We start from the raw sequence: 451,756 nt of genomic DNA, 5'->3' as shown, positions 1-451,756 counted from the left end.
GCCTTTTTCAAATTTTCCTCGCTTCTTGAAAGTAGTATAACATCAGCTCCAGCCATTGCTAGAACTTTTGCAACACCAAAGCCAATCCCTTTAGAAGAAGCAGTTGTAAAAGCTAACTTTCCATTCAGTCTTATCTCCATAATATCACCACTAAAATTTCATTCTTAAAGAATTATAAAGTTTTCACAACCATCATTTTCTTGAAGAGTCTCTACTGGGTAATCTCCTCATGTAGAACCTTTTCCCTTCATACTCAAGTTCAATAAGCTTTCCCTCATTCAAAAGCTTTTCAATGATCCCCCAGTTAGCATTTGCTTTCCTTAAAAGTTCATTCACAGCATCTTCTCTCATCGGATGGACGCTTGTAATACCTAACAAGTCTTCTTCAATGTTTCCCGTAAAAGTGAAGGCATTTCCTTCATAGCCAATTAAATATTCAACTCTATCAACAACTTTTGCAAAGATTTGAAATGCTTGGTTGATAATTTCTTCTTTTGCTGGCTTAACCCATTTTTCCGTTGGGGGCCTGGTGGGAATTGAGATATACGCTATATCCGGCTTTAGCTCTTTCAAGAATTCTGCTATTTTCTCAAACTCATCCCCATAATTCATTCCATCAATTAGCATAGTTTCAGTTACAAGTTCACCTCTGAACTCTTTTCTAAATTCTAGCATACCCTCCAAAATCATATCAAGCTTCAAGCTTTTATGAGGCCTGTCTATTTTTCTCCACAGCTCTTCACTAACAGCATCAACCTTTAAAGAAACGAAATTAAACCTTAGCAATTCTTCTCTAACATCATCACACCAGATTAGAGAGGAGTTTGTTAAAATTGCAAGGGGAATTTCAAGTTCTGTTAAAAGCTCAGTCTCCTTTCCAAGGTTTACATCTAATGTTGGCTCTCCATCAGGGGCGAAAGTAATATAATCAATTCTCTCATTCCTTGCCTTTGCTTCTTCAATTTTTTTCTTAACATCTTCAAAAATAGCCTCTGGATCATAAAATTCCTTTCTTTTAATTTCCATCTTTAGGGTCTTCCCAACTTGGCAGTAAACACAAGCATAAGAACAAAACTTGTTGGGAATGTTGTTTACTCCAAGACTTCTCCCAAGTCTGCGAGAAGGAACAGGCCCAAAGGCAATTAAGGTTCTCACGAGGATCACCATGCCTAAAGCTCTATCACCTTTCCAACATATAGGGGCTCAAAGTTTTTTCCAAAAGTGTACATAAATGATGCCATTGCTTCAAAACCCGTGCAATGGCCTGCATAAAGTTTTTGAACGCCTAAGTCTTTTAGACCTCTTATTGCATCCCTCCGCAATTTCTCGTTAGAGCCCATCAGATGAAAACCCCCTATTAGAGCCTTAACAGGTTTATTCAACGAACTTTGAGCGACTATATTTAAGATCCCACTGTGACCACAACCTGTTATTACAATGGCACTCTTTCCATCTTCTACAACTAGTGCTATATCATCCCTAACAGGATCTTTGATGAGGCCATTATCTTCCACAATATATCCAACTCTTCTATCCCAAGTTACTCTCTTGATCTCTCCGCTAGTCCAAACTCCATCAAAAATCTTTAATGGCTTCTTATCAAGAATAAAGTTTGCTCCAAGATTTTCCAATTCTTCTTGGAGATATGGAATCCCTATATCCCTTCGCTTGGGTTTTAGGGCTATCCGCTGTAGAAAGATCTCAGGGTGAGCATAAACATCTATAGCGCTTCTCCTAGCTCTAAGAAACTCCTTCAGCCCTCCAGTGTGATCATAATGACCGTGAGTTAAAATAACTGCATCGATTTTTTCTGGATCTATTTCCAAGGCTTTCATGTTATGAAGGAGAATTTTCCCCTCCGTTCCAACATCCACTAAAATTCTCCTCTCATCGTATTCAATAAAAAGAGAAAAACCATGGTACCCCAAAAGGCCCTTTTTAAATCCTGCATGATTCTCAAAAAGTACGGTAATTCTCATCTCTGACTCCCTCAAATCGACAGTTTACCAAACTCAACTTCTAAGGTCTGTGTCGTTCTCCATACGAAAGCCCCTTCTCCTTTGAGAACATGCTTTCTCATGGCTCCTTGTGGAACCCCATTTGCTTCATAAATCATGCTCTGCAGATCGGGATCATTGTAAAGGATAAGTGTCGGACCCGGAGCATTAAGAAGGTTCTCTGCTACATATCTCGACGCTAAAAGAGTAACTCTTCCCCTCATGGGCTGGGTCAATAAAGGAATAGCGGCACTTCCTGGAGTAGTATAGAAAAGAACTGCTGCATCATCAATACCTATTAAGGTATTTCTCCTATCTTTCACTGCTGCTGCAAGAATTAAGAACGCCATTCCTACAAGAGTTATGCTGTAAGCGTTACCAAAGTCTATGAGAACACTTTTTCCAAGCTCTGGAGGTTTGCCCTTAAAGAAAACCTCATCAAGAGTAGTATAGGTTTCTCGTATCACTTCACCATACTTCTCTTTAGACACTGCGGCCTCTGGAACACTTTTTATTTTTCCTGTTAGTATATCAGAGTAAAGTTTATCTGTAAGGGAACGATCTAATCCATAAATTGTCTGGATTATAGTTGCTGCTGTGTAAAAATCCTTTAAAATACCTTCCTTTGCCATTTTTATTGGATCCAGACCAGTTGGTTTATTGTCTTCTATTTTTACTATTGTATCAAACTTCTCCTTTGAATATTTTCCTCTCGTATCAAAGAAAACCAATCCATATTCCTTCTCGAAGAATCTATCCCCAATGTACTCAATCACTTTGGTTGGATCATCGTCGATCCCAAAAATTTTCAAGCTCCTTCCATGGTAAACAGGGTCATAGTATATTTCCCTCTCTTCATACTCCAAAATTTTTACAGCTAATTTGCTATATTTCATGAGGTTCACCAAACAATTATTAGGTAAATGAAGTATAAACGGATTTCTCTTAAGTAGAGGATAAAAAGAAAAGTCACCAGGCACCTTTGTCTTGTCCCCTTCTGTGTCCCATTCCTTGGCCTCTTCTACGGCCCATCCTTCGGCTACTGCCCTTTCCAGGGCCCATCCCCCCTTCAGGACCTAGAATTGCTTGAGTTAATTCACCACGTAAAAATGCTCTCACAGCTTCTTCTACAGTCATAGTTGGAGGGGCCGAAACAAACTTTATGCTTGATGCTTGAAGTATTTGGGAAGAGTTGGGCCCAAATTGACCAGCTATGACAACATTTGCATTTTCATTTATACAAAATTGGGCCGCCTGAACACCAGCTCCCCTTGAAGCACTTGCACCAGGATTAGGAGCTACTTTAATATTTTTTATTTGCTCTTCTTCAATATCCACTATTGTGAACATTGGAGCTCTTCCAAAAGCTTGGTTAACGAAATCCTTCAATCCACCTTTCGCAGTTGCTACCACTATTTTCATGATTATCACCCCAAAGAATTAGGGAAACCGAATTTAAAAAAGTTTGCATAAGCTCAAAAAACTCCACCTCTATTTGGCCTCAGGAAACCTCTGATAATAAGAAGCACTATGAAGCCCAAGGCATAAGGAAGGGCCACAAGAAGTAGCCTTATGAAAAAGTAAATAATCCCAATCAGCAAAAGCATGTCAATCAAATAATAAGGTTCTCTCAGACGATAGTTAAAGAAGCTTTGTCTTCTATAGCCCCGTCCCATTCCTCGTGGCATTTTTAATCCTCCAAAAATTAAAGAGAAAACTTCACCACCAGCCGAAATATCTGGCTATCCAGTTTCTTCTATTTGGCATTCCAGTCCATGGACAGTAGCCTAGTCTTGCTCCCCAGCCACGTCCTCCTCTACCCCAACCTCTACCAAATCCTCTTCCTATGCCTCTACCTCTTCCTCCACCCCAACCAAAGCCGTACGCTGGATACGGTGGGACAGGAGGATAATACTGTGGGTTCTGGGAGGATACTTGAACAGGAGGATAGGATGGAGCTTGTGGAAATTCTGATGGTGGCGAAGGAGTTTCTCCCTTTATAATTCTGTCAACAGCTTCCTTTATTGATGTCCCAGGTGGAAAGGTGTAGTATTTGATACCAGCTGCTTGAATGGCACCCATGGCATTTGGCCCTATTTGTGATGCTATTATTGTATCAACCCCCTCGTTTATGAGTGTCTGTACAGCTATTGGGCCAGCTCCTCCTCCTGCGTATGCAGCTTGATTTTGGAGTACTTTGACATTCTTTATCTCTCCATTCTCCACATCAACTATTGTAAACACTGGTGCCCGCGCAAATACTGGAGCTATGGTATCTTCCAACCCCCCATTTGTCGAACTCGATATTCCAATCCTCATTCTTGTCACCACCCCACATTTCTGTTATGTGCATATGCACAAAATCTTAAAAACTTTTCGATTAATCTGACATTTAGCCGGAACATCAGTTTTCTGCTATTTTTTCTCCAAACACTGCTAAGGTGCCCGATAACAACCTTAAACTTTCTAAGGTCACCGTGCCCTTCGTCCAGTTTCTCAATTTCTAACGCCCCGTTTAGTTTTTTTTCACTAATTCAAAACTTCTATCACTCCTGATTTCACATATCGAGAAAATTTTGAATTCTCATAGTGAGCGTCTGGCAAAGTTTCATACCAAATGCAACTCTAAGCTTTCTCATTTCCAGATCACCATTATAGCATATGCACAAAATTTTTAAAGTTTTAGGTCTCCCTAACTCTGGAGGTGAGCACATGCAGATAGCAGTGAGTGGGGGTAAAGGAGGAACAGGAAAATCGACAATTGCAATTAACCTCGCAATAGCCCTGAAGGAATATTTTGACCTTGTATTGGCTGATTTAGATGTTGAAGCACCAAATGACCACATACTCCTTAATGTTGAGCTTCAAAATGAAGAACCTGTTCACATGTTTATGCCCCATTTTGACTATTCAAAGTGCATCAAATGTAAAAAGTGTGCTGAGATTTGTGAAGAAAATGCAATAATCACTATGAAGGATGGAACTCCCTTCTTGATACCAACTTTATGTTCTGGTTGTAGAGGATGTGAGATAGTATGCCCTGTTCCAGAGGCAATATTGGAGAGACAGAAAACCATGGGGCACACATACCTAACAAACACTGTCTATGGATTTCCCCTCATAACAGGCAAACTCTTGGAAGGGGAAGAGAGAGCTATGCCAATTGTAGTTGCAGCAAAAGAGAGAGCACAAAAGCTCAAGAAGGAGCTTTTACTAGTAGATACTGCTGCAGGTACAAGTAACACCGTTTCCAAAGCTTTAGAAAACTCAAAACTGTTAATTGCAGTTACAGAACCAACTCCATTGGGTTTGCATGATCTCGAACTCATACTAAAGCTTGCAGATCTTATGGGTATTGAGACTTGGATAGTGCTCAATCGAAGCAGCCTTGGTAATAGGGAAGGAGTGCAAAAAGTGGCAAAAGAATACGGAGTAAAGATAGTTGCGGAAATTCCGTATAGCGAGAATATAATCCATAGCTACATTGAGGGGAAGCCGATAGTGTTAAGCGAGAATAAAGAGGCAGAGGTCTTCAAAGAACTTGCCAAAAAAGTTGCAGAATATGTGGGGTGAAAAGGATGCAGATCGCGATAGCAAGCGGAAAAGGTGGAGTTGGAAAGTCAAGTGTTACTGCTTCACTAGTTTACCTTCTTAAAGACACTTATAAGCTAATAGCGATTGATGCTGATGCTGATGCACCTAATCTGGACCTACTTTTTAACGTAGAGAAATGGGAAGAAGAAAAAGAACTCACAGGAGCAAAAATTGCCAAAATAAACACAGAAACATGCATACAATGTGGTATATGTGCTGAGAGATGTCCTTATGATTGTATAAACTTCATTGATGGAGATTACGTAGTGAATGAATTAACATGTGAAGGTTGTGGTGTTTGTAGACTTGTGTGTCCAGTGAAAGGAGTAATCACTTTAGAAGAAGTTCGGTCTGGCATAATTAGAAAAACAACGACAAAATACAACTTTCCATTAATCTCAGCACAGCTTGATGTGGGTAGACCAAATAGTGGAAAACTTGTTACCGAAGAGAAAGAATGGGCCAAAAAAATTATGAAAGAACAAAATCTAGAACACATGATAGTGGACTCAGCGGCGGGGATTGGATGTCAAGTAATAGCAAGTCTTGGAGGTGCAGATGCAGTAATACTTATTGCGGAGCCAACTCCTGCTTCCTTAAGTGATGTAAAGAGAGTTTACAAAGTTGTTCAGCACTTTAGAGAACCAGCTTACCTAATAATCAATAAAGCAGACCTAAATCCAGGGTTTAGAAGACTGCATGAGTTTGCTGAGGAAGAGGATATACCTATAATCGGCGAGATACCGTATGACAGGGCAGTTCCAAAAAGTATGACAATGCTTCAACCAGTTAATGAAGCATTTCCACAGTCTAAAGCGTCTAAAGCTCTTAAAGAAATTGCAAAGATAGTAGAAGAGGAGATTTTAAGATAGTACTTTCTATTTTTCCCACTCACTAATTCTTAAATAATATTATTGTGAGTGTATAACTATGAGTCCGCACCGCTCAAATAATTTAAGGAGCAGAAAAATAGAAAGTGTTGTGATGTTTTATTTGCTTGTCTATCTAATTGTTTACGGTTCCACGCTTATTATAAAATACTATTTAAAAACTTCTTACATCCTTTTAGATCTTGCAGCCACGATTGGGATTATATTCACAGGAATATTTTTGGTTACTATCCTCATACTAAAATTGAATGACGAAAAATTACTCCCTTCCATTTTTGGAATTAGAAGAGATAATCTACGCAATAGCTTTCTATTAGCTACAGCTCTTTCAACACCCATCCCGTTGTTTTGGCTCATTGGCATACAAATTGTAGGTATTGACACATTATTAGTTGCTGCTAAACCGTCTTGGGTGAATTTTCCAATTTCGTTAGGAATTTTAATATTCGCAGTCTTATTCTGGGGTTTAGTTGGTACTGTTGCCTTCGCTTTTTGGCAAGCTTTTCCTTATGAACTCGTACGAGACATTTCTCCTAGATTTGCAGTACTTTGGATAGCAATTTTATGGTCTGGACTATATAATACACCACTACTAACTGGAAAACTTGATCCCGTTGATATTCTTTTCTTTGGGTTCCTATTTACATGGGTCTATCACAAAACAAGAAACAGTGTAGGGATTGTGCTAGCGTATCTCTTAAACGAGAATCCTTTGTGGTGGGTAATAGCAGCAGTGTTCGGAGCAAACAGCGGAATAGCATTTGTGGTCCTTCTTATTTTTAGGTTACTGGTGTGCTTAGTTTCAACGGGTTTGTTAATAAGAGAAACTATTTATAAAACATCTTCAGACTCTCTTTGAGATGACAAAGTGTGAATTATGTGGTTACGAGTCTGAAGAAATTAGTGAAGCAATCGGAGTATGTGTTAACTGCCTTAGGAAAAACCCTCAAAAAGCTTTAAAAAAAGTTATGAGATCCCATTTCAAATGGCGGGAGTTAATAAACTTGCCTTCCCTTCCTCCTCAAACCGGAGAAATTTCCTGTAAAATCTGTGTTAATGAATGCCAAATTCTAGAAGGGAATCCTGGCTATTGTGGGATAATCTGGAACAAAAAAGGAAAATTGGTACCAATAACTGGAAGTTTTGACTATGGATACCTCCACTGGTATCTTGACCCCCACCCCACAAACTGTGTTGCACGACCTGTCTGTCCCGAAGCAAGACACAGAGGATTTTGTAACTTGGCAGTCTTTTTCGCCGGTTGTAACTTAGATTGTCTCTTTTGCCAAAACATAGAACACAAATATATGATAAAAAATGGAAATATCGATCCTTTAGCGGGAATTATCATAAGCTCAAAAGAACTTGCTAATGTTGCTATGAAAAGGGAGGTCTCTTGTGTATGTTACTTCGGTGGAGATCCAACACCGCACGCACCTTATGCAATTAAAGCGTCAAGAGAAATCATCAAACGAGCAAAAGATATCAAATCAACAAAAAGGATTTGCTGGGAAACAAACGGTCTCGAAAACCCAAGTATTATGAAAGAAATGGCCAAATTAAGCATTGAAAGCGGAGGAATAATAAAAATTGACTGGAAAGCATACACACCTCAAGTTTATGAGGCCTTAACGGGCATAAACGGAGAAAAAGCCCTCCAAAGAATAAAGGGAAACATAAAGCTTATTTCCTCAATGAAAACAAGAGACGAACCCCCACTGTTAGTCGTGAGCACCCTTGTAGTTCCCCATTACATTGACGAGGAGGAGGTCAGAAAAATAGCAACATATCTTGCAAAAATAGACCCAGAGATTCCTTATGTTCTTCTCGGTTTTGCTCCTCAGCACTTAATGCATGATGTTCTGCCTACAAGCAAAAAACAAATGGAAGATGTCTACCATGCAGCTAAAGAGGAAGGTATAAAAGAAGTTTACATAGAAAATTACTGGCTCCTAAGGTGATTCCCCTTTTGGAATTTCATTTCCTTGAGCAAGAATTATCAGCTCCCTCCCTTCAACAAGCATTTGAGCGACTTTTTTTCTCGCTGATGTTAATGCCCTCCACACTGTTCCTCTCGAAACACCTATTCTTTGGCCAGCCTCTTCCTGCGTTAATCCTTCATAATCAACTAATCTCAATACCTCAAACTCCTCATACGTCATGAAGATTGGAGGTTGAGGAGGCCCAAATGGAGGCTTAGCTGGATAAAAGTGTCTAACCTCAGGAATAAAACCTATAAAACGCATTTTCCTTCTCCGACCCCTACCTCTTCCCATTCCTCGGGGCACTTCTTCTCTCACCTGAATTCATTTAGAACTTTCCCTTTTTAGAGTTTCGGTAAGAAGGAACAACTCCCGCTTTCATTATCTTTTAGTACTCCTCACCTTTGATTCTCACAAAATTCTCACACTAACTCCCCTATGTCCCCTACTAGTTTCAAGAGAGGAGAGAACAACTTCCAAGCGGCGCTTTTATAAACCTCTTCGTTTATAATATACATCAATGTATTTGCGAAAAGACCTTATACAGCCAAGGCTTTATCAAGAGGTAATCTACGCAAAGTGTAAAGACAAAAATAGCCTAGTTGTTCTACCAACAGGGCTAGGAAAGACTCTAATAGCTCAAATGATAGCAGACTACCGCCTCTCCAAATATGGAGGAAAAGTCCTAATGCTAGCTCCCACAAAGCCCCTAGCCCTCCAACATAGGGAGAGTTTCCTGAGACTCTTTAACATCCCAGAAGAAAAAGTAAACACTTTAACGGGAGAGATTCCTCCCGAAAAAAGAGCAGAGATATGGAGAAGGAGTATTATAATTACCGCTACTCCTCAAACTATAGAGAACGATCTTGTTGTTGGTAGAATAAGTCTCGAAGATGTGGTTTTGCTTATCTTTGACGAGGCCCATAGGGCTGTTGGAAACTACGGATATGTATATATCGCAAAAGAATACATGAGAGAATCAAAACACCCCCTCATTCTAGGCTTAACTGCCTCCCCTGGAAGCGACGAGACAAAGATAAGAGCTATTGTGAAAAACCTATTCATAGAACATATTGAGCTCAGAACAGAAAATTCTCCTGACGTAAAGCCCTATGTACAAGGAATAAAGTTTGAATGGCTCAAAGTCGGCCTTCCCGAGATTTATAAAGACGTTAGAAAACTTTTGCGTGAAATGCTCAAAGATTCTCTAAAACCTCTTGCTGGAGCGGGGTTACTCGATAGTTATTCCCCCGACATACCAAAGAAAGAAGTCCTAAAGGTAGGTCAAATAATAAACACCGAAATGGCAAAAGGTAATTACGAAGTAGGAAAACTTATGCTATACCAAGCTAAGGCTTTAAAGCTTCACCACGCGATAGAATTGCTTGAGACACAAGGATTATCCGCACTAAGGGGATACTTAAAAAAGCTCTATGAGGAAGCGAGGAAAGGCAGAACAAAATCTACAAAAGAGATTATCCAAGACCCAAGAATGAAGAAAGCAATAACTCTTCTTGTACAGGCCAAGGAGCTTGGACTTGACCATCCAAAACTCGATAAGTTGAAGGAAATTATAAAAGAACAACTAGATAAGAAACCATCCTCAAAAATAATTGTCTTTACAAATTACCGTGACACTGCAAAGAAAATCGTGGAAGAGCTTCTAAAAGAACACATTCAAGCTATGCGCTTTGTTGGACAAGCCAGCAGAGAAAATGACAAAGGTCTAACTCAGAAAAAACAAAAACAGATTTTAGACCTCTTTTCTAGGGGGGAGTTCAACGTTTTAGTTGCCACCAGTGTTGGAGAGGAAGGTTTAGACGTGCCAGAAGTAGATCTAGTGATTTTTTACGAGCCTGTACCCTCTGCCATTCGAAGTATTCAAAGGAAGGGAAGAACTGGACGACATAAACCCGGTAAAGTTATTATTTTAATGGCAAAAGGGACAAGAGATGAGGCCTATTACTGGAGTTCCCGTCATAAGGAAAAACAGATGATTTCTCTTTTAAAGAAGGTGGAAGATATGGTTAAAAAAGAGAAACAATCTTCCCTTCTTGGATTTGTGAAGTCAAAAGAGAAGAAAAAAAGTGAAACAACTATAAAAGAGGTAGAAGAAAAAATCGAAGTGTCAAAAGAGGAAGTCTATGAAAAACTTCCCATAAAACCAATTTTTATAAGAAAACCAAAGGGTATTGTAGTGTATGTTGACTCTCGTGAGCTTAAAAGTCAAGTCCCTAAAATGTTAAAGGAACTCGGAGTGCACTTGGAAATCAAAACGCTTGATATTGGAGACTACATAGTTAGTGAAGATGTTGCCATAGAAAGAAAAGCTGCTAATGACTTTATTCAGTCAATAATAGATGGACGACTCTTTGACCAAGCAAGACGCTTGAAAGAGGGCTATTTAAAACCCATAATTATCATCGAAGGTGAGCTTTACGGAATTAGAAATATTCATCCAAATGCCATTAGAGGGGCTCTAGCAGCTCTAACCGTAGACTGGGATATCCCAATACTATTTGCCAAAGACCCAAGTGAGGTGGCAAACTACATATACCTAATAGCAAAACGGGAACAAGAAGAAAGAAAAAAGGAGATTGCAGTCAGAAGCGAGAAAAAAGCGTTAACTCTGGCAGATCGACAACGCCTAATAGTAGAAGGTCTCCCTTATGTGTCTGCAGTTCTTGCAAGAAGACTTTTACGGCATTTCGGGAGTGTAGAGCGAGTTTTCACTGCAAAAGAGAGTGAACTTACCCAAGTAGAGGGAATAGGTGAAAAAATAGCTAGAGAAATAAGAAAAGTCATTACTGCCCCTTATGAAGAGAAAAAATAGAGAAAAATTAAAATATAAGTTTACATATATAACCGCCTAGCTATAATTATTGGAGGATTTTTACATGTCAACCATTAGCACATTGTTGGAAAATCTAAAGTTTGGGGAGAGCATATTGATAGAACACTCATCCACCGCTCCAGTTCATATCCTCTTTTATGAACTTATAAAGTGGGCGGAGCTAAATTCATATCCTGTTCTCATTGATGATTTCTTGGATTCTCTCTACTTGTATGAAAAACATATAAAACTCTCTGGTCTTCTAACCAAGCCAATAAAAGCGGCAATGGTAATAAAATTAGGTGGTATTTTAGAAGTAGGAAATGTCATAGGAAAGGTTTCAGTTAGTGAGAGTACTATTTTACAAAAAGAATATGACTCTGTTTTTGAAAAAGTGCCACATGAGAGATTCCTAAATATTGTAGTAGGGTTTGACAAGTATTTACTCTTACTCCAAGACAGAAAAGAATTTTTAAGTTCCCTTCATGATATCTTGAAATATGTTGGAAATAAAAGAAGAATAGCATTTTATTTCATAAATCAAGACCTAATAGAGATTGCTGCTCCTGCAGCACTTCCAATTCTAGAAGAAGGATTCACAAGAGTAGTGAGAATAGGAAAAAATGAAAGTGCTCCTCCAACAGTCAAGCTATTAAAATCCCTAATGGACTGAGTTCCTCTTGTCCTGAAGAAACCAAACTTTCAAGTTGTAATGTACCCCGGGGGAGCGAAGGGGACTCACAGCTCGCCGTTAGCTTATCCCCCGCGGTTTCCCCGGGGCACTTAGTTTTGGAAGTATAAACTCAAAAACTTTTATCATAACTATAGGGAATAAAAATTCCTCTAAAGAATTACCTTCGTTTATGAAAAAGGTTATATAGGCCTTGTTTTCTAAAATAAAATGGTGACAACTATGAAAATTGTTGAAATCGACATTAAAATGCCCTATGAAAAAAGAGGAAAAATTTTGACTAAAGTTTTGGGTAAGCTTAGAGGAAAAATTAAAGACATTCACTTTCTCCCGCCTACAAGCAAGGGCATTAGTGAAATAAGAATTGAGGTAACCGAAGAGAACGTCCCTGAGCTTCTCACACACCTTAAGAACATGGTAAAAGAGGGAAAAATAACCTTCAAAGTCCTTAGTGAGGCTTAACGCCTAAATATGGAGGTAACTCCACTGGCAGCAAATACAAGAAGTTGAAAAGCTTTGTATGCTTCTATTATATCTTTTGCTTCAAATTCTACAGTTTTCCCATCCACCCTATTTGCTCCCGGCAATAACTCGCCAACATCAGCCATGCCACTGTTATTAAATGTAAGCTTTACTTTAATAGGATACTCAAGCTTAAGAGGTCTTGTTTCACCTTTCCTGTACTTTTCAACTGCTTTGGAAATACCGTCTTTCAGATCTTTTTTCAAAACTTTTAGGCTTGGGCTTATGGCAGAATATCTTGAAAAAGCTCTTTTGAAAGATATCCTTTCAGCCCAAGGAGTGAATCTTTTTACATCATCCTCAAGCAGTTTCTCATCACCTCCCACCAAAACTGCGGGAATCCCATAATGGCCAACTGCATAAGCATTGAGAAGATATTCGCTTACTTCCACTCCATTGAGCTCAAGCTTTCCTACATTTGCTCCACTATACGTGTGGTCAAAGATAGCACGGAATGTTCCAGCTTTTGCATGATATCCCAAAAATAAAGCCACATCACAGTTTTCTGCCCCTGCAATCATTGCAATCGGCCTTGGATATCCCCTAACTAAGTAAACATACTCAGGAAGTTCTTCAGGGAGAATATTTACCATAGGCCCATGACTGTCTGCTATTACTATCTCATTAAAACCCGCTCCGTAAAGCGCTTCTGCTGCTGTCAATGTTATTTCAGTCGCTATTTTCCTTGCCTCTGTATAAAGTATCCCTTTTTCAATTAAATGCTGGGGACTTACCACAAAAGGCATCCCTTCTAAGTCTACAGAAATAAAAGCCCTCATTGAGAATCACCATTTAGAAATTAAACTGAATGTTTAAATATGTTTTTAAAACTATTCATTCTGAGCAGACAACCTTTCAAAAACAATTAAGTATAATAAAGACCATCATTTAAACGAGGAGGATCAATGTCTAGAATTGCTGAGTTCCTAAGGCTACTTGTGGGCTTTGTAGCGTGGATAGTTGTCATAGTGTTCTTACTATGGTTCCTTCAGGGTTTTTGGGAAGGTATTTCAGAATTTGCTGCAAGTTTATTCGAGCAATCCGAAAAATAAGGTTTTAAAAACACCTAGAGATACTTGAAACCAATACCATACACACTATTTCTTAATCTCTTTAACTCCTCGTATTATGCTTTCAAGCCTTTTTCTTGCTTCTTCTAAAGAGCCGGCCTTTTCTATTGCAGTGCCAGTGACGATTATATCTGCCCCACTTTTAACAACTTCTTTTGCATCTTTGTAACTTCTAATCCCTCCACCTACTATAAGAGGAACTTCTACAACAGTTTTTACAACTCCTATCATCTCTGAAGGCACATGTTCTGGTGCCCCACTTCCTGCCTCGAGGTATACCAAACGCATACCCATGTATTGTCCAGCAAGCGCATAGGCCGCAGCTATTTTTGGTTTATATCTGGGAATTGGTTTCGCATCACTCACCCAGCCTACAGTTTCCCCAGGCTCAATTATGAGGTAGGCCATTGGAATGGGCTCTATACCATAACGCTTTACAGTAAAAGCCCCCAAAGCTTGGGCCCCTGTTATAAAGAATGGATTTGTAGAATTTAAAAGACTCATAAAGAATATAGCATCCGCATATTTGCTAATCCCTCCATGAGACCCAGGAAAAAGAATAACTGGAAGATTAGAACTCTCCTTTATTCTTCTGACAACTCCGTCTAAAACCTCACCTTCAGCCCCAGTAGAACCACCAACCATTATTGCGTCGACACCAACTTCCTCACTCATTTGAGCAAGCTTTGAAGCCAAATCGGGTGAAACATCATCAGGATCAAGTAAAACAAAGTGAAGCTTTTCTTTTTCAAGTTTCTCGTGAATATATGACTCAACCTTACCTATCTTCAGCATTCTCTTCCCCCCACTCCATAATATCCTGAGGATTTTTAATCCTTTTCCACCTTAATTTCATAGAGTTCAAGATGTTAGCTAGTACCCCATAAGGAGTAGTATCTCCAAAGTAATATAAATTTGTTTTTACAGCTATGTCACTCGCCCCAAAGCCTTCAATTCCTATAACAACGTCACTCAATGCCTGAGACAGTTTCTCTTCAATCCTCGCATTACTGGGGATCAAATAAGCCTCGATAAGCTGGGCTTTATCAAGGAGATAATCTATATGCCAATGAAAACGTTTCTCCTTTTTAAAATGTCTTAAAACTCTCTTTTCAAGAGAATTCATTGCAGAACCTACATAAACATAATACCCCTTCTTCAAGTTAAATCTCCTAGCCTTAGTCCTTATATTTTGGTTTTTTTCAAGGTAAATTACAAGAAGATATCCTCCCCTCATGGTTAGAGAATTAGAGTCGAGTTATATAAGTTCTTTGCAAAGAGCAAAAGACAAACTATATAAATCCTTTCCCAAAGTAAACTCTGAAAAGAGGTGCTTAATATGGACAAAAAGAAAAAACGTCCAGTTGATGAATTTCCTTGGCAAGAATATGACAAAGAGGAGTTTAAGGAAAAATATCCTTATTTAGCTAAAGAGTTAGACGAGGGGGCAGAGCTAGTTATTGAAGGTTATAGAACCAAGGAAGAATACGAAGAAGAGGCCATGGACTTTTCAGGATATAACCCTACGGTAATAGACTTCATAAGAAGATGTGAAACTGATGAAGAAGCCTTAGAGATCATCAATTGGATGGAAGATCATGGGGAGATAACTCCTGAATTTGCCAAAGAACTCCGTATAAAGCTTGTAAAGGAAGGAGTAAGAAGTTTTGGTAGTAAAAAAGAGTGGGGATGGTACGAGAGACATAGAAAACGCTAAAGGTTTCCAATTCTTTGCAGAACCATGCCCTCTATCCTTATTGGCTCCATCCTTCTTGCTTGTATTATAGCTTGATCTAGTCGTGTTTCGCTTTCTGCATGTATTGTGAAAAGTGGATCTCCCTCTTTTACCTTTTCTCCCACTTTTACATGCAATATCACTCCTGATCCTTTATCCTCAGGAGCACCTGCAGCCCTAGCTATTGTAGTGATGGCCCTATTATCAATCCTAGTTATATATCCAGAAGTCTGAGCCACGAAGGTGTACGTTTTATCACCTATTGGGATGTCCCCTGGTTTTACATTTGGATCTCCACCCTGCTCTGCTATTATTTCCTTAAGCTTCTCATATGCCTTACCACTCTCTAAAATCTCCCTAGCAATTTTCTTTCCCATGCCCGCTGGAGCAACACCACCCATTTCAAGCAATATTCCTGCTAATCCCGTTGCCTTTTCTACTAAACTTCCTGGACCCTTTCCTGTTATTATCGTCTCCAGAGCTTCTTTTGCTTCAAGGGCTGGCCCTATAGTGTGTCCAATGGGTTGTCCACCATATGTTATGGCAGTTTCTACATATTGTCCAAGTCTTTTTCCGAGTTCTATAAAGTCCTTTGCCAATGACCTAGCGTCTTCTATTTTTTCAACTTTTACCCCCTCTCCTGTAGGAATATCAATCAGAACATATTGAGAACCCATTGCATATTTCTTTGACATTATACTAGCGAGCATTAAGCCTCTAGGATCAATACTCAAAGTTCTTTCGGCTTTTATTGTTAGATCGTCAGCAGGGGCCAAATTGAGGGCACCACCCCATACCAAGCATGCTCCAATTTTCTCCACTATTCTCTTAATTTCATCTAAAGAGTGAGTTACTGGCGCGAGGACTTCTACAACATCTGCAGTTCCTGCAGCACTTGTTATTGCCCTGGAAGAGGTCTTAGGAATTGTTAAGCCTGCAGCGGCTACGATTGGCACTACAAGTATGTTAGTCTTGTTGCCAGGTACTCCTCCAATGCTGTGAACGTCCATAATTGGTTTTCTATCGATATCTAACATGTCACCAGTTTCTGCCATTGCTGTAGTTAACCATGCTATTTCATCCATGTCAAGTCCGTTTATCTCTAAGGACGTGACAAAAGAACTTATCTCAACATCTCTTAGTTTTCTGTCTACAATATCCTTTATTATTGCTTCTATCTCGACCTTTTTCAGTTTCTGGCCGTTCATCTTTTTCTTGATATAACGAACACTCTCCGGTGTCCCACCAGGAACAATATTCACAAGTTCTCCATCAGAAAAGCTGTAAGCTCTTAGTATATCTTTTGTAACTCCAATTTCGCCTGGTTTAACCATGTTACTTATAACAACATCCCCATATATTGTTCTCTTTGCTGTTTCCACTTTTATCAAGTCTTCAGGATGAAGCTTAGCATTTTTAGCATCCTCTTCACTAATAAAAACCAAGAACCTTCCTGTCTCAATATCTAATATCCTCACTTTCGCTTTCATATTTTTCACCTCCCAGCTTTGGGGAAAAAATAATATGTTGTAAAAATACTTAAGCTTTTCTCAAACCTAAAAATATAGAGAAAAGAACTTAAAGGTTCTTTATTTCTTCTTCAAGGGATTCTTCGAGAGCCCTCTCCCATTCCTCTATATCAAAATCTACAAGTTCGGACTCTAACTCCTCTTTTAGATGTGTCACTCTCCGTTTAAGGGTGCTTCTGGTTTCTTCATCATATGCCACATAGTAGGATGATCTCCTTTCTGAGAGGTACAAAATTATTAGAAAGATATTCATTAGCAGAAGGAATATTATAAGGATTGTTGTAAAAGCACTCATCTCCTGCCCCCTCCAAATAAAGCTCTAAACACCCTCTTTATCGGACTCTCTGGCCTTGGAGGACTGTACCTTATGCCAGCGAGCTTAGCAGCAAGTTGTTTATATGCTATAGCTGCTGGAGAAGTTGGGTTTTTGACTACAAGCGGTATACCGTAAGCACTTGCCCTCTTTACTTCCGGATCTTCTGGAATCACCATGAGCACGGGTACGTCTAGAATAGTCTCAATATCTTCTTTAGAGAGCTCTGTCTTTTCACTAGTTACTCTATTTAGGACTGCTCCTAGTGGAAGAGTACCCAGTTTCTCTGCCACAAGTTTTGTTTTGAGAGAATCAGTTATGGCTGATATCTCTGGATTAGTGACTAAAATAAGTTCTTTCCCTATAAGCAAAGCCGTTATAGAGGTCATCTCCAGTCCTGCCGGGGCATCTATCAGTATAAAATCTGCCAATGATGAAATTTCTCTCATAAGTTCTCTTAACCGCTCTGGATTTTTTGCTTTTTTAATCTTCTCTAAACTTAAACCACCAGGTATGACCTTAACACCCGCTGGTCCCTCATATATAGCATCGTTGAGTTCTGCTTCGCCAGAAAGAACATCATGTAGAGTTATTGGTATATCTTCCATCCCTAAAATTAAACTCAAATTTGCCATTGTAATATCCGCATCTATGATTATAACTTCCCTCCCAAATTGGGCCAAAGCAACGCCAACATTAGCTATTGTCGTGGTTTTACCAGTGCCTCCTTTTCCAGAAGCGAAAACAATTGACCTTCCCACTTTGGTCCCTCCATTTGAATTTTGACAATAATGTCCGAAAGCTGTAAATGGTGTAACTACTTATACTTCGCTGTCTAAGCTTTTATATTTAACTCAAGCAGGTCACAAAGAACAACCATTCACCCAAATAAAACAGTAAGAAAATAGACAGAAAAACAAAAAGAAAGAAATTATTCCTTTTCTTCTTCCATCTTCTTCCTAGCAACTTCAGCGGTGTCTGACAAACTTCTAAATAGCTTCAACATTTCCATCGGGAGTGTTAGAACTATAACATTGCTCTTATCTCCAGCAACATCACTTATCGTCTGAAGAGTTCTAAGTTGTAGAGCCATTGGATGTTCAGATATTATTTCTGCAGCTTCTCTAAGTTTCTCTGCAGCTTGTCTTTCAGCCTCTGCAAGCGTGATCCTAGCTCTTCTTTCTCTTTCTGCCTCAGCTTGCCTTGCCATTGCCCTTTGCATTCCTGCTGGAAGCTCAACGTCTTTAATCTCCACTGCAGTAACTTTTATCCCCCATGGGTCAGTTGCTTCATCTATTATCCGTTGTAATTCTCTATTTAACTTTTCTCTCTCACTAAGAAGCTCATCTAAGTGTGCTTGGCCTATCACACTTCTCAATGTTGTCTGAGAGATTTGAGAAGTGGCCATGATGAAGTTCTTAACCTGAGTCACTGCTTTCACGGGGTCAACAACTCTGAAATAAACAACCGCATTAACCCTTACTGGAACATTATCCTTTGTAATCGTTTCTTGAACAGGCACATCTAAAACTTGGGTTCTTAAATCAACGATTACTGCCTTTTCGAAAATGGGGATTATGAAGAAGAGTCCAGGTCCTCTTGGGCCCACAACCCTACCCAGTCTGAAGATCACTGCTCTTTCATATTCCTTGACTATTTTTATGGCCGATGCCAAAAACACCAGTACAAAAACTAAAATTATCACATACACAACCCATTCAAATGCCATTTCTTTTCACCTCATAACATTTTCTTCTTTAGAGTATTTCTCTTTTTCCCTAACAACAATGAGCTTGAGACCTTCCATTTCAACAACCTTCACTTTCTCTCCAATATTTATTGTCGTTCCATCTTTGCTCTTTGCTTTCCATAGCTCTCCCCTAATCCTGACCATCCCTTCTGGAGCTAACGGTTCAACGACTTCACCTGAAAGGCCTATCATTTCTTCTTTTCCAGTTTGTGCTTTTCTTCTATGGGCTCTTATTACCGCTGCCATCCCAAAGGCAAAGAATAATGCTAATAATGCCCCTATTGTGATGATTATCACTCTTATCTCTGAATAGACCTCTCGAGAAATAAGGTAATCCACTCCACCACCTCCACTAAACAGCATTATACTACCCAAAACAAAAGTTATGAAACCTGCAACTGTAAATAATCCAAATGTGGGAGTTAACGCCTCTGCGATAAAGAAGATTACTGCTAGAATAATCAATAATAGACCTGCACTTCTGTAGCCAAAATATCCGAGGCCTATTATCGCCAATACTATCATGATTGCTCCAATCGTCTCTGGAACGTGCCATCCAGGACTTAAAAAGCCTAGGACTAACGCCCATATCCCTAATGTAAGGAGAACATACGCAATTGCTGGATCTGTTATGTATGTTACTACTTTATCTTTCAAACTAGGTTCTAAGTACCTCAATTCTGCTCCTTTTAGATCTAAAGTTATGTATTCCCCTCTAACTGGAACTTTTGTCTTCATCCCATGAGCCTTCTCTATGAGCTCATCAACATCGCCGGCAATAACCTCAATTATACCATATTTCAAAGCTTCTTCCTGATCTATAGCCAGATCCTCAGTTATAAATCTCTCTGCCATGGTTTCATTTCTTCCACTGGCTTTTGCTAGGCTTTTGATATAAGATATATAGAAATTAACAACTTTTGGAGGAGCCTCTATAATGCTCCCATTTTGGGAATATCCCATAATTGGCCTACAAGCCCCAAGACTTGTGCCTGGAGCCATTGCTATTAAGTGAGACCCTAACGCAATATATGTGCCTGCAGAGGCCGCCATGGCTCCCGGTGGATAGATATATGTTATAACCGGTACTTCTGCAGACTTTATTCTCTCTATAATGTTTTGCATTGCATCCGCTCTTCCCCCGGGAGTATCTAAGAGAATTATAATAGCACTCGCGTCTGCCTGTTCCGCCTCGCTAATGTACCTATCAAACTGATCATAAGTATAAGAAGTTATCTCACCTTTTATTTGAGCCACATAAACCACTTTGGCCTCTGCCAGAGTAGGGGCTAGAAAAATAAGTAGAAAAACTACTAGTACAACAGTTTTCCTCATAACTACCACCTGTATAAATGTAGTTCCTAATCTTAATTAAGTTTTCTCTTGCAAGAAAAGTTAATAAGAATCTAGAACATAATATCTTCGAGAACTATGAAAAAGGAGATAAAACAGTTTAGAATAACAAAAGGAGATGAAAAGATTAAGGCCGCATGGAAGTTGGTTAGGGAAGTCGCTAAATACTCTCACAGTGGGCCTTTCTGGAAATTCTTAGAGGAAAACTTTGGAATAAAGGAAAAGGATGTTAAAGAGATCATGCGTTTCTTGGAACAGGTAGGAGAAGTTGAAATACACCGATCCATAGACGGTAAAAGGTTATATGTTTCAACACTAAAAGATATAAAGGACAACCCAATTAAGCTAGACCGATGGTTAAAGTGATTGATCTTAATAAGATAACTCATGAAATGATCAAAAACGGTACATGGGAATTTAAAAATGGAATCTTTAGACAGGCTCTGGATTATGGGATAATAGGATTTGATGGAGAAAACTTCTACTTCCCAGAGCATTTTTCTAAAAAGCAACAAAAGAAAGCTCGAGAAAAGATTAAATTTATACTTGGTTTAGACGTTAAGCTAGAAGAGTTTTACTCTGAAATATCTGACTCAAAGTTCGCATTTCTCATAGACGAATTTTATGGCCTTACAGTCCCAAAAGCCCCAGAGAAGTACCAAGCTTTGATTGAAACTATTGCCCAGCAGCAAGTGAGTTTCGAGTTCGCTATGCAGACTATAAGAAATCTTGTAAAATTAATAGGAAGAAAAATTGGAGATCTTTACTTGTTCCCAAAGCCTAATGACATACTTAGATTAAGCGAAGAAAAATTAAAGGAAACCAAACTGGGATATAGAGCAAACTACATACAATACCTAACCCAAGAGTACGTAAAAGGAAAGCTGAGGTTAGAACTTGAAAACCTTAGCGAAGAAGAAGCAATAAAGTATCTAATTAAGTTCCGGGGAATTGGGAAATGGAGTGCTGAGCTTTTCTTAGCTTACGGCCTTGGAAAGAACACATACCCTGCCAGTGACTTAGGGCTTAAAAGAGGAATAGCAAAAATATTTGGAAAAACTCCCAAAGAAGTAAAGGAAAAAGACGTGCGAGAGATAATTGACCCCTATGGAAAATGGAGGTCTCTTTTAGCATTTTATATTCTGTGCTATGATAGAAAAACTGAAATGGTGAAAAAACGTGGAGAAAATAGAAATACGCGTTGAAAAGGAGAGGTTTAAAGAATTAAAAAATGCCGATATTACTGAACTCATAAAAAAGAATCTTTCAAAAGCCGAAAGAACTTTGCAAGCTGAGAGGGAGATTTTTCTTCTTAAAACAAAAGTAAAACTTGAAGAAAAACTACAAGAAATTGAAGCTGAACTGGAAGAGTTAAGAAAGTTCTACAAAAAAGCCCTAGAAGATAAGGAACTAATGCTAGAGATTAGAAAAAAGCTCCAAACAGAAAACAAAGAGCTTAAGAAAGAATTGGAGGCGAAAAAACGTGAAAGTAATAATAAAACCTAAAAGAGGATTTGGAAAGATCGAAGCTGAACTCAATAACTCATTAATTACAAAAATAAAAGAATTAAGTAAAAGATATCAAGTGAGTGAGGAAAAAATCCTAGAGATAATTTTTTCTGGAGAGTTTAAAAATCCTAAAGGGAATGTAAAAAAGCTGGAAGAAAGTATAGAAGAGCTCAAAAAGAAAGTAGGGAGTCTCGAAAAGGAATGGGCCCCATTAAGATACAAAGCATATGGAGTAAGCGAAGACAACAAAATCCTGGCAATAGAGTTAAGTGGTCTTCTAGCAGAAAACCTACAGTTAAAGCGCTTTTTAAGAAAGAAAATAGAAAGAAATGTGGAATTAAGAAAGCTTATCCAGTATTATCTTCAATAGATGTTAGTAACATTTTCCAAACTCGTATAGCCTGCCACTTGTCGAGAAATTCGTTAAAGGTACCACATTTGGGTGAGTACACACAAAGAGGACATCCATCCCTACACTCACATTTATCTAAATGTTCCAAACTTTTCTCCATCAGGTTCTCAGCATTTTTGTATAAAATATCAGCTAAACCAAAACCGCCCTCATTTCCATCATATATGAAAATTATTGGCTTACCTATAAAAGGAGGATTTGGAAAACTCTCATAGCTATAGCCGCCCAGTTCTCTAGAGTCCACATAAGTAAAAATTGGAGCTATTTTGATCATGTTGTGCTCTATCGCATGAAGGGCAGAACCTATACCATCTTTACTATCTATCATCTTCTTTATTGCAAATTCAAGTTCTTCATCTCTAATCTTCAATCCCTTGAGGCTTTCTTTTATATTCTTCCGTAAGTAATGTGTTGTCGCACCAAGGAATTCTGGGAAAATAGTCCTTCTATCAAACTTTTCATAAAGAGAGAAAGCTATCTTTTCATAACCCTTTTCAGCAGTTAATTTAAAGAAATGGTGAAATTCCTCATTTGCAACCTCTCTTATACCATCAGGAAAAATAAGCCAGATACCCTCCGTCTCAAATTCCCATATAAAAGGTTCATCAAACTCAACCTTTACAAATTTTTCCCAGTTCAGAATATCCCACTCCTCTCCTTTTATCTCTCCTCCAACAAGAGGAGAGTATATATCAGCCTTTAAAACACCTTCTTCTTTCAGTTTTAAAAGTTCCTGAAGGTAAAGAGAAACATCTTTTCCTTTCACCGCGAAGCCCCAGTAGTAATGTCTAACCCTCAGCCTTCCTACGTAGATTTCAACCCCTTTGTAGGTCTTTTTATCAGAGATATTAAGAATTTCCACCTCTTCTCTTTTAGATGGGAATGTATCAACCTCCCAGAACTTATTAAGCGAAGATGCAAAGATAAAGTGGAATTTTCCAATACTCAACTTGTCTCTGGCCATATAAAGTTCTCCCCTCGAAAAGTATGCCATTCCAGGTAGAAGAGACCGATAATATTCTGGTTTATCGACCTCTTCTATAACGTAGCCCTTAAGCTTAAGCCAGTTTATAAAACGAAGTAAATCCCCAATACTAGACTTTCCCATCAGCTTGTACCTTATCCAAGGTTCATCCAAGACAAGAAAGTAACTTTCGTCACTCGCTGTTCTTATCGAGGAATAGTTGAGAGCAGGCCTTAGAATACGAAGTTCCTTTTTGGTCGTAAGGGGATTATCATAGAGTCTTGCCACGTTTTCTTTTATGAGATCTTCTGCAAGATCTTTTTCGAAATCATTAAGCTCTTCCCAGTCAATTATTTTAAGCTCGCTTAACATGTAGTGGAGGTGTTTTTTGGCAACAAATTTGTTCCTCAGGTTTATAGGCATGTACTCTATTATCCCCTTTTCAAGCCTCTCCACAAGTTCTTCTACATTTTCTTTGTAATAGTAATCTAAACCATTCTTTCTCAGTATTATGGCATTTATCGCCTCTCTCTCCTCCTTTCTTCCTGCTCTCCCAAAGCGCTGAATAAGAGAGAAGAGACCATCGGGTGGTATTCCATAGTTTAAGACAGCATCTAAATCCCCAATATCAATTCCTAACTCCAAGGCATTTGTAGTTAAAAGCACAAGTAACTTACCCTCTTTGAAATCTCGCTCAATTTTCCAGCGGACATTCTTGGGAAGAGTACCTTTATAAGTCGTGGTTTTGTAAACAGCAGGAGAAGAGAGTAGGAAACGCATTAGCTTTTCCGTACCTTTACGAGAATCAAAGAATACAAGGGTCTTTATACCATTTTCAGCTAAGTTCTCAACGATCTTCTTTAGGAGTTGCATCTCATTAAATCTTCTTGGTTCAAACATTATTAGATACCTCTTTGGAAATGGATTAGTAGCTTTACTTATCTTTTCAAATTTCTTTCCAAAAAACTCCTCAGCAAATTCTTTGGGATTTCTAAGAGTTGCAGAGAGAGCTATTATTTGAGGCTTCTTTCCATATCTTTCAAGAGTCTTGAAAAGTCGCCTGAAAAGATAGGCCGCATTAGTGCCAAAAACTCCTCGATATATGTGGAGCTCATCAACAACAATATATCGGAGATTTTTTAAAAGCCATTCGTAGTCTTTTTTGTTTCTTAAAATATTATAATGCAACATATCTGGAGTGGTGAAAACAACTCGGGGCTTTTCCCGAATTAATCTTCTTCTTTCACTCCATCCCACATCTCCAGTGAGAATCTTTGCATTAATAATCTTGTCTGTAATCTGAAAGAAGAGGAAGTTTTCAATGCTAAATTTCTCATACTGATTATTTATCAAAGCTCGTGTAGGATAAACGAGAAGATAAGTATCCTGAGGCTTTGATAAATAATTATCAAAGATTGCCAACCTAAAGATCTCGCTTTTTCCTGATGCAGTGGGTGTAGTAACCACAATATTTTTCCCAGAATAAAGGGCTTTTAATGCCTCAACTTGGTGCATATACAATTCAAATCCCATAGATTCGACGAGTTTATTTACTTCTTTGTTTTTAAACTTAAAAGAATCTTTTCTACCCCTTTTAGGTGGAAATTTCCTCACAGTCACTATTTCACTTGCTATATCCTCAAAGATCCTGAGCATGATATACTCTAATCTTTAAAGTTAAATTGCTTTTCGATTCTTCAACAACTTTTTAAAGACCTCTAAAAAAGGGTAATGCGGTGAGGGTTATGAGGATTGCAGTCATCGATTATGACAGATGTAATCCAGACAAATGCGGTCACTTCCTTTGTGAGAGAGTGTGTCCTGTCAATAGGATGGGTGGGGAAGCTATAATCATTGATGAAGACAGGTATAAACCGATAATCCAAGAGGCTAGCTGTACTGGATGCGGAATATGTGTCCATAAGTGCCCATTCAACGCAATAACAATAGTAAATCTTCCAGAAGAACTGAAGGAAGGATGTGTACACAGGTATGGAGTTAATGGTTTTGCCCTTTATAGACTTCCTGTACTTAAGGAGGGCATGGTAGTTGGTATCTTAGGTCCAAACGGTACTGGTAAAACTACGGCTGTTAAAATCCTCTCAGGTGAAGTCGTTCCAAATTTGTGCGGCTCAAATGATAGCTGGGATAATGTTATACGAATGTTCAGAGGGAATGAACTTCAGAATTATTTCGAGAAACTTAAAGACGGAACAGTGAAGAAGGTTGTAAAGCCCCAATATGTAGATCTAATTCCAAAGGTCGTTAAAGGCAAAGTCAAAGATCTTCTTAAGAAAGCCGACGAAAGGGGAATCTTAGAGAAGCTTGTCGAGGAACTCGAGCTTTCTAACATTCTTGATAGGGAAATTCAGCATCTTAGCGGAGGTGAACTGCAAAGAGTGGCAATAGCAGCAGCAATGGCAAGGGATGCCAACTTCTATTTCTTTGATGAACCCTCATCCTATCTTGACATAAGACAGCGACTTAAAGTTGCTAGAGCTATTAGGAGATTAGCAAAAGAAGGCAAATCTGTTATGGTTGTAGAGCACGATTTAGCTGTTCTTGATTACCTAAGTGATATCATCCATGTGGTTTATGGTAAACCGGGGGCCTATGGTATTTTTTCAATGCCAAAAGGAACTAGAGTTGGAATAAACGTCTTTCTAGAGGGATATTTACCAGAAGAAAACGTGAGATTCAGACCATATCAGATAAGGTTCACAAAATTAAGTGAGAGACACACTCAAACAGGGGAAGTCTTAGTAGACTACCCCTCTTTAATTAAAGATTATGGGAGCTTTAAACTTGAAGCAGAAGGGGGAGAACTCTATAAAGGAGAAGTAGTGAGCATAGTAGGTCCAAACGGTATAGGCAAAACAACCTTCGTAAAAATGCTTGCTGGAGTCGAAGAACCCACGGAAGGAAAAGTCGAGTGGGAGCTTAAGGTTAGCTACAAACCCCAATACATAAAGGCAGATTATGAAGGTACGGTGTACGAACTCCTAAACAAAATTGACCCAGCCAAACTTATGAGCAACTTTTACAAAACCGAACTCTTAAACCCACTTGGCATTCCTGAACTCTACGAAAGGAAGATAAATGACCTCAGTGGTGGTGAACTGCAAAGAGTGGCAATAGCAGCCTGCCTTTTAAGAGATGCTGATTTGTACCTTTTAGATGAGCCTTCAGCATATCTTGATGTTGAGCAACGTTTAGCTGTTTCAAGAGCTATAAGACACCTAATGGAAAAGAACGAAAAGACAGCGCTTGTTGTGGAACACGACGTCCTTATGATAGATTACATAAGTGACCGTATAATGGTCTTTGATGGAGAGCCAGGCAAACATGGAAAAGCCTTACCACCAATGGGAATGAGAGAAGGTATGAACAAGTTTTTGGCCAATGTGGGGATCACTTTTAGAAGAGATCCCGATACAGGAAGACCAAGAGCCAATAAGGAAGGAAGTGTTAAGGATAGAGAACAAAAAGAAATTGGAGAATATTATTATATAAGTGAATAAGGGCCAAGGGGCATATCTCTTTTTTCTTTTAATTTCCAACAATGAATAAAGATTTAAATAAAAAAATTCATAAAATTTAAAATAGGGGGTATTATGGTTCATGCAGGCGACATTTACATTACTTCCATCACACTTATCAAAATTTTAGCTGGACTCTCCTTCCTTTTTGCCTATTTGGAAAGCAAAAGATTATCTGCTCTTTTTATATCAATATTTTGGTTCTTAGTAATCCCCACTGCTACTTTTGGGCGTGTAGATATAAGAATTGAAAACATTATGATAGCTCTCGGCTATGCATTTGTTATTTTAGGTATTTTTCAGTTGATTAAAGAAGAACACCAATTTCCTCTCCCCAAATCCATATTCATTTTGTTCCCCCTTATGACCGCACTTGTTGGCAGTGTAGAGAGTATTATACGAACTAATCCTCAAAATGGTTATGTTGTAGCAGGGATTTTTGAACTTATTGTTGGCATCATGACTATTGAAATATTAGGCCCGTATTATGGTAAAAATGCAAAAGGATTGGGAGTATCATTGGGTCTTTCGGGAATTATGACTCCAGTATATGCTGTAGCCACCCCAGAATTCGCTAATGAACTAGTAATATTAATTATAGCTTGGTCTCTTGCAATTTCACAGTTTTATTTCTATTACAGAATTATATACAGCGAACGCTTCTTCAAATGGCCCCAAAGTATTGAAGCTATTGAAACCCTTAGAATCAAAGGTCTCCAACTTATTTCTCCGAATGAATTTATAACTGTCAAGGAAGAGATAGGAATTTATCCCGCCTTAGCTTTTCTTAGAAACTTCAAACCCGCCCCTGGCTGGATATGTTACCGCTTAAGCACCATAGAGGCTCCCAATACTATTTATCCAACTGATCTCTACAAGATAACTGAAACGGCGGTTAGATATTTTTCAGAGGCCCGTCAAAAGAACACAAAAGGAATAACAATAATTGAAGGGTTAGAATTTCTAAGATTGTATAACAATTTTGAAAGCGTGGCAAAAATGCTAAGTGCTGTGAGAGACCATGTAATCATCAATAATGGCACTCTTGTAGTAGTTGCAGAAGAAAACGCTTGGGAGAAAAAGGAATGGGCCATGCTAAAAAGAATCTTAGGGGAGGAGTGACCTACCTCGCCCCGAATGACAAGGTTTTCAAAAGAAAAATATAAACCAAGTGTCTAACTTTTGGCAACCTTATTAATAAGCCTCAGTATGTAAGTATTTTCTTCAACAGTTGTTGCACCCTTGTTTCTAGGTATTCCCAATTCAACCCGGGCCCCAATTCCATGAGCTTTCAAAAAGTCTTGAGTTTTTGTTTTTAGTGTTGTATAATCCTCTCGGTTTATGAGCCCATAAACTGTGGGACCCCAAGAGCTTTGTCCATATCCATAGGTGTTTTCTTTCAGAAACTCCATGATAAACTTAATATCTTCCCTAAATTCTCCTCCTTGGTATTTCTCAAAATGCTTGCCAACCAAGATCTGTACCTGAGTTAGATGTTTCCCAAATTCTTTAATATCCCTTTCCTTAAGTGCAGGCAACAACCCCAATACGACCCTATGAGAAATCTTTTCAGCAATTTCTGAGCCTCCTCCAACCATTTCCATTATTGGTTTCTCTTCTTCCTCATCAAGTCCTCTCCTAACGTTGGGAGTTATTAATAGAAACCCCCATTCTTCAGGGAACTCTTCTCTTATTATAAGAGGAGGAATTCCCTTCCCAACTCCTCCATCCACTAAAAAACCTCCATATTTAAACGCATAAATACCAGCACCAGAATTCTTACCTCTTCCTAACAAAGAGGCAAGTCTTTCAATGCTAATTTTGAGCCCATTCAGAGTGGCTATTCCCAATCCAACGGCCAGGGTTAATTGGGTAGTCGAACCCAGCCCAATATGCCGGGGAATTGCATTCTCTACTTCAACAAGATAATTAAATCCTGTCAAAAATTCTTGATTCATTCTGTCAATCGTGAACCTTATTGTCCTCATGTCTTCTTTATTTGCCCTTATCTCCAGTTTATCATGAGGGACTATTCTTATCCTATATCCTCCCTCAAGAGCAACTCCCAGTGAGCCGAATCTTCTTCCTAACGACGCTGAAGGATCTATCAATCCTAGATGAAGCCTTTTTGGAGTTTCGATTAACATTTCCCATCACCACCTGGATAAAAGTAATGCTCTATCAAAATGAGCATTATCAAACTTTAAACTTTCTGTTTTTACATATTATCGGGCTTAACTGAACCAATAAAACACCACAAAAAACTATTATCATCCCCATAATCTTGTGTACAGTTAGAATTTCCCCTAAAAAAGCATATGCTAGCAGAGTTATTTGTATTAGCATTGTATTCTGAAGTATTGATGCTCATAAGCCTTGAGGTATTTTAAAGCATGATTCCAAAGCACAAATGCAAATGCAGTGTTTACAATACTCAGAATCAGTATTATTCCCCACGTCTTCAGTGAAGGCATTGTACTGTATCCACTTGAAGCTGTAACCCCAAGGAGCATTAATGCCCCCACTCCCATGGAGATTGCAGTTAAGGAGATTACACTTTCGTGATTTTCTCTGAGATAATGCCTCATGAGAATCATGTACATGGCCCATCCAATGCCAGAGACAAGCGTTATAAGAATACCAATTCTTTCATTGAAAACTAAGACGCTTTCAGTGAAAAATATTTTAACTCCAAGAATTACAAGAGTTATTCCAACTATCTGGATGGCAGAGGGGGTTTCTTTGAGAAATAGAATGCTCAATATAACAACAAAGATAGGTGTTAAGTTGAGAATAAATGTCACTGTAATTGCAGGCAGATAATACAACCCAACAAATTGTAATCCTTGTGCAATAAAATAACCTGTAAACCCCAAAATAAAAAACCATAAGACTCGCTTTGACGTGATGGCTGGCATGGAAATATTAGACGAGCAAAGTACAAAAAGCAGTAGAATAGATGATCCTAATAAGTACCTATAAGCGGCAAAAGCTAGTGGATTAATATCCTTTAAACCAATTTTAATGAGAACATACGAAGTAGACCACAAAAAAGTCACTAACAGAGCTTCAGCTAATGAGTAGATCCTTTTCATAGTACTTACTTTGCAGAGAAAAATTTAAGATTTTTTGTTAGCCTATTTTTGCCGAATTTAGGCAATCATTTCAAGCAAAAAAGTTTTTTGATAACAAATTTATAAGAATTCGGTGATAACATGAAGTTTGCAGGTATAAACTTAGCAGACCCAAAGATTATGGGTGTGATTAACGTCTCCCCTGAGAGCTTCTTTAAAGGAAGTGTAAAACAAAAAGAAGAGGATTTGATTGAAACAGCTCTCAAAATGGTTGACGAAGGAGCATCCTTTATTGACATCGGGGCAAAATCCACGGCTCCATACCTCGAAACCCAGATCTCAGTAGAAGAAGAAACTAAAAGAGCAGTTTGGGCATTAAAGGCCCTTAGAGAACACATTAACGTCCCAATAAGCATAGACACTACCAACGCAAAAGTGGCTGAGGCTGCAATAAAAGCTGGAGCTGACATAATAAACGATGTAACTGGTTTTAAGGGAGACCCAAGAATGGTAGAAGTTGCCAAAGAACATGGTGTCCCAGTTATCCTCTGTGCCCACAGACAAGTAAGGGACTTCACCGACCCAGTTCATGAAGTTATCACCGCTCTTCAAGAGAGCCTCCAAATAGCCTATGAGAATGGCATTGAAAAGGATAAAATAGCAATCGACCCTGCAATAGGATTTTTACGACCTAAATGGCCACCATGGTACGAATGGGACTCAAAGATTATTGCAAATTTAAACCTTCTGAAAATATTTGGCCTTCCTATTCTCATAGGAATCTCAAGAAAATCTTTTATAGGAGCAATAACCGGAAGAAAAGATCCAATGGAAAGGCTCGCTGGTAGTTTAGGAGCTACAGCAATAGCTGTGTGGAATGGAGCAAATATAATAAGAACCCACGACGTTAAGGAAACTCTTGATGCGATTAAGATTGCACACTTTATAAAAAGATTTAGAGAGTGAGCTCTTCTATTTCAAATTTTTCATTTTCGAGGTCTATAGTCAGGTAAAAAGCAGCTCTATTTTTAACTTCCTCAAAGCTTAATTCTGAGTAGACTTCAAACGTTGATGAAACTATCGCAAAGAGATTTTTTCTTTCTACTTTTAAGAGGCGCGAATACCGCTTATATAATGAATTCTCTTCTCTTTCCCTCACCATATAAGCAGTTACAAAGGCTTTTATTTCAGATGGTGTAATAAATAAGCTAGCAGTGTTAAGCGTTGTTCTAACCATAGGAACAATTTTCTTGAATTTTTTTAAGATCTCATCCTTCGAGAAAGAATGCAATGAGCTCAACAAATAGAGACCTACTACATAGCTGTCAGAGATATCCTTAAGCTTTTCATTGTCCAATCCAGCCATATCTATCAACATCTGCTTATTCAAATCTCCATTGTGATAAAACCAGAAATTAAAACCCTCTGGGGAGGAATACACTAAAGGCTGAGCATTGAAAAGATTAACAGTTCCTTGGCTAGCAGCTCTTGTATGGGCTAGAAGAACGCCAAACCCATCGAGAGAGTTCAAAAACTTTCTTACACCTTTTGTGTCTTCAAAAATAGGCTTAGACGTTTTATAATATTCTAAACCGTCCTTATTAATCCACACAAAGCCCCAGCCATCCTTGTGGTAGGGACTCCTTCCAAACGCCACTTTATAAACGTCATTCTCTGAGGATTTTACCAAGGCATCTACAAACTCTTTCATTTCACTTCCATTTCCAACTGCAAAAAGCACTCTGCACATTTTACTCACCAAACTTTTTTAGGCAAAGAAGTTTTAAAAATATTGGAGGGAGAGAGGTGATCCTTAAACAACTCAAGGAGAAAGCTCTGAAAAAAATAAAAGAAGACTTTAGAATACTGGACTTCTCATTCGCGTTGCCTTATACTTATGTTGTCTTAGAAGGACCCGAGAGGAAAGCTATTGGCCTAGCAATGACACTTCCCGAAGAGATAGGGGAATACAAGACATCATTCAGGTCCCCTAACCTAAAAGAGTTCATTGATAAGATAGACAGCTTAAACATTATAGAAAGAACCCTTGGAGTAGCAACAATTAATGCTATTTCTCAATATTATATTGACTTAACCAAAATCCCCCCTCAAGATGCTACTGAACTCGTAGAAGACGCCAAGAAGATAGCTGTTATCGGAAATATGCCTCCAATAGTTAGAACCTTGAAAGAGAAAGGAAAAGAGGTTTTTGTATTCGAAAGAAATCCCAAATTGTGGGATAGAGAGACCCTAAGTGATAGCCTTGAGTATTACCTACTTCCTGAAATGGATGCAGTAATAGTAAGCGGATCTGCTCTGCTGAACTGCACTCTTGACATGATAGTAGAAAGAAGCAAAAAGGCCAAGAAAATCATTTTAACCGGAGCAACTGCTCAAATTCTCCCAGAATTCTTGAAAGGAAGTGGAGTAACCCATTTGGCCTCAGTGAAAGTCATTGATGTAGAAAAAGCCATTTTAAACCTAAAAATGGGAAGCTTCAGAGGCTTTGGCGAACAAAGCAGAAAATATATAATTGAAGTCTAAGACCCTTATTGTTCTTAGTTTTGTGAACTACCCCGCCCTGAGAGCCGGGGCTTCGTGAAAGTTCATCTACCATCCCGTTGCCGGTAGTCTCACTCTCACCGACCGGTTCACGCGGCCACTACCAGCTATCCCTCCAACGAGGGAATCGCCGGCTACTTTTCAAATTGTCGAACCACTCATTACTACCGGCAAGAGTGCTTAAGCCTTTCGGGCTCTCATCCCCTCTCCCTTGGAAGAGAGCTTCCCACCCGATTGCAATAAAATCCAGAACATTTAGAACGAAAATAGACCGCTAAAAGGCATTAATACAGTAAGCTTTTTATCGACTCCTTTTAAGTTTCAAGGGGGTTTAAAATGCTGAAACTTCAAGAGACTATAATAAGTGTCATCAAAAAAGTGCGTGAACACAGGTTGCTTTATGAAAAAAATGAGGAGGCTGTAAAGCAACATTTGATAGGTGAAATCTTTAGAACGCTAGGCTGGGATTGGGAAAATCCAAGAGAGGTTAGACCAGAGGAAAGAACAGAGGATGGAAGAGCTGACTATGCCCTAGTGCTTGAAGATAAGGTTGTTGCTTATGTTGAGGCCAAGAATCTAGGAATTAATGTCTTAAGAAACGAGAGAGTTTTAAGACAACTTGCCAGATACTGCTTTTCTCGTGGAGTTAAATATGGAATAATTACAAATGGAACCCAATGGAAAGTTGTGAAGGCCTTTGAAGAGAATTCTACTCTCGAAGATAGGATCTTGTTAAGAATTGACCTTCTAAATGAACCTCTTGAACGTGCTTCACTGAAACTGAGTTTCTTATCAAAGAATAAAATCACAAGATTAGAAGACTACTGCCTTTATCTGAAAGCTTTTACATGGGGTTTTGAAAATCTCAAAAAAAGTTATCCCAAAGATTTTCTCTTTTCATATTTAACCGGTTCAATAAAATCAAATTTCCTCCTTTTGGATCATTTAGATGGAAGTGAAGTCCCCAAAGGCCTCTATGTGTATGACAACGGTTGGAAAGGTGTTCCACTAATTGAGAAAAATCTTAAAGGGGTCTTACTCTCTCTGCTCCTATACCTAGCAGAAAAAGCGCCTAAAAAAGAGAGAAACGAGATTCTTATAGCATACAAACAGCTGAAAAACGTTCCGCTAACCAAGGATAAAATCATGCTCCTCCTCCGCGAACTGGAAAAAGAGAAAGGAGTTAAAATTGGCTTGGAGATATAAGGTTATTCTTCGAACCTTTCTTCTATTAATTTGTGTATTTCTCATAACTCTAAAGGTTTTTAAACTCAGGGAAAAAAGAAATAATGACCGATGATGGCAACAGGGTAGCTACCGAATTTGATGTGGAAGCCGTTCCAGTCTGAGGTTATTCACATGGCACTAGGAGTACTGGGAGTTTTGAATCCCTCACGACTCGTTCTGCTGTACTTCCAAGCAAAAGGTCTTTTATAACACTCCTACCTTTCTTACCTACAACTATAAGTGAAGAATCTTTTGCTAGAGCTGTTCCAAGAATTGAGTGAGATGCAATTCCTGTTAAGACTTCTGTCTTACTTGAAACCTTGAAAAATTTTGCAAATTCTCTTAGCTTAACTTTAGCAGTTTCAATATTCTTTTCTAACTCTTCATGCTTTCCATAATCAACCACATGAATTAGGGTGACCTCTTCAATGAGCTCCTCAAACTTCTTTACAGCATTTATAACCTTTTCAGAGCACTTAGAAAAGTCCACAGCAATAAGAGGTCTCTTAAAAATTTCTTTACAGTTTGACAGGCACTTAATCTCTTCTTTCTCTTCATCCCACTCATATTTCACGACTAGTACTGGTTTCTTTGTGGCCCTGACAAGATTCGAAGCAGTACTTCCTAAAAACATCTGCCTGAGAATATTCTCACCCTTAGATGGCATAACAACAAGATCCACGTTGTTTTCCTGTGCAATCTCAGCGATTTCAAGAGAAGGTATGCCAATCTTCACTATTGGATTTACCTTGATGCCCTTGGTTCTGATTTCTTCAGCAATTCGATTAAGCTCTCCTTCGTCTATTTTCATGAGTTCTATTGCCTCTATATCTGTAGCAGTTATATCAACTATGTGGACTAAATATAGTTCCTTAGCCCCTACCTCAAAGAGCTGAGGAATACAATTCTTAAGGGCATGCCTCGAGACCTCGGAGAAGTCAGTTGGAAACAACACTTTTTCAAACATGTGACCACCAAATATATATTCGTCTTTCATGTATTTAGGTCTTTAGGAAAGAAAACATTATATTTGGGAGAGAATATTCTATGGTGGTGATACTATGAAGAGGGTACACATCTTTGACTGGCATAAGGAGCATGCAAAGAAGGTGGAGGAATTCGCAGGCTGGGAAATGCCCATTTGGTACTCAAGCATAAAAGAAGAACACTTAACCGTTAGAAATGGTGTTGGGATCTTTGACGTATCTCACATGGGTGAGATATTCTTTAGAGGAAAAGACGCCCTCAAGTTCCTCCAGTATGTCACAACAAACGATATCTCAAGACCACCAGCAATAAGTGGTACCTACAGCCTTGTTCTTAATGAAAGAGGGGCCGTTAAAGACGAGACCCTCGTGTTTAATATGGGGAACGATACATATATGATGGTATGTGACAGCGATGCTTTTGAGAAACTCTATTCATGGTTTGTGAGCATAAAAAGGGCAATTGAACAGTATACCGAGCTCGATCTCGAAATCGAAAACAAAACTTATGACTATGTGATGTTTTCAATTCAAGGGCCGAAAGCGAAAGACGTTGCCATGGAGCTATTCGGAATTGATATTAATCAGCTATGGTGGTTCCAAGCCAAAGAAGTCGAGCTCGATGGTATAGAAATGATTCTCTCAAGAAGTGGTTACACTGGGGAGAACGGTTTTGAGGTTTACTTCGAAGATGTAAATCCATATCATCCGGATGAAAGCAAGCGTGGAAAGCCAGAGAAAGCCCTCTACGTGTGGGAAAAGATCCTTGAAGTTGGGCAAAAATACGGCATAAAACCAGCTGGCTTGGGTGCAAGAGATACTTTGAGACTTGAAGCTGGATATACTCTTTACGGCAATGAGACAAAGGAGCTCCAGCTTTTAAGCACTGACATAGATGAGGTTACTCCATTACAGGCCAACCTTGAGTTTGCAATCTTCTGGGACAAGGAATTTATTGGCAAAGAGGCCCTGCTAAGGCAAAAAGAGATAGGACTACCCTCAAAGATGGTGCACTTTAAGATGGTGGATAAAGGAATTCCAAGAGCAGGCTATAAAGTGTATGCAGAAGGCAAAGAGATCGGAGAAGTTACAAGTGGAACAATGTCTCCATTATTGAGCATTGGAATAGGCATAGCCTTTGTCGAGCCAGAGTACGCCAAGCCTGGCGTGGAAATCGAAGTCGAAGTAAGAGGACAAAAGAAGAAGGCCTTAACAGTTGCCCCGCCCTTCTATGATCCCAAGAAATATGGAGCATTTAGGGAGGAGTGACTCCTACTTTTCTTTTATTATTGCCACAGCTCTAACCGGGCTTCCAGAACCACCTTTGATTTTTAGTGGCATGCCTATAAAGGTGAATCTCTTCCCAATAAGCATTTCCAAGTTTGTAATGTTCTCAAAAATCAGGATCTCATTTAAAAGCAGAATTCTATGTGATTTAAAATCTCCATCTATACTTTCTCTGTCAATCCCAACACCCTTTATCCCAAGATTAACCAAGTGCCTCGCCCCTTCCTCACTTAGATAAACATCTGGTCCATTCGTATAGAACAGTACTATTTCGGCTTTTTCTGTTATATCCTCAGGCAATATATCCCTATCGAGTTTTGAAACGTCGATAACTGCGCCCTCTCCAATAAATTTATCTAGTGGTATCTCGTCTATCGTTTTACCTCCTTTGATGAAATGTGCAGGAGCATCAACATGAGTTCCGATATGTTCTCCCATAAAAAGTGTGTTCATATAGTAGCCGTCTTTTTCAATAGTATTCCACGCTTTTATCTCCACCTTCGGATCTCCGGGATAAACAAGGATATTCTCACTAAGCTCCATACTTAGATCAATTATCATTATCCACACCATCCTCATTGATCTTCAGTTTTGCCATAATAATCATCTTTTTAACCCTTTAACCTTATCCCAAAACGGTGATGACATGGAGTGTGGTAAAGATTACTGTGTGAAAAATATTAAACTAGCCCCGGAAGGAGAGAAGAAGATTGATTGGGTATCGAGGTTTATGCCTGTTCTCCAGCACATAAGAAAAGAATTTGAACAAAAGAAACCCTTTAAAGGGGTCAAGATTGCCACAACTCTTCACCTTGAAATGAAGACTGCATTTTTGCTCCTGACCCTAAAAGCAGCCGGTGCTGAAGTGTCTGCGGCAGCCAGCAACCCTCTGAGTACTCAAGATGATGTTGTAGCGGCTTTAGCTAAAAATGGAGTGAAAGTTTACGCCATAAGAGGGGAAAGCAGAGAGGAATACTATGAGTTCATGCACAAAGCTCTCGATATTGAGCCAAACATTATCATAGATGACGGTGCCGACATGGTGAGTACAGTCCTCAGAGAAAGACAGGAACTTATAGAAAACCTATGGGGTGCAAGTGAAGAGACCACAACAGGTGTGATAAGACTTAGGGCAATGGAGAAGGATGGAGTGCTTAGATTCCCAATCATAGCCGTTAACGACTCCTACACCAAATACCTCTTTGACAACCGCTATGGAACTGGTCAATCAACATGGGACGGCATACTTAGAAGTACGAACCTTCTTATAGCCGGTAAAAACGTCGTCGTAGTTGGCTACGGCTGGTGCGGAAGAGGAATAGCCATGAGAGCTAAAGGCCTTGGGGCCACGGTAATTGTTGTTGAAACTGACCCAATTAGGGCCTTAGAGGCAAGGATGGATGGATTTTTAGTCATGTCAATGAGAGAAGCCGCTAAAGTGGGAGACATATTCGTAACCTCAACCGGAAACATAAACTGTATCAGGAGAGAGCACTTCGAGGTCATGAAAGACGGAGTGATAATGGCAAACGCTGGACACTTCGATGTTGAGATAAGCAAACCTGACCTAGAGGCTTTAGCTGTGGAGATAAACAATCCAAGGCCCAACATCACAGAATACAAGCTCAAAGATGGAAGAAGGTTATACCTCCTTGCGGAAGGTAGACTCGTTAATTTAGCAGCTGCTGATGGACACCCGGCTGAAATCATGGATATGAGTTTCGCTTTGCAAGCTATGGCGGCTAAATACATCAGGGACAACCACGAAAAGCTCGAACCTAAAGTTTACGTCCTTCCAAGAGAGATAGATGAGATGGTAGCTAAGATTAAGCTTAAAGCCATGGGCATTGAGATTGAAAAGTTAACAGAAGAGCAAAAGAAATATTTGGAGAGCTGGGAGCACGGGACTTAGAGACTCTTATTTCTTTATTTTTTAATAAGAACCAATAATGATTCACCTTGACCTCCACAAATACAGGAAAAGTGCTACTATTACCAAAGCCACTCCTCCAAAGTATAACCCAAGAGGACTTACTTTTGCATTCAACGTGGACTCTTGAGGAGATATCTGTGAATCCTCATCATCCGTGGAATTGAGAGTAGAGGGTCGTGGCTTTGAGCAATTTTGATTGTAGTACAAAAACTCTCCTTGAACTATTAATGGAACAAGATTAATGGAAGCGTTTTCTACAGTAATTGAAGAATTCTGGAACTTAAATTTTGTTGGAAGGAGTTTAGGAGATATTGCTGAAAAGGTAACTTGGGCCTCTGTTCCAATGGCGTCAGAACCGTTTATCGGAAATGCAAGAAGCACATTCTTAGCTGATATAGCTAGAGAATCGGTTAATGCAACGCCATTACTTGAAAAGCTTTTTGTCCATAAGAGACTTCCATTTTCATCGAGGAGTAGGGTTATAAAATTACCACCAATAAGACACTTCCCCTCTGAATTACAATCTATGTCATTTATCTTAAGTGACCAGAAAATATTTGTGCTTATCCCTTCTGGGAGGCCTCTTGGTAGAATTTCACGTGCCCAAATGACATTGCCTTCTTTGTTTAGTTTTACAACAAAGTATTCCCCAATCCACGGAGCATGCTGAGAGCCAGAAACCCCCACTAATATTGCAGAGTTATTAGCTATATATACCTTCTCAGTCAATTCATCGTACCCTAAATCAAGGCTTTTCTGCCATATTATATTCCCCTCAAAGTCAAAATAGCCAATCCAGGCGTTATAATCATTGTTACCCTCTGAAGCAAAGGAGTACCCAACGACTAGAATCTCATTTTCACTTGTTGCAACACCAGAGAATCTTAAGAAGCCTTGATCTGGTTCAACAACCACTTTAACCCATTTAATTTGACCTTCTGGAGTTAGACTTGCTAGAACATTTTCAAAAACAAATATTATGTCTCCATTAGGTGCCACAGCAACATCTGTTACATTTAATTTTTTCATCCATAGGGGCTCTCCATTCTGGCCAAACTTTGCAATAAAATTCTTTCCAGCCACTATCAATTCTTCCTTCGGAGTGAGAACGACTTTATGGGCCTCAAGATCCCTGTGCGCTGTTGTCATCGCTTGTAATGGCTTTCCCTGAAGATCAGTACTCAAAAGAGCACTCCCTACTGCAAAAACTCTGTCCTCAGAGGTTACAAGCACATCTTCAAAGGTTTCTCCGTAGTCGGCTATCCAGCAACTTGCAATTGAGCTCTTTGGAAAGAGGAATAATAAGAGAAAAATCAAAATAATAAGCAACCGTTTCATAATCCGATCCTCCTCATTCCTCAGTTTTTACTATTTTGTAAGCGTTTGGATCCCCCTCTATGTAAATAGTATTATTCTCAAGCTTCATATGCCACGGCGTAGCGGAAATTTTCCTGCAACCTATAAGCTTGAGATCACTTGTGAAAACACAAAGCCTCAAATCACTCCTACCAACCCAATCCGACAAATAATGCGCCAATGCAACAAATCTCCCATTCACATCAACTTTTAAATCAGCCCCTAGAATGTAGTGGTCAACTTTTTCTGCTTGAACTTGTTTAAACTTGTACTCTCTACTTTTTAAATCGTAAACACTAACATAAACGTAAGTTTTCTGTTCAGAACTGACTGGGCGGTATGAGGCATAGTAAACCCTCCCATCAAAGATCTTCAAATTCGAAATAGCTTTTCCCATAAGCTCTAAGTAAAAGAGAACCTCTCCACTGGAAAGATTCACCCCATAGATAGTGGGAGGAATATTGTACGGATCCACATTGGTAGGCCTGTTCGAAAAAATTAAGACCCCACCCTCATAGTATTCAAAAAACGGTATGCCCCCCTCAACAATCCTCTCCCACCGCACACTTAAGTTATAATCCAAAAACAACACCCTCGATCTAACAAGCCCATCAGGATAATACGAAATAATGAAAATACCCTCTGGAAAACAAGCATACTTCCCATCAACACCCCTCAAAGTGAAATTGACAATTTCACGTCCTTTGTGGATTGTGAACGTTACATTATTCAAACTCGTATGTGTTTCCCAGAACCATTCAAAAACTTCAACCTTTACAGGACAAGTAAAACTAGCCTTCTCATCTTCTTCAAAAGTTATATTTTTTGGTGCTGGAACTGTAACAATTTTGTACTTAGTTTTTGTTTCATTTGGAATCACGTTGTTAGTTTCAGAGGGATACACGTTTGTTGTATTGTCCAGTAAACTTGGCAAAATTTCAGAGGTATTCGTTTTGTTTAGATTCCTTAGATCCGTGTTGTTTATGTCAAATAACTCATTGGTAAAAATTCCCAACACCATGAGTGCAAAAATAATACATAAGAATAATTTAAGTATCCTCACTCTAACCTCCTCCCGTACTCTGGCCATATTTCCATCTGATACAAACGATTCTTCTGCTCCACCCATTTATGCTTACTCATTGAAAAACCCTCTTTGAACTATGTGAAATTTTTTCGTTCTATTGTCTGTTCTTATGATTAAATATTCTCCTTCAAGTTTAAGTGCATTGATATCTTCACCAACATCAACACAACGCTTTCCACTTAATTCGGAAGTAAACACACAAACAGTAGACTCATAAGCAACTGCAATATATTTTTCATTAGCATACATAAAAACTCCTTTTGATAATTTCACCTTAATCCACTCTTTACAATTTCCAGATTTTGTGTAAAGAAACAATCCATCAGGAGTAGCTATATAAATCTTATCTTGAAAAATGGTTGCTCCTATGAGTGAATGAGAGTTTATATCACAAATCTTTCCTAATGATCCGGTGCTGAAATCAATGTAGTAAAGACAAAAGTGTGTAACTTCATTCGTATGTAGATGTCTACTTGCAGTGAAAAAGAAGGCATAATTCTTATCAGCATATGATGCAAGAAGAGTTAGAAGGGTGTAATCGAGATACTTCTCATAAATTCTTTTCCAGTACTTGACTTTAAGATCATATGAAAAAGCAGTTGCCTCTATTCCATCTGTGTCTCCACTATAAACAATGAATCCCTCCTTAAAGTAAAAATATCCTATCCACATCACGTCATCCGCTACGTGAGTACCAATAACGTTACCCTTAGAGTCCTTGAACTCAAAAAAGCTACAATAAGAATTTTCTCCACAGATTAGTGGATCTGATATAATATGAACACTGATCTCGACTGGAGGTGTAAACCACTTAGGAGTGTAATTAAAAACTTCATCATTAACATTCCATTCTCCACCTAAAGGATAATCAAAGGAAGTGTTCATAGATCCAGATACTTCAACAATATCTATCGACTCGGAAATTAGAAAGTACAAAAGAAGAAAGAGAACAGGAAATAAAAAGAACAAATAACGCTTCTTCATGAGTCCTCCCACCGGATTATAATCTCTTGATACGGCCTATTAATCCATGCGAAATTCTGGGAACTTGATGCATCTGGAGCAAAACACCCTCCACAGTGTCTGTTTGACCATTTACATGAGTTTCCAACGTCACCTCCTTTGCAACATTTTAAAACGTACTTATAAACGTAAAGTTCGAAATATTGATCAAACATCACTGTACTTGGATAAGGGGGCAATTTAGGTTTATAACTTCCAACCCAACATTCGTTTTTGCCATCCTTGGGATTTTTGTGACATTCAAACTGCCAAATTAAATTGCTTTCCTGGTATTCTCCATTATTTGGGTTATATGCTGAGCCACTATAGAATAGTTTTACCTGTATTGATCCAACATCCTTAAAGGCGTAAAATCCCTTGGAATTTGCTTTTTCTATTGCCCAATCCCAATATTTTTTCACATCTGTACTTGTGGATGGGAACTCATAAGTACAATACTCTCCCCAGAATTTATTAACATTTGGAGTACTTGAATTATAAAGTCCAACCCAAACTGTTGTGGGCGATGCATAACTGTAATAAACTGGAGTATATTCTGGCAGTGGTGGATATGACATCGTTGGAGGACAACTCCACGAAAGACATGAACTTCCCTCGTTTATTCCCCCGAAGTTGTATGCAAGTGGCTGTATTCCAGTTATAGTTTTAATCATTATTTGTTGTTTTCCGAGCTCTTTAAGCTTTTTGAGTGTTTGCAGTTTATCCCTCTCCTCCAAATAAGCGTAAATCTCATCCCAAATCCCCCTCCTCCTCTCAATAAGCTTTAACACATCCTCAATCGTAGCGTTACTACCTTTTACTTCCTTAATTGCCTCCCTAAGCTTCGTGTCAGTCTCAATGTATTCGTCGAATGTGAGCTCTACAGCCTGCCTGTAGTAGGCAATAAACCAGTCTAAGTTAACGTCCTTCCTAACAGGATGAACCTTCTCTATGTATTGCTTAACTAACTCGTCCTCCTTAGGAAGCTTATAATAAAGAACCTCAACCCCATAAGGAGTTTTACGAGTGTACTTCTTGATCAACTCCAAACTAACCTTTTGCCGCTTGTAAAATTCTTTTTCACTTTTTAAAAGTTGAATTTCATCTTCAAGCTTAACGATCTCTTCAAGAGTTTCAATGCTCTTAGTCCTGTTAAATTCGGCATAAAGCTTATGTAATTCCGCTTCTTTTTGATTAATTATCCTTGTTAAGTTCTCAATTTTCAAGTTCACTTCAACCAAAGCTCTCCCAACGTTAAAATCCTGGCAAGAACTACAAGCACCACAAGTTCCAGAACTACCTAGAACTCGAGAATCCTTGACTTCCTGAAACTGCCCAGCAAAACCAAAACCACTCAAAAACAACACTCCAACCATAAACAACACTACCCACCTTCGCATTCGCCCCCTCCCCCAAACAGGAACACTCACAAAATAATAAACACACAAAATATATAAACATTACTCTAAGACAACGTCAAAAAATAGTAACTAAAACCAAGTGCTATTAAAAATACTCTATAGAAATAAGCTACCATAAGGTAGAAAAGTCATCTCCAAACACTTCACTGAACTGGAACCACAAAGTTAATTTAGAGAATGACTCAAAAATCAAGAGGGAAGCAAAATGAACTGGCAACTCGCTTTAGAAAAGTTCCTTGAGGAATGGAAGGAAAAAGAGTTTGTTGAGGCTGCTCTGCTCACCGGAAGCTATGCAATAGGTATGGAAACTAACTATTCTGACGTCGATGTTTATATCATCCTCTCAGACAGTGTTGATTGGCGCGAACGGGGAAATAAAGTAATTGACGGAGTTTTAATTGAGTACTTTGTAAACCCAGTGAAGCAGATTAAGCATTACTTTAGAAAAGAATTTAAGGAAAATAGCAGGAGTACCGCAAGGATCGTTGCAATTAGCAGAGCTCTATTTGATAAAACTGGCATAACTGAAGAACTCAAAAGAGAGGCGCTGAAGTACATGGAAAAGCCCTTTGAGAAACCTGATGCAGTTTGGGTGGAGATTGCCAAATACTCTCTCTGGGACATGCTTGATAGCTTAAAGGATGCAAAGGAGAGAAATGACCCAAGTTTTAACCACCTTTATCACTTAACTCTTAACAACGCCCTCCATGTTTACTCAAAGTTCCTCTGCATCGAGGCGCCTCCAGCGAGTAAGGTCTATCGTTTATTTACCGATGAGAAGTTTAGGAAGGCATACATGTTTGAGTCTTTTCCAGATGAAAAGTTTGTTACACTGTTTTTGAATGCTATGCAAAAAGAAAAACTTGAAACCTTAGAAAAACTCGTCATATATGTATTCGAAAAGATGGGAGGATTTAACATAGACGGCTGGCGTTTAAAAACAAAAGCGGAGGTTTAGAGATGGAAAAATTCAAGCTAATTCCAATTGGCCGTGTTCATAAAGAGGGTGAAACGTTCCTCGAAATCTACCCCGAGTTCGCTGAGGCCCTTGAGGACCTAAACGAAGGTAATTGGATAAAGCTCATCCTGTGGTTCCATGAGAGTGACACACCCGAAAAAAGAAAAATCCTAAAAGTTCACCCATACAACAACCCAGAAAATCCCCTTAAGGGTGTTTTCGCCACGCGCTCCCCCGTTAGACCAAACCCCCTTGCAATTTATGCCCTCAAAATACATCGCATTGAAAGAAACAGGCTTTATATAGACTGGATTGACGCCAATGATGGCACACCGATAGTGGACATAAAGATACTTGTAGAGAGGTTTGATTGTCCTAGAGAAACACCAATCGAAGAACAAGAGCTTGATATCCCCTCATCAAGGCAGATTGGTGAGATAAACTTAATTCCAAGGAAGAGTGAATCTCTCCATCCTAAAGAAATCAGCCCAGAGAAATACAATGCACTCGTTTTGGAACTTGGTTCTAAAACAACAATACTAACCGCCAAAGAGCTGGTAGAACTAATTAATGCATTAAAAGAAATTTATCATGGTCTACCACCAGAAATAAGGGACAAACTAAACTTAGAATAAGGTCATTATGCTCCTTGGAAGTCTCGATCCTTACTTTTTTCTCTCGAAAGCCTCGCCCTCACGACGGGGAGGAGGTCAGCACGGGAGGAAACACCTCCAGAGCATTTTTAAATTTTCATGCTTAATTCTTAACGGTGTCTTCCGTGATATACAAGGCAAAATTTGGGACTCCCAAGAAAGGATGGGTTGTTCTTGTACACGGTCTCGGAGAGCACAGCGGCCGATATGATAAGCTTATAAAAATGCTCAACAACACTGGCTTTGCAGTTTATACTTTTGATTGGCCTGGTCATGGTAAAAGTGGAGGAAAAAGAGGGCATGCAACCATAGAGCAGACGATGGAGATAATAGATAGTATTATTGAAGAGATTGGGGAAAAACCCTTCATTTTTGGTCACAGCCTTGGTGGATTAACGGTGATAAGATACGCCGAAACACGACCTAACCGTATTCAAGGTGTTGTGGCCTCCTCCCCTGCTTTAGCTAAAAGCCCCAAGACACCAAGCTTTATGGTATCTCTCGCTAAGGTCCTAGGAACTTTAATTCCTACCATAACTCTTAGCAATGGACTGGACCCAAAGTTCCTCTCAAGAAACAAAAAAGCGGTTAAGAAATATGTAGAGGATGAGTTAGTTCACGACAGAATCTCTGCTGCACTTGGAAAAAGTGTTTTCGAGAACATGAAAAAAGCGCATCAAGAGTCTGAAAAGATAAAAGTTCCTGTTTTACTCCTTATTGGAACTGCAGATATAATAACTCCTCCAGAAGGAGCAATAAAGTTTTTTGAACGACTCAAAGTTGAAGACAAAAGCATCAAAAAATTTAATGGTGCATATCATGAAATATTTGATGACCCAGAATGGGGAGAAGAATTTCACAACACAATAGTGAAATGGCTTCTTGATCATGTGAAGGGTCAAAAGGGGGATACATCCAAGTGAGCTCTGAAGAAACCCTATTAACTCCTAATGCAGGAACAATAGAGAAGATGATATAAATGAAAAAGTTGGTCCTAGAGTCCTACGAAATAAAATTTCTCGCAGGGTTATTCATAGCCTTCCTAATCCTCTTCCTCCTTATCATCTCCGTAATCTTATTTACACTTATAAGGAGTGGGGCTTCCCGAGAAGCCTTCCTTGGAGTGTTGGCATATCTGGTATTCGCAGTAATTGTGATGAGTATTCTAGCCTTTTGCCTGAAGAGAATAAGGGAAGGACCCAAAAAGGCCACTCTGCTAGCTAAGCAAACAATCTTCGAGGGGAATCGTTTAGTCTTTCCAATAGAACTTGAATTTGAGTACGGTAGAATGGAGCTTCTCAACTCTCCTGAAAGAATGGGTTCGAAAAAGGATTTCAAGGTTATAGAAAGAAAAAAGACTTCGATCTTTGAATTTCCAGACGAAGAGTTCAAATTCGTGGCTACTTACGAAAACGGATTTGCCAGCTTTCCAGCGATTAAAATACTAACCAGAACCTACGAAAGAACAGTACTCCTCTTCATGACCAATAAAGGGAAAGTAACTGTCAAAAAGCTCATCGCACCTTCAATTCTAAGGAGCAATATGGACGTTGAGATAAGAGGAGAAGAAAAAGAGTTAGTAGGAAGGCTTTATAAACTCCCAAACCAACGAGAGAAGGTTGAGATATTTTTAAGTGCCCCCGAGAGTCCTGAGACTAGTGTAAAGATAGTAGATTCCTCAGCGGAAGAGTTTAGGTACTCCATGCTTCCAAACGAAAGAGTTGTAATATTCAGCCCCTATGGAAGTTTGAGTGTAGAAAACCTGCTGAGAACTTTGAACTCCTCAAAAATCGTCCTTGGACATGGGGAATTCCTGTTGAGGTTAAAGTTACTAAAACCTAGAAGAAAAGAACTAGCTTCCTACAAATTCGAAGTCGAACTTAAAGAAGGAGAAAGGTGGGGAGTCTGATGCTGATCGATACCTTTCCCTGTTTCCTAAAGTACTGGGATGGGAGTAAAGATTCGTGGATTGAGTACATTAAAAACTACCCAGAACTCTTTGAGAAAATAAAGTGGGACTATGAGCGTTATAAGATGGATTGGCATGAATATCTAAAACTCCTCTCCAAAAGAAGTGCTGATGACCTGAAGCTTGCCCATGAGAATCTTTTAAAGATTCTTCCCGAAGTGGAAAAAGAAGTAAAGAAACTATTTGATGTTACGGATTATAATATCGTCATCTACGTCGGTCTTGAAAATGGAGCTGGATGGGTCACAGAATTTAAGGGAAAACCTTCAATCCTCTTCGGCCTTGAGGCCATTGCCGAGCTTGGATGGTACAAAAAGCTTAAGGGACTCGCCGCACATGAATTCGGCCACTTAATTCACTGGCTGTTAAGAAGAGAAAATGTAGAAAACCTTGAAGATGAACAAATAATGTGGCTTTACACAGAAGGATTTGCTCAGAGGATTGAAGACCTAATAAGCGGAAGACCGTGGCATCTCGAAGAAAAGGGTTGGTTTGAGTGGTGTGAAGAGAATGAGGAAGTTATCAAAAAGGAATTTTTAAGAAGAGTTGAAGAAAAAGAGCCTTTAAATCCATTCTTTGGTTCCTGGTACACCCTTTTTGGAAAACAATACTTAGGCTACTATCTTGGCTATAAATTCATCTGCCGGCTCGAACAAGAGTACTCACTAGAAGAGATTGTGAAAATGGAAAAAGAAGTAATTAAAAGAAAAATCCTGGAGTTTCTTCGCTAAATATTTTCCCTTAAGTCGATTATGTGTTCAAGCTCAGGACCTGTCTTTATCAGCCCAACAGGAACACCTACCTTCTCTTCTATTTCCGCTATGAAATCTTTTGCTCTCTTTGGAAGCTTGTCAAACTCTGTGACTCCAAATGCCTCTTTGTCGTATTTGTCGAGCATTGTGATTGCTAGCATTGTGGCACCATTTATTCTGGCTGAATAGCGTGCAAATTCAAAGTCAAACCACCCTACTCTTCTTCTCCTTCCCGTAACTGTGCCGTATTCAACAAGGCCCATGCGATTCGCCTCTTCTTCACTCATCTCTGTGGGAAATGGTCCAGCACCAACCCTCGTTGGAAAGCTCTTGAAAACCACTATTACATCGTCAACTCTCGTTGGCCCTATTCCAACATCACTGGCCATTGCAGAGGCCGAAGTATCTTTAGAAGTAACATAGGGATAGCTTCCGTAATAGAGACTTAATCCAAATCCCTGTGTCCCTTCAACCAAAACAAGCTTGCCTTCATCAAGGGCATCGTTGACCTCTTGAGCAACGTCTGTTAGATAAGGTTCAAGTTCTTTAAGGTCTTTTACCTGCCTAGCTTTCCTTAATGCTCTATCTGCATTTGCAGGCCCGCAGCCAGAACCAGTGGTTCCTATTTTCCCATGGAGATAACCATTACTCCGGTCAAGCTCTTTATGCCCTGGTTCAATTACAGTACAACGATAGTCAAGGCCTACCCTTCCCTCGACATTAAAGTCCTTTAAGTGTTCAAGTTCATGGAAGAAAACCTCAGGGTCAACTAAAACTCCAGCTCCAACTAGAAGTCTTGCAGTTTCATTCATAAAACCAGTAGGAAGTTGTCTTACCGCATATTTTTTCCCGTGTATAAAAACGCTGTGTCCAGCGTTTGTTCCTACTCCACCCCTTGCTATGACCTCTGGTTTATCGTGTATCGCGAGATAAGCGATTATTGAACCTTTCCCTTCATCTCCCCATTGACCACCAACAACTATGTAACTTGGCATGGCTCCTTACCCATAGTTAAGAGAATAACATCTTTAAAACAGTTTCGGAAAGGGCAAACGATAAAAATTGACAAGAAAATGTTGAATTTTATTCGACCACAATTTTAACACCGCTTATCTTATATTCCGTGTTTTTGTTTATTATCCAATCATGAGGATCGAAAATCACGGCTACTGGCTTTCCTTCACACTCAATGGTAACTTTTGCTTCCCCCCTCATCCAGATTCTCTTTACAGTACTCCCCTTATCTGTCTCCACTTTTACCTCAAGGGGCATTGTAAAGTTGCTTTTATCAACGATCTCAAAGCTCAAGATATACTTCTCATTATTCTGGATAATGCTGAGGTTCTTGACCTCGTAATCAGGTACCCCCGCTGAGTAGAACCATTCATCAAAAAACCAGTCTAAATCGTGGTTGCTTACATTTTCAAAGATCTCTTGAATTCTACTTAACCCACAGCTTATGTAGTGGCACTCATTTACAACCTGCCTTAATCCTTTGAAGAATGTCTCGTTGCCAAGAACGAACTGCAGAGAGCGAAATACAAAGCCCCCTTTGCGGTAGACTATAGGATACATTTCTCTTTGACTCAAAGAGGTTCTGTAGGCCCTGGCTAATGAGATGTTCTGCTTTATGCTGATATTTTCAGAGATTTCTAAAAAGTCAAAAGATACATCTTCAGGGCGAGTGAGCATATACGCCATAGCGGAAAATGTAGCAAGAGACTCGGACATTCTGCCTAAATCCACATACGTTCCGAACCATGAATGAGAGATCTCGTGAGACAATAGCCACACATCAAAACCTCCAGCAGAGACCACGACAAAGCTTCCTCCAATATTCAACCCAACATGGGGCTTAATAAGCCTCGAAATCACTATGTTAAGGGAGTCATAAGGGTAAGCACCGTACCATTGAGAAAATGTCTCTACTATGTCTTCAACCTGCACAAATGCTGTCTCACCTTCTTCTCTTTCGTTTGGTGGCACATAGAGCGTGACATTTACACTTTTTTCGTGAAGGCTGATAGTTCCTGTAAACCTATTAAACCTTCCGATTATAATGAGTGGAAAGGATTGACTTTCCTGCTCAAAGCGTAGGATTCTCTGATTGATAGAGACTTTTAAATTCACGAGTTTCCATGGGGCGTGTGAAGAAGAATCCACGACAAAAGCCCACCACTCCTTTGGCAACCGTAGAACAAGCGTGTTGTTTGTTTTTGTGCCTTTTAGTGTCACAGACGGAAAATATATTGATGCCAAGATTACCTCTTCCTTGTCTCCTGGGCCCTGATCGACCAACGCTCCAAAAAACCCCAATCCAGATGGCAGCGTATTCTTCCAGTTAAGCTCATAATCAAGCATTATCTCTGCTGTTTTCTCCCCTCTGGGCTCAAATGTCAAATAAATAGCATCTTTTCCTCGGGAAACCGAAGCATTTATCACATCTGCATTTTTCAACTTGAGGGCTCTGATTTTTAGGATAGGGTAGGGGTAGGAGATCACTATCTTTCCAGTACTTGCATTCCCTATGTTCTTTAATGTTAAGGTTTCATTTGCCCTTATTGTACCATTCTCAAGAAAAAGCATTTCAACAAAGGAACTGTATTCAAAAGCTGTGGAGCTTTCCAGGTAAGAATTGATAGTAAAATTTGATGGAGAGAGGGCTGAGACATCAACCATTATTTCATTACATCTCTTACTGCTTTTGTACCATACAAACAATGAAGCAACTAAAATTAAAAGAATAAGCACCAAAGCAACTCTTTTCATATCTCATCCTCCCTGAATGTGAACTACCCCGCCCTGAGAGCCGGGCTTCATGAGAGTTCATCTAGCATTCCGTTGCCGGTAGCCTCACTCTCACCGGCCGGTTCACACGACCACTACCGACTATCCTCCCAACGGAGGAATCACCAGCTACTTTTCAAATTGTTGAACCACTAATTACTACTAGCAGGAGTACTTAAACCTTTCGGTGCTCACTTTTAGAGTATTTACATCCCCTCCCTTTCAGAAGGAGTCTTCCCAAAAAGATAAAAGCCAACCTCCGTGTAATTACCGCTTTCAATGCCATAACTACGCGGGTAGGCTGTGAAATCTTTCGCTAATCTTCTGGTTGAGTATCTATCCACTCCAGCTATCACCGCTATTAGATTTTTCTCATTCCAAGGATTCTTTACGACCTCAACGACTCCCAAGGGATAACCGTAAATATCTCTGTCCTTCTTCCTAAGCTCTGTGTAAATTTCATTTTCAATTACAAAACCTACAAAGCTTTCAAAGCCAGTTATGTTTTTCTTTAAGATCCATGAGCCATTAAAGACAAATTTTATTGGGAGGTTTGTTAAGCTCTTCACTATTCCACTTGCCGCTGGGCCTCCAATGAGTATGAGGTTTTCCTTTAAATCGTCTTCATTTAGCTCTTTCTCGGCTTTCACGATAATTTCCGGCTTGCCATTGTAGAGTCTCCAGATGTCATCATTCTCTAAGAGATCCTTAAGGATGAAAGCAGTTTCTTTGTCATATTCCACTCCACTCGAATCTGGATTCTCAATCCCATAAACAATTATGATCTTTCCCTCTGAATACCCTCTATCGAAGAGTCTGAAAGGGCTGAGTGGAACTTTTTCTTCGAAGTATTCACTAACGTTTTCTGGAGTTGCCCAGAGTTTCATGCGTTCTATCAGCTTAGGTATGTACTCTTCAAAGGTTTCATTCACTCCCTTTGAAGTCTCAAAATTTCTAAATTCATTTACCAAGTCCTCAACTAAGTAAAATCCTATCGCATGATCCCTTAAGACAAAGTACTTTGGAAGGTCATAGACCACATTGGGCTTAAGATCTAGGAGAATGTAGTTTGTTAATGCCTCCACAAGATTCTCAGAGAGGTAGACATAGTTTGTATCAAAGTGCTTGTCATAAGTTGCATAAGCGAGCTCACTCCTAACCTCCTGAAGGTAATACTCAAGGTCTGAAAATTCGGCTAAATACTTTGAAACAAGAGGGTTGATAAATGTGTGAGAATACTCGTGAGTGGCCAAGAAAAGGTAAGAAATCGTGGAGTAGGATTCAGGCATAAACGCAACGTATCCAAAATAATACGCAACTTCACCAACCACTCTGCTCCCAGGGTGAATTCTCAAGGAATAGGAGAGAGCTATGTGAAAAGTTTTATACTGATACCCAAAGAATTCTTCAAACTCTTGAAAGATGTCCGAAGTAAGGGCTTTCTTAGCTGGTTTTAAGACCTCTTCATACTCTTCTTCATGTTTTTTATAAAATCCCATGAAATTACTCTCTTTAGCAAAACTCACTAAGGATCTATAAAAATCGCTCAGGAGAGGATCATTTTCACTCATCTTGCCAAGATAGGGTTTTGAAACAAGTGATGCTGCAAACGCATTTATCGAATAGTCTCTCATATAGTGAGGCAAATTTTTAGGAATGGTCTCTCTCATAAGATAAACAGCCGGATGTTCCTTATAGGGGGCGAAATAAGATAGAACTTCGTTAATGTAATCCTGAGGAGCGATTATAAATGGGTCCTCTCCATTAAATGCCAGGATATATACCACGGCAAAAAGCTCGAGGTTTGGATTTACCTCAATAACTATTTCAGGAGCCCCTGCAGAGGCTTGAGGGAAGGTAGAGACAATAAGAATGAAGAATAACACAAAGGATGCTCTCTTCATAGCCTCACCTTAATTTGTTGGAAGATAAAAATATAAAATTTTTCAAGGTTCAAGTTAATGTGGAGTACTTTTAACAATCTTATAAGCATTTGGATCGCCTTCTATGTAAACAGTGTCATCCTCAAGCTTCATATGCCATGACGTGGCAGAAATTTTCTTGCATTCTATGAGTTCAAGATCACTTGTGAAAACACAAAGCTTCAAGTCACTCTTACCAACCCAATCTGATAAATAATACACCAATGCCACGAATCTCTCATTCACATCAATCTTTAAATCAGCCCCAAGTATGAGGAAACTTTCACTATACCATATGTAAACGTAATATAAAAACATTTTACTCAAATAATAGTCTTATAAGACTCTTTATCAAGAAAGATTATAATTCCAGTAGTCATGATCAATGGCATATCTAAACCGTAAAGCTCGCATTTCCATAAATTATAAATTCCCCAAGAAGAATTTAGAGTGAGGGAAAGCCATGATAAAAAACAAATTAATTGTTGTCACGGGAGGAGCTGGCTTTATAGGTTCACACATCGCCGAGGAGCTCAGTAAAGATAATGATGTTATCGTTATTGACAATCTTTATGCTGGTAAAATCGAGAATGTTCCACCAAATGTAAAGTTCATTCAAGCTGATATTAGGGATTACAAAAGCATAGCAGAGCTGATTTCCCAAGCAGATTACGTCTTCCATGAAGCAGCTCTTGTGAGTGTAGTTGAAAGTGTAGAAAGACCACTCTTAACAGAAGAAATAAACGTTCTAGGCACATTAAATATTTTAAAAGCCTTGAGCGATGGGCATGGAAAACTAATCTTTGCTTCCTCGGCAGCTGTCTATGGAGATAATCAAAATTTGCCCCTCAAAGAGAGTGAAAAGCCTAAACCTCTCTCGCCCTATGGGATAACAAAAGTCTCCAGTGAATATTACTGCAAAGTCTTTTATGAGCTCTATGGAGTCCCAACCGTGAGCTTGAGGTACTTCAACGTCTTTGGAGAGAGACAAGGGTATAACCAGTATGCTGGGGTTATAAGCATCTTTATCAACAGAGCTCTTAAAGGAGATCCCCTCATTATCTACGGCGATGGAAAGCAAACAAGAGACTTCATCTATGTTAAGGACGTCGTTAAGGCCAATATACTGGCAGCTGAGAGCAGTAGAGCAAATGGAAGAGTATTCAATGTCGCAAAGGGGGAGAGAACAACCATTTTAGAGCTCGCCCTTAAGATCATTGAAACTACAGAGTCCTCAAGCTCAATACTCTTTGACAAGCCAAGGCCCGGCGATATAAAGCACAGTCAAGCCGATATAAGTGAAATTAGAAAGCTTGGTTTTGAACCAGAATATTCCCTCGAAGAAGGTCTCTTGAGGACCATAGAATGGTATCGGGGGAAAACCTAATGAGAAAAATAACCCTTGTTCCTGGTTCTAAACTCTCATTTTTAAAAAGAAAGACAAAGAGACTCGTACAGTCTTTCTCTCATGACATTACATTAGAAGACAACATTATCATCCTTCCTAAAGAAGAGAAAATTAAGAAAGGAACTTTCTTATGTTCCAGCAGTATATTAATTGGAAAACGCGTGGGTGGAAAACATTATGATGGCATATTATTTTCGGTTTCAAGAAAATTTAAAGAAGAGGAAAAAATAACAACAAACGAGTTGCCATTAGACCCAAAAGAATATCGAGTTGAAGTAGACGTTAGTGGTGCTGGAAGAGTTGAATTGCCTGGATTCAGACTTGATAATGGAATTTTGATTCTCTATATTTTTCCAAAATATGTGTTCCAATTTCCTCAAGCGAGTCTAATGCTCTCAACCTCTCAAGATCTCCTCCAAATCACCTTCAATCCGACCCAATTTGGCTTTAAAGGTAGAGTTTCACCAAATCTGGAAGATGCTGAGGAGGTGGAAGTGATACTCAAAGGGAATAACACGAGGGAATTGCTTTTCTGGGGAGATGAAGAGGGCGAATTTGACTATGAGTTTATCAGAGAGCCTATTCTGCTAGTCTCTCATGAAAGTTTAATCACCCCAAAAGAGCTTGCAAATGCTTTTGGAAAAGCCTCTTTAATAAGTGGACATGGAGAATTTGAAGTTGAAGCTAAGCTTAAATATCCTCTGAAAAAGGCCATGAGGGAAAATATAAAATTTAGTGTATTTTTAGGGTGAGAACTACAATGAGGATAATAATCCTAATGGGAAAAACTAAGACACTCTACTTTGTCCTGCTATCTGGAATACTTATTGCCACTCCTATAGGGATAATAGTACTCAAAAACCCTGCAATTCCCAGAATGTATCGAGCTGGAACACTTGGATTCATAGCTCTTTGGGCTGGCTTAATGAGTTTTGTCATTTATCGCTCAAGAAAATCCTTTGAAAAAGTGGAAAAGATTAAAGAAATCATTTCTATCAGCAAGAACGAAATAAGTTTTCTAAAACCCCTAAAAGTCGAAATTGGCTATTTCGACGCTTACGGTTACTGGAGCTCAAGTGGAAAGAGTAGGAACTACCATGCCTTTAAGAGTTTTATAACGGAGAGAGAAGACACCTTGAACTCACTAAAACTTGAAAATAAGTCTTTCCTCCTTGCTATAGCCCAGGATGGAGAGGGAGAAGTGTACCTTCCAGGGATTAGAATTTTGAACGATGAATATAAGGACGTGGTTATTCTCTATGCAAACCCATCCTACGAGGTAAGGTTTCCCTTTGAAAGCTTTTCAGTATCTGCCAAGGAAGATTTTGCAGAAGCCAGAATAGAGGCAAAAGACTACGGATTCAAAGTTTTTATCAGTGCGACTCTCTCAAAAGCTAGAAGAGTAAAAGTAGAGCTAGTCTCAAAGCGAAGAAGAGCCGTCAAAGAAATTCTCGGAGAAACCAAAGACGTTGGAACCTTCAAGAAGAATTTTATGAACGAAACCCTGATTATAGTGGGCTGTTTCATAAAGGGTTAAAAGCGTAAAGTTTAAATGTTTTTATTTCATAATTCATTTTGGTGGAGTAAGGTATGAGGCTTTATCGGACGGGCAAAGCCTCACAACTCTTAGGCATCAGCAAACCAACATTGATTAGGAAGATTAAATCCGGCGAGATTAAAGCTTACCGTATCGGGAAGGAATACCGTATCCCCGAAAGCGAAATCAAGAGACTTCTCGAAGGCAAAACCCTCGATAAAGTCGTCATTTACGCAAGAGTCTCAAGCCGAGACCAGAAAGAAGACTTAGAGAGACAAATTGAATACCTCAAGAATTACTGCTCTTCAAAGGGTTATCAGGTCCTTAAAATTCTTACTGACATCTCTTCCGGCCTAAATGAGAATAGAAGGGGATTAAAACAGCTTTTCAAACTCGTCAAGAGTGGGGAAGTTGGGAAAGTTGTCATAACTTACCGGGACAGGCTCACCCGCTTCGGCTTCAAATACCTCGAACAATACTTCAACTCACACGGCGTTGAGATTGAAGTAATCTTTGATGATGAAGAGAAAACACCAGAAAAAGAACTTGTTGAGGACTTATTAGCCATTGTAACATCCTTCGCTGGAAAACTTTACGGAATGCGTTCTCATAAGAAAAAACGCCTTGTTGAGGCGGTAAAGAATGCCCTCAGAGACGATTAAGCTGACGGCAAAATTCAAGCTCAAAGAAACACCCGAAGGATTAGATAGGATTTTCCAAACTTATCGGGAGATTGTGAACTTTCTCATCACTTATGCTTTCGAAAACAACGTTACCAGCTTTTACCGGCTGAAAAAGGAAACTTACAAGGGATTACGCAAAGAATACCACGAACTCCCAAGCCATTACCTTTACACGGCTTGCCAGATGGCGACAGCCATCTTCAAAAGCTTTAGGAAGCGGAAAAAGAAGGGAAAGGCCTATGGCAGGCCCATTTTTAAGAAGGAAGTCATAATGCTCGACGACCACCTGTTCAAACTCGATTTAGAGAAGGGAACCGTGAAACTCTCCACTCCGAGCGGAAGGATTCAATTAGAGTTTTATCCCGCCAAATACCACGAGAAGTTCAAGGATTGGAAGGTTGGGCAAGCGTGGTTGGTTAGAACGCCGAAGGGAATCTTTCTCAACGTTGTCTTCTCAAGGGAAGTCGAGGTTGAAGAGCCTAAAGCCTTCGCCGGCGCGGACTTGAATGAGAACAATGTAACCCTTGCCTTGCCAAACGGTGAATTCGTTCAAATCATCACTCACGAGAGGGAGATTAGGACTGGCTACTTCGTGAAGAGACGGAAAATACAGCAGAAAATCAGAGCTGGAAAGAGGAGGAGAGAACTCCTCGAAAAATACGGACAGAGGGAGAAGAACAGGCTTAAAGACCTTTACCATAAGCTCGCCAATAAAATCGTTGAGCTGGCGGAAAAATACGGTGGCCTCGCCTTGGAGGATTTAACGGAAATCAGGGACTCAATTAGATATTCCGCCGAGATGAATGGAAGACTTCACAGGTGGAGTTTTCGCAAACTCCAGTCAATTATCGAATACAAGGCTAAGCTGAGGGGAGTTAGGGTTGTTTTCGTGAATCCGGCTCATACTTCTTCCCTGTGCCCGATATGTGGGGGAAAATTAAGCCCGAATGGGCACAGGGTTTTGAAGTGTTCGAAGTGTGGTTTTGAGGCCGACCGTGATGTGGTTGGGAGTTGGAATATTCGCTTGAGGGCCCTGAAGATGTGGGGAGTCTCCGTTCCCCCCGAAAGCCCCACAATGAAGATGGGAGTGGGGAAGGTTAGCCGTAACGACGTTTACGAACTTTACACAAGTTACGGCTAACCAGAACGGCATTACAATCTTGTAACCCCTCTCGAAATTCTTAAAGCTGGAAAGTTTGGAAGGATAATAGCGGGGCATGGAAAGTTTTTCCTTAGACTTGCACTGGATATACCCTTCAAACCAGATGTGAAAAAAGAAGTTGAATTTGAAGTGTTTCCAGAGAAAGAAGAAAAAGGGATCACTTCTTGGGGACTTTAAACCCCATGGATTGCTCTTGTTGTAATTTTTGAGCCTTTTGGGCCAAGTTTTGGAGTTTACCCTCAAGCTGCTGAAGAGCTTCTTGGGTCTTCTTTATAGCCTCATCATATTCTTTAATTCTCCCATCCAAGTATGTGATTGCATCATCAATGCTCTTTTCGATTGCATAGCCAGAACCTACACTAACAATTGCATTGTTCTTGTCCTCTATTTTTCCTTTCAGAAATGAACCTGCACCTATTGGAACCAGGATCTCGGGATTTTCTTCTTCAACATTCTTTAGTCCTTCGAGTGTCTCTTTCACGGCTTGGAACTCATTCCTTCCAAGGGTTAGGAGTTCAAGGTTTTGGGCCAAAAGCTGTGCTTGTGCCTGTAAAAGCTGATATTCATAAGCTAACCTCTCAAGTTGTTCCCTATTCTCCATTTCCACCACCAGAGAGAATAACTAAAGAAGTTTTTAAGGATGTTGGTAAAAAAAGATAAAACGTCAAGCGAGTTCCAAACTGAGTCTTTTAACGATTGGGTTCTCAGCTTCCTCTGGTTTTATCTCTTCAATGCTCTCTATAAGGATCTTTGACCTTTTGACACGGTGCTTACTTCCAATTTCTGAGAAGACAAGTTCTTTAATATCCTCTGGCTTTAGGGCTCTGTATTCCTTGGTGAACTTGAATTTTCTCCCTTCTTTTTCAAAGATTCCCTTAACGCGGAATACCTTAACTTCCATTGCCCCTCACCCCAAAAATCCTAGTGCTTCTTCAATCTTAACTATTTCAGGACCAGTTGTAAGATGCCCAACGACAACACCAAAGGAATTTGCAATCATGCATGAGCCCACAAAGGGCACACCCATGTTGGCGGTTCCAACATAAAAATCAACTTTAAAGAGACCTTCGAGCCATTCAAGCTCTTCATCAGTAGCCTCCGGGTGGACTAATCCACCTTTGTTAGTGACGATTCCAACACTTCCAACAGCATGATAGTTCGCTATTATTCCTCTTTCCACTTCAACATCAAATATGTCTTCAAACTGTTTTGCTTCTTCCCTTGTGAACTTCGCACTAATTAGAGCAGCCTTGTCATTCACAAGGATCAAGTTTCCAAAGGCAGTCAACTTACTCAAGACTGGCTCCACACTAACATCGAAGCCGTTTTCTCGTAGGGTAGTTCTAATTTTCTCAAGCTCCGTATCCCAGATATAGTAAGGAACAACAATTGCCCTTGAGTTGGCAACAGCGAAGATGCCAACTATCCTGGATTTCATTATGCTAGTCTCTATGATGGGAACCTTTAAAACTTCCCTTAACACATCAAGCTTCTTTTCTTGAAGGCCCTCTCTGATCAGGACAAACTTATCACTAGCTAACCCAAAAACTCCAAGGTACGGTGAATTCTCAAAGTCTAGTCTCTCAATGTGCATCTTCACACCCTCGGCCTTCCCTCATTGGAAAATATAAGAATCAAGCAAGGTGGACCTCAGCCACCTTAACGCCTTCTCTTTCCTCAATCGTGACTTTAACACGGAGCTTGCTTGGTGGCTTTTCTATTCCGCGCTCCCAGATTTTCTCGTTAACATCTGTACCTATGATAACCTCATCTGCCTTTGTGTGCCTTGCTACAAACTCTCTAACGTAGCGAGCAGCCCTTGGTGCTCTCTTCCATCTTGGAACTATCTTTATGATCTTTCTAATTGGGACTACGTAAACTCTCTCCTCTGCCATCTCTCATCACTCCTTAAGCTTTGTTCTCCTCCAATATCTCCTCTTAGGGTGAGTTAGGACTTTTCTATTTGTCTTTACAATAACCCAAACAGGGACTCTCCTATTTTGCTTAGCTGCCTTTGCCAAACGAAGTTTTTTCGCTACAGGCTTGTTCCTTGCCATTCTTAATCCCTCCTTAATTTGTGAACGTGAAAATATGCCGGACTAATGGCCGGCTTAGCACAAGCGTATTTAAATTTTTGCTTTCACTCACATTCAAAAATTATAAGGTTAAAAAGCTTTTGATTAAGCTCTTATCCTTGCCTTAAAAATTACCCTCCTATCCAGAGAGCAAAATTTGAAAAATGCCAAAAATAAAAAGAATGCAAATTTAAGCGTCCTCTCCAAGCTCCTCTACTGGTAATTTCATTCTTGAAACAGTAACCAAGATCAATATGCCCAATAATGGCATGAATGCTAGTTCTCCAAGTGCTAATGTCTCACTTTGCCTTGCAAGTGCTTCCGTTATAGAGGGAGCCACTGCATTAGCTGAATTGGATATTAACCCCAATGCAAAGGAAGCTCTTGGATATATGCTCCTAGGATATGTAGCAGGAGCAGACGTCCAAAAAGCTGGTCCTGTTCCTTGGAGTGCCCCTATAAGCCATACTGAAGCCAAAGCTAAAGAGTAACTTCCATCAAGCATGGCTTTGGAGTAAATCACCAAGCCCACAAAAGATATTGCATAAGAGAGTATCATCACATGTACAATCGCGTTGAAAAGTCCTCTGGCAGTAGTGTTCCTTTTAGAAAGCTGAAATCCGACAAAGCCCATAATTATTGACCAAAGAGCCTTTGAAATATTCAAGGTCGTGCTTAAGTTTGCCACCTGGCTTTTGTTCCATCCAAGCGCATAAGCTAGAGATGATGAGAACCCAATTATTGTGAAAATCACCCACAGGGCAGGGAAAAACGTGAGTCCAAGTACCCAAGTAAATTTCATGCTCCAAATGTTAATTTTTGTACTTTTCTCGCTTTTATGGACTATCTCAAAGTCTTCCGTAAATAACCACCATACTAAAAGAACAGCATACATTACAACAACAGTCACTAAAAATGCTGATTTCCAACCAAGAGCGTTTACCAAATATTTAGCACTCATTGAACCAAAAACACCGCCCCAAAATATTCCAGAGAGAATTATACCTTTAGCAAATGGTCTCTCAGCCACGAAGTAGTTAGCTATCTGCGTACTAAACAGAGGCACTAAACTCACGACAAAACCTTGGATAAACCTTAGAGCCACCACTAGATACCAATTTCCAACATAAGGAATCAAAGCTTGCGGTATTGCAGCAAAACTAAGTGCTATAGCAACACTCCTCTTAAAACTCCCCTCATAAAGTTTTGTGTGACCTAAAAGAAAGGCTATAAAGAGACCAAAGACATAGGCCACATGTTGAAGATCATAAGCCTCTCCACTTATTCCAAAGTGAGATATTATATCAGGCTTAGCTACACTCATCATACTCAGAGTTCCAAATCCGGCTGTCATTACAAGTGTATTCAGGATTACAGACTTCCAACGTTTCATTTTATCACCTCACGACTTTCTGATGAGCAACACAAAGGAGACAAGGATTACACCATCCCTACTGAACAAGTTTAAATTTAAAAATCTTTTCACACGAACAAATCTTAAGAAAAAGAGGATAAAGAAAACTCAACCAATTTGGAAGGCTGTACTTCTAAGTTCTCCTCTTTCAAACCGGTGTGGGTCGTACCAGTTCCAATCTAAAGGTACTTTTGTCTTTCCTTTAACTATGAGATCTGCCATTGCCTCTCCCACACCGGGTGCCATCATGAAACCATGGCCACTGAAACCAGCAGCAATATAAAAGCCACTTATATGATGTATTTTGCCTATTGCAGGGTTGCTGTCAGGAGTCTTTGCATAAAAACCTGCCCACTGTCTTAATATGTGCACATATTTAAGTGCCGGGATTATACGAGTGGCCCATTTGAGCACTCCTCTCAGAAAGTCGTAAGTGGGTGTCATGTCATAAGTGGGGCCGTGCTCTATTCCTGTTCCACAAAGAACTCCTCCATCTTCCCCATCTTGAATTACATAAGAATCATTCCATGCTGGTGGACACACTAAGGGTTCAATTTGCCCTTCCTTAAGAGGTTCAGTCTTCACAAGTTGATGTTTGTAGGGTTTTATTGGGATGAATTCCTTACCCAAACCGGCCATTTCATTTATTATTGGGGCCCATGCGTTAGCTGCATTTACTATTACATCCGCTTTTATAACACCCCTGTTAGTTTTTACTCCCCGAACTTCTTTATTCTCAACGATGACATCGGTTACTTCTGTGTATTCATAAATCTCAGCACCCAACTCCCTAGCCTTTTTTGCAAAGGCAAAAACCGTTTTAAATGGATTAGCCTTTCCATCTGTAGGATTCCATTGACCTGCCAAGAATTCATCAGCGTTTAGTAAGGGCACTATTTCTTTCGCTTCTTCCGGTGTTATAAGCCTCGTGGGAACACCAAACTTATTGTGAAGTTCTATATTTTGCTTAAAAGCTTCAACTTCTTCCTCTGTTGTGGCGAGGAAAAGATACCCAGTTTGCTTGAAATTCACATCATATTCTAGCTCTTCACTTAACCGTTTCCATCTTTCAACGTTATATTTTTGAAGCATTATGTTGGCTTCATCAGTGAATTGCTGTCTAATTCCAGTGGCACATCTAAACGTGGATCCACTCCCTAAGTACCCTTTTTCTATAAGAACAACGTCAACACCAAGTTTGGCAAGATGATAAGCTATTGATGTACCAGTGCTTCCTCCACCTATAACAATAACTTCTGCTTTACTCTTCATCCATCTCACCCACCAAAACTCCTGCTGGAACGGGTCTAATTGGAATTCTCGTTGCAGGAAGCTTTATCTCATCTGGACTTTTACCGGTTTTCCTTGCTAATATACTGATAACCATTGGAAGACAAGTTCTCCCTTGACATGGCCCCATGCCTATTCTGAGAAGCCTTTTTATCATTTCAATGTCCTCAACCCCCTGTTCAATGAGGGCTTCAATTTCTTCCACAGTTACCTCATTACACCTGCAGATTATCTTCTCGCCTTTTTCGTTCATTCTCTCACCACCTTTACAGCCCTAACGTCCCAAGCTAATTCGAGGGGCATCTCTACAGTTATTATTGGTGTATCTCCCTTGCTCTTCTCTCTTGGAATCACTGTTACAACCTTTCCTTTTCCAACCTCTTCTCCAATCCTATTTAGGAGAACAACCTCCTCTCCAACTTGCGGGACTGGAAGAACTTCATGAGGCATTGTCACTTTTGCTTTCTCTCCAATGTAGTGAACCATGAAAAATGCCAATCCCGGACAAATCTGCACACAAAGAGAACAGCCGATGCATTTTTCATAATCAACAACAGGAACAGCGTTTGGATGTTCCATGAGAACAGCGTTTGTAGGACAAATCTCCGCACACGGAGTACACGGGATTTCCTGCGGGCACTCTGGAATTGCTACTGGTCTTTGCCTTAATCTCTCTTCACTCGGCAACCCCACATACTCTTTCAACTCTTCAACGCTTAGAAATCCTTCTTTTAGATAGTGAGGGATTTCACTCATTCTACCACCACCTTCTTGAGACCTTCAAGAACTTTACTTCCAAATGGACCGCTTCTGAACTCTTCAAGCTCTTTCTGAGCTTTTTCTATTTCTTTGAGCCACTCAGGAGAGGCTACCCCTGCACCTAAAGCTGCCCCAATTCCTGCTATCTTTCCTTCGAGCATTGCCGTTGTAGCTTCTTCAATACCTGCAGAGTCTCCAGCAACAAAGATCCCCCTTATAGTTGTCTCCATCCTTGAGTCTCTAATTACTACGTGTCCTCCAAGTTCTGGGACATACTTAATTTGGCATCCAACTTGGTGTAAAAGTTCTATACTTGGCCTTAATCCCACAGCTAAAGCGATTACATCAACTTCAAAGGCCCTCTCTGTTCCAGGAATAACTTTCCAGTTCTCATCAAGCTGAGCTACAATTGCCCTTTCCACTTTTTCTTTGCCCTCAGCTCTAAGGATTGTGTGTCTTGTCAATATCGGAATACCAAGCCGTCTAATCTTAGCTGCATGAACAAAATATCCTCCTACTTTGGGCATTGCTTCAACTATTGCCTCAACCTTCACTCCCGCTTGATATAATTGGTAAGCCAAGATAAGCCCAACATTACCAGCCCCAACAATTAAGACTTTATCCCCCGGTTTTACCCCATAAGTGTTCATAAGTGTTTGAATTGCACCAGCCCCATATACTCCTGGTAAATCGTTATTCTCAAACGGAATCATCCTTTCCATTGCTCCTGTTGCAACCACAACTGCTTTTCCTTTAAACTCAATGAGTTCTTTGTTCTTTCTGACCCCAACTACCAGCTTTTCCTCTCCCTCTTGAAGAAGCATTATAGCAGAAGTTTCTAAGAAAAGCTCAATGTTCCGTTTTCTCAGTTCTTCTTCAAGTATGTCAGCTATTTTAATTCCTCTAACTCCAGCAAACTGTTCCCTCTTTCCAAAAAACTTATGAGTTTGTTTAACCAGCTGACCACCAAGCATTGGATTCTCATCTAATAGAACTACTTTTGCCCCAGCGTCCTGTGCATGAATAGCAGCCATCATTCCAGCCGGGCCACCACCTACCACAATAACATCCGCCTCAATTCTAGGCGGTTCTTTCCATTTTGGCGGCTTTTTAGTTTTGGGTAGTAGCGGTTTTTCTTCCTGCATTTCTATTTGCATTCCATCCTCGACGAGAGTTATACATGTCCTGACATTTGGGATACCATTAACCTTCATTAGACAAGAAGAACATTTTCCAATCGCACAGAACAATCCTCGAGGTCTGTGTTTTTTTGTTGAGTATTGGAATGTTCTTATCCCTGCAGCGTGGAGCGCCATGGCAATTGTTTCACCCTCATAGGCCTTTATTGGTGTCCCCTCAAAGTAGATAGTTACTTCCTTTCCTCGAACTTTTTCAAAATTCAAAATAGGATGTTCACTAAGGCGCATGAAATTTCACCAATGTAAAATAAAGAGCCCTCCACTTTAAAGGTTTTTTCATAAAAATGTTATTCACCTTTGGTTTAAACTAAGAACAGATGAAAGTCAAAGAGTTGTAGGATTTTTAAAATTTCTACTGCCCTTAGAACGAAATGGAATAAAAATAAAGTTTACAAAAATCAACCCATTTGTAAGGCTTTTTGTCTTAGTTCTCCTCTTTCAAAACGATATGGATCATACCACTCTACAGGCAAACTAGCCTTGCCTTTAGTAATTAAATCTGCTACCATCTCACCCACTGCTGGTCCCATCATGAAGCCATGACCACTAAAGCCAGCTGCAATGTAATAGTCGTTTATCTCCTCTATCTTGCCTATTGCGGGATTACTATCAGGGGTTTTTGCATAATATCCAGCCCACGTTCTCAGTATTAGCAGTTCTCTCAAAGAGGGAATTATCTTAGAAAGATACGTTGTAACCTCACGGAGAAATCCATAGGAGGGTGTCAGATTATATGTCGGTCCAACTTCGTATCCTATCCCTCCAATTATTCCTCCATGATCAGTTTGAGTTAGGTAGGAATCTTTGTATTTGAAAGAAATTACCATTGGATTTATTGCATTCTTCTTTATAGGTTGGGTAATTATTGCCTGATGCCTATAAGGCTCAATTGGAATTCTTATTGGAAGCTTTATCATTGCATTAATGAGTTTTGACCATGCATTTGTGGCATTGATAACTATTCCTGTCTTAATAACACCGTTGTTTGTTTTTACCGCTTTAATCTCATTATCTGCAATAATTATATCCTTGACCTCAGTATATTCCAATATCCTGGCACCCATCTCTTGAGCATGAAGAGCAAATGCCGTTGTAGCATGGAAGGGATCTGCCTTTCCATCAGTAGGATTCCACGAAGCCGCTATAATCTCACTTGTATCTAGAAGCGGGACTATTTCTTTTGCTTCTTCTGGTGTTATAAGCTTTGTAGGAACACCAAATCTGTTTTGGATAGAGATATTCTCTCTAAATTGTTCAACTTCTTCCTCATTATAGAGCAAAAATAAATAACCCGTCTGTTTAAAGGAGAAACCATATTCCTCACTATATTTCTTCCAGAGTTCTACAGAGCGCTTCATAACCTGGACATTAGCCTCGTCATTGAATTGTTGTCGTATCCCTGTTCCACATCTAAAAGTGGAACCAGAACCAATGAATCTTTTTTCAATGACAGTTACTTCCTCACCTCGTTTAGCAAGCTCGTGAGCAATAGCAATTCCCGTTATTCCTCCTCCAATTACAACTATATCACTATTCATACTATCATCCCTCCTTCGCAAGGGCTTTCACTCTCACATTCTTAAGTGGAGGTCTCGCAACCGGGAGATCTATTGTGCTCATTTCTTTCCCTGTTCTCTGACTAACAAGAATAGCCCCATTGAAAAGACAAAATCTTCCCTGACAGAAGCCCATTGCCAGATGAGTGAGTCTCTTTACTATCTGGAGATCAGTGATTCCTTGTTTCACAACATCATCAACTTTTTTCAGATCCACATCACAACCACATATCTGCACATCCTTTAGATCCATGGCTTTAAAGTCAACGTGAAGTGGTGGTAAAGCTTCGGGTTCATACTTCTCTAGCTTTTCCCTGTATACAGCAGGTGTGCTCTTATAGTTAAACTCCTTTAAGATGTACGCCCCAACAAGCCTTCCTTCGAGATAGTTAGCATAGTGTGGTTTTATGCCTGTTACACTTCCAGCAACATAAATCCCTTCTCTTATGCGGTTTTGTTCATCAATAACAGGAACATAGTATCCCCACTTAAACGTGAGTTTTCCTCCAGCCTGTGTCACAGGGTTGATGTCAGGTATCCTATAATCACTCATTATAACTGCATCTACTTCGTAAACGTTGTTATTCATGTCAATAAGTCGTTCAACACCTTCTTCCCCCTCAATCCGCTTTGGATTAGGTACTACCACGTATTCAATACCCCACTTTTCCAGCTCTGGAATTACCCTCTCAGGTCTCCTCCCAACAATGGCTACCTTCCTGCCTGGAGCAACTCCCCATTTATTCATTACTTCAAGAGCAAAATCAAGCCTAAACACTCCTGGAAAATCGTTGTTTTCAAAGAGAAGTATGTTCTCAACAGCACCAGTGGCTAAAATTACTTTTTTTGCCATTATCTCAATTAATTGACCTTTTTTAACAGCAGGTACTAAAAAGTATTCTCCCTCATCAAAAACTCCAAGGGAGATTGTACCTTTGAAAACTTTTACATTTTCATTAAATTTTGAAGTAAGCTCATCAATAACTTCCCTAGGAGATCCATCAAACCCTTCCTGGGTAATTCCCTTAAGAGACATTGCCCCTCCAAGCCAGCCTCTTTCCTCTATTATTGCAACTGTTAAATGCTCCTGAAGTTCTAATACTGCACCAATTCCTGCCATTCCCCCACCAATCACTGCAACATCAACAACTTCTTGAATAGTCTCCTTGTTCTCACCAATCTCCACAACTTCTTGAAATTCACCATAGTTTTGTCTCTCTATTCGCATCCCATCCCTCACAGCAGTCTTTCTTCCATTCATATTTTTGACGCCATTAATTACTACTGGAAGAGGACCAAAGGTGAATGCTCCTCTTTTTCTTCCTTGTAAGCTTGTAGTTATCCAGTAAATCCTATTAGCAAGCAAAGCAACTGGCAGTTTCTCCCCATCATAAGCATCTAGCACTTTTCCCTCAAAATATATTGTGATCCTTTTAGAAGAGTCTTTCTCATAAAGATCTAATGGCCGCATTTTATCACCCGGGTATACATTTTTCTCAGTCCGTTTATGTATGTAAAATATTTAAACCTTTTGTTTAAACAAAAAGGTGTTAAACCTTTTATTGAAGTTTCAGAAATTTTGATAGCCTACAGACAAAGGAACTTTGCAAAGAGTATTTATACCAAAAACACAAAAATAGAAAAACGGTGACTACTATGTTGCTTCTTAGCAGAAACGACCTGAAGAAAGTCCTGTCTATGAGAGAAGCTATAGATGCAGTAGAAAAAGCATTTCTTGAGTTTTATCATGAAAGGGCAGATGTCCCCTTAAGAACAATAATAGAAATCGAAAAACACAATGGCTTTTTATTATACATGCCAAGCTACCTAAAAGAGAGTGAGGCCTTGGCAATTAAGGTAGTCTCTCTGTATGCCCAAAACCCCAAAAAAGGCCTTCCCAGTGTATTAGCAACTATCCTGCTCAACGATCCCGAAACTGGAAAACCTTTAGCACTTATGGAAGGGACTTATATAACTGCAATGAGAACTGGAGCTGCTAGTGGAGTCGCCACAAAATACCTTGCAAGAAAAGATGCAAAAACTGTAGGAATAATTGGTGCTGGAGTACAAGCAAGAACACAGCTGTGGGCCATTTGTGAAGTCAGGGAGATAGAAGAAGCCCTAGTATATGACTTAAATGAGAATAGGGCCAAGGCTTTTGCTGAGGAAATGTCAAACAAACTTGGAATAGAAATACTTACTGCCTCAAATCCCAAAGAGGTTGCTAAAAATGTTGACATCCTCATTGTTGCTACCACCGCAACCAGACCTGTTATCAATGGAGAATGGATTCAAAATGGAACTCATATAAACTCTATTGGATGGATGGGCAAAGATGCCCGTGAGCTTGATTCAGGGACTGTGAAAAGATCTAAATTAGTTGTGGACTCTAGAGAAGGAGTACTGAGTGAATCAGGAGATATACTTATCCCTATACAAGAGGGAATAATCGATGAAACACATGTATATGCAGAATTAGGGGAACTCGTGGCTGGAGTTAAGGCAGGACGAGAACATGAAGAAGAAATAACGCTCTTTAAGAGTGTGGGACTTGCAATAGAAGACGCCATTACAGCCAAATTGGCCTATGAGAAAGCATTGAAATTAGGAGTTGGTACAGAAGTGACGCTTTAGCAACAGTTATATACTTTTTTGTTTTTTCTAACACATGGGTGAACACTTGTGTTCGCGAAACACATTCTTTATGTCGTTGATACCCATACAGAGGGAGAACCTACAAGGATATTGCTCTCAGGAGTGAATGTAAAAGGAGAGGACATCATAGAAAAAAGGAAATACTTCAAAGAGAATTATGACTGGATAAGAACTGCTTTACTTCACGAACCCAGAGGTCATGGGGATCAATTTGGAGCTGTTTTAGTGCCTTCTGAGATAGCCGATTTCGGAGTTATATACATGGATACTGCTGGTTATTTGGACATGTGTGGTCATGCTACAATGGGAATTGCAACAGCGTTAGTAGAGCTGGGAATTATTGAACCAAATGAGCCATATACGAGTATAAAACTTGAAACACCTGCAGGGTTGGTAGAAGCAAAGACAAGAGTAGAAAACGGAGTAGTCAAAGAAGTTACCGTTGTAGATGTACCTAGCTTCCACGTAGGAGAGTTTGAAATTGAATATCCCAAAATTGGAAAAATAAATGTAGATGTGGCTTTTGGTGGAAACTTCTATGTGATAGCAAATGCCAAAGATCTGGGTCTTAGAGTTAGAAAAGATTACATAAACAAACTCATACCAGCTGCGTTAAAGTTGATTGAGGTGGCAAACAATCAGATAGAGGTTCATCATCCAAGAAAAGGTGTTCAAAATAGAATAAACCTTGCAATGCTAACCGATGAACCAGAAAGAGAAGGCTCCAACGGGAAAAATGTGGTTATATGGGGAGAGGGAAGTGTGGATAGAAGTCCCTGCGGAACTGGAAGCGCTTCAAGAGTGGCCACTCTATATTCAAAAGGTGTGCTAAAAGAGGGAGATATTTTCATCCATGAGAGTATACTTGGAACCCAATTCAAGATTAAGATTGTAGGAACAACAAAAATAGGTGATTACACTGCAATAATACCTGAGATTACTGGAAGTGCATACATTACAAAAATTTCCCAAGACATAATCTCCAAAAACGACCCATTATGGAAAGGATTTTTATTAAAATAAAAAATAGAAATCAAGAAGCCTGGGCCTTTTCCTTTTCTTTTTGGAGTGCCAGTTTAACAAAATATAACGTTAGGCCCCAATAGAATCCAAGCACTACTATCATTGAGATTATCACTGATCCCTCCATTCACGCTCCCTCCTCTGCAAGTCTTGCCTCTATCTTGGGCATGAGCATCTTGTTAACCAGCACATAGAGAACTATGGCTGCTAAGATCCATTGGAATATTACTGTTCCAGCGCTGAATACCTCGGTAGGCTTCCACCATGTTTCTGGATACCAGGAGATTGATTGCTTAAGCCACCATAGCATGACGACTATGATGCTCAGTGGGGAGACATAACCAATCATTATGTCCCACCACTTGCCGATCTTAATATCGGAACCTCTGTTAGCAGTTTCTCTGTTCTTCTCTAAGCCAGTCTTGAGCATGATGAATGAAATCACAATTGCACTAACTAGCAAACCAACACCCCAAGCCCAATCTTGGTTGTTGAGCCAGTTGATGCTAATTGCTGCTGGAACTCCAGCAATCAAACCAATGATAGCAACGTATGTAGCAGCTTTCTTCCTTGGGAGTCCAAAATCCACCATGTTCTTCACAAAGACGTCTGTAATTGCAATTTGTGATGTGAACGCTGCAAAGAACAATGCCAAGTAGAAGAGTGTTCCTATTGCAAAGCCTGCTGGCACCTTGGGGAAGAGCTCAGTCAACCAAATGAATGTCAATCCAACGTTACCCTCTGCGTACACCTTGAATGGATCAAGTCCAATGAGGGGTGCGGTAACTGCTACTGTGGTGATTACAGCCAAACCACCCAAGAGTGCTGCACTTGTATCACCAAATCCTGTAATGTGGGAGTTAAGGTTAATATCGTCATTCTTCTTTAGATATGATGAATACGTCAGATAGATACCCCATCCAGCTCCAGTGCTCCACAACACCTGACTATATGCCTGAAGCCATGCTTCTGCATTAGAGAGTTTTGTGGTGTCAAATTTGAACATATATGTGAGTCCAACATCTGAACCTGGCATTGTGATGGCCCTTATAATAACCACAATGAGGAAGAGTATCAATGATGGAACCATGAAACTGGCGACTTTCTCTATTCTCTTAACACCTACTGCCATTATGTACCATGTGAATATCCAAACAAGCAATGTGAAGAACAATGGCTGCCATCCACCAATGAATGCGTTCCACGTTTCTAAACCTTTTCCTGGAGCATAGCTTGCATAAAGTCCTGTTAATCCTTTAACAAAGTATGCCAGTGCCCAACCATTAACAACGGCATAATAGAACATTATAGCGATATTAATCCATGCTACCCATGCTCCAAGCCATGCATATTTCTTCCCGGCGTATTTTGCAAATCCTATAATGGTACTCTTTCCAGTTTCTCTACCAATGATACCTTCTGCAATAAGCAGTGGGATCGCTACTGTAAACAGTGCAATGCTGTACGGAATCAAAAATGCACCGCCACCATACATTGCCATCATTCTTGGAAAACGCCATATGTTACCGCTGCCGACCATTGCACCTATAATAGCAAAAATAAAACCCAACCTAGTACCCCAGTGTTCACCAGTTTCTACTCTTTCCATATTAAAATCCCCCAAAGAGGTTTATAAATAAGTACTACAATGCCCCATAGAGGGCAATATATAGCATTAATATGTGAGCAGTACTCATATTTATACTTTTCTGATTATTTACACACATTATTGAGACAATTTTGATACAATTTTGTAAGACAAATAAAATTACTCTTTTCTTTTGAAGATTTATCCTTTTGAGAACCAATATCTTCCCTGCTCTGAAGAGCAAGGGTTTCAAAAGAAAAGTGAAACAGAGAGGTAATAATTATAATTATCTCGCATGAACTTCCACTATATCTCCATCCTCCAACACATGTTCTGCTCCGACTCTCTGTCCAGGGAACTTCGCACTCTTTCCCCATACTCTAGCATATTTAAAGTTTTTAGCAAAGTCTTTATGAATTCTTTCTGCTACATCCAGAACGGTTGAACCTTTTTTAAGAGCAATAGGGGGATATGCTGGATCTTCTCCTGGGGACTTGGTGAAAACCCGAATTATATCAGCTAGTTGATACAACTCCTCTTTTAATATCTCAATATTTGCCTTCTTTTTAGCGGAAACAGGTACTATCTTAAATCTATCATTATACGTCTTAATAAGCTTTTCATAGTTCTCTTTACTTCCTGGAGCATCCCCTTTGTTTGCTATTATTATTGCCTTTCTCCACACAAGGCTCTCATCAAGAGCATCTGAAAAGTCCTCGAGTGTGACTGGTTCTTTTACTGTAATCTCTGCACTGTGAATACCCTCTTCTCTAAGCATTTTCATGACTTCAGAGACATCTCCTTGTATCAAATGCTGTCCATTTATGATGATGCCTCCCATAGGCATCCTCTTTATATCCACTTTTGGCCTTCTTTTGTTCACTTTTATTCCAGCACGCTCAAACTCCTTTAAGATTACCTCCATCTGCCTCAGGGGATCTTGGGAGAGATCTACAACTATCGCAATAGCATCTGCATTCCTTATAACACTTAAAAGTTGTGTTCCCATACCTTTGCCTAATGCAGCCCCTTCAATCAAGCCTGGAACTTCAACAAGCTGGATTTGAACGTCTTTATGATTCATCATGCCTGGAATAGGCTCAACTGTTGTGAATGGATAATCAGCCACATCTATATCCACATTGGCCAAGGCCTTTAGAAGTGAAGACTTACCAACATTAGGTAAACCTGCAAAGACTATCTGAGCTGCACCTTCTTTTTTAACGCTAAATGAATAACCTCCACCCTTTCTCTGACTTTGCTGTTTTTCAAGTTCTTTTCTAAGTTCTGATATTTTACGTTTGATTTGAAGCCTGAGCTTCTCAGTTCCCTTGTGCTTTGGTACCGTAGCATACATCTTTTCAAGAGCCTTAATTTTCTCCGGTATACTTTTTGCTTGTCGGTATTCCTCTTCTGCTGCTAAGTACTCTGCTGTTACGTTTGTTGGCATTTTTATTCACCTCTTCCTCTCTCGCCGTTTAAAGGTTATAGAAGATTTTTATAAATTTATGGTTAGGGGGTTATCATCAACTTTATATACTATCTCGAAAAATTTTTGGACGGTGAGAATATGAAAGGGATTTTGGATGATATTGATAAAGAAATCCTAAAAGTGCTCCAAAAAAACAGTCGTACTCCTTTGAGAGAGATTTCTAAGCGAGTTGGTTTAGCCGAGTCAACTGTATACGAGCGAATCAAAAAGTTAAAGGAAAAGGGAATAATAAAGAGGTTCACAATCATTCCCGATCCAGAGTCGCTTGGTTTTAACTTATTGGCCTTCATCCTCATCAAGGCTAGAGCTGGGAAATACGCAGATGTTGCAAAAAAGCTTGTCACTTACCCTGAAATTGTAGAGATATATGAAACCACGGGAGATTACGATATGATACTCAAAATACGAACTAGAAATAGTACAGAGCTCAATGATTTTCTTAACAAAATCGGAGAGATAGATGGTGTTGTAGCAACACATACAATGGTGGTATTAAAGGTCCACAAAGAAACCCCAGAACTTCCGCTTTAACTTTAAATTTTCCCCTCTTCATAAAGCCTGTGATACGCTTTTAAAAGTGAATTTTTAACTCTTTTTGGACCATATCTTCTCACAGCACTCTTTAAACCCTCAGAATAGATTTTTTTAATAATTAAGTCAACATCTGCAGAGTCTTTTAATTTACTTTTAATGTATAATTTGGCTATTTCCACTGGTTCTCTGTAATTAAGCCCCTTCAGCCATTTTAGAGGAATACCCTCATCAAACTTTTTAAGAATGTCAAAATGAATTATTGTCACTTCGTCATCTCCATGAAGTTCCCCATAAATTTTATTTAATGCCTTTACCAACTCTTTGACATCCTTAAAGCCATCCTTTTTAGCATCCTCTATCGTGAGCTCTTTAACCTTCTTTTTCTCCACGTTTGTTATTCTAACTTTCGCAATTACTGTGTCACTGGGGGTTATTGCAAGATAAACTTCACTCCCGGGCTTTGCCTCATAATTTCCAAATCTAATAGTTGTTTTCTTCTTCCCATTGAGTATCTTTGACTTGTAAGAATTATCCACCAGCATGAACTTCCTTATTTGAACCATTTTCAAGCACCTCTACAACCTGCGGAAGTTCTAGGAGGTCATTGATCTTAAAGTCTGCATACTCTTCATATTCAAGCTCCTTATGAGCATATTTCCCATAGCGGAACCATATTGTATACATGCCCACTCTTTTGGCCCCAAAGATATCAGAGTAAAGCCTATCTCCCACCATGACGGCCTCGTCAGCGTTTACACGAAAGATCTTCAAAGCTTTTTGATAGATCTTTGGATGAGGCTTTTTAACCCCTTCAAAATCTGATACTACAACATTCTCAAAGAAATCATCCAAATCGAGTCTCAAAACCTTTTCCCATTGTTTTATTGGATTGCCATCTGTTATTATCCCTAGTCTATATCCCATCTCTCTGAGTTTTATAAGAGCCTTTCTGGCATTTTTAACTTCCCTAAGATGGGCAAATTTTGTATTATGATAAGCTATTACTCCTGCAGCTACCCATTTAGGGTTATACCTTAGATCGAATCTTCGCAGAAGATAATCAAAATGATGAGGGAAGTTGCTCCCATATTCGCTTATAAGTTCCATTAGTTCATTATAAGCAGTTTCAAAGTCAATAGGAAAACCATGTTGAATCATATTGTCTATTGCATTCTTCCTAGCGAGTTCAGCCAAACGTGATGTATCCACAAGAGTATCATCCAAATCAAAAAATATGACCTTTACCATATTCATCCCCATCCAATAAAAAGGTGAGAAGTATTTTAACTTTTTCCAATGTCCAAGTAGAAGGTTTTCATTTTCTTTTGCTCTTCTTTTAGCCTTCTAAAGTACTCATCTTCTCGGATGAGTTCTTTGAGAAGGTCTTCCAGCATCCAAGATAGGGATGTCGGTGTTGTGGTGGCAAAAATTATCTCCTTAATGCCTAACGACCGGACTCTCCCTATAACCTCCTTTACACTCTCATTTGGAATGTCATGCATTATAATGAACTTCCTCCAATGCCAGTTTCCACTACCCTCAAAAGAGGGGGCTTTTTCAACTACTTCTTCAATTATCCAATCTCTGCAGTATTCAGGAACTTCATAAACCTCAAATTCATCTAACATCTCCTTAATCCTAGAAAACTCTTCCTTTTCAAATCCTATCACAAGTATCATACAACCACCTAACATTTTTTGTTCTTCAAACAAACTTTAACCTTCCTTAAAAGAAGCCTCATAATTTCGCCGGCATTTCCCTTTAGGAACAAGTCTGCTATTGGAGTTATTCCACTTTCCTTAAGGTTGATTTCTATTACGTATCCCCCACTATCTTTGACAATGTAGGGAATATATGCAGCTGGAAAAACTTGTCCACTTGTCCCTATAACAAGACAAATATCGGCCCGTTCGGCGAGTTTAAACGCTTTTTGAAGAGTTTCTTGAGGTAGAGATTCTCCAAACCACACCACATCAGGGCGAATAAATGATCCACATTTTGGACATTTTGGGATCCTTCTTTCCATCAAGAACTCATCAAGCTTCCTAGTTTCTAACAAATTTTCTTTATACTCACAGTTGGAGCATTTGACAGAGTAAATGTTCCCATGTAACTCTATAACAGTCTTAGTTCCTGCCATCTTATGAAGATTATCTATGTTCTGAGTTATAACTGCCTTTAAGATTCCCATATTCTCAAGTTCTGTCAAAGTTAAGTGTGCTGGATTTGGTCTCACATTTTTCATAAGCTGCATCCGCATTTTATAAAATTCCCATACCCGTCCAGGGTTTCGTTTGAAAGCCTCTGGAGTAGCCACATCTTCAATTTTATATTTCTCCCATAGACCTCCTTTGTCTCTGAAGGTAGGAACACCACTTTCAGCACTTATTCCTGCTCCTGTAAAAGCTATTAAAAAACGAGAGTGAGTAATGAGTTTTGCTGCCTCTTCTATCATATGGCATCGCCTTTAATTCTCCCTTGAAATTTTTAAAGGTATTCCAACGGCAAGATTTAAATTACATTGATGTAAATATCACATGCAAAAAAGTACTGGGGTGATACTATGAGCTACCAGATGTATAAAGATAAAGTATTGGAATTTATTGATGGCCATGAAAACTGGAGGAGCTCCACAATAAACTTGATTGCAAGTGAGAATATAACCTCTCCAAGTGTTACAAGAGCCGTGGCAAGCGGTTTTATGCATAAGTATGCTGAAGGATGGCCAAAACAAAGATACTATCAAGGATGTAAGTATGTTGATGAAGTTGAGCTTATAGGTGTCGACCTCTTCTGTAAACTATTCCAGAGCGATTTTGCCGATTTGAGACCAATTTCTGGAACCAACGCTAACCAGGCTGCATTCTTTGGACTTACCCAAGCTGGAGATAAAGCAATAGTCCTCCACACTTCTCATGGTGGACACATAAGCCATATGCCTTTTGGAGCTGCTGGTATGAGGGGATTAGAAGTACATACCTGGCCTTTCGATAATGAGGAATTTAACATTGATGTTGACAAAGCAGCCCAAATGATTAGAGAGCTTGAGCCAAAGATAGTCGTGTTTGGTGGTTCACTATTCCCATTCCCACACCCAGTTAAAGAACTAGCTCCAGTTGCTAAAGAGGTTGGAGCTTATGTTATGTATGATGCCGCCCACGTCTTGGGATTAATCGGTGGAGGAAAGTTCCAAGACCCACTTAGAGAGGGGGCAGATGTTATAACTTCATCAACCCACAAAACATTCCCAGGACCACAAGGTGGTGTTATACTCTACAAGGATCTTGGTGAAGACACAGCCAAGCTCCAGTGGGCAATCTTCCCTGGCGTCCTAAGCAACCACCACTTGCACCACATGGCTGGAAAAGTTATCACAGCTGCAGAAATGCTTGAATTCGGTAAAGCTTATGCGGAGCAAATTGTCAAGAACGCAAAGGCCCTAGCTGAAGCAATGGCAGAAGAAGGGTTCAAAGTCATTGGGGAGGACAAAGGTTATACCGAAAGCCACCAGGTCATTGTTGATGTTAGTGAGCTCCACGAAGCAGGTGGCGGATGGGCCGCTCCACTATTGGAAGAGGCTGGCATAATCCTCAACAAGAACCTTCTCCCATGGGACCCACTTGAAAAGGTCAACACTCCAAGCGGTCTAAGAATTGGTGTTCAAGAGATGACAAGAGTTGGAATGATGGAAGACGATATAAAGGAGATAGCAAGATTCATGAGAAGAGTCCTTCTTGATAAGGAAGATCCAAAGAAAGTCGAAAAGGACGTCTTCGAGTTCAGAAAGCAATTCCAGAAGGTTTACTACTCCTTCGACTATGGCCTACCAATGAAAGAGTGATTTTCTCTCTTTTCCTTTAGTTTTAATTTGGAGTTGAAGCCTAAAATTTATGATGTTGTGACGCTATCTCTCATAATAGATGGTAACTATGAAAAGGACTATTTACATAGCACTTTTGTTACTTATAATTGCATCTACTTATCTAATTATTTCGTCTAAGGATACACAGGGATACAATCAAAAAATCCTTCCCTGTGAAATTCCTCCAGAACCTTTAAGGCCTGCCTCTAATCATTCCTTCTTCTGTTGCCCTGGAAAAGTAGGATACTGGATAAGTGCAGGTTACAAACCCCCAAGAAAAATAGTTGGATTTGAAGCTCAGGATGTGCCTCCAAATTATAATGGAACAGTAATTTTTGTCATTTATAAGAAAATTAAGGACGGCTGGAAGATTTTATACACCGAAAATGACTGGCATGCTGAATTCATCCTCCCCCCTGATCAGAACGTTACTTATGCTCTTTCTGTGTATGTTTTTGATGAGAATTGTAGTCTGATTGATAGCTTATACTCCACAGTCTTTGTCCCAATTCAAGATTTTCGTGCAGAAATGCATCTTAATAAGGAGATCTACAACTCGGGGGAAACCGCAACACTAACAGTTAAAAATATAGGCAAAGTACCAATACTACTAGGAAACCCATATGAGATCTATAGATTTGAAAATGGAAGCTGGAAAAAGGTTAAACTGGGAATGGCTTTTACTCTCGAGGGCCATGAACTTATGCCAGGAAAATCTTGGACTCAGGAAATTAGGTTAGTGTATCTTGATGGGGATTGGAATCCACATCCCTTATCCCCTGGAAAATATAAGATAGTAAAAAATGTGATGGGAATAGGAGTAGAGGAGACACTAACACTCGAACTAGAGTTTGAGATTAAGGGATAGTCACGTATATCTTACTTCCATTTACCTCTATGTCAAAGTTCTTGCTTAGGAAGGGTGCTCCAGATATTACGACTTCCTTTGGCTCTCCAGAGAGGAAAATTTCAACTTCTTGAGGCTTTCCATAATAAAAACCTTCTACTTCAACTCTCTGGCCCTGCCATCCTATTATCATAATCTTGAATGGAAAAGCAAAGCCATTTGTGTCCACTAAGGTGAATTTTAAGGTGTAATTGGCATCAGTTTTCATAATCTCGACATTTTCCAATGTGAGATTTGGCAGTGCAGGCTTTGTTGTCCATGTTTTCCATATCAAGAGCACTTTATCGTCTCCAAATTTCTCAGCTAGAAGTTTTACAAAGTCTTCAAAGTCAGCTTCTTTGAAGAGTGTTTTCTTAGAAAATTCTCTTAGAGTCTCTTTGAAAGCTTCTTCCCCTGTGTGGGTGTAGAGGAGATAAAATGTTAAGAAACCCTTGTATACCATTGAATTCTTCATCCATAGTCTATCACTGTAGAAGTATTTATAGCTCTCAACAAGTGGGTATCCAGATTCGGGAAAATCACGTAAATCTGCCTTATAACGATATACTGCACTCTCTTTGTAATCCTTAAGCTTATCTAGCCGAACTGCTTCCAACAGTGGGGATAGGCCTCTTAACACCCAGATATCACCTGGCTTTATTTTTACACTATCAAACCAACTATGATAGAGCCCCACTACAAAATACCGCTCATGATATCCCCACCAGGGTCTATAAACAAGCAAATCTCTTGACCAGTAAATGTTTTCTTTAATACCTTCCTCTGTATAAACAACCTTAAATTGGGACGTTGGAACTTCGAACCATTCTTTTATGTATCTAAAAGCACTCAAGGCTTGTTTAAACACTGTTGATGGAGTCTCTACACCTCCAGTATAGTAAAATTCGACGGATGTTCCATTAACAAAGCCTTTAAAGCTCTTAAACTTACCCGTTGCAAGGAATACATCCTGACTGGGTAGTGTTGTTGCAAAAGCTACATTTTGACTTTTTACTTCAATTTTTCCTTGGGGGAGATATTGGCCCACAGGCTGAGGGAATAAATGAGCATTGCCAATAAGAGTCATGTTGGGGATTATAAACTTTCCAGAAAGTGCATAATGAATATCCTCATCATACGTTAATGGTTGAATGCTGTAGTTTCCGATATAAGATATTTCATAAGTCTCTCTCTGTTCATAGGGAAGCAGAAAAGAAAAACTTTGCAAATATTGAGTGCTCATTCCTCTTATATTGAGATAGACGCTTTTGACAAAGAATGGGTAGTATTTCTTTAGGTAGCTCACTTTAATACTCTCATTTGCCAAGAAAAACGCCTTTTCTTCTTCAAGAACAACTGTCAAGTTTATGTCCTTAATTTCAAGTAACCCATCTATTATCCCCCCACCCCAAAACCACTCAACAAACCTTTCATATTCCCCCTTAACGTTGGGTAGCTCTCTTATTATTTTAGAAGGACTATCACTCTCAAGAAGCTTCAAAACTTCTTCAACCCCATATCTATGCACAAGAAAACCCACAAAATCAATTATGTTGTCCTTGTAATCCATGACCTCATCGATATTCTGACTATCAGCTAGGGAAAGAAGTTCCTCAAAAGATACATCTTTGAGGTCATCTGCTCCTCTAAAGTAAAAATCACCCAAAAACGGAAATACAAAGGTCAATCCGTTTACTTTTCCAGTTAAATACGCTATCAAAGCACTTTCCACTCTGTAGTAGTTAAAACTCTTTGTATCCATCTCAATAAAGGTAAATATCTTGTTTCCCTCAATATACCATGGAAGTTCTGTTGGATAATCAAACTTTAACTCCACTTCACTTGGATAAATATAGAGTTCAATCTTTTCTGAAGTTTTTCCAAAAGCTTTTGAGTAACTTTCGTAAACATAGTCAATCCCTACTAGAAGATACCTGATGTTGAAATTAAATCCCTCTTCCTTAATTTTTGGATAATAAATCGTAAAATATCTGGTTTCATTTCTAAGCCAAGTGGAGTAGAGATCTTTCTCGGATGTTTCTAGAATAGGAACTGAGGAGTTTGTCGTTAATGTCTCCTTCTTGCCTATGCACATACTTGAGAAAAACAATAAAGCAATTACAAAAATTACTTTTAGGTGTTTTTGCATGAATAACACCCCATATAATATTCTACAAGAATAGTTTACAAAAATTTTTCGCCTAGTAAAAGAGATTCTCCCTTTATCGTTTTTTAGAGCCTATAACAATACTTCCTCTGGTCTCTTTAAAATCTAAATGGATCCAGGTTAAGTTCGTTGATTTTCTCCATAAAGTTTATAAGGCTTAAGAATCCTTTCCCCCGTAGGTGAGCAATATGAAAGTTTGGAATGAAAACAATACGAAAAACTTTGCAAATGTCCAGGATAGAGAGGATGTATTTTCAGTAGTTTTTATGGTGAGCTACTGCCATCATCATTGACAACTCTTCTATAATTAAGACTAACTTAGATCCACTGTTGAAATTGAAATTCATTTTAAAGCTCACAGGAGGGGATTTTTTTGAAAAAAGACTTATTTTCCGAATCAGTTAGGTTAGCGTATACTGTAAAAAACTTAAGGAGAACCTTTGAGCTTTGGGGGTATAAGGAAATATTCCTACCTAGTGTGGAAGAATATTCCCCCAATTTAAGGAAAGGTACAAAGTTTGCATATAACAATAAATTCTATATGTTCAAACCAGATCCAACGTCCCAAATCCTTGCAAATTTAAAAGAGAAAAGAGAGCTAAAGCTCTACTACATCCTTGAGGTTCTCAACGGAACAACAAAAGGAGAATGGCAAGCTGGAATTGAGTTCATTGGCGGGAATGATTTGATGGTACAAGTTGAAGGAATATTAATTGCAATAACAGCATTGGAAAGCCTCGGAATAAACGAGTTCTACATTGATGTAGGCAGTTTGGAAGTGTGGAAAAGAGCCCTGAAGGGAATAGAAGAGTATAAACCCCAGATAATTACTGCATTAAGTAGACGGAACTTTGAAAAAATAGAAGGTCTCCCCATACCTTCAGCAAAAAAGGAAGAACTTTGGAAGCTTTTCAACTTCAGAGGAAAGAAGTGTGAATACCAAAAATTAAACAAGATAATTGAAGCAGTTGATGATAAAAGGGTCTTTGTGGATTTTGGAACTATTAGAATTCTTCCATATTACAGTGACATTATCTTCGAAGTATACTCACCAAAATTTGGAAAACCTATTGGAGGCGGGGGAGAATACGAGATTAAAGGCATGAAAGCATTTGGATTCGCTTTTGACTTAAAAGCCATTCTAAAGCTTTACGAAGGAGACCTAGAAAAAACTAGGAAAATTATTAGTGGAGAGCTTAAAGAGGCCTATAACAAAGCAAAACAGCTTGTAAGACTTGGAATACCAGTGGAGGTGAGAAAATGAGGTTCGTTCTTCCAAAGGGTCGTCTTTTAACAGGCTCTGTGGAGATATTACAAAAAGCTGGTATAGAGGTGAGACTACCCCAGGGTCGCGAATTAATGACTAAAAATGGAGAATACAGCTTTTTGCTTGCAAAATCCTTTGATGTCCCAGTTTATGTGGAGCATGGAATCGACATTGGCATAGCTGGAAGCGACATTGTAGAAGAGAGAGAAAGCGACGTATTTGTTCCCCTTGAACTACCCTTTGGTAAATGTAGGCTTAGCCTAGCCATCCCAAAGGAAAAAAGTGTAAAAGTTGAGGAAATGGATGGATTTAGAATTGCCACCAAGTACACTAACCTCACTAGAAAATTCTTTAATGAGAAGGGTATCGAAGTAGAAATAATAAAACTACACGGAAGCACTGAACTAGCTCCAAAAATTGGAATAGCCGATGCCATAGTTGATATCGTTGAAACTGGAAATACATTACTGGCTAATGGCCTAATTGAATTGGAAAAAATAATGGATATTTCAGCAGTTCTTATAGTAAATAGAATATGCCAAAAAACCAGATTTGAAGAGATTAATGGCCTTATTTTAAAACTTAAAGGAGTTGTTGAAGATGAGTTTTGAATTAGAGAGTTATGTAGCCCAAATCTTAAGAGATATACAAAAAAGAGGTATTGATGCTATTAGAGAGTACTCAAGGAAGTTTGACGGCTACGATGGAGAGTTCTTGGTGAGAGAGGAAGAGTTTGAAGAAGCTGAGAGGCTGATTCCAGAGGAAGACAAGCAAGTAATCGCAAGGATTATCGAGCGCGTTAGAGAATACCACGAGAAACAGCTTGAAAACGACAAACTTTACATAAAGAACGCATCGCTTTACGGCATAATCTACAAGCCAATTAGGAGGATAGGAATCTATGTCCCGGGAGGAAAACCTCTCCCCTCATCACTCATAATGACTGGAGTTCCGGCTAAGATAGCTGGCGTTAGAGAGATAGTTGTTACCATACCGCCGAAAGATGGGAAAGTCAACCCATACGTCCTCTACGTTGCAAAGCTCCTCGGCATTAAAGAGGTCTACAAGCTCGGTGGAATCCAAGCGATTGGAGCAATGGCCTACGGCATTGGAATGAAGAAAGTGGACAAAATCTTTGGCCCCGGGAACAAGTTCGTGAATGAAGCTAAGAGGCAGGTCTTTGGTGCTGTTGGGATTGACAGCTTAGCTGGCCCTTCGGAGATAGCAGTAATAGCCGATGAAAGTGCAAATAAAGATTATGTCTTGGCTGATCTGATCTCCCAATTAGAGCACGGAAAAGACTCAAAGGCTTGGCTCCTCACGACTTCAAAAGAGTTAGCAGAATACTGCAACAAGGAGGGCGTTAAGGTTGTCCTGTGCGAAAGCTTAGAGGAGTGTGCGGAAAAGGTCAATGAGATTGCTCCAGAGCACTTGGAGATACTCACAAAAGAGCCTCTAAAGCTTGTGGACTTAATCGAAAATGCCGGGGCGATTTATTTGGGAGAGTACACACCGGTTCCAGCAGCGGATTACTTCTTGGGAGTCAATCACGTCCTTCCAACGGGTGGAGCGGCTAAGTTCAGCTCGGTTTTAACGGTTATGGACTTTATGAAGAGGATAAGCTTAGCCTACGTGAGCAGGGAGGAGTTTTTGGCAGAGAGATATTTGGGGATTCGCTTAGCGGAGATCGAGGGCATGGAACAACACAAGAGGAGCATGGAAATAAGGAGGTAGTATTTATGAGGCGCAAAACAAGAGAAACGGACATAACTGTTGAGCTCGGCAGTGAGGGAGGAATAAAGACTGGCGATAAAGTCTTTGACCACCTCCTCACTGCTTTATTCTTTTACATGCGTGAAGCTGTTAACGTGAGCGCTGAGTGGGACTTAAGACATCACCTATGGGAGGATTTGGGCATAGTCCTTGGAGAAGAGCTTAGGGAGAAAATTAAGGGCAAGAAAATAGCGCGCTTTGGGAATGCAATAATGCCGATGGATGATGCATTAGTCCTGGTTGCTGTAGATATCTCGAGATCTTACCTAAACCTCGAGCTTGATTTCAAAGAGAGCGAAGAAGGATTTGAGCTCACTTTAGTTAGGGAGTTCCTCTGGGCTTTAGCAAGGACTCTTAATGCTACAATTCACGTGAAGCAACTGAGCGGAGTTAATGCCCACCACATAGTTGAAGCGACCTTTAAAGGACTTGGGATTGCCCTAAGACAGGCCTTAAGTGAGAGCGAGCGTTTGGAGAGCACGAAAGGGGTGTTGTAATGATAGCCATAGTGGATTTAGGGATTGGGAATCTGGCAAATGTTAGAAAAGCCTTAGGTGGAACAGTCACGAGCGACCCCTATGAGATTGAGAGGGCTGATAAAATTGTGCTTCCAGGAGTGGGGAACTTTGGAGCAGTAATGAAAAGGCTTGAGCCTCTAAAAGGGACGATCTTAGATGCGATCAATGAAGGAAAGCCATTCCTTGGTATATGCTTAGGGATGCAGCTTTTATTTGAGTGGAGCGAAGAAAGCGAGGGAGAAGGCTTGGGAGTCTTTAGGGGCAATGTAGTGAAATTTAGAGGCGTTAGAGTTCCCCACATAGGCTGGAATCAAGTTTTTCCTGCTAAAGAGTGCCCACTCTTTGAGGGAGTCAAAAGCGGGAGCTACTTCTACTTCGTGCACTCCTACTATGTAAATCCCCAAGACAAAGAACTGATTGCAGCTATAACGGACTATGAGTCAAAGGGAAAGGAAGTAGTCTTTCCATCGGCAGTTTGCAAAGATAATGTCTTTGGAGTTCAGTTTCACCCAGAAAAGTCGAGCAAAAATGGGTTGAAGCTTTTAGAAAACTTCAGGAGGCTGTGAGATGAGGGTTTACCCTGCAATAGATTTAATGAGCGGGAAAGCTGTGAGGCTCTACAAGGGTAAAAAAGAGAGCGTAAAAGTTTATGGAGATCCAGTAGAGATAGCTAAGGATTTTGCTAAGCTTCTCGATAAGATACACGTCGTTGACTTGGATGGGGCCTTTGAAGGAAAGCCAAAGAATCTCGACATCGTGAGGGGAATAATAGAGGAGACGGGGCTGAAGATTCAAGTAGGTGGAGGCTTTAGGGACTATGAGAGCATAGCGAAAGCCTACTCAATTGGCGTTGAGAACGTCATAATAGGCACGAAAGCCTTTGATTTGGGGTTTTTAGAAAAGGTAACGCAGGATTTTGGAGGGATAACTGTAAGCTTAGATGCCAGAGGCGGAAGGATAGCTGTAAAAGGCTGGGAAGAGGAGAGCTCAATAAGTGTTGAGGAAGCCTACGAAATGCTTAGAAAATACGTTAATAGGTTCATTTACACGGCAATAGAAAAGGACGGCACATTAACGGGAATTGAAAAAATAGAGCGCTTCTGGGGCAGAGAGGAGTTCATCTATGCCGGTGGAGTTTCAAGCGTTGAAGATATCCTAAAGCTAAAAGAAATCGGATTTTCTGGAGCAATAGTTGGAAAAGCTCTCTATGAAGAGAAAATAAGCTTAGAAGAGATTTTGGAGGTATTGTGATGCTCGCTAAAAGGATTATCGCAGCTCTGGACATAAAAGAGGGAAGAGTTGTAAAGGGAATAAAGTTTCAGAATATCAGAGATGCCGGAGATCCAGTAGAGCTGGCAAAGCGCTATGAGGAGGAGGGAATAGATGAGATAGTTTTCCTCGACATTACAGCATCACACGAAAAAAGGCAAATTCTCCTCGATTTGGTAAAGAGGATAGCCGAGGAGATTTATGTCCCCTTCACGGTTGGGGGAGGGATTAAGAGCATCGAGGAGATTAGAGAAATAATAAAGAGCGGTGCCGATAAAGTTTTCCTCAACACGGCAGCTGTTGACAATCCAAAGCTTGTAAGCGAAGTGGCAAAAGTTGTTGGCTCCGCAAATCTGGTGATAGCAATTGATGCAAAGTGGAATGGGAAGTTTTGGGAGGTTTATACTCACGGAGGAAGAAAAGCGAGAGGGATAGATGCAGTAGACTGGGCTAAAGAGGTCGAATGTTTGGGAGCTGGTGAAATTTTGCTCACTTCTATGGACACGGACGGAACGCAGGAGGGCTTTGATATACCCCTAACTAAGGCAATAGTTGAAGCTGTTGACATTCCCGTTATTGCCTCTGGAGGTGCCGGAAGTCCAGAGCACTTCTACGAAGCGTTTGAAATTGGAGCTAGCGCGGCTTTGGCTGCATCAATCTTTCACTATGGGAAGTACACCGTTAGAGAGCTTAAGAAGTATTTAGCGAGGAGGGGTGTGAATGTCAGACTTGAATGAGCTTATAAAGCAAGTTGACTGGAAGAAGAGCGAAATAGTTCCGGTTATTGTGCAGAGCGTTGATGGAGAGGTTTTGACTCTGGCTTATATGAATGAGGAAGCGCTGAGAAAGACATTAGAGACTGGTTATGCATATTATTATTCAAGGAGTCAAAGGAGAATTAGGATGAAAGGCGAGGTTAGCGGGAACGTTCAAAAAGTCAAAGAGATAAAGATAGACTGCGACAGTGATGCTTTGCTTTTAATAGTTGAGCAGGTTGGCGTAGCCTGCCACACCAGCAATAGAAGTTGCTTTTACAGGAAATTAGGAGAACCAGAGAGGGAAGTTGGGGGGATTGACTATTCGTTGACAATTTTGAGGGAGCTTGAGGAGGTCATAAAGCAGCGCAAAGAAAATCCAAAAGAAGGTTCCTACACTTCAAGACTTTTCAAAGAGGGGAAAGAGAAGATATACAAGAAATTCGGGGAAGAAGCAGTGGAAGTTTTGGTCGCTGAAGAAAGAGAGAGAATAATATATGAAACGGCTGATTTAATCTATCACCTCTTAGTTTTGCTCGCTTATAATGGGATAAGCCTAGGTGAGGTTATGAAGGAGCTTAGGGGGAGGAGAAGGTGAAGGTCAGTGGAGTAGTTAAGGACTTTAAGCCGTATAATGTTTTAGAGGGAAACTATAGAATCTGGCTCGATAAGAACGAGAACCCCTTTGATGTTCCGGCGGAGATTAAGGAAGAAATCTTCGAAGAGCTTAAAAACCTCCCCTTCAACCGCTATCCACACATCACCTCTGATCCTTTAAGAGAGAGGATAGCCGAGTTTTTAGGGTTTGAAAAGGAAAACGTAATAGTTGGAAACGGGAGTGACGAACTGATAAGCCTAATTTTGAAGCTCTTTGAAGGAGAGAACATAGTCATAAGTTCCCCGACCTTTGGAATGTATGACTTCTTTGCAAAGCTGGAGGGGATTGATTTAGTTGATGTTCCATTGGATGAACGCTTTAAGCTCCAGAACATCGAGGATTATGCAGAAAACGCCAAGACTATCTTTATCTGCTCTCCAAACAACCCCACGGGCAACACTCAAGAGAGGGAAAAGATAATAAGCGTCCTTGAAACCGGTGTCCCCGTGGTTTTAGATGAAGCGTATATAGAGTTTGCAAAGAGCAGTAACGTTGATTTGGTCAATGACTACGACAATTTAATAGTTCTGAGAACATTCTCAAAGGCTTTTGGGCTTGCCGGGATTAGGGTTGGTTATGCAGTCGCAAGTAAAGAGATAATAGACTATCTTCACCGAATCAAAACCCCCTTTGCGCTGAACTCTCTTTCAATGAAGATAGCAGAGCTTATGCTTGACCATTATGATTTAGTTAAACAAAACATCAATTACATAATTAAAGAGCGCGAAAGGATTTACAAAGAGTTCAAAGACCACGCATATCCAAGCGAAGCAAACTTTCTGCTTATGTGCTTGAATGCCTATGAATTTCTTCTTGATAGAGGTATCGTGGTGAGAAAGCTTGGTGGAAGGCTGGACGGTCACATAAGGGTTACCGTAGGCAGAAAGGAGGAAAACGACGAGCTGATTAAAGTGTTGAAGGAGTTTTTGGAAAAAGATTATTGATTGCCTGCATGAGCTATAATTCAGGGGGTTAACTAATGAAGGAGCTAAAATGGCTAATCTTTGATGTTGACGGTGTTTTAATTGACGTGAGCGAGAGCTACGACTTAGCAACAAAGTTCACAGTGGAATACTTCCTAAAGGAGCTCGGCAGAGAAAAAGAGATTGACGTAGAAATTATAAGGAAGCTGAGGAGAAAAGGGGCATTTGGAGACGATTTTAAAGTCAGTGAAGCTTTAATAGGATTTGCCCTAAATGGTAATGTAGAAGAGTTCGTTGAGTGTTTTCCTGAAGGAGAAGGAATAAAATGGGTCAGGAAAAGGTTTGGGACTATTGTTGAGCCGGATGAAATTGAAAGAATTTTCAACACCTTTTACCTGGGTGAATACTATAAAGAGAGAGCTTTTGATTTTGATGGCCTATGGAAGAAAGAGAAACCGATAGTCAAGAGAGAGCTCCTAGAAAGAGCAAGTGAAAAGTTTAAGCTTGCTGTTATAACTGGAAGGAACAGACTTGAGCTTAAATTAGCCGAAGAACTCATTGGCTTTCATTTTGAAAGTGCAGTTACAAGAGAGCTTTATATTAAACCAGATCCAAAAGCCCTTTGGCATCTGGTTAGAGGAGAAAACGGAGTTTACATAGGTGATACTATAAACGACAGCCTTTTGGTGGAAAATTACAAAAAGGAATACGGAGAGAATTTTGAGTTTATGATGATTGGCAGGGATGTTAAAGACGTGAATAAGGCTATAGAAGAGCTACTAGGGAAGCGTATGTAAAGTGTTTTGACAATAGCTGCAGCTCATTGATGTTTTTGCATAAATATCTTTCATTTTTACTATCTGAAATCCTCACCCTTTAGAACAGAGAAGGCAGATTTTTAATTGCAATATTTGATAGTTTTAAAGAATTGGCACTTTATCAAGATGTTGTACAGACATTTCTATAATATTGTCAAAAATTCAAAAGCATTTTGAAAAATATTATAAGTTACGGCAAAATGCCACCACTAAGCTGACACCAGGTGGTGAGTTATGAGGATAGCTGTGATAGGAGCTGGAACTATAGGGAGCGCCGTTGCAAAAGCCCTGGCTGAAGAGGGGTATGGGGTGGTGGCAACAAGGAGGAAGGTCGAAAAGGTGGAGTGGCTTGAGAATTACGGGGTTGATGTCTCGAATGATAATAAAGTCGCTGCTGAAAAAGCAGATGTAATTATTCTCGCAGTAAAGCCAAACAAAGTCAGAAAAGTCCTCGAAGAGATAAATCCTGCTGTTGAAGGGAAAATTCTCATTTCATTTGCTGCGGGTCTCTCGCTGAACTTCCTTAAGAGGTTGACAGCTGCAAAACTTGTGAGAGCAATGCCAAATATAGCGGTTCTTGTGAAAGAGTCTTTTACCGCGTATACAGCTGATGATTTAGATAGGAAGGAAATTGAACTTGTTGAGAAAATATTTAGGGCTTTTGGTAGGTGTGTTAGAGTTGACGAAGAGTATATGGATGCTATAACCGGATTAAGTGGTTCTGGACCAGCCTATGTCTCAGTGTTCCTTGAATCGTTGATATATGGGGGACTAAAAGTGGGCCTTCCAAGAGATACTGCACTTTTAGCGGCTGCTCAAACACTCTTAGGTACAGCAAAGCTTTTGCTTGAAACCAACCTCCACCCAGCCCAGATAAGGGACATGGTGATAACTCCGGGAGGAACTACGATAGATGGCATCTTTGAGCTTGAAGATAGTAGGTTTAGGACAGCAATAATGAAAGCCGTGGACGCAGCGACGAAGAAGTCAAAGATTCTGTCGCTTGAGATTAAATAAAGAGAGGAAGTTATATTTTTGCCCTCTCAAACTCTTCCTTTCTATCCAAAGGCTTTGTAGCATCAATGCCCCACTTCGCAGTAAAGCCCCTCTCTCCCGAGGGATCGAGGGAAGAACCGCGAGCGTTGGGGATTACAACGAGGTCTCTATCCGCTTGGAAGCGAGTAGCTATTGCCCACTCTATGTCTCTGTCATCGTAAATATCAATATCTTCGTCCACAACCACCACATGTTTTAGACTTGGGTGGCCAGAGAACGCAGCCAAAATAGCATTTTTCCCATCGCCATCGTGCTGCTTTGTGATGCTTACAACTGCGTGGAGCCACATTGCTCCTCCCTCTGTGAGTCTTACTCCATGAACCTTTGGAACTACTTGCTTGACAGTTTTGTATATCTGAGGCTCCTTAGGAAGACCCATAAGCATGTAATGTTCATATCCACTTGAAAACAAAGCATGAAAAATCGGCTTTTCAACATGATACATTTTCTCAAATACTACTACTGGTTGTTCTCTAACTATATCATATGTCCCAGTTATATCGACAAAGGGGCCCTCCTTGTCAAGTTCAGGAAGAATTTTTGCCTCAAAGACAAATTCACTCTCTACCGGGACAGGGATCCCCTTCACCTCCACAACTTCCAAAGGTTTCCCGAAGGCCATTTCTCTCATCGCTGATGCTATGTTTAACTCGCTAACTCCATATTGTGGACTTGTAGCTGCAGCGAGTAATATATGGATAGGATTACCGACAATTATCCTTACATCAAGCTCCTCGCCATGCTCCGCTTTTTCTTTCCACATCGCATAAAGATGTCTTGGAACGAGTCTTACCGTGGCAGTTTTCTCATCTCTTACCATTGTCCTGTGATACGAGAGGTTTACAAAATCCCCATCCTTAGCTATATAGATAGCCGAAGTAAAGTACTGACCACCATCTTTTGGGAAATAATGAGGCACAGGGAGGTCTTTAAGTGAGAAGTCTTTTGTGGAATTCTTAAAGAACTCTGCTTCACTAACCTCTTTATAAGGCCTGGGAGTATCCATTGCCTTCATCATAAAATGAAGAAGTTCTGACCTCTTTATCCCCAGATATTTAGATATTCTTTCTCTAGTACTCCAAAGATTCCCCATAACTTCCCATCCATCCACATTCCTAAAAAGAATCGGCTGATCTTTGTGCTGAAGGAGATATTTGGTTATTTCAAATTTCTTATTAATTGGTTTATCAATAACTATCGTTTCATCTTGAAATTGAGTAAGTATCTCTCTGAGCATCTGCTATCACCTTTTCAAAATTACTCTGAGCTTATGATAAACTTTTTGGAACATTTCATTTATTTCATATATTTCTATTGAATATTTTTCAGAAAGATAGAGAAAAACCTATAAAGGAGAATTCCCAAAAGTCCTATTTGAGTTGCTATGAGGGTAGTAACATTAAGAATTCCGGATAAGTCTGCATTGGCATATGTGGAGAAAGCAGATCCCAAAGTATACTTTATGATATATGAGGAATTAACATATAGAAAAAGTTTCGGTAAATGGGAAAAACCTGAAAGTCTTTATAATCCCCACGCAAAGTCCTTTCCGGTGGGGCTAATTCCAAGAGTAAAGGCCCTTCTTAATTCTAAAGGATATAGAGTCAGAATTATTGATGAACGAGAAATTACAGGTGTCGAGATAAACGGAACTTGGAACGACAAATATCAACTTAGAAGATATCAACAAAGGGCGGTTAAAAAAGCTTTAAGAACAAGCATGGGAGTTTTAGCCCTTCCTGTGGGAAGTGGAAAAACCATAATAGGACTTAGACTTATTTATGAACTTAACTTATCAACTTTGGTAGTGGTACACACAAAAGAACTTCTTTACCAATGGGCCGATAATATTAGAGAAGTTTTGGGAATAGAACCAGGACTCGTGGGAGATAATAACTGGGATGAGAAACCTGTAACTGTAGCTATGATACAAACTCTGCTTTCAAGAGGAGTGAACAAACTCAAAAAACAGTATGCAATTCTAATGTTTGACGAATGCCACAGGACTTCGGCCGCTGAAAAGTTCTATGAGCTTGGAATTAGCCTTCCCCAAAAATTTAGATTCGGATTATCTGCAACCCCCTGGAGAAGGATTAAGGGTGAGGAACTGAAGATAGAAGGGGCCATTGGACCGATTATTTATGAAATAAAGGCCGAAGATCTAATTAAAGAAAAGTTTTTGGCAAAGCCGAGATTCATGATAATAGGATACGAATCTTCAATGCCCCCTCTGGCAGAACGATACAAAGAGCTCTATGAAGAGATAATAATGGAAAATGAAGAAAGAAACAAGGCAATAGTGAAAACTGCATATAAGCTTGCAAAGCAAGGACACAGAGTACTAATCGACGTAAAACGAATAGAACATGGCAAAATACTGATAGAAATGCTCAAAAAGAAAGGTATAAATGCAGAATTTCTAAGCTCCCAAACTCCAAACAGATGGGAAATTTTTGAAAAGTTTAGAAATGGAGAAATTAATGTACTTATATCTACATTATTAAAGGAAGGTGTGGACATTCCAGAAATTTCGGCTATAATCCTTGCAGGTGGAGGAAAAAGCGATATTATGACAATCCAGACGATAGGAAGAGCCTTGAGGCCCAAAGGAGGCAGTAATGCAATTATAGTAGATATAAAAGATGAAGACCCTCTGCTCTTTACTCACTTCATAGAGAGACAAAAAGCCCTGAAGCAGTATTATGGAAAATACTACGACAAAGAACTCGAAAAGATTATAAAGAAGTAATCCAGTCCTCAAAGATTGCCGCTCTTGTTAGGTGCATCCTAAACCTTTCAAAAAATTCTCTTTTAACTTTTTCAATTGCATAACTATCTTTCTTAAACTCTATATTTTCATACTTGATTTGCCATAAGACAAGATTTTCCGGAGGGGCTGGAGGGAGTTTTTTATCCACTTTTTCTTTTAACATAAAACTTATCTCTTCTTCCGAAAAAATTCCCATTCCACAGAATTTAAGAGCAGTGACTATTCTTCTCACCATCTCCCAAAGAAAACTCTCTCCTTCAACTTCTATCATGATTATCCTCCCTCTGGGAATCACATCAATTCTCCGTATAACCCGTACAGGATTTTTAAACTCTTCAAGACGAGCAAAATTTGAGAAATCATGTTCTCCAATAAAGAGCTCAGCACACGATTTAAGTTTTACTAAATCAATTCCTTCATTAAAAAGATAGTAGCGGTAAACCTTACCCATGGCCCAAAATCTTGGATGGAAATCCTCAGGGACACTTGCATTCCCCAAAACCCATACATCATTAAGATAGTGATTTAAAATCCTTGGTTCAGTAAGATCCGGTCTATTTGTATCAAACGCAATTACATTACCAAATGCCGAAACTCCCCTATCCGTGCGAGAGGCCCCCTTGAAATTGGCTTCTCGAATATCCTCAATTATCCCGAGCTTTTTTAGTACCCTGATCACTTCTCCCTCAACTGTTCGAAGCCCAGGCTGTCGTTGAAACCCATAAAACCCAGTGCCATCGTAGGCTATCTTTAACGCTATTCTCATATTGGATAGATGATTAGGAGAATATAAAAGGATTATTGGGATAAAGTGTAGTTTACAAATAGCAAGGTCAATATGTCCAGTTGATGTATCTTATAGTTCATCATTTTTGAAAATTTGACAACAAACGAAGGACAAAAGCTAAAACCTCTTTTTCTTAGAAAATTCGGGGGTGTAAAAAATGACCATTGAACTGGATATTGAGATTCAAGAGTCCCTAATTAACTTTGATATCATGTTTACATTCGCAAAGAAATTTCTACAAAAGAGTTCCCCTTTTTGAATTCCATATTAAAAGACAAAAAGAAAGATCAAAGAAAACTTCCTCTATAGAATGGCCTTAGAAATACTTCAAAAGCGGCTACTGGCATCTCTATTCCCCAGTTTTCCAAGACTTGTGGGTGAACCTCACCGATTATACCAATGCTCTTTCCTTCCACTATTATTTCTCCGGCCCTACCAGGAATAAATGAGCCATATTCTATTTCTTTAAGTTCATATTTTACCCCCAAGTGATGCATCAAACTATCAAGAACCTCCTTGGCTTCAGTAAAAGTAACTTTCGGATGTGCTATAGCTACACCAAGTTTGCTTTCACTCACTGTCTTAGTTTCCCTGTTCTCATCAATCAAAGTGACCTTTCCAACCTCAAAGATTTTTTGAGGATATTCTTCATGCGTATTCTGGCCCAGGAACTCCATCAAACTTGGTAAAAGCCACCTTCTAAGGGCACTCCACTTCTGACTTATGGGGTTCTCTATCTCGACTATGTCCTCCTCAGGGATATTCATTTTGCCAAACTGTGCCTCTCTATTTGTTAAGTTAAAAGTCATGACCTCCTGAAGTCCAAAGCCCACCATAAGGTCCCTCACTGCATTTTCAAAGTCAATAAAATCATCTCCTTTCCCCTGAACTGCTAACTTAGGCTCTTCAGGTTCAATATTATTATACCCATAAGCTATAAGCACGTCCTCCAAGACGTCCCTTGGATGCATTATATCGTTCCTAAAAGCAGGGTATTTCAATTTTGCTTTACCATTAACAAGCTCAACTTCGTAAAACATCCTTTCAAGAAGGTCTTTTACCTCTTCATCACTAAGTTCAACACCAGTAAGCTTTTTAATATAATCCAACTCAACCTCGAATTCTTTTGGAGTTAAATCGGGGCTCTCTACTTCAAAATCTTTGTAAACAACCTTAACACTCTTTATTTTTCCTCCTCTCTCTGCTAAGGCAGTTACTATAACATTTAGAGCAAGCATTATCTTCTCAAGGTGCCAACCAGTAATATCTATGAAAATGTTTCTAGTATTCTCCGTAACCTTTCCATGAGTCTCAGAATTTATAACAGGAGGCATGGAAAGAACATTTCCTCCACTATCAACAAGTAACGGATAGTAGGGTTTTCCCTTAATTAGGTGACCGTATTCTTTTCCTTTTTCATGCTTTTCTAATATCTCATCTGCCGTCATTTCTCCTTCACTATTTAAGGGAATGAATTTTATTTTCTCAGGCTCTAATGCTTTATAATAGAAAGGAGGCTCAAGTTTATCAAAGTCAAATGTTCCTATGGCAACTTCCTTTCTTCTTCTGCCAAGTGTCAGTGCAACTTTCTCTTGCAACTGGATAATCTGCTTCAACGCTTCTTCATCTAACTTAAGGCCCTCAACTATAGCATAAACTCCATATGGTCTTATGTCCTTAAGTTTCTCGTCAACGTAAACTACCACGTCACTTTTCTCAATTTCGTAGCGTGGTAGGCCCTTTGTCATTCCTAGGGCCCAACGCACTTGTCTAGCTATACCCTCAGCACTCCACAAGTCGGGCCTATTGGTATCCTTAGCATCAGCTTTAAAGTATATTTTACCTTCATGCTCCCAGAGATCATCAAGTTCGCATTTAGCATAGAGGAAAAGATCTTCCCATTCTTCAACTGTGAACTCCTTTCCTACCAGCCTCTCCAAGTCATGCTTAGCAACATCGAACTTTGGCATCCTCCATCACCACACTAATTTAGCTTCTCTCAACCATTTTAGGTCATAACTAAAGAGGTACCGTATATCATCTATTCCAAGTTTAAACATGGCCAGTCTATCAATTCCAATTCCCCAAGCTATAACTGGAGCATCAATTCCTAGTGGCTTTGTCATTTCCTCTCTAAATATTCCTGCTCCTCCAAACTCTACCCATCCAAGTTCCTCATGATATGCACTCATCTGAACACTAGGTTCTGTGAATGGGTAATAATCAGGAAGGAACTTTACTTTCTTTGCTCCAGCTATTTCAACGGCAAACCGCTTCAGTATTCCAAGAAGGTGTTTGAATGTTAAGTCTTCTCCTACCACGAATCCATCCACTTGGTTAAACTCTATAAGGTGAGTCCTATCCAAAACATCAGGTCTGAAAACTCTTTGAATGGCAAAATACTTACCAGGTATTTGAACACCTTTACCAAGTTGTCTTGCACTTAAAGCAGTTGCATGGGCTCTTGGCATTAACAACATAGCAGTTCTTGGATCCCACTTATAGCCCCAGCCTCTTGAACCGGTAGTCCATCCATACTCATGGGAGGCTTTTACTCTCTCTACAAGTTCTTCACTTGGGAGGTATCCATGCTTGGGATACTTAAGCTGATAAGTATCTGTCCAATCTCTAGCTGGATGGTTCTGAGGTTGGAACAGAGCATCAAAGTTCCAGAATTGAGTCTCAATTAAACTCTCTGCACTCATCTCGATGAATCCCATTTCTATGAGTTTTCTTCTTATCTTATCCAAAAACGCCCTATATGGTTGCTTCTTACCTGGATAGACCCTTTTAACAGGAGCTTGTATGTTAAAACGTTTAAATTCAACATTTCTCCATTCTCCACTCTTTATAAGCTCCGGAGTTAGGATTGAAACTTCTTTCTTTAATTCAAGCCCCATTTCCACGAGTTTTAATCCCTCTTCCGTTATCTCTACTTCTCTTTCTGACTTTATATCTTCTTCTCCAATTTTTCTGCTTTTCACATCTTTCAGAGGGATTATCCGTTCAATATTTCTTGCCTCCACTTCACCCTTCTCTACAAGAAGTTTAAGGACAACATCAATAGGCCTCTCCTTAGAAAGAGCTTCTTTTGCCTTATCCGTTGCCTCTAAAACAAGAGCTCCCTCTTCCTTCTTAATATTAGCCCATCCTTCTTTCCTAAGAATCCCAATTATTGGTCTGAGTTCATCTTCACTAAGCACATCTTTGAGATCATCCAAAGTTATCTTTCCTCTCTCCACAAGGAGTTTTAAAGCTCTTTTTTCTGGAAGCCCAATTTGGCCATATTTCCTTCCTAATTCTGTGATCCTCACAATTTTTTTCTGCCTTTCATGTAGTCGTGCGAGTCCCTTACTTTGAAGCCATAGGATAGCCCTCATGACTGCTACTTGATCAAGGTTGGTCTCTTTAACAAGGTCTTCAAATTTCACTTTTTTTAAATCCTTGAGCTTGATGAGAGTCAACTTTTCTTGATAGCTTAGTTCCATTATCAACCCCCCGAGAGAACTCTCACAAGAGTTACTTAAAAATTGCGGTGGGAAAAATGAACAAAAGAATACAGAGGAAACTAATGCTTGTGTGGGAAGAAGACAACCTTGCCTGTTTTTCCAGCACGCATGAGCTCAAAGGCTTCTTCAAACTTGTCTAACCCGTTGTACTTATGAGTGATGATCGGATCTAAGTTAAGCTTTCCACTCTTTAGAAGATTTGAGACAGTGTACCAAGTTTGCCATAAGTGCCTTCCGGTTATTCCATGCACCTCTAAAGACTTGAAGATAATTAAGTTGTTTATATCAAAAGTTACTTCCCTAGGGAACAATCCTAAAAGACTAACCCTTCCTGCTGGAGTCACCGCTTGCAAACCCTGTTCAAGGGCCTTAGGAGCACCACTGAATTCAAGGAAAACATCTACACCATTGCCATCAGTCAAATCCTTTACTTCCTTAACCACATCTTCTTCCATTGGATTTATGACAACATCAGCCCCAACTTTTTTTGCAAGATCTCTTCTAAAATCACTCGGCTCACTTACAATAACAAGAGAAGCACCGCTTGCCTTAGCAACAGTGATACCTAGAAGACCCAATGGACCCGCCCCAGTGATAAGAACAGTTTTACTTGCAATAGGTCCCGCTAAAACTGTGTCAACTGCATTTCCAAGCGGTTCTTGAAGGGTTGCATATTCCGGAGGAATCTCTTTAGGGTTTTTCCACGCATTTTGAGCAGGTACTATTGCATATTCAGCGAAAACACCATCACTATCTACACCAAATATCTTCGTGTTCTGACACACATGATAGTTGCCAGTTTTACACTGGTAACATTCCCCACAAACTATATGCGTCTCTGCTGAGATATAATCCCCTATTTGAATATTATCCACTCCCGGTCCTACCTCCACTACTTCCCCAGCTACTTCATGACCCATTATTTGAGGAGGCTTTATTCTGCTCTGGGCCCATTCGTTCCATTCGTAAATATGTAAGTCAGTGCCGCAAATACTTGTAGCAAGAACTTTAATGAGAACTTCTCCTTCCTTTGGCCTTGGAACATCAACTTCAACGAGTTCTGCGCCATAGTCAGGTTTACTTTTCATTATTGCGATCATTTTCTCGTTCATAGGTATCATCTCCATGAATCTTTTAACATTACTATCTCTGTTTTCGCTGATATAAATCTTTTTGCTCTATAAAATATGTAACCCCTAAAAAGCAAGCTTGATTTCTTTGCTAGTATGTGAAAGAAAGACCTAAGCGACGAAAAGTTTGAATAAAACACATCCATTACCAAAAATCTTAAATACATTTACTATCACCATAAGATTGCAGATACTTACTTGGTGGTGTCTGAATTGGATGATAGAAAGTTTGAAAAGAAAGGAAGAGATAAAAGAACTTCAAGACTCCCTCCTGTAAAAGTTGGGGAAAGATACAAAGTGAAAATTGAAGCCCTTGGAAAAAGTGGAGATGGTATAGCTAGGATTAAGGGGTTTGTAGTATTCGTCCCAAACACAAAAGTTGGGGATGAAGTTGAGATTGTCATTAACAGTGTAAAAAGAAAATTTGCTTTTGGAGAACTCATAGGCTAACTTCCCTTTTTATTCTTATTTCATGGAAAATCTTATATTTCCTACTTTACATAGATGGGTAATGTGAGTACTAGGTCTGGACAAGTTTGACTTTATCAAAATTTATTATAATGGGAGTGTGAGTAATGCCAGTTATAATCGTCACTGGGAGAGGAGGAGCCGGTAAAACCACTACTACTGCAAATTTAAGTGTATATTTCGCCCAACAAGAATATAGAACTCTTGCAATAGATGGTGACCTTTTCTTACCCAATCTTGGATTTCACTTTGCTTTAGAAAATGTCAGTTACACACTCCACTCTATTCTCAAAAACCCTGATGTAGAACCAGAATGGGCAATATATAAGCATGCAAAAACTGCGGTGAATGTGATACCAGGAAGTACCAGACTCCAAGATGTCGTAGGAATTTCCCCTAAACGATTAAGGGACGTCGTGGAGCTAATGAAATATAAGTTCCCTCTAGTGTTTGTTGATTCCCCCACTGGAATACCTTTCGATACATTACCAACTTTTGAAGTTGCAGACTATCAAATAATAGTCGTTGAAATTGAGAGATCTCCAATTTATTCTTTTGAAACTATGGTTGAGAACGAGATTAATAAACTCAGGGTAATTGGAGAAGAGTATGGATTAAAGATTGGAGTTATTCTAAACAAAGTTAGAGAGTCAGAAGATGTGATCGAGCATATAGTAGATGAGATTGATCAGAATGTTGGTTTACCTGTTATAGGTATCATTCCCTTTGACGAGAGCGTGCCAGAATCTATTAACGTAGGAATTCCAATTCTTGGATATAAACCCCGTAGTGATGCTGCAATAGCATTTTATGAAGCCGGAGAAATACTTGAAGAATGGATATTTAAAAAGGTTAAAAAGAGTTGAAAAAATCTCTTTTTGGGGGTTATACTATGAACATTGAAGAACTCATTGAGAAAGTTGCTAAGGGAGAAATTAAATTACACCAAGTGGAAAAACATACAAATGACAAGCGTCTTGCCACAGAGATAAGAAGAAAGGCACTTGAAAGAAAACTTGGGATAACATTAGACAACATTGGCCACTACTCTATAGATCCAAACCAAGTCATCAGCAAAAATATTGAAAACATGATTGGAGTCGTTCAAATTCCTATGGGCGTAGCAGGACCTCTCAAGATAAATGGAGAGTATGCCAAAGGAGACTTCTACATCCCTCTTGCCACAACTGAGGGTGCATTGGTAGCCTCTGTGAACAGGGGGTGTTCAACTCTAACAGCTGCAGGTGGTGTCAAAACCACTATAATTGGTGACAAAATGACACGTGCACCTCTTCTCAAGTGTCCCGATGCCAGAAAAGCAAGGGAAGTTGCAGAGTGGGTCAAAGGAAACATTGAGTACCTTCAAGAAGAGGCCGTAAGCAAAGTTACTAGACATGGAAAGCTTAGGAATATTAAACCATATATAGTTGGTAACAATCTCTATCTTCGTTTTGAATTTGAAACTGGCGATGCTATGGGAATGAATATGGTGACAATAGCAAGTGAAGAGCTCATGAAAGTAATTGAAAGCAGATTTCCAGAAGTTAAATATCTGGCCCTTTCAGGTAATGTGTGTGTTGACAAAAAGCCTAATGCGATGAATTTCATTAATGGCAGAGGAAAAAGCGTGATTGCTGAGGCCATAATACCGCGTGAAATTGTAGAGAAAAAACTTAAGACAACCCCCGAACTTATAGCAGAGGTAAACTATCGTAAAAACCTTGTGGGATCCGCACAAGCAGGGAGCTACGGATTTAACGCTCACTTTGGAAACATTGTGGGAGCAATTTTCCTTGCAACTGGTCAAGACGAAGCACAAATAACTGAAGGTTCACATGGAATAACTCTGGCCGAAGTTACTCCAAAGGGAGACTTATACATCAGTATAACAATGCCTAGCCTCGAGATCGGAACCGTAGGTGGAGGAACCAGAGTACCAACACAACGAGAAGCCCTGACTATAATGGGAGTCGCAGGTGGTGGTGAACCCCCAGGAACGAATGCCAAAAAATTTGCAGAGATCATAGCTGGAGCTGTTTTGGCTGGAGAACTTTCACTTTTAGCAGCAATAGCTGCGAAACATTTAGCTAAAGCCCACAAAGAGCTCGGACGTTAAGAGTTAACTCATCGTTTTATTTTCTTAATTTTATCTCTCAATACTTTCGTTATCTCTGAGTCTTCCACAACACGGATTCCCCTGAACTTTAAAAGCGAAAAGGGATAATCTATAACTAGAGTTACCAAGACCACAAACGTAGTAATTGCTAAAGTCAAAAGAAGATAATCTAAATACTCATCCGCCTTGAAAAACCACGAAGAAATCAGCCCAATAATTAACGAAAACAAAAAGGTTATTCCCGAACGATGTTCATGTCTTTTCACACCTATCTTTCTCTGACATATTAGTTTGAGCAAGTATGCCAAGCCTTCTTCTTTCATTATTTCAAAAATGAATTTAGTAATTTTACTGTTCTCTAGCTTAAAATCCAATTCTTCCTTTCCAGAAAATAAGTATAGCATACGACTCAGCTCTCCTTCGAGTTCAATCACCTGAATCACAGGGTCTGACCCATAGAGATAGTTACCAAGTTCTGTTACGATATAACATTCCGGCTCAACAAATCGCAAAGGCCGAATATTTTTTGAAGAGAGATATCCTTCAAGATCCTTTGAGAGATTAGCAATTGATTCACCTTTAATCTTTATATAAATACATCTCTTAATGTCTTTTGATTTTGCACTGAAGTATCCAGAAAAATACCTACGAAATAAATCCCACATGTTGCTAAGTTACTTTTTGAAGTTTAAAAATATTATGTCTAGATTTGAGATAAAATTAATCTTCCCAAGCCCTCCGTTTGTAGCCTTTTTTAATACTCTGAAGAGCCACAATGAAGAAGATAGCAAAAGTTATAATGTTGCTGAGTTGAGAAATGTCAATAACATTCTCAAATGCCAAATACCCAGCTATAAAACTTAGAAGCCCAAGACCCACTTGAATTGCACTTAAGACCACCTCAAAGGTGCTTCTTTTAGCAAGTTTACCCTCAACCATTTTCCTAAAGATTTCTTCCAGAGCTTCCTCCTTTTTAACCTGCAGGACTAGAAACTTATCCTTATTCTTGAAGCTAATCCTCTCTTCACTTGGAACGAAATAAAACCATCGGTTCATCTCATCAGTGAGCTCAACCACATAAAGCTTATATGACTTTGCAAAGAGATTCTTGGCATTCATTAGTAGGGTATATTCATCAGGATTTACCACTCTATTAAATGTCTTTCCTTTAAAGAGCTCCTCAAGTTCTCTGGCCTTTTCGCTTATAAGTTGATCTTGCTTTACTTTAATAAGCACGTATACTATCTTCTTTTCTTTCTTAGGCTTTCTAACTTCTTTTCTTTTCTGAGGCTCTTTTCTTCTGGATCTTCTAGGAATTATAATCGGGCCTGGCGTAAACGGCATAAGCATTCCCAATTAGTTTAATGCACCAATTCTTAAAAAGTTATTGAGAAAAGATTAAGAGCTAAATTCTTGAATCTTCTTTCTCACAAGCTGATTCACCAACTTTCCATCAGCTTTGCCCCTAAGTTTTGCCATTGCTCTTCCCATGAGCATTCCCATAGCCCCCATGCCCTTGGCCTTTACGACATTAAGATTCTCCTTGACTATTTCTTCGATTATCTTTTCGACCTCTTCCTCGCTTAAGAGAGTCAGTCCCTTCTCCTCAGCAACTTGGAGAGCTGTTTTTTCTGGGTGTAGGGCAAGTTCTTTGAATATTTCCTCAAAAGCCTCCTTCGCAATCTTATTCTCAAGTAACAACTTGAATGCATCTTTTATGTGCTTATCGCTTATGTTTTCAATGGGCACTTCTTTCTTAAGGCCTTTAAGGACTACCACAAGGGTTGATGCTGCCAGAGATGGTTTAACTCCCATTCCTATTAACTCCTCAAAGAGCTCATCTCTTTCATCATCAACTAATGTCTGTGCTAGGCTCTTATCGATGCCATACTCCTTAACATAGCGTCCTACTTTTGCCTGTGGGTACTCAGGAAGATTTTCAAGGATTTCCCTCTTGATATCCTCACCAATAAATATTGGTGGTATATCTGTCTCTGGATACATTCTTGCCTTTCCAGGAAGTGGGCGCATGTATTGCGTATTTCCATCAGGCAATGCTCTCCTCGTCTCTTCTGGGACTCCTATTATGGCTTCTCTGGCCCTCTTAAGAACTTCTTTAAGAGCTTTCTTAGCAGTCTCTTCCTCCGCAGCTACTAAAACGAATGCATCTTGTTCTTCAAGACCAAGGGTTTCAATGATTTTATTTACTTCTTCTTGGCTTATACCATAGTTAGGAAGCTCATCTATGTGGAAGATCCCCTTTACATATTTTTTAGCCCTATCTGCCATTTCCGTACCCAATCTTCTCCCTGGTTGAACTTCAAATCCTATAAGACCCCTGAATTTAGGAAGCTTAACTGCTACGACTTTACCTCCCTTCTTCAAGGCTTTTGCAATTATCTTTGATCCAGTGTTTTTGAAAACATAACTTACATCGTAGAACTCTTCTTTTATCTCTTCTTCATTTGCTCCCCTCTTTTGAAGCTCATCCCTAATTTTTAGGAGATTGATCTGCCTCTGCACCTCGCGCTCTATGATTATTGGAATCATATCTAACTCTTGCACACCCTTTATCTCTATCCTAGCCCCACCCTTAATAGAAACATTGAGATCCTGTCTTATAGTCCCAAGACCTCTCTTAACTTTTCTTGTGGCCCTGAGAGCATCCCCTATAAACTTAGCCACCACTTTTGCCTGCTCCGGATGGTGGATGTCTGGAGTAGTCGCAATCTCAATTAGAGGAATTCCCAAACGATCAAGCCTATAAACTGCCCTCTTATCCCTCTGTTCTATTATTCTACATGCGTCTTCCTCAAGACAGATAGTAGGGATGCCAACGCTTCCCCAAGGAGTATCTACTCTACCGTTCATCCCCACTATTGCAGTCCTTTGGAAACCAGAAACGTTGGAACCATCAATGACTATTTTCCTCATGAAATGAACTTCGTCTACTGGAATAGCATTCAAAAGATATGTTATCTGGATCGCCACCTTGAGGGCATCTTCATCTGGCAAATGAGGAGGTTCTTCATCCATGTACACCAAATCGCTGTATTTATAATTGCCCTCATAAACAAAGACCCTACCTTTCTTAAATTCCTCTAACGCAGCTTGATCGATTTCTCCAAGTTCACTCATAGTTGGTCTCAAGCGACGTTCAAACGTGAAACTAACATCCTCATGAAGCTCACTTGGCACAGGCGAAAAGAGTTTTTTTGTAGCAAGTTGCCTGTGAATCTCAAGACCAACTTTAAGACCAAGCTCTTTGTAGTCGAACTCCATTTTCATCACCTCAGGTAAGTGTCAAACCTTGTGTATGGTGTTATTTCTCCACTATAGTTTGTCAGCATCATTCTCCTAACCTCTTCAAGATCTTGTGTATGTCCAAGGACCCACATGAGCTTGACATAGGCTGTCTCTGGTAGCATATCCTCACATGGGATAACTTTAGCCTTTAGAAGCTTTCTTCCTGTCGAATAAACATTAAGGTTAGTCCTTCCATACAGACATTGGCTTGTCATGCAGACAACAATTCCTTCTTCAGTTGCTCGTTTTATGCTTGGTATCATATCATTGGGAGTGTGGCCAAGTCCTGTACCTTCTATTACAATCCCCCTGTAGCCCTTGTCAACAAGGAACTCTATGATTTCCCCGGTTATTCCAGGATAGACCTTTATTAGTGCTACCTTTTCTTCAATTTTGTCATCTACCCAAACCTCATTTTCACTCCTTTTTCTATAATCATCCCTTAGGTATTCTACCTTTCCATTACTCCATATCCTTGCTATTGGAACATCATTTATACTTCTAAAAGCATCTCTTCTGGAAGTGTGCATTTTTCGTACTTTTGTCCCCCTATGGGCCAAGCAATAAGTATCACCTGTTTCACCGTGCATTACCACCGCAACTTCGCCAAAATCTTCCACAGCCATCCTCGTGGAGCAAATTAAATTCATTGCGGCGTCGCTTGAAGGCCTATCACTGCTTCTCTGAGAGCCTACAAAGATCACGGGCTTGCCCAAATTCCTAAGCATGAAACTTAAAGCTGCTGAAGAATAACCCATAGTATCCGTTCCATGACCTATTATAACTCCATCCTCCCCACTATTCAATGCTTTAGCAACTTCATAGGCTATTTTTTTCCAATATTCGGGTTTCATGTCTTCACTCATTATATTGAAAAGAAGTTTTGGAGTTATGTTAGCTATTTCAAAAATCTCGGGCACTGCTTTTGCAAGTTCTTCGGCAGTAAACGCCGCGTGTACTGCTCCAGTTTTGTAGTCAATCTTACTAGCTATTGTTCCACCGGTTCCTATTATGGTAACATTTGGAAGCTCTGGCTTCTTGGGAAGAACTTCTTTAAAAGAGATTTCTTCTCTTGGTTTGGCTTTTTCAAGAATTCTTACTTCAAATATCTGGTCAATGAGAACACCAATATTATATCCATTATCTAGCTTTATTGTAAGTGTTTCTCCTTTTGAAAGTTCATATGGAGGCATCACAATGCCCTTGTGTGTGATCATTCTGTTGTCCTCTTTCTCAACAACTTCAATATAATCGCCAATTGCTATCCCTTTCTCTTCCATAAAAACTTCAACTTTCCTCATGGTTAAACCCCCTTTGATGAATGTTAGCTAAAGAATGTTTGGAATACGAGATATAAACCTTGTTACCGGAGTTCAATTTTAAACCTTGGTTCCTCTATCCACTCTGATCTGCACTTTGGACACTTTCCCGGAGCTTTTATTTCCGCTTTAAACACAAAACCACATTTTCTACACTGAGCTGGTTGGATTAAAAGCACCTTTCCCTCACGCTTTACAATATTGGAGATAACTTTTAGGTCTTCTAGTATAATTTTCTTGGTTCCTCTTCCTCTCATTTCAAGCATCAGTGCCAGTTCACTTACACTGTAATCTCTCTCTTCCAAAAGCTTTATTATCTTCTGTCTTCTCGTCATCATGATGGGGAGTTGGAAAAGAAATTAAAAAGGTTAAGGGTGGCCAAAGTGATAATCGAAAAAGCTGAAAAAATTCTTGAAAAGTACAAGCTCTGCAACCACTGCCTTGGAAGAGCATTTGGGCTTCTTGGAAAAGGAGATAACTATATCAGGGGGGAATCTATAAGACTGATTCTAAATATGGAACGAGAAATTAGAGGAGAAGACCCTCTTCTAGAACCTCAAGAGTGTGAGCTCTGTAATGATATCTTTAAAAAAGTCAAGGACTTGGCAAGATTGTGTTATAGTAAAGTTTCAAAATTGGGATTAGAATTTGACACTTTTCTTGTGGGCTCAAGAATCCCTAGAGAAATTTTGGGGAAAGAGAATGAGATAGTTGAGAACTTTGAGCTAAAATATGCTGAACCTATCAACAGGGAATTAAACCGAGAGCTTGGAAAAATTCTTGAAGTTATTCTTCAAAAAACCGTGAATAAGAACAACCCTGATGTGGTTTTTATTGTTGATCCATACAACGAAACAGTGGAACTTCAGATAAAACCTCTCTACATTTATGGAAGGTATAGAAAGCTTGTAAGAGGAATCCCACAGACACCATTAAAGGGTTTTAAAGAGAGTGTTGCTTCGATAATATGCAAACCGTTTTCTAACGCTGCAAAAGGGAAATCTATCTTTCATGGGGCAGGAAGAGAAGATGTCGACGTTAGAATGCTCGGAAATGGACGACCTTTTGTTGTTGAAATTAAAAAAGCTGTGAAAAGAAGAATAAATCTTCAAGAAATTGCCAAGGAAATTAATAAGAGTGGAAAAGTGGAAGTTTTAGATTTAAGGTTCATAAATAGGGAAGAAGCCGAAAAAATTCTCACATCTAACCACAAAAAAGAATATGAAGCTCTAGTGTACGTTGAAGAGAGTGTCAGTGAAAAGGAAGTAGAAAAAGTAGTTAAAGCACTTAAAGATACTATTATTCACCAGCGAACTCCAAAAAGAGTTTTGGGTAGAAGGGCAGATATTGTGAGAGTAAGAAAAGTTCATGAAATCACTGGCAACCTCATAGATGAAAAACACTTTAAGCTTCGCTTAATAACCGACGGAGGACTTTACATAAAGGAATTAATTTCAGGAGATGATGGAAGAACAAGTCCCTCAGTAACGGAAATATTAGGAAAGAAAGCATGGTGTGAAAAGCTTGACGTTCTGAATATCCTCGATGAAGAGTGAAAACTTTATAAATGGTAGCACACATGAGCTTATGGTATTGGGAAAGACCCTAAGTTGAAAAAAGATCGTTCCTAAGCGCGTGATTTGTTAAAACTCCTAAATAAGGTTTAAGAGGTGATTAGAATGGTTCAAAAAGCCCATACTATTAGAAGGAAAACTAGAGGTAAGCTTAGCAAATCACCAAGGAGGAGAGGACTCCCTCCGCTCACAAGATTCCTTCAAGAGTTTGAAGTTGGACAAAAAGTTCACATAGTTATTGAGCCAAGTTACCACAAAGGTATGCCAGACCCAAGATTCCACGGAAGAACAGGGACAGTAGTTGGCAAAAGAGGAGATGCCTACGTAGTTCAGCTCACAGATGGTGGTAAGGTAAAAACATTCTTCATTCACCCAGTTCATCTAAGGCCCCAGAAGTGAGGAATATGATAGGGCGCAAAAAGATAAAGGAAGAATACATTTCAATTCCAGAAGCAAAAGAGTTATTACTCAAAAGAAAAGAGGAAGGTGCTAAAGAAAACCCAGAAGAGCCCATATTTTACGAAGCAAGAACCAGCCTAGAACATGCGGAAAGATTTTCAAAGATCACAGCAGACAAAGCAAAAGAGCTGAAAAGCAAGCTCATGGAACTATTCGAATGGCTTGACGAACGAATAGCTACGAAGCTCATTGACATAATGCCCAATGATTACTTTGATATGAAAATAATTTTTGCCAAAGAGGAACACATGCCTACAAAAGAAGAGGCAGAAAAAATACTCGAAATTCTAGACGAATATAGAGAATAGGCCTTTTCTCTCTTTTTTCATAACTTTCTCAAAAAGTATTAAAAACCCTTAGAGCGTATATTCTTGGGGGGAGAGACAATGGATTATTACCGTAGAAGGCATTCCTATGCTCAAAGTGTTAATAAAAAGAGACATAATATTGAGTATGAAGAGTATGCATATGTGTTAGATTATCTTCCCACGGGTTATCTTGACCTAGAACACAGGAACTTTAGAGAAAAAAGGCCCATCGGGCAAGTAATAGGAGAGAAGGCATTTACACTTCTGGAAGTTATTCCCAAAACTGATCTCATGCTCTACGAGAGGGTATTTGTTGGAAAAGGTGAGAGGGATAAGATCCTCATGATAACCAAAAAACTCAACTATGATGACCTAACCCCAACTGCAAAAGCTGAGGTACCATACGTACTTGAAGAAATAGTGAAAAATAATGAGGAACGTTTTATCAAATTCTTTAACCTAGCTCCACCCATCACTAATAGACTCCACAGCCTAGAATTACTTCCAGGAATAGGGAAAAAGCACATGTGGGAGATTCTCGAGGAAAGAGAAAGAGAACCCTTCAAAAGCTTTGATGATCTAAAGCACCGAGTAAAAGGTCTTCCCGATCCTGTGAAAATGATAGCAAAGAGGATCCTAGATGAACTCGAAAACAAGGACAGGTATAGACTATTTGTCGGTTCAAGAAGAATATTCAGGGAATAAAAATGCTAAGTTCTAGAATCTTTTCTTTAATTTCTAAATATAACCTGAAGCCAAATTCAGATCTTGGACAAAATTTTCTAATAGTAGAGGATGTTATTAAAAGGGAGGTTGAACGAGCTGAAATAGCTAAGAACGAAACTGTCCTTGAGATAGGACCCGGATTAGGGGTTTTGACGGATGAATTATCCAAAAAAGCAAAAAAAGTATACACTATTGAAAAAGACCCTAGGATAGTCAAAATATTGAAAAACGAATATAACTGGGACAACGTAGAAATCTTAGAAGGGGACGCCCTTAAAATAGACTTCCCAGAATTCGATAGAATAGTCTCAAACCTCCCATACCAGATATCTTCTCCCATAACTTTCAAATTTTTGAAATACAACTTCAAAAGGGCCGTGTTAATATATCAATTAGAATTTGCTGAACGAATGATAGCAAAACCCGGAGATAAAAACTATTCTCGACTCTCCGTTATGGTACAGAGTAAAGCCGATGTTGAACTTGTGGAAAAAATTGGCAAAGGGGCCTTTTATCCAAGACCAAAAGTGGACTCTGCCGTTGTGATTCTAGAGCCAAAAACAAAACTCGAGCAAATACCTCTTAATGAAGACTTGGTCAAAGCCCTCTTTCAACATCGGAGAAAAAAAGCCAGTAAAGCTTTAAAAAATTCTTACCACATGCTAAACCTCAGCAAGGAAGAGTTCAAGAAAGTTAAAACCCTCTTTGACAATATCCCTCATGCCCAAAAGAGAGTATTTCAACTAGGGATAAATGAAATAAAGGAAATAGAAGAGTACCTTAGAGAAAACAACTTGCTTCTCTAAGTCCTGGTCTGAGTTTTCCCCTTTAAATACCGCTCCCTGATAGTTTTTAACTTGGCATAATGTCCATTCTCGACACCTGCAAGCCATTGAAATATTTCTTTCATCTCTGGTTCCTCAGATACTGTGAGAAGATACTCATAGATGTCTACAATTATCTTCTTGTTTTCAAGAAGAATGTCAAAGAGCTCCTCTAAGTCGCCTCTCCGCATAAGAGAACTAAGTTTATCAACATCCCACACTATTTTCAAAGATGGAAGATTGACTTTAGGAATTTCCTCCTCAGGAAACAGCCCTTTGTAAACCTTAAGAAGCTTCTCTGCATGTTTAAGACTGTCTTCATAAAGATAATAAAAAACCTCTGAAATTTCTACTTCCAATTCAAGTTCCTTACTTAGCTTATACAACTTATAATATATCTCTGCTTCTTCGGCTTCAGTATTTATCCAATAAGAAAGAAGTTCCTTGGGAGCTAGCTGAGGAAGAGCTTGGACTATTTTCTTCAGGTCCTCCTTAACACTAAGACCCAAATCAGACATGTTATTCCCTTTCTTAATATGGGACTCCAAAATTTAAAAATATGGCGCTTAATTTTTAAACCCCCCTCCGAACTTTTAAACATGATAATTACCATAATTGACGGTTATACAGATGAGCCAGCTGGCCTTGGTGTACCTCCTTATCTAGGAATCTACCCCCGATATGCTTATGGAGCTATAAAAAAGGCTAATAAAAATGCCCAAGTTTTCTACCTCACTATAGATGATCTTCGGTTTACATATGAAGGAGAGCAAGGGATAAAAACACGAAACAAGACCCCCAATGTATTAAAAGCTAAGGAAATCCTAGAAAAAGCCGATATTATTATTTACATCGGTGGTCTCCATACTCCAGGCAAGTACTTGTCTGCAGTCCCATCCCAAGTAGAAGAAGTTGCAAAATTCATAAAGCACCTTAAAGGTACTAAAATACTTGGTGGCCCAGCTTTTATGGGCTCTGCTCATGGAGGAGGAACAAAAATAAGCTCAAAAGAACTTATGCTTGCCCAGACGGTTTTTGATCACATAGTCTATGGTGATCTGGAAGCTTTTCTTTACGACTTCTTTAAAAACCCTAAAGAAGCTGACCCACTTAGATTCAGAACTTATGAAGAGCTTAAAGACTACGCTCTTCTAGGAGCTGAGGTTGTGAAACAATTTCCAGACTATCCCCATTTTGTGATAGTCGAAATTGAGACCCAAAGGGGATGCCCAAAAGCTGCAGGTATTGGAGGATGTAGTTTCTGTACTGAGCCTGTGAGATACAAAACAATTGAAGACAGGCCCATTAAAGACATTATAAAGGAGATTCAAATCCTCTATGATCTGGGAGTGAGACACTTTAGGATTGGGAGACAAAGCTGTATATTTTCCTATATGGCAAAACCAAATGATAGAGTGCCCATCCCGAACCCTAAGGCACTTGAAGATTTATTTAGGGGAATTAGAGATGCAGCACCCCTGATAAAGACTCTCCATGTGGATAATGCAAATCCTGCTATAATAGCAAACTACCCCCAGGAAGGTATTAAGATAGCAAAGGCCCTCATAAAATATGGAACTCCCGGGAACGTTGTTGCCTTTGGACTTGAAACTGCTGATCCAAAAGTGGCAAAACTTAATAATCTAAATTCCACGCCAGATGAAGCTTATGAAGCCGTTAAAATCTTAAATGATGTCGGGGCAAAGAGAGGCTATAATGGAATGCCATGGCTTTTACCTGGAATAAACATCCTATTTGGATTGCCAGGAGAGACTAAAAAAACATACGAGCTTACATATGAATTTTTGAAAAGAATACTTGATGACGACCTCTTGGTAAGAAGAATTAACATCAGACAAGTAGTTGTCTTCCCCGGTACTCCCCTCTGGCATATGCGAGAAAAAGTTAAGATTGAAAAGCATAAAAAGCTAATTCAGCACTATAAATATAAAATAAGACATGAGATAGACTATCCAATGCTCAAACGCTTGGTTCCTGTGGGCACGATTTTGAAAGAAGTTAGGGCAGAAGTTTTTGATAATGGTCTAACTTATGGCAGACAGATAGGAAGTTATCCTCTTATAGTAGGAATTCCAAAGGAGATAGAACTCAATAAGCTCTATAATGTGGTAATAGTTGGTCATGGATTTAGAAGCATAACGGGAATTCCGATTCCAGTGAATATCAATAACGAAAGCTCCAAAGTGCTCAGTTATCTTCCAGGGCTCGGCAAGAAGAGAATAATTAGGATCCTCGCACAAAGACCCTTTAAAAGCAAAGAAGAATTTCTAAAAATGTTAGACCCCAGAGAAAGGGAATTCTACGAGAAGATCACAAAAACCTAAAATTAAATTTGAACCAGAGTTTTTATAACAAAATACAAAGTTAAAAAGAAGTTAAGAAAAGGCTAAAGCCTTCAGTTTGACTCTATTAGGTTTATAAGTTCGTCAATTGCCTCTGCAGTCTTAGTGTAGTCTTGTCCTGCAGCAATTATGACGTAGTTGTCTGGGTCGTTTGGAAGTGGCTCAACGATTAATGCGTAGCCGTCTTCGTCCATGACGTCCTCTTTCCACTCTGCAACTTTCTCTTCGCCGAAGATCTCCTCGAGTTGTGCCCAGACCTTGTTGCTTACCCATCCACCAATGATGTAAACATCCTTGGTGTTGTCAGCAACGTTGAACTCTGCCAAGTCAACTTCGTAGTCTGGGACTGCAACTGCATATGGGTCGATTGATGGGATCATGTATTGGGTGTAGGTGTCAACAACTCTCTCTGTGTACCAAACAAGGCGGTAGTCAGTTCCGTCGTCGGTTGTGAGAAATACACCAAGGTCAGCGAGTTCGAAGTCCTCACCAAAGCCAAGTGTTGCTGTACCGTTGAAGTAGACCCAAACTTGAGTACCGTTTGCTGTCCAGTTAAGCAACCAGTTGTCTACTACAACTTCTCCCTTCTCTACACTTCCTGTGAACCAGTAGTGAGTCCAGTCAACGTAGATGTATTGGCTTCCAAGGACACCGAAGAATGTGTCACCAATGTTCATCTTAAGGATGTGTTCTACACCAGCTTCTTTGAGTTCTTGTATTCTGTCGTCAACGTTTGTAAAGTCTACTCCCTCTGCTTCAATTACATTGTTGCCATCATCATCGACGTACAAGATGTAGTTAACACTTCTGTTCATGATAACAAGGTCTGCTTGGTCAGCACCTGGACCCTTAATTTGGACAAGGGCTCTTGGTGGGGTTGTGAGTTCATAATCAACAAAGGTTATCTCCCAACCTGTAATGTCAGCAACTGGGACACCAACTTCATAGGTTTGAAGTGGTTCTGAGGACTCTGAGTCATAGAAGTAAGCTTCACCATCCAAGTAGATAGGAGTACCTGGGAATTCGGGGAATGGGCTTATGTCTGGACCAAAGTAGATCTTTATAGCTGGGTTAGCTGTGGTACTGTTGATCATAAATGTCTCTTCAGTTGTGTTGGCACTTATTCTAGACCAGTCAAACCAAATTGTTATGTTCTCTCCGGCTGGTGTTGTAGTGTTTGGAACCTCTATTGAGTATGGGAATGTCTCAAAGTCTGGAACATACATTGATGTGTTAAACCACCATGGTGCACTGTCATCATCTTCAAATGCCAATGTCCTGTGTGTGTCAGTAGCTTTTACTTCTACCTCTGTTGATGTAATTGAGTCTTGGAAGAGTGCCAAGGCAAGCCTTGCAGCTGCTAATCCGTCTTCTTTAACGTGGACAACTTGTCCATCAACCTCTGCGGTTGTTGGGAAGGCAATTACGGCTTTTTCAATATTAAGGCCAGCATATACATTCTCGGTTTGAGCTGCTACTGCTCCAAGGCCCCCTGCTACAAGGGCGCCGACACCCAATGCAATTATTTTTCTTGCTTTCATATCTTCACACCTCCAATACCTCGTAGGGGCTAAACCCCTAACTATGGTATTCTTCATTACCTATAGGTGCCTTGGGGTTTATATACTTTTCGCTTTCAGACCCTTTCTAACGATTAAAAGAGCTCGCTCATTGCCGTAATGACCAAAAATGGCATTTACTTAATGCCTACACCTAATTCGCCTTTTGCCGATAATATCTTAACCAAAAATTAAATGTTAATGACTCATTAATCCCCTGCTATGTAAAAGAACTTATAAACATTTCTGCTTTTAAAATAAAAGATCTAAAAATCAAGAAAGTTTGATTTTAAACGTGTCATGCTCAACAAGCTTCTTTTTGATGGGTCTATGAATGAGCTCATAAACAAAATTCGCCAAGTCCGTTAAGACATTCTGAAGCTCTGCTGCACTTACATCAATTATTTCTGGTTCCGTTATGGAGATTGCAACAGGAGCAAATTTTCCTGTAAGCTGAAAAAGAGTCTCAAATGAAGAGATCAACTCTGCAGCAGCTAATATACGAAGCTTTCCATTCTTTTCTTCTTGAACTTTACTGACGATTTTGTTTATTTTAGCGCCTTCATAGTCAAATGCTTTCTTCAAAACATCTTCAATAGCCTTTTGGTCTTCTCCAAATACCTCAACAACAAAGCGGTAGAGAATTTCCCTGCCATCTATTATAAAGTCTTCTATCTCCTCTCTGCTATAACCGAGTTTTGGTTCTGGGAGTTCTGCAAGTCCAGGATAAACTGCCAGAGTGCCAAAATTCTTCATGAGCTCTCCCATAAAAAGAGAGACCTCTCCTAGAATTTTCATTAATTCTTTCCCTTCTATCTCCATTTTTGCTGGAGATATCACTTCAACAACCACTGGAGCATATTTCATTGTTGCTTTTACTATCCCCTTAAAAGGGCCCTCGAGATCTACTTCTACCATCATTGAGTATTTTAACATGTCATCATCAGGATTTTCTAGAATCTCCTCAGCCCTTATATTTTCAACTTTAAGAGTGTCCTCGTTTTTGAGTGATTTTACTATCTCCTCAACAGCCCTTTCCAAAGCTTTCTTATTATTAGAAAGACCTTCAATATAAAATCTAACTTTCATCGTCTCCATATTACCACCACATTCCTCTGTAATGTCTTTTTTTGTGTCCTCCAATTATTGGTATTGGTTCACCACAGTATTCACATTTCCCATCTTTTATGTGATACTCTTCTATGGTAAAGCCCCACCGAACTATTAAAGGTTTTCCACATTTTGGACAATATGTATGCTCGCCTTCATGGCCCGGGACATTGCCTGTATATACAAATTTTAGTCCCTCCTCTCTTGCTACACGATAAGCCTTCTCAATTGTTCTTACTGGGGTTGGGGGTAAAGATAGAAGCTCATAATGAGGAAAGAAGCGAGAGAAGTGGACGGGCGTGTCATCCCCAAGTTCTTTGATTACCCATCTCACAAAACTTCTAATTTCTTCCTCTTTATCGTTAAGTGTTGGAATAATGAGGTAAGTAAGTTCTACATGAATTCCAAATTCTCTCTTTGCTATAATTGCTGTTCTCTTGCTTGGCTCAATACTTGGAACCTTTGCCACTTTTCTATAAAATTCATCACTAAATGCCTTGATATCTATGTTCATTGCATTTATATATGGAGCTAATTCTCTAAAAGGATCCTCATTAATGTAGCCATTTGTCACTAGAATATTGTTCAATCCTTCGTTCTTAGCCAACTTTGCTGTATCAAGAACAAACTCATACCATATCGTCGGCTCATTATAAGTATAAGCTACGCTTTCACAGTTATAGTGTTTAGCTAATCGAACTATAGCTTCAGAAGTAGCATTTTCCAAATACGGAAATCTCTCATCAGCTTGACTTATCTCCCAGTTTTGACAATGGATACAATGCATATTGCACCCAACTGTACCTATCGAGAAAGCGCACGAACCGGGATGAAAATGATAAAGAGGTTTTTTCTCTATTGGATCCGCAGCCATGGAAGAAACTTTCCCATAATTGAGTGTATAGAGTTTCCCATTAATATTTTTTCTAATCCTACATGATCCCCTTTGCCCTTCACTAACAATACAATTCAAAGGACACAAATGACATCTCACCCTATTCCCCTCAAGGGGTTCCCAATACATCGCTTCTCTCATAATCTCACCATAAGAAAATAGCACTCATAGTAGTTTAAGCTTTTGGTTAAAAAGAAAAAAAGTCAGAGAACCTTCCTTTTAAACAACAGAACTAACGGAAGGAGCCAAGCTAAGTGAACTGCAAGGGCCATTGGAAAGTCGTTGTAATCATTGAAGGGAATCCCCTCAAATACTTTGTACAGCCAATAAGTCGGTAAAAAGGCAGTAAACTTGCTCCAATCTGTCGAAAGGTTTCTCCAGAGAACAACAAGCTTAATGACTGGTGGAAGCATAAGAAACCAGCCTAGAATCTTAGAGATCGTCAAGGCTTGCATTCTTGACTCGGCAAAAACTACTATGAGTAATCCATAAATCCAGACCTCAAGAACGAAAAGAGCCGTAAGAACCAGTATTCCCTTTTGAGGAACCTCAATGTCAAGTATTTTTGGAGCAATTGCTGTGAGAACCACCGTTATCAAAGATGCCCACGTTAACCGGTAGGTTAAGAAGGCCTCACTTGATATGGGTATCACTTGCAGAGCCTGTATTGTTTTATCCTCTTTCTCATCTGCCATCATAAAACCTGGTATCATGCCAAAGATCATGGGGATGAAGATCAACATAAGAAGAGCTACTAAGGGATAGAGCATTCCCATTCTTCCTTTGAAGTAGCGGACAACAAGAAGCAGGACAAGAGTCATGGCCACGCTGTAGAGGAGCATAGGGTCCCTTCTTAACAACTTCAGATCAGTTTTGTAAATACTCATGAACTTCTTTACGAAACTCATCTCAATCCCTCCACTGCATACTTATAAAACCTTATTCTGGCAAAATAGTAGGCCACAACACTCCAAATTATTAAGCCAATCCCAGAGCGCATCAGTATATCCGTTGAAATTTCTTCAAAAGCTGCTTTAAAGAAATACAGGCCCGGATAACTTGGAACGGCATAGAGGACTTTCCAGATTTTGTTAGTGAGATAGCCATGGTAATGTGCATACGGAAGGAGTGAAAGCACCATTACACCAAGAATTGCCACAAAGTAATCGTCTAGGTCGTAGTACTTGGAAGATATGGCTATTCCTAGTAATGTATAGACAATCGAAACTAAAAACGTTCCAATAAGCACATAGGAAAGACCTTCAAGCGAACCTGTTCCTATCAGCATTATTAAAGTTGCCGCTATTAGAGATACCACTAACATGAGCAGGGTTTTTGCAAAAATATAACTCCTCCACTCTATTGGCGTAACGGATAGGGCCCCAATTGTCCCATCTTTCTTTTCCGCAAATATTGAAGTCCCAACGAACATAAAACCCACAAGACCTGGCTCAAAGAATATGAAAAGGGGTATTACAACGGAGTGATAACTCTCCGGAAAGGCCTTTACCATAAGGCCATATGCTAATGCTACAAGGAGATATATTGGATAAACATAACCTCTCACGCCTACTTTCAAGTCTAACATCACTAATCGCCCAACACTCATACAAGTCTCCTCCCCGTCACTTTGAGGAATATCTCTTCCAGTGTCGGCTCTTCAGTGTTTATGCGCCTTATCTCATAATTTTTGATTATACTAAGGAACTCCTCGTTTTTGCCAAGTTCCTCCAGTGGAAATTCCTTAACTTCAACGTTTCCACCGGTAGCATATTCAACCTTAACTAGTCTCTTGCCCATCTTGACCTTAAGCTCCTTTGGATCATCGACAAGTCTTATAGCTCCCTCTACTATGAACCCTACTCTGTCACACAGCTCATCTGCAACATACATATTGTGCGTCGTGAGGAAGATCGTCTTTCCATTCTCACGCATTTCAAGGAGCAAATCCTTAATTTTTCTTGCACTGCTCGGATCGAGGCCTTCGAGGGGTTCATCAAGAAATAGTATTTCTGGATCCGGGAGCAATGCCCTCGCAAGATCGAGTTTTTTCTTCATACCCTTTGAAAAGCCCGAAACAAGTTGATCTGCTTCCTTATCTAGACCTACCATCTTAAGGACATCCACAGGGTCAAGGTGCTTCTTGTAAAAGGATGCAAAAAATTCAAGGTTTTCTAGTGCAGTGAGCTTTGAATAAACTGCGGGAAACTCAAAGGAAACACCTATCTTCTGGTAGTAGTCTTTGCCCCACTCTCTTAAGTCTTTTCCAAAAACTTTAACATTTCCACTGTAATCTTTGATAATTTTCACCAAGATTTTGACTGTTGTAGTTTTTCCAGCGGCGTTAGGGCCTAAAAACCCGTAGATTTCCCCTTCCTCAACTTCAAAGCTTAGATTCTCTACACCTCTGACATCGCCATAATACTTTTTGACATTTTTAACCTCAATAACAGCCATAACTTCACCCAAGTAGAAATAAGCTTTTGATGTACTTATAACTGATGCCGCACATATGCGGGCGATACGCATAACCGAAAAGATTAATAGCTTTCCAGACTTACAGAGAAGTGGGAGATACCATGAAAGAAAATGCTAAAGTTAAAAAACTTAGTGCCATCGAAGTTCCTATACCTGCAGAGATAGGAGAAATAGCACATGAAAGAGGCGTCTCTGAGGAGAAGTTAATACGTTCACTCCAAAGATTACTAATCCTTGAGGCCGTAGCAATGAATTCCAAAATGGAAATGGATGAAGCCCTAAAACTCGGAAAGCAGGTGGGCAGAGGATTATGGACAAAATTGCAGTAGTAGTTGGTTCTAATGTTATTTTTGCAGCTCTTGTGAGGGAGCAAGGTCTAAATCGTTATGTTGTTGCCATATTTCCAGAGATATTCCCGTTCTTTTATCCTTCTGGATTAAGAGAAGAGATTATAAAACATATCAGAGAAATCACCGCAAAGACAAGCCTGAGTGCTAAAGAAATAATGATTGCTCTAAAAGCAATTCTCGAACCGATGACACCAATAAGCCTCGATAAACTGAAAAAACACATTTCTCAGGCCCAGAGATACACAAATGATAAAGATGATGCAGTATTTGTTGCATGTGCTCTTGCCATTAGAGAATCTTATGAACATGTGATTCTTCTCACATGGAATCTAAAAGACTACCAAAACAAAGAACTTGAGAAAAATAGAATCTATACTGTGACTCCTGAAGAGTTTCTTAGAACACTTCGACTCAAATATCAAAGAGAAGAAAAAATAAACGAAATATCTAGTAGAAATACAATTGCAAAGCTCTATAAAATTTTAATATCCGTTAGTCTAGAAGATCAAAACTAATCCTCCTCTCCTGAGAGCGAAACGTTTCAGGAGGTAAATGCAGGATCTATGTGGGCTCTCCAATAATCTCTCCCAAAATCTTCTTCTGCGCCTTCCTTAAATGCTCCTTGACTGTTGATACACTTAAACCAAGCATCTCAGCCAAATCTTTGAGCGTTACCTTACGGGGATTGTCAAAGTAACCGCTCTTATATGCCAATAATAAAATCTCTCGCTGTCGTTTGCTTAGTTTTAAGAGAGGGTTATCTTCAGGGACATAATCTTCGATGCTTAGGATACTCCCATTATAAACTTCCCTGACTGTAGAAATAACTTCACTTAAAAGAGGATCTTCACAGATAACATAGAGGATAATTGAATTCCCATCAAAAGTTCCCTTTTCAAATACCACAAGCCCTTTCCTTTGAAGGTCAAGAATTTTATCAGCTTGCTCCGTTGGGAAGGGAGTGCTCTTCACGTCAATCCTGCTGTAAATTATATGATGATCATTTTTTGGGAGCAATTTAAGCTCTTTCATATAAGGAAGTTTTTTAAGGCTTCCAATAATCTCTTCCGGGTTAACCCCTTCTTTGAACTTTACTTCTGTTATTTTAACGACCTCATCGTCAAGTATAAAGTAGGTATCTCCATAACCCCACTCTATAGCCTTAAGAAATTCTTTAAACATCTCAAACATTTCCTGGTGGAGTGGAACTTTGAACTTTATTCTTTTCATAGGGCATCAAAAAGAATTTGGCAAGAAAGTTATTAGGGTTTCGTTAGATGCTCCCATCCTAGAATCGGCATCTTTTTGATTTTCCCATCTCTCCTTAAATAAACCCCATCTCCTTTTTCGACCTTCCCAATCACAGTGAAATCAAAGTCAAGCTTATCCAAGTGCTCCTCAGGAATTGTAAAGATGAGCTCAAACTCTTCTCCAGACGCTAAGGCAATCTCAATTGGGTCTAGACCCAAGAGCTCAGCGGCTTCAAATACCTCTTCCCTTATGGGCAGTTTTTCTGAATCAACTAAAATTTTAACGCCGCTCATATCTGCTATCAAGTGCAATTCCTTACTCATGCCATCGCTTATGTCTATAGCGGAGTTTGCATACCTCCCTAAAACAACTCCCTCTCTAACTCTCGCTGTTGGCCCCAAAAGCTTCTCGTAAAGCACTTTTCTTGTCCTCTCTCCTACTTCAAGGTTCTCAAAATATACTTTAAGCCCAGCCAGAGGTCTCCCGATATCTCCAGTAACACAGACCAAGTCCCCAATTTTTGCACTACTTCTCGTAAGTAATCTCTTAGTCTTTCCAAGAGCTATTCCATCAATTATCAGATCACAGGCTTCATTTGTATCAGCACTTATTATTGGCGTTCTATAAAACTCAGATGCCCTAGCAATTCCCTTTGAAATCCCTTCCAAGTACTCCATCTCAAAATCTTTTGGGACTCCAATGGAAAACAGAAATCCTATTGGTGTTGCACCCATAGCTGCAACATCACTAACATTCATTGTGAAGACCTTAAATCCTACCTGTTCAGGTGTCATTATATCCGGAACATCCGTAGCTTTTACCAACATGTCATTTGTGACAACTAACCATCCGCTTTCCCATTTTATCGCACCAGCATCGTCTCCTAAAGGTAGATCTCCCTGAAGTTTAAGGTGTCTCATGAAGAGTTCTATTATCTCACGCTCCACAACGATCCCCCTTGATAGTACGTTCTATCCTCATTAAAAACCTTCGGAGAAAGAGATTTATAGATGAATCACCAAATCTTTAAGATAACCATGTTGAGGGTACAATCCCCAGGAAGGGTTAATCTAATAGGAGAACATACCGATTATACGCTTGGTTACGTAATGCCTATGGCAGTTAATCTCTACACTGTCCTTGAAGGAGAAAGAGACGAAAATGTGAACATTTACTCGGATTATTTTAGAGAATGGCGCTCTTTTACACTTAATGAGCTTAAAAAAGAAAATTCTTGGATAGATTACATCAAAGCAATCTACTGGGTACTACTGAAGAAAAAATACGAAATTCGAGGTATTAAAGGGCGAGTTTATGGAGATTTGCCTCTTGGAGCTGGCTTAAGTTCTTCTGCAAGTTTTGAATTAGCAACACTGGCATTTTTAAACAGAGCATATGATCTACATCTCTCCCTGCGGGATATGGCATTAATGGCTCAAGAGGCAGAAAACAAGTTTGTTGGAGTCCCATGCGGAATACTAGACCAATTCGCAATTGCTTTTGGCAAAAAGAACCATGTGATTTTTCTAGACACTGACACTTTAGAGTACGAGTACATTCCATTCCCGAAAGATGTTAGTGTTGTGGTGTTTTACACCGGTATCAAAAGAGAACTAGCATCTTCTGCCTATGCAGAAAGAAGACAAGTTACAGAGGAAGTTTTGCGGATTTTAGGTAAGAGAACTTCCAAAGAAGTTAATGAGAGTGATCTAACATACCTCCCCTCATTCTATCGTCGCTTCTTTGGATACATTATACGAGAAAACAGACGAGTTATACAGGTTAGACGAGCTTTGAGAAAAGGAGATATCATTGAAGTAGGTGAAATTCTCACACGGGCCCATAGAGATATTGCAAGAAACTACGGTGTAAGCTGTAAAGAGCTGGATTTCTTTGTAAATAAAGCCATTGAACTCGGGGCCTATGGTGCAAGACTGACTGGAGCAGGTTTTGGAGGATCCGCTATAGCCCTAGTTGAAGAGGAAAAAGCAAAAGAATTTGGAGAGGCTATCCTAAGAGAATACAAAAAGAAGTTCCCATGGAATGCAAAGTACTTCATCGTAAAGCCTTCTGATGGGGTGAAATAAGTGAGAGCATTGGTTTTCCATGGAAATTTACAATATGCGGAGATTCCAAAAAATGAAATTCCAACAGTTATTGAGAAAGCATATTTTCCCGTTATCTCAAAGTTAATTAAAGCTGAAATCCCCTTTGGTCTTAATATAACTGGTTACACTCTTGAAATTCTTCCCAGTGAAATAATTTCTCTAATCAAAGAAGGAATTGAACTTGGCTTGATTGAAATCCTCGGAACCAGTTACACCCACGCAATTTTGCCTCTTCTTCCACTTAACCGAGTTGAAGCACAGGTACAGAAAGATAAAGAAGTTAAGGAGGAACTCCTAGACACTTGCCCAAAAGGTTTCTGGCTTCCAGAGCTAGCCTATGATCCAATAATTCCTGCAATACTAAAAGACCATCAATATGAATATTTATTTGCAGATGGTGAAGCAATATTATTCTCAAACCATCTAAATTCTGCAATAAGGCCCATAAAACCACTTTATCCCCACCTTATCCGAGCCCAAAGGGGAGAAGGGTTTGTATATCTCAATTATCTCCTTGGTCTCCGGGAGCTGAAAAGAGCAGTTAAATTAGCTTTTAGTGGTAAAGTGACTCTTGAAGCAGTTAAAGAAATCTATGCAGTTCCAGTATGGGTAGCCATAAATACCACCATAATGCTTGGAATCGGAAAGTTCCCATTAATGAATCCAAAGAAAGCAGCCTCGTGGATAAAGGAAAAAGATGAAATACTTCTGTATGGCACAGACATAGAATTTCTTGGCTATCGCGATATTGCAGGCTATAAAATGGATATTGATGACCTCTTAATGCTCCTTGGTCATCTCAATGGTAGGATATGCCTACCTTCGGAGCTTAAGCACAGTGGAAGAAGAGTCTACCTAAGAACTTCCAGCTGGGCCCCAGACAAGAGTTTTGACATATGGACCAAAGATGAAGGCAATGCACGATTAAATATGCTCTCTGCAGGATTAAAGGGAGAATTAGCATTCTTTGCGGAGAACAGTGATGCCAGAGGATGGGAACCTCTTGTCGAAAGAAGGCTAGATGCATTTAAAGCAATTTATGAGTCTTGGAGGGGTAAGGATGAGAAATCTTAGAAGGAAGATCTCAATTGTATTGCTCGTACTGATGGCAGCTTTTTTGATGGCCGATCAGAATCTTCTGCCTCCAAATTACCAACAAATAATGGAAGAATTTGGAATTACTGAAACACAAATGGGCCTTGTTTCAACAATTTTTGTAGCTACAAGTGCCCTGATAACAATAGTTTGGGGTTTCTTATCTGACATAGGACAGAGAAAAAAGCTCCTTGTTATTGGAGTACTTCTCGGGGAGATTCCATGCTTTCTAACCGCCTATGTTCAAAACTACTATCAGTTACTAGCAATGCGATTTTTAACTGGTATCGGAATAGGTTCTATAATTCCCATAGGGTACTCCTTAATAGCAGACATGTTTGAAGAAGAAAAGAGAGGAAGAGGATATGCATATATCGAAACCGCCTTTGGATTCGGTACTCTCTTCGGTATGATAGTAGCGGGACTTATAGCCAGCTGGAGACCACCTTTTATAATTGCAGCCGTACCAAACTTTGTTCTAGCACCACTATTTTATATAATAGCAGAAGAGCCCAAACGAGGAGAAGGAGAAAAAGAACTTAAGGAGGTTTTGGAGAAGGGTTATGAGTACACGTACCGACTGAATAAAGAAGTCATCAAAAAATCCCTTAAAACGAGGACTAATATCCTCATATTCATCCAGGGAATAATAGGCACCGTCCCATGGGGAGTTATAATGTACTGGCTTGTCTCGTTCTTTATAGTTACGAGAGGTATGGACAAAAGCACCGCCACTTTTGTACTTCTGCTGGTTGGGGTCTCAACAGTTATAGGTAGCCTTTTAGGAGGATTTGCAGGCGACTACTTTGAAGCACGGCAGAAGGGTGGACGGGCCGTAATTACCGGGCTTGCAATATTCTTTGGAATGATAGCTGCCATAGGCATAATTCTGTATCCCCTCCCCAGCAAATTAAGCTTGATTCACTGGGTTGGACTTGCAATATATTCATTCCTCTTAATCCAATTTGTCTCATATGCGGGACCAAACGTAAGGGCCATAGTGTCACAAGTTAATCTTCCCGAGGATAGAGGAACAGTATTTGGTCTCTTTAACATCCTTGACAATGTAGGTAAAGCTACAGGACCCTTGTTCGGTGGATTTTTAATTGAGGCCTTAAGAGAGATAGGATACTCCGATGCACTAGCTTACAAATATACACTCTTAATAGGAAGTCTCTTCTGGATTCCGTGTGCAGCAGTGTGGCTGTGGATAAAGAAAAGCTACCCAAAAGATAGGGATGCTGTAAAAGAAATACTTAAGAAAAGAGCCGAGGAGCTCTCAAGGGGCTTTTAATCCATATTTTCGAATTAACTCATCGCTTATCTCTTTTTTCTGCGATATTTCTCCATACATGTATGCACTTTCCCTTGGTTTTCGTTTAAAGGTTGTATAATCAACTTCTATCAGCCCAAATCTTGGCTTAAACCCTTCTTTCCACTCGTAGTTATCCATTAGAGACCAGTAAAAGTACCCTTTTACATTGTAACCTTCCTCGATAGCCTTGTGTACATATTGAAGATGCTGAACAATAAATTCTTTCCTCCATTCATCGTCCAGCGTTGCTATGCCATTCTCGGTAACATATATCGGTTTTTCATATCGTGAAACTTTAACTATTGCTTCATGTATTCCCCTTGGATACACACTCCATCCCATCTGAGTTTTCCTTTCACTTAGCTCAGCCAACCTTGCATCAAAAAAGAACTTGAGAGGGTTCCAGCTATACTTCACTTCACTCGCTGTGTAATAGTTCACTCCTACAAAATCAACATCACTCTCAGGGACAGTATACGTGCTAAAAACACCTTTAAACTTACCACTCCATATTGCATCGAGGAAATTCCAATTAAAAAGATTATCGGCCTTTTCTGCCGCTTTTTTGTCTCTTTCCGTATCACTTGCTGCGAGCATTATGGGTATGTTCTTTACTATTCCAACTTTAAGCCTGCTACTAAGAATTTCATACGCCAATGCATGTGCCTTGAGAAGGTTTGCAGCAACTCTAAATGCTTTGAATGGACTCTTCACAAAAGGAGGCCAATAGGCGGTCAAGTAACCCATCATAACATAGACCATTGGCTCATTAAAAGTTGCAACAAGTTTAACACCCTTCAAAATCTCAACAACTGTCTCAACATATTGCCCCCAGTATTTTAGGTTTTCTTCTTTTGCAAATCCTCCTTTTCGCATAAACCAGTGGGGAGAAGTAAAATGATGCAATGTTACATTTGGAGTCATGCCACTCTTAAGTAGAAGCTCAATAATCTCCCGATATCTGTCTAATGCATTTTCGTTTATTTTCTCCTCCTCTGGAAAGATGCGACTCCACTCTATAGAAAATCGATAGCCATCATATCCAAGGGAATGCATCAGTACTATATCTTCTTTATAAAGTTCCCAGTGATTGCAAGCTTTGTTGGACTTATATGGAAGCTTCCCCATCTGTTCATAATACCACCAATCGTTCCATTTGTTATTCCCCTCAATCTGATGGGAAGAGGTAGCAGTCCCAAAAATGAACTCATCAAAAAATTTTATTCCCATTAACTCCACCAAAAAATTAATACTCTTCCAAATCTAATTAGTCTTACGGTGGTAAGATGAGAGAACTCCGTTATAATCCCTTGCTCGGCCAGTGGATCATGGTATCTGCGGAGAGAGAAAAACGGCCTTGGAGGCCAAAAGATTTTTGTCCTTTCTGCCCAGGTGGTGAAGAGACTGGTTATGGGTGGGAAGTGCTCTCACTTCCTAATCGTTTCCCAATGCTTTCTTTCAACACTCCTAAACCTGAAAGTAAAGGGTTTTATAAAAAAGCTCGCGCTCTTGGCCAATGCAGTGTTATAGTGGAGACCCCAGAGCATGAATTGAAAGACTTGGAGGAACTCTCCATAGACCAAATGACTAAAGTTGTCCAGCTGTGGAGGCAGATCACAGGAGAATTAAAAAACAACCCTCATATTGCATATCTATCAATTTTTCGAAATAAGGGTGAAGAAATAGGCGTGAGTTTAGCCCACCCCCATGGGCAATTGTATGCTCTGCCTTTCATACCATTGAAGGTTCGATTAAAGATTGAGAATTCTAGAAGGTACTATAATCAATTTAAGAAATGTCTATTCTGCAAGATATTAGATGAAGAATTAAACGGAGAACGGCTGATCTATGAAAATAATGACTTTATTCTCTTCCTACCTTTCTTTGCGAACTGGCCTTTTGAAGTACACATTTATCCAAAAAGGCACGTCCAATGGCTTACTCAGCTAACCCAAGGAGAAACCCTCAACTTAGCGGATATCCTAAGAGTGACTACAGGCATCCTTAATTCTCTTTTTGAAAGGCAAATGCCATACGTGATGAGTGTATATCAAGCCCCCTTTAAAGGGGAGTACCCCTTCTATCATCTGCATATTGAGTTTTATCCACTTCTCAGAGAAAAAGATAAACTAAAATATGCTGCTGGAATAGAAATGAGCACATGGGAGTTCACCTACGACGGAATCCCAGAAGAAAACGCCCAAAAACTCAAAGAGACTTGCAAAAAGATCAAAGACAAAATAGATATGAGAGGAAAATGCATTTAGTGTCTTTAAAATGCTTAGAATTTGCTTTACACTGAAAGCCTCGTCCGTTGATTTAAAAAGAGGTTGGACCTCTTTCGTATCCAATGGGAGTAATCTCATTAATATTCTTGAAGACAAAATTTTCGAGGAGTAAGCAATAATTACTTATATAGTTAAGAGGTCAAAGGGTACTTGAGGAAGGAACATGGGGAAAACAGTTGGGATTCTCCTCGCGGGTGGCAAAGGAGAAAGAATCGGCAGCCCTATACCAAAACAGTTCTTATATGTCGGGAACAAGATGCTGATTGAGTATTCAATTGAAAAGCTAGAGAAAACAGAAGAAATTGATGAGATATATGTCGTTAGCGATTCTCAATACAGCAAAATAATTGAACATCTTAAAAATAGATATTCCAAGCTCACAAAAATTATTGATGGGGGCAGAACAAAAAACGAATCTCTCAAAGACGGTGTCTTAGCACTAGATGAAGACGTGGAGAGAGTAATAATCCACATTGCAGACCGACCTTTTGTATCTTCGTATGTACTTAGCGAGATGATAAAACTCTTGAACAGATATGATGTGATAAGTTTCTGTTCAAAAATTCCGAGTTATGTGGTAAGGGTTAATGGAGAATTTGTATCCAAAGTCCTGAATAGACAGGAATTAAGGCTTTGTAAATCACCTGTCGCTTACAGAAGTGAGATTCTTAAAACCTTAATAAATATGGTCCCAAACTCAGAATTTTTGAATATTGAAAGTGACATAGAGCTTCTCCGCAAATATCTACCAGAGGTAAAGATTTATGCCTATGAATCAACAAGTTTCAACTTCAAGATAACGTATAAAGATGACCTTCGAGTTACTTCTCTCTTACTTCTTAACGGAGCTTAGCGGCCAGAAGTACTCTATAACTCTGTCACTGGATCTATCGTCTTTGTATTTAAAGAACAAATCTCTAAGCCAAAGCCGTTCCTTTTCCCATTTTTTAGGATTCTCAAAAGCTTCGTCCAAAGCTTTCAGTAATTCCTCAACAGTCTTTGCTTTATCTCCTGGGGTCCAAAGTTCAAATGGCTCCAAAACTAATCCTCTTGTTTCACAATATTTTTTCTTATCCGGAATATAGAATATCACCGGCCTATTCAAAAGAAGGTAATCTCTAAATACGGAAGAATAATCTGTCACCAAAATATCTGCTGCAGGAAGAATATCATAAAGTGTCAACCCTGCTTCCATCAACTCGTGATTAGTTATTACCCTAATGTACTCATCAGAATACTTTTTAACAAATACCTCATCATGCGGATGAGGTTTGAAAATAAAAAGTGCCTTTCTCTGTTCTAAGTATTCTCTAAATTTCTGGTCTTTTACAAGGTTAGTAAACAGCTCTTGTGTAACCCTCCTATCATAATCTCTGAAAGTTGGCAAGTAAAATACGATCCTTCTGTTTTTAATCTTCGAGCCTAAGAGACTCTCTAGCCTTTTTAGTGCCTCCCCTTTTTCTTTGAAGAGTGCGTCACATCTGGGCATGCCCAAAACTAAGATCTTTTCTGGATGTATGTGGAAAATTGCAGAAAATAACACCTTTGTAAACTCAGAAGTTGCAACAACATAGTCTATTTTTCTTAGAGTACTTTTTAAAATAAGTCTCCCAACCCAGCTCTGGTATCGTTTGTCAAACCAAAAACCTCTTTTTCCTGGAACTGCATGCCAGATCATGACTCCAATTTGATTTTTAGCCTTCCAGTAAGGAATTCTTTGAGAAGAAAATATGTATTTTGACCTCAATAATTGCCACAGATATTCAACTGTTCCATACATAACAAACTTTGTATTTTCACGCTTTCCAAACACCCCTTTATTTTCAACCGGCCATATGAACTTATAATCCCTAAACTGTTCCAGCTCTTTCATTCGTTCATAAATGTACCTCATATTGCCAGCAAAAGAGGGGTATGAAATAAGCATTATTCTCTTAGAGTCTTTCGGGATAAGAATACTTATTACGGCTAGGAGATGAGATCCCACAAAAACAACGAAAAATTTAAACCTTTGGGGAAAGAGTCCTATCACTCTATGAAATATCCCCCATTTCATATTTTGTCATCCCAGATCTTTGATAGTTCCTCCAAGATTTTAATATAGTCAACGTAAATCTCAAGATTTGTTTAATGTTGCAATTAACCAAGTAATTTGATTATCAATTTTCTATTTGCTTTCAGAAGTTAAATCAATTATGCTACCTTCATTCCTAGAGTAAACATTCTATATCAAAAAGACTTCAGAAGAAGTTTCAATGAGAGAAAATTTAATCAGTTTTTTTCAAAAAGCTTAAGATTGAACTTTGTTTAGGCTTATAATACACGTCTTCTCCCCGAACCTCAATGTTCTCGAGATCCTCAAGTTTTGCTTTTTTAACTTCCTCAGGTAGTTTTATCTCCCCGTATTTTCCTCCTCCACCAGGAACAACAATAAGTTTCTCATTCCTGAAAGCCCAGATTGCTTTCGCTATGTCGTTCCCAATAAGCTCTGCTATAGCCTCTATAGGAGCATCGACAAGAATCCTGATCTCACTTCCAAATTCTTTCAGAAGACGTTCCCATATACTCTTTACAGACTTGGTTTCAACTCCTTTGTTAAGAACCATTGCGATTATTTCAGCTAGAGGGGCAAGGTGGAGGTAAGGAGGCCTATCCTTGGGCTTTTCATCCGTATCTGCAAGCTCAAGAATCCTATCGTAAACGCCCTTCTTTATAATCCCCCCGCAGAGTTCACATCTCCATCCTAGTCTTTTTGCATCTTCAAGTCGGTATTTGGTGTAACACCTTGAACATGCAGTCAAATGATATTTTCCCAGTCTTGGATCCAAACCAGCATTAAGAATAATTTTTCTTCCAGCCCGTTTCAAGATAGCTTTTTTAACTTCTTCAAAAGTTGCTTCCTTGATCTCAAAACGGTTAAACTCTCTTCCAAGGCGATGTGGTTGTGGAGAATGAGCATCAGAATTTGATAAATATACGAGCTTATGATGAGCTTTAATCTTATCAGCCATGTATGAATCAGCAGAAAGCCCTAATTCAAGAAAATGAATTTTTACGTTATCATATGCCTCTTTTAAGCTGTCGTACTCTTTATATAATGCAGTCCATGGGGTAAAGGCATGACTTGGGCCAATTAGGGCTCCCACCTCGTTTGCTAAATCCGCTATTGCAGCAGCGTTTATTGTTAAATGGGGCCTACCCTCACTATTAATGTCGTTAGAATAGCGCCCAAGTCTTTCTCGCATTTCTTTTACTGCTTCAATATTAGGAAAGAGAAGAAGATGATGTACCCTTTTATTATCTTCTACCTCTGCTGTAAGAAGAAACTTTATTCCCTTTATTTCATAAGTACCCTCATCAACTTTTTGAGCATGTTTGAGGAGTTCCTCTTCCCATTTTGGGTTTAAAATATCTCCAGTACCTACAATCCCTAATCCTTTAAGCTTTGCATTCTCAGCTAAAATTGGAAAAGTCATAAGCTTTGAAACAGCCTTAGAATATCGTGAATGGATATGAAGATCTGCATCAACAAACATAAAGACACCTCAAAAAGGGAAAAATAAGTCAGAGGTATCCTCTATCCTCCTCTTCGTGGGTTGGCTGTGGAACTTGTTGCTCAAACATTGCTCTCTGCATTTCCTGTACTTTCCTGAGGATTTCTTCAGTTTCTTTGGCCCTCTCATCAAGTGCGCTCATGTCTAATTCTAGGTTAAGCACTTTAGCCACAACACTTAAAACTGCCTTTGCAGCCTTTGCATCCACAATGTAGCCAAGGCTCTCCCCAAGGAAACATACTCCCTTCATTCCTCTGAGTTTTCCGATCCCCAAGAGAAGACCTGCAGCTCCAACGATTGCTCCTCCTTCGTCCTCTCTGAAAATCACTGGGAGTCCTTTGTACTTTTCCTTTGTTTCCAGATCAGTGAAGGAAGCAAGAACTTTCGGTTCTCCCTCAAGTTCAGGGACTTGATAACCCCCCATTGTGATTATTTCCCTTGTGCCAAACTGCTCAACAAAGTCAAGCATTTTCCCTACAACCTCAAAATGCCCATAACTGTCGGTTGGAGGAACTTGAGTATCCCCAGTAATAATTATCAAGTCTCTATGCTCGTCATCTGGACTTTTCCAGTAGTAAAACTCATTCCTCATTAGATCTACCGTTGAGTCTTTTTTTACTATAACCTGATGCATGAAGTGAGGAGAATAAAGTTCAGCAAACTTCTTTGCATTGAGTTCTTGAATCAGATGTTCTGCAGCAAGTTTACCAACTAATCCTATACCGGGAAGCCCTTCTATAAAGACTGGATCATATATTTCTGGTCTTTCATAGACAACTATAATACTCTCTTTCATTTTTTCACCCCTATACCAAGTACTTCTTTTTTCAGTTTCCTCCTGTACTCCCCATATGGATCTTCAGGGGAAAACTTTGGAGGATGAGCTAGCTTTGTCTTTTCACCACAAACTGGACAAGTCTCTTTTAAAGTGTACCGTCCACACTTTGGACATTTCTTAATTCTAAACCTCATGCCTCTCTCCTCTTTATCTTACGAATCTTCTTCTCTTTTCTTATTAAAGAAGCCTCTCCACCAGCTTGTTTTATAACATTTAATATCTCAGAGGCTATTTTCTCTAATACTCCTTCGGCTTTGTAATAGTCCGGAGCTGTGATATCTATTCTATATCTCGGAGCTCCAAGATAACTGAATTTAACTTCAATTCCTTCTTCCTCATTTGCTCGATCTCTTGCTTTTATCAAAGCCTCCCTAATAACCTCAACTCCATTTGATGTTGCCACTGTGATTTCAAACTCCGCATCTATCGTAACAGTAGGAATCTCAACATAATTCGTTATAATCTCTTCTAAAACAGGAAGCCACTCGTCTAGAATGATATCTTTAAGAACTTCTATACCATTCTGAGCAGCATCTTCAAAAGCGGCGTAAACCTCCCCATATTCCTCTTCCAAGGGAACCCACACTTCTCTCCATGCACTGTCAAAATCTTTACCTAATTTTTCAGCTGCTATTTTTAAGAGATTCTCTGCTTTTTGACCCCTCTTGAATTCTTGAAGCTTTGCTTTTCTCTCCTGTTGTTTGACTCTCTTGAGACTAAGATCTATATGTCCCTTGCTCGGATCAACTCTTATAACTTTTGCAACAATCTTCTGCCCTTCTTTTAGGTAATCTCTAATGTTCCTCACAAAAGTGGGAGCAACTTCGCTTATATGCATAAAACCCTCTTTTCCTGGATACTCATCAAGCGTTAAGAATGCACCGTAGTTGTGAATACTTTTAACAGTAGCTATAACAAACTCTCCTTCCTCCGGAAATTCTCTAGCTCTCCTCGGCATTTTCATCATCTCCCGAAATTTTATCCCACTAATTGGTAGCTATTATAAGTTTTTAAGGTTTTGGAGAAAAGATTGAGAAAAGAAATCACTCAAGAACCTCAAGTATTTTAGCCTTTATAATACCTCTGCCACCAGCAGGCTCTACCAAAGTAGAGCCACAAACCAAACAGCGGACTTTTGTAGCAGGGTTGCTGAAAACTATCTGTTCATTTCCACAGTCAATGCACTTGACCCTAAGGAATCTTGATCTTGGCATGGGGATAAGGTTCTTGGGAATTGCCATCTTTTCTCACCTCACACGAGTTCAAACTTCTTCACTCTAAACCCTTCTCCTCTTGTGTGAGCCTTTCCGCACTCTGTGCACCTGTATCTCAAGTCAAGCTTCTTTACTGGTTTCTCTCTTCCAGCAGGGTTTGGCCTTGGGAAACCTTTGTAACCCTTAAGGATTCTCCTGAATCTCCTTTGACCTGCACTAAGCTCACTCCTAGGTCTCTTCTTGACCTTTTCTACTTTGTGAATTGTGTGCTTTCTACAAAATGGGCAGTATGTTCTTATTTGCTTTGGATACTTCATTTTTCCACCTCCCTCGTACGCCCGGTAGGTTCCTTCCCGGACACCCCCGAGCATGAACCCATGACAGTTCGAGAACCCTTATGTTGAACCCTTTAAAACGTTTTTGGAAAGTAATTCAAAGGCAGATTATACAAGAATATAAAGAACTTAGAGAATCTGAAGTATCAGCGGGATTAGGAAGGGAGCTATGGCCGTTAGTATAAACCCGTGAACAAATGCCAAAAGCGTTATCTCTGTGCCTCCAAACTTTGCCATTATTGGGAGGGTAGTATCCATCGTCGTGGCCCCTCCCATCACAATTCCAACTTCTCTTGGGATCTTCCTTATGACAACTGGATAAAAGATTATAGTGAGAATTTCACGGGTCAAATTTGCTAGAAATCCTATCACTCCATAAATTGGAGAATATGCTGCCAAAAGGGGGCCTGTGAGAGAATACCACCCAAAACCAGCTGAAATCCCTAAGGCCCACTTCAAAGGTATTCCCAAAAGCAATGAAGCTAAAAAGCCACCAAGTAACGAACCTATAACTGTGGCCATTGGAAGCAAAAGTGCCATCCTACCAAGTTTCTTAAGTTCCTCTCTGAGACCTTTACTTTTACCTATGTCCATTCCAATGATAAATATCAAGAGGTAAAGCATGATCTCATATAAGTTTCCAAAATCAAAAGTAGTAGTCTTTCCAAGAGTTATACCCAAAATCAGAGACGCTAAGACAAAATAAAGAAAGTTCACTTCCTCACCCCCACAAGGGCTACAAATAAACTTCCCAATATCGTAAAAGAAGCAAATACTAAGGAGTATATTAAAAGTTTAAATGCATCGATCTCAACCCTCCCCGCTTCGACCCCCATAAAGAAGATCAATAAGAGCAGGGCTATGCTCATAGGCTTGTCCATACTAAATCGAAGCTTATTTTTGAACAAATAACCTATTAGGACTCCCACTACAAGTGGTATGAAAATGTTCATATCTTAGCCTAAAATACATAATAGTAATAAAGTTAACGCTACACACATTTTAGGAGTGTCTCATAATCCTCCCTGCTGAGTCTCCATCCCATTGCACCAAAGTTTTCCTTGATATGGACTTTATTCGTAGCTTTGGGGATAGCAACTACATTTTCTTTCCATATGAGCCAGTTTAAAGCAATTTGTGCAGCAGTTTTGCCGTATTTAATCCCCATCTCGCTTAAGCATCTATTCCTTGCAAGACTTCCTTTTTCAAGCGGAGTATATGCCATCAGGGTTATCTTCTCTCTTTTCATGTACTCCAAGAGACCATTATGTTCAGGCCTACGGTCTCTAAGAGAATATTTAACTTGATTTACCACAATTTCGTATTTCTTCATAACCTCTTGGCTACGTTTAAGAAGATCCAAGTCAAAATTACTGACACCTATATACCTTATTACTCCCTTATCTACAAGCTCCTCCAATGCATGAAGTGTCTCTTTTATTCTCCTAAAATCATCTATAGGCCAGTGAAGGAGGTACAAATCTATGTAAGTACCAAGTCTCTTCGCGCTTGCTCTTGCTGCCCTTTTAGCACTTTCATATCCAAAGTGTATGGGCCAGATTTTACTTACTATGAAAATATCTTCTCGCTCAAACTCTTTAATCGCCTCACCAACAAGTTCTTCACTGTGGCCAGAGGCATAAAACTCAGCAGTGTCTATGAGATTCATGCCAAGTTCAAGGCCATACCTCAATGCCTCAATGTTTTCTTTATCCCTTGAATAATCCGGGCTTTCCCAACCTCCTACACCCCATGTCCCCATTCCTATGGCAGTGACCTTATCATCACCTATTTTCTTTAAATCATTAAAAGGCCGTATTCTTTTCATCTTTCTCCCTCCACTCCTCAAGTAAAAGGCCGATTTCATTATACACCTTTACACTACTAAATCCCTTATCTCTCAACACGCTCACAATATCTTTTATAATTCGCTTCTGTACATTCATAGCTATGGCCTGACAAAAGTGACACTCTGGGGTACTCCTCGCTAAGAAGAGCCACACCATAACGTTCTTACCTTCAACTGTTATACCATATACCAGTCCTTCATCTACTATGTTAAGCTCAGTTTCAGGATCTTTTACTTTTTTGAGTTCTTCTACTACCTCTCTAACTTCAGGGGGAAGTTCCTTAATCTTTCCTTTGGGTTTTCCTTTAAGAAAGTCTAAAAAGGCCATCCCTTTCACTTCTTCTCAAACTTTGCAAGTAAATTATTTCCCATATCGTATATATACACTCTTGAGAACTTAACAAGGGCAAAACGCTCCATTATGTCACCTATTATTTTTGAGTGTGCTATTGCAGCTCCACCTATCATATTATAGTAAGTGTTATTTTCCACTGCCAGCCATATCTCAAGAGTTTCCTCATTTACATTCAACCCTGCTATGAGTCCGGCATCAAGAAGATTCATAGTACTTATGGGGTCGATAACAGTGCCAAGCTCCTTGAGAACTTCTTGATACTCCTTTGGATACTCTCGATCTTTTCTGTAAACTTTCATTTTTATTCACCATTTCGAGTTTGGAAACTATCACATAAAAACATTTTTGGACAAATATGACTACTAGATTTTTCTAACCTCAACCCAAGTTGAGTGATAAGCCGATCCATTACCATATTCCTCTACAGTCTCATCTGTTGTAAGAAAGTTTACATTCCATCCAAGTATCTTGGTCCAGAAGGCTTTGTAAAGGAGGACAACCCCCTCTGGAATGTCTTCATTTAGTTTTACCCTTGTTTTTATTCTCCCATTCTTGTTAAAAATCTCCACTTCATCATTTTCATGTATACCCCGCTCCTTGGCATCTTTTGGATTCATATGGAGGTATGGGTCAATTATATTGTATGTATTATGATACTGACTTGTTATGGTCATCTTCCAGGTTGGACTAAGGAGTTGAAGTCCTCTCCCTCTCCTCGATTTGTATTCTGGAAATGGAGACAAGCCCCTATTAAGCGCTCTTTGAGAGTAAAACTCAATTTTTCCACTTGGAGTATTGTATGTTCTTTCTTGTATAGGAATTTTAACAAAACCTGCTTTTCTAAGCTCTTCGAAACGTATTCCATTGATTTCCAGAACTTTTTTAATGACCTTTTTATCAGTCTCATAAAGGTGAGGATTCTCTATTCCTAACGCCTTAGCCAACAACCTTGTGACTTCACTGTTGCTCTTTCCATAAAGCCTCATAACTGGTTCATTAAGGGCCACATACCTATGGTAATAAGAATCCGCAATATCGTATCGTTCAAAGAACGTATTCGCTGGAAGAACAACATGAGCATAAAGGGCAGTGTCAGTAAGAAATATATCATGAACCACAACAAAAACATTATTATCCTCTATAGCCTTTCTCAAGCGATTTTGATTTGGAAGAGAAGCAAATGGATTTGAATTATACACATAAAGGAACTTTATTTCTCCATTTTCAATGTATTCAGCGAGCCTCATTTGAGGAATTTTCCTAGCAGGTTTCGTACGGAGAAATTCTCCCTCAGCATAGCTCTTATCAATGGTCTTCATGTCATAGATAAAGCCAAACTTATGTCCAACAAGGGCCGGAAGTATCGCAATTGCCCTTATGGCCTCCCCACCACTAAAAGATCGTTGGAAACCATAACCAATGTGTATAACTCCCTTTTTCTCTGCATAGCCAAAGGCAAATTCCTCAATTCTCTCCTTCTCAATCCCTGTTTCACCGCTTACAAAGTTCATATCAAAGCGATCCAGGTATTTTACAAACTTCTCAAATCCATAAACTTTTTCTCTAATAAATTCCCTGTCGTATAATTCATTCTCTATAATGAGCCTTGCAACACCAAGGGCAAAAACCACATCCGTATTGGGCCTAATTTGAAAGAACTTCTCACATCTCTTCGCAGTCTCGGTCTTTATAACATCCACAACCCACTTTTCAAGACCATGTTTCTTAGCAAGCATGAAGCCATGAAGGTTCGTCCATACTGGATTTATTCCCCAGTAAACTATGAGCTTCTGATTTTTCAGCTCCTCTGGATCCATACCCCCGGCCGTCCCATAAACATCTTTTAGTGCCTCTTGACCAGCCCTATCACATATCCCATAATCAAGGATTGAAGTGTTGAGATAATGAAAGAGACGCAATGGAAATGCATAATTAACAACCCCACGATCGCCAGCATAATTATATACTAAAACACTTTCACTCCCATATTTACGTATGGTTTCCATTAAACGATTTGCGATAAGGTTTATTGCCTCTTCCCAGTTAGTTTCTTTAAAATCATCTGTCAAATCTCTCCTAATAAGAGGAGTTTTAAGCCGATCCCTGCTATGAAGCCACTTGGGGAGTAATGCACCCTTAGGACACAAAAAACCCTGTGTTATTGGATGAGAGGGATTCCCCCTCACTCTCAACTTTCCTTCATGGAGCTCACTTATTATCGAACATGTGTCATAACAGTCCCGCATACAGACGTTAAACATCCGAACCACCTAGTACGATATGGATATCCTTTTAGCTGCTTCTCTCTGAACCAATATATGTCCAACCGTTCTAGGGAGGGTTACAAGATCCCCTGCCTTAAATGGGCCGTACTCTCTTAAACGTTCATCCAGGACCTTTGGAATATCTTGGAGGAGGATATAAGCGCTGAAAATCCTTCTGTCGCTCGTGACCTCCACTTCCTTTGTTTCCTCTATTGAGACTTCTTCTTCAAATGCTGGTATTTCCTCTCTATGAATAAAGGCCATGAGAATAGAGAAAAGCTTCTTTTCATCACTAATAAGGTTAAACGGGCGTCCCTCAAAAGCCATATCAACTATTTTATGGAGTCTAATCTTGAGAATCTCTTTAACTAACTTCTCCGCAACGCTTAGTTCCGCCAAGTAAAGTTGTTCATCGACTTCTTCCCCTCTCTCCTTGGAAGATTCTGCTCTGAGTTTTAATGCTTTTATAAGACTATCAAACTCTTCATAGAAATCATCATCTAACAAAGTCAACTCCGTTGATGACAATTCCATTTCTAGAAGTTCTCTAAGCTTCCCTAGATCCAAATTGATCACCTAAAAAAGATATTAAAAAGAATCATTCCTCAACACGAGGAGCCAACAGGAATGTGAGTCTTCCTTCATCTCTTATTGGGTAGTCCATCTGAAGAGGCATCTCATTTCCGAACTTGAGCATTACCTCATCTGCTTTGCCAATTCCCTTGACCATGTCCGCGAGATAACTGACACCATAAGCACTCTTAGTTTCTTCTTCCACATTCAAGTCAAGCAAACCCTCGTCTTCAAGAGTGAGCTTGATTTCGACCTCTTGGGTTTCTCCCTCTGCTTTCATAACAAACTCATTTTCCTTTGCAATGAACTTGAGACTATCACTAACGAGGGAAGCATCTTTTACAGCTTCTTTGAGCACCTCTCCTAATACCACAGCCCTAACTGTGAATGGGAGTTCTGGCAGTTCAAGTTCTAGTTCTTCAACTTCAATTAAGGGGAGTTTAAAAGTCCTTTTTGCAGTCCCCTCAAGAGTAATCTCAAGAAAGTTCTCCTCTCCTTTCCTAAGAACAAGAATGTCCTTACCCTTTCCCCTCTTGAGAATTTTCTTGAAGTGATCCATATTGACTCCTACAGTCTCCTCCCCATCGATATCATACTTACTAAATATACCAGCAGGGAGATTGAGATCAATCAGAACTACTCTGCTTGGGTCCATTGCCCTCATCGAGATTCCTTCTTCAGTAACTTTGAATGCAGCTTCATCGATTAAGTTGCTTGCTGTGTCAATCAAGTCTGCAAATTCTTTCGCTCCATCAAAAACTATTTCAAATGGCATCTTCACCCCTCCATATCATTGAGAATTTTAGCCATCAACCTAACTCTTTCTTTACCTCTCAATAAATAAGTTTTTCCATTATTCACATCAGGTAACCTCTTATAAGCTTCGTCTAATTCCTTTAAAGCTTTTTCTACAAGGCGTTTAAGCACTTCTATCTCAAGTTCTCCCATATATGGCCACCGTTATTCATAACTCCTCCAAGTGTACCCACACTTTGTACACCTATAGAAAATCGTTGAAGGCTCATCTCCTGCTCTAGTCTGCAATTCCCACCAATATGCTTCATTATTTCCACATTTTGGACATGTAACTTTAGCCTTTGGAAGTGTGGCAACGTCTTGCTCTATCACTGGGATGTCTTCTCTTTCATGTTTAATGTTCTGTTTTATTTTATATCTCTCAGCTGTTTCTGGGTCAAGAGGCTCCTCATAACCACATTTTCTACAAATGAAAACTCCCTTCTTCTTGTTTGGCAGCATTATGCTCCCACATTTTGGACAGAATTTCATTATTCTCACCCCCTAACCTAAGACAAGGTTGTGGGGATTGGAATAAAAAGTTTTGCCATGGTTAAAACCAAGCCTCTGGATTCTTATAACTTCCAAGAACTACATGAGTTATCACGTTTTCTATTTCTGGGTAATTATTACCCAACATATGAAGGAAGTCGTTTAGTTCATCTACATTTTTGAAGTATGCTCTCACAATTAAGTCCGTATCTCCTGTAATCTCCCATACATCCTCTACATGAGGTAATTTATACAGCTTTAGTGCCACCGGGCGAGGGAGGCCTCGCTTAACCTTAAGCTCCAAAAGAACCTCCAGTTCATATCCGAGCTGTTTATGGTCCACATCTATTGTAAATCTTTTAATGACACCATTCTCAACCATTTCCTGGACTTTGTTATAGCAAGTTACGCTGGTAGTATTACACTTTTTCCTAGTTTCTGTTCTTAAGAATCTTCACAAGTACTTGCTTCATTTCCTAAACTAACACTATCCAGAACGCCCGTATATCTGCTTTTACGGGCATTTTCATGAGTGAGGATTGTTTTGAACCTTGGACATTAACGGATGACAAAAACAAAGTTTGGAGTTATTTTGCTTTATTCCTAGAACAAAAACTTATTAAGCCTGCTTCAAAATCAACTTTGAAGTTTAACCGATGATGAGTGTCATCCCAGCCGATGGGAAGATGACGACGTTTTATCCCCACCTGAGGTGCCCTCAACCATAAACCCCTCCTTTTAAGGGGAGGAATAGAATTATCACCATCTGATCTTTGGAACATTTAGATATATACCTCTTTCTGAGAAACCTCTATAAAATTAAACTCTAATTAATCAGTTAGGTGAAGTAATGAAAATCTGTATCCTCTATGACACTAAAAGAGGCTCAACTAAGAAAGTGGCTCTTAAAATCGGTGAGGCCCTTAAAGAAAAAGCAGACATCAAAATAGAACGGGTAACTGATAAATTCAAGGTAGAAAACTGCGATCTAATTATAATTGGAGCTCCAATTTACTATGAACGGCCGCTCCCGAGCGTTATAAACTTCATCCGATCAAAAAATGGGCTTGAAGGCAAAAAAGTTGCTGTCTTCGTTCTATGTATAGCTGACAAGTTCGGAGAATTTGGAAAAAAGTACACCGAAAAGCGGTATATGAGGTTAATGACCAATCCAATCAAAGGAAAAATAATAGCAAAGAAAGTCTTCGATGGCTGGATACTAAATGAGAACCCAAAAACCCTAGAGGATGCAAAACAATGGGCTCTACGAGTACTAGAAGCATTTCAAACTGGAAAGATTATTGAGAAGGTAGAACATCCTGAATGAGTTAATGAAACAAAGCGGGCAATGAAGTACAACTTTTCCCAACATGAAACGGGCTCTCATCCTAGAGTTAACCTTAATAAAGCTAGGGCCTATCCAATATCAGATCGAGTCAAGATCATGTTACATCCAAGTTGAGGTGATCCAATGCTTGGCTTTTTAAGGAAAAAGAAGAAAAAATATGGAGTTCCAATATACATAGGTGAACCTACCATTATCTATCATACTCAAACCGAACGGGCCATCTTGAAGATAATAGAGGAAAGATTAAACTCCAATAACTTTATACTCCCTTCTGAATACGGGCTAAAACCTACCCTCCATATGATACGTGACGCAGAGGTTTTTGTTGCCATTGGCATAGTGGGCAAATTTACTTCCTTGGTGGTGAGAGAAATAAAAACTGCTCAGGAACTAAAGAAAAAAATATACACCCTAAACGTTGCTAGAAAGGGTAATGAGATTTATTATGACTTCTTTGAGGGAATACCCGAAGATATGGAATGGTTGAGTGAAGAAGAAACCAATCAACTTTATGAAGACTTCAGAGGAGAGGAGTTCTCCGGATTTATGAAAATATTTCTGGGAGATAGAAGGAGACAGTGGTAGTTAACCTTATTATACACTCTTACCAATTTTTTCTGGGTGAAAAACATGGTAAAAATTCCCAAAAGTCATCCGAGATATTGGAGTCTTTACTACAGAGAGAAGATCATTGAGGGCATGGAAAAGGGTATGACTGCTAAGGCTGGGCTGATAGCCCATGGAAGGGGAGAGGCTTTCGATTATCTAATTGGAGAAACAACCATAGAACCTGCAGAAAAGGCCCTGAAAGCTGCAGTTGCAAAACTTCTTTTAGCAGAATATCCAGTAATATCAGTAAACGGAAATGTAGCAGCTCTGGTCCCCAAAGAGACCATAGAACTTGCAAAAGCTTTGAATGCAAAACTGGAGATAAATCTCTTCTACAGAACTGAAGACAGAGTTAAGACAATAGCAGAAGAGTTGAGAAAGCATGACCCCAATGTAGAACTTCTTGGCATAAACCCCACTAAAAGGATTCCAAACTTGGAGAGCGAGAGGGGCAAAGTTGACGAGAATGGTATCTGGAAAGCGGATGTTGTGGTTGTACCACTAGAAGATGGAGACAGAACAGAGGCATTAGTTGCTATGGGCAAATTCATCATAACAATCGACCTAAATCCCCTCTCAAGGAGTGCGAGAATGGCAGACATAACAATAGTCGACAATATTGTAAGAGCATATCCAAGGATGATCGAACTGGCTAAAGAAATGAAAAAGCTCCCGAAAGAAGAGCTTGAGAAGATAGTAAAAGAATACAATAACGGTCAAATTTTAAATGAAGTACTCTTGCATATAAACTCCAGACTAGAGAAACTATCTAAGGAAGGAGTTTGGAGAAAAAAAGAACTTTCAACTTAGCCTCTTTCACTCTTTTCGACAAGTGCCCTTAGATTTAGAATAAGTTCATTTTCATCTTTAACGTGTGAGACTACTAATGGTACCCTTTCTCTTTCGGCTATTTTTACTGCGAGTTCATCAAGGTTCTTGACACCGTACAATACAACCACTGCTGGTTTCAATCCCTGCACCCTTATTGCTATCATTGGGCTTCTTCCAGTAGTAACTTTTGTGAATATTAACGCCCTTTCTGTAGTCCATCCATAAAGTTTCAAAAATTCATCACTGCTCATCTCAAGTATAGCTTGAATACTATCTATCACTGTATATCCATAAATCTTCCTACCAAGTAAATCTTCATTAGCAACAACTTCTCCTTTCACTGCATTCAGTATGTCTTTCACAGTGACAGGAAAAGCAAACTCTCTTATATCAAGAATAGCATTAGTGGGTAAGTCACCACCTATAGTCCGGCTGAATGCTCTTATGACGTTCCCTCCACGTTTTTCATCTATCACTAGAAGAGCTTCAACAAACTTCCTAATAGTTGATGCTCCAGGACTTTTTCTTCGTCCACCTTCATAATCGCTGATTACCGAAGAAGATACCCCTAAATGATCTGCAAGTTCAGTTTGACTTATACCAAATATTTCTCTCCATTTTCTCATGGTTTTTCCAGGGTCAGAAGATAAAGTTATTTCCCCCGCAATTCTCTTGGCCAAAGCTTCCTTCTCTTTCTCCAACATAGTTGATTCCTCACATTAATTTGTTATAAGTTTTTCGGCAATTGCCTATAGAAGGGGGTAATAACCCGCCCGAGTTCATCGACTCCGCCTTCGGCGGTACTCCCCGGGCAGTAAGTATTGGAAGTTTTCCTTAATAACCTTTGCTATCCCTTCATTTCTTCTTTTATAGCCTCAGCAAGACGTTTAACACCTTCTATAATCTTATCCTCAGGAACATAGGTAAAGTTAAGTCTCATGGTATTTTTCACATCCCTGTAAGCAAAGAATGCCTCTCCCGGGACATATGCAACGCCCTTGCTAACGGCCTTTTCAAACATCTCCTTTGTGTCTATTCCTTCTGGGAGTGTTACCCAAACGAACATTCCTCCCTCAGGTACTGTCCACTTGACTCCTTCAGGCATGAACTCTTCCAAAGCTTTTAACATAGCGTCCCTTCTGGGTTTGTAGAAATTAATTATCTTTGGTATGTGAGTATCTAAATGTCCCCCCTCAACGTATTTCCAGGCTATTACTTGGCTAAAGGTGTTGGTACATAAATCAACACTTTGTTTTGCTATCTCAAGCTTCCTTATGAAGTGAGGTTCCCCTGCAATCCAACCAATCCTGAATCCAGGCGCAAGAATTTTTGAGAAGGTTCCTAAATAGAGTACCCTTCCTTCCTCATCCCATGACTTGATTGGTTTTACTGGTTCTCCAGAATAACGTAGTTCGCCATAGGGATTGTCCTCCACTATTATGAAGTCATATTGAGATGCTAATTCAAGAAGTCTCTTCCTCCTCTTCTCATTCATAGTGACCCCAGCAGGATTCTGGAAGGTTGGAATAGTGTAAACTATCTTTACCTTCTTACCCTCTTTCTCTAACTCCTGAAGCTTTTCTTCAAGAAGATCAATTCTCATACCTTCGTCATCTAATGGAATTTGAACTAACTGGGGATCATAATACTTGAAAGCTTGAAGAGTGGCCAAATAAGTTGGAGCTTCAACAATCACAATGTCTCCTGGATTTATGAAGACCCTACCGATCAAGTCGAGCGCTTGCTGGGAACCACTGGTGATCATTATATCTACCTTTGAAATAGGGATCTCATACCTCTGCCTCATCCACTCGGCTATGGCTAGTCTTAGTGGTGTGAATCCCTTAGTGGTCCCGTATTGGAGTGCTTGAGCAGCGTGGTTTTTGAGAACCTCTTTTGTAATCTCCTCAATTATCTCTACAGGGAATGTTTCAGGTGCTGGAAGACCTCCTGCAAGTGAAATTACATCTGAACTCTCTACAAGTTTCAGAAGCTCTCTAATCTCCGAAGCCTTCATTCCAAGTGCTTTTTCTGAGAAATATTCCTCATAATTCAAAGGTGGAGCCTCCAATTTTTCCTTGAGTCTCTTTTCAAGTTCCATCTTACTCGTCCTCCAAACTTTTTGATTTAATGTACTAAAATGAACACATGGCCTATCCTATGCATTGGTAGTTTTGTGACAATTAAATATAAAGCTTTCGGCGTTGGTCGGAAACACCCTTTATCTTTGTAAAGGACAATTATAATATTGTTTTATGTACACCAAGGAACATATAAAAACGCCAGTGCACAAGTAATAAAAACAAGAGCAGTGAGGTATATAAACCAGCCATACTAAATAAATATCACCCTCTAGGAGGGAGGAAAATGCGAGTAGTAAATGATGTTTTGGAGATAGCAGAGAAAATAAAAACAATGGAAATAAGAGGAGCTGGAAAAATAGCACGATTCGCGGCCCTTGCCTTGCAAATTCAAGCTGAAAAAAGCAAGGCACAAACTGCGGATGAACTCTGGAATGAAACTAAAGAGGCCGCTAGATTATTATACCATACAAGACCTACTGCTGTTTCTCTTCCAAACGCACTAAGATACGTCACTTATCGCGCAAAAGCCGCATACAGCGGCGGAGCTAGCTTAGAAGAACTTAGGTTTGTTATCATAAATTCAGCAAAAGAGTTCATACACAACTCGGAAAACGCTGTCAAGAGAATAGCCGAGTTTGGAGCAAAGAGAATTGAAGACGGAGACATAATAATGACACACTGCCACTCAAAAGCGGCAATTGGGGTGATGAAAAAAGCATGGGAAGACGGCAAAGACATTAAAGTGATCGTAACGGAGACCAGGCCCCTTTATCAAGGAAAACTAACTGCCAAGGAGCTAGCTGAGGCTGGAATTCCCGTTATCTACGTGGTAGATGGTGCAGCAAGACACTATATGAAAATGACAGACAAAGTAGTAATGGGTGCAGATTCTATAACCGCCAACGGTGCAGTTATCAATAAAGTAGGGACAGCGTTGTTGGCTCTAACTGCCAAGGAACACCGTGTTTGGGTCATGATTGCTGCCGAAACATATAAATTCCACCCAGAGACTCTTCTAGGACAGTTAGTAGAGATAGAAGAGAGAGACCCCTATGAAGTTGTTCCCAAAGAGGAACTCGCTACATGGCCAAAGAATATCGTTGTGAAGAATCCAGCCTTCGATGTAACTCCTCCAGAGTATATAGATGTGATAATCACTGAGAAATCAGTTATACCACCCTCTGCTGCTATAGCTATCTTGAAAGAAGAGTTTGGATGGGCCCTCAAGTACACAGAGCCCTGGGAGGATTAATCCTCCATTATCTCATAAAACAGCTCATCTTCCCCAAGCACTTCCTTTAATTTTTTGAAGTTTTCTTCCAGCCTTGGAAGTCTTGACTTACTCCGTTCGAGCATTCTATTACCAAGATTAACTGAAAACTCAAGGTATTCATCGCTTATCAAAGTCTTTCCATCCCTTCCCAAAGGAACTGTTAGATATTCGGTTCCATTTATCTCCACAAGCGTCCTTCCTTTGTTGAGAGCTTTGAAGGTGGTGTACTTGAAGCCAGAGGATAAACCAATCTCATGAAGCTTCTTCGCTATCTCCATGCTCTCCGCAACGACATGAAAGATTGGAGGTTGGACCTTTAGAAATATAATGCCACTTTGGGCGTTTTTTAAGCTCTCTTTGACTTCCTCAAAAGTGACAGGCCTGTGCTCCTTAAGGAGCCACCTTGAGAGAGGTTTAGCCCCTATCTTCGGTTCTTCTATTACACCTATCCTCCCTGAACATGAACTCGTGGTGTAAACTCCATTTATGGAATTTATCAAGAAGAGCAAGTCAATTATGTCATCATCAACTTTGTTCTCTCTGATGGCATTGATGAGAATTTTTAATGATTCTCTCTTCGCCCTCATCGTTTATTCACCCCCTTAAATCAAGGTTGATGAATATGGAGGAAAGTAAATTGATTAATCCACTAACGCCCCTTTATTAGCCCTTTTTGGAAGTATTTTGGCGAAAAGTTTATAAATATATCCCAGATAGCTAAAGTGGACATGGCCGGGGTGGTGTAGCCTGGTTAGCACAGGGGACTGTGGATCCCCTAGCCCGGGTTCAAATCCCGGCCCCGGCCCCAGAACAACGCTTCTCCCAGAATAAAACGCTTTTAAAGCCAACTTCAACAAATTACATAGTAGATCCTGAGACCTCTAATCTTTAATCATCTCAAGAAGCATCCCAAAGAGCTTTACCGTTGTCACTATATCCAGTGCATTGTGCTTTATTATTGGGATTACCAAGGCAACGTTCCCCGTATTTAAATAATAATGGTAAAAATCAGGTATCAAAGCACTTGGGACGTCTTCTCCTCTTTTAAATCCGAGTAAATATCTTTCAAGGGTCTGCAGCCTATAATTGGGAACTCCTCTAATCAGGCTTCTAGAAAAGAGAAAGACATCATAGTTTGGAATTTCAAGACTCTCTTCAATTCCATAATACCTCAATCTCTCCTGAATGAAGGGGACATCAAAACGTCTTCCATTAAATGTCAGTAAAGCTTCCTTATCCCTAAAAAGTTCAAGGAACTTCAAAATTATCGCCTGCTCCTCTTCTAGATTTCTCGCAAAATACTGTCTTATAATGAGTTCATCTTGTCTAAACTCTCCCGTTCCTATGAGAATTATTGGAGCATTAAAAAGCCCTAGAGTCTCTATATCAAGCACCAAAAACTTTTCTAAATTATGAAGAGCAGCACACTGGAGGATGAGAGGGTGAGACTTCTTAAATCTCCTTCCCATGTGTTCTAAGATCTCATAAATTCTACGCTCCTCTAAGCATTTTAAAATCCTTGAGGCATCGTCTTTAAACCTTGGGTGATTTACAAGATCTCTCAAAGTAGAATATCCTCTTTCCTTAAGCTTCTTCTCTCTATTCGGCCCAATTCCGGGGATTAGAGAGAGACAAGATAAAAGATTCCACTTCGCTCTTTCAGTCTCTGGGAACCTTATTTTGATCCTTTCCTTCTTTTCTATTAAATAGCAGTTCCCAACTTCCTCCCCTGAGAATACTTCATCTAAGCTTTTCCCTTCATACCTCTCTAAGAATCTCTTTTTAAGGCCCTCTGCCAAATAATATTCCCATTCCATCAATGCAGTTCCCAAGAGAATAAAGGAGAAGACTATTAAAAACACTTTGCTTTGCTGGATGAATTTAATCTACCTCTAGGAAGAGAAAACTATAATTACTATTAACTCCAATTCCAATTAGTAGCTTTCATTGTGGTGTTTGAGATGAATGAATCTTCCAAAATCACTGTATTTGCATACTCAAAAGACCAATTTGAAGAAAAAAGGGTCAAAAAGGTTGAAGAGGCCTTAAACTACAAAGAGTATAGTGTAGTATGGATAAACATTGATGGCATCGAGCATTTAGAAGAGCTAAAGAGAATTTTTGGATTCCATGACGTGGCAATTAAAGCCATACTCAGAGCAAAAAGCCGTGCAAGAGTTGCGATCTTAAAGGATCACCTTTTTATCCTCCTCCATCAGGTCTATGAATTAAAAGGTGGGTTGAAAAAAGAAAGAACTGCAATTTTTCTCAAAGACAATTTTGTAATTACTCTGCAAGAGCGCTCTGGTGATGTGTTTAATTCGATAAGAGAAAGCATACGACATGGTGAAGGTATTTTTAGAGAGCGTGGTGCAGATTACCTAACCTTTGCCCTCCTCGATGCAATAGTCGAAAACTATGTGCCTATATTAGAAAACATCAGCACCCAAATGGAAGTAGTAGAGAACAAAGTGCTAAAAAACGGAGATAAAGATACTCTTCGGAAGATACACGGAATCCGAAGGCGGATTTTATTTGCAAGACGCACTATATTTCCCCTTCTAGAAGTTTTTAGAAGACTGCGACTCGAGGGGAAAGAGTTTTTCACCGAGGAAACACAAGGCTATTTAGAAGAACTTTACAACCATGTTATGGAAGTCCTTGATATTATTGAGAACCAACGAGAAATGGCCAGCGGCTTGGTGGAAATATATTACTCTACCCTCTCCATGAAAACTAATGACATTATAAGAATACTAACGGTTGTTTCCACGATTTTCATTCCTTTGACATTCATAACAGGTATATACGGAATGAACTTTAATTCAAAAATCTCTCCATACAATATGCCTGAGCTCAACTGGTACTATGGCTATCCCATTACACTTTTGATGATGCTTGCAATAGCCCTTGGGATGTTATACTACTTCAAAAGAAAAGAATGGTTATAGGTCTAAAGCAAGTTTCACAGCTTTTTCAGCTATAACATCCATGGGGTCTATAAGAGGAATCTTAAAATCTTCCTGCCTCAGGCCTACACTCACTTCAGTACATCCCGCTATTAGACCATCAACTCTTTTTTCAAGTTTTTTAGCTACTTTGAGCATCTCACTCCTTCCCCATTCAATGTTTCCCGCTTTTATACCGTCATAAATAGCATCCATTAGGGATTTTTGGTCTTTTTCATTAGGTACCGCGATTTTAATACCTCTACTTAAAAGGGCCCGATGGTAAACCATTCCCTTTATCGTACCATCTGTTGCCAAGATGCCAACCTTTTTGAGTCCTAGATTTTTTATATATTCGGCTGTTTCCTCTACCATGTCTATGAAAGGAATATTAATAGCCTTTTGAATTTCTTCGGCAAAATAATGGGCCGTATTGCAAGGCATTATAATAAAATCTGCTCCCCAAGCCTCGAGTTTTTTAGCACTTTCTATAAGCTCTGGAAGGGGATTCTCCCCTTTACCCAAGATATAAGCAGTCCTATCAGGAATTTTTGAATTATTATAAATTATTATCCTTGGATGGTCTTGATCTTTTTTTGCAGGAGTTTTCAGAACTATCCGTCTAAAGAGTTCAACTGTTGCAAGTGGACCCATACCTCCCAATATACCAATAACTCTTTCCATACTTTTCACTTCACATATTTTATTTTTCCTTCTTTCCACTCTATGTACCTAGCCATTATAAACAGCAAGTCACTCAACCGATTTAAGTATTTCATCACAGCATGGCCTATTCCATACTCTAACACAAGCTTTGCCACTTTTCTCTCTGCCCTTCTTGAGATTGTTCTGCAGATATCGAGCTTTGCACTTCCAATTGTGCTACCCGGTATTACAAACCCCTTGAGCTTGACTTCACTTTCGAATTTCTTAATAAGTTCTTCCAAACGAGCAATATCTTTTTCCCCAATTTTTTTGTATTCTCCTTTACTTCCAATATCTGCCATGAGTGAATAAAGTTCAATCTGAAGTTCTTCTAAGAGCATTCTAAGCTCTCCATCCACGTAATGCTTTGCTTCCCCTAAGAATGAACTTAGCTCATCTATACTCCCATTAGCCTCAATTATAGGTGAGAACTTAGCTACATTTTCTCCAGTAAAAAGGCCAGTAGTTCCTTTATCTCCCATTTTAGTTGTTATTGGCATGTTATCACCAACAGATGTTGGGATTAACCCCAATTAAATTTTGCTATAGAGCTACTTTGGACTATGTAGTACGTTATTGTTCATCAAAGAAAAATTAATAACATTCAATACCATTTTTTATGTGGTGGTCCCATGGGGAAGCGAGCATTGTTTTTAGTTGCCATTTTATTTTTAAGTCTTCTACCAGTAGTTCCAGTCAATGCTGCAACTCCATATGTCCCTATACATGATATTCAGTATACAACTGACCCAAGTGGAGATTCTCCTTATAAGTCCCAAACGATTATTACAAGAGGTGTTGTAACAGGAGTTGGAAGCAAAGGCTTCTTTATCCAAAACGGGAGTGGACCATGGAGTGGTATTTATATATACCTTGGCTCCTCCCCCAGTGTGAACCTTGGAGACCTAGTAGAAGTGAAAGGATACGTAAAAGAATACTACGGCCTAACTGAAATTTCCGTAAATACTAATTATGGAGATTATGTCAACAAAATCGGGACTGCTTCTATTCCAGACCCCGTCATTCTCCAGACGGGAGAAGTTTCTCAAGAACAATGGGAAAGTGTTTTAATTAAAGTTGAAAATGTGGAAGTTACAGACCCCAGTCTTGGATATGGAGAATGGGAAGTCAACGATGGTAGTGGAGCTCTCAGAATTGATGACCTCATGTATCAGTATAACCCGACGATGGGCCAGAAGCTTGAGTACATAATTGGAGTGTTATATTATTCTTATGGCAACTTTAAACTTGAACCAAGAAGTGCTACTGATATAAAAGAATATGTACCTCTGATAAAAGTTTACTCCCTTGAAACCCCAACCTACGTAATAAAAGGAGAGAGTGTAACAATAAAAGCAGTTCTAAAAAACGACGGAGGCTTTGATGAGAACATAACATTCAGACTTTCAATAGACGCTTCCATAGTCCTTAATGAGACTATAAAAATCACAAAAAATGGTCAAGAAATCATCATGTATAACTGGACTCCCGAAAGGTTTGGATCACATATAATAAAAGCCGAAATAGTTGGTTATGATACCAAATATGCAATTGTGAAGGTAGTAGAAAATCCAAAAACTATAATGGACCGCCTTACAACGTTCTATGACACTAGATACGCGCTATACTACAAACCCACATTTGATAAAAAGTATGCTCAATATTTGGAGATTCTCTCAGAGCTGAAAGGATATGGAGTAAATCTTGGACCAATTGAAGACAAAATAGAAGCCATTAGTACCAATGTAGAGACCATTGAGAAGCATTATTTAGAATATCTTGAACTCAAGTCAACATACTTTAGACCCCCATATTCACTTCCGCTTTTAGTACACATAAGAAGTGCTGTTCTTCTTACAAAAGAGACTTCAGAAATGGTAGATGAAATACTACCTTTCCTAAATACTACTCTAAATGAAGTGAGAGAACTACCTGAAAATCAAACACATATAACAATTAAAGTAGTTAGAGTCCTCGTTGACTCGAGCCACGGACAGTACTATAATGACCAAAGACTTCAAACACTAATAACCAAAATGGAAACCGAGCTGGGATGGTTAGTAGATGTAAATCATGAACCAATAACACCTGAAATTCTTTCCAAATATAATATCCTCATTATCACAAACCCAAGATCTGACATTACAGACGAAGAAGCTCAAGCAATAAAAGATTGGGTTAAGGAAGGAGGAGGATTATTCATAAGTGGCGATTGGTACAGATACGTCTATTACATAAGCTTCAACAAAATCACAGAGGAATTCGGAATTAAGTTTAATGATGATGAGCTCATGGATGATGAACAAAACACAGGTAGACCATACTTCCCCTTAGTGGGAGAATTCAACCTTGAACATCCAGCAATGAAATTCCTCAATGATAGCTCTCAACTCTATTACAACGGAGACACCTTAGACATAAGCGGAAACGCTGTATGGCTCATCAGAGGATATGAAAGTGCCTATGCTGAAGATGAAGATGGAAATATTGTCAAATCAAAAGGCTCAACCCCAATTGTTGCAGCCGCAGTGGAAATTGGAAGTGGAAAAATAGTGGCTTATGGATCAAGTAAAGCACTTAGCGACGATTACTATGGAAGATACATAGATACCAACTGGCCATTCATCAAAGGTGCTCTCTTGTGGCTAGTAGAAGAAAGTTAAAGCCTCTTTTTATTTTTTCCATTGTTTCACGCTCTAACTTCCTTCTCTTTATTCCGCTTCAATGTCTATCGAAACGAAACGATTTTATACTTCAGGGAAGTACTAATATATGCAGTAATCAGGGGTGATGCACATGCATGAGCTCGTTGAATTTGCGGTTGAGAAAGCACAAGAACTTGGAGCCTCTTATGCCGAGGCAAGGTTTGAAGAAAAAGATGGAACAGAACTGGTCATGAAGAATGGAAATCCTGAAGGTCTAGGTATTCTAGCTGAGAAAGGAATGGGAATAAGAGTCATAGTTAATGGAGGCATGGGATTTGCCTCTACAAATGTTCTGACAAAAGAAAGTGTTCTTGAGGCTGTAAAAAAAGCTGTGAAGCTAGCAAAGGCTGCAGCAAAATTAAGGAACAAACCCATCCAATTCAGCGATGAAGATTTCCACCAAGTTTTTTATGAGGTTAAGATGAAAAAAGACTTTAGAGACATTAGTGCAGAAGAGAAAATGGAGTATTTAAAGCTCATCGAAGAAAAAGTAAGAGAAACCGGAATTAACGTCCCAATGCGGTTTCTGAGATATGGAGATTTCATGTGGCACAAGATCTTCATGAACAATGAAGGTGCATTTGTTGAGAGTCTCATCCCACGAGTCTCAGTCATGTATAACTTGGTTGTCTTTGAAGAAGGACAGATGGAACAAGCTCCTTTCGTTCAAAGGGCCTTTTCTGGTGGACTTGAACTAATCGAGAAAGACCAACCATGGGAATGGGCCGTGAAAGACGTCAAAGCCCTGCAAAACCTCATAAAAGAAGGTCAAAAACCACCTGAAGGAAAAGTTGATGTTGTGATAAGCCCAGAGGTAGCGGGAATAGCTGTTCACGAAAGTGTTGGCCATCCCTATGAACTGGACAGAATAATGGGAAGAGAGGCTGCTCAAGCGGGAGAAAGTTTCGTAAAGCCCACAATGCTTGGGGAGAGAATTGGAAGTGATGTCGTGACAGTTATAGAAGATCCAACAGTTCCAAACAGTTGGGGATTCTATCTCTACGATGATGAAGGTGTTAAAGCAAGGCCTAGATATCTCATTAAAAATGGGATAATAAATGAGTTCTTAATGAACAGAGAGTATGCTGCGTACCTTGGAATGAAGTCAAACGCATCAGCCAGGGCAATAAACTACAACCGTGAGCCTATAGTAAGAATGGCAAACACCTATCTTGCGCCAGGGGATTACACCTTCGAAGAGCTGATCGAAGATATAAAGCTAGGCGTTTACATGGTAAGCTTTAACGAATGGAACATAGATGATAGAAGATTCCAACAAAGGTACATAGGAAGAGAGGCATACTTAATCGAGAACGGAGAAATAAAGCACCCTGTAAGAAAGCCAATTCTTGAAATAACAACTAAAGGGCTCTGGAGCAGCGTTGATGCTGTTGGAAAAGACGTCGAATTCTATCCAGGCACCTGTGGAAAAGGTGAACCGGGACAGGGGGTACCAGTGTGGATGGGAGGACCACATGCGAGACTTAGGGAGGTAGTGCTGAGGAGGTGAAAAAGATGTTCGAAGTTAACGAATTAATCTTAAAAAGAGCAAAAGAACTCGGATTTGGAGATGTAGTGGTTTTATCATATGAGCAAAGCAGAAGACAGGTGAGATTTGCCAACAATGAAATCACAGTTGCAAAGAACTGGCATACTCAAAAGGTTGAACTCTTCGTCGAGTATCAAAAAAGATTGGCATCCACCACTTTAACTGCTTTAGATGAGGCCACGATAGATAAAGCTCTCCAGACCCTTCTGAAGAGTGTTAAAAATCTGGCACCTAAAGAGGACTACTATGGTATAGCAGAGGGCCCATTTAAGTATAAAGACATCCCTGGAACTTTTGATAAAGCTATAGTTGAACTAGATGAACCAAATGAGTATGTAGAGGTTGCCATTAATGCTGCCCTTGAAGAGGGTGCCAAAAGGGTTGCAGGAGTACTTTACACTGACTACAACAAACTCTATCTGAGCACCAGTAATGGAATAGAGGCATTTGACGAAGGAACCGGGATAGAGATAAGTGTTAGGGCATTCATAGGCGATGAAGAAAGCGGGCATGGGACAAACTCTGTAAGAATTCTCAAGAAGTTTGACCCAGAAAGTGCTGGAAGAAAAGCAGGAGAAATAGCCAAACTTGCTACCAATCCAATACAAGGCGAAGCAGGAACTTTTGACGTTATTTTTGACCCATTGGCCTTTGCTAACCTTCTCAGCTATATGAGCTTCATGACCTCTGCATTTGCCGTCGAAGCTGGTTTTAGCTTCTTAGTGGGCAAGTTGGGGCAAAAAGTTGCAAATGAGAAAGTCAGTATCAAGGATGTCGGAGACATGCCAAATGCTTACGGAACAAGAAAATTCGATGATGAGGGAGTTCCCACAAAAGAAACAAATATAATCGAGAATGGGATCCTAAAAACGTATCTCCTAAATACAAGCTTTGCAAGAAAGTACAAGACTGAGACTACAGCAAATGCTGGTTTACTAATGCCCCAAGCATGGAATATTTATCTTGAACCAGGAGACTACTCAAAAGATGAAATATTTGGCGAAGTTAAGCACGGTATCTACATTACTAATGTGTGGTACACAAGATTCCAGAACTATGTTACAGGTGATTTCTCTACGATACCAAGAGATGGAGCATTTTTAATCGAGAATGGAGAGATAACTAAGCCCATAAGAAACATAAGAGTAAGCGATAACTTCCAGCACATATTGGAGAGCATTACAGCATTAGGAAAAGATCTCTATCATGTCCACTGGTGGGAAGTTGCTACTCCCGTGTTTACACCCTATGTTCTCGTGAAAAACGTGGGAATAACGAAGGCAACAAAATAGGCCTTTTTCTTCTTTTAAAATATTTTTACTGCTCCTAAGCTTGGAATCAGTGTTATTAAGATGCTCAAAAGCCCACCAATGATCAAAGCAGGTATTGCTTCTCTTTTTTCTATTCCAAACAGATATGCCGCTAGGCTTCCCGTCCATACTCCTGTTCCAGGAAGCGGGATCGCTACAAATATTACAAGGCCTAAAAACCCCCATCTCTCCACATAGGGATGGGCTTTTCTCCTTACTCGCCCTACATACCCCAAATAGAGCTCTGCAAATTTCCTCAAAGAGGTGGCCTCAAGCTTAAGCATAACCCAATCTATAAAAGGAAGCGCAATGGGGAGTACAAGAGAAAGAACTAAAATCCCAAGAGAGGCCATTATCAAAGTGCCAAGAATAGAATAGCCCCTACCAATGCCATAAACTATTGCATATCTTCCCTCAAATGTTGGTATCAAAGAGAGCAAAAATATCTCAATTAAATTGTTCACTCTAAACACCGATAGAATAAAATAGAAAGGGGTTAAAAACCTTGCTTTAGACCCGCTTTCCTGTTAACTTTTTTCCACCTCATCCCATAAAAGAAAGGAAACTTGCCTGGTGTGATCCGTTTTTCCCATCTTTCTACAAGCTTTGTCTCTTCTTCAAATGCCCATTTTGTTAATTCTTCTAAAGTACTTCCTTCAAGTTGCTTCGCCTTTTCTATTATTGTTCTCTGCAACCCATCCCTCTCCGTAGCAAATTCACTTATATAAGCCCGATAATTGGTCTGGAATATTCTATGAAATCTCTCCATGCGCCACCAGTAATTTTTGGGATTATACTTATTATTAGGAACCTCTCCCAAATCTGGAAGTCCTCCTTCAAAGAAGACTGGCTTGAATATACTTAAACATGGATTAGACGCTCCTGTAAACCAGTGAATGCTCAAATCCTCCCTAAGCTCTGAAATCTGGGATGATGCAGTCTGGGAGGGCCGTGTTAGACCCCCATAATGCATGCATATATCTCTCATAGAGCCCTTTTCTGGAGAGTATGGCTCAACACTGTGTGATCTCAAAATTTCCATCATACATTCAAGTGTTATTTCTCCCTTTCTTTCCTTGAGTTTTTGATATGTGAAAGCTCTCCTCTCCCTTCCGTAGGCAAAATGGGTATAGAACCTATCGGAAAAATAGCGGGCAAAGTTGAAGCTACTCTTTTTTGAGAGTTTTTCAACGCTGTCAGATGCTAGATCCCACTCGTCTTCAATCGTTAGGGCATTTGAAATAGAGTAAACATCCTCAATTCTCTTTGCAACCCAATTTTTGCCAGCAGTTTCAAGAACCCAAGCTTCTTTCGGATCTGCAATTATAAAAGAGTTGCTGTATACCATCTTGTGTTCGTAACTCCCACTTCCTCCTTGGCCATAATTCTCAATTATCCCAATTATAAAATTAAGAGCTTCTTTAGATGTTTTTGTTCTCTCAAGTGCAAGTCTTATCATATCCATTCCCAAGATCCCCTTTTCTGGGAGTCTCTCTTTTGTAAAAACTGCAGTATTACCAATTGCCAGGCCAAATTCATTCACTCCCATTTCAGCTCCCCAAATCCACCAAGGTCGAGAAAGAATCACTGCATAGGTCTCCCTAACCTGAGGAAACTCAAGATAAGTTAGTTTTATTGTCTCATTCTCATGCTTTTGTCTCGGAATATACTCCAAGATCTGAGCTTCATTAGGATCTCTATCACTGTTCTTGGCAAACAACATTATATTGTCTTTAGTTACTCTAGGAGTTGCAACAAGAATGTCACACATATCAAACACCTAAAAAAGAATAGTACGTAAGACTTTTTAATAATTGATGAAAAGGAAAAAATTTTCAAAGATTCAGACAATCTGTTGAGTCTAAATACTCACCTTTTTCTTTGTCCCAGTGAGAGTGATAGAACCACTCTGCAGCTTTGCAATACTCAAAAAGCTCTTCGTCCTTGAAATAGAGTGCTATTTCTCTCTTGGCGGTTTCTTCGCTATCAGAGGCATGGATAACATTGTATATTGCATCCCCTACATCAAGACCATAATCACCTCTAATCGTTCCTGGTTCTGCATCTTTTGGATCTGTTGCACCGCACATCTTTCTTATCACGCTAATTGCATATCTTCCTTCTACGACCATCACAATACTTGGAGCCTTTGTTATATAGTCTATTAGTGGTCTAAAGAATGGCTTCCCCTTATGCTCCTCATAGTGCTTTTCGGCCAATTCCCTATCAATGTGTATCATCTTCATCCCAATTATTTTAAGACCTCGCTTCTCAAATCTACTGATAATTTCACCTATAAGACCTCTAACAACAGCATCAGGCTTTATGATTACTAGTGTTCTCTCCACTTTGTTCATTGGCAACACCAAAAACAATAAGTGTAGTGATTTAAAATTCTTTTTAATAAACCTCGCACAAGGTTTATAACTTAACCCTGCCTTCTCCCTATGGTGAAGAAAAATGGAGATAAGGGAGACGATACTCAAATATGCGCTCATCAATGCTGTCCAGCATGATGGGAAAGCCAATTCTAAAGCAGTTATAGGAAAAATACTTGGCGAGAACCCGGAACTAAGACCAAAAGCCAGAGAAATAATCCCTCTTGTCAATGATATAGTCCAAGAGGTCAATTCTATGAGTATTGAGGATCAAAAAACCAAGCTAAATGAAATTTATCCAGAATTCTTTGAAAAGAAAGAAGAGAAAAAGGAAGAAAAGAAAGGTCTCCCTCCCTTACCTAAAGCAGAAAAAGGAAAAGTCATCACAAGATTTGCCCCAAACCCTGACGGCGCATTTCATTTAGGAAATGCTAGAGCCGCAATTCTCAGTCATGAATACGCTAGAATTTATGGGGGCAAATTCATCCTGAGATTTGATGATACTGACCCCAAAGTAAAAAGACCTGAGCCAATCTTTTACGAGTGGATTATTGAGGATCTAAAATGGTTAGGCTTCCAGATAGATGAAATCCACATGGCAAGTGACAGGCTGGAAATTTATTATTCCTATGCCGAAAAACTGCTCGCGATGGGGAAGGCCTACGTATGCACATGCACACCAGAGGATTTCAGGAAGCTCAGAGATGAAGGAAAAGCATGCCCCCATAGAGACCTACCCCCAGAAATCCAGCTTCAAGAATGGAAGAAGATGCTCAATGGGGAATACAAGGAAGGAGAAGCTGTCGTAAGAATAAAAACCGATCTAAGCCATCCAAATCCAGCGGTAAGAGATTGGCCAGCCCTTAGAATTATTAATAATCCCAATCACCCAAGAACAGGAGACAAATACCATGTATGGCCCCTCTATAACTTCGCTTCTGCTATAGACGATCATGAGCTTGGTGTTACTCACATCTTCAGAGGACAAGAACATGCAGAAAACGAGACAAAGCAGAGGTATGTATACGAGTATTTTGGGTGGGAATATCCCCAAACGGTTCACCATGGAAGACTCTCAATTGAAGGGGTTATCTTAAGCAAGTCAAAAACAAGAAAGGGAATAGAAGAGGGCAAATACTTAGGATGGGATGATCCAAGACTCGGAACTATTAGAGCCCTAAAAAGAAGAGGTATCCAATCAGAGGCTATTAGAGAGCTAATAATTGAAGTAGGACTCAAAAAGAGCGATACTACCATCAGTTGGGATAACTTAGCAGCAATAAACAGAAGACTAATCGAACCTATTGCCAACAGGTATTTCTTTGTTGCCGATCCAATACCAATGGAAATTAAGGGGTACAACGAAGAGTTCATAGCGGAAGTGCCTCTCCATCCTGACCATCCTGAGAGAGGTGTTAGAAAGCTTAAATTCACTCCGGGAAAACCGGTATACGTATCAAAAGACGATCTCAAACTCCTCAAGAGCAACGAATATGTTAGACTTAAGGACCTCTTCAATGTAAAAATCCTGGAAGTTGGTGAAGAAAAAATTGTGGTGGAATTTGATAGTATTGAATACGAGAAGGCCAGAGAAAACAGGTGGAGAATGATCCACTGGGTTCCAGAAGGAAAACCATGTGAAGTTTTAATACCAGAAGGAGATGAACTCGTAGTTAGGAAAGGCCTGCTTGAAACTGATGCAAATCTAAAAGTTGACGACATAGTCCAGTTCGAACGTTTTGGCTTTGTGAGGATAGATAAGATAGAAGGAGAAAAAGTAACAGCGATCTTTGCTCACAAGTGAGCCTTTTCTTTTTTCCATCCCAGTACTCTTGACTGCAAATGTCTCTTTGGGAAAATTGTAAGTGGGTCTATACCTTTCTCTCTTAAGAGATATCTGATTTCCACTTCATAGTCAGATTTTTCAAGCTTTTCACTCTCTTTGAGTTCAATTATGAAAAGTCTATCCGTAAGTTCTCTTATTGTCTTATATCCAAGGCCCAAAAGTGGCCGTATGTACTGAACATTGAATCTATCCTCAAGACTTCTTGTTTTCCTTTGATCCAGTAATGGAACCCTATCATCTCTTCTAGTTCCATCACTAACTCTTTCTACGTCCTCACGTCTGGCAATCTCCTCCAATGCCCTTTCATGAATAAATTGGATGGCATTGTTTGGATGTTTATCATTGATACACATTTCAGTGGCTTTTTCAAGGATTTTTCTGTCTAAGAAAAACACCTCATGCTCAAACCCAAGGCTTTGTGCAGTTTCTCTAGCATATTTCCAGCTGTCAAGGACTCCAAAATTAACAGTAACCAGTTTAACTTCATAACCTAGTCTTTCCAAAATATATGCCGCCAGTGAAGAGTCTTTTCCTCCACTATAAAGATGGTAAACCTCCATAAGTACCACCAAAAGAAAAATTAAAGGGCACTCCAGAATGGATCTTTCTGGGCCTTTACTTTTGCTGTCTTTTTCAAAGCTTTTATATCGGTGTCATCAAGTACATCTCTAAGTTCCTTCACTAGCCTTATTGCATCATCTTTACTTATATCCACATAAAGGATCTCCCCTGGATGTATGTGTCTTCCCACCATGGCTCCCTCAATTGCCACAGCCACTTGATCTCCTTTCTTAGCCTCTTGGAGGAAATCTTCTTTGGACTTAATTGATTTTATTACTCCTACCCTATCTCCATTCTGCTTTATTAGTGGATATCCCGGCTTTATCCTTCCTTCAAGCACCTCTATTCCCACTATAGCTGGATGGCTCCTCCTAAAAACGTAGCGTTCATCAGGGAAGAGCTTAATAACACCAGGGAACTTGGTCTTGGCTAGAACCTCTTTCTTTTTCTTCTCTTCTTCTGCCTTTACCCATGCCTCATAGTCCTCTATTATCTTGTAAATTATGTTCCCTATAAAGAGAGGTATTTTTTTAGCATTGGCAACTTCTTCCGCATCTTCATTAACTTTCACATTAAATCCAATAACCACACCATAGAATGGTTCCTCGTCTTTTACACTAAGGGCTTCCATAACGTCCGTTTTGCTGATATTTCCTACATCGGCCTTTCTAATGGGGATATTTTTCTCATGAAGTTCTTTACTTAAAGCTTCCAAGCTTCCAATGGTGTCTGCTTTTACTATTACTCCTACTTTATCTGTACTTATAATCACACTCTTTATTTGGTCAAGGATCTCTCCTTTAGCCCTTTCAAGTTCCTCCTCACCTCTCACAGCTATCACTGGAGACCCAGCAAGAGCGTCTTCCAATCCAGGTGCCGCTATTTTGATACCTGCAGAAGCAGAAACCTCTTCAACCTGATCAAACCTGTATCTCGGATCTCTTATCTCATCAAGAGGTTTAGGCTTGAGAAGGGCCCTTATTTTTGTGACTATAGCCTTATCTTTGCCTCCCACAACAATCATATCGTCTTTCTTTAAGGTACCGTCATAAACTATCACATCTATTGTTGTTCCAAAGCCTATTTCCTCTCTGACTTCCAGTATAGTTCCTCTTGCAGGCCCCTCTACTTCTATCTTGAGCTTCTCCTCAAGATACTTTTGAGCCAAACCGGAGATAAGTACAAGTAATTCAGGGATTCCAATACCATATTTAGCAGAGATTGGGATTATTGCGAGCTCCTTTCTGAAATCCTGAACGCGGTCAAATCTATTGGCCTGAAAACCAATCTCATAGAACTTTCCTATTAACTCCCAAAGTTTTGTCTCAAGCTCTTGTTGTGCTCTCTGATCTTGTTTTTTAATATTAACTAAGAAAGGCTCATTTTCAGTTATTTTCCATCCTTTAATACGATCGATTTTATTCGCTGCAACGATGAATGGAGTTCTATACTTCCTCAAAATTTCTATACTCTCCAATGTTTGGGGCTGAAAGCCTTCGTTTACATCAACTATGAGAATTGCTAAGTCCGCCAAGCTTCCTCCCCTTGCTCTAAGGCTTGTGAAGGCTTCATGACCAGGAGTATCTATAAAAAGCAATCCTGGAAGCTTAATCTCACCTTTCCAGAGGCTTAAAAGAGGGCCAGCAAGCTGTTTAACAACATCGATAGGAACTTCAGTAGCACCTATATGCTGAGTAATTCCACCCGCTTCTTTCTCTGCTACGCGAGTATTACGTATACGATCAAGCATTGTCGTCTTTCCGTGATCAACATGTCCTAAAACAGCTATAATGGGCTGTCTGATCTTTTTCATACTCTCACACTCCATAAAACTTTTGATAAGCGTTATCGGGATTAACTAAAACCTCTACTTTTTAAAGGTTTAGGGGGAGTTAATCTTAAAAATCCCAATGCTTACTACATTTAGTGGTTATCATGGAAAAGAAAACTCTACAGAAAGGGAAGAGCTATTACAAAAAAGGAAAGGTCCTGTGGGTTCTCAAGTATAAGGAGAAACTGTTTTCCAAAGTTCTGGGAACATATCCATATTATATAGAAGTGGACTTAGCAAAAAATTCAAACAAATGCACCTGCCCACAGGGTAAAAACTGTAAACATGTCGCTGCTGTACTCATGGCCTTTGAAGAAGGATTCTACATTGAAAGTGAAGATCCCCTCTCAGAGAGTTTACCAGAGCTAGTTATTGAGAAGTATTTCTTCACTGAAGATCCTGCACTTGGGATAGAAGTTCTGCTAAAAGAATTACAGTACCAGATAAACAATGATGAAAGTGGAAGTGAAGTTACTAGGCTTTTAAGAAAAACTCTAAAGCTTTTCCCGCAAGCTCCTTCTGCAGAAACGAGATTTCAGATAATTGAGATATTTAAGGAATTCAAACGAATATTTTCAGAATATAAACTTACAGAAGAGCTGGAAAAGGAGATCAAAGAAATATTCTAACCTTAAAAAGAACCTTTCAAAAGTTGTCTTGAACCTTCTAACCTTTAAGTTCCACTTATAGTAGGCCCTTCAAAAAAAGCCTTATAAAGTTTGCATCTCTTAGAAAAGGATTAGAGGGTGGATAAAATGAAGGCAGTATACAGGGGCATGTGCCCAAATTGCCAAGATGTGATAAGCGATGAGAGGCTATATAATAAGCATCCATGTGAAACATGTCTCGACGAAGAAATCAAATCTGATGTTTATTTTGAACTTGTTAAGGGAATTTACGATGCTCTAAAGCTTAAAAACACATTAAAACACTGGGAAGAAGTGTATTCTCTAGAACAAAGACTTATTGAAGCAGAAAAACTTTTTAAAACTGCCACTGGATTCACATTCTGGAGTGCTCAAAAGAGCTGGGTAAAACGACTGGTAAGAGGAAAAAGTTTCTCAATCATAGCCCCAACAGGTATGGGAAAAAGTGTTTTTGGGGCATTTATGTCCATTTATTACGCCAAAAAAGGAAAGAGATCATATATAGTCTTACCAACAACGCCTCTGGTCATTCAAACGATTAAGAGAGTCAAAACTTTTGCTGAAAAAGCTGGAATAGATGTTAATTTAGCATATTATCATGGAAACATGAAGAAAAAAGAAAAAGAAGAAATGCTCCAAAAAATCCAAACTGGTGAGTTTGATATTCTTATAACCTCTGCCCAATACCTTGCGAGAAATTTTGATGTCTTAAAGGACAAAAGATTTGACTTTATCTTTGTAGATGATGTTGATGCTTTTTTAAAAGCTTCAAAGAATATAGATCGCTCATTGATTTTACTCGGGTTTACCGAGGAGATAATTCAAAAAGCATGGGAAATAATAAGGCTCAAAAAACAGATGGCAAAATACCTTAACGGAAACAGAAAAGACAAAAATGAGCGGTTAAAAGAACTAAATAAACAAATAAACGCAATTGAAAAAGAAATAAGAGAATTTAAACGCAAGAATAATATTGGAGTTTTGATCGTGGCCTCAGCAACTGGAAGTGCAAGAGGTGACAGAATAAAACTCTATCGTGAACTCCTCGATTTTGAAGTAGGAAGTGGGCGATCCGCATTAAGAAATGTAGTGGACACATATTTATCTCCCCAACAACCAATAGAAGAGCATGTTGAAGAGATCATAAAGAAATTGGGCACAGGAGGTCTTATCTTTGTACCTATTGATCAAGGAATACTCTATGCAGAAAAGCTAACTTCCTACCTAAAGGATAAAGGATTCAAAGTCGAATTAGTTTCAGCGAGAAATAAAAAGGGTCTTGAGAGGTTTGAGAATGGAGAGGCCGACTACCTAATTGGGGTTGCAACTTATTATGGATCTATTGTTAGAGGCTTAGATTTGCCACATCTAATAAGGTATGCAGTTTTTACTGGTGTTCCCAAATTCCGATTTAGCATAGATTTAGAACAACCCACTATCTACAGAGTTCTTGGTCTGATGAGTGAAGTTATGGAATTCCTAGAAAACGAAGATAGAAAGAATGCAGAAAAACTCTACGCTAGAATAAGAAGGCTCATACGGAACATTCCACAGTTTGAAATTTTAAAGATAGAAGAAGCCCTTGCAGAGGGATTGCCTCTAGAGGGATTTTCAAATCATGTTCTCAAGGTATTTAAGGAGGCAGTAGACTTTTTAAGAAATATACTGAAGAAGGAAGATGTTCTCAAGAGAATAGAGGAAGATCCTTTCGTAAGTCTTAAGAAAGAGGAAGGAAAGTGGTATATAGAAATCCCTGACGTTAGGACATATATCCAAGCAAGCGGGAGGACTTCAAGACTATTTGCTGGTGGCATAACTAAAGGACTAAGCATGGTAATTGTAGACAATGAAAAAGTGTTCAATGGTCTAAAGAGGCAAATGCGTTGGCGCTTTTCTGAGTTTGAAATGGTAGCCTTTAATGAACTAGACCTAGAAAAAGTACTCCAAGAGATTGACAGAGATAGAGAAAAAGTCAGACTTATTATGGAAGGAAAGATCGCAGAGAAAACAAAAGATTTAGTCAGGTCCGCTCTTATGATAGTAGAATCGCCAAACAAGGCAAGGACTATTGCAAACTTCTTTGGTCAACCGAGCAAAAGGCGTATTGGAGATTTAGTGGCTTATGAAGTAAGCATCGGTGAATTGATGCTAACAATCCTCGCAAGTGGAGGACACATGTTTGATCTTGTAACCAATGACGGCTATCATGGGGTCTTGGTAAACGAAAAAGATGGAAAACTCTACTTTGTGCCAATATATGACACTCTAAAGCGTTGTAGAGACTGCGGCCATCAGTTTGTTGATTGGGAAAGCAAAGGAGTATGCCCAAGGTGTGGATCTAATGATATCAGGGATTCCCTTGAAAACGTTATGGCAATGAGAGAAATTGCCCAAGAAGTTGATGAAATATTAATCGGAACTGACCCAGATACTGAGGGAGAAAAGATAGCATGGGACATAAGGAATGTTCTATCCCCTTACACTCCAACAATAAAAAGGATTGAATTCCACGAAGTTACGAGACCAGCTATTCTGAAAGCACTAAAAGAAGCAAGAGATGTCCATGAAGGAAGAGTAAATGCTCAGTTAGTAAGAAGAATCGAGGATAGATGGATAGGATTCGAACTAAGCCAGAAACTATGGGAAGTCTTTGAGAATACCTATCTTTCAGCAGGAAGAGTTCAAACACCTGTACTAGGGTGGGTAATCCAAAGATATAAGGAATTTGTAGAAAGTGAAACCAATTTTGTAAGACTAACCCTCGAAAATGATCTGGATGTCACCCTTGAAGGCGTTAAGGACGAGATCGAAGAAGTTGTTGTAGAAGATGTGCAGCTGGAAGAGAGAGAACTCAATCCATTACCACCATACAGTACTGATACTATGCTTCAAGACGCTTCAAGATTTTTAGGATTCTCAACCGACTATACAATGAGATTAGCCCAAGACCTTTTCGAATTAGGTCTTCTTACATATATTAGAACAGACTCAACCCATGTCAGCAACGTTGGTATAGAAGTTGCTAAAGAGTACATAAGCGATGAAATCGGCGAGGAATACTTCGCCCCAAGAAAATGGGGAGAAGAAGGGGCCCATGAATGTATAAGACCGACAAGACCTATAGACACTGGAAGATTAATGCAACTGCTCAGAGATGGAGTTATAACACTTGCAAGAGGCCTGACAAGGGATCATTTCAGACTATATGACATGGTATTTAAGCGCTTTATGACATCCCAGATGAAAGCCGCAAAGATACTCTATGAAAAAGCAATCATAGATGCAAAAGTTGCAAAAACAGAAATAGAAGGCTATGTAGACATTCTTTATGAAGGATGGACAAAAATCCGGAATCCACCACTGAGAAAGCTTCCAAAACTTGAAAAAGGACAAAAGATTAGAGTTAAAGAGATCAAGAAATGGAAGGCTCCAAAAGTACCGCTTTTCACTCAAGGAGATATAATCGCCCTGATGAAAGAACGCAAAATTGGAAGGCCATCAACATATGCCAAGATAGTTAAAACCCTCCTTGATAGACACTACGTCATAGAAACTAAAGGGAGAAAGAAACTCGTGCCTACAGAGCTTGGAACCAAAGTATACCATTATCTCATAACCAGATACAAAGAGCTCGTAAGCGAAGAAAGGACTAGACAGCTTGAAGAGCTAATGGACCTAGTGGAAGAAAACAAAGCAGACTACCAGGAGATCCTTAATGAAATGTACAAAGAAATTAAAAAATACATTGCCTCATAAATTATTAAAAGAAAAGAAAGAAGTCACTCTTTTCTATGTTTCATTTTCCAGTTATACCATCTATAAAGGGCCGAGAGTGATTTAATTGCCCTCTCTGGTTCAGGATATGCTGGAATACCTCTCTCATTAAGTATGTCAATAGCTTCTTTAGCCTCAATTCCACCTACTATTGCAACTACAATCGGCTTCTTCCTACCACTTGCTTCGTATTCTCTGATAACTATCTCTGCGAGATCTCTTGGGTCTAAAACTGCTGTTTGACAGTAGAGAACTGCTATTGCGTGCATCTCTGGATGAGCCAAGGCGTCTCTAACTGCTCCCTCATAAGCTTCAGCACCAGCCATACCCGTAAGGTCAACGGGATTCTTGTAGCTCCCAAATGGTGGCATGTGGTTTGCGAAGACTTTAAGCTCCTCTAAGTTGTCGTAAAGTTTTAATCCTTCTTCTTCAGCAGCATCAGTGGCCATAACTCCTATTCCACCACCATTTGTGAGTATCACAACATTATCTCCCTCTGGTTCTGGAAGGTTGGAGAGTGTTCTTGCCCAATCAAATGCCTCGCCTATTGTTAAAGCCCTTAACACACCACTTTGCTTAAATGCAGCTGTGTAGATACTGTCAGCACCAGCCAATGATCCAGTGTGTGAAGCCGCTGCTTTGGCTCCTCTTTCACTTCTACCGGCTTTAATGATTATAATCGGCTTCTTCATTGAAACTCTCTTGGCAACTTCCATAAACTTCCTACCGTCCTTCACACCCTCCATATAGATTAAAATAGCACCGGTGTTTTCATCGTCTTCAAAGTATTCAAGCATGTCAGCATCATCGAGGTCACTCTTGTTTCCTATGCTAACTACGGCTGAAAGACCTACTTTTTCAAGAATTGTCCATCCCATGAGTGCTATTCCAAGAGCACCACTTTGGGAAACAAGGGCTAACTTTCCTGGCATAACATCAGTTGGTCCAAACGTAGCGTTAAGCTTTGCAGGAGTATAAACGATGCCAAAGATGTTTGGACCGAGAATTCTCATTCCATACTTGTGAGCTGTCTCGACTAGCTGCTGTTCAACTTTCTTGCCCTCTTCACCAAGTTCTCCAAATCCTGAACTAATTATCGGAAGGACTTTAACACCCTTCTTCCCACACTCTTCTATAACCTGTGGAACAAACTTTGCTGGTACAACTATCACCGCCATATCAACTTCATCAGGAACATCGAGAATGCTCTTGTAAACCTGGAATTTTCTTCCGCTGATCTCTATTTCCCCACCTTTGACATTTACTGCATATATCTTCCCTTCATAGCCGTATTCGATGAGATTTTTCATAATAGCATACCCTATTTTTCCTGGCTTGCCAGAAGCCCCTACAACAGCAACGCTCTTTGGTTTGAAAAGTGCTTCTATGCTCATTTCCTCCACCCCATGAACTTTACAAAGGTTAATCTGAAAAAGGAGTTATAACTTTTCCCTTATCCATTTGCCGACTTGACTATCGGCGTTCGCTAAAGAAACCTTGGGTTTTGAACGTGGATTGGATAAAGAAAAGTTAAGCAGATTCTATAAAATTGTTTCATGAGGATTATTGAACTACTAAATTTCGAGGGATAATAGCTTTAAAGCTGGAGGACAAAAATAAGAATAGTGATACTCCTCCCACTCCAAAAATATGAAGCATACTTGATAAGCTAGTGTCAGAAGTAAAGACAAGATACTAAGAGAGGGAACTTTTTGCAATTGAGGAATTACCTTATGATTATTTACTATCCAAAAAGGTGAGGAATAATGGGAGTTCCGATTGGTGAGTTAGTTTCAAAAAAAGAGCTGGAATTAGAAAACCTAAATGGTAGAAAAGTAGCCATAGATGCGTTCAATGCTATATACCAGTTCCTATCCACCATCAGACAAAGAGATGGTACCCCTCTAATGGATTCCAAAGGAAGGATAACCTCCCATCTCTCAGGCCTTTTCTATAGAACGATAAATCTTACGGAAGCAGGAATAAAACCTGTCTATGTCTTTGATGGGAAACCTCCAGAGTTTAAGAAGAAAGAACTTGAGAAGAGAGCCGAAGCAAGAGAGGAAGCACGAGAAAAATGGGAATTGGCCCTTGCCAGGGGTGACTTAGAAGAGGCCAAGAAATACGCCCAACGAGCTTCAAAAGTAAATGAACTTCTAATTGAAGACGCCAAAAAACTTTTGGAACTGATGGGGATCCCTTGGGTTCAAGCCCCCAGTGAAGGAGAAGCCCAAGCCGCCTATATGGCATCTAAAGGAGATGTTTGGGCCTCGGCAAGTCAAGATTATGACTCCTTGCTCTTTGGAACACCAAAACTCGTAAGGAACCTCACCATAACAGGAAGACGAAAACTACCTGGAAAAGATGTCTATATTGAGGTTAAGCCTGAATTAATACTTCTTGAAGATGTGCTGAACGGGCTGAAACTAACAAGAGAGAAACTTATTGAGCTAGCAATACTCGTTGGTACTGACTACAATCCAGGAGGGATAAAAGGATTAGGGCCAAAAAAAGCCCTTGAAATAGTAAGACACTCCAAAGATCCCCTATTAAAATATCAAAAGACAAGTGATGTAGACCTGTATGCAATAAAGGAATTTTTCCTGAATCCACCAGTGACAAATGAATATAAACTAGAATGGAAAATGCCCGATGAAGAAGGAGTACTGAGATTCCTCTGTGATGAGCATGACTTTAGCGAAGAACGTGTGAAAAACGGACTTGAGAGACTCAAAAAAGCAATAAAAGCTGGAAAACAATTTACATTAGATGCTTGGTTTAAAAAATGACCTTTTTATTTTTAAAATAAAAATTAAATGGGAAGCTTTAATCCAAGCTTTTCAACCATTTCTTTGTAACGGTTTCTTACCGTTACCTCTGTTACTCTTGCTGCCTCTGCAACTTCTCTCTGGGTTCTCTTTTCTCCCTCTAGAAGGCCAGCAATGTATAAAGCAGCTGCAACCAAACCCGCAGGACTTTTTCCACTAGTAAGACCCATATTATAGGCTTGTTCCAAAAGGTCAATCGCTCTCCTTCTAGTCCTCTCACTCAAACCAAGCTCATCTGCAAACTTGTTTACATAATCGGTCGGTTTAACGAAGAGTTTCTTTGGTGTAAGGTTAAGGTTTCTAGCAATAAACCTAAAGCTTCTCCCAATCTCTTTTTTATCTACCTTAGCCATATCTGCTATTTCGTCCAAAGTTCTCGGGATTTTGAGTAGTCTGCATGCAGCATAAACACACGCGGCGATTACACTTTCAATTGAACGGCCTCTTATAAGTCCCTTTCTTACAGCCTCCCTGTATAGACGAGCTGATTCTTCTTCCACGTGTTTAGGCAAGTTTAGTCTTGCACCAAGCCTATCAAGCTCGCTTAATGCAAAAGCTAGGTTTCTCTCCGCAGCATCGCTTACTCTAAGCCTGCTCTGCCACTTTCTAAGACGATAAATCTTCTCTCTCATTAACCCTTTAACATTTCTGTCATACCCTATATCCGTTGAAAGACCCTTGTCGTGAAGCAAGATGCTCTCAGGTGCCCCAGTTCTAGAGCGTTTCTCTCTTTGAGAAGCGTCAAAGGCCCTCCATTCAGGACCCATATCAATCATGTTTTCTTGAATTACAAATCCACAACTTGCACAGATTACCTCTCCCCTCTCAGGGTCATAAACAAATTTATCAGAGCCACAAACAGGGCAAATCCTATGCTTAGTCACAATTACACCCCCACGGTCAGTAAGCTTGTCAATCCTCATATATAAACCTTAAGCTTTTTCAAATCTAGTTATTGAATTTGTTATCCATTTTACATGTTCTTTTTTAAACGTAATCTTTTCCAATACCCTAACATCATCTTCAACAATATTCACATACGCCCAGAGGAATACAGGATCTTTCTCACTCCCTACAACACGATTTCGGTAAAGAATGTCAAGTGTTCCATCACTACTTTTTCTAGCGGAAATAGGTTTCCAAATGTCCAAACTAACCTCTCCCTTATCACTGAGCGCCTTGATAATCTCCTTAATTCTCACTTTTGTTTCACCACTTAATTCTAAATTCTTTCCTTGTTCTGGCATCAATTTGAGCCAAGATCCTTTTAAGTTTTTCATCTGTGATTCTCTCATTTATCTGACCAGCTTGGTAAAGCTGGACTAATATCAACTCCACCTGTCTCGCAAGTTCTGGTCTAACCAACTTTACTCTTCCTAATCTTTCCCTTGCTTCAGAAGTTAAAATCTGCTTCATTATTGCCTGTAGTTGGGCCTCTAACTCCATTTCTTGCCTTATTTGCTCCTCCTCAGCCTTTCTTTGCTCGGCAAGTCTTTTTTGAAGCTCTAAAAGCTTTTTCTTTCTAATCTCCTCTATATCTTCACCCATCCTATCACCCTCAACAAAAGTTATTTTAAAAAGTTATTGGAAAATGCTGATTAAACTCAAAAAGGGAGAAAACATCAGTACTTCTTAAGCTCGGGTATTATTTCTTCAAGTTCTTTCTTAAGCTCTGTGGCAGCCTTATCAAGGAAACTTCTTCCCTTTGGTGTAACCACTCTGCCCTCTCCAGGGATCTTTGTGATGAATCCAGCAGCCTCAAGCTGTTGAAGTGCCTTTCTAACGATACTTCCGCTTCCTTTGTAAAAGTGTTCTGGTGCATGGCCTCTGTTCTTTCTTCCACCATACCATGTCCTTAATCTTTCAATGCCCACTGGTCCATCCACATAAACCTTTCTCAAAACTGAGGCTACTCTGTAATACCACCAATCGTCTTGTTCTGGTATTCTCTCCTTGTGTCTACCAGTCTTAACGAATAATGCCCATTCAGGTGGTTTGATTTCAGGTATTTCTTTTAACTTCTGAGCTACCCTCTCGACGAGTAAATCACCAGGAACATCATAAACTGTCGCCATTCTTCATTCCCTCCCTTTTTTGAACTTCTTCCTAAATTGAGCGATATCGAGTTTGATCTTCTTAACGGGTTTTTCTTCCCGTCTCTCCTTCGAGACTTCCTTAAGCTTAAGCTTCTTTAAATACTTTTCCCATCCCTCTCTGGGACGAAACAATATAAACCTTTTGCCCCTAACGTCGATGAGCTCACTATCTGTAAGCTCCGCAACCTTTTCAGCTATACCTCTCCTATCCATTTCTGTAGAAATGAGTGCGCCTTTCTTTATTTCTACCTTTAATATACCCTCTTTTTTTAGTTGAACGTTAATCTCGTTGATTACACTTTCATCTAGACCTTTTTTCCCAACCCATGCTTTTGGTTCAATATCATAATATTTGGCCCGTATAGCTCTTCTCACCTTTCCAGGTAAACGTTTCTCCATCTCTCTCACCTCTCTCTAAAGTCTCGCCCACTTTTGGACGCGAAGGTTTTTGGAAGAAGGGCTTTTTAAATCTTGCCTAACTGCTACACACGTTTGAGTAAAAATCCTTATTAAGTTTTAGTCTTTATTGGTGTAGTGGTGATTGCAATGAAAGTACTGTTTTTAACAGCAGATACGTTTGAAGATTTGGAACTTCTTTATCCACTCTACAGGATGAAAGAAGAAGGGCATGAAGTTTATATTGCAAGCAACAAAAAGGGTACAATAGTAGGAAAACACAATTATTCCGTAAATGTTGATTTAGTCTTTGATGAAGTGAATCCAGATGAATTTGATGCTCTAGTTTTACCTGGAGGAAGAGCACCTGAAATTGTAAGAATATACCCCAAAGCTGTGGAAATAGCTAAAAAGATGTTTGAAGCTGGAAAACCAGTGGCAAGTATATGTCACGGCCCCCAAGTTCTGATATCCGCAGGTGTTCTTAAAGGAAGAAAAGGAACATGTGTCGTCGCAATAAAAGATGACCTCATAAACGCTGGAGCTGAATATATCGACAGTGAAGTTGTTGTCGATGGAAATTGGGTGAGCTCCAGGCACCCTGGAGATATCTCTGCTTGGATGAGAGAGTTTGTAAAACTTTTGAAGTGAGTTTCTTTTTCATTATTTGGTATTTAGAAAGTCGATTTGTGGTATTCATATCGAACAATGTACCAACAATTTTATTAACTTTCGAACATAAGTGTAATTAACAAAAAGGCATTCGGACCTAAGAATGCCCAATCCCCGGTAAGGAACTCTGTGGAACCTATTGAAACTATTCGTTTCACCGCTTCCCTAAAATATTTAAACGTGGAAACACTCCGTAGGTGATTAAATATGACAAAAGAGTTTGAATTTTCGTTATGGAACTATATGAAAGACATCAAGTGGGGAGAGTATGTTGTGATAAAGCATACGTCCAGCGATCCTACCCATCTTTTGTTTTATATATTAATAAGACAGCTACAGGAAGACAACACACCATTCATCATTGTAGATGTTCTTGATAAGCTCCATCTTTTCAAGACACACCTAATGACTGCGGGGATAGACACGAGTATTGTAAATGATATTCCAGTGATAAAACTTGGAGGCATAAAACATACTGGGAACATCATGAGTTTAATTGAAAGGGTTGACATCTCCCAGGATATCCCCATATGGACAAGACACTACCGTGAAGCTCTCCATAGAGTGGAAGAACGATTCAACAATTACATAAAGATAATAGTTGGTGTCGATGCTCTGCTTCAACTCTATGAAGAAAATATTTGGGATCTTAATATTCTAATGCTTTCTGGATTTGCTAATATGCTAGGAGACAAAAGAAGTAAAGGGTTTATATTTCTAAACTACTCAACACTCAAATCTACAACTCTCTTAAAACTTGAGGAAATCTTCACAAGAATTCTAAGCGTAGGATTGGAAGAAAATACACTAACTCTTAGGATTGAGAAATCCATAAACTTCAGTGAGTATAGGAAAGAAATTAAAGTCAATGCCCAAGAACTTCAAGATTATTTAATAGGACCAACCCCTACAAAATAGAGTAAAAGGGTCAAAAGACTGCCCTATCCCTTCCCTCTATTTGTTTCACTTCAGCTTTCTTTTTAGTGAACATTTCTTCAACTCTCTTGTAGTATTCTATAGTCTCCTCGCTTATACTTGGGCTTACTTTTTTCAGGGCTTCTTCAAAATCCTTCATTGTGACTTTGACACGTTTTCTGATGTCACTCGCCCTTGTATTAGGGCTTATCTCTCCCTTTACTATTGCTCCTCTCATAGCATTAAGTGCTGCCTCTCTTACCACAGCCTCGATGTCGGCCCCTGTATATCCTTCAGTTCTTTTTGCTAGCTCTTCTAAACTAACATCTTCTGCAAGGGGGACATTTCTTGTATGAACCTTGAATATCTCAAGTCTTGCTTTTTCATCTGGAGCTGGAACAAGAATCAGTCTATCAAATCTTCCAGGTCTTAGTAATGCAGGATCAAGTATGTCTGGTCTGTTGGTTGCAGCTATAACCACAACACCACTATTCTCTTCAATACCATCCATCTCAGTTAACAACTGATTAATGAGCCTATCTGTAACTCTGTTAACATCTGTACCTCTTCTTGGTGCTATAGAATCAATTTCATCAATGAAAACTACTGTAGGGGCTGCCTGTCTGGCCTTTCTAAATATCTCTCTTATATTCTTTTCGCTTTCACCAACCCACTTGCTCAAAACCTCTGGACCCCTAATTCCAATAAAGTTAGCCTCACTTTCAGTCGCCACCGCCTTAGCCAAAAGTGTTTTACCAGTTCCGGGAGGCCCATAGAGGAGAATGCCCTTTGGAGGGTTAATACCCATAGCTATAAATGCCTCTGGATACTTCAGTGGCCATTCTACCGCTTCTCTTAACTGTTGTTTAACCTCTTCAAGACCACCAATATCCTCCCATTTAACATTTGGTACCTCGAGGAGCACTTCTCTTAGAGCAGATGGTTCAACCATTTTTAATGCCTCATAAAAGTCTCTTCTTGTAACTTTGAGCTCTTCAAGGACTTCCTTTGGAATGCTTTCTGCTTCAAAATCTATCTTGCCCTCTTCAATAAGTCTTCTCAAAGCTGCCATTGCAGCTTCTCTTGCCAATGCTGCCAGATCAGCGCCTACAAATCCATGAGTCTTCTCAGCTAACTCCTCCAAGAGGAAATCGATTAAACGATGCCTTACTTCTTCATACAACTTCTCATCAATGTTTTTAAGAAGTTCTTTAATATCTTCTTCTATATCTGGGGTCTCCTCTATTTTCATAAGAGTCCTTTCCACAACTCCCTTGAATCGTTCGTAACTCTTAAGCTCTATCAAAGCCCTCTTAACATCTTCCTTTCTGAAGTCAGGTTCAATAGGCATGCCTCTGGTGTGAATTTGAAGGATTTCTTTTCTTCCCTGCTTGTCAGGAACACCAACCTCAATCTCCCTATCAAACCTACCAGGCCTTCTTAAAGCAGGATCAACAGCGTCAGGCCTGTTAGTGGCACCTATAACTATTACCTTTCCTCTGCTCTTTAACCCATCCATCAAAGTAAGTAACTGAGCAACAACTCTTTTCTCAACCTCTCCGCTGACTTCCTCCCTTTTTGGAGCTATTGCATCAATCTCATCAATGAAAATTATGCTCGGAGCATTCTCTTCAGCTTCTTTAAAGACATCTCTAAGTCTTTCCTCACTCTCTCCGTAGTACTTGCTCATGATTTCTGGGCCGTTGATGGCTATGAAGTGAGCATTAGCCTCATTAGCAACAGCCTTAGCCAAAAGAGTCTTACCAGTACCCGGAGGACCATACAACAAAACACCCTTCGGCGGTTCAATTCCAAGCTTTTCAAATACTTCCGGATGCTTTAAGGGAAGCTCAATCATTTCTCTAATTTTTTGTATCACATCTTTAAGACCACCAATGTCCTCATAAGTAACTCCAAGAGCTGGCGTTTTTGCTACCTCCTTAACTGGCTTCTCAGAGATCACAAACTCTGTAAACTCCGTTATCTGCACTACACCTGAAGGAGTAGTTGCTGTAACAACAAACGTAAGCTCTTGACCAAGGACTCCAATTCTGATATAATCGCCTCTAACAACTGGTCTCCCAACCAATCTAGAGTGAAGCCAATCAACAAAGTCCCGACCAAATCTGATTGGCTCTGTTGGGGCCAAAACTACTTTTTGGGCCTCTTTAACTTCTGCTTTTCTTATGGTTACCTCATCCCCAAGACCAACCCCAGAATTCTTTCTTATCGTACCATCCATTCTGATAATTTCTAACCCTTCATCTTCTGGATAAGCTGGCCAGACTACTGCAGCTGTATTTTTAGTACCTATAACCTCAATGATGTCACCTGGTTGAACTCCAATCTTTCTCATTGCACTTCTATCAATCCTAACTATCCCTCTACCAACATCCCTCTGATAAGCGGAAGCTACTTTGAGTTTAATCTCATTCCTATCGCTCATTTATATCACCTCTCTCTTTAGTTATTAAATGACCGTGAATCTAACATTATTTAATTATTTAATCAAATTAAAAAATAATGAAATATCACTCTATCTTAACTTCGAAACCACTCTTCTCTTCTTTTTTGGTTGGATATTTCTTAGGAACTCTTATCTCAAGGACGCCATTGTTATATTTAGCCTTTGCCTTTTCTGCTACAACTTCTTCAGGAAGTCTGATAACTCTTCTGTAACCACTATAATACCTCTCAATTCTCACCGCTCCTTCTTTTTCAAGTTCGTGTTCTCTCTTCACTTGGGCCTCAATATAAACAGCGTCACTAGTTACTCTGACTTTAATGTCCTCCTTTCTGACTCCCGGTAATTCGGCTGTAATTATGAATTCTTCACCCGTATCAAAGATATCTACAAAGGGCTCTCTCCAAACTCCTTCACTTCTTATCTCAAATTCTCCTCTTGGCTCGCTAAATCTTCTATAACTCCATAGTCTGGGCCCCCTAAATATGTCTTCAAACATTGCATCAATCTCTTCTTGTATTTCTCTCATTATATCGAAGGGGTCCCAGAAGTCTCTCCTCCACCATCTTCTCGCCACCTTCATCACCCCCTTACATCTTTTGGTTACCGATAGTTATTAAAATATTAACTCCTTATAAATTTTTCGATTTTAGTATACTTAAGTAAGATTAAATTACCGCAAGATTTATAAAGCGGATTAGACCTTCTATACTTTGGACATGGGGCGGTAGCTCAGCCTGGGAGAGCGCCGGACTGAAGATCCGGGTGTCGGGGGTTCAAATCCCCCTCGCCCCACCACGTTTTCCTGTTCTATGGAAACATAAAAGTTTAAAAGCCACTCTCCATAGTGATTTCCGGTGATGATAATGAAAGGGATTGTACTAAGCTACATGAGAAGTAAAGAACACCTACACAAGAACCACATGATTATCAAACCACTTGGAATTGAGAGTAAAGAGCAAGCAGCAGCATTGATTGGCAAGAAAGTCTTCTGGAGAAGTCCTAGTGGAAAGCTCCTCGTGGGCAAAATCACCAGAACTCATGGAGTTAGAGGAGAAGTAAAAGCAAGGTTTGAGAGACCATTACCGGGGCAAGCCCTTGGAGACTACGTTGAAATAAAATGACCTTTCTTTCCTTCTTTTTGGAGGTAGCTTGATGAAATTTGTCAATATTAAAGAAGGAAAAGCAGAAATTTTTATACCTAAAGCCAAGCGTATTTATGATGCTCCTGTTTTTTATAATCCCGCCATGACATTAAATAGGGATTTAAGTGTCCTTGTTTTACGAGTTTTAAATCCCAAAACAGTCTTAGATGCCCTCTCAGCCACGGGGATTAGAGGAATAAGGTATGCTTTGGAGACTAATGCAGAAGAGATATGGCTTAATGATATAAATCCTGATGCCTTTAAGCTCATTATTAGAAACCTAAAGATTAATTTTGGAGAAGAACTCACCTTAAATGACAAAATGGCAAGAGTAAAAGGGGAAAAAGAAATACTTGCCACCAATAAAGATGCGAATCTCTTGATGGCTGAAAAATTCAGATATTTTGACTTTGTGGATCTTGACCCATTTGGTTCTCCGATGGAGTTTCTTGATTCAACACTGAGAAGTGTTAAACGAAAAGGAGTCCTAGCAGTTACCGCTACAGACACTGCCCCTCTTTGTGGAGCCCATCCAAAAGCATGTCTCAGAAAGTATAACTCAAAACCTCTAAGAGGCGAGCTCTGCCATGAAAGTGGCCTAAGAATTTTGATAGGAGCTATCGTTAGATATGCTGTAAAATATGACCTCGGAATCAATGTTCTCTTTGCCTATTACAAAGATCACTACTTTAGAGCATTTTTACAACTTAAAGATGGCGCAAAAGAAGGTGATAAATCCCTCAAAAATATGGGATACGTATATTTTGAACCCAAAACAGGAAGGTTCGAAATTGAAAGGAATTTTCTTCCAAGTAGAGAAGGGGCCTTTGGACCCTTATGGCTTGGCCCTCTCAAAGAACAGAAGTTCATAGAAAAAATGATAGAAAAAGCTGAAAAAGCCGAATTACCCCAAAAGAACAAGCTTCTCAAATTCCTGAGTATTATCAAAGATGAACTTAATATTCCGTTTTTCTATGATTTTCACGCTCTCGCAAGACGAAACTCTCTTGAAGTAAGAAAGCTCTCAGATGTGTGCAGCATACTCCAGGAGAAAGGACATAAGAGCAGTCGGACACATTTCTCTCCAACTGCAATAAAAACGGATGCACCTTTTGAAATAGTTCTGGAAACGTTAAAACTCCTCCAATGATCAAACCCTTATATATTTCCAACCACCTCGTTTAAATATCCACCAGAAAAAGATTGCTGTTGTGAATGTTTCTAACGTCATGGCAAGCCATGCTGCAATAACCCCCATTCCTTTGATGTGAATAATCCAAAATGAGACCCCAAACCCAAGGATATATGATGGAATTATTCTGAAAAAGAGCTTACTTATTGCCGTTACATACATTGGACTCTTTGTATCTCCAGCTCCTCTAAGAGAACCACTTAAAACGAATGTCCATCCAAGAGGTATCTCACTTATTCCAACGATTATGAGATATATACTAGCCAACCTTAAAACTTCTGCATAGTCAGGGTCACTTCTTGTGACAAATGGCATCACGAGATATCTAGGAAATACCACCAAAATTATTGCCATAATTCCCATAAACACTGAAACCATTTTAAGTGCCTCATAAACAACTCTTTCTGCTTTTTCAGGATCTCCTTCTCCAAGGCTTTGACCAACCAAAGCTGAGGCAGCAACATTAAAACCAAAGGCCGGCATATAAGCTATGCTTTCTACTCTCAAGCCCACTTGATGAGCTGCCAATGCTATAGTACCAAAGCGGGTTACTATGCTTATGTAGAGGAAGTTATAGAAGCTGAAAATAATTCTCTCAACTGTAGCAGGAATTCCAATTCTGAGTATCCTTTTTATGGTCTCCCAGTCGAGCTTGAAGGCAGGCTTAAATTTTAAAACCAAGGATCCCCTAAGGAAAAGAATCAATCCAACAATAAAAGCAAGTAAAATTGAAAGGCCTGAGGCTAACGCAGCACCTACCACTTCAAGCCTTGGTAACCCAAATTTTCCAAAGATTAGACCATAATTCAAGAAAACATTAGCCCCATTAGTTAATAGACTTAATTTCATTGGTGTCTTTGTATCTCCAGCCCCTCTAAGAGCACTAAAAGCTGCAAATGCCATGAAATTAATTGGGTAAAAAATGAAAAATGTTCTTATGTAGGAATAGCCAAGTTTTATGACATCTTCACTTGCCCCCATTATTTTAAGGGCATCATCTCCAAAGAAAACTCCAAAGAGCATTACCGGAATACTCATGAAAAAAGCTAGATATATACTCTGTTCAAGCACTTTTTCGGCCATGTCAAAATCTTTTGCCCCTACAAACCTTGCAACTAAGGCCAGAGTCCCAGTAGAAATAGCAAACATGAGAGGCATCATGAACCAAGAGAATTGACCCCCAAGACCTACACTGGCTATTGCCAAAGACCCCAGTTGTCCCACCATTATCATATCAACTAAGTTAACAAGAGTTTGTCCTATATTGGCCAAAATAGCAGGCCATGCAAGTGCCCAGAGTCTTTTTCTTAATTCCCCATCCATAAGTCTCACTTAGATTATTGTCTTAACGGTTAGAGGCAAAATATAAAAAGTTTCAAAAGGTTAAAAATCTTTTGTCAAAAGAAGAGAATCCAAGTTGAAAACCTTTAGACCAAACCGCTCCAAGGCCAATTCAATCTGCTCTTTGGTTAACCGATAGTTATAAATAAATCCTTCAAGGCCATTTTTTATTTGTTCTTGCTTAAATCCAAAAATCGCTTCCATTAAGTGTATAGCCTCTACTTCTCGCTGTTCAAGTCTTTCAGTGTTCTCTTTGTAGCGTTCCATGAATTTGTAGAAAATTTCTTTGTTAATCTTAAAGAACTCATAATTGACTCCCAAAGCACAACAAGGATAAAGACCAAATAGTTCAACATATCTATAAACTTTAAGCCCGCTTTTTTCTAAACTGCTTAAATATGGTTCCCATATACTTAGAGCATCTATTTCCCCCTCTAAAAATGATTTTACCATCTCTTCGGGTTTTTTAAAATAGATTACTTTAGCTTTACCTATAAGCCCATGCTTTTCCAAAAAGAGCTTCAGCATGGTTTCCATTGTAGAGAGTTCTGAAGATCCAATCCTTATACCTTCCTTTAAATCTCCCTTTAAGACAATTCCACTTCCCCCAAATCCACAACCACTAGCAATTCTTAGATTTTTGGTAAGAAGGCCAAAAAGGACCTGTGTAATAAGGGGAGAACAGGCTAGATCAACTTTTCCCAAGGCCAATGCATTTGTTAGTTCAATAGCACTGTTATATACCAAGATTCTTACATCGTACTCTCTCTCAAGATCCTTAGCTGTTAAAATTGCATGAGGATATTCAACAGCCTTCAAAAGTCCCAGTCTGAGAACTCCCTCTATTGGAAAGGGAGCTTCTTCAACAAGCCAGACACGATAGGCCTTTTTACCAATTTCTTTCCTAATAACCTTCTTTTCTTTTTCCAAACTCTCAATAGCCTCAACAATTGTGGATCTAGAATAATTAAGCTTATAAAGCTCGCTTTGAAGTATCCCATCATGACCTTTTGCTGTGAGACAAGCCAAAATATCTCCTTTAGCACTCATGAAAGTACCTTAAGAATTCATGTTTTTATAATTTTTGAAAATAGTGAAAAAAGTTAAAGAATACCTTTTGCCTTCTTCCACTTGTGACTCCAGCTGTATTTTCTAAGCCTTCTGCTCCTCCCAAATCCACACGCAGCACAGTAACCTTTTCTCGTGTTAAAGGACTTCCTTCCACATCTTCTGCACTTTATATGAGTGGGAGTTCTATTCCGTTTTCCATGTGGAGCTGTTCCACTTCCCACGAAACCTCACCTCTCGCTCATTCTATCTCAACTGGGGAGATAGCCAACACGTTATCTCCTCTGATAACGATCTTACCATAATTTTTCTTTGGCTCGCCATCCTCAATAAGCTGAGCATTCGCCAAGACGACATTTAAGTGGATGTCATAACCAATGAGCTTTCCTCTATATTCAGCACCTCTCTTGAGGATTACCAAAACTTCCTTGTCGAGTGACTTGTGTATAACATCAAGTGGTCTTTCCGCCATCTTTCTTCCCTCCCAAATAATCAAAGATAGAGTTCACATTGATAACGGGAAGCTTGCTTTATAACTCTTTCTCTTCTCAAGCACAATCCTAATTAAGGTATGTGGTGAAAGAAATTGGGAGGTGAAAATGTGGGCTTAATTGATGTATCCAGAATCGTCATGAGAGATGTTTTAGCTGTAAACGAGGGAGAAGAGGTATTAATAATAACCAACCCAGGAGAGGTTTTTGAGATCTCCTTAAGTCTGTTTAATGCTGCAAAAGAATTTAAAGCAAACCCCACAATCCTCATCCAAGAGCCAAAAGATTCTCTAGAGTACGCTGAAAGAACTGTCATCGAAGCAATAAAATCAGAACCTGATGTTATACTCTCAATTAGTGAAAAGAAACTTGGAAAGGACGCCTATGGTCTTAACATTGGATACGTTGGAAGAGATAATAGAAAATACACGCACATATTCGAAAAGCTCTTAAAAGGGGATAGAAAGATCAGATCTTTCTGGAGCCCGGGCATAACAAAAGAGATGTATCTTCGCAGTGTTCCTATAGACTATGCAGTGCTTAGGGAAGAAGCTAGGATTCTTGCAGAAATTTTAACTAAGGGAAAAGAAGTCCACATAACAACGGAAAAGGGAACTGATCTATGGATAAACGTAGAAGGAAGAAAACCATTAAAAGATGATGGGGACTTTAGAAAGGCCGGAAAAGGAGGGAATCTTCCAGCAGGAGAGGTTTTCATTTCACCAGCAGTTGGAAAGAGCGAGGGCGTAATAGTGTTTGATGGAACTCTTGGCCTGGGAGGGAGGAGTATTATCCCAAAAGCCCCTGTTAGAGTATATGTTAAAAATGGTTTTGTAGTGAGAATCGAAGGTGGGGACGAAGCTAAAAAACTTGAAGACGCAATAAAAAATGCAGAAAAGATGGCCCTTGAAATGAGAAAGGAGGAATATGCTAAAAATTCGTGGCATCTTGGAGAACTTGGCATAGGATTGAACCCACGGGCTCAGATGTCAGGTAAACTATTAGAGGACGAAAAGATAAGAAAAACAATCCATATAGCAATAGGGGCAAACTATGATAATGATGCTCCCGCTTTAAACCACTATGATTGTTTGGTATGGAATCCCACCGTAGAAGTGGATGGAGAGAAAATTATGGATAAAGGTAACTTTACGATATTCTGAGGTGGTAATATGGAGATAGGAGTTGTAGGAAAACCAAATGTTGGAAAGTCAACTTTCTTTGCCGCAGCTACCCTTGCAGATGTGCAAATAGCTAACTACCCATTTACAACTATTGGGGCAAATATCGGAGTAAGCCATGCAACAGCTGAACATCCTTGTAAAGGACTTGGGTGCATACCAAATCCGCAGAATTATGATTACAGAAATGGAGTAGCACTAATCCCAATAAAAATGATAGATGTGGCTGGGCTTGTTCCAGGAGCTCATGAGGGACGAGGTCTTGGGAATAAGTTCCTAGACGATTTAAGAATGGCTGCTGCTTTAATTCACGTTATAGACGCAACTGGAAAAACAGACGTTGAAGGACAAACTACTGATTATCATGATCCTGTGGAAGATATAGAATTTCTAGAAAAAGAGATAGACTATTGGATATATGGAATCCTCAAGAAAAATTGGGATAAATTTGCGAAGAGAATAAAAATGCAGGGTTTAAAACTATCAAGAGCAATTGCAGAGCAATTAACTGGGATAGGAGTTAGTGAGGAAGATGTACTTGAAACCCTTCACAAAGTAGGACTGAACGATGACCCCACTGTTTGGAAAGAGGAGGATCTCTTTAATTTCGTGAAAGAACTCAGAAAAATAAACAAACCTATGATAATAGCTGCTAATAAAGCCGATGCAGCAAGTGATGACGAAATAAAACGGCTTATAGAAGAGGGAAAAAAGAGAGGATACATAGTAGTCCCAACTTCTGCAGTTGCAGAACTTACTTTAAGAAAAGCAGCGAAAGCAGGATACATTGAATACATCCCCGGCGATAATGATTTTACTGTACTAAAATCCCTCAACGAAAAACAAAAACACGGATTAGAACTCATCAGAGAAAGAGTGTTAGAAAGGTTTGGGTCTACCGGAATTCAGGAAGTCATAAATAGGGCTGTTTTTGAACTCCTTCAACTAGTCCCAGTGTACCCTGTCGAAGATGAACATAAGTTTACAGATCAATTCGGAAATGTTTTACCCCATGTGTTTCTGATGAAAAAAGGATCTACTCCAAGAGACCTAGCTTATAAAGTGCACACTGACCTAGGAAAAAGCTTCTTGTACGCCGTAAATGCAAAAACCCACAGAAGAGTGGGTGAAGATCATGAGCTTCAATTTAACGACATAATAAAGATCGTTGCTACCGCAAGGTAGCCTCTCTTTTTTCTCTCATAAGTTCTTGATAAAGCCTTGATTCAACATCTGAATCTTTTAGCCCAAGTTTTTGAGCAATTTCCCATATTTTTCCTTTAGCTTCTTCCACATCCTCCCCTATGACCTCTATGTCCAAAAAGTCCCCAAGATTTTCGACTTTATTAAGTTCAAAAGTCACCTCGTTGAGCTTATAGACAAGTCTATGCTTCTTAACCCACACATCTTCTCCAAAGCCAAGTCGAGTTAAGATTTCCTTCATTTTTTCAAAGTCTTCGATTTTGACCTCTATCTCCTCGAACTCTTCATTTTTCTCGTCTTGAATCTCTTTATAGCCTAAAATTACTTCTCCTAGATTAATTACATGTCTAATTCGAAGAAGTCTTGGAAGAGGAACAGAGAAATATAAATCTTCTTGCACTTCTTCCCTAATAAGCCTCGCTCCAAGATTTTCTATCTTCTTTCTAATCTCATTGAAGTCTACTCTAAATTTAATTTCAATTTCCATCTCAGATCCCTATTAAAAGCCCCTTAATTTCCTCTCCTTTTTTGAAGTCTTCAACATGATAAACTAAAACCTCTTTTACACTAGGTATGCTTTTAATATTTTCTTCAATGAACTTTGTAAGTTCCTCCCTATCTTCAGCACCAATTAGTGCAATTATCCGCTCATCTTTAGTCTTTCCAACTAACAGAATATGAGGTAGCATTGCTAAATTCCGTGAAACATATTCAAGATACTTGCTTAGGAAATCTTCAATAACAGGTTTTTCTAACTCTAAAATTACAAAAGCTATTTCTTTTGGCCTAGCACTCTCACCTAAGACTATAGTATACCTCTCTATGATCCCTCTTTCAATAAGTTTCTTTATCCTGAAATGGATGGTAGATTCAGGCTTACCAAGTCGTTCACCAATTTCGGAGATTGTTATACGGGCGTCTTCTTTTAGAAGCTTCAAAATTTCTCTATCCAAGTCATCAAGATATACCACATTATTCCCCCCATCTTTTGTATAAATTATGAGAGACTCCAAGAATGTCTAAAATTTTTCCAATTATAAAATTAACTATATCGTTTAAATTTTGGGGGTGATGATAAAAGCCTGGAGATGCTGGCATAATAACTCCTCCAGCTTGGGTAACTTTCAACATATTTTCTAGGTGAATTAGGTTCAAAGGAGTCTCTCTAACCAAAAGAATTAGTTTTCTACGTTCCTTTAGAGCCACATCAGCTGCTCTTGTGATAAGGTTATCAGCAAACCCGTTTGCTATTGCACTCAATGTTTTCATTGAACATGGAGCAATTACAAGAGCATCAAATTTATAAGACCCTGAAGCTATGGGCGCAAACAAATCACGCTCATGAAAATCAGGCTCAAAATCAACATCCAACTCATGTTTTATAACTTTTAAACCAGTATCTGATGCAATCGAGATGACATCATGACCTAAGTCCCTTAAAACTTCTGTCAAACGGACTCCATAAATTACACCACTTGCACCAGTAATTGCAATTACCACTCTCATAATTCACACCTCTCAACCTAAATAGAAATCCGGACTCAGTGTTTAAAACACTTGTTAACCTTCAAGGCGCTACTTACTTATTTAAAAAATATTTATAAATACCCACTACTTATAACTTAAATTAGGGAAGAAGATGAAAGAGGGTGAACATGCTAGAATATTACTCAAAAAAGCTATAGAAATCACAAATGCTCTAGATGCTAAGGCATTAGTTATAATTGGGATTCCTTCTCAATACCGACCAAAAATGAAAATTCCAATTCTTATAATTGGAAAAGAGTCCGATAAAGAAGCTTCTAACTTTCAACATCTTCCCCTGCCTTTATCTCTCGGATCAAAAAACCTTGTGAATCTAGCTTCAAGCTTTATGATAGCCAATGGAATAATCCAAGAAGGCGAACTCTTTGTCTATGTCACACCCTCAACTGTCGGAATTCAAAAAGCTGAAAAGACTGTTGAAGTACGAGATGAGTTTTTCTCACAGATAGAGCATATTTTCCAAGAAGTTCTTGAACTAGCAATAGAATTAAGTCTAGAAGGCCGAGAAGGAAAACCTGTTGGAACTATATTTGTAATAGGGGATACCCGAAACGTTATCCGCCACTCTCATCAGATGGTTCCTAACCCATTCAAGGGATACAAAATAAATATCCTAGATCGGAATACGAGGGAGATAATAAAGGAATTCGCATTCTTAGACGGAGCATTTATCATAAACAAGTCGGGCAGAGTATTATGTGCAGGTAGGTATCTTGATATTGACTTTAAGAAAATAAATGTTCACGTCCCTTCAGGACTGGGAGGGAGACATTTAGCAGCTGCGGGAATTTCCAAACTAACAAAAGCTATTGTAATAACTGTATCAGAGAGTGGAATTGTTAGAGTGTTTAAAAACGGAAAAATTATCTTTGAATACAATCCAAGATTGCATTAAACTTAGTTATATTTATCCTAACGCTGACATCCTTCCACATTAAAGAGCGAGGCGCTCAGAAGAAAAATGTAAAATTTTAAAAAAGATAAAGCTCAGAAGAGCCACTGGTTCTCAATACACTCATCACATGGTGGCTTCTCTGTTGCTATTGCTTTAAATTTCGTATAAATACACTCGGGTAACCCTAAAGGACATCTCTCTGGTGTAAGTTCAGGCCTAACTTTTGTTGGGTCTAACTTTATCCTTAAGTAAGCTTCATATTCTTCCACTTTCTTCCAAGGCAATACCTTAGCGCCATATATGACAAGATTATCATATATCCTAGCGTAATCTCCAATCACAGCATTCTCTTTCAAGATAACGTTTCTTCCAACCACAACTCCTTCTCCGAGTATTGAGTCTTTTAGTTCGCTTCTCTCTTTTATTATGTCATATCCTAGAAGAATCGATCTCTTAATGTAAGCTCTATCCTCTATAATTGTGTTTGGTCCAATGTAGGTATATGCTTTAATCTTGACTCCATGGCCTATTTTTACGCCACTATCTATGTAAACCGGCCCTTGTATCTCCACATCCTCAGGAACCTCGGCATCCTCTTTAACTGTATAATATCCATTATTCTTTGCAATTTCATCAAGTATCAGTTGATGAGCATAGAAGAAATCCTCTGGAGTTCCTAGATCCACCCAATAAGTCTCCCTTGGCATCATGTAACCATACACTAATCCCTGAGCAACGAATCGGGGGAGGATTTCTCTCTCAAAATAGACCTCTTTTCCTTTGGGTATCTCTTTGAGAACTTCTTTACTTACCATGTAAATTCCAGCATCTACAAGGTTGCTCTTTGGTTTTAGTGGCTTCTCTTCAAAATCAACGATCCTCCCTTCTTCATCCGTGACTACAACACCATATTTCTCAGGATCATAAACCTTTGTAAGGGCTACTGTTATAATACCTTCCCTCTCTTTGTGAGCCTTTATAAGTGCCTCAAAGTTGAAGTTGGTAAACACATCACCATAGATAACCAGGAATTCGTCGTCTACAACATCTTCAACGTTTTTGAGTGCCCCACCTGTTTCTAGAGGCATTGGATCGTTAACAAAGCGGATGTCTTTTGGGTAATCACTCATTTTATCTTCAATGAACTCTCTAATCTCACCCCTCATATAGTGGACTGAAAGGATAATCTCGTCAATTTCGGGTATTTTTTCCAGGTTCTCAAGAATGTATTGCAAATTTGGCCTACCAAGAACTGGAATCATGGGTTTAGGTCTGGTTGAGGAGAGTGGCCTTAATCTTGTTCCAAAACCACCAGCAAGAATAACTGCCTTCATATCATCACCAATAATACATCGGGATGGGGGCTTAAATATTTTACCTCGTGAAAGCCTCGGCCTTTGGGGCGGGGATGCGGGAATTCTAAAGCAAGCTTTTGAGCTGGAAAGCGTTACTTTTTTAAAGTCTAAGAATCATACTATTAACAATGATAAAACGAACAGTAACACTAAAACTCCAACCCTCAAAAGCCCAAGAAAGAGTACTCCTCGAGTTAGCCAGCATTAGCACAAAAGTTTGGAATGAAGTGAATTATCTTCGCAGGCAACAATTCTTTAACCACGAAATTGTGGATTTTAACAAGACTGAAAAAATCGTTTACGAAAAATACAAGCGTGAAATTGGATCAGCAACAGTCCAACAAGTTTGCAGGAAGAATGCTGAAGCCTGGCGGGACTTCTTCTCGCAAATCAGAATGAAGAAGAGTAAAGAACTTCCCAAGTGGTTAAAACCAAACCCACCAGGCTATAAAAGGAAGGGAAAACCACTCATAATTCTTAGGAACACTCAATATAAAATTGAGGGGAATAAATTAACCCTTCAAGGTCTTGGAAAATTTAAACGATTGGAAGTTCAATTCAAGGGTAGGATTCACTTGAAGGGCAAGCAAGGGAGGTTAGAATTAATTTACAATCCTGTGAAGCGGAAGTGGTATGCTCACGTCACAATTTCAAAAGTTGAGGAAAGATTGGATGGAAATGGCTGGATTAAACTCCCGAGAAAACCGTTAAGCAACTTAACTGCTGGCATTGACTTGGGAGTGAACAACTTAATGGCGGTCTATGTCGAGAATGGTGAAAGTTTTCTCATGAATGGGAGGCCACTAAAAAGCATTGCTTTCTACTGGCAGAAGAGGATTGCAGAGTACCAGTCAAAACTCAACAAATCGGGAGCAAAGAAGAGCAGAAAACTCAAGAGAATGCATGAGAAGGCCAAATTACAGGCAAAACACTACATTAACACTGTAGTAAGGCAAATTGTTGAGAAACTTTACCAATTAGGCGTTAGCAGAATAATCGTGGGTTATCCAAAAGGCATTGCAAGGAATTCTGAGAAGGGTAAAAAGCAGAATTTCATTCTTTCCCACGTGTGGCGGTTCAATACTGTTATTAAACGCTTGAGTGAAGTTGCTGAAGAGTTTGGTATTCAAGTCCTGCTTGTTGATGAGGCTTTTACTTCAAAGCTTTGTCCCTTCTGCGGGAAGCCCCATGAAGGGGCTAGGTTTGTTCGTGGTTTGTTTAAGTGTCCCGTGGAAGGGCTTGTAATGAATGCTGATTTGGTTGGTGCTTTCAATATTTTAAAGAAGGTTGCTGAAAAGATAACCCCGAGCCTGCCGGGTTTAACGGCGGGTAAGGGTAATTGGGGGAAGGCCCTCCCGGAGGGGTTGAAAAGCCCCATTAAGGTGGGCTTTAATGAAACCCCTCAAACCTCCCCGTCAATAGCGAGGGGTTGATTGTTAGAACCCTCGCCCTTCACGACGGGAAGGAGGTCAGGTGTATTAAATATGCCTCTAGTGGACACATTTCCAATAAATGTCTATTTTTCGTCATCCCTCTTAACTTCATAGATATTCCCTTTAAACACAACACAACTACCAGGACATATTTTCTTCAATGGGCAAGTATTACATGAAGGGTTTATCTTAATCTTCTCAACATACCCTAAACTCTCGAGGACCCTTATTATACCCTCTACTTCCTCAATACTTAAGTTTAACCGCTGGGCTATTTCCCCAGTTGTTCTAGTTCCCTCTTTTATTAAAGCCAATACTTCATCTAACTTCCCCATATCAATCACCTAAAATAAATCAAAAGCCAAGAAGACGGCCCAAATTGTAAACCAAGATCCCTATGAGACTGGCCAGTACTAGATTGTATACTGTAGCAACCAATGCCCATTTGTTTCCTCCCTCTGCTCTTATTGCTCCAATAGTAGCTATGCATGGAATATATAGGGTAGTTACCAGAGCAAGAACAAAAGCCTGTAATGAAGTCATTGCAGTTCGCATTAGTGTTATTAAAACCTCTTCACTCTCCCCTATCCCGTATATAATTCCATAAGTTGCAATAACGTTTTCCTTTGCAATTATGCCAAAAATCAAACTTACTGCTGCTTTCCAGTCGAGTCCCATCAATCTTGTAAACGGCTCAAAGAACATTCCAAGCTTTTCTGCATAGCTCAGGCCGCTCCCTATAGATTGTGGATAACTACTCAAGTACCATATTGCTATTGAACCAAAAAGTATCACTGTGCCTGCCTTTCTGAGAAATTCTTTGCTTCTTTCCCAAGAGTGAACTATAGCGATCTTCCATGAAGGTAGAGAGTACTCAGGAAGCTCTATTACAAATGGACTCTCCTCTCCCTTGACAACAAACTTCCCAAGTAACAAACCTGAGAGGAGAGCAAGAAAGAGTGAAATTGCATATATCCCTACAGCAATAAGGGCCTTGTGTTCAGTGAAAAACGCGCCCGCTAAAAATGTTATCACAACCATTCTTGCACTGCATGGTACAAGAGGATTTACAAGCATGGTAAGTATTCTATCCCTCTCGTCCTCCAGAGTCCTTGTAGCCATTATTGCTGGGACATTACAACCAAACGCAAGTACCATTGGAATAAAACTCTTTCCGGGAAGTCCAAATCTTCGCATAATTCTTTCCATAACAGTGGCTGCTCTTGCCATGTATCCACTATCTTCAAGAACTGACATTGCAACAAAGAGTAAGAAGACTAAGGGGAAAAAGCTTAGTACCGAACCAACTCCACCTATGATTCCATCAGCGACCAGTCCTCTAATCGTCTCATTCCCTATATGAGAGGCTACAAATTCACCAAAAGACACAAAAGTATTGTCTAAAAATTCCTGTAGTGGAGTCCCAATCGTGAATACAAACTTAAATAAAACATAAAACACAGCAAGAAGGCCCAAAATCCCATAAACGGGGTGTGTAAGAATCCTATCCACGTGATCACTGAAAGTATCTTTAATTTCTCCAAATTGAAGAACAAACTGGTGCATTAGCTTATCAATAAATTCATACTTTTGATTTGCAATAACTATATCCAAAGAACGTTTGTAATGAACCTCCAGCTCACTTATATGCGTAAGTATTTCATCCATTTTTCCGGGCCCTAGATATTTCAACACTAGCTTTATTACTTCCTGATCCCTCGTGAGAAGTTTTATAGAAAGCCATCTAAGATTATACATCTGCGCCAGAGGTGTTTCCTTTAAAATCGCTGATATATGCTCTATTTCCTTTTCTATAGGGTCTTCATAAATTGGAGTGATTGGATTTGTAGTGATCTTTCCTCTTGTCATCAGATATACTACATTCTTTAACTCTTCCAATCCCATTCCTTCTTTAGCATTAGTGGGAACCACTGGTACTCCCAGCACTTTCTCCATTTTTCTCACATCAAAGCTTATTCCCCTCTTTTTTGCAGTATCTATCTTGTTAAGAGCAATTACTATGTTTTTTACCCCCATTTCAAATATCTCCATTGTTAAAAAGAGATTTCTCATAAGACAGGAAGCATCAACAATATCTATCACAACATCAGCATTTCCACTAAGTAGAAAATTCCTTGCAATGAGCTCGTCGATAGAATTAGCAGTGAGAGAATAAGTCCCAGGCAAATCCACAACTAAAAATTCCTTATTATGATACTTCATTATTCCTTCCTTTTTCTCAACAGTTACACCAGGCCAGTTTCCTACATGCTGTCTCAACCCAGTTAATCTATTGAATATTGTGGTTTTTCCTACATTTGGATTACCTGATAATGCTACAACTTTCAAACCTCGTTTTTTCTCCTTGGGAATCTCTTTAACATCACAACAGGAAGCCACTAGAATCCCCTCCTTACAATAATTCTCTCTGCAATTCCACTTCCTATAGCAAGACGTGTATTCCCAATACCTACTATGTATGGTCCAGGATTTCCAGATTTTATAACTACTATTTTAGTTCCTGGAGCAATTCCCATCCCCAAAAGTCGTTGTCTAGCCCTATGTCCTCCTTGTACATCGACCACAACCCCATGTTCTCCTTCCCGCATCTGAGCTAATCGTACATACATGAGCATCACCGTTAGGTAAGCCTAATTCCATTTATAGAGTGGATAGAGTCCCTTAAAAAGATTTGGTAAGTCTAATATCCTCAGAGAGTTTTAATATCAAACAAAACGGTTCATTTCTAATATCAGCTGAGTGCTCTTATCAGCTATAAAAATGCAAACTATTTTAAAGATAAACATACAATAAATTAATGACAAAAATATAATGGAGGACCCAAAATGGATGAAGAAAAGAAAACATCTCTTGGACTTGAAGAAAATATAGAAGGAGCATTAGCTTATCTGTTAGGTTGGTTAACAGGGATACTCTTCCTGTTGCTTGAAAAAGACAGCGATTTTGTAAGATTCCACGCAATGCAGTCAACGATAACCTTCTTGGGAATTATGATAGTAAGTTTCATATTAGGATTCATACCATTCCTTGGATGGATTCTTGGAATGCTCCTTGGACTTGTTGGATTTATTCTATGGATAGTCGGAATGGTAAAAGCATACCAAGGGGAATACTATAAATTCCCAATAGTGGGAGAAATAGCAGAAAAACAATTAGGAAAAATTAATATTTAGATCCCTTTTCTTTCCTTTTGTTCCTTCCACTCTTCTAATAGGGTTGAAAGAAGGCCCAATACTACGGGTCCGATTATAATTCCTTTTATTCCAAAAGCCATTATACCCCCAAAAATCCCAATTAGCACTATTGCAGAGTTCATTTTTGCACCTTCTGCAACGAGCTTGGGCCTAACTGTAATATCGGGTACAGGAGATATAAGAAGGGCCCCATAAATCCCAAACATGATTCCCGCAAAGATTTCTCCTCGGGTAAGAAGATATATTGCTCCTGCTAGCCATACTAACCACCCGCCAATTACTGGAAGGAGTTCAAGGACAATACAAAGAATCCCTGCCGCTATTGATCCACTCAAATCTGCTATTCCAAACACATAAAATCCTAAAGTTAGTATAAAGCCTTTAAAGATACTCAGCATGAGCCATGTTCTCAAAATAGCATTCAGAGTATCTCTAGCCTTGTTAATTAGTTCGATTCCAAGATCTCTTCTTTCTTCTGGTAAAAGACGGTAAACTTCGTTTAAAAGAACATGAGAGTGTGTCAATATACCATAAAACACAACGATAAAGATAACAGCTTGAAGAAGGAGCTTAGGTATTGAAAGGGTGTAACTAAGAAGATATTCACTTAACTTTGCAGAAACTCTTTCAAGCAAAATAGCTGTTGACTGCCGTATATCAAGAGGAAGGTCTAAACTCACAAACCATTCAAATGCTTCATTTATGTACAATATAAGAGAGCTTGTGACATCTCTAAACCACAAAGCTATTCCAAAAATAAAACCAAGGAGAAGCAAACTCATGAATACTGAAAGTGCAATAGCAGAGTTTTTTGCCCCAATTTTCTGGGTAAGCTTTGTATGTGCAGGATGAAGAATATATGCAACAGTCAAAGCAAAAATTATCGGTGTAATAAGCGGCTCAACAGTCTTCCAAACCATGAAAAGAATTATCAACGAGACAACAATCCAAATAACATGTTCAGTTTCCATATTATCATCTCCTTAAGTATTTAAGGAGTAGATCCTTCACCTGAGGTTTGTTAAATACAAATAGTATCTTTCTTGCTTCATCGAACAAGAAGTTCCTTCCAATAACTAATAAACCCTCTTTAAGTTTATAGATCTCTGCATTCTTAATATCAATCGAATGTTTAATCTCATCTGGGAGTTCCATTCCATCTAGTGAGCTATTAACTCTGTCAACTAAGGATCGGGTGATAAATTTTGGTTTTCCTAAGTGGTATTCTTCCCCCACTACCTCCTCTGCATCCATATAAACTCCCCAGAAGTCCTTGGCACATTCAAATGGATAAACATATTCAGGCCCATAAATTGGCTGATAGAGATCATATATAATGGCAAGTAATGTTCTCCTACCATCCCCTCCATAATATTCAACTCGTAAGTTGAATTTCCCATCTTCGAATCCATTTTCAAATACTTCAAGGTGCTCCTCGCATTTCATATTTTCACCTCCTGATGTATGAGACCACATAATTTGAGGGCATATAAAGCGAGGAGCTCTCATAAATCCCAAAATCTATTTTCTGAGTATCATAAAGCACAACGTTGGCACTTTTTATTCCTAACATATTTTCTAGTACCGTTATTGCATAATCCAAGTCTCCTGTCTCATCTACCAAGGTTCCCTTAACTTCACTTGCAAACCACACTCTCCCATCGCCATACTGTCTTGTCGTATTCATGTCAAGCTTTCTTCCCTCACTTACTACCTGAAGGAAGTATTCAAAATAAGTATTAATTTCATTTTTTATCATCTCTCGCTCTTCATCTGTTAGGTCTCTCCATTCAGCACCCATATCTTTATATTTCCCAGTTTTAAAGACATTTACTTTTATTCCATTTTGAGCATAGTTTTGTTCCAGGTTATAGTGGACGTAGATAACTCCTATACTCCCTACCTCAGCGAGAGGATCTGCAATTATCTTATCCGCAGCACAAGCCAGGAAATATCCTCCAGAAGCCGCTAATCCTCCTGTATACACTACTATGGGTTTCTCGTAGGATAGTTTTCTTAATTCTTTGTAAATTGTTATTACCGGCCCTACATACCCTCCCGGGCTTTCAATCCATAGGATCACACCAACAACATTGTCGTCCTTCCGTATTTGCCTTATTTTGGAGATTGTTGTAACAGCCGTGCTCTCATCAATAGGACCAACAACTGGAAGAATGGCTATTGTGGCATTTGATTTCTCAGTCTTATTAGCTCTCAATTGGCTTTTTATGTACTCAAGTTCCCTCTGAAGTTCATCTATTTTTGCTTGAAGGGCCAAAGTAGCATTGCTTTCGATTTCCCTCACAGTTTCATTATATATTACAGTGATATTAGCTCGTTCTTGGATAGCTCTCTGAAGTTCATTATTGTTAATATAAAGGAGAACATTTCCAACTGCTGCTAAGGCTAAGAGTAGCATAAGAATGAAGCTAAGATATTTCCATACCTCTCTCTCCATTAGAATCACCTAAAATGAAATAACTTTGGAAACTTTTAAATTTGGTGTTCCCATAATCTTTAACAAAAGCATGAAAAGGTGTAAAACATGGAGATAGGAGTAAGTATTTATCCACACTTTGTAAACAAAGGAAAAGCCCTCCCGTCTGTTTTGGCGGATCTAAAAATTAAAGATTATGATTTTGTTCAAATATTTCCACATGCTCTTGGCCTCATTAAGAACGGCCAGGTAGTAGAGAAAAATCTTCGCTCAGTGGAGAATGCATTAAAGGGAGTTGGAGTAAACTACACTATCAGAATGCCTCTTTCAGTGAACCTCAGAGACAGTGTATACTACACCCGACACTTCAAAGTAGCTAGAGCTGTGATTGACGTAGCAATAAAACTTGGTGCAAAGATAGTTGTCATGCAAAGCGGACGTACTGGAAGATTAGACTTAGAGATAGAAGCTCTCCAACAACTTGCAGATATGGCAGAGAGTTTTGGAATTAAAATAGCTCTTGAAAATACATATAGTGTTAAAGACACCCTATATGTCGTTGAAAGTGTTAACAAGGAGAATGTAGGATTTGCCCTTGATCTCGGCCATGCATTCCTCAGCGCTCAGGGAGATGAAAATAGATTCTTAGAAGACGTAAAACTTGGAACAGAAAAAACGATAATACTCATGATCCACGATAACTTTGGAAAACTCTCTCCACAAGTAGAACCGGAGGACACTTTAGCCTATGGAGTGGGTGACCTCCATCTAATGCCAGGAGAAGGGAAAATACCCTTTGGAAAAACCCTTAAGCTATTTGGAGACGTACCACTTTTGCTTAAAATAAAAGACCCAGACACCTTTGCAACACTTCCGACAAAGAAGGGCTTAATAGAGCTACTAACAAGTATCTAAAGTTCCAATCTCTCTTTTATAATCTTCAAGAGCTCTCCAAAAGCATTTCCGATTACTTCTTTTTTTCTTGAGGGATGTGTAACCTCAGGAGAGAGATTTTCCCATAGTATCTTTACAGCTTCTTCTATACTTATTATTTTTTCAAGCCATGCGTAAGCAATGATGGCCTCGGCTATATCACCTTTTCCATGCTTATCTGTTCTTGGCGGAACATGATGAAGAAGACCAGATTTTTCAAGAGCTATTGTCAAAGAAGCATTAGGAACTCTACCAGCACTCGGATGATCAAGATACTCACTAAGTGCCAAAGAGAAGATAAAATTAATAAGAGAATCCCCAAACTTAGAGAGATTCTTATCCGTAAAATCTTTAGAATATCTCATTATTCTAACCCCTTCCGAGTAAAAGGTAAAAAGAAACTCACTCTTTTGTAGTCTTTTCCCAAACTTCAAGAACATCCTTAGCCTTGTCGAATATCTTCTGAGCTGCATCTTCCAAAGCTTTCTCTGGGGTTATTTTGCCATCAGTGACTATTCTAAACTTTGGTTTTCTTGCCATTAGCACAGGATGCTCTATAGTATATGCGGCAAATGTGACATGCTTGTTCTCGTGGAGCACCTCATTTAGCAAGTTGGCAAAGGTATGATCCTCTCCTATCAAGTAAAACTCAAGCAAATTCTCGTCACGCTTTATAAGTTCAATTTTCATTTTCCTCACCTCTCAATTTTTTAAGCATGATTTCCATCGCCTGCTCCTTATTCTTCACAAGTTCGTATTTAAACTTATCTTCCTTATATTCCGCAACTCCAAAATCAACAGCGAACTCCAAAACATCCTGAGGGTCAATATCAAAAGTTGCTGCTAGTGGAATAACAACCTCCCTTATCTGCCTAGTAGTTTGAAGAGAGATATCACTCAGTATTCCTCCAAGTTTTTTAACTAATTCTACAATCTCTTCCCATGGTAGGGAGCTTATGAGCTTATCCTCCTTGAGTTCACTATACTCCCCCAGAAGTTCAAGAGTTTTTATCAATATTGGAATTGATATGGTCACCCCTGCCTCTCTAAAAATATCATCTACATCATATTGATAAAACCCCTTTTTATTAGGATAGAGGCGAGAACGGACTTTATAATGTATTTCTCTAACTTTTTGCATGGCCTCTCTTATTTCGTCTTTCGTACCCTGAATATTGATCTTGAGAGAGTTCAATTTGCCATGAACATAAATAAAAGCAGGCAATTCGAGCTTTTGAAGCTCTTTCATTAACTCTTCCTTTTCTATATCATCTTTAACATGAATGACTATAACCTTCTTTGCCCTCATAGCTTACACCTTACTCCAACTTCAGTTTTCTATAATACGCAGATAACTTTCTAGCTTCAGTTCTCCCACATTTAGGACACACCAACACATTACCTCTTCTTACTAAAGGTATTCTACATGAAGAACATAATGCGTAAATCACACCTAAATCCAACTCTTTTGTTGTAAGCTGTATCGGGCTTTTTTCATTGGTTAAAACCTTTGCTCTAACTATATCACCGATTTTGAACTCATTATTCATGGATTCCACATATCCCTCCCTAACTTGAGAAATATGGATACCAGCCAACTTTGAAGTTGCTATCTCTCTATAACCCTTTCTCCCTTCAATTTTAAGCAGCTGGACTATCGCAGCCTGTGGCTTTACTTCAATCACTCTTGCTATGACAGTGTCACCCACCTGCGGAAGTGGCGGAGTGTCAGTGATAGGGTCTACTGAAATCTCAATTTTTTCGAGATCAATTTTAACTCTACCGGCTCTGGCAGCATAAAGCTCGCCATTTTCCTCGATTATCCCCTCGCCTGGGAGAAATTCCTCAATAACCCCAAGATAATCCCCAGGAAGAACTATATCCCCATTTTTTATTATCTTCTTTTTTCCTTCATCCATCTACCCACCACCACTAGACTTAGCCCTTCCGAACTTTTAAGTTTATGGATAGGGAAAGCCTATAAAAAGGTTGATGGCAACTTTTATGTAGTTTTGCCAATAGAAATGAGGTGGTGATATAAATGAGAATGCTCCTAATACACAGTGACTATCTTGAATATGAGGTAAAAGGTAAAGCACTCAAAAAACCTGAAGAAATAAAGGAAGATCAAAAAATAGGAAAACTAGACGAAGTTCTCGCAGTATTCATGAGTGTTGAAAAAGTTGACGAACAGAATCCTGATGAAGTCGTGGATAAGGCTATAAAAGAGATAGAGGATGTTGCTTCTCAAGTAAAAACAAAGAATATTTTTGTTTATCCATTTGCCCATTTAAGCAGTGAACTCGGTTCACCTGAGATTGCTCTAAAAATTCTCAAAAAGATAGAAGAAAAGCTTAAAGAGAAGGAGTACAACGTTAAGCGAGCTCCATTCGGATATTACAAAGCATTTAAACTAAGTTGTAAAGGCCATCCCTTAGCAGAACTCTCAAGAACAATAGTGCCCGGAGAGGCTAAAAAAGAGGAAGAAGTCCCAGAGGCATTAAAGAAAGAAGAAGAACTTGTAAGTTACTGGTACATCCTAACACCCGAGGGAGAGCTCATAGAAGTAGATAAATTCGACTTTTCTGGTCATGAGAACCTTAGGAAGTTCGCCAATTATGAGATAAGCAAAAGCAGGGTTGTTACGGAGGAACCACCTCACGTAAAGATAATGCTCGAGCAAGAGCTTGTTGATTATGAAGAGGGAAGTGACCCTGGAAACCTTCGCTATTATCCTAAGGGAAGACTAATCAAGTCTCTTCTCGAGAATTACGTAACTGAGAAAGTCATAGAATATGGCGCAATGGAAGTGGAGACCCCAATCATGTATGACTTCGAACACCCAGCACTTGAGAAATACCTAAATCGTTTCCCTGCAAGACAATATGTTGTGAAAAGTGGAGATAAGAAGTTCTTCCTTAGATTCGCCGCCTGTTTTGGCCAGTTCCTCATAAAGAAGGACGCCACAATAAGCTACCGCCACCTGCCTCTGAAGATGTATGAATTAACCAGGTATTCATTTAGAAGAGAAAAGAGAGGAGAATTAAGCGGACTCAGGAGATTAAGAGCCTTTACAATGCCTGATATGCACACAGTGGCTAAAGACTTACAGCAGGCCATGGAAGAATTCAAAAAACAATACAAGCTAAGTATGGAAGTTCTCAAAGGTGTGGGGCTAGCTCCTGAGGATTATGAAGTAGCAATCAGATTCACAGAAGATTTCTGGAATGAGAATAAAGAATTCATAGTAGAACTTGCAAAAATAATTGACAAACCAGTGCTAATAGAGATGTGGAAACAGAGATTCTTCTACTTCATCTTAAAGTTTGAGTTCAACTTCGTTGACAACCTTGACAAGGCAGCTGCTCTAAGTACAGTACAGATAGATGTAGAAAACGCTCAAAGGTTTGGAATAAGCTACTACAACGAGGATGGGCAGGAAGAATACCCACTACTCCTCCACTGCTCGCCAAGTGGTGCAATAGAAAGGGTAATGTATGCGATACTCGAAAAACAGGCAAAACTCATGAAGCAAGGCAAAAAGCCAATGTATCCCTTATGGCTCAGTCCAATCCAGGTGAGAGTAATTCCAATTAGTGATAAATATCTCGATTATGCCCTCTACGTAGCTGGAAAACTCGAAGGTGCAAAGATAAGAGCTGATGTAGACGACAGAAATGAAAGACTTAACAAAAAGATCAGAGAAGCTGAGAAAGAGTGGATTCCATACATAATTGTAGTAGGAGAAAACGAAAAAAGAATGGGCATTATCACAGTTAGAAAGAGGACGGATAACAAACAATATGAAATGCACATCGAGGACCTCATAAAGGAGATAAGACAGAAAACAGAAGGCTTCCCCTACAAACCGAGACCATTACCATTGTTGGTTAGCATGAGACCAAAATTTAGGGGATGAAATTTTTCTTTCTTCCCTTAAAATTTTTAAGAAAAAAGAGCTGTCATTTTCCAGATTTTTGTTCCCCAATCATGTCTCTAATGAACGCCTGAGCTTCTGGAGCAAATTTGTTCTGTGGAACCTCTTCCCCAAATTTATTGAAAACTCCACCTTCAATAAAGTTCAATTCAAAAACTTCATATTTTTCATTATCTTTTTCGGCAACATTAATTCCATGTTTAGCCATGTGCTCTGGTAAGCTTTCTATATCTACGAATTTCCCACATTTTTCGCACTTGTAAAACTGCCAGAAAACATAATCTTGACCGTTCATCATGTTGCTCTTGAGATGCCTCACTAATGGTCCTCCAAGATATTCGTAAAGGTCCTCTTGGACGAGTTTTCCATCTCTCTCAATAACCCTAAATCCTCCCCAGATTATATGGTCATTTATATCCATGAGTGTAGCTTTTAAGAATCTCTCTGACAATATAAACGTCCCATTTTTGATATAAAATGTATTAGCATCTGGAAGAACTGCAATATCAATTCCAGGTCCATCTTTTTGTTCACTCAGTTTTTCTGCTTCTTCTTTACTCTCTACTACTCTTATCCTTATAGGAAATTCGCTTTTCCTATGATATCCTATAATTTTGTCCTTATGAATATCCCAATGATAATCGTCTAACATTCTTATTTTTGCATAAACTCTTTTAACGTTCCCATTTAGCTCACTATATTTCATCCCCACCACCGATAGAAGCTCGACTTTAGGATTAATAAGTCTTCTCGGAAAAATTTAAAAAGGGTTGGAAATGCGAAAAAATCTTTTAAAGTTTAGAGAAGAGAAAAAGATGGAGTGATACAATGCTCCCTGAAGAAGTAGAAGAAATCATAAGAAGAATGGAAGAAGAACGAATTCAAGGAGCTTCTTATCTTGCAGAGATGGGTGCTAAGGCATATATAAAGCTCGCTGAGATATTTGAAGGAGATACACTTTTAGAAGGAATAAAAGAGTTAGGAACAGAGGTCATTAACGTAAATCCCACAATGGCATCGCTTTATAACCTCGTGAGATTTATCCCCCTTACAAAAAACCCGGAGTTTGTAAAAGCAAAAGCAGAGGAATTCATAAGATTAAACAAAGAGGCAAAGTTAGAAATCGGTAATATTGGAAGTGAAATAATAGATCAAAATGAAATCATAATTACTCATTCCTACTCTTCAGCTGTTCTTGAAATACTAAAAAGAGCCAAAGAGAAAGGAAAAACCTTTAAAGTCATATTAACAGAGAGTGGGCCTGATTATGAAGGTTTAGCTTTAGCAAAAAGACTCGATGAACTCAAGATATCTTTTGAAGTTATAACTGATTCACAGATGGGTCTTTTTGCAAAAAAAGCCACTCTAGCATTAGTTGGAGCAGACAACATAACAAGAGATGGTTATGTATTTAACAAAGCTGGGACATACTTACTCGCATTATCATGTTATGATAACGGTGTGCCCTTTTATGTTGCTGCTGAAAGTTTCAAAATACATCCAGAAGCAAAAGTAGATGACGTAAAAATCGTTGAAAGAAAATTCAAAAGAGACCATACAATCATAAGAAACTATCTCTTTGATGCAACTCCTTGGAAGTATATCAGAGGAATAATAACCGAACTCGGAGTGCTGGTTCCACCAAAGGAAATTTAAGGCTAAAGAGCAGCATTAATTAGAGCCCTCATGTGAATCTCGGCGGTATCAAGAACCTCGATTCTTACATCCCCTTGCTTTATCACTAATGGAAGCTCTGTACATCCTAGGATAACTCCATCTACATCTTGCTCCTGTATATATCGTTCTAGAGGTTAATTAACCATGGCTTGCTTTTGATGTTCTCAAACATGAGTTCCTCAAAAATTATTCTGTTAATCTCTTCTATTTCCTCTTCATTGGGTACGATTACTCGAAATCCTTTTTCCTTAAGTGCTTGCTTCTGACCTCCTCCCCGTCTTGAAGAGCGAGGCTTTCAAAAGGTAATAATAGAGAGTCGATTCAGGGTTTGTTCTACCAATTATACCTATTCCTTTCATAAGATCACCAAGAAAACAGAAAAAAGGAGTTTAAGAAGATTTTTCTGAGAAATTTTTCAATCTGACCTTAAATGTACATCCAGCTGTGGGAATGGAATCTCAATACATTCCCTCTTATATGCTTCATAAATGGCCTTGGTTAATTCTCCCTTTACTGTCCAGTAATCTCCAGTTTTTGCCCACGGCCTAAGCTGAAGGTTTATAGATGAATCTGCAAGGCCGGTAATTGCTACGTTTGGTGCCGGATCTACTAGAACGAGTGGATGATCTTGCATAAGGTTCATTGCGATTTTTATAGCCTTGTCGAGATCCGCTTCATAAGCAACGCCAACGTCAACATTTACTCTCCTAATTGGCATCCTTGTGTAATTGACTATCGGGCTTCCCCAGACAAGCTTGTTTGGGAGTGTTATTACAACATTATCTGCTGTAAGGAGCCCAGTTGCCATTATTCCGATACCTTCAACTTTTCCAGTATATCCTGCAATTGTAACCACTTCTCCCATATCAAAGGGCCTAAAGGCAGCTAACCAAATACCAGCAGCTATATTTGTGAGTGTATCTTGCATACCAAAACCCAAGACTAAACCTATTACTGCTGAGAGTCCTAAAACCACAGAACCGGTATGGACCCCTAATGCTCTAATAGCTAAGAGAAAGATTACTACATAGAAGAGCGCGCTCAAAAATCGTCCAAGAAACTCCACTACAAGCTCTGGAAGCTTTGTCTTTTTGAGACTCTTTTTAAAGGTTCCAACTATTACCTTCGCCACGATCCACCCGATGATCAAGATTGCAAGAGCCATTACTATCTGGATTGGGGTTATATTTACATATGGCAAGGGTTCATTTAGGACAATCACTAATGTCACCACCAAAACATTGACAATAGTAATATCCCTTTTAGCCCTTAAAAAGGTTGGTAAATTTACAAACGACCTAAGAAAATTAACCTAAACCCGTTTCGGTTTTCCATCTCCAATCTTTTTTGCTTTTAATCTTCCCGGTGATTTTTCTTCCGTGATCCACAGATGATAAACCGTTGATGTGAAGCCTTCTTCTGGGGATTTTACAAGATAAACTTTTTCCTCAAGATTCTCATTAAGCTGTGTAGAAGCTACGATTACATAATCACTTATCCCTGCTATCCATCCAATGAACCTCTTAGAGACAACGTCTTTATTTATTGGCAATATTAATACAGAATCAGGCATTTGTTTTGAACGTTGAGCAATTGTCTGGTTTAAGAGTTTAAGAGTTTCCATCTCACCGAACATTAAAGCTGTACCATCAAGAGTATTAACTAATCTTATTATTCTCTCTTTACCTGCCATTGGCAAAACATAACTTTCATAGATTATATCGATCTTTGGATTTATCAACTCTGGAGAAACCGAGTCAATATAAAATATATTCTTTCTCTTGTACTTTACGTCATATTTAGAGCCAAATATATCTATTATAACAAGCTTATCTCTTTTGAGTTCCCCTTCTATATCTAGGTCTACTTGCCTTGCAGCTCTGCAAAGCTCCTGGAGTGGAACATTATAATTAGAAATTACTCCAAATCCGTTTTCAATCTCCTTTTTGAGAATAGCAAAACCTAACATCCATGCCGAAGAGTATGCATCATAGATTATGGTTATAATCGAACCACTCAATACTTGACCCTTGAATAACTCTTTCACGATCTCAAATTCCTGGGGCATTTATCCTCCCCACTCTGAGGGCCATAAATTCAATCGAAAATTTAAGTATCATTTGATATTATAAATTTTTCCCTTTAACAAAAACAATCAACCATGATAAAAAAACTTGAAGATTGTAGGATTATGATAAAAGAGAAAACTAATTAGAGCATTGCCTTAATTTTTTCCCAAATCCTTTCTGCCAATTCTCTTTTACTCATGAGAGGCAGTTTCTCATGTCCTTCACTAGTAACCCAGTAGACCTCATTGGTTTCACTTTCAAAAGCTATTTCTCCTTTATTAGCTATTACAACGTTACTCTTTGCCTTTTCTATCTGTTTTCTGGCCCGTATAATTAGTTCCTCTTCGCTAACTCCATATTCCGCCTTAAATCCAACCAAAAACACATTTGGTTGGATTTCCTTGATCCTCTGTATTATCTTTGGAGTGGGGAGAAGCTCAAGAATCATGCTCTGTCCACTCTTTATTTTCTTTTCTGCTCTCTCTTTTGGTGTAAAATCGCTCACTGCCGCTGCTAAAACCACAACATCATACTTTTTACTTATCAGCTCATTTTCTATAGCTTCTAACATTTCCCCAACAGTTTTAACCTCTATTTGATTTTCAACAAAACTCTGTATGCTCCCCTTGGTTTTTATTAAAGTTACCTCAGCTCCTCTTAACTCTGCCTCCTCTGCTATAGCAACCCCCATCTTGCCACTACTCTTATTTGTGATAAACCTTATCGGGTCAATGTACTCCCTTGTTGCACCGGCCGTGACAAGAACCCTTTTCCCAAGTAAATCTTTTTTATGAAGCTTTTTGAGAACATGATATACAATTTCCTCAATGCTTGCTATTTTTGCTTTTCCTTCCTCAAAACGGGGCCCTATAAACTCCACACCAAGTTTCTTCAACTTTTCAATGTTTTCTTTGATTATTGGGTGTTCATACATTGTTGAATGCATAGCAGGAGCTATCATGATAGGAGTATGAGCAAAAGCAGTTGTCACTACGGTTGTTACCGGAGTATCATCAATTCCACATGCAATCTTTGATATTGTGTTTGCAGTTGCTGGACAAACCAAAACTAAATCTGCTTTGTTTTCATGCTCTCCGCAGAGCTCAACATGCTCTATGAAACCCGTAATCTCGGTGATAACTTTATTTCCCGTAGCAAATTCCATAGCATAAGGGTGAATTATCTTCTGAGCACTTGGACTCATGACAGCATGAACCTCAGCTCCATGTCTTATTAACTCCCTTGCAAGCTTCACACATTCAACAGCCGCTATACTTCCAGGGATTGCAAGAACTATCTTCTTTCCAACCAGTTTTCTACTCTTTGTTGCATATATAAGCTTGACATGATGGAGCATTTTTCTCACCAAAAGAGAATTGTAGAGTGTTGTATTTAAGGTTGCTGTTTCTAGTAAGCAGGTGAAATTCTCTCAAACTCCCTTTCTAAAAGGAATATATGCCTCCTCTCAAGAGCTCTTTCATCCACGACCACTATGAAAATTGCTTTTTTCATTAGAATATGATCCTTCAAGTGTACAAGAAACTTAAAAACCGATTCAAATCCATTTTCAAGAATTAAATACTCAATCCCATCTAGTATTAAGACCGAATCTTCTGTTACTGAATTAATAGCCCAATAATGCAGTTTTACTAGATCTGTTGGACTTATTGTATTCTCTTTTTCCACCTTGCTAATCCAAAGAACTGGAATTCCATATTTTTCAAAGAGAGGAGCATTTCTTCCAATGACGAGAATGTTTTTATCCTTTAGGAGAGTGAAAATAGGATCAAGGTTCAAAGAGGGATATAGATACCCACCAGGCTCCAATGATACCTTGATCCTATTGTCTTCTTTAAATGACCTAAACATCTTTCCAATACGCAATAGTGCAACTATCGGTAGAGAAAAGAAAACTGAATACCCCATTAACAAATCCTCTGAACTAATAAATAACATAGGTAAAAGTACATGAGGAACAACTTCCATATTTCCCATCCAACATATAAATACTGCCAATCATTTATAAAATTGTTGTTGATAACTTTTTAATAAATTAAACTAGTAATAAATTTTGGTACAGTTTGCAAACCTATTTCTCCCTGACAGCATCTTCTTCAAACCTACTTACCTCTTCTTTTGTCCCAACCCACACTACTATAACTGGCTCAATAGTTATCATACCATCCTTTATTATCGTTTTAATTTCGTTTATGGCTTTTTCTATCATATGCCCTCTATCAATTGCTTCAATTATTATTGGTAGATCCATAGAAAGTCTCAGAACATCGCTTGAGTGCACTCTACTCTTTTTTCCGAATCCATATATACCCCTATACACAGTGGCCCCAGCAAGCCCCATTTCTCTTAATCTCTCTACTATGACTTTGTACAATGGTCTACCATGCCAACTATCATTCTCTCCGATATAAATTCTCATGCGGAGAGTGTTCCAGTGTTCGATTTCAACCATAAGCTCACCTCCTTGCAAGGAAAAATCCTAAGAATACTAAGCCTATCGTTATTATAACGTTTGCTGAGATATTTAAGAAAGCAAGAAAGTGTTCTCGTTCCTTCAAGAGAGTAAACGTCTCGTAGGAGAAAGTCGAAAAAGTGCTCAAGCCCCCACAAAAGCCTGTTCCAAAGAAAGCCCTCCAATTTGAAGAAACTTCATAGCCAAGGAAAATCAAACCATAAAGGTAACCAAGCAAAAAACTGGCTACGCTGTTTACCAAAAGTGTGCCCACAGGTAGATCCTTATAAACAGGGAGCATACCAGCAATACTATAACGGGCTATAGCCCCCAGCATCCCTCCAATGCCAACTGCTAGAAGTACTTTGAGATTCATTTTCAAACCCCCTACTTTCGAAAGTTCAAGAGATCACTTAGAGTTCTAAGAGCCCTATAAGTATTCTGAAAGTTTGAGATACCCATCTCAAGACTTCTCCTAAAACCTCCATTTGGATTTTGAAGGGCCTGTATAAGTTGTATGTGAGCATCTATGTAGCGTGATTTTTCACCAAGGAGTCTTAATCCCCTCACTGCATAGAAAGTAGGTTCCAAATATGGCGGAAGAGAATAGGGAACTTCTGTAAAACCTCCACGAACCTCACACCTATGGAAATGCCTTATTGTTGGAATCTCGTATCCTAAGGTATTAAGCGCAAATATTGCTTGATAAGTCATAGTTGTCGTTGCTTGTTTTACCCCATACCCGCTTCCTTTCCTAAACATCTCAATGAATTGCCGTATTCTCTTTTTTTCTTCTGAGGAAGGCTCATACTCTATCGCATTAAATGCCCTGAGTACCCAATATGTGGCCTCAAGAGGTGTTGCAGTTCCAAATTCCTCACTCCCTCCAAGACCGATGGCAAATTTGCCTTTAAGGGGATTGTATTTTTTAAAGATGAGCTGCAAGCCTTCTTCTGCAAGATCTATTGCTCCCAAAATTGCAAGTCCTTCAATCGCCATAGATATTGCCACAACGGCTTGTTGGGGCTTTAACGAAGCATAAAGGAATTCTATTGTCTTTTCTTTTTCTGGAATTCTCGTACCCAGGGGAGTATAAGTCTTTACTGCATAATAGGTGTCGTTTATATTTGTCTCATTCAACAAAGAGATGAAACAATACCCACCATCTTCGTGTCTTCTCTCTCCAAGATACCTTAAAACTGCTTTAATATTTACATAACCCCCAAGCTCCGAGCCCATTCTACCGCCTCCTAAAGTTTTAGCGGAGAACAGGCGTCATCAGCCCTTAGTGGGCGGTTCGGGCCCGAAGCCCTGGGCGGACGCCATCGCCCAACGGCAAATCTTTAGGTAATTTTATAAGCTTTTCCTTTAGAAAGATAATAATAGCAATAAAGCTAGTGTGAGTTAACATGGAGCTCATAGGATTTGTTCACGTGGGCAATACGTTCAATGAAAGGCTCATTGCTAGAGTTTACAGGAAGGTTAATGCATATTTCAAATCAAAGTACCTCCCTATAAGGCTAGTTTATTTAGGAGAGCTTGAATTAGGACCTGGTTACTTAGTTAATATTCAAACGAAAGAGGGAAGTGTTAAAGGATACCCCCTCGAGGGGATCACCGAACTTTTACATGCAAGTCTTATTCACAAACAAGAAGAGCTTATGCAAAAAAGGAGAATAAGAGAAGAGAGGAAAGAAGATAAAAGCAAAAATACCTCGAGGATGAACAAGATTTTTGGCATAGTAAACTTCCCCCTAGTTTCAAGAAATCCCTACCTTGATTTTTACGAAAAGTTTTTGGGAATTCAACAAAACTTTCATGATCTTAGAGTAATGGTCATCTCTATAAAACCTTTTGAAGACAAAAACGAAGAAATTTTCGAAAAAAGACTATTCAAAGGCATTTTACATGAAATTGGGCATGCTTTTGGTTTAGACCATTGTCAGAATGATTGTGTCATGAATCCACCAAAACTTATTGCAGAGTGGGATCTAAGAAAAGAAGATTTCTGTAAAGAGTGCTTCTTGGAGCTGAAAGAGAATGTTGAGGGAAAAAACGATTAGTCTCATCATCCCCGCCTACAATGAAGCAAAGAGGATTGGCAGTGTTCTTTCCAAAATTCCAGATTTTGTTGATGAGATCATAGTGGTGGATGATGGAAGTAAGGACAACACTTCTGAAGTTGCAAAAAACTGGGGAGCAAAAGTGATCAGACTAAAACAAAATCAAGGAAAAGGAGCGGCTATGAAAGCAGGAATTAACGAAGCAAGTGGAGATATAATAGTTTTTATGGATGCAGATGGACAGCACAACCCTAAAGAGATAGAAAAGCTCATTATACCAATAATAAATGATGAAGCAGACTTTGTAATTGGCTCCAGACTGATAAAAACTCAGGGGAAAAGGCCACTAATTAGAAAGCTCAGTAATTTCTTGAGCACTTTCTTGATAAAGCTCAAACTGGGAATTGAAGTAAAAGATACTCAAAGCGGCTTCAGAGCCATTAAAAGAGAGTTTTTACCAGACATCGAGAGCAAACGATATGAAGTAGAGACAGAACTCCTAATAAAAGCCGTGAAAAAAGGAGCGAGGGTTAAAGAGACCCCAGTAGAGCGAATCTATGGGATTGAGACGGGCCACTTCCGATTTGAAGACATTATAAGATTCCTAAAAGTCCTTTTCAAATATTGAATTTATCAAAAATTCTGAAAATTTTAACTAACCCCCACTTAAAACAGGCATAACCTTTATTTCATCCCCTTCCTCCACTAGCGCTGTCCCTTTTGCTGGTTTACCGTTAATGAATACTATTTTATCATGAAATTCGTCATACCTAGGAATAACTTCCCTGAGAATTTCATCGACGGTTTTTTGACCTTCAAGCTTAACTTCAAGTTCTCTTGCCTTTGCAAGATGAGCAAAAGCCCCCATAAGTCTAATTCTAACCATGATCACCACCATAGAAACTTAATCTCAGGGTGTTAAAAATTTAATTGAAAGAAAAGAAAAAGCTTCACTCGAGCTGTGTAACTTTTTCAAGTTCTGGAATAACAAAATCAAGCTCAAACTCTTTGAGTGTCTCCTTCTTTGGAATACCTCTTTCATCCCAGCCCCTGAGCTTGTAGTACTCGCTAAGTAAGGCATCGTATTTGTCTTTTTCAAGATGTTCTCCTTTGTGTGGCCCAGTTTTAAGTCCTTCTTTAAACCATCTTTCTGGTGGATAGTCCATCTCCCTGTTCCAGTTGCCATCGTATTCTCTAACCCAGTAAGCCCTGATAAGAGCGTAAACTCTATCAGCTGCTTTGTAAAGGTCGTCCCATGTGTATTTAACTCCAGTAATGGCCTCAAGAAGCTTTGGATAGTAGTCTAAGCTGAGCCCAACCTCAACCCATGGAAGTCTGCACGCTGTGAGCATCTCGAAGAGACCACCTCTAAGTCTCTGTAGCTCAATAACTTTAGCAGCCTTTTCTGGATCATAAGTAATCTTGTACTCAACTTTCTGAGCCTTTTCACCCTCAATTGGCGCTGTACCAATCTCCCAAGCAATAACCCAAGCTTCCTTGTGGTGGGCCCCAATAGCACTTGTTCCATAAGCTAAAGCCATTGCTGGGTAGATGAAACAGTTGTAACCACTTACTTCCAATCCTTTTACGTGCATTGCAAAGTCCTTAGCCCCAAGTTTCTCGGCCATTGCCTTAACACCTTCAGCAGCGAAGTTTCCAAGTTCTGTTCTTCTGTAAGCAATATCCAAAGCTAGTTGTTTGGCCTTTTTGAAGTCACCAAACTCTGGGGCAGCGTCATCTTTTATGAGGCCCTTTTCTTTAGCCTCCATTACATATGAGATTGCCACACCCAAGGATATTGTATCAAGGCCCATCTCATCAGCAATTCTATTTAGAACTGAAACCTCGTTGAGTTTTCCGAGACCTAGGTTTGAGCCAAGTAAAGCAACGTTCTCATAGTCAAGTTCACTTTCCTGACCCTCTGCATCGAGAACAACGTTTCCACATGGCATGTTACAGTAAGGACATCCTCTTTGCTTAACTTTCATGCCTTCCATTGTAAAACCATCAATAGAACGAGCAAACTCAAAACTACCATCACTAAAGTTCCTTGTTGGAAGGGCTGAGTTTTCATTGGTCCATTCAAGTGCGGCCATTGTTCCTTGTCTGTGCCAGAATGGATAACCAGGTGAATTAAGGATTTTATTATATGCTTCTTGAGAGAGCTCTCTAAGCTTCTCTTTATCAGCAACTGGGATCTCTTTGGTTCCTTTTATCACCACTGCTTTTAAGTTCTTACTTCCCATAACTGCACCCATACCAGGTCTTCCAGCTGCTCTTCCCTCTTGAGAGATAACAACTGCATATTTAACGAGATTCTCCCCACCAGGGCCAATGCTTAGTACTCCCACATTCTTCCCGTGGATTTCTTTAAGTTCTTTTTCTGTTTCAAAAGTAGTCTTGCCCCATAATCCCTCTGCACTAAGAATGCTAACGTTATCATTCTCAATATAAATATAAACCGGCTTTTTGGCCTTACCTTCAACAACAAGTGCATCATAACCAGCCTTTCTTAAGTGGACAGTTGCCATTGTTCCAAGGTTACCATCACCATAACCACCTGTTATGGGACTTTTAGCAGCAATGACCATCTTTCCTCCACTCGGGGTCGGGAGTCCGTTGAATGGACCACTTGCAAAAATCAACTTATTATCGGGACCTAATGGATCTACATTCTTAGCTTCGTTCCAAAGAATCCAAGCTGCTAATCCTCTACCACCGATAAAGTTTTTCGCAACATCTTCAGAATATTCTTGCACCCATACCTTATTGTTCGTTAGATCAACTCTTAATATTCTTCCCCACCATCCTTTCATAAAAGATCACCAAAGTTCATTAATGCGTGAATTTTAATAAAATTTTGGGTTCACAAAATATTTTACTCCGAATACACTATGAAAACGTGTTTATTTAACGCAAACTCGACAAATAAGCTCTTTTGTTTAGCAACGATTTTCGAAAATTTTACGATGAAATGCAACTAAAGCAAAGAGTTTGCTAAATTGCTTTGTATATGCAAAACCTGAAAAGAATTTAAAGGCTCAATTAAAATTTCTAACTGATGAGTTATGTGGTTTAGGAGAGTTGAGATTAGGGAGATTGAAAGAGCAAAGAAAGCGTTACCCCATTATTTTTCAGTTTTTAGTGGAAAAGAAAAACCAAATTTCTTTTACGTGAAACAAGTAGAAGTATATTTCGATGAGGAAGAGGAGCTCAAAGAGCTCTGGAAAATACATGGAGAAGGCCTGGAAAAGCTGAGAGAAAATGACTTAAAAGAAAATCCAGAGAAAAGTCTCCTTGATCTCAAGGCCCTCATTGCCCATAAGATCCTAGAAAAGTGCGAACTTTGTGAGATTAAATGTCATGTTAATCGTTTTGATGAGGCAGGATACTGCCGCGTCAAAGAGAGTCTCATTGCAAGCGATTTTCTGCATATTGGTGAAGAACCAGAACTTATTCCATCATACACAATTTTCTTCTCTGGATGCAACTTTAGATGTGTTTTTTGCCAAAATTGGGATATAAGCCAGTATCGAGTGGGCGTAAGGTATTCTCCAAAAGATATGGGAACAAAAATAGGAGTTGCCTATGCAAGAGGGGCTAAAAACGTTAATTTTGTTGGTGGTGAGCCAACGCCAAATCTTCCTTTTATATTAGAGAGCCTAAAATATGTTGAAGTCCCAATTCCGGTGATATGGAACTCCAACATGTATATGAGCAAAGAAAGCATGGCCCTTTTAGACGGTATTGTTGATGTTTATTTGGCCGATTTCAAATGGGGAAATAACCAAGATGCCCTTAAGTATTCAAAAGCCCCTAACTACTGGGAGACTATTACAAGAAACTTTCTCTTGGCAAAGAAACATTACAAGGCAGAATTTCTTATAAGACACCTTGTAATTCCTGGTCATCTAGAGTGCTGTACACAGCCAATTTTAAAGTGGATAAGTGAAAACTTAGGCAAGGATATTAGAGTCAATGTAATGTTCCAATATAGACCAGAATATAAAGCACACAAATATCCTGAGATCAATAGAAGACTCACAAATGAAGAGATGACACGAGCAGCCGAACTTGCAGGAGAATTTGGGCTAAGAAACGCGTTAGTGGGATAAGATGCCCGTCCCAAATAGAGAAATCACTGATAAGGACTTAGCAACCTCCTTAATGGTAGGAATAATAGTTTATGTACTCATCCAAGTGTACACAAGATGGTACTCTAACTATCTCAAGAAAAAGGAAGAAGAGCTTAAAGAACATGAGAATATAGGAGAGCTCTACTAACCACCAGCCCTAGCTTTCATGAAAACCTCCATAAATTTTTCTATTTCTTCTTTGCTTCCTTTCAAAACTACTTTCCAACGAGGAGCCCCATAGAAAGGCTCACCTTCTTTAATACATAGATATAAGTTCGCTTTTGATTTTTCTAGAATCTCCTGTATTTCTTCTGGAGGTACCGCGGTGACAAGTTCTCGTTTCATGTGAATACCTTCACCCAGAGATCTTATAATCATTACCAAAAAGTTTATAAACATGATATGCATATGTAATATTGAACTTACATATGGAGAGGTGAAAGTACATGAGAAAGAAAATATTGGGAATTGGGTTGTTAATGTTGGGCCTCTTTGGCCTAGTGTTTGGAGCAGTGGCAGCGTATCAAGGAGAACCAGGGCCAAACCCTGATGCAATGCTTTATGCCCAGGAGGAGATGCAAGCTGGAGCTCAAGCTATGGCTATGCAAGGTCATGGCCACGGAAGGAGCGTTGAAGAGAGGGGCCAATACATGGGACTTGGAGTAAACGGTCAGTACTTGGAAGAAGTTGACGTTGACAGCGGTGAAGTGCAAGAGTACTTGAGCCAGCTCAGCGTTGAAGAGTTTACAAACCCAAGGGGAATTACAATTCAAAAACTCGTCTACGATGGCAACTACGTGGGCAAAATAGTCGGTGACTATGACCTAAACGACCTCAGCATCTATAAGGCCTACGAGACAGTTAACGGCATTAAAGTATTCCTAAGCTACGGTGATCAAATAGTGGGCTTTTTCAGGATGGCCTGAACCTTTCACTTTTTTCTTTTTTAAGGTGATGAAAGTGAAAATTTGGAATAGAATTAGAATGTTGCTTTTGTTAATTATAGACAATAAGGATAGCGGGAAAAATGTCGCTTCAGCAGTTCCTGTAGAATGGAGGGATAAGGAATGATGGAAGGATTTGCAAGACCAGAGTTCGCGCTCATAGGAGGATTTACTTTAGTGATATTGTTATTTGTGGTTATGTTTTTTATCGTTGGAGCATATTTTAGGGATTATTATGAAAAAGAGGAAGTAGAATGCTCGAAAGCTGATTGTGGGTGATGCTCATGAAAGTGCCAAGGTGGATCAGACCCACAATCGATGTTTTGCTGACGATTGACTTTATTGTAGCAGCACTCTCTGGAATTGCATTATACTTCGCTCCAAGCGGTAGGATTGCAGAAGTGACAGGATGGACGTTCTTAGGAATCAGCAGAGCATTATGGGACGCTTTGCACATATACTTTGGAATTGCAATGGTTCCTTTAGTAGGGATTCACATACTCGTGAACTTAGCTCCCCTTGTGAATCAAGTTAAAGCCATGGTCAGGGATAGGAAGACCAAGTCAATAAATGTGAAAGCCACATTAGGGCTAATCCTCGTTGTGATGGTGCTCATTGGAGGAGCTACTGCTTACACATGGAACTCAATAGAAGGAGAAGATGACACCTCCGAGATTAGTTATGAGGACACCAGCACCACGGTGAGCTACGACAACACCACTATTGAAATTACCGGACCCATGTTGAAGAGCTACACTTTAGAGCAGATTGCTCAGCTCTACGATGTCCCTGCAGATGAGCTCATACGGGTTCTTAAGGAGGACTACGATGTTGAGGCCCAAGCAGATGAGCTATTGGAGAGCATAGAGATTAAGAATGAACTTGATAGAGAGGTGTTTAAGGAGATGCTGGCTGAAGCAATAATCAAGGCTAAGACACGTGGTAATTTTGGATGAGGGAAAATTAGGAGGGAATAATATTTATTTATCATCCTGTCTAGTAATATATTCTTAGAGGTGATACGATGAAGCAGTTCGTGATCTTTATTGTCATTGGAATATTACTAGTGAGTGTTGGTGTAGGATGTATCCAAGACCAAAAAACATCAACGACTTCTCTAACAGAGGAAGAAAAGCAAGGAATACTTTGGATGCGCGAAGAAGAGAAATTAGCAAGGGATGTCTATTTAACACTCTACGAAAAATGGCATTTGCCAATATTTAATAACATAGCTGAAAGCGAGCAGACACATATGGACGCCGTAAAGAGTCTAATTGATAAATATGCCCTTGAAGATCCAGTTATTGACGAAGTAGGAAAATTCAATAACCCAGAACTCCAAGAGCTTTACAATCAACTCGTTGAGAAAGGAAGCAAGAGTGTTGAAGACGCTCTCATAGTGGGAGCAATGATTGAGGAACTTGACATTGTAGATCTACAAAAATGGATTTCAAAAACAGATAAGCAGGACATAATAGGGGTATATGAAAACCTAATGAAGGGATCAAGAAACCATTTAAGATCATTTGTATCAAACCTCAAGAACTATGGCGTCACGTACGAACCTCAATATTTAAGCAAAGAGGAGTATGAGAAGATAATAAACAGCCCCATGGAGAGTGGGACTTAAGGTTGAAATACTTCTCTATTTTAGTTTATACCAAATATTACCAACCAGAAACCATCTAATAATGCTAACCATATATCCTCTAACTCATATCCCTCACTTTATAGGGCTTGTAGGTAATTTGAGCTTCCAGAGCTCTTATGGGTATCTCCATGACCTCCAACACTTACACACTAGTTTTGATGGTTGCGAACACACTCCAAAAGTCAATATCAGAAATATATTAAAATGGGGTCCCCAGACAAAAAGATTTTTATCCCTCTTTCACAACTATTTATGTAACTGAAATCTGTCTTATGTAATAAATTCCTATGTGATGATCATGGTAGAGACAGTGAATGAACTGGCAATAATAGGAGAGGCCTTAAGTTCACCTATAAGAATTAAGATACTTAAGATGCTCTGCGAAAAAGAGTGGTATGTCTATGAGCTTGCCAAAGAACTTAGCATATCTCGCCAATTACTTTATCTCCATTTGAAAAAGCTCGAGAAGGCCAAACTAGTTGAAAGTGAGCTTCGATTAGAGCCTGGAGATCCAAGAGCTAAAAAATATTACAAGGCAAAAAATTTTAGGATCTTGATTAATAATAATGTTATAAAAAATCTAAAGGGGGAGTAAAATGCCATATGTTGGAACGCCAAGTGGGTGGATTTCAATTATCTTAGGACTCGTGTTGATAGTAATAATAGTCTTTGCATTTTATCAAATGAACAAAACTCTAAATGACCTCAAAATGGAAGTCAACAACTTAAAGAACGCCCTTAATGAAACACAGAAGAACACTGAAGAAATTAGAAAAAAGCTTGAGGAAGTTTAGATACTCTCTACTTTAAAATAAAAAGATAGCATTGTATTCTCTTCAAAAAACAAGACTTTCAAAAGATAAACATATTACACATGAAAATGAACAAGGTTATATAACCTAAGATCTCTACATAAACAAAAGGTGAGAAAAGTGAGGTTTCCTTCTCATAAGACAAAGATAATTGCCACTATAGGTCCTGCATGTAGAAACAAAGCTATCATGAAGAAAATGATAGAAGCAGGAATGAGCGTCGCTAGATTGAACTTTTCCCATGGTAGTTTAGAAGAACACGCAAAAACGATAGAATTAATTAGAAAAACTTCTGAAAAGCTTGATAAAAGAGTTGCCATCTTGGGAGACCTCCCCGGAGTTAAGATACGGGTCGGAAATCTAAAAGAAAACTCCGTAATCTTAAAAAAAGGAGAAAGGGTAATCCTCACAACAAGAGAGATCGAAGGCGATGAAAATACTATTCCTGTCGAATTTAAAGACTTCCCAAAGCTAGTTTCAATAGGAGATATCATTTACTTGAGTGATGGGTATATTGCATTAAAAGTTGAAAACGTCCGAGAAAATGATGTAGAATGCCTTGTAATCAATGGTGGAGTCCTATTCTCTCATAAAGGTATAAATATCCCAAAAGCCAACCTTCCAATAGAAGCAATAACCAAAAGAGACCTCGAAATCATAGAATTTGGGATTGAACATGGGATCGATGCTATAGGGATATCCTTTGTGGGTTCCGTTTATGATGTCCTCAAAGTTAAACGGTTTATAGAAAAGAAAAAATCCAAGATGTTTGTTATCTCCAAAATAGAACGGCCTGATGCTGTAAGAAACTTTGATGAGATCCTTAATGCCTCCGACGGTATAATGGTTGCACGAGGAGATCTTGGGGTGGAGATGCCTATTGAAAGTTTGCCAATTCTTCAAAAACAACTAATTAAGAAAGCAAATATGGCCGCAAAACCAGTAATAACCGCAACCCAAATGCTCGTTTCAATGACCCAAGACAGATTACCAACAAGAGCCGAAGTCACCGACGTAGCCAATGCAATACTTGACGGAACGGATGGTGTAATGTTATCAGAAGAAACTGCTGTTGGAAAATATCCAGTGGAAGCCGTTGAAATGATGGGCAAAATTGCCAAAGTTACAGAGGAATACAGAGAATCATTGGGCTATTCAAGAATACGGTCTTGGATAGAGGCTTTACCAAAGAAAAGTACAATAAAAGAAGCAATAACTAGAAGTATCATAGATGCACTGTGTACAGTAGAGACAAAGTACATATTAACCCCTACAAAGACTGGTTTAACTGCAAGACTTATCTCAAGATTTAAGCCAAAACAATGGATCCTGGCATTTTCCACTGACCCATGGGTATGTAATACATTGATGTTCTCTTATGGTGTGTATCCATTCTGCATGGAAGAAGAATTCAATGAAAATGACATGATATCACTAATAAAGAGCCTCGGATTAGTAGATAGTGATGATATTGTCCTCCTAACGGAAGGAAAACCCATAGGAAAGACCGTTGGAACAAATGCAATGAAAATATTCCAAATACCTTAGACATTCTCAAATCTTAATCCTCTCTTTTCCATAAATTTTTTCGCCCTTTTAATTTCCTCCTCGGATTCACCAAAGATTATTATTCCAATATACTTTCCAAAGCCTTTTGGAGAGGAGTGGATTTTCACATTAAATCTTCCTAAAACTTCATTTAAAAGTGGTGCGAGTTTTGATTCATCTGTTATCTCTGCGAGAAGCTTTTCTTGAATAAACTTTCTTTTTCCAAGTCTTGGAAGAACTTCGTTCTCAAGCATAGTTCTCATTTCCCTTGGCATCCCAGGAAGAACAAAGACTTCAGTAGAGTTATATTTAAAGTAGGCCCCAGGGGCCGCGCCTACAGAATTATCTAACACTTCTGCCCCTTTTGGTAAGTAAGCCATTTTTATTCTGGCTTCATTTAAATTTGGATCATCTACAACACCTTCTTCATAAAGCCCACGGTAAAAAACCCTGATTTTCTCTATCACCTCTTCCCTAAGCTCAAGTCCCACATTTAAGGCTTGGGCCACGGCCGCCATTGTAACATCATCATGAGTTGGGCCCAGTCCTCCAGCTATAATGAGAACCTCCGGTTCTCTTGAAAGGGCTTCTTTAACAGCACTCTTTATTTCCTCAATATCATCACCCACAGTGGTTATCCTCCTAACCCAAAATCCCCTTTCTGTGAGCTTCTGAGCAATGAAAGCAGAATTGCTGTCTACAGTGTTCCCAGTTAGAAGCTCGTCACCCACTGTAATTATCTCCGCGAACATTTTTGCTCACCTTTTTAGTTTACTCTCTCGAAAATTTTAATCTTTCTCACTCATAGAAATCCTTTAAAATAGTATACCAAATCAATCTCCGATGATAGAGAGAATAAAAGACGATTTCGTAAAATCCTACCGCTTGCAACAAAGCCTAGAAGCACTCGAACAGGTTAAGGGAGATATTAGTGAAGAGGCATACCAAAGACTAGGAGATCTCCTTCGTTATCGACTTTATGGGGAAGAATTTGAGAGAAGTAAAATTGACGAAAAGATTGCTCTAGCTTTTTCAATGGGTAGTGATAGCACGGCCTCTCTTTTGATCCTTAGATGGGCAGGATTCGAAGTGATTCCAGTAATGGTAAAGCTCCCTCAAATGAGAGATGTAGTTCTTTTTAGAGCCCAAAGCTATGGAGCTGTCTTTGTTGAGATCCCCAACTATATGGAAATTATAAATGATCAAATTCAAAAGAGAGCTCCGATCTGTGGAAAGTGTCACTCCATGATAATGGATGCAGTCAAAAATTATGCCAGAAAAAACAGGATAAAAATAGTGGCTTCGGGAGATCTTTTAAGCTTTGGTAGCATATCCATATACAAAGATGGAGATTTGATAAAGCTAAATCTCCCAGCCTTTCTCGCAATCGATAAACGAGAAGCAATAAAAATACTTAGCAGAAAATATGCACTTGGATTTGGATGTTCACTTTGGAAAGGGGCCATCAAAAATGCACCAATATTAAAACGCTTTGGTATCCAGAGGGTATTGAGGGAACTTAGAGCCGGAGCAATAGATAAAGAGATAGCCAACACACTTATTAGAGATATACTAAAGAATTAAAACGAGATGGAGGAAAAAAAGTTGCTTTATGTTGAGATTCTTGGAAATTTACCCCAAATGGCCGAAGGAGAAGTTAAAGCATTATTGGAACTCAATAACAAGGAATTCAGGATTATTGAAAGGGATTATCTATTCTTGGCATTAAAAGCGAACGAAGAAGCTTTTTCATATCTCAAAAGACTTGGGATGGCTCATGAATATGGAATTTTACTCTTCTCAGCTGAAAGTCTGGAGGAGCTCTACTTAAAAGCAAAAGCTCTTAAATGGGGGGATTTTATCAACACTACATTCAAAGTGGACAGAGAAACAATGTTAAATTGTTCTTATAATGTAAAAGATTTAGAGAAAGAACTTGGTGCGATCATAGCACAACAAGGCTTTAAAGTCAATTTGAGCAATCCAGGCACCCTGATTAGGGCCTATTGTGGAGAAAAACTTTGGGTTGGAGTAAGAAAAGAAACGTTTTCAGCTAAAGAGTTTGAGAAAAGAAAGGCCGATAAAAGACCATTCTTTAAACCAATAGCATTACCTCCTCGACTTGCAAGAGCAATGGTAAACTTAGCAAGGGCAAAAAAAGAGGTTCTTGATCCATTTATGGGGACTGGAGGGATACTAATCGAAGCAGGCCTTATCGGCCTAAAAGTTTACGGAGTAGATCTTAGATCGGATATGGTGGAAGGTGCCAAAAAGAATCTCGAATATTATGGAATAAAGGAATACAAACTACAAAAAGGGGATGCCACCAAGTTAAGAGAACTCTTCCCTGATAAAACATTTGAAGCAATTGTCACTGATCCCCCCTATGGAACTTCTGCAACACTAGGAGGGAAGAAAAGAGAGGATCTCTATGAAAAGGCCCTAGAGAGTATGTATGAAGTTCTAGATGGATATTTAAGTATTGCATTTCCAGCTGAGTTTAATGTAGAAAAAACTGCTGAGAGAATAGGATTTACAATTTTAGAGAAATATTATCAAAGAGTTCACTCTTCACTAGATAGATATTTCTATGTGATGAAAAACTAGCTCATTTCTCTCTTTTTCCCTAAGCTCCCTGAACTTGTTCTTAGATTTTTTATAACTTGGTTTTAAATTTTAACAAAAAAGTTATAAAACCCCCAAGAGAATGAAAAATGGGACAATTAAAAGGTGATGGACATGGAGGGAGGATATGACATAAAACCTGTAGAGAGAGATAGGAGAACTTTTAGCCTCCTAACACTTCTTGCAATATGGTTTGGAGCAGGAATAAGCATTGCAGAATTTTGGGCCGGAGCACTCCTAACACCAGCTCTCTCATTAGGTATGGCACTCCTTGTAGTGCTCATCGGTCACATTCTTGGGAACACCATAATGGGATTAATAGCTCTGGAAGGAGAAAAAACAGGCCTTCCAACAATGGTGCTTTCAAGAGCTTCCCTAGGAATCAAAGGGTCGATCCTACCTTCCATCCTAAATTATCTTCAGCTTATAGGATGGACAGCAATAATGCTCATTGTAGGAGCCAACGCCATGAACACAGTCGCAGAAAGCCTTGGAGTTGATAATTATGCTCTTTGGGTAATTTTGCTAGGCCTCTTAGTTACAGGATGGACATACATAGGACCCAAAAACTGGGAAAAATTAGAAAAAATTGCGGCCCTTCTTTTACTCGCACTAAGTCTATGGCTCACGTATGTTACTCTCCAAAGGTTTTCATTCACGCAGCTTCTCTCTAAGCCTAGCACTGGCGAAATAGGAGCTATGCTGGGACTAGATCTGGTAATAGCAATGCCTCTTTCTTGGGCACCATTAATAGCTGATTACTCAAGATTTGCCAAAAATAAAAACGCAGCATTTTGGGGTACTTATCTTGGGTACTTCATCCCATCGAGCCTCTTCTATTTTGTAGGAGCCCTAACAAACATGGCAATTGGAGAAGGAGACCCAATCGGAATCATAGCAGCGTATGGAATTGGGATCCCTGCAATGCTAATAATTATATTCTCCACGGTAACAACCACTTTCCTCGATGTTTACTCTGCCGCAATAACTTACAAAAACATTTCTCCAAAAGCCAATGCAAAGAAACAGGTTTTACTTGTTGGAAGCCTTGGAACTATCCTTGCTCTAGTCTTCCCAATGGAACAATACGAAAGCTTCTTACTTCTTATTGGTGGCGCCTTTGTTTCGCTAGCAGCAATAATGATAACAGACTACTTTCTCGTTAAAAAAGAATACAACGCAGCAGAACTTCTCGATGAAAATGGAAAATTCGCAGGTTATAATACCAAAGCTATACTCATATGGGCGATTGGATTCGCATTTTACATGGGACTTGCCATAGAAGGTCTTTTCGGGATTTACATTCCCCTGCTAAGTGAACTTGGCTTTAAGTTGGGTTCAAGCATTCCAACCTTCCTCTTGGTAAGTATTCTCTATTACATATTAGAGGGGTGAAGAAAAATGAGATGGATTATTGAAGCGTTAGAAAAAGTTAGGGAAAAGAGACCTTTGGTGCATAATATAACCAACTATGTGGTTATGAATACCACGGCAAATGCTCTCCTTGCTATAGGAGCTTCTCCAGTTATGGCCCATGCAATAGAAGAACTTGAAGAGATGGTTGCCTTGGCCAATACACTAGTAATAAACATCGGGACCTTAGACGAGCACAAAATATACTCCATGATGAAGGCCGTTAAGACTGCAAAAGATCTCAAAAAGCCTGTTATTCTAGATCCAGTAGGTGCCGGGGCCACAAAACTTAGGACAAAGACATCTCTAAGAATTCTAGAGGCAGGAGAGATAAGCGTTATCCGAGGGAACTTTGGAGAGATTGCAGCTCTCCTCGGTGAACATGGAAAAACAAGAGGAGTAGATTCCGCAGTATATGATGAACAAGTTGCCAAAAAGCTCGCAAGGGATGCCTCAAAAGAATTCAACACAGTAGTTGCTGTTACAGGCCCTGTAGATTATGTAAGTGATGGAGAGAAAGTTTATGCTATAGAAAATGGGACTCCTTTGCTTGGAAGGGTAACTGGAACCGGTTGTATGGCAACAGCAATAATCGGTGCATTTTTAGCCGTTGAAGATCCTCTAAAAGCCACCATCGCAGGATTGATTTCTTTTGAAATTGCTGCTGAAAAAGCCTTTGAAGACTCCCCATACCCCGGGACATTCCACACAAAGTTATACGACTGGCTTTACAGAATTGATGGAGATCTCATAATGAAGAGAGCGAAGGTGAAAGAAGTTGAACTTTAGAAAAAAGCTCAAACTATATGTAATAACTGATAGAAGGCTGAAAGATGAGATAAAAAGTACCAAGCAGGCTCTGGAAGGAGGGGCAACTTCGATTCAACTTCGCATAAAAAATGCACCCACAAAAGAGATGATCGAAATTGGAAAAGAAATAAGAAAACTAACAAGTGAATATGATGCCCTTTATTTCGTGGATGATCGTTTAGACATTGCCTTAGCAACAAACGCTGATGGAGTTCAACTTGGTCCTGAAGATATGCCAATTCCCACTGCTAAAGAAATTGCCCCAAATTTAATCATTGGAGCCTCTGTATACAGTCTGGAAGAAGCTTTAAAGGCTGAAAAAGAAGGGGCAGATTACCTGGGAGCTGGAGCTGTTTTTCCCACCCCTACAAAACTCGATGTTAGAGTTATCGGAATTGATGGACTTAAGAAAATACTTGAATCAATAAAAATTCCAGTCGTTGCAATTGGTGGAATAAATCATGAGAACGTCAAAGAAGTGCTAAAAACCGGTGTTGATGGAGTTGCAATAATTTCAGCAATAATTGGAGCAGAAAATGTAAGAAAAGCCACAGAAGATATGAGAAAAATCATAGAAGAGGTGATTAAATGAAACCCGAAACTAAAACACAAAAACTTGCTTATGTTGGAATTTTCACGGCTTTAGGAGTTGTTCTGGGAACAATTTCCTTCCAAGTTGGGCCAACGAAAGTGGCCCCCTTTCAACATTTTATAAACGTAATAACCGGTATCATGCTCGGCCCATGGTGGGCTTCCCTAACAGCCCTCTTTATAGGACTCCTTAGAATGTCTTTTGGAGTTGGCACAATATTTTCAATACCCGGCGGAATCCCAGGAGCTTTTACAGTGGGAGTAGTTTATAAAGTCATGAGAAAAGACTGGGCTGCCTTTAGTGAACCTCTGGCTACGATTTTTATAGGAGGAACGTTAAGTGCCCTATTATTTGGCCCCCTCATAAATGTCCACAAAGGAGTTACATGGTTCTGGCTCGCTTTTGCCCCAAGCACCTTAGTTGGAACAACTTTGGGGTTCTTAACTCTTAAAGCTTTGAGAAGGATGGAGGTGATAGAGTGATTAGAAAGGCCTTAACTATAGCAGGAAGTGATAGTGGAGGAGGGGCAGGAATAGAGGCAGATCTAAAAACTTTCTCTGCCTTTGGAGTTCATGGACTTGTAGCAATAACCTCTGTAACCGCTCAAAACACACAAGAAGTTAGAGCAATTTATGACATCTCACCAGAAGTTGTGGTAAAACAAATTGAAGCTGTTGTAGAGGATATAGGTGTTGATGCTGCAAAAACTGGAATGCTGAGCAATTCAGAGATTATAAAAGCTGTGGCAAAGACCGTGAAAAAATACAACTTTCCTCTAGTGGTCGATCCTGTGATGATAGCAAAAAGTGGAGCTCCCCTTCTAAGAGAAGATGCCATGGAAACCCTAATTACAGAAATAATTCCTCACGCTACACTTGTCACCCCCAATAGGCCGGAAGCCGAAAAATTGAGCGGATTTCAAATAAAAAATGTTGACGATGCCAAAAGAGCTGCAAAGACAATTGTAGAAGAACTTGGGGCCAGAGCAGCAATTGTAAAAGGTGGTCATTTAGGATTAAGCGAAGCAGTGGATATTTTATATGTCAACGGAGAGTTTAGAGAATACCGTGCGCCTTTTGTTGAAGGCTGCACCCATGGTACAGGATGCTCATTTTCTGCAGCAATTACTGCAAATCTTGCAAAAGGAAAGTCCCTAGAAGAGGCTGTGGAAACGGCAAAGAAGTTTATAACCATGGGCATTTATTATGGTGCGAGAATTGGCCACGGGCACTGTCCCGTGAACCAAAATGCATGGATTGAAATCCCAGCTGAGAAATGGAGAGTGTACGATACATTGAATAGAGCTCTCAAAGAGCTTGTATCAATAGAAGACCTTCACAAATATGTACCTGAAGTAGGAATGAACTTTGTTTACGCGCTCCCAAAGCTTTATGCAAGGGGCCGAGAAGACGTTGCTGGAGTTAAAGGGAGAATCGTAAAGTTTGGAAATACTATAAAGCCCGTAGGTTGGATAGAATTTGGTGCTTCTGATCACCTTGCGAGAGCAATATTGACCTTTATGGAGGTTTTCCCCGAAGTTAGGAGTGTTCTCAACATAAAGTACAATGAAGAGCTAATTTCTAAGGCACAGAAACTCGGCTTTAAAGTATCCCTCTACAACAGAACAGAGGAACCTGAGGAAATAAAAGCAAAAGAAGGCGGGACTATTCCATGGGGTGTAAGAACAGCAATCGAGAGATTAAGAGACAAGCCTGATTTAATATATCACCTTGGAGACTGGGGTAAAGAAGCAATGATTCTAATATTTGGAGAAACTCCCAAAGCGGTGATAGAGAAACTTAATAAGCTCCTCGAATAATTTTCGGTACTTATTTACGAGCTTTGTTTTTGAATTTTCTCTTTTTAAACAGTTTGTTTCTTAATTTAAGACTTTTTCAGAACTTTGGAAGTCTTTAGTCACCATTTGTTACTATCACCCAAATGGTTACAAGAATTCTAAATTTTTGTAACGAATTTTTTTCGAAGTTTTGAGCGGAGGGTTCTTGAGACTTCTTTAATACTTTCCCCTAGTGAACATTTGATCTTTTGTGTTTTAAGGTTTTTAAATTGGCCTGATACTGTTTTTAAACTCTCTTTGGTCTCTGGAAGTCTCGTGTTCATGCTTATTCATTACCACAATAAAGGTTAAAGCAATCTTGTCTTGGGTTAATTTTGGTTGCGAGGGTTTTAATTGGTGACTCGCGAAGGCTCAATTATTGACCCTTTGGAGAAAACCTTATATAATCCAAGCATTTTAATGGTTTTATAGGGGATTCAGAGGAAAATTCACCCCTGTTCCAATAAGACTTTAGAAGAATTGAAAGAGAGCTTGATTCAGCTCATAGTATTTGCGCTAATAGGTTCCAATAAGACTTTAGAAGAATTGAAAGAAAAAATTATTGCTAGTGTGATGAAGATTCTCGAAGTTCCAATAAGACTTTAGAAGAATTGAAAGCTTTATTGGGGAATTCTTCGAGTAAGGCCGTCTTGATTGTTCCAATAAGACTTTAGAAGAATTGAAAGATTAAAAACGCCCTCGTTGGTAATTTAACAACCAGTGTTCCAATAAGACTTTAGAAGAATTGAAAGTACGAAAGCGGTTTTGCGCTTAGGTTCCCACGATATATTTGTTCCAATAAGACTTTAGAAGAATTGAAAGCTTGATAGATCTGAGTTTAAGAGTGCAAAGAAAAAAGTTCCAATAAGACTTTAGAAGAATTGAAAGAAAATCACGAGATAACGGCTTTGAGTAAGGATAGTTGTTCCAATAAGACTTTAGAAGAATTGAAAGTATATCTTTGCTATCCTGTCTAGCGTCTCAAGGAGGTTCCAATAAGACTTTAGAAGAATTGAAAGTGGGTTATCGTGTTAGGACTCTTATGGACAATAATCGTTCCAATAAGACTTTAGAAGAATTGAAAGTTGGTACATAACAGGAGCTCTCATTTTTGCTTCACGAGGTTCCAATAAGACTTTAGAAGAATTGAAAGAGACGTAAATAACTTTTAGGCCAAGATCTACATTAAGTTCCAATAAGACTTTAGAAGAATTGAAAGAAGAAAGTTGATAAGGCCAAACTTATCGAGTTGGCCAGGTTCCAATAAGACTTTAGAAGAATTGAAAGTCCAAACAGGTATTTCTATGGAAGCTTACATAAAATTTGTTCCAATAAGACTTTAGAAGAATTGAAAGGTTGCTACCTGTTCTACATAACCATGCTTTTTTAGCAGAGTTCCAATAAGACTTTAGAAGAATTGAAAGCCTTTAGCCTCTTTTTCTTCTTTTTTAGCTGCAGCAAGTTCCAATAAGACTTTAGAAGAATTGAAAGACAGGAATCTGATATTCTGCAATCTGTGTCCAAACGGTTCCAATAAGACTTTAGAAGAATTGAAAGTCTTAACTAGCCATGCTGGATAGTGTATCTGAGAACGTTCCAATAAGACTTTAGAAGAATTGAAAGGCAAGACATTTACAATACAAATCGATGGACAAGTCTGTTCCAATAAGACTTTAGAAGAATTGAAAGTCTTTTCAAAATAAAATAAGGTAGTAGTTCAGCCCAGTTCCAATAAGACTTTAGAAGAATTGAAAGAAACTAAGAAAGAGGACTTTAAGGGGATTGATTGAAGGTTCCAATAAGACTTTAGAAGAATTGAAAGACTGGTGGGGAGCTTAAAATAACGCTCCCAGAGCTTAAGTTCCAATAAGACTTTAGAAGAATTGAAAGGTTGTTGGAGAATCACAAATACCATTAGCTTTAGCTAGTTCCAATAAGACTTTAGAAGAATTGAAAGGCAAAATTTAGAGACTAAAGTTTCTTCAAAATTTCCACCAAATCATTTAAAAAGCTCTTCAAGTGTTCTCTCTTTACATGCGGCATCATAACTATCCTTATATATCCCCTATGGGCACTTATTCCCCAACCTCGCTTTTTAAGGTCTTTCTCAATTTTTTTAAGCTCCTTTGACCCAAATGACACTATGTTAAGCATAGGTTCTCTTATTAAATAAACACCATTTAAAGCTTTTATTTGCTCTGCAAACCACTTAGCATTCTCCATAGCCTCCCCAACGACTTCTTTATAGCCTTCAAATCCAAGATGTTTAAGAAGAGCCCAAACTGCTATCGCATTTGCCCCAGGCCTTGTACCTGTTATTGTGGCTTGGAATATTTCACCCCCTGCCAAGTAAGGGGCTAAGACATTAATCGCGTCCATGTATTTCTTCTCTCTAAATATTATCCCGCCTGCAGGAATTGGGGCCATTCCCATTTTATGTGGATCTATCGTGACACTTTGAACTCCCTTAAGCTTAAAATCAAAATCCGGTAGATCATACCCTAAGGCCTTTGCAAAGGGGATTACAAACCCCCCAAAAGCGGCATCAACATGAAGAGGAATTCCATAATCAACTGCTATATCAGAAAGTGAAGGAATGTCATCAACAACCCCCAATCCAGTTGTCCCTGCTATTCCTACTATTCCTATTGTATTGTCTGTTATTTTAGCCTCTACATCTTTCACATTGACAGAGTAATCATCATTAAGTTCCGCCCAGACGAGTTTTACCTTTAACAAATCTTTTGCCTTTAGAAAAGAGAAATGTGCACTCCGAGGTAAGATAAGTTCTGGTTCCTCAACACCAGAGAGATTCCGAAAAGCCCTTACAGCTAAAATATTTGCTTCTGTACCACCGCTAACTATATTGCCCCAAGCCCTTTTCAGATGTAAAAGTTCTCCAATCATTTGAACGGCTTCCTCTTCGATCTCTTTGCTACCTTTATGCAACCCTGGATCTCCTAAGTTCCTATCTATGTACCTTTGAATTACTTTTTGAGCTAAAGGATGGGGATAAGTACACATAGATCCAAGAATTTTACCGGAATTAAAAGTTAAGTCTGACCTAAGCCTTTTTTCAAGTTCAGCAAAAATTTCATCTTCACTCATGCCTTCTTTTGGTATCATGCTCCCACCAGCCAAAGTTATTTGCATAGCATTTAAGCTTTTGTTATGAGCTTGAAGACATTGCTCTTCAAAGTATATGTTATTCCTCCCGAATGTGAGTTAAGTAAAGCTTAAAAAACTGCGGTGTTGTTACAGCGGTAAGCATTGAAACTATGACCACAGCTGCAAAAATCCCCTGATCTATTAAACCTTCCTCAATCCCAAACTTTAAAATGGCAAGCTCTAGGCTACCTCTCCCTCCCATTCCAATACCGACTAGTGCTGCTGATTTCCAATCAAACTTGAAGAATTTCATTCCAAGGCCACATCCCAAAAACTTTCCTGCAACGGCTGCTAAATAAAGAATGAATACTAATGCTATATTAAACTCATTTAGAGGAGGATTAAACATTAATCCCACATATATAAAGAACAGTGGAATGAAGAATTCTGTGAGAACTACTTGAAGATCTCCGATGAGTTCATTAAGTTTTATCTTACTTAGTACAAGAGGATCTTTTCTCTCTCTAAGTCTACTAATTGTTAATCCGGCAAGATATGCTCCAATTATCTGGTGTAGGCCAACTCTTTCTGCAACTATTGCTAAAAGGAAAGTGAGAATTATCGTAAAAGTGAAGAATATGTTAAGATTTCTCAGAATACTGTAGAATCTTACAGAGCGCTTGAAGACATACTCAGAAATTAGAAGCACTACAATTATAAAAATCGCAATTTTGATCGTCAGTACCCCAAGAGGAAAAAGTGCTAATTCTCCTTTTGTCATTGCAGTTATTATGCCTATCAAATAAACAGCCATAATATCATCTGCGAATGCAGCTCCCATCAATATAGATGAAATCTCCTTTCTAACCCGAGACTTTAAAATTACTCCACTTGTTACCTCTATTGCAGTGTTTCCAAGAGTTACCCCTACAAATATCGCTGCTGCTAAACCTTTACCGAAGAGATAAACTGTCAAAAACCCGAATATAAAAGAGAATACCACACCCAAACCTGCAACTAAAATTGCCTTGCTCTTGTTGGATGCTATAGAAGAGAAGTTGCTTGTAAGTCCCATGTAAAGCATCATCATTAAGAGACCAAATTCAGAGAGAACCTTTAATGGTTCAGAGGGTATGACTACATTAAGGAAAAATGGGCCAAGTACCATTCCAGTGAGTATATGAGCAATTATTGGGTGAATTTCCCTTTTCTCAAAAAGCCACTCTAATGTCTTTGCAAGTACAAGGAGTATAGAAAGATCGAGAATATACTCCACATCACACCCTCCTGCTTATCAGAGTCCCAATTATCCAGAGAACCATTAATAGAATAGCCAGTATCATCGCAAAAGTGGCCCCTCTACTGGTTCCAAATACTATTGGAATGGGGCCTATCATTATAACTCCTCCTCCTTCTACCTCGGTCTCTCCACTCGAGGCACTTATTAGAGTACCCATAAAGATCAACATGAACCCTATAAATATCAATCCCATTCCCACTAGTACCAACAATTCACCTCTCATGGTCCCTCATGAAAAAACTATATCCAGAGTTTTAAAGCTTTAACGTTAAAGTTATTAAAGTGGAGGGCACAGTTATTACATGCTTGTACTTGTGGATTTAGATGATACTTTATGCAATACGTGGGAAGCTGCTAAGTGGAGTGTCCTTCGTCTTTTACCCCATTTAATCAGAAAAAGAAAGTTCCGAGCTTTACTTTATATCCTCACACAGCGCTACAAAGAGTTAGAACAATCTAGAGAGTTACATCTGCTTGATCTAGACGAGTTGGTGGAAAACTTTATGGAAAGGGTATACAGAAAAATTTCAGAAGAAGACCTGAAAGAGATGTTTGAATTAGTGGATAGAACATTCTTCTCAAACTTAAAGCTCTATCCGGATGCAATTGAGTTTCTAAAGGGATTAAAAGCAATGGGCGCAAGGATAGTCCTCATAACAGATTCCTCATCTGAATGGCAAAGAAAAAAGCTTGAATATCTAAATCTGAAGGATTACTTCGATTCACTTATAATAAGTGGAGAAACCGGTTACAGCAAACTTGAGCCTTATAACTTTATATTAGCAAAAAGAAGATTCCCCAAAGAGAGTGAAATATACGTGGTAGGAGATAGAGACGATACTGATATGCGAGGTGGAAAAGAGATAGGAGCAACGACCATTCTGGTTAGACGGGGTTACTTCAAGTCTCTTATGCCAAAATACGCTGACTATATAGTAAAAGACCTTAATGAGGCCTTAGAGGTGATAAAACGTGAGCATAAAAAGCGAGCTTAAAAGAAAAGTACTTCATCTGACGGGGTTGAGTGTTCCGCTACTTTACCTTCTCTTTGGCCAAAAAGTAACAATAGGATTCGTTGCCACAGCTTTAATCGTTTTCATAATATTGGAGCCTTTTAGAATAGTTGAAGACTTAAGAGACAAAGTCAAACGAAAACTTGGCCTTTATGTAAGAGAAGAAGTAATTGCCCTAGTTGAAAAGGAGCTTGAAGCAATATCCAGAGAACACGAAAAGTACTCTATTGGAGCACATATATACTTTACAATTGGAGCACTAATAATAGTCTGCCTTTTTCCGAAAGATATTGCCATTGGCGCCATAACTGTTGCAACGTTGGGAGATGCCATAGCCGCAATAATAGGAAAGCCTTTTGGAAGACATAGGTTTAAAAATGGCAAAAGTGTCGAAGGAAGTTTAGCATATTTTGTGACAGCGTTTCTGACACTTTTCGTGTTGATAGATTTACCACATGCTCTCGTCGGGGCCTTAGCCGGAATGTTGGCAGAATTCTATGAGTTACCCCCTGATGATAACTTCTCTAATCAAATAGCAGTAGCTATCGCAATATACGCATTCAGAAGAATATTATTTTAAAACAATAAAATTAAGAAAAGTGGAATTAGCTAACTTCTATCTCAGCAAAAACTGTTATTAGGTCGAAATCTGTCCATTCACCATATCCCTTTACATCATCAGTGAGCTCGTGCATGCTTGGGTTGTCTGGAAGTGCTTCAACTGCTGAGTCTTCGGGATAACCTCCGGTGACGAATGCTACAACTCTTACGATACTTGGTTTACCTCCAAGAGCATCCCAAGGTATTGCCAACTCAAGGACTTTCAGACCTTCAGAACTTCCAGTAATGCCACTCCAAATACCCCACTCTTTTATAGGTCTCTCGTCCCAAGTACTGTTAGTCTCAATCCACTTGCCAAATTTCTGAGCCCCTGCTCCTCCTCCACTTGTCCATTGTAAGTAGTATTCAAAGTCTATTGGTGGATCAAAGCCCATTCTTCTTACCCACATATCCAGACCCTCACTGTAACCACTTTCTTCTCCATTTACATCAATTCCAATTCCATATGCAATGTCCCAGCTAGCTTTATTGTCGCCTACTAACGCTATGTAGAGGTAATTATCATCGTAGTCCACATAGAGAGCCTTTAAGTTTGCACCATCTTGCCCAAGCCCCATTGTGTCTTCAGCCATTTTTGTGGATTCATTCCAATCTGCTAAACTTCCATCGATCTCCTTTGAAAGGCCACTTTCTATGAGTACTTTTAGCTCCTCAATATCCTTTTGAACTCTCTTCAATATGGAGTAGCTTCCATAGATCCTAAGGGCTCCAATGTAAGAGTAATATGGGTGTCTGTATCTTAAAAGTCTCTGACCCGTCTCAAAGAGTTCTTTACTCTTGTTCATCTTTACTTCAAATCCAGGAACTTTATCCTTATATTTCGGAGGAATGACTAAAGAAGACAACTCATCAAGCATTGAAAGGGTTTTCTGATATTCACTATCATACATTGGTTCCAAGGTATACCCCGCAGTAACAAGCCTGTTTTGGAGCATTACGCTTGCTCCTACAGTCAATAGTTTGGTAGCAGTAACTGTTTTTGAGACCCCGTCTGGATCTACAAAATTAACTTCTACTTTTAATGTGTGTAGTCCGACTAACCCAGGAGAATATGTGTATATATAATTCAAAACTTTTTGAGTGCCTGCTACTGCATTAATAGTCCAATTTTGAAGTTTTTTCCCAGAGTCATAAAGAATTACCTGAACACCAGTAAGATTCACAGCACCTTTATTCTCCACAGTTATTGTAATATTGGCAGGGCTCCATTCTTCTACACTTGCAACATCATAAGAAATTGAAACTGTAACTATGACTGAGCTAATTTCCTTTAATTCTCCCGTTGTAGTGTCAAACTGTAAAAACTTCCATAATATAGCTGGAGCGGGGATATCTCCACTGCCACCCCAGCTCGGTAATATGTCCTGATCCGGAGCTACATCAGAGACCCATTGCTTACTACCATCAAATCCCCCGGTTAACGTTGCTACCCCATTAACCTTCAATCCATTTACCTCAACGTTTCCAAATGCCGAAAGTGGAATTGCAATCTCAACGACTTTCCATCCATCAGGGGTAGTGGAACTTGCAAAATTCACTTGACTGCTAATATCATTAAAGCTACCGCTACTGCTTACTATCCACGCAGAATATCCATCTCCCCAAGTCTCTAAAACAAAATCAATGTCACCACTTGCAAATTTGTACATTCTTCCCCAATCATGGTGTTCTGTTGTGGGATATCCTTGCCTAGTCGACAAGTCTAGCATTATCATGAAATTGTTCCAGCCATCTTTTTTAAAGATTCCTGCGATGTAAAGAGTATTGTTGTACACAAAGAATCCAAAAGTTTCTATTTCATTATTTGCTCCCCACTTGGCGTCCCCCACTGGATCACTATATAAAAGACTCGCAGACCAGTCCCCTAAATCCCCATCTAAAGTAATCGAACCCTGAATAGCACTGACAAACTTCACTGTAGGCACTACATTAAAAAGCACCAAAACAGCAATAACTAAGGGTACACTCTTCCGCATCTTTATTCACCTCGGGTGATATTTGTTCACCCAAGTTGGTATATATGCATAAAATATTTATATATCTTTTCCACTATCACTCTTAGTGATAATGTTCACGGAGGTGTAAAAATGGAAAAAATCAACTTCATATTTGGCATTCACAACCATCAGCCTCTTGGAAACTTTGGCTGGGTTTTTGAAGAGGCTTATAACCACTCCTATCGACCATTCATGGAAATTCTTGAAGAATTTCCAATGATGAAAGTAAATGCCCACTTTAGTGGCCCTCTTTTAGAGTGGATTGAGGAAAATAAACCCGATTACATTGATCTTTTAAAATCTCTTGTAAAAAACGGTCAGCTTGAAATAGTAGTTGCAGGATTTTACGAACCTGTGCTAGCAGCCATTCCAAAAGAAGACAGAATAGCCCAAATAGAACTGCTTAAAGAGTACGCAAGAAAACTTGGATATGAAGCGAAAGGAGTGTGGCTTACTGAAAGAGTATGGCAACCAGAACTCGTAAAATCTCTTAAAGAAACAGGAATTGAATATGTGGTGGTTGATGATTACCACTTTATGAGTGCTGGATTAAGCAAGGAAGAGCTCTTCTGGCCATATTATACCGAGGACGGAGGAGAAGTGATAGCAGTCTTTCCAATAGATGAAAAACTTAGATACCTGATTCCTTTCCGACCCGTAGGAAAAACCATTGAATACTTAGAAACCCTCGTAGACAGTGACCCATCTAAAGTTGCAGTCTTCCATGATGATGGGGAAAAGTTTGGTGTCTGGCCTGGAACCTACGAATGGGTCTACGAGAAAGGATGGTTGAGAAACTTCTTTGATGCTATTACAAGCAATGAAAAGATTAATCTACTAACGTATACCGAGTATCTAAAGATGTTCACTCCCCGCGGGTTGGTTTATCTTCCGATAGCATCCTATTTTGAGATGAGTGAATGGAGTTTACCAGCTAAACAGGCGAAATTATTTGTAGAATTCGTTAAAGACCTGAAAAAAGAAGGAAAATTTGAAAAATACCGTGTCTTCGTAAGAGGAGGCATATGGAAAAACTTCTTCTTCAAATATCCAGAGAGTAACTTCATGCACAAAAGAATGCTCATGATAAGTAAAGCTGTTAGAAACAACCCAGAGGCAAGACGCTATATTCTAAAGGCCCAATGCAACGATGCATACTGGCACGGGATTTTTGGAGGGGTTTATCTACCTCACTTAAGAAGAACTATATGGGAAAACATCATAAAAGCCCAAAGCTATCTAAGACCAGAAAATAGAGTCATTGATGTTGACTTTGATGGGAGAAAAGAGGTTATGCTTGAAAATGAAAACTTCATTGCCACAATAAAGCCTCATTATGGAGGAAGTATATTTGAGTTGAGCTCAAAAAGAAAAGCCGTGAACTACAACGATGTACTTCCAAGAAGATGGGAACATTACCACGAAGTACCAGATGCGGCAACTCCAGAAGAAGAAAACAACGAAGGAGTGACAAGCATACACGAATTTGGAAAGGCCATTCCAGATGAAATAAAGCATGAACTGGCATATGACTGGCAACTCAGGGGCATTCTTCAGGATCATTTCATTGGAGTCAATGAAAGTTTAGACAGTTATAGACTCGTCAGATATCACGAGCTTGGAGATTTTGTTAATCAGGCCTATGACTTTAAGATTAACGAAAACTCCGTGATGCTCTGGCGCAATGGGGGAATATACGTAGAGAGAAAGATACCAGTAAGAATTGAGAAAAACATTGAACTCACCAAAGAAGGTTTTCTCGCCCACTACAGAGTCAGCTTAGAAACTCCGTATGAGGTGCTCCTTGGAGTTGAGCTAAACCTTGCAGTCCACAGCGTTATGGAAAAGCCAGAAGAATTTGAAACAAGTGAATTTGAAGTAAACGACCCATATGGAATCGGTAGAGCAAAAATAGAATTAGATAGGAAAGCCAAAGTATGGAAGTTCCCAATAAAAACGCTTTCACAAAGTGAGGCTGGATGGGACTTTATACAACAAGGAGTGAGCTATACTCTGCTTTTCCCAATTGAAAAGGAGCTCGAGTTTGAGATAAAATTTAAAGAAGTTTGATATTTTTCTTTTCCAAACCTCACCCTTCAAGCCAGGGAGGAGGTCAGTTTAATTTGTTTCAATTCTTATGTTATTAATCTCATAACTGCTCTTGCCTCCCCATGCTCCACTTCCCCCTTCATTTATCATCCATTCGTTAGGGTCAATTATGACTGTTTCAGGCTTGTTTTCGAGTTCAAATGTTAAAGTTGTGTTTTTATCAACAAATATTCTCTTCAAATAATTCTTTCCTTGGGAGTCAACAACCTTCACTTCCAATGGCATTTTAAATCCATTTGCTTCTACTATTTGGAGAGTTAAGAGATATATCCCATCTTTTTTCTCTAAGATCGCATTAGAAACTTCAAAATGTGGATAACCCGTTTTATAAAACCACTCACTAAAGAACCATTCTAAGCTTTGGTTTGAAACCTCCTCAAAAATCCTCTGAATTTGCTTTAAAGTTGTCATAGTGTCTTGGACACAATTATGTAAATGACAATACTCCAGCAAATTCCTCATCCCCCTGAAGAATACTTCATCCCCTAAAACAAACTGCAAAGAACGAAAGACAAAAGCGTTTTTATAATACAATGTTACCATGTTCTCCCCAGTATTATCCTCAATTTCTGCGATTGGAATTGTATCAGTCGAACTCAAACACATTCTTTCAATATCGTCATATTTAGTCAAATTGTTCTCATAAAGCAGATCCGCATAAGTAGCTATACCCTCATGTATTGGATAAATGTTAGCATAGAGACCAAACCAATTATGTGCAGTCTCATGGGCAATCAATGGAATATATAACTGAGTTGCTATTATTCCTCCGTCTAGTCCATGTCCCCTGTACTCACTCTCTGAGTACTTGATCTGTATATAGAAGTATTCGTCATTGGGATAAGGCGTAAAAACTTTTGAGTAAAAAAGTAAGATATCTTTAATATTCTGCAAAACCCATTCGCCTTCATTTGTAAGAGCTATTACTCTAACAGTCCTATTTCCAACGTTTATGCTCCCCTCATAAAAATCCCACTTTCCAAAAATTAAATAAAAATCATTTAGATTCTCTTTTTCAAAACTTCCATTATAGAGTAAAGGCCTGAATCTCCAGAATTCTGTCTCAGATGGCTGATCCAAGATAACAAGAATATAATCTTTTGGGTAGTTAATGTCGACCTTAATTCTCTCTTCATTACCCTTTAAGTTATTTGAGATAGTAAAGTATCTTTTTGGTATATAAATATGCAGAGAATCCTGATTTAAGTGGTAATCTAGATAACTTTTTGGTTTTTCGCGGAAAGGGTTATACCTCACTTTAAAATGGACTTCAACAGTTACATCTTTAGTTTTTGGAGTTATGTTAAGCAAGATCAGTCCGCTTTCTTTGTCTTTGAATGCTCTATATGTAACTGATGCATTGGACACTATAATCCTATCAACCTGCTTGAAATCTTCAAAGAGTATTGAATATAAAGCAGGATATGTCAAGGGAAAGGTGACCCTTTCAAATCCTACAATCGATACACGTTCATCCTCTATGCTGATATTTAAGACATAATGATAAGAAGCATTGAGTGTAGAAAGCTTATTTTCTTGATAAAGTTCATCCAATTTTTCTTTTTCTATTTTTTGAAAAATTATCTCCTGAGTAATGTTTTCTATTATTAAAACAGTTTTTGGATTTGCATTATTCACAATAAGAGCATAGAAAAAAAGTGTTATGATGAGTATCATGAGCAAGAGCATACTCTTTTTCATGACTATCACCCGGGATAAATTTTATTCTAATATATTATTCTATGTACGGTGAGAAATTTTTAAAATTTCACTAAAAACAAAAGTCTGAAACTCTAAATTTTAAAGTTTATAGGCTCATCCAAACGCCAGAACCTGCAAAAAGAACATTTTTCTCTCTGAGCTGGCATTCCACAAACTTCACAGGCATGCAGCTCGGCTTTTTCTAACTCTTGACCAAAGAGGGATTTTTTCCTTAGATAACCTTTTACAAAGTTTATCTTTGTTCCAGGTCTTTCCTCTTCCATTTGGTTCAAAATCTCCTTATATTCTATTGTTGTCGCACCTCTTGCATAGGGACATTCCTCAATAAGATATTCTATTCCCACCGCCAAAGCATATGCAACAACTTCTCTTTCTGTAAGTTCATAAAGAGGTTTGACTTTTTTCACAAAAACTCCTTCACCTAGTAAGAGAGGACCTTGTTTGGCCAAGTACTCTGTATTCCAGTTCATCAAGTTGGAGAAGATAAAACTCGCTTCATCATCCAAATTGTGACCGGTGGCTATTACGTTAAACCCATTGTCATAAGCAAACTTATTAAAGATATACCTTTTTGTCAGCCCACAATATGAGCATGTAGGCCTTCTGGTTCTGACTTCTCCAATACCCGCGCCTAAAATCTCCTTGACTCTGACTATATGCAAAGGAGCATCTATTAGTTCGCATTGTCTTTTTACATATTCTTCACTTTTCCTGGAGTATTCTCCTATGCCAAGATTTATATAGAGACACTCAATGTTGTACCCAAGTTTCTTGAGAATATAAGCAGTTACTGCTGAATCTTTACCGCCACTGATAACCACAAGAATTCTCTCGGTAGGTTTGAGGAGCTTATATCTTTCAATAGTTCGTTTAACTTTTCTCTCAAAGTATTCGATAAAGTGATCAACACAAAGATACATTTTGGGATAGTGAATTTTTATGTAAGCCTTGTTCTCACAAAACTTACATCTCATGTTCCCACCAAAAGAAGAAAATAGGAACCAAATTTAAAGCTTGCTCCTATTCTTCCAAACTTTCAACAGACTTTTTCCAATTACCTGATTTTTTGAAGTCTCGTTCTCTGTAAAACCCTTCTTTAATTAGTATTCCTCTAGCTGCTAAAAGACCAGTTGCAGCGGCGTTTACTATATCCCTTGAAAGTCCTGCACCATCTCCAGCCACAAAAATATTCTCCATGTTCGTTTCAAGCAGATCATTAACTTCCACTCTCATAGCATAATATTTAATCTCAGGAGCATAGAGAAGCGTATGGTCACTGGCAACACCTGGAATTACTTTGTCAAGCTTTTCAAGTCCTTCGATTATGTTTGTAACAACTCTATGAGGCAAGGCCATTGCTATATCTCCTGGAGTAACATGTTTCAAAGTGGGTTCAACATCACTTTTCTTAATCCTACTCCATGTACTTCTCCTTCCTCGCCTTAAATCCCCTAACCTCTGCAATATCGGTTTCCCTCCACCAATAGTCGTTGCTAACTGAGCTATACTTTTTCCATATGCTGTCGTATCTTCTACTGGCTCTGTAAGCTCAATTCTTGTAAGAAAAGCAAAATTTGTATTATTACTCTTTTTGTCCCTCATTGAATGCCCATTTACTCCTACATAACTATCGTATTTCTCTTCAACGACAAAACCATTTGGGTTCGTACAGAATGTCCTCACGAAATCATCGTAAGTCTCAGTGTATATATGGAACTTGGGATCATGGTTTATTTTCGTTATTGGGTCCATTATTATGGCTGGTACCTCAACCCTAACCCCCACATCAATCGGCCCATGCCTTGAGTGTAAACCAATCTTTTGCGCAACTTCTTGAAACCATTCTGCTCCTCCTCTTCCTGGAGCAACTATTATGTAGCGTGTTTTTATTGCAAATGTATCCTTCCCTTTCCTAGCAATAACTTCCCCCTCTCTAAATTCTTCCACTTTTGTCCACAAGAGGAACTTAACTCCTTTATTCTCTAAGTGATCCTTTATGCTCTTTATAACTCCTTTAGTATGATCTGAACCTATGTGGCGCTGGATTATTGGAATAAATTTCACTCCAGCTTGGGCAGCTCTCCGTTCCCACATCCGTATTTCATCTTCGTTGCCTTTGTAGACCCCTCTAGGAGCACCATGTTTCAAGAGAATCTGATCTACTTCCCAAACAAGCTGCCAAGAATACATCTCATCCCTTGTAAATTCTGTTAAATCTCCTCCAATATCTGGTCTTAAGTTTATAGTCCCGTCACTAAGTCCTCCTGCTCCACCCACACCACTCATGATATGGCACGGTTTGCACTCGATACAATAGCCAAGTTCATCCATTGGACATATTCGATTTTCAATGTCTCCTCCCTCGTCAATTACTGCAATCTTCAGGTCACTCTTTTCTGAAAGCTCATAGGCCGAAAAAAGACCTGCCGGTCCAGCACCAATTATGACAACATCAAACTTTTCTTCAAAATTCATATTTCCCTTGTCTATGTTTGTAGTCACCGTTCTTATAAACTTTTTGCTTGTTACAAGACTAATACCTCATGCTTTTCTCTAAGTTTTTGCCTTAAAAATGTATATTTTTAGGGTCCATAATAGAGACCTTGCTCAAGAAGAGAAAATTTTAAGTTGAGAAGAGAGAAAAACTATAGGGGATAAATGTGGAAGACGCCTCCCTTTCAAACAAACCTAAAGAAGCTAAAAATAAAAAAATAGCAATAATAATAGGCAAAAAGAGACATTTACAACTTCAGAGAAAAGAGGAACTAAGCCACAACCTTCGATATATTTCAAAAGTTCCCGTAAAAATTGTTATGGATAAAGATTTTCTAACAGTTCATCCCCAAGATTCACTTACTGTTTTGATAGGAAAGTTCACAAGCGAAGAAACTTCTGCAATAGTTGTAGACGATGAAGGGAAGCTGTTAGGGTTTATCACAATGAAAGATCTTCTCCAATTTTTCACAACCCCTAGAAGGTACTCTGTTGTGGGGTTGGGATTGCTAAAAAAGTACACAATAACCCGAGCCTCTAGAGTAGAAGATATAATGGTGACAAAGCCAATAACAATTCATGTGGATGATAATCTCGGACACGCGATCAAGCTCATGGTAGAGACGGGGAAACATCATCTTCCGGTTGTGGATAGTGAAAAAAAGGTCCATGGGTTGTTGGAGGTCAAAGACATAATCCGGCTTATTAGACTTGTCGCTCTTTAATCAGCAGGAGATGAAAGTATGGATGTGTTCCTTGAACTTGCAGTGATCCTGATAGTGGCCAAACTATTTGGCTATATTGCTACAAAAGTAAAAATGCCTGGAGCTCTTGGGCAACTTATTGGAGGAATGCTTATTGGCCCTTCTATTCTTAGTATAGTAAGCTATTCTGAAGGGGTTCATTTAATAAGTGAAATGGGAATAGTTCTATTACTTTTCCTTGCTGGCCTTGAAACAGACGTTGAAGAATTCAAGAGCGTTGGACTTCCCGCTTTTCTGGTGGCCATAGGAGGAGTAACAGTACCTTTCGCACTAGGATACTTTGTTTCTGAAGGGTTTGGATATGAAAAGATGGAGGCATTATTCCTAGCAGGTATTTTAACAGCCACTAGTGTTGGACTAACTGCAAGTATTTTGATGGAAATGAAAAGACTCCGAACAAAAGAAGGAACAGCAATTTTGGCTGCTGCAGTTGTTGATGACATATTAGGAATTATAGTGCTTACCACATTGATAGCCATGCATAGAAAAGGACATGTATATGTAGAAGATCTTGGAATATTAATCGGAGAAATAATTCTATTTTTCATAATAAGCTGGCTCGTTGGAAAACCTGTTATCAAAGAAATTTTAATGCTTTCAGAGAGAATCGACTTGCCAGAAACCTTAACAGCATTTGCTCTTGCTTTAACACTTATCTTCGCCTATATAGCTGAACAGTTTAAAATAGCAGGAATAACGGGAGCTTATTTAGCAGGAGTTTTAATAGCCCAAACAGATGAAGCAAAGAGAATAACCGATAGAATAATAACCCTTTCATACTCCCTGTTTGTCCCTGTTTTCCTCGTTGGGATTGGAATTAACACTGACCTGAGTATTCTCTTACATGCAGGATCCTTCGCAATAGTTTATTCAATAATAGCAGTCGCAGGGAAGATATTCGGCTGTGGTGTTGGAGCCTTAGCAGCCAGATTTAGTCCAAAAGACGCTCTTAAAGTGGGTGTAGGAATGGTTCCCAGAATGGAGGTTGCTTTAATTATGGCCAATGTCGCACTAACAGAAGGGGTATTTGACAAAGGTATCTTTTCAATTCCGGTTACGATGGTAATAATTACCACATTTGTTACACCACCCCTCTTAAAATGGGCCTTCTCGAGGGATTAGTATGGAGACAATACTTGTGATTGCCCTAATGCTTGCAGTGGCTAAACTTCTTGGGTGGGTATTTGAAAAAATCGGCCAACCTGTAGTCCTCGGACAAATTTTAGGCGGATTACTCATAGGGCTTTTTGCAGAAAGCAATGAAATAATTAGAGAGTTCTCTAACCTTGGAGTTCTCCTGCTCTTATTCCTAGCAGGAATTGAAAGCGACCTTACCGAATTTAAGCGAGTTGGAAAGCCAAGTGTCCTCGTAGCTGGAATAGGAGTAGCATTCGCCTTTATACTTGGATTTTTAGTTGCATATCCATTTGTAGAGTTCCACGAAGCTCTCCTTTATGGTGCAATAATGACCCCAACAAGTGTCAGTATAACTGTGAAAGTCCTAATGGAGCTTAGGAAACTTAGAACTAGAGAAGGTACAACTATTTTGGCTGCTGCAGTTGTTGATGACGTATTAGGAATACTTGTCCTAACTGTAATAATATCTCTCCTCCGTGAAGGAACTATCGATTATAAAACTATCCTTGAGATTATTATTGAGGTTAGTGGATTCCTAGCAGTTTTTCTGTATTTCGGCCCCGTTTTTGCAGAAAAGGCTTTTAGAAGAATCTCCCGCATAGACTTGCCTGAATCTACGACAGCATTCGCAATAGTCTTTCTAATAATCTTTGCTTACATGGCCGAACATTTAAACCTAGCCTCTATTCTAGGAGCATATTTAGTAGGACTAACTATTGGGCAGACAAACTATCGAAAGCAAGTTGAAGATCATGTAAGCATTCTTGGTTACTCTCTGTTTATTCCCCTTTTCTTTGTAGAAGTGGGAATGAGAATTGAACTCAGTTATATTTTACATGCTAGCCTTTTCGCGATTTTATACACTATTGCCGCAATAATGAGTAAAGTCATTGGGTGTGGAGCCGGGGCGTATCTAGCAGGTTTTGATTTCAGTGCTTCCCTACGAATTGGAGTTGGAATGATCCCTAGACTTGGTGTTGAGCTTGCAATGCTTACAATAGCCCTAGCAAGTGGTGTAATTGGTACAGACGCCTTAACAATAGCCATATTCATGGTATTCGTGACTACGATTTTAACACCTCCCCTACTAAAATGGGTTTACTATTCAAAAGCCCCCTCTATCAAAACAGTTAAGACGTCAGAAAAATGAAATAAAACTCTTATTAACAGAGACTCTTCTTCAACTCTTTTGAAAGAAAATTATTTATATTTGAAGAAACCATAAAAATTGTGAATGTAATATGAAAAGATTCTAGGTGTGGTATATGGTCTATGTAATCGTCAGGGAGGAGATAGTCAATGGGAAACTCAAAAAACTTACTCTTCTAATAGGAGATAAAGAACAGTTGAGTAATTTCATTTACGAAGAATTAAACAAATTTTATAAAGAAGGAGGAAGTTTTTCAAAGAGGCAAGAAACTGAAGATAGACTTTATGAAGTTTGGGAGCTACGCAAGTCTACTGGAGAAATCATCGAACTAAGATTCTATGTGTTTGGGAACGAAGATACGGATGTCATTGAAATGGTAAGCTAATCCCTCCAACTTGCCCCCCTTCTCCAGAATAGAAAAAGTGCATGGTGCGGTGGCCGGGATTCGAACCCGGGTCACCGGCTTGGGAGGCCGGTGTCCTAGACCAGGCTAGACTACCACCGCTCAACGAAGAATAATACAAAAAAGGTTTAAAAGCTTTACTTTAGGCGCTCTAAGATTATGGAAGGACAAACCTTTATAACCCCGTCAATTTTTCCTATTTTATTTGACATTATATCTGCTAAGTCTTCCCCGTCTCTTGCCCATATTTCTGCCATAATCATGTGGTCCCCACTTGAGAGGTATAATTCTCTAACAAACTCAAAGGCTTTCAGTTTTTCCGCAACTTCAAAAAGTTTTTCCGGTTTTGTATCAACGCCAGTAAGGCTTATCAAATTATAACCGAGTTTTTGTGGATCCACTTTAATAGTATACTGACGTATAACCCCCTTCTCCTCTAATGCCCGTACTCTTTTCCTGACTGCCGTTTCACTTATACCCAAGGTCTTTGCTATTTCTGTGAAAGGCATCCTTGCATCTTTTGTCAACATTTCAATTATGACCTTATCTCGTTCGTCTAACATAAACTCACCTCACCGTTGTTTTATCAAACATGTATATTAACTTTTTGAACCCTATATTTTGCTTTTCAAATTTAGTTTTGCAATAATTTCAACATGGGGAGTATGAGGAAACATATCAAGGCCCACTATTTGCTCAATGAGATAACTCTCTTTAAGCTTTTCCAAGTTTTCAGAGAAGGTTTTTGGGTTACATGAGACATAAACTAGTGTCTCAGGAAGATCCCTTAGCAGTTTCTTTATGAGCTTTGGATGAAGACCCGCTCTAGGAGGATCCACAATAACAGTATCATAAACTCCCAGATTTCTCACATCTTTGTCAACGCCCACTCTAAATTCAGCATTCACATTGTTTATTCTAACATTTTTATTGGCCATTTCTACGGCAAAAGGATTCACTTCAATCCCTTCCACTTGAAAACCCCTCTTTGCTAAATAAACTCCAAAGGTTCCGACTCCAGAGTAGAGATCAAGAACTCTCTCCCCCTCTACAAATTCACTAACCTTTTTTACAAGATTAACAGCCTGATATGAATTTGTTTGGAAAAATGAATTTGGATGGATAAAGTATGTAACATCATCCAACTTCTCCCTAATAAACTCCTCTCCCCAAAAGTTCCTTGGTTCTCCATAAGACACATCACTTTTAGTATCGTTAACACTCCAGTAAAGAGAAGTCGCAAAATCAAAGTATTCAAAAATTCTTTCAGGAAGCTCCCCTTCGGATGTCACCAAGTTTATCATAAGCTCTTCGGTGAATTTGCCCTCTCGTAATACAATATACCTTAGAAAGCCCGTATTTTTCTTTAGATCCCATACTGCCAATTTATAGTCTTCAATGAGTTCTCTTAGGGATTTTAGAGCTTTTTTACTTTTACTCCCAAACACATCGCACTTCTCTATATCAACAACATTCCACCAAGTACCTCTTTTTCTAAACCCAATACCCCTGGTTGTTATTGCAATATCAACCCTGTTCCTATATCCATATATCTTAGGAGATGGAATCACATCAACTTGAATCTGTAAAAGCTCGAATAATTTCTGTTCTTTAAACCCTATCTGCTCTTTATAAGGAAGATGTTGTAATAAACAACCTCCACAAATGCCAAAATATCCACACTTCGGTTTAATTCTAGAAGAAGATGTCTCGACTATCTCATAATCATGGGCTACAAGTTTTCTTTTTTCCCTATGCCACTTCCTAATATCAACTATATCCCCTGGAACAGTGAAAGGGACTAGTATCTTCTTTTCTCCAACCTCAGTTTCCCCAAATCCATCGGGACTTAGCCTCTTTATCTCCACTCGCATGTGTCAAAGTTTAAAATATCCCTATAAAAATGTGCCGTCTAAAAAAGAGAATAATTTCTCCTCTAACTTGTCAAAATGTCAACACCATGGCAAGAAATCTTTATTAGAAACAAAAACAATATATTATTTGGTGTCTTCAGAATGGTTGTCAAAAAAGACATTATTTACAAACTATTAGTGACAAAAAAGAAGGCGACTTCTTTACAAAAGTTGAGTGAAGAACTGGAGACCCCAATGCCATGGCTTCTCTATACATTAAAAAGTCTGGAATCAGAAGGACTTGTTGAAATATTCTACGGAAACGAAAAAGCCGCAATAATGATTAAAGCAAAAACTCTTGAAGATTATTTTTAGTCCCTTATTTACTTCACTTTTCTCTATATTTAAAGAGCTCTCCAACTGTTACCAAGGGAATTAACATGTAACCTTCTTTTTCCAGAGTTTGCTTGGCACCTTCCTCCCGATCAACAACCACAATGATAGCCACTATATTAGCACCCTCCATCTCCAAAATCTTAGCTGCTCTAAGTACACTCCCCCCAGTTGTTGTAACATCCTCTACAAGAAGGACCCTATCCCCTCTTTTTACATCTCCCTCAACTTGCTTTCCCGTTCCGTAATCCTTCTTCTTTTTACGTACTATTAAAAGAGGTTTATCAGTTATTAAAGCCAATGAAACTGCAATGGGGACTGCCCCAAGTTCTGGACCTGCTATTTTGTCATACTCAAGACTAAAACTCTCTGCTTTAGCTTTTATAAGAGAAGCAATTATCTTTAAGGCTTGAGGATTTGTTATAAGTTTTTTAATATTAATATAATAGTTGCTTTGTTTTCCTGAGCTAAGAACAAAGTTTCCAAATTCAATAGCACCCTCTTTGAAGATCAGGTCAATCAAAAGATCCTTTTCTTTTGACAGTTCCATGTAAACCACCCCTACATTTCCAAAAATATGTTAACAAAAAATTTATAAATCTTTGGGAACTTAATTCGGTCGGGCTTTATGCGATTCCAAGATGTGATTAGTATAAACGATTTTGAAAAAGACGATATTGAATACGTGTTAAAAACTGCAGAATTGCTTGAGAGGGAACTTAAAGAAAAAGGAACACTCCAATACGCAAAAGGTAAAGTTTTAGCAACTCTCTTTTTTGAGCCATCCACAAGAACTAGATTAAGCTTTGAGAGTGCAATGCACAGACTCGGAGGTTCAGTTATTGGTTTTGCTGAGGCTTCAGCCACCAGTGTTAAGAAAGGAGAAAGCCTCATGGACACTATAAGAACTGTAGAGAACTACGCAGATGTAATAGTTATACGACATCCAAAAGAAGGGGCTGCAAGATTGGCTGCAGAAGTTGCAAAAATCCCAGTAATAAACGCTGGAGACGGGGCAAATCAACATCCTACTCAGACTCTTTTAGATCTCTATACCATTAAAAAAGAATTTGGGAAAATCGATGGACTTAAGATAGCTCTTTTAGGAGATCTCAAGTATGGAAGAACTGTACACAGCCTCGCAAAAGCACTTTCTTACTATAACGTTAAGCTTTACTTTGTGGCTCCTCCAGGACTGGAAATGCCTAGACATATCGTGGAAGAGATCTCAGATAAAGTGGACATAGTGGAGACTAGCAACCTGGAGAGTGTTATTCCTGAAATTGATGTACTGTACGCTACAAGAATTCAAAAGGAGAGATTTCCAGACCCAGCAGAGTACAACAAAATCAAAGGATCTTACAGAGTTGATCTAAAGATCCTAGAAGGAGCAAAAGAGACTCTCAAGATCATGCATCCTCTACCAAGAGTCGATGAGATATCCTACGAAGTAGATAAAACACGTTACTCCGCGTATTTCAGGCAGGTTTGGAGTGGAGTTCCTGTCAGAATGGCTCTTCTAGGGATAGTCCTGGGGGTGATAGAATGAAAGAGCTTAAAGTCTCAGCAATTCATAAGGGAACAGTCATAGACCACATACCATCAGGAAAGGGACTAAAGGTCCTTGAAATCCTTAATTTGCCAGAAGACAGTACAATCCTCATCGCCGTTAATGTCAGAAGTGAAAAGCTTGGAAAAAAGGACATAATAAAAGTAGAAGGGAAAATTCTGAGTAAAGATGAGGTAAATAAAATAGCCCTTATAGCACCTACTGCCACAGTAAACATCATCGATAAATGGGAAGTCGTTGAGAAGAAAAATGTGGAAGTACCAGATGAAATAATTGGCATCATCAAATGTGCAAATCCAAACTGTATAACCCACTATGAAAAAGTAAAACCAAAGTTCAAAGTGATTTCAAAGAAACCACTTAAGTTAAAGTGCCACTACTGTGAGAGGACTATGGAAGAAGAGATCATAGCTAAGAACCTCTTGTGAGGACTAAACATGATAATTAGAGGCGAGATACTATCTCACAGCTATCAAGGAAAAGGATACATTGTGATAAAAAATGGAATAATCAAAAAAGTCCAGCACGATAAGCCTAAAGAAAGAGGAGAGTTTATAGATGCAGGAGACAAACTCGTGATTCCTGGCTTAATAGACATGCACGCTCATTTCAGAGAACCAGGTTATGAACATAGGGAGACTATAGAAAGTGGCTCAAAAGCTGCTGTCCACGGGGGAGTTACTACTGTGGCAATAATGCCAAACACGAATCCTCCGCTAGATAGTATTGAAAGCATTAATTATGTAAAAAAACGAGCCCAACAAGTGGGGCTTATCGATATTCTCCCAGTAGGAGCAATAACAAAAAAGAGATATGGAAAAGATCTTGTAGATTTTAAAACCCTAGCTCCACACGTAGTTGCATTTAGCGATGATGGAACAACCCCCCAGAGTTTTAAAGTGTTTCTCAAGGCAGCGCAGCTTGCAAGAGCCGTAGGGAAGCCAATTGCTGACCATGCAGAGATAACAGAATTATCTGGGGGAAGTATAAGGGAAGGTAAATTCTCAAGGGCTTACGGGATAAGTGGAATCCCAGATATTGCTGAATCAATAGCTGTTGCAAGGGATATTGAGATTGCTCGTTATACTGGAGCTCACATCCATGTCCAACACTTATCTACAAGTGCTTCTGTCAAAATTCTAAGAGACGCGAAGAAAAGAGGAGTGCCAGTAACAGCCGAGGTAACTCATCACCATCTACTTTTTACTGATGAGGATTTAAGAGACCGATCTCCTTTTAAAAAAGTTAATCCTCCACTTCCAAGAAAAGAAGATCAAGAAGAGCTTATAAAGGGCCTCTTAGATGGTACAATTGATATAATAGTTACTGATCACGCACCTTATTCAAAAGAAGAAAAATCTACAAACATAGAAGAGGCCCCATTTGGAATAAGTGGTATCGAGACCCTCCTCTCTTCACTTTTCATTATAGCCGAGAAATACGAAATCCCCTTCAAGGTTCTTTTGGAGAAAGTTACTTGGAAACCAGCCCAACTTTTCAACTTGGGTCTTAAAGGAGACATTATCCCCGGATATTCCGGAGATGTTGTGATACTCGATCCAAGCAAAACATGGAGGGTTAATGAAGAGACTCTCTTTTCAAAAGGTAAAAATACACCATTTTTAAACAAAACCCTTCCAGGAGTTATTGAATTAACGATTAAAAATGGCAAAATTGTGTACAGGGGGGATAGGATTGATTGAAGCTGAACTTAAGAAAAAGAGAATAAGTGGCGACTATGGATTTTTTATTTTCAAACTTCAGGAAAAGATAGAAAACCCAGATGCAGGGCAATTTGTAATGCTTAAAGCTCCAGACGAGCCAATTTTAGCGAAACCATTCTCCATATACTCATATAAGAATAGAGAACTCGTATTGTTCATAAAGCGCGTTGGAAGACTAACAGGGAGAATATTTTCAAGTCCTATTGGAGAAATTTTCTATGTAAGAGGACCTCATGGAAATCCCTACATTAGCTCAATAGATTTAACGAAACGGTACATTCTGGTTGGAGGAGGAAGTGGAATTTCCCCACTAAACTTCTTTTCTGAACTACATCCAGAGCTAACATATACAAAGTTATATGGATTCAAAGAAGCACATATAAGAAAACTCTTTAATGAAAATGAACAGAAACATCTCGTAATAGAGGAAGAAAGCGGACATACTGTTGTAGATGCTCTTAACGAGCTAATTTCAGAGGAAGTTGGAATAATAGCATGCGGTCCTATTCCAATGCTAAAAAACTTGCCTAAAAATGCGTATGTATCTCTTGAAGCTGTAATGGGATGTGGGGTTGGAACGTGCAAGAGCTGTGCCCTGAAGACTATAGAGGGTGTGAAGCTCGTCTGCAAAGATGGCCCCTTATTCAGAAAGGAGGAGATAACATGGGAGTGGATTTAAGCATTGAAGTATTCGGAATACAGTTTAAAAACCCAATAGTGCTGGCCTCTGGGCCTGCAGGGTTTGGTTTTGAGCTCCAACCGTACTTAGACTTCTCAAAAGTTGGTGCAATAACCCTAAAGACGATTACAGTGAAAGCTAGAGAGGGAAATCCACCTCCACGACTCGTAGATGCGTATGGAGGAATCATAAATTCCATAGGACTCCAAAACCCAGGTATTAAAGGATTTATCACAGAAATCGTGCCCGAACTCAATAAGCTTAATACCATAAAGATTGGTAGTATAGCTGGATTCAGTCTTGAGGAATGGCAACTCCTAGTAGAAGAGATGGACAAGATAAAAGAAATACCACTCATCGAACTTAATCTTTCCTGTCCTAATATCAAGGGAAAGAGACGTTGGGCAGAAGACGTGAAACTTACACAAAAAGTCGTGAAAACTGCCAGAGAGTTAACAAATAAGCCAATAATAGTCAAACTTGCTCCAGATGTCACAGATATAATAGAGATTGCAAAAGCGGCTGCAGAGGCAGGAGCAGATGGATTAACTATTGGAAATGGTATTCAAGCCATGAGAATAAATGTTGAAACTGGCTTACCAGTACTCAAACTTAAAACAGGAGGCTTAGGTGGGCCAGCTATAAAACCAATAACCCTTGCAAGAGTATTTAAAACGAGTGAGGTATTGGATATACCAATAATAGGTATAGGCGGAATTATGGACTGGCAAGATGCTCTCGAATATGCTATGGCAGGAGCATCACTTTTAGGAATAGGAACGGCTGTAATGGTAGATCCACAGAGCCCTACAACAATCTTAAGTGGGATTGAAGCATTTCTCAAGCGGAAAAAGATAAAAAGATTTAGGGACATAATTGGAATAGCCCACAGAGGTGGATTCAGTGTTTCTTGAGAAATACAGAAAAGCTAGAGATAAGAACAATTCTATCCTTGTAGTAGGTTTGGATAGTGATATAGACAGGATTCCCAAAAAATTCAGGAATATTACAGAATTCAATGAGCATGTTATAAAAGAAACCGCAGATCTCGTATGTGCATACAAAATAAACATTGCTTTCTATGAAAAACTTGGTTGGAGAGGATACAAAGCCTTAGAAGAAACAGTAGAACTAATAAAACAAGATACAAAAGTTCCAATAATTCTGGACGCCAAGCGGGGAGACATAGGAAATACTGCAAAAGCCTATGCAGAGGCTTATTTCGACAAACTAAAAGTAGACTCTGTAACTGTAAATCCCTACATGGGACGAGATGCCATAATTCCATTTTTAGAAAAAGGACATGTGTTCATTCTTCTCTTAACTAGTAATGAGTCTGCACATGAGCTCGAAATATCTGTATATCCAAGAGTGCTTGAACTTTCAAAAGAGCTTGAACGCACCTATCCCAAAAAAGTGGGAATTGTTGTTGGTGCTACAAAAGAGGATTACATAAAAAAAGTTTCCCACGAAAGTGGGACTCTCCCATGGCTAATTCCTGGAATTGGAACACAGGGAGGAAACCCAAAAATCCTTGAAGAATTAAAGGGGAGAGACATCTTAGTAAACGTGTCAAGAGCAATAATATTTGCAGAAAATGTTAGAAACACCGCAGAAGAATTCAGAGAGATTCTAAACAAATACTACTTAGGGTAATAGTCCTCCAAATATCCAAACTTTTTCAAAATATGCAAAATACCTTCTGCTCCTCCTTCCCCATAAGATTTATTTGTGACATAATCTGCTTTCTTTTTAAGACTCTCTGGAGCCTGGGCCACTGCAACTTTATACCCTACAACCCTGAAAGCATCAAGATCATTTTCTCCATCACCAATATGTGCGACTTCTTTTGGAGTTATGCCCAAACTTTGACATGCTTTCTTTATTCCCTCTCCTTTATTTACATGGGGCTGTTTTACATGAATAGCATATCCACTGTCCACAGCTATGAGATCTAAATTCAAGTCCCCTATAATGGCCCTAACGACTTCTACAGGTACCGTTCTCTTTATTACAAGACCTGCCCGTCTTTCTCCATATTTCATCGTATCACTCATTTCAGCATTAGGATAACGTTTTTTCAGTTCACTCCACAAAATCATCGAATCACCCATGTCCCCAAGAAAAATACGATTATTTTTCCTGTCCCCTATCACTCCCCCATCTTCAGCAATAAATGGGCCAGTCGTGCCAATTAAAATGCTTGTAGCATAAGCAAAACATGCACTATTCCCAGTGACGAGCATAACAGGTACCCCAAGAGTCTCTGCTAGTCTTATGGCTTCAACAGCTTTTTCATGTAATCTCCTATCTGGGTACGTTATCGTTCCGTCTATATCTACCGAGATTGCCTTAACCATGGTATCTCCCCCCTAATGATCTTTCATTATCTCTCTCATAACACTTGTAGCATAAACCCCTTTAGGAAGGAAAAATCTAAATACCAATCCTTGTTCGAAGCTCCTGTACTTAAATTCTCTTGGTTTGATTAGAAGCTCTCTCCTACCACCAGCCTCTGCGAGAATTGAGAGCTGTTTCATTTTGAATTCATCCATGCTTATTCCCTCCTCTTCCAAGATTTCCCTTTCTATCTTACCCATCTGACCCTCGGCAAGTCTTGAGGCAAAACCGAAAATTGGCCCAGTTACCATGGCCTCTCCTCGCCTAATCCTCTCATTAACGAATCTTAATGACCCCTTTGTAACCTTAAATGTCTTACTCCGAAGTGGAAGACCTTTTTTCACTTGACAGACTATATCACCCACAAAAGCCTCATTAAGAGGCAAATCCTCTTCTATTCTACGGGATAACACTTTATTGAACAAATAGGACTGATAAGAATGAATGAATATCCGTACTATCGGTCTTGGAAGAACTGCAAAGGCTTTTTTCCAGCTTTTGGTTTCTCTATACTTGTAAAGCATTGCGCGCTCATACCGGAGAAAATTAGGAAACTCTTCCAAAGCTTTTTCTACATTTTTGGTTTCTAAAAAATTCTTCCTAGCTTCATCGCCCATCATGTCTCCAGTATACTCGCCCAAAAACTTTAAAGCTGCCTCTTCAAAGTTCCCTTTTAGTAAAAGCTTCCCAACTTCATGATTAATAACTCTTCTCTCTCCAAAACGCTGGTAACCAAAGTAATTCGGGAACCCTCCCTTAGACTTCAATTCCTTTAGAATCTCACGTGTTCTATTTAGTCCTTTGATAGGATTGACATCCCTAACAATTATTTGAAAATGATTCCCAAGGAGCATGCCAAGCTTTAGAGGTTTTCCAAATCCTACAAACTTTAGAGAAATATCCTGTATATCTAAAGCATCAACACGCTCTTTAACCTCTTCTAGGTTTTCTGTACAAATACTAATATACTGATACGTCACAGCATGTCTGTCTTTAGTCCCAGCGAATCCAATAGCTTTATAATCAATGCTGCTGCGTTTGGCAATTTCCTTTACAGCTGCCATTGTTTCCCAATTCCGCTTTTTCATGATGTAAATCAAACATTTGTTCCCTCTATGCACAGACTTTGGAATAACTTCTTTAACTACAAAATCCTCTGGTCGAGACTTGATTCTTCCACCGATACCTGCCAATGGACTTAAATATTTGAATTGAGCAAAGAATTCTCTATAGTCCATTTTCTTCCACTCACACAAGCTTTAAATCTCCAGTGACTTTATTAACTAGTTCTTCAGGGCCAGGGCCAATTGCCAAGCATGTTATCGTGCCTGGAGGAATTTCTGTTAAGCCTGCATCTCTTATTAGAGCTGTTGGAAGCCCAAGTTTCTCAGCTTCAGCTTTTAGTTTAAATAGATCACTTTCGCTATCTACTTTTACTACGACTTTTTTCTGGCCCTCTTGGAACCATGCTTTAAACCACTCCGGTTTCTCTTTATACGCTTTAAAGGCTGCTGTAACTGCTCCATGAGCTACTTGGACTGCTAACTTTCCCTTACTGAGTTTTAAGTCGCTCCTAACTACTACGACTTGCTTATACCTAAACATTTCACATCCCAAGAGAACCAAATAAAAAGGAGTATATAAAAGTTAAGAAAAGAGTTCAAAGTTGTTCTTCTTTACTCTGGATTTCTTCAGTTTTTTGAGCTTCCTCTTTCTTTGGAATTCCTCCAGGTCTCCTCTTCTTTCTTCCAAGTTCTTTGAGAGCTTTATCATATTTTGACTTCAAGTCAACATAATTGTATCCTAGAACCGCTGAAACTATAATGAAGAGAACTGTAAGGATTGGCCACCAGCTGATACCCTTTTCTGGTAAGTATGCAATGGTAATATTCTGGAGAGCTTCTGCCAGCGTGACCTTACTATCATTATCCAATTCGGCGAGAGTTCTGTTCACATAGGATGGGAGTTCATCTGGGGCGGGATACACCTTTACTTCCTTAATCTCAATTGCTGGTGGAAGTGAGTTTACTACAACTAGATTTCCAAAGCTCTCCTCGTGCCAATTCCCCAGAGGGTCTTGATAAACTAGTTTCGCATTTATTATGGCATTGTCTGCTTTTAGTATTGCATAATCACTTTCAAGAGTCTTTGTTTCACCAGCTTTAATATCACCAACGTATAGTTTTGTCTCTCCATCCATACTATCAGGAAGCTCTAGTTGCAGGGTTGCATTTTTAATGAACTCATACTTCGGATCTTTACCCTCTGCAGAGATCGTGAATTTTAATTTGACGGTTTTCTCTTGGGTATGGACATAAGTGCTCCATGTACCGTTGAAGGCCTCTCCTGTTACAGAAAGCTTTGGAATTGCGTAAACAACAACTTGATCAATCGTATTTGAAATTATACTCTCCTCTTGCCCATCTTCTTTGTAATAAGTTACACTTGCTGGTCCCATCTTATATGTGCCAACTTGTATTGGCTTTAAGGTGTAAAATAATGCTGGTACCTCAGTAAATGGTTCAAGTGTTTTAAGATTCCATGTTCTACTACTTTTAAGTTCAAACCCCGTGGGAATTGGAACAACGATCTTAACATCAAAAGCCTTTCCTCGCCCTTGATTCCTAATATTAACAAAGAGGACTAATTCATCGTTTAGTAGAAGTTTTTCTGTACTAACACTTAACTCAGCTTTTATTTCTGCTTCTCTAATTATCGGTGAAACCTCTGAGCCTTGGGGAGCATAAATCTTTACTTGAACCCTATTGTATTCCAAGTCAACACTATGGAGTGGAATTTCTATTCTAAGTGGTGCTTCTGAAAGCTGATAACTTTTCCCCTCTTTCACCCTAAATGTTGCTATCTCGTTGTTTTGCTCAAAAACGGAAAAGCTAGAATAATATCCAACCGAATTAAGCTTCACTGTGTAACTAGTCTCATTAAGAGTTATTGTGAGATTTTCCCCTTCGTACATTATGTCATTATAAACAAGTTCAGTCGGCTCTGCACTTGGGGCACTTGGCGTAGTACCACCAGTCTCCCCTTCACCCAATTGGAAAACTGTAGTTGGATATTTTGGAAGATACACATCAAAAACTGCATAACTTGTAGTTGCGTTTTTGAGGTAAAGATATAGGTACGGAGAGTATTGAAAATCACCATTTAACTTGTAAGCGACGCCATAATAGTCTCCTTCAAAAATAGTTTGAGTTACAGTTTCATAAGGCAATTTAATTTGAACATCTACCTTATTGTCATAAGTGTTGGTCACTTTTATTTTTATAGCTGGAATTACTACATCATTGAACTTATAAGGCAGGGAATACTCCCCATTTTTGGTAATATTTACATCCCCTTGGACTAACTCCAGATCTGATTCTAAGGATATCAAAATTTTTTGATTGCTTGCTAATATCCACGAAACCCTGACATAAAATATTGGATTTTGAGCATCGGGTACTGGAAGAGAGTACCCAGTGGGGAGCACTTTACTCGTGACAGGACTCCCATCTTTAGCATAAACCTTTATTAGTGCTTGAGTCCATGCCTGATCTACATCTGCAAATTGAATCTTATAATCACCAAAAGTCACTGATTCTCCCAAACCGAGCATTACTTGATCAATGCTAGCTTTTCCAACACTAGCTGATTCCACATAAGGCACAAGTGAAAAAATCAGCAACCCCATCATAATCAGAGGCAATTTTTTCATCTTTTTCTCCTCCACCAACTTGTTTCCTAAATTCATAAAAAGGTAAAAGAATATAAAGCTCTTATGGTTCCAACCTTTTTCTGTCCCTTGGGAATAGTATGACTTCTCGGATATTGCCCAAGTCAAGCATTTGCTTGACCAATCTCTCAGCACCGAGACCAAACCCTCCATGCGGCGGCATGCCATAACGGAATGCTTTTAAGTAAAAGTCAAAGCTTTCCACATTCAGCCCTTTTTCTGCTATTTGAGCCTTTAGTTTATCATATCTGTGTTCTCTCTGACCACCAGAGGTTATCTCTATCCCCCTATACTCAAGGTCGAATGATCTTGAGATCTCTGGCTTATTGTCATATTTCATAATATAGAAAGGCTTGGCACTACTAGGATATTGATATATGAAATAGAGGTCTTCATCATAGGCTTCTTTAATATAACGACCAAGAAGTTTCTCCCCTTCAGTGTCTATATCTTCTCCCCAAGGAATGTCTTTTCCTAACTCTCTTAGGATTTCAAGAGCTTCAGTATAAGTAATCCTTCTGAAAGGAAGCTTTGGTTCTTCAAGTTCAAAATCAAGGGCTCTTAGTTCCCTCTCATTATGCTCTCTCACATAACCAATTACATATGCTACGAGGCGTTCAAGAAGCTGCATCACTTCATCTTCGTTCTCTATAAACGCCATTTCTCCATCAATACTCCAAGCCTCATTTAGGTGTCTAGTAGTATTGTGTTCCTCAGCTCTAAATATTGGGGCTATTTCAAAGACTCTGTCCAACCCTGAAGCCATCATAATTTGTTTGTAAAGCTGCGGAGACTGGGCCAAAAAAGCATCCTTCTCAAAATATTTCATAGGAAAGAGTTCAGTTCCACCCTCTGTAGCTGTAGCTATTATTTTGGGAGTGTGAATTTCTACAAAGCCTTCCTTATAAAAGAAGTCTCTAACTGCTCTAAAGACACTTGAACGGATTTTGAATATTGCCATGACTTCTGGCCTTCTTAGATCTATAAAACGATTATCAAGCCTAGTATCCAATTCAGCTTTAATCTTTCCAGTTGGGTCTAATGGGAGTGGTGTCCCGGCTTTTGACAGAATCTCAATTTTTTCAGGAATAATTTCAAAACCCAATTTTGCTTTTGGAGTGAAGTTAACAACTCCTTCAACCGAAACTACATCTTCACTATTGAGCTTTGGTATAAGTTTAAATAGCTCTTCAGATACTTTCTTTTTTGGTGCAGCGACTTGGGTTATGCCCTCTCTGTCTCGTATCCATAGAAACTTTATTCCACCTAGATCCTTAACTTCATGTACCCATCCGGCTATTCTTACCTTTTTCCCATTCAACTCTTCAGTGATTTGACTTGAATAGTGTGTCCTATACATGCTTAAACCTCCAAAAAATAGAATCAGATAAAAGAGATCTTTACATCAGAGCCAACGATTTTAGATAATATATTTTCCAAAATTTCCTGCCTCTCAGGAAGCTTCTGCTTATCTCTTCTAAGTATCAAGACTTTGTAGTACTGTCCAGCTGGAGCATACACTACATTAACCCCAAAGACACTTGCAGGATATAATAAGTCTATTGCCAACTTTTTGATGTCTTCAGTCCCCTTTATTTCCATCCCTTCAATTACTCTCACTCTCTTTCCAAGCTCCCTCATAAGGAGCTTGATATTTTTGCCACCCTTCCCGATGACAAGAGGGACATTTCCCTCTCCTACCATTATAACTACTAGGTCACCAGCCTCTACTGCTTTTTTAAATTCTACATCAACGTCTCCTAAGAGCTTGTAAAGCATCCTTGAAATCCTAACATCCATCTCAGAAATAACCCCCTCTTGCAGTTTCTTTTCATCTGCTGGGCATAAAATATCCTCCGTTTTAAGACACACCTCACAGATTGGTGCTTTCATTAGCTCACCTCCCAGTTATTTGCAAAAAATGAACATAAGCTAACACTCTTTTGTAGATGTTATTTAAAAACCTTATCCCCTCGCAAAAAGAACTGAAAAGTGAGCTGTTCACTCTAAAATCAAGACCTCAAAAAAGATGTATCTCACAAAAAACCCTAAAGCTCTCCTTCAATTTCCTTCTGTATTCTTTTAATAAATTCCTCCACGAACTTATGTCTTTCGTTAGCAAGCTTCTTTGCACTTTTGGTATACATCAAATCTTTAAGTTTCAATATTTTCTCTTCAAAGTGCTTTAATGAGAATTCTATATCTCTCCCATGCTCTCCCGAATACATGAATACTCTTGCAACTCCGATTGCACCTATGGCATCAAGTTTATCCGCATCGCTTAGTATTTTTGCCTCAATGGTTTTTGGTTCCGGAGGTTTTGAGAACCGGTGAGCTTCGATTGCATGAACTACTTCCTCTATCTTGGGATATCCAAGAGAACCCAAAAAGCGACGGGCAATTTTTGCACTTTCTTTTGCATGATCATCCACAATTCCCTTGTCTTCCAAAGGCCGTGCAATATCATGAAGCAATGCTGCTAAAGCTAGAACTTCAAGATCAGCCCCTTCATCCTTTCCTAAATGTAAACAAAGATTAAAAACTCGTTTAATATGAGAAAATCCATGAGTCCCCTCTCTTTCAAAGAAATTTTTAGCAAATTGCTCTGCTTTTCGTATAAGCTCCAAACTAGCATTATTATGAATATACTCCTCGATTTTCATCGTACTCACCCAATTCTACTTTCTATTATCGAATTAAGCAAGGTTATGAGATTCTTATGAAGTTCAAGTGGAATTCCATCAACGCTAAGCTGAGGTTTTTTAACAACCCCATCTATAACCCCTGCAGAAATTAGAGCCTCCAGAACTCTTCTTTCATCCCAATTTTTCAAGAGATTCTCCTTAACTTCAAGAGAAACTTGAGCAATTAACCCATACGCACCCCAATTGGAAACTGCAGCAAGTATTAATTCATCAACTTCTATAATACTAGTTATTTTCTCTCCAAACCTGATGTACTTCTTAATGAGTTCGGCAATATTTCCCATTCCTATCTCATTTCCTCCGTCCCCAATTCCAATGGTAGGTATCCCAAGCTCTCTCGCTTTCAAAAATAATTCATCAAAAGGCGGCATTTTAATTTCTAATGCACTCATCGAATAATATCTTCCATCCTTTGCCCGTCCAGGGGTTTCAACACTTATCAAAAGAGAGTACTCTTCAACTGAAGGATTCTCTGCAAAATTAACTTTAAACTCGTTGAGGGCTCTTCTTATTTTTTCACACGTTAATATCTCCGCCTTCCCTCCAAGTTTTTCAATTGCCTTATATAGGGCCAAAGCACCAGGTGGACCGTCAGTTTCTACTATTTGCATTGGAGGTATTGGAAAACATGTCACAATGAGAACATTATCTAGGTTTTTTAAAAAGAGATCTTTAGCATCCTCTAAAAAATTGAAGTTTTGCTTTCGATATTCCAAATAAACTTCCAAAATGTCCCTTCCATAGATATCAGTGTTGATTAGATGTGCAATCATCTTTCATTCCCCAAGCTCATATACAATTATTTTGACCTTTTTTCCCTTTATGACCTCTTTAAGTTCCCACCATAGATTAGTAGGACGTTCTTGCCTATGCACCAACTCATCCCCATTCTCCAGTTTCACTAGCTTTTCTTCAAATTTTATGAAAATCCCTTCCTTATTGAATATCTCCCTCATTTTCTAAATCCCCCCAGTATACTTCTAAGCTGATGAAGGCTCCTAATTTCAATGGTAGCAAAATTATAATCCTCTATGCCTTCACGATTTATCCAGATAGCCATCATACCAACATTTCTAGGGCCATATACATCCTGATTTAAGTCATCTCCTATCATTACAGCTTCTCTCGGTTCTATTCCCAACTTCTCACACCCATATAAAAATATTCTAGGATCAGGCTTCACAGTTTTTACATCTTCTCTTGTTACAATAACATCGAAGTACATGTCAAGTTTTGTTATCCTGAGTTTCAATTTCTGATACTCTGGACCACTAGTTATTACCCCTAACTTATATCCCTCTTCTTTTAACCACTCCAAAGTTGGGATTACATCCGGAAACACCTGAATTTTGTGGGGATAACTCTTTATCAACTCTTCATACCTAAACTCAAGTCCAAAGCTCTTAAAGAAAAAATTCCAATCATGCCATTCGTAAGTATTTTTTCTTTCTGCGATTTCTCTAAGAAATTTTAGTCGAGCGTCACCTTTGGATATTCCAAGTTTTTTTGAGAGTGTATCATATACCTGTGGAAGAAATAGCATAATGAGAGGTTTTTCTGTTAAGAGAGTTCCATCTATGTCAAAAAAGATAGCTCTCATGCTACCACCTCTTAACTAAGAGAGAAAGTATCTCAACGCGGCTGTTTAAGCCCTCTTCCATTTTTATTCCCCAGATTATGTCTTTTTCTTTCAGGAAATTCTGAAAATTATAAAGTATTTTATGTGCATCGCTTAAGGGAACATTTTCTCCTACAAGAATGTTTATCAAGCCTTTATCCCAGATTCCCCAATGCCACTCAAAGTTAACTTTAGTTAGCAACCGTAGGATCCCTACATTATTGCCCCTAACTATGTTAAAGAAGTCAGCATAATCAACATTTACTAACATTTGGTTTTCAAGATAGTAATGAAGCCTAGTGAACATAAGTCCAATATTTTTTGCTGCCATTTGAAAGGCCGTTTCTAGTGAAACATCTGTGTAATCATGTAAGAATTCCCATAGAGAATCATAGAATACTGTATCGAATTCCTGGGCCCACCACGGTTTCTTTTCATGTACCAGCTCTTTTTGAGGGGTCAAGATGTACGCAAGTTTTAATGGATTTTTAGGCAGATAATCAAGAATAATCTCTAATATCTCAATATTTATTGGCTTATTTTCTAACACAATCCATAGAACTGCATTATCTGGAATGTCCCAGAAGGTCTTCCTGATTTTCTTCTTGAATGAGGATTTCCCCAATAAATAATAAGAGGGGTTTATGGAGAACTTTAGAACTTCTTCTATTCCAATATTTTGGACAACTCTATTACCATTGTTCCCGATCCCAATAAAAATATGAGGAAATGAAGGCATACGAATCACTCTAATGTAGCATGTTTTCTCTTCATATCCTTTTCTGTCTTTTGGAAAGTGGCCATCAATAGGGCTATTATCCCATCTAAAAACAGCATTGTTGAATCTTCAAAAAGTGTTCCCATTGGGGCTATCCACTTATACTCTGTGAGCATTTGCCTAGCAATGTAGTCAGTGGGGATATCTGCTTTTGTCCTTCCTGGTATTTCCACAACCACATCAGAAAGCTTTCCAAGAGTTGAATCCTTATATGATGTTATTGCTACAACTTTTCCCCCTTGTTTTTTAGCAATCTCTGCTGCATCTACTATAGTTCTGGTTTCACCACTCCCACTGATTGCTATAAGGAGATCTCCTTCACCAAACGCAGGAGTTATTGTTTCACCTACAACATAAACGTCAAAGTCAAGGTGCATTAACCTCATTGCAAAGGCTTTTCCTACTAGACCACTTCTCCCAGCGCCATAAATAAATATTTTATTTGCCCCAATCATTGCATCTACCATTCCCCTGACTTGATCCAGTTTTAAAGAATCAGCTACCATGTCGATATGGTCTGTGATATCGTGAATCGCCTTTCTAATCGTTTGCATGTATTCACCCCAGAAGAGGTCAAGTATCTTCTTGGTAATACCTTCAGGATCTTTCGTCTTTGTTATTGCTCCTCCAACTATGATAATGGTAGCACCGGCTTCTATAACCGTAGGGATTGTCTCTAAATTTAACCCGCCGGCCACAGCAACCGGGACTTTTACTGCCTTTACAACTTTTTCTAGATCTTCAAGTGGATCTTTTCCTTGAGCTTGTTCATCTATTCCTGTATGAACAAGAATATAGTGAACTCCCATCTTTTCAAGTTCTTTTGCCCTTTCTACCTTGTCCTTAACTCCGATTAAGTCCACCATTACCTTTATTCCATACTTTCTACCTACGGTAACTGCGTCTTTTATGGTTTTGTTGTCAGCAACTCCAAGTATCGAGACGACATCTGCCCCATGTCTAGCCGCCATTTCTACTTCAAGTGCCCCTGTATCCATAGTCTTCAGGTCAGCTACTATTTTTCTATCAGGGAACCTTCTTTTCATGAGTTCTACTGCTCTCATGCCTTCCTTCTTTATGAGTGGTGTTCCAACCTCGAGCCAATGAGCCCCACCACGAGCTGCTTTTTCTGCTATAGAAATAGCTTGTTCTATATCCGTTAAGTCAAGTGCCACTTGTAAGATCATCTTAACGTACCTCCCCAATGATCCTCAAACTTAACATCAAGAGGGTTACTTTTAACTTTAACCCCTTCACCATTAATCACTCTCTCCCATAAATTTAAAAATAATAAGCCCAAAATAGCCTCACGTGAGAAATATGGTCACTTTCATTCCTTTTGGAGAAAAACCAAATAGAGATGGAGTCATATATGCCCTTGAATTACTTAGAAAAAATAAGATAATACAAGATTTCATGGTGGTCGAATCAAGTAATGTTGAACTCTTAGCCGATAGACTGCCGTTCGACAAATGCTACATAGTAGGAGATCACTTAGCCACTTATGGAATAATTAAACGTGTTAAACCACGAGCATTGATAAGTGTCGATGCTCATACTGACTTAATGCATGACTACCTTGACCATGGCTCATGGCTTGCTTATAGCTTAGAAGAGCGACTAATTGATAGGGCAAGTATAGTTGGGCCAGTGTTAATGATTCCCACAACTGAGGGGACAAGCTTATGGACACGGCGAGTTAGGATATTTCCAGCTCTCCCAAGGAGCAGACGTGTAAGAGGGACATGGAGAGCATATAAAAGTTTAAGAACTTCCCCTCTCAAAGAAATCATCAAAGATATGAAAAAATACCTAGGAGACGAAATATACCTAACCGTTGATATGGATGTTTTAAAACCAGAATACAAACTCGCTAGGTTCCAACATGGAGAACTAACATTAGATGAATTGATTGATATTATAGAAGAGATTAAAAAGAATTTCAAAATAATTGCATGCGATATTGCTGAGGTTTCAGACAGAATAAAGAGATCTAAACTAGGAAAGAAAGCCCTAATTGAACTTTATACAACTCTTATGGGGGAGGAAGATGGTACTCAGTGATAAGGAAATTAGAGAAATAATAACACCTCTCTTACTTTCAGGAGCAAAGATGCTTGATAAACACTGCCCCAGATGTGGCTCCCCACTATTTGAACTAAATGGGAAGGTATTCTGCCCTGTTTGTGAGCAGAGGAAAAAGCATGGAGAAGTCGAATTAAAAAGTGTTGAGGAAAATCTGATACAGAAACTGAACATGTTAGCAAACACCCTTCCCAATGATGTTAATGAGTTAAGAAAATACTTAGAAGTTATGGACATGATAATCACACTGCTAGAAAAATACAAGAGAATGGAGGGAAGAAAGTGAAGCTTATGAAAATCTTAGAAATTCTAAAAAATGAAGAAGCAACAGTTGAGGAGATTGCAAATAGAACAGGGATGGACATTCCCCAAGTAAAAAGACTTCTATTGAGACTTTTGGGCCAAGGGAAGATAGAAAGTCTCGAGAAGAATGAAAATTGGTTTGGAAAGCTAAAGAAAGGGATAAAGCTGAAGAGAAATTCAAGTATATCTAAGCTTTCTCTGCTTTTTCCCAGTATTCATTGAATTTGTCCTTGAATAGTTCGACTATTCTGAAGTCTTTAATCCACACTTGGGTCTCATAATTAAAGTATCTAGCGGCTAGATCTTCTAAAGCGAAAAAGACTTCTTCATCACAAATCAACATTGGAAGCTCTATCTTATCAAGAACTCTAAGTTCCAGTTTTCCGTCTTTATAATAATCCATGATTTTTGAAGTTTCAAGTCTAGGAAGTAGTTGCTTTAAGACAAGCAATTTTGCTTTAACTCCCTTATCCACCGCGGCAACTATCTCTTTATCAAGATTTGCCGCAACATATCCATTATCAGCGAGTAGTATTTCTTTCTCAACTTCTTCTAACATTTCTTGTGTCTTTAAAGTTGAATTTCTAATTCCTCTTACCACCCAAACTCTTTCAACACCATATTTTGGAATTTCAGTTTCTATTAGAGGTGTCATTAGCTCTATAAGTTCCTCTTTTGCCTTTTTCTTTGCTTCAAGTTCTTCTTTAACCCTCTCTTGCCAGTCCTCTATAAATTTCTCCAGAATGTTCTTAGGATGTACAGGCCTATATTTATTGGCCTTTCCAGGCTGGCTTAGCGCAAATCCCTTCTTTTCCAAGCTTCTTAGCACATCATATGTTCTAGGAGCTGGGACTTCTGAAACACTAGCCAGCTCTGCAGGTGTAAGGATTCCAAAGCCTACCAAAGCAACGTACGCTCTGGCCTCATATAAATTCAACTCGAAGTGTTCCTGTAGAAGTTCTACAATTTTTTCTTTTACCATTTTAACCACCTCTTCTTTTTATAAAAAAGTCGACGATCTATATAAATTTTTCTTATCACTGTTAGTTGCTCTTTTTCTACATAACAATTTTATTTAGAATGTATGATTATGCAATTCTGCTACTCTTAATATTATTAAAAATACACTATGAGAAGTGTAATTGATTTTTTACATACAATTCATTAAAGACAGTAAAATTTTGAGCAAAGTGATTGGGATTTACCACAAATGTTTCCCAAAACTTTATAATACCTTTGTCTCTCACTCCTCATGACGGCAAAATGAACGCCGAAAATTATAAAAGACTCAAACAACTTATAGATAAATTGCGAGAGTTTGATGGTGTTATCCTGGTAGAAGGAATGCGAGACGAGGTGGCTTTACGAAAATTGGGGGTCGAAACGGAGATAATTAAACTTTCCCGCTTGCCATTAGCGGAGATTGCACTAACAGCCTCTCATTATCATGATATAATGATATTAACGGACTTTGACAGAAAGGGTGAAGAACTGGCAAAGAAATTAGCTCAATATTTAGAAGGGTACAAATGTAGAGTCGATGTCGAAACAAGAAAAGAGTTCAAAAAAATAGCAAAAAAATACATTAAAGGTATTGAAGACCTATATGGCCTATATTTACGGGCTGAAAATCTCCGTTTCTGACCCCCAACAGGAGGGGTATGGATTGAAGAGAAAGAAGACTACAATCCAGCAGATTTTGCTTGATAAGCAAAGAATGTTAAAAAAGAAGGAGATAGAAGGTGATAGCATGGCTGCGAAGGATGATTTTGGAACAACAAAGTATGTAATCCACGCAGAATTTGAAGCAAGTGGGATTGTCGAACGACCAGATGTTGTTGGTGCTATTTTTGGACAAACTGAAGGCTTACTCGGGGATGATTTGGATCTAAGAGAACTGCAAAAAACTGGAAGAATTGGAAGAATAAAAGTTGATGTTCATACGAGAGCTGGAAAAAGTTATGGAAGTATAACAATTCCCTCCAGTCTAGATAGAGTAGAAACTGCGATTTTAGCAGCTGCCTTAGAAACTATAGACAGAATAGGACCATCAGAGGCTAGAATCAAAGTAATGAGAATTGAAGATGTTAGAGCAACAAAGAGAAAGTACATTATCGAAAGAGCCAAAGAGATTCTGGAGACTCTTATGGAAGAGGAAATCCCAGAGACTCAAGAGATTACTGAAGAGGTCAAAAAAGAGGTACGGGCTAAGGAACTCATTGAATATGGTTCAGAAAAACTCCCTGCAGGACCTCATGTACCATTCTCAGATTCAATAATTGTTGTTGAAGGAAGAGCCGATGTGCTTAACCTCCTCAAACATGGGATAAAGAACGCTATAGCCGTTGAAGGTACTTCAATTCCAGAAACTATAATACGACTCAGCAAAGAAAGGATTGTTACAGCTTTTACTGATGGAGATAGAGGTGGGGAACTAATACTCAAAGAACTTCTTCAAGTGGCAGATATTGACTACGTCGCTAGGGCCCCAGAAGGAAAAGAAGTTGAAGAGCTAACCAAGAAGGAGATAATTAAATCCTTAAGGAGCAAAGTTCCAGCAGAACAAGTGATCAATGAACTATTTGCAAAGGGTAAAAGCTTTTACGAACTCGTAAAAGAGAGGGAACAGCAAAAGGTTGCTCCCGTTGAAAAAATAGAAGCTCCAGTTGAAAATAAACCTGAAGTGCCTACAGAAATTCACTCAGAAGCTCCAAAAGTCGAGATTCGAGCCCCTGAAAGGGAGGAAAAGAGAGAAGAGAGATTTATAAAACCAATAAAAATATCAAAACCTCCAGAAATTGATAAATTTAACCAGTGGGTTGAGGAAGTGAAAAAGGACTCAAAGGCAATCTTACTAGATGAAAATAAAAATATCATTGCAGAAATACCAGTAAGAGACCTTTCAAGTTCATTGAACGATAAAGAAAATGTATATGCAATAATTTTCAATGGAATAATAACTCAGCGGCTTATTGATGTAGTTAGTGAGAAAGGTGTTAAATATTTAGTAGGCGCCAGGAAAAGTAACGTTGTTAGAAGGCCAATAAATCTCAAAATACTCACTTTCGCTGAGTAAGCTTTTTTATATTTTTCTAAATACATCATCAATTCAAAATTAAGAAGAAAAATTAAGAAAGATCACTTCTTCTTTGCTCTTTGAAGTTTTGCCTCTTCAAATGCCTTTGTCCATTTGAGTTTTCTTGGGTTTCTGCCCATAAAGAAGTACTTTTCGCACTTCCTCGAACAGAAGAAGTATACTCTTCCATCGTTTCTAACATACATTTTTCCTGTTCCAGGCTCGAATTCCTTTCCACAGTACGAGCAAACGTTCCACCTTGCCATTTACATCACCTTCTTGCCTTAATTTCTCTGGCTTCTCTTTCAGTCTCTCTGAGGATAACTATATCTCCAATCCTAACTGGGCCTTTGACGTTTCTTCTGATAACTCTCCCCTTGTCCATACCTTCAAGAACACGAACCTTTACTTGAGTAACCTCTCCAGTAACCCCTGTTCTTCCTACAATCTCAATAACCTCTGCCGGGTATCCCTCGTCTGACATTTCTCACACCTCTAATGATTGTAAATATAAAAACTCGCTCAATTTAATGAGAGTGAGGAAAAGGGAGCTCACTTAGCGAGCTCCCTAACTTTCATTGCGATTTCTTCAACAAGTTCACGAGCCTTACCAGGCTCGATTATAGCAACACTTGCAGATGGAACTTCAATACCTGCAGCAGCTCCAAGCTCCTTCTTACTTGGAACATAAATATAGGGTATCTCTTTCTCCTCACAGAGGGGTGGTAAGTGAGCCACAATCTCTTCGGGGTCAACATCTTCAGCTATTACTACAAGTTTAGCCTGGCCCCTCTCAACAGCCTTTGTTGTCTCGTTTGTACCTTTCCTAACCCTTCCGGTGTCTCTTGCAACCTCAACTGCTTCAAGAGCCTTCTCAGCAAGCTCTTTTGGAACTTCAAACTTTACGTAACTTGGCTTTGCCATTTCACATCCCTCCAAACTTCATCGTTCATCGAGTCATCAAGTTAGGGAAGGATGCTTGCTTTTTAAATCTTTCCTTTCTTTTAAGAAGGAGAATTAGAAAAGGCAAAAGAAAAGAGTCAACCCTCATATATCACATACTCTTTCTCAGCTATAAACACAGGTTCTACTCTTATTCCTCTAACCTCTACTCTATCCCCATATTTTTCTTTAAGCTTCTCTATGTATGGTTGGATAACGACTGGGAAGTTAGCTTCTCCTTTGAAATAAACCTCTCTGTTCTCTGTGCTTAATCCCTCAGCAACTTTCTCATAGTGTATAATGTCCATATGCGGCTCAAATGCTGCTTTTGGATCATCATTGCTTTCTCCCCTAGTTCTAACAAGATAGATTACTGTTGCCCTAAGATAAAGCCCAAGATTTGAATAATCTTTTCTGAACCCTGCCTTTACTTCGAGTTCTCCACTCTGACCATCTCCAAAAACCCTTATTGGATTCGTTATTTTGCCGTCTACTTTAGGGGCTTCAGTAAGAACTCCAACTGGACCTTTCTGTATAAGAACTAACTGGTATCTCGTAGCATTTGGTAGTTTTAATTCAACTTCTAATGGGATCTCATTAAGATGGTTAACGTTGACATTCTGAGCTATTACTTGTTCACTCACAAGCTCATCCCCATTATATGCCCTGAGTTTTATTGTCGCATCTTTTATATCTCTTCCAAATGCAGATATGTAAAGTCGGGCTTTATATTCTCCTGGGCTTAGCTTCGAAACTGATTTCCAAGTATTGTTTTCATAGATTTCAATCCTATAAACCCCAAATGGAACAAATTCATATGTTGCTACATCTCCCGTACTCTTCACAACTCTAAAGTTCGAGCGTAGCTTTCCAGTAAATCCTGCTTCAGTACTAATAGGGACTCCAAAAGCCAATTTTATGAAATTACTTGTGGCAACCTTATGATAAACCGCAACGGCATAATTTGGGAAGACATAAACAACGTATGGGAAGTTGCCTTTTCCAGGTATAACCTCACCAGTTTGCAGATCTACTGTTTGAACAGGTTCTCCTTGTTGGTTACCGGCTACTATTATTCCTAATTTCTTTCCTTCCTGTTCGATTATCTGGAATTGAATACCGTAGGGACTATAATATGCCTTCTCCCCAATCTTCTGATTAAACGGAAGAACCATTCCGGACCTATCTCTCTCTGTTCTTGATATGGCTCCTCCTAAGTAACTGATAGCATTGAACTTAGCCCAGTCTTGTATCCACACAATAAAATAATTAAGTTGCCAGCTTTCAAAGTCCACTTCACTCTGATTCCCATCATTTGCAAGGAAACGGGCTATTATATAGTCCCTATCCCTCGCATGACCTCCATCTGCACTTGCCCTTCTATTACCCAACAAAGAGCTTTCAATCCAGTATCCATAATCCCACCATGAGGTTGCAGTGTCGTATTCATGTGTATTTTCTCTAAGCCATTTGAGAGTTTCCTCCCAACTTGGGGTTACTGCATCTCTGCTAGCACTAGCCGACTTGTAAGTTGTATTCGCTCCAACAATTGGAATTGGTATAAAGAGGAGTATTAGTAATACCGCATAGAGAGCTTTTGTGGAAGTTTTCTCCTGCATAGATTCTACAATCTTAAAAAGTTCGCCAACTAATATACCGAAAGCAAGTAATACTGCACCTGAAGCGAGGAAAAGAAATCTTACAGCAGTCCACATGAGATAAATTGAAAGTCCGTAGAACACTACCAGAAAGAGACTCTCACTCTTCACTTTATTTTCGCTAAACATGCCCTTGAGGAATTTAAATCCTACTATCGCAGCCCCAATGAGAGAAAGTAAAAAGATTAACCCATCAGTGCCCTTAACTGAATAATACCTCTTCACATCATCCCATGTAGTTTTTGCTAGCTCTTGTACAGTCTCATAAACTTGAGTTGATTGATATGCACCGCTCATCAATGAAAAAAGCTTCGGGCCAACGTAAAGATAGGCCCCGGTGATACCCAACAGTATGACAACAACCACAACGCCAAATCTGTGAGTTTTGTCTGAGTAGTTGAGATACCTTCCTCCATAAAGCATAAGTGTCGTAAGCAGGGTTAGTCCAAGGAAAACCTCAAACGCGAATTTTATATGCCCTCCTACTCTAACAATACCATTGAACGTTAATGCATAGCCCAAGAGAAGGATCGCTAGATAAGCGGGATAAAAATCCCTAGCAAACTTCTTTACATCTTCAATTTTTCCAAAGATAAACATTGTCACGACATAAAGACTTGCAAAACCTAGTAACACCATAAGACCAAACGGCGAACCGTTCCATACTGTGAGCATTAGTACCCCGGAGAGTACAAAGAGAACTCCGAACAAGGATTTTTTCTTGAGATCAATAGACTCAAGATAGTAAAACATAAACAAAACAGAAAAAATAAAGAACATTAAGAATGGACCGTCTCCCCTAGCATTTCCTGAAAACGTTCTCGTCCAATGAGCCACTGAAAACATCATAGCTAAGGCTGCCCAAAGGCCAGCCCACTCAGAATGAAGTTTCTTTCCAAGCAGATAAACTCCGATTATACTGAAGAACCCAACAAGAGGTGGCCACATCTTAAAGACCCCAATCTCATTAACTCCAAAAGCAGAGAACATTTTATAGAGTATTGCTGGAATTATATATAAGCCCAATGGCTCCTTTACAACTGCCCCAAATGGTGCATCAGACAATGAGTAGTACTTAGGAATCCACTCTTGAATTGCAAGCTTGTAAATCTCAAAATGATAGAAAGTGTCTGGATCTATGAAGTACTTAGTCTGGCCTGTTGCAGCCCTAATTTTGTAACCGATAATTCCAATAATAACCACCAGTATGGGAAATAAATACACTCTAACTTTTGAGAAATTAAAAGGTGAGGAAGATTTTTCTCCTCCTTTAGATTTTTCCTTAAATTTCGTTTCCACCATTCTAGATCACCTCACTCAACAGTAACAGACTTCGCCAAATTTCTAGGTTTATCCGGATCATTACCCCTAAGTATCGCTAAATGATAAGCTAGCAACTGTAGTGGTACTATATATACAATAGGACTTAAAAGTTCATCTATTTTTGGCATCTTTAGAAACACTTGGCTCACTTTCTTGAGTTCCTCATTATCTCCAAGAGTTATCACAAAACCTTTTCTTGCATTAACTTCTTGTATATTAGAGATCATTTTCTCAAACGTCTTTCCAGTCGGAGCAATTGCAACTACTGGAACACCATCTTCGATCAGAGCCAATGGCCCATGCTTGAGTTCACCCGCAGAAAGCCCTTCTGCATGAATATAACTAATTTCTTTAAGTTTTAAAGCACCCTCAAGGGCTGTTGCTACACTAGGACCCCTTCCAATATAGAAGAAGTCTCTTTTTATCACTAACTGCTCTGCTAGAGTCTTTATCTTATTCTCATAGCCTAAAACTACTTCCACATATTTTGGAAGTTCTTGAAGCTGTTTTTCAAGGTTCATGAGGTATTTCCTATCTACCGTGTTCAGTTTTTTAGCCAGTGCTATTGCAAGCATCATTAAAACCGTAAGCTGTGTTGTATAAGTTTTAGTAGCAGCAACCCCTATTTCCGGGCCTGCATGGGTATAAAGAACAAGATCACTTAGCCGAGTTGCCATACTTCCAACAACATTTACAATACTCAAAACTTTTGCGCCATTTTTCTTAGCAAGCCTTATCGCCGCTAACGTATCGGCAGTTTCCCCACTTTGAGTTATGGCTATCACAAGGGAGTTTTCATCCACTATATCTTCAAATTCATATCTAAATTCGCTTGATTCCTCTACCAAGACTGTTTTATTCGCTAAACGCTGAAGCAGGTATTTAGCGGCAATTCCTGCATGGTACGACGTCCCCATTGCCACTACAAATATCTTCTCGTACTTTGCTATCTCTTCTGCCACTTTATTTATTATTTCAAGGTTTCCATGTATCGCATCTTTTACCGCTCTCGCTTGCTCATGGATCTCTTTAAGCATGAAATGGGCATAACCCTGCTTCTCTGCCATCTCAAGGGTCCAGTTAATCTCATGGATTTTTTTATCCCTTATATTTCCTGTCTCTAGGTCTTTCACCACAAAAGAATCCTTATCCACAATTGCATACTCCCCATCATCTAAGAATACTACTTTATTTGTATAGGGGAGAAAAGCAGGAATATCGGATGCTGCAAACATTTCATTATTCCCTATTCCAAGAACGAGGGGGCTTTCATTTCTAACAAAATATAAATGATCCCGATCCTCCGTATAAATAATACCCAGAGCAAAAGACCCCTTGAGTCTCAAAAGGGCCTTTCTCAATGCCATTTCAAAGGATTTTGATCTTGCTAGTTCCTCTTCAATTAAATGAGCAATAATTTCAGTATCAGTATCACTCTTAAACTTATGGCCCCTCCTTTCAAGTTCTTCCCTGAGTTCAATATAATTTTCAATTATTCCATTATGAACGACCGCTATCTTACCTGTGCAATCAGTGTGAGGATGAGCATTAACATCATTGGGAATACCATGAGTGGCCCATCTTGTATGTCCAATACCTCTCTTCCCTGGAAGTTGAGCAAGGCCCAATTTCTCCTTAAGTTCGTTTATTTTGCCCGCTCCTTTTTTGATAAAAAGCCTCCCATCTTCTGTTACTACACCAACTGAATCATATCCTCTATATTCAAGTCGTTTAAGACCATCAACAAGAATTTCAGCAGCTTCCCTCTCTCCAATGTATCCTATTATTCCACACATTTCACTGCCCCCTCATTTGCACTGTAAATCGTAATATTCTAGAATAGATTAAAAGGTTTCCCTAAAACCTTTGCTACATCCAATCTAGATTCGAGCCAAAAATTTGTTTTTCAGTTAGAATAGTTCAAAACAATTTCTATCCCTTTTAAGGGTATGGAAATTAGAGATTATGACAACCTGTCCTTCAAGAATAATTGGAACATTTCCAAAAAATCTATATATTTGTTTGTAATGGTATTAGTTTGGGTGGGTAAATGAACAGAACCCTTGATGAATTCATTAAAGGAGATATTAAAATCAGCAAAGAAAATTCATTAAACAATAAACCTCGAAAAAAGAGGCTCAAATCCACGAAACTAGACCAATTCCTACCTAATGAACACATAGACTACTTCAAGGCCCTTAGAATAGGTTCAAAGAGAATACAAAGAATGAAGATAATCGAGATCTCGGCCAAAAAAGAGGAGAGCTAATCAATAGATTCAGCGATTATTGCCTTATCATTGAATTTGAATAAATATGCTCTTTTATCCCCTCTTAATCCTTGCTCTATTCTTCTTCTAACTTTCCAGTATTCAGTATCGGGTATGGAGATTTTAAGAGTAGCCCTCCCATATCCCTCTCTTTTTAGAAACTCATTAATTTTTACTGGATGAAACTCCAGAACACTTTGAACCACGTAGTGTCTTTTGAAGTAATCACTCTTTATTTCTTCGTCACTTGTAGCTAATACTCGCCTTTTCTCCCTCATGAACATCCAGAGATTACCATTAACTATGTGAAAAAGCTCATTTATTAACTCTGCATAATTAATGCTCTGAGGAATTTCATATAAATACTCTCTCACTTCCCTACTCCATTTTACAATGTCTTCTAGATTTGGATTGCTCTCTAGCCTAATACCTCGAGGCAATATAACTGCTGAACGTTCTGCTTTTGCTAGGGGTTCAAAGTAGAAGGTTAGTCTATTAAGTGCACCATAAAGATCTATGTATTCAAATTCACCGTTCCATGGAATCTTCTCCCTTCTTATCTGAGGAGGAAGGTCAAAGATGAAAGCATCTGTTTTATGTTTATATGCTTCATAAACCTCAAGAGGACTAGGTAAAAGGTCTTCAAGCTTCCTCTCAGGCATTTTTGGCGGCCTGGCAGGATCAGAGAAGATGATATCTGCCTCTACCTGGTTAACAATTTCTTCCTTCAAGCTATTCCCATGGATGAAAGTGATTTTATCTCTAACATCGTATTTCTCAGCATTTTTCATCGCATAGAAAAGCTTCTTCCTATCTATATCAATGGCATATGCTTTATCAGCATATTTTGCAAAGAAGATGAGCTGAATTCCTACCCCACAGCTTACATCTGCTATGCTCTCTGGTTTTACTCTTTTAGCCCTGTATTCTGCAACGATCTCGTGGGTAGCATATCTAAGCCCATCTAAGTCCATCCACAGATCTGTTCTTGAGAATTTGTTTTTTGCTCTTATTCTAGCCCTTGCTATTTCAATTATCTCATCGGCACAATCTCTCGGGAGTCTCGCCCTTATTTTTTTCTCATCAAACCCTTGTTTTATCATCTCAACAACTTCTTTGATATATTCCTCCATGCTACCTCATTATTCTTCCTATTTTCGGAATTTTTAAAGATTTGTGCGAAAGGGTTTAAAGAGAGTTGGATTAAATCTAGTGGGATGGAGATGAGGGAACTTAAGAAAAAAGTCTACGTTGCATTGGTTGCTTTGATAATACTTGGAACCTTTTGGTATTCATATGAAAAAGCCTCAAGTTCAGAACTTTATGATTATATTGGAGACGAAGTGTGGTATATCCCAGCTGCTAGAAACGTTCTCCACAAACTTGGCTTTGAACTTCATTATCTAAATGAGACAACAAATTCAGAGGGCATAAATATCATCTCCAAGGGTACAATAATCAAAGGATATGTGAAGGTGAGTGCATTTGGATTTGAATTCACAAGGCCATATACGAGAAACGTTGCTTTCCAAACCCCTCCTCTTCTCTCTAAAATAGGGATAAAACTTGAATTTACACCATTAAACAAAACTCAGACATCTAATTTCGATGAAATTAAATTTAAAATAGAAGTGATAGCCAAGAAATACAACTATACGTACTATAAACCATATGCCAACTTCCCTGGAGTTTACTATGAGATTCCTCAAGAAAACATTGATGAATTTATAGAGGAAGTCAAAAAGATAGAAGGGATTGAAATTGTAAAAGGCTTTCGATATCCTGATAAAGAGAACATCCAAAACTATCTTAACACCGAACATCCGTTTCTTGGAAAAGACATTATAATGCTAGGGATGCTCATAGAGGATAAACCTATTTTTTGGCGTCTCCCTGGACTTATAGAACATGCCATCATAAATCTTATCGTCTTTTTAGTAACATATAAAATCGTGAAAAGTTATTTAGCAGCTTTCATAGCCTTAGTATTTTCTGCATTTGATCCTTTGCTATATGCGACTTCTCTTGCTGCCATGCTTGATATTCACGTAGCATTTTTCACTACTGTTTTTATGTATTTTTTAATTCTCGATAGGTACAGTTTAAGTGGGACCTCAATCGGGCTTGCAGCTTCCACAAAACTCAATGGAGTATTTCCTTATCCAGTGCTGGTTATAAAAACACTAAAAGAGAAAAAAAAGCTCAAAAAAACCGTGATTTCTATAATAGTCTTACCTGCAATTGCTTTCCTGCTCCCACAACTCCCAATAATTATGGCAATAGGCTTCTTCCCATGGCTTTCAGAATTTATCGGAAGCTTTGGATGGCACTTAAGTTACAAAGGTGATCATCCTGCAAATTCACCCTTCTGGGAATGGTTCATAAGCCTCAAACCTTTTGCCTTTCATTACAATCCCGACATATTTGCAGCCACTGATCCCATTTTAATGCTCTCAATGGTCGTATTTATCTTTGCAATTCCTTACGCTGCTATGAAAAGGAGAAAACTCCTAATTCCTTTCGGAATCTTCTGGAGCACAATAGCCTTCTATGCACTCCAGTGGATCCTTGGAGGTAAGACCCAGTTTAGTTTCTATGCAACCCCCCTAGTTCCTCCTGGAGCCGTAACGTTGGGAGTAATGGCATATGACATAATAAAATGGGAATACTTCAAGAATTCGCTCCAAATGTATTGGAAATGGATAAAAGGAATTCTCTTATGGATATGGGAAAAAATCCAGAAGTTTAAGACCTTTTTAAGAAATCTAAAATAGTAGATTGCGCTTCTTTATTTTTTAGTTTTTCTTCGATTTTTTCCAAGGTTTTCCAGCTTTTCCTTACTATGGGCGGAAAAACACCATGCTTCCTATAATATTCCTCTAGAAATCGTCTTGTAATTGGGTCACTAGGATAACCAGATCCTATTTCCCCATAAATTTCCTTGAGTTTCTCTATTGCTCTGTCTCTCGTAACTTTCGCAAGGATTGAAGCTGCTGCTACTGGGATGTACTTAGAATCTGCTTTATGCTCTGCTACTATCTTGGGAGAAAATGATAGTCTCTTCCCAATTACCTCTCCAAAACGTTCCTCCTTTACATCGGCAGCATCTATATAAAGGACGTCGGGTTTGAGATTGAGTGAATTTAATGCCTTGATAAAGTTTTCAACCTCAAATTCATTCATAGTACCTTCTCTATTATCTATCTCCTCAGGAGAAATCTCTAAAATAAAATAATCGTCAACAAGTGTGATTATTTCCTTAAAAAGTTCTTCTCTCTTCTTAGGACTCAGTTTTTTCGAATCTTTAACTCCTAAAGTTTCAAGCTTAGAGAGTTTTGACTCATCTACAACTATAGCCGCTATTACAAGTGGTCCTACAACAGGCCCCCTTCCAGCTTCATCTATGCCCCCAAGTTTCATTTTTTCTACCTCCTTAAAACTAAAGTTCCATAAACCAAACCAAGTATTATAGTGGCTATTCCACTCGGTGGAATATCAGTAAAATATGCCAATATTATAGAAAGTACCTGAACCGAGAGAGTTAAGCCCAAACTAACTCCTAAGATCTTTCTAAGATCATTACTCAACATTAATGCTATTGCACCGGGTAAAACTGCGATAACTTGAAGGGTTATCAATCCCACAGTTCTAACTATCAATGCTCCCGTAGCCCCCACCACCACATAGAGAAGGGTAAGATAAAACCTTGCATTACCAGAGTAACTCTCAAGCCCTTCGGCATCAAAGCTCACAAACAGAAAGTCCCTATAAAATGACAGCATGACAAAGAATATTACTACACCACCCAAGATCAAGAAGAAGAGGTCATTGAGGGTAATTAGGAAAAGTTCACCAGTAAGATAAGAGACTATACTTTGAGAAAATGCAAAGTAAGGTTTGAGTGCCATAACTTTATACAAAATTCCGAAACCTAAGACCGTAAAACCTGCTATAAAGCTAGCTATTATCCCTATTGCTGTATCACTCCCAAACCCCCTATCTTCAAGGAATGCCACCAAGATTACTACAAGAATTGTAACTATTAATGCCATCCAAAGGATTAGAGAAAGGTTTTCAAAAAATAATCCAAGTATCATACCTAGAACCGCACCAAAGAGTAAAGAATGAAAGATAGCATGAGTTAAAAACGCCAGACCTTTCATATTTATTAAGGGGCTAAGCATCCCTAACAATACGCTAACCATCATACCTCCCAAAAGAGCCCTAAGTAGATACTCGGAGATCACTTTTCCTCCCTCCTATGTAAGTGTACATCACCTATAAAACAGTACATTCTCTCGCCAACTTTAACAGCTTTAGAAAGAGGACCATATACTTTTGTGATTATCTCGTCTTTAAGGACATCTTCGGGAGTTCCAAAGGCTATGAGACGTCTGTTAATGAGCATTATTTTATCACCAATCTCCGTTAGAGGGTTTGGATCATGAGTGGTTATGAGTACTGTAATGCCTGTCTCATGTTTTATTTTTGCTATAACAGAAACAACCTCAACTCTCGCGCTAGGATCAAGAGCTGATAGAGGCTCATCTAGCAAGAGTAATTTAGGCTTTGATACAAGTGCTCTTGCAAGTAAAACCCTCTGTTTTTGTCCTCCACTAAGTTCTGCAAATCGTTTGTCCCGTATTCTCCTAAGACCCACAAATTCTAGTGCCTTTTCTGATTCTTTCAATATTTCTTTAGGGATGCTAAAATGAACCAGACCTTTCTTATAGAGTGCACCCATAGCAACTACTTCGATAGCCTTTAGGGGCACGCGCTCATTTAAAGAATGACTTTGAGGGACATAAGAGATAACATCTCTAGCTTTAACCGGAGGTTTTCCAAATACCAGGAGTTTTCCTTTGTACTCCTCATGGAGCCCAGCAATTGTCCTTAAAAGAGTGGTTTTTCCAGCACCATTCGGTCCCAGCAAAAGAAGAGTCTCACCAGTATTTAACTCAAATGTCACGTCTTCAATTGCTTTATAACTATCATAGTAAATGTTCAGATTTTCAGCTATTATCAATGTTCCACCCTCAATTAGGTTTACCTAAAAAATTTAAAAAGTTTATGGAGATTAAATGCCAAATACTCCTCTAATCCCGTTAATCATAAGTTGTACGGTCATTGAAGCTAGAATCGCCACATCATTCTAATAACTGCAAAAAAGTCACAAAGGTAGAGAGGAAAGTCTTAAAAAACAAAAAGAATTCCATTTCACTCACCAAATAACCGTTCAAGCATCCACTTCTCATCAAAAGGCATTAAGTCATCGTAACCCTGGCCAACACCTACAAAAAGTATTGGGGCACCTATACTATGACTTATACTTAATGCTGCTCCTCCTCTTGCGTCTGCATCTAATTTAGTCAAGACAACTCCATCAATTTTAACAGCATCGTTAAACTGTCTTGCCTGCTCTATTATTGCATTTCCAGCCAACGCATCTCCAACAAACATGACAAGATCTGGCTTAGTAACTCTCACTATCTTCTTCATTTCGTCCATTAAATTTCTGTTAAGCTCATTTCTTCCGGCTGTATCAATTAGGACAACATCAATTCCTCTTGCTTTTGCATGCTCTATAGCATCATAAGCGACTGCAGCGGGGTCAGATTTATAGCCATGTTTTATTATCTTAACACCTACCCTTTTCGCATGTTCCTCCACTTGCTCTATGGCACCAGCTCTGAAAGTATCACTAGCTGCTATAACCGCGCTAAGTCCGTGTTTTTTAAGCCAGTTTGCAAGCTTTGCTATAGTTGTTGTCTTTCCACTCCCATTAAATCCAACAAAAACTACTACAAAGGGCTTTTCTCTCTTTGATTTTATTATTTCCAACAAATCTATTCTTTTTTCTGGGGTTAAGACCTCAAGGACTGCGTCCCTAACAGCATTCTCAACAATTTCTCTCTTATTAGTGCCAATTTTAACTTTTTGTCCCACAAGTTTTTGTTTTATTCTCTCTTTAAGTTCATCTACAACTTCCAGGGCAACATCTGCTTCTAGAAGTTCTAGTTCAAGGTCCCATAAAGCATTTTCCACATCTTTCTCACTTATCTCTGTTTGAGCAACTTTATCAACGAATGAGCTTAACTTTTCCTTGAGCTTCCCGAACATTTATCATCACCGGGTTTATGATAATAAGTTGCACTTATAAAGGTGACCTACCTCGCTCTAAAGGATAGGGGTTTTCAGAAGAAAATATAAGCCTCAGCGATAGCTGGTATCATCACATTCTCAGTTCCGAAACCGTTCTTCATCGGCTGTTTTTTGATACACTTTATCATTTAAGGACTTTTTGATAGCACAGAAAATATAAAGCAAAGTTAAAAACTATAATGGGTGAACAGTTTGATCAGAGCATACATAAATGGGAAAATTTACATATCCTTTCAACCAGTGAAAATTGTTAATGGACTTGTTGTGGCTAATGAAAGGATAATCTACACGGGAAACTGTGAAAAAGCTATGAAAATTGCCAGAGAACTCCAAGGAGAGATAATAGACTTAAAGGGAAGAACAGTGTTACCTGGTTTTATAGATTCCCACATTCATCTAACTGCCCTTGGTCAGTCTCTTCAAATGCTTAACCTCAAAGAAGCAAAAAATATAGAAGAGTTGAAAAAAAGACTTAAAGAGTATAGTGCAAAAGTGGAAACAAGCTGGATTCTTGGTTTTGGATGGGATCAGGAGAAACTTGGAAGATATCCAACTAGAAAAGATATAGATGAGATTATCCAAAACAAACCTGTTCTCTTATATAGAACCTGCTTCCATGTAGCTGTTTTGAACACTAAAGCCATAGAAATCACAAAACTAAACGAGGAAGAAGACGTCGATCTCGAAAAGGGGATAGTAAGAGAAAATGCCCTTGAGAAGGTTAGGAAAATCGTAAACAAAACTCTAAGTGTAGAAGATCATAAGCATTTCATTGAAAAAGGAGTAAAGTTTGCCTTATCTCAGGGGATCACAAGCATTGGTTTTGTCAGTGTAAACGAAAAAAGTTTAAAAGCCCTCATAGAGCTTGATAGTGAAGGAAAACTACCCATTAGAGTTTTCCTCTATCTGAACCCATCACTCCTTAAAACCATGAAAAAACTTGGTCTAAAGAGAGGAACTGGAGGTAAAAAGGTTAAAATAATGGGAATAAAAGTTCTTGCGGATGGTAGCCTCGGGGCTAGGACAGCATGGCTTTCAAAACCTTATGCTGATGCCCCCACAGACGGACACCCAAATATAAGTGAAGAAGAGCTTAGAAAAATAGTCAAAGAGGCTCATGCACTTGGCCTCCAGATGGCAATTCATGCTATAGGAGACAAAGCCACAGATATGATATTAAGAATCTATGAAGAGTTCAAGAGTGATTTAAGGCCCCGAATAGAGCATGCCTCTATTTTAAGAGAAGATCAAATGAAAAAAATGAGAGAACTCGGAGTTGTCACCTCAGTTCAGCCCAGATTTATAATAAGCGATTGGTGGGCCGTCAAACGTCTTGGAAAAGAAAGAGCGGGATGGATATACCCATTCAAAAAAATGCTCAAAAGAGGGATACCCATTGGATTTGGAACAGATTCCCCAATAGAACCCATTAATCCTTGGGAGAGTGTTTATGCCGCAGTGACAAGAGGAAAATTTGAGGGAATCGAGACTTATGAATATACAAAAGAGGAATGTCTAAGCGTGGAGGAGGCCATGAAGGCTTATACATATGGATCGGCCTATATAATGCATGTTGAAAATGAATTTGGAAGTTTAGAGAACGGGAAGTTTGCTGATTTTATTGTGGTTGATAAAGATCCATTTGAAGTGAATGAAAAAGAGCTAAAGAGCATAAATGTTCTAGAAGCCTATGTTGGAGGCCTAAAGTATTATTAAATCCCTCTCGGCTTTAGTAAGTCTCTTTCCCTTTTTCTTTACAATAACATCATCCTCTATTCTAACGCCCCCTATCCCAGGAAGATAAATTCCAGGTTCAATTGTAAATACCATGCCATCCTCAAGAACAGTTTCATTAGTAGCATTTATGTAGGGTTCCTCATGCACTTCCAACCCAAGACCATGCCCAGTTCTGTGTATAAAATACTCCCCATAACCCCCTTTAGTTATATAATCTCTCGCTGCGCTGTCAACCTCCTTAGCCATTATTCCCTTATAAATACTTTGAACGGCCCTTTCTTGGGCTTCTTTTACGATTTCATGGAGTTCCTTAAGTTTTTCATTAACTTCACCAATCGCTACAGTTCGTGTTATATCGGAACAATAACCCTTGTATTTTGCTCCAAAGTCAAAGATTACAAGATCTCCTCTCCTTATTTTCCTTTCACTGGGTGTGTGATGGGGATTTGCAGCGTTCTCACCTGCAGCAACTATGGGATCAAAAGCTATGTCCTCAGACTGTTCTCGAAGTAAAAACTCTATTTCTAGGGCTACTTGTTTTTCAGTTTTACCTTCTAAATCTATGTTAATTACTTCATAGAATACTTCGTCAGCTATTTGAGCAGCTTTTTTCATTAGTTTTGTTTCTTCATTATCCTTGTATATTCTCATTTCTTTCGTAACTATACTCAGGGGGAAGAGTTCGTAATCCTTAAGAAGATGCTCAATATTAATAAGAAAACTTGCTCTCATTGTATCTTCAATCAGAATTTTTCCAGTCTTCAAATTTAAGGACGAGAGCACATTATCTAAAATTTCATATGGATTTTCATTGTCGCTCCAGAAGATCGCTTTTTCCCATTTTATTTCATTTTCATATAGTTTAGGGGCAATTAGAGTACTTTCTCCCTCCTTATTAACAACTAGAAGAAAAAGTCGTTCTTCTGTCGCTTGAGGCTTCATCCCCGTGAGATAATATAGGTTAGTGCTTGGCGTTATTAAAGCTCCATCATATTCCCCAAGATAACTCAAAAATCTCTTCATTCTCTTCACAATCTCCACCACATTTCAATAGTAAGCAAAATTTATAAGGCCTCCTCCAAAAGTTTCCTTGGATGCCCCGGTGGCCTAGTCTGGATAGGGCGCGAGGCTGCGGACCTCGAGGTCCGGGGTTCGAATCCCCGCCGGGGCGCCAAATTTTTGAATAGACTTTTCTAACCTTAAACCAAAATTCTCTTCGCTCTAAGAAAGGATTTAAATATAAGCTCTGAAGAGCTCTAAAGCTCTTTTTATCTCTTCCTTAACACCCAGCAAATAGGCCAAAAACCCTATAAAAAAGAGAATTTTTGAGATAAATATCAAACCTTGAACCGATACTGCTAATACAAATGGGAGATAGGATCTAGGAGAAATCCCAATATTCTTATACGAAATCCATGCCGTCATGAGAAGTATTGTCAAGTAACCCAATAGTAGACCCAAAACAGCCCCATATTCCTCAAACGGCTTTATCAATGTTAGCCATGAAACTAATGAAATTATCGCGCCAAAAATAGCCACAAAAGTTCCCTCTCTTACGTATTGAGTTGAATTCAATGCAACTATGCTAGGATTATAAGCTATATACGTTTCAACTGCCATGAGGGCAAGATAGAATTCATTACCAAGAGTAAACCCAAAGAGAACAGAAAGGAGCTCTCTCCCCACAACTATTAGAATAAAAACAATAAAAGCCACAAAAAGTGAGAGCATCTTTGTGGATTCTTCAGCAAGCCATTTAACGTAGTTCATTTCACTCTTCCCGTATTTATAGGAATAAAGCGGCATTATAGCAGATTGAAACACTTGAGGAAGATATGTAAGCAAAAAAGCCGAGGAAAGCGAAGCTGAAACAACACCTGCAACAATAGAGCCAGCGAATTTTTCACTCAAAAAGTATGGAGCCTGAACCAAAAAAACACCCGAGAGCGTCCCAAGAAAAGCAAAAGAAGAATATCTCGTAAGAAGTTTGAAATCCTCAAAGTTGGGTTTTCCAAGAAGTTTATTTTTGAAAAGATAAATGAACCCAGAAATAGCAATAACTAAAAGTAGGTCTATATACGGAGCATAATAATTTTCAAACAAAAAACCACCTATGAAAAAAAGAAAAGAAACACACATCACATAGGCATAAACCTCACCCCTATGAAGACCATAAATAAAGCTTCTAAAAGTTAGTTGGAATGCCCTAAGGAGAGCTATTACTCCGAGAAATAGATTAAACGGAATCAAACAAATCCCCACAAATGGAAAAGCAAATCCTATTGTCGTTATGGATTTTATCTTTTCTTTTTCGGCTTTTGCCAGAAATTCAGAAGTATACTTTCCCAATGCAACTGCAAAGAAGCTCAGTGGAATTGCAAGAAGAAATGCTTGAGAGATTAAAGAGTTTGCCCTTCCAAGAATTTCAACGCCAAACTTTCTTGAAATAACAACACTATAAATAAACCTACTAGCACCAAAGATAGCGAGAGCAACGATGCTTGCCAAAGAATGCCTCAACATTAGTTTTCTCTCATAACTCATAAAAGAAAATCAGATAAAGCAAAATTTAACCTTTGCGGAATCCAAGATAGAACCCAGCTACAAATGCACCTGTTCCTGGAAGAATTCCTATCGCCCTCTCAGCCAGAGTTAGTGTTGATGTTGTTGCACTTTCTGCAAGATTGAAGAGGGCATCAGTATTAATGCTTATAACTCCCTTTTGTTGAAGCCAGAAAAGACTCAATATATAAGCTCCTATCAAAGTAAGTACTATTTTAATGAACTTTTTAAGTGCATAACCTGTTATAAAACCTACAACGGCCCCTATTCCCATGTCACCCATTATTCCACTAATATCGAAATTCATCATGCCTCACCGCTTATCTTTTTGGAAATAATTGATTAAATACTTTTGCTTTTTGGTTTTATAATAACAAAATGTTTAAATGCTATGAAATCCAGATATTTACAATACATAAAAGTTTTAACGTTAGATAATATACACCATCAAAGGTGATACAGATGACGACCCCCATGGATAGACTGAAAGAGAAAATAACGAAGGAAGTTCTTTGGATGTACATACTGAGACTTCTAAAAGATAGAGCAATGTATGCATATGAACTTAAAAATGAAATAAAAGAAAGGTTTGGGTTTGAGCCAGCTACTGTAAGTAGTTACGTTGTTTTATACAAACTTGAACACGAAGGATATGTCACCTCAGAATGGCAAGAAAGTGAGACTGGAAGGCCCTCAAGAAAATATTACAAACTCACTGAAAAGGGAGAAAAGCTCCTAGAAGAAGGAATAAAATTTATAGAAGAATTATTAGAGAAGCTCAAATGACACTAACGTCCAGCTCCTCCTCTTGGCTCTCTAGCTTTTGCTCTTAGTCCCTTGTATCCACACTTTCTGCATTTTTCTGCTTTCCATGGATTAGTAGCACCGCACCTCATACATATGTACTTCCTAAATATCCTTGCCTCAGCTTCAGGAAACCTCGCCATTTTAATTCCCTCCATGATCTTGACTGTGTTCACTTACAAGCATTTCTTTTTAAGCTTTACCTTTTTTATATTATCCACCGAAAGCTTTTTAATCAAACCTTGCTCTTTCACTTATGAGCGGGGGTGCCCGAGCCTGGCCAAAGGGGACGGACTTAAGATCCGTTGCCGTAGGGCTACGCGGGTTCGAATCCCGTCCCCCGCACCAGTCTTTATAGAGATTCTGGGATAGTTTTATGTATAAACCTATCATTTGAAATTCGAATATTTTTTTAAGGAAAAATTTTTATTTTCGAATTATCATTTTAAATACTAGAGGTGAAAAAATGCCAACCTTTCTCTTTATGCCTGAAGTGGAAGCAGTCTTTGAAGAACTTAGATTTGGTGAAGGGGTCTTAATAGAGTACAATTCTCTCACCCATCCAGATTTGTTACTTTATATGCTTATTCAGTGGGCAAAAAAGAGAGAGTATAAAGTCGTCGTTGATGATAATCTTGATACATTTTACACTTTCAAGACAACGCTTGATCTATTAGGTCTTAATACTAGAATTTTAGAAGATATATTGGTTATAAAAACTGGTGGAAGAAAGAGAGTTGGCAACGTTATCGGACAAATTCCAGTTAATGACGTTCGTGTAGAATCTACTAAGTATATAAACCTCTTCAGTTCCACAATAGAAGAAGGGAATGTAATTAACCCAGTATTGGGCCTTGATAGGGCCTTTTATATACACAGTTCAAAAGAAGAGATTATGACATTATTGGGCAATGCTATAGCTTTTAAGGGGGACAAAAGAAGAATTGCATTCTATTTTGTCAATATTGATGTTCTCAACAAGATCCATCCAGCAATTTTATCTTGGCTTGAAGAGCTTGCTACAACAGTAATACGAATTCAGGGACATTTAGAAAAAATGAAAGTAATTATCATAAAATCAATAAACAGACCTTTAACCGGAAAAGAAATAGTTGTATCACTCAAAGCATGAAACCTATCTCCCTGTATTAAAGAAGATACTTGTCAAAGAAAATCAAGGCCCCAGAAATAGGGTATAGACTCAAAAACATCTCTTCTAAATGTAGATAGTTAAAAATAAAACTAGATAATCAAAGATCTCTTAAACCTGGAAACCAGTATTTTCTACCTCTTTTTTCCTTCTCTTCATCCCATTCAGCCAAGATCTTCACAGCCTCGCTAGCAACTAGAGCAGCTTCTTTTTCACCCTCTTTTCCAAACTGATTGGTTACTCTATTAGCGAAAACTGCACAAATACAACCCGCTCTAAGCCCATAAATATTCGCCAGAGTATAAAGTGTTGCTGCTTCCATTTCAAAGTTAGTAACCCTTGCTTGCCTTAGATCATCTATAAGGTGTTTTGCAAAACTTGGGAAGTAACCATCTAAACCAGGTCTTGCCTGACCAACATAAAAGCTGTCTGTAGAAGCTGTTATTCCTACATGATATCTAACACCTAAACTCTCAGCAGCTTCAATAAGAGCTAATGTTACCTCAAGGTCAGCAGTAGCTGGATACTCTATTCTAACATACTGTTTTGATGTCCCTTCTAGTCTAACGGCTGCTTTTGCTATTATTAAGTCACCTATTTCTATACCTGGTTGAATTGCCCCCGTAGAACCAACTCTTATAAATGTATCCGCTCCTATAGCACCCAATTCTTCAATTGCTATAGCAGTAGATGGTCCACCAATTCCTGTGGAAGTAACGCTTATAGGAACTCCCTTGTATTTGCCTGTGTGAGTCCTATATTCTCTGTGAAAAGCTATTTCCTTGGCTTCGTCCCAAAGGCTACTTATCTTAGGGACTCTCTCAGGATCACCCGGAAGAAGGACATATCTGGCAACATCTCCAGGTTTACAAGCTATATGATATTGATATCCCTCTTCAGTTTGAGGCCTGTCTGCTGGCATGAACTTCTTCATACACCTCACCTCCAGAGTTATTTTAGAAAAGACCTATATAAATGAAACCCTTAATAATAGAGAGGTGGTACTGTGTTAAAATGCCAAACGTGCGGAAGGATTTATGAGAACTTCAAGATTATATGTAAGTGCGGTGGAGTTCTAGACTATATCAGTAAGATTGAAAATGACTTTGATTCTCTACTCAGAAAAGAGTTTCTGGATGTTAGAAGGTACCTAGAATTTTTGCCTGTAAAAGAGGAATTCCTACCAAAGTTAATACTTCCAATAACCCCAATTATAAAAAGAGAGATTAACGAAATTAATGTTTTTTTCAAGCTCGAATACCTTATGCCAAGTGGCTCTTTTAAAGATAGAGGCACTTATGTAACGATAGCAAAGTTAAAAGAGGCAGGAGTTGGAGAGGTTACTTTAGATTCCTCGGGCAATGCTGCTTTAAGTTTAGCCCTATTTGGGAAAAGTGAAGGAGTAAAAACCCACATTTTTATTCCAGCATATACGAGCAAGGGGAAAAAACAACTACTCAAATTTTTTGGAGCAGAGGTGCATGAAATCCAAGGTTCACGGATGAAGGTACATGCAATGGCCAGAAAATTCAAAAGAGGACTCTATATCTCCCACTGGTATAATCCGTATTTCATTGAGGGAACTAAAGTGATAGCATATGAAACGTATGAACAAATAGGAAACATTGACTATGTATTAACTCCCGTAGGTAGTGGGAGTCTTTTTTTAGGAGCTTATAAGGGATTTAAAGAACTAAAGCTTCTTGGAAAAATCGAGATTCCAAAAATGATAGCTGTCCAAGGAAAAGGTTACGAAAGTCTTTGTGAAAAGAGTGATGAAAGAAGCAATTTAGCAGAGGGGATAGCAATCCCTGAACCACCAAGAAAGAAGCAAATGATTGAAGTTTTGAAAACAACCCATGGAACATGTGTCTCCGTTGGGGATAGAGAGATCAAAGAAGCACTTAATGAATTAATCTCTATGGGATTTCTTGTTGAACCAACTTCAGCAACAGTTTATGCAGGATTTAAGAAGCTTTTAAATGAGGAGTACTTTGAAAAGGGTTCTAAAGTTTTAATGCCTCTAACCGGATCTGGACTAAAAAACGTTTAAATGGAGCCGGGAGGGGGATTTGAACCCCCGTAAAGCGGATCTGCAGTCCGCCGCCTCGCCTCTAGGCTATCCCGGCGTTTTGCCCTAAAGAAGATTTTTGGCGCCGCGGCGGGGATTTGAACCCCGGAGGGACTACGCCCATCGGCTTAGCAGGCCGACGCCATACCAGGCTAGGCTACCGCGGCATGCTCAACATTAAGGAGTCTGGGAGGGTATTTAAATCTTTCGCAAATGGCAACGCTAGAATCTATGAGTATGCACAGAGTGCCTTTTTAACGCCAGTATTAAAAAACCATCGACAAGAAAGGGCTAATACTTTAAAAGAACTTTCCATACATATGCTGAGGTATTGGGCAGAATATCAACCGCCTTCCCCATAAACAATCTGCACAACTGGGCTCATTACCCCAACAATCAACATCACTCGTAGTAACAAAGTCACATGAGTCTCGAAGGGAACAATCTGTACAGGAAGGATAGGCATAGTTCTTCATGATGAATCGGAACCAAGTATAACGCCTACTTCTCCATATGTCACTTAATCTCTCCTCTCTCACATTTCCAAAGGAATACGCATTAACCTTTTTCTTTCTTCCAAAAATATATTCATAGTAAGTATGAAGGAACCTGTAGCATGGTGCTACCTCACCATCCCATCTAATAACAGCAGCATTATTTTCATCAAACTCACATCTTCTTTCACTTTTCAGCTCAAAATAAGGGATTTTCACATACAATCCATAATGGGCCATTTTTTCAAGCTCTTGGACATAGTACTCCATGTTAACACTACCATCATAAACAATGTCGTTTATTTGCTCTTCAGCCATTGGGATTAAATTTGAAAGTAACAGAGTATCAGCACCGATATCCCTAAGATAACGAGCTATTTTAGATAGTTGAGTATAGTTCTCTTTAGTTACAACAACCTCAACGCCAATAGAAGGTTTTCCTGTTCTATGCTTCTTTTTTAACCCCACTAATTTTCGTATTTTTTCAGCAGTGAGAGCAGCGGCTAAATGTCCAAGAGTTATGGCGCCAGAAACATTTGGAACAGTATCCATGGAAAAATAAATCAACTCTACTCCAAGCCTTACAAGCTCTTCAAGAACCTCATCTGTAAGCAAAGTACCATTTGTCGAAATTCCTAAAGCAAAACCTCTTCTTTTTACTTCTCTAACCATCTTAATAAACTGGGGATGCACAGTAGGTTCTCCAATACCTCCAAAAAGTATCATCTCTAGCTTTGGAAATTCCTCTGCATCATCAAGAGTTTTTAAAAACAGATCCCAATCCATGTCTCCTTCTTCATCTTCCCAATATTGTTTAAAACACATTTTACACTTTAGATTACACCGGCTTGTTATTTCAATATAAAGATACTTCATATCAAGTTTAGGTTTTATTGTGACTTCTGCATCCCAGAGTTTGAATTTATGCTCCATTTAACCCCCTCCAGCGGGGGGGAATACACTAACTGTATCATCTTCTTTTAAGGGAGTTTCGGGGCCTTGGAGATGCTCTATATTACGACCGTTAACAAGTATCATAAAACCTTTCTCAATTTCCTTTTTGAAACCAGGAAAAAGCTCATCCATTTTATCCAGAAGCTCCCTCACAGTCCTGACTCCATTTATCTCCATAGTCCTCTTTCCGGTGAATCCTATGAGAGTCGCAAAAAGCTTAACTTTTACCATTATCCTCACCTTAAAAATATTTCACTTCAATAACATTAAAAATTTTTTATGAAAAAAATTTCATAAAAGAAAAAGACTCACATAAATTCATCAAGACCAAGTTCTTTAAGCTTCTCTTCTGGAATCTTTCCGTCTTCACTCCATCCACGAAGTGCATAGTATCTTGGAAGCATCTCTTTAAGTCTAACTGTGTGTCCTTTGTTTGGACCTTCTGGCATTGGCTCTTCAAGGAAGCGTTTTGGAAGAGTATCATCTTTAGCTGGATCAAGCCCCGCTTTAAGATTAAAGAGTCTCTCTGCATTCCAAATTCTTTCTCCAATCTTAAGATAGTCGTCAGTGCTAAAGTCCCAACCAAGACCTGCGTTGAGCAAATCAGTATAGTCGTCTGCCCCTAGACCAAATGTCGTAAATAGACACAATCCAGCAGCATCTATAACTGCAGTAAGGTGCTGGAAGATTATAAGCATCTTTACTTTCTCATCTCCTATGTCGTGTGGATCCATTTTATATGGATATCCAAGAATTTCTGGACTTATCATGTAGTTCTTTATGTGGCATCCGCCACGATTGTTGGTCGCATAACCTAATCCATGCCCTTCAGCACCTCTTGGGTCATACGCTGGGAGTTCCATTTTCTTAACTCCCATAAAGTACTCTGTTCCATTGTACATCTCAGCTAACCTGTATCCTCCTTCAGCAAGTTTGTCTCCAAAGCCTTCTCTCTTAGCTATCTTCTCGATATAGTAGTGAAGAACCTCGGTGTTACCAAACCTAAATGGTGGAGCTTCCCCAAGATCCTCATCCTTTATGAGTCCTTTTTCGTAAAGCTCCATAGCCGTTGCCAATGTTCCGCCAGTTGATATAGTATCAAGACCGAATTCATCACACATATGATTAGCTTCAATTATAGTTGCTAAGTCATTTATGCCCATGTTTGAACCAAGTGCCCAAATGCTCTCGTATTCAGGCCCCTCAGTCTCTCCAACAGTTGGGAGTTTGTTAACCCTTGCACATCCAATGGGACATGCAAAACAAGGTTTATTCCTAATAAGATACTTAGCAGCCATTGCTTCACCACTTTGTTCATAAGCATATTCAAATACTCCTGTTTGGAAGTTCTTATGTGGATAAAGACCATTTTCATTTATTATATTCACTAGTACTGCAGTTCCAAACTTGGGCAATCCTCCACCGCCAACTGGGTCATTCCTTATCTTGTTCACCTTTTCTCTAACAACTTGCATGAATTTTTCCTTATCCGCAATAGGAACTGTTTTAGTCCCTTTTACAGCAATAGCTTTGAGTTTCTTACTTCCCATTACTGCTCCCGGGCCTCCTCTACCAGCTGCTCTGTGTTCATCATTCATCACTGCCGCAAATTTCACAAGATTCTCACCAGCTGGACCAATTTCCGCTATTCTGATATTTTTATCATTAAGCTCTTTTCGTATAATGTTCTCAGTCTCTCCTGTAGTTTTACCCCACAGATGGGAAGCATCTTTGAGCTCTATGTGGTCATCATTTATGTAAAGATAGACAGGCTTCTCAGACGCTCCTTCAATTACTACTGCATCATAACCTGCTTTCTTAAGTTCTGCCCCAAAATAACCACCAGAGTTTGCAAATGTGATATACCCCGTAAGCGGGCTCTTAGTTATAACATTATATCTCCCTCCGGTAGGAGCACTTGTTCCTGAAAGCGGCCCTGCCGCTATTATCAATTTGTTATCAGGGCTTAGTGGATCTACAGTCGGATCCATTTCTTTTAGAAGAAGATATATCCCAAGTCCTCTGCTACCAAGCCATTTCTTTGCAATTTCTTCATCCCAGCTTTCTACTTTTATTTCTCCAGTCGAAAGATTCACTCTAATATATTTTCCCCAGTTTCCATACATAAAGAAACACCTCGATGTACTATATGTTATACTTTATATATAAAAATTTAGGAAATCAGAAATGTTAATATATTGTAAAAAAGGTTAATTGAATAGTTAACATATCACCCAGAAAACATGAATTAAAAATCAATCACTAAAATCATCACGCGTCAAAACTCAACAAACTATAAATAACACATTCTCAATGAATTTAAAATGATGGAGATCTTTAAGTCAAAGCTATGTGCTGTCTGCAAAGGGAGAAAATTGCTATGTGGACGACCTACTTGTCCAATTCTTGAACGTTTTAGAGTAGCTAGAAGTATAGAGGAAAAGATTAATCGTAGGGATATATTTGGCTCTTCCCCTCCAAGTATTTTCGTTGGAGAATACGGCTACCCAAAAGTTCGCATTGGGCCTTTAGTGCCACCTATAGAAGGAAATACCTCTCACCTCGACAGCCCTTTAAAATGGGAAAATAAAACAATAAAAGATATCCTTTACTATCGCTCTTTACTTGTTATGGGTGAGATGAAATCCAATGTTAATGTAAGAAAAAGTGGAAGACTTCTAAGTGAAGTACAAGAATTAGCTATGTCAATAAGACCAGTGGATAGTGAAATCCTGCTTAAAAAGAAGCCTGTTTTAAAAGTTCTTCCAAGTGAATTTGCCCCTCCAGTGGGACCTAAAGCCGAACTCCTCGACTTTGAACTTACTGAAAATCCAAAAATCCCAAAGAGAACGGACTATGTTGTTAATGACGAATTAAAAGCTGAACCAGCCATCATGCGTCTATATAACTGGGGATTCGATGAGTATTACATCATAAGGCTTCTCTCCGCGGGAGTTCTAGGAATTAACAAAAAACTTGTCCCCACAAGATGGAGCATCACAGCCGTACAAGATACCATAGGAAAAAGACTTAGAAAGGAAATCCTCCATTATGAACTAATAAATGAATTCGAGGTTTATTTTCATGAATTTCTCGGAAACAGGTACGCCGTTATCCTAATGCCAGAAAGTTACGCATTTGAACTCCTTGAAGTATGGCTCAAGGGTTCCCTCTTTGGAAGTGGGGAACCTGAGGTTATCCATGACTATGAAGACTTTCGTGGAATTAAAGGATATGCAGAGCAAACTACTGGAGCGTACTACGCTGCCCGCCTAAGTGTTCTTGAAGCTCTGAGAAAAAGAAGAAGACAAGCTCGGATACTAGTATTTAGGGAGATCACCCCAAGATACTATGCCCCCGTAGGAGTTTGGCAGATAAGGGTTGGGGTAAAAAAGGCAATGAACAACCTCGTAAGGAAATTTAACACATTGAACGAAGCATTAAATGAAGTTAAAAAGTTCCTCGAACAACCATTTGAAGAATATCTGAAAAAAAGCTGGATTTTAAAGATGGAAAAACAAAGAACTCTTGATTATTACTTAAATCACCATAAGACAACTTTTATATAGCTTGAATCCTAAACATACATAAGCTTTGTCCTATTAGATGGTCAAAAAGGGATGAATTATGAGTGATCTGATAGGAGCCATTAATGCAGTTGGAAACTTAATCCTTCGATTTATTATTGTGATCCTGGCTTTCTTAGTTCGAAAAGAACTTAAGAAGAGAGATTTATCCATTCTTCGATTTTATGATTTGTTAGTAATTAGTTTCATCGTCTACGCAATATCAAAGATATTCTTTTTACCTCTCAACTTAGATAGGGCTGGTCTCCTTGATATAAATGAGAAAACTGCCAGAACATTAAATAGTATTGCTAACTTCCTAATAAACATTTTTGGGATACTTTTAGTCTATGCTTGGATAAAGCTGTTTAAGGGTTTAACTCAAAGATATAGGCTTATACCTATTGTTCAACCATTCCCTGGTGAACTCGCTAAGACCCTCCCTCCAGGAGTTTATATAACAAAACACTCAGGAGAACTCTGCGATGAATGCAAAACTCTATTACAGGGGAGAAAAGCTATCATAATAACACGACGGAAACCTGAAGACCTAAAATCAAAACTAGGAGCCGAAATTCCAATTCTCTGGTTAGCAAAAGTTGAAGCTCCCGGCGTGGTTTATCCACACAATCTTGAACGCCTTGCACATGAACTCATCTCCTTTATGAAATCTGAAAAGGGTCCAAAGAGCATCATGATTGACGGTTTTGAATACTTAATGATTGAGAATGGTTTTGAGCCAGTGTTTAAATTTTTGACGTCTCTAAAAGACTATGCTATCCTCACTGATACTGTAATAATTGTGCCAATTAAAAAAGAAGCTCTCGAAGGAAGGAAATATGCACTGCTTTTAAGAGAGTTCCGAAAACTGGAAGAGCTTGAAGCTGCACAAATAGAATAGCAGAAATACACATTACTACAAATCCCCGAAGTTAAACTTTTTAACTTCCTCATTTCATTTCTATTCATGAGAAAAAAACTGGCCTTGATAAGTATCGATGGCAATGGAGTATATAACCTAAAACACATGCCCTTTTTAAGTGAACTTGCAGAAAAGGGCTTCTTCGAAGTTGTAGAGTCTATTTTCCCAACCCTTACAGATTTAGTTCACACAAGTATTGTAACTGGAGTTCCCCCTAAAAAACACGGTGTGGTCGAAAATGGGTACTATGATAGAATAGCGGACAGAAAAGTAAACTTTTACGAGTATGAAGTGGCGTTTAATCCTCATGAAGTCATAAAAGCAAGGACAATAATTGATATTTTAAGAGAAACAGGAATAAAAAGTGCCTCTGTAACAGCGTATACAATGCCCCCTTTTAGCAACACTCACATTAGAATTTTTCCACCATTCTTTAGCGATAATAATCTTTATCGTAAACATGGAAGAGATTGGAGAAAAGATCGCTGGGTTTTGAATTCAGCTCTCTATTTGTACGAGGAATGTAAACCCGACCTCTTATTGGTACATTTTGCTTCTATAGACGGAATGCAACATGATTATGGTCCTCTAAGTGATGAAACTATGAAAGCTGTGGAAACTGTTGATACTGCTCTAAATACGCTCTGGGAAAGATTAAGAGACGAGTATGCTTTTATAATCTTTTCTGACCACGGGCAAGAAAGTGTTCATACATGGGTTAATTTGAGGATTTATCTCAAAAAACATGGTATTGAAACACTACGGGTTTCCTCCGGTGGAGGGGCTCATGTCTACTTAAAAGACTCTAATGAAGCTGAAGAAGCATATTATCTATTGAAAAGAGCACCAGGGGCCAAATATGTATTTTTCAGAGAGGATTTGCCCCATTTAGACACCCCTCAAAGTGGAGAACTCATAGTATCGGCCAAAGAAGGTTACTGGTTCTGTTCCCATAAAGTATGTAACGAGATAAAGGGATCAAGTTACTGGGTAAAAGGTATGCATGGCTCTCTAAATGAGGCCGTGATAAAAGTCCCCTTGATTTTATGGGGTTTCGAAAAAGCAAACTTGGAAAATGCTACTCTTTATGATATTGCTCCTACAATACTAAAGTTCTTTGGCATGGAGAAGCCGAAGGAAATGATCGGAAAAAGCTTACTATGAAACTATGGAACTTGTAAAGTAAAACCAAAATATTTCTAATATTCAGCCAAAACCGTATATACCTTGAGGTTCACTTTTTCAATAGAGAAATCAACTCTTTGTAATCACATTATTTTTAATCAATCAACGAAAGGAGGTAATTTTACGGAATATGAATATATAGTGGTAGGTTCCGGTGCCGGAGGAGCAACCATAGCAAGAGAACTCAGTAAAAAAGGAGAAAATGTCCTGGTTGTCGAAGCTGGGAAGTATGAAAGGAAAATTGGGACTTTCAAGGATTCTCTTAGATATTTTGAAACGACCGGATACAAAACTCCAAGAACTTCCAAGGAAGGGATTATTCTATGGAGAACTATAATGGCTGGTGGTTCTACTGTTGTTTCCTGTGCAAACGGAACAAGATGCCTTCAGGAAGAGTTTAAAGACTTTGGAATAAACCTAGAAAAAGAATTCCAGGAAGCAGAAAAAGAAATGAAAATTGCTCCCACCCCAGAGAGTCTATTATCAGAAGCTTCCTTAAGGATTAAAGAAGCATCAGAAGAACTAGGATATATAATGGAACCAATGCCTAAATTTTTAGACTTTACTAAATGTGCTAGATGTGGGAGTTGTACTTTTGGATGCCTTCAAGGAGCGAAATGGACTGCATTGGACTACTTGAATGAGGCCATAGCTAATGGTGCCAATGTGATTTACGAAACTAAGGTGGAGCAGATCATATCAAAAAATGGAAATGCCAGGGGCATTAGAGGAAAAGGAAAGAATGGATACGTGGAGATTAAAGGTGACAACATCATACTAGCAGCAGGTGCTCTAAGCACCCCAATAATTCTTCAAAACTCTGGAATATCCGAGGCAGGAAAAAATTTGTTCATTGATATTCTTGTAAACGTGTACGGGAAGGCAAAAGGGTTGAACCAAGTAAGCGAACCCCTCATGGCACTTGTAGATCATGAGTTTCACGAGGAAAAGGGGTTCATTCTCTCACCCCATATAAATGCTAACAAAACAGTTAGATTCATGGAAGCGGGAATGAAAGGCTTCATGATGCCCACAAACAAACTCGTAGGGATAATGGTAAAAACTGCAGATGATGCCTCAGGTAGAGTTTACCCTGATGGAACTGTTTCAAAAGCAATGACCAAAGACGATTGGAAACGAGTAAATGATGGTTCATCAATAGCAAAGGAAATCTTAGAAAATATCGGAGCTGAGCCTAAGTCTATATTAGTCTCAAAACCCCAAGGAGCACACGTTGGAGGAGTAGCTGCTATTGGAAATGTGGTTGATGAAAATCTTGAAACAAAAATAAGAAATCTCTATGTCTGTGATGCAAGTGTTTTGCCAAAAGCTCCAGGATTACCACCAATTCTAACAATCGTTGCTTTAGCCAAGTGGCTTGGGAAAGCTCTGATTTAGAGATTCCTTTTCTTTTTAAAATTCAAATAAGAGTTACGATGGAAAAATATAAATAACTTAGAAATATAACGCTCAAATGGGATTAAGAAGTATGAAGTTTAATAGAAACTTTGCTGTCAGGTTATTGATACTAGTAATAGTGTTGTTTGCAATTTACACATTAGGCATTAGTACTCTTTTAACTGAAAAGGCCAGAAGTGAGAGTGTGATAGAAAGTTATGAAGTTCACTCTTTCTTTTATGACTCAAAAAATGATAGAATAGCTACTGTTTCTCTTATGGACCGAGGTTATTATTCAGAAAATGTGATGTTCTTCCGTTTTCATGTGTGGCACAGGGAAGGAGGAAGGCTCAGGAGCTTAAAGGTTACAATCTCACCAAATGTTAGTGCAGAAGTTTATTTAAAAACTCCTGATGGGTATCCTTGGAATCCACTGAAATTGCAGAGAAGTAAGGACAATCCAAACTCTGTTACTTTAGAAATTCCTGATCTTGGATTTCAAGGAGAAGGTAGCGTAACGTTAGATTTTGTTGTAGTTCCATTAGGAAAAGTAAACACAATCTCAATCACTGTAAAAACTGAGTTTGAGTTATCTGAAGGCTTCAAAAAATACATAGGGGAATGCGCAATTACGTTGCCTTTGAAAAATAAATAAAAGAGCTCATCTTGAGGATTGCGCAATCCTCTCGATCTCTTCCTTCTTGCTGTATGCAAAGCTCTTTGTATCTTTGTTAGCTGCAGCCATAATTTCTTCAGCCAAAGCTTCAGCGTAACTTATCTTGTTCTTATAACACTTAGCACTTGCGCCAAGGGCAATATTTCTTAATGCAACATCAAGCCTTCTCATTGGAGAAATGTCGACAGCAAGATGGTATCTAACTCCACCAAACATGATGTTTGTGGTATCTTCCCTTGGAGCAGAGTTCTCAAGAGCTTTAACAAGAACTTGAATTGGGTTCTGCTTTGTTCTTTGTTCAATAATCCTGAATGCCTCTTTTACAACTTCATAAGCCTTTACCTTTTTGCTCATCAATGAGCGGTGTTCTCTCCTCATGAAGTGGCCACCAATTTTGTAACTTGAAGCACCACTTCTCATGACCTTGTTAATTAGTCTTTCAACTACGTGAATGTTCGCTTTGCCAAACTGTTTCTTCGCATGCCTTCCGTGGCTGTGGGGAAGGATTCTCGGTTCAAGGTTAATGTAAGGCCTAAGAGATGGATCCTCAACGACAACTTCCTCAACACTCCATCTACCAAAGACCTTGAGATCTTTTGGTATAAAAAATCTCTCTTCTAGTGGTTTGGCCATTAGCATCACCTTCTTGGCTTTTCTTTTTTACCTTTAACTATTTCTTTGAGGGAAGTTCTGTTAACAATGACAACCTTGTATCTAATTCCTGGGATATCACCCATAGATCCACCTTTTGGACCACCAATTCCCTCAATGATAACCTCATCGTGCTCATCAATGTGTTTAATAGCACCATCACCAGGAGTGAATGCAGTGATTACCTTACCATTCTTGATAAGTTGGACTCTAACAGCCTTTCTCATACCTGAGTTTGGTTGCTTAGCTTCAACTGCTATTTTCTCTAAGACTATTCCTCTCGCCTGTGGTGCACCCTCAAGAGGATCGCTCTTCTCCTTAAGTCTAAGTACTCTTCTCTTATAAGTTATGTCACTCCATCTGAACTTCTTTCTCTTAAGTTTAAGCTTTCTTCCAGCAAATTCACCGTAAGGGGCTTTCTTTCCAGCCATGATCATCACCTCAAATTACTACAACTTCCTCAATTCCATGATGCCTCTCCATTAATTCCTTGACAAGATTTATATTTTGCCCTCCCTTCCCGATGGCTCTCGGCTTATCACGCTGATTGACATCAAGGAGGGCAACCTTTTTCCCATTTTTCTTTTCAGTTATGTGTACTTTTTTAACCCTTACGCCCATTGTTTTATAAATGTTCTTAATGAATTCTTCTGGATTTTCAGAATGTTCTATTAATTCAATATCCTTACCAATCATGCCTTGTACTCTTTTAACATTGCTTCCTCTTTTTCCTAATGCTAGACCCATCTCACCATTCTTTATAACGAGGACTAGCCTGTTCCTTGCCGTGTCAATTAAACAGTCGAGAACTGTAGCTCCTGTAAGACTCTCAAATAGTGCAATGTATTTTATCTGATCAGTGTTTAGTTTTAGTGGCATTTTCACTTACCTCCAGCTAATGAGAGTATCTTACTTTCTCCTGGCTCTACTATTGCCATTGAAGCTATTACGAAGGGTTTACCTAGGAGCGTTCCTAGTTCCACACTAGTCCCCTCAAATTCATATACCGGTATGCTGCTGAGCTTTGCATAATAATTGATATCATCCTTAACCTCCTTTGGTGCATTTTTAGCTATGATTATAAGCTTAGCTTCACCTGTCTTGGCAAGCCTTATAGTCTCATTTGATCCAAGGATAACCTTCCCTGTCTCAATAGCTTTTCTAAGTTCAAATGCTAAATCCATTACCTACACCTCCTTTACTCTTCTTCCACCGGTTTTTTAATTGGTAATTTCATTGCCAACCTAACGATTCCCGTTCCTACTGGAACGGGTTGACCAATTAGGACATTCTCCACAACTCCATTGAGGGGATCTACTTCTCCCCTTTCAGCAGCTTGAATCAAATGCTGAACAGTAATCTCAAACGCTGCTCTTGCGAGCACGCTTGCCTTTGCACCTACGATACCATGTCTTCCAATAGGTCTCACAATACCATCAATAGTCATCATATCAGCGACAAGCATGATATGTCTCACATCAACCTCAAGACCTTGCTCCTGCATTGTGTTAACTATTTCCTCAATTATTGCGTTTCTTGCTGCTTCAATACCAAGTACCTGAGCTATTTCATGAATATTGTTTGTTTTTGTCCTTGTAGGATCAACACCCGGAACTTTGAGTACTTGCTTGAAGTTTGAGCCCTCTGTGTAGATAACGTACTCGTCACCCTCTTTTCTGATGACTGTTTTTCCTACGCCTGAGAGTCCTTTTAAGCGATGCTTTTTAACTTTATCGGCAAGTCTTCTAAGAGTTGAAACATTCTTAGCTTTTTTCAGTCTAATTGTTAGGGTAGTACCTTCGGACTCTATCTCAGCAGATTTAAATGAGCGTTCAATTTTCGCTTGAATCTTCTCCATGGTTAAACCACTTTTTTCAAGTCTCTCTGGGTCTATATCAACTACAAATTCCATGTTAAGGATATCTAGAGTCATGCTTCTTGCAAGACTTTCTAGTGTAGTTCCCTCAATTCGTTTTGCAACTTCACGAGCTTTTTCACTATCATACCTGTGCTCTTCATCAAGGTACACTGTCATAATTGGTGTTGATGGGTTCTTTCTAGCATCCACTATTTCAATGATTCTTGGCAAACCCAAGGTAACGTTAATTTCAGCCACACCAGCATAGTGGAAAGTGTTTAGCGTCATCTGTGTGGAGGGTTCTCCTATGGATTGTGCCGTCACAGTGCCCACAGCCTCTCCAGGCTCTACTAAGGCATGTTCATATTCCTGAACGACTTCATTAATTATTGCCTCAACTTCGGCCTTTTTCAGTTTGTATTTCTCACTATAGGAGACCAACTTCTCCAAGAGTTCCTCCCTCAACTTCTCTGGCAGGTTGGAGGCTTTACTTTCAACAAGCTTTTTGATAGTTGAGCGTGATACCATGACCTTCACCCCTTTTCCCTGAGCTTTATCAATGTTCTTGTTATAATCCTATCAATATCCACAGTTTTTCCTCCCCAACTCTTCATTGGGTCCACTCCGTCCTCACCGTATCTGAACTGCACAACAATTCCTGTTGGGTCTCTCACAGTTCCATCATAGTCTACTTTGAGATCCTGTAGAGCATTTATAAGTCTGCGTTGCATGTAACCGCTTTGTGCTGTTCTAACAGCAGTGTCAACGAGACCTTCTCTACCACCCATTGCATGGAAGAAGTACTCTTGAGGTGTTAAACCGCTCTTATATGAATTTACTATGAAACCTTTTGCTCTTGCACCAAGGTCTCCAGGCTTGAAGTGACTTAATACTCTGCTCCTATATCCTCTATACAGTCTCTTACCTCTAATAGACTGCTGACCAAGCATAGCGGCCATCTGAGTGATGTTGAGAATCTTACCTCTTGCTCCAGTTTTGGCCATGATGACAGTATGATTATTCATACCCAAGTACTTCTCTGCAACTTTACCAGCGTTATCTCTAGCCTCAGATAGAACCGCCATTATCCTGCTTTCAAGAGTTTCCTCTAAGGTTTTACCTGGTAAAGGCTCTAACTCTCCATTCCTGTATGCCTCTATAAGTCTCCGTACTTTATCCTCTGCTTCCATTATTATCTCTCTAATTCTTGCCTTAGCCTCTCCAGGAAGATCTTCATCGTCTATTCCAGTAGTGAATCCCTTGTGGGTGATAACCCATATTGCCAATTTCGTCACTTGATCGAGGAACTGTCTAGCTCTCTCAACGCCATACTCCCTAACTATAATGTCTAACAACTTACCATCTTCTCTACCATATGCCTTCTTGTCTATTGCACCACTGAGCAATTTACCTTTTAAGATGTAAACAAATCCGTCTGTGGCCACCTTTCTAATCTCTTCTTCGCTTGGAATGAGTTTCTCTTCAATAAGCTTTTCAATAGGCTCACATTGAGATGGATCATCACATAATTTGTTTTTGTACCATACTGTTAGGTCTTCAGGGAGTAGCAGGGAGAATATAGTCTTTCCACTCCAGTACTCAACACCATTTTCAACTTTATCTGGTTTTGGAAGCTCTTTTACCTCGACTCCTGCGAACATTAGCATGTGCTCCACTTCATATTTAGTGAAATATGCCCCTTCCCTAGTTAAGAGATATCCTCCCGATATGTGATCTTGAATACCTCCAATAATTGGCCCACCGTACCTTGGAGATAAAATATGATTCTGGACTTCCATCAAAATCCTAGCTTCTGCTTGAGCCTCTTCTGTTTGTGGTACGTGAAGGTTCATTTCATCTCCATCGAAATCAGCGTTATACGGCGGACAAACTGCTAGATTGAGCCTAAACGTCCTATATGGCATTACTCTAACCCTATGGGCCATGATACTCATTCTGTGAAGTGAGGGTTGTCTATTGAACAGAACAATATCCCCATCTAGGAGATGTCTTTCAACAGTCCACCCAATATCGATCATGTTAGCGATAGTCTCTCTATTGCTTTCCATGAGACGAATTCTTCTACCTTGTGGATCTATAACATAGTTTGCTCCAGGATATTTTTCCGGGCCATTGAGAATCATTTTCCTTAATTTTTCAATATTGAATTCAGTGACTTTTTCTGGGATAGTAAGTTCCATTGCCACTACCAAAGGAACTCCCACTTCATTTATACTTATCATGGGGTCTGGACTGATTACTGTACGAGCGGAGAAGTTAACACGTTTACCACTAAGGTTCTTCCTGAATCTTCCCTCCTTACCTTTAAGTCTTTGGGCAAGAGTCTTAAGAGGCCTTCCACTTTTGTGTTTTGCCGGAGGAATTCCTGAGGTTTCATTGTCAAAATATGTAGTAACGTGATATTGCAGAAGATCCCAAAGGTCTTCGATAATAAGTTGCGGGGCTCCAGCTTCAATGTTTTGCTTTAAACGTGCGTTAATTCTTATAATATCAACAAGCTTGTGTGTAAGATCATCCTCGGCCCTTATACCACTTTCAAGTGTTATTGAAGGTCTCACATTGACTGGTGGGACTGGCAGGACTGTGAGTATCATCCACTCAGGCCGTGATTTCTCAGGATCAAGTCCCAAAAGTGGCAAATCCTTATCGATAATCTTCTCAAACCTATCTCTTATTTCACTAGGCATCATTCTGTGTCTATATTCGTTCCCTTCTTCGTCAGTTCTTATCTCCCAATATATTGTTGGTCTCTCAAATTTTATTGGAAATTGAGGGGCCCCACAGTGAGGACATACCATTCTCTCTTTTGCTTTTTTATGGATCTCTGATATTAATGCATCAATTTCGCTCTTTCTAGCCTCGTTTATACTCAGCTTGCCCATATACTCCTCAATCTCTTCATCTGTAAGCTTAATTCTTCCACATTCCCTACAAGTGCTCTCAAGAGTCCTGTAAATTGTTTTAGCAAATCCAACATGGATCACTGGTCTTGCAAGTTCTATATGCCCAAAATGACCAGGACACTCCTTATAATTAGCACCACAGGTTTCACATCTAAGGTTGGGGTCTATGACTCCCAATCTTCTATCCATTAGACCCCCATCTATTGGATAACCATCCTCTGAGTAGGTGTCTGGAACTGTGATTTCTGCAGCACTCATTTTTCTAATTTCTTGAGGGGAGAGCACACCAAACTCAATACTCCCAATGACCTTTTTCATTGAATGCATGACTATCACACCCTCTCCTTAAGTTTTAATGATGGCCTAATACCCATCGCCTTTATCTCGTCAAGCAACAACTTGAATGCATAACTCATCTCTACCCTACTTATATTCTCCTCTTCTCCACATACAGGGCAGTAAACCTTATCCCTACGCTTATCTTCGACTGCTAAATGTCCACAGCTCTCACATACCCATACTTCTGTCTTATCGCTTTCTTCTAGCAATCTTTCAACTAATAGCATTGATGCCCCATGTCCTATAAGCACGTCACGTTCCATTTCACCAAATCTTAAACCACCTTCTCTAGCTCTACCCTCAGTTGGTTGCTTTGTAAGAACCTGTACTGGTCCTCTTGAACGGGCGTGGAGTTTATCAGCTACCATATGGTGAAGCCTCTGGTAGTAAATGACACCCACAAAGATATCTGCCTCAAGCTTTCTCCCCGTAATTCCATCATACATAACTTCTCTTCCAGAGTGCTTGAAGCCAAGTTCTTCTAGTTCTTTTCTAAGTTTTTCCTCTGGTTCCCCAATAAATGCCGTTCCATCAATCCTTCTTCCTTTTAGAGATGCTACCTTTCCACCTATTGCTTCAATTAGCTGACCAACAGTCATACGAGACGGAATACCGTGTGGATTAACTATGAGATCTGGTACTATTCCATTCTCTGTCCAAGGCATGTCCTCCTGAGGAACTATAAGTCCAATCACACCTTTCTGTCCATGTCTTGAAGCAAACTTATCTCCAAACTCTGGGATTCTAAGGTCTCTAACGGTTACCTTAACGAGTTTAGTACCATCTCCTGTTTCAGTGATAATAACCTTATCCACAATACCCTCTTCTCCGGGTCTCATTGTAACACTTGTTTCCCTTCTTCCCTGTAAGATTCCAGCTCCCAAACTAGTTTGTTCTTCAAGGAATCTCGGTGGAGATGTTCTTGCAACTAGAACATCTTTTCCTCCAACCTTTGATTCTGGGAATGCTATTCCATCTTCGTCAAGATTTCTATAGTACTTTTCACCTAAGAATCCTCTAACGGTTGGATCTGGGATTTCAAATTTATCAGTTTGTCCACCCATGTATTTCTTTTCTTCAGCTTCATATGTCCTGAAGAATGTTGATCTTGCCAATCCCCTCTCAATTGAGGCCTTATTCATAATAACAGCATCTTCCATGTTATATCCACTATAGCTAAGAATTGCAACTACAAAGTTTTGACCAGCAGGTCTTTGTTCAAAACCTACAGCTTCCATAATTCTCGAGTTAACAAGTGGAACCTGTGGATAATGCATCAAATGGCCTCTAGTATCAACTCTTATTCTGAAGTTAGCCCATCCCAAACCAAGGCTCTGCTTGGCCATACCGGCTCCATAGGTGTTTCTTGGAGCAGCGTTGTGCTCTGGATATGGAACAAGTGAAGCAGGCAATCCTAGGATGGCAGCAGGCATTATTTCCAAATGTGTATGCTCTTCACTAACTTCCCATGGCCAAGTGGCAACGTAAGCATTCTCTTCTTCCTCCGCATCAAGATATTCAATAACACCCATTCTCACCAAATCGCTCCATTTTAATGTGCCGTTCTTTATCGCTTCTATATGCTCCTTGGTCAATTTTGGAACACCATTTTCCACTATAATGAGAGGCCTTCTGACTCTACCATCATCGCTGTTGATGTAAATTTCCCTGACATCTTCATAGTATGCTACGTTTATCACATCACTTATCCTTCCTGCTCGTCTGTCGTCTTTTATTCTGTTAACCAATGCCACACCGTCTCTGTAAGTACCAATAAGGACTCCATTAAGATAAATTCTCCAGTCCTCAGGTTCAGGCCTTTTCTCCTCAATATGAACTATTCCAAGACTCTCCAAATATGCAAACACTTCTTCCTCAGAAATTGCTGTAGTAATCTGAGCCATAAGAGACAAGTTCTTAACCAGTCCACAATTAGGACCTTCTGGGGTCTCAGTAGGACATATTCTTCCCCAATGGGTTCCATGCAGATCTCTTGCCTCAAAATGAGGTTGATCTCTGCTTAATGGAGAAGTAACTCTTCTTAAGTGAGAAAGTGTGGACATGTAGTTAGTTCTATCAAGCAATTGACTAACACCAGTCCTTCCTCCCGGCCAAGCCCCGGTTGCAAGAGCATGTTCAATTCTTTCAGTTAACACATCCGGTCTCACAGAGTTCCTCACAAACCTTTGGATATCCTGAAAAGTGTATTTTTCTCCTTTTCTTTGGTAAGTCTTAGTTAGTTGATATTGCATGTCCTTCACAAGTTGACCAAATGCAACTCTGAAAAGATCTCTTAAAAGATCACCAGCGAGTTTGAGCCTTTTACTGGCATAGTGGTCTTTATCATCTTCGCCTCTTAGTCCAAGTGAAAGTTCAATAACTTTGAGTGCCATCATTCCTAGATAGTATGCTTTCTTTATCCTATCTTCAGGGGTCACTCCCATGTGTGGAAGGAGATTATTGTCAATTATTGATTGGGCCCTTCTAAGCCGATATTCTCTTGGTTGTCCAGGCATTGCTTTTTTTCCAATATAATCCAAAGCCTCTTCTTGAGTTTGTACATCACTTGCATCTTCCAAGTTATCAAAGAGAACTTGTTGAACTTCAGGGTTATTGCTCACAGCATCAACTATCTCTTTATCACTTTCGAGTCCAAGGGCCCTCATAAGGTGCACAAACTTAATAACTCCTGGTACATTGGGGATTGAAACATACAACAACCCATCTTTTCTTCTTTCTACAGTTATTAACGCCCTATAACCATGTCTATATGAGAAACACTTTGCTATATACCTATTCTGCCTTTCATCAATTTCAACAAGAGTTCTGTTTGGAGCTAAATCCTCGATAGATACAATAACCCTTTCAGACCCATTAATAATGAAATATCCCCCTGGATCTCTTGGATCCTCTCCATATGCTATAAGCTCTTCAGCACTCAGGTTGTAAAGGCGACAGATTTTAGACTTAAGCATTACCGGAAGTTCTCCAATCCTCACTTCCACAGGTTCTTGTTCAATTCCCTTTACGACTGGTATCATCTCCAAGAAAATTGGAGCGGAGTACGTTAAATTTCTAATTCTAGCATCTATAGGATATAAAGGCTTTCTTTGCCCGTGGGCTTCCTGAAATTCTGGTTCTCCAAGCCTTATCCTTCCAAATTTAACTTCAAAGTCTGGTATATCCGGCTTAACCCCACCAAATTCGTTAATTACCTCTTGCATTCCGTGGTCAATAAAGGCATTATAAGAATCAAGATGCTGTCTTACAAGCCCTTTTTCATCCCAGTAGCTTTTCATAACATGCCAAAGATCATCCGGAGTAACCTCAACAACAGTAGGACCTCTCATGTTCTCACCTCAAAACTTCAATCTTCAACAACAATTCTATAATAGTAATAAACCCCCGCAGTAGGGCTTTTTCTTTTTATTTCTATTACATCCCCAACCTTAGCCTCAAGTGCCTGAACTGCCGGATCACTTGCTTTGATTTGTGGTAACTGAGAAGGCTTAATATTGTATTTTTTCAGTAATTCTTCCTTCTCTTCCTCATTTAGTACCCTATGCTCAGGAACTAACACATGATCAAATATTGTAAAGGTTTTTTTCGCCGTCACAGAGAATTGCCCCCTTTAAAATTTTTTAGAAGGTACACCCTCTCACTACCTCCAGCTTTTAATTTGAGTATATAAGCTTTTCGAGAGTTTAGTCTGAAAGAGGGTTTATATTGTTTGCGTAAAGTTTAAGAATTCCCTTGAAACGCATGAGAGGCTATTGATGTGCGCTTATGCACATTTTGATGGTGGGGCCGCCGAGATTTGAACTCGGGTCACGGGCTCCCAAAGCCCGCAGGATAGACCAAGCTACCCCACGGCCCCATTGTAATGACTGGAGCCCCGGGCGGGATTTGAACCCGCGGCCTGCGGATTACAAGTCCGCCGCCCCACCAGGCTAGGCTACCGGGGCACCGAAATGAAGAAGGCCCTAGTGAGTATATAAACTTTTCGCTAAAACCATACCGTAAGCTTTATAAATGCACTTATACTCCCTATCATTGGGTTCGTGCCGCCGTAGCTTAGTCGGTAGAGCGCCGGACTGTTAATCCGGTGGTCGCCCGTTCAAGTCGGGCCGGCGGCGCCAATCAATATGGGCCCGTAGCTCAGCCTGGTCAGAGCGCGCGGCTCATAACCGCGTGGTCGGGGGTTCAAAGCCCCCCGGGCCCACCACTTCCTTTTCAAAAACAAGCCACTCTTCTTGAGACTCTAAATCCACTAGATATCCATATAATAAACCTTCCTCAAATTCTAACTTTAATACGCACTTTCGTTTAGTTAAAAGTCTTTTATGAACCCATTCAGGAAGTTTTTCTGGATCTATCCAGATGAGGTAATCCTCAACATAAACTCCAATTAAGTGATGATTTTTGAAGAGATATCCTCTAATGTCTAATAGTTCAAAATACCTAATTTTATCAGCTTCCACAGTAGAAAAACATTTCACTTTTGATGCCATATGATATCACCCTAATAAACATAGAACTTAAAAGATTTTTAGGAACTCGGTGAAACGAAAGTTCCATAGATCACAGTTTCTCATTAAAGAATTTAAGAGCTTAAAATAACTTGTTGTTCGAAAGAAACTATAAGAAACCGGTATTTTGGCGGGCCCGCCGGGATTCGAACCCGGGACCTTCGGCTCCGAAGGCCGACGCCCAATCCCCTAGGCCACGGGCCCTCAAAAAAGTTATAACACGGTGCCTACATAAAAGTTGCGGTGATAAAATGATACTCCCAGATCATAAAATTAGAAAGGAAATACTGATTGAACCTTTCAACGAGAAATCTCTTCAACCGGCAGGCTACGATCTGAGGGTTGGAAAAGAAGCTATGGTAAATGGGAAGTTCATAGATGTCGAAAAAGAAGGGAAAGTGACTATTCCTCCTAAAGGTCATGCACTAATACTAACCCTAGAAAGAGTGAAACTCCCCGATGATGTCATGGGTGACATGAGGCTAAGAAGCACCTTTGCACGGGAAGGTCTTTTAGGAAGTTTTGCTTGGGTCGATCCAGGATGGGACGGAAACCTCACCTTGGCACTGTTCAACTCCTCTGAAGAAGAGGTGGTGCTTTACTACGGAGAAAGATTTGTACAAATAGCATTCCACTGCCTTGAAGAACCCTCAAGCAAACCGTACCGTGGCACTTACCAAGGAAGCCAACATTTAAAACTTTCAAAAAGAAAAATGAAATGAGTTTTTATTTTCTTCAATTTTCACAAAATGTACCCTCAAAACCCTACTTTTTACCCTTTGGTTCAGAAATAGTAATTCATACATTATAAGCAGAGTGCAAGAGCTTTAAAAAGGTGTTGCATTATAAATATAATTGAAAGGAGAAAATAGAAGAGATTTCAGCCGAAGAGTGCACCAAGTCCAGCAAGCGCCTCTTCTTCCTTCTCCTCTTCCTCTTCTTCCTCTTCTGCTGGAGCTTCCTCTGCTGCAGCCTCAGCAGCTGGAGCTGCAGCTGGAGCAGCTGCAACTGCAACTGGCATTGCAGCTTTCTCAATAACTTCCTCAATGTTAACTCCCTCAAGGGCTGCAACTAGAGCCTTCACTCTTGCATCATCAACTTCCACACCAGCAGCTTGAAGGAGGTTCTTTATGTTCTCCTCAGTTATCTCCTTACCAGCAGCGTGTAACAATAAAGCAGCGTATACATACTCCATCTCCTTACACCTCCAAGTTATCTTTATTTTCCCATTATTAGATGCGCATCAGCCAAATAAGGCTCCCAAGCCAGCGAGAGCCTCCTCTTCTTCCTTCTCCTCTTCCTCTTCTTCTTCAACTTTTTCCTCAGCCTCTTCAGCTGGCTGAGGCTGAGCCGCTATAACTTGTGCTTGTTGGTTTAAAAGCTCTTTGGTCTTCTCGTCAAGCAACTCCTCTGGTAACTCTTGAGCTATGAGCAATGCAATTCTGAAGGCCTTGCCAAGTATATCTCCAGCAGTCTCTTTGGTAACATAACCTGCTTCCACAGCGACATTCTTTGCACCCAGGAATGCCTTTTGTATAATTGCTTCAATTGTTTGCTTCGTTGGATATGCCACATTAACTGACAAGTTAAACGCGTGCATATAAGCTTGTTGAAGCATGCTAATGTATTGTTCTTCATCAATTGCAAGTACCTCTGGAGTGTAAACAATACCATCCTCATAAGCTGCGAGTAGCTTGAGACCTACTTCAAGAGGCTCAATTCCAAGCTGATTAAGTATATTAGCCAGTTGAGGAGTTATAATCTCGCCTGTTTTTAATACAACTGTATCTTTTTGTATTGATACCTTACCTTTCTCAATTCTTGCAGGAATTCCCAAAGCTTGCATCTCACCAACAAGAGGTCCGGGGGATAGTGGTGTCGGACCTGCTGGAACTACAATGTCTCTTGGTGCTGGAACCCCAGGTTTTGCTGGAGCTGGCTTTTTGCTTTCTTCAAGGAATTTATAGAGCTTAAATGGATTCATCTCAGTTACAAGTATTCCTGCTCCACCCTGAATGTAATCAACAAGCTTCTCAATCTCAGGATTTCCAAGTTCTTGTGCTGCTTTTCTGAGGGCAATTTCAATTAATGTATTTCTTGAAACCCTGAAAATTGCCTTACCCCTAAGGCTCTCTCTCATCTTTGATAATGGATAAGCTGGAACATCTGCCACATCTACCAGTGCAACTACTGGGTAACTTTTGATAAGCTCAGCAAGTTCTTCTACTTCTTTTTTCTTCCACTCAGCAACATGAGCCATCTATATCACCCCTCTATTTTTACAGCTGGGCCCATTGTTGTTTTGACGTATGCTGACTTGACTTGGTTTTCTCCCCTCTCAAGTTTTCCTATTATTGCATTGAGTACTGTCTCAATGTTTTCAGCAAGTTTCTCGTCTTCCATAGCCTCAGTACCAACTGGAGCATGGACTACTGGATTGTTCTTAAGTTGTATTCTAACGGTCTTTTTAAGTTTCTCAACGAATGGGGTAAGGTCTGTTACCATTGGAGGAACTACTACAGGCATTTTGTTTCTTGGACCTAAATATCTACCCAAGTACCTACCAATTTTTGGCATCAATGGGGCAGCCGCAATGAAAAAGTCGTAGTTCTTTGCTATTTTCCTCGCAGCCCTTGGATTGCTCCCCAATTCTTCCAATTCCTCACCACTAATTACCCTAAGCCCGAGCTTTTTAGCCGCCTCGGCAACGGCACCATCAGCGATGACCGCGATTTTTGGTTCCTTCCCACGACCATGTGGCAGAACAACCTCAAGCTTAAACCTATTCTCAGGTTTTTTAAGGTCAATATCCTTGAGGTTTACTGCCACTTCGAAGGTCTGTGTGAAGTTACGCGGCTTAGCCCGGGCCTTTGCCTCCTTCACCGCTTCCACGATTTTTTGCCTATCAAAGGCCATTTTTCTGACCTCCCTCTTTTTTATTTAAACTGGAAGGAAAAATCAAAAATTCGTAAAAGAGGAGATTTTTAAACTTTTCCCTCACTCTTCCTTTGCAAATACTTCATCATAAATTCCTTCATCAATCTCTTTCTGCACTTCTCTTGGATCCTTGCCTTCAATAGTGACACCCATGCTTAAAGCTGTTCCAATAACCTCCTTGGCAGCTGCTTTTAAGTCAGCTGCTAGCATTTGCTGTTTCTTTGCCCTTGCAATTTTAATTACTTGCTCCATTGTTAGATTACCCACAATGTTTCTTGTAGGTTCATCCGATCCTTTTTCTAGACTTAGTTCCTTCTTTATGAGTTGGCTTACTGGTGGAGTCCCCACTTCTATCTCAAATTGCCTCGTCACTGGATCAACAATAATCTTGACCGGTACTTGCATTCCAGCAAAGTCTTTTGTTGCCTCGTTTATTCTGTCAACAACTTGCTTAACATTTAATCCCAGTGGACCAATAGCTGGACCCAATGGAGGACCGGGAGTAGCTTTACCACCTTCAACTAACACCTCAACGATTTGTTTCTTTGCCATTCTCTTCACCCCTCTACTCCTCTGAGCGTTTGCTTATAAGCCTAACGTATTCTCCTCTAACAGTTACGGGGATTGGTACTATTGCCCCAATTAGTTCAACAACAATCTCATCTTTTGATTCATCAACTCTGACAACTTTAGCTTTCTCACCCTTAAATGGACCAGCAATTAATTCAACGATATCTCCTGGCTCAAATCCACTAACAGCAGGTTTCTCTTCTAGAAAATGCTCTATTTCACCAAATGAGATTGGTCCTGGAAGTGTACCTTTTGCATGCCTGATGCCTCTTATTGCCTCATCCACAGCAGCTTTTTCTATGGCCTCAACAAAAATATACCCCCTAACTTTTGAGGGAGATAATATAGCCATAATGGGCAAGCCGTAAGTTTTGGCCTTACTGTAAATAAGCTTAGCTGTATTCTCCTCTTGACCTACTGTTACACGTACTGCAAATATTTTGTTCTCACTCATCTTTATCACCGATTAACCTCAAGTTCCTTGAACTAAAGAGCCAATAACACGGATGAGCATCCCAATAATACCAACCAAAATTATCCCAATGCCCGTTATTTTAGCAGCAAGTTTGTATTCTTTCCAACCCGGTTTTTTTGTGACTAGGAAAACCCTCTTGGACTCAGAGAGGAAACTCTTAAACTTTTCCATATAGCTCTCTGCCATTTTCCACACCCCTCACAACCTTCAGAGTTGACTATTCATAGAGTATTTAAAAGTTATCCTTATTACTCAGTAGACCTACAACTTTAGGAAAAATTCATGAAAAAGTAAAGACAAAACAAAGCCCTCTAAAGCTCAGTTAAATCAATTTTAACGATCTTTCTTTCCTCTTCAAAAGAATATGGTGCCTCTGCCTCCTCAACAACAGCATATGGGGAGCTTACTCCAGTAACAACGACCATCACTCTTATTGTCTTCTCAAGATCATGATCTAACTGAATTCCCCAAATAACCTGGGCTTCTGGATCAAGTTTACTTGTAACCAGTTCTATTATCTGTTGGGCCTCCTCAAGTTTAACATCGCTTCCAGCAATACTTATCAATGCTCCCTTAGCACCGCTTATATCAACGTCCAAGAGAGGACTGTTCAAAGCCTGGTTTGCGGCTTCTAATGCCCTCTTTTCACTGTCACTCTCTCCAATACCAATCATAGCAATGCCACCGTCTTTCATCACAGCCCTTACATCAGCAAAGTCCAAGTTGATTAGACCTGGTCTGGTTATGAGCTCTGTAATGCCTTTAACAGCTTGCACAAGAATCTCATCTGAAACCTTAAATGCCATTTGAATTGGCAAATTCGGGGCAACTTCCATAAGTTTATCATTGGGGATCACAATTACAGTATCACTGTTCTTTCTGAGTCTTTCAAGACCATACTCTGCATTTTTAATTCTTCTTATTCCCTCAACTGTGAATGGGAGTGTGACTACTGAAACTGTTAGAGCTCCCATTTTCTTTGCAAGCTCAGCAACTATTGGGGCCGCACCAGTACCAGTACCCCCACCAAGACCACAAGTGATGAACACCATATCGGCCCCTTCAAGAGCATCCCTAATATCCCTTTCACTCTCTTTCGCCGCTTCTTCACCAACTTTTGGATTGTTTCCTGCACCAAGTCCTCTTGTAAGGTCCTTTCCAATCAGGATTTTTTTATGGGCTCTTATCTTTAAAAGATCTTGAGCATCAGTATTGACAGCAATTACTCTTGCTCCTTGAATTCCAACTTCCATCATCCTATTGATAGTATTACATCCAGCCCCACCAACACCAATAACATAGATTTTTGCTTGCACTTGTTCCAGAATTTTCTTAAGTTCTTCATCAATGTCAGAAGTTGGTGTTTGAACTTCAACTGGAGTACTTGCTCCTGCAGATGTTCTTTCTATTGCATTTTCAATCAATTTCAACATCTTTTCACCCTCCGGCCGATAACAGTTCTAAATGTTTTTTCACATTCTCTACATATATAAACCTTAGCTAAGTTAGTTCAACTGATATTTAAATGTGTACTTTTAAACCTTTAAACATTTCGCTTCTTTGTTAGTCCTTAATAAACTCCAAATCAAATTCTTCTGCAATAGCTCTAGCCACCTGTTTCGTTTCCCCTTTACTACCCTTCCAATCCACATAAATACCATTTACTACACCTGAAGTCCTGTTTATAGCTTTAAGAAGCATCTCCTTTGAAATAGGATGTGCATATTTTGCCACTATGTGAGAAAATGCAAGTTCCGAATCTAGCGCAGTCTTGGTTTGTTTTGGAGCATAATGACCACCACCGATCCCAATCACTGTTTTAAAGTTGTGATTTCTATCATAATTATTAATCACGTACAAGATAGTCTCTGCAACGATCTCCCCTGCTTTATCATTTTTCCACTCCTCCTCGCTAGATCCAATTTCTATAAATAAAGAGGGCACATTAAGTTCACTTGGTCCGTGGTGCGTGGCCTCATAACACACTGTCCATCCCAAATCATTAAGTTCATTTAGCTTTAAAAGTGCCAGTTTCATCGCTATTGGTTGGGAAAGGGCCAAACTATCATCTTTTCCTCCATACATAGCTTTTCCCCAGTTACCTGTAACATGTGTTGTTAAAGCGGGCAATCTTTGCTGACTTGAGTGCCTTGATGCAAATATTATAATCTCAGGGGTTATTCCAAGCTGTCTTTTTATCTCCAAATCAAGGTTATCATAGTATATCATTTCCCTATTTGTAGTTAATAAGATGGTCTCTCTGTTCTGATAGACCACACTATCATCAAATTCTTGATCGGTTTCTTTAAATCCGAAATTTTCAGTTAATTTTTGTCTGATGTTCATAGAAGCCAAATCCACTTTTGTTGTCATTACAACTTTCATTTTATATCCCCTACAAATCACTGAGAAAAATCATAAAAACTTTTGCCTACTCCCAAGTGGGATGAGCTTCCAATAAAAATTATGATGAATAAAAGAGCAAACATTACTAGTAAGTGGTATCATAAGTATAGCCCTTTCCTTAATCGTTAGGATCATCTTAAAAACAGAAAATGTACTCAGCAACCTATGAATCAACGATAAACACGGAAAACTAGTACTAGTGTTATGTAATGTACCTACTAGCAATCTCCTCAACAGAAGGATTTCAGAAAACCTAAGAAAAGAAATAATTATCGATTATCGGTGTAATATGATTGGCAAGTATAACACCCCATTTTGTGCCAGTAGCTCTGGATATGCTGTAATTATTGCCCTTAAGTTATTTGAAAAAACTCAGAAGTTAACCTCCTCCCTCTCTTGCCTTTTCTAATTCTTGAATAATTGTCTGAGTTAAGTTTTGAATGTTTTGAGCCGCATTTAATACAGTTTGCCTAACTATTCGAATTACCACAAAAACAATTATCAATATAATAGCTACCATCATCAAATATTCTATGGCTGCTTGGGCATTCCTTTTCATGTTTATCCCCCAAATGCTTGAGCTATTTGCTTTGCTACGAAACCCGATGCAATAATAAATCCAACTGCAACTGCACTGGTTATGACAACAAAGTCCACCAATTTATCCAATACATACATTAATATCTTTTTCTCTTTTTCATCCATTCTAACCACCATATAAAGAATAACTATCAAAGATATTAATAAATGTTTAGTCAAAAAGAAAAGATGGCTAGTAAAGCATAACTTCAAAACCAAGTTCACTCAAAAGGTCCGCAAGCTCTTCACTATCCACATACACTAGCAGGTGATGGTTTCCAAGAGTTCCATCAATGAAATCTTTTGCTTCTTCTATTTTAAGCTTTAATTGGGTCCTACATCTATGCTTACTCCTCTCTTGGCCCAAAACTTCAACTCCTGCTACCACTGCCTTTCTTCCTCTAATTTTTAGTAAAGAGGCCTTCCCTTTTGGAAGACTTACTGCAACGCCTACACCTTTCCCACTTTCAAAGTGTGACCTTAAAATATAGCTGGCAATTAGTGGAGCAGTACAATGGGCCAAGATTATATGGTTCTCTCCATAATCTGCTATGTTGCCCATAAAAGCTGGTTTGTCAAAGAATTTTCTCACTATAAGCATCCCTAATAGGGAATTTAGCTCTCCTTCACACGCAGCAGGAATCCCCTCTGCATTCAGCATTGCTAATGCCAAACAGGGAGTTGCATTAAGTTTGTTAAGCATTTCAAAGCATCCTATGGCAAACCCATCCAATTTGTAATCATTAATTATTCTCTTAAGAGCCACATATATTCTACCAGCTTTTACAAGATCTTCTCTTTGTGGTTCTTTAATCTCCTTGGCTTTTGCAATAATTTCCTCCACAGCCTTCCAGCCTTCCGCTTCAGTAGTTCCATCATAATACTCGTAGAATTTTTTCAAACTTATATGAATATAAGGAAGTCCGAAGTTCTCATTTATCAGCCAAATCGAAGTCCTTCCTATAAGACCCAATCTAATGTTGAGGAATTTATCAAGCATGTTTTTTATATCCTCATACCCTAAAATGGCTGCTTTTAGTTCACTAATGCTCTTCACAAGTGCTGTCGGGATTAGGTTGTCCCTAAAATATTCCCTAAGCTCAATAGCTGCAGCAATGGAGTTATTGAAAGAGTCTCCAAAAAGAATTATCGGCTTTCTATAATAAACAAATTCTTTCAACGCATTTTCAGTTCCTCCTGTAAGGGGATAAATAACAATGATGTCTACATCCTTAAAGTCTACCTCTCTAGTGTCCGATTTTGAAGATATAAAAGTGCCACCTTCTATTTCAAATTCATCCACAAGTTTCATTAAAAACTTGGAAGCTTTTTCTTCAAAGGCCTTAGGGTCTGCTATTTCACTAATCCCAAACGCTATTCCTACTTTCATCTCACCAACCTCCAGAATGTTAAGGAGTAGAAAGAATTTAAGGTTACCGTTTTAAGGTCTGAGATACAATAATAGAGTGTGATAAAAATGATTCGCTTTATCCTTGATACAAGTATTTTTGTAAATCCCGATATCAGAAATAAGTTTGGAGAAAACCCTACCGAAGCTATGAAAAAATTCTTAGAATATGCTGAGCGTCTTTTTGGGAGAGTAGAGTTCTACATGCCACCTGGAATTTACAAAGAGGTCACCCATTTTGTTGAACTGGAAGAGGTTTCTCCAAATATAGAAATTTATATTGTCAAGAAACCACCCAATGTTCATGATATTAAAATCCCTGCTTTCGTTGTTTATGAACTTATTGAAGACATACGAAGGAGAATTGATAAAGGACTCAGAGTTGCAGAAAAAGCCGTTAGAGAGAGTGTAGTGGATAGCCAGAACGTAAATACAATTATACAAAAACTTCGGAGAAATTATAGAAAAGCTTTAAGAGAAGGAATAGTTGATAGTAAAGAAGATTTTGAGCTTATATTACTTGCCAAAGAACTAGATGCCACAATAGTCTCTGCAGATGTTGGTATTCTAACATGGGCCCAGAAAATGGGCATTAAATGGATCGATGCTGCTCGCTTCAAGGAAGTTTTAGATGAGTTAATAGAAAAGGTCTAAGCTTTTTTCAAACTAACCTTTTAGAATTAAAAGGCATGTTAGGAAAGAACTAGAGAAAATATACAGAATCAGATTTGTTCTAGAAGCTTCTTTCTCTTTTCTTCATATTCTTCTTGAGAGAGTACGCCCATATCGTAGAGTTCTTTGAGCTTTTTAAGCTTTTCAAGTGGATCTTCTTGTTTGATTATGGCTTTCCTTGGCTCCATTCGTATCCCCCTACTCACGATTTCTCTTGGCTTATGAATTATCCACTCTTCACTCATTAAGTGTTTCTTTCTCTCAATTAAAACTGGTTCAACAGCAATTTCGTTTAATGCATCTCTTATGGCCCCTATTGCTTTCTTTGCTTCCTCTTTATCCATTCTTGGTAGGATAATCTCACTTCCATCTTCCCTTTTGATTAAAAACTCGGAATAGAGTTTTCCAACTTTGGTATAAACTAGTTCAAGCTTCTCATACGGTATTGCTGTCAGTTCATATCTCCCCAAAATTTTCTCATCTATATAAATAATCCTTCTATCAGTCACTACAAGCCACTTAGGCTTTGCTTCAAGACTAAATTTCTTTCTTATTGCATAGAGAACTTCTTCATCTGGGGCAAGGTTTTCCAGGACTCCTTTCGGAAGTTTTTCCTTCATGCACTCTCACCATTTCACATTATCCTATAAGAATATATAACCTTGTCCATTGCTTTCTAAGTTAATAAAAGAAAACAAATAGAAGATTCACTTCTCCTCTGGAAAAGTAACAGAGCTAAAATAAAAGCTATAAGTGCACCAACTCCACAAGTCCTTCCTCTTGTGTCGCTGGAGTTGCAGTTTCTGAGCTTGAGGGTGTCTGAGTAGATGATGGCCTCACAGAGAAAACTTCAAAACGAAACAACAGTAACATTAGGAAAAACTTATTACCATAATCGTGTTTTCATATTTACGGTGATCGTATGAATTTTGAAAGAAAGGTGCTCATTGGAATGGTTCATCTCAAACCTTTACCTGGTTCTTATCATTATGAAGACAATTTCACTGAGATCATTGAACATGCAATTAGTGAAGCGAGAAAAATTGAGAACACTGGTTTTGATGCCATAATGATCGAAAACTTCAATGATGTGCCTTTTTCAAAAACTGTTGAGCCCATAACTGTGGCCTCTATGAGTGTTATTGCAAAGGCAATTAAGGAGGAAATCTCACTACCCCTCGGTATAAATGTCCTCAGAAACGATGCTATAGCGGCTTATTCCATAGCTTATGCTGTAAAAGCCGATTTTATAAGAGTCAACGTCTTAAGTGGTGTAGCTTATACAGACCAAGGAATAATCGAGGGAGCGGCTCATGAACTTGCAAACCTCAGAAAACTCTTGCCATCGAAAATCAAAATTTTTGCTGATGTTCACGTCAAACATGCTTACCACTTTGGAGATTTTGAAGAGGCTTTAAACGACACTATTGAAAGAGGTCTGGCTGATGCTGTGATAATAAGCGGCAAGAGAACTGGCAACGAAGTAAATTTAGAAAAGCTTAAGATATCCAAAGAACTCTCAAGTGTTCCAGTTTTGGTAGGTTCCGGAACAACTTATGAGAATTTACCAAAACTGTGGAAATACGCGGATGGATTCATAATAGGGACTTGGATAAAAAAAGAGGGAAAAACTAAAAATGAAATTGATGCAGAAAGAGCAAGAAAAATCGTAGAGCTGGCAACAAAACTTCGGAAAAACCTTTGAAATATTCTTCTTAATTTCACTGTTTTATACTACTTGAGCCTTGGTGAGGATTCTTAGAAGGTAATGAGATATTACTTATACAGTCTCTTTTCTAAATCCACTAATAATTTGATGGAGATCTTTTCAATCTTCCGATTTTGGTGCACAGGTAAAGGAGGTATTAGTAATGAAAAAATGGTGGGTATTGTTGACTTTAATACTCAGCTTAAGCTTAATGTTGTCTTCAGTTGCTGCACATTTCGATCCTCCAGGCTCTCCTGCAATCCAAGTAACCGTTTATCTTCTAGGTGTTTCTCTTAACGAAGACATGGATGATGGATGGAACGGGTATGCTGATATAGTAGGGAAATATAAAATAGTCCACACAGGTCATGAAAGTAAAAGTGGAGATATTTCCATGATATACTATGACTGGGATACTCTAAAGGGGAGAATGGGTTATATTTCCAAGATACTTCTCTACACCCACAACGAATGCTCTCCACTGAGCGAGATAACTGTAGACGTGAATTTAGAGGAATACAATGATATTTTACCTAACACCGCAATTGGCTCTGGTTCTATAAAGATAAGCAAACCAGGCAGATACATAATAAATTCCGGAAAAGGAAAAGTACTCATAGAAGTTAAAACCACTCCAGCAGTTCTCTATTCTGAGGAATGTTCATACTTCCACGACCAGCCGGATGAGTACGCGAGCAGCATTGTGACAAGCTCTGGAGGCTACGTCTACGATTGGCAACTCGCGAACATGATGAAGATGTGGATAGCCAACAGAACGGGCTACGCAAATATGGTCTTCATTTTCAACCAATGCTTTGGTGGAGGAATGATTGACGACCTTAAAGAAAAGTTAAAAGGAACGGGGGATGCGGCCTTTTTGAGTGCTTCTAAGCATGATGAAACATCTTGGGGCCTTGCTGATGGCTACACGCCAGCCAGTTGGCCTGAAATGAGTAAAAGGGGATTTACCAGGCCCGAAGGCTACTACCCAAAGGAGGTCGGAGAGGAGTTAGAAAGGACGGGTAGAGATGCTCCCACAATGAAAGAGATGGCCAAAAGGGCCGAGCAACAGGATGCACGTGGCCCTTACGGGTTGGGCTTCAAGGAAACTCCTCAGTACACTTCGATTGGGAAGGGCGACAGTATAAAGATAGGAAAGAAAGCTGACGGTTCGAATGTGGCAAGTAAGCATGCCATCCTTTTTGCTGGGGATGCTGACAGCAAAAGACACTGGAACAACCTAGATAGAGCATATAAAGCACTTAAAAAGCAGGGGTTTACCGATGAGAATATAATAGCTCTAGCAGGAAATGGAAAAACCATGCCTGATGGCACAAATGTGCCAACTTATGTAGATGGACCCGGTACAAAAAAGGCTCTTTTTGAGGCTATTATAAATGTAAGCAAAAAAATGAACAAAAACGAGCAGCTGATATTCTGGGTTTCCGACCATGGAAATAGAGAAAGGACAGAAACAGCCCTTGATAAAGCGATAAAAGATCCCGTAAAGCAGACGGTGCCCCCAAGAGAGACTGCCAAAAGAACCGGACAAATTTCTTGGGATCTGGATGAGGAGTTTTTGAAAGTGATAAAGCTCGATCCGAACAACCAGCCTTATGTGAGCATACTCGTTGAAGCAACTCCTGTGGTTATTGAATATGGAGAGTATTTCCTTGAGAATATAAAACTCTACGTAAATGAGAACGAGTTGGAGTTAGAGCTAATCGAGCCCATCATTGCATATGATGAGGAACCGGATTTGGATGCCTATGAACTTGTGTATCTTGTGGATGAGAGGATTCTAGGAGAAGAAAACCTCATTGAGGTTGAATGGTCAGGAGATGCAGAAATGTTCGTTGAGTACAATATAATGGGGCTCATGATAAGCACAGGAGGCATAAATGAGCTTGAGCCCAAACCCATTGAAGTCGTCGAAGAGCAAACACTCTTTGACCTTCTAAGAGAGTATGTTCCCACATACAACGAAAATGCCGATAATATGCCCGGATTCATTAAAAGGATAGCTGGAAATGAGAGGATAGACCTTGAGATAACGCTTGAAAACGAAAGCATCCTCAATATAGGCGTTGTGACAGAAGGGGGTTATATAATGGAATTTTCAAAAGGCAAAATTTCAAACCCCACGATGAGGGTATGGACAAATGAAGGCGTTGCAAGAAGAATCATAAACTCAGAAGACCCTGCGAGCACGGGAGTAAATGCATTGAAGATGGGGGAGATAAGATACAGCGGTGTCGGGTTTGGGAGAACTCTAAGGATCTTTGTGGTGAAGATAGTGATAAAAGTGTACAGGATCGTGGAGATTATAGGAGATCTTTTTGGTTAATTTTTTCCTTTTTGAGTTTTTCTATTATATATTCCGCATACCACTCGGGCCAGTTTTCATCTCTCTTTCCAAGCTTTTTTTCATATTCAGCATGCGCCCTTTCAGCCTCTTTCAAAAGTTGAGCAAGCTTTTCTTTTGTGAGTCCACACATTAATCTCACCAAGAAATAAGTGAATCCCCTAATATTTAAGAGTTTAGAGAACAGAAAGTACCTAAAAATTAACTTGGTGCGGTGGCCGGGATTCGAACCCGGGTCACCGGCTTGGAAGGCCGGTGTCCTAGACCAGGCTAGACTACCACCGCATGTAGCTGTTTTAACATGAGTGGATTTGGATTTATAAAGTTTGCGATGAGGAAGGTTTTTAAATCACTTCCAGAACAAGGTTATGTACATATAAAAATCGGTTTTAGGTGAAGGATATGAAGAAGCTTGCAATTATTTTAAGTCTTGTACTTATAGCAACAGCACTGGGATGCATCAACCAACAAACACAACCAACCCAGACAGAAGAGCAAAAACTCGTTATTTACTCGTACGACAGCTTTGAATATCTTGCAAGCGAAGTAATTCCAAAGTTCGAGGAGAAATATGGAGTTAAAGTTGAACTACAGCTTATTGGGGATGCTGGAGAGGTACTAAACAGGCTTATCCTAGAGAAAGACAGTCCAAGGGCGGACTTAGTTATAGGCATAGATAACAGCCTTTTGGCAAAAGCTATCGAGGCAGGAGTCCTAGAGACATATAAACCGGAGAACATAAAACTCATTCCCGAAAACCTAATATTTGATCCAACATTCCATCTAACTCCTTACGACTATGGCTACATAGCAATAAACTATAGAGAAGACATGATCCAAAACCCACCAAAGAGTCTTGAAGATCTTACAAAACCAGAATGGAGAGGCAAACTTGTTATTGAAGACCCAAGAACAAGTTCTCCTGGTGCAGCGTTTCTACTATGGACAATAGCAGTTTATGGTGACGACGGATACCTCTATTACTGGCAAAAGCTTAAGGATAATGATGTTTACATAGTTAAGGGATGGACAGAAGCTTGGACAGCATTTATGAACGGTGAATTTCCTCTTGTGCTTAGCTATGCGACATCTCCCGCCGCAACAGTTTACTATGACAACATAACCTATGTAAAGGCCATAGCATTCGAAGAAGGCAACTACATGCAAATAGAAGGAGCCGGGATAATAAAAGGAGCGAAGAACAGGGAGTTAGCAAAGAAATTCATAGAATTTATGCTCACTGAAGAGTTCCAGAGTGCAATTCCCACTAACCAATGGATGTATCCAGTGAATCCAAATGTTAAACTTCCAGAAGTCTTTGAATACGCAGTACAACCAAACGAGATAAAGCCAGTGACTCTCGAGCCAACTTACATCAAAGAAAACTTTGAACGCTGGATCAAAGAGTGGACCGCACTTATGGTAGAAGGAAAAAGTCCAGAAGAGATAATAAAGGCTCGTGCGTGATCTTTTTCTTTTATCCAATTATTGAAAACTGCTTTACTCTCACTCCCACTCTTTTTGGTAGATTTTTGATAGAGAATGGAATTTCACTTAGAAAGCGTTCTGCTATTATTATTTTTCCCTCTACATCGATTTTAAATCTTATTCTACCAGGCGAAAGCTCATAACTCACAATCTCACCGGTTTTTCCTTCTTCGATATACACACTTTCAGGTCTAAAAAATATCTTCACCTTTCCTTCTCTTCCAACATTGAAACAAAGTTCTCCAAGACACGCTTCTCCATCTACAGCTCTAAGTTCTAAGATGTTTGATAGTCCAAGAAACTGAGCTACAAACTCAGTTTTTGGATTATAATAGAGTTCTAATGGAGTCCCAATCTGTTCAACTTTTCCAATATTCATCACCGCAATTCTATCACTTATTGCCATTGCTTCCTCTTGATCATGAGTAACATAAATTGTGGTTATCCCAAGCTCCCGCTGAATTCTCTTTATCTCACCTCTAAGTCTCTCACGAATCTTTGCATCAAGATTTGAGAGAGGTTCATCCAGAAGAAGAACTTGGGGTTCTATTACCAGAGCTCTGGCCAAGGCCACTCTTTGTTGTTGGCCTCCGCTAAGCTGTTCTGGATATCTTTTCTCAAAGCCTTTTAGTCCTACTAATTCAAGTGCCCAGACCACTCTTTTCTCTATTTCATTCCTAGGGATCTTCCTAACTTTTAACCCAAATGCTATATTATCAAAAACATTCATATGGGGAAACAAAGCATAGTCTTGGAAAACTATACCAATATTCCTCTCATATGGTGGAACATTATTCATAAGTCTCTCGCCAAAGTAAACTGCCCCTTTTTCCGGCCTTTCGAAACCAGCGATTATTCTTAGCGTTGTGGTCTTTCCACAACCACTTGGCCCAAGAAGAGTCAAGAACTCTCCTGCTTTTGCCTCTAAATGGGGAATCTCAAGCCGAAAATCTTCCCAAGACATTTTTATCCCTTCAAGCCTAACCCTTACCATATCTCTTCACCCGTTCTCTCGATGACTATAAAAGCTATCGTGCTAACCAATATTAAGAGTACAGACATTGCCGAAGCCGGACCCAATTGTCGAGACCCTAAGAATCTATAAATTGCTATTGTGATTGTGGTATATTCTGGTCTATAAATCATGTATGTAGCTCCAAGTTCAGCTATACTCATTGCAAAAGCGAATATGGCCCCAACAATTATCCCACCAAATGCTAATGGAAGCTCAACTTTTAGAAACGCTCCAAGTTCATTGACTCCCAGACTCATTGCAGCTTCCTTTAAGTTTGGATTTATTTTTTTCAGGCTAGTGGAAACAGATCTTAGAACAAACGGATAGGCTATTATTGTATGAGCAAAGACTATTAAATACCATGTACCAAGAAACTCAAGTGGAGGCTTATGGAAAGCTCTTATGTATCCTAATCCAAGTGTAATTGCCGAAGAAGCTAGGGGGAGCATTACAATAGCATCAAAGAAATTTTTGCCTTTAAACCTCCATCTATACATAATGTATGCTATACTCAGGGCTAAGAGCGTTGATAGAACTACTGCAGAAAACCCAAACAGAAGAGAGTTCCTAATTGCAGTTATGCTATTTGCACCAAATATAGGATTATATTCAGGAGAAAAAACTCTTTTGTACCATTCGAGTGTGAAACCACCCCCATATGTGAAAGAATGATAAATAACAGCAAGAAGAGGGGATAATATAAATAGAAAAACCACAAGAGAATAAAAGATTATCAACAGACCTCTCACACTTATTAGCTTTTTAAATGTTAAGTAAACAGGTTCTCTGAACACTTTTTGCTTCTCAGCTTTTGCATATAAGTCCAAACTTTTAAGGTAGAGATACATAAAAATGAGGCTTAAGAAAATTTGGATTATTGCTAGTGCAGCGCCAGTCTTAAAATCAAGGAGTGTCATTATGGAGGTAAAAATATCCACCTCTATAGTAGCATACTGATATCCACCTAGAATAAGGGGGATAGAAAAACTTAGAAAACAGAAAACAAATGTTAACATAGAAGAAGCAAAAATAGCGGGCATGAGCATTGGTAAAGTTACTTTTCTAAAGAGTGTGAAACCTCTTGCCCCAAGGCTTATTGCAGCTTCCTCATAATGAGGATTTATGCGCTGCCAAAGGGAAGAGACCATTCGAACAACAACAGGGAAATTGTAAAATGCATGAGCAAGAATTATGGCCTTCCAGGAGTAAAGGATCCCCAAATCCCTTCCTAAAATCTGAGTTATGATTCCCACGCGGCCAAAAAGGAGAATAAATCCTAAAGCAACCATAATACTTGGCATCACAAAGGGGACGGTCAGGATGGCTTTTAGAATACCTTTTCCAGGAAATTCGTATTTTGCAAATATGTAAGCCCCTGGAAAACCAAGAAGGAGTGTCAAGAGTGTAGAAGCCAATGCTTGCCAAAATGTGAAAAATATAACCCTCCTATGATAGCTGTTTGAAAGTACTTGGAGAATATACCTTAATGTAAATCCATTCTCCCACAAGCCTTCCTTTAATATACTAGTTAAAGGGAAATAGAAAAAGAGTACCAAGAAAGCTAAAGGAAATACTAAGATTACACTTCTCCACCTCATTTTCATCGTGTTTTAGTGAGTTATAGTATTTTATAAGTCTGTTGTCCAATATGCCAAACCTATGTATCTATCAGCTCCCCCATAGTAGAGGAGGATTTTTCCATCATGTTCAACCATGCCTTCTAGGAAAACCACATTATTAACATAACCCCATATCTCCCATTCATACTCTGGAAGCATTATAGGATTCTCAGTTCGTGCAATAACCTCTCTTGGATCATCCTTACTAAAGATCGCTGCCCCAACTCTGTACTTTAATGTTCCTTCTTCTTTGCCAGCACTATTGTATATCAAGAGTATTTTTTCATCCATAGAAACTAAGGGCGGGCCTGGTTCTACTAAAACATTATCAAAATTTTCTTTTCTAGGAGAAAGAACTGGCTCCTCTATGTATTCCCAGTTTATTAAGTCTTTTGAAACTCCCATCCAAATGTGGGAATCTCCAAAATACATAATATACTTACCTCTAAACTCTCCATCTCTAAGCTTCTCAGGCAGTATTGATCCACTTTTTGTCCACCCTTCAATATTGTTTTTCTCATATTTGAAATCTCCAAATATCGGCCCATGTTTCTTCCATGTTAAGAGGTTCTTTGATGTAGCCAAGCATAATCTGGCAGTTTTTCTATCATAACCTGTATAGGTCATGTAATATGTCTTTCCAACTTTTACAACTCGAGGATCTTCTACTCCTGCACTTTCCCATTTGTATTCGGGCTCTATGACAGGTTCGGGATGTTGTAAGAAGTTAATTCCATCTTCGCTTATTGCAAGTCCAATCCTGCCTGTAATCTTGTCATCTTTGGACTCGGCCCTGTATAGCATCACAATACTATCTCTCTCCTTGATAACAGCTGGGTTGTATGTATTCCTTGAATCAAAACCTTCCTCTGAAGGTGAGATAATTGGTCGTGGAAGTTTTTCAGGTGGTTCCACTAGGATGTTCCTTCCCTCAATTCTAAACAGTTTCTCAAAAGATTCTCCCTTCAAGTCTAACAACCTCCTTATCCTTAGCTTTAATCCAGTGCGACTTCCCTCTAAATATGACCCGAGTAGTGATTCTAATACCCTCTGGCAAAGAGGGATCTACAATGAGCTTTTCATCCACTCTTAGACCCAATAACGCTGTAAGAAATGCAAAAACACTTGCTGCACTCCAAGCTTGAGGAGCATTTGCCCGTGGACAAAGGAGAGGGTACTCACTGTCAAGCCCGCTATAAAGCTCAGGGAGTTGAGCATTGGGAAGAAGCTTTGCAGCTTTAAGCACGGCCTCAGAAAGTATTCTCACCTTTTCTTTTTCTCTTCTCAAGGAAAGTCCAAGAGCTATTATTGCATTGTCGTGAGGCCATATACTCCCATTATGATAACTGAATGGATTATAGGCCTCTTCTTTTGAACTTAAAGTTCTAATGCCCCATCCAGAAAACATATCCTCTTCGAATAGTCTTTCAGATATCTCCTTTTCATACTTAGCTATGCCAGTGAACAATAGATGGCCTACGTTTGAAGATACGACTTTAGATGGGTTATTTTCACCATCTAAAGCCAAAGCATAGAAGTTCCCAGTCCAAAAGTCTTTATTAAAGCGTTTCTTTAATTTTTTAGCTTCTCTTTCGAGCATCTTTGAATCAAGGAAAGTAAGTTCAAGTAAAGCAGCATCTCTTAGAGCTTTGTAGGCATACCCTTGAACTTCAACCAAGGCAATAGGATGCTTTGTTGGAAGACCTTTTTCAGTAGGGATCCCCTCCTTTGAGTCCTTCCATCCTTGATTTGCTAACATCCCTGCCTTATATCTTATATACCCTCCTCCCTCCTCTAGTTTTCTCAGAATCCACTCAACAGCAGCTGTTAAATTAGGTTTAAGCTTTTCTATGAGGTCCTTATCTCCACTCCACTGTAGATATTCTGAAGCAAGGATGATGTAAAGTGGGGTGGCATCTACAGTTCCATAGTAAGGGGCAAAGGGAATTCTCTTTGCATGAGAAAGCTCTCCAAAACGAAATTCATGAGGGATCTTACCAGGTTCTTCTTCATTAAGTGGATCAAACTTCTTTCCTTGGATCTTTGCAAAGAACCTTAATGTGCCTTGGGCATATTGGGGATAATATGGAAGTAAGAACCAAGAAGTTATGATACTGTCTCTTCCAAATGGGCAAGCATAGTAAGGGATCCCTGCAAATGGAACCATGCCATGGTTTGTGTATGCTGTTAAAGCAACCAAATCCTCTACTGCCCTTTCAAAGACCCTATCCAACCAAGTCATGTTTGTAGAGACTACATTAGGCAAGTTAAGACTTTTTTCAGTAAGAAAAACATCTAACCGATCTCTTGAGATTCGAGGAGAAAACTCAACATAGAAAATCTCCTTCTGAAGAGGTTCTAAAGTCACTTCAGCAAATAACATGTTCTTTTCTCTTCGAAGATTCGTTCTTAGTTTTAAATTTCTCTCAATTTTATCCTTTCCCAAATAGAGATACTCGCTTTCCTCTTTGAAAGATCGTTTGACTCGTCGTTTTATTTTCTCCCCCCCAAATTTTCTAACCTCAAAGACATCCTCAATGGGAACCTTAAATGTGTACTCTATCCTAAGCTCTATGATCTCTCTTGATGTGTTATATAGCTGAAATTCCTCCCTATAAGTCCAATCATCTCTTATCTCTCTTTTTCTCAGTAAAACTGCTCTGTCCCCTATTGAAAAATGAGAATACGCTTTTCTTGGACCTTCCTGAGCAGCCCCAATAAGCACACTATGATGATTTAACTTGAGTCTAACTCCCCTCAAAAAGCGTGTATCAAAGATGTAAAAGCCATCATAGGTTCCTTTCATATCCCCATTTTCTCTGGTAACCACAAAAGCTCCATTGTAAGATAAAATAACTGACATCCTATCACCTCAAAATTAAAATCAGAGAGACTGCAAAAACAACTCCACATCCCTTTCATTCCCTAGATCTATAGCCTTAACCCCCCAAAGTTTTGCCACAAATTCTATTTCACTCTTAAAATCCCCTGGAACTGCAGAGAGATGGTTTGCACCCATAACATTCAAGAACTTCTCTTTGTCGAGAGGATTCTTTATGGCTGTATGCGGCCATTGTTTTCCCCACCGTAGCTTTGACTCCATTTCATCAGTTATTTCAAGACTTTCTCCAATGAAGTAGAGAAGATAGTATTCCCCTGCTTTTCTTATGAGTCTTGCAAAAGTTAATAGTGTTGATGGAGTTCTATATGTTAAGGCCCCCCCACTTGCACCTTGACATTGAGGCTGAATAGTAGTAGCTTTCAAGTTTTTCTCAGGCTCTTCACTAAGATCTGCATAGTATAGAGAGGAGGCTCCACAATTAGCTACTAGTACAACATCATCATCAACATATTTTATGTCACCAAAGAGAGGTGGCTTCCCACTTAAGTAGAAAAGCAAAGCCGAGCTTATTGTTCCTTTTATGTCCCCCTCGCACGTGGCTGGAATAACCGGTTTTTCACCCTTTGCATCTCTATTGAATGGGAAGAGTGCTGGAATTAGACAAGCTGTAACACCATAAACTTCGCTTAGTTCTGGCTGGCATTTTATAGAGACTGCAGCAGTTTCTCCTTTATATTCCTCCCATATATCCTTAGCCGCTAGATATATTGCTATTTGTCTCCTTAAGACTTCTGGTGTTAACATTGTGTCATCGTATTTAATATCCATGTTTTTGTGGATCCAATCAAAAAACTCCTCAACACGAATCCTTTCTTTCTCATCACTGAACATTGAATCCGCCTTTTTAATTATAAGATATTGATCAAAAAGAAGAAAGTCCCCAACGAACCGTTTCAGCCTTGGGAGATCATCCATAAGATGCTCCATTCCAAGGGTATATGGAGCCCCCCACAAAAGTAAAGATTTTCTAGAAAGCTTCGAAATGGCCTCAACAGCCCTTGCCCAGGCTTTTACTTTTTCAACATTGCCCTTAAGCCTTGTATGGTGCAAAGCATAGTAATTTACATTACTTTCCCAAAGAGAGGCACCAACAGATGTTATGCAAGTAGTTCCAGCCCACGCTGGATCATCATCGGTATATAAAAGAAGTGGTTTATTTGTTTCTTTTGCTAAGAGAGTTACAAGATTGCTCTCAGTCCAATGCCATAGACCAAGAATAATGCCACTGATGTGCTGGGATCCTATAAGTTCAGAGGCTCTAATTACTTCATCTTTATCATCTATTCCGAAGTTTTTACCATTTTTCAAGGATTCATATTTTCCAAGAGCTCTATTAACATCAAAAACCCTAAATCCAGAATCTTCCAAGTCTTTTACAAGTTTTTTGTGTTTCTCAAGAAGAGCATTTTCTCTTTCTATGGAAAGAGACGTCTTTCGTGGGTCTGTAAAGGTTACAACGGCAAGCATACCACATCACCTTATGCCCAGATAAGCATGAACTGTTTTTAAAATTTAAGGAAAGAAAAAAATCTTAAAGTACTACCTTTTGTGTTGTTTTATCAAATATGTGAATCTTCTTCATATCAAAAACAATATCGATCTCTTGTCCCTCTTTGACTAAAGATTCAGGTGGGAATTTAGCAATAAACATCAAATCATCAGCTTTTAAGTGAACAATCTTTTCTCCCCCTAGATTTTCTATAATGTCTACAAAAACCTTGGCCATGTTCTCTCCTGGAACCTTCACTTGTGCAAATAGCGCATCATAGATATCTTCCGGCCTTATGCCAAATATAACGCTTTTACCAACATAGCCTTCCTCTTGAATCAACTCAAACATGTCATCTAATAGTTTGAGTCTAAATGCTCCAAAGTCTACAAATCCATCCTCACTTACGGTAGCCTCTAAAAAGTTCATTGGTGGAGAACCTATAAACCCAGCAACAAACATATTTGCAGGTTTATTATAAATTTCAGTTGGAGTGCCCACTTGATGCAGAGCACCATTGTTCATAACAGCAATTTTATCTCCCATTGTCATGGCCTCAACTTGATCATGAGTCACGTAAATAGTAGTCACTCCAAGTTGACGTTGCAATTTCTTTAACTCTGCTCTCATCCTGACCCTAAGCTTTGCATCAAGATTTGAGAGAGGTTCATCCATAAGGAATACCTGAGGCCTTCTTACAATAGCCCTTCCTAAAGCCACTCTCTGTCTTTGACCACCAGAGAGCTCTCTTGGTTTTCTCTTGAGCAACTCTGTTAATCCCAGCATCTCAGCAACTTCTCTTACACGTTCATCAATTTCCTGCTTAGGAATCTTTCTCAACTTTAATGGAAAGGCAATGTTATCGTAAACAGTCATATGAGGATATAATGCATAGCTTTGAAAAACCATTGCAATATCCCTATCTTTAGGAGGAATAAAAATACCCTTCTCTGAATCAGCCACGAGTTTTTCACCAATGTATATCTTTCCCTTAGTAGGTTCTTCAAGACCTGAAATCATTCTAAGCGTTGTTGTCTTACCACAACCGCTTGGACCTAAGAGTATTACAAACTCCCCATCTCTAACTTCCAGATTTATGTCCCTAACAGCCACAACGTCTTCAAACTTCTTCCATACGCCAATGAGTTTTACCTCTGCCATTCAACTCACCCTATCATAAATTTTATGTCCGTGCTTTCATAATCTTCAATGACAGCAAAGATACCTCCTACTTTTACTATACCCTTTTCCGTCTCCAAATGAATATTGCTAACAGCTTTTCTAAAAGATAGTGTATATCCTACGACATTCCCATAGATGTTCTCTATTTCACCAGTTTTTACGTTTCTGCCGATAATCTCTGCCATTATAGGAGTAGAGTCTATATGTCTCTTAACAAAGTCTGAAGCATGGAACATTGCAAAGAATCTGATATCCTGTGGATTAGCTATGTACTCCCTCTCTAATGAAGACTCCTTGAAAATCTCAATTATGAGGCTATACTGGGAGAATATTACCTCCGGATAGGTAGCTTTAAAGCTTGGTGGAAAACTTGGTCTAAAACTCACATTTTGAATATTAACCACTTCTTTGCCATCAGACATACCAATCAAATGGTTTAATTTATAAAACTGTCGAACAAAGAGGTTTCCTGCTCCTTCAAATTCCAAGAGGTTAGGTATTCTATCAATATAAAGAGATACTGTTACTCCTTTTTCAAGGGTTTTTAATAGTTCTTCTTGTATATCTTCAAAAAACTCACTAGGAGTCACTACTATAACTTCATTTTTTGCTGATTTGAGAGTTTCTCTGAACATCTCAAGAGCTTCTTCAAAGCTCTGACTCCTCCATATTGCTGGTCTCTGTTCCTCACGTTTGAACTTTTTAAGCTCACTTTCTAGTTTCTCCATTATACTCTCAAGTTCTTTCTTGAACCTAAAAAAGGCTATTCTTGGAGAATATGCCGCATAAACTTTAGGAGTTCCTTCGATCTCAGTTACGAAGCCTCTAATTTTAAGAGATGAAATAGTGTCATAAACCCTATTGTAAGGAATACCGCTTTTGGAAGAAATCTCCTTCGCAGTACTTGGGCCATGAACAAGGAGTGTCCAGTAAGTCAAGATTTCATATTTTGTAAATCCAATTTCACTCAACGCATGTAAGATTTCAGGATGTATCTCCATTTTCGTCACCTAAAAATATTAAGAGTCAAGTTAAAAAGAGTTTAGGATATCAAGGTATCTCTCAAGATGTTTTGTTATAATGAAGTTTTCTTTAACCCTCTTCTTTGCCTTTTCTCCCATAGTCTTAGCTACTTCTGGATGTCTAAGAAGATAAATCGATTTTTCAACAGCCTCATTAATATCCTTTACAAGGAATCCTGTTTCACCATCGACTATTTGAAGTCTTATCCCTCCAACTGCTCTTCCAATCACTGGCTTCTCCTTCCACATCGCTTCTGTAATTGTTAGACCAAATCCCTCCCTTATGGACATCTGCAAGATTATGTCACTTGCTCGTTGAAAAACATTTACTTCCCTTGCATGAACTCCAGTGAGATTCGTAAGCACCTTGACATCGTAGTCCTCCCCTATTTTTCTTAGAGTTTTTTCAAAGTATATCCACCCTTCTGGGTCATCATGAGCCATTACTCCAACCAGTAAAAGCTGTACATCAGGTATTTTCTCTTTAACTTTTCTATAGACATCAATGACATCAAAAACGCCTTTCCAGGGATCAAAACGAGCCACTTGAGTCAATATTGGTCTATCTGGGTCCACATCAAATTTTTCGAGAGTTTTTAGAATCTCATTTTCGCTTAACTCTTTATTCTTTTCACTAAGGGGATCAATTGAGGGAGGCATTATGACTACTTTTTCCTTTTCCAAATCCTCTCGAACATATTCTTCCATATGAAATATATAACGATCGTATTTTTCCACAAACCCTCTTAAAAACTTCCAGAATTGCATATTGGGATCGCTTAAGTCAATGTGACATCTCCATATCCAGGGTTGTTTTTTCTCATAGAACTCTATTAATGGTGCTGGTTGAGGGTCGTGTATTAGGAGATAATCAAAAGCACTAGGATCAAACTCTTGAGCATTCCTTTTGTTGATTTCTATGTATAAAGATTTCATATCCTCAGTTAGCCTGAGGTCTTTGTTTCCTTGAAGAGCATTATGAAAGCTCTTTGTGACATTAAAAAACTCATTCGTTCCCTCAATAACAAACCATTTTGTATCAAGTCCAATGTTCCTCATTAACGGAACCAGATTATGCAAAATTTCCGCAACACCTCCACCAAAGGAAGTGGAGTTAACATGAACAAAGCTTTTGCCTTTGAGATTTTCTGCCTTCTCTTTAAGCTCATATAAAGCTTTTTCACCTATTATTTCTACATAGTCTTCAAGCCTCTTTCCTTCTCCTCCAAATTTTGTCACTTCAAACATTTTTCATCCCTCCTTTCACTTTTCTGTTGACCATCCTATCATACCACTTATGTAATACTTTTGGAAAAGTGCATACACAAGCAATGGGACGAGTAAGACCATGATTGATGCAGCTGTTAATACCCCCCAATCAACAAAATACTGTCCTCTAAGTAATGGAAGTCTTTGTGTAGCTACGTATTTTTCCGGATTCTGTAAGAAGACTAAAGCAAGGAAGAAGTCGCTCCAAACCCATGTGAATTGGAGTATTGCTGCCGAAATTAGTCCTGGTAGTGCCATTGGAAGAACTATTTTATAAAATATCTTAAAATCAGAGGCCCCATCTATCTTTGCAGCTTCTTCAACATCTGTTGGAAGCATTGAAAAGTAATTTCTCATGAAAAATATTATCCATGCCAACCCCCAAGCTGAATGCACAAGTATTAACCCTTGGAATTTGTTTAACAGATGGAGATTCCTAAGAAGGAAGTACAATGGCACTATGGTCATCTGCTGAGGTAAGGCCATTAAGAAAATTATAAAAGCAAAAAGATAGTGTTTTATAGGAAAACTGTATCTTGCAAAAGCGTATGCAGCCAATGCAGCCACTAAAAGAGGTATAATTGTTGATGGAATTGCTATTATCAGAGAATTCTTTAGACCTTCACTTATAGGAAACATTGGATGATTAAAAGCATTAACGAAATTCTTTAGAGTTATAGTAAATGGACTAAAGTGCCACCATCCACCTACAATTTCTGTATAAGGCCTTATTGAAGCCATTAACACCCCTATGAATGGTATTAACCAAATCAAACCTAAAAACCATGCGATACTAGTTGAAACTATATATTTTCTGAGTTTGTATTTTGGGATATCCATCTTTACTCCCTCCTCCTAATTAGCCATAGGGCAGGTATGATAGTTAGTGTAGTCAATAATACTGCCACTACTGCCGCATAATTGTAATTGAGAGCTCTTGCAAAGTAATCCCACATTTGAAGTGCAAGAACCATTGAAGCCCCACCTGGTCCTCCTCCTGTAGCCACGTAAACGATATCAAATATCTTAAGATCCCACAAGAGAGTCATTGCCACTATTACTATTGTTATTGGCTTTAACAAAGGCCATGTTACATTTTTAAAAATCTGAAATCTACTAGCACCATCTATCAAAGCCGCCTCGTAATAATCCCTAGGTATTGAAGCCAACCCTGCCGAATACATTAACATGCTAAAACCTGTCCATATCCATATTGACCCTAGAATAGCTGCGAATAATGCAGTCTGTGGATACGCTGTCCAAGTGATCGCCAATCTTTCAATTCCCAATGCCTTAAATATGGCTGGTACAACACCAGCACCTTCCTCAAAAAGGAAGCGAATGATTAAACCTCCAACAATCATAGGAATTACCATTCCCAAGAAAACTATTGATTTGACTATGGAACTCCCTTTAACCTCCTTCTTTCTTAATAAGAGAGCAATTCCTAATCCCAAAAATACAGTGACTGGAAGATGAATCACTATCCATACCACATTATGCACAAGAGCTCCCCAAGGGGGAGAATTGGTAGGAAATCTTTCAAGATTTACAATATCAGAACTTAAAAGCACGTTTTTATAATTTTCTAACCCTACAAATTCATCACCAAAAAAGAAGCTAAGATATATAGTCTTGAATACAGGGTATATCACGAATGGGACCATTAAAATCAAAGCTGGTAAAAGGAAAAAGAGAGAAACCAAAGACTTAGGCCTTTTCATTAGGATCCCCCTTTCATTCTTTTGGGAACTTCTCATCAAGCGTCTTTAGAACATCATCCAATCTATCTGGTTGTACCCATAGAAGTTTTAGCTGATCCCAGAATGTTTTTTGCCATTCTCCTCCAACGCTATCATCCAAATCAGGTGCTGACTCAACGTTAGTAACAATTTTGGCAACGTCCTTCATAGGTTCCCAGTAATCATCTATTGTAACTTCTTTCCATGTTGCAAGCTTTCCAGAGCTGGTTCCAACGTGAATTCTTTGTCCTTCTGTGGCTAGGAACTTAGCAAGTTCTAATGCCTCAGTCGGATGGGTTGTGTACTTTGGTACCATGAAGTAATCCGGTGCAAGCACCATAGCCTTAACACCAGGTAACGATATAAGACCCAAGTCTGTTGGATCTTCTACCATTCCAGTTAGCCAAGTCCCCATAAAGTAGAGTGCATAATCTCCCTTCCACCAGAGGTCTACAGCGGATGTCCACTCTATTGGATCGCTGAAATAACCAGCATTCAGCAGTGGGACGAGTCTCTCCTCAAATATGCTTCTTACTTGTGGATCTTGCCACTTAACTTCACCATTTATGAGCTTTTGTTGGAGTTCTGCTCCCCCAAAAGTCAGAATAAAGTGCTCAGTCACATCGGAAATAGGCCATCCAACACTGTCTCCACTAACTATTGGTGCCTTTATCCCAGGTATTTGTTTTATTTGTTCAAGCAATGCCACAAATTCATCCCATGTCTCAGGCGGTTTTAATCCATGTTTTTCAAAGAAGGATTTTCTATACCAGAAACCAGGCTTGGCTGCTGCTGTGAATGGTGCCCCATAAATCTTTCCATCAACTGTGGTTGTATCTAAAATCCCAGGAACATATTCATCTGGATTAATGACCTCATTAAGTTCCATTACATGGCCTTTTTTAGCCATGTCCGCAATGAACCATCCCCACATGAAGATTATGTCTGCAGGAGTGTCTCCTGACTCAAATTGCAAGGGTAGAATTGTTGAAAGATCTTCAGCTCTATAAGTCTTATACTCAATTTTTATGTTTGGATGCTCAGCTTCAAAGGCCTTAATAACCTCCCTGAATGCATCAAACTCGGCCCCAGACCAAGGCCCTATCACTTTCAGGGTAATTTGCTCTTGGATTTGGGTTGTAGTTGTTGTAGTAGTTGTAGTCTCTCCACCAATACATCCACTTGCTACAACTGCCACTGCCAAGAGTCCTATCAACAAAAAACTAAACCATATTTTCTTAACACTCATAGGAACACCTCGGTATGGATATATACTAAAAGTATATATATCTTATTGCTCAAACTTGTACATGAGTTTTAGGGGATATTCTGATTAATCATCCACAAAAAAGCGGTGAAACCCCCATTTTAAGTGAGACTCAAATAATTCAAACAAATAATCAAAAACTATTCACTTTAAGTATAATAAACAAAGAGATTTAAACCTTTATGACTACCTAAGAAAGGGGGCAATAACATGATAATCTCGATAGGAGAAGTTTTAATAGACTTTATTGCAAAGGAAGAGGGAATGTTAAAGAACATAAAAGAATTTGAAAGACATCCAGGAGGGGCACCAGCCAATGTTAGTGTTGGATTGAGCAGATTGGGAATAGAAAGTGCGTTGGTAAGTAAAGTAGGAGATGACCCCTTTGGAGAATTTCTCATCGAATCTCTCAACAAAGAAGGAGTAGAAACCAAATATATAGCAAAAGATCCAGAAAAACATACTGGGATAGTTTTTGTTCAACTCATAGGAGCAAAACCAGAATTTATACTTTACGATGGAGTGGCTTATTTTAACATAAAACCTCAAGATATAAAAGTGAATATCGAAAAAGCAGAGCTCATTCACTTTGGGAGTGTACTCTTTGCAAGAGAACCCAGTAGATCCACTATATTTGAAGTGCTCAGAAGATCTAAAGGAAAAGTCCCTATCAGTTACGATGTTAATATAAGACTTGATCTTTGGAGGGAAAGAGAAGAAGAGATGATCAAAGATATCGAAAGAGGTCTTAAACTTGCTAATATAGTCAAAATAGGAGATACTGAATTAGAATATCTCCAAAAAAATGGAATCGAGATAAATGATTTCAACTTTGCTCTCGTGGCAATAACAAAAGGTGCCAGAGGTTGCACCATTTTACACAGCGATCTTAAAGTTGATATTCCCTCCTATGAAATTCAACCTCTCGATACTACCGGTGCAGGAGATGCCTTTATGGCAGCTCTTTTGGCCAGTTTAAAATATATGAACAAGCTATATACTTTAGAGTTCTCAAGAGAAGAACTGAGAGAAGCTGGACGTTTTGCTAATTTTGTAGCAGCACTTTCCACGACAACAATGGGAGCATGGAGTGTACCCACATTAGAGAAAATCAAACATTATGAGAAGTTTCATTTTCTTCCATGACTCCCTCTTCTTTCCTGCCAAAAAGACCAATTAAGTCATGAAGTATTACCAAATCAATGCCAGCATTAAGAGCTTGGGAGAGAGAACCTGCCATCAACATTAAAAGGGCAAGAAAGAAGTCTATCCCTTTGTATACTATGGTAGCTTTCACAGCTTGGTTTTTTCCTTTAATTATACCCCATGCAAGGAGAAAATTCAAGAGTCCAAAACTCAAAAGCATGGACTTCTCAATTCCACTAGCTTCAGCAGAATAATACAAAAGGAAAAGCGATTGAAGAAAAAGTAAATATACTGCAAGTTTCATTGATCCTCCCTCAAGTACCTCTCAAATGCCTCAACATATTTAAACCCATCGTCAGGAAAAATCAAGACTGCTGTTCCGCTGTACTCATTGCGGAATTTTTCGAGAGCTTTGACCACTGCACCAGAGCTCAGTCCTATTAACAATCCATCTCTCCTCGCAATTTTTATTGAACCTTCAATGGCCTCCTTTTGGGTAACTTCGACCACTTGATCTATATCCACTTGGAAAAACCATTTAGGCCTCGTTTCAAGTCTTTTTATTCCTGGTATCTTCTCCCCCTTGGCTGGGACTACTCCAATGACTTTTGTATTATAGTGCTCCTTAAAGTATTTAGCAATTCCTGCTATATGACCTGATGTTCCCACTCCTGCCACAATAACATCAGCTTGCTTCCCTATACTTTTAAGTTGTTCCTCAATTTCTCTAGCTGTATATTTATAGTGCGCCTCAAAGTTGTCATCGTTTTCAAATTGGTTTAAATTCACCGCCCCAGCTTCCTCTGCTTCCTTTTTAACAAATTCTATCATCGCCGGATCAATTGTCTCGAATTCGGTATTTATGAGTTCTGCTCCTAGGACATTTAGAAGGATTTGTGTGCTCTTTGGTGTCGGTTTAGGGAGATATGCTCTGAATTCAATTCCCAAAATGTTTGCCATTGCTGCCATTGATATTCCAACGTTGCCTGAAGTTGCCTCAAAAAGAATCCTTGTTCCGTTGATGTCTTTACGGTCAAGAGCCTTCATGAGAAGATTGAAAACTGCTCTATCTTTTATGCTTCTGCTGAAAGGATTAAAGAACTCTAGCTTGGCAAAATACATCCCCCCTCTCATCTGAAAGGGAAAGCCTAACTAGGGGGGTTGGCTTAAACTTTTCAAACAACTCAAGAGTATTTTGAAAAACGTTCATTTTTGATCACCGTTCGAGATTCCGTATTGTGTTTATAAACATTGCTCTTGCGGCAGTGAACTGCCCCGCCCTTGCGGGTGGGGCTTCGTGAGAGTTCACCGGGACAACCCTCACTCTCACCGGCCGGTTCACACGGCCACTACCAGCTATCCCCCCAACGAGGGAATCGCCGGCTACTTTCCGCAAAATGTTCAAAGCATCATTCACATCAGCATTAATTAAAACTCCAGTTGAAGACTGAAAGAGGCCTCTCTTCACCCTCTTCCCCCAATACTTCTCCTTCTTTTCCAAAGGCTCTAAAGCCAAAGCGTCCGTCTTGCTAATGTAAGCCTCATCAACTTCGATGTAATTAATCCCGTAACGCTCGCACTTTGCCTTTAATTTTCGCTTGAAGAGGCCGTAAGGAATGAACTGAAAATTCTGATTATTCACTTTCCCCAAGGAGGCCCTTTGCTTCGCCTCTTCCAACTCTCCAATAAGTATATTCCCGATTTTATTCTCCAAGCAGTACTTGATGATGTAATTCACGGCTTGATTCATAAAATTATTCATCACGTTCTTTCTCTTCCTCAAAAGCCGAGCCATCCTTCTGCCGAATTTTACTCCTTGTTTGTCATATTGGCTTTGCAACTTGGCTTTTTTCTTATTCCACCACTGGTTAAAACTCTTCAACTACCGGCCTTCAACGATGAAGGCCGTCCCGGTGGTGTCTACACAAGTTGCAAAATTATCGACATCCAAATCAATGGCCAAGTACTTTGAACAGTTTAAATCCCTCTTTTCTGGTTGGACTTCATAAACGTACTCAACCTCAAACCACAAGGCGTTATACTTTGGCAAAATGCGGATTTCCTTTATTCTATGCCCCTTGACATTCTTTGGGAGGGGAATTTCCAAGTACATTACGCCAAACTTTTTCGCAAAGTTTCGTCCGAGAGTGAGGATCACTCTATCCTCTTTAACCTTGAAGGATTGGTAGGGGAAAATTAACACAAAGTGCCCGTCCTTGGGCAAAAACCTTGGCGGGCGAATTGGCCTATTGTAGTTCCTTTTTGCCTTTCCTTTAAAAGTTTGAAGAATGAGCGGTAGTTTCTCTCCACGATTTTCATGGTTTGCTGGGCAACTTGGCTTGGCAATAATTTGTAGGGGATGCTGTTTTTGACCAAGTGATAGGCTTTAACGAATGGTAGGAATGAACCGTTCAACTCGTAGTGTTGCCTAGTCACGTAGAGGGTGAGGTTGTACAAGTCTTTGGATAAGTGAGTTAAAGTGCGAAGGAGTTTGTAAGTCTTCTTGTCCACTCGTAAGTGATTCTTTTGCGTTAAGTACATTGACATCACTCATTACTATGCAGCAGAGTAAAAAGTATTTAAGTCTTTCGGTGTTTGCTTTTAGAGTGCTTGCACCCCCTCCCTCTCGGAAGGAGTCTTCACAAAGAAGGTAATCCTAAGAAAATACCAAGATATCATGTTATTTCTCAATATTTAAAGCCAAGAATATTATCCATGCATTTATAAAAACTGCTCCCAGAAGTTCTGGAATTGCAAGCCCTTTGAATACTTCAGTAAGATACAACATAACAAAGAACACTGTTACACTTCCAAGAACCCATAGAAATCCAGATTTCATGCCTCTCTTAATCATTTTTAGACCACCATAAAAAATATCCGCAAAAATAAACAAGTAAAATGCAACTGCAAAAAGGGAGTGTGGACTATACTCTTCGGGGAAAATCCCCACAAAGATTAAACATGACATTCCAATCAGAAACAGAGGAGTAGTTAACTTTCTTCTAGCAGTTTCAATTCCAAACAAAAGCCCAAAAGAGCCAACGAGAATCATTAAAGAGTTAAATACATAAGATATTGGATTATGAATAGAGCCCATATCACTTAGAGCATTCTCAGTAAAAGAAAACCAAGGGTTTAGATAGATCACTACGCCAAGACCACCAAACGTAAAAATTGGAAGCAAAAGGCCTAAGATTTTCAGCCACTTGGTCATTGTCACTCCCTTTCTTTAGATCTTCGTTAAAAATAACCCTTTATAACTAGACAACTCTCATGATAGCATCAAGAGATTTTCTTCTTCTCCTTGGGGCAATTTTCTCACTAGGATAACCAACAGGGATTAACCCAACAAGATACCAGTTATCTTCTAAGCCTGCCATCTCCCTAAGTTCCTTCTGATACTTATCAAAACTTGTTACTCCAATGTAACATGTTCCAAGGCCCAGCTCAACAGCTTTGAGCATGAGATTTTCTATTGCACCTGCAGCACTCTCTATAGCCCATATAAATTCCAATTGACTATATCTACTATCTTTCAAAATCCCTATTCTCTTATCAATGAAAACCCCAATATACATAGGGGCTTTATACATCCCATTTTCAAGTATCTTTGACTTTAGCTTCTCAAGTTTTTCTTCTGGTAATCCTTGCGCTTGATAATATTCAATGTGAGATTCAAACATTATTTCATGAATTCTTTTTCTTGCTTGCTCACTTTTATAAATTACAAAGAGCCAATTTTCCAGAGCACTTGCAGTTGGTGCTCTTATTGCTGCCTCTATAAGGGATTTTATCTTTTCTTCTTCAACCTCCCTATTATCATAATACCTTATGGACACTCTTTTGGATATCGCTTCTTTTAGTTCCATGAGCTTCACCGAAAAGAATAGAATCTCTCAAGTTAAGATATTTTCGATAGAACAAGAAGTGGCGAAGAAATTAAAATGTTGAAAGGCGTTTAACCGCCACCAATTCTCATTTCAAACTCTTCTACTGGAACTTTAAAGTCTTCTCTGGCTGTTATGTCGCCTCTGTTAAAGAGAACCTCTCTAGCCAGCACCCAGTAAATAAGAGCTAGTGCTTTTCTTCCTTTATTGTTTGTTGGTATTGCTAGGTCAACATAACTTAACAAGTTCTCAGTGTCTACAAGAGCGACTATTGGGATTCCAACATCAATTGCCTCTTTCATAGCTTGGTGATCTGCCCTTGGATCTGTAACCACAAGGACATCTGGCTCAAAGAAATTCTTGACTAATGGGTTTGTCATCGTTCCTGGGAGAAATCTTCCAGGTATTGATCTTGCTCCTGTAATTTCTCCAAACTTTTTAACTGGTTTCTGACCATATAGCCTAACACTTACTGCCAATATTCTCTCAGGATCAAACTTTGCAAGGAACTTACCTGCTGCCCTAAGTCTTTCGTCTGTCTTTCTGACATCAAGCACATAAAGGCCATCTTGCCTGACTCTGTATATAAAGCGCTTCATATCTTTTGTCTTCTGCTGTGTTCCAATGTGAACACCTGCAGCTAGATATTGATCAAGTGGAACTAAATATTCCTCCATCTTTCTTCACCCCTCAAATGTTATTATCCTTCCTCTTTCACCCAAATCCTCCGCTATCCTAATAAGCTCGTTTATTTTAATAAGAGAACTCTCTTGGAGCATTATGGCGGGGCACTTAAAGCCCACTGCTAAGTGGGACAACGCTTCATCAGCAGACTCATATTTTGCTTCAGCCAATATTGGAGCTATCCTTTCAGACTTAACATCATTAATCAAATTGTAAAGATCTGTGAGAGTTCCTAAGTTAATTGGTTTAATTGAAAGAGCATTGTAATATCTTCTATCAAGTATGTCCTTTGTTTTGAAGAGATATTCCCCATCAATAAATACTCCATGAGTCCCAGCTATAAGTTCAAGGAAAAGTTCTTCCTCTCCTAACGGCTTAATGTAAGCAATATTATAATCCTCAACCGCTTGGAGTACCTCTTCAATTTTCATCTCTCTCTTTTGTATCAATCCCAGTGCAACTTCAAGCCCCAGTTCATCACTTGCTACTTCTGAAGCCCTTGAAAGTTCTTCTAAACTGATTCCTTTACTGTTCTCTTTAATTTTCACCATAGCATCAATTACATCGGAGATCTCCATTAAATCCCTCACAAGCACAATGTACTCAAAATTATCATCTTCAGCAAATTTAAGCATTGGAACTGGGAGCTCAGTAGTAAAAGTCCCTCCAACGTAACTATACAGGGGCACTTTTTTCACGTTCGCCGCGGCCTTTGCAACAGCTACTGAAACTGCTAAAGCTGTGTTGGCACCAATATGGCTTAAGTCCTCAGTCCCATCTATTTCCCAAAGATAAGAGTCTATAAGCTCTTGTTCTTGAGAATCAAAGCCAATTAACTCTGGACCAATTATTTCATCAACTTCACTCACAGCTCTGTGTGCCTCCACGATATATAAGGAGGGATTTTCATCAATAGGGGCTGCAAATCTCCCAAAGCCGGAAGTAGTAATGACATCAATCTCAACAGAGTATTTGCCACCTTTAAGGACTGAGATTCTACCAACTACATTTTCAATTACTGTCATCGGATCACCTAACTAGGCCTTATAACGGTTATTGGGATTATCCCTTTTTCAAACTCTACTATTGCAGCGTCCAACGGGCTTGCTCCTTCTGGAATATTAATTAACACTGGTGCACCCATAGCTATCTGCAACGCCCTTGCACCTATAATCCTCGCCTTTTCAAATCTTGTATATCTAAACATCACATATCACCCATGCAAATTTTGGTGGGGCCGCCGGGATTTGAACCCGGGTCTCCGGCACCCCAAGCCGGGAGGATGGACCAAGCTACCCCACGGCCCCTCCAAAGAAATGTGGTTGTTTTAGTACACCCTATAATGCATGATCTCATCTATGAGTTCAACATGACTTAGGAGCATTCTTCTACAGCAATATCTTTCAAGTCCAAGATCATCAAGGACTTTCTCTGGATCTTCTCCTTTTTCAACACGCTCTTTGAATATGTAATACTTATCTCCAATCACCTTTCCACAGGTGAAACATCTCACGGGAACTATCAAACGAACCACCTTTTTAGTTTTTAGATTTAAGGAAATTTTAAAGGGAATCAACGATAACTCTTTTGCCTTTTTGCTCTTGGACCTTTTGTGGAGCGGTTTGGTTTGTGCGGCTCTGTTCTTCTTGAATCACCAACAAGCATAGTCCTATCGTACTTCATAAACTTTTCTTTGAGGTTCATGTCCCCAGTCCACTCTACTAATGCTCTTGCTATTGCAATTCTGGCTGCTTCAGCTTGTCCCATAAAGCCTCCACCTTCAACCTTAACATCAATATCCACTTTACTCAATATCTCTTCTCCAGCAAGAACTAATGGCTCCATTATTGTGAATCTGGCTATTTCTGGTTCAAGTATCTCAACGGGCTTGTGGTTAACTCTCACTCTGCCCTTTCCTTCCCTTATAGTAGCTCTCGCAACTGCACTTTTTCTTTTTCCTGCGGTTTGAATTATCCTCATTATCATCACCTCAGAATTTTCCACCAAGGAACTTAGCAACCTCTCCAACGGTCACATATTTAGGAGTTTTAATCCTTGACATGTGGGCTTCAATTATTGTCTCAAACTCCTTACCCTCGAACTCTTTTGGGACTCCTGCATATACTTTAAGCCTCTTAAATGCTTTTCGTCCTCTCTCTGTCTTCCATGGAAGCATTCCTCTGATGGTTCTCCTAACTAGTTCGTCACTTCTTTTTGGATAGAATGGCCCTTTTCTCGGATTTGTTCTTGTCCTGAGTTCTGTCCTTTGCTTATACTTTTCAAAGATAAACTCCCTGTTCCCAGTGATTATTGCCTTCTCCGCATTGACAATAATGATCTCCTCTCCTTCAAGGAGCATTTTTGCAACTTTTGATGCAAGTCTCCCAAGGATTAACCCTTCAGCATTAATAATTCTCATGGCTCATCACTCCATTATGATTACTCCACTACCTTTTGGGTTTCTCTCGACGAGATCTTCAATTGCTATCGCTTCCCCACCAGCTTGGAGAATCTTTTCTTTTGCTTTTTCACTGAACTTCCATGCTGCCACAATGACCTTATGATCTAATGTCCCAGCTCCAAGAACACTTCCAGGCACTATTACAATGTCTCCTTCCTTTGTATGCCTATTTATTCTGCTAAGATTTACTTCAGCTCTTTGTCTTCTTGGCCTCTCTAAGCGCCAAGCTACATCCTTCCATATCTTAACATCCTCTTCATTTGACTTCTTTCTTAGATAGCGAATGAGTCTTCTCAAATTAATATCAGTTGGACCAGTCCTCTTCATGAGCATTCCTCCTTTCCTACTTCTCGCACCAAGGGACGGGGTGATCATCATGGTGCGGGGGCGGGGATTTGAACCCCGGAACCCCTACGGGACGGGACCCTAAATCCCGCGCCTTTGGCCAGGCTCGGCAACCCCCGCGCTATTCGGCTAATTTATGAAGCTCGTTTATAAATTTATCGCTCTTTCTCATTAGAATTTTAAGTGCTAAGCTTACAATTTCCTCAACAGGGAGTTCTCCGTTACTTTCCACTGTAAAGACAAATGTATTGGGGATTACCTTTTCTTTTATTTTGTTCTCAATGTACTGCTCAAATTCCCTTGGAATGTAAAAGCTTGTTATTGTAGTTAGTATTAGTTCATCCTCAGTCTCTTCAATGGGAAGCTTTTTCCTTTTTGCAATTTCCTTAATCTTTTCCCAATTTGGAATTTCTTTACTTACATGAACTTTTGTTAAGTATTTATAGTAAGCAAATCCCGGTTGCCATTTGACATGATCCTTTCCTTTCCCTAATTTTGCATATGCATTAAAAACTAACCGTTGCCCCTCTGCGAGTTTTACTATAGGAATATTTGGAGTCACTGGCCTTACATCAGGATCATCACTCTTCAAATCACCTGAATACACTATAGCCGGACCCTCAGCTTCTAAACTTAGAGTAACAGTGTAATCCTCTAACTCCATGCTATCCAATTCAAATCTATCAAAGGGGGTTGTTAGAGGAATCAGTGCTAGTCTATGAGCTATTATCTCATCAAAAAGGGCTGAATCATTTTCATAGAACTCTACTTCATCGATCGCAAAAGTTGGAACTTCTCCTAGGATAGTTCTCCTAAGCGCATTTGCAAATGCAACATCCACTCCTTCTAAAATAAAACGGATTGCATCATCTCTTTTTTCAAGAACCTTTATTTGCATTTTTCTCACCAAAAAAGAGGTTTTAAGGAAAAAATCAAACTCTTCTTCCTCTTCTACCGCCTTTTGGCCTTGTACCATCGTGCGGTATGGGTGTAGCATCCTCTACTCTTCCTATTCTAAGACCTGCTCTTGCAAGTGCTCTAATTGCTGCTTGAGCACCGGGACCTGGGTTTTTACTTCTACTTCCTCCAGGAGCTCTAACTTTTATATGAACTCCAGTTATGCCCTTTTCAATAGCCTCTTCTGCTGCCCTCCTAGCAGCAATCATTGCTGCATAGGGTGATGATTCATCTCTGTCTGCCTTAACTACCATCCCACCGCTCCATTTTGAAATAGTCTCAGCTCCAGTTAGATCTGTTATGTGAATAATTGTGTTATTGTAAGAGGCATAGATGTGGGCTACGCCCCATTTTTCTTTTTTCTTTATATTAACAACTTGTTGTTCCTCACTCATTGTGCCTCACCCTTCTGAGCCTCTTCAATCATCATTCTTTCAGGATGTTGAGAATTCGCAAATGGTGATGCTCTTGAATATGTTATCCCGGTTTCTTCCTCTTTGAGTACTAAGTAACTTGGTGATCTAATTACTTGGCCATTTACCTCAATATGTCCGTGAACAATTAGCTGTCTTGCTTGTTTGATTGTCCTTGCCAGACCTTTTTTGAATACCAATGTTTGAAGCCTTCTCCCAAGAATATCATCTATTGTAAGTGAAAGAACATCATCAAGGTGTGCTCCTTCTGGAAGCATACCAAGTCTCACAAGTCTCTGAAGAAGCTGAGCCCTCTCAATCTCTGCCTGTTTTCCTCTCGCAGCTAGTAAACGCCTGGCTCTTCTTCTAAAGTTCTTGAGTTGGGTTTCGTGCTTCCATAGCTCCTTTTTATTTTTAAGAGCATATTTTTGAACCAATACCCTCTCTCTATCAAGCCTTTCTTTAATCCATGGATGAGAGGGAGTTTCATACCTTTTCCTTTGTCTTTTTGGATCTCCCATTTATACCACCTCACTTCTTCCTTCTGCTAACACCAAGTGTAGAACCTCTTCTAAAGTTCGACTTAGTCCTTTGTCCTCTTAGTGGCAGACCAAGCTCATGCCTGATACCTCTGTAAGCCCTGATTCTCCTGAGCCTATTAACATCCTCACGCCATGCCATGACGAGTTTTGCCCCAGTAAGATGTAGATCCCTTCCACTTTCGTAATCTTTAGGTCTGTTAAGTATCCATCCAGGAATACCATGCTTTCCAGGATCTTCAAGAACTGCTTCAATAGCCTTTACTTGCTCTTCTGTAAGATAACCCGCTTTCATCTTTGGATCTAAACCTGCAACCTTGCATATTATTGTTGCAAAGTTTACACCTATTCCTTTGATCCCAGTAAGGGCCAATCTAAGTTGTTTGTGGCCATCTATATCAACATTTGCTACACGCACGATATGTCTAAAGTCAGCCATTATAATCACACCTCCATATCTCAATCCTTTAAAGAGGATTTTGGCGCCGGGACGGGGATTTGAACCCCGGCGGGCAAACGCCCACGGGCTCTCAAGGCCCGCGCCATCCCAGGCTAGGCTATCCCGGCATACACTCTAAAGCCCGAGCCCTTCGCAAGTTCAACCACTTCTTTAAAGCTCTCCTCCATTAAAGTCTTAATATATTTTGCGCCTTGATTAGTGCGAATTACAATTTGAAGTAATCCTCCATCGTAGAGATGAAGGGGTGCATTTATAACTATTTCCCTCAACACATCCTTACCTGCATGTACTGGAGGGTTTGTAATTATGCTATGAAACTTTTCATCTGTGACGGGTTCATAAAGATAACCCCATCTTACCTCGGCATTCTTAATGTTATTGATTTTTAAGTTTTTCTTCGCTATGTTCACAGCCCTCCTATTAACATCCGTCATTACAACCCGCTTCACAAATTTAGAGACAACTATACCAATAACACCATATCCACAACCGAGATCAAGCACTTCCCAGTCTTTATCTAACACTGCACTCTCTATTAGGAGTTGGGTCCCTCTATCAAGCTTTCCAAAGGAGAAAACACCGCTAGCAGTGATGAATTTAAAATACTCCCCTCTAATAAATACTTCAATCATTTTAGTTTTCAGTGGTACTTGTGGTTCTTTAGAGTAATAATGGCTCATGATCGAAGGTTAGCAAAGGAGTTTATAAATCTAAGTGGGAGAAAAGAAAACAAACTACCACATTTTCGGATACCAATCTCGTGGCATAAATACCTTTTCAACATCTACTGCAATCCCTTTTGCCCTAGTTAACATATCTTGAGTGCTCATTTTTGCTTTCCCTAATGCCACAAGCTCATCTTTGAGAGTCATTATTGCAATTAAATCACCTGGCTTGATACCTTTATGAAGCCTCACTATGCCTGGAACTGCTAAATCAGCACCATAGGTAACCGCTGCTACTGCTGAATCCCTAATCCAAACTTTAGGTAAATGTTCTACTGCCTTTTCCATTGGTTGAATTGCATTTCTAAAGTAATTCTCAATCCCATCATCTTTCCAGAAATGATAAGCATCTATCAAATCATGAAGGCTTACAAGTGTCTCATCTTCTCGGAAAGGCCCACTTCTGCTTCTTCTAAGTTCAGCCATATGTGCCCCAACACCTAAAGCCAGGCCCAAGTGATGAATTAGAGAACGTATGTAAGTACCTGCTTCAACACCGACCCTAAAAAGAACATCTTTACCATCAATCTCTAAAACTTCAATATAGTAAACTTTTCTAGTCCTTAATCTCCTTTTAACAGCACTCCTTAATGGCGGTCTTTGAATTATCTCTCCTTCAAATTCCCTCATGACAGCTCTTATCTTATCCTCTGAAACATTCCCATGAAGATGCATTAAAGCAATATATTCTTTTCCTGCAGGTAAAAGGGCCTGTACAACTCTAGTAGCCCTTTCAAGAGCTACTGGTAAAACTCCCGTAACTTTTGGATCGAGAGTTCCCCCATGACCAGCTTTTTGAAGATTAAGCAATTTCTTAATCCATGCCACAACCTCGTGGCTAGTTGGACCAGGAGGCTTGTCAAGATTTATCACACCAAACTGGAGATGAAGTTCAATAGGTCTCTTATCTGGAGGACATCCCCACTTTGGATTGGTCTCAGCATTCTCGTCCTTTATAACAACCTCTCTCTTGAGATCAGCAGGAAGTACAAGCTCTCGCTTTTTCCTTTTCTTAGCCATTCTCCTCACCTACAAAAAATTGAAAGAGATGGTTATAAATCTTTAGAATATCCCCCATCATAATTCTTACCCCACTTTATGGGAGACTTTCTTCCTGACCCCTTCCTTGTCCGGAAGGGGGGATTCCTCTCGGGAGTCATAGCCCTCAATCACTCCATCCCCACCCTAAAGAACGAGACTTTCAAGAAGCACTCTGAAGCACTTCTTCTAGGAATGAGAAAAACTAAGAAAGCCTTCTTAAACCGATTTTCCTTTTAGAGCATATACAAGATGTCATATGAATGACTTGGATATGTATAGTAAGCATGTTTTAGATCTTTAGCTGTTAGGCCCAGTTTAATTGCAAGAGCAAAGATATTCATAATTTCCTCTGCATTTTGACCAAGCAAATGTGCCCCAAGAATTCTATTTCCTTCTCCGATTAGAATCTCATAACATGAATACTTTTGATTTATTCTAATGGAGTTGTACCATTTTGAGGTATCACCTTTTTTTATGACGAATTTGAGGCCTTTTTTTCTAGCCTCCTCTTCCTTTAAGCCAACCGAGGCCATTGGAGGGATTGTAAAGACTACCGTAGGTATTGCAGTATAGTTAATTTTCACATGGTTTCCTTCGATAATATTGCTTGCAGCTATACTTCCCTCTACCGCTGCAACTGGTGTCAATGGTAAACCACCTTTGGCACAATCTCCAGCAGCATAAATAGTTTCATTCGTTGTTTGCATATACTCATTCACTTTTATTCCTCTTTTATCATACTCAACTCCAGCTTCATCTAGTCCAAGATTATTTATATTGGGAACCCTACCAGCCCCATGGACCACAAGATCAGCTTCAAAATCACCTTGGGGGGTTTTCACAACAAATACTTCCTCTTTTTTCTTTACTTCTTTCACAGGAGCGTTAGTTATAACATTTATACCAGCATCTTCAGTAGCTTTGAGAAGGATATCCACTATATAAGGCTCAAAGTTCTTCAGGGGCCTCTCACTTCTATGAAGTATTATCACAGAAGTTCCAGCGCGTGCTGCTAAATGTGCAAATTCAAATGATATGTACCCCCCACCGATGAAAACTATCCTCTCCGGCAACTCATCAAGTTCAAGAAATTCATCACTGGTTATAACATACTCCTCCCCCGGAATGTTGAGTTCTCTCGGCTTTGCACCAGTTGCTATCAGAAATTTGTCAGATATTATAACATCCCCATTAACTTGTATCCTATCTTTATCTATAAACTGAGCTCTCCCATGAATTGTTTCAATCCCTGCCTTTTTGAGAGCATTTTCCATCTTTTCTGGAAAATCTTTAGTCCATTCTCTCTTAAAGGCCATGAGCTTTTTCCAGTTTATGTGTACTTTTCCTTCAATACCTTTGTCGTTCATTCTCTTAATCCAATCTACAAGTTCGGCTCCCCCAATGAGAATTTTCTTTGGGTCACAACCCCTAAGAGCACATGTTCCACCAAAGGGTCTCTCGTCAACAATAGCAACACTCAAGCCAGCCTTTGCAAACTTATAAACAGCAGAAGAACCAGCTACACCAGTTCCAATAACAACTACATCAAACTTTCTCATCTTTTTCATCCCACACTATCTTAACACCCTTCCAAAAGGCAATATAACCCTGGATTGTGTTTGCTGCTTCTTTAGGATTTGGATAATACCATGCAGCATCTTCATTTACCTCCTCTCCCACAACAACATGATAGTAGCTTGCTTCTCCTTTCCATGAACATGTTGTATGAGTGGAGCTTTTTCGGAGGAATTCCTTTCTCACAGTGTCTGGTGGAAAATAGACATTGCCTTCCAAAAGAATAACTTCGTCTCTTTTAGCCTCAGCAATAATTTCTCCATTCCAAATAGCTTTAACCATTTCATTCATCTCCAATGTAAACTTTGCATGAATTGTTAAGTAAGTTTTTATTCCCAAATGAGAAATTTAAGAAGAGAAAGTTTACAACGTGAAAAAGGGAATGGGCAAATCGCCCGAAATCACTAAAGACTTATTCCAGCCTGCTCAAGAGCAGCCTTAACAACTTCGTCCTCAGCACCGCGCTCAATGGCAATCTTTTCTGGAAGAGGCTCAAGGTGCTTTATGTTCATCCTTCTTCTCTTAACCTTGTTAAAGCCAGCACCAGTCACAAGGACGAAGTTTTTGTCAATTATATCCACAACAACTACTTTTTGCCCAGCTCTTCGTCCAGCAATAACAACAGCTAATCTTCCAATGTCAATTGCAGGCATTCATCCCACCTCCACTATTTTTATTTCCCCGTGTCACCATCGGGGTACAGGTGGTCGATGGCGGCCTTCACAATTTTGAAGACCCCATCGGGACCCCATTTAGCAGTATTAATCGTTAAGTCATAAATCGAGAGGTCGTTAATGTCGACTCCATATAGGTTTAAATATCTTTTTCTATTCTGCATTTCCCTTTCAGCAATTTGCATGAAAGCTTCTTCAACACTTACACCTTCTCTTCTTGCTACGCGTTGGGCCCTCACTTGAATTGGTGCATCAAGCCATATTTTTAAGTCAGCTGTCTTTACCATCCACCCTGCTAGACGACCTTCTATGACAACATTGCACTCTTTTGCAGCCTCTACTTGCCTCTTGTCAACTTCTCTATCTATTTCGGGGTGCATTTCTGCATATTCTTGGAATTCTTGTAGGCTCATACCTCTCTCTTTTGCCATTTGGCGAAAGATCAAGCCTGCGTAGATATGCTTAAATCCGTAATATTTAGCTAAGTTTTTGCATAGAGTGGTTGTACCGCTTCCCGCCAAGCCGCTTACTGTTATTACTAGACATCCCTTTGACATATTTCATCACTTATTCAACCTAATAATTTTAAAGAGCAGCTCTTACCTGGGCTTTTATAACCCTGCGCATACAGGTTGGACAAAGATTTGGCATTGGTCTCTCTGGTCTCTTCTTTGTTTTGGGCAATTTCCTGAGTTCACTAGGTCTTCCCCTAGGAACCCCATTGAGGGGCTTTCCACAAATTGCACAGTGTGCTGCCTTTGGTTTCTTCCTCTCAAAGTGTATTACAGTCCTCCCTCCAGGAGTCCTAACGTATTTCCTTCTCCATGATCTTGATCTGTACATTGGCTTCATATCTCTCCACCTCGCTTAGCTTTTTTGCAGAGTATTTTTAAATTTAACTAAACTGAATCAAGTAGTTTTCTCAATACCTGACCAACAGCCATTGAAGTTAGGATATACCATCCAATGTAGCCAAGCTCGTTGGCCTGAAGAGATGAATGATAGAACCCATGGAACAAATCAAAGAGGAAAAAGTTGAAGGGTGACTTTACAATTGCAGTCTCAACGTACCATCTCCTCATCCAGCCAAAGAAGATAAAGAATATCGGCATTGTGAAGAGCATTGGCTTAAACATCGAGTCTTTCATAACCTCGTTTTGGAGCTTTAGTAGTTCCATTTGTTTTTGCTGTAACTTTCTTAGTTTCTTTTCATCTTTTGCTTTTTGAGCTTCTTTCCACTCCTTTTGGAACTCCTTGCTCATCTTTTGAAGTCTCTTCATTTTCTCTTGGTCAATTAAAAAGTGATTTACTAAGGTGAAAAATCCACCAAGTATGGCACCTGAAATTGTTACTACCCACATTGGATGAGCATTCATTACCAACGGCCCGAACAACTTATCCAGAGCCAAATAAATTCCCTCAAGCATCTTCTTCCACCGCCAGATCCAGTATTTTTACCAACTCATTAACAGCTTCTTCCAAACCTTTGTCTTCATGATTCTCAATTATCTTTATAAGTGCATTGGAATGCATTGCATAGCTGATTGCAGCAGCCCTATTTAAATCTTGGTGTCTTTGAATTTGCTCTTCAGTTTCAACATCCCTGTCTCTTTTTAGATCTCTCAAACGTCTGCCAAGTATCTCACTTGGATTAGCCTCTATTATGACCATAAACTTTGGATTTATGACCTCAATAACTTCTTTTGGAAATCCTAACATGTAACCTAGAGGAGTCTTAATTGTAGCATGTGTATCAAGTAATACTGGTTCTTTTCGAGATATTTCTAAGATTCTTTGAGCTGCTTTTAATTGAAGCTCTCTCTGGGTTTTTAAACTTAATCTCCTCATTTCATCTCTATGGGAAACTAAATTAGCCCTAACTGCCTCCTCAAACATTATGTCTCCAAAGTTAATAACCCTAAACCTTGCTCGAGTCCTCTGCAAAGCCAGTCGTGTGATTGTACTTTTTCCTACTCCCGGAATCCCTGTAATAACCACTACAAACGGCATTTTATATCACCCTGATGAAAACTCGCGCTCCAAACACTACAAAGAGAAATTGGTTTATAAGGTTTTTTGGGAAAAAGATAGAAAAACGACAATCATCCAAAGAATCTACGCAATGCTGGGAACATCTCAGTGGCCTGTTCTCTTGCTATTTCTTCATAGAATCTATAGAGAATACCAACGGTAAGCAATATACCAGTTCCAGTTCCCAGAGCACCAAGGAAATCTGCCAATACTGCCACGACTGCTAATGTAAAAGCTCCCCAGAACGTGACATAGGGAATATATCTTTGGAGAACTCTTTCAAGTATTCTTGGATCTCTTCTGAATCCAGGGATTTGGAGTCCAGCCCTTTGAAGCTGTCTTGCAATGCTTCTTGCGTCTAGACCTGTGAGCTCAACCCATAGAAATCCAAAGATCAATGAAAACGTTATTGTCAACAAAGCATAAACCAGAGCCCTTATTGGGTCTGCCATTACGCTGAATATATCTCTAGGTGGTAAGACATATCTAACAAATCCTGAAATTGCAGCTCCACTTTCATCAAATGTTCCAAGTATTGGATAACCTATTCTCTGAAGAAGCCTAGCCCAGAGTTGTATATTCGCATAGAGAGCAAAAGTAAGGATAATTGGGATATTACTAACATACATGAATCTAATTGGATATCTTCCTCTTACAGTTACTCTTCCATAGCTAAGGGGTATCTCCACGCGCATGCTCTCAAGATAAACAACTATTAGAAATATCACTACGGTAGCTATAACACTAAGCATATCTGGCATTCCCCTTCTATAAAGGGCTCCCATGAGATCTCCTTGAATTATATGCTGAATGAAAGCAGGTATAGCTCCAATTATTGCCGGTTCACCTGTAAGGGGATCAATTGCAGCACTCGTTGTGAGAGGGTTAAGAGATTGAGTCACAATTGTCTGAGAAACTCCAGCAGCAATGAAAAGACTTATACCACTCCCGATTCCCCACTTGCTTACAAGTTCATCCATGATCATGACCATTACTCCACCAAATGCAAGCTGAAGCACTAAGAGTACCTTAATTGTAAGCGTTGGATTTCCAAAAGCTCCTGCAAATACATACACTCCAGCTTCAAAGAAACACATGAAAACTGCAAAAACCTTCTGGAGTGCCTGATAAAACCTTCTATCTTCTGGATTTGAGAGGTCAAGTCTTATGATCTCTGAACCAACTAAGAGTTGCATGATAATTCCCGCTGTGACGATAGGTCCAATACCTAATGTCAAAAGGCTACCATTTCTACCTGCAAGAACAACTCTTAATGTTAGGAAGTAATCCTGAACTCTTTCTGGTATTCCAAAAAGAGGAATCTCCGCCATAGCAAAATATAGCAGTAATGCAACTACGGTCCAAGCAAACTTCTCCTTCAACGGCACATGTCTTTTTGGTCGATCAATTTCTGGGAATGCATGTTCTATTTTATAGATTATATCCCTTGCTCCCATGGATTACACCCCAAAAATATTAATAATAAAAAATCAGGCAAGGAGGGCCTCTCCACCAGCTTGAACAATTTTTTCTTCAGCTTTGGGGGAGAATGCCCTAGCCTTGATAACGAGAGGTTTAGTTAACTTTCCGCTTCCAAGGACTTTGTCTGCAAACTGGGTTGTGTCAACAACTATTTTTCCTTCTTCCTCATAAGCAATGCCAAGCTGCATAAGTTCGTCCAAGTGCTCTTCTATAAATCTAAGATTAACTGCCATTATTTCCCTCTGTGCCTCAACAGGCCTTTTAAACCCTCTCTTACCTAGGTGATCTGGCATATACTTGATAACCCATGTCCACTTCGTCTTCTTTCTTTTTCCTGTTCCTGCCATACCTCTACCGCCTTTGTGCCCTCCACCACGGTGCTTCTTTTTACAACCCCATCCGTGAGTGTGGGAACCGCGAAGCTTTCTCACTTTTTTCTTTCTTCTAATCATCTCGCACACCTCATAGCATTCTCTCTATAAGCTCGTTAATGGCCTCTCCTCTATAACCTAAAGCGCCACCCTCTTTGAAGGTCCTCTTCTTGCTCTTGAATCCTCCTCTTGGTGGGTGCATCCTGAAGACTGGCTTAAGACCTGGTAAATCACTAAGCTTCATTTCCCCTGTTATAACTTTTTCTGCAAATTCCTTGATGCTCATTCCAAGTTTTTCTTGAACATATTCTTCTGTTACACGTCTGTTCCCAGATAATCTTCCTCTTTTCTCAATAAGCTTTGCTAAAGTTTCTGCAGTTATCTCCCCCCAAGTTATGTAATCCTTGACTTTCTGGATCATCCCAGTATACGCGGGAGTTTCATCTATTATCACTAAGTGGTTTATCTTATGAAGTCTAAGCATGCCTAATGTATCCTTTACAGGCCTCTTTACATTTACTCTGCCTCTTACCCTAATCAATGCAAGTTTTGCCATTTAGCTCACCTCACAGTTCAAAGTTCTGTGGCATCTCTCTACCTATAACTATACCATAGCGCTCAATCATTTCAGGTTTTACAGCGACACTATTGGTGTTGTATAAGGCCTCAAAAACTGCTTTTGCAAAGTTAACTGTTGTTCTTGTCTCACCAAGAGTCTGTGACCAAACATCTTTAACTCCTGCCAAGGCAAGTATCTTTTTACCTACGTCACCAATAACAAGTCCAAGTCCTCTTGGCCCAGGCATGAGTCTGACTTTTACGCTACTGCTTTTACCCTCAACTGCAAATGGAATTGAGTGTGGTCTTCTGCACCTGCATTCCCATGAACCACAACCTCTTTTTATTTCAATGATGTTCATTTTAGCATAGTTTATTGCCTTCCTAATTGCAATACCTACTTCCTTTCCATGACCTATTCCAAGTCCCACATAACCATCTCTGTTACCTACTGCTGCCAATACTCTAAATCTAACTCTCCTACCACTGTCGGTCATTCTCACTGTTAGAGCTATATCAAGCACTTCCTGGTTTTCCCTTGTGTTAACCTCTGGAAGGAGCACATCAACTATTTCTGGTTCTTTTATCTGATAACCTCTCCTAAAGACTTCATGAATATCAGTAATTTGGCCTTCCTTAACGAGCATACCTAGTTTTGTTCTTGGTTGCCATTCTTCTAAAACCCTTTGAGCGTACTCTTTCCACTCCTGACTCATGCTCTCACCTTCTCAAATTTCTCAATGATTCTCGCTTTAACCTCTTCAAAGTGTTCAGGAAGCTTTTCAGGTTCAAGCCCTTTAACAAGGTATCCTCCAAATTGCTTTCTGTACTTTTCTTCATTCTCTTCTTTGAGCATCTTTGCATATCTAGCTATGTGTTCACCATTTACTCTATCCTCTCCGGGGTAAATTTCTTCGCTATGAGGAACATCAAGACCAGCATCAACTGCTCCTTTAAGGACAGCGAAGATGCTTGAGCCTTTTGTAGGTGGGTGGAGTCCTATATCAAGTATTGCCTCTTCAATGCCCTTTTCTAATGCTTTATATCCAATCAATAGTCCAAGGAGATATGCACTTGGAGTGTTCCCTCCATGACCTTTCCATCCAAAGTCTCTCATGAGTTCTCTCGTGTGAGCTGAAACAACCGTTTTGTCACCTTCTGAACCATAAAGGACTATCTGAGCGATATGATGATTAAGTGTTTTTCTCACGACTAATCTAGGCTTGCCCGATTTTAAGAGTGCAAGCCTCTTGTGATAATTAGTCTTACCTTCCCTTCTTCTCCTAAATGGAACTCTATATCTTGGTCCGTGAGCCATTTATATCACCTCTTTAATATACCCCTCTCTTCCATGAACAGGTAAAGCTGGTGTTTGTTCTTAAACTGGCCACCTTTAGCCCTTATGTAAAGATTGCGGTATGTATGTTCATCAATTTTTTTCTCAGCTTTGAGCTTCCTGAGCTCTTTTCTAAGTGCTCTTATAGTCATTATCCACTTCTCCTTCTTACCCATTCTTGCTGTCTTTTTACCTTTTCTATTTCCATGTCCCCTGTGTCTACCTTTCTTCTTTGCTTCTTGCCTAACTTTTGCTCTGTACCTGCTTTGTCCTTTAAGGGGCTTTTTCTTAACAACCCCTTCATTTATCAATCTCCTAATGTCCTCCCTAGTGATTGCGGATTTAACGTCCTCAATCCTCTCAGGATCAATCCAAATCCTATTCTCGCCACACTTCAACAGTTCAGCTGCAATTCTTCTCTGCATCTTAAGCATGACATTCACCTCGCATTGAGCACCTTAATACCCAATTCCTTAGCCCTCTCAATTATCATGATCCTCTTCTTCTTCCCAACGGTACTTGCGATCCTAGCTGCTTGTCTTGTTGGATCAATAGATTCAAGTTCTTTAGCATTGTGGACAAGCACTTCCTCATATCCGCTTGGATGAAGCCCTCTAACAGCCTTTGGTGAGCTCCATCCAATACTTGGAGACCTTGCTTTACCTTTCAGTTTAACTCTCATCTTACTGTCAGTTCCTTTTGGCTTTCTCCATTTAGGATCATTTTTGAACTTTGGAAACCTCCACCACTCCTGTCTGAGGAATTTGGGTTTCTTTCTCTTGAGTTTAGCTCTTATTCTCAACAGTCTCGCTTTTTCGTTCATCTCTCACACCTCAGAACTTTATAGGTTTACCAGCTTTTTCCACAATGTAGATACCATCTTGGAATACTCTTCTATCTCTACCAACCACCTTAGTTGCTTGCTCGATGTTTGCTGCGGTTTGTCCTACCTTCTCTTTGTCGATTCCTTCTACAAGAATTTCTCCACCTCTAACCCTCACAGTGACTCCCGGAAGTATCTTGGCAACTCTAGGAGCCTTTTCACCAAGGAAATTCTCGATGTAAACTTTGTCACCTTGCACTTTTACTGTTATTGGAAAGTGACTGTAAACCACCTTAAGCTTGTAAGTAAGGCCCTCCGTGACTCCCTTAATCATGTTTGTTATGTGTGCCTTGAATGTCCTTGCGATTGCAATATCTTTTCTCCTTGGAAAGTCCTTGTAGATGACAACCTTATTGTCCTCTGCAAAGAGCTTAAAGCCAGGATAACTGAGTTCTCGTTCAACTTCTCCTTTTGGTCCTTTCACTTTTACAAGGTTACCATTTATTTCAACTGTAACTCCTTCTGGAATTTCAACTTCTTCCCTCACCCATGCATCAACTGGCATTTCTCTCACCTCAGTAGATGTAAGCTATTAACCTTCCACCAATACCCTTCTCTAGGGCCTCTTTGTGAGTCATAACTCCTTGAGAGGTTGATACTACCAGTATACCAAATTCGAATGCAGGAAGGAACCTCTTTTCCCATTTCTCGTATTCTTTGGCCTTTACTGAGAATCTTGGCTTTATTGCACCCGCTCTGTTTACTTTTCCTAAGAGTTGAACTCTGTAAATTCCCGCTCTACCATCATCAATAAACTCAAATTCTCCAATATAGCCGTTCTCTTGCATAACTCTTAGTACTTCTCCAATAAGTTTTGAAGCTGGTTTTATGTATACCTCTTTCTTACCAACTCTCTCGCTATTTGTGATATGTGACAATGCATTTGCCAAAGGATCTAACAAAGTCATCTCATCTCACCTCAGTCGTATTTCTTAAATCCTAATTTTGGAGCTACCTCTCTAAAGCAGTGTCTGCAAAGCATCAGCCCATGAATTCTAACTATTGGTCCAAATTGCCCGCATCTAACGCATCTTCTCGCGCCTTTACCAAACTTCCTTGATTTTCTTTTATTGTAATCAGCTTTTGCCATAATCATCCCTCCACAATCTGGACTCCAAACTCCTCCTGCATAAAAACCATTCCTTCTTCTTTGGTAAGCTTATGCTTTGTTGGAATGTGATGCCTCCTTCTCTTCCTTATTGCTATTCTATATCCTGGCCTCTCTAGTGTTACACAAACGTCCATACCGAAGATACCTATCTCTGGATCATATTCAACTCCCGGTATGTTTATGTGCTCGTCAATTCCAAAGCATACATTTCCATGTTCATCGAAACTTGAGGCTTTGAGTCTGTTATCAACGGCAGCGAGCAATCTCTTTAAGAGATCATAGGCTTTTTGTCCTCTGAGAGTTACTTTGACTGCAATTGGCTCTCCTCTTCTTATTCCAAAGTCCCTATTTGTTTTCTTGGCCTTCCTTCTTATTGGCTTCTGGCCTACCAGAGCTTCTAACATTGTCTCTGCCTTTGTCAATCTCTCACCACTCTCTCCCACACCAATGTTTATTGTTATCTTTCCAATTCTTGGTCTCCTCATGGGATGAGCTTCCCAATCGGCCAAGATTGCCTCTCTGTTAGTTATCATTCTCTTTCACCTCACGGTAATGAAATTTTTGGCTCTTCCTTACCCAAAACGAATGCATAATCTTTCAATGTATCAAATAGCTCTCCTTCTTTGTCTTCAATTGTAACCACATCGGGCCATCCACCTGGGAAGTGTCTCACTTCAACTATTTTACCCATTCTTGCAACGTTTTTACCTTGTACGACAAAGACAAAAGCCCCTACATCAAACGGTAGAACTTCAACTATTTCTCTCTCTGGAACTTTTACTAGAACTGTATCTGCAGTTCTAAAGGCATCTTTGGTCTCATCTGTGAGTGAACTGAGCTTAACTAAGTGGTTTGTACCATCATGGAAGTTAAGTTGCAGATTACCTCCCTTTACCATCCTCTTATTGCTTATCCTGAGGGGTTTTATTTTGGCCTCTTCTTCACTTATTGGATGGAGAATTAATTTTCCAATCCTATTTGGAAGCACTCTGTAGTATTCTTCAGTTTCTGGAATTGAAACGACATCCATTATACCTACTGGGAATTTGTAGTCCTTTCTTACTTTTCCATCAACAAGTACTTTGCCTTCATTGAGGACTTTCCTAGCCTCTCTTCCTGTTCTAGCATAGCCCAAGTAATCCCTAATTATGTAGATGAGAGGTATTGAAGTCCTCATAGTGTGAGGCCCTGGTGACGGTCTAACTGCCCATTTGAAAACTTTTCTTTCGATATACCATTGAGTTGGGGCAGCAAGTCTTTTAAGGTGTCTCTTAGCACCCTTCCTCGCCATGTTCAAGCCCTCCTCTCAATTATTTTCTTTCTTCTCTCATCTTCAAGGTTAAGATCAACAATCATAACATTTGATGGATGGATCGGATAGAATACTTCAGTTCCACTTACTTTCTTTACAGTAACTCCCTCGATATGAAGTCTATACCTCTTAAGATCTACTTCAATCACTTTTCCTTCATGACCCTTGAAGTCCCCTCTAAGTATCTTTACCTTATCTCCACTCCTTATTGGCAAACTTCTAATACCGTACTTTTGTCTGAGTTCCCTTGAGAGTGTGGCACTAACGATTTTGTGCCTCAAATGAAGAGGAGCATTGTACAAAAACTTTCTTTGCTTTCTCGGTTGTTTACTTTTCAATCTCATTTATCCCACCTCACAATACTATGCTCGCAATACTTCCAACTCTAACCCACTTTTCAGCAGCCTCTCTTGCCACAGGACCTCTAATCTCAGTCCCTCTTGGAACACCCTCTGGTGTTGTTATAATTGCTGCATTGTCTTCAAACTTAACTCTCATTCCATCAAGCCTTTTGTATTCCTTTCTTTGTCTGACTATAACTGCCCTAACTACTTGATGTCTTATGTCGGGTCTTCCTTTCTTCACTGTTGCGATGACCATGTCTCCAACGCCTGCTGAAGCTAGTCTTCTTCTAACTCCTTTGTACCCAACTACTCCAATAATTTGAATAATCTTTGCTCCAGAGTTGTCTGCTACAGTGAGGTAAGCCCCAATGGGAAGAGCCCTTGTTGGTCTTACCGGAGATATACCTCTTGTAGCACCAGCACCCTTTTTCGCCATGTCTTATCACCTCTCCTCTGCCTTTTGCGTGACTGCAACTACTACAAAGCTCTTTGTTTTACTAAGTGGCCTGGTTTCAGCTATAATTACTTTGTCCCCAGCCTTTGCATTAATGCATGGTGGATTGTGAGCATGAACTTTGCTTCTTCTAAGTTCATAACGCTCGTATTTTTTTAGATAGTGATAGTACTGTCTCTCAACAGTAACTGTGTGTCTTGGCTTATCGCTAACCACTATTCCTTCGAATACTCGACCGTGCACTTTTATATGGCCATGCCAAGGGCATTTTGGGTCATCACACTTTTCCGCAGGAGGCTGTATTCTCAATCCAATGTCTCTCATGTCTTTCACCTCTTTTTCAATCTCATCTCGGGCCTTCCAACCAGTTCTTCTCCCTTTATTCGAATTTTTTTATCATCAACCTCAAATTCAAACTCCGCAACGATTTTGGGAATTTTCCATACTTTCCTTCCAAGGATTGTGAGAGTATTTTTAGTCTCGTCAATCACATATCCTTCAATTCCTATCAACCCCGGATGAGAGCTCTTTACCACTTTAACTTTCAGTCCTATGAGTTCATGGAGGATTAGTGTTTTCCTTGTCATTCCACTTCTATTAAGTCCTCTGAAAATCCAAGTTCTGCCAATAAGCGCTTCACCTTTTCTCTGTGGTCTCCTTGAAGCTCTATTCTTCCGTTTTTCGCTGTTCCACCGCATGCCAACTTCGCCTTGAGTTTTTTTGCTATTTCATCAAGGTTAAACTCTTTCTCATCAATACCTTCAATTATAGTCTTGAGTTTTCCGTATCGAGCCTTTTCAATATAGATTCTTATTCTTTGTTGTTCCTTTAACACTTCTTTAAACAACATCTCATCCAGGGGATTCACAATCCTAGGCACTAACCATCACCTTTTACTCCTCAACTTTTCCTTCTTTATTGTTAGTAGGCGGGCAATATCCCTCCTAAGGTTCCTAATAACCATAGGGTTCTCCAAGGAGGTACCCATAGTAAGCATTCCTCTCTCCTTCGCAAGTTCAAGTCTAAGTTCTCTAATTTTTGCTTCAATCTCTTCTATGCTCATCTCTCTAATCTCACTTGGCTTCATTGCTCGCTCACCTCTTCTTCAATTGGCTTCTCCACGATCTCAATTTCATCGGGAAGTCTTGCGTCCGGAGGCATGATTGATACCTTCACACCAAGCACGCCAAGCTTTAGTAGTGCTTGTGCATATCCTCTTGAAACTAATGTCTCAGCTGGATTTCCAACCTTTGCAATGTATCCTTGATAAAATCTGACGCTCTTAGCTCTTTCTCCTGTTAATTTGCCACTAATTCTAATCTCCACTCCTCTTGCCCCGTTGTTCATTATGGCTCGTATTGCAGCATATGCTGCCCTTCTGAAGTGAACTCCTCTCTCTAATGCTTGAGCAAGTCTGGTTGCCTGAACTTTAGCATTAAAGTACGGATTTTTGATTTCTTCAACTTCTATTTGTGGATTTTCTAGATTAAACCGTCTCTCAAGAATCCTTGTGAGTTCTCTAATCTTTCTACCTCCCCTTCCAATAACAAAACCCGGCCGTTCGACAAATATAACGACCTTAGTTCCAAGGGGAGTCTTTTTAATGTCGAGTCCACCGTATCCTGCTCTTCTCAACTCCTTCTCAAGATATTCATCGATGAGCATCTCTTTTATGCCTTCCTTTATGAAGTATCTCTCGATCGCCATAGGCTCACCTCCTAATTTCCTCCACAACTATCTCAATGTGTGTTGTCTGTTCGTTGAACTGGGTGGCTCTTCCGAATGCCCTTGGAATATAACCTCTCAATACTGGGCCCCTGTGAGCTGCTGCATGGATGATCCTTAATCTATCTGGATCTAAGCCCTTCTGTTCTGCATTATTTCTTACATTTAAGAGCAACTTCTTGATTTCTTTAGCAACTTTAACTGGATATCTTCCAGGACCAAAGCCCTCGCCTCTCTTGTGCCCTTGTGAGTCGTTGAATCTCCTTAAGTGGATAGGTCTTTTCTTAGCAATTACCTCATCAAGTAGTTTTATAGCATCATTAAGCATCATTCCTTTGATTTCTCTGCAAACTTCTATTGAAAGCTTTGGTGATATCCTCAAATCTCTCCCACTTGCTTTTGCCATTCTCTCAGGATCAAAATTTTGGAAAGAGTAGGAAAACTTTGCCATTCCTAATCACCTCACTTGATTGCCACGAACATTGATGATCTTGTAGCACCAACACCAGGTGATCCGTGTTGGACCCTTCTTCTTGTTAGAGCAAATTCTCCAAGATAATGACCAATCATTTCTTCTCTAATCTCTATTGGAACGAATTCTTTACCATTGTGGACATGAATTGTCATTCCAACCATTTCTGGGAGGATGACCATGTCTCTGCTGTGGGTTCTTATTGGCTTTTTATACTTACCCTTCTTTGCAAGTCTAATTTTCCTAAGGAGTTTCTTCTGTTCTGGTGTTAAACCACGTTTAAGACTTCTCCTCTGTCTTGAAGGAAAGAGCTTGGCTAAATCCTCAAGAGACATATTTGCAAGTTCCTCAAATGTGTAACCGCGATATTTAAATTCCTTTTTTCTTGCCATTCAAACCACCTCACTTCCTTCTCCCAGTTCTTCTCGCTCCTATGTGACCAACTTTTCTTCCAGGTGGAGCTCTCTTTGAAACAGTACTTGGTTTACCAATGTGGTGTTCCTTACCACCGTGTGGGTGGTTAACGGCGTTCATCTTGACACCTCTTGGCTTTGGCCAGAACCTGTTTCTAGCCTTCATGATATAGTAAGCCTTACCAGCTTTAACTATTGGCTTCTCAAGCCTTCCTCCACCAGCAACTACACCTATTGTCGCCCTGCATCTGGGGTTAAATCCTTTAAGCTCACCACTTGGGAGTTGAACAATAACTCTATTCTTCTCCCTTGAAACTACCAAAGCATAGCTCCCTCCAGCTCTCACGTACTTTCCACCATCGCCAGGTGACCCTTCAAGGTTGTAAACATATGTTCCTTCTGGGATCTTTGCAAGGGGGAGTGTGTTTCCGATTGCAATTGGTGCTTCTGGACCAACATAGATCTCCTGGTCAACCAAAAGGCCTTCTGGAGCAAGGATAAGTTTCTCCAATCCATTATCAAACTTAACCCTAGCAACAGGGGCGGTTCTTCCTGGGTCATGGAGTATTTCAACGACCTTTCCCGCAAGAGTTTTTTCTTTAGTAAAGCTTAGTGGAATGTACTTAACAGCACCCCTATACCTATGAGATGGAGCTCTAAATGTTGTTGTTCCTTTTCCTCTCCTTTGTTGAATTAAACTTTTACCCATTCTCACTCACCTCAGAATAATCCTATTCTAGCAGCAACCTCACTTGCACTGTATTCAGGCTTCAATTTTACGTAAGCTTTCTTTTCTCCCTTCATAGTTATAATGATATTCACTTTTTCTACTTTTACATCATAAATTGTTTCAACTGCTTTCTTTATTTCCGGCTTTGTTGCTCTTTTGTCCACTATGAAAGTGAGTTTATTCTCCCTCTCTACCATTGAAATTGCTTTTTCTGTAACTACAGGCCTTACAATAACTTTATAGGGATCCATGTTACATCACCCATAAATCTCCCTTAATCTCTCTATGGCCCCTTTTGTCCAGATAGTAAGTCTTCCAGGATGGGCACCTGGTGCTAATAGCTCTACACCTAAGTTATCAACTACAACTACATCAACACCTGGATGATTCCTTGCACCTTGAATTATTCCCTCATTCTTTGCAACTACAATAAGTGGCCCTTTTGCCTTTTTGTATCTTCTACCCCTCATCTTACCCTTTCCTGCTCTCACTTTGGTGTTTTTCTTTGCCCTTTCAATGTCGTTCCATACACCAAGCTTTTTGAAGATCTCTCTTGTCTGTGCTGTTTTGTATATCTTCTCAAGCTCATCCTCAACCACAAGAGGAACTTGAGGCAGATTATCAACCATGTGACCTCTAGCTTTTACAAGGTCATAGTTAGCAGTAGCTGCAATTGCACTCATCAAAGCAAGTCTCTTCTCCTTCTTGTTTATACCTTCCCAGATTATTTTCTCAACTTTTGGTGGGTGTGCTCTTCTTCCACCTCTTGCAAAGGGAACAAATGCGGCAAACCTAGGGGAAGTCTTTATTCTTTCTACCCTTGCCATCCCATGACCTTTTCCTATGTTCTCCGTAACTCTCCTCTTACCTGCCAAGGGATCTCTACCCTGTGGCTGAATTCTGTGTGTCCATGAAGCAATGACCGCTCTTTTAATAAGATCTGGTCTAAAGGGAGTGCGAAATACTCTTGGAAGTTCTATTTCCTCAATTGGCTCGCCATTGAGTGAAAATACCTTAACTTTCATCAATCCTCACCTCATTGCTTTGATTCTCTACTAATGTACGTGATTTGTGGAGCTTCAACAGGTGGTCTTTTTGCAGGTGGCCTTATTGCGGGCCTCACTCTAACGATCCTCTTTATTGCCCCTGGAATAGTACCAGCTATCATGAGGAAGTCATTTCTGACTATTCCATAGTGTGGGAATCCACCTTTTGGTGTTATTTCAATCTCCTCTCCATTGAGAGAAAGCTTGCCGTTCTCTCCTATTCTCAAGAGTCTTTTGTTAAACTCTGTCCTGTGGTGGAAACCCATCTGACCAGCTCTTGGCACTGTCCACATGACTCTTGCTGGATGCCAAGGACCTATTGTTGCCACTTTTCTCCTACCTTTGCTGTCTTTGTGAGAAGTCAACTTAACACCCCATCTCTTAACTGGGCCTTGTGTTCCTTTTCCTTTGGTCACGGCCACTATATCAAGAAGCTCCCCTTCTTTGAGAATCTCTCTGACTCTAAGTTCCTTTCCAAGTTTGTCTTTAATGAAACCAAACTTTTCTTCAATGTTGGTTCCACCAACAGCGTATTCCATAACTTCCGGTTTCTTCTTTATGCGGGCGAGCCATGGTTGGGTTGCTACTAATGCCCTAACCTCAACTATTTCGCCAGACTCCACTAGCTCTTCAAGCTCCCCAAGTTTTTGCTGGAAAACCTCTTCAGTGTAGTTCTTTGGAAGAGTCTTAATTCTTCTTCCAAGAAGACTATAGAATGTAACATTTTTTGCCTTCTTTGATGGGTAGTTTTCAAGCTTAAAGTCTGGAACCATGACTTCAGTGGCAGTTTCTAGTCCAAAGTAACCCTTTCTATATGCTCTGACCCCATATACTATGAGTGGTGGAGCTTCAACTATGGTAACTGGCATGAAAATTTCTTTTCCATTTGTGAGCCCAGGAGTGTCGTCAATCATAAGTACATGGGTCATTCCAACTTTGTATCCTGCAAATCCAAGCATTCTAACTTCTTGCTCTTGAGGCCAAGTTCTAATCTTTGGTACTATACTCTTTGCTCTTTTTCTTGGGGAATATGCCAATGAACCTCTTCTTGGTCTGCTAATTTTTCCCATTTCAATCCCTCCTTATGAAATTAAATATCGCCAATGTCGCCAACACAGCTTCCTCCGTTCTAACGGTCTTTGTCTTTTGATTTGGAATAGTATTGAGGATTAGATCAAAGGAATAATCCTCATTGAAGTCTCTCAGGATTTCCATTATCCCTTTCCGGGGAGATCCAAATACAAATCCCACTTCCCCCTCCAACGGAGGAAGGTTCACTTTTCTCACATCCTCACCCATTCGTGAGGTCGCGATTGCAAGGTTAAGCTTTGCCTTTTTAAGTGTTTTTGCCAGAGACCCCCTTGTTAAATGGACCCGATACCCCCAATATTCTTTGGGTTTTGTCGGCGTCACTTTGAGAGGTGTTGTAGAGATAATTTCAAACGTCATACGACCTTCTCCAGTTCCCTCGACGAGAGCAAAGTCATCAAGGCCGATATCTGCATACAGTCTTTTACCCCTTCTGATTATAACGCCTTCTCGAATTTCCCCGATCTTTGGTCTTCCTTTTAGTTTGTGATGGGGTGTTCTTAATGGAGGTAAAACACCAGCGTATTTGAGCTCCTTGGTAAGGGGGATTAAGGCCTTTCGCAGATATTGAGGGGTCTCCATATATTCCAAGATGAGTTTGATGAACTTACCGTCTTTCCCGCCTGCTTTGTAAATCCAGATGTGTTCTACACCAAAGATTGCCGCTGCCCTGCCGATCTGGCCAACTTTGTATGTCCTTATTTTTGGATCCGATGTCTCCTCAAGGAGTGAATCTGGAATAAAGATATGCCACGCCATTTTAGTCATCCTTTACATTTCTATACCTTAAAGCTGTAGGGGGGTAAAAAGAATGTATTTAAAAGGCTTTCGAACTATTCCACCCTCCTAGGCTTCCAAGAGCATGCAAAATTTTTGCAAACTATTTAATAATTGACTCTACTATATTAATAATATTAGGAATACTATTCTTCACCTCTTCACTAAGCTCCATGCCAAGATCAATCTCCTTGGCAACAACCCCAATAAAGTGAATTTCTGCCCTAGTAAGTCGTTTATCAATAGCCATTAAAAGTTTAAGTCCATCAACAGCCCCCATAAAGTGAGCACTCCTTATTTCAGCCCTTAATTTCTCAAAGACTTCATCCCCCTTTAGGTAAATCACTTCACCTGGCCCATACTCATTACTCAAAACAGCATCTATTATAATAATTATATCTTCCCCATTATAGTAACGCTGTAACTTGAATATATCAGTTCCAACCTCAATTACATTATAACCTCTTTCAGCCAATATTCTACCAACTTTTAATCCTACACCATCATCTTTCATAAGCTCATTGCCAAGAGCTAGGATTAAAGCTTCCATTTCCTTCACCAAAACTAAAATATAAGAATGAGTTTAAAAATCTAAAAAATCAGAGTTTGACAACATGGACTGAACAGGAGATACATGGATCGTATGCTCTAACAGTCATCTCTGCAAGTAATTTAAGCTTTTCAGGATCATCTTGCCAGTGTTTTTCTGCCATTAATCTAACATGGCGTTCCATTATTGCAAGGTTCATTGCAGTTGGAGTTATGATATCTGCATAGTTGACTTTTCCATCTTTGACTTCAAGAGCATAAACCAGTAATCCTCTTGGAGCCTCAGTGATGCTTACTCCAAAACCGTCCTTTAACTCGACTTCGTCCCTTTCTTTTATAGGCCATTTTGCGAGAGTGTCATCAATTATGTCTATTGCTCTCTCTACAAAGTATACAAGCTCTAATGCTTGGGCAAAGTTGTTAGCAAAGCAGTTGTCGTATCTTAGGAGGTCTTTATACTGGCTGTAGAGTTCCTTCGCTTTTCCGTAGAGAAGGTCAGCATTATTGACTATTCTTGAGATCGCACCAACCATGAAGGGTTTGTCCTTGTAAAAGGAATGCTTTGCAAAGCTGTGTTCAACTACCTTTTCCACTATATACTTTTTATAGTCCTCCACAGGAAACTCAAACCCATCACTAACTTTAATGTAATCTCCGTATATCCCATAAACATCGTTTCTTGGTTTCACAGCCATGTGAACCATTTCCTCATCTTTAACTTCCTTGTATTGCTCAAGTTTTGCAAATAGTTCTACTGTGTACTCTGCCATTGGGAGAACTTCTTTTAATTCCCTCTTAAGCTCCTCGAATTGGCGTTTTGTTGGAAGTTTTCCAAAACCTCCTAAGATAGCATTTTCTTGGTGTATTGCCCTTGAACCCAAGTAATCCATTGTCTTTGAGCCTATGTTTTTGAGAGCCATCGCATATTCTATTTCTTTTTTATATTTGTCAACCATAGCGAGGGGATTTGAGTAACCGAGATAGTCAGGAAGGACTAAGAGGTAAAGATGCAAGGCATGGCTTTCTATCATATCCCCTATATATAATAGATCTCTCAAATCTTGTATCTCAGGCCTTGGTGTGAAACCCACGGCTTTCTCAGCAGCCTCTAAGGCGGTGAGCTTATGAGCTGCAGAACAAAAAGAACATACCCTTGGATAAATTGCTAATGCCTCGTCCAGTTTCTTCCCTATGGTTATGGCCTCAAAAAACCTAGGACCTTCTATTATGTTGAGCTTTACTTCTTTAACACCCTCGTCACTTGTTACTATCTCGATTCCACCCTTTCCTTCCACACGGGCTATATGATCAACTGTAATCGGAATGTACATCATTCTCCCTCCTCAAATATCTTGTTAACCATTTCCTCAAGCTTGGGGTTGTGAGCGTTGAATATTTTCATTCTCTCCAGTATTTCCTCCTTTGTTAGGCCTTTTTTCTTGAACTCCAATGCGAGGGAGTCAAACCATGCAACATCGTATCCTACAGCACCCCTACATCCAATACATGCAACATTGAATCCTGGACACCTTGCATCACAGCCGGCTACTGTCAATGGACCTAAACATGGCTCCCCTTTTTCTATAAGGATACAGGGATTGCCCTTAATCCTGCACTCCACACAAACAGGATAGTCAATGTCCTCAGGCCATGAACCTACGAGGAAAGTTCCCAAGGCATAGAGGAAGTCTTTCTTCTCTGGTGGACATCCGTAGAGCTTATAATCAACTTTGATGTATTTTTCCACTGGTTCAGCCATTTTAGGTTCAAATTTAACATGAGATTCGCCGTAAACCTTCTTCCAAAGTTCACTAAGTCCCTTATCCTTACCCCAGCTTTGCACACCACCATGAATTGCACATGAACCCACTGCAATTACTATCTTTGCTTTTTCTCTGATCTTTTTCACGAGCTCCACTTCTTCCTCTGTGGAGACGCTCCCCTCTATGAAGGCTATATCAACTTCTCTATCTTCATCACTGTCTCTCTCTACCATAAACCAGCATTCTATATTTGCTTTATCTAAAAGTTGGAGCACTTCATCCATCATGGCAAATTGAAGCTGACAGCCATAGCATGAAGTTAAAGCGTAAAATCCAATTTTAACTTTCTCGCTCATTCTTCTCACCTCAGTCAAGCAATCCAGGTGTTGAGATTATATCAAAGTACCCAAATACAGGGCCATCTTTACATATGTATTTCCAAGAGGTGCTTGTTCCCACATTACAGTGTCCACACTTCCCTATTCCACATTTCATTTTCCTCTCAAGTGTGACATAGATGTTCTCTGGGCGGTAGCCATAGTTTATAAGGGACTCAAAAACTGCCTTGTACATTCTTGGAGGTCCACACACAGCTACTGCAGTGTTCTTTGGATTTGTATTGGCCTCGACAATAAATTGCTGGGGTCTTCCTTTTAGTCCTGGCCAATCTGGATCTCTAGTAACACTCTGGATTATCTTGACATTTTCTGCCTCAGCAAGATCTTTCATTGCCTCTAACTCTTTGTAAAATAGCAAATCTTTTCCATATCTTGCAGTATTTATGAATGTAATATTTCCGTACTTCCATCTGTTGTCCATTGCATAGAGAAAGACGCTTCTAAGAGGTGCAGTTCCAAGGCCTGCTGCTATAAGGAGTAAATCCATCCCTTCCCACTCATCAACAGGGAACCCATTTCCATAAGGACCTCTAACTAGAACCGTGTCTCCAGGCTTAAGCTTGTGAATTACTGCAGTTACCCTACCTGCCTTTCTGATACATAACTCAAAGAATCCTTTTCTCATAGCTGATGAACATATACTAATTGGAACTTCTCCGACTCCTGGAATGGTAAGCTGAACAAATTGACCAGGTTTGAAAGTCCACTTTTCAGCTAATTCTGGGTCTTCAAAACGGAATAGGAAGAGTTTCTCTGTCTCGGTTAATGTGTAAAGCTTAAGTACTTTTGCCTTATGAAGGACGTAAGGGTTCTCTTTAGGCATCATAATTTCCTTAGGGATGAGTTCTCCCGGCGTGCTCATCATTCTTCACCTCCCATAGAACTGCCATAGGCGAATCCTCTCTTCGGCATCTCCTCCGCCACCTCAGGTGGACATGAATTGTCTTTTACTCCCAAAATAGTTCTCAAGTTTTCTACAAAGCTTATCTCTGCTGGACAGAAGTAAGTACACCTTCCACATCCAACACAATAACTTATGCCAAGCTTCTCGTTGTATGAGTTCTTACATAGATACCTGTTCATAAAACGAGATTTTTTCGTTGGTCTAAAGTTGTGATTTCCAGCTACAAGGCCGTGACTTCTTAACTGACAAGAATCCCATCTCCTAATCCTAACACCTGTATCCCCATCAAGATTTGGAATGTCTTGAACCTCATAGCATCTACAGGTTGGACAGGTTAAGTTACAATTACCACAGGCCAAACAAAGTTCACTTTGTTCATCCCACATTGGGTGCTCCATCTCCATCTCAAGCAAATAGCGGAGGTTACCCCAATCCTCATGGTACTTAAACTGCTGGTGCTTCTTGTTTTCAAAGTCTCTAAAGTTGCATACATCCTGACTTGTTACTTCCTCAAAGAGCTTGATATTTTTATCCACTATTCTGTGTCCCTTTGGACTTCCTACCCTTACAAGCCAGCCATCTGGAAGCTCATGGAAGAACAAATCAAACCCATCGTCTGCAAAGTCTGTTTCCCTTAAGTTACAAAAACAATATTCGTCTGGAATACAGCTTATTCCTATTATTATGCCTTTTTCTCTTCTAACCTTGTAGTACTTGTCCGGAAGATCATCAAGGTATATTGTATCCATTATCTTGAGTCCAAAGATATCACATGCATGCACTCCAAAAATAATAAACGGCTCCACATTTTCAATAACCTCATTGTACTCTGCCTTTGAGATGCTGAACTCAAATATTTTCTCCCTAGGTAGGAAGAAGAACTTCTTCGGTGGCATTATTGTTCTATTGTACTTGAACTCTATCTTCTTAACATCATCAACTTCTCTGAAGTCATAGAACTTTTCTGATATCTTTATGGGAGCATAAAGTGTTCCCCAATCCTTCAAACGTTCTAGGAACTCATAAGTATTCTCCTTTGGTAGCTTAACGTACCTCAACTTTATCACCCCACCAATGTACACAAATACTATTAATGAACATTTTTATTCATCCTCAATGAAGCCTTGTTTTGTGTATAAAAAAGGATTTCTAAACCCTTAGCTTTTTAACCAAAGGTTAAATACACCAAGCTTGCCTTTGTAAAGTTATGTCATCAAGTATTTAACCAACAGAAGACTACAACATGGTTTAATCCATTCCATCAATGTAGACTTTTGTCCCCAAATGTATTAGTTAAACACCGAAGAACATGAAATGAAATCCTAATAGTGGATCTTTTCAAAGGCCAGGATTAACATACTCACTAAATACATCCCTGAAATCGAGTAAAAAGCCCCTTCATAACCTATTTTGTCGATTAGGAAGCCTACAAAATACGGACCAGTCGTCGCTCCAAAGAATCCCATCATATTAACAAACCCCATAACAGTTCCAAGGTTCTCGGGTGTTGCATGCTCACTGGTGTAAGCTGTTACTGCAGGACCCACTGAATAAAAAAACAAACCTAAAGGCAGGACTAGTGGCGGGTAAGACGTTTTTACCAGAATGAATGACAAAACAGCGTTAAAGGACAGAATGCATATCAAACTAGCTTCCCTAATTTTATCGTATACTGTTCCACCTGCGATGGATCCAAAAATTCCAACAATGGAAAGGATGGAAAAATAGAATGAGGCTTCCTCTAAACTTCTACCCTTGTTAACAAAGAAGTCAGGAAGAAAAGTCAATATTCCAAAGAACGCAGCCAATAATAGAAAATTCATTACACTTAAGCCAAGAATATTTTTGGGAATCTGGAACCTTGGTCTTTCAACCTGTTTTACTTCCCCTTTAATAGCGAACATTAAAGCAACTCCTATTGTGGCACTCATTAGAGAAAGGACTAAAAATGAATATCTCCACTCCAAAGTTAAGGCTATTGGAACTGCAATAGCTGGAGCAATCGCACTTCCCACGGGAGGTCCAATCATGAAAATCCCCAATGCTGAGCCTTTTCTTTCTTTGTAAATTTCACTTATTAATGCAGTAGAGGGAGCATAATAGAGCCCTGCAAAAAGACCATAAAGTGCTCTGACAGCCAATAGATGCCAGTAATCTCTTGCAAATAGCATAAAAGCACTTGCCAGTGAGTATCCTAATATACTCATTACAACAAGCCTTTTTCTGCCGAGTTTATCCCCAAAATATCCCGCAGGAACTTGAATTAATGCATAAGGAAGCAAAAGAGATGTCATCAACAACCCTGCCTGAGCATTTGTTATGCTAAACTCTCCTTTAATAATAGGAATAAGAGGAGGAATAGACATTCTGTGGGCATAGTTGAATATCCATCCAAGAGATAGCAGTATGAGAAGCTTTTTACGCATGTTTTAGGTGAATAATTAAACGCTTAAAAATTTATCGAAGAGTTAAGTATAAAAAGGGGAGAAAGTAGGGAGAATGGGAGGAACATGGTAAGCAAACTTCTCGCACTTGAAGTCTATCCAAACTTGAGAGATCTCGATTTTAAGGTATTAAGAGGAGTAGAGTTAAATATGCGCCATTACGAATGGGTGCCTCTAGAGAATATTGCAAAATTTGCAAAAGTTGATATCGAAACTGCTTCTCATCGATTAGGAAAGCTTGACAACTGGGGGCTCGTGAGAAGAAGGAGTGATATAGGATATATTGGTTATCAGCTAACAATTCATGGATATGATGCTTTAGTGATAAGGGCATTTGCCCAAAAAGGAGTCATCAAAGCAATAAGCCAAACCCAGATCGGCGTTGGAAAAGAGGCCGATGTATATATCGGGATAACTCCCAGCGAAGAAAAAGTTGCGGTTAAGTTTAACCGAATTGGAAGAACAAGTTATACAAGAATAAAACTTTACAGACCCGATTTTATAGATAAAAGACATATTTCCTGGTTATATATTTCCAGACTTGTTGCCCAAAGAGAATACGAGGCACTTCAACTTCTAAACCCAATAGCAAAAGTTCCAAAACCAATTGCATGGAACAGACATGCAATTGTCATGGAGTTCATAGAAGGTGTTGAGCTTATAGAACTTACAGATACAGACCTAACAAGAGAAGAAGCCCTTGAAATACTTAATAAAGTTCTAGAAGAATACAAAAAGATAGTGGAATTCGGCATAATACACTCTGATATGAGCCTTTACAACATAGTCCTTAAAAGTAATGGAGACATATTAATAATTGATTGGCCCCAATATCTGACAACAGGATTTCCGGATGCTAAATATTATCTTGAAAGAGATCTACAAGTGCTTTTGAACTCATTTAAGAAAAAATGGGGAGTAAAATTAAATTGGGAAGAAGTCTGGGAAGAATTCGAAGCAGCCTTCAAAATGAGCCTTAGAAGGGAGTAATAAAGATGAAAAAAGAAGAGCTTGCAGTACTGGTATTTAAAGATGCTCAAAAGGCTTTAAATAATAAACAACTAGAAATAGCAAAAGAAAAATTTAGCACCGTTATGGAATTAGCAGAGGGCTCTCATCCATGGTTATATTTTGAAGCTTGTTTTGGCCTTGTGGAGACTTATATAGAAGAAGAAAACTACAAGAATGCAATAAATAATGCTTTTAAAGCTATTCTATATGCTCCAAACCAAGAAATGTATTTCCTAGGATTAGAAAGACTCAAAAGCATTTTCATAATAATAAAGAAAAATAATAAAATAAGTTCTTTAAGTAGCAATTTTGAAACTGTAACAGAGAAGAAAAATGAAGAGCTGTATGACTTCTCAAGAGCTATAAATGCTATCGCAAGAGGTAATCACAGAGAAGCCCAATCAATTATAAATAGTTTAAAAACAAATGAACTCAAAAACATAATTCGTTTACTTTTGGAATAACCCTTGAAGAACTTTATTTAAGTATTCTTTCTCTGGCCTTATAGGAAAGTTGTATGGTTCACTGCTTGGCTTTTCGTTATAATACGGCCTATTACATCCTGGACATCCATGAGTCATGAAAGCTCCTTCACTAAGCACTTTGAAAAACTCTTCTCGTGAGAGGTCAAAACTAACGAGCTTTCCATCTTTAAACTTAAAATCTTCAATCCTTTTTATTCCGTTCTTAATTAGATAGAGACCAATCTGCATCAATCTGTATCTTTCAAGAGGTGGAGGAGACCTCCTCTCAAGAGCAGTCCCCCTAACTGGAGTAAACGCAAAAATGGAAACTTCCGCCCCAATATCGTATGCCCTTTGAATTGTACCCAAAAATTCCTCCTCACTTTCGCCTAACCCAAAGATTAAATGGATAAACGCACTTCTTTCTCCAAAAATCTGTATAATGTCCTTTGCAAACTCCCACATTTCATCCCAAGTGTACATAGAGTCCTTTATCATGTTATAAATTTCTTCACTTGCGACATCTAAACCCACTCCCACGTAATCGACACCAAATTTCTTAAATTGTCTAAGATACTCCCTATTTACAGGAGTAATTGAAAGAGAAACCGGCAGCTCAACTCCAGAAAATGCCTTAAGAAGTACTAACACGTCTTTCACAAGATTTGGATAGTCTATAGTTTGAAGACATATCCTCGCAAAGTTCGAATCTCCGAGTCTAGACACTACGTCATTTAAATCAAAGGCAGGCCAAGTTATTCTGGAAAGTTTCTCTACATCTGCTCTGCTTTCTCTTGCCTGGACACAGAAAGCACAATTATTGAGGCACTTTCCTTCGTAATATGTCATAAAATAGGCTGTCGTAGGCCTTGCTAACATTCTGCCTCTTTTTAACCCTAACATTACTGCAGTTCCATAGGAAACTCTGATTTTCATTTTTTACTCCTCCTTACTACCTTAAGAATTATGAGACTTAGGAGGGATAAAAAGGTTAGGATTGGGAGGAAGAGGAATATCCTCTCATACCCTTCAAGCTCTGCAACATACCCCAAAATTAAGGGGCCCGAAAGATAACCAAGATCAAAAAACATCGTATAAACACTCGATCCCATTCCACGTATATTTTTAGGCAAATTTGCCAAAGCCAGCATCTGCAGAGAAGGAACCGTTAGACCAAACCCTGCTCCAAGGACAATAGCACTTAAATATGCCTTGGGAGGTAGTAAATACGAAAATAAGGCTAAATATGCTGAAGTTATTAAAATGATTCCTATCGAAGCCACTGGTACAGGCCCTCTCTTATCAGCTTCTTTGCCTCCAAAAACCCTAGTTAAGAGACTGAAACCACCCATAATACTAGCATAGATACCAAAAACACTTGTCCCAAGACCTGAAATTTTGTAATATGCAGGAAGGAATGTGTACATCCCACTATATGCAAAAACCATGAAAAGGAGTGAAAAAGACGCAAAAATAAATGGGGCCGTTATTAGATCTCTGTAAGATCCTTTGATTTCTTCCTGCGCTCTTGCCTCTACTTTAGTTCTAACCTCCCTATACGCCTTTAGAACAAACAGAAAACCGACTAAAGAAATGATGATGGTGAATAAAAACGCTGACTGGAACCCAAGATAATCAGCCATAAACCCTCCTAATGCAGGACCTATAAGCTGGCTTATAGAAAACATCGTTCCTCTCCATCCTAATGTCTCTCCCACCCTGCCCTTAGGTGCAAGGTCTATGGCTGTTGAGAGAGATGATGGGAAGAAAAACGCGGCGGCCATCCCATGAACTGCCCGTCCTACAGCAAAGATCACCAAGCTTTTCATGAAGAAAGAGAGTACATAAAACATACCAGCTACTGCTCCAAAGAGAGTACCAAGCATCATAACTTCAAAACTCTTTCCCCTATCTCCCAAAATTCCTCCTACTGGTTTTAAGGCAAAAGCGAAAATTGATGAGACTGAAGCCACAGTTCCTACAACAAAGGGAGTTGCCCCAAGCTGAATAGCAAGCGGAGAAATTAGAGGAGCTACTAAAATATATCCTAAGAAGAAGAAAAATGTCGAAAAGTGAAGAAGCCAAAGATCTTTTCTTTCCATGGCCCTATCTCCTAAATGTCGGCAATTGGCTTTTCCATACCCTCTTTTAGATATGCAACACTCATATGTTTTGTATTTCTCGCAAAACCTATGTTACCATTTATATCAACCATTATTATTCCCATATTATCATTTCCAAAATACCGAGTAGCTAGCTCAATGGCAGCTTCACTAGCTTTTTGAGCATTCATACCAGATTTAACAAAATCTGTCGCTGTTTTAGCCAGGGCTAATTTCATAGCGACTTCCCCAAGGCCAGTACATGAAGCTCCTGCAAATTCGTTAGCATAAGTTCCACTCCCAATTATTGGAGTATCGCCAACCCTCCCAAACATTTTTAGGAATACTCCTCCTGTTGATGTGCCAGCCACAATTTCTTCTCCGTCAAATGCTACAGCCCCCACCGTGCTTCTAAGAAGTTCAGGATATTCCCTTATCAGCTCACTTATTCTTTTCCAGTGAGGTATAGATCCCTCGTTGAGAAGCTTCTCTTTGAGTTTTTTCCATTGTTCAAGTCTTTCTTCTGTTATTGGGTCATACTCTTCAAACCCTACCAAACGAGCAAATTTAACGGCCCCCTCTCCCACAAGGAGTACATGATCTGTTTTTTCCATGACCTTTCTCGCAACACTTATTGGATTTTTAACACCCCATACACCAGCTACAGCTCCTGCTTCCAGATTAGAACTCATAATAGCTGCATCCATCTCAACTTTACCATCCAAGGTTAAAACACTGCCAGTTCCTGCATTAAAGATGGGATTATCCTCCAACACTTTAACAGCCTCTTCAACTGCATCAAGAGCTGAACCCCTTTTTAATTCTTTCCAACCTGCTAAAACAGCCTCTCTTACTCCTTCAAGAATCTTTGGAATTCTCTCTTCATTTCTTATTGTACCGGCCCCACCATGAACAATAATCGCCTTCATGAACGCCACCATCAATTAATGTCTTCGAAAGGTTAAAAGCATTATGGAAACGGAAAGAGAGTAGCCTTAATACGTCCATAGCCCTCATTAGCTTAGACTCATGTTGATTATGGTTTCTCCTATATTTTCGAGATACTCGAGTATCCTACGATAGCTATCCATGGCCAAGGATTTTCTATAATCTATTGACTTTATATGTTCTTTTAATTCGAGCATTATTGCATCAATTTTCTTTAGGTCTTTTCTAGTCATCTGACTCATCACTTTTTGGATTATTTCTTTTAAGTATGCAATATTAAGATCTGGATCAAAATTCTCAGCAATCCGCACCATATGATCTCCTATTCTTTCAATATTACGAACTATAAACAGCACTCCAAGAAGGTCGAAATTTCGTTTAATTAACCCACCATCCTTAACTATGCTTCCTCCGGAGAGAATCTTATTCACTGCCCTTAAGGTTAGAAAGTAAAAGCGGTCGAGCTCATTTTCTAGTCCATTTATATCTCTAAGTACTTCCTTTTTCTCGAACTCACTTATAAGTGTCAGATCCTCAATCATGGAGATTAAAATTGAAGTTAATCTTTCTATGATCTCCTTCAGGTTTACCTCTTCATCAGCGAGCAAGCTTTTACTTGTAATTCTAAGCGGCTCTTCTAAGATTATCTCTAGTCCTGGAAGGTTTTGAATCGTTTGGCGTATTTTCACTTTATATATTGGCATGTCTTCTGTAAATTTCACATCTATAATATCATAGCCTTGAATATAAGCAGAAATTAATAGCCTCACAGCCATGTCCGGGGAAATTTCTTTAGAGATTAAAAGTTCTCTACTTTCACTTATTTCTCTTGGTTCCTTAGGGAATATCAAAAGCGATCCATCAGGGTTTATAGTTATAGGAACTATATCCCCTTGTTTCAGATTATTCTCTCTAACCCATTTTTTTGGAAGTGATATTATATATGAGCTTCTTCCCGTAAATTGTATCTTTCTAAACTCCATATATATCACCCGATCTATATAGAGAATTGTGTAGAATATAAATATTATGATACTCTATTCTTCATCTATAATCCTCTTCATCCATGTTCCCCTTAAAAACCATGCAAAACCAAAAAGCCCTGCTATAACATTACTAAGTCCCATACCTAGGAAAACTCCCATAGATGATCCAATGATAATATAGCCAAGAAAATAACTCAAAGGTATTCTTAGGCCCCAAAGTCTTAGGATTCCAAGCATCATGCTCTTCTTTGTATGCCCTGAAGCTCTAAAGACGTTATTAACTACAACAAAGAGACCATTAAAAAATGGAACAGAAGTTAAGAAGTATCTCCAAACAATTGCACTCTCCTCAACAACCGCTCTATCATCGAGGAAAATTCTAAAAATCGGCACTCTTAAGGCTCCAATGACAATGACGGCTGTAGTTGCTATAGCAACGTTTACTATCATCGTCCTCTCGGCAATCTTCCTTGCCCTCTCATAGTTCTCAGCGCCAACGTTTTGGGCTATCATAGTTCCCATCGCCATGCTTATCCCCCTAGAGATGCTCGTGAGAAAATTCACAAGGCGAGTTGTAATTGTATAAGCAGCGTATGTAACATCACCAAAGCCAAATATTATACGAGTTAAGATAACAAATCCAAAACTGTTCGCAGATTGGCCAATTCCGGAGGGAAGGCCTACTCTAAAAATTTTCTTATAAAAGACAAAATCCGGTCTCAAAGAAGTAAAAGTAAGATGCAAACCAGCTTTTCCTGTGAAAAGAAGGTATGTACCGATTATTGATCCCAAAGTATTTGAAAAGACCGTAGCTATTGCAGCTCCAGCCACTCCAAGTCTCGGAACCCCAAAGAACCCAAATATCAAAATTGGATCAAGAATAACATTAAGCAACACTGTGAAGATATTTATCTTAACTGGTGTTTTTGTATCCCCCGTGGCCCTCATAAGGGCACTAAACGCAAATCCCATGAATGAAAACGGCAAACCCAAAAAGATTATCCTAACATAAGTTAAGGCATAAGGATAGACATTGGGAGTAACCTTCATGAATTCCAAAGCCTTGGGTGTGATAAGAAACCCTACAATAGCAGTTAAAGAAGCAAAAAATAGAACCAGAGAATACAATGCCCCAGCAGCCTTATTGGCTTTTTGGTATTCTTTCGCCCCTATATACTGACCCACAAAAGCAAATCCTGCAATAGCAAATCCTTGTCCTAAATTCATAAGAGTTCCAATAAGAGGCCAAGATACTCCTGGAGCTGATAATGCCTCTCTCCCAATTTTTCCAAGCCAAAAAGTATCAGTTATGTTATAGAGCACATGAATAAGGTTGTTGATTATTAATGGATAAGCTAGTCTGAAAAGTGTCTTTTCTATGTTCCCTTCTAGAATTTCGATCCGCATCTGGTCTATCTTTGCCATATTAAATACTTATCGAAGCGTTAATATATAAACTTAATGGTCTATTATCCTTTTCATCCATGAACCTCTCAAGAACCACAAAAACCCAATTACAGCAGCTAGCACATTGCTTAACCCCATTCCAAGCCATACTCCCATTGTATCTGCAGTGAACTTCCCAAGAGAGTAGGCTAGAGGTATTCTAAGCATCCACAGTCTTAACATACCTAAAACCATGCTCTTCTTTGTATGCCCCGAACTCTGGAAAACATTACTTACGGCAGCAAAAATTCCAAAAAATGGCAAAGAGAATGCAAAGTATCTCACAAATTTAACACTCTCATTCAACACTCTCTCATCTTTAATAAAGAAGCCAAATATCTGGGCTCTAAATACAACTACTATTATCGTCCCAATCCCTAGCACGAGTAAATTGGTAAGCATGGCCCTCTCAGCGATCTTTTTTGCCCTTTCATATTTCTCAGCACCAACATTCTGTCCTACCATGGTTCCCATTGCTTGGCTTATTCCATTCGCTATAGCAAACATAAAATTCGTAAGTCTGTTTCCTATTGTATATGTAGCAAAGGCAACAGTCCCATAGATGTAGATTATCCTCGTAAGGACTACAAATCCAAAAGCGTCTGTAGAGAACCCTACACTTGAAGGCAAACCGACTCTAAAAATGCGTTCATAAAAGCTCCATTCGGGTTTAAGATTCTCAAGGGTCAAATGTATCCCTACCTTTCCCCTGAAGAGTAAATACCCTCCAATTAATGAACCAACACTATTTGAGAACATTGTGGCAACAGCAGCACCTATAACCCCCAATTTCGGAAATCCCAGCCATCCAAAGATAAGGAGAGGATCAAGAATAATATTAAGGAAAACTGTAAACATGTTAATTTTTACTGGTGTTTTTGTATCCCCAACTGCTCTTAAGAGGAAGTTGAAGGCGAATAATGTAAACGAGAAAGGTATTCCAATAAAAATTATCCTAATATAACTAAGAGCATAGGGGTAAACTTCTGGTGTAACCTTCATAAACTTGAGTGCAAAAGGCGCTATAACTAAACCAAATATGGCTACAAACGCTGAGAAGATCATCATAAGTGAGTATAAAGCACCAGCAGCGCGATTAGCTTTTTCATAATCCTTTGCTCCAACATACTGACTTACAAAGGCAAACCCAGCAGTGGTAAATCCCATTCCAATGCTCATGAAGAACCACACAAGAGGCCAAGAAGTTCCTGGAGCAGAAAGTTCCTCTGTACCAAGTCTGCCAAGCCAAAACGTATCAGTTAAGTTGTAAAGAACTTGGACCATATTATTAATAATCAATGGATAAGCTAACTTAAGCATAGTTCTCTCTATGTTTCCCTCTACAATTTCTTGTCGCATTGCTTGGAGTTTTTCCCCATCCAAGTTCTCCACCAACTGCGGATTTGATGATCATCTACTATATTTGTTCCTCCAAAATTGGACATCGAGGTTAATTAAATGAAAATCGAAACGTTATTATAAAAAGCTTATTATGGATAAATTATCCGCAAAAAAGCATTAAAAACCCAAAACAAACAATTAAGAGAAAAGAAATTAAAGAGTTCAGAATTCGAGCTCTTCTTCCTTGTATATCTGCTTTCTGGCAGCTTCAAGCATCATTCTCTGCTCTTCTCTTGCAACTACTTTCCTTATGAGCTCAACTGCATCTGGGTTAGCCGAGAGGCTGTCAATACCAAGTCTAACAAGGATCTTTGCCATCTTTGGATCGCTAGCTGCTTGTCCACAAATGCTTGTCTCAACACCATACTTCTTACATACCTTGATAACATGTTTAATAAGCTTGACAACTGCTGGGTGTGTCTCATCGTAAAGTTTGAAGACTCTCTCGTTGTCTCTGTCTATTGCAAGTGTGTACTGAGTAAGGTCATTTGTACCAAAGCTGATAAAGTCAATGCCTTCTTTACAGAGGTCTTCAATAATGAGAGCTGATGCTGGTGTTTCAACCATGACACCGAACTCAACATCCTTGTGTGGCTCAAGACCGACTTCTCTTGCGATTCTCTTTGCTTCTCTTACTTGTTCAACATGGCTGACAAGTGGAAGCATTACTCCTATGTTATCATAACCCTCATCAACGAGTCTCTTGATAGCCTTAAACTCAGCCTTGAGAAGCTCTGGTTGGTCAAGTCCTCTTCTAATTCCTCTCCATCCAAGCATTGGGTTTCTTTCTTCTGGTTCGTCTTCTCCACCAGGAAGTTCTCTGAACTCATTGGTTGGGGCATCAAGAGTTCTGTACCAGACCCTCCTTGGATAGAATGCCTCAACTACTGTTCTAATACCTTCAACAAGCTTCTCAACGAGTTCTTCTTCCTTACCCTCGTTGATAAACTTGATTGGGTGTGCTCCAATACCTAAAATCATGTGCTCTGCTCTGAGTAATCCTACGCCATCAGCACCAGTAGCAGCTGCTCTCTCAGCAACTTCAGGCATTGAAACGTTTACCTTCACCTCCGTGGCTGTGACAAGTGGAGCTCCAGCCACCACAACTTGGCCAGCTGCTTTTTCCTCTTCCTTCTCTTTAACAAGGCTCTTAACGATACCCTCGTAAACAACACCTCTTGTACCGTCAACAGTTATGAGCATCCCATCCTTGAGAACCTTTGTAGCTTCCTTAGTACCAACGACAGCTGGAATACCAAGTTCTCTTGAAACAATGGCAGCGTGGCATGTTCTTCCACCCTCGTCAGTAACAATAGCTGCAGCCCTCTTCATTGCTGGGACCATGTCTGGGTTGGTCATTGTAGTAACAAGGATGTCTCCTTCCTTAACCTTGTCAATTTCATCAGCTTCAAATATGATGACAACCTTACCTGCACCAATTCCTGGTGAGGCACCAAGACCCTTAAGAAGAACCTTCATTTCTTCAGTCATTTCAGCTTCCTCCGTTTTAACTTCCTCTTTTAATGTTGTAACAGGCCTTGACTGGACGATATAAAGCTTGCCATCATCCTTATCATAGGCCCACTCAATGTCTTGTGGCCATCCGTAGTGTTCCTCAATCTTGGCACCTATTTGGGCAACTTCAATTATTTGTTCATCTGTAAGTACTTGCTTCTCAACATACTCTGGGCCAAGGTACTCAGCAGTTGAAACTTTAACAGTTCCCTTACCTGTCTCGGGGTTCCTGACAATCATTATTTCCTTCTTAGCAATGAATTTCTCCTTAATCTTCCATGTGCCCTTCTCGACAATATACTCATCAGGGCTTACAGCACCACTAACTACTGCTTCACCAAGTCCCCATGCAGCATTTATCATTATCTCGCTTCTATCACTTGTGACAGGGTTTGCAGTGAACATAACACCACTTGTCTCACTGTTAACCATCTTTTGAACAACGGCACTCAAGTAAACCTTTGAGTGGTCAAATCCTTGTTTTGCTCTATAGAAGGTAGCTCTTGCAGTCCAAAGTGAAGCCCAGCATCTTTTAACTTTCTCCTTAACGTCATCAACACCAACAACATCAAGATATGTCTCCTGTTGACCTGCAAAAGAGGCCTCTGGAAGATCTTCAGCTGTAGCTGAGCTTCTAACAGCAACATAGACCTCTTCCTTACCAAATCTTTGTGAAAGCTCTTTATAGGCCTGCTCTATTTCTTTAGCTATCTCCTCAGGCATTTCCATTGAGATTATTTTCTCCCTAATCTTGGCAGTGTTCTCTTGGAGTTGTTTGCTGTCGTCAACATTAGTTTTACTTACAACATCCATAATCCACTCTTGAAGAGTTCTTCCATCTTCAACCTTGACATTTTCAACAAAATACTTGTATGCCTCAGCTGTAACACAGAATCCCGGTGGGACTGGTATTCCTGCGCTTGTCATTTCTCCAAGGTTTGCACCCTTCCCACCTACAAGTGGGACGTCTTCTTTTCTCAGTTCCTCAAACCACTTTATGAATCTATATTCCATCTCGATCCCTCCTTTTAGAATAACCGTGGGTGATATAGAGAGAGCCTATTTAAAATTAACTGTCCAAAAATGGCTTTTGAGTCCATAAAATACTCTTCAAAACGACCAAAAGAAAAAGAATATCAAAAAGATTGGGAAGAGATCATCCCTTCAACTAAATCGATAGCACCCCTAATGCCATATATGTACTCTAAAGCCCGAAAGATATCCAATGTGCTCTGCAATGGTCTCGGTTCTTTATTAAGATCATAAGTGGTTTTGATGATCTCAAGCATTTGCTCTTTTTCACGTTCCATCCCTGCAATGTGATAAACAAAAAGAACATTTGCATAGGTGGCTCTTGAATAACCATAACCTTTTTCGCCTTTAAATCTACCATTATCCTCCTGCTGCTCTCTAATCCATTCTGCTGCCTTTTTAATTGCTGGCAAAACTCTCTCATCTCCACTAAGTTGGTAATATCTAGCCAAGCCAAATGCCGTAACTATTGTACCTCCCAAGCTCTTTTTCCAGCTCCCATCGCTTCTTTGTTCATCCAAGATCTTTGTTATTATATTATCCAAAACAGTCTTGTTGAATAATCCATACTCATAGAGAATAGGCAACATCTGAGCTTCGGCAAATAAATCTCCCTTCTTATCTTTTGATGTTGTCATAATATAATCCTCTTGAATCCTCGTTCTCAGATAGGACATGGTTTTTTCCTGTCCTTCAAAGGATAATCCTTTAAGAGGCTCTATCGTGAACGCAGTATAGAGAGTAAAATCGTTCGGCGGGACCCCTTCTGGGAACCCCCCGTTTTCAAGTTGTTTATACGCGAGCCATCTGAGTAACCATTCATACCTCTCTTTAAACCATTCGTTTCCGGTTTCTTGATAGAGGTATGAATAAATCCTAGCTATTCTGGCATTAAGGAAGTAATCACCTTTATATCCATCATCAAAGTCGGCATAGTTATAACCCGTCCAAAAACGCTCTAAGAACTCCACAAACTTCTCATGCTCTCCAGAATATAATATTTTATCCTGAGTAGGGGGTAGCAAGGGAGGGTTTGGAACAAACTCGTAAAGCTCTGAGTTTCCATTGACAAAAAGCGTCTTAAAGTGTGTATCATAAGGTGCATACTCCATAAGCCCATACTTTATAAGACCGTAAGCTCTTCTGTATTTATCCACATACACATAGCTCACATTGTATGCTTTCATTAGAGTGTAAACTCTATCTTTCTGAGTAGAACTAAACATCACCACATGATCTGCGTATGCCTTCTTTGCCTCCTGAGGGTCAGGAGCTTTCTCAAAAAACCCCTGATAAACTTTCTTCCACATCACCACGTCTTTTCTATGAGTGTTACCAATTAATAAATATCCTAAGTCCCACCATACTAAGAATACTGCGTCTTCCGGTGTGTTCTCTTTTATCCACTCAAAAGCCTCTTTGTCTTTCACTGTCGGAGGGGTTATATAAGCATAAGCTGAATATGCACCTTGAAAAACGGGGCCAAGGAAGAGTAAAGCTATCGCAAGAGATACAATTTTTTTGTTTAATAGTAGTTTTCTAAATACTCCTGCTCCCCACCCACTTATGTCGGCGGTTATTTTCTCCAAGGCCCATTGAACTCGTGGAAATACTTCATCAACCAAAAATTCTGCTGCCATTATTGATAGAGGTAACGAAGCATAGGGATCTCTAAACCTAAAGGCAATACTCCCAAAAATCATGAAAGACCAAGCCCATAAAGCTAGCCCTTGCCTGATTGGCCCCCCTTCAAAGTATCTTTTAGTGGCTAGAACTCCAAAGATTAGTTGGATAATACCAATCCACTTGAGGTATCCTAAAGCTGTAACCTCTTCCCTTGGCATTCTTGAGATGAGACCTCTTATAAACTCACCACTAACAGGAGCATAGTAAAGTAACACACCAATAAAGGCCAACCCTACTAAATAATGAAGATGTTTCTTAACCCAAGGAATGAAATATATAAATGCCATTAGAATTCCCACACCAACAAAAAATACCCATCCCCTGTGTGTAACCATGTAAATAGGTAGTAAAACTATTAAGGATGCTATATACTTTGGTTCTCCAGTTTTAAAAAACCGCACTAAGAGCCATAAGCCAATTACAAATAACAATATTCCCAGATTTTCTGGAATGTAGAGGCTTGTCCTGTAAACAAAATTTGGAGCAAAACCCACTAAAAGAGTTGCTAGAAAAGCCTTTTTCTCATCTTCTAAAATCTCCTTGGATAGATAATAAAATGCAACTAGAGATAAAATCCCATAGATAGCTGGCAGGATGAAAAAGACATAATCAGTCTCGAAAATGGAATATATGAACGCACCTATTACATGGAATAATGGAGGATAACTATAGGCTTTAAGCCCTAAAAGAGAACCCACATCCTTTGAAAGTACACCTATTCCGTTGTTTACTATTCTCAAAGTAAGATCTCTGTGAAGATATTCATCATAAACAGCAAGTAACAAAGTTCTATGAGGAATCAGTCTCACAATGAAAGATGTTATAAGTAACAATGCAAATTTGGACCTTTTCATCTTTTTCACCCCTAACTCTTTTAATATCCTTTTCACTTTATTAAAGTTGGTGGTTCAATGAAGGCCCTAAAGCTTTTCAGTCTTGCGTTCTTTACCCATCTACTTTTAATGGTTTATGCTAACACTTTTCTAAGTGAAAAACTTTATGCAGCCGAGTTTCCTTTTCACAAGATTCTCATTGCCATATTTATCTCACTGGCCTTCTTTGGAGTTCTCGTTTTTGGATATTTAAAACCAATAAAGCTACCAAAATCAGTATACTGGCTCATGCTATTTATTCTCTCTTTTGCACTTCCCGGTTATGGACAACTTGCTGTTTTAATCATGTTCTTCCTTTCTAAAGAACACAATGTTTTTGAGAAATATGCGAAATTTGTGCTCTTAGGCTCGATTCTCTCCATAATTTCCCTCTATGCCATTGAAGGGATACCCCTTTTCCATTGGGAACTAAGATTCAAACTTGTCAAACCACTTGTCCTTTTTGCATTTTTGGGAGGGATCTCTCTGACATACTGCACATTAAACTGGAAACTCAAAACATTAGTCTTTGTACTCTTTGAAATCTTATTCTTTGTTGGGACTTTTAGGTCTCTGATGCTTCTGGCATTTCTATTCTATTTTCTGCCTTACTATTACGATAACAAGCTGAGTTTTGAGAGAATTCTTATTGCCCTTCCTGTATTCTTGTTTGTGATATATTTAAGCGGAAACCTTGAGGGTCTTTTAACAAGAATGGGCTTTACCTTCTTAGTATTCCACAACATAGTCTCAGTTTCACTTCCATTTGGATTTTTCCATGGAAAACTTTTGCTTCACAGCGATCCAAGATGGAGAATTGCATTTATGTTCACTCTTAATGGGAGATACACATACTCTCTCTTTGGCCAGCCAATAGCAGACTTTGGGATCTTCGGGGCATTAGAAGCTTATCTTCTTGGGACCCTGTTAAGGTTCTCAGAAAAGAATAAAACAACTGCAAGTGTTGTTTTAGCAACTTTAATCTATGCCCTTGAAAGTGGAATTGATGCGTTTTTGCTCTCTGTGTTGTTGCTTTTTGGTGGTGTTTACTACAAATACTCATCGAAAGGCTAAAATAGGCCTTTAATTTACTTAATTCTGGTGCTTACTATGAACCCCCTTGAAGAAGCCCTTAAAATTAAAGAGCAGATAATTGCCTGGCGTAGAGATTTTCACATGCACCCCGAGCTTGGTTATGAAGAGGAACGAACCTCTCAAATAGTTGAAGAGCATTTGAAAGAATGGGGATACAAAATTAAGCGTGTTGGAACAGGAATAATAGCAGAAATTGGGAATGGAACAAAAACAATAGCATTAAGAGCTGATATGGATGCGTTGCCGATTCAGGAGGAGAATGATGTCCCTTACAAGTCCAGAATTCCAGGAAAAATGCACGCTTGCGGTCATGATGCACATACGGCAATGCTCCTCGGAACAGCAAAAATAATAGCTCAACATGTGGACGAACTCCCTAATAAAGTCAGATTAGTATTCCAACCGGCAGAAGAAGGAGGTAATGGAGCACTCAAAATGATTGAAGGCGGTGCTCTAGAAAATGTAAATGCTATTTTCGGCATTCATGTATGGAGGAATCTTCCAAGTGGTGTTATAGGAATTAGAGATGGACCACTCATGGCCGGGGTTGGAAAATTTGACGTGAAGATTATTGGAAAAGGCGGACATGGTGCTTTACCCCACGAAACTATTGATCCCATGCCAATAGCTGCCCAAGCAATTTTAGCCTTTCAAACAATAATAAGTAGAAACCTAAACCCATTAGAAAGTGGTGTTATAAGTGTAGGAGTTATAAAAGGTGGAAACGCATTTAACATAATCTCCGGAGAAGTTGAGATGAGTGGAACCTATCGATTTTTCAATACAGAAACCAAAGATCTCATTGAAAAAAGAATTAACGAAGTTCTAAAGGGACTAACCTCTGCATATGGGGCCTCTTATGAATTGAAAGTTGAAGAAATAGGACCACCGACAATAAATGACCCTAAGATGGCAGAATTAGTAAAAACAATTGCCAAGAGAATGGGGTTAAATGTTGTCGAGGCCAAAAAAACAATGGGAGCTGAAGATTTTGCATTCTATTTACAAAAAGTACCAGGAGCCTTTATTTTCCTTGGAACAAAGAACGAAGCAAAGGGAATAATCCATCCCCATCATCATCCAAAATTTGATGTAGATGAGGAGATATTGCACCTAGGAACAGCTTTAGAGGTTGGACTGGCTTTTGAGACACTTTAGTCCGATTTTTTAATTTTGAAATTTTTCCATTTATTTAGATTATTTATTGAAAAATTTCTAATCCATTTCTTTTTCTATTGTTAACATCTCAACAACCATTGTTGGTTATTAAAGAATAATCATGGTGTTCATAAGACATATTTATACCGTAATGCCGAAATGCTTATATCGATGTACATCATAATGAGATGGTGAAGTACTTTACTGGAGGGACGAAAATGGATAGACGGACATTGAGTGTTCTTATTGTAATATTGATCGTACTTTCAGCAATTCCTACTGCCTTAGGCTCTACAAAGACCCCTCAAATTTCATATAAAGTAACAAAAATCGCCTCCCCAAATAATAACCAAGAGACATTCATAGACCCATCAGAAAAAATCGATCCTAAATTACTTGAAATCCTAGATGGAAAAGAAACACAAGGAGTTCTTGAACTCAATAATCAAAAGATAATCCTACTTCATATTATAACAACAGAAGAAATTAGTTCTAAAATACTCGGTGCAGAAATTCTAGGAAAGACAAAAGTTCTAAATAATTACATTTACATCGTAAAAATTCCAGTAAAAAGAGATAGCAAAACCACATTAAGAAAGATCGCATCTCTTCCAGAAGTAGAAGCAATCACACGTATAAACCCAGTAGAACCTATTGAAATCAATAAAAATGAAGAAAATTCTTTAACATTCATGAAACTACCTCGCTCAAAATTCGCTGAAAGAGCTAAAACATTGAGACCAAAAGAAAGCTTAGATAAGGGGAAAGTGCTTTCTTTCAAAGATATTCTCTCAGGAGAGCTCAGAAAGCTTAGAGAAAACAGTCCTGCAAATCGGGGAGAAGCCAAATTAGCTATCTCAAGTGCCAAAGTCAAACCTCCATCACAACCTACTGATTATTTCGCTATATACCATCATGGTTCTTGGAATACCTGGTTTGATCTAGGGATCACTGGAGAAGGAGTAAATGTAGCAGTAATAGATAGTGGTGTCGATTTTGGAAACCCTGATCTTCAGGATGCTTATGCAGTTGATACAAATCCGAACTCTACATACTATGGGTGGCCAATAGCTTTTGACGGAAACTCCATGATCAATTATCTGCTTTTTGGATATACATTTGCAGACTTTGCCACATTCTCAGGATATCTATCCTCATGGTATGCCAACACAAGCTACCCAATTGAACCATATCCTGTATATGGATACTTTGGAATTGGATACAAAGGAAACTACACTACGGTCTTCACTAGCTTTGATTTAGCAAATGTTCCAGATGATAGTGAAAGAGCCCAACTTATCAACAACACTCTCACGTGGATTGGAAACGTGAGTAATATTCTTCTTGTGGATGATGATGGAGGAGATCTTCTAGAATTGTTCTATGTCAGTGCCCTAGATTCTCTAGGTGCTAATTACACCTACTATGAAATTCCAAATGAGACTGCTAACGGACCAAATGTTACAATATTAAGTAATTACAGCCTTATCATATGGTTTACAGGAGCTGCTTACAACAACACTCTCACAAATGCCGACATTGGGAACCTTACTCAGTATCTCGAAAATGGAGGAAAACTTTGGCTAATAAGTGGTGACTACTTATCTGATGGAGGTTTAGATAACACAACCATCAAGTATAATTTCACTGTAAATTACCTCCACATTCTGGATGCCATAGAGGACTACCCAGTACCCACTGTCATATATGACCACACAGGAGATGCCTATTATGGAGGAGAAATCTATCAAGGCCTATGGGAAAGCCCAACTGATATAAATGCAGATTACCTTTATCCAGATGCTAATGCAACAGTTCTCCTTACTGGGTATACAGTCTATGCATATGATCCTCAACTTGGAGGTTTCTACTATGATATTAAACTACCTCTTGACAAAACCTTGAACATTCCAACACAAAGCGGAAATATGAAACTTGGGCTTCACCCAGATATGGCGCTCTGGAATGACTGGTATGGAGGATTCGTCCTCGTAACAGATCCAAATGCAAATCAAACATACGATACCGTATATGTTGACCTAGCTCCCTCAGTAGTTATTGACTTTAACAAAGATAGTGGGCACACTAAGGATAATCCCGTGATCCAATTAGACTTCTGGGACACCTTCGATAATTGGTTTGGTCAAGACGGATATGCAGACCTGTCAGGAGGATTAATCTACTTCATAGCAGATGGAGTAACTCCAATACCATATTCTGACAAAGTTGCTGAGAGATGGGGACTTTCACTCAGAATACCTGGAAATGGTGATCTTGTAGCATTCATGATAGGTAACGTTTACATTGCAGGAGGAGACCACGGAACACTTTGTGCTGCTGCTGTGGGTGCGAGAGGTAGAACTTTCCTAGGATTAACATTTGGTAACGCAATTGGAGCAAAGATAATTGCAGAAGGTTCATTGTACCAAGGGGGTAGTTGGTTAGATTACCTTTACTTCGCAGTTGAGGGGTATGATGGAATAGTTGGTACAGGAGATGAGGCCCTTGTAGCAAGCAACAGCTATTCCGTATCCTCTGATACCCAAAAAGGATTCAGCTGGTATGAGAGATTCCTCTATTACATGACCGAAATGTATGCTCCAAACACAGTGTTCTTGTTTGCTATGGGTAATGGAGGACCAGGATATGGTACCAACCATAGGTATGCCTCATCCCCCGGAGTAATAGGTGTAGGTGGAGCGGTGGAGTTTGGTTATAGAGCATTATTTGGTTATGACGATGGTCCATGGGGCTTTGAATTAGCCAACTATGGAGATGTTGTATGGTTCTCAGACAGAGGACCCAGTGCATTAGGTAGAGTAAAACCAGATGTGCTGGCTGTAGGCGCATATGCTCTTGGAAGCCTACCTGTTAATTACGTAGGAGATGGATACTGGTCTAGTGACTTATGGAGCGGAACAAGCTTAGCTACGCCAATGGCTGCTGGTATCGCAGCTTTAGTTTACGAAGCTTTCTATGAAAGCCATGGAAGGTGGCCAACCGCTCAAGAGGTAAAAGAAATACTAATGAGTACAGCAAAGAATGTCAATCATGATGTATTCAGTCAAGGAGCTGGATTCTTGAACGCATACAAAGCAGTTCAAGCCGCCATGGAATTAGATGGAATCTTAGTTTCTCCAACTAAATGGCAGGCCGGCCACACAGACTATCCAGCATTTGCAAATGTTATCTATCCCGGAGAAAGCGTTTCAAAGACATTTGAAGTTAGAAATATGAATTCCACCGAACCTAAAACCATTGAAATTTCAGCTGAGAGATTTGAAAAGATCGGAGAGGTAGAGTTGGATGTTATAGGAAACTCATGGGCATATTATAGAGTGGATCAGTACATACCAAATGGAACTGATCTAATGAAAATTACTCTATACACAGAATACAAATACTTTGACAGTAATGGAGATTATTCCTCTGATGCATATCCATGGTTCAGGGTATGGGATGTTACATACGTCGGCAATACCTCTACTCTAAACTTACTCACACAAGGGTTAAATGAAGGTAATTCGGTATCAGCCTCCCTAGGAGATCCCCTCACGAAGTTCCATGATGAAATGTGGATCCAAGTTAGAGACCTATGGTATTATTATGGAAAAACCGATACATACCCGGCAAAACTCAAACTAGAATTCTATAAACGAGTGCCTTGGGACTGGATAAGCTTAGAAACCAATTCCTTAACAGTACCCGCTAATGGAAGTGTAACGTTTGAAGCAACAGTAACAGTTCCAGAGAACACATCATATGGAGTCTATGGAGGAGCCATTTATCTCAAATATAACGGAGAAGAGACCACTATCCCCATAAGCGTAGCTGTAGCTTCACCCACTGCTAACTTTGAATTTGGAGGCAATACTACTGCCAGTGGCCTCTATGATAACAGCAATGTATACGGATTCTTCGATTGGGGATGGAGATACGAAAGCGGAGATTGGAGAGTCTTCCACTTCAATATTCCAGAAAGTGAAGAAGGAAGCTATGTACTAGTTGATTTGGACTGGGAAAATGAAATGACAGACATAAACCTACATCTACTCGGGCCTGTTGTAGATGAGTGGAGCACAACATATCCAGACACCTTTGGCCCATATACGCTAAAAGAAATAGGCAGAAGTGATGATGGCTATGTCAGTGCTGGATTATTCCTATACCAAACTACCAGTGGAGATACGGAAGAGCTAATAGGAGCAAAAGCCATCAATGGACTAAATGCCATATTGTTACACAATGTACTCCTCAACGGCACTAAGAACTATGAGACATTCTTCGGAAAGGTAGGTCTTGCTAAAATATATCCCGAGAGATGGGTAGAGACTCTCGACTCACAAACTGGACAAAATACATTCATGGTTGAACTCCCAGCATGGGCCGGAAATATTACAGCGACAGCTTTTGGATTTAGTACTCCAATGGCTTACAGTAACGTAATAGCACCATCTACTGGAGACTCCCACTATTATACTGTAAATGTAACTACCTCACCAATTCTTGATGTAGAACTCAATAGTATCTGGGACGATCTCGTAGGCCTTGACTTGGATCTTTATGTATACTACAACGCCAGTGGTACTCTCATCGAAGTAGGAAGCTCAACAACCGCGACTTCAGATGAAACGGTCACACTTAACTTCCCCAATCCTGGTCAATACGTTATCGAAGTTTACTCATGGTCTAATCCCGCTCCGGGAAGTGCTACTTACGACTTGAAGATTACAACAATAGATGGAACAGAGCTTCAGATCAAGAATATCACAGAATCTAATGGAACCTATACCATAACTGCTGCTTATAATCTAACAGATGACCATATGAATGCTACATTGCCACTTAACGGTATAATACTCATCGGAACAAACAAGAATCCACTTCTCTTCCAAGTACCAGTTGTGTTAACACCTTCGCCCTATGATGTCAAAATCGCAGGAATTGAAACTAGTGGTGTACCATACGTAGATGGGATTTACAATGTAACTATCTACGTGACAAATGAAGGACTCAGCAATGCTACAGATGTCGAGGTAATGCTCATAAGAGACAATATTCCAACTGACATTCAAGTATCAATAGCAACCATTGCCCCAGGAGAAATATACAATGTAACCTTTACTATCCCCGTGGGAGATGCTCTGCTACATGAGTACAAGTTCACTGTAAATGCTCCTCAAGACATAAACATGGAGAATAACGAAAAACTAGTTTATGCTCAAGCTTATGAAGAGGATACATTTGGACAAGAACTCACGAGCAGAAAGGCACTATTCAGTGAGAGTATAGGAGTCGCAGAGATAACCCAGATAAATACTGCTGGTGGAAAGAAAGTAAGAACAACTGTAGAAGGCGAAAACGGTGCTATAGTAACAGTATTCATTGACATTCCTAAAGACAGACCAGGATACTACATAAGAATCACTGGAGGAAAGGAACTATCAAGAACCCTCATAGAACTACCAGAAACAAGGGCCCTTAAGGTACAAGTCCAGATAACCTCCCCTGCCAATAGAACACAAATCCTAGTGTTATATCCACTCACAGGACAAGAACGTATACTCCAATTAAACTACTTCTATTACCTCTCCTATCGGGTACAAATATTCAAGTTTAACAAGCTCTATAAGGAGGCCCTAGAACTGGGAGTTAGCAATGAAACACTACAACAAGCATTAGCACTTAACCAAACCGCTGCTGAATACTACAACTCCGCAATAGAAATGAGTGACTATCGCATACCTCCATACCTAGGAGACATGAGATTAATAATACCTTTAAGGAACGCATACTTAAACATAAGAAACGCCATAAAACTCCTTGAAGAAGCCATACGTGAGATAGAAAGCTCTTAAAATCTTTTAATCTTTTATTATCTTTTAATTATTCACCTATTCTATTTGGCCACTTTAGATCTTAGAGGGAATTAGTCCGCCCAGTGATTAACTTTTTAAACTTCCTTTTCCCTTTATGCTCGTGATACTATGAAAATCTACGTTAAAGTATACCGTGTCCAAGGAGAAATTCTTGTTGCAGCTTGCGATGAAGAGCTCTTAGGAAAAACCTTCACAGAGGGAGAGCTAAAATTAGAGGTAAAGGAGAGGTTCTACAAAGGAGAACTCAAGGATCCAGAAGAACTTGCTAGATTTCTGGAAGAAGCCACCATTGCCAACTTGACTGGAGAAAGATGTGTCAAAAAAGCAATTGAGCTTGGCTATATTGACGAAAAGAGAGTTCTCCATATTCAAGGTGTTCCTCACGCCCAGATGGCAAAGTTGTTATGAGGAAATGCAATAGGGAGAATACTCAGCGACAAGAGTATCATTTTCAATATCTGCAACATCCAGAACATAAACCACTTCTCTTCCCTTAAATTCTCCGATAATAGATGAATTAACAGGGATTGCGAACCGCAAAATTTTGTTAATTGTAGGATAGTAAAATGCCATTTCCCAGGTTCTCCTCTCTTTTCTAGCTGGATCACAGTAGTACAAAGCACTAACTCCAATTACGTATTCTGTCCCATTAATCTCAATTGGCGGAGGTGTCCGTACAATTACCAAAGGAGAATAATAAACTGTAGAATTCTGTGGAAGATTCCAAAGCTCTTCAATAGGAACATCCACAATTCTCCCAAATATACCACTAAGACAAACAAATTCTGATTCTGTGTTATTTTTAAACTGGACTTCAATAAATTCTCCCTCAGCGCATGAAATACCCTGGTTAGCCTCTAATGTTTCTATCGTATAACTCATTATCCGTTTATAGTTTAGAGGAGGCAGTCTCAAGAGAGAGACACTTTTTCTCGGAGGAATTTCATCAATATAATACTTGTACTCCTCCCATGAGGTAGAACTATTATGTGAAGGACTCAAAGACAGATAATAGTGATAGAAAAGAAGTGTAGAACCTAGAACAATTATAGCAAATACCACAAGTAATTTTCTGTTCATGGTACCCTTTCATGAGTTACGCCAAAAACTCTTTAAAAGTTTTTTATCTTTTAGTGAAGACTCCTTCCGAGAGGGAGGGGATGAAAACACTCTAAAAGCAAGCACCGAAAAGTTTTAATACTCTTGCTGATAGTAATAAGTGCTTCAACAATTTGAAAAGTAGCCGGCGATTCCTCCGTTGGGAGGATAGTCGGTAGTGGCCGCGTGAACCGGCCGGTGAGAGTGAGACTACCGGCAACGGAACGCCGAATGAACTCTCACAAAGCCCCGGCTCTCAGGGCGGGGTAGTTCACTATAGAGCAAAGGTTAAGTTTTTATTAAGCGGTAAGCAGAGTGTAGTGGTGAGAAAAATGAGTGAGAGATTCTGCTACAGATGTGGAATAAGCGAGAGTGAAGGAGGTCCTCTAATAGATGGACTTTGTCAGGTTTGCTTTAGGAAAGAGAACCCTGTTCTCCTTGTAGAGGATGAAATAAACACAGAACTCTGCCAAAACTGTGGGAGCTATAAGGTTAGGGGAACATGGGTTGATCCAAAAACCTATAAGCTGGAGGATCTCATCTTCGAAGTTTCAGATAATGCGCTTGTGGAAAATCTTTCAGTTGATGAAAGAATAAAAGAGATAAAAATAGTCCCAAAAGAGGAACTTGAAGAGATTGGAGATTTATTTACAGGAGAAGCGTATGTGAGCTTTGAACCAATCGATTGGCACATAGAGTATTTTCCAGCTATAATAACATATGAGGTAGAGATCAAGGCCAGAATTCACGAGCTCCAGCGAGAACTCCACCACGAGAAAAAGAAAGTAATAGTCTATGTGAGGCAAACTGTATGCCCAAGATGTCAAAAGTTCTTGGGAGGCTACTTTGAGGCGATTTTACAAGTTAGAGCAGAAGATAGGAAGCTTACAAAAGAAGAGCGAGACAAAATCTCAAAGCTCGTTGAAGAGAAAGTTGATGAGATTATGAAACGCGACAGAATGGGCTTTATCCAAGATACTGTGGAAAAAGAAGAGGGTATAGATTTCTATATGGGATCCACTTCAGCTGCAAGGAAGCTTGCCCAGTTTATACGGGATAAATACGGTGGAAATATAAGTGAGGCATATCAACTAATAGGACAAGATAGAGTGACAAGTAAAGAAGTTTATAGGACAAGTGTCAGTATAAGGCTTCCAAAATTCAGAAGGGGAGATATCGTCGGAGATAAAAAGGGAAATGTGTACAAAGTTGAAGAGGTCACTGGAAAGGGCCTCTCCCTGAAAAACCTCTATACTCATGAGAATGAACATAAAGATTGGAAAAGCGCAAAAAGAGATGAAATTGACACAATAGACCATGAGGAAATTGAAGCAATGGTGACAAGTCTAACACCAAGAGAAGTGCACCTTATGGATATGCAGAGCTATGAAACTTTTGAAATCGAAAAACCCAAAGTCAAAATAGAAGAAGGCAAAGTTTATAAGCTTATTAAGGTCAAAGGAAGGTATTATGTAGAAGAGAAAAAGAAAACAGACTAATCTCCCTATTTTTCTTACCGCTCAATAAGACGTAGTCCCCAGACTTATTAAGAGTTTTCCAGTGATACATTTCTTCACTAATCTTTTTAACCTCAGGTTTACAACCTTTCTTTGGTGATGAAAATGAAGCGCATAGTTATCATAGGTGCCGGCGCAGCAGGGATGAGTACCGCCTCACGAGTGAAGAGATTAAAACCCGATTGGGATGTAAAAGTTTTTGAAGCCACAGAATGGGTAAGCCATGCACCATGTGGCATTCCTTACGTGGTAGAGGGCATTTCACCCAAAGAAAAATTGATGCACTATCCACCAGAGTTTTTCATTAAGAAGAGAGGGATTGACCTCCATTTGAATGCAGAGGTTGTTGAAGTGGAACAAGGCAAGATCAGGGTTCGTGAAAAAGATAAAGAAAAAAGCTACGAATGGGACTACTTAGTCTTTGCAAATGGTGCCTCCCCTCAGAAGCTAAATATAGAAGGGATTAGTCTCAAAGGAGTTTTCACAGCAGATCTACCTCCCGATGCTGTAGCGATAAGGAACTACATGGAAAAAACTGATGTTAGAAATGTTGTCGTTATTGGGACTGGGTATATCGCTCTGGAGATGGCAGAAGCCTTTGTTGTTCAAGGAAAGAATGTAACTCTAATTGGAAGGAGTGAACGAGTACTGAGAAAGACCTTTGACAAAGAGGTTACTGACATCGTTGAGCAAAAGCTTAGGGAACACATTAACCTACGTCTTGGAGAGCAAACACTTAGAATCGAAGGAAAAGAGAGAGTAGAGAAAGTTATTACAGATGCTAGTGAGTATAAAGCAGACTTAGTTATCATTGCTACGGGTATAAAGCCTAACATCGAGCTAGCTCAACAGTTAGGAGTCAAAATAGGAGAGACCGGAGCAATATGGACTAATGAAAGGATGCAAACGAGTGTAGAAAATGTTTACGCAGCCGGAGATGTTGCTGAGACAAAGCATCTGATCACAGGAAAAAGGGTTTGGGTTCCATTAGCTCCACCGGGCAACAAGATGGGCTATATAGCTGGAAGCAACATAGCTGGTGTTGATATAACATTCCCCGGAGTTTTAGGCACGGCGATAACAAAGTTCATGGATTTAGAGATTGGAAAGACCGGGCTTACAGAGCAGGAGGCCTTAAAAGAGGGTTATGATGTAAAAACTGCCTTCATAGAAGCAAGAACAAAGCCCCATTACTATCCTGGAGGAAAGAAAATCTGGCTTAAGGCAATAGCAGACAAAGAGAGCGGAAAGCTTTTAGGACTTCAAGCAGTTGGTGCAGAGATCCTTCCAAGAGTAGATGCCTTTGCTGTTGCATTACAGGCAGGATTTACCACCAAGGACTTGTTCTTTGCTGATTTGGCCTACGCACCACCATTTGCTCCAGTATGGGATCCATTGGTGATTCTGGCGAGAGTTTTGAAGTTCTGATTTTTTACTTTTAAATTCGTATAAAAAAGGTTTATGTAGTTAGAGTCTCATTCTTAATTGGAGATATATATGGAAAAAATTTGCTCAAAAGAGGAAAAACTTTGTCTGTATATTGCGTATCTCTCTGTGGCTGTCCCTCTACTTTCAATAGCAATAGCAATAATGCTCTCTGGATGGTTTAGCATAACAAACAATGCACTAAGCGACCTTGGACATGCCATAATGAGCCCTGTAGCTCCATATTCAATTTTGGACTAGGCCTCGGAGGAGCCCTTATCATATACGTTTCAGCACTGTGCATTTATCAGTTTAGCAAACTTCTCTCCGCTGTTGGATTTCTAACCGGCTTTACGTTAATACTAGTAGCCGTCTTTGACGAGATCTATGGAAAGCTCCACATAGAAGTTTCTATAGCGTTTTTCCTTTCATTAGCAATATTCCTAATCGCTTACATTTTTCTTCCGAAAGCCTCGCCCTTCAGGGCGTGGATGCAGTAATTTTAAAACAAGCTTTTGAGCTGGAAAGCGTTACTTTTTTAAAGCCTAAAAATCATACTATAATTTGATATGAAAAGGACAGTAACACTAAAACTTCAACCCTCAAAAGCCCAAGAAAAAGTACTCCTCAAATTAGCCAGCATTAGTGCGAAAGTTTGGAATGAAGTAAATTACCTCAGGAGACAACTCTTTTTTAATCACGAGCTAGTGGATTTTAACAAGACTGAGAAAATCGTTTACGAAAAGTACAAGCGTGAAATCGGCTCTGCAACAGTCCAACAAATAGCAAGAAAAAATGCTGAAGCCTGGAGGGATTTCTTCTCGCAAATTAGGATGAAGAAGAGTAAGGAATTGCCAAAGTGGCTCAAGCCAAAACCGCCAGGCTATAAAAGGAAGGAAAAACCACTCATAATCCTCAGGAACACTCAATATAAAATTGAAGACAACAAACTGATTTTGAAAGGCCTTGGAAAATTTAAACGGTTGGAAGTTCAATTCAAGGGTAGGATTCACTTGAAGGGCAAGCAAGGGAGGTTAGAATTAATTTACAATCCTGTTAAGGGGAAGTGGTATGCTCACGTCACCATTTCAAAAGTTGAGGAAAGATTGGATGGAAATGGTTGGGTTAAACTCCCAAGAAAACCGTTAAGCAATTTAACAGCCGGAATTGACTTGGGAGTGAATAACTTAATGGCCGTTTACCTTGAAAATGGCGAATCATTCTTAGTTAATGGCAAACCACTAAAAAGTATTGCTTTCTACTGGCAGAAAAAAATAGCGGAGTACCAGTCAAAACTCAACAAGAGCGGGGGCAAAAGAAGCAGAAAATTAAAGAGAATGCATGAAAAAGCAAAACTCCAAGCGAGACACTACATTAACACTTTAATAAGGCAAACTGTCGAGAAACTTTACCAATTAGGCGTTAGTAGAATTGTGGTTGGTTATCCTAAAGGCATTGCAAGGAATTCTGAGAAGGGCAAAAAGCAGAATTTCATGCTTTCTCACGTTTGGCGTTTTAATTACGTCATTAAACGACTTAAGGAAGTTGCTGAAGAGTACGATATTAGTGTTGTGGTTGTTGATGAGGCTTTTACTTCTCAAACTTGCCCCTTCTGTGGGAAGCCCCATGAAGGGGCCCGTTTTGTTCGCGGTTTGTTTAAGTGTCCCGCGGAGGGGCTTGTTATGAACGCTGACTTGGTCGGAGCGTTTAACATTTTAAAGAAGGTTGCTGAAAAGATAACCCCGAGTCTGAGCGCTCTTTATGCTCAGAGGAGGGGTAACGGGGGCAAGACCGTCCCCGAGGGGCTGAAAAGCCCCATTAAGGTGGGCTTTAGTGAAGCCCCTCAAACCTTCCCGTCATTGGCGAGGAGTTAACTCGTCGGAATCCTCGCTACTCACGGCGGGAGGAGGTCAGGCAGCCTATTTCAAGAGCTATCTTCCCCTGCCAGCTTTAGGAATATCTATCATCGCATGGATTCTCCATCTCAGGTATGATATGCCCAAGGGAGCGGCCATTCCAGAGCTTGTGTCGATATTTGCAACATTTCCCTTCTATATTGATGCAATAAACCGTTTTCAAAAGGAATAGAAGGCCAGATTATTCTTTTTCCACAAGGACCCATCCTACGGGAGGATGTTCTGCTCCTCTCTTCCACTTTTCATACGCTCTGTCCCATCTCTCCAAGAGATTGGCACGCCTTTTCTCATTTTTTATCCGCTCCACGTATTTCCTGGGAATATAGGCGAGGTAGTGTGGAAGTTTAGGTTCAAAGACTCCGCTTTCGATTATTCTTCCTCCTGCCTCTTCAATGAGCTCCTTCAGGCTCTCCAAAGGAAGGTAGTGAAGGTCATCCTTCTCGCCAAAGAGTGCCTCGAAAATTTCTTCTCTCAAATTGTACATCTCCAAATGAGCTTCCTGTGCTTGGTTTTTAGCTATTGGTAAAGTTTCTGCTATGAAAATCCTCTCTGCCACACGGAGCATCTCGGCAAAGACTTTAATCATCGTTTCCTCGCTCTTCAGACTTCTCACGCCGTGAACAAGCACAGCTAGGTCAAAGCTCTTAAAAGGAAACGGAAGTTCTCTAGCATCCACTCTTAAAGGAATTATTCGATGCCTTAGCCCTGCTGAAGACGTGATTTCCTCAAAAAAGTGCCATCTTGAGATGTCCACCGCTACAACACGGCCGGTTTCTCCAACTAAATAAGCCAAAGGTACGGTAGTTAGGGCGTGAGCCCCACAGCCGATTTCGAGGACATTCATTCCGGGCTTTATCGGTGCAAATTGGAGGATGCGGAAGCGTTCGAGCATCTCTATGTGAAGCCAGTCGTCAGGTAAGGGAAGTTCGTTTCGGAGCGGGATTTTAGAAAGAACTTCTTCTTTAAATTTTTCTTCGCTATAAGTCATGGAAAGCACCAAACTAAACTAAAATGCTCCTCTTTAAGGCCTTTTCGGAGAAAAAGATTTATAAGATGGTGTTGAATTAATAGCAGGTCAAAAATCTTTAAGATCGAAGAGTTTGGAAGCTTTAATTGTTTTAATTGGCAGAGTAGAAAACTTCTCTACAATATAAATACGAAACTTATAAATACACTAGTGAACATATTTTTACTTTGGTGGTGGTCATTGCAGAGCAATGTAAACCTCGATGCTCTTCTTGAGAAGATGAGGGCGGAGCTGGAGCGGGTAAAGAACCCTGTGAACGCGGAGAAAATCCTGAAGTGCGCGGAAGCCATCAAACCGCTGATTAAGGAGAGAGAGACTAAGAGATTACTATCGTGAATATGGACACAGAGAGTATTGTCAAAAAGGTATTTTAGAGGGGATATGGGGAGCACTACAGGAAGCAGGTCAAGAGAAATACGGAGGGGCAGGAGGAGCAATAATCATACTCATCTTTGGCGGCATAATATTGGGCTCCATCTCTGCATTGGGATTTAGTTTTATAGGAGTTAATGACAAACTGTCCGGCCTAGTTTTTGTTTTAGTATTCCTAGGGTTTGTGATTCCATTTATATGGGGCAATTACAAGGTGAGATGTAAAGAGGCAAGGGAACATCAAGATTCAGTAAACAGATATTTAGAACTAAGGGATAATTTCAAGGAGTACGCTAGCGAGATCTTAAAACAACATGGATTAAGTTATGAGGATTGTGTAAGCGAGTACAAAAGATTGGAGAAATCTACGATAACAGAATACCTTTACCATCCTCTAATTCAGGGGCTAAACCACTTATCAGAGGGCAACTTCTCAGAAGCTTCAGAGAAATTCAAATTTGCAAAATTTGCACTAGAAGCAGTTTCTCACTCAAAAATTGAACATCGAACCTTTGATTCGCACTCCCCAGGATGGGATTGGTACATTCCGCCAAAGAATGTTATAAATCCTCTCTCCTTCGCCGCCCGGGCCTGCGACGCCCTCTACCTCGGTGATGTGGAGAAGATGCACGAACTCCTCAATGAAGCCCATGAAATGCTCGATGAGCGCGACAAATTCGTCATCGGCGACGTCAAGTTCTTCAAGTACCTCTTCGAGTTTCACTACTTCCTGCTCAAGGCTGTCGTTGAGGCCTACGAGGCCGAGATGGGGGCGGTTGCTAAGGCAACCGAGGAGCAGGCGGAGCGCCTCGCCAAGGCTAAGCCCGTTGAGGTCCCAGCTCAGGTCGAGAAGGGTCCCGTTTCAGCGGAAGAGCCCGAGAGGGAGCTCTACCGCGGTGAGATACGCTTTAAGATGGGTGCAATGAGCCAAGAAAGGGTTGGAACCCTCGTAATAACCAACAAACGCCTCAGGCTCCAAGGCAAGTACAGACTAAGGGGCATGGTAGCAACGGTTGCTGTCAAGGCCGCACTTAGAGCAGCTGGTGTTGGTGAAATTGATGAAGAGATCTCCCTCAAAGAAATAAGTTGGCTCGAGCTGAAAAAGGGAATACTCGGTGGCCATTACCTTGAATTCAAAGCAAAGGGTAAGAAATACACGATCTATACTGATGCTGCACAGCACATCTATGACATCCTTAGGCAATACCAGTGAAAGCTTCCTTTTTAATTTTAACTTTTGGATAGGATTTCCAAAGGCAGGATCCTCTTTTCTTCCTATCGGTGAATTTTAGTATCATGATATTAAATATCGCGTTATTAAACTAAGAGTTTTGTCAAAGTTGAGAACAGTTGGAAACAAAAACAAGAAGAAAAGCCGTGGAGAGGAGAATCACTCAACAGATACGACAGAGAGTGCGACTAAGGTGGGCCTTACAAAGCCTTATCACATCCTTCCAGTCAAGAACTTCGGCGTTTTTGGAGCTCTCGGCATCAAACCCTTCAAATTTCCTCTCAATCTTTCTGATGTCCATCTCTTTAACATTCTCCCTCCATAAACCAGCACCCATTTTGCATCCAGAACATCTCTAACCTCATGACGTTCAATAATTCTCATTATGCTAACCACGATTATGCTAATTCCAGTTAGTGTTATACAAGTGTTGCAATGAGGGGGCTACATATGTTGAAGTTAAAAAATAAAAACAAGGGCAATACTCACTCAATATAAACAGCCGGCTTCATGGGCATCGCTTGTTTCTTCTTTCCACCTTTGTCTTCCTCTGCGTTTATGATAATCTCGAGGCCAAGTTCCTTTTCAATGAAGTCTTTGGATTGTGTTAGGGCCTTTTCCTCATCAATGCGCTTAAAGTCAAAAACTCTGTCCTTAATTAACCTCTGGATCAGCTTTGAGACCTCTTTACCGCGCTTTCTCATGTCAGGATCTTTCATGACTTCGCTCATTGAGGCTTTGAAATCCCTCTTCTCTGCAACTATTTCTGCTACTTTCCACTTCCACTCCTCTGCGGTATAGATGTACGCCCTCTTTGCATTCTCTAGCTTTGCAACCTTTATGATTTCCTTTATGTCGTCGATTAGATTCTTAATGTAATCTTCCTCAAGTTCTATTGTTTCGTTCCACCATTCTTCCACTGGCTCGGGCCATTTGGCTAAGCTTATGAAGCCTTCTCCTCCGAGCTTCTTCCATAACTCCTCAGCAATGTGAGGTGTAAACGGAGCCATTAGCCTAACCCATACATCAGCCAGCTTTCTTAGTGTTGAGCGCTTTGCCTCATCGTCCCTTCCTTCGGTCCTCCTCATGTACCATCTTAGGTCATTCAAAACGTTGTAGAAGGCCCATTGGACAGCGGTTCTTGTTCTAAACTCCTCCAATGCCTTGGTTGCACCTTCAATGGCTTTATTTAACCTGTGAAGCAGCCATTTGTCAATGTCCATTAGCTCAGCTTCGCTCTCTTCATAACCTGCAAATTCACTTATTAGGTCGTAGAATCTCTCTATCTGCTTTCTCAGCTTTCCAACCTCTGCTCTCTTCCAGTCAAAGTCGCTATCGTGTTCCGCCAGACTCATGATGTAAAGTCTCACCACATCAGCTCCGTTCTCCTCTATTGCATCTATGAAGTTGAGCACGTTGCCCTTGCTCTTACTCATCTTGGTTCCTTCAAGGGTTCCAAAGCCGTTCACCGCTATGCCCTTTGGCCAGTGTTCCTTCCTAAAGATGGCCACGTGGTTGAATATGAAGAACGTCAGGTGGTTTGGAATCAGGTCTTTGGCGGAGCATCTCCAGTCGAGTGGATACCAGTACTCAAACTCCTCCTTCATTTCATGAATTACCTCTGTTGGGATGCCAGTTTTCTCTGCAAGGGCTTTCTCTTTTTCCTCGCTGAATTCTTCGAGGAAGATGTAATCAAAGAACTCCCTGTTTAGTTTCTCTGGATCGAGCTTGCCTTCTTCCCTTAGCTTGTTGATGTGTCTGCTTATGGTGTAGTATGCCATGTAAATCGTCGAATCGCTTAAGCTCTCTATGACCCACTCGGGATCCCATGGTAGAGGAGTACCCAAACCAACTTTTCTCGCACAGGCCTTCTTATCAAGCCACTCTAAAATGGCCTCAAATTGTGTTCTTCTTGATTCTGGGAAGATTTTCATATTTGCCAAGGCCTCTCTTGCCTTCTCTTTCCATTCTGGATTACCATAATCAATGAACCACTGATCATGGATTATTTTCACTACTGCTCGATTTCCAAATCTTGAGATAACGTTCTTATCAGAAAACTCGTACATTCTGTCAGCTATTCCTCTTTCGGCCATAGCCTTAGCTACTAAGTCTTTTACTTCACTAACCGGCTTTCCTTTATAAGGCTCAATTTTAAAGACTCCTCTGTGATATTCGGCCTTATAAACATTCTTTGTGGCTTGTTCAAGCTTTTCTACATCTTTTTGACCTTTAACACCAAGTTTCTGGGCCTCTTCAACTGCAGGGAATTCCCCATAGCCCTCTAACTCTATCAGGGAGATGTAGCTTATGTTTTCAACAATCCTTGGGTCTATCTCATATCTTACTAGCAGATCTGTGTTCTTCTTTATGTCCTCCAAGGCTGCATGATCAAAGGGGGCATGTGCCGGAACACTCATAACAACTCCAGTAGCATTATCTGGATCAACAAAGTCTGCCGGCAGGATAATTACCTCATCCTCAGTAATTGGATTTTTAACCCATTTTCCAATTAGCTTCTCACCCTTGAATTCCTCTAAGATCTCAATTTCTTTATCTTGGAAACTCAGCTTGTAAGCAGCTTCTTTGCTTACTACCCAAACTTCCTCCTTATCCTTGTTTCTAATTTTCACTTTCACATATATTGCCTCTGGATTTAACCACATGTTCGTTACTCCATAGACCGTTTCGGGCCTCAATGTTGCCGCCGGTAAGTAAACAACTTCACCATTCTCCTCGAGGATGAACTTTATCAGGACATAATCCAATATTTGAACGTCTTCACCCTCAATTAAGTCGTGGTCCCCTAGTGGTGTCCCAACAACCGGATCCCACCTAACATAGTGAGTTCCCTTAACCACCAAACCCTTCTCCTTTAATCTCAAGAATTGCCATTCAATGAATTTGCTAAAGGGCGGGAAAAGAGATGTAGTGTGGAACTCTCTGCTCCAGTCGACACTGAAACCTGCCCTAATAAACGTCTCTCTTGCGGCTTTCATAAAGTACTTAACTATATTTATTGGGTCTTCAAAGGTCCACAGAATCTCCTCCGGAACTTTATAAACATCCCTGTATACGTAGATTGTTTGGGGATCTCTGTGCTTTATCCTCTCGGCTATTCCGACTATTGGAGATCCAGTTATGTGCCATGCCATTGGAAATAAGACGTTGTATCCTTGCATCCTCTTGAACCTTGCGATTACATCTGGAATTGTGTAGGTTCTTGCGTGTCCAACATGCAGATGGCCAGATAAGTAGGGAAATGCAACTGTTATGTAGAACTTTGGCTTCTTTTCATCTATTTGTGGCTCAAATGCCTTATCTTCTAGCCATTTACTTTGCCATTTTTCCTCAATAGCTTTGAAATCCACCATACCCTAACCTCCTTGGGTTGTTAAAAATACCTCTTAAAAGAGTTTGCCCGCACCAAAAAGACTTGGATTTAAAGCTAGGGGGTAAGCTAATAGAGTCAGCATAAAAGGAATGCCAGGTTATGGAGAACTCGATCCCCCCTCATAAGCATCGGGCTTTATCTTGACATTAGGATATTTAAATCTTTTGGAGAAAGATTATACTGGAGGGCAAGCGATAAATATCCCCACCTCTTCATCCTTCTGAATTTCCCATAATCTTGCAAAGGTACTCTGCAAAAGTCACTGTATCAGCTAATAAACTCAGGGCGTTTTCATGTGACGGTCGAGAATTTATGTTGTGAGTAAAAGTATTTCTCGCAAGAACACTTGCTTTAACAATTTTTTCCACCATATTTCTGGGTAACCCTAACCTTTCGCCAAGCATTTTTGGTAATTTAGCTCTTTCTTCGTGTTTGTTTTTATTTAATCCAAAAGAAGAACAAAGCTGCTCTTCTATATAAATAAAGCACTTTCCTGCTATAAGTGCCGAAGCAAGGTCATGCCCCATTTCAAACTCTTTGATCGCTTCTTTTAGGTGTTCGACAAGAGCAGGATTGCACTCATACAAGGTTTCAATTTTTTCTCTAGTTCTTTCCAATCTATCCCGCTCTTGAGGGGTTATTTGTTCAGAAAGAAGATATCCTTCCAAGATCCCTAAAGCAAGCTCACAGTAGGTAACCACTTCTTGTAGGTAATTGCTTGGAGCTATTACTAAATGTGGTACAGTATAGCTTATGTATCTCAGAGGAGGCCCATCTTGAATCGAAGATTGGAAAAAACTAACAGCTCTGTTGTAACTGTCCAAGATCCCCTTGATTTTCTGTATCTTATTAATAATCTCTGGGAAATCAATGTCTTTCGGGAGAGAGTTTGTAGCATTTACAAACTCAAAGAAAATTTTAAAATCAGCTCTTCGTAAATTATCAGCGGTCAATTTATCTAACAATTCTGCATATTCTTTTTCCACTTCTAATGCTCGTTGCTTAATGGAAAGAAACATAGCCCTTAGACCCATAATAAGAGGCCTCTTAGCAGATGTTTCCATTCAACATCCCCTAATGTATCAAAGCGGTTTTCTAATTAAATTTTTTGATTTTATATCTGTACCAAACAATTTTGTAAATTATTTATAGATCAAAGAAAAGCACCTTAGGGGGAAATCTCCACTTCAGGTTCTTTTTTCCTGTTCTCAAAGTCTTCAAAGACAGTTTTTGAATACTTTGTTACGAAAAGCACAACGGAAACGAAAGTTAAAAACGTCAAGGCCAAAGCTATTTCATGAGCTGGTGCATTATCAAGTAGTATACCCACCAAACCATAACCTATAGGAACTATCCCCTGTCCCATAACCTCAATAACAGAAAATACCCTTGCTCTATATTCTGTTGGAACTAACTGCTGAAACTCCACATTTATTGGAGTGTTTACAAAGGCATTTGAAGCTCCCATAAAGACAGAAACAAGGGCAATAGCAACAAACATTTCCCAGCTTGGGCCTGAGAAAAAGGCTATACTCTGGGGAGATATCAGCAAAGCGAACACAAAGAGGAGAATAGTTCCAAAAACTAGGCCCTTAATCAAAAGGTTCTCTGCCTTTTTATTAGCAAAGAAAGCCCCAAGAATAATATTCCCAAGAAGTATACCTCCCATAAACGATGTCTCTAAAAGCCCATATTGCTCTGCGGTGAATTTAATAACCACTCTCATCACGTATGGGTAAAGGACAGCAAATATAGGAGCCGCGAGAAAATTTACTACCAATGCAAAGCTCATCAGGGTTAAGATCCCCTTTTGTGTCTTTATATATGCCAAGCCTTCTTTTAAGCCTTCAACGATCTCCCCAACGTTCGTTATATTCTTCACTTTTTGCTCATATTTTATGAATAACTCACTTATCCCTGAAGCTATAAATGATACTCCATTTATTAGAAATGCCGCCATTATCCCTCCAGTTCCATAGATTATTCCCCCAAGAGCAGGCCCAACTATATAAGCTGTGCTATTAAGACTCATTAAGATGGAATTCGCCCTCATCAATTCATCTTTTTCTACTATATCTGGGAGCATTGCACTTGTTGCTGGCCCAAAGAGGGCATTCATAATTGAAATAACAAACTGGGCCCCAAAAAGAAGAGGTATAGTAATCAAGTTTCTCAAAGCTAGAAGTGCCAAGACTAATATGACTGCACCTCTTCCAAAATCCATCCAAACCATTATCCACTTCCTATTGAGCCTATCTCCCAAAACGCCAGCTATTGGATAGAGAAGTAAGCGAGGAAGCATTGAAACTATCATAAAAGTCCCCATGATTATACCAGACCCTGTTAAATCCAGTATAAATAATGGCAATGCCACATCCTGCACACCACTTCCTACTAGAGAAACAAAACGTCCCATTGCGTAGAGCCAGAAGTTTCTGTTATCCCTCATTTAACCTCACCAAGATTAATTTATCTGGTCACTCCAATAATGCATTTTGCTCAAAAGTGATCACAATTAGGAAAAGATTTAAATGTTTTTCAGCTATAAAACGCTATGGTGATTGCTATGATTGAGGTCGGTGAATACAAGGTTAAAGAAGGGCTTTACTACACCAAGGACCACGAATGGGCTCAGGTAATGGAGGATGGAACTGTTTTGATAGGAATAAGTGATTATGCACAAAAAGAGCTTGGCGATTTGGCCTATGTAGAACTCCCCGAAATTGGAAAAGAGGTTTCAAAGGGCGATGTTCTCTGTGAAGTAGAGAGCGTCAAAGCAGTAAGCGAAGTTTATGCACCTGTTAGTGGAGAAATCGTTGAAGTTAATGAAGAACTCGAAGAGGCCCCAGAAAAAATCAACGAAGATCCCTATGAAGCATGGATTGCTAAGATAAAACCAAGCAACTTAGAAGAGGAACTAAAAGAACTCATGCCAGCTGAAAAGTATGCTGAATATTTAGAATCTCTCTGATTTTCTTCTCTTTAAATTAATTCTCCCGAAAAAAGAACATCTTCCAATGGTTTAGCATCGTATTCCAAACCTCTCAGGATTCTAGCGAATTCTCTAGCATATCCATAACGAGTATAGATCTTCTCAGGTTTAACTGTCTCAATTATTCTTATAAGCTCCCAAAAGTCCGCATGATTGCTTAATTTCAAATCTCCAAACCCAGAAACAAAAAGTCCTGATGAATGGACTCCATTAAACGATATTTGATTCTTAAAGCCACTAATTAAAACCTCTCCCTCTTTTGAGATATTGCGGAACTTTATCCCAAATTTCTCATAGACTTTGGCAACTTTCAGTATTTCTCGTGAAACTCTAACAGAGTACCCATGGAGGTCCAAGATTTTAAGAAGCTCCTGGGCCTTTCCCATCTGATTTGCGTATAACATAGGAGTCTTTCCTTTATCTAATGACTGCTCCACAAATGCTATAAGTTTTTTCTCAGCTTCTCTTGGAGTTGGGAAATTATACATGGGTAATCCATATGTTGACTCGATAACAAGCACATCCGCTCGTCTAAATTTAGCCTTTTCTGCAGTTCTAAGTTTGAACCATTTAACGTCACCAGTGTAAAGAAGTGAAAATTCATCAAGCTTAATATAGATTTGAGCAGAGCCAAGCATATGTCCTGCAGGATAAAGCTTGGCCTTATAATCCCCTATGTAGAAGGCTTTACCAAAGTCGTAAGTTTTGTAAAACCCTCCTTTTTTGAGATGGCTGAGAAATTTCGTGGCCTTTGTTGAAACTATGACTTTCCCACTAACGAAATGATCTGTATGAGCATGGCTCTGAAATGCTATTTCAGCGGATGAGTCTAAACCAATTCCTCTAATGATCATCATTCAAGAATTATTAAAGAGCCTTTTGAGGTTTGCCCTCGGAATGTTTATTAATTTTGGGAGCATAATAACACTGGAGGTGATAAGCCATGAAAGAAAGCCTTAAAGAGAGAATACGGTTATGGAAAAGACTATATGTGCAAGCTTTTGAGAATGCTACTAATGCACTTCCAAATATTAGCGGAGTTCTTTTAGCATATAATACAAATATCGATGCTATAAAATATCTTGATAAAGAGGATTTAGAACAAAAAATCAATGAAATAGGAAAAGAGAATGTTTTTAAGATCATAGAAAATCCTCCCGAAAAAATAGCATCGCTTGAACATCTTTTTGGAGGAATATTGAGAAGTATAAAACTCGGAAAAGCAATGGAATGGTTTGTAGAGAACGAAGAAGTTAGAAAATATCTACGAGAGTGGGGATGGGATGAACTGAGAATCGGTGGACAAGCCGGAATCATGGCAAATCTCTTAGGCGGAGTGTACAGAATCCCCACCATAGTACACGTTCCACAGAATCCCAGACTTCAAGCAGAATTATTCGTTGATGGCCCCATTTATGTTCCAGTTTTTGAAGGAAATGAACTTAAACTCATTCATCCTAAAGAAGCACAATCTGATGAAGATGAGCTTATCCACTATATATATGAATTCCCAAGAGGATTTCAAGTCTTCAACATCAGAGCTCCAAGGGAAAATCGGTTTATAGCTAATGCTGATGATTACAACGCTAGAGTATATATGAGAAAAGAATTCAGGGAGGGTTTTGGAGAAATAGTCAAAAAAGTAGAACTGGCCTTAATAAGCGGACTTCAAGTTCTAAACGAGTACTATCCCGATGGAACAACATATAGAGACATCCTTGATAGGGTTGAAAGTCATCTTAACATCTTGAACAAACATGGGGTGAAAACTCACTTTGAATTTGCATACACACCAAGCAAAAGAGTGAGAGAAGAGCTTATAGAAATGTTGCCAAAGTTCACAAGCGTCGGGTTAAATGAGGTAGAATTATCTTCAATAATAGAGATAATTGGAGACGAAGAACTCACAAAGGAAATCCTTGAAGGACACCTCTTTTCTGTTATAGACGGAATGAACCTTTTAATGGATGAGACTGGAATAGAAAGAATTCATTTCCACACCTATGGTTATTACCTAGCTTTAACCCAGTACCGAGGAGAACATGTTAGAGATGCCTTGCTCTTCGCTTCATTGGCAGCCGCCGCAAAAGCTATGCGGGGCAACTTAGAAAGAGTTGAACAGATAAGAGATGCCTTAAGTGTTCCAACAAATGAAAGAGCAATAATCCTCGAAGAAGAACTTGAGAAGGAATTTACCGAATTTGAAAACGGCATAATAGATATGACCGACAGACAGCTAACATTTATCCCAACAAAGATCGTGACTTCTCCAAAGAGCACCGTCGGAATAGGAGATACGATTTCAAGCTCTGCATTTGTTAGTGAATTCGGAATGAGAAAGAGCTGAGCTTTTCCTATTTTTCTAACTTGTACTGACCCCTCCCCGCCGTGAACAGCGAGGCTTTCAAAAGAAATAAAGTAAAAATTTATATATAGGAGAAAACAAAGAGTATTTGGCAGAGTGTTTTTGATTATTCTGCTTGCTATAATCACTTAGGAGGTGAGAACATGCTTTTAGAGGCCCCAGTTTATAAGGAAATCTTTGGAGCGGTGAAAATTTACGAGTTACAAAAAGTCATCAAGATGGATACTGAAACCGAGGATGTTCCAATGTTTACGGTGCAGAATATTCCTAGAGGGGATATTTACAAAGTAATTGGGGAAATGGCAATAGTTGTGCCTATGAAAAATGAGAAGCTTCACCTTGTTGATGGTGTATTAAAGGCAATACCCCACAAATCCCCTATTATCATCGTTTCTAATAGCAAAAGGAAAGGTCCCAACAGATTCAAGCAAGAAGTAGACTTAGTTAAGCACTTTTGCAATCTAACACACTCAAGGGTCTTGATGATTCACCAAAAAGACCCTGGACTAGGAGAAGCTTTTAAAGAGGTCGGATATGAGGATATTCTTGATGAAAAAGGACTTGTAAGAAGTGGAAAGGGCGAAGGGATGCTCCTAGGAATATTACTTGCAAAAGCCATAGGTGCCAAGTACGTTGGCTTTGTTGATGCTGATAATTATATTCCTGGAGCCGTTAATGAGTATGTTAAAGACTATGCTGCTGGTTTTCTGATGAGTGAAAGCGACTATGCGATGGTAAGACTCCACTGGCGACACAAACCAAAAGTAAGTAAAGGAACACTCTACTTCAAAAAATGGGGAAGGGTAAGTGAGATAACAAATCGATATCTAAATCAACTCATAAGTGAGAAAACCACATTTGAGACCACTATCATGGTGACTGGAAATGCTGGAGAGCACGCTATGACAATGAAGCTTGCAGAAATCTTACCATTTTCCACAGGTTATTCAATCGAACCCTACGAGATAGTTTATCTCCTTGAACGCTTTGGCACTTGGGAGAATGCAAAAGAACTCCAAGAGGTATTTGATCAAGGAATAGAAATTTTCCAGATAGAAACCTTAAACCCACATTTTCATGAGGATAAAGGCCAAGAACACGTAAAGGAGATGGTTCTGCTTTCATTGACCACTATATACCACTCAAAACTCTCATCAGAGAGTCTAAAACGACAAATCCTAAATGATCTTAGAATGCACAATATAATAAAAGAAAATGAAGAGCCTCCAAAACCAAGAGTCATGAAGCCGATAAAAGAGATAGACATTAAAAAATGGATGGACGCATTGGACGCCAATCAAGAGACATTATTGAGGTTCGATCTATGAAGATAATATTCCTCGATCTTGACAAAACCCTCATAGGAGAGGACTATTCCCCAGAACCAGCCAAAAAAATAGTGGAATTTCTAAAGGAGAGAGGATTTAAAATAATATTTAACTCATCAAAAACTAAGGCTGAACAGGAGTACTACCGGAGGGCCCTTGATATTAATGATCCATTTATTGTGGAAACTGGAAGTGCAGTGTACATTCCAAAAGATGATCTGCCTTTTAACTTCCCTTTTACACGGAAAGAGAGAAATTATTTAGTAATTGAGCTTGGAGTTAACTATACTATAATAAAAAAGGCTCTGGATGAGATAAAAGACAAATTTGGATTAAAATACTATGGTAACTCAAGCCTAGAAGAAGTAATTAGATATACCAATCTTCCAGGGGATCTAGCAAAATTAGCCATGCAAAGGGAGTATTCAGAAACCATATTCACTTGGAGTACACCAGGTTTCGAAAAAGAACTGACAAAAAGAGAATTAAAAATCTCAAAGGGGAGCAGGTTCTACAACGTAACCGGAAACACCGACAAAGGAAAAGCTGCTAAACTTATTTTAAATTTGTATTCACAGGTTGAAAAAATTGAGAGCTACGCCGTCGGGGACGGCCAAAACGACATTCCTATGCTCAAAGTCGTTGATTATCCGTTCACAATCGGTTTATCCTATTCGGGGGCTAAGGATATAAGGGAAATAACTAAATTAATGGAGGTGATAAAATGAAAACCTTAATCCTAGCTGGGGGAAAAGGTACTCGGCTCTGGCCCCTGAGTAGAGAACTTATGCCAAAGCAGTTTATAAGAATATTTAACGACACTTCATTATTCCAAAAAACCATAGAAAGAGCACTAAAATTCTCAAAACCAAAGGAAATTTTTGTCGTGACAAATAAAGAATACAAGTTCAGGGTTCTTGATGACCTTAAAGAACTTGGCCTTGAAATTCCAGAAGAAAATATCCTCCTAGAGCCTATAGGAAAGAACACTCTTCCAGCTATTTACTGGGGGATGAAGACTATAGAGGAAAATTATGGTAGATCGAAAGTTGCCGTGTTACCCTCAGATCACTTGATAAAAGTTGATGAAAACTATATTACGGCATTTGAAAAAGCTGAACAGCTTGCTGATAATTATTTCATAACATTTGGAATTAGACCTACAAAACCTCACACAGGCTATGGATACATAAAACCTGGCGAAAAGCTTGAAGGGGGATACAAGGTAGATGAATTTAAAGAGAAGCCAGACTACGAGACTGCGAAACAATATGTAGAAAATGGGTATTACTGGAACAGTGGAATGTTCCTATTCGACAGTACTCTTTTCATCGAAGAAGTAAAAAGAGTCGCTCCTAAAGTTTACACTGCTTTCGAAGAAGCAAAGAATATAGAGGAAGCATATGAAAAAGTACCAGATATCTCAGTCGATTATGGCGTTATGGAGAAAACAGACAAGGCCGCTGTAGTACCCCTAAATACATACTGGAATGATTTGGGGAGTTTTGATGCCATATATGAAGCCTTTGAAAAAGATAAAACGGGGAATGCTGTCAAGATCAGTGGATTTAAAGGAGAGTACATAAACATAGACTCCAAAAACAATCTTGTAATAACTGAAAGATTAACAGCAACCGTTGGTATTGAAGATCTGATAATAATCGATACTGGAGACGCATTACTCGTTGCGAAAAAAGGAGAAAGTCAGAAAGTTAAGGAAGTTTACAGAAAGCTTGTAGAGAGCAATGACGAGAGGGCTATAGTGCACAAGACGGCATACAGACCATGGGGCTCTTATACCGTACTAGAAGAAGGAGAGAGATACAAAATAAAGCGCCTAACGGTTTTACCTGGAAACAGACTCTCCCTCCAACGACACTATCATCGCTCAGAACATTGGGTTGTAGTCAGGGGGACTGCAAAAGTGAAGATAGAAGATAAAGAACTCCTATTAAGGCCTGGAGAAAGTACTTTCATACCTGCAGGGGCAGTACACAGACTTGAAAACCCCGGGAAAGTTGTGCTTGAGGTCATAGAAACACAAATAGGAGAATACCTAGGTGAAGATGACATTGAACGTTTCCAAGACGATTTTGGGAGAGGTTGAAACAAAAAGCCTAATAATAGAGCACAGGTGATGAGGATGAGCAAGATATTTGGGACATTCGGCGTTAGGGGCATAGCAAATGAGAAAATAACCCCGGAATTTGCTTTAAAAATGGGCCTAGCCTTTGGAACACTTTTAAAAAGAGAAGAACCAACCAAAGAGCTTTGGGTAGTTGTGGGAAGAGACACTAGAGTAAGTGGAGAAATGTTGAAGAATGCCTTAATAAGTGGCCTACTAAGCACTGGCATTAATGTTATAGATGTAGGTATAGCTCCAACACCAGCGATTCAGTTCGCATGTAAATATTTCAAAGTGGACGGAGGAGCTGTTATCACGGCATCTCACAATCCTCCAGAATACAATGGAATAAAACTTCTTGAACCAAATGGATTAGGACTTAAAAAAGAGAGAGAAAGTATAGTTGAGGAACTTTTCTTTAATGAGGAATTTCATAAGGCAAAATGGCATGAAATTGGCCAACTTCTAGAAAGAGATATAATAAGACCGTATATAGACGCAATAAAGTCTAAAGTGGACATTGAAGTCATAAAAAAGAGAAGACCATTTGTAGTCGTTGACACATCAAACGGTGCTGGCTCCCTTGTGCTCCCATATCTCCTAAGAGAACTCGGGTGTAAAGTTGTGAGCGTAAATGCCCAGCCAGATGGTCACTTTCCAGCAAGAAATCCAGAACCAAATGAGGAAAACCTTCAAGGATTCATGAAAATCGTTAAAGCGCTTGGTGCTGACTTTGGAGTTGCTCAAGATGGAGATGCAGATCGTTCAGTATTCATAGACGAAAACGGAAACTTTGTCCAAGGAGATAAGACCTTTGCCCTTGTAGTCAAAGACATGCTCGAAGAAAACAAAGGTGGTCTGGTGGTGACAACCATTGCCACTTCTCATATAATCGATGAACTCGCCAAGATGTATAATGGAAAGGTCATCAAAACCAAGGTAGGGGACCTAATAGTATCGAGGACCCTTCTGGAGCATAATGGCCTAGTCGGAGGAGAAGAAAATGGTGGAGTTATCTTTCCAGATCATGTCCTTGGTAGAGATGGTGCAATGACCGTAGCAAAGATAGTTGAGATCTTTGCAAAGAGCGGCAAGAAATTCAGTGAGTTAATAGGCACACTTCCAAAATTCTACCAACTTAAAACTAAAAAACATGTCGAAGGAGATAGAAAAATAATTGTCGCAAAAGTAGCAGAATTCGCAAAGAAAGAAGGGCTAACTATTGATACAACCGACGGAACAAAGATACTCTTCAAAGATGGTTGGGTTCTTGTGAGAGCGAGTGGAACTGAACCCATAATAAGAATCTTTGCCGAAGCAAAAAGCGAAGAAAAAGTAAGAGAATACCTCAACTTAGGACTGGACCTATTAGAAAAAGTATTAAACGATTAAATTCTTCTTCCCTCACTTTTAACTTTTCTATAGGAACCTTTGGTTTCTTCAATCTTTAAATACCATTGCACATACTCCAACGTGATGAGAACCGAGAAGTATATCAAGAAATGGTCCACAATATTACTTCTATCTATCATTACCGGAGTAATTGGGGGGCTCGGGGCCGTTGTTTTTAGAAAGATGGTTGCAATCGTAAGAATGCTCTTCTTCGGTTCTCTCCTTCCACGTATATCTTTTTATTACCATGGATACAATTTCGGATACATTTTTCTTCCTGCAATTGGCAGCCTACTGATAGTAGCAATAATTAGAAATTATCCCGAATTAAAGGGAAATGGCATACCTGAGGTTATAGAAGCAGTAATATTCAAAAAAGGAGAGATAAAAGGAAAATTAGCATTTCTAAAAGCCTTGGCAACCTCAATAACCATAGGAAGTGGAGGAAGTGTGGGAAGAGAAGGGCCAATTGGATTTATTGGAGCTTCTCTGGCCTCAGCATTAACACAGGCTTTTAAGCTCTCTCCAGAAACGAAAAAGTTGCTAACCACATGTGGACTTGCTGCTGGAATAGCTGGGACTTTTAACACCCCATTTGCCGGAGCGATGTTTGCCCTCGAAGTAGTCTATATGGGAGTATTTTCTATAAACCTCGTCCCCATTTTTCTTTCTGCGGTTGTTGGGAATGCTGTGACATTAATATTATTAGGGGAGGGTTTTGAAGTCACTCTCTCTTCTCAAATAACATATAACCATGTAGAACTTCCTCTTCTATTCCTCATGGGGCTTATATTTGGTCTCTTAGCTGCATATTGGGCAAAATTTATCTTCTGGCTTACTGATAAATTTGAAAAGTCAAGAGCACCGCTTCCCTTTAAATTGTTCATCGGTGGGTTAGGGGTTGGAGTTATTGGAATGTTCTTCCCAAAATATGGAATCTTGGGTGTAGGTTATGAAGGAATAGAACTTGCCATTGCTGGATTGCTCCCACTTACTGTTTTAATCTTCTTAGGAATAGGAAAAATGCTTGCTACATCCCTTATGATATCTACTGGACATAGTGGAGGTATCTTCGCACCTAGCCTCTACACGGGAGCTCTACTTGGAGCAGCCTATGGGAAAATGTTAAGTATCTTATTCCCCACGCTTGGGATCAATACTGCTGTTTATGCTCTTGCTGGAATGGCAGCGTTTTTCAGTGGACTAACCCAAGCCCCCATAAATCAGATACTAATGGTAGCAGAACTCACAAGAGGGTATGCACTTCTTCCTTGCGTTATAACGTCCACTACCACAAGTTTTCTGACAGCGAGATTCATTCTTAGAGGCTCCTCGGTATATACATTAAAACTCGAACGCAGAGGTTTCCGTATAAAGACTGGTCGTCCCGTAGTTTTAGAGACAATCCCCGTAAAAGATATCATGACAACTAACCCCATCTTTGTGAACCCCCAAGATAGACTAATAGATATAGAACACCTTGTGGCACACACAGGACATGATTGCTTCCCAGTGGTTAACGAGAAACTAGAAGTACTCGGAATTGTAGGAATAAAGGATTTTCTGAACAAACCTCAAAAAGTAAAAAGTCTTCCTATTGAAAGATTTCTTAGAAAGAACTATGCAGTTGGATACCTTAATGAAACCGCTCATGATGCCTTTGAAAAATTAATAAAATATGATCAAAATCTACTTCCTATAGTAGAGTCTCCTGAATGCAAAAAGCTGATCGGAGTCGTGACAAAAAGAGATATCTACAAAGCATATTACAGAGCATTACAAGAAATGTATATAGAAGAAGAGTGAATTATCTCATTGAAATCATTCCCATTAGGTAAAAAAGAAGCTTTGCTGCTGTTAAAGCTGTGACATCCCCAAGCTCCATCCCAGCCACTTCCATTATATCAAAACCAACTACTTCTTTATTACGTACAAGCCACTCTAATGCCTCTACTACTTCCCAAAATCCTAAGCCGCCTGCTTCGGGGGTCCCCGTAGAAGGCACCATTGAAAGATCAAAGACATCTATATCTATTGATATATATATCGGATCTGGCAACTCTCTTACAATTTCCTTGAACCTCTCAAAGCTATAATGTCTCGCATGAACCCAATGAATACCTCTTTCTTTTGTGTATTTTACTTCCTCTTTAGTTCCACTTCTTATCCCAAATTCGGCTATTTCTATACCCAACTCGGATATGCGTCTAGCTACACAAGCATGATTCCACGGGTTTTCTTCATATTGCTCCCTTAAATCCAAATGAGCATCGAAAACAATGTAGCTCTTTGGCATTAAAGCTTTAACAGGTGCATAAGTCATTGAATGCTCTCCACCGAGAACTATTGGGATTGCTTTTGGATTCAGTTTTCTTATCTCCTCAATTGTTTTAATACCACGTTTTATTGTCTCAACTGGATTACCTGCCACTATTGCTAAATCTCCAACATCTGCTATTCTAACCTCAGCCAAGTCAATATCATAATCGAGAATATAACTCTCTAAGTTAAGAGTAGCTTGCCTTATTAATGTGGGACCAAACCTTGTTCCAGGCTTATAAGAAGTTGTTCCATCAAAGGGAATCCCTAAAATTACAAAATCTGCTTTTTCTATCTCAGTCATAGGAAATTCAAGTTTCAAGGTTTCATAAGTGTAAAGCAATTCCATTGACCCCCACCGAGAGAAAATTTAGAAAATAAGTTAAAAAGGTTTGCAAAAAGAGAACTACTTCTCCAAAGTTACCTCCTCTCCTGGGCCTAGGACAACCTCTTTTCCGAAAGCATAAACTCTTACACTCTTCAATTCATTGAGGAGTTTCACCTTTATCTCGTTATTTTTGATAACAAGATCAATCCAAGCACCTCTAAAAAAGAACCTAAGTTTCACTGATTTCCACTTTTGAGGCAACTTTGGTGAGATTTCTATCATGTCTTCCTTTATATCAATCCCACAGAATCCTCTGAAGAGTGCTTGCCATACCCCGCCTGCGGTTGCAAGATGGAAGCCATCATGAGTATTTCCATAAATGTTTTTAAGATCTATATAAGCACATTTCATGAAATAGTCATATGCCAAGTCTCCATAATCTAACCAAGAAGCTACTATACTGTAGGCCGGCATTGAAAGCGAAGAGGCATGGGTTGTTCGGACAATATAGTAATCAAAGTTCTTTTTAATTGTCTCAAGATCAAACTGTTCCTTTAACAGATATTGAGCTGCTATAACATCTGCTTGCTTTATGAGTCTTGTTTTTCCTATCCTTTTTCTTATCTCTTCAGGCAATCTTGCTTCTCCAATGCCATATGGATCAAGGTTGTAGTCTTCTAACTCAAAATACCCATCAAATTCCTCAAATACCCCTTCCACTTGTCTTGGAATATATATTCTCTCTGCTACCTGGAACCATCCACGAACTTCTTCCTCATCGACTCCTGCTCTTTTAATAGTCTCCATCCACTCACCGCCAAGCTCCAGAGCTTTTTTAAAATAAGCAACTCCTAAAAGAAGGTTATGCTTTGCCATTAAATTTGTGAAAAAGCTATTATCTACGTGCTCATGGTACTCATCTGGACCTATGACCCTTCGTATTACGTACCCTCTCTTCTCATCAAGTTCTACCCTACTGGCCCAAAAACGAGCCGTTTCAAGAATTATCTCAAGCCCATATTTTGACATGAACTCTTCATCTCTAGTAAACTTATAGTACAAGTCCACAGTATAAGCTATATCTGCGGTTATATGGTGCTCTTCCTCTCCTGTGTAAATTCTCACAACTTCCTTACCAGCCATGTCAAGAGGAACAAGAGAAGGAGTAGCCTCGTATCCATCGTCAGCAGACTCCCAAGGGAATTGAGCACCATCATAACCATTGAGCTTAGCATTTTCTTTAGCAGATTCTAGATTCCTGTACCTATACATCAGCATCCTCCTGGCATCCTCTGGAAAAACTGCTATAAAAAACGGGAGCGCATAGATCTCAGTATCCCAGAACACATGTCCCCTATAACCAAAACCGTGTATTCCCCTGGCTGTTAGAGAAATATTGCTATCTCTTGGAAGTGACTGAATCAAATGGAAGAGACTAAAGTTAAGCCCCTTTTCTGCCTCATCATCACCTTCAATCTCAATCTTGGCCTTTTTCCAAATATCATTCCAGTACTCTCTGTGCTCTTCATAAAGCTTCCCAAAACCCAATCCTACAGCTTCTTTGAGTTCTCCTAAAACTTCTTCCTTTAAATTCTCATCGTTTTTAGAGGATATAACCACGTATTTAACAAATTCATAAACCTTGTTAGGCCGAACTTGTAGACTTAGAACCTCTGCTATACCTCTACTACTCTTTATAACACTTCTCTCCACCTTTTCCTCCGTGATAAGGGAACTTCCAATCCCAATGTTATATCTCTCATCCAGTGTTCTAACCTCAGCATATATTGATTTTTCATCAAAATAAAGTTCCTTAAGTGAGCAATGTTTTACCATAATTTCTGGGCGGTAAGAAGGGTTTGCAACATCTGTTTCAATTGGATTTACCAAAGTTAATAAACCACCTTTACTCGCTTGAAATTTAAACTTTAATATAATAAGGTTCTTTCGTTTTCCATGAACAATCCTTAAACTCTCATATTGAATTTTCACTCCTTTGTGAGTCTCCATGTGAACCCAGGTCTTTAATGTTCCTTCCTCAATATTAAGTTCTCTTTCATATCTTGAAAGCTTGTGTGTGCTCAAATTAAGGGGTTCTCCACTAAACATCATCTGTAGCCCAATTACCCGAGGAGCATTCACTATTTCTCTATAAAAGTATGGAGCATAGTCATAAATCCCTGCAACAGTTGTACCATATATTGTGGGTTCAAGTTCAATTTCTCCCCTTAATCCAATATGGCCATTTCCCAATGTTAATATCGTACCATAAAGCTCCTCTTCTCTTGGCGAGTATCGGTTAAACTCGAAATTGAACTTCATACCTTACCCTCCTTTATTTCTATAAGCTGCTGAAGGTTCTTAGTAGTCAATTTGGCAAAATCATCAAAAGTCAAATCAGCACTATTCAACTTCGCTTCCCTTTCATAACCCAAAGTAAAGGCCCCAAGTTCTTTTCCAGCCTGAATACCTGCTGGAGCATCTTCAATTACGAAGAAAAATTTGATATCTGAAAAATTTCTTCTCAACTCTTCCATTGCCAATTTGAAAACCTCTTTTTTAGTTGGAGCCATTCCACTAACATTCACATCAAACAAATCAGCAAGTGTTTTCTCCCCAATCTTGACTTTTTTCGCTAGTTTTGTAGCATTTTTAGATGCGGATGCAAGAGCATTCTTTATTCCAGCTTTTTTTGCATTCTGTAAAAAGAGTATTGCATTCCAATTAACCTTGTATTCCTCCCTTTCAAACATCTCGTTGACTATCCTGTTCTTAAACTCCGCAAATTCATGTAGAAGTTCCTTTCTCTCTTCTTCACTTCTTGCGTTATATTTTTCATAAATCCCTTTAAGTTCTAATATCTTATGAGCTCCCTCATATCGTGGTTTCCCTGAAACATAGGCCACATAAAACTCATGATCAATGTCCGCTCCGTAGTGCCTTGCAGCTCTTTTCCAAGCTTCTTCGTGGGGAGTAAAGACTAACACGCCATCAAAGTCCCATATTAGTGCTATCTCCTTCATTTGGTACCCTCCAGTTCATCTTTCTATTTTCTCTATTATAATACGCTGAGCCTCGATATCTTCCACTTCTGCATCAAATCCTCCTATAGTTAATGTTCCTTCCTCACTTTCAAGAACAAAATTACTTACGATTCCAAAACGGTTTACAGAACGAACTCTTCCTTTGGTTTTTATGGGGTAACTACTTTTAATGTCTCTTCCTTCTACTGTAACTATGGGAGTGTAACCAAGCTTTAAGAGAGTTTCTAGTTCATTAAGCGCCATAGAAAATTCTATAAAGGTCTTTGGATACAATTCAGGCCTTGAAACCCAACAAAGAGCTTCCTTAGCCTTTATCCATAGATTATTATGAATGTTTAGTAACCTAAGTAATAAATCCTTTTCTTGAATGACATACCCATAAATCTCCGTATTTGAAACGGGAAGCTTGTGAACACTAAAGAACCTTCTTTTTGCATAAACTGCACTTGAAAGATCTGCAATAACAAGCAAAAAGTTCCCAAGCTCAGAGGTTTTTATTTTCACTTGATCTTTGAATCTCTCAAATTCCTCAAATCCCCCGGTTCCAGGGTATACCAAAAGATATAAGTTCACTCCTCTCTGAGCAGCCCCTAAAAGATAATGTTTGAGCTCTTTAAAAATAGGAGATGGCAGTTCTGCTCTAATTTCTACTTCTGCAGAGTTAACTATCTCTATAATGCTAGCTAATACACCTTCTAAACTCCTAACCATAGAGATATACGGTCCCTCTTCTTCCGATCTGCTTTTTATTTTCGTAAGTTCTTCTTGAAGCGTGGTTTTTAGAAGATCAAATTTCATTTTTTGAATATCTATGAGAGCACTTATATCACTTGCAGTATATATTCTAGGCCTCCCCGCAGAAGCTCTAATAAACCCCTTCCTGATGAGGCTTTGGATTATGTTATATAATTGAGGTTGATGTATATCCAATGACTCAAGAAGATCCTTCACGGTGGCCCCATTCCTCACAAGAATAGCAAGATACACTTCAGCTTCTCTTTTTGTGAGTCCTAGTTCCTGTAGCTTCTCAATCAAAAACGCATAGTTTTCCATTGCTACACCCCCACTGCCCCGTGCTACTATACTTTTTCTGCATTAATACTATTTAAATATATTGTATACTATATCAGTAAGGTTTATATAATATCATTGTAGTATAAAAATTGAAAGACCATATTACTTAACCCTAGGTGGGAGGGAGAAAAATGAAGAAAGTTCTCTTTGGAGGTCTTTTGATTTTTGCCCTGCTTTTTGCAGTAGTAGCCTCAGGATGTATTGGAGGCCAAACTCCAAGCCCAACAACAGAAACAAAGACCGAAACCGAGACCCAGATCCAAGAAAAAGTCTTCATAAGATTTGCAGGTTGGAGCGCTGGAGAAACTGAGATGAAAAACTATCAAAAAATGATCGCTGAATTTGAGCAAGCAAACCCGAACATTGGTGTTAAATATGAGGTCATTACTCAAATGTTCCACGAAAACATCCTAGCTTCATTTGGAGCTGGTGTTGCTCCAGACATATTCTACGTCGATAGCGCATGGTCACCAATATTCATTGACAAAGGAGCTCTATATCCAATATCCGAACTTGCAGACCAAAGCTTTGTTGATCAATTCTATCCATTCCTCTTAGAACCCTTTAAGAAGGATGGAAAGCTTTATGGTCTTCCAAAAGACTGGAGTATGTTAGCTCTCTTCTATAACAAGAAACTCTTTGAGCAAGCAGGATTAACAAAACCACCTGAAACTTGGGAGGAGCTTGAACAATACGCAAAGATAATAGCTGATAAAACCGGAAAACCTGGCTTGGCAATTTATCTTGGTGGATTCAACAGATACGTACCTGTTGCTGTGAGTAACGGTGCTCCAAAGCCTTGGTTTGAAAAACCTGAAGATGCAGCTTGGTTTGACAATCCAGTGGTTAAAGAAACCCTTACTTGGTACATAAACCTCTACAAGAAAGGAAAGATTGAGAGAGAAGAACAAGGATTAACTCCTTATGTTGTACAACCCGGAGATGTAGGAGCAGGATGGCTTGGAGATGCCTTTGGTCAACAAGAAGTTGCTATGGTAATAAGTGGAAACTGGATGATACCATTCCTAGCGGATCAGTTCCCTGACTTCAAGTATGGAGAAGACTGGGACATTGCTCCAGTTCCAGCTGGAAAAGAAGGCAGAGTTACAATGGCATATACAGTAATCTTAGGAATAAACGCAAAGAGTGAGCACCCACAAGAGGCTTGGAAATTTGTAGAATTCTTATTAGGTCCAGATGGACAAAAAGAACTTGTTGTCAAAGGAGGACACACACTACCAAGCATAAAGGGCTTTGAGAACGACCCAGACATGTGGCCACAACACAAGAAAACACTCTCCTTTGAGTACGACGAAATGATAGTGTTCCTTTGGGGTCCAAAATCAGGACCACTTGAAGGTAAGTTCAGTGACGCAATGGCTGCTGCAATGAGAGGAGAAATGACAATTGACGAAGCAATAGACGTTATGAAGCAGGTTGTTCAAGAAGAATTAAGTGGCTGAGGTGACTGATATGTTTTCTTTTTCTTCTTTTTATGAGAAGGCTAGAAATAAGGAGATTGTTGCTGGTTTATCTCTCATCTCGATCGCTGTCATCCTAAATCTCGTTTTTGGATATTTTGCAATGGGATTTGCCTTTTATTTGAGCTTTTTCAAGTGGGATTATATAGGCACAATGCAATTTGTGGGGTTAAAAAATTTTGAGATAGTGTTAAGAGACCTAATGAGAGGTCTCAACGGAGCCTCATATTTACTTTCTCCGTTTTATACAGGATTAAAAAACATCCTTATTTACACTGCAATAGTTGTCCCCGTACAAACGTTTCTTGCTATAGTTTTAGCCTCTTTCGCAAATCAAAAGATTAAGGGACAACAATTCTTTAAAGTGTCCTACTTTCTTCCTGCAACTACATCTTCCGTTATAGTCGCCTTGATTTTCATTTGGCTCTTCATGAAAAACGGTTTTATTAATTTTGCACTTTCCCATGTAATTCCAGGATTTCAACCAATAGACTGGATAAACGATAGAAATTACCTCCTCTTAGCAATAGCCACTGTTGCTATATGGGGAACCAGTGGGCACTTTATGGTGTCTTTCCTAGCAGCAATGCAAGCGATTCCCAAAGAAATATACGAAGCAGCTATGCTAGATGGCGCAGGCCCCATAAGAAGATTCTTCTTCATAACAATCCCAATGTTAAGGCCCATGATAGTGTATGTAGTGGTTATGGGTCTTATTGGGGCCCTCCAGATGTTTGACCTAGCCTGGGTAATGGCTGGGGCGAATGGCGGGCCAGGAGGGGCAGGATACACAGTGGCACTGGACATCTATAACGAGGCATTTACAAGAATTAACCCCGGGGTTGCAGCAGCTAAAAGTTGGTTCCTCTTTGCTATAATCTTTACAACCACATATATCTTCCAGAAAAAATACGGGAGGGCTATGAGATGACACCCAAAGAAAAGGAACTATTAATACGTCGCATATGGGTTGTAATAACCTATGCAGTCTTATTAACCTTTGCACTCGTTTATCTAATGCCATTCATCCGATCTCTTGTAGCTTCTTTTATGACATGGGCTCAAGCTTCAAGATACCCTCCAGAGTGGATGCCTAGTCCATTCACCCTAGAGAATTATCAGAAACTCTTTAGATTGGAATTATTCCCAAGATGGATTAGAAACACGGCTCTTTATGCGGGTTTAATAGTTGCAGGTAATATAATGTTTACCAGCATGGCCGGTTATGCATTTGCTAGATTGAAATTCCCAGGGAGAGACGTTCTCTTTTCAGCTCTACTTTCACTCTTGATGATTCCCATGTTCGTAACCTTAGTGCCAAATTACATTATAATATATAAGCTTGGACTAATAGACAACATCTTTGGACTTGCCCTTCTGGGCCTCACTAATGTCTCGAGTATATTCCTAATGAGACAGTACTTCATGTCCCTTTCCACCGAAATATTTGAAGCTGCTCGTTTGGATGGATGCGGACCGATAAAATCATTTTTCTACATTGCTCTACCTCTAGCAAGACCTGCCCTTGGAGCAGTGGCAGTATATCAATTCTTAGGCTCTTGGAATGCATTTATAGGCCCACTGATCTTCTTAAGATCTCCTGAGAACTTCACACTCCCAGTAGGACTTAGTTTTGCTTTCCAACGAAGCATGTGGACTGAATACACTCCAATAATCGCAGGTTCACTCGTGGCATCCGCACCCACGATAATCCTCTTCCTTGTGCTGAATAAGTATCTGATTAGAGGCATAGTAGTTACGGGAGGGAAAGGCTAATGGCGAGGGTTTTGCTGAAGAATGTCACAAAGAAATTTGGAAATGTAATAGCTGTTAGTAGGCTAAACCTTGAAATTAAAGATGGAGAGTTCATGGTGCTACTTGGTCCAAGTGGATGTGGGAAATCAACAACTCTTAGAATGATTGCTGGATTGGAAACACCTACAGAAGGTGAGATATGGATTGGCGATCAATTAGTTAATGAAATAGACCCTACTAAGAGAAATACAGCAATGGTATTCCAGAGCTATGCTTTATACCCCCATATGACTGTCTTTGGGAATATTGAATTTCCTCTAAGAATGGCTGGTGTTCCAAAACAGGAACGAGCCAAAAAGGTAAAAGAAGTTGCAGAGTTCCTGGGAATAAGTGAGTTGTTAAATAGAAAACCAAGCGAGTTAAGTGGTGGGCAACAACAAAGAGTGGCACTTGCAAGAGCCCTTGTAAGAGAGCCCGAGGTGTTTTTACTAGATGAACCTTTAAGCAACTTGGATGCAAAAATAAGAACCCAAATGCGTTTTGAGCTTAAAAAACTCCTAAGCTATGACTTAGGAATAACAACAATTTACGTAACTCACGATCAGGTCGAGGCTATGACAATGGCCGATAGAATAGCCGTTATGAATAAAGGAGTTCTCCAACAAGTTGGAACTCCAAATGAAATCTTTTACAAACCCGCGAACACTTTCGTCGGTACGTTTGTAGGGAGCCCCCCTATGAATCTAATTGAAGGAGAAATAATTGTAAAAGACAACAAGACACTCTTTAATGCTGGTGAATTTTTGTTAGAGCTTCCAATGGAAATGGAAGCCAGAGAGAAAGTGATTCTAGGCTTCAGACCCCAACATGTAGAAGTAAGCAAAGACGCAAAGGAAGGGTTTGTTAAAGGAAAGCTCCTAGGTATCGAAAAACTAGGGGTAGAAAGTTATGGCCATATTCCCTATGGCAACTTAGAGATAGTTGTTCAACTTCCAGAAAGTATGGGAACCAGTGTGAAAGAGGTTTACTGGAAACCAAGGGCAGACAGGATATACATATTCGATGCTAAAACAAGAGAACTCATTTATGGATAAGGAGGGAACTTTTTGAAAAAGAAATATGCGGCTATTATTTTTTTATTCATATTTACAATTCTGTTTCTAACTTATGGATTCAGGTACGATTGTACTCCTCCAATAAATGGATACACACGAGTTTCAGACAAACCAATTTTATCTCCAGGAGAGTATCCTTTCGAAAGCAAAGCAACGTTTAATCCCGCAGCAATTGTTGTTAACGATACAATTTATCTATTCTACAGGGCCCAAGACAATAAATTTAGATCTTATATAGCTTTAGCAACTAGTAAAGATGGGATAAACTTCAAAAAGTATCCTCAACCCGTAATATATCCCACTCTCCCAGAAGAAAGAATGGGGTGTGAAGATCCAAGAATTGTAAAAATCAACGATACCTACTACATGACATATACAGCTTTTGATGGTTCCACTGCAAGACTTGCAATAGCTTCAAGTAAAGATCTAATACACTGGGAAAAACATGGAATAGTGTTCCCTGAATGGCCATGGACAAAAAGTGGTGCAATACTCCCAGTTGAAATAAATGGAACTTATATAATGTTTTTTGGAGATTGGAAAATCTGGATTGCATACAGCAAAGATTTAATTCATTGGAAAGCAGACTGGAAAAATCCAATACTAGAGGCAAGGTTAAAAATGTTTGACGAACGTCTCGTAGAACCAGGACCACCCCCAATACTCACAGACAGAGGTATTTTGCTATTTTATAACGGAGCAAGCTGGGAAAAAGGCTATAGTATTGGGTGGGTTCTACTCGATCCCTCTAATCCCTATAGGGTTATCGCAAGGTCTGATGAGCCTATATTTGAACCACAATTACTTTGGGAAAAAGTGGGGAATGTTCCAAATGTGGTTTTTGCTGAAGCTCTAGTAAGTTACAAGGGGAAGTGGATCATGTACTATGGAGCAGCGGATAAGTACATTGGAGCTATCACAGCACCAGCATGTAGATTTAGCTTCTATGGAAAAGAAATCAAAATCGCATGGTTTAATGAGTGGCTTAACAAGGTCTTCTGGAGATTATATGGAGAAAATTACCCATAAATCAAGGCAAAATCTAGATCTTTGTTACTCAATCCTGAGAATATTGCCACAAGAGTGTTAGAGGGGTGATAAAATGAGAATAGCAATGATAACTCCTCATGGAGATCCATTGGGGAAATTGGGTGAACCAGACACCGGAGGTCAGTGTGTCTACATTAAAGAACTAAGTAAGCATCTAGGAGAGTTGGGAGTAGAAGTAGATATGTTCACCAGGCAGAGGGGTGGAAAACCCCCTATAGAACACATTAACGAAAATGTTAGGGTAATTAGGATAGAATGTGGCCCTGAAGGCTTCATTCCGAAGGAGAAGCTAATACCATATTTACCAGAATTCACTGAAAAGATTGCCATATACATGAAAGAAAGAAATTATGAAATTCTCCATACTCACTACTGGGATGGTGGTTTTGTAGGATTAAAACTCAAGGAAATATTTGAAGTTAAAATGGTACATACTTCCCATTCTCTTGGAATTCTGAAAGCAAAAGCTCTAGGGGACTTTGAACCATACAAAGATAGGATTGCTCTCGAAAAAGAGATTTACGATAAGAGTGATGCTGTAATAGCAACTACAAACATTGAAAAGAAAGACATAGCTACCCTTTATGAAATTGACGAGAATAAAATCCACGTGATCCCCATAGGGGTTGATACGAGCTTTTATAAACCAATAGGAGAGAAAGAGAAGTTAAAAAAGGAGCTTAAACTTCCAAAAGTACCATTGGTCTTCACTCTAGCAAGACTTGACCCAAGAAAGGGTTTAGACTTGCTCATAAAGAGTGTTCCCTATATTAAAGAGCATTACGAGGGAGATTTTCTAGTTCTAATAAGTACCGGAACTGGAGCAAAGGAAGAAGAACCAGAAAAACAGAAGCTTTTACGTTTAATTAAAGAATTGAAAGTTGAGGATCGTGTAAAGATAATTCCCGCAATAGAGCCGAGAGAACTAGTTCCAAAATACTATTCAGCAGCAGATGTCTTTGTTCTTCCCTCTCCATACGAGCCATTTGGAATAGTCATGCTTGAAGCAATGGCATGTAAAACTGCTATGGTGGGAACAAAGTTTGGAGGTCCCGCAGAAGTTCTAGAAGATGGTTACGATGGATTCTTAGTAGACCCGAAAAATTCTGAAGAAATGGGAACCAAGATTGCAGAGCTGTTAAAGAATAAGGAGAAGAGAGATACCTTTGCGGAGAGAGCATATCAGAAAGTTCTCGAAAGATACTCCTGGCATAGTGTGGCCGAACAAGTACTCCAACTCTTTAAAGGATTATGAGGTGACAACATGACTGATATTTTGGCATTAGGAGAAGCATTAGTTGACTTAAAACTCATAAATAATCAAATAAGTATGCACGCTGGTGGCTCTGTCCTTAACTTTTCTTATTATGCTGAACAAGCTGGGACAAAAGTGAAATTTATTGGCACTATAGGAAATGACTTTTTAGCAGACCACATAGAAAGTGAACTCAGATACTTGAATTCAAACATAAAGCCACTTCGTATAGGCCAAAACACAACCCTAGTTTTAATAAAAGAAGCTGGAAAAGATTTTATAATCTATAGAGGAGCTGACAGGTTCTTAACCTATGATACAATTGAGAGAAATTGGAAAAAAGCAGATATTGTACATACCTCTGCATTTGCACTCTCTCTGAAGCCTGCTAGTGAGGCCATTCTTAAAGCATTAAAAAAAGCAAAGGAAGAAGGAGTATTGATCTCAATAGACCCCAATTATCGTAAAGAAATATGGAAGAAATGGAATGCTAAAAAAGAAAATCTACTACAGGCCCTCGCAATGGCAGATTATGTTAAACCCTCATTTGAAGATGCTAAAGAACTCTTTGGAGTAAAAACTCCAGAAGAAGCATTAAAGGCCTTTAAAAACGCAGGAGCGAAGAATATTATATTAAGTATGGGAGAAAGAGGAGTTATTGCACTTACTGAAGACAACGAGGTTATTAAAGTACCCGCAAAGAAAACTAACATTGTGGAGCTCACAGGAGCTGGAGATTCACTTTTTGGAACAGTGATGGCAAATATAGCAAAGGGATATTCTCTCAATGAAGCTATACAAGAAGGAATCAACGTAGCAACTCAAGTTATAAAAAACCCGAAGAATCTTGTAAGAATAACACAGAATTTTAAACAAAAATAAGAAAAAAGTTCACTCGCTTTCTCCCTTAAGCTTCATGATCTTTATTCTTCCAAGAGTTTCCCAGTACTCAACGTTGATTCCCTCTTTAAGTTTATCTTTGATGTCCTCGTTAACCCCTGTAGCTATTGGAACATCAAAGAGATCGTAAGTTTCCATGTCCATAAGTTGGATTGTATCAGGGGTGATGGCTATGATTTGCCCGGTTCTCTTGTCGATAATTGGAACATCAACCTCTGCGCTTGTTGGCTTTACAATGCTCCTAACTTTGCCATCGAAGATTCCAACTGCCTCGATTCTTGCCTTTGCTGAACCGTGTTTTCCAGGGGATGAAACTGTAATGTTGCCTATTCTGCACGGTTCATTATCAATAAGGATATATCTCCCAGGTTTGAGCTTACTAACCTGAACTCTGGTTTTGTCTCCCATTTTCTTTACCTCCCACAAATGTTCTTGATGTGGTTTATTTTACTCATTTAAAAAATTTTTGAAGAAGATTTACTTTTTCTTTTGAAAGCCTTGCCCTTAAGAGCGGAGAGAAGGTCAGCAGAGTAAACTGGTTTCATAACTAACTATAACTTCATTCACAACAGTCCATGCCATAAGCGGTTCTCTGTAAATGCTGACTTTTTCTCCCTTTATATCGCTTAGAAAGTCTCCATGAGGAAAGCCGCCCACGATGACTACGGGTGAAGTGTACTTAGTCAGTTTCTTTCCAAACTCCTTAGGCATCATAAATTTTCCTTCCTCATGCATGATAAACACTGCATCTGGGACTATCTCCTGGATGAGTTTAGAAAGAGTCTTCTCCTCAATTCTCAATAGTGCTAAATCTTTAGGAACAACCTTATTCTTGAATAAACTCTCCATTAGCCCCACAAAGCGGTTGTAGTTCCTTGGTAGCCTTGTTTCAGGTTTTATGTAAATCACCTCATTATTCCTCGTGTGCACATAAACCCTAAGCTTGCCTTCCTTATTCAAGATACTCTCCAAGGCATTCATGAGGCATAGGTGAACTATATCAGGCCTACCTCTTCTTTCTCCATCCTTTAAAGATTTCAATACAGAATGATGATAGGTAGAATCAAGAAGAACCTCCTCTGGTCGTTTGTTTCTCTTTTTTGCATAGTTGATAATTATAGGATGGTTTCGAAGCTTTTTTGGGACAAGCTCAAGCTCACTGTCAGCTATTATCAGATGAAGCATTTTTACTCACCTCTATTTGAATACCTCTATTCTTAAGTCCATTCATTATTTCTAGATATGTGTCTTCTCTCATTCCTAAGATCTCCGGAGGGATAACACCATATGCACAAGCACCTCTACCTACAATGCGAGCTATTATGGCTGTCGTAAAACCGGTGACACGGGCCATCGATGTAAAGCCATCTTTTTCTTCATCATACAGAAAATATCTAAGTTCCATAGGTTTACCACTAATTCTGCCTTTTCCAATAACTTCCATTATTGAAAAATCCGGGCTTTCATACGTCATTAAGGGGGATATCACATTAAGAGTATTTTCCAAGTTTTCCGGATTGAAGAATCTAAGTTCCCTTAAGATTTTCATCTTGGCTAAATGCCCTGGCCAGCGGAGTGTCCATTCCTCTAGCCTCTTAGCATTAATATTCTCAAGAAGCGAACGCAGACCATCACTTATAAATCCCTCAAATTTCTTCCCATTAATTTCAATGATTTTAATATCCCCCAATGGATCTACTGATAATATCTCTCCATCCTTTACAATTCTCGCAGGCCTAGTATATTCTTCAATTAAATCATAAGGAGACCATGTTATTCTATAATATAATGGGGGCTTAGGCTCTTTTGGAAGGCCTCCGACATAAATATAGGCCTCTTTGAGTTCATCCATTTTCTGATAAATTCTTCCTAAAAATATATGGCTGAGACCCGGGGCAAAGCCAGCGTCAAATACCACCGTCACCTGATTTTTTTCTGCCTCTTTTTGGAGCTCAAGAGGATTTTCAGGCATAAAAGAAACATCAACTATATCAACACCTGCTTTAATTGCGGCTTTAACAGTAGAATAACCGAACCTACCTGGCAGTGCTCCAATAACTAATTCAGATTGCCGCATGATTCTAACTAGCTCATTAAAGTCCGAGGCATCTATTTTTATGGTTTTTACAAATTTTGAGAGTTCTTTTAATCTCCTTTCACTTACATCGCCAACAGAAACATCAAACTCATCTTTTAAATCCCAAGCTATAGCCTTTCCAACGTTACCTGCACCTAATACCAACACCCGCACTATAAACCACCTCTTCTTTCTTAAGCCAAAATTATATAAAATGCTATCGAAAAAATATTTAAGATGAGATTTAGCCTTCCAAGTTTTCTAAGAAGAAGAGGTCTTCCAGAGGAATTACTTGAGACTTCAGAATCAAAGATCATGCACATAAGTGATACACCAGATAACATATACTCATTCATTCTCAACTTAATAGAAAAGAGTAGGCCAAAGTACATAATTCATACCGGAGATCTCGTAGACAATATAAAACTCGAAAGACGGCCCGAACTTAAGGATAGATATAAAAAGAGAGTTCAAGAACTTTTAGATATTCTCGAAAACTCTAACGCCACAGTATATATAGTGCCTGGAAATGAAGATGATCCAGAAATACTCAAAAAATTTTCTAGAAAGGCAAAAATAGTAAAGCCTGGTGGCATCATAGAAATAGAAGGAATTAGACTGGCTTTGGCCCACGAACCTTGTGAGTTAAAAAACAATGAACCCATTGATTTTGCATTGTATGGGCATAACTTTAAAGTTATCGAGAAAGGCTTAAATGGAATCCTAAACATTAATTTCATTCTCCCACAAAGCAAACGTGTTATTAAGGTCAAATACCCAGATGGAACAAATTTTGAAAGAGGTTATAGAGTGATGAGGGGATTATAATGAGATTAATGCGTTTTGGACCTTCAATGTTATTTTTAAGAACCTCTAACGTTGAAGTTGGAGAGAATTTCATCACCAACCTTTTTGGAGTTCCAAAGACATCCGTTGAGGAAGCATGGAACCAAAGTGGTGAACTTGATACTATTGTTTTTGTAACACCGGCCGAAGAATGGAAAACTATACTTGACCTAACGAGAGGAGCCTTTTTGATAAAAATGAGAAGCGATAGCGTATTAAAAGAACTTTTAAATGCAAAAGCCCCTTTTGACAGAGCAAATCTCGGACCACAAATAATATTGTTGAGAGTTCCTAAAGAAGCAGAAAAAATCTCGGAAATAATCCCTCAAAGATACAATGCAATTGAGACTAGCTTTGCCCGAGGAGTAAACGAAGGAGAGGAGAAAGATACTCTTCTTTTAGTAACGGACAAAAAGCTTGTCGAACATCTCAGTGTAGGAGATTTAAAAGGAGCCTTTTTAATCAAGAAAAACTTCATAGATGTATATAGAGCCCTCAGAATAGACTTACCAATCCTGCTTTTTAAGTTACTTCCAGAGGGATGGCGAGAAATAACCATAAGAATATATGACACAAAAAAGAGATACGAAGAAAATATTGAGCGTGTGCTTTTAGTTCTTGAAGATCTCGATCTAGGATACGTTGTAAGCGAAGGATGGGACTGGGACTATCCAAGGCCTTTTATGAGAATTAGAGTTTACAAGATAAAACTCATAACTTGGGAAGATCCCCTCAGGATAAAATTCCTTCTCAAGGGACTAGAATATAGAGGATATCAACGATTTGCAGATATCGATGTGTTTGTGGAAAAGAAGAAAATTCCTTGGATAGAAGTTTCCAGAGAATATTCCTCAAAATTTGATGTTGCTAAGGCAGCACGAGATGAGCTTGAAAGTTTGTTAAGTGAAGAAACTAGAAAAATACTTCACGAAATTGAAACTAAAATTTTAAATGACGAAGATCTTCAAGGGGAATCTTGAATTCCTTTCCATAATCATCCAAACGTGGAGACTTTCTAATTTTAATTTTTAATGTTCCTTCTTCGTGGATAACTTCTACCACTCTAGAAGCTGCCTCTTCTACTTGTAAAAGCAGTGCCCTTGTTGCTATATCCCTGTTTATGAAATAAATTCCCACCCTCTCTTCATCGCCAAAAACATACCGTGTGTAATTTGTAGCGTATAATTCAAATGCCTCTTTCCTTTCCTGCAGATGCACAAGCTTTTCCATTCCGAAGATGAAATACACTATATTTTTATGGGTTTCATAATATTCCCGAAGAATTTTGGAATACTTAGATGCGTATACTGTAATATCTTGGTGGGGATCAACATAGCCTATTATTTTACCAAGCTTTATGTTCCCTCCTATTTTTATTACATCAAGCTCATGTATGAAAGATGTATCCTCTCCGGCCACATCAAGATTTAATTTTAACATTGATAAAATATCCAGAACATCCAAGACAAGCATATTGTCAGCATTTTTCTTAGAGATTTCTACCAGCCATTTAAAAATTAAATGAATGGGCTCACTAGAAGAATATTCTATGACAATTCCTTCTCTCCACATCACCGATTTTGTATATTCCAGGATTTCATCCACTGTGGAAGTCATAATTCTATCACCCCACCCAAATGATCAAGTTTAGGTGCTTTTTTAATAAAAAATCTGTCTCCTCTACCATTAATCTCAAGAACTCTTGTGGAGCTCTCATACCATAGGGCCTTGACCTGAGCACTCATGAGACCCTTCAGAGCAAAAACAAAGATCATGTTTCCCTTAAACAATGGCCTTCTTACAACTTTATCAAAATACTCCTCGACCCTATAGGAAGATTCCTGGAAGGAGTACATGAACTTTTCCGTGCCCAAAAACACAATAACGGCCTTATCAGATTTGACCTTTTCGAAGAATAACCTTACTGCATCATTATACTCTTTAAGTTGCACGTAGAACTCTTCCATTATTCTAACCCTTCCAATTACCTCTCCAAGTTCAACCTTGCCTCCTCCTTTAATAACACAGAGATTTTCCAAATGATGAGTGCCATATCCCAAAAATCTAAGCTGCTGGACAAAGAGATGAAATGTATCCAGCATGTCAACTATTAAGAGTGGTATCCCCTCTTCATTGCTCCATTTCACCAATCCATCAAGAAAAAGTTCTGGATGCGACGTGGATTCATACTCAATGAATATTCTCTCTCCCTCACAGATATCATTTAAAAAGTCCCCCAATTGCAACCTCATTGGAATTCACCTAAAATTATTGTTATTAGCATGTTATTAAATGTTTTTCTTTCTATTTTAGAATTTTTTCTGTACCTTCGCCACAAAAAAACCACTAGTATTATGTTCATCCGGATAGAATCGTCTTGCTTTAGAGAGTTCAGAACTAAGCTCTATGTCAAATGGAGAGGTCAAGGCCGGTTCGCCAAATCGAAGAGGTAAAAGTGTAACATCAAAGTTATCGAGCACCCACTGAATCACAAATTCATTCTCCTCTGGTTCCAATGAACATGTAGAATATACCAACACTCCCCCAACCTTTAGATTCTCTAATGCAACCTTAATCATTTGTATTTGCAGGTTTTGACAGAATTTAATATCTTTAATTGTTCTATTTGCTTTTCTTTCTGGATTTTTATGAATTGTACCACTACCAGTACAGGGAGCGTCCAAAAGAATTTTATCAAACTCCATGCCAAGTTCTCCCATATACAGAGAACTTTTATGAACGAGGATGGTATTTGTCACTCCAAGTCTTGAAAGATTAAGTCTGGTCTCTTTTAGTCGGTCTCCCCCTACATCAAAAGCATATATTACTCCCTTGTTTTCCATCAGTTGGGCCATATAAGATGTCTTTCCTCCTGGAGCTGCAGCCATGTCTGCTACAATTTCTCCAGGCTTTGGCTCAAGGGCCACTGGTGGATACATTGAAGAGGCTTCTTGGATATAAATTAACCCTCCCAGATATTCTGGAGTCGAGGTGATAGAAAAAGGCTCTCTAGTTAAACAAAAGCCTTCTCTAGCCCAGGGGACGCGCTTAAATTGAAACCCTTTTTTGTTTAACATCTTAGTAAGCTTTGATACACCAACACGAAGGGTATTGACTCGAAAGCATCTTGGAAGAGATTTTTCCATTGCTTCAGCTATTCTTAAAGCCCTCTCGCCCCAAAGTTGATAATAACGCTCTGCAAACTCTTTTGAATAGCCAAGGGCAAAAAGTCTTTCTATCATGAGTAAAAATTTAAAAAGAAATTTATTAGGTTTTTGTCTTCATCTCTCGAAGGGGCTCTCTTTTAAACTTTCATTAACAAAACGGATTATATGTCTCACGTCCTGCTCTATGGTTTCAACCTCTGGCTTCATGAAGACATATAGTACGTTGGTTTTTGGAGTAAGTGATACATGCTTAACATTTTCAGCTTTAGAAAATCCTTGAATGAAGTCTCTAAGTAGCTCTACATCGCGTCTTTTCTCAAAGAGCACCTCGTACTGTTTTCCATTCACTTCAATCACTTCCCTCTGAAGAAGTTCTTCATCCTCAATCTTCGGTTTAAACCTATAATAGCCCCTCTGAATCAAGTGTACTTCACGTCTAATTGTGGTGTAAGGTTTTATAACAAAATATATCTTGTCATGCCTATTAACTATCTTTGAAATTGGGAAATAGAGAATGCTTTGTCTTGGTAGAAGTGTCAAAGTATATTCAAACTTATCCAAATTGCCCTCATTGACCTTATAAAATGCCCTAAATCCTACATATCCACCTATCCACACGTATTCTTTGTCTTTCGGTTTTACTATACTTTCTATTGTCCGTAAGTAGTATTCCATTATGCTTAAGTTCAATCTTCTGCCTTTATAGAACTGTAAAGCTGCCACTGCACCCAAAACCATTATCAAAAGCAACATCTCAGGAGTAACCTTCATTATTAAACCTCCTTTATTGGATAATATCTCTGAAATGTCATATCATCAATTATCTCAAAGTTAACTTTGCCCTCTAAAACCTTTACTATATCCTTAACAATCCGTGCATGCACTGCCCAGTTAAGAGCCATTTCAAAAGGATGTCTAGGAGTCCTACGAGCAAGACCCAAAAAGATAACTACTTTATCATCCTCCTTTCTTATTAAACTCACAATGCCAAGGCTCACTATATCCTCCCCACTTATTGGCTCTCTAACTTTTTTGAGTTCTTCATAGATTTCCTCAATCTCCAACTATTAACCCTCCAATTTTTTCCAGCCATTCTATACCTCTGGGCTCCTCTTCAAACATAGGTACCATTACAATGTCAATTCCCCTGAATATTCCTTCTATTTCCCTTAATACTTTTTTCTGAGCCTCTATTTTTACTCTTATCCTTGGAATATCCTCCTCAAGTTCAATAATCTTGTTTATGACTACCAAATTAAAAGGAATCTTAAACTTTCTTAATGCTTCATGAGCCCTTTCTGTCTCGTATAAAGGAAGCATTTCTGGATTCATCACTGCAATTACACTGGTTCTTTTAGAATTAGTGATAGTTTCACGAACGAGTTTTATTTCTCCCTCATAACTTCTCAGTTCCCTCATAACAGGATCTTCTTCCTCCCTACTCGGAAGTTTATACTTTTCACCTTCAATTACAAACTTTCGTTCTCCTTGGATATTTTCTATAGCTCTTCTCTTTTCTAAAATCTTTTTCCTAATTTCTATGAGCTTTTTTGTCCATATAAGTGCAATTTCTGGAAGAGCTAACACTCTAAGGGTTAATCCCGTAGGTGGTGTGTCAAAGATTATAATGTCCCACCTATTCCCTTCTTGCAATATTTCTCTAATCGCCTCAAGTGTAGCATACTCCTCTATACCCGGGGAAAAGCTGAGGACTTCAAAGTATTTCTCTAGATTTATTACTGTAAGGTAACGGTACATATGCTTTAGATTTTCCTCTAAATGTTTCAAATAATTCTTGATTAACTTCTCCATATCAAGTTCCATTGCATAAAGGTTTTCAGTTATCTGTTTAGGCTTATCCTCTAGTTTAACTTCAAATACATCACCAAGGTTGTGAGCAGGATCTATTGACACTATCAGAGTTTTATAACCCTTCCTAGCTAAAGCAACTGAAACGGCTGCCGAAGTAGTTGTTTTACCAACTCCTCCCTTCCCTATGAAAAATAAAACTCTAAAACCTTCTTGTGGAAATAAATACTCTTTCATTTTATCACCTCATGTAATTTCAAACATTGCGGCAATTTCTCCAAATATATCATCCATCTCACCAGCTCTTCTTTGCATGACATAAATTTCCCTAATCATATGAGGCATTAACCTCATAACAAGTGTCGTTGGAGGGGATGGGACCCCTACGAATGACCCCATAAGTACCAAGGCAAAGACATTTTCAAGTTCTCTCTCTTCAAATTCAATATACTCTGTTGAGCGTGCTTTGAATGACCTGAAAAAACCTTTAAAAAATGCTTTTATATTCTCAAACATTTAACCACCCCGTCTTTATGGTTAATGAATTAACAGATTTCTTTTGCATAATATAGATTTCCCTAACCATATGGGGAAGAAGCCGGTAGCTAATATCTACAGGAGGATTTGGGATCCCCACATAACTACCCAACAAAAGAAGAGCAAAAACATTCTCTAACTCTTCAAGTTCCCACTGGATCCCCCTAAGATAATAAAGCTTGAACCCCTTATTAAACTCCCAAAGAACACGAACAGGCATTAAAACCCAATATAAGATCTTTCTTAAAAGTTTTTTCGCCATGTCATCACCTCAAAAATTATTTAAAATACGGAAAATTTAAAAATTAAAGAAAGAAGGCTCACGCTGGAGCAACCTCATACTCTTCTGTCGGCCTCTTCCATGCAAGATAGAAGTCGTATCCAAGTAGGAAGTTGAGTAATAGACCTACTGAGAGAGCACCTTTTACTGCTATAGTTGTACTCATGTTGGGCAATGGAATCACTATGAGATACCAGACAATAGCTACCGTAACTGTAATCCATAAGAAGAGTGCAGGAATTAGTACTGCATAACTCCATTTTCCAGCGTTTTGTACCTTGTATGCCCACAAAGCTGCTGTCATCATAGCAATTGAAGCCAACAACTGGTTCATACCTGCAAATGCTGGCCATAGTACCTTATATCCAGCGCCCCATGCCATCCAAGTTCCGAGACCTGCAATTATTATAGAAGCAATCCACTTGTTTGTGAGAGTATTCCAGATTCCCTGGCTGGTATCAGTTACCATTCCAAATAACTCCTGCCATGCAAATCTTCCAAGCCTTGTAGCAGTGTCAAGTGAAGTCAATGTGAATGCTGCAATCCAAAGAGTTGCAAATGTCTTACCTAGTGTAATGTCTATTCCATAGAAATCGGCCAATCCTTGTGCATAACCACCGATAAATGTTCCAAGTCCACCCTTGGTAATATACTGGGTTCCCCATTCAGCAACATTAAGTCCAGTTAATTTGACACCATAAACTGCTATAGCAGTGATAACGATTGTAGAAAGGAATCCTTCAGTGAACATTCCACCATAGCCAACAAGTAATCCGTGAATTTCTTTGTCAAGTTGCTTTGATGATGTTCCAGAACCAACTATGGAGTGGAAACCACTTAAGGCACCACATGCAATTACCAACGGTACTGTTGGCCAGAAGGGCGAGGGTTGTCCTCCAACAACATTTGCTGACCACATCGTAAACCCTGGAGCCTCAAATGGCTTCGCAAGGGCTATAAATGCAATACCTCCAATGAGGAGACCAAACCATAGAATGTAAGCGTTTAAGTAATCTCTGGGTTGGAGAAGTACCCATACTGGTAATGACGATGCAATGATGATATAAACCATCAATATAATATTCCAGTAGTGGTATGCTTGAGTATAAGCAGCACTGGTAGCATCTGTTTGCCCTGGAACAAATATCAAGGGGTTCTTAAATCCAATCCACACTGCTATCACAAGGAGTATCAATCCTATTGCTGTTGCAACGTAGAAGTTAACGTTCATCTTGTACATCATCCATCCTAGGAGTATTGCCACTAAAAGGAACAGTAACGTTGCTGTTGCTGCTTGTGGAGTTAAAACGAGCAGTCTTGCAGTAACAGCTACGAATGCTGCAACAACCAATAGCAAAGTAAACCATATATACACCTCAAATGAAATACCTGTTCTTCTGCTCATTATCTTTCCAGCGATCCACTGTACAGATTTTCCATCGTATCTAACTGAAGCCATTAATGCCAAATAGTCATGTACTGCCCCAATAAAGACGTTACCAAACCATACCCAAAGCAATGAGGGTATCCATCCCCATGCCATTGCCACTGCTGGACCTACTATTGGCCCAGCTCCTGCAATACTAGCAAAATGGTGTCCATAGAGAACAACTGGATGTGCAGGGACGTAATCTACACCATCATAAAGCTTGTGGGCTGGTGTTGGTCTGTTTGCATCTGCTTTGACTACTTTGTTTTGAAGACTCTTTCCATAAGTAAAATACATAGCCACATATATTATTGCAGCGGCCAATATAATCACTGCAGAGTTCATCTAAAACACCCCCAAAGGAAAATCCATCATAAACTTATTCTATGGTAAAATATATATGCCTTTCGGAAATCCGGGCGTTTTCACAAATAAATTTCGAGAAGTGTACCATATAGAAGTAAAAATAAAGTATTTAATCCACAGGTTGAGTCAAAAACAAAGAAGAAGACCTAACGCAAAGAAACAGTAAAACTCACCCTAGTTCTATTAGTGGTTGGCCTGTATCGACTGTGTCACCCTCCTTAACAAGGATTCTCTTAACAACACCATTTACGGGTGAAGGTATCTCATTTTCCATTTTCATTGCCTCTAACACAAGAAGCCCCTCACCAATCTTAACCTCATCGCCCTCTTTAACAAGAACCCGAAGAATCTTACCAGGCATTGGAGCAGTGACTACGCCTTCCCCACTAACAGAAGGTGCAGAAACACTAGGCACTTCAATTGGAGCTGCGGGAGTAGAAACTTGTGCCATGGACACTTGCGGTACTGCTTGCATAGGAATTTCTGAGGGAGTATAGGATGGTATGACTAAAGCTTCAAGACTAACTCCTTCTATTCCAACTTCATATTCCCTACCCGCCACATAGACCTTTATTATTCTGCCTTTGGGTTTTTCCTCAACGGGTTTGAGCTTTCCTTGTTTTCTTAATTCAAAGAATTCTAACGCTACTTGTGGGAATAATGCATATGTTAGTATGTCTTCCTCTTTTTCTAAATAACCCTTTTCTTCAAGTTCTCTTCTTGCTTTCTCAAGCAGAGGTTCAAGCAGATCCGCAGGTCTAACGGCTATAGGTTCCTCATCTCCAAGAATAAGCTGCTTAATTTCTTCTTTTATCTGAGCTGGCGGTATGCCATAAAGTCCCTTAACATAGTTTTTAGTTTCTTCTGTGATCATTTTATACCTTCCAAAGAGAACATTAAAAACAGCCTGAGTTCCTACTATCTGAGAAGTCGGAGTTACCAAAGGAGGATAGCCAAGTTCTTCTCTAACCTTTGGAACTTCTTCAAGAACCGTTTCTAACTTATCAAGGGCCTTCATTTCTCTGAGCTGTGAAATTAAGTTTGAATACATTCCCCCTGGGATTTGATGAATCAAAACATTTGGATCGCCATGAAGTGCTCTTTTGTTCATTAGATGTTCATACTTTTCCTCAAGAATTCTCCTTAAATAGCGAGAAATTTGGAAAATAAGCTTCATATCAAGTTTGGGTTTGTCCCCATTTCTTAATGAGTAATAGATACTTTGAATTGCTGGTTGAGCAGTTCCATTTGCCAATGGATAAATAGCAGTATCTATGAAATCAGCCCCAGCTTCCACTGCTTTTAAATAGGTAGCCGAAGCTAAGCCGCTGGTTGCGTGAGTATGAACATTAACTTTTATCCCATAACGTTCTTTAATCTCCCTCACAAGATCATAAGCTGTTTGAGGATCTAAAAGAGCAGCCATGTCTTTGATTGTGATATAATCCACATCCAACTCTATTAACTCATCAACTTTCTTCATGTAGTACTCCAGAGTAAAAACTTTTCCGGTAGTATAGCTTATTGCCCCCTGAACTTCGGCTCCAACTTCTTTGGCTTTTTTAATTGCAGTTTTCATGTTTCTAACATCATTGAGAGCATCAAAGACTCTAAAAATATCAATCCCATTTTTGTGTGCAAGCTCAACAAACTTTTCCACAACATCATCGGGATAGTGCTTATACCCTACAACATTCTGCCCTCTAAGCAACATCTGGAGCTTTGTTTTCCTTACATACTCTCTTAAGACTCTTAATCTTTCCCAAGGATCTTCTCTCAAAAAGCGTAGGGCAGCATCAAAAGTTGCCCCTCCCCAGACTTCCATTGAATAGAACCCTATCTTATCCATTTTCTCGGCTATTGGGAGCATATCAGTTGTTGAGAGCCTTGTTGCAATAAGTGACTGATGAGCGTCTCTAAGAGTAGTATCTATTATCCTAACCATCCTCCTCACCTCAAGCCCCATTTAAAATTGGCCTTTATAATCCTTGTCTTTAGCAAATTAAGATTTTATTGGCCATCAAAGCTCAAAAAAGAAAAATTATGAACGTGATTATACATTGCAACCAGAAAAAGGAAATATGTGTATCAAACCAAGCCTTCAGCTTTAGCTGCCTCTTCAGGACCTTCATTCCTATGTATCACCCTCAAAAGGGCCCTTATAAGAGTTTCTGGGTTCTTTCTTTGGAAAATATTTCTACCTACAACAGCTCCACTTCCCCCAGCTTCAATTACTTCCCACACAAGGTTTAAGAAATCAAGTGGATTACTTGTCTTCGCGCCTCCGCTTAGAAGAACTGGAACTCCTGAAGCTGCTTCCACAACCTTAGCAAATGTTTCTCTTGAACCTGTCCAGTAAGTTTTAATCATGTCTGCTCCCATCTCTGCAGCAGCCCTTGCTCCATACATTACCACTCGATAATCTTCCTTTTTTCCGTACTTTTCATTAATGTAGGGACCTCTTGGATATGCAAATTGAACAACAGGATACCCTAAATCATGAGCATAACTAGCTATCTCTGCAAACTGTCTCATCATAGCTCCTTCATACGGACTTCCCCAATAAACTGTTGCAGCCACAGCATCAGCACCAAGCTTAATTGCGTCCTCTACAAAACCAAGTTGGTCTTGCATGAGCCACTCCTCTTTTGGTCTAAGTTCGGTCTTGCTAGTAAGCTTCACCATTAAACCTACCTCTTTCCCAATGAGCTCGTCTCCAGCAATCCTAGCTATTCCTGGAAGCATCATAACACCATCGATCCCCGCCCTTACGACCTTTCTAATAATGACCCTTGGATTAATGTGCTCCCAAGTTTCTTCAAAATCTGTCGGACCATGTTCAAATCCATGATCCATCGCAAAAATCAAGGCCCTTCCATCTTTTCTAAAGAATCTCCTCAGTCTCCTCTTTATGCCAATATTGTTGTAAGATTCCATGCTAATCACCTCTAGTGATACATTGCCTTTTTAGAATTTAAACCTTTTTAGAATTTAAACCTTATCGTTAACTTAAATAACCCTTTAACCCCAAAGATTTCTGGTGAAAACCATGTTGGGACTTAACACAAAGAAGATCGGCAGAAAGATTGTTTACTTTAAGAAAATAGACTCAACTAACGAATACGCAAAGAGAATTGCTGCTCATGAGGAAGAAGGCACAATAATAGTGGCGGATGTCCAAGAGACAGGATATGGAAGAAAATTTAGAACGTGGGCATCCCCTCAAGGGGGACTTTGGATGAGTGTTATTCTAAAGCCAAATACAACCCCAGAACATATGACAAAACTCGTTTTTCTTGGAGCCCTAGCAGTGGTTGAAACCCTTGAACAGCTTGGAATTGAAGGAAAAATAAAATGGCCTAATGATGTACTTGTTAATGAAAAGAAAATATGTGGAATCCTAGTAGAAGGAAGCTTCTCCGAGAAGGAGGTTTACTACATTATTCTAGGCATAGGTATGAATGTTAACAATTCCTTACCCCAAGAGCTTGTGAGTACTTCCACCTCGTTAAGAGAGGTATTGGGAGTGGAAATACCCATTATAGAAGTTTTTAAGATTCTTGTAGAACGCCTAGAACACTGGTATAGAGAATTTTTGGCAGAGAAAGATGCCCTCATACTTCAAAAATGGAGAGAAAAGGCCATTTTAAGAAGAGAGGTAAAAATAATAACGGAAGACAAAACCTTAACTGGAAAGGCCTTAGATATTGACGAATTTGGTGCTTTGATCCTTGAACTTGAGGATGGAAAAAGGGAAAAAATTCTCTATGGAGATGTGTCATTAAGGTTTAAGTGATTCTCTATTCTTTCCCTAATTAGAAAATATTTATATACCTTGATGACCAATTTTCTCCCGCCATATCCCATATATAACACCAATGCCCGGAGGTGGGAGCCAATGGGGCTCCTTAAGAGCTATCTTGAATACCCCGTTTTGAGAAAAATCTTGATAGGTTTGATTCTTGGTGCAATAGTTGGACTAATAATAGGGGACAAAGCAGCGACCATAAAGCCGCTTGGAGACCTATTCATCAGGCTCTTAAAAATGTTAGTAATGCCGATAATCCTAGCTTCTCTAGTTGTTGGTGCAGCTAGCATAAGCCCTGCAAGACTTGGAAGAGTTGGTGTAAAAATAGTAGTTTATTACTTAGTAACTTCAGCTTTTGCAGTGTTCCTTGGTCTTTTGATGGCCAATATTTTCAAACCAGGTCTAGGGTTAGAACTTGGAGTTGGAGAAGGGAAAGTTATTGAAGCAACCAAACCATCACTAGTAGACACTCTTCTGAATATCGTACCTAAGAACCCATTTGCAGCATTGTCAAACGGCCAAGTGTTACCCACAATATTCTTTGCCATTGTTTTAGGAATAGCCCTAAGTTACCTTATGAATAGTGAAAATGAGAGAATAAGAAACTCTGCCACGACCCTCTTTAATGCCTTCGATGGACTTGCCGAGGCAATGTATAAAATAGTGTGGGGAGTTATGCAGTATGCCCCAATAGGTGTATTTGCCTTAATAGCTTACGTTATGGGAACCCAAGGAACTAAAGTTGTTGGACCTTTAGCCAAAGTAACGTTAGCAGTTTATTTAGGCCTTATAATTCAGATTGGGCTAGTATATGGAATTCTCTTGAAGGTCTTTGGTCTGGACCTAATTAAGTTCCTCAATAAAGCCAAAGACGCTATGATTACAGCATTCGTCACAAGAAGCTCAAGTGGTACCCTACCAGTGACTATGCGTGTTGCTGACGAAAATATGGGGGTCCCAAGGAGCATTTACTCATTTACCCTTCCACTAGGTGCAACGATTAACATGGATGGAACTGCCCTATACCAAGGTGTATGTGCAATGTTCATAGCTTTCGCAATTGGACAATCCCTCCCATTCAGCCAACAGTTAGTAATAGTTCTTACAGCAGTCTTGGCTTCAATTGGAACTGCTGGTGTTCCCGGAGCTGGAGCAATAATGCTTGCAATGGTCCTTGAAAGTGTTGGATTATCTCTGGAGCCTGGAAGTGCGGTGGCATTGGCGTATGCAATGATCCTTGGAATTGACGCTATATTGGACATGGGAAGAACAATGGTAAACGTCACTGGTGATTTGGCTGGAACCACGATCGTTGCAAAAACTGAAGGGGAGCTCGACGAAAGTAAGTGGTGATCTTTTTTCTTCCTTTTTCTTTATGGAATAGATAGAGTTAAATACTCACTTACCATCTGATTCTTAGAACAAGAATATTTGGGGGATAGAGATGAAAAAGTTAGGGAGTATTTTAATAATTCTGCTTCTGAGCCTCTCTTTCGTTCATGCAGAGGCTGTGGATTATTATAAAGAAGAGTTCACTCTTAAGATCAAAATGCTGCAAAACGGAGATGCTCAAATCACTGTAATAACTTCAATATTAGGACCCCAAGACAGAATAAATGAAGAGATAGCCAGTATTCTTAATCAAACAAACATGAGCAAAGAAGAAGCAATAGCAAAATTTGAAAAAGAGCAACTTGACAATTACATCGCAAGTCTAGCCAATGCAGGAATTAGAACAAAAAACCAGACCTTCGAATTGGTGAGCATTAAAGAAGACAACTTCACCGTGGTCTTTACTGCCTATGCTGAGAATTTTGCTAAGTATTATTCATATGATGACTACTGGGAGATAATAGTTGATCCAACAAGAGGCTACGCTACAATGCCAATTCCAGATACAGGGTTACCACAAAAAATAGAGCTCCACAACATGTTCATAATAGAGCTACCTGAAGGAGCAGAACTCGTTGAATATCCTCAAGCATATACCCAAGAATTTAACCAGAGCAAGTTCTATGTGCGTTCAAAAGTTGAAGGAAATAAAATAATCGTTGCTTCTGACTTATATCTGGAAGAGAATCTTTCTCCAAGTGGATTTAGAGCACTTTTCGCCAATTACAATGCATTTTATATCCGTTATAAAACACCATACAAAGGGGAAGAAACCTACCAACCAGTGAAAACAGAACAGTACATACGGGCAGAAATTAAGGAAGATGGCACTACAAATCTTTTAGTTAGAGAGACGTACCTTGAACCAAAAGATCAGATAGAACTCATGAAACAACAAATAAACCTATTAGGAGTACAAAATGTAACAAATATGATACTTCAGAACTACCTACAAGGTATGATTATGCAAGGAATTCAAGTTGAAGATGCCAATGCAACGATTTTAGGGATGGAAAAAGAAGGGCCTCTAACAATAGAAGCCAATTATGTCTTGAAAAACTTCACAAAAATGATAAATGGAACCTACGAATACTCCTTTGATCCAACCCTCTTGAATCCATCTCAACTAGGTTATAGAGCCCAAAATGAGATTAACCAAAGCTTGAAAATAGAGTTTATATTACCCCCAACAGCCACTATCGTGGAAGTTCCCAAAAACATGAGTAAAGAGATAAACGGAAACAAATACACTCTCATAACAACCATAGAGAAAAACAAAATAGTAATTACCGCAAATGTCTTTGTAAGGTATGGGGCGCCTTTTGAGGATATTCAAGCCCTCCTCGGAAATGTAACAAGGGCTTACATTCGTTATACTATGCCAGAAAACAGCGGAGGTATTAACCTCACAACTACACAAATAGCAGGAATAGCTGGAGCATTGGTTCTAATTGGGATTGCCCTCTTTATTTTGAAGAAAAAATAGAGAGGCAAATTTTTAACCTCTTTTTTCTATTTGTTATAGGTGGTGCTTGTGACAAAGAAACTTTATTATGAAGATTCCTATCTGAAAGAAGCCACTGCAAAGATTCTCAAGGTAAAAGACAATGCACTTCTTTTAGACCAGACAATCTTTTATCCAACCGGAGGTGGACAACCCCACGATACAGGGAATATAAATGATGTGAAAGTCATAGATGTGTATAAAGATGAAGAAGGCAACATATGGCATGTAGTCGAAGAGCCAAATCTATTTAACGTAGGTGATAAAGTAGAGCTCAAACTTAATTGGGAAAGAAGGTACAAGCTAATGAGAATCCATACAGCATTGCATCTTCTGGATCATGTTTTCAATGAGGTTCTTGGGAAAGAAAACTGGCAAATACATGGTAGTGGAATGAACCCTGAAAAGGGCCGTTATGACGTAAGATATCCAGAAAACATCAACCAGTACAAAGAAAAAATAATCGAACTATTTAATCACTACGTTGATGAAGGTGGGGAAGTAAAAACTTGGTGGGAAGGGGAGAAGAGACTAACCCAAATAAGAGACTTTGAGATCCTCCCCTGTGGCGGGACTCATGTAAGAGACATTAAGGAAATCGGCCATCTAAGGAAGCTCAAACGCTCTAGCATAGGCAAAGGCGTCCAAAGAGTAGAGATTTGGCTCGAATGACTTTTCTCTTTCTATTCATGAAAAGGAGAAAGGTTTAAAAGCTCTATCAGATTCACTTAATAACGCGCGGGGGTTGCCGAGCCTGGCCAAAGGCGCGGGATTCAGGGTCCCGTCCCGTAGGGGTTCGCGGGTTCAAATCCCGTCCCCCGCACCATTTATGGAAAATGGTTCGAGAACATAGGTAAAACATTTTTTCAATAGCTTATCGGAGAAGAGAATTTGGAAGTCTAAAGAGATTTTCAATGTCTTCCTCTATTTTGTCTGCTCTGCCTTCTAAATACACTTTTCCGGCACTTAATACAACAATATAATCTGCCATGTTTATAAGAGGTTCCCAGATATGGGATATGATAACAAAATCAGTTCCAGTTATCTTTTTCTCAGCGATAATTGAAATTATCTTAGCAATACTTTCAAAATCTATGTTAGCAAACGGTTCATCGAGGAATATCACCTCCGGCTCACCTAAAAAAGCCTGAGCAAGACTTAGACGTTTGAACATTCCAGAGGAGTAGCTCTCTATTCTACGTCTTAAAAACCCTCCTATATCAAAGAGTTTAGATACTTTAAGAACTTCCTTCTGAACATTCAAGTTTTTAGTTTCAGCTAGAAATGATAACCATTCTTTACCTGTTATAAGTTTCGGAATCGCAGGTGGATCAAAAGCAACTCCTATGTTCTTTCTAATATCTGCGTTTTTCCATGGATCTTTTCCCAAAAGTTTTATCTCACCTTGAGTGGGCTTATACAGGCCTAAAGAAAGTTTCATAAAGGTTGACTTTCCTCCTCCATTAGGGCCTAATATCAAAGTTAACCCTTTGGGAATCTTAACCGATACTCCTGCCAAAGCCGTAACCGAACCAAAGCATTTTTGAAGATTCTTAGCGTGAACTATCATTTTTCTTCCCCCAATTTAAAAAGACTAATACAAAAGCAATTAGGGAAGCGTATAAAAAATGAACATTCCAAGTTTTAGTTGGAAAGCCGACCTCAACAGGACTCATTGAAACTGAATACCCCCCATTTTCTATATCCATATAGAACTCGTAATATCCAGGATGGGGAAAAATGATCGAGAACATTGAACTACCCGAGATCTTGCTAAAATATATTGTCTGATTAAGTTCTACATCACGTATAGAAACAGTAGCATGCCCACTCCCTATTAAAGAAACTTTTACCGAAGACGCTGAGGGAGAGTAGATACTCTGATAACCACTTTTATTATCAAAAATGAGAAGTGAATATTGAATATCTTCCTGACTCACCCTCGTCTGCAGGACTAATGATATTATAATTACCAAAAGCATAGAAAGTAAGAAGAATTTTAAAACCCTCACCTAACATCCCTCCCAGCGCCAACTATGATATACACACCAAAAAGAAAAGCTGAAACCAAAAGTGTTATCTTTAAAAATTCAAATGTTAGAATTCTCCCTTCGTTAAGCAGACGTACCCAAGTTTCTGGCAGAAGAGAAGTTATATGAGTGAACAAGGGAATATACAAAAGTAAAAATGAACTGAATATCGAAATATAGGAATTAGGTGAAAGTATTGCTACGAGGTAGGAGATTGAAAACATGTAAAAGATCACAAGAGCATAAAATACCAAAACTTCAAACAGAGAACTTCTGAGGGTTACAAGGATCGTTGAAGGAGTTGAAGAGAAGTGCAAAGCAAAAACTAATAGATGTGCGGAAACTACAAATACAAATGTAAGGACGTAGGTTGTGAAAAATTTTACCATTAAAATTTCTTCTTTTGAATAACCAAGAGAGTATATTGTTAAAGCTAGATTCTCGTCTCTTTCCCGTCTTACGGATAAAGTAGCTAAAAAAGGTAACATAAAAGATAAAATCAAGTAAGTATTCCTATTGAACATTGAAAGAAAATCGTGGTATGCATAATTCAAGACCGGTGCTGTAGAGACTCCGTGTTTAGGGGATAACAACAAAAAATCTTTAAATTCAATAGAAAGCAGTGAAACACCAAGTAGCAGAATTATAAGTTTTACGGGCTCATTAAGCTCCCATTTTATTAATGCCCTCATCTTAGCCCCTCCTAGATTTAAAAATTATTGAGAACACCAAACTTGATAAAGAGACTACAAAAAGCCCTAAATATAATTTTGAAATACTGACACCAGATAAGGGCATAACACCCGAAAAGTCAACATTAGTATCTTCTAAAATCATTCCAATCCCATAATAATCTTTTGAATTAAATCCTTTTTTCAGATTTTTTGACTCTATACGGTTAGAAAGCAGAATAGTATCAAATCCAAAAACATTCCTTGCAATATTTGGGGGAATACCTCCACTTATCAAAATGCCTGTACTTGAATCATACCACAAATATTCATGAGTATTAGTAGCAACAATAATAATAGGGGGTTTGAAATCCATGTAATAAGTATGAACAATAAAGTTTGCGATTGTTATGTTCGAAATAAAAATTCTATTGTTAGAGGTTTCAAGAACACCTAAACCTGTGAGTACCATACTCGGATTTATAAAAAGGAGATTTGGCCCAATTTTTGAACCATTATACTTGACAATATTGCTTTCGAGGTCAACATCTATAATAGCCGATTTGTGAAGGCCATGGAGGGTAGTATTCACATATTCATATATCCCCCTTTTTTCAGGGGATATGACAAGGTAATACGTCATGTTATCGCATGATTTAATAAACCCTAAAACAGTGTCATTGCATATGCGAACTTGACAAGGGTCAATATTGTAAATAGCACAATTTTCATGTTTTAAATTAGGCTTTAGCGATAATACTTGAATAACCAGTTTTTTAAATTTCTTTTTTGCTTCTTTTTCTGTCATATAATGAGTTGTCGTAAAAGTGATATTAGAGATATTTAGCGTTATCAAAATTCTAGCAGTCCTATTTTTGATCTCCAAAACTTCCCAATAAAATTCAGCATATTCTCCGTAATAATTAACATAAGTAGTGTTTTTAACAGATTTCTGAACAATAAACATTTTATCAGCAGTATATTTAAAATAAACACCTTCTTTGAGCCAAAAAGGTTCAGCATATCTAAACGGCGATAACGCCAGCACAAAACATAAAATAAAAAGAAAGAACAAATTTTTTCTCACTAGCTCAGCCTCCTACCCATGAAATATGTGCATCTACTTCAACGACGTAATATGGAGGCAATGCTATCTTCCCATCAGCTTTCATGTGGGCACTTAGCCAAGCTGTTGAAGGATATCCTGAGGGTTCAGACCATTTTCTAGTCATTATTACATATCCCCAGTCCCACGCTGCATAATCTAAATCATAGAGCAACGGTGGATTTATTTGGCTTGCTTTTCCTTGTATCCATGCACACAGCCCACCAGCATCAGTAGGACTCATGTAAAAACAGTCTTGATCAGATATTGTAGGATCTGCAATTCTCTCGGGAGCAATATAATCACTTTTTGCCCAAACCATTCCCGTTGCTACTATAGCAAGAATTGCTAAAAAAGACAACACAAATACAACCTTACGATGCATTTGTCCCCCCCAACAGATTTTTCGAAATATATTAATAATCTTGATTTATATAAACTTTACGTCATCAAATTGTTTCTAATTTATCCTAGGATTTCTTTGTCTATGCCAACAAGAAGGTTAGAGGCAATTCCGGTTACTTAACTAAAGAATAGAAGTTAGTTTAAAGTAGTGAGAATTTTTCAAAACCTCTTAGCAGTGCTTTCAGAGAATTCGCACTTGGAAGAGCTTCGCCTTTCAGGGGAAAACCCAGCCCTTTATGGGTTTATGAGGCTCATTATTGATACCAATAAAATAACAAAATCAAAAAAGCAATCACCTCGTAATCTTTATTTCCCTCATAAGCTCTAAGGGCTCTGGATGCTTTTCGAAATACTCTCTAACAGGTTTAAGAAGTTCTATCAGGTATTCTGCAACTGCATTCTTTAGATCAAGTGGGTGAAGCTTCCCTTCTGCAAAGTCCCTCTTAAGCTCTTCAAAGGTTGTGTAAGTCACATCTCCTCCAAATTTAGCTGGTCTATGGATTGTAAACTCAGTGGGTTCCTCTCTAAAGATTATATGTTCGGCCCAATCTAGCACTGGGTTGTAGTTAACCTCCTTAGCTGGACAGAAGGCCTTTCTAAGTTTTTGCTTTATCTCCTCTGGAGTGTCATGAATAAATACTGCTGAATATGGCTTGCTTTTACTCATTTTCATTGCCGCTTTAATCTCCTTGAACTCTTCCTCACTCTCAATCGGCCACTTTGGAGGTTCTTGAAGACCCAATAAAAGGTGATGATGAACAGCAACTGGCTTAACTTTTTTCTCATTCCACTTGAGTGGGTGGTATTTTAACTTCTCTGCCACCTCAATTGCAATAACATGGGCCTTTCTTTGATCCATTCCAGCATGAGCAATGTTAACTCCCTGGTAGAATATATCTGCTACTTGCATTGCAGGATATATCAATTTCGCAAAATCAATTGCTTCCCCCATCTGTCTACCCATTATGGTTATTGAGCGCATCATTCTCGCCAGTGTAACATTCTTTGAGATATCTATCACTGTTCTCCAGTAATCTCCCTTCTCTAAAATCTCGCTTGCTAGAATAAATTCAACTTTGTCTGGGTCCCCACCCATTACTTTAATGCTCTGTTTCATTCCTTCTTTGAAATAACTTAGCGCAACTTTTTGAATAACCTCTAAATCTCCACCAAGCTTATCATTTATCCAAGAGTGCCAGTCTGCCAAAAAAATTCTTGTTTTAATTCCTGCTTTCTGAAAGTCTGCTATCTTTGCTCCCGCCATTAATCCAGTTCCAAGATGAATGTAACCACTTATCTCAAATCCTATGTAATGTTGTAAAGGAATCCCTATTTCTAGAAGATACCTCAAATTATTCACGGTCAGAATTTCTTCGGTAGGTTTTCTTGTAATAAGCTCTATCTTTTTTTCAATATCCATCACACACCACCTTTACCCCACTATATCACGAGTCTTTTAAGTATTTTTCTCCACAACAAGAAATTTTTCCATCAATGAACAAAATTGTCGAATGGTCAAAAATTTTATAACTTTCAAGTTTTATAAAATACTCTGGTGAACACCATGAGAAAGCTTTCAATACTAATTTCGGTTTTTGTATTGTTTGGTCTTTTTGGTATGGCTTTTGCTAGTGCAACAACAGTCGCAGTCGATTTAGCCCATGGCGAAAACGAGAAATATCTTGCAGAAGATGTGTTAGAATATGGAACCAATAGGACACTTGCACACGGAATTGTCAAGACCATTATAGATGTCGAGTGGGCCTACTTTGGCGATCCCCTAGCAGCAGATACTCTTGGAATAAAGCACCTTGGGGAGAAAATAACCGCTGATGCTCTTGCAAACGTTGATATGCTCATTCTTGGTCAACCCACAAGTCCATTCCAACCAGATGAGATCCAAGCAATAGCGGAATGGTTCAAACAGGGTGGAAAAGTTTTATGGGTTGCCGCAGATAGCGACTATGGTAGCGGTCCCCAAGTTCAAGATATTGCAAATGCTGTTCTTGAACAATTGGGTATTGGACATCTAAGAATTGACTTAGCTTCAATTGAAGACCCAACAAGCAACGCTGGAGCCTCTTATAGAGTTGTAGGTCTCGTTCAACCAGATGAGGGGACTCCTGACAAAGACATGATAACCAGAAACTTCCAATATGATGGAAAAGTCCTTTACCATGGCCCAGCCGTTGTTGGATGGGTTGACGACAACGGAAACTGGCAACAGCTTATAGATGGAAACATCCCAGAAAATGTCTACAGAATTGTTAAAACTTCTTCAGATGGAACCATTGTAGAAAATAACGACCCTCCAGCTTATGCATACAGCGCTGGAGATATCGGCGTATTCACTCTCCTAGCAGCAGAGATAATCAAATTCGAGAATGGGAAGCAAAGTGTTCTCATCGTGAGCGGTGAGAGCCCATATGGTGATTACACTCCAACGTGGGAGGCAAAATATCATGGTGTCGACCTAGACGGACCAGCTTTTGTAACAAATATGGTGCACTGGGCGTTAAAACAAGCATCAAAAGAGACTATTACTGTTACAGTTACTGAAACAGTTACCAAAACAGAGACCAAAACTGAGACAGTTACAGAAACAACTACCGAAACTGTTACAGAGACTGCCCAAGGAGGAGTCTGTGGTCCAGCGGCCCTAGTAGGTTTGATTCTAATCCCATTACTACTCAAGAGAAGAAGATGACTCCAAAAACCTCTTTCTTTTTCCAATTTTGCCATTTTTGTGGTAAATTTTAAAAACGAAGTTGAGAGCATTAAACAGGTGAGGCAACGTGAAAAAGAGGATTGGTTTTGTGATGCTTTTTATTTTAATCGCAAGCGTAATAGCTGCTGGATGTATTGGTGGTGAGACTACACCCTCAACCACGACCCAACCTACTGAGACAGAATCCCCCACAGAATCTCCTACTCAAACCACCTCTCCAACTTCTTCTCCAACACCTACTGGTCCAATAACTCTAGTTGTCCTTACGAGACATGATGTTACTATTCAAGTGATGGCAAAGAAAATGTTTCTCCAAAGCGACATAGCTAAGCAATATAACATTAAAGATGTAAAGTTCATAAAAGCTCCAGAGTCCTTATGGCCCACATATATAGAAAAAGGAGCCGACGTCGGATGGGGTGGAGGCCCAACACTCTTTGATGATCTCTTCAAAAATAATTATTTAGCCCCCATCGAGGACCAAAAGATTTTAGGGCTTGTTGGAAATCAGATCCAAGAAACACTCGCTGGAATGCCAATGATCAGAAAAGGAGACGATGGAAAGATCTACTGGATAGCCGCTGCATTGTCATCCTTTGGATTCACTGTAAACCATGATGTCCTCAAGAGATGGAACCTCCCAGTTCCTCAAAAGTGGGAGGAAATTGCAAGTGAGACTTTTGCAATGGATCCACCCCAAATGGGAATAGCAGATCCAACAAGGAGCACTTCAAACACAAGAATTTATCAAATAATTCTCCAAGCATTTGGTTGGGACGAAGGATGGAAGATTCTTAGACTCATTGCTGCAAATTCAAAGATTTACGACGCAAGTGATGCTGTTAGAGAAGCTGTAATAGCGGGAGACATAGCTGTTGGAAACACCATTGATTTCTATGGATACACTGCAATGAAGCTTAATCCATCTTGTGAATATATTATTCCAAAAGGACAAAGCATAATAAATGGAGACCCAATAGCCCTTCTCGCAAACTCCCAAAACAAAGAAGCTGCTCAAGCATTTATTTATTGGGTTCTTACTGAAGGACAAAAGATATGGCTTGATGAAAAAATAAACAGGCTTCCAGTTAACCCAGATGTATTTAGCACACCTGAGGGGCAAAAGAGACCTGACCTGAAAAGAGCATATGAAAGTGCACTTAAGACCCAAGGTATCGAATTTGATGATAACGCAGCTTTAGCCACTGTAACTTCAATGCAGCTTTACTTCAAAGCAACCCTCGTAGATGCAAACCAAGAGCTTCACAGGGCCTGGGTGGCTCTTGTAAAAGCATACAAAGAAGGAAAAATAAGCGAAGAGAAATACAATGAACTCAAGGCAAGACTTTTAGAACCTATAGAGTTCAAAGATCCAGATACAGGACAAATGGTTACCCTAACTGAGGAATATGCAGAAAAGATAAATGACAGACTTGCAAAAGACTCATCCTTTAGGGACACTCTAATGCAAGAGTGGAGAGAGGCCGCAAGACAAAAATACCAAAGCGTTCTTTCGGAGGTGCAAGGATGAAAGTGAATAAATGGACTGAAAGATTTTTTGGGACTCCACTGTTTGAGCCCCTTGTTGCCTTTTCCTATATTTTTCCATTGCTTTATCTGATGATCTTTTTAATAGTCCCTGTACTTTCTATGCTGCTAATTGCATTCACTTATGATGGGAATATCTCACTTCATTGGTTTAAGAGCATATTAATGGATTCTTATTATCTCCAGGTCCCTCCACATGGAGATTTTGCCCAAAAATTAACAACTTCAACTGGTGAGAGTTTGTATTTAATCAGGGGTGTAGATTTTGGTGTTGTTCTTAACTCCCTCGTTGTTGCCGGTTTAGTGACTCTCTTTACTGCGATTTTAGGGACAGTTTTTGCCTTTGTAATGGCAAGATACAATTTTAAAGGGAAAAATCTCTTTAGAATCGCTCTCTTTATCCCGCTCCTAGTAACTCCCTTTGTAAACGCTTATGTTATAAAACAAATGTTTAGTGAATTTGGGTTGATAAATTACATCTTCCATGAAATCCTTCATGTGCTACCATTTAGAATCAAAATAGATGGGTTAGCAGGAGTTGTTTTAGCCCAATCGATGGCATATTATCCAATAGTTTATTTAAATGCATATGCAAGCTTTATTAATATTGATCCTACTCTAGAAGAACAAGCTGAGAACCTTGGAAGCAAAGGATTTCGACTTTTCAGAACTGTCACCTTTCCCTTGGCTCTTCCTGGAATTGCTGCAGGTGCTACCTTGGTATTCATCTTCAGTCTTGAGGACTTAGCAGCTCCCATCGTATTCCACGGTGATCCACTGGCTAAAAAGTTAATGTCATACCAGATATTCAGTAAATTCATATATGGCTTAGGAGAGAGAAGCCCAGAAATAGCAGCCCTATCAATAATAATGCTCATTCTAGCAGTGATAGCCTTCCTCGGAATTAGAAAATACGTAAGTTTAAGACAATATGCAATGCTAAGCAAGGGTGGAAGATGGAAACCAAGGATAAGTAAACCAAAACCATGGCAAGCTCTCTTAATCTATCTAGTTCTCCTTCCAGCATTACTGCTTACAATCTTCCCCCAAATAGGTGTTATAATGCTCGCTTTCTCTGAGAGATGGACCACAACAGTACTTCCCCAAGGATTTACTATCGATTACATAAAGGAGATGCTTCTGAACCCAGATGTGAGAAGATTTATTGTAAACAGCCTAAGCTATTCTGGAGCAGCTGTTGTCCTTATAATCCTCCTATCAATAACCTCTTCCTACGCAACAAGCAGGTTCAAAGGGATCTTGAGTCCGATATTAGAGAGCATAGTGATACTCCCAATTGCAGTTCCAGGAATAGTCGTGGCAATGGGATACTTTTACTTCTTCTCAGCAGTAACACCAGAGAACTCACCCCTAAATCCAACATCCCTCTATGGATTTAATCCTGCCCTTGTCCTGATACTAGCTTACTCTATACGAAGACTTCCTTTTGCCGCCAGATCAGTTTATGCTGGGTTACAACAAGTACATATGTCCCTCGAAGAGTCTTCAATAAACCTAGGGGCTTCAAGATGGAAGACTGTTACGGGAATATTGATGCCATTAATTTCATTAAACGTCTTTGGTGGAGCAATGCTTAGCTTTGTTTACTCTATGAGTGAAACAAGCGTGGGAATAACCCTAGGTTCAATCAACATAGATCAAGCCCCAATAACAGCATTCATGAAA

The 451,756-nt window shown here is 39.3% G+C and carries 482 protein-coding genes, 17 tRNA genes, 2 pseudogenes, 1 CRISPR repeat array and 1 riboswitch (2 of these 503 only partly in view); of the genes and pseudogenes, 183 read left to right on the top strand and 318 right to left on the bottom strand.

Annotated features, from left to right (window positions below; translation table 11 throughout):
* The 7 genes from K1720_RS06670 to K1720_RS06640 form a co-directional block, all read right to left on the bottom strand.
* Window positions 1–140: the start of an SDR family oxidoreductase gene (locus tag K1720_RS06670; RefSeq protein WP_423837310.1), read on the bottom strand. The gene continues 649 nt to the left of window position 1, outside the view; 140 of the gene's 789 nt are visible here — the first part of the coding sequence; its start codon is at window positions 138–140; its stop codon lies off the left edge, out of view.
* Window positions 141–192: 52 nt separating this feature from the next.
* Entirely contained in the window at window positions 193–1,155 is a 963-nt protein-coding gene (locus tag K1720_RS06665; protein WP_251947873.1) for a radical SAM protein, read from the bottom strand.
* A gap of 14 nt (window positions 1,156–1,169) precedes the next feature.
* Window positions 1,170–1,979: an MBL fold metallo-hydrolase gene (locus K1720_RS06660; RefSeq protein ID WP_251947871.1), complete on the bottom strand. Its 810-nt coding sequence runs from the start codon at window positions 1,977–1,979 to the stop codon at window positions 1,170–1,172.
* Window positions 1,980–1,990: 11 nt separating this feature from the next.
* Window positions 1,991–2,893 carry a hypothetical protein gene (locus tag K1720_RS06655; RefSeq protein WP_251947869.1) on the bottom strand — a complete coding sequence of 301 codons (903 nt, stop codon included), beginning with the start codon at window positions 2,891–2,893 and terminating at the stop codon, window positions 1,991–1,993.
* Between the two features lie 73 nt (window positions 2,894–2,966).
* Window positions 2,967–3,419 carry a NifB/NifX family molybdenum-iron cluster-binding protein gene (locus K1720_RS06650; RefSeq protein ID WP_251947867.1) on the bottom strand — a complete coding sequence of 151 codons (453 nt, stop codon included), beginning with the start codon at window positions 3,417–3,419 and terminating at the stop codon, window positions 2,967–2,969.
* A gap of 53 nt (window positions 3,420–3,472) precedes the next feature.
* Window positions 3,473–3,685 carry a hypothetical protein gene (locus tag K1720_RS06645; protein WP_251947865.1) on the bottom strand — a complete coding sequence of 71 codons (213 nt, stop codon included), beginning with the start codon at window positions 3,683–3,685 and terminating at the stop codon, window positions 3,473–3,475.
* A gap of 31 nt (window positions 3,686–3,716) precedes the next feature.
* Window positions 3,717–4,316: a NifB/NifX family molybdenum-iron cluster-binding protein gene (locus K1720_RS06640; RefSeq protein ID WP_251947863.1), complete on the bottom strand. Its 600-nt coding sequence runs from the start codon at window positions 4,314–4,316 to the stop codon at window positions 3,717–3,719.
* Window positions 4,317–4,709: 393 nt separating this feature from the next.
* Here K1720_RS06640 and K1720_RS06635 point away from each other — a divergent pair, with 393 nt between their 5' ends.
* The 4 genes from K1720_RS06635 (at window position 4,710) to K1720_RS06620 (ending at window position 8,442) form a co-directional block, all read left to right on the top strand.
* A complete protein-coding gene (locus K1720_RS06635; protein WP_251947861.1) occupies window positions 4,710–5,570 on the top strand; it encodes a P-loop NTPase in 861 nt (286 codons plus the stop codon).
* Between the two features lie 5 nt (window positions 5,571–5,575).
* Entirely contained in the window at window positions 5,576–6,463 is an 888-nt protein-coding gene (locus K1720_RS06630; protein WP_251947860.1) for a nucleotide-binding protein, read from the top strand.
* Window positions 6,464–6,575: 112 nt separating this feature from the next.
* The gene (locus tag K1720_RS06625; RefSeq protein ID WP_251947859.1) at window positions 6,576–7,340 is read left to right on the top strand and encodes a hypothetical protein; all 765 of its coding nucleotides are present in this window, start codon (window positions 6,576–6,578) and stop codon (window positions 7,338–7,340) included.
* Between the two features lie 109 nt (window positions 7,341–7,449).
* Complete coding sequence (locus K1720_RS06620; protein WP_251947858.1) at window positions 7,450–8,442, top strand: radical SAM protein; 993 nt, start codon at window positions 7,450–7,452, stop codon at window positions 8,440–8,442.
* On the opposite strand, the gene K1720_RS06615 is transcribed toward K1720_RS06620, so the two are convergent.
* Window positions 8,434–8,757, bottom strand: coding sequence for a helix-turn-helix domain-containing protein (locus K1720_RS06615; protein ID WP_423837326.1), 324 nt, complete (start codon window positions 8,755–8,757; stop codon window positions 8,434–8,436). The genes K1720_RS06620 and K1720_RS06615 overlap by 9 nt on opposite strands.
* Before the next feature lie 226 nt (window positions 8,758–8,983).
* On the opposite strand from K1720_RS06615, the gene K1720_RS06610 reads away from it, so the two are divergent.
* The 3 genes from K1720_RS06610 (at window position 8,984) to K1720_RS06600 (ending at window position 12,449) form a co-directional block, all read left to right on the top strand.
* Window positions 8,984–11,296 carry a DEAD/DEAH box helicase gene (locus K1720_RS06610; protein ID WP_251947856.1) on the top strand — a complete coding sequence of 771 codons (2,313 nt, stop codon included), beginning with the start codon at window positions 8,984–8,986 and terminating at the stop codon, window positions 11,294–11,296.
* 64 nt (window positions 11,297–11,360) lie between these two features.
* Complete coding sequence (locus tag K1720_RS06605) at window positions 11,361–11,969, top strand: DUF257 family protein (RefSeq protein WP_251947854.1); 609 nt, start codon at window positions 11,361–11,363, stop codon at window positions 11,967–11,969.
* Window positions 11,970–12,197: 228 nt separating this feature from the next.
* Window positions 12,198–12,449, top strand: coding sequence for a hypothetical protein (locus K1720_RS06600; protein WP_251947852.1), 252 nt, complete (start codon window positions 12,198–12,200; stop codon window positions 12,447–12,449).
* On the opposite strand, the gene K1720_RS06595 is transcribed toward K1720_RS06600, so the two are convergent.
* On the bottom strand, window positions 12,446–13,288 hold the full coding sequence (locus K1720_RS06595; RefSeq protein ID WP_251947850.1) for a M55 family metallopeptidase: 843 nt from the start codon (window positions 13,286–13,288) through the stop codon (window positions 12,446–12,448). The genes K1720_RS06600 and K1720_RS06595 overlap by 4 nt on opposite strands.
* A gap of 126 nt (window positions 13,289–13,414) precedes the next feature.
* Between K1720_RS06595 and K1720_RS06590 the strand changes: the two genes are divergently transcribed.
* A complete protein-coding gene (locus tag K1720_RS06590) occupies window positions 13,415–13,561 on the top strand; it encodes a hypothetical protein (RefSeq protein ID WP_251947848.1) in 147 nt (48 codons plus the stop codon).
* A gap of 45 nt (window positions 13,562–13,606) precedes the next feature.
* Here K1720_RS06590 and K1720_RS06585 read toward each other — a convergent pair whose 3' ends face one another.
* Together K1720_RS06585 and K1720_RS06580 are read right to left on the bottom strand one after the other, a co-directional pair.
* Complete coding sequence (locus K1720_RS06585) at window positions 13,607–14,374, bottom strand: phosphoglycerol geranylgeranyltransferase (RefSeq protein WP_251947846.1); 768 nt, start codon at window positions 14,372–14,374, stop codon at window positions 13,607–13,609.
* A complete protein-coding gene (locus K1720_RS06580) occupies window positions 14,358–14,816 on the bottom strand; it encodes a GIY-YIG nuclease family protein (RefSeq protein ID WP_251947844.1) in 459 nt (152 codons plus the stop codon). The genes K1720_RS06585 and K1720_RS06580 overlap by 17 nt, the downstream gene beginning before the upstream one ends.
* Before the next feature lie 102 nt (window positions 14,817–14,918).
* Between K1720_RS06580 and K1720_RS06575 the strand changes: the two genes are divergently transcribed.
* Entirely contained in the window at window positions 14,919–15,296 is a 378-nt protein-coding gene (locus K1720_RS06575; RefSeq protein WP_251947842.1) for a DUF2095 family protein, read from the top strand.
* Here the strand turns inward: K1720_RS06575 and K1720_RS06570 are convergent.
* The 5 genes from K1720_RS06570 to K1720_RS06550 form a co-directional block, all read right to left on the bottom strand.
* Complete coding sequence (locus K1720_RS06570) at window positions 15,293–16,804, bottom strand: AMP phosphorylase (RefSeq protein WP_251947840.1); 1,512 nt, start codon at window positions 16,802–16,804, stop codon at window positions 15,293–15,295. The two genes, K1720_RS06575 and K1720_RS06570, sit on opposite strands and share 4 nt — an antisense overlap.
* Window positions 16,805–16,892: 88 nt before the next feature.
* Window positions 16,893–17,138, bottom strand: a complete 246-nt coding sequence (locus K1720_RS06565) for a hypothetical protein (protein ID WP_167887430.1) — start codon at window positions 17,136–17,138, stop codon at window positions 16,893–16,895.
* Complete coding sequence (gene minD, locus K1720_RS06560; protein ID WP_055282773.1) at window positions 17,135–17,917, bottom strand: cell division ATPase MinD; 783 nt, start codon at window positions 17,915–17,917, stop codon at window positions 17,135–17,137. Before minD ends, K1720_RS06565 begins: the two co-directional genes overlap by 4 nt.
* A gap of 170 nt (window positions 17,918–18,087) precedes the next feature.
* Window positions 18,088–18,885 (bottom strand): slipin family protein, encoded by a 798-nt coding sequence (locus K1720_RS06555; RefSeq protein WP_251947838.1) that lies wholly within the window; start codon window positions 18,883–18,885, stop codon window positions 18,088–18,090.
* Between the two features lie 6 nt (window positions 18,886–18,891).
* Window positions 18,892–20,241, bottom strand: a complete 1,350-nt coding sequence (locus tag K1720_RS06550) for an NfeD family protein (RefSeq protein ID WP_251947836.1) — start codon at window positions 20,239–20,241, stop codon at window positions 18,892–18,894.
* A 96-nt stretch (window positions 20,242–20,337) separates the two neighbouring features.
* Here K1720_RS06550 and K1720_RS06545 point away from each other — a divergent pair, with 96 nt between their 5' ends.
* From K1720_RS06545 to K1720_RS06530, 4 genes are read left to right on the top strand one after another with little or no spacing between them, the layout of a single operon-like run.
* Window positions 20,338–20,625, top strand: coding sequence for a protein kinase family protein (locus K1720_RS06545; RefSeq protein WP_251947834.1), 288 nt, complete (start codon window positions 20,338–20,340; stop codon window positions 20,623–20,625).
* Window positions 20,613–21,464: a DNA-3-methyladenine glycosylase family protein gene (locus K1720_RS06540; protein ID WP_251947833.1), complete on the top strand. Its 852-nt coding sequence runs from the start codon at window positions 20,613–20,615 to the stop codon at window positions 21,462–21,464. Before K1720_RS06545 ends, K1720_RS06540 begins: the two co-directional genes overlap by 13 nt.
* Complete coding sequence (locus K1720_RS06535; protein WP_251947831.1) at window positions 21,439–21,765, top strand: hypothetical protein; 327 nt, start codon at window positions 21,439–21,441, stop codon at window positions 21,763–21,765. The genes K1720_RS06540 and K1720_RS06535 overlap by 26 nt, the downstream gene beginning before the upstream one ends.
* Complete coding sequence (locus tag K1720_RS06530; protein WP_251947829.1) at window positions 21,743–22,138, top strand: hypothetical protein; 396 nt, start codon at window positions 21,743–21,745, stop codon at window positions 22,136–22,138. The genes K1720_RS06535 and K1720_RS06530 overlap by 23 nt, the downstream gene beginning before the upstream one ends.
* Here K1720_RS06530 and K1720_RS06525 read toward each other — a convergent pair.
* Window positions 22,116–24,800 carry a DEAD/DEAH box helicase gene (locus K1720_RS06525; protein WP_251947827.1) on the bottom strand — a complete coding sequence of 895 codons (2,685 nt, stop codon included), beginning with the start codon at window positions 24,798–24,800 and terminating at the stop codon, window positions 22,116–22,118. The genes K1720_RS06530 and K1720_RS06525 overlap by 23 nt on opposite strands.
* Window positions 24,801–24,889: 89 nt before the next feature.
* Between K1720_RS06525 and K1720_RS06520 the strand changes: the two genes are divergently transcribed.
* Window positions 24,890–26,665 (top strand): ribosome biogenesis/translation initiation ATPase RLI, encoded by a 1,776-nt coding sequence (locus K1720_RS06520; RefSeq protein ID WP_251947825.1) that lies wholly within the window; start codon window positions 24,890–24,892, stop codon window positions 26,663–26,665.
* 93 nt (window positions 26,666–26,758) lie between these two features.
* Complete coding sequence (locus tag K1720_RS06515; RefSeq protein ID WP_251947823.1) at window positions 26,759–27,805, top strand: DUF835 domain-containing protein; 1,047 nt, start codon at window positions 26,759–26,761, stop codon at window positions 27,803–27,805.
* A gap of 53 nt (window positions 27,806–27,858) precedes the next feature.
* Here K1720_RS06515 and K1720_RS06510 read toward each other — a convergent pair whose 3' ends face one another.
* Together K1720_RS06510 and K1720_RS06505 are read right to left on the bottom strand one after the other, a co-directional pair.
* On the bottom strand, window positions 27,859–28,830 hold the full coding sequence (locus tag K1720_RS06510) for a beta-ribofuranosylaminobenzene 5'-phosphate synthase family protein (protein ID WP_251947821.1): 972 nt from the start codon (window positions 28,828–28,830) through the stop codon (window positions 27,859–27,861).
* Between the two features lie 192 nt (window positions 28,831–29,022).
* On the bottom strand, window positions 29,023–29,778 hold the full coding sequence (locus K1720_RS06505) for a DMT family transporter (RefSeq protein WP_251947820.1): 756 nt from the start codon (window positions 29,776–29,778) through the stop codon (window positions 29,023–29,025).
* A 120-nt stretch (window positions 29,779–29,898) separates the two neighbouring features.
* Between K1720_RS06505 and folP the strand changes: the two genes are divergently transcribed.
* Complete coding sequence (gene folP, locus K1720_RS06500) at window positions 29,899–30,723, top strand: dihydropteroate synthase (protein ID WP_251947818.1); 825 nt, start codon at window positions 29,899–29,901, stop codon at window positions 30,721–30,723.
* On the opposite strand, the gene K1720_RS06495 is transcribed toward folP, so the two are convergent.
* Window positions 30,713–31,507, bottom strand: a complete 795-nt coding sequence (locus K1720_RS06495; protein WP_251947816.1) for a class II glutamine amidotransferase — start codon at window positions 31,505–31,507, stop codon at window positions 30,713–30,715. The genes folP and K1720_RS06495 overlap by 11 nt on opposite strands.
* 56 nt (window positions 31,508–31,563) lie before the next feature.
* Between K1720_RS06495 and K1720_RS06490 the strand changes: the two genes are divergently transcribed.
* Together K1720_RS06490 and K1720_RS06485 are read left to right on the top strand one after the other, a co-directional pair.
* Complete coding sequence (locus tag K1720_RS06490) at window positions 31,564–32,301, top strand: Rossmann-like domain-containing protein (RefSeq protein WP_251947814.1); 738 nt, start codon at window positions 31,564–31,566, stop codon at window positions 32,299–32,301.
* A gap of 354 nt (window positions 32,302–32,655) precedes the next feature.
* A complete protein-coding gene (locus K1720_RS06485) occupies window positions 32,656–33,525 on the top strand; it encodes a type I restriction endonuclease (RefSeq protein ID WP_251947812.1) in 870 nt (289 codons plus the stop codon).
* A 145-nt stretch (window positions 33,526–33,670) separates the two neighbouring features.
* Here the strand turns inward: K1720_RS06485 and K1720_RS06480 are convergent, their stop codons facing one another.
* Complete coding sequence (locus tag K1720_RS06480; protein WP_251950591.1) at window positions 33,671–34,513, bottom strand: universal stress protein; 843 nt, start codon at window positions 34,511–34,513, stop codon at window positions 33,671–33,673.
* A gap of 94 nt (window positions 34,514–34,607) precedes the next feature.
* On the opposite strand from K1720_RS06480, the gene gcvT reads away from it, so the two are divergent.
* Window positions 34,608–35,801: a glycine cleavage system aminomethyltransferase GcvT gene (gene gcvT, locus K1720_RS06475; RefSeq protein WP_251947810.1), complete on the top strand. Its 1,194-nt coding sequence runs from the start codon at window positions 34,608–34,610 to the stop codon at window positions 35,799–35,801.
* A gap of 3 nt (window positions 35,802–35,804) precedes the next feature.
* On the opposite strand, the gene K1720_RS06470 is transcribed toward gcvT, so the two are convergent.
* Window positions 35,805–36,380, bottom strand: coding sequence for a cyclase family protein (locus tag K1720_RS06470; RefSeq protein WP_251947808.1), 576 nt, complete (start codon window positions 36,378–36,380; stop codon window positions 35,805–35,807).
* 85 nt (window positions 36,381–36,465) lie between these two features.
* On the opposite strand from K1720_RS06470, the gene K1720_RS06465 reads away from it, so the two are divergent.
* Complete coding sequence (locus K1720_RS06465) at window positions 36,466–37,731, top strand: adenosylhomocysteinase (protein ID WP_251947806.1); 1,266 nt, start codon at window positions 36,466–36,468, stop codon at window positions 37,729–37,731.
* A gap of 42 nt (window positions 37,732–37,773) precedes the next feature.
* Here K1720_RS06465 and K1720_RS06460 read toward each other — a convergent pair whose 3' ends face one another.
* From K1720_RS06460 to K1720_RS06445, 4 genes are read right to left on the bottom strand one after another with little or no spacing between them, the layout of a single operon-like run.
* Window positions 37,774–39,090: a hypothetical protein gene (locus K1720_RS06460; protein WP_251947804.1), complete on the bottom strand. Its 1,317-nt coding sequence runs from the start codon at window positions 39,088–39,090 to the stop codon at window positions 37,774–37,776.
* 13 nt (window positions 39,091–39,103) lie between these two features.
* Window positions 39,104–40,237: a hypothetical protein gene (locus K1720_RS06455; RefSeq protein ID WP_251947801.1), complete on the bottom strand. Its 1,134-nt coding sequence runs from the start codon at window positions 40,235–40,237 to the stop codon at window positions 39,104–39,106.
* A 6-nt stretch (window positions 40,238–40,243) separates the two neighbouring features.
* Window positions 40,244–41,179 (bottom strand): hypothetical protein, encoded by a 936-nt coding sequence (locus K1720_RS06450; RefSeq protein ID WP_251947800.1) that lies wholly within the window; start codon window positions 41,177–41,179, stop codon window positions 40,244–40,246.
* Entirely contained in the window at window positions 41,176–42,597 is a 1,422-nt protein-coding gene (locus tag K1720_RS06445) for a hypothetical protein (protein WP_251947798.1), read from the bottom strand. The genes K1720_RS06450 and K1720_RS06445 overlap by 4 nt, the downstream gene beginning before the upstream one ends.
* A 226-nt stretch (window positions 42,598–42,823) precedes the next feature.
* Here K1720_RS06445 and K1720_RS06440 point away from each other — a divergent pair, with 226 nt between their 5' ends.
* From K1720_RS06440 to K1720_RS06420, 5 genes are all read left to right on the top strand, one after another.
* Window positions 42,824–43,576, top strand: a complete 753-nt coding sequence (locus K1720_RS06440; protein ID WP_251947795.1) for a nucleotidyltransferase domain-containing protein — start codon at window positions 42,824–42,826, stop codon at window positions 43,574–43,576.
* Window positions 43,577–43,578: 2 nt separating this feature from the next.
* On the top strand, window positions 43,579–44,211 hold the full coding sequence (gene tsaA, locus K1720_RS06435) for a tRNA (N6-threonylcarbamoyladenosine(37)-N6)-methyltransferase TrmO (protein ID WP_251947784.1): 633 nt from the start codon (window positions 43,579–43,581) through the stop codon (window positions 44,209–44,211).
* Between the two features lie 143 nt (window positions 44,212–44,354).
* Window positions 44,355–45,152, top strand: a complete 798-nt coding sequence (locus K1720_RS06430; protein WP_251950588.1) for an alpha/beta hydrolase — start codon at window positions 44,355–44,357, stop codon at window positions 45,150–45,152.
* Window positions 45,153–45,208: 56 nt separating this feature from the next.
* Window positions 45,209–46,138, top strand: a complete 930-nt coding sequence (locus tag K1720_RS06425; RefSeq protein WP_251947782.1) for a ubiquitin family protein — start codon at window positions 45,209–45,211, stop codon at window positions 46,136–46,138.
* The gene (locus K1720_RS06420) at window positions 46,138–46,929 is read left to right on the top strand and encodes a DUF5700 domain-containing putative Zn-dependent protease (protein ID WP_251947780.1); all 792 of its coding nucleotides are present in this window, start codon (window positions 46,138–46,140) and stop codon (window positions 46,927–46,929) included. Before K1720_RS06425 ends, K1720_RS06420 begins: the two co-directional genes overlap by 1 nt.
* Here K1720_RS06420 and K1720_RS06415 read toward each other — a convergent pair.
* From K1720_RS06415 to K1720_RS06400, 4 genes are all read right to left on the bottom strand, one after another.
* The gene (locus K1720_RS06415; RefSeq protein WP_251947778.1) at window positions 46,926–47,945 is read right to left on the bottom strand and encodes an adenylosuccinate synthetase; all 1,020 of its coding nucleotides are present in this window, start codon (window positions 47,943–47,945) and stop codon (window positions 46,926–46,928) included. The two genes, K1720_RS06420 and K1720_RS06415, sit on opposite strands and share 4 nt — an antisense overlap.
* An 88-nt stretch (window positions 47,946–48,033) precedes the next feature.
* Complete coding sequence (locus K1720_RS06410) at window positions 48,034–49,719, bottom strand: M1 family metallopeptidase (protein ID WP_251947776.1); 1,686 nt, start codon at window positions 49,717–49,719, stop codon at window positions 48,034–48,036.
* A gap of 224 nt (window positions 49,720–49,943) precedes the next feature.
* Entirely contained in the window at window positions 49,944–51,641 is a 1,698-nt protein-coding gene (locus K1720_RS06405) for a DUF4932 domain-containing protein (RefSeq protein ID WP_251947774.1), read from the bottom strand.
* A 54-nt stretch (window positions 51,642–51,695) separates the two neighbouring features.
* On the bottom strand, window positions 51,696–51,977 hold the full coding sequence (locus K1720_RS06400; RefSeq protein ID WP_251947772.1) for a hypothetical protein: 282 nt from the start codon (window positions 51,975–51,977) through the stop codon (window positions 51,696–51,698).
* A 145-nt stretch (window positions 51,978–52,122) separates the two neighbouring features.
* Here K1720_RS06400 and K1720_RS06395 point away from each other — a divergent pair, with 145 nt between their 5' ends.
* Genes K1720_RS06395 through K1720_RS06375 form a run of 5 tightly spaced genes read left to right on the top strand, consistent with a single transcriptional unit; the run spans window position 52,123 to window position 56,428 of the window.
* Entirely contained in the window at window positions 52,123–53,046 is a 924-nt protein-coding gene (locus tag K1720_RS06395; RefSeq protein WP_251947771.1) for an SDR family oxidoreductase, read from the top strand.
* Window positions 53,046–53,819 carry a hypothetical protein gene (locus tag K1720_RS06390; protein ID WP_251947769.1) on the top strand — a complete coding sequence of 258 codons (774 nt, stop codon included), beginning with the start codon at window positions 53,046–53,048 and terminating at the stop codon, window positions 53,817–53,819. The genes K1720_RS06395 and K1720_RS06390 overlap by 1 nt, the downstream gene beginning before the upstream one ends.
* A gap of 8 nt (window positions 53,820–53,827) precedes the next feature.
* The gene (locus tag K1720_RS06385) at window positions 53,828–54,604 is read left to right on the top strand and encodes a hypothetical protein (RefSeq protein WP_251947767.1); all 777 of its coding nucleotides are present in this window, start codon (window positions 53,828–53,830) and stop codon (window positions 54,602–54,604) included.
* A gap of 53 nt (window positions 54,605–54,657) precedes the next feature.
* On the top strand, window positions 54,658–55,266 hold the full coding sequence (locus tag K1720_RS06380) for an IS607 family transposase (RefSeq protein WP_251947765.1): 609 nt from the start codon (window positions 54,658–54,660) through the stop codon (window positions 55,264–55,266).
* Window positions 55,247–56,428 carry an RNA-guided endonuclease InsQ/TnpB family protein gene (locus tag K1720_RS06375; protein WP_251947763.1) on the top strand — a complete coding sequence of 394 codons (1,182 nt, stop codon included), beginning with the start codon at window positions 55,247–55,249 and terminating at the stop codon, window positions 56,426–56,428. The genes K1720_RS06380 and K1720_RS06375 overlap by 20 nt, the downstream gene beginning before the upstream one ends.
* Window positions 56,429–56,606: 178 nt before the next feature.
* Here K1720_RS06375 and pfdA read toward each other — a convergent pair whose 3' ends face one another.
* The 12 genes from pfdA to K1720_RS06315 form a co-directional block, all read right to left on the bottom strand.
* Window positions 56,607–57,050, bottom strand: a complete 444-nt coding sequence (gene pfdA, locus K1720_RS06370; protein WP_251950586.1) for a prefoldin subunit alpha — start codon at window positions 57,048–57,050, stop codon at window positions 56,607–56,609.
* 63 nt (window positions 57,051–57,113) lie between these two features.
* The gene (gene rpl18a, locus K1720_RS06365) at window positions 57,114–57,350 is read right to left on the bottom strand and encodes a 50S ribosomal protein L18Ae (RefSeq protein ID WP_251947761.1); all 237 of its coding nucleotides are present in this window, start codon (window positions 57,348–57,350) and stop codon (window positions 57,114–57,116) included.
* A gap of 6 nt (window positions 57,351–57,356) precedes the next feature.
* Window positions 57,357–58,043, bottom strand: coding sequence for a translation initiation factor IF-6 (locus K1720_RS06360; RefSeq protein WP_251947760.1), 687 nt, complete (start codon window positions 58,041–58,043; stop codon window positions 57,357–57,359).
* Between the two features lie 40 nt (window positions 58,044–58,083).
* The gene (locus K1720_RS06355) at window positions 58,084–58,344 is read right to left on the bottom strand and encodes a 50S ribosomal protein L31e (RefSeq protein ID WP_055282829.1); all 261 of its coding nucleotides are present in this window, start codon (window positions 58,342–58,344) and stop codon (window positions 58,084–58,086) included.
* A 6-nt stretch (window positions 58,345–58,350) separates the two neighbouring features.
* A complete protein-coding gene (locus tag K1720_RS06350) occupies window positions 58,351–58,506 on the bottom strand; it encodes a 50S ribosomal protein L39e (protein WP_055282831.1) in 156 nt (51 codons plus the stop codon).
* Between the two features lie 208 nt (window positions 58,507–58,714).
* Window positions 58,715–59,917 carry an MFS transporter gene (locus K1720_RS06345; RefSeq protein WP_251947758.1) on the bottom strand — a complete coding sequence of 401 codons (1,203 nt, stop codon included), beginning with the start codon at window positions 59,915–59,917 and terminating at the stop codon, window positions 58,715–58,717.
* Between the two features lie 129 nt (window positions 59,918–60,046).
* Complete coding sequence (locus K1720_RS06340; protein ID WP_251947756.1) at window positions 60,047–61,210, bottom strand: NAD(P)/FAD-dependent oxidoreductase; 1,164 nt, start codon at window positions 61,208–61,210, stop codon at window positions 60,047–60,049.
* Window positions 61,200–61,481, bottom strand: coding sequence for a (2Fe-2S)-binding protein (locus K1720_RS06335; protein WP_015848924.1), 282 nt, complete (start codon window positions 61,479–61,481; stop codon window positions 61,200–61,202). Before K1720_RS06335 ends, K1720_RS06340 begins: the two co-directional genes overlap by 11 nt.
* Window positions 61,478–61,984: a 4Fe-4S binding protein gene (locus K1720_RS06330; RefSeq protein ID WP_251947754.1), complete on the bottom strand. Its 507-nt coding sequence runs from the start codon at window positions 61,982–61,984 to the stop codon at window positions 61,478–61,480. The genes K1720_RS06335 and K1720_RS06330 overlap by 4 nt, the downstream gene beginning before the upstream one ends.
* Complete coding sequence (locus K1720_RS06325; protein WP_251947753.1) at window positions 61,981–63,414, bottom strand: FAD-dependent oxidoreductase; 1,434 nt, start codon at window positions 63,412–63,414, stop codon at window positions 61,981–61,983. Before K1720_RS06325 ends, K1720_RS06330 begins: the two co-directional genes overlap by 4 nt.
* Window positions 63,415–63,584: 170 nt before the next feature.
* Window positions 63,585–64,724, bottom strand: coding sequence for an NAD(P)/FAD-dependent oxidoreductase (locus K1720_RS06320; protein ID WP_251947751.1), 1,140 nt, complete (start codon window positions 64,722–64,724; stop codon window positions 63,585–63,587).
* Between the two features lie 4 nt (window positions 64,725–64,728).
* Window positions 64,729–66,213 (bottom strand): FAD-dependent oxidoreductase, encoded by a 1,485-nt coding sequence (locus tag K1720_RS06315; protein WP_251947749.1) that lies wholly within the window; start codon window positions 66,211–66,213, stop codon window positions 64,729–64,731.
* 185 nt (window positions 66,214–66,398) lie between these two features.
* On the opposite strand from K1720_RS06315, the gene K1720_RS06310 reads away from it, so the two are divergent.
* Both K1720_RS06310 and K1720_RS06305 read left to right on the top strand, forming a co-directional pair.
* Window positions 66,399–67,376 (top strand): ornithine cyclodeaminase family protein, encoded by a 978-nt coding sequence (locus K1720_RS06310; protein WP_251947747.1) that lies wholly within the window; start codon window positions 66,399–66,401, stop codon window positions 67,374–67,376.
* Between the two features lie 48 nt (window positions 67,377–67,424).
* Window positions 67,425–68,420, top strand: coding sequence for a proline racemase family protein (locus tag K1720_RS06305; protein WP_251947745.1), 996 nt, complete (start codon window positions 67,425–67,427; stop codon window positions 68,418–68,420).
* A 127-nt stretch (window positions 68,421–68,547) separates the two neighbouring features.
* Here the strand turns inward: K1720_RS06305 and K1720_RS06300 are convergent, their stop codons facing one another.
* Complete coding sequence (locus K1720_RS06300; protein ID WP_055282847.1) at window positions 68,548–70,029, bottom strand: sodium-dependent transporter; 1,482 nt, start codon at window positions 70,027–70,029, stop codon at window positions 68,548–68,550.
* Window positions 70,030–70,294: 265 nt separating this feature from the next.
* Window positions 70,295–71,458: an OBG GTPase family GTP-binding protein gene (locus tag K1720_RS06295; RefSeq protein WP_251947743.1), complete on the bottom strand. Its 1,164-nt coding sequence runs from the start codon at window positions 71,456–71,458 to the stop codon at window positions 70,295–70,297.
* A gap of 120 nt (window positions 71,459–71,578) precedes the next feature.
* Between K1720_RS06295 and K1720_RS06290 the strand changes: the two genes are divergently transcribed.
* Complete coding sequence (locus K1720_RS06290) at window positions 71,579–72,031, top strand: Lrp/AsnC family transcriptional regulator (protein ID WP_055282851.1); 453 nt, start codon at window positions 71,579–71,581, stop codon at window positions 72,029–72,031.
* A 2-nt stretch (window positions 72,032–72,033) separates the two neighbouring features.
* Here K1720_RS06290 and K1720_RS06285 read toward each other — a convergent pair whose 3' ends face one another.
* Genes K1720_RS06285 through cobB form a run of 4 tightly spaced genes read right to left on the bottom strand, consistent with a single transcriptional unit; the run spans window position 72,034 to window position 74,489 of the window.
* Window positions 72,034–72,597: an ASCH domain-containing protein gene (locus K1720_RS06285; protein WP_251947741.1), complete on the bottom strand. Its 564-nt coding sequence runs from the start codon at window positions 72,595–72,597 to the stop codon at window positions 72,034–72,036.
* Window positions 72,563–73,288, bottom strand: a complete 726-nt coding sequence (locus tag K1720_RS06280; protein WP_251947739.1) for a TIGR02253 family HAD-type hydrolase — start codon at window positions 73,286–73,288, stop codon at window positions 72,563–72,565. The genes K1720_RS06285 and K1720_RS06280 overlap by 35 nt, the downstream gene beginning before the upstream one ends.
* A 29-nt stretch (window positions 73,289–73,317) precedes the next feature.
* The gene (locus K1720_RS06275; protein WP_251947738.1) at window positions 73,318–73,713 is read right to left on the bottom strand and encodes a DUF3783 domain-containing protein; all 396 of its coding nucleotides are present in this window, start codon (window positions 73,711–73,713) and stop codon (window positions 73,318–73,320) included.
* A gap of 8 nt (window positions 73,714–73,721) precedes the next feature.
* Entirely contained in the window at window positions 73,722–74,489 is a 768-nt protein-coding gene (gene cobB, locus K1720_RS06270; protein WP_251947735.1) for an NAD-dependent protein deacetylase, read from the bottom strand.
* Window positions 74,490–74,597: 108 nt separating this feature from the next.
* Between cobB and glyA the strand changes: the two genes are divergently transcribed.
* Complete coding sequence (gene glyA, locus K1720_RS06265; protein ID WP_251947734.1) at window positions 74,598–75,875, top strand: serine hydroxymethyltransferase; 1,278 nt, start codon at window positions 74,598–74,600, stop codon at window positions 75,873–75,875.
* A gap of 79 nt (window positions 75,876–75,954) precedes the next feature.
* Window positions 75,955–76,764, top strand: a complete 810-nt coding sequence (locus K1720_RS06260) for an immunoglobulin-like domain-containing protein (protein WP_251947732.1) — start codon at window positions 75,955–75,957, stop codon at window positions 76,762–76,764.
* Here K1720_RS06260 and K1720_RS06255 read toward each other — a convergent pair.
* Entirely contained in the window at window positions 76,754–78,931 is a 2,178-nt protein-coding gene (locus K1720_RS06255) for a M1 aminopeptidase family protein (RefSeq protein WP_251947730.1), read from the bottom strand. The genes K1720_RS06260 and K1720_RS06255 overlap by 11 nt on opposite strands.
* 391 nt (window positions 78,932–79,322) lie before the next feature.
* Here K1720_RS06255 and K1720_RS06250 point away from each other — a divergent pair, with 391 nt between their 5' ends.
* From K1720_RS06250 to proC, 11 genes are all read left to right on the top strand, one after another.
* Window positions 79,323–80,213, top strand: coding sequence for an ATP phosphoribosyltransferase regulatory subunit (locus K1720_RS06250; RefSeq protein ID WP_251947727.1), 891 nt, complete (start codon window positions 79,323–79,325; stop codon window positions 80,211–80,213).
* The gene (hisG, locus tag K1720_RS06245) at window positions 80,210–80,827 is read left to right on the top strand and encodes an ATP phosphoribosyltransferase (protein WP_251947724.1); all 618 of its coding nucleotides are present in this window, start codon (window positions 80,210–80,212) and stop codon (window positions 80,825–80,827) included. Before K1720_RS06250 ends, hisG begins: the two co-directional genes overlap by 4 nt.
* Window positions 80,817–81,950: a histidinol dehydrogenase gene (gene hisD / locus K1720_RS06240; RefSeq protein WP_251947721.1), complete on the top strand. Its 1,134-nt coding sequence runs from the start codon at window positions 80,817–80,819 to the stop codon at window positions 81,948–81,950. The genes hisG and hisD overlap by 11 nt, the downstream gene beginning before the upstream one ends.
* Before the next feature lie 5 nt (window positions 81,951–81,955).
* Entirely contained in the window at window positions 81,956–82,486 is a 531-nt protein-coding gene (gene hisB / locus K1720_RS06235; protein ID WP_251947719.1) for an imidazoleglycerol-phosphate dehydratase HisB, read from the top strand.
* A complete protein-coding gene (hisH, locus tag K1720_RS06230; RefSeq protein WP_251947716.1) occupies window positions 82,486–83,073 on the top strand; it encodes an imidazole glycerol phosphate synthase subunit HisH in 588 nt (195 codons plus the stop codon). Before hisB ends, hisH begins: the two co-directional genes overlap by 1 nt.
* A gap of 1 nt (window position 83,074) precedes the next feature.
* A complete protein-coding gene (hisA, locus tag K1720_RS06225) occupies window positions 83,075–83,758 on the top strand; it encodes a 1-(5-phosphoribosyl)-5-((5-phosphoribosylamino)methylideneamino)imidazole-4-carboxamide isomerase (RefSeq protein ID WP_251947713.1) in 684 nt (227 codons plus the stop codon).
* Entirely contained in the window at window positions 83,758–84,513 is a 756-nt protein-coding gene (gene hisF / locus K1720_RS06220) for an imidazole glycerol phosphate synthase subunit HisF (RefSeq protein WP_251947711.1), read from the top strand. The genes hisA and hisF overlap by 1 nt, the downstream gene beginning before the upstream one ends.
* On the top strand, window positions 84,497–85,129 hold the full coding sequence (hisIE, locus tag K1720_RS06215; protein WP_251947707.1) for a bifunctional phosphoribosyl-AMP cyclohydrolase/phosphoribosyl-ATP diphosphatase HisIE: 633 nt from the start codon (window positions 84,497–84,499) through the stop codon (window positions 85,127–85,129). The genes hisF and hisIE overlap by 17 nt, the downstream gene beginning before the upstream one ends.
* A complete protein-coding gene (gene hisC / locus K1720_RS06210; RefSeq protein WP_251947704.1) occupies window positions 85,126–86,133 on the top strand; it encodes a histidinol-phosphate transaminase in 1,008 nt (335 codons plus the stop codon). The genes hisIE and hisC overlap by 4 nt, the downstream gene beginning before the upstream one ends.
* Before the next feature lie 35 nt (window positions 86,134–86,168).
* Window positions 86,169–86,909, top strand: a complete 741-nt coding sequence (locus K1720_RS06205) for an HAD family hydrolase (protein ID WP_251947701.1) — start codon at window positions 86,169–86,171, stop codon at window positions 86,907–86,909.
* A gap of 255 nt (window positions 86,910–87,164) precedes the next feature.
* Window positions 87,165–87,947, top strand: a complete 783-nt coding sequence (gene proC, locus K1720_RS06200; RefSeq protein ID WP_251947699.1) for a pyrroline-5-carboxylate reductase — start codon at window positions 87,165–87,167, stop codon at window positions 87,945–87,947.
* A gap of 10 nt (window positions 87,948–87,957) precedes the next feature.
* Here the strand turns inward: proC and K1720_RS06195 are convergent, their stop codons facing one another.
* Window positions 87,958–89,223, bottom strand: coding sequence for a UbiD family decarboxylase (locus tag K1720_RS06195; RefSeq protein ID WP_251947696.1), 1,266 nt, complete (start codon window positions 89,221–89,223; stop codon window positions 87,958–87,960).
* A gap of 147 nt (window positions 89,224–89,370) precedes the next feature.
* On the opposite strand from K1720_RS06195, the gene K1720_RS06190 reads away from it, so the two are divergent.
* Window positions 89,371–90,735 (top strand): DEAD/DEAH box helicase, encoded by a 1,365-nt coding sequence (locus K1720_RS06190; RefSeq protein ID WP_251947693.1) that lies wholly within the window; start codon window positions 89,371–89,373, stop codon window positions 90,733–90,735.
* Here the strand turns inward: K1720_RS06190 and truA are convergent.
* From truA to tdh, 4 genes are all read right to left on the bottom strand, one after another.
* Window positions 90,722–91,522: a tRNA pseudouridine(38-40) synthase TruA gene (truA, locus tag K1720_RS06185; RefSeq protein WP_251947690.1), complete on the bottom strand. Its 801-nt coding sequence runs from the start codon at window positions 91,520–91,522 to the stop codon at window positions 90,722–90,724. The two genes, K1720_RS06190 and truA, sit on opposite strands and share 14 nt — an antisense overlap.
* Before the next feature lie 308 nt (window positions 91,523–91,830).
* Window positions 91,831–93,513 (bottom strand): phenylalanine--tRNA ligase subunit beta, encoded by a 1,683-nt coding sequence (pheT, locus tag K1720_RS06180; RefSeq protein WP_251947688.1) that lies wholly within the window; start codon window positions 93,511–93,513, stop codon window positions 91,831–91,833.
* A gap of 6 nt (window positions 93,514–93,519) precedes the next feature.
* A complete protein-coding gene (gene pheS / locus K1720_RS06175; protein WP_251947685.1) occupies window positions 93,520–95,031 on the bottom strand; it encodes a phenylalanine--tRNA ligase subunit alpha in 1,512 nt (503 codons plus the stop codon).
* An 80-nt stretch (window positions 95,032–95,111) separates the two neighbouring features.
* Window positions 95,112–96,164, bottom strand: coding sequence for an L-threonine 3-dehydrogenase (tdh, locus tag K1720_RS06170; RefSeq protein ID WP_251947682.1), 1,053 nt, complete (start codon window positions 96,162–96,164; stop codon window positions 95,112–95,114).
* Window positions 96,165–96,395: 231 nt separating this feature from the next.
* On the opposite strand from tdh, the gene K1720_RS06165 reads away from it, so the two are divergent.
* From K1720_RS06165 to hmgA, 3 genes are all read left to right on the top strand, one after another.
* Entirely contained in the window at window positions 96,396–96,632 is a 237-nt protein-coding gene (locus K1720_RS06165) for a TRAM domain-containing RNA chaperone (protein WP_251947679.1), read from the top strand.
* Window positions 96,633–96,757: 125 nt separating this feature from the next.
* A complete protein-coding gene (locus K1720_RS06160) occupies window positions 96,758–97,516 on the top strand; it encodes a MinD/ParA family ATP-binding protein (RefSeq protein WP_251947661.1) in 759 nt (252 codons plus the stop codon).
* 26 nt (window positions 97,517–97,542) lie between these two features.
* Window positions 97,543–98,766, top strand: a complete 1,224-nt coding sequence (gene hmgA, locus K1720_RS06155) for a hydroxymethylglutaryl-CoA reductase (NADPH) (protein WP_251947659.1) — start codon at window positions 97,543–97,545, stop codon at window positions 98,764–98,766.
* Window positions 98,767–98,774: 8 nt separating this feature from the next.
* Here the strand turns inward: hmgA and K1720_RS06150 are convergent, their stop codons facing one another.
* The 5 genes from K1720_RS06150 to K1720_RS06130 all read right to left on the bottom strand — a co-directional run bounded on the left by K1720_RS06150 (window position 98,775) and on the right by K1720_RS06130 (window position 103,729).
* Window positions 98,775–99,431, bottom strand: coding sequence for a hypothetical protein (locus tag K1720_RS06150; protein ID WP_251947657.1), 657 nt, complete (start codon window positions 99,429–99,431; stop codon window positions 98,775–98,777).
* Between the two features lie 55 nt (window positions 99,432–99,486).
* Entirely contained in the window at window positions 99,487–100,116 is a 630-nt protein-coding gene (locus K1720_RS06145) for a hypothetical protein (protein ID WP_251947654.1), read from the bottom strand.
* A 48-nt stretch (window positions 100,117–100,164) separates the two neighbouring features.
* Window positions 100,165–102,054, bottom strand: coding sequence for a Glu-tRNA(Gln) amidotransferase subunit GatE (gene gatE, locus K1720_RS06140; RefSeq protein WP_251947650.1), 1,890 nt, complete (start codon window positions 102,052–102,054; stop codon window positions 100,165–100,167).
* Window positions 102,054–103,373, bottom strand: coding sequence for a Glu-tRNA(Gln) amidotransferase subunit GatD (gatD, locus tag K1720_RS06135; RefSeq protein WP_251947647.1), 1,320 nt, complete (start codon window positions 103,371–103,373; stop codon window positions 102,054–102,056). The genes gatE and gatD overlap by 1 nt, the downstream gene beginning before the upstream one ends.
* A 62-nt stretch (window positions 103,374–103,435) precedes the next feature.
* Complete coding sequence (locus K1720_RS06130) at window positions 103,436–103,729, bottom strand: transcriptional regulator (RefSeq protein ID WP_251947644.1); 294 nt, start codon at window positions 103,727–103,729, stop codon at window positions 103,436–103,438.
* Between the two features lie 45 nt (window positions 103,730–103,774).
* Here K1720_RS06130 and K1720_RS06125 point away from each other — a divergent pair, with 45 nt between their 5' ends.
* From K1720_RS06125 to rsmA, 5 genes are all read left to right on the top strand, one after another.
* Window positions 103,775–104,947, top strand: a complete 1,173-nt coding sequence (locus K1720_RS06125) for a tRNA pseudouridine(54/55) synthase Pus10 (RefSeq protein WP_251947641.1) — start codon at window positions 103,775–103,777, stop codon at window positions 104,945–104,947.
* A gap of 123 nt (window positions 104,948–105,070) precedes the next feature.
* A complete protein-coding gene (locus tag K1720_RS06120) occupies window positions 105,071–105,364 on the top strand; it encodes a 50S ribosomal protein L21e (RefSeq protein ID WP_055283176.1) in 294 nt (97 codons plus the stop codon).
* 5 nt (window positions 105,365–105,369) lie between these two features.
* Entirely contained in the window at window positions 105,370–105,732 is a 363-nt protein-coding gene (locus K1720_RS06115) for an RNA polymerase Rpb4 family protein (protein WP_251947637.1), read from the top strand.
* 78 nt (window positions 105,733–105,810) lie between these two features.
* Window positions 105,811–106,437: a DUF655 domain-containing protein gene (locus K1720_RS06110; RefSeq protein WP_055283179.1), complete on the top strand. Its 627-nt coding sequence runs from the start codon at window positions 105,811–105,813 to the stop codon at window positions 106,435–106,437.
* Between the two features lie 2 nt (window positions 106,438–106,439).
* Entirely contained in the window at window positions 106,440–107,264 is an 825-nt protein-coding gene (gene rsmA, locus K1720_RS06105; RefSeq protein WP_251947635.1) for a 16S rRNA (adenine(1518)-N(6)/adenine(1519)-N(6))-dimethyltransferase RsmA, read from the top strand.
* Here rsmA and K1720_RS06100 read toward each other — a convergent pair.
* Window positions 107,261–107,800, bottom strand: coding sequence for a ferritin-like domain-containing protein (locus K1720_RS06100; RefSeq protein WP_251947632.1), 540 nt, complete (start codon window positions 107,798–107,800; stop codon window positions 107,261–107,263). The genes rsmA and K1720_RS06100 overlap by 4 nt on opposite strands.
* A gap of 81 nt (window positions 107,801–107,881) precedes the next feature.
* Between K1720_RS06100 and K1720_RS06095 the strand changes: the two genes are divergently transcribed.
* On the top strand, window positions 107,882–109,627 hold the full coding sequence (locus tag K1720_RS06095) for a radical SAM protein (protein ID WP_251947629.1): 1,746 nt from the start codon (window positions 107,882–107,884) through the stop codon (window positions 109,625–109,627).
* 71 nt (window positions 109,628–109,698) lie between these two features.
* Here K1720_RS06095 and K1720_RS06090 read toward each other — a convergent pair whose 3' ends face one another.
* The 6 genes from K1720_RS06090 to K1720_RS06065 all read right to left on the bottom strand — a co-directional run bounded on the left by K1720_RS06090 (window position 109,699) and on the right by K1720_RS06065 (window position 115,666).
* A complete protein-coding gene (locus K1720_RS06090) occupies window positions 109,699–111,186 on the bottom strand; it encodes a hypothetical protein (protein WP_251947626.1) in 1,488 nt (495 codons plus the stop codon).
* 291 nt (window positions 111,187–111,477) lie between these two features.
* Entirely contained in the window at window positions 111,478–112,302 is an 825-nt protein-coding gene (locus K1720_RS06085) for a hypothetical protein (RefSeq protein ID WP_251947623.1), read from the bottom strand.
* 1 nt (window position 112,303) lies between these two features.
* Window positions 112,304–113,350: an AmmeMemoRadiSam system radical SAM enzyme gene (gene amrS / locus K1720_RS06080; protein ID WP_251947620.1), complete on the bottom strand. Its 1,047-nt coding sequence runs from the start codon at window positions 113,348–113,350 to the stop codon at window positions 112,304–112,306.
* A 62-nt stretch (window positions 113,351–113,412) separates the two neighbouring features.
* The gene (locus K1720_RS06075; RefSeq protein WP_251947617.1) at window positions 113,413–114,117 is read right to left on the bottom strand and encodes an ABC transporter permease; all 705 of its coding nucleotides are present in this window, start codon (window positions 114,115–114,117) and stop codon (window positions 113,413–113,415) included.
* Entirely contained in the window at window positions 114,114–114,818 is a 705-nt protein-coding gene (locus K1720_RS06070) for a fluoroquinolone export ABC transporter permease subunit (protein ID WP_251947614.1), read from the bottom strand. The genes K1720_RS06075 and K1720_RS06070 overlap by 4 nt, the downstream gene beginning before the upstream one ends.
* On the bottom strand, window positions 114,815–115,666 hold the full coding sequence (locus K1720_RS06065; protein ID WP_251947611.1) for an ABC transporter ATP-binding protein: 852 nt from the start codon (window positions 115,664–115,666) through the stop codon (window positions 114,815–114,817). Before K1720_RS06065 ends, K1720_RS06070 begins: the two co-directional genes overlap by 4 nt.
* Before the next feature lie 122 nt (window positions 115,667–115,788).
* Here K1720_RS06065 and K1720_RS06060 point away from each other — a divergent pair, with 122 nt between their 5' ends.
* Together K1720_RS06060 and K1720_RS06055 are read left to right on the top strand one after the other, a co-directional pair.
* Window positions 115,789–116,016 carry a hypothetical protein gene (locus tag K1720_RS06060; RefSeq protein WP_251947608.1) on the top strand — a complete coding sequence of 76 codons (228 nt, stop codon included), beginning with the start codon at window positions 115,789–115,791 and terminating at the stop codon, window positions 116,014–116,016.
* Window positions 115,998–116,552 carry a PIN domain-containing protein gene (locus K1720_RS06055; protein ID WP_251947605.1) on the top strand — a complete coding sequence of 185 codons (555 nt, stop codon included), beginning with the start codon at window positions 115,998–116,000 and terminating at the stop codon, window positions 116,550–116,552. The genes K1720_RS06060 and K1720_RS06055 overlap by 19 nt, the downstream gene beginning before the upstream one ends.
* A gap of 46 nt (window positions 116,553–116,598) precedes the next feature.
* Here K1720_RS06055 and K1720_RS06050 read toward each other — a convergent pair whose 3' ends face one another.
* Together K1720_RS06050 and K1720_RS06045 are read right to left on the bottom strand one after the other, a co-directional pair.
* Window positions 116,599–117,267 (bottom strand): helix-turn-helix domain-containing protein, encoded by a 669-nt coding sequence (locus K1720_RS06050; protein ID WP_251947604.1) that lies wholly within the window; start codon window positions 117,265–117,267, stop codon window positions 116,599–116,601.
* A 32-nt stretch (window positions 117,268–117,299) separates the two neighbouring features.
* Window positions 117,300–118,235 (bottom strand): thiamine-phosphate kinase, encoded by a 936-nt coding sequence (locus K1720_RS06045; RefSeq protein ID WP_251947602.1) that lies wholly within the window; start codon window positions 118,233–118,235, stop codon window positions 117,300–117,302.
* 90 nt (window positions 118,236–118,325) lie between these two features.
* Between K1720_RS06045 and K1720_RS06040 the strand changes: the two genes are divergently transcribed.
* Genes K1720_RS06040 through K1720_RS06030 form a run of 3 tightly spaced genes read left to right on the top strand, consistent with a single transcriptional unit; the run spans window position 118,326 to window position 121,785 of the window.
* On the top strand, window positions 118,326–119,375 hold the full coding sequence (locus K1720_RS06040) for a galactokinase (RefSeq protein ID WP_423837308.1): 1,050 nt from the start codon (window positions 118,326–118,328) through the stop codon (window positions 119,373–119,375).
* Window positions 119,376–120,470: a glycoside hydrolase family 57 protein gene (locus tag K1720_RS06035; RefSeq protein ID WP_251947599.1), complete on the top strand. Its 1,095-nt coding sequence runs from the start codon at window positions 119,376–119,378 to the stop codon at window positions 120,468–120,470.
* Window positions 120,457–121,785 (top strand): MFS transporter, encoded by a 1,329-nt coding sequence (locus tag K1720_RS06030; RefSeq protein WP_251947597.1) that lies wholly within the window; start codon window positions 120,457–120,459, stop codon window positions 121,783–121,785. The genes K1720_RS06035 and K1720_RS06030 overlap by 14 nt, the downstream gene beginning before the upstream one ends.
* Here the strand turns inward: K1720_RS06030 and K1720_RS06025 are convergent.
* Window positions 121,771–123,036 carry a glycoside hydrolase family 1 protein gene (locus K1720_RS06025; RefSeq protein ID WP_251947577.1) on the bottom strand — a complete coding sequence of 422 codons (1,266 nt, stop codon included), beginning with the start codon at window positions 123,034–123,036 and terminating at the stop codon, window positions 121,771–121,773. The two genes, K1720_RS06030 and K1720_RS06025, sit on opposite strands and share 15 nt — an antisense overlap.
* Window positions 123,037–123,092: 56 nt before the next feature.
* Between K1720_RS06025 and galT the strand changes: the two genes are divergently transcribed.
* Together galT and K1720_RS06015 are read left to right on the top strand one after the other, a co-directional pair.
* Window positions 123,093–124,073, top strand: a complete 981-nt coding sequence (galT, locus tag K1720_RS06020; RefSeq protein ID WP_251947575.1) for a galactose-1-phosphate uridylyltransferase — start codon at window positions 123,093–123,095, stop codon at window positions 124,071–124,073.
* A 184-nt stretch (window positions 124,074–124,257) separates the two neighbouring features.
* Entirely contained in the window at window positions 124,258–124,947 is a 690-nt protein-coding gene (locus K1720_RS06015; protein WP_251947558.1) for a 2-C-methyl-D-erythritol 4-phosphate cytidylyltransferase, read from the top strand.
* Here K1720_RS06015 and K1720_RS06010 read toward each other — a convergent pair.
* From K1720_RS06010 to K1720_RS05925, 18 genes are all read right to left on the bottom strand, one after another.
* Entirely contained in the window at window positions 124,927–126,150 is a 1,224-nt protein-coding gene (locus K1720_RS06010; protein ID WP_256468491.1) for a CDP-glycerol glycerophosphotransferase family protein, read from the bottom strand. The two genes, K1720_RS06015 and K1720_RS06010, sit on opposite strands and share 21 nt — an antisense overlap.
* 211 nt (window positions 126,151–126,361) lie before the next feature.
* Window positions 126,362–127,630, bottom strand: coding sequence for a TIGR00375 family protein (locus K1720_RS06005; RefSeq protein WP_251947541.1), 1,269 nt, complete (start codon window positions 127,628–127,630; stop codon window positions 126,362–126,364).
* Between the two features lie 28 nt (window positions 127,631–127,658).
* On the bottom strand, window positions 127,659–128,444 hold the full coding sequence (locus K1720_RS06000; RefSeq protein WP_251947539.1) for a proteasome assembly chaperone family protein: 786 nt from the start codon (window positions 128,442–128,444) through the stop codon (window positions 127,659–127,661).
* Window positions 128,441–128,620: an RNA-protein complex protein Nop10 gene (locus K1720_RS05995; protein WP_055283218.1), complete on the bottom strand. Its 180-nt coding sequence runs from the start codon at window positions 128,618–128,620 to the stop codon at window positions 128,441–128,443. Before K1720_RS05995 ends, K1720_RS06000 begins: the two co-directional genes overlap by 4 nt.
* A complete protein-coding gene (locus K1720_RS05990) occupies window positions 128,617–129,444 on the bottom strand; it encodes a translation initiation factor IF-2 subunit alpha (RefSeq protein WP_251947536.1) in 828 nt (275 codons plus the stop codon). The genes K1720_RS05995 and K1720_RS05990 overlap by 4 nt, the downstream gene beginning before the upstream one ends.
* A gap of 85 nt (window positions 129,445–129,529) precedes the next feature.
* The gene (locus K1720_RS05985) at window positions 129,530–129,721 is read right to left on the bottom strand and encodes a 30S ribosomal protein S27e (RefSeq protein WP_172672613.1); all 192 of its coding nucleotides are present in this window, start codon (window positions 129,719–129,721) and stop codon (window positions 129,530–129,532) included.
* A gap of 17 nt (window positions 129,722–129,738) precedes the next feature.
* A complete protein-coding gene (locus tag K1720_RS05980; RefSeq protein WP_055283224.1) occupies window positions 129,739–130,017 on the bottom strand; it encodes a 50S ribosomal protein L44e in 279 nt (92 codons plus the stop codon).
* 147 nt (window positions 130,018–130,164) lie between these two features.
* Window positions 130,165–130,752, bottom strand: coding sequence for a LysO family transporter (locus tag K1720_RS05975; protein ID WP_251947533.1), 588 nt, complete (start codon window positions 130,750–130,752; stop codon window positions 130,165–130,167).
* A complete protein-coding gene (locus K1720_RS05970; protein ID WP_251947530.1) occupies window positions 130,749–130,988 on the bottom strand; it encodes a LysO family transporter in 240 nt (79 codons plus the stop codon). The genes K1720_RS05975 and K1720_RS05970 overlap by 4 nt, the downstream gene beginning before the upstream one ends.
* Before the next feature lie 38 nt (window positions 130,989–131,026).
* Window positions 131,027–131,863 (bottom strand): aldo/keto reductase, encoded by an 837-nt coding sequence (locus K1720_RS05965; protein WP_251947528.1) that lies wholly within the window; start codon window positions 131,861–131,863, stop codon window positions 131,027–131,029.
* A complete protein-coding gene (locus tag K1720_RS05960; protein ID WP_251947525.1) occupies window positions 131,841–132,212 on the bottom strand; it encodes an iron-sulfur cluster assembly protein in 372 nt (123 codons plus the stop codon). Before K1720_RS05960 ends, K1720_RS05965 begins: the two co-directional genes overlap by 23 nt.
* Window positions 132,213–132,217: 5 nt before the next feature.
* Entirely contained in the window at window positions 132,218–132,538 is a 321-nt protein-coding gene (locus tag K1720_RS05955; RefSeq protein ID WP_251947522.1) for a hypothetical protein, read from the bottom strand.
* Between the two features lie 63 nt (window positions 132,539–132,601).
* Window positions 132,602–134,500 (bottom strand): molybdopterin-dependent oxidoreductase, encoded by a 1,899-nt coding sequence (locus K1720_RS05950; RefSeq protein WP_251947519.1) that lies wholly within the window; start codon window positions 134,498–134,500, stop codon window positions 132,602–132,604.
* Window positions 134,501–134,509: 9 nt separating this feature from the next.
* Window positions 134,510–135,070, bottom strand: coding sequence for a DNA replication complex subunit Gins51 (locus K1720_RS05945; protein WP_251947517.1), 561 nt, complete (start codon window positions 135,068–135,070; stop codon window positions 134,510–134,512).
* Window positions 135,071–135,101: 31 nt separating this feature from the next.
* Complete coding sequence (locus K1720_RS05940; RefSeq protein WP_251947514.1) at window positions 135,102–135,851, bottom strand: DNA polymerase sliding clamp; 750 nt, start codon at window positions 135,849–135,851, stop codon at window positions 135,102–135,104.
* 2 nt (window positions 135,852–135,853) lie between these two features.
* Window positions 135,854–136,024 (bottom strand): hypothetical protein, encoded by a 171-nt coding sequence (locus tag K1720_RS05935; RefSeq protein ID WP_167887528.1) that lies wholly within the window; start codon window positions 136,022–136,024, stop codon window positions 135,854–135,856.
* 12 nt (window positions 136,025–136,036) lie between these two features.
* Entirely contained in the window at window positions 136,037–136,363 is a 327-nt protein-coding gene (locus K1720_RS05930; RefSeq protein WP_055283241.1) for a transcription factor S, read from the bottom strand.
* A gap of 61 nt (window positions 136,364–136,424) precedes the next feature.
* Window positions 136,425–136,745, bottom strand: coding sequence for an Lrp/AsnC family transcriptional regulator (locus K1720_RS05925; RefSeq protein WP_251947511.1), 321 nt, complete (start codon window positions 136,743–136,745; stop codon window positions 136,425–136,427).
* Between the two features lie 468 nt (window positions 136,746–137,213).
* Between K1720_RS05925 and K1720_RS05920 the strand changes: the two genes are divergently transcribed.
* The 3 genes from K1720_RS05920 to K1720_RS05910 all read left to right on the top strand — a co-directional run bounded on the left by K1720_RS05920 (window position 137,214) and on the right by K1720_RS05910 (window position 139,130).
* Entirely contained in the window at window positions 137,214–137,690 is a 477-nt protein-coding gene (locus tag K1720_RS05920) for a flavodoxin domain-containing protein (protein WP_251947508.1), read from the top strand.
* A gap of 144 nt (window positions 137,691–137,834) precedes the next feature.
* Window positions 137,835–138,296, top strand: coding sequence for a hypothetical protein (locus K1720_RS05915; RefSeq protein ID WP_251947506.1), 462 nt, complete (start codon window positions 137,835–137,837; stop codon window positions 138,294–138,296).
* Window positions 138,297–138,341: 45 nt separating this feature from the next.
* Complete coding sequence (locus K1720_RS05910) at window positions 138,342–139,130, top strand: 4-phosphopantoate--beta-alanine ligase (protein WP_251947503.1); 789 nt, start codon at window positions 138,342–138,344, stop codon at window positions 139,128–139,130.
* Here the strand turns inward: K1720_RS05910 and K1720_RS05905 are convergent.
* Window positions 139,127–139,855, bottom strand: coding sequence for a helix-turn-helix domain-containing protein (locus K1720_RS05905; protein ID WP_251947501.1), 729 nt, complete (start codon window positions 139,853–139,855; stop codon window positions 139,127–139,129). The genes K1720_RS05910 and K1720_RS05905 overlap by 4 nt on opposite strands.
* Window positions 139,856–139,998: 143 nt before the next feature.
* Window positions 139,999–141,252: an aminotransferase-like domain-containing protein gene (locus tag K1720_RS05900; protein WP_251947498.1), complete on the bottom strand. Its 1,254-nt coding sequence runs from the start codon at window positions 141,250–141,252 to the stop codon at window positions 139,999–140,001.
* Between the two features lie 266 nt (window positions 141,253–141,518).
* On the opposite strand from K1720_RS05900, the gene K1720_RS05895 reads away from it, so the two are divergent.
* Window positions 141,519–142,487, top strand: coding sequence for a ribose 1,5-bisphosphate isomerase (locus tag K1720_RS05895; RefSeq protein ID WP_251947495.1), 969 nt, complete (start codon window positions 141,519–141,521; stop codon window positions 142,485–142,487).
* Here the strand turns inward: K1720_RS05895 and taw3 are convergent.
* Window positions 142,484–143,095, bottom strand: coding sequence for a tRNA(Phe) 7-((3-amino-3-carboxypropyl)-4-demethylwyosine(37)-N(4))-methyltransferase Taw3 (taw3, locus tag K1720_RS05890; protein ID WP_251947493.1), 612 nt, complete (start codon window positions 143,093–143,095; stop codon window positions 142,484–142,486). The two genes, K1720_RS05895 and taw3, sit on opposite strands and share 4 nt — an antisense overlap.
* A gap of 144 nt (window positions 143,096–143,239) precedes the next feature.
* Here taw3 and K1720_RS05885 point away from each other — a divergent pair.
* Window positions 143,240–143,316: transfer RNA gene (locus K1720_RS05885), tRNA-His, on the top strand.
* A gap of 73 nt (window positions 143,317–143,389) precedes the next feature.
* Here the strand turns inward: K1720_RS05885 and K1720_RS05880 are convergent.
* Complete coding sequence (locus tag K1720_RS05880) at window positions 143,390–144,340, bottom strand: ribonuclease H-like domain-containing protein (RefSeq protein ID WP_251947490.1); 951 nt, start codon at window positions 144,338–144,340, stop codon at window positions 143,390–143,392.
* A 129-nt stretch (window positions 144,341–144,469) separates the two neighbouring features.
* On the opposite strand from K1720_RS05880, the gene corA reads away from it, so the two are divergent.
* Window positions 144,470–145,459, top strand: a complete 990-nt coding sequence (gene corA, locus K1720_RS05875) for a magnesium/cobalt transporter CorA (protein ID WP_251947488.1) — start codon at window positions 144,470–144,472, stop codon at window positions 145,457–145,459.
* Here corA and cuyB read toward each other — a convergent pair.
* Together cuyB and K1720_RS05865 are read right to left on the bottom strand one after the other, a co-directional pair.
* Window positions 145,454–146,140: a cysteate racemase gene (gene cuyB, locus K1720_RS05870; RefSeq protein WP_251947486.1), complete on the bottom strand. Its 687-nt coding sequence runs from the start codon at window positions 146,138–146,140 to the stop codon at window positions 145,454–145,456. The two genes, corA and cuyB, sit on opposite strands and share 6 nt — an antisense overlap.
* 5 nt (window positions 146,141–146,145) lie before the next feature.
* The gene (locus K1720_RS05865) at window positions 146,146–146,661 is read right to left on the bottom strand and encodes a cob(I)yrinic acid a,c-diamide adenosyltransferase (protein ID WP_251947483.1); all 516 of its coding nucleotides are present in this window, start codon (window positions 146,659–146,661) and stop codon (window positions 146,146–146,148) included.
* Between the two features lie 132 nt (window positions 146,662–146,793).
* On the opposite strand from K1720_RS05865, the gene K1720_RS05860 reads away from it, so the two are divergent.
* From K1720_RS05860 to K1720_RS05850, 3 genes are all read left to right on the top strand, one after another.
* A complete protein-coding gene (locus K1720_RS05860; protein WP_251947481.1) occupies window positions 146,794–148,824 on the top strand; it encodes a DUF4350 domain-containing protein in 2,031 nt (676 codons plus the stop codon).
* A 133-nt stretch (window positions 148,825–148,957) separates the two neighbouring features.
* Window positions 148,958–150,376: a TldD/PmbA family protein gene (locus tag K1720_RS05855; protein ID WP_251947478.1), complete on the top strand. Its 1,419-nt coding sequence runs from the start codon at window positions 148,958–148,960 to the stop codon at window positions 150,374–150,376.
* Between the two features lie 5 nt (window positions 150,377–150,381).
* Window positions 150,382–151,707: a TldD/PmbA family protein gene (locus tag K1720_RS05850; protein ID WP_251947476.1), complete on the top strand. Its 1,326-nt coding sequence runs from the start codon at window positions 150,382–150,384 to the stop codon at window positions 151,705–151,707.
* Between the two features lie 14 nt (window positions 151,708–151,721).
* Here the strand turns inward: K1720_RS05850 and K1720_RS05845 are convergent, their stop codons facing one another.
* The 3 genes from K1720_RS05845 to ndk all read right to left on the bottom strand — a co-directional run bounded on the left by K1720_RS05845 (window position 151,722) and on the right by ndk (window position 154,082).
* A complete protein-coding gene (locus K1720_RS05845; RefSeq protein WP_251950580.1) occupies window positions 151,722–152,189 on the bottom strand; it encodes a COG2426 family protein in 468 nt (155 codons plus the stop codon).
* Between the two features lie 32 nt (window positions 152,190–152,221).
* Entirely contained in the window at window positions 152,222–153,496 is a 1,275-nt protein-coding gene (locus tag K1720_RS05840; RefSeq protein ID WP_251947463.1) for a C69 family dipeptidase, read from the bottom strand.
* A gap of 64 nt (window positions 153,497–153,560) precedes the next feature.
* Window positions 153,561–154,082 carry a nucleoside-diphosphate kinase gene (gene ndk / locus K1720_RS05835; protein ID WP_251947460.1) on the bottom strand — a complete coding sequence of 174 codons (522 nt, stop codon included), beginning with the start codon at window positions 154,080–154,082 and terminating at the stop codon, window positions 153,561–153,563.
* A gap of 103 nt (window positions 154,083–154,185) precedes the next feature.
* Between ndk and K1720_RS05830 the strand changes: the two genes are divergently transcribed.
* On the top strand, window positions 154,186–155,907 hold the full coding sequence (locus K1720_RS05830) for a glutamate--tRNA ligase (protein WP_251947458.1): 1,722 nt from the start codon (window positions 154,186–154,188) through the stop codon (window positions 155,905–155,907).
* Here the strand turns inward: K1720_RS05830 and K1720_RS05825 are convergent.
* Both K1720_RS05825 and infB read right to left on the bottom strand, forming a co-directional pair.
* Window positions 155,898–156,509: a DUF7411 family protein gene (locus tag K1720_RS05825; protein WP_251947456.1), complete on the bottom strand. Its 612-nt coding sequence runs from the start codon at window positions 156,507–156,509 to the stop codon at window positions 155,898–155,900. The genes K1720_RS05830 and K1720_RS05825 overlap by 10 nt on opposite strands.
* A gap of 20 nt (window positions 156,510–156,529) precedes the next feature.
* Entirely contained in the window at window positions 156,530–158,323 is a 1,794-nt protein-coding gene (infB, locus tag K1720_RS05820) for a translation initiation factor IF-2 (protein WP_279347020.1), read from the bottom strand.
* Between the two features lie 122 nt (window positions 158,324–158,445).
* Between infB and K1720_RS05815 the strand changes: the two genes are divergently transcribed.
* On the top strand, window positions 158,446–158,970 hold the full coding sequence (locus K1720_RS05815; protein WP_251947451.1) for an SWIM zinc finger family protein: 525 nt from the start codon (window positions 158,446–158,448) through the stop codon (window positions 158,968–158,970).
* Window positions 158,971–159,096: 126 nt separating this feature from the next.
* Window positions 159,097–162,744: a reverse gyrase gene (gene rgy / locus K1720_RS05810; RefSeq protein ID WP_251947449.1), complete on the top strand. Its 3,648-nt coding sequence runs from the start codon at window positions 159,097–159,099 to the stop codon at window positions 162,742–162,744.
* Between the two features lie 23 nt (window positions 162,745–162,767).
* Here the strand turns inward: rgy and acs are convergent, their stop codons facing one another.
* Window positions 162,768–164,156 carry an acetate--CoA ligase alpha subunit gene (gene acs, locus K1720_RS05805; RefSeq protein ID WP_251947446.1) on the bottom strand — a complete coding sequence of 463 codons (1,389 nt, stop codon included), beginning with the start codon at window positions 164,154–164,156 and terminating at the stop codon, window positions 162,768–162,770.
* 372 nt (window positions 164,157–164,528) lie between these two features.
* On the opposite strand from acs, the gene fen reads away from it, so the two are divergent.
* Window positions 164,529–165,551: a flap endonuclease-1 gene (fen, locus tag K1720_RS05800; protein WP_251947444.1), complete on the top strand. Its 1,023-nt coding sequence runs from the start codon at window positions 164,529–164,531 to the stop codon at window positions 165,549–165,551.
* 23 nt (window positions 165,552–165,574) lie between these two features.
* On the opposite strand, the gene K1720_RS05795 is transcribed toward fen, so the two are convergent.
* From K1720_RS05795 to K1720_RS05775, 5 genes are all read right to left on the bottom strand, one after another.
* A complete protein-coding gene (locus K1720_RS05795; RefSeq protein WP_055283299.1) occupies window positions 165,575–166,474 on the bottom strand; it encodes a transcription initiation factor IIB in 900 nt (299 codons plus the stop codon).
* 48 nt (window positions 166,475–166,522) lie between these two features.
* The gene (locus K1720_RS05790) at window positions 166,523–166,837 is read right to left on the bottom strand and encodes a hypothetical protein (protein ID WP_251947442.1); all 315 of its coding nucleotides are present in this window, start codon (window positions 166,835–166,837) and stop codon (window positions 166,523–166,525) included.
* Window positions 166,800–167,138 (bottom strand): DNA-binding protein, encoded by a 339-nt coding sequence (locus tag K1720_RS05785; protein WP_251947439.1) that lies wholly within the window; start codon window positions 167,136–167,138, stop codon window positions 166,800–166,802. Before K1720_RS05785 ends, K1720_RS05790 begins: the two co-directional genes overlap by 38 nt.
* Before the next feature lie 74 nt (window positions 167,139–167,212).
* Window positions 167,213–167,665 (bottom strand): 30S ribosomal protein S19e, encoded by a 453-nt coding sequence (locus K1720_RS05780; protein ID WP_055283305.1) that lies wholly within the window; start codon window positions 167,663–167,665, stop codon window positions 167,213–167,215.
* Window positions 167,666–167,668: 3 nt separating this feature from the next.
* Entirely contained in the window at window positions 167,669–168,085 is a 417-nt protein-coding gene (locus K1720_RS05775) for a YhbY family RNA-binding protein (protein WP_055283307.1), read from the bottom strand.
* Window positions 168,086–168,232: 147 nt separating this feature from the next.
* Between K1720_RS05775 and K1720_RS05770 the strand changes: the two genes are divergently transcribed.
* Together K1720_RS05770 and K1720_RS05765 are read left to right on the top strand one after the other, a co-directional pair.
* On the top strand, window positions 168,233–168,733 hold the full coding sequence (locus K1720_RS05770; RefSeq protein ID WP_251947437.1) for a type 1 glutamine amidotransferase domain-containing protein: 501 nt from the start codon (window positions 168,233–168,235) through the stop codon (window positions 168,731–168,733).
* Between the two features lie 228 nt (window positions 168,734–168,961).
* Window positions 168,962–169,672, top strand: a complete 711-nt coding sequence (locus tag K1720_RS05765) for a DUF257 family protein (protein ID WP_251947434.1) — start codon at window positions 168,962–168,964, stop codon at window positions 169,670–169,672.
* 10 nt (window positions 169,673–169,682) lie between these two features.
* Here the strand turns inward: K1720_RS05765 and K1720_RS05760 are convergent, their stop codons facing one another.
* Together K1720_RS05760 and K1720_RS05755 are read right to left on the bottom strand one after the other, a co-directional pair.
* Window positions 169,683–172,115 (bottom strand): CDC48 family AAA ATPase, encoded by a 2,433-nt coding sequence (locus K1720_RS05760; protein ID WP_251947432.1) that lies wholly within the window; start codon window positions 172,113–172,115, stop codon window positions 169,683–169,685.
* Between the two features lie 85 nt (window positions 172,116–172,200).
* On the bottom strand, window positions 172,201–172,716 hold the full coding sequence (locus tag K1720_RS05755) for an Hsp20/alpha crystallin family protein (protein ID WP_251947430.1): 516 nt from the start codon (window positions 172,714–172,716) through the stop codon (window positions 172,201–172,203).
* Between the two features lie 138 nt (window positions 172,717–172,854).
* Here K1720_RS05755 and K1720_RS05750 point away from each other — a divergent pair.
* The 3 genes from K1720_RS05750 (at window position 172,855) to K1720_RS05740 (ending at window position 174,428) form a co-directional block, all read left to right on the top strand.
* A tRNA-Phe gene (locus K1720_RS05750) sits at window positions 172,855–172,931 on the top strand.
* A gap of 62 nt (window positions 172,932–172,993) precedes the next feature.
* Complete coding sequence (locus K1720_RS05745; protein ID WP_251950578.1) at window positions 172,994–173,257, top strand: 50S ribosomal protein L35ae; 264 nt, start codon at window positions 172,994–172,996, stop codon at window positions 173,255–173,257.
* A 31-nt stretch (window positions 173,258–173,288) separates the two neighbouring features.
* Complete coding sequence (locus tag K1720_RS05740; RefSeq protein WP_251947428.1) at window positions 173,289–174,428, top strand: tRNA (guanine(10)-N(2))-dimethyltransferase; 1,140 nt, start codon at window positions 173,289–173,291, stop codon at window positions 174,426–174,428.
* Here the strand turns inward: K1720_RS05740 and K1720_RS05735 are convergent, their stop codons facing one another.
* Genes K1720_RS05735 through K1720_RS05720 form a run of 4 tightly spaced genes read right to left on the bottom strand, consistent with a single transcriptional unit; the run spans window position 174,429 to window position 177,351 of the window.
* Window positions 174,429–175,793 (bottom strand): MATE family efflux transporter, encoded by a 1,365-nt coding sequence (locus K1720_RS05735; RefSeq protein WP_251947425.1) that lies wholly within the window; start codon window positions 175,791–175,793, stop codon window positions 174,429–174,431. It abuts the gene before it with no gap.
* 60 nt (window positions 175,794–175,853) lie between these two features.
* Complete coding sequence (locus K1720_RS05730) at window positions 175,854–176,861, bottom strand: ABC transporter substrate-binding protein (protein ID WP_251947423.1); 1,008 nt, start codon at window positions 176,859–176,861, stop codon at window positions 175,854–175,856.
* Between the two features lie 53 nt (window positions 176,862–176,914).
* A complete protein-coding gene (locus K1720_RS05725) occupies window positions 176,915–177,103 on the bottom strand; it encodes a 50S ribosomal protein L37e (protein ID WP_055282116.1) in 189 nt (62 codons plus the stop codon).
* Between the two features lie 17 nt (window positions 177,104–177,120).
* Window positions 177,121–177,351, bottom strand: a complete 231-nt coding sequence (locus K1720_RS05720) for an LSm family protein (protein ID WP_055282118.1) — start codon at window positions 177,349–177,351, stop codon at window positions 177,121–177,123.
* 129 nt (window positions 177,352–177,480) lie between these two features.
* Between K1720_RS05720 and K1720_RS05715 the strand changes: the two genes are divergently transcribed.
* Window positions 177,481–178,533, top strand: a complete 1,053-nt coding sequence (locus tag K1720_RS05715) for an aminopeptidase (RefSeq protein WP_251947406.1) — start codon at window positions 177,481–177,483, stop codon at window positions 178,531–178,533.
* Between the two features lie 9 nt (window positions 178,534–178,542).
* Window positions 178,543–179,736: a redox-regulated ATPase YchF gene (locus K1720_RS05710; RefSeq protein ID WP_251947404.1), complete on the top strand. Its 1,194-nt coding sequence runs from the start codon at window positions 178,543–178,545 to the stop codon at window positions 179,734–179,736.
* On the opposite strand, the gene cyaB is transcribed toward K1720_RS05710, so the two are convergent.
* Genes cyaB through K1720_RS05695 form a run of 3 tightly spaced genes read right to left on the bottom strand, consistent with a single transcriptional unit; the run spans window position 179,723 to window position 181,260 of the window.
* On the bottom strand, window positions 179,723–180,241 hold the full coding sequence (gene cyaB / locus K1720_RS05705) for a class IV adenylate cyclase (protein ID WP_251947401.1): 519 nt from the start codon (window positions 180,239–180,241) through the stop codon (window positions 179,723–179,725). The two genes, K1720_RS05710 and cyaB, sit on opposite strands and share 14 nt — an antisense overlap.
* 1 nt (window position 180,242) lies before the next feature.
* Complete coding sequence (locus K1720_RS05700) at window positions 180,243–180,725, bottom strand: Lrp/AsnC family transcriptional regulator (RefSeq protein WP_251947398.1); 483 nt, start codon at window positions 180,723–180,725, stop codon at window positions 180,243–180,245.
* A 1-nt stretch (window position 180,726) separates the two neighbouring features.
* A complete protein-coding gene (locus K1720_RS05695) occupies window positions 180,727–181,260 on the bottom strand; it encodes a UbiX family flavin prenyltransferase (RefSeq protein ID WP_251947395.1) in 534 nt (177 codons plus the stop codon).
* Between the two features lie 133 nt (window positions 181,261–181,393).
* On the opposite strand from K1720_RS05695, the gene K1720_RS05690 reads away from it, so the two are divergent.
* On the top strand, window positions 181,394–182,194 hold the full coding sequence (locus tag K1720_RS05690) for a DNA integrity scanning protein DisA nucleotide-binding domain protein (protein WP_251947392.1): 801 nt from the start codon (window positions 181,394–181,396) through the stop codon (window positions 182,192–182,194).
* 92 nt (window positions 182,195–182,286) lie between these two features.
* Here K1720_RS05690 and K1720_RS05685 read toward each other — a convergent pair whose 3' ends face one another.
* Window positions 182,287–183,528 carry a nucleotidyltransferase family protein gene (locus tag K1720_RS05685; RefSeq protein ID WP_251947389.1) on the bottom strand — a complete coding sequence of 414 codons (1,242 nt, stop codon included), beginning with the start codon at window positions 183,526–183,528 and terminating at the stop codon, window positions 182,287–182,289.
* A gap of 152 nt (window positions 183,529–183,680) precedes the next feature.
* On the opposite strand from K1720_RS05685, the gene K1720_RS05680 reads away from it, so the two are divergent.
* Entirely contained in the window at window positions 183,681–184,982 is a 1,302-nt protein-coding gene (locus tag K1720_RS05680; RefSeq protein WP_251950576.1) for an RNA-guided endonuclease InsQ/TnpB family protein, read from the top strand.
* A gap of 83 nt (window positions 184,983–185,065) precedes the next feature.
* Here the strand turns inward: K1720_RS05680 and K1720_RS05675 are convergent, their stop codons facing one another.
* Genes K1720_RS05675 through K1720_RS05665 form a run of 3 tightly spaced genes read right to left on the bottom strand, consistent with a single transcriptional unit; the run spans window position 185,066 to window position 187,612 of the window.
* A complete protein-coding gene (locus tag K1720_RS05675; RefSeq protein ID WP_251947386.1) occupies window positions 185,066–185,317 on the bottom strand; it encodes a helix-turn-helix domain-containing protein in 252 nt (83 codons plus the stop codon).
* Between the two features lie 19 nt (window positions 185,318–185,336).
* Window positions 185,337–187,382, bottom strand: a complete 2,046-nt coding sequence (gene feoB, locus K1720_RS05670) for a ferrous iron transport protein B (protein ID WP_251947383.1) — start codon at window positions 187,380–187,382, stop codon at window positions 185,337–185,339.
* Window positions 187,382–187,612, bottom strand: coding sequence for a FeoA family protein (locus K1720_RS05665; RefSeq protein WP_055282135.1), 231 nt, complete (start codon window positions 187,610–187,612; stop codon window positions 187,382–187,384). Before K1720_RS05665 ends, feoB begins: the two co-directional genes overlap by 1 nt.
* A gap of 216 nt (window positions 187,613–187,828) precedes the next feature.
* On the opposite strand from K1720_RS05665, the gene K1720_RS05660 reads away from it, so the two are divergent.
* On the top strand, window positions 187,829–188,176 hold the full coding sequence (locus K1720_RS05660; RefSeq protein ID WP_251947380.1) for a DUF4870 domain-containing protein: 348 nt from the start codon (window positions 187,829–187,831) through the stop codon (window positions 188,174–188,176).
* Here the strand turns inward: K1720_RS05660 and K1720_RS05655 are convergent.
* The 3 genes from K1720_RS05655 to sppA are packed head-to-tail and all read right to left on the bottom strand — an operon-like array spanning window position 188,173 to window position 190,655.
* Window positions 188,173–189,168, bottom strand: coding sequence for an AI-2E family transporter (locus K1720_RS05655; protein ID WP_251947377.1), 996 nt, complete (start codon window positions 189,166–189,168; stop codon window positions 188,173–188,175). The genes K1720_RS05660 and K1720_RS05655 overlap by 4 nt on opposite strands.
* Before the next feature lie 4 nt (window positions 189,169–189,172).
* Window positions 189,173–189,643 carry a PH1570 family protein gene (locus tag K1720_RS05650; protein WP_251947374.1) on the bottom strand — a complete coding sequence of 157 codons (471 nt, stop codon included), beginning with the start codon at window positions 189,641–189,643 and terminating at the stop codon, window positions 189,173–189,175.
* Between the two features lie 4 nt (window positions 189,644–189,647).
* Window positions 189,648–190,655: a signal peptide peptidase SppA gene (gene sppA, locus K1720_RS05645; RefSeq protein WP_251947372.1), complete on the bottom strand. Its 1,008-nt coding sequence runs from the start codon at window positions 190,653–190,655 to the stop codon at window positions 189,648–189,650.
* An 87-nt stretch (window positions 190,656–190,742) separates the two neighbouring features.
* Here sppA and K1720_RS05640 point away from each other — a divergent pair, with 87 nt between their 5' ends.
* On the top strand, window positions 190,743–191,549 hold the full coding sequence (locus tag K1720_RS05640; protein ID WP_251947369.1) for a sugar phosphate isomerase/epimerase family protein: 807 nt from the start codon (window positions 190,743–190,745) through the stop codon (window positions 191,547–191,549).
* Here K1720_RS05640 and K1720_RS05635 read toward each other — a convergent pair.
* The 4 genes from K1720_RS05635 to K1720_RS05620 are packed head-to-tail and all read right to left on the bottom strand — an operon-like array spanning window position 191,546 to window position 193,486.
* Window positions 191,546–191,932, bottom strand: a complete 387-nt coding sequence (locus K1720_RS05635; RefSeq protein ID WP_251947367.1) for a ribonuclease III family protein — start codon at window positions 191,930–191,932, stop codon at window positions 191,546–191,548. The genes K1720_RS05640 and K1720_RS05635 overlap by 4 nt on opposite strands.
* Window positions 191,933–191,969: 37 nt before the next feature.
* Window positions 191,970–192,257, bottom strand: a complete 288-nt coding sequence (locus K1720_RS05630) for a DNA-directed RNA polymerase subunit L (protein WP_055282148.1) — start codon at window positions 192,255–192,257, stop codon at window positions 191,970–191,972.
* Window positions 192,247–192,876, bottom strand: coding sequence for a DUF2067 family protein (locus tag K1720_RS05625; RefSeq protein ID WP_251947364.1), 630 nt, complete (start codon window positions 192,874–192,876; stop codon window positions 192,247–192,249). Before K1720_RS05625 ends, K1720_RS05630 begins: the two co-directional genes overlap by 11 nt.
* Window positions 192,877–192,886: 10 nt before the next feature.
* Window positions 192,887–193,486 (bottom strand): exosome complex RNA-binding protein Csl4, encoded by a 600-nt coding sequence (locus K1720_RS05620; protein WP_251947362.1) that lies wholly within the window; start codon window positions 193,484–193,486, stop codon window positions 192,887–192,889.
* Window positions 193,487–193,608: 122 nt separating this feature from the next.
* Here K1720_RS05620 and K1720_RS05615 point away from each other — a divergent pair, with 122 nt between their 5' ends.
* Window positions 193,609–195,486 (top strand): threonine--tRNA ligase, encoded by a 1,878-nt coding sequence (locus K1720_RS05615; protein WP_251947359.1) that lies wholly within the window; start codon window positions 193,609–193,611, stop codon window positions 195,484–195,486.
* A 43-nt stretch (window positions 195,487–195,529) separates the two neighbouring features.
* Here the strand turns inward: K1720_RS05615 and K1720_RS05610 are convergent, their stop codons facing one another.
* A complete protein-coding gene (locus K1720_RS05610; RefSeq protein WP_251950574.1) occupies window positions 195,530–196,210 on the bottom strand; it encodes a TBP-interacting protein in 681 nt (226 codons plus the stop codon).
* 122 nt (window positions 196,211–196,332) lie between these two features.
* Here K1720_RS05610 and K1720_RS05605 point away from each other — a divergent pair, with 122 nt between their 5' ends.
* A complete protein-coding gene (locus K1720_RS05605; protein ID WP_251947356.1) occupies window positions 196,333–197,160 on the top strand; it encodes a translation initiation factor eIF-2B alpha/beta/delta subunit family protein in 828 nt (275 codons plus the stop codon).
* 2 nt (window positions 197,161–197,162) lie between these two features.
* Here the strand turns inward: K1720_RS05605 and K1720_RS05600 are convergent.
* From K1720_RS05600 to K1720_RS05565, 8 genes and pseudogenes are all read right to left on the bottom strand, one after another.
* Window positions 197,163–197,443 (bottom strand): annotated as a pseudogene (locus K1720_RS05600) (aspartate/glutamate racemase family protein); the annotation flags it as partial.
* 153 nt (window positions 197,444–197,596) lie between these two features.
* Window positions 197,597–198,346 carry a mechanosensitive ion channel family protein gene (locus tag K1720_RS05595; protein WP_423837325.1) on the bottom strand — a complete coding sequence of 250 codons (750 nt, stop codon included), beginning with the start codon at window positions 198,344–198,346 and terminating at the stop codon, window positions 197,597–197,599.
* Between the two features lie 147 nt (window positions 198,347–198,493).
* On the bottom strand, window positions 198,494–199,249 hold the full coding sequence (locus K1720_RS05590; protein ID WP_251947354.1) for a hypothetical protein: 756 nt from the start codon (window positions 199,247–199,249) through the stop codon (window positions 198,494–198,496).
* 143 nt (window positions 199,250–199,392) lie between these two features.
* Window positions 199,393–200,607: a bifunctional phosphopantothenoylcysteine decarboxylase/phosphopantothenate--cysteine ligase CoaBC gene (gene coaBC / locus K1720_RS05585; RefSeq protein ID WP_251950571.1), complete on the bottom strand. Its 1,215-nt coding sequence runs from the start codon at window positions 200,605–200,607 to the stop codon at window positions 199,393–199,395.
* Window positions 200,608–200,657: 50 nt separating this feature from the next.
* Window positions 200,658–201,236, bottom strand: coding sequence for a DUF835 domain-containing protein (locus K1720_RS05580; RefSeq protein WP_251947351.1), 579 nt, complete (start codon window positions 201,234–201,236; stop codon window positions 200,658–200,660).
* 103 nt (window positions 201,237–201,339) lie between these two features.
* Window positions 201,340–201,720: a DUF190 domain-containing protein gene (locus K1720_RS05575; RefSeq protein WP_251947348.1), complete on the bottom strand. Its 381-nt coding sequence runs from the start codon at window positions 201,718–201,720 to the stop codon at window positions 201,340–201,342.
* A 4-nt stretch (window positions 201,721–201,724) separates the two neighbouring features.
* Window positions 201,725–202,096, bottom strand: coding sequence for a fluoride efflux transporter CrcB (gene crcB / locus K1720_RS05570; protein WP_251947346.1), 372 nt, complete (start codon window positions 202,094–202,096; stop codon window positions 201,725–201,727).
* Window positions 202,097–202,107: 11 nt separating this feature from the next.
* Window positions 202,108–202,959 (bottom strand): prenyltransferase/squalene oxidase repeat-containing protein, encoded by an 852-nt coding sequence (locus K1720_RS05565; RefSeq protein WP_251947343.1) that lies wholly within the window; start codon window positions 202,957–202,959, stop codon window positions 202,108–202,110.
* A gap of 23 nt (window positions 202,960–202,982) precedes the next feature.
* Window positions 202,983–203,059, bottom strand: a riboswitch (Fluoride riboswitch).
* 70 nt (window positions 203,060–203,129) lie between these two features.
* Here K1720_RS05565 and K1720_RS05560 point away from each other — a divergent pair.
* Window positions 203,130–203,783 carry a zinc metalloprotease gene (locus K1720_RS05560; protein WP_251947341.1) on the top strand — a complete coding sequence of 218 codons (654 nt, stop codon included), beginning with the start codon at window positions 203,130–203,132 and terminating at the stop codon, window positions 203,781–203,783.
* A complete protein-coding gene (locus K1720_RS05555; RefSeq protein WP_251947338.1) occupies window positions 203,761–204,411 on the top strand; it encodes a glycosyltransferase family 2 protein in 651 nt (216 codons plus the stop codon). The genes K1720_RS05560 and K1720_RS05555 overlap by 23 nt, the downstream gene beginning before the upstream one ends.
* A 27-nt stretch (window positions 204,412–204,438) precedes the next feature.
* On the opposite strand, the gene K1720_RS05550 is transcribed toward K1720_RS05555, so the two are convergent.
* Entirely contained in the window at window positions 204,439–204,669 is a 231-nt protein-coding gene (locus K1720_RS05550) for a MoaD/ThiS family protein (protein WP_251947336.1), read from the bottom strand.
* A gap of 64 nt (window positions 204,670–204,733) precedes the next feature.
* Window positions 204,734–206,599, bottom strand: coding sequence for a tungsten-containing formaldehyde ferredoxin oxidoreductase (gene for / locus K1720_RS05545; RefSeq protein WP_251947333.1), 1,866 nt, complete (start codon window positions 206,597–206,599; stop codon window positions 204,734–204,736).
* A 252-nt stretch (window positions 206,600–206,851) separates the two neighbouring features.
* Here for and K1720_RS05540 point away from each other — a divergent pair, with 252 nt between their 5' ends.
* Both K1720_RS05540 and K1720_RS05535 read left to right on the top strand, forming a co-directional pair.
* Window positions 206,852–207,898, top strand: a complete 1,047-nt coding sequence (locus tag K1720_RS05540; protein ID WP_251947331.1) for a radical SAM protein — start codon at window positions 206,852–206,854, stop codon at window positions 207,896–207,898.
* 1 nt (window position 207,899) lies between these two features.
* Window positions 207,900–208,067 (top strand): hypothetical protein, encoded by a 168-nt coding sequence (locus tag K1720_RS05535; protein ID WP_251947328.1) that lies wholly within the window; start codon window positions 207,900–207,902, stop codon window positions 208,065–208,067.
* Here the strand turns inward: K1720_RS05535 and K1720_RS05530 are convergent.
* Window positions 208,064–208,264: a TIGR04140 family protein gene (locus tag K1720_RS05530; RefSeq protein ID WP_251947325.1), complete on the bottom strand. Its 201-nt coding sequence runs from the start codon at window positions 208,262–208,264 to the stop codon at window positions 208,064–208,066. The genes K1720_RS05535 and K1720_RS05530 overlap by 4 nt on opposite strands.
* Before the next feature lie 101 nt (window positions 208,265–208,365).
* Here K1720_RS05530 and K1720_RS05525 point away from each other — a divergent pair, with 101 nt between their 5' ends.
* The 7 genes from K1720_RS05525 to pyk all read left to right on the top strand — a co-directional run bounded on the left by K1720_RS05525 (window position 208,366) and on the right by pyk (window position 212,874).
* Window positions 208,366–208,845 (top strand): hypothetical protein, encoded by a 480-nt coding sequence (locus tag K1720_RS05525; RefSeq protein ID WP_251947323.1) that lies wholly within the window; start codon window positions 208,366–208,368, stop codon window positions 208,843–208,845.
* A gap of 141 nt (window positions 208,846–208,986) precedes the next feature.
* Window positions 208,987–209,142 carry a hypothetical protein gene (locus K1720_RS05520; RefSeq protein ID WP_251947321.1) on the top strand — a complete coding sequence of 52 codons (156 nt, stop codon included), beginning with the start codon at window positions 208,987–208,989 and terminating at the stop codon, window positions 209,140–209,142.
* A 5-nt stretch (window positions 209,143–209,147) separates the two neighbouring features.
* A complete protein-coding gene (locus K1720_RS05515) occupies window positions 209,148–209,819 on the top strand; it encodes a DUF4405 domain-containing protein (RefSeq protein WP_251947318.1) in 672 nt (223 codons plus the stop codon).
* Between the two features lie 68 nt (window positions 209,820–209,887).
* Window positions 209,888–210,493, top strand: coding sequence for a DUF2202 domain-containing protein (locus tag K1720_RS05510; RefSeq protein WP_251947315.1), 606 nt, complete (start codon window positions 209,888–209,890; stop codon window positions 210,491–210,493).
* 319 nt (window positions 210,494–210,812) lie between these two features.
* The gene (locus tag K1720_RS05505; RefSeq protein WP_251947313.1) at window positions 210,813–211,109 is read left to right on the top strand and encodes an ArsR/SmtB family transcription factor; all 297 of its coding nucleotides are present in this window, start codon (window positions 210,813–210,815) and stop codon (window positions 211,107–211,109) included.
* Window position 211,110: 1 nt separating this feature from the next.
* Complete coding sequence (locus K1720_RS05500) at window positions 211,111–211,308, top strand: hypothetical protein (protein ID WP_251947310.1); 198 nt, start codon at window positions 211,111–211,113, stop codon at window positions 211,306–211,308.
* Window positions 211,309–211,446: 138 nt separating this feature from the next.
* Window positions 211,447–212,874 carry a pyruvate kinase gene (gene pyk / locus K1720_RS05495; protein WP_251947307.1) on the top strand — a complete coding sequence of 476 codons (1,428 nt, stop codon included), beginning with the start codon at window positions 211,447–211,449 and terminating at the stop codon, window positions 212,872–212,874.
* Here pyk and K1720_RS05490 read toward each other — a convergent pair.
* Window positions 212,871–213,626, bottom strand: coding sequence for a molybdopterin-binding protein (locus K1720_RS05490; RefSeq protein WP_251947304.1), 756 nt, complete (start codon window positions 213,624–213,626; stop codon window positions 212,871–212,873). The genes pyk and K1720_RS05490 overlap by 4 nt on opposite strands.
* A gap of 91 nt (window positions 213,627–213,717) precedes the next feature.
* On the opposite strand from K1720_RS05490, the gene K1720_RS05485 reads away from it, so the two are divergent.
* The 7 genes from K1720_RS05485 to K1720_RS05455 all read left to right on the top strand — a co-directional run bounded on the left by K1720_RS05485 (window position 213,718) and on the right by K1720_RS05455 (window position 220,133).
* Window positions 213,718–214,458: an ATPase gene (locus K1720_RS05485; protein ID WP_251947302.1), complete on the top strand. Its 741-nt coding sequence runs from the start codon at window positions 213,718–213,720 to the stop codon at window positions 214,456–214,458.
* Between the two features lie 6 nt (window positions 214,459–214,464).
* The gene (locus K1720_RS05480; RefSeq protein ID WP_251947299.1) at window positions 214,465–215,481 is read left to right on the top strand and encodes a TIGR01177 family methyltransferase; all 1,017 of its coding nucleotides are present in this window, start codon (window positions 214,465–214,467) and stop codon (window positions 215,479–215,481) included.
* Between the two features lie 132 nt (window positions 215,482–215,613).
* Window positions 215,614–216,894, top strand: a complete 1,281-nt coding sequence (gene cytX, locus K1720_RS05475) for a putative hydroxymethylpyrimidine transporter CytX (RefSeq protein ID WP_251947297.1) — start codon at window positions 215,614–215,616, stop codon at window positions 216,892–216,894.
* A 6-nt stretch (window positions 216,895–216,900) separates the two neighbouring features.
* Window positions 216,901–217,701: a hydroxyethylthiazole kinase gene (gene thiM, locus K1720_RS05470; RefSeq protein WP_251947279.1), complete on the top strand. Its 801-nt coding sequence runs from the start codon at window positions 216,901–216,903 to the stop codon at window positions 217,699–217,701.
* Window positions 217,691–218,314: a thiamine phosphate synthase gene (gene thiE / locus K1720_RS05465; RefSeq protein ID WP_251947276.1), complete on the top strand. Its 624-nt coding sequence runs from the start codon at window positions 217,691–217,693 to the stop codon at window positions 218,312–218,314. The genes thiM and thiE overlap by 11 nt, the downstream gene beginning before the upstream one ends.
* Window positions 218,311–218,796, top strand: coding sequence for an energy coupling factor transporter S component ThiW (thiW, locus tag K1720_RS05460; RefSeq protein ID WP_251947273.1), 486 nt, complete (start codon window positions 218,311–218,313; stop codon window positions 218,794–218,796). Before thiE ends, thiW begins: the two co-directional genes overlap by 4 nt.
* Window positions 218,793–220,133 (top strand): bifunctional hydroxymethylpyrimidine kinase/phosphomethylpyrimidine kinase, encoded by a 1,341-nt coding sequence (locus K1720_RS05455; RefSeq protein ID WP_251947270.1) that lies wholly within the window; start codon window positions 218,793–218,795, stop codon window positions 220,131–220,133. The genes thiW and K1720_RS05455 overlap by 4 nt, the downstream gene beginning before the upstream one ends.
* A gap of 475 nt (window positions 220,134–220,608) precedes the next feature.
* Window positions 220,609–222,108: direct repeats of the CRISPR family, unit length 30 nt; unit sequence GTTCCAATAAGACTTTAGAAGAATTGAAAG.
* A gap of 14 nt (window positions 222,109–222,122) precedes the next feature.
* Here the strand turns inward: K1720_RS05455 and mfnA are convergent.
* The 3 genes from mfnA to K1720_RS05440 all read right to left on the bottom strand — a co-directional run bounded on the left by mfnA (window position 222,123) and on the right by K1720_RS05440 (window position 224,782).
* Window positions 222,123–223,277 (bottom strand): tyrosine decarboxylase MfnA, encoded by a 1,155-nt coding sequence (mfnA, locus tag K1720_RS05450; protein ID WP_251950569.1) that lies wholly within the window; start codon window positions 223,275–223,277, stop codon window positions 222,123–222,125.
* Between the two features lie 79 nt (window positions 223,278–223,356).
* Complete coding sequence (locus K1720_RS05445; RefSeq protein ID WP_251947267.1) at window positions 223,357–224,535, bottom strand: cation:proton antiporter; 1,179 nt, start codon at window positions 224,533–224,535, stop codon at window positions 223,357–223,359.
* Between the two features lies 1 nt (window position 224,536).
* A complete protein-coding gene (locus K1720_RS05440) occupies window positions 224,537–224,782 on the bottom strand; it encodes a TIGR00304 family membrane protein (protein ID WP_251947264.1) in 246 nt (81 codons plus the stop codon).
* A gap of 79 nt (window positions 224,783–224,861) precedes the next feature.
* On the opposite strand from K1720_RS05440, the gene K1720_RS05435 reads away from it, so the two are divergent.
* A complete protein-coding gene (locus tag K1720_RS05435) occupies window positions 224,862–225,554 on the top strand; it encodes an HAD family hydrolase (RefSeq protein WP_055282215.1) in 693 nt (230 codons plus the stop codon).
* The gene (locus tag K1720_RS05430) at window positions 225,532–226,152 is read left to right on the top strand and encodes a diacylglycerol/polyprenol kinase family protein (RefSeq protein WP_251947261.1); all 621 of its coding nucleotides are present in this window, start codon (window positions 225,532–225,534) and stop codon (window positions 226,150–226,152) included. Before K1720_RS05435 ends, K1720_RS05430 begins: the two co-directional genes overlap by 23 nt.
* Before the next feature lie 25 nt (window positions 226,153–226,177).
* Here K1720_RS05430 and K1720_RS05425 read toward each other — a convergent pair whose 3' ends face one another.
* Entirely contained in the window at window positions 226,178–228,169 is a 1,992-nt protein-coding gene (locus K1720_RS05425) for a CARDB domain-containing protein (protein ID WP_251947258.1), read from the bottom strand.
* A gap of 111 nt (window positions 228,170–228,280) precedes the next feature.
* On the opposite strand from K1720_RS05425, the gene jtg reads away from it, so the two are divergent.
* A complete protein-coding gene (gene jtg / locus K1720_RS05420; protein WP_251947255.1) occupies window positions 228,281–230,260 on the top strand; it encodes a 4-alpha-glucanotransferase in 1,980 nt (659 codons plus the stop codon).
* 48 nt (window positions 230,261–230,308) lie between these two features.
* On the opposite strand, the gene K1720_RS05415 is transcribed toward jtg, so the two are convergent.
* From K1720_RS05415 to K1720_RS05405, 3 genes are all read right to left on the bottom strand, one after another.
* Window positions 230,309–232,000, bottom strand: a complete 1,692-nt coding sequence (locus K1720_RS05415; RefSeq protein WP_251947252.1) for a M1 family aminopeptidase — start codon at window positions 231,998–232,000, stop codon at window positions 230,309–230,311.
* A 92-nt stretch (window positions 232,001–232,092) separates the two neighbouring features.
* The gene (ttuA, locus tag K1720_RS05410) at window positions 232,093–232,995 is read right to left on the bottom strand and encodes a tRNA-5-methyluridine(54) 2-sulfurtransferase (RefSeq protein WP_251947249.1); all 903 of its coding nucleotides are present in this window, start codon (window positions 232,993–232,995) and stop codon (window positions 232,093–232,095) included.
* Between the two features lie 46 nt (window positions 232,996–233,041).
* Window positions 233,042–234,496 carry an NAD(P)/FAD-dependent oxidoreductase gene (locus K1720_RS05405; RefSeq protein ID WP_251950567.1) on the bottom strand — a complete coding sequence of 485 codons (1,455 nt, stop codon included), beginning with the start codon at window positions 234,494–234,496 and terminating at the stop codon, window positions 233,042–233,044.
* 185 nt (window positions 234,497–234,681) lie between these two features.
* Here K1720_RS05405 and K1720_RS05400 point away from each other — a divergent pair, with 185 nt between their 5' ends.
* From K1720_RS05400 to K1720_RS05385, 4 genes are all read left to right on the top strand, one after another.
* A complete protein-coding gene (locus K1720_RS05400; protein WP_055282229.1) occupies window positions 234,682–235,239 on the top strand; it encodes a CBS domain-containing protein in 558 nt (185 codons plus the stop codon).
* An 18-nt stretch (window positions 235,240–235,257) separates the two neighbouring features.
* Entirely contained in the window at window positions 235,258–236,400 is a 1,143-nt protein-coding gene (locus K1720_RS05395; protein WP_251947247.1) for a cation:proton antiporter, read from the top strand.
* Between the two features lies 1 nt (window position 236,401).
* Window positions 236,402–237,565, top strand: coding sequence for a cation:proton antiporter (locus K1720_RS05390; RefSeq protein WP_251947244.1), 1,164 nt, complete (start codon window positions 236,402–236,404; stop codon window positions 237,563–237,565).
* A gap of 115 nt (window positions 237,566–237,680) precedes the next feature.
* A complete protein-coding gene (locus K1720_RS05385; protein ID WP_251947241.1) occupies window positions 237,681–237,950 on the top strand; it encodes a hypothetical protein in 270 nt (89 codons plus the stop codon).
* Window positions 237,951–237,992: 42 nt separating this feature from the next.
* Here K1720_RS05385 and K1720_RS05380 read toward each other — a convergent pair.
* The 3 genes from K1720_RS05380 to rlmD all read right to left on the bottom strand — a co-directional run bounded on the left by K1720_RS05380 (window position 237,993) and on the right by rlmD (window position 239,842).
* Window positions 237,993–238,070: transfer RNA gene (locus K1720_RS05380), tRNA-Gly, on the bottom strand.
* A 35-nt stretch (window positions 238,071–238,105) separates the two neighbouring features.
* On the bottom strand, window positions 238,106–238,531 hold the full coding sequence (gene lrpA, locus K1720_RS05375) for an HTH-type transcriptional regulator LrpA (RefSeq protein ID WP_251947238.1): 426 nt from the start codon (window positions 238,529–238,531) through the stop codon (window positions 238,106–238,108).
* A 51-nt stretch (window positions 238,532–238,582) separates the two neighbouring features.
* A complete protein-coding gene (rlmD, locus tag K1720_RS05370) occupies window positions 238,583–239,842 on the bottom strand; it encodes a 23S rRNA (uracil(1939)-C(5))-methyltransferase RlmD (RefSeq protein WP_251947235.1) in 1,260 nt (419 codons plus the stop codon).
* Window positions 239,843–239,983: 141 nt separating this feature from the next.
* Here rlmD and K1720_RS05365 point away from each other — a divergent pair, with 141 nt between their 5' ends.
* Window positions 239,984–240,196, top strand: coding sequence for an ArsR family transcriptional regulator (locus K1720_RS05365; protein WP_251947233.1), 213 nt, complete (start codon window positions 239,984–239,986; stop codon window positions 240,194–240,196).
* A 13-nt stretch (window positions 240,197–240,209) separates the two neighbouring features.
* Here K1720_RS05365 and pyrE read toward each other — a convergent pair whose 3' ends face one another.
* Window positions 240,210–240,764, bottom strand: coding sequence for an orotate phosphoribosyltransferase (pyrE, locus tag K1720_RS05360; protein ID WP_251947230.1), 555 nt, complete (start codon window positions 240,762–240,764; stop codon window positions 240,210–240,212).
* A 78-nt stretch (window positions 240,765–240,842) separates the two neighbouring features.
* Between pyrE and pyrB the strand changes: the two genes are divergently transcribed.
* Genes pyrB through pyrF form a run of 6 tightly spaced genes read left to right on the top strand, consistent with a single transcriptional unit; the run spans window position 240,843 to window position 245,843 of the window.
* Entirely contained in the window at window positions 240,843–241,763 is a 921-nt protein-coding gene (pyrB, locus tag K1720_RS05355; protein WP_251947227.1) for an aspartate carbamoyltransferase, read from the top strand.
* Window positions 241,760–242,212, top strand: coding sequence for an aspartate carbamoyltransferase regulatory subunit (gene pyrI / locus K1720_RS05350; RefSeq protein WP_055282245.1), 453 nt, complete (start codon window positions 241,760–241,762; stop codon window positions 242,210–242,212). Before pyrB ends, pyrI begins: the two co-directional genes overlap by 4 nt.
* 9 nt (window positions 242,213–242,221) lie before the next feature.
* On the top strand, window positions 242,222–243,487 hold the full coding sequence (locus K1720_RS05345) for a dihydroorotase (RefSeq protein ID WP_251947224.1): 1,266 nt from the start codon (window positions 242,222–242,224) through the stop codon (window positions 243,485–243,487).
* Entirely contained in the window at window positions 243,480–244,187 is a 708-nt protein-coding gene (locus K1720_RS05340) for an iron-sulfur cluster-binding protein (protein WP_251947222.1), read from the top strand. The genes K1720_RS05345 and K1720_RS05340 overlap by 8 nt, the downstream gene beginning before the upstream one ends.
* Window positions 244,172–245,101, top strand: a complete 930-nt coding sequence (locus tag K1720_RS05335) for a dihydroorotate dehydrogenase (protein WP_251947219.1) — start codon at window positions 244,172–244,174, stop codon at window positions 245,099–245,101. The genes K1720_RS05340 and K1720_RS05335 overlap by 16 nt, the downstream gene beginning before the upstream one ends.
* Entirely contained in the window at window positions 245,091–245,843 is a 753-nt protein-coding gene (gene pyrF / locus K1720_RS05330) for an orotidine-5'-phosphate decarboxylase (protein ID WP_251947216.1), read from the top strand. Before K1720_RS05335 ends, pyrF begins: the two co-directional genes overlap by 11 nt.
* Here the strand turns inward: pyrF and K1720_RS05325 are convergent.
* The 12 genes from K1720_RS05325 to hxlAB all read right to left on the bottom strand — a co-directional run bounded on the left by K1720_RS05325 (window position 245,831) and on the right by hxlAB (window position 256,605).
* Window positions 245,831–246,547, bottom strand: coding sequence for a phosphoglycolate phosphatase (locus K1720_RS05325; protein ID WP_251947213.1), 717 nt, complete (start codon window positions 246,545–246,547; stop codon window positions 245,831–245,833). The genes pyrF and K1720_RS05325 overlap by 13 nt on opposite strands.
* Before the next feature lie 12 nt (window positions 246,548–246,559).
* Window positions 246,560–247,825 carry a tRNA pseudouridine(13) synthase TruD gene (gene truD, locus K1720_RS05320; RefSeq protein ID WP_251947211.1) on the bottom strand — a complete coding sequence of 422 codons (1,266 nt, stop codon included), beginning with the start codon at window positions 247,823–247,825 and terminating at the stop codon, window positions 246,560–246,562.
* Between the two features lie 10 nt (window positions 247,826–247,835).
* Window positions 247,836–248,192, bottom strand: a complete 357-nt coding sequence (gene pth2, locus K1720_RS05315; RefSeq protein ID WP_251947208.1) for a peptidyl-tRNA hydrolase Pth2 — start codon at window positions 248,190–248,192, stop codon at window positions 247,836–247,838.
* Between the two features lie 55 nt (window positions 248,193–248,247).
* Window positions 248,248–250,299, bottom strand: coding sequence for a COG1361 family protein (locus K1720_RS05310; protein WP_251947205.1), 2,052 nt, complete (start codon window positions 250,297–250,299; stop codon window positions 248,248–248,250).
* Between the two features lie 61 nt (window positions 250,300–250,360).
* Window positions 250,361–251,677, bottom strand: a complete 1,317-nt coding sequence (gene aspS, locus K1720_RS05305; protein WP_251947203.1) for an aspartate--tRNA(Asn) ligase — start codon at window positions 251,675–251,677, stop codon at window positions 250,361–250,363.
* Window positions 251,678–251,700: 23 nt separating this feature from the next.
* Window positions 251,701–252,210, bottom strand: coding sequence for a KH domain-containing protein (locus K1720_RS05300; RefSeq protein ID WP_251947201.1), 510 nt, complete (start codon window positions 252,208–252,210; stop codon window positions 251,701–251,703).
* 155 nt (window positions 252,211–252,365) lie between these two features.
* Entirely contained in the window at window positions 252,366–252,980 is a 615-nt protein-coding gene (locus tag K1720_RS05295; protein WP_251947168.1) for an HD domain-containing protein, read from the bottom strand.
* A 5-nt stretch (window positions 252,981–252,985) separates the two neighbouring features.
* Window positions 252,986–253,795 carry a DUF4392 domain-containing protein gene (locus K1720_RS05290; protein ID WP_251947166.1) on the bottom strand — a complete coding sequence of 270 codons (810 nt, stop codon included), beginning with the start codon at window positions 253,793–253,795 and terminating at the stop codon, window positions 252,986–252,988.
* Window positions 253,796–253,798: 3 nt separating this feature from the next.
* Window positions 253,799–253,978 carry a hypothetical protein gene (locus tag K1720_RS05285; protein WP_251947163.1) on the bottom strand — a complete coding sequence of 60 codons (180 nt, stop codon included), beginning with the start codon at window positions 253,976–253,978 and terminating at the stop codon, window positions 253,799–253,801.
* A complete protein-coding gene (locus K1720_RS05280; RefSeq protein ID WP_251947160.1) occupies window positions 253,975–254,622 on the bottom strand; it encodes an HAD family hydrolase in 648 nt (215 codons plus the stop codon). Before K1720_RS05280 ends, K1720_RS05285 begins: the two co-directional genes overlap by 4 nt.
* A gap of 1 nt (window position 254,623) precedes the next feature.
* A complete protein-coding gene (locus K1720_RS05275; protein ID WP_251947157.1) occupies window positions 254,624–255,379 on the bottom strand; it encodes a hypothetical protein in 756 nt (251 codons plus the stop codon).
* 5 nt (window positions 255,380–255,384) lie between these two features.
* Complete coding sequence (gene hxlAB, locus K1720_RS05270; protein WP_251947154.1) at window positions 255,385–256,605, bottom strand: bifunctional 3-hexulose-6-phosphate synthase/6-phospho-3-hexuloisomerase; 1,221 nt, start codon at window positions 256,603–256,605, stop codon at window positions 255,385–255,387.
* 133 nt (window positions 256,606–256,738) lie between these two features.
* Here hxlAB and K1720_RS05265 point away from each other — a divergent pair, with 133 nt between their 5' ends.
* Genes K1720_RS05265 through K1720_RS05255 form a run of 3 tightly spaced genes read left to right on the top strand, consistent with a single transcriptional unit; the run spans window position 256,739 to window position 258,028 of the window.
* A complete protein-coding gene (locus K1720_RS05265; protein ID WP_251950564.1) occupies window positions 256,739–257,482 on the top strand; it encodes an arginase family protein in 744 nt (247 codons plus the stop codon).
* Complete coding sequence (locus K1720_RS05260; RefSeq protein WP_251947151.1) at window positions 257,469–257,789, top strand: Sjogren's syndrome/scleroderma autoantigen 1 family protein; 321 nt, start codon at window positions 257,469–257,471, stop codon at window positions 257,787–257,789. The genes K1720_RS05265 and K1720_RS05260 overlap by 14 nt, the downstream gene beginning before the upstream one ends.
* Before the next feature lie 5 nt (window positions 257,790–257,794).
* Window positions 257,795–258,028, top strand: a complete 234-nt coding sequence (locus K1720_RS05255; RefSeq protein ID WP_341480982.1) for a helix-turn-helix domain-containing protein — start codon at window positions 257,795–257,797, stop codon at window positions 258,026–258,028.
* Here K1720_RS05255 and trmBL2 read toward each other — a convergent pair.
* Complete coding sequence (gene trmBL2 / locus K1720_RS05250) at window positions 257,994–258,788, bottom strand: HTH-type transcriptional regulator TrmBL2 (RefSeq protein ID WP_251947146.1); 795 nt, start codon at window positions 258,786–258,788, stop codon at window positions 257,994–257,996. The genes K1720_RS05255 and trmBL2 overlap by 35 nt on opposite strands.
* Window positions 258,789–259,069: 281 nt before the next feature.
* Between trmBL2 and K1720_RS05245 the strand changes: the two are divergent.
* Window positions 259,070–259,466, top strand: a pseudogene (locus tag K1720_RS05245) (toprim domain-containing protein); the annotation flags it as partial.
* 6 nt (window positions 259,467–259,472) lie between these two features.
* A complete protein-coding gene (gene dnaG / locus K1720_RS05240) occupies window positions 259,473–260,882 on the top strand; it encodes a DNA primase DnaG (protein WP_251950561.1) in 1,410 nt (469 codons plus the stop codon).
* A gap of 62 nt (window positions 260,883–260,944) precedes the next feature.
* Here the strand turns inward: dnaG and K1720_RS05235 are convergent, their stop codons facing one another.
* The 5 genes from K1720_RS05235 to glmS form a co-directional block, all read right to left on the bottom strand.
* On the bottom strand, window positions 260,945–261,148 hold the full coding sequence (locus K1720_RS05235; protein WP_055282283.1) for a 50S ribosomal protein L24e: 204 nt from the start codon (window positions 261,146–261,148) through the stop codon (window positions 260,945–260,947).
* A gap of 5 nt (window positions 261,149–261,153) precedes the next feature.
* Window positions 261,154–261,366, bottom strand: a complete 213-nt coding sequence (locus K1720_RS05230; RefSeq protein WP_004067238.1) for a 30S ribosomal protein S28e — start codon at window positions 261,364–261,366, stop codon at window positions 261,154–261,156.
* A 68-nt stretch (window positions 261,367–261,434) separates the two neighbouring features.
* Window positions 261,435–261,806: a 50S ribosomal protein L7Ae gene (gene rpl7ae / locus K1720_RS05225; protein WP_055282284.1), complete on the bottom strand. Its 372-nt coding sequence runs from the start codon at window positions 261,804–261,806 to the stop codon at window positions 261,435–261,437.
* A 116-nt stretch (window positions 261,807–261,922) separates the two neighbouring features.
* Window positions 261,923–264,784: a peptide transporter gene (locus K1720_RS05220; RefSeq protein ID WP_251947144.1), complete on the bottom strand. Its 2,862-nt coding sequence runs from the start codon at window positions 264,782–264,784 to the stop codon at window positions 261,923–261,925.
* An 11-nt stretch (window positions 264,785–264,795) separates the two neighbouring features.
* Entirely contained in the window at window positions 264,796–266,601 is a 1,806-nt protein-coding gene (gene glmS / locus K1720_RS05215) for a glutamine--fructose-6-phosphate transaminase (isomerizing) (protein ID WP_251947142.1), read from the bottom strand.
* A 254-nt stretch (window positions 266,602–266,855) separates the two neighbouring features.
* On the opposite strand from glmS, the gene K1720_RS05210 reads away from it, so the two are divergent.
* The gene (locus K1720_RS05210; protein WP_251947125.1) at window positions 266,856–267,074 is read left to right on the top strand and encodes a PCNA-inhibitor; all 219 of its coding nucleotides are present in this window, start codon (window positions 266,856–266,858) and stop codon (window positions 267,072–267,074) included.
* Here K1720_RS05210 and K1720_RS05205 read toward each other — a convergent pair.
* Window positions 267,071–268,207, bottom strand: a complete 1,137-nt coding sequence (locus K1720_RS05205; RefSeq protein ID WP_251947122.1) for a trimethylguanosine synthase — start codon at window positions 268,205–268,207, stop codon at window positions 267,071–267,073. The two genes, K1720_RS05210 and K1720_RS05205, sit on opposite strands and share 4 nt — an antisense overlap.
* An 84-nt stretch (window positions 268,208–268,291) precedes the next feature.
* Between K1720_RS05205 and K1720_RS05200 the strand changes: the two genes are divergently transcribed.
* On the top strand, window positions 268,292–269,848 hold the full coding sequence (locus K1720_RS05200; protein ID WP_251947119.1) for a dolichyl-phosphate-mannose--protein mannosyltransferase: 1,557 nt from the start codon (window positions 268,292–268,294) through the stop codon (window positions 269,846–269,848).
* Here the strand turns inward: K1720_RS05200 and rnhB are convergent.
* The 4 genes from rnhB to ftsY all read right to left on the bottom strand — a co-directional run bounded on the left by rnhB (window position 269,820) and on the right by ftsY (window position 273,194).
* Entirely contained in the window at window positions 269,820–270,494 is a 675-nt protein-coding gene (rnhB, locus tag K1720_RS05195) for a ribonuclease HII (protein WP_251947116.1), read from the bottom strand. The two genes, K1720_RS05200 and rnhB, sit on opposite strands and share 29 nt — an antisense overlap.
* A 5-nt stretch (window positions 270,495–270,499) precedes the next feature.
* Window positions 270,500–271,321, bottom strand: a complete 822-nt coding sequence (locus K1720_RS05190; RefSeq protein ID WP_251947114.1) for a metal ABC transporter permease — start codon at window positions 271,319–271,321, stop codon at window positions 270,500–270,502.
* A complete protein-coding gene (locus K1720_RS05185; RefSeq protein ID WP_251947111.1) occupies window positions 271,318–272,100 on the bottom strand; it encodes a metal ABC transporter ATP-binding protein in 783 nt (260 codons plus the stop codon). Before K1720_RS05185 ends, K1720_RS05190 begins: the two co-directional genes overlap by 4 nt.
* A gap of 191 nt (window positions 272,101–272,291) precedes the next feature.
* Entirely contained in the window at window positions 272,292–273,194 is a 903-nt protein-coding gene (gene ftsY, locus K1720_RS05180) for a signal recognition particle-docking protein FtsY (RefSeq protein WP_251947108.1), read from the bottom strand.
* Between the two features lie 225 nt (window positions 273,195–273,419).
* Here ftsY and K1720_RS05175 point away from each other — a divergent pair, with 225 nt between their 5' ends.
* On the top strand, window positions 273,420–274,952 hold the full coding sequence (locus K1720_RS05175) for an amidohydrolase (protein WP_341480957.1): 1,533 nt from the start codon (window positions 273,420–273,422) through the stop codon (window positions 274,950–274,952).
* Here the strand turns inward: K1720_RS05175 and K1720_RS05170 are convergent.
* Window positions 274,938–275,996 carry an aminopeptidase P family protein gene (locus K1720_RS05170; RefSeq protein WP_251950555.1) on the bottom strand — a complete coding sequence of 353 codons (1,059 nt, stop codon included), beginning with the start codon at window positions 275,994–275,996 and terminating at the stop codon, window positions 274,938–274,940. The genes K1720_RS05175 and K1720_RS05170 overlap by 15 nt on opposite strands.
* A gap of 73 nt (window positions 275,997–276,069) precedes the next feature.
* Here K1720_RS05170 and K1720_RS05165 point away from each other — a divergent pair.
* Window positions 276,070–276,147, top strand: a tRNA-Arg gene (locus tag K1720_RS05165).
* A gap of 59 nt (window positions 276,148–276,206) precedes the next feature.
* On the opposite strand, the gene K1720_RS05160 is transcribed toward K1720_RS05165, so the two are convergent.
* Window positions 276,207–277,517 carry a lipopolysaccharide biosynthesis protein gene (locus tag K1720_RS05160; protein WP_251950420.1) on the bottom strand — a complete coding sequence of 437 codons (1,311 nt, stop codon included), beginning with the start codon at window positions 277,515–277,517 and terminating at the stop codon, window positions 276,207–276,209.
* A gap of 25 nt (window positions 277,518–277,542) precedes the next feature.
* Entirely contained in the window at window positions 277,543–277,842 is a 300-nt protein-coding gene (locus K1720_RS05155) for an FUN14 domain-containing protein (RefSeq protein ID WP_167887657.1), read from the bottom strand.
* 155 nt (window positions 277,843–277,997) lie between these two features.
* Here K1720_RS05155 and K1720_RS05150 point away from each other — a divergent pair, with 155 nt between their 5' ends.
* Window positions 277,998–278,321 carry a PadR family transcriptional regulator gene (locus K1720_RS05150; protein ID WP_055282308.1) on the top strand — a complete coding sequence of 108 codons (324 nt, stop codon included), beginning with the start codon at window positions 277,998–278,000 and terminating at the stop codon, window positions 278,319–278,321.
* Between the two features lie 2 nt (window positions 278,322–278,323).
* Here K1720_RS05150 and K1720_RS05145 read toward each other — a convergent pair whose 3' ends face one another.
* Window positions 278,324–278,482, bottom strand: coding sequence for a 50S ribosomal protein L40e (locus tag K1720_RS05145; RefSeq protein WP_055282310.1), 159 nt, complete (start codon window positions 278,480–278,482; stop codon window positions 278,324–278,326).
* Between the two features lie 117 nt (window positions 278,483–278,599).
* On the opposite strand from K1720_RS05145, the gene K1720_RS05140 reads away from it, so the two are divergent.
* Window positions 278,600–278,687, top strand: a tRNA-Leu gene (locus K1720_RS05140).
* A gap of 118 nt (window positions 278,688–278,805) precedes the next feature.
* The gene (locus tag K1720_RS05135) at window positions 278,806–279,471 is read left to right on the top strand and encodes a DUF257 family protein (protein WP_251950418.1); all 666 of its coding nucleotides are present in this window, start codon (window positions 278,806–278,808) and stop codon (window positions 279,469–279,471) included.
* A 118-nt stretch (window positions 279,472–279,589) separates the two neighbouring features.
* On the opposite strand, the gene udp is transcribed toward K1720_RS05135, so the two are convergent.
* Complete coding sequence (udp, locus tag K1720_RS05130; protein ID WP_251950417.1) at window positions 279,590–280,423, bottom strand: uridine phosphorylase; 834 nt, start codon at window positions 280,421–280,423, stop codon at window positions 279,590–279,592.
* 72 nt (window positions 280,424–280,495) lie between these two features.
* On the opposite strand from udp, the gene K1720_RS05125 reads away from it, so the two are divergent.
* A complete protein-coding gene (locus tag K1720_RS05125) occupies window positions 280,496–281,542 on the top strand; it encodes a pyridoxal-phosphate dependent enzyme (RefSeq protein WP_251950415.1) in 1,047 nt (348 codons plus the stop codon).
* A gap of 1 nt (window position 281,543) precedes the next feature.
* Here K1720_RS05125 and K1720_RS05120 read toward each other — a convergent pair.
* The 5 genes from K1720_RS05120 to aor all read right to left on the bottom strand — a co-directional run bounded on the left by K1720_RS05120 (window position 281,544) and on the right by aor (window position 285,134).
* Window positions 281,544–281,618: transfer RNA gene (locus K1720_RS05120), tRNA-Cys, on the bottom strand.
* Window positions 281,619–281,640: 22 nt separating this feature from the next.
* Window positions 281,641–281,727: transfer RNA gene (locus K1720_RS05115), tRNA-Ser, on the bottom strand.
* 132 nt (window positions 281,728–281,859) lie between these two features.
* Window positions 281,860–282,987, bottom strand: a complete 1,128-nt coding sequence (locus tag K1720_RS05110) for a tungsten cofactor oxidoreductase radical SAM maturase (protein ID WP_251950413.1) — start codon at window positions 282,985–282,987, stop codon at window positions 281,860–281,862.
* Window positions 282,988–283,239 carry a MoaD/ThiS family protein gene (locus K1720_RS05105; RefSeq protein WP_251950552.1) on the bottom strand — a complete coding sequence of 84 codons (252 nt, stop codon included), beginning with the start codon at window positions 283,237–283,239 and terminating at the stop codon, window positions 282,988–282,990.
* Between the two features lie 77 nt (window positions 283,240–283,316).
* Window positions 283,317–285,134, bottom strand: a complete 1,818-nt coding sequence (aor, locus tag K1720_RS05100) for an aldehyde ferredoxin oxidoreductase (protein WP_251950411.1) — start codon at window positions 285,132–285,134, stop codon at window positions 283,317–283,319.
* 198 nt (window positions 285,135–285,332) lie between these two features.
* Between aor and K1720_RS05095 the strand changes: the two genes are divergently transcribed.
* From K1720_RS05095 to K1720_RS05075, 5 genes are all read left to right on the top strand, one after another.
* Entirely contained in the window at window positions 285,333–286,577 is a 1,245-nt protein-coding gene (locus K1720_RS05095) for an Nre family DNA repair protein (RefSeq protein WP_251950409.1), read from the top strand.
* A gap of 58 nt (window positions 286,578–286,635) precedes the next feature.
* Window positions 286,636–287,475, top strand: coding sequence for a DUF835 domain-containing protein (locus K1720_RS05090; protein ID WP_251950407.1), 840 nt, complete (start codon window positions 286,636–286,638; stop codon window positions 287,473–287,475).
* Window positions 287,476–287,541: 66 nt separating this feature from the next.
* Window positions 287,542–288,660, top strand: coding sequence for an alkaline phosphatase family protein (locus tag K1720_RS05085; RefSeq protein WP_251950405.1), 1,119 nt, complete (start codon window positions 287,542–287,544; stop codon window positions 288,658–288,660).
* 63 nt (window positions 288,661–288,723) lie between these two features.
* Window positions 288,724–290,079 carry an FAD-dependent oxidoreductase gene (locus tag K1720_RS05080; RefSeq protein WP_251950404.1) on the top strand — a complete coding sequence of 452 codons (1,356 nt, stop codon included), beginning with the start codon at window positions 288,724–288,726 and terminating at the stop codon, window positions 290,077–290,079.
* A 76-nt stretch (window positions 290,080–290,155) separates the two neighbouring features.
* On the top strand, window positions 290,156–290,734 hold the full coding sequence (locus tag K1720_RS05075) for a DUF8121 family protein (protein ID WP_251950402.1): 579 nt from the start codon (window positions 290,156–290,158) through the stop codon (window positions 290,732–290,734).
* A 6-nt stretch (window positions 290,735–290,740) separates the two neighbouring features.
* Here K1720_RS05075 and K1720_RS05070 read toward each other — a convergent pair whose 3' ends face one another.
* The 10 genes from K1720_RS05070 to K1720_RS05025 form a co-directional block, all read right to left on the bottom strand.
* Window positions 290,741–291,388: a 30S ribosomal protein S7 gene (locus tag K1720_RS05070; RefSeq protein ID WP_251950400.1), complete on the bottom strand. Its 648-nt coding sequence runs from the start codon at window positions 291,386–291,388 to the stop codon at window positions 290,741–290,743.
* 5 nt (window positions 291,389–291,393) lie between these two features.
* On the bottom strand, window positions 291,394–291,837 hold the full coding sequence (locus K1720_RS05065; RefSeq protein ID WP_055282332.1) for a 30S ribosomal protein S12: 444 nt from the start codon (window positions 291,835–291,837) through the stop codon (window positions 291,394–291,396).
* A 10-nt stretch (window positions 291,838–291,847) separates the two neighbouring features.
* Complete coding sequence (locus tag K1720_RS05060; protein ID WP_055282334.1) at window positions 291,848–292,285, bottom strand: NusA-like transcription termination signal-binding factor; 438 nt, start codon at window positions 292,283–292,285, stop codon at window positions 291,848–291,850.
* Window positions 292,286–292,287: 2 nt separating this feature from the next.
* Window positions 292,288–292,590, bottom strand: a complete 303-nt coding sequence (locus tag K1720_RS05055) for a 50S ribosomal protein L30e (RefSeq protein WP_055282335.1) — start codon at window positions 292,588–292,590, stop codon at window positions 292,288–292,290.
* Window positions 292,591–292,604: 14 nt separating this feature from the next.
* Window positions 292,605–293,792, bottom strand: a complete 1,188-nt coding sequence (gene rpoA2 / locus K1720_RS05050; RefSeq protein WP_055282337.1) for a DNA-directed RNA polymerase subunit A'' — start codon at window positions 293,790–293,792, stop codon at window positions 292,605–292,607.
* Between the two features lie 5 nt (window positions 293,793–293,797).
* Window positions 293,798–296,515 carry a DNA-directed RNA polymerase subunit A' gene (locus K1720_RS05045; RefSeq protein WP_251950398.1) on the bottom strand — a complete coding sequence of 906 codons (2,718 nt, stop codon included), beginning with the start codon at window positions 296,513–296,515 and terminating at the stop codon, window positions 293,798–293,800.
* Window positions 296,516–296,520: 5 nt separating this feature from the next.
* Window positions 296,521–299,877, bottom strand: a complete 3,357-nt coding sequence (locus K1720_RS05040) for a DNA-directed RNA polymerase subunit B (RefSeq protein WP_251950396.1) — start codon at window positions 299,875–299,877, stop codon at window positions 296,521–296,523.
* Between the two features lie 17 nt (window positions 299,878–299,894).
* Window positions 299,895–300,143 (bottom strand): DNA-directed RNA polymerase subunit H, encoded by a 249-nt coding sequence (locus tag K1720_RS05035; protein WP_251950395.1) that lies wholly within the window; start codon window positions 300,141–300,143, stop codon window positions 299,895–299,897.
* 183 nt (window positions 300,144–300,326) lie between these two features.
* Window positions 300,327–300,404, bottom strand: a tRNA-Pro gene (locus tag K1720_RS05030).
* An 11-nt stretch (window positions 300,405–300,415) separates the two neighbouring features.
* Window positions 300,416–300,492: transfer RNA gene (locus K1720_RS05025), tRNA-Thr, on the bottom strand.
* Between the two features lie 98 nt (window positions 300,493–300,590).
* Here K1720_RS05025 and K1720_RS05020 point away from each other — a divergent pair.
* Window positions 300,591–300,666, top strand: a tRNA-Asn gene (locus K1720_RS05020).
* Between the two features lie 8 nt (window positions 300,667–300,674).
* Window positions 300,675–300,752, top strand: a tRNA-Ile gene (locus K1720_RS05015).
* Window positions 300,753–301,184: 432 nt separating this feature from the next.
* Here K1720_RS05015 and K1720_RS05010 read toward each other — a convergent pair.
* Window positions 301,185–301,260 (bottom strand) — tRNA-Arg (locus tag K1720_RS05010).
* Window positions 301,261–301,307: 47 nt separating this feature from the next.
* On the opposite strand from K1720_RS05010, the gene dcd reads away from it, so the two are divergent.
* The gene (gene dcd / locus K1720_RS05005) at window positions 301,308–301,778 is read left to right on the top strand and encodes a dCTP deaminase (protein WP_251950393.1); all 471 of its coding nucleotides are present in this window, start codon (window positions 301,308–301,310) and stop codon (window positions 301,776–301,778) included.
* 158 nt (window positions 301,779–301,936) lie between these two features.
* Here dcd and rpl12p read toward each other — a convergent pair whose 3' ends face one another.
* The 11 genes from rpl12p to K1720_RS04950 all read right to left on the bottom strand — a co-directional run bounded on the left by rpl12p (window position 301,937) and on the right by K1720_RS04950 (window position 309,413).
* Complete coding sequence (gene rpl12p / locus K1720_RS05000; RefSeq protein WP_251950391.1) at window positions 301,937–302,251, bottom strand: 50S ribosomal protein P1; 315 nt, start codon at window positions 302,249–302,251, stop codon at window positions 301,937–301,939.
* Between the two features lie 48 nt (window positions 302,252–302,299).
* Window positions 302,300–303,316 carry a 50S ribosomal protein L10 gene (locus K1720_RS04995; protein WP_251950389.1) on the bottom strand — a complete coding sequence of 339 codons (1,017 nt, stop codon included), beginning with the start codon at window positions 303,314–303,316 and terminating at the stop codon, window positions 302,300–302,302.
* Between the two features lie 5 nt (window positions 303,317–303,321).
* A complete protein-coding gene (locus K1720_RS04990) occupies window positions 303,322–303,972 on the bottom strand; it encodes a 50S ribosomal protein L1 (RefSeq protein ID WP_251950387.1) in 651 nt (216 codons plus the stop codon).
* Between the two features lie 81 nt (window positions 303,973–304,053).
* Complete coding sequence (locus K1720_RS04985) at window positions 304,054–304,545, bottom strand: 50S ribosomal protein L11 (protein ID WP_251950385.1); 492 nt, start codon at window positions 304,543–304,545, stop codon at window positions 304,054–304,056.
* Between the two features lie 13 nt (window positions 304,546–304,558).
* Window positions 304,559–305,017: a transcription elongation factor Spt5 gene (locus K1720_RS04980; protein WP_251950383.1), complete on the bottom strand. Its 459-nt coding sequence runs from the start codon at window positions 305,015–305,017 to the stop codon at window positions 304,559–304,561.
* A gap of 18 nt (window positions 305,018–305,035) precedes the next feature.
* A complete protein-coding gene (locus K1720_RS04975; RefSeq protein WP_055282362.1) occupies window positions 305,036–305,224 on the bottom strand; it encodes a protein translocase SEC61 complex subunit gamma in 189 nt (62 codons plus the stop codon).
* A 125-nt stretch (window positions 305,225–305,349) separates the two neighbouring features.
* On the bottom strand, window positions 305,350–306,471 hold the full coding sequence (gene ftsZ, locus K1720_RS04970; RefSeq protein ID WP_251950380.1) for a cell division protein FtsZ: 1,122 nt from the start codon (window positions 306,469–306,471) through the stop codon (window positions 305,350–305,352).
* Between the two features lie 130 nt (window positions 306,472–306,601).
* Window positions 306,602–307,423: a D-aminoacyl-tRNA deacylase gene (locus K1720_RS04965; protein WP_251950378.1), complete on the bottom strand. Its 822-nt coding sequence runs from the start codon at window positions 307,421–307,423 to the stop codon at window positions 306,602–306,604.
* 400 nt (window positions 307,424–307,823) lie between these two features.
* Window positions 307,824–308,003, bottom strand: a complete 180-nt coding sequence (locus K1720_RS04960; protein ID WP_251950376.1) for a class III signal peptide-containing protein — start codon at window positions 308,001–308,003, stop codon at window positions 307,824–307,826.
* A 2-nt stretch (window positions 308,004–308,005) separates the two neighbouring features.
* Window positions 308,006–308,161, bottom strand: a complete 156-nt coding sequence (locus K1720_RS04955; protein ID WP_251950374.1) for a hypothetical protein — start codon at window positions 308,159–308,161, stop codon at window positions 308,006–308,008.
* Window positions 308,162–308,216: 55 nt separating this feature from the next.
* Complete coding sequence (locus tag K1720_RS04950) at window positions 308,217–309,413, bottom strand: L-arabinose isomerase family protein (RefSeq protein ID WP_251950373.1); 1,197 nt, start codon at window positions 309,411–309,413, stop codon at window positions 308,217–308,219.
* An 87-nt stretch (window positions 309,414–309,500) separates the two neighbouring features.
* Here K1720_RS04950 and K1720_RS04945 point away from each other — a divergent pair, with 87 nt between their 5' ends.
* Entirely contained in the window at window positions 309,501–310,085 is a 585-nt protein-coding gene (locus tag K1720_RS04945; RefSeq protein ID WP_055282370.1) for an RNA ligase partner protein, read from the top strand.
* 68 nt (window positions 310,086–310,153) lie between these two features.
* Here K1720_RS04945 and K1720_RS04940 read toward each other — a convergent pair whose 3' ends face one another.
* Window positions 310,154–310,723, bottom strand: a complete 570-nt coding sequence (locus K1720_RS04940) for a PH domain-containing protein (protein ID WP_251950371.1) — start codon at window positions 310,721–310,723, stop codon at window positions 310,154–310,156.
* Between the two features lie 302 nt (window positions 310,724–311,025).
* On the opposite strand from K1720_RS04940, the gene K1720_RS04935 reads away from it, so the two are divergent.
* Both K1720_RS04935 and K1720_RS04930 read left to right on the top strand, forming a co-directional pair.
* Window positions 311,026–311,808, top strand: coding sequence for a BtpA/SgcQ family protein (locus K1720_RS04935; RefSeq protein ID WP_251950370.1), 783 nt, complete (start codon window positions 311,026–311,028; stop codon window positions 311,806–311,808).
* Window positions 311,809–311,974: 166 nt separating this feature from the next.
* Complete coding sequence (locus K1720_RS04930) at window positions 311,975–314,158, top strand: hypothetical protein (protein WP_251950368.1); 2,184 nt, start codon at window positions 311,975–311,977, stop codon at window positions 314,156–314,158.
* On the opposite strand, the gene K1720_RS04925 is transcribed toward K1720_RS04930, so the two are convergent.
* Window positions 314,136–314,321, bottom strand: a complete 186-nt coding sequence (locus tag K1720_RS04925; protein WP_251950366.1) for a hypothetical protein — start codon at window positions 314,319–314,321, stop codon at window positions 314,136–314,138. The two genes, K1720_RS04930 and K1720_RS04925, sit on opposite strands and share 23 nt — an antisense overlap.
* Window positions 314,322–314,383: 62 nt before the next feature.
* Window positions 314,384–314,461: transfer RNA gene (locus tag K1720_RS04920), tRNA-Gly, on the bottom strand.
* A gap of 117 nt (window positions 314,462–314,578) precedes the next feature.
* Between K1720_RS04920 and K1720_RS04915 the strand changes: the two genes are divergently transcribed.
* The gene (locus K1720_RS04915) at window positions 314,579–315,643 is read left to right on the top strand and encodes a thiamine ABC transporter substrate-binding protein (protein ID WP_251950364.1); all 1,065 of its coding nucleotides are present in this window, start codon (window positions 314,579–314,581) and stop codon (window positions 315,641–315,643) included.
* 10 nt (window positions 315,644–315,653) lie between these two features.
* Here the strand turns inward: K1720_RS04915 and K1720_RS04910 are convergent, their stop codons facing one another.
* The 11 genes from K1720_RS04910 to K1720_RS04860 all read right to left on the bottom strand — a co-directional run bounded on the left by K1720_RS04910 (window position 315,654) and on the right by K1720_RS04860 (window position 329,153).
* Window positions 315,654–316,658, bottom strand: a complete 1,005-nt coding sequence (locus K1720_RS04910) for an ABC transporter ATP-binding protein (protein ID WP_251950362.1) — start codon at window positions 316,656–316,658, stop codon at window positions 315,654–315,656.
* Window positions 316,652–318,277, bottom strand: a complete 1,626-nt coding sequence (locus K1720_RS04905; protein ID WP_251950549.1) for an ABC transporter permease — start codon at window positions 318,275–318,277, stop codon at window positions 316,652–316,654. Before K1720_RS04905 ends, K1720_RS04910 begins: the two co-directional genes overlap by 7 nt.
* A 30-nt stretch (window positions 318,278–318,307) precedes the next feature.
* On the bottom strand, window positions 318,308–319,267 hold the full coding sequence (locus K1720_RS04900; protein ID WP_251950360.1) for a glycoside hydrolase family 130 protein: 960 nt from the start codon (window positions 319,265–319,267) through the stop codon (window positions 318,308–318,310).
* Window positions 319,248–321,161, bottom strand: coding sequence for an amylo-alpha-1,6-glucosidase (locus K1720_RS04895; protein WP_251950358.1), 1,914 nt, complete (start codon window positions 321,159–321,161; stop codon window positions 319,248–319,250). The genes K1720_RS04900 and K1720_RS04895 overlap by 20 nt, the downstream gene beginning before the upstream one ends.
* 21 nt (window positions 321,162–321,182) lie before the next feature.
* Window positions 321,183–322,667, bottom strand: a complete 1,485-nt coding sequence (locus K1720_RS04890) for an L-fucose/L-arabinose isomerase family protein (RefSeq protein ID WP_251950356.1) — start codon at window positions 322,665–322,667, stop codon at window positions 321,183–321,185.
* Window positions 322,668–322,731: 64 nt separating this feature from the next.
* A complete protein-coding gene (locus K1720_RS04885) occupies window positions 322,732–323,850 on the bottom strand; it encodes an ABC transporter ATP-binding protein (RefSeq protein WP_251950354.1) in 1,119 nt (372 codons plus the stop codon).
* Between the two features lie 5 nt (window positions 323,851–323,855).
* The gene (gene trmB / locus K1720_RS04880; RefSeq protein ID WP_251950352.1) at window positions 323,856–324,872 is read right to left on the bottom strand and encodes an HTH-type sugar-sensing transcriptional regulator TrmB; all 1,017 of its coding nucleotides are present in this window, start codon (window positions 324,870–324,872) and stop codon (window positions 323,856–323,858) included.
* A 30-nt stretch (window positions 324,873–324,902) separates the two neighbouring features.
* Complete coding sequence (gene treT / locus K1720_RS04875) at window positions 324,903–326,141, bottom strand: trehalose synthase (RefSeq protein ID WP_251950349.1); 1,239 nt, start codon at window positions 326,139–326,141, stop codon at window positions 324,903–324,905.
* A 15-nt stretch (window positions 326,142–326,156) separates the two neighbouring features.
* Window positions 326,157–327,002, bottom strand: a complete 846-nt coding sequence (locus tag K1720_RS04870) for a carbohydrate ABC transporter permease (protein WP_251950348.1) — start codon at window positions 327,000–327,002, stop codon at window positions 326,157–326,159.
* Between the two features lie 2 nt (window positions 327,003–327,004).
* Window positions 327,005–327,886, bottom strand: a complete 882-nt coding sequence (locus K1720_RS04865) for a carbohydrate ABC transporter permease (RefSeq protein WP_251950346.1) — start codon at window positions 327,884–327,886, stop codon at window positions 327,005–327,007.
* Window positions 327,887–327,899: 13 nt separating this feature from the next.
* Window positions 327,900–329,153 carry an ABC transporter substrate-binding protein gene (locus K1720_RS04860; protein ID WP_251950344.1) on the bottom strand — a complete coding sequence of 418 codons (1,254 nt, stop codon included), beginning with the start codon at window positions 329,151–329,153 and terminating at the stop codon, window positions 327,900–327,902.
* Window positions 329,154–329,381: 228 nt separating this feature from the next.
* Between K1720_RS04860 and K1720_RS04855 the strand changes: the two genes are divergently transcribed.
* Window positions 329,382–330,317 (top strand): carbohydrate kinase family protein, encoded by a 936-nt coding sequence (locus K1720_RS04855; RefSeq protein ID WP_251950343.1) that lies wholly within the window; start codon window positions 329,382–329,384, stop codon window positions 330,315–330,317.
* On the opposite strand, the gene K1720_RS04850 is transcribed toward K1720_RS04855, so the two are convergent.
* The 62 genes from K1720_RS04850 to K1720_RS04545 all read right to left on the bottom strand — a co-directional run bounded on the left by K1720_RS04850 (window position 330,283) and on the right by K1720_RS04545 (window position 366,252).
* Window positions 330,283–330,621, bottom strand: a complete 339-nt coding sequence (locus tag K1720_RS04850) for a hypothetical protein (protein ID WP_251950341.1) — start codon at window positions 330,619–330,621, stop codon at window positions 330,283–330,285. The two genes, K1720_RS04855 and K1720_RS04850, sit on opposite strands and share 35 nt — an antisense overlap.
* On the bottom strand, window positions 330,618–331,439 hold the full coding sequence (locus K1720_RS04845; protein ID WP_251950339.1) for a cysteine synthase family protein: 822 nt from the start codon (window positions 331,437–331,439) through the stop codon (window positions 330,618–330,620). Before K1720_RS04845 ends, K1720_RS04850 begins: the two co-directional genes overlap by 4 nt.
* A gap of 94 nt (window positions 331,440–331,533) precedes the next feature.
* Entirely contained in the window at window positions 331,534–332,199 is a 666-nt protein-coding gene (locus K1720_RS04840; protein ID WP_341480977.1) for an IS200/IS605 family accessory protein TnpB-related protein, read from the bottom strand.
* Window positions 332,200–332,475, bottom strand: coding sequence for a transposase (locus K1720_RS04835; protein WP_251950337.1), 276 nt, complete (start codon window positions 332,473–332,475; stop codon window positions 332,200–332,202).
* A 38-nt stretch (window positions 332,476–332,513) separates the two neighbouring features.
* Window positions 332,514–332,864, bottom strand: coding sequence for a hypothetical protein (locus K1720_RS04830; RefSeq protein ID WP_251950335.1), 351 nt, complete (start codon window positions 332,862–332,864; stop codon window positions 332,514–332,516).
* Window positions 332,865–332,997: 133 nt separating this feature from the next.
* Window positions 332,998–333,531, bottom strand: a complete 534-nt coding sequence (locus K1720_RS04825) for a DUF998 domain-containing protein (RefSeq protein ID WP_251950334.1) — start codon at window positions 333,529–333,531, stop codon at window positions 332,998–333,000.
* Window positions 333,532–333,577: 46 nt separating this feature from the next.
* On the bottom strand, window positions 333,578–334,186 hold the full coding sequence (locus K1720_RS04820) for a nitroreductase family protein (RefSeq protein WP_251950332.1): 609 nt from the start codon (window positions 334,184–334,186) through the stop codon (window positions 333,578–333,580).
* An 89-nt stretch (window positions 334,187–334,275) separates the two neighbouring features.
* Window positions 334,276–334,881: a 30S ribosomal protein S2 gene (gene rpsB / locus K1720_RS04815; RefSeq protein ID WP_251950330.1), complete on the bottom strand. Its 606-nt coding sequence runs from the start codon at window positions 334,879–334,881 to the stop codon at window positions 334,276–334,278.
* A gap of 6 nt (window positions 334,882–334,887) precedes the next feature.
* Window positions 334,888–335,913, bottom strand: coding sequence for a hypothetical protein (locus K1720_RS04810; RefSeq protein ID WP_251950328.1), 1,026 nt, complete (start codon window positions 335,911–335,913; stop codon window positions 334,888–334,890).
* Window positions 335,914–335,921: 8 nt separating this feature from the next.
* Window positions 335,922–336,095 (bottom strand): DNA-directed RNA polymerase subunit K, encoded by a 174-nt coding sequence (locus K1720_RS04805; protein WP_055282413.1) that lies wholly within the window; start codon window positions 336,093–336,095, stop codon window positions 335,922–335,924.
* Window positions 336,096–336,117: 22 nt separating this feature from the next.
* A tRNA-Pro gene (locus tag K1720_RS04800) sits at window positions 336,118–336,195 on the bottom strand.
* A 20-nt stretch (window positions 336,196–336,215) separates the two neighbouring features.
* Entirely contained in the window at window positions 336,216–336,413 is a 198-nt protein-coding gene (locus K1720_RS04795) for a DNA-directed RNA polymerase subunit N (protein ID WP_055282415.1), read from the bottom strand.
* Between the two features lie 47 nt (window positions 336,414–336,460).
* A complete protein-coding gene (locus tag K1720_RS04790; protein ID WP_251950326.1) occupies window positions 336,461–336,868 on the bottom strand; it encodes a 30S ribosomal protein S9 in 408 nt (135 codons plus the stop codon).
* Between the two features lie 10 nt (window positions 336,869–336,878).
* Complete coding sequence (gene rplM, locus K1720_RS04785; RefSeq protein ID WP_055282419.1) at window positions 336,879–337,307, bottom strand: 50S ribosomal protein L13; 429 nt, start codon at window positions 337,305–337,307, stop codon at window positions 336,879–336,881.
* Between the two features lie 6 nt (window positions 337,308–337,313).
* A complete protein-coding gene (locus tag K1720_RS04780; protein WP_055282539.1) occupies window positions 337,314–337,676 on the bottom strand; it encodes a 50S ribosomal protein L18e in 363 nt (120 codons plus the stop codon).
* A 50-nt stretch (window positions 337,677–337,726) separates the two neighbouring features.
* Window positions 337,727–337,814 (bottom strand) — tRNA-Leu (locus tag K1720_RS04775).
* A gap of 1 nt (window position 337,815) precedes the next feature.
* Window positions 337,816–338,601 (bottom strand): DNA-directed RNA polymerase subunit D, encoded by a 786-nt coding sequence (locus tag K1720_RS04770; RefSeq protein ID WP_251950324.1) that lies wholly within the window; start codon window positions 338,599–338,601, stop codon window positions 337,816–337,818.
* Between the two features lie 25 nt (window positions 338,602–338,626).
* Window positions 338,627–339,046, bottom strand: coding sequence for a 30S ribosomal protein S11 (locus tag K1720_RS04765; RefSeq protein ID WP_055282422.1), 420 nt, complete (start codon window positions 339,044–339,046; stop codon window positions 338,627–338,629).
* Window positions 339,043–339,585 (bottom strand): 30S ribosomal protein S4, encoded by a 543-nt coding sequence (locus K1720_RS04760; RefSeq protein ID WP_251950322.1) that lies wholly within the window; start codon window positions 339,583–339,585, stop codon window positions 339,043–339,045. The genes K1720_RS04765 and K1720_RS04760 overlap by 4 nt, the downstream gene beginning before the upstream one ends.
* Before the next feature lie 10 nt (window positions 339,586–339,595).
* Window positions 339,596–340,042 carry a 30S ribosomal protein S13 gene (locus K1720_RS04755; RefSeq protein WP_167887709.1) on the bottom strand — a complete coding sequence of 149 codons (447 nt, stop codon included), beginning with the start codon at window positions 340,040–340,042 and terminating at the stop codon, window positions 339,596–339,598.
* Between the two features lie 41 nt (window positions 340,043–340,083).
* Window positions 340,084–340,170, bottom strand: a tRNA-Ser gene (locus K1720_RS04750).
* Entirely contained in the window at window positions 340,156–340,743 is a 588-nt protein-coding gene (locus K1720_RS04745) for a class I SAM-dependent methyltransferase (RefSeq protein ID WP_251950320.1), read from the bottom strand. Before K1720_RS04745 ends, K1720_RS04750 begins: the two co-directional genes overlap by 15 nt.
* 54 nt (window positions 340,744–340,797) lie before the next feature.
* Window positions 340,798–341,808, bottom strand: a complete 1,011-nt coding sequence (locus tag K1720_RS04740) for an RNA-guided pseudouridylation complex pseudouridine synthase subunit Cbf5 (protein WP_251950318.1) — start codon at window positions 341,806–341,808, stop codon at window positions 340,798–340,800.
* Window positions 341,809–342,062: 254 nt separating this feature from the next.
* Window positions 342,063–343,388: a dihydrolipoyl dehydrogenase family protein gene (locus tag K1720_RS04735; protein WP_251950316.1), complete on the bottom strand. Its 1,326-nt coding sequence runs from the start codon at window positions 343,386–343,388 to the stop codon at window positions 342,063–342,065.
* Window positions 343,375–343,686 (bottom strand): DUF427 domain-containing protein, encoded by a 312-nt coding sequence (locus K1720_RS04730; RefSeq protein WP_251950314.1) that lies wholly within the window; start codon window positions 343,684–343,686, stop codon window positions 343,375–343,377. Before K1720_RS04730 ends, K1720_RS04735 begins: the two co-directional genes overlap by 14 nt.
* Window positions 343,687–343,808: 122 nt before the next feature.
* Window positions 343,809–344,057, bottom strand: a complete 249-nt coding sequence (locus K1720_RS04725; protein ID WP_251950312.1) for a 50S ribosomal protein L14e — start codon at window positions 344,055–344,057, stop codon at window positions 343,809–343,811.
* 20 nt (window positions 344,058–344,077) lie between these two features.
* Window positions 344,078–344,635, bottom strand: coding sequence for a (d)CMP kinase (gene cmk / locus K1720_RS04720; RefSeq protein WP_251950310.1), 558 nt, complete (start codon window positions 344,633–344,635; stop codon window positions 344,078–344,080).
* 28 nt (window positions 344,636–344,663) lie between these two features.
* Window positions 344,664–344,930, bottom strand: a complete 267-nt coding sequence (locus K1720_RS04715; RefSeq protein ID WP_251950308.1) for a 50S ribosomal protein L34e — start codon at window positions 344,928–344,930, stop codon at window positions 344,664–344,666.
* 47 nt (window positions 344,931–344,977) lie between these two features.
* Entirely contained in the window at window positions 344,978–345,505 is a 528-nt protein-coding gene (locus K1720_RS04710) for a DUF106 domain-containing protein (protein ID WP_055282443.1), read from the bottom strand.
* Window positions 345,498–346,088, bottom strand: coding sequence for an adenylate kinase (locus K1720_RS04705; RefSeq protein ID WP_055282445.1), 591 nt, complete (start codon window positions 346,086–346,088; stop codon window positions 345,498–345,500). The genes K1720_RS04710 and K1720_RS04705 overlap by 8 nt, the downstream gene beginning before the upstream one ends.
* A 92-nt stretch (window positions 346,089–346,180) precedes the next feature.
* The gene (gene secY / locus K1720_RS04700) at window positions 346,181–347,566 is read right to left on the bottom strand and encodes a preprotein translocase subunit SecY (RefSeq protein ID WP_251950306.1); all 1,386 of its coding nucleotides are present in this window, start codon (window positions 347,564–347,566) and stop codon (window positions 346,181–346,183) included.
* Between the two features lie 33 nt (window positions 347,567–347,599).
* Window positions 347,600–348,043: an uL15m family ribosomal protein gene (locus K1720_RS04695; RefSeq protein ID WP_055282449.1), complete on the bottom strand. Its 444-nt coding sequence runs from the start codon at window positions 348,041–348,043 to the stop codon at window positions 347,600–347,602.
* A 10-nt stretch (window positions 348,044–348,053) separates the two neighbouring features.
* Window positions 348,054–348,518, bottom strand: coding sequence for a 50S ribosomal protein L30 (locus tag K1720_RS04690; RefSeq protein ID WP_251950304.1), 465 nt, complete (start codon window positions 348,516–348,518; stop codon window positions 348,054–348,056).
* Window positions 348,519–348,528: 10 nt separating this feature from the next.
* A complete protein-coding gene (rpsE, locus tag K1720_RS04685; protein ID WP_251950302.1) occupies window positions 348,529–349,236 on the bottom strand; it encodes a 30S ribosomal protein S5 in 708 nt (235 codons plus the stop codon).
* Window positions 349,233–349,838, bottom strand: a complete 606-nt coding sequence (locus K1720_RS04680) for a 50S ribosomal protein L18 (RefSeq protein ID WP_251950300.1) — start codon at window positions 349,836–349,838, stop codon at window positions 349,233–349,235. Before K1720_RS04680 ends, rpsE begins: the two co-directional genes overlap by 4 nt.
* A 5-nt stretch (window positions 349,839–349,843) precedes the next feature.
* A complete protein-coding gene (locus K1720_RS04675) occupies window positions 349,844–350,290 on the bottom strand; it encodes a 50S ribosomal protein L19e (protein WP_055282456.1) in 447 nt (148 codons plus the stop codon).
* Between the two features lie 5 nt (window positions 350,291–350,295).
* Window positions 350,296–350,679 (bottom strand): 50S ribosomal protein L32e, encoded by a 384-nt coding sequence (locus K1720_RS04670; protein WP_251950298.1) that lies wholly within the window; start codon window positions 350,677–350,679, stop codon window positions 350,296–350,298.
* Window positions 350,680–350,689: 10 nt separating this feature from the next.
* Window positions 350,690–351,244 (bottom strand): 50S ribosomal protein L6, encoded by a 555-nt coding sequence (locus K1720_RS04665; RefSeq protein WP_251950296.1) that lies wholly within the window; start codon window positions 351,242–351,244, stop codon window positions 350,690–350,692.
* A gap of 10 nt (window positions 351,245–351,254) precedes the next feature.
* The gene (locus K1720_RS04660; RefSeq protein ID WP_055282463.1) at window positions 351,255–351,647 is read right to left on the bottom strand and encodes a 30S ribosomal protein S8; all 393 of its coding nucleotides are present in this window, start codon (window positions 351,645–351,647) and stop codon (window positions 351,255–351,257) included.
* An 11-nt stretch (window positions 351,648–351,658) separates the two neighbouring features.
* On the bottom strand, window positions 351,659–351,829 hold the full coding sequence (locus K1720_RS04655) for a 30S ribosomal protein S14 (protein ID WP_055282465.1): 171 nt from the start codon (window positions 351,827–351,829) through the stop codon (window positions 351,659–351,661).
* Window positions 351,830–351,831: 2 nt separating this feature from the next.
* Window positions 351,832–352,383, bottom strand: coding sequence for a 50S ribosomal protein L5 (locus K1720_RS04650; RefSeq protein ID WP_055282467.1), 552 nt, complete (start codon window positions 352,381–352,383; stop codon window positions 351,832–351,834).
* An 11-nt stretch (window positions 352,384–352,394) separates the two neighbouring features.
* A complete protein-coding gene (locus tag K1720_RS04645) occupies window positions 352,395–353,141 on the bottom strand; it encodes a 30S ribosomal protein S4e (protein ID WP_251950294.1) in 747 nt (248 codons plus the stop codon).
* Window positions 353,142–353,143: 2 nt separating this feature from the next.
* Entirely contained in the window at window positions 353,144–353,506 is a 363-nt protein-coding gene (gene rplX / locus K1720_RS04640; RefSeq protein ID WP_055282471.1) for a 50S ribosomal protein L24, read from the bottom strand.
* 10 nt (window positions 353,507–353,516) lie between these two features.
* On the bottom strand, window positions 353,517–353,942 hold the full coding sequence (locus tag K1720_RS04635; protein ID WP_251950292.1) for a 50S ribosomal protein L14: 426 nt from the start codon (window positions 353,940–353,942) through the stop codon (window positions 353,517–353,519).
* 6 nt (window positions 353,943–353,948) lie between these two features.
* On the bottom strand, window positions 353,949–354,284 hold the full coding sequence (locus K1720_RS04630) for a 30S ribosomal protein S17 (protein WP_055282474.1): 336 nt from the start codon (window positions 354,282–354,284) through the stop codon (window positions 353,949–353,951).
* 5 nt (window positions 354,285–354,289) lie between these two features.
* Window positions 354,290–354,658 carry a ribonuclease P protein component 1 gene (locus K1720_RS04625; protein WP_251950291.1) on the bottom strand — a complete coding sequence of 123 codons (369 nt, stop codon included), beginning with the start codon at window positions 354,656–354,658 and terminating at the stop codon, window positions 354,290–354,292.
* The gene (gene yciH / locus K1720_RS04620) at window positions 354,544–354,810 is read right to left on the bottom strand and encodes a stress response translation initiation inhibitor YciH (protein WP_251950541.1); all 267 of its coding nucleotides are present in this window, start codon (window positions 354,808–354,810) and stop codon (window positions 354,544–354,546) included. The genes K1720_RS04625 and yciH overlap by 115 nt, the downstream gene beginning before the upstream one ends.
* Before the next feature lie 36 nt (window positions 354,811–354,846).
* Window positions 354,847–355,047, bottom strand: a complete 201-nt coding sequence (gene rpmC, locus K1720_RS04615; protein WP_251950289.1) for a 50S ribosomal protein L29 — start codon at window positions 355,045–355,047, stop codon at window positions 354,847–354,849.
* Complete coding sequence (locus K1720_RS04610) at window positions 355,044–355,667, bottom strand: 30S ribosomal protein S3 (protein WP_251950287.1); 624 nt, start codon at window positions 355,665–355,667, stop codon at window positions 355,044–355,046. The genes rpmC and K1720_RS04610 overlap by 4 nt, the downstream gene beginning before the upstream one ends.
* Before the next feature lie 4 nt (window positions 355,668–355,671).
* Complete coding sequence (gene rplV / locus K1720_RS04605) at window positions 355,672–356,136, bottom strand: 50S ribosomal protein L22 (protein ID WP_251950285.1); 465 nt, start codon at window positions 356,134–356,136, stop codon at window positions 355,672–355,674.
* A gap of 11 nt (window positions 356,137–356,147) precedes the next feature.
* Window positions 356,148–356,549 carry a 30S ribosomal protein S19 gene (locus K1720_RS04600; RefSeq protein ID WP_055282485.1) on the bottom strand — a complete coding sequence of 134 codons (402 nt, stop codon included), beginning with the start codon at window positions 356,547–356,549 and terminating at the stop codon, window positions 356,148–356,150.
* A gap of 10 nt (window positions 356,550–356,559) precedes the next feature.
* Window positions 356,560–357,279 carry a 50S ribosomal protein L2 gene (locus K1720_RS04595; protein WP_251950283.1) on the bottom strand — a complete coding sequence of 240 codons (720 nt, stop codon included), beginning with the start codon at window positions 357,277–357,279 and terminating at the stop codon, window positions 356,560–356,562.
* 11 nt (window positions 357,280–357,290) lie between these two features.
* Entirely contained in the window at window positions 357,291–357,551 is a 261-nt protein-coding gene (locus K1720_RS04590) for a 50S ribosomal protein L23 (RefSeq protein ID WP_055282489.1), read from the bottom strand.
* A gap of 6 nt (window positions 357,552–357,557) precedes the next feature.
* Window positions 357,558–358,325 (bottom strand): 50S ribosomal protein L4, encoded by a 768-nt coding sequence (gene rpl4p, locus K1720_RS04585; RefSeq protein WP_055282491.1) that lies wholly within the window; start codon window positions 358,323–358,325, stop codon window positions 357,558–357,560.
* A gap of 11 nt (window positions 358,326–358,336) precedes the next feature.
* On the bottom strand, window positions 358,337–359,416 hold the full coding sequence (locus K1720_RS04580) for a 50S ribosomal protein L3 (RefSeq protein WP_251950282.1): 1,080 nt from the start codon (window positions 359,414–359,416) through the stop codon (window positions 358,337–358,339).
* 1 nt (window position 359,417) lies between these two features.
* Entirely contained in the window at window positions 359,418–360,194 is a 777-nt protein-coding gene (locus K1720_RS04575; RefSeq protein WP_251950280.1) for a putative RNA uridine N3 methyltransferase, read from the bottom strand.
* Window positions 360,195–360,315: 121 nt separating this feature from the next.
* The gene (locus tag K1720_RS04570) at window positions 360,316–360,762 is read right to left on the bottom strand and encodes a hydrogenase maturation protease (RefSeq protein ID WP_251950537.1); all 447 of its coding nucleotides are present in this window, start codon (window positions 360,760–360,762) and stop codon (window positions 360,316–360,318) included.
* 49 nt (window positions 360,763–360,811) lie between these two features.
* Window positions 360,812–362,092: an NADPH-dependent hydrogenase/sulfhydrogenase 1 subunit alpha gene (hydA, locus tag K1720_RS04565; RefSeq protein WP_251950533.1), complete on the bottom strand. Its 1,281-nt coding sequence runs from the start codon at window positions 362,090–362,092 to the stop codon at window positions 360,812–360,814.
* Window positions 362,092–362,880, bottom strand: coding sequence for an NADPH-dependent hydrogenase/sulfhydrogenase 1 subunit delta (gene hydD / locus K1720_RS04560; RefSeq protein WP_251950278.1), 789 nt, complete (start codon window positions 362,878–362,880; stop codon window positions 362,092–362,094). The genes hydA and hydD overlap by 1 nt, the downstream gene beginning before the upstream one ends.
* Before the next feature lie 10 nt (window positions 362,881–362,890).
* Window positions 362,891–363,784 (bottom strand): NADPH-dependent hydrogenase/sulfhydrogenase 1 subunit gamma, encoded by an 894-nt coding sequence (gene hydG, locus K1720_RS04555; protein WP_055282543.1) that lies wholly within the window; start codon window positions 363,782–363,784, stop codon window positions 362,891–362,893.
* Window positions 363,784–364,884, bottom strand: coding sequence for an NADPH-dependent hydrogenase/sulfhydrogenase 1 subunit beta (gene hydB / locus K1720_RS04550; protein WP_055282504.1), 1,101 nt, complete (start codon window positions 364,882–364,884; stop codon window positions 363,784–363,786). The genes hydG and hydB overlap by 1 nt, the downstream gene beginning before the upstream one ends.
* Window positions 364,885–365,148: 264 nt before the next feature.
* Entirely contained in the window at window positions 365,149–366,252 is a 1,104-nt protein-coding gene (locus tag K1720_RS04545) for an MFS transporter (RefSeq protein WP_251950276.1), read from the bottom strand.
* 84 nt (window positions 366,253–366,336) lie between these two features.
* Between K1720_RS04545 and K1720_RS04540 the strand changes: the two genes are divergently transcribed.
* Both K1720_RS04540 and K1720_RS04535 read left to right on the top strand, forming a co-directional pair.
* A complete protein-coding gene (locus K1720_RS04540) occupies window positions 366,337–367,260 on the top strand; it encodes a serine/threonine-protein kinase RIO2 (protein WP_251950274.1) in 924 nt (307 codons plus the stop codon).
* A gap of 5 nt (window positions 367,261–367,265) precedes the next feature.
* Window positions 367,266–367,745 (top strand): hypothetical protein, encoded by a 480-nt coding sequence (locus K1720_RS04535; RefSeq protein ID WP_251950272.1) that lies wholly within the window; start codon window positions 367,266–367,268, stop codon window positions 367,743–367,745.
* On the opposite strand, the gene lipS2 is transcribed toward K1720_RS04535, so the two are convergent.
* The 8 genes from lipS2 to K1720_RS04495 form a co-directional block, all read right to left on the bottom strand.
* Window positions 367,731–368,681 (bottom strand): LipS2 family lipoyl synthase, encoded by a 951-nt coding sequence (lipS2, locus tag K1720_RS04530; protein WP_251950270.1) that lies wholly within the window; start codon window positions 368,679–368,681, stop codon window positions 367,731–367,733. The two genes, K1720_RS04535 and lipS2, sit on opposite strands and share 15 nt — an antisense overlap.
* Window positions 368,678–369,847: an MFS transporter gene (locus K1720_RS04525; protein WP_251950269.1), complete on the bottom strand. Its 1,170-nt coding sequence runs from the start codon at window positions 369,845–369,847 to the stop codon at window positions 368,678–368,680. The genes lipS2 and K1720_RS04525 overlap by 4 nt, the downstream gene beginning before the upstream one ends.
* Window positions 369,848–369,858: 11 nt before the next feature.
* Entirely contained in the window at window positions 369,859–370,776 is a 918-nt protein-coding gene (locus K1720_RS04520; protein ID WP_251950530.1) for an isoaspartyl peptidase/L-asparaginase family protein, read from the bottom strand.
* 87 nt (window positions 370,777–370,863) lie between these two features.
* Entirely contained in the window at window positions 370,864–371,778 is a 915-nt protein-coding gene (locus K1720_RS04515; protein ID WP_251950267.1) for a phosphate signaling complex PhoU family protein, read from the bottom strand.
* Window positions 371,779–371,832: 54 nt separating this feature from the next.
* A complete protein-coding gene (locus tag K1720_RS04510; protein ID WP_251950264.1) occupies window positions 371,833–373,206 on the bottom strand; it encodes an MATE family efflux transporter in 1,374 nt (457 codons plus the stop codon).
* Between the two features lie 33 nt (window positions 373,207–373,239).
* The gene (locus tag K1720_RS04505) at window positions 373,240–374,610 is read right to left on the bottom strand and encodes an MATE family efflux transporter (RefSeq protein WP_251950262.1); all 1,371 of its coding nucleotides are present in this window, start codon (window positions 374,608–374,610) and stop codon (window positions 373,240–373,242) included.
* A gap of 180 nt (window positions 374,611–374,790) precedes the next feature.
* Entirely contained in the window at window positions 374,791–377,157 is a 2,367-nt protein-coding gene (ppsA, locus tag K1720_RS04500; protein ID WP_251950260.1) for a phosphoenolpyruvate synthase, read from the bottom strand.
* Between the two features lie 122 nt (window positions 377,158–377,279).
* Window positions 377,280–379,715, bottom strand: coding sequence for a DUF6798 domain-containing protein (locus K1720_RS04495; protein ID WP_251950258.1), 2,436 nt, complete (start codon window positions 379,713–379,715; stop codon window positions 377,280–377,282).
* A 57-nt stretch (window positions 379,716–379,772) separates the two neighbouring features.
* Between K1720_RS04495 and K1720_RS04490 the strand changes: the two genes are divergently transcribed.
* The 4 genes from K1720_RS04490 (at window position 379,773) to K1720_RS04475 (ending at window position 388,273) form a co-directional block, all read left to right on the top strand.
* On the top strand, window positions 379,773–380,807 hold the full coding sequence (locus K1720_RS04490; RefSeq protein ID WP_251950256.1) for an oligosaccharide repeat unit polymerase family protein: 1,035 nt from the start codon (window positions 379,773–379,775) through the stop codon (window positions 380,805–380,807).
* 36 nt (window positions 380,808–380,843) lie between these two features.
* Entirely contained in the window at window positions 380,844–381,986 is a 1,143-nt protein-coding gene (locus K1720_RS04485) for a M20 metallopeptidase family protein (RefSeq protein ID WP_251950254.1), read from the top strand.
* A 218-nt stretch (window positions 381,987–382,204) separates the two neighbouring features.
* Window positions 382,205–387,844, top strand: coding sequence for a S8 family serine peptidase (locus tag K1720_RS04480; RefSeq protein ID WP_251950252.1), 5,640 nt, complete (start codon window positions 382,205–382,207; stop codon window positions 387,842–387,844).
* 129 nt (window positions 387,845–387,973) lie between these two features.
* A complete protein-coding gene (locus K1720_RS04475; RefSeq protein ID WP_251950250.1) occupies window positions 387,974–388,273 on the top strand; it encodes a DUF424 domain-containing protein in 300 nt (99 codons plus the stop codon).
* On the opposite strand, the gene K1720_RS04470 is transcribed toward K1720_RS04475, so the two are convergent.
* Entirely contained in the window at window positions 388,268–388,945 is a 678-nt protein-coding gene (locus K1720_RS04470; protein ID WP_251950248.1) for a hypothetical protein, read from the bottom strand. The two genes, K1720_RS04475 and K1720_RS04470, sit on opposite strands and share 6 nt — an antisense overlap.
* A 350-nt stretch (window positions 388,946–389,295) precedes the next feature.
* Between K1720_RS04470 and K1720_RS04465 the strand changes: the two genes are divergently transcribed.
* The 4 genes from K1720_RS04465 (at window position 389,296) to K1720_RS04450 (ending at window position 393,779) form a co-directional block, all read left to right on the top strand.
* On the top strand, window positions 389,296–390,462 hold the full coding sequence (locus tag K1720_RS04465) for a 60S ribosomal export protein NMD3 (RefSeq protein WP_251950247.1): 1,167 nt from the start codon (window positions 389,296–389,298) through the stop codon (window positions 390,460–390,462).
* A gap of 117 nt (window positions 390,463–390,579) precedes the next feature.
* The gene (gene cdr / locus K1720_RS04460; RefSeq protein ID WP_251950527.1) at window positions 390,580–391,908 is read left to right on the top strand and encodes a CoA-disulfide reductase; all 1,329 of its coding nucleotides are present in this window, start codon (window positions 390,580–390,582) and stop codon (window positions 391,906–391,908) included.
* 69 nt (window positions 391,909–391,977) lie between these two features.
* Entirely contained in the window at window positions 391,978–392,166 is a 189-nt protein-coding gene (locus tag K1720_RS04455; protein WP_251950245.1) for a DUF998 domain-containing protein, read from the top strand.
* Window positions 392,167–392,474: 308 nt separating this feature from the next.
* A complete protein-coding gene (locus tag K1720_RS04450) occupies window positions 392,475–393,779 on the top strand; it encodes an RNA-guided endonuclease InsQ/TnpB family protein (protein WP_251950243.1) in 1,305 nt (434 codons plus the stop codon).
* Between the two features lie 223 nt (window positions 393,780–394,002).
* On the opposite strand, the gene K1720_RS04445 is transcribed toward K1720_RS04450, so the two are convergent.
* A complete protein-coding gene (locus K1720_RS04445) occupies window positions 394,003–394,809 on the bottom strand; it encodes a class I SAM-dependent methyltransferase (RefSeq protein WP_251950241.1) in 807 nt (268 codons plus the stop codon).
* Between the two features lie 219 nt (window positions 394,810–395,028).
* Here K1720_RS04445 and K1720_RS04440 point away from each other — a divergent pair, with 219 nt between their 5' ends.
* Together K1720_RS04440 and K1720_RS04435 are read left to right on the top strand one after the other, a co-directional pair.
* Window positions 395,029–395,184, top strand: a complete 156-nt coding sequence (locus K1720_RS04440) for a hypothetical protein (RefSeq protein ID WP_251950239.1) — start codon at window positions 395,029–395,031, stop codon at window positions 395,182–395,184.
* 130 nt (window positions 395,185–395,314) lie between these two features.
* Window positions 395,315–396,433 carry a PH domain-containing protein gene (locus tag K1720_RS04435; RefSeq protein WP_251950237.1) on the top strand — a complete coding sequence of 373 codons (1,119 nt, stop codon included), beginning with the start codon at window positions 395,315–395,317 and terminating at the stop codon, window positions 396,431–396,433.
* A 231-nt stretch (window positions 396,434–396,664) separates the two neighbouring features.
* Here the strand turns inward: K1720_RS04435 and K1720_RS04430 are convergent, their stop codons facing one another.
* The 4 genes from K1720_RS04430 to K1720_RS04415 form a co-directional block, all read right to left on the bottom strand.
* Window positions 396,665–396,835 (bottom strand): hypothetical protein, encoded by a 171-nt coding sequence (locus K1720_RS04430; RefSeq protein ID WP_251950236.1) that lies wholly within the window; start codon window positions 396,833–396,835, stop codon window positions 396,665–396,667.
* Between the two features lie 101 nt (window positions 396,836–396,936).
* Window positions 396,937–399,825 (bottom strand): leucine--tRNA ligase, encoded by a 2,889-nt coding sequence (gene leuS / locus K1720_RS04425; protein WP_251950234.1) that lies wholly within the window; start codon window positions 399,823–399,825, stop codon window positions 396,937–396,939.
* Window positions 399,826–400,057: 232 nt separating this feature from the next.
* A complete protein-coding gene (locus tag K1720_RS04420) occupies window positions 400,058–400,909 on the bottom strand; it encodes a hypothetical protein (RefSeq protein WP_251950232.1) in 852 nt (283 codons plus the stop codon).
* Window positions 400,910–401,013: 104 nt separating this feature from the next.
* A complete protein-coding gene (locus tag K1720_RS04415; protein ID WP_251950230.1) occupies window positions 401,014–402,294 on the bottom strand; it encodes an MFS transporter in 1,281 nt (426 codons plus the stop codon).
* Window positions 402,295–402,411: 117 nt separating this feature from the next.
* Here K1720_RS04415 and gcvH point away from each other — a divergent pair, with 117 nt between their 5' ends.
* The gene (gene gcvH / locus K1720_RS04410; protein ID WP_251950524.1) at window positions 402,412–402,816 is read left to right on the top strand and encodes a glycine cleavage system protein GcvH; all 405 of its coding nucleotides are present in this window, start codon (window positions 402,412–402,414) and stop codon (window positions 402,814–402,816) included.
* Window positions 402,817–402,827: 11 nt separating this feature from the next.
* Here gcvH and K1720_RS04405 read toward each other — a convergent pair whose 3' ends face one another.
* Window positions 402,828–403,691, bottom strand: a complete 864-nt coding sequence (locus tag K1720_RS04405) for an MBL fold metallo-hydrolase (protein WP_251950521.1) — start codon at window positions 403,689–403,691, stop codon at window positions 402,828–402,830.
* 89 nt (window positions 403,692–403,780) lie between these two features.
* On the opposite strand from K1720_RS04405, the gene K1720_RS04400 reads away from it, so the two are divergent.
* The 6 genes from K1720_RS04400 to K1720_RS04375 all read left to right on the top strand — a co-directional run bounded on the left by K1720_RS04400 (window position 403,781) and on the right by K1720_RS04375 (window position 411,853).
* Window positions 403,781–405,184, top strand: coding sequence for an ADP-specific glucokinase (locus K1720_RS04400; protein WP_423837322.1), 1,404 nt, complete (start codon window positions 403,781–403,783; stop codon window positions 405,182–405,184).
* Window positions 405,185–405,345: 161 nt separating this feature from the next.
* On the top strand, window positions 405,346–406,530 hold the full coding sequence (mpgS, locus tag K1720_RS04395) for a mannosyl-3-phosphoglycerate synthase (RefSeq protein ID WP_251950228.1): 1,185 nt from the start codon (window positions 405,346–405,348) through the stop codon (window positions 406,528–406,530).
* Window positions 406,527–407,258, top strand: coding sequence for a mannosyl-3-phosphoglycerate phosphatase (gene mpgP, locus K1720_RS04390; RefSeq protein ID WP_251950226.1), 732 nt, complete (start codon window positions 406,527–406,529; stop codon window positions 407,256–407,258). Before mpgS ends, mpgP begins: the two co-directional genes overlap by 4 nt.
* Entirely contained in the window at window positions 407,255–408,637 is a 1,383-nt protein-coding gene (locus tag K1720_RS04385) for a mannose-1-phosphate guanylyltransferase/mannose-6-phosphate isomerase (RefSeq protein ID WP_251950224.1), read from the top strand. Before mpgP ends, K1720_RS04385 begins: the two co-directional genes overlap by 4 nt.
* A 36-nt stretch (window positions 408,638–408,673) precedes the next feature.
* Window positions 408,674–410,047, top strand: coding sequence for a phosphoglucosamine mutase (gene glmM / locus K1720_RS04380; protein WP_251950515.1), 1,374 nt, complete (start codon window positions 408,674–408,676; stop codon window positions 410,045–410,047).
* Between the two features lie 84 nt (window positions 410,048–410,131).
* A complete protein-coding gene (locus tag K1720_RS04375) occupies window positions 410,132–411,853 on the top strand; it encodes a chloride channel protein (RefSeq protein WP_251950222.1) in 1,722 nt (573 codons plus the stop codon).
* 1 nt (window position 411,854) lies between these two features.
* Here K1720_RS04375 and speB read toward each other — a convergent pair whose 3' ends face one another.
* Genes speB through K1720_RS04355 form a run of 4 tightly spaced genes read right to left on the bottom strand, consistent with a single transcriptional unit; the run spans window position 411,855 to window position 416,791 of the window.
* Window positions 411,855–412,715, bottom strand: a complete 861-nt coding sequence (gene speB / locus K1720_RS04370) for an agmatinase (protein WP_251950220.1) — start codon at window positions 412,713–412,715, stop codon at window positions 411,855–411,857.
* A gap of 57 nt (window positions 412,716–412,772) precedes the next feature.
* Window positions 412,773–415,016 carry a glycoside hydrolase family 65 protein gene (locus K1720_RS04365; RefSeq protein ID WP_251950218.1) on the bottom strand — a complete coding sequence of 748 codons (2,244 nt, stop codon included), beginning with the start codon at window positions 415,014–415,016 and terminating at the stop codon, window positions 412,773–412,775.
* Window positions 415,013–415,717 carry an HAD family hydrolase gene (locus tag K1720_RS04360; protein WP_279347067.1) on the bottom strand — a complete coding sequence of 235 codons (705 nt, stop codon included), beginning with the start codon at window positions 415,715–415,717 and terminating at the stop codon, window positions 415,013–415,015. Before K1720_RS04360 ends, K1720_RS04365 begins: the two co-directional genes overlap by 4 nt.
* Before the next feature lie 15 nt (window positions 415,718–415,732).
* Entirely contained in the window at window positions 415,733–416,791 is a 1,059-nt protein-coding gene (locus tag K1720_RS04355) for a TrmB family transcriptional regulator (protein ID WP_251950216.1), read from the bottom strand.
* 152 nt (window positions 416,792–416,943) lie between these two features.
* Here K1720_RS04355 and K1720_RS04350 point away from each other — a divergent pair, with 152 nt between their 5' ends.
* The 7 genes from K1720_RS04350 (at window position 416,944) to K1720_RS04320 (ending at window position 424,350) form a co-directional block, all read left to right on the top strand.
* Window positions 416,944–418,275, top strand: a complete 1,332-nt coding sequence (locus tag K1720_RS04350) for an ABC transporter substrate-binding protein (protein ID WP_251950214.1) — start codon at window positions 416,944–416,946, stop codon at window positions 418,273–418,275.
* A gap of 10 nt (window positions 418,276–418,285) precedes the next feature.
* Window positions 418,286–419,224: a carbohydrate ABC transporter permease gene (locus K1720_RS04345; protein ID WP_055280688.1), complete on the top strand. Its 939-nt coding sequence runs from the start codon at window positions 418,286–418,288 to the stop codon at window positions 419,222–419,224.
* Window positions 419,221–420,069, top strand: a complete 849-nt coding sequence (locus K1720_RS04340) for a carbohydrate ABC transporter permease (protein WP_251950212.1) — start codon at window positions 419,221–419,223, stop codon at window positions 420,067–420,069. The genes K1720_RS04345 and K1720_RS04340 overlap by 4 nt, the downstream gene beginning before the upstream one ends.
* Window positions 420,069–421,142, top strand: a complete 1,074-nt coding sequence (locus K1720_RS04335; RefSeq protein ID WP_251950210.1) for an ABC transporter ATP-binding protein — start codon at window positions 420,069–420,071, stop codon at window positions 421,140–421,142. Before K1720_RS04340 ends, K1720_RS04335 begins: the two co-directional genes overlap by 1 nt.
* Before the next feature lie 12 nt (window positions 421,143–421,154).
* On the top strand, window positions 421,155–422,192 hold the full coding sequence (locus K1720_RS04330; RefSeq protein WP_251950208.1) for a glycoside hydrolase family 130 protein: 1,038 nt from the start codon (window positions 421,155–421,157) through the stop codon (window positions 422,190–422,192).
* A gap of 73 nt (window positions 422,193–422,265) precedes the next feature.
* Window positions 422,266–423,468: a glycosyltransferase gene (locus K1720_RS04325; protein ID WP_251950206.1), complete on the top strand. Its 1,203-nt coding sequence runs from the start codon at window positions 422,266–422,268 to the stop codon at window positions 423,466–423,468.
* A 9-nt stretch (window positions 423,469–423,477) separates the two neighbouring features.
* Complete coding sequence (locus tag K1720_RS04320) at window positions 423,478–424,350, top strand: carbohydrate kinase family protein (protein ID WP_251950204.1); 873 nt, start codon at window positions 423,478–423,480, stop codon at window positions 424,348–424,350.
* Between the two features lie 9 nt (window positions 424,351–424,359).
* Here K1720_RS04320 and K1720_RS04315 read toward each other — a convergent pair whose 3' ends face one another.
* From K1720_RS04315 to K1720_RS04305, 3 genes are all read right to left on the bottom strand, one after another.
* The gene (locus K1720_RS04315) at window positions 424,360–424,776 is read right to left on the bottom strand and encodes a translation initiation factor IF-5A (RefSeq protein WP_167888359.1); all 417 of its coding nucleotides are present in this window, start codon (window positions 424,774–424,776) and stop codon (window positions 424,360–424,362) included.
* 114 nt (window positions 424,777–424,890) lie between these two features.
* Entirely contained in the window at window positions 424,891–425,553 is a 663-nt protein-coding gene (locus tag K1720_RS04310) for a 16S rRNA methyltransferase (protein ID WP_251950202.1), read from the bottom strand.
* Entirely contained in the window at window positions 425,531–426,619 is a 1,089-nt protein-coding gene (locus K1720_RS04305) for a saccharopine dehydrogenase family protein (protein ID WP_251950200.1), read from the bottom strand. The genes K1720_RS04310 and K1720_RS04305 overlap by 23 nt, the downstream gene beginning before the upstream one ends.
* A gap of 63 nt (window positions 426,620–426,682) precedes the next feature.
* On the opposite strand from K1720_RS04305, the gene K1720_RS04300 reads away from it, so the two are divergent.
* Both K1720_RS04300 and K1720_RS04295 read left to right on the top strand, forming a co-directional pair.
* Window positions 426,683–427,273 carry a metallophosphoesterase family protein gene (locus K1720_RS04300; protein ID WP_251950198.1) on the top strand — a complete coding sequence of 197 codons (591 nt, stop codon included), beginning with the start codon at window positions 426,683–426,685 and terminating at the stop codon, window positions 427,271–427,273.
* Window positions 427,273–428,271 (top strand): hypothetical protein, encoded by a 999-nt coding sequence (locus K1720_RS04295; RefSeq protein WP_251950196.1) that lies wholly within the window; start codon window positions 427,273–427,275, stop codon window positions 428,269–428,271. Before K1720_RS04300 ends, K1720_RS04295 begins: the two co-directional genes overlap by 1 nt.
* Here the strand turns inward: K1720_RS04295 and K1720_RS04290 are convergent.
* From K1720_RS04290 to fba, 11 genes are all read right to left on the bottom strand, one after another.
* Window positions 428,231–428,908 (bottom strand): DUF257 family protein, encoded by a 678-nt coding sequence (locus K1720_RS04290; protein WP_251950194.1) that lies wholly within the window; start codon window positions 428,906–428,908, stop codon window positions 428,231–428,233. The genes K1720_RS04295 and K1720_RS04290 overlap by 41 nt on opposite strands.
* Window positions 428,905–429,543 (bottom strand): DUF257 family protein, encoded by a 639-nt coding sequence (locus K1720_RS04285; RefSeq protein ID WP_251950192.1) that lies wholly within the window; start codon window positions 429,541–429,543, stop codon window positions 428,905–428,907. The genes K1720_RS04290 and K1720_RS04285 overlap by 4 nt, the downstream gene beginning before the upstream one ends.
* 57 nt (window positions 429,544–429,600) lie before the next feature.
* Window positions 429,601–430,533, bottom strand: coding sequence for an NOL1/NOP2/sun family putative RNA methylase (locus K1720_RS04280; RefSeq protein WP_251950190.1), 933 nt, complete (start codon window positions 430,531–430,533; stop codon window positions 429,601–429,603).
* A gap of 39 nt (window positions 430,534–430,572) precedes the next feature.
* The gene (locus K1720_RS04275) at window positions 430,573–431,229 is read right to left on the bottom strand and encodes a hypothetical protein (protein ID WP_251950189.1); all 657 of its coding nucleotides are present in this window, start codon (window positions 431,227–431,229) and stop codon (window positions 430,573–430,575) included.
* A gap of 2 nt (window positions 431,230–431,231) precedes the next feature.
* On the bottom strand, window positions 431,232–431,522 hold the full coding sequence (locus tag K1720_RS04270; protein ID WP_251950187.1) for an iron-sulfur cluster assembly protein: 291 nt from the start codon (window positions 431,520–431,522) through the stop codon (window positions 431,232–431,234).
* The gene (locus K1720_RS04265) at window positions 431,512–432,504 is read right to left on the bottom strand and encodes an ArsA family ATPase (RefSeq protein WP_251950185.1); all 993 of its coding nucleotides are present in this window, start codon (window positions 432,502–432,504) and stop codon (window positions 431,512–431,514) included. Before K1720_RS04265 ends, K1720_RS04270 begins: the two co-directional genes overlap by 11 nt.
* Before the next feature lie 9 nt (window positions 432,505–432,513).
* The gene (locus K1720_RS04260) at window positions 432,514–432,783 is read right to left on the bottom strand and encodes a DUF7990 family protein (RefSeq protein ID WP_251950183.1); all 270 of its coding nucleotides are present in this window, start codon (window positions 432,781–432,783) and stop codon (window positions 432,514–432,516) included.
* Window positions 432,776–433,066 (bottom strand): DUF7990 family protein, encoded by a 291-nt coding sequence (locus K1720_RS04255; protein ID WP_251950181.1) that lies wholly within the window; start codon window positions 433,064–433,066, stop codon window positions 432,776–432,778. Before K1720_RS04255 ends, K1720_RS04260 begins: the two co-directional genes overlap by 8 nt.
* Window positions 433,067–433,124: 58 nt before the next feature.
* Window positions 433,125–434,858, bottom strand: coding sequence for a carbon starvation CstA family protein (locus tag K1720_RS04250; RefSeq protein WP_251950179.1), 1,734 nt, complete (start codon window positions 434,856–434,858; stop codon window positions 433,125–433,127).
* Window positions 434,859–435,048: 190 nt separating this feature from the next.
* On the bottom strand, window positions 435,049–436,824 hold the full coding sequence (gene oadA / locus K1720_RS04245; protein ID WP_251950177.1) for a sodium-extruding oxaloacetate decarboxylase subunit alpha: 1,776 nt from the start codon (window positions 436,822–436,824) through the stop codon (window positions 435,049–435,051).
* 143 nt (window positions 436,825–436,967) lie between these two features.
* A complete protein-coding gene (gene fba / locus K1720_RS04240; protein ID WP_251950175.1) occupies window positions 436,968–437,816 on the bottom strand; it encodes a class I fructose-bisphosphate aldolase in 849 nt (282 codons plus the stop codon).
* A 112-nt stretch (window positions 437,817–437,928) separates the two neighbouring features.
* Here fba and K1720_RS04235 point away from each other — a divergent pair, with 112 nt between their 5' ends.
* The 5 genes from K1720_RS04235 (at window position 437,929) to K1720_RS04215 (ending at window position 442,409) form a co-directional block, all read left to right on the top strand.
* Window positions 437,929–438,675 (top strand): biotin--[acetyl-CoA-carboxylase] ligase, encoded by a 747-nt coding sequence (locus tag K1720_RS04235; protein ID WP_251950173.1) that lies wholly within the window; start codon window positions 437,929–437,931, stop codon window positions 438,673–438,675.
* 102 nt (window positions 438,676–438,777) lie between these two features.
* Window positions 438,778–440,040, top strand: coding sequence for a dicarboxylate/amino acid:cation symporter (locus K1720_RS04230; RefSeq protein ID WP_251950171.1), 1,263 nt, complete (start codon window positions 438,778–438,780; stop codon window positions 440,038–440,040).
* 91 nt (window positions 440,041–440,131) lie between these two features.
* The gene (locus K1720_RS04225) at window positions 440,132–441,565 is read left to right on the top strand and encodes an exodeoxyribonuclease VII small subunit (protein WP_251950169.1); all 1,434 of its coding nucleotides are present in this window, start codon (window positions 440,132–440,134) and stop codon (window positions 441,563–441,565) included.
* A 48-nt stretch (window positions 441,566–441,613) separates the two neighbouring features.
* Complete coding sequence (locus K1720_RS04220; protein ID WP_251950166.1) at window positions 441,614–442,255, top strand: alanyl-tRNA editing protein; 642 nt, start codon at window positions 441,614–441,616, stop codon at window positions 442,253–442,255.
* A 66-nt stretch (window positions 442,256–442,321) separates the two neighbouring features.
* Window positions 442,322–442,409 (top strand) — tRNA-Leu (locus K1720_RS04215).
* Window positions 442,410–442,457: 48 nt separating this feature from the next.
* Here K1720_RS04215 and K1720_RS04210 read toward each other — a convergent pair.
* From K1720_RS04210 to K1720_RS04185, 6 genes are all read right to left on the bottom strand, one after another.
* On the bottom strand, window positions 442,458–443,153 hold the full coding sequence (locus K1720_RS04210) for an ATP-binding cassette domain-containing protein (RefSeq protein ID WP_251950164.1): 696 nt from the start codon (window positions 443,151–443,153) through the stop codon (window positions 442,458–442,460).
* Window positions 443,137–443,559, bottom strand: a complete 423-nt coding sequence (locus tag K1720_RS04205) for a hypothetical protein (RefSeq protein WP_251950162.1) — start codon at window positions 443,557–443,559, stop codon at window positions 443,137–443,139. The genes K1720_RS04210 and K1720_RS04205 overlap by 17 nt, the downstream gene beginning before the upstream one ends.
* Before the next feature lie 32 nt (window positions 443,560–443,591).
* The gene (locus K1720_RS04200; RefSeq protein WP_251950160.1) at window positions 443,592–444,305 is read right to left on the bottom strand and encodes a hypothetical protein; all 714 of its coding nucleotides are present in this window, start codon (window positions 444,303–444,305) and stop codon (window positions 443,592–443,594) included.
* Between the two features lies 1 nt (window position 444,306).
* Window positions 444,307–445,371, bottom strand: coding sequence for a hypothetical protein (locus tag K1720_RS04195; RefSeq protein ID WP_251950159.1), 1,065 nt, complete (start codon window positions 445,369–445,371; stop codon window positions 444,307–444,309).
* Between the two features lie 4 nt (window positions 445,372–445,375).
* The gene (locus tag K1720_RS04190) at window positions 445,376–445,774 is read right to left on the bottom strand and encodes a hypothetical protein (RefSeq protein ID WP_251950157.1); all 399 of its coding nucleotides are present in this window, start codon (window positions 445,772–445,774) and stop codon (window positions 445,376–445,378) included.
* Between the two features lie 312 nt (window positions 445,775–446,086).
* Window positions 446,087–447,214 (bottom strand): tyrosine--tRNA ligase, encoded by a 1,128-nt coding sequence (locus tag K1720_RS04185; protein ID WP_251950155.1) that lies wholly within the window; start codon window positions 447,212–447,214, stop codon window positions 446,087–446,089.
* Window positions 447,215–447,358: 144 nt separating this feature from the next.
* Between K1720_RS04185 and K1720_RS04180 the strand changes: the two genes are divergently transcribed.
* The 3 genes from K1720_RS04180 to K1720_RS04170 form a co-directional block, all read left to right on the top strand.
* Window positions 447,359–448,501 (top strand): CGP-CTERM sorting domain-containing protein, encoded by a 1,143-nt coding sequence (locus K1720_RS04180; protein WP_251950512.1) that lies wholly within the window; start codon window positions 447,359–447,361, stop codon window positions 448,499–448,501.
* 88 nt (window positions 448,502–448,589) lie between these two features.
* Window positions 448,590–450,053 carry an ABC transporter substrate-binding protein gene (locus K1720_RS04175; RefSeq protein WP_251950153.1) on the top strand — a complete coding sequence of 488 codons (1,464 nt, stop codon included), beginning with the start codon at window positions 448,590–448,592 and terminating at the stop codon, window positions 450,051–450,053.
* Window positions 450,050–451,756, top strand: the 5' portion of a protein-coding gene (locus K1720_RS04170; RefSeq protein ID WP_251950151.1) for an ABC transporter permease. It continues 138 nt past the right edge of the window; the window shows 1,707 of its 1,845 coding nt (coding positions 1–1,707); the start codon lies at window positions 450,050–450,052; its stop codon lies beyond the right edge, outside the window. The genes K1720_RS04175 and K1720_RS04170 overlap by 4 nt, the downstream gene beginning before the upstream one ends.

Origin of the sequence: Thermococcus argininiproducens (assembly GCF_023746595.1) — an archaeon.
GTDB classification, from domain to species: domain Archaea; phylum Methanobacteriota_B; class Thermococci; order Thermococcales; family Thermococcaceae; genus Thermococcus_A; species Thermococcus_A argininiproducens.
Note: the sequence above shows the minus strand (reverse complement) of the source record. Positions and strands in the feature narration are given on the sequence as shown.

What these genes read in the sequence shown, in the direction of transcription:
- K1720_RS06660 (WP_251947871.1), bottom strand. Translation starts at nt 1,979, where the DNA reads ATGAGAATTACCGTACTTTTTGAGAATCATGCAGGATTTAAAAAGGGC.
- K1720_RS06655 (WP_251947869.1), bottom strand. Translation starts at nt 2,893, where the DNA reads ATGAAATATAGCAAATTAGCTGTAAAAATTTTGGAGTATGAAGAGAGG.
- K1720_RS06650 (WP_251947867.1), bottom strand. Translation starts at nt 3,419, where the DNA reads ATGAAAATAGTGGTAGCAACTGCGAAAGGTGGATTGAAGGATTTCGTT.
- K1720_RS06645 (WP_251947865.1), bottom strand. Translation starts at nt 3,685, where the DNA reads ATGCCACGAGGAATGGGACGGGGCTATAGAAGACAAAGCTTCTTTAAC.
- K1720_RS06640 (WP_251947863.1), bottom strand. Translation starts at nt 4,316, where the DNA reads ATGAGGATTGGAATATCGAGTTCGACAAATGGGGGGTTGGAAGATACC.
- K1720_RS06635 (WP_251947861.1), top strand. Translation starts at nt 4,710, where the DNA reads ATGCAGATAGCAGTGAGTGGGGGTAAAGGAGGAACAGGAAAATCGACA.
- K1720_RS06630 (WP_251947860.1), top strand. Translation starts at nt 5,576, where the DNA reads ATGCAGATCGCGATAGCAAGCGGAAAAGGTGGAGTTGGAAAGTCAAGT.
- K1720_RS06625 (WP_251947859.1), top strand. Translation starts at nt 6,576, where the DNA reads ATGTTTTATTTGCTTGTCTATCTAATTGTTTACGGTTCCACGCTTATT.
- K1720_RS06620 (WP_251947858.1), top strand. Translation starts at nt 7,450, where the DNA reads ATGAGATCCCATTTCAAATGGCGGGAGTTAATAAACTTGCCTTCCCTT.
- K1720_RS06615 (WP_423837326.1), bottom strand. Translation starts at nt 8,757, where the DNA reads ATGGGAAGAGGTAGGGGTCGGAGAAGGAAAATGCGTTTTATAGGTTTT.
- K1720_RS06610 (WP_251947856.1), top strand. Translation starts at nt 8,984, where the DNA reads ATGTATTTGCGAAAAGACCTTATACAGCCAAGGCTTTATCAAGAGGTA.
- K1720_RS06605 (WP_251947854.1), top strand. Translation starts at nt 11,361, where the DNA reads ATGTCAACCATTAGCACATTGTTGGAAAATCTAAAGTTTGGGGAGAGC.
- K1720_RS06600 (WP_251947852.1), top strand. Translation starts at nt 12,198, where the DNA reads ATGGTGACAACTATGAAAATTGTTGAAATCGACATTAAAATGCCCTAT.
- K1720_RS06595 (WP_251947850.1), bottom strand. Translation starts at nt 13,288, where the DNA reads ATGAGGGCTTTTATTTCTGTAGACTTAGAAGGGATGCCTTTTGTGGTA.
- K1720_RS06590 (WP_251947848.1), top strand. Translation starts at nt 13,415, where the DNA reads ATGTCTAGAATTGCTGAGTTCCTAAGGCTACTTGTGGGCTTTGTAGCG.
- K1720_RS06585 (WP_251947846.1), bottom strand. Translation starts at nt 14,374, where the DNA reads ATGCTGAAGATAGGTAAGGTTGAGTCATATATTCACGAGAAACTTGAA.
- K1720_RS06580 (WP_251947844.1), bottom strand. Translation starts at nt 14,816, where the DNA reads ATGAGGGGAGGATATCTTCTTGTAATTTACCTTGAAAAAAACCAAAAT.
- K1720_RS06575 (WP_251947842.1), top strand. Translation starts at nt 14,919, where the DNA reads ATGGACAAAAAGAAAAAACGTCCAGTTGATGAATTTCCTTGGCAAGAA.
- K1720_RS06570 (WP_251947840.1), bottom strand. Translation starts at nt 16,804, where the DNA reads ATGAAAGCGAAAGTGAGGATATTAGATATTGAGACAGGAAGGTTCTTG.
- K1720_RS06565 (WP_167887430.1), bottom strand. Translation starts at nt 17,138, where the DNA reads ATGAGTGCTTTTACAACAATCCTTATAATATTCCTTCTGCTAATGAAT.
- K1720_RS06555 (WP_251947838.1), bottom strand. Translation starts at nt 18,885, where the DNA reads ATGGCATTTGAATGGGTTGTGTATGTGATAATTTTAGTTTTTGTACTG.
- K1720_RS06550 (WP_251947836.1), bottom strand. Translation starts at nt 20,241, where the DNA reads ATGAGGAAAACTGTTGTACTAGTAGTTTTTCTACTTATTTTTCTAGCC.
- K1720_RS06545 (WP_251947834.1), top strand. Translation starts at nt 20,338, where the DNA reads ATGAAAAAGGAGATAAAACAGTTTAGAATAACAAAAGGAGATGAAAAG.
- K1720_RS06540 (WP_251947833.1), top strand. Translation starts at nt 20,613, where the DNA reads ATGGTTAAAGTGATTGATCTTAATAAGATAACTCATGAAATGATCAAA.
- K1720_RS06525 (WP_251947827.1), bottom strand. Translation starts at nt 24,800, where the DNA reads ATGCTCAGGATCTTTGAGGATATAGCAAGTGAAATAGTGACTGTGAGG.
- K1720_RS06520 (WP_251947825.1), top strand. Translation starts at nt 24,890, where the DNA reads ATGAGGATTGCAGTCATCGATTATGACAGATGTAATCCAGACAAATGC.
- K1720_RS06515 (WP_251947823.1), top strand. Translation starts at nt 26,759, where the DNA reads ATGGTTCATGCAGGCGACATTTACATTACTTCCATCACACTTATCAAA.
- K1720_RS06510 (WP_251947821.1), bottom strand. Translation starts at nt 28,830, where the DNA reads ATGTTAATCGAAACTCCAAAAAGGCTTCATCTAGGATTGATAGATCCT.
- K1720_RS06505 (WP_251947820.1), bottom strand. Translation starts at nt 29,778, where the DNA reads ATGAAAAGGATCTACTCATTAGCTGAAGCTCTGTTAGTGACTTTTTTG.
- folP (WP_251947818.1), top strand. Translation starts at nt 29,899, where the DNA reads ATGAAGTTTGCAGGTATAAACTTAGCAGACCCAAAGATTATGGGTGTG.
- K1720_RS06495 (WP_251947816.1), bottom strand. Translation starts at nt 31,507, where the DNA reads ATGTGCAGAGTGCTTTTTGCAGTTGGAAATGGAAGTGAAATGAAAGAG.
- K1720_RS06485 (WP_251947812.1), top strand. Translation starts at nt 32,656, where the DNA reads ATGCTGAAACTTCAAGAGACTATAATAAGTGTCATCAAAAAAGTGCGT.
- K1720_RS06480 (WP_251950591.1), bottom strand. Translation starts at nt 34,513, where the DNA reads ATGTTTGAAAAAGTGTTGTTTCCAACTGACTTCTCCGAGGTCTCGAGG.
- gcvT (WP_251947810.1), top strand. Translation starts at nt 34,608, where the DNA reads ATGAAGAGGGTACACATCTTTGACTGGCATAAGGAGCATGCAAAGAAG.
- K1720_RS06470 (WP_251947808.1), bottom strand. Translation starts at nt 36,380, where the DNA reads ATGATAATTGATCTAAGTATGGAGCTTAGTGAGAATATCCTTGTTTAT.
- K1720_RS06465 (WP_251947806.1), top strand. Translation starts at nt 36,466, where the DNA reads ATGGAGTGTGGTAAAGATTACTGTGTGAAAAATATTAAACTAGCCCCG.
- K1720_RS06460 (WP_251947804.1), bottom strand. Translation starts at nt 39,090, where the DNA reads ATGAAACGGTTGCTTATTATTTTGATTTTTCTCTTATTATTCCTCTTT.
- K1720_RS06455 (WP_251947801.1), bottom strand. Translation starts at nt 40,237, where the DNA reads ATGGGTGGAGCAGAAGAATCGTTTGTATCAGATGGAAATATGGCCAGA.
- K1720_RS06450 (WP_251947800.1), bottom strand. Translation starts at nt 41,179, where the DNA reads ATGAAGAAGCGTTATTTGTTCTTTTTATTTCCTGTTCTCTTTCTTCTT.
- K1720_RS06445 (WP_251947798.1), bottom strand. Translation starts at nt 42,597, where the DNA reads ATGCGAAGGTGGGTAGTGTTGTTTATGGTTGGAGTGTTGTTTTTGAGT.
- K1720_RS06440 (WP_251947795.1), top strand. Translation starts at nt 42,824, where the DNA reads ATGAACTGGCAACTCGCTTTAGAAAAGTTCCTTGAGGAATGGAAGGAA.
- tsaA (WP_251947784.1), top strand. Translation starts at nt 43,579, where the DNA reads ATGGAAAAATTCAAGCTAATTCCAATTGGCCGTGTTCATAAAGAGGGT.
- K1720_RS06425 (WP_251947782.1), top strand. Translation starts at nt 45,209, where the DNA reads ATGAAAAAGTTGGTCCTAGAGTCCTACGAAATAAAATTTCTCGCAGGG.
- K1720_RS06420 (WP_251947780.1), top strand. Translation starts at nt 46,138, where the DNA reads ATGCTGATCGATACCTTTCCCTGTTTCCTAAAGTACTGGGATGGGAGT.
- K1720_RS06415 (WP_251947778.1), bottom strand. Translation starts at nt 47,945, where the DNA reads ATGCCAAGTTACATAGTTGTTGGTGGTCAATGGGGAGATGAAGGGAAA.
- K1720_RS06410 (WP_251947776.1), bottom strand. Translation starts at nt 49,719, where the DNA reads ATGAAAAGAGTTGCTTTGGTGCTTATTCTTTTAATTTTAGTTGCTTCA.
- K1720_RS06405 (WP_251947774.1), bottom strand. Translation starts at nt 51,641, where the DNA reads ATGAAGAGAGCATCCTTTGTGTTATTCTTCATTCTTATTGTCTCTACC.
- K1720_RS06400 (WP_251947772.1), bottom strand. Translation starts at nt 51,977, where the DNA reads ATGTTTTTATATTACGTTTACATATGGTATAGTGAAAGTTTCCTCATA.
- K1720_RS06395 (WP_251947771.1), top strand. Translation starts at nt 52,123, where the DNA reads ATGATAAAAAACAAATTAATTGTTGTCACGGGAGGAGCTGGCTTTATA.
- K1720_RS06390 (WP_251947769.1), top strand. Translation starts at nt 53,046, where the DNA reads ATGAGAAAAATAACCCTTGTTCCTGGTTCTAAACTCTCATTTTTAAAA.
- K1720_RS06385 (WP_251947767.1), top strand. Translation starts at nt 53,828, where the DNA reads ATGAGGATAATAATCCTAATGGGAAAAACTAAGACACTCTACTTTGTC.
- K1720_RS06380 (WP_251947765.1), top strand. Translation starts at nt 54,658, where the DNA reads ATGAGGCTTTATCGGACGGGCAAAGCCTCACAACTCTTAGGCATCAGC.
- K1720_RS06375 (WP_251947763.1), top strand. Translation starts at nt 55,247, where the DNA reads ATGCCCTCAGAGACGATTAAGCTGACGGCAAAATTCAAGCTCAAAGAA.
- pfdA (WP_251950586.1), bottom strand. Translation starts at nt 57,050, where the DNA reads ATGGAGAATAGGGAACAACTTGAGAGGTTAGCTTATGAATATCAGCTT.
- rpl18a (WP_251947761.1), bottom strand. Translation starts at nt 57,350, where the DNA reads ATGGAAGTTAAGGTATTCCGCGTTAAGGGAATCTTTGAAAAAGAAGGG.
- K1720_RS06360 (WP_251947760.1), bottom strand. Translation starts at nt 58,043, where the DNA reads ATGCACATTGAGAGACTAGACTTTGAGAATTCACCGTACCTTGGAGTT.
- K1720_RS06355 (WP_055282829.1), bottom strand. Translation starts at nt 58,344, where the DNA reads ATGGCAGAGGAGAGAGTTTACGTAGTCCCAATTAGAAAGATCATAAAG.
- K1720_RS06350 (WP_055282831.1), bottom strand. Translation starts at nt 58,506, where the DNA reads ATGGCAAGGAACAAGCCTGTAGCGAAAAAACTTCGTTTGGCAAAGGCA.
- K1720_RS06345 (WP_251947758.1), bottom strand. Translation starts at nt 59,917, where the DNA reads ATGAAACGTTGGAAGTCTGTAATCCTGAATACACTTGTAATGACAGCC.
- K1720_RS06340 (WP_251947756.1), bottom strand. Translation starts at nt 61,210, where the DNA reads ATGAAGAGTAAAGCAGAAGTTATTGTTATAGGTGGAGGAAGCACTGGT.
- K1720_RS06335 (WP_015848924.1), bottom strand. Translation starts at nt 61,481, where the DNA reads ATGAACGAAAAAGGCGAGAAGATAATCTGCAGGTGTAATGAGGTAACT.
- K1720_RS06330 (WP_251947754.1), bottom strand. Translation starts at nt 61,984, where the DNA reads ATGAGTGAAATCCCTCACTATCTAAAAGAAGGATTTCTAAGCGTTGAA.
- K1720_RS06325 (WP_251947753.1), bottom strand. Translation starts at nt 63,414, where the DNA reads ATGCGCCTTAGTGAACATCCTATTTTGAATTTTGAAAAAGTTCGAGGA.
- K1720_RS06320 (WP_251947751.1), bottom strand. Translation starts at nt 64,724, where the DNA reads ATGAATAGTGATATAGTTGTAATTGGAGGAGGAATAACGGGAATTGCT.
- K1720_RS06315 (WP_251947749.1), bottom strand. Translation starts at nt 66,213, where the DNA reads ATGCGGCCATTAGATCTTTATGAGAAAGACTCTTCTAAAAGGATCACA.
- K1720_RS06310 (WP_251947747.1), top strand. Translation starts at nt 66,399, where the DNA reads ATGTTGCTTCTTAGCAGAAACGACCTGAAGAAAGTCCTGTCTATGAGA.
- K1720_RS06300 (WP_055282847.1), bottom strand. Translation starts at nt 70,029, where the DNA reads ATGGAAAGAGTAGAAACTGGTGAACACTGGGGTACTAGGTTGGGTTTT.
- K1720_RS06295 (WP_251947743.1), bottom strand. Translation starts at nt 71,458, where the DNA reads ATGCCAACAAACGTAACAGCAGAGTACTTAGCAGCAGAAGAGGAATAC.
- K1720_RS06290 (WP_055282851.1), top strand. Translation starts at nt 71,579, where the DNA reads ATGAAAGGGATTTTGGATGATATTGATAAAGAAATCCTAAAAGTGCTC.
- K1720_RS06285 (WP_251947741.1), bottom strand. Translation starts at nt 72,597, where the DNA reads ATGGTTCAAATAAGGAAGTTCATGCTGGTGGATAATTCTTACAAGTCA.
- K1720_RS06280 (WP_251947739.1), bottom strand. Translation starts at nt 73,288, where the DNA reads ATGAATATGGTAAAGGTCATATTTTTTGATTTGGATGATACTCTTGTG.
- K1720_RS06275 (WP_251947738.1), bottom strand. Translation starts at nt 73,713, where the DNA reads ATGATACTTGTGATAGGATTTGAAAAGGAAGAGTTTTCTAGGATTAAG.
- cobB (WP_251947735.1), bottom strand. Translation starts at nt 74,489, where the DNA reads ATGATAGAAGAGGCAGCAAAACTCATTACTCACTCTCGTTTTTTAATA.
- glyA (WP_251947734.1), top strand. Translation starts at nt 74,598, where the DNA reads ATGAGCTACCAGATGTATAAAGATAAAGTATTGGAATTTATTGATGGC.
- K1720_RS06260 (WP_251947732.1), top strand. Translation starts at nt 75,955, where the DNA reads ATGGTAACTATGAAAAGGACTATTTACATAGCACTTTTGTTACTTATA.
- K1720_RS06255 (WP_251947730.1), bottom strand. Translation starts at nt 78,931, where the DNA reads ATGCAAAAACACCTAAAAGTAATTTTTGTAATTGCTTTATTGTTTTTC.
- hisG (WP_251947724.1), top strand. Translation starts at nt 80,210, where the DNA reads ATGAGGTTCGTTCTTCCAAAGGGTCGTCTTTTAACAGGCTCTGTGGAG.
- hisD (WP_251947721.1), top strand. Translation starts at nt 80,817, where the DNA reads ATGAGTTTTGAATTAGAGAGTTATGTAGCCCAAATCTTAAGAGATATA.
- hisB (WP_251947719.1), top strand. Translation starts at nt 81,956, where the DNA reads ATGAGGCGCAAAACAAGAGAAACGGACATAACTGTTGAGCTCGGCAGT.
- hisH (WP_251947716.1), top strand. Translation starts at nt 82,486, where the DNA reads ATGATAGCCATAGTGGATTTAGGGATTGGGAATCTGGCAAATGTTAGA.
- hisA (WP_251947713.1), top strand. Translation starts at nt 83,075, where the DNA reads ATGAGGGTTTACCCTGCAATAGATTTAATGAGCGGGAAAGCTGTGAGG.
- hisF (WP_251947711.1), top strand. Translation starts at nt 83,758, where the DNA reads ATGCTCGCTAAAAGGATTATCGCAGCTCTGGACATAAAAGAGGGAAGA.
- hisIE (WP_251947707.1), top strand. Translation starts at nt 84,497, where the DNA reads ATGTCAGACTTGAATGAGCTTATAAAGCAAGTTGACTGGAAGAAGAGC.
- K1720_RS06205 (WP_251947701.1), top strand. Translation starts at nt 86,169, where the DNA reads ATGAAGGAGCTAAAATGGCTAATCTTTGATGTTGACGGTGTTTTAATT.
- proC (WP_251947699.1), top strand. Translation starts at nt 87,165, where the DNA reads ATGAGGATAGCTGTGATAGGAGCTGGAACTATAGGGAGCGCCGTTGCA.
- K1720_RS06195 (WP_251947696.1), bottom strand. Translation starts at nt 89,223, where the DNA reads ATGCTCAGAGAGATACTTACTCAATTTCAAGATGAAACGATAGTTATT.
- K1720_RS06190 (WP_251947693.1), top strand. Translation starts at nt 89,371, where the DNA reads ATGAGGGTAGTAACATTAAGAATTCCGGATAAGTCTGCATTGGCATAT.
- truA (WP_251947690.1), bottom strand. Translation starts at nt 91,522, where the DNA reads ATGAGAATAGCGTTAAAGATAGCCTACGATGGCACTGGGTTTTATGGG.
- pheT (WP_251947688.1), bottom strand. Translation starts at nt 93,513, where the DNA reads ATGCCAAAGTTCGATGTTGCTAAGCATGACTTGGAGAGGCTGGTAGGA.
- pheS (WP_251947685.1), bottom strand. Translation starts at nt 95,031, where the DNA reads ATGGAACTAAGCTATCAAGAAAAGTTGACTCTCATCAAGCTCAAGGAT.
- tdh (WP_251947682.1), bottom strand. Translation starts at nt 96,164, where the DNA reads ATGAACGAGAAAATGATCGCAATAATGAAAAGTAAACCTGACTATGGC.
- K1720_RS06160 (WP_251947661.1), top strand. Translation starts at nt 96,758, where the DNA reads ATGCCAGTTATAATCGTCACTGGGAGAGGAGGAGCCGGTAAAACCACT.
- hmgA (WP_251947659.1), top strand. Translation starts at nt 97,543, where the DNA reads ATGAACATTGAAGAACTCATTGAGAAAGTTGCTAAGGGAGAAATTAAA.
- K1720_RS06150 (WP_251947657.1), bottom strand. Translation starts at nt 99,431, where the DNA reads ATGTGGGATTTATTTCGTAGGTATTTTTCTGGATACTTCAGTGCAAAA.
- K1720_RS06145 (WP_251947654.1), bottom strand. Translation starts at nt 100,116, where the DNA reads ATGCTTATGCCGTTTACGCCAGGCCCGATTATAATTCCTAGAAGATCC.
- gatE (WP_251947650.1), bottom strand. Translation starts at nt 102,054, where the DNA reads ATGAAAATGGAGTTCGACTACAAAGAGCTTGGTCTTAAAGTTGGTCTT.
- gatD (WP_251947647.1), bottom strand. Translation starts at nt 103,373, where the DNA reads ATGAGGAAAGTTGAAGTTTTTATGGAAGAGAAAGGGATAGCAATTGGC.
- K1720_RS06130 (WP_251947644.1), bottom strand. Translation starts at nt 103,729, where the DNA reads ATGATGACGAGAAGACAGAAGATAATAAAGCTTTTGGAAGAGAGAGAT.
- K1720_RS06120 (WP_055283176.1), top strand. Translation starts at nt 105,071, where the DNA reads ATGGTTCAAAAAGCCCATACTATTAGAAGGAAAACTAGAGGTAAGCTT.
- K1720_RS06115 (WP_251947637.1), top strand. Translation starts at nt 105,370, where the DNA reads ATGATAGGGCGCAAAAAGATAAAGGAAGAATACATTTCAATTCCAGAA.
- K1720_RS06110 (WP_055283179.1), top strand. Translation starts at nt 105,811, where the DNA reads ATGGATTATTACCGTAGAAGGCATTCCTATGCTCAAAGTGTTAATAAA.
- rsmA (WP_251947635.1), top strand. Translation starts at nt 106,440, where the DNA reads ATGCTAAGTTCTAGAATCTTTTCTTTAATTTCTAAATATAACCTGAAG.
- K1720_RS06100 (WP_251947632.1), bottom strand. Translation starts at nt 107,800, where the DNA reads ATGTCTGATTTGGGTCTTAGTGTTAAGGAGGACCTGAAGAAAATAGTC.
- K1720_RS06095 (WP_251947629.1), top strand. Translation starts at nt 107,882, where the DNA reads ATGATAATTACCATAATTGACGGTTATACAGATGAGCCAGCTGGCCTT.
- K1720_RS06090 (WP_251947626.1), bottom strand. Translation starts at nt 111,186, where the DNA reads ATGAAAGCAAGAAAAATAATTGCATTGGGTGTCGGCGCCCTTGTAGCA.
- K1720_RS06085 (WP_251947623.1), bottom strand. Translation starts at nt 112,302, where the DNA reads ATGGAGACGATGAAAGTTAGATTTTATATTGAAGGTCTTTCTAATAAT.
- amrS (WP_251947620.1), bottom strand. Translation starts at nt 113,350, where the DNA reads ATGAGAGAAGCGATGTATTGGGAACCCCTTGAGGGGAATAGGGTGAGA.
- K1720_RS06075 (WP_251947617.1), bottom strand. Translation starts at nt 114,117, where the DNA reads ATGAGTTTCGTAAAGAAGTTCATGAGTATTTACAAAACTGATCTGAAG.
- K1720_RS06070 (WP_251947614.1), bottom strand. Translation starts at nt 114,818, where the DNA reads ATGAGTGTTGGGCGATTAGTGATGTTAGACTTGAAAGTAGGCGTGAGA.
- K1720_RS06065 (WP_251947611.1), bottom strand. Translation starts at nt 115,666, where the DNA reads ATGGCTGTTATTGAGGTTAAAAATGTCAAAAAGTATTATGGCGATGTC.
- K1720_RS06060 (WP_251947608.1), top strand. Translation starts at nt 115,789, where the DNA reads ATGAAAGAAAATGCTAAAGTTAAAAAACTTAGTGCCATCGAAGTTCCT.
- K1720_RS06055 (WP_251947605.1), top strand. Translation starts at nt 115,998, where the DNA reads ATGGACAAAATTGCAGTAGTAGTTGGTTCTAATGTTATTTTTGCAGCT.
- K1720_RS06050 (WP_251947604.1), bottom strand. Translation starts at nt 117,267, where the DNA reads ATGAAAAGAATAAAGTTCAAAGTTCCACTCCACCAGGAAATGTTTGAG.
- K1720_RS06040 (WP_423837308.1), top strand. Translation starts at nt 118,326, where the DNA reads ATGTTGAGGGTACAATCCCCAGGAAGGGTTAATCTAATAGGAGAACAT.
- K1720_RS06030 (WP_251947597.1), top strand. Translation starts at nt 120,457, where the DNA reads ATGAGAAATCTTAGAAGGAAGATCTCAATTGTATTGCTCGTACTGATG.
- K1720_RS06025 (WP_251947577.1), bottom strand. Translation starts at nt 123,036, where the DNA reads ATGGGAATAAAATTTTTTGATGAGTTCATTTTTGGGACTGCTACCTCT.
- galT (WP_251947575.1), top strand. Translation starts at nt 123,093, where the DNA reads ATGAGAGAACTCCGTTATAATCCCTTGCTCGGCCAGTGGATCATGGTA.
- K1720_RS06015 (WP_251947558.1), top strand. Translation starts at nt 124,258, where the DNA reads ATGGGGAAAACAGTTGGGATTCTCCTCGCGGGTGGCAAAGGAGAAAGA.
- K1720_RS06010 (WP_256468491.1), bottom strand. Translation starts at nt 126,150, where the DNA reads ATGAAATGGGGGATATTTCATAGAGTGATAGGACTCTTTCCCCAAAGG.
- K1720_RS06005 (WP_251947541.1), bottom strand. Translation starts at nt 127,630, where the DNA reads ATGTTTGTTGATGCAGATCTTCATATCCATTCACGATATTCTAAGGCT.
- K1720_RS06000 (WP_251947539.1), bottom strand. Translation starts at nt 128,444, where the DNA reads ATGAAAGAGAGTATTATAGTTGTCTATGAAAGACCAGAAATATATGAT.
- K1720_RS05995 (WP_055283218.1), bottom strand. Translation starts at nt 128,620, where the DNA reads ATGAGGTTTAGAATTAAGAAATGTCCAAAGTGTGGACGGTACACTTTA.
- K1720_RS05990 (WP_251947536.1), bottom strand. Translation starts at nt 129,444, where the DNA reads ATGCCGAGGAGAGCTAGAGAATTTCCGGAGGAAGGAGAGTTTGTTATA.
- K1720_RS05980 (WP_055283224.1), bottom strand. Translation starts at nt 130,017, where the DNA reads ATGAAGTATCCAAAGCAAATAAGAACATACTGCCCATTTTGTAGAAAG.
- K1720_RS05970 (WP_251947530.1), bottom strand. Translation starts at nt 130,988, where the DNA reads ATGAACATTTTCATACCACTTGTAGTGGGAGTCCTAATAGGTTATTTG.
- K1720_RS05965 (WP_251947528.1), bottom strand. Translation starts at nt 131,863, where the DNA reads ATGAAAAGAATACGGCCTTTTAATGATTTAAAGAAAATAGGTGATGAT.
- K1720_RS05960 (WP_251947525.1), bottom strand. Translation starts at nt 132,212, where the DNA reads ATGGCCTTTTTAGACTTTCTTAAAGGAAAACCCAAAGGAAAGATTAAG.
- K1720_RS05955 (WP_251947522.1), bottom strand. Translation starts at nt 132,538, where the DNA reads ATGAAAGTTTACAGAAAAGATCGAGAGTATCCAAAGGAGTATCAAGAA.
- K1720_RS05950 (WP_251947519.1), bottom strand. Translation starts at nt 134,500, where the DNA reads ATGTTTAACGTCTGTATGCGGGACTGTTATGACACATGTTCGATAATA.
- K1720_RS05940 (WP_251947514.1), bottom strand. Translation starts at nt 135,851, where the DNA reads ATGCCATTTGAAATAGTTTTTGATGGAGCGAAAGAATTTGCAGACTTG.
- K1720_RS05935 (WP_167887528.1), bottom strand. Translation starts at nt 136,024, where the DNA reads ATGGGAGAACTTGAGATAGAAGTGCTTAAACGCCTTGTAGAAAAAGCT.
- K1720_RS05930 (WP_055283241.1), bottom strand. Translation starts at nt 136,363, where the DNA reads ATGAAATTCTGTCCAAAATGTGGGAGCATAATGCTGCCAAACAAGAAG.
- K1720_RS05925 (WP_251947511.1), bottom strand. Translation starts at nt 136,745, where the DNA reads ATGGTTGAGAATGGTGTCATTAAAAGATTTACAATAGATGTGGACCAT.
- K1720_RS05920 (WP_251947508.1), top strand. Translation starts at nt 137,214, where the DNA reads ATGAAAATCTGTATCCTCTATGACACTAAAAGAGGCTCAACTAAGAAA.
- K1720_RS05915 (WP_251947506.1), top strand. Translation starts at nt 137,835, where the DNA reads ATGCTTGGCTTTTTAAGGAAAAAGAAGAAAAAATATGGAGTTCCAATA.
- K1720_RS05910 (WP_251947503.1), top strand. Translation starts at nt 138,342, where the DNA reads ATGGTAAAAATTCCCAAAAGTCATCCGAGATATTGGAGTCTTTACTAC.
- K1720_RS05905 (WP_251947501.1), bottom strand. Translation starts at nt 139,855, where the DNA reads ATGTTGGAGAAAGAGAAGGAAGCTTTGGCCAAGAGAATTGCGGGGGAA.
- K1720_RS05900 (WP_251947498.1), bottom strand. Translation starts at nt 141,252, where the DNA reads ATGGAACTTGAAAAGAGACTCAAGGAAAAATTGGAGGCTCCACCTTTG.
- K1720_RS05895 (WP_251947495.1), top strand. Translation starts at nt 141,519, where the DNA reads ATGCGAGTAGTAAATGATGTTTTGGAGATAGCAGAGAAAATAAAAACA.
- taw3 (WP_251947493.1), bottom strand. Translation starts at nt 143,095, where the DNA reads ATGAGGGCGAAGAGAGAATCATTAAAAATTCTCATCAATGCCATCAGA.
- corA (WP_251947488.1), top strand. Translation starts at nt 144,470, where the DNA reads ATGAATGAATCTTCCAAAATCACTGTATTTGCATACTCAAAAGACCAA.
- cuyB (WP_251947486.1), bottom strand. Translation starts at nt 146,140, where the DNA reads ATGGAAAGAGTTATTGGTATATTGGGAGGTATGGGTCCACTTGCAACA.
- K1720_RS05865 (WP_251947483.1), bottom strand. Translation starts at nt 146,661, where the DNA reads ATGCCAATAACAACTAAAATGGGAGATAAAGGAACTACTGGCCTTTTT.
- K1720_RS05860 (WP_251947481.1), top strand. Translation starts at nt 146,794, where the DNA reads ATGGGGAAGCGAGCATTGTTTTTAGTTGCCATTTTATTTTTAAGTCTT.
- K1720_RS05855 (WP_251947478.1), top strand. Translation starts at nt 148,958, where the DNA reads ATGCATGAGCTCGTTGAATTTGCGGTTGAGAAAGCACAAGAACTTGGA.
- K1720_RS05850 (WP_251947476.1), top strand. Translation starts at nt 150,382, where the DNA reads ATGTTCGAAGTTAACGAATTAATCTTAAAAAGAGCAAAAGAACTCGGA.
- K1720_RS05840 (WP_251947463.1), bottom strand. Translation starts at nt 153,496, where the DNA reads ATGTGTGACATTCTTGTTGCAACTCCTAGAGTAACTAAAGACAATATA.
- ndk (WP_251947460.1), bottom strand. Translation starts at nt 154,082, where the DNA reads ATGAACAAAGTGGAGAGAACACTAGTAATCATAAAGCCTGATGCTGTT.
- K1720_RS05830 (WP_251947458.1), top strand. Translation starts at nt 154,186, where the DNA reads ATGGAGATAAGGGAGACGATACTCAAATATGCGCTCATCAATGCTGTC.
- K1720_RS05825 (WP_251947456.1), bottom strand. Translation starts at nt 156,509, where the DNA reads ATGGAGGTTTACCATCTTTATAGTGGAGGAAAAGACTCTTCACTGGCG.
- infB (WP_279347020.1), bottom strand. Translation starts at nt 158,323, where the DNA reads ATGAAAAAGATCAGACAGCCCATTATAGCTGTTTTAGGACATGTTGAT.
- K1720_RS05815 (WP_251947451.1), top strand. Translation starts at nt 158,446, where the DNA reads ATGGAAAAGAAAACTCTACAGAAAGGGAAGAGCTATTACAAAAAAGGA.
- rgy (WP_251947449.1), top strand. Translation starts at nt 159,097, where the DNA reads ATGAAGGCAGTATACAGGGGCATGTGCCCAAATTGCCAAGATGTGATA.
- acs (WP_251947446.1), bottom strand. Translation starts at nt 164,156, where the DNA reads ATGAGCATAGAAGCACTTTTCAAACCAAAGAGCGTTGCTGTTGTAGGG.
- fen (WP_251947444.1), top strand. Translation starts at nt 164,529, where the DNA reads ATGGGAGTTCCGATTGGTGAGTTAGTTTCAAAAAAAGAGCTGGAATTA.
- K1720_RS05790 (WP_251947442.1), bottom strand. Translation starts at nt 166,837, where the DNA reads ATGCCAGAACAAGGAAAGAATTTAGAATTAAGTGGTGAAACAAAAGTG.
- K1720_RS05785 (WP_251947439.1), bottom strand. Translation starts at nt 167,138, where the DNA reads ATGGGTGAAGATATAGAGGAGATTAGAAAGAAAAAGCTTTTAGAGCTT.
- K1720_RS05780 (WP_055283305.1), bottom strand. Translation starts at nt 167,665, where the DNA reads ATGGCGACAGTTTATGATGTTCCTGGTGATTTACTCGTCGAGAGGGTA.
- K1720_RS05775 (WP_055283307.1), bottom strand. Translation starts at nt 168,085, where the DNA reads ATGGAGAAACGTTTACCTGGAAAGGTGAGAAGAGCTATACGGGCCAAA.
- K1720_RS05770 (WP_251947437.1), top strand. Translation starts at nt 168,233, where the DNA reads ATGAAAGTACTGTTTTTAACAGCAGATACGTTTGAAGATTTGGAACTT.
- K1720_RS05765 (WP_251947434.1), top strand. Translation starts at nt 168,962, where the DNA reads ATGACAAAAGAGTTTGAATTTTCGTTATGGAACTATATGAAAGACATC.
- K1720_RS05760 (WP_251947432.1), bottom strand. Translation starts at nt 172,115, where the DNA reads ATGAGCGATAGGAATGAGATTAAACTCAAAGTAGCTTCCGCTTATCAG.
- K1720_RS05755 (WP_251947430.1), bottom strand. Translation starts at nt 172,716, where the DNA reads ATGAAGGTGGCGAGAAGATGGTGGAGGAGAGACTTCTGGGACCCCTTC.
- K1720_RS05745 (WP_251950578.1), top strand. Translation starts at nt 172,994, where the DNA reads ATGATAATGAAAGGGATTGTACTAAGCTACATGAGAAGTAAAGAACAC.
- K1720_RS05740 (WP_251947428.1), top strand. Translation starts at nt 173,289, where the DNA reads ATGAAATTTGTCAATATTAAAGAAGGAAAAGCAGAAATTTTTATACCT.
- K1720_RS05735 (WP_251947425.1), bottom strand. Translation starts at nt 175,793, where the DNA reads ATGGATGGGGAATTAAGAAAAAGACTCTGGGCACTTGCATGGCCTGCT.
- K1720_RS05730 (WP_251947423.1), bottom strand. Translation starts at nt 176,861, where the DNA reads ATGAGTGCTAAAGGAGATATTTTGGCTTGTCTCACAGCAAAAGGTCAT.
- K1720_RS05720 (WP_055282118.1), bottom strand. Translation starts at nt 177,351, where the DNA reads ATGGCGGAAAGACCACTTGATGTTATACACAAGTCACTCGACAAGGAA.
- K1720_RS05710 (WP_251947404.1), top strand. Translation starts at nt 178,543, where the DNA reads ATGGAGATAGGAGTTGTAGGAAAACCAAATGTTGGAAAGTCAACTTTC.
- cyaB (WP_251947401.1), bottom strand. Translation starts at nt 180,241, where the DNA reads ATGGAAATTGAAATTAAATTTAGAGTAGACTTCAATGAGATTAGAAAG.
- K1720_RS05695 (WP_251947395.1), bottom strand. Translation starts at nt 181,260, where the DNA reads ATGAGAGTGGTAATTGCAATTACTGGTGCAAGTGGTGTAATTTATGGA.
- K1720_RS05690 (WP_251947392.1), top strand. Translation starts at nt 181,394, where the DNA reads ATGAAAGAGGGTGAACATGCTAGAATATTACTCAAAAAAGCTATAGAA.
- K1720_RS05685 (WP_251947389.1), bottom strand. Translation starts at nt 183,528, where the DNA reads ATGAAGGCAGTTATTCTTGCTGGTGGTTTTGGAACAAGATTAAGGCCA.
- K1720_RS05675 (WP_251947386.1), bottom strand. Translation starts at nt 185,317, where the DNA reads ATGGGGAAGTTAGATGAAGTATTGGCTTTAATAAAAGAGGGAACTAGA.
- K1720_RS05665 (WP_055282135.1), bottom strand. Translation starts at nt 187,612, where the DNA reads ATGTATGTACGATTAGCTCAGATGCGGGAAGGAGAACATGGGGTTGTG.
- K1720_RS05660 (WP_251947380.1), top strand. Translation starts at nt 187,829, where the DNA reads ATGGATGAAGAAAAGAAAACATCTCTTGGACTTGAAGAAAATATAGAA.
- K1720_RS05655 (WP_251947377.1), bottom strand. Translation starts at nt 189,168, where the DNA reads ATGGAAACTGAACATGTTATTTGGATTGTTGTCTCGTTGATAATTCTT.
- K1720_RS05650 (WP_251947374.1), bottom strand. Translation starts at nt 189,643, where the DNA reads ATGAAATGCGAGGAGCACCTTGAAGTATTTGAAAATGGATTCGAAGAT.
- sppA (WP_251947372.1), bottom strand. Translation starts at nt 190,655, where the DNA reads ATGGAGAGAGAGGTATGGAAATATCTTAGCTTCATTCTTATGCTACTC.
- K1720_RS05640 (WP_251947369.1), top strand. Translation starts at nt 190,743, where the DNA reads ATGGAGATAGGAGTAAGTATTTATCCACACTTTGTAAACAAAGGAAAA.
- K1720_RS05635 (WP_251947367.1), bottom strand. Translation starts at nt 191,932, where the DNA reads ATGAGATATTCTAAAGATTTTACGGATAAGAATCTCTCTAAGTTTGGG.
- K1720_RS05630 (WP_055282148.1), bottom strand. Translation starts at nt 192,257, where the DNA reads ATGAAAATTGAACTTATAAAGCGTGACGAGAATTTGCTTGAGTTTTAC.
- K1720_RS05625 (WP_251947364.1), bottom strand. Translation starts at nt 192,876, where the DNA reads ATGAGGGCAAAGAAGGTTATAGTCATTCATGTTAAAGATGATATAGAA.
- K1720_RS05620 (WP_251947362.1), bottom strand. Translation starts at nt 193,486, where the DNA reads ATGGATGAAGGAAAAAAGAAGATAATAAAAAATGGGGATATAGTTCTT.
- K1720_RS05615 (WP_251947359.1), top strand. Translation starts at nt 193,609, where the DNA reads ATGAGAATGCTCCTAATACACAGTGACTATCTTGAATATGAGGTAAAA.
- K1720_RS05610 (WP_251950574.1), bottom strand. Translation starts at nt 196,210, where the DNA reads ATGAAATATAGTGAGCTAAATGGGAACGTTAAAAGAGTTTATGCAAAA.
- K1720_RS05605 (WP_251947356.1), top strand. Translation starts at nt 196,333, where the DNA reads ATGCTCCCTGAAGAAGTAGAAGAAATCATAAGAAGAATGGAAGAAGAA.
- K1720_RS05595 (WP_423837325.1), bottom strand. Translation starts at nt 198,346, where the DNA reads ATGGCTCTTGCAATCTTGATCATCGGGTGGATCGTGGCGAAGGTAATA.
- K1720_RS05590 (WP_251947354.1), bottom strand. Translation starts at nt 199,249, where the DNA reads ATGCCCCAGGAATTTGAGATCGTGAAAGAGTTATTCAAGGGTCAAGTA.
- coaBC (WP_251950571.1), bottom strand. Translation starts at nt 200,607, where the DNA reads ATGCTCCATCATGTCAAGCTTATATATGCAACAAAGAGTAGAAAACTG.
- K1720_RS05580 (WP_251947351.1), bottom strand. Translation starts at nt 201,236, where the DNA reads ATGGAAGTTGTTCCTCATGTACTTTTACCTATGTTATTTATTAGTTCA.
- K1720_RS05575 (WP_251947348.1), bottom strand. Translation starts at nt 201,720, where the DNA reads ATGGTTGAAATCGAACACTGGAACACTCTCCGCATGAGAATTTATATC.
- crcB (WP_251947346.1), bottom strand. Translation starts at nt 202,096, where the DNA reads ATGAATCTCAAAGTACTTCTAGCAGTTGGCATTGGAGGGATGCTGGGG.
- K1720_RS05565 (WP_251947343.1), bottom strand. Translation starts at nt 202,959, where the DNA reads ATGGGCTCGGAGCTTGGGGGTTATGTAAATATTAAAGCAGTTTTAAGG.
- K1720_RS05560 (WP_251947341.1), top strand. Translation starts at nt 203,130, where the DNA reads ATGGAGCTCATAGGATTTGTTCACGTGGGCAATACGTTCAATGAAAGG.
- K1720_RS05555 (WP_251947338.1), top strand. Translation starts at nt 203,761, where the DNA reads ATGTTGAGGGAAAAAACGATTAGTCTCATCATCCCCGCCTACAATGAA.
- K1720_RS05550 (WP_251947336.1), bottom strand. Translation starts at nt 204,669, where the DNA reads ATGGTTAGAATTAGACTTATGGGGGCTTTTGCTCATCTTGCAAAGGCA.
- for (WP_251947333.1), bottom strand. Translation starts at nt 206,599, where the DNA reads ATGAAAGGATGGTGGGGAAGAATATTAAGAGTTGATCTAACGAACAAT.
- K1720_RS05540 (WP_251947331.1), top strand. Translation starts at nt 206,852, where the DNA reads ATGTGGTTTAGGAGAGTTGAGATTAGGGAGATTGAAAGAGCAAAGAAA.
- K1720_RS05535 (WP_251947328.1), top strand. Translation starts at nt 207,900, where the DNA reads ATGCCCGTCCCAAATAGAGAAATCACTGATAAGGACTTAGCAACCTCC.
- K1720_RS05530 (WP_251947325.1), bottom strand. Translation starts at nt 208,264, where the DNA reads ATGAAACGAGAACTTGTCACCGCGGTACCTCCAGAAGAAATACAGGAG.
- K1720_RS05525 (WP_251947323.1), top strand. Translation starts at nt 208,366, where the DNA reads ATGAGAAAGAAAATATTGGGAATTGGGTTGTTAATGTTGGGCCTCTTT.
- K1720_RS05520 (WP_251947321.1), top strand. Translation starts at nt 208,987, where the DNA reads ATGATGGAAGGATTTGCAAGACCAGAGTTCGCGCTCATAGGAGGATTT.
- K1720_RS05515 (WP_251947318.1), top strand. Translation starts at nt 209,148, where the DNA reads ATGAAAGTGCCAAGGTGGATCAGACCCACAATCGATGTTTTGCTGACG.
- K1720_RS05510 (WP_251947315.1), top strand. Translation starts at nt 209,888, where the DNA reads ATGAAGCAGTTCGTGATCTTTATTGTCATTGGAATATTACTAGTGAGT.
- K1720_RS05505 (WP_251947313.1), top strand. Translation starts at nt 210,813, where the DNA reads ATGGTAGAGACAGTGAATGAACTGGCAATAATAGGAGAGGCCTTAAGT.
- K1720_RS05500 (WP_251947310.1), top strand. Translation starts at nt 211,111, where the DNA reads ATGCCATATGTTGGAACGCCAAGTGGGTGGATTTCAATTATCTTAGGA.
- K1720_RS05490 (WP_251947304.1), bottom strand. Translation starts at nt 213,626, where the DNA reads ATGTTCGCGGAGATAATTACAGTGGGTGACGAGCTTCTAACTGGGAAC.
- K1720_RS05485 (WP_251947302.1), top strand. Translation starts at nt 213,718, where the DNA reads ATGATAGAGAGAATAAAAGACGATTTCGTAAAATCCTACCGCTTGCAA.
- K1720_RS05480 (WP_251947299.1), top strand. Translation starts at nt 214,465, where the DNA reads ATGGAGGAAAAAAAGTTGCTTTATGTTGAGATTCTTGGAAATTTACCC.
- cytX (WP_251947297.1), top strand. Translation starts at nt 215,614, where the DNA reads ATGGAGGGAGGATATGACATAAAACCTGTAGAGAGAGATAGGAGAACT.
- thiM (WP_251947279.1), top strand. Translation starts at nt 216,901, where the DNA reads ATGAGATGGATTATTGAAGCGTTAGAAAAAGTTAGGGAAAAGAGACCT.
- thiW (WP_251947273.1), top strand. Translation starts at nt 218,311, where the DNA reads ATGAAACCCGAAACTAAAACACAAAAACTTGCTTATGTTGGAATTTTC.
- mfnA (WP_251950569.1), bottom strand. Translation starts at nt 223,277, where the DNA reads ATGATACCAAAAGAAGGCATGAGTGAAGATGAAATTTTTGCTGAACTT.
- K1720_RS05440 (WP_251947264.1), bottom strand. Translation starts at nt 224,782, where the DNA reads ATGAGAGGTGAATTGTTGGTACTAGTGGGAATGGGATTGATATTTATA.
- K1720_RS05435 (WP_055282215.1), top strand. Translation starts at nt 224,862, where the DNA reads ATGCTTGTACTTGTGGATTTAGATGATACTTTATGCAATACGTGGGAA.
- K1720_RS05425 (WP_251947258.1), bottom strand. Translation starts at nt 228,169, where the DNA reads ATGCGGAAGAGTGTACCCTTAGTTATTGCTGTTTTGGTGCTTTTTAAT.
- jtg (WP_251947255.1), top strand. Translation starts at nt 228,281, where the DNA reads ATGGAAAAAATCAACTTCATATTTGGCATTCACAACCATCAGCCTCTT.
- K1720_RS05415 (WP_251947252.1), bottom strand. Translation starts at nt 232,000, where the DNA reads ATGAAAAAGAGTATGCTCTTGCTCATGATACTCATCATAACACTTTTT.
- ttuA (WP_251947249.1), bottom strand. Translation starts at nt 232,995, where the DNA reads ATGAGATGTAAGTTTTGTGAGAACAAGGCTTACATAAAAATTCACTAT.
- K1720_RS05405 (WP_251950567.1), bottom strand. Translation starts at nt 234,496, where the DNA reads ATGAATTTTGAAGAAAAGTTTGATGTTGTCATAATTGGTGCTGGACCG.
- K1720_RS05395 (WP_251947247.1), top strand. Translation starts at nt 235,258, where the DNA reads ATGGATGTGTTCCTTGAACTTGCAGTGATCCTGATAGTGGCCAAACTA.
- K1720_RS05390 (WP_251947244.1), top strand. Translation starts at nt 236,402, where the DNA reads ATGGAGACAATACTTGTGATTGCCCTAATGCTTGCAGTGGCTAAACTT.
- K1720_RS05385 (WP_251947241.1), top strand. Translation starts at nt 237,681, where the DNA reads ATGGTCTATGTAATCGTCAGGGAGGAGATAGTCAATGGGAAACTCAAA.
- lrpA (WP_251947238.1), bottom strand. Translation starts at nt 238,531, where the DNA reads ATGTTAGACGAACGAGATAAGGTCATAATTGAAATGTTGACAAAAGAT.
- rlmD (WP_251947235.1), bottom strand. Translation starts at nt 239,842, where the DNA reads ATGCGAGTGGAGATAAAGAGGCTAAGTCCCGATGGATTTGGGGAAACT.
- K1720_RS05365 (WP_251947233.1), top strand. Translation starts at nt 239,984, where the DNA reads ATGGTTGTCAAAAAAGACATTATTTACAAACTATTAGTGACAAAAAAG.
- pyrE (WP_251947230.1), bottom strand. Translation starts at nt 240,764, where the DNA reads ATGGAACTGTCAAAAGAAAAGGATCTTTTGATTGACCTGATCTTCAAA.
- pyrB (WP_251947227.1), top strand. Translation starts at nt 240,843, where the DNA reads ATGCGATTCCAAGATGTGATTAGTATAAACGATTTTGAAAAAGACGAT.
- pyrI (WP_055282245.1), top strand. Translation starts at nt 241,760, where the DNA reads ATGAAAGAGCTTAAAGTCTCAGCAATTCATAAGGGAACAGTCATAGAC.
- K1720_RS05345 (WP_251947224.1), top strand. Translation starts at nt 242,222, where the DNA reads ATGATAATTAGAGGCGAGATACTATCTCACAGCTATCAAGGAAAAGGA.
- K1720_RS05335 (WP_251947219.1), top strand. Translation starts at nt 244,172, where the DNA reads ATGGGAGTGGATTTAAGCATTGAAGTATTCGGAATACAGTTTAAAAAC.
- K1720_RS05325 (WP_251947213.1), bottom strand. Translation starts at nt 246,547, where the DNA reads ATGGTTAAGGCAATCTCGGTAGATATAGACGGAACGATAACGTACCCA.
- truD (WP_251947211.1), bottom strand. Translation starts at nt 247,825, where the DNA reads ATGGACTATAGAGAATTCTTTGCTCAATTCAAATATTTAAGTCCATTG.
- pth2 (WP_251947208.1), bottom strand. Translation starts at nt 248,192, where the DNA reads ATGTTTAGGTATAAGCAAGTCGTAGTAGTTAGGAGCGACTTAAAACTC.
- K1720_RS05310 (WP_251947205.1), bottom strand. Translation starts at nt 250,299, where the DNA reads ATGAAAAAATTGCCTCTGATTATGATGGGGTTGCTGATTTTTTCACTT.
- aspS (WP_251947203.1), bottom strand. Translation starts at nt 251,677, where the DNA reads ATGTATAGGACACACTATTCAAGTCAAATCACTGAAGAGTTGAATGGG.
- K1720_RS05300 (WP_251947201.1), bottom strand. Translation starts at nt 252,210, where the DNA reads ATGAAAGCACCAATCTGTGAGGTGTGTCTTAAAACGGAGGATATTTTA.
- K1720_RS05295 (WP_251947168.1), bottom strand. Translation starts at nt 252,980, where the DNA reads ATGAAAATCGAGGAGTATATTCATAATAATGCTAGTTTGGAGCTTATA.
- K1720_RS05290 (WP_251947166.1), bottom strand. Translation starts at nt 253,795, where the DNA reads ATGATTGCACATCTAATCAACACTGATATCTATGGAAGGGACATTTTG.
- K1720_RS05285 (WP_251947163.1), bottom strand. Translation starts at nt 253,978, where the DNA reads ATGAGGGAGATATTCAATAAGGAAGGGATTTTCATAAAATTTGAAGAA.
- K1720_RS05280 (WP_251947160.1), bottom strand. Translation starts at nt 254,622, where the DNA reads ATGAGAGCTATCTTTTTTGACATAGATGGAACTCTCTTAACAGAAAAA.
- K1720_RS05275 (WP_251947157.1), bottom strand. Translation starts at nt 255,379, where the DNA reads ATGCCTTCATTTCCTCATATTTTTATTGGGATCGGGAACAATGGTAAT.
- hxlAB (WP_251947154.1), bottom strand. Translation starts at nt 256,605, where the DNA reads ATGATCTTACAAGTGGCACTTGACTTAACGGATATAGAACAAGCTATT.
- K1720_RS05265 (WP_251950564.1), top strand. Translation starts at nt 256,739, where the DNA reads ATGGTCACTTTCATTCCTTTTGGAGAAAAACCAAATAGAGATGGAGTC.
- K1720_RS05260 (WP_251947151.1), top strand. Translation starts at nt 257,469, where the DNA reads ATGGTACTCAGTGATAAGGAAATTAGAGAAATAATAACACCTCTCTTA.
- K1720_RS05255 (WP_341480982.1), top strand. Translation starts at nt 257,795, where the DNA reads ATGAAAATCTTAGAAATTCTAAAAAATGAAGAAGCAACAGTTGAGGAG.
- trmBL2 (WP_251947146.1), bottom strand. Translation starts at nt 258,788, where the DNA reads ATGGTAAAAGAAAAAATTGTAGAACTTCTACAGGAACACTTCGAGTTG.
- K1720_RS05235 (WP_055282283.1), bottom strand. Translation starts at nt 261,148, where the DNA reads ATGGCAAGGTGGAACGTTTGCTCGTACTGTGGAAAGGAATTCGAGCCT.
- K1720_RS05230 (WP_004067238.1), bottom strand. Translation starts at nt 261,366, where the DNA reads ATGTCAGACGAGGGATACCCGGCAGAGGTTATTGAGATTGTAGGAAGA.
- rpl7ae (WP_055282284.1), bottom strand. Translation starts at nt 261,806, where the DNA reads ATGGCAAAGCCAAGTTACGTAAAGTTTGAAGTTCCAAAAGAGCTTGCT.
- K1720_RS05220 (WP_251947144.1), bottom strand. Translation starts at nt 264,784, where the DNA reads ATGGTGGAAACGAAATTTAAGGAAAAATCTAAAGGAGGAGAAAAATCT.
- glmS (WP_251947142.1), bottom strand. Translation starts at nt 266,601, where the DNA reads ATGTGTGGAATAATAGGATACATTGGAGAGAGGGAAGCTGCTGAAATT.
- K1720_RS05210 (WP_251947125.1), top strand. Translation starts at nt 266,856, where the DNA reads ATGAACAGAACCCTTGATGAATTCATTAAAGGAGATATTAAAATCAGC.
- K1720_RS05205 (WP_251947122.1), bottom strand. Translation starts at nt 268,207, where the DNA reads ATGGAGGAATATATCAAAGAAGTTGTTGAGATGATAAAACAAGGGTTT.
- K1720_RS05200 (WP_251947119.1), top strand. Translation starts at nt 268,292, where the DNA reads ATGGAGATGAGGGAACTTAAGAAAAAAGTCTACGTTGCATTGGTTGCT.
- rnhB (WP_251947116.1), bottom strand. Translation starts at nt 270,494, where the DNA reads ATGAAACTTGGGGGCATAGATGAAGCTGGAAGGGGGCCTGTTGTAGGA.
- ftsY (WP_251947108.1), bottom strand. Translation starts at nt 273,194, where the DNA reads ATGTTCGGGAAGCTCAAGGAAAAGTTAAGCTCATTCGTTGATAAAGTT.
- K1720_RS05170 (WP_251950555.1), bottom strand. Translation starts at nt 275,996, where the DNA reads ATGAAGAGATTTTTGAGTTATCTTGGGGAATATGATGGAGCTTTAATA.
- K1720_RS05160 (WP_251950420.1), bottom strand. Translation starts at nt 277,517, where the DNA reads ATGAGTTATGAGAGAAAACTAATGTTGAGGCATTCTTTGGCAAGCATC.
- K1720_RS05155 (WP_167887657.1), bottom strand. Translation starts at nt 277,842, where the DNA reads ATGAATTTCGATATTAGTGGAATAATGGGTGACATGGGAATAGGGGCC.
- K1720_RS05150 (WP_055282308.1), top strand. Translation starts at nt 277,998, where the DNA reads ATGACGACCCCCATGGATAGACTGAAAGAGAAAATAACGAAGGAAGTT.
- K1720_RS05145 (WP_055282310.1), bottom strand. Translation starts at nt 278,482, where the DNA reads ATGGCGAGGTTTCCTGAAGCTGAGGCAAGGATATTTAGGAAGTACATA.
- K1720_RS05135 (WP_251950418.1), top strand. Translation starts at nt 278,806, where the DNA reads ATGCCAACCTTTCTCTTTATGCCTGAAGTGGAAGCAGTCTTTGAAGAA.
- udp (WP_251950417.1), bottom strand. Translation starts at nt 280,423, where the DNA reads ATGAAGAAGTTCATGCCAGCAGACAGGCCTCAAACTGAAGAGGGATAT.
- K1720_RS05110 (WP_251950413.1), bottom strand. Translation starts at nt 282,987, where the DNA reads ATGGAGCATAAATTCAAACTCTGGGATGCAGAAGTCACAATAAAACCT.
- K1720_RS05105 (WP_251950552.1), bottom strand. Translation starts at nt 283,239, where the DNA reads ATGGTAAAAGTTAAGCTTTTTGCGACTCTCATAGGATTCACCGGAAAG.
- aor (WP_251950411.1), bottom strand. Translation starts at nt 285,134, where the DNA reads ATGTATGGAAACTGGGGAAAATATATTAGAGTGAATCTTTCGACTGGA.
- K1720_RS05095 (WP_251950409.1), top strand. Translation starts at nt 285,333, where the DNA reads ATGATGGAGATCTTTAAGTCAAAGCTATGTGCTGTCTGCAAAGGGAGA.
- K1720_RS05090 (WP_251950407.1), top strand. Translation starts at nt 286,636, where the DNA reads ATGAGTGATCTGATAGGAGCCATTAATGCAGTTGGAAACTTAATCCTT.
- K1720_RS05085 (WP_251950405.1), top strand. Translation starts at nt 287,542, where the DNA reads ATGAGAAAAAAACTGGCCTTGATAAGTATCGATGGCAATGGAGTATAT.
- K1720_RS05075 (WP_251950402.1), top strand. Translation starts at nt 290,156, where the DNA reads ATGGGATTAAGAAGTATGAAGTTTAATAGAAACTTTGCTGTCAGGTTA.
- K1720_RS05070 (WP_251950400.1), bottom strand. Translation starts at nt 291,388, where the DNA reads ATGGCCAAACCACTAGAAGAGAGATTTTTTATACCAAAAGATCTCAAG.
- K1720_RS05065 (WP_055282332.1), bottom strand. Translation starts at nt 291,837, where the DNA reads ATGGCTGGAAAGAAAGCCCCTTACGGTGAATTTGCTGGAAGAAAGCTT.
- K1720_RS05060 (WP_055282334.1), bottom strand. Translation starts at nt 292,285, where the DNA reads ATGCCACTAAAACTAAACACTGATCAGATAAAATACATTGCACTATTT.
- K1720_RS05055 (WP_055282335.1), bottom strand. Translation starts at nt 292,590, where the DNA reads ATGGATTTAGCATTTGAACTTAGAAAAGCTATTGAGACAGGGAAGGTT.
- rpoA2 (WP_055282337.1), bottom strand. Translation starts at nt 293,792, where the DNA reads ATGGTATCACGCTCAACTATCAAAAAGCTTGTTGAAAGTAAAGCCTCC.
- K1720_RS05045 (WP_251950398.1), bottom strand. Translation starts at nt 296,515, where the DNA reads ATGCATTCAATGAAAAAGGTCATTGGGAGTATTGAGTTTGGTGTGCTC.
- K1720_RS05040 (WP_251950396.1), bottom strand. Translation starts at nt 299,877, where the DNA reads ATGAGAGGTCCTACTGTTGTTGAGGTTACTCCGGATGATCTTTGGCAT.
- dcd (WP_251950393.1), top strand. Translation starts at nt 301,308, where the DNA reads ATGATACTCCCAGATCATAAAATTAGAAAGGAAATACTGATTGAACCT.
- rpl12p (WP_251950391.1), bottom strand. Translation starts at nt 302,251, where the DNA reads ATGGAGTATGTATACGCTGCTTTATTGTTACACGCTGCTGGTAAGGAG.
- K1720_RS04995 (WP_251950389.1), bottom strand. Translation starts at nt 303,316, where the DNA reads ATGGCTCATGTTGCTGAGTGGAAGAAAAAAGAAGTAGAAGAACTTGCT.
- K1720_RS04990 (WP_251950387.1), bottom strand. Translation starts at nt 303,972, where the DNA reads ATGGCCTTTGATAGGCAAAAAATCGTGGAAGCGGTGAAGGAGGCAAAG.
- K1720_RS04985 (WP_251950385.1), bottom strand. Translation starts at nt 304,545, where the DNA reads ATGGCAAAGAAACAAATCGTTGAGGTGTTAGTTGAAGGTGGTAAAGCT.
- K1720_RS04980 (WP_251950383.1), bottom strand. Translation starts at nt 305,017, where the DNA reads ATGAGTGAGAACAAAATATTTGCAGTACGTGTAACAGTAGGTCAAGAG.
- K1720_RS04975 (WP_055282362.1), bottom strand. Translation starts at nt 305,224, where the DNA reads ATGGCAGAGAGCTATATGGAAAAGTTTAAGAGTTTCCTCTCTGAGTCC.
- ftsZ (WP_251950380.1), bottom strand. Translation starts at nt 306,471, where the DNA reads ATGTTGAAATTGATTGAAAATGCAATAGAAAGAACATCTGCAGGAGCA.
- K1720_RS04965 (WP_251950378.1), bottom strand. Translation starts at nt 307,423, where the DNA reads ATGAAAGTTGTAATGACAACAAAAGTGGATTTGGCTTCTATGAACATC.
- K1720_RS04960 (WP_251950376.1), bottom strand. Translation starts at nt 308,003, where the DNA reads ATGAAAAGGAATGCCCAAGCAGCCATAGAATATTTGATGATGGTAGCT.
- K1720_RS04955 (WP_251950374.1), bottom strand. Translation starts at nt 308,161, where the DNA reads ATGGTGGTTAGAATGGATGAAAAAGAGAAAAAGATATTAATGTATGTA.
- K1720_RS04950 (WP_251950373.1), bottom strand. Translation starts at nt 309,413, where the DNA reads ATGAAAGTAGGAATAGCGTTTGGGATTAGTGAAATAGCAGACCCTAAG.
- K1720_RS04945 (WP_055282370.1), top strand. Translation starts at nt 309,501, where the DNA reads ATGATTCGCTTTATCCTTGATACAAGTATTTTTGTAAATCCCGATATC.
- K1720_RS04940 (WP_251950371.1), bottom strand. Translation starts at nt 310,723, where the DNA reads ATGAAGGAAAAACTTCCGAAAGGAGTCCTGGAAAACCTTGCCCCAGAT.
- K1720_RS04935 (WP_251950370.1), top strand. Translation starts at nt 311,026, where the DNA reads ATGAATTTTGAAAGAAAGGTGCTCATTGGAATGGTTCATCTCAAACCT.
- K1720_RS04930 (WP_251950368.1), top strand. Translation starts at nt 311,975, where the DNA reads ATGAAAAAATGGTGGGTATTGTTGACTTTAATACTCAGCTTAAGCTTA.
- K1720_RS04915 (WP_251950364.1), top strand. Translation starts at nt 314,579, where the DNA reads ATGAAGAAGCTTGCAATTATTTTAAGTCTTGTACTTATAGCAACAGCA.
- K1720_RS04910 (WP_251950362.1), bottom strand. Translation starts at nt 316,658, where the DNA reads ATGGTAAGGGTTAGGCTTGAAGGGATAAAAATGTCTTGGGAAGATTTT.
- K1720_RS04905 (WP_251950549.1), bottom strand. Translation starts at nt 318,277, where the DNA reads ATGAGGTGGAGAAGTGTAATCTTAGTATTTCCTTTAGCTTTCTTGGTA.
- K1720_RS04895 (WP_251950358.1), bottom strand. Translation starts at nt 321,161, where the DNA reads ATGTCAGTTATTTTATCTTACAATGGAGCTTTTGTGGTTACCAGAGAA.
- K1720_RS04890 (WP_251950356.1), bottom strand. Translation starts at nt 322,667, where the DNA reads ATGCTTGCCGTTGTAACCTTTACAGACCCACGAAAGACGTCTCTTTCC.
- K1720_RS04885 (WP_251950354.1), bottom strand. Translation starts at nt 323,850, where the DNA reads ATGGCAGAGGTAAAACTCATTGGCGTATGGAAGAAGTTTGAAGACGTT.
- trmB (WP_251950352.1), bottom strand. Translation starts at nt 324,872, where the DNA reads ATGGAGATACATCCTGAAATCTTACATGCGTTGAGTGAAATTGGATTT.
- treT (WP_251950349.1), bottom strand. Translation starts at nt 326,141, where the DNA reads ATGTTTGAAGTGACAAAATTTGGAGGAGAAGGAAAGAGGCTTGAAGAC.
- K1720_RS04870 (WP_251950348.1), bottom strand. Translation starts at nt 327,002, where the DNA reads ATGGATATCCCAAAATACAAACTCAGAAAATATATAGTTTCAACTAGT.
- K1720_RS04865 (WP_251950346.1), bottom strand. Translation starts at nt 327,886, where the DNA reads ATGAAAAGGCCTAAGTCTTTGGTTTCTCTCTTTTTCCTTTTACCAGCT.
- K1720_RS04860 (WP_251950344.1), bottom strand. Translation starts at nt 329,153, where the DNA reads ATGAGTGTTAAGAAAATATGGTTTAGTTTTTTGTTGATAGGACTCTTG.
- K1720_RS04855 (WP_251950343.1), top strand. Translation starts at nt 329,382, where the DNA reads ATGATAATCTCGATAGGAGAAGTTTTAATAGACTTTATTGCAAAGGAA.
- K1720_RS04850 (WP_251950341.1), bottom strand. Translation starts at nt 330,621, where the DNA reads ATGAAACTTGCAGTATATTTACTTTTTCTTCAATCGCTTTTCCTTTTG.
- K1720_RS04845 (WP_251950339.1), bottom strand. Translation starts at nt 331,439, where the DNA reads ATGTATTTTGCCAAGCTAGAGTTCTTTAATCCTTTCAGCAGAAGCATA.
- K1720_RS04830 (WP_251950335.1), bottom strand. Translation starts at nt 332,864, where the DNA reads ATGTCAATGTACTTAACGCAAAAGAATCACTTACGAGTGGACAAGAAG.
- K1720_RS04825 (WP_251950334.1), bottom strand. Translation starts at nt 333,531, where the DNA reads ATGACCAAGTGGCTGAAAATCTTAGGCCTTTTGCTTCCAATTTTTACG.
- K1720_RS04820 (WP_251950332.1), bottom strand. Translation starts at nt 334,186, where the DNA reads ATGGAACTAAAAGAAGCGATATCCAAAAGAGTGTCCATAAGGTATTAT.
- rpsB (WP_251950330.1), bottom strand. Translation starts at nt 334,881, where the DNA reads ATGGAGGAATATTTAGTTCCACTTGATCAATATCTAGCTGCAGGTGTT.
- K1720_RS04810 (WP_251950328.1), bottom strand. Translation starts at nt 335,913, where the DNA reads ATGACAGTAATTGAAAATGTAGTTGGTAGAATCTCAGTCCTTAAAGGT.
- K1720_RS04805 (WP_055282413.1), bottom strand. Translation starts at nt 336,095, where the DNA reads ATGTTTAGATATACAAGATTTGAAAAGGCGAGGATTATAGGTGCAAGG.
- K1720_RS04790 (WP_251950326.1), bottom strand. Translation starts at nt 336,868, where the DNA reads ATGAGGATAATTCAAACCGCAGGAAAAAGAAAAAGTGCAGTTGCGAGA.
- rplM (WP_055282419.1), bottom strand. Translation starts at nt 337,307, where the DNA reads ATGAGAATTATTAATGCTGAAGGGTTAATCCTTGGGAGACTTGCATCA.
- K1720_RS04780 (WP_055282539.1), bottom strand. Translation starts at nt 337,676, where the DNA reads ATGAAGAGGACTGGTCCAACTGATATTAATTTGAGAAGACTCATTCGC.
- K1720_RS04765 (WP_055282422.1), bottom strand. Translation starts at nt 339,046, where the DNA reads ATGAGTGAGGAACAACAAGTTGTTAATATAAAGAAAAAAGAAAAATGG.
- K1720_RS04760 (WP_251950322.1), bottom strand. Translation starts at nt 339,585, where the DNA reads ATGGGAGATCCAAAAAGACAAAGGAAAAGGTATGAAACTCCCTCTCAT.
- K1720_RS04755 (WP_167887709.1), bottom strand. Translation starts at nt 340,042, where the DNA reads ATGGCTGACTTTAGACATATCGTGCGTGTAGCAAATGTTGATATAGAT.
- K1720_RS04745 (WP_251950320.1), bottom strand. Translation starts at nt 340,743, where the DNA reads ATGAGCCATTATTACTCTAAAGAACCACAAGTACCACTGAAAACTAAA.
- K1720_RS04740 (WP_251950318.1), bottom strand. Translation starts at nt 341,808, where the DNA reads ATGGCTAAGAAAAGGAAAAAGCGAGAGCTTGTACTTCCTGCTGATCTC.
- K1720_RS04735 (WP_251950316.1), bottom strand. Translation starts at nt 343,388, where the DNA reads ATGAGAAAGTTTGATGTAGTTGTTATTGGAACTGGTGTAGCTGGTTCT.
- K1720_RS04730 (WP_251950314.1), bottom strand. Translation starts at nt 343,686, where the DNA reads ATGGTTAAAGCTATTTGGAATGGAGAAATTATTGCTGAGGCTAAAAGA.
- K1720_RS04725 (WP_251950312.1), bottom strand. Translation starts at nt 344,057, where the DNA reads ATGCCTGCAATTGACATTGGAAGATTAGCTGTTGTTATTGCTGGACGA.
- cmk (WP_251950310.1), bottom strand. Translation starts at nt 344,635, where the DNA reads ATGTCAAAGGGATGTCTAGTAATAACAGTAAGCGGCTTGGCGGGAAGC.
- K1720_RS04715 (WP_251950308.1), bottom strand. Translation starts at nt 344,930, where the DNA reads ATGAAGCCAATGTACAGATCAAGATCATGGAGAAGGAAATACGTTAGG.
- K1720_RS04710 (WP_055282443.1), bottom strand. Translation starts at nt 345,505, where the DNA reads ATGCTTGAGGGAATTTATTTGGCTCTGGATAAGTTGTTCGGGCCGTTG.
- K1720_RS04705 (WP_055282445.1), bottom strand. Translation starts at nt 346,088, where the DNA reads ATGCCGTTTGTAGTGGTTATTACAGGGATTCCGGGAGTAGGAAAAAGT.
- secY (WP_251950306.1), bottom strand. Translation starts at nt 347,566, where the DNA reads ATGGGAGCAAGGGATATAATCTATAAAATAGAACATGCATTCCCAGAA.
- K1720_RS04695 (WP_055282449.1), bottom strand. Translation starts at nt 348,043, where the DNA reads ATGATTAGAAGAAAGAAAAAAGTGAGAAAGCTTCGCGGTTCCCACACT.
- K1720_RS04690 (WP_251950304.1), bottom strand. Translation starts at nt 348,518, where the DNA reads ATGGCAAAACTTGCATTGATTAGGGTAAGAGGCAGAGTAAATGTAAAG.
- rpsE (WP_251950302.1), bottom strand. Translation starts at nt 349,236, where the DNA reads ATGAGTCAGGAGTGGAAAGAGTACGCTCAAAGGGTTTTAGAAGAATGG.
- K1720_RS04680 (WP_251950300.1), bottom strand. Translation starts at nt 349,838, where the DNA reads ATGGCTCACGGACCAAGATATAGAGTTCCATTTAGGAGAAGAAGGGAA.
- K1720_RS04675 (WP_055282456.1), bottom strand. Translation starts at nt 350,290, where the DNA reads ATGCTTAAGATGCAGAGAAGAATTGCAGCTGAACTGTTGAAGTGTGGC.
- K1720_RS04670 (WP_251950298.1), bottom strand. Translation starts at nt 350,679, where the DNA reads ATGAACGAAAAAGCGAGACTGTTGAGAATAAGAGCTAAACTCAAGAGA.
- K1720_RS04665 (WP_251950296.1), bottom strand. Translation starts at nt 351,244, where the DNA reads ATGCCAGTTGATGCATGGGTGAGGGAAGAAGTTGAAATTCCAGAAGGA.
- K1720_RS04660 (WP_055282463.1), bottom strand. Translation starts at nt 351,647, where the DNA reads ATGACTTTGTTAGATCCTTTGGCAAATGCATTGTCACATATCACAAAT.
- K1720_RS04655 (WP_055282465.1), bottom strand. Translation starts at nt 351,829, where the DNA reads ATGGCAAAAGCTGATTACAATAAAAGAAAATCAAGGAAGTTTGGTAAA.
- K1720_RS04650 (WP_055282467.1), bottom strand. Translation starts at nt 352,383, where the DNA reads ATGATAACTAACAGAGAGGCAATCTTGGCCGATTGGGAAGCTCATCCC.
- K1720_RS04645 (WP_251950294.1), bottom strand. Translation starts at nt 353,141, where the DNA reads ATGGCGAGGAAGGGTGCTAAGAGACACCTTAAAAGACTTGCTGCCCCA.
- rplX (WP_055282471.1), bottom strand. Translation starts at nt 353,506, where the DNA reads ATGAGATTGAAAAGTAAACAACCGAGAAAGCAAAGAAAGTTTTTGTAC.
- K1720_RS04635 (WP_251950292.1), bottom strand. Translation starts at nt 353,942, where the DNA reads ATGGCGAAAAAGGGTGCTGGTGCTACAAGAGGTATATCTCCGGTAAGA.
- K1720_RS04630 (WP_055282474.1), bottom strand. Translation starts at nt 354,284, where the DNA reads ATGAGAGACATTGGATTGAGAATACAGCCTCCTGCGGAAAAGTGTGAT.
- K1720_RS04625 (WP_251950291.1), bottom strand. Translation starts at nt 354,658, where the DNA reads ATGCGGTGGAACAGCGAAAAACGGAAGAATAGAGCTTCAAGGAGACCA.
- yciH (WP_251950541.1), bottom strand. Translation starts at nt 354,810, where the DNA reads ATGTTGTTTAAAGAAGTGTTAAAGGAACAACAAAGAATAAGAATCTAT.
- rpmC (WP_251950289.1), bottom strand. Translation starts at nt 355,047, where the DNA reads ATGAAGCCAAGTGAGATTAGAGAGATGAGCATAGAAGAGATTGAAGCA.
- K1720_RS04610 (WP_251950287.1), bottom strand. Translation starts at nt 355,667, where the DNA reads ATGGCGATCGAGAGATACTTCATAAAGGAAGGCATAAAAGAGATGCTC.
- rplV (WP_251950285.1), bottom strand. Translation starts at nt 356,136, where the DNA reads ATGGCAAAGTTTTCCTACTCTTTCCAAAATTTTGATCCTGAGAGAATG.
- K1720_RS04600 (WP_055282485.1), bottom strand. Translation starts at nt 356,549, where the DNA reads ATGGCAAGAAAAAAGGAATTTAAATATCGCGGTTACACATTTGAGGAA.
- K1720_RS04595 (WP_251950283.1), bottom strand. Translation starts at nt 357,279, where the DNA reads ATGGGTAAAAGTTTAATTCAACAAAGGAGAGGAAAAGGAACAACAACA.
- K1720_RS04590 (WP_055282489.1), bottom strand. Translation starts at nt 357,551, where the DNA reads ATGGATCCCTATAAAGTTATTGTAAGGCCTGTAGTTACAGAAAAAGCA.
- rpl4p (WP_055282491.1), bottom strand. Translation starts at nt 358,325, where the DNA reads ATGAAAGTTAAGGTATTTTCACTCAATGGCGAGCCAATTGAGGAAATA.
- K1720_RS04580 (WP_251950282.1), bottom strand. Translation starts at nt 359,416, where the DNA reads ATGGGAAAAATTAGCAGACCAAGAAGAGGTTCATTGGCATATTCCCCA.
- K1720_RS04575 (WP_251950280.1), bottom strand. Translation starts at nt 360,194, where the DNA reads ATGGCGTGGCATATCTTTATTCCAGATTCACTCCTTGAGGAGACATCG.
- K1720_RS04570 (WP_251950537.1), bottom strand. Translation starts at nt 360,762, where the DNA reads ATGGAAGCTTTAATCCTAGCTCTTGGCAATGAGCTTATGAAAGATGAT.
- hydA (WP_251950533.1), bottom strand. Translation starts at nt 362,092, where the DNA reads ATGTACATTCCGATTACAGTTGATCATATAGCCCGTGTGGAAGGAAAG.
- hydD (WP_251950278.1), bottom strand. Translation starts at nt 362,880, where the DNA reads ATGAGCGAGAAAGTTAAAATTGGATTTTACGCTTTAACTTCATGCTAT.
- hydG (WP_055282543.1), bottom strand. Translation starts at nt 363,784, where the DNA reads ATGAGCACGCCGGGAGAACTCATCCCTAAGGAAATTATGATGCCTAAA.
- K1720_RS04545 (WP_251950276.1), bottom strand. Translation starts at nt 366,252, where the DNA reads ATGCGTAAAAAGCTTCTCATACTGCTATCTCTTGGATGGATATTCAAC.
- K1720_RS04540 (WP_251950274.1), top strand. Translation starts at nt 366,337, where the DNA reads ATGGTAAGCAAACTTCTCGCACTTGAAGTCTATCCAAACTTGAGAGAT.
- K1720_RS04535 (WP_251950272.1), top strand. Translation starts at nt 367,266, where the DNA reads ATGAAAAAAGAAGAGCTTGCAGTACTGGTATTTAAAGATGCTCAAAAG.
- lipS2 (WP_251950270.1), bottom strand. Translation starts at nt 368,681, where the DNA reads ATGAAAATCAGAGTTTCCTATGGAACTGCAGTAATGTTAGGGTTAAAA.
- K1720_RS04525 (WP_251950269.1), bottom strand. Translation starts at nt 369,847, where the DNA reads ATGGAAAGAAAAGATCTTTGGCTTCTTCACTTTTCGACATTTTTCTTC.
- K1720_RS04520 (WP_251950530.1), bottom strand. Translation starts at nt 370,776, where the DNA reads ATGAAGGCGATTATTGTTCATGGTGGGGCCGGTACAATAAGAAATGAA.
- K1720_RS04515 (WP_251950267.1), bottom strand. Translation starts at nt 371,778, where the DNA reads ATGGAGTTTAGAAAGATACAATTTACGGGAAGAAGCTCATATATAATA.
- K1720_RS04510 (WP_251950264.1), bottom strand. Translation starts at nt 373,206, where the DNA reads ATGGCAAAGATAGACCAGATGCGGATCGAAATTCTAGAAGGGAACATA.
- ppsA (WP_251950260.1), bottom strand. Translation starts at nt 377,157, where the DNA reads ATGGAATATAGATTCATAAAGTGGTTTGAGGAACTGAGAAAAGAAGAC.
- K1720_RS04495 (WP_251950258.1), bottom strand. Translation starts at nt 379,715, where the DNA reads ATGAAAAGGTCCAAATTTGCATTGTTACTTATAACATCTTTCATTGTG.
- K1720_RS04490 (WP_251950256.1), top strand. Translation starts at nt 379,773, where the DNA reads ATGAAGGCCCTAAAGCTTTTCAGTCTTGCGTTCTTTACCCATCTACTT.
- K1720_RS04485 (WP_251950254.1), top strand. Translation starts at nt 380,844, where the DNA reads ATGAACCCCCTTGAAGAAGCCCTTAAAATTAAAGAGCAGATAATTGCC.
- K1720_RS04480 (WP_251950252.1), top strand. Translation starts at nt 382,205, where the DNA reads ATGGATAGACGGACATTGAGTGTTCTTATTGTAATATTGATCGTACTT.
- K1720_RS04475 (WP_251950250.1), top strand. Translation starts at nt 387,974, where the DNA reads ATGAAAATCTACGTTAAAGTATACCGTGTCCAAGGAGAAATTCTTGTT.
- K1720_RS04470 (WP_251950248.1), bottom strand. Translation starts at nt 388,945, where the DNA reads ATGAACAGAAAATTACTTGTGGTATTTGCTATAATTGTTCTAGGTTCT.
- K1720_RS04465 (WP_251950247.1), top strand. Translation starts at nt 389,296, where the DNA reads ATGAGTGAGAGATTCTGCTACAGATGTGGAATAAGCGAGAGTGAAGGA.
- cdr (WP_251950527.1), top strand. Translation starts at nt 390,580, where the DNA reads ATGAAAATGAAGCGCATAGTTATCATAGGTGCCGGCGCAGCAGGGATG.
- K1720_RS04455 (WP_251950245.1), top strand. Translation starts at nt 391,978, where the DNA reads ATGGAAAAAATTTGCTCAAAAGAGGAAAAACTTTGTCTGTATATTGCG.
- K1720_RS04450 (WP_251950243.1), top strand. Translation starts at nt 392,475, where the DNA reads ATGAAAAGGACAGTAACACTAAAACTTCAACCCTCAAAAGCCCAAGAA.
- K1720_RS04445 (WP_251950241.1), bottom strand. Translation starts at nt 394,809, where the DNA reads ATGACTTATAGCGAAGAAAAATTTAAAGAAGAAGTTCTTTCTAAAATC.
- K1720_RS04430 (WP_251950236.1), bottom strand. Translation starts at nt 396,835, where the DNA reads ATGAGAATTATTGAACGTCATGAGGTTAGAGATGTTCTGGATGCAAAA.
- leuS (WP_251950234.1), bottom strand. Translation starts at nt 399,825, where the DNA reads ATGGTGGATTTCAAAGCTATTGAGGAAAAATGGCAAAGTAAATGGCTA.
- K1720_RS04420 (WP_251950232.1), bottom strand. Translation starts at nt 400,909, where the DNA reads ATGGAAACATCTGCTAAGAGGCCTCTTATTATGGGTCTAAGGGCTATG.
- K1720_RS04415 (WP_251950230.1), bottom strand. Translation starts at nt 402,294, where the DNA reads ATGAGGGATAACAGAAACTTCTGGCTCTACGCAATGGGACGTTTTGTT.
- gcvH (WP_251950524.1), top strand. Translation starts at nt 402,412, where the DNA reads ATGATTGAGGTCGGTGAATACAAGGTTAAAGAAGGGCTTTACTACACC.
- K1720_RS04405 (WP_251950521.1), bottom strand. Translation starts at nt 403,691, where the DNA reads ATGATCATTAGAGGAATTGGTTTAGACTCATCCGCTGAAATAGCATTT.
- K1720_RS04400 (WP_423837322.1), top strand. Translation starts at nt 403,781, where the DNA reads ATGAAAGAAAGCCTTAAAGAGAGAATACGGTTATGGAAAAGACTATAT.
- mpgS (WP_251950228.1), top strand. Translation starts at nt 405,346, where the DNA reads ATGCTTTTAGAGGCCCCAGTTTATAAGGAAATCTTTGGAGCGGTGAAA.
- mpgP (WP_251950226.1), top strand. Translation starts at nt 406,527, where the DNA reads ATGAAGATAATATTCCTCGATCTTGACAAAACCCTCATAGGAGAGGAC.
- K1720_RS04385 (WP_251950224.1), top strand. Translation starts at nt 407,255, where the DNA reads ATGAAAACCTTAATCCTAGCTGGGGGAAAAGGTACTCGGCTCTGGCCC.
- glmM (WP_251950515.1), top strand. Translation starts at nt 408,674, where the DNA reads ATGAGCAAGATATTTGGGACATTCGGCGTTAGGGGCATAGCAAATGAG.
- K1720_RS04375 (WP_251950222.1), top strand. Translation starts at nt 410,132, where the DNA reads ATGAGAACCGAGAAGTATATCAAGAAATGGTCCACAATATTACTTCTA.
- speB (WP_251950220.1), bottom strand. Translation starts at nt 412,715, where the DNA reads ATGGAATTGCTTTACACTTATGAAACCTTGAAACTTGAATTTCCTATG.
- K1720_RS04365 (WP_251950218.1), bottom strand. Translation starts at nt 415,016, where the DNA reads ATGAAGTTCAATTTCGAGTTTAACCGATACTCGCCAAGAGAAGAGGAG.
- K1720_RS04360 (WP_279347067.1), bottom strand. Translation starts at nt 415,717, where the DNA reads ATGAAGGAGATAGCACTAATATGGGACTTTGATGGCGTGTTAGTCTTT.
- K1720_RS04355 (WP_251950216.1), bottom strand. Translation starts at nt 416,791, where the DNA reads ATGGAAAACTATGCGTTTTTGATTGAGAAGCTACAGGAACTAGGACTC.
- K1720_RS04350 (WP_251950214.1), top strand. Translation starts at nt 416,944, where the DNA reads ATGAAGAAAGTTCTCTTTGGAGGTCTTTTGATTTTTGCCCTGCTTTTT.
- K1720_RS04345 (WP_055280688.1), top strand. Translation starts at nt 418,286, where the DNA reads ATGTTTTCTTTTTCTTCTTTTTATGAGAAGGCTAGAAATAAGGAGATT.
- K1720_RS04340 (WP_251950212.1), top strand. Translation starts at nt 419,221, where the DNA reads ATGACACCCAAAGAAAAGGAACTATTAATACGTCGCATATGGGTTGTA.
- K1720_RS04335 (WP_251950210.1), top strand. Translation starts at nt 420,069, where the DNA reads ATGGCGAGGGTTTTGCTGAAGAATGTCACAAAGAAATTTGGAAATGTA.
- K1720_RS04325 (WP_251950206.1), top strand. Translation starts at nt 422,266, where the DNA reads ATGAGAATAGCAATGATAACTCCTCATGGAGATCCATTGGGGAAATTG.
- K1720_RS04320 (WP_251950204.1), top strand. Translation starts at nt 423,478, where the DNA reads ATGACTGATATTTTGGCATTAGGAGAAGCATTAGTTGACTTAAAACTC.
- K1720_RS04315 (WP_167888359.1), bottom strand. Translation starts at nt 424,776, where the DNA reads ATGGGAGACAAAACCAGAGTTCAGGTTAGTAAGCTCAAACCTGGGAGA.
- K1720_RS04310 (WP_251950202.1), bottom strand. Translation starts at nt 425,553, where the DNA reads ATGCTTCATCTGATAATAGCTGACAGTGAGCTTGAGCTTGTCCCAAAA.
- K1720_RS04300 (WP_251950198.1), top strand. Translation starts at nt 426,683, where the DNA reads ATGAGATTTAGCCTTCCAAGTTTTCTAAGAAGAAGAGGTCTTCCAGAG.
- K1720_RS04295 (WP_251950196.1), top strand. Translation starts at nt 427,273, where the DNA reads ATGAGATTAATGCGTTTTGGACCTTCAATGTTATTTTTAAGAACCTCT.
- K1720_RS04290 (WP_251950194.1), bottom strand. Translation starts at nt 428,908, where the DNA reads ATGACTTCCACAGTGGATGAAATCCTGGAATATACAAAATCGGTGATG.
- K1720_RS04285 (WP_251950192.1), bottom strand. Translation starts at nt 429,543, where the DNA reads ATGAGGTTGCAATTGGGGGACTTTTTAAATGATATCTGTGAGGGAGAG.
- K1720_RS04280 (WP_251950190.1), bottom strand. Translation starts at nt 430,533, where the DNA reads ATGATAGAAAGACTTTTTGCCCTTGGCTATTCAAAAGAGTTTGCAGAG.
- K1720_RS04275 (WP_251950189.1), bottom strand. Translation starts at nt 431,229, where the DNA reads ATGAAGGTTACTCCTGAGATGTTGCTTTTGATAATGGTTTTGGGTGCA.
- K1720_RS04265 (WP_251950185.1), bottom strand. Translation starts at nt 432,504, where the DNA reads ATGAAAGAGTATTTATTTCCACAAGAAGGTTTTAGAGTTTTATTTTTC.
- K1720_RS04260 (WP_251950183.1), bottom strand. Translation starts at nt 432,783, where the DNA reads ATGTTTGAGAATATAAAAGCATTTTTTAAAGGTTTTTTCAGGTCATTC.
- K1720_RS04255 (WP_251950181.1), bottom strand. Translation starts at nt 433,066, where the DNA reads ATGGCGAAAAAACTTTTAAGAAAGATCTTATATTGGGTTTTAATGCCT.
- K1720_RS04250 (WP_251950179.1), bottom strand. Translation starts at nt 434,858, where the DNA reads ATGAACTCTGCAGTGATTATATTGGCCGCTGCAATAATATATGTGGCT.
- oadA (WP_251950177.1), bottom strand. Translation starts at nt 436,824, where the DNA reads ATGGTTAGGATAATAGATACTACTCTTAGAGACGCTCATCAGTCACTT.
- fba (WP_251950175.1), bottom strand. Translation starts at nt 437,816, where the DNA reads ATGGAATCTTACAACAATATTGGCATAAAGAGGAGACTGAGGAGATTC.
- K1720_RS04235 (WP_251950173.1), top strand. Translation starts at nt 437,929, where the DNA reads ATGTTGGGACTTAACACAAAGAAGATCGGCAGAAAGATTGTTTACTTT.
- K1720_RS04230 (WP_251950171.1), top strand. Translation starts at nt 438,778, where the DNA reads ATGGGGCTCCTTAAGAGCTATCTTGAATACCCCGTTTTGAGAAAAATC.
- K1720_RS04225 (WP_251950169.1), top strand. Translation starts at nt 440,132, where the DNA reads ATGAAAAAGTTAGGGAGTATTTTAATAATTCTGCTTCTGAGCCTCTCT.
- K1720_RS04210 (WP_251950164.1), bottom strand. Translation starts at nt 443,153, where the DNA reads ATGATAGTTCACGCTAAGAATCTTCAAAAATGCTTTGGTTCGGTTACG.
- K1720_RS04200 (WP_251950160.1), bottom strand. Translation starts at nt 444,305, where the DNA reads ATGAGGGCATTAATAAAATGGGAGCTTAATGAGCCCGTAAAACTTATA.
- K1720_RS04190 (WP_251950157.1), bottom strand. Translation starts at nt 445,774, where the DNA reads ATGCATCGTAAGGTTGTATTTGTGTTGTCTTTTTTAGCAATTCTTGCT.
- K1720_RS04185 (WP_251950155.1), bottom strand. Translation starts at nt 447,214, where the DNA reads ATGGATATTGAAAAAAAGATAGAGCTTATTACAAGAAAACCTACCGAA.
- K1720_RS04180 (WP_251950512.1), top strand. Translation starts at nt 447,359, where the DNA reads ATGAGAAAGCTTTCAATACTAATTTCGGTTTTTGTATTGTTTGGTCTT.